This window comes from Pseudomonas sp. MF08831 (assembly GCF_059862645.1).
The window spans coordinates 1-459302 of sequence record NZ_JCBCUX010000006.1 but is presented as its reverse complement, the minus strand read 5'-3'; the positions used below and the strand labels follow the sequence as shown (position 1 = coordinate 459302).

Sequence of the window (459302 nt, the reverse complement as noted above, 5' to 3'; positions counted from 1 at the left end):
ACGCTGGCCGAACGCAGGCTTGAATCCGTGGGTAACCCGGCAGGACGCCGGGTTAGCCGCGTTGGGCCATGGATGGCCCGTCGCGGCGGCCCACGGATTCAAGCCGGAGTGAGGGCATGCCGAGCCTGGGCGAGGCACCGAGTGGTGGGGCAAAGACCTTTTGGTTACTTTTGGCTGGGCCGGCATTCCGGGCGTTTGCCAAAAGTGACCCGCTGTAAGAGCGGAACCACCAGCCGCCCTTACCGCAGCAACGGATATGCCCCCAATCCACCTCCCCCCATTCGCCCAGACAGCCCTGCGGTAGGTGCCCACCCGGCATTTCACAGCTACAATGCCCGCCTCAACCGTGACAAGCCTGACTAAAAAAACTATGTCCTTGCCCAAGCATCACCTGGAATTGCTCAGCCCGGCCCGCGATGTCGCCATCGCGCGCGAGGCTATCTTGCATGGCGCCGACGCCATCTACATTGGTGGACCAAGCTTCGGCGCACGCCACAACGCGTGTAACGAGGTGAGCGACATCGCTCAACTGGTCGAATTCGCCCGCCGTTACCACGCCCGCGTATTCACCACCATCAACACCATCCTGCACGACAACGAACTGGAACCCGCGCGCAAGCTGATCCATCAGCTGTACGACGCCGGCGTCGATGCCTTGATCGTGCAAGACCTGGGCGTGATGGAGCTGGATATTCCGCCCATCGAGCTGCACGCCAGCACCCAGACCGACATCCGCACCCTGGGCCGCGCCAAGTTTCTCGACCAGGCCGGTTTCTCGCAGTTGGTGTTGGCCCGCGAGCTGAACCTGCAGGAAATCCGCGCAATCGCCGATGAAACCGATGCCGCCATCGAGTTCTTCATCCACGGCGCCCTGTGCGTGGCGTTCTCCGGGCAATGCAATATCTCCCACGCGCAAAATGGCCGCAGCGCCAACCGTGGCGATTGCTCCCAGGCCTGCCGCCTGCCGTACACCTTGAAAGATGACCAGGGCCGCGTGGTGGCCTTTGAAAAACACCTGCTGTCGATGAAAGACAACAACCAGAGCGCCAACATCCGCGCGCTGGTCGAAGCCGGTGTGCGTTCGTTCAAGATCGAAGGCCGCTACAAGGACATGGGGTATGTGAAAAACATCACCGCCTATTACCGCCAACGCCTCGACGACGTCCTCGAAGACCGCCCTGACCTGGCGCGCGCTTCCAGCGGCCGTACTGCGCATTTCTTCCTGCCCGACCCGGAAAAAACCTTCCACCGGGGCAGCACCGACTACTTCGTCACCGACCGCAAGATCGACATCGGTGCCTTCGACACGCCCACCTTCACCGGCCTGCCGGTGGGTGTGGTGGAAAAAGCCGGCAAGCGCGACTTGCAGGTAGTCACCCATGAGCCGCTCTCCAACGGCGACGGCCTTAATGTGCTGATCAAGCGCGAAGTCGTGGGTTTTCGCGCCAACATCGCCGAACCCAAAGGCGAGTTCGAAGAAGACGGCGAGAAACGCTACCGCTACCGCGTCGAACCAAATGAAATGCCGGCCGGCCTGCACCAGTTGCGCCCCAACCATCCGCTGAACCGCAACCTCGACCACAACTGGCAACAAGCCCTGCTCAAAACCTCGGCCGAGCGCCGTATTGGCCTGCAGTGGGTCGCGCGCCTGCGTGAAGACCAGTTGGACGTGACCGCGACCAGCGAAGAAGGCATCAGCGCCAGCGTCACCCTGCCCGGCCCGTTCGGCGTGGCCAACAAGCCAGAACAGGCGCTCGACACCCTGCGCGACCTGCTTGGCCAACTCGGCACCACCGAGTACCACGCCACGCACATCGAGCTGGATGCGCCGCAGGCATTCTTCATCCCCAGCTCGCAGCTCAAGGCCTTGCGCCGTGAGGTGATCGAGGCGCTGACCGCCGCCCGCGTTGCCGCTCACCCACGGGGGGCACGCAAGGCTGAGACGTCGCCGCCGCCGGTGTACCCGGAAGCGCACCTGTCGTTCCTGGCCAACGTCTACAACCAGAAAGCCCGGGACTTCTACCACCGTCACGGCGTGAAGCTGATCGACGCCGCCTTTGAAGCCCACGAAGAAACTGGCGAAGTGCCGGTGATGATCACCAAGCACTGCCTGCGGTTCTCGTTCAACCTGTGCCCTAAACAGGCCAAGGGCGTGACGGGGGTGAAGACCAAAGTGGCGCCAATGCAACTGATCCACGGTGATGAAGTGCTGACCCTGAAGTTCGACTGCAAACCGTGCGAGATGCACGTGGTGGGCAAGATCAAGGGCCACATCCTTGGCTTGCCGCAGCCGGGCAGCGGCGTGGGCCATTTCAACCCGGAAAACATCATCTTTCAGGGCACGCACTAACCCTTGGGGAGCGGGGCCACCACCAGCCCCGCTGCAACCCCGCTGCCGCCAGCAGAATCGCAACGACCCCCAGCCATTGCAGCCAACCCAGGCGATGCCCAAAGGCGAACCAATCGACGAAGATCGCCGCAATCGGGTAGATGAACGACAGCGCGCCGGTAATGGCGGTCGGCAGTTTCTGGATCGCCCCGTACAGCAACACATACATCAAACCGGTGTGCACCATGCCCAGCGTGACCAGCGCAGCCCAGGCCTGGGTCGCGGCAGGCAAGCTGTGCCAGGGCACCAACGGCGCCAGCAAAAGTGCGCCGGTAATCACCTGGATCAACGCCATCAAGTGGGGTGGAACGTCCTTCAAGCGCTTGATGATCAACGCGGCAATCGCGTACAAAAACGCTGCGCCCAACGCCAGGGCAATGCCGGTCAGATAATCCCCGCCAGCGCTTTGCTGTTCGCCGTGGGCGGTGACAATCGCCAACATGCCGAGGAACGCCACGCTCAACCACGCGAGCTTCTGCACGGTGATCTTCTCACCCAGAAAAAGCGCCGCCAGCATCACCAACATGAACGGCTGCACGTTGTACACCGCCGTGCTGATGGCAATCGATGCACGTGAATAGGATTCGAACAACAGCAACCAGTTGCCAACGATGGCCACGCCGCTGAGCATCGCCAGGCCGAGCTTGGCCCGGGTCAGCAGGTCTCGGCGCAAGTAACCCAACCACGCACACACCAGCAACAGCGTCAGCGCGCCAATCACGCAGCGCCAGAACACCACTTCGATCACCGACACGCCAGACACCAGCACAAACCAGCCGATGGTGCCCGAAATCAGCATGGCGGCGACCATTTCCCACGACCCGCGACGAATAGATGTGTCCACGATGGCGCTCCTCAAGTGAGGCTCAATTATGGCAATCTGCCGGTCAGCGCCTCCAGCGACTAAAGTAGGCAAAAACCCTCAATTACCTTTTTTAATTAGGCAGGCCGCATGATTGACTCTATCGACCAGCAACTGATCGCCGCCTTGATGGACGACTCGCGCCTGTCGCTCAAGGCGTTGGCGGGTATTACCGGGCTGTCTTCGCCCAGCGTGGGCGAACGTCTGCGCCGTTTGGAGGAGCGCGGCGTGCTGACCCATTACACCGTCGACATCGACCCCAAACACTTCGGCTATTTGCTGCAAGCCATCGTGCGTATCCGCCCATTGCCCGGCAAATTGCAGGAGGTGGAGCGCCAGATCCAGGCGATTCCCGAGTTCACCGAGTGCGACAAGGTCACGGGTGAAGACTGCTTTATCGCGCGCCTGCACGTGCGCACCATGGACCACCTCGACACCCTGCTGGACCGGATCAACGCCTATGCCGAAACCAACACCGCCATTGTCAAGAAAACCCCGGTCAAACGGCGTTTACCGCCCCTGGCCGATTCGTGATTGCACGTCACTAACGCAGTGACGTAATCGCTATTCTGTCATCGCCGGCCGAACTTTATGCTGGGCTCCACACATTGGAACCCACAGGGGTGAAGCGCATGTACGTAATCACTGGCATCACAGGCAAAGTCGGCGGCGCCCTGGCGCATAACCTCCTCAAGGCAGGTCTGCCGGTTCGCGCCGTCATTCGCGACGCCGGCAAAGCGGCATATTGGGCCGACCAGGGCTGCGAAATCGCGTTCGCCGCGATGGAAGATGCACAGGCGTTGACCGAAGCGTTCAAGGGCGCGACCGCCGTGTTCATCCTGCCCCCACCGGGCTTCGATCCGCAGCCTGGGTTTCCTGAAGCGCGTGTGGTGATAGCGGCTGTCAGCCAAGCGCTCAAAGCCGCCGCGCCACAAAGAGTCTTGTGCCTGTCGACCATCGGCGCGCAGGCCAAAGAGCTCAACCTGCTGACCCAGCGCACGCTGATGGAGCAGGCGTTGAGCGCCCTGGACATCCCCGTAACCTTCCTGCGCCCGGGCTGGTTCATGGAAAACGCCGCCTACGACGTCAGCAGTGCGCGTGACACCGGCGTGATCCACAGCTTCCTGCAACCGCTGGACAAGCGCATACCAATGGTTGCCACGGCCGACATCGGCACACTCGCCGCGCAGTTGTTGCAGCAAGACTGGGCCGGCCACCGCGTAGTCGAACTGGAAAGCCAATGGGTCAGCCCGAACGACATCGCCCAGACCCTGGCGCAAGTGCTCGGCCGTGACGTGCGTGCCGACGTGGTTGAGCGCGATACCTGGGAGCCGTTGCTGCGTGGCCAAGGTGCACACAACCCACTGCCGCGCATGCGCATGGTCGATGGTTTCAACGAAGGCTGGATCTGTTTCGAGCACGATCAGGTGCTCAAGGGCACAACCTCCCTGCTCACGGTATTGCGCGAGCTGGCAGGTAAAACCGCGGAGTCGAATGCCTGATGAACCTGCCTGAATTGGGTTTCGGTACCTTCCGTATGCCCGGCGATGACTGCCGGGCGGTGGTCGAAAGTGCCCTGGCGCTGGGTTACCGGCATATCGACACCGCCGCCCTGTACGACAACGAAGCCGCCGTTGGCCAGGCCATCAGACACTCGGGCATCCCCCGCGACGAGGTGTTCCTGACCACCAAGGTCTGGCATGACCAGTTGGCGCCGGCCGCGCTGCAAAAAGCCTTTGAGCTGAGCCTCGGCAAGCTGGCGGTGGACTACGTCGATCTGTTCATGGTGCATTGGCCGGCTGCCGACATGGACCTGCCCGGCGTGATGAACGCTTTGTTGGCTCTGCGCGACAGTGGCCGCGTGAAACACATCGGTGTGTGCAACTTCAACATGCCGATGCTGCGCGAGGCGATCGATGTGCTGGGCACGCCGATTGCCGCGGTACAGGCGGAATACCATCCGTTCCTCGACCAGAGCCGCCTGCTCAAGTACCTGCGCGGCAAACGCATCCCGATGGTCGCGTATGCGCCGTTGGCACAGGGTCGCGCGGCCACCGACCCGGTACTCACACAGATCGGCGCCAAGCACGGCGCCAGCGCGGCGCAAGTCGCCCTGGCCTGGTTACGCCAACAAGGCGTGGCGGCGATTCCCAAAGCCCAGCGCCCGCAAAGCCAGCAAGCCAACCTCGATTCGCTGCACGTCACACTCGATGAGCAGGATATGCAAGCCATCGCGCGGTTGCCCAAAGACCAACGCTTTGTGCAGCCGCCGTTTGCACCGCAGTGGGATGCGCTGTAAGCCGATTGAGTGGCTGGTGGGCTAGTTGTAGTCAGTGGGCCTCCTGTGGCGAGCGGGCGGGTTGTGGCGAGCGGGCTTGCCCCGCGTTGGGGCGCGAAGCGGCCCTGAAACCTGACGACTCAATTCATCGGGAGAAACGCGGTGACTGTCCTGGGGCTGCTTCGCAGCCCAACGCGGGGCAAGCCCGCTCGCCACAGTAAGCCCGCTCGCCACAGCCCGCTTGCCACTAAAGGCCCGTGGAAATATGGGGACACGGAAGTCAACGCGGGTGTTCCGGCTGCGCTGCTAGCGTCACAGCTTCTTATCCATGCAAGGAGCAACGGATTGTCTCGTCAGCCCAACTCTCACCGATTACGCCGCGGTCGTTACTCAGAATCAGGGCGTGCTTATTTGGTTACCGTCGTCGTGCATCAGCGCCAACCCTTGTTCAACAGTTTTGAGCTGGGACGATTATTGGTAGCAGAATTCAAACGAACCCACGACGCGGGTCAAGTCAACTCACTGGCGTGGGTGATCATGCCGGATCACTTTCATTGGTTGTTCGAGCTGCATAACTCGACCCTGCCCGATGTGATGCGCCAGACCAAGTCGCGCAGTACGCTGAGTATCAATCGGGCCCGAGGCAGCCGGGAAAGATTCTGGCAGCGCGGCTATTACGACCGTGCTGTGCGGGCCGAGGAAGACGCTAGGAAAATAGCTCGCTACGTGATTGCCAACCCTCTACGAGCCGGGCTGGTCGAGCACATTGGCGATTATCCGTTGTGGGACGCGGCCTGGTTGTAACGCTGCAGACTCACGTGGCAAGCGAGCCTCCTGGGGTAGATGGGATTTCTGTGGTGGACGGGCATCCTGAGGTGGACGGGCTTGCTGTGGCGAGCGGGCTTGCCCCGCGTTGGGGCGCGAAGCGGCCCTGAAACCTGACGACTCAATTCATCGGAAGAAACGCGGTGACTGTCCTGGGGCTGCTTCGCAGCCCAACGCGGGGCAAGCCCGCTCGCCACAGCCAGGCTGCTCGCCACAGCAAGCTCGCTCACCACGCGACGCCAGATCAGTCGTGCAGCGCCTTCGCCGCAACCAGTAACCCTTGGAACTTGCGATAGCGCGCTTCCAACACCGGCTGTTGCGTCGCATCAGGCCAATACCGCGCCTTGACCGGCATGCCCGCTTGCAACAGCGACGCGCCCTGCCCGATCGCTACAAACCCCAGCTTCGCCGCCCCAATACACGCGCTCAATTCGCTGCCCTGCAAGGTAAAGATCTCGCGCTGCAGGATGTTCGCCAACAACTGCGCCCAGTACTCGCTGCGTGCGCCGCCGCCCACCAGGGCGCAGGCGCCGACGCTGGCGCCGGCCGATTGCACGGCGTGCAAGGCATCGAGCAAGCCAAACCCCACGCCTTCCATCACGGCGTAACCGAGCATCGCCGGGGTGCAATCGTGACCCAGGTTCATGAAACCGCCGCGCAGCAATGGGTCGTTGTGCGGCGTGCGTTCACCGGCCAGATAGGGCAAAAACAGGGGTGTGTCCAACGGTACCGGCTGCCCCATCGGCAACTGCGCCTGCACCTGGTCCAGTAGCGTTTGTTCGTCCGGCATACCGGTCAAGCGTGTCACCCAGCGCAGGCAACTGGCCCCGGCCAGCATGGCGCCCATGGTGTACCAGCGATCAGGCAGCGCGTGGCAGAAGCTGTGCACGGCGCTGGCCGGGTCGCCGGCGGCGTGATCGGTGATGGCGACGATGGCCGCGCTGGTGCCCAGGGTGATGAAACCGTCGCCGGCATTGATTGCGCCGATGCCGACGGCCGCCACCGGGTTATCGCCGCCGCCACCGGCAATCACCACGCCGGGCGACAAACCCAGTCCGCTCGCCGTCACGTAACCCGCCGGTGCACCGCCTTCCACCAGCCTGGGCATTTGCGCAGGCGCAAGCCCCGTGGCACGCAGCATCGGCGCGAACCATTCGCGCTGCGCCACGTCCAGCCACAGTGTGCCGGCCGCATCGGACATCTCGCTGATGCGCTCGCCACTCAGGCGTAAACGCAGGTAGTCCTTGGGCGAGAGCACGCAGTCAATGGCCTTGAACACCTCGGGTTCATGCTGCTGCAACCACAGCAGTTTCGGCGCGGTCAGCCCGGCCATGGGCAGGCTGCCGGTGACTTCGGCGAAGCCGGGCCCGAGTTGCTCAGCTTGGGCGACAGCACGCGAGTCGTCCCACAGGATCGCCGGGTACAACACCCGGTCGTCATCCCCGAGCAACACAGCGCCGTGCATCTGCCCGGACAACCCGATGCACACCACACGACTGAACGCCGCATGCGCACGCAACTGCTCAAGCGCCTGCAAACAGGCCTGCCACCAGTCTTGCGGGGCCTGTTCGGACCAGCCGCTGTGGCGTCGCGAGACACTCAAGCGCACACCGGCGTGGGCGAGCACGGCGCCGTCGACGTCCATCAGGATCGCCTTGAGTTCAGAGGTGCCCAAATCAATACCGAGGGAAACAGGACTGCTCATACGTGGGTCATTCCAATCCAATACAGCCACATGAATTACGGTATTGCAGGCTCGGCGCCAGGCGCACACTTTGCACCGGCGCGGCCGGCGAGGCCATGCGTTGCAGCAGCATCTGCACCGCGCGCGCGCCCAGCTCCTGGACCGGCTGGGCAATCAAGGTCAGGCGCGGCACGAAAAAATCCGCCCAGTCAAAATCATCAAAACCCACCAGCGCGATCTGCCCCGGCACCTCGACCCGCGCGTCTCGCAGCGCGTGCATGGCGCCCAGCGTCATCAGGTTATTGCCCGCCATGATCGCCGTAGGCGGCGCACTCAGGGCCAGCAACTGCGCGGTCGCGACGCGCGCCGGCTGGCTGTTCGAGCCACCGTTGACCAGTAACTGCGGGTCAAACGCCACGCCTGCCGCCTGCAATGCGGCCCGGTAACCTGCCACGCGCTCATCGGTAGTGCCCAGCCCCGCGCGCCCGGCAATAAAGCCGATCCGGCGGTGCCCGTGTTCAATCAAGTGCGCGACCAGGGCCTGGGTGGACTGGGTATTCTCCACCCCGATCTGGTCAAACTGCGTACTCATCATGCGGTCCACCAGCACCGTGGGCATTTCATTCGCCTGCAAATACTCCAGGGCTCTGGAGTCGGTGGACGGAGCGAGCAAAATCCCATCGACCCGCCGATGATGCAACGCCGTGACCACTCGCAGCTCCTGCTCCGGGTCGTCGTGGGGGTCGACAAACAGCATCATGTAGCCGTGCTTGGCGCACTCGGTTTCAATCGCGTGCACGGTTTCGCTGAAGTAATGGTTGGACAGCGCCGAGATCGCCACACCAATCGTGCTGGTGCTGGAACGGGCCAGCGAGCGCGCCAGGGTATTGGGGATGTAGCCCAAGTCCTGAATCGCGCGCTGCACCGCTTGCACCGTGGCCTCGCTGACCTTGCGGGTGCCGTTCAACACGTGGGACACGGTCGACGTCGACACCCCCGCCCTGCTTGCCACGTCATCCATGGTGACCACGACGCTTTCCCCTTTGCTCAATGACTCAATGTTTACTCGACCAACCGCTGTACGTAGCCACGTTGTCGCGGGTGATCAGTTTTGGCGTGAGCAGGGTAACCGCTTCGGCCGGGGCCTTGTCATTGAGAATGTCGTTGCCCACGTTCACGGCGGTCTGGGCCATGGCCCAAGGGTCCTGGCTGGCCGAGGCCTGGATTTGCGTGTCGGTCTTCAGCGCGTTTTCGATGTCTGGCGCGCCGTCCACCGAGGTGATGAGGATGCCGCTGCGTTTAAGCTGCTTGGCCGCCAGGTCGCTGCCGATGGCTTGCGGGTCGTTGATTGCGAACAGGCCGTCGATTTTCGGGAAACGCGTGAGGTACCCCTGCATCACGTTCAGGCCACCTTCGCGCGAGCCTTTGCCGTCCTGGTCATCGGACAGCACCTTGATGTTTGGCGCACGGGCGAAGGCGGCCTTGCAGCCTTTGACGCGGTCAGTCACGGCGGTGACTTGCGGGCCATTCTGTATGATCACGTTGCCCTTGCCGCCAAGCTTGTCCACCAGAAACTGGCACGCCAGTTTGCCGGCTTCGACGTTGTCGGTTTGCACGGTGGCGTTCACGCCCTTGGCGTCCACATCCACAGCCACCACGACAATGCCGGCATCCCGGGCTTTTTTGATGGCCGAGGCCATGGCCGATGGGTCGACGGCGTTGAGCAGGATCAGGTCGACCTTGGACGAAATGAAGTTGTCGATCTGCGAGAACTGCTTGCTCAGGTCATAGTCGGCCGACACCGACGTCACTTTGACATTGGGGTTCAGCTCTTTGGCCCGCGCCGTGGCGCCATCGGCCAGGGTCACAAAATACGGGTTGCCGAGCGAGCCCATGCTGATGCCGAGGGCCTTGAGTTCGCGGGCTTCCACGGTGTGGGAGATCAGGGCAGCCAAGGCCATAACAGGAAAGAGGCGTTTGAAGTTCATGCGGGACTCTCTTGTGATTGTTGTTGGAGTGAAATCAGGTCCGTGCACCGGACTGGCGATAGCGATCCAGCGCCACCGCGCCGATGATCACAATGCCCTTGATGATGTACTGCCAGATATCCGATACACCCAGCAGCACCAGGCCGTTGGTGAGCACCGCGATAATCAGCGCTCCGATCAGCGTGCCGCCGATGGTGCCGACGCCGCCGGTAAAACTGGTGCCGCCAAGAATCACCGCAGCAATCGCGTCCAGCTCATAGGATTGCCCCAGTTGCAGGCCATTGGCGGCGAACAGGCGTGAGGCGCTCATCACCGCGCCCAGCCCGGCCAGTGCGCCGGACATGGCGTAGACGAACAGCAGCACTTTCCATACCTTGATCCCCGACAGCCGCGCTGCCTCGGGGTTGCCGCCCACCGAGTAGATCTGCACGCCCATGACGGTGCGGCGCAGAATGAACCACGACAGCGCCACCACCGCGACGGCAATGATCACCAGCCACGGCACGCCCAGCACCGAGTCATTGCCGATAAATGCAAACGGCAGGTCGGGGTTGAACACGGTTTTGTCATCCGCCAACAACCGCGCCAGGCCGCGCATGGCGGTCAGTGCGCCCAGGGTGACGATAAACGGCGGCAGGCGCATGAAGGCGATCAGCCCGCCATTGACCAACCCCAGCAACAGACCGAAACCGATGCCGGCAGCGATCCCGAACATGCCGAATTGTGGCGACATCGAGGCCTGCAACGCGACCACGGCGGACGCCGCGAGAATCGCGCCGACGGACAAGTCGATGCCCGCCGTCAGAATCACAAAGGTCATGCCTGCCGCCAGCACCACATTCACCGAAGCCTGCTGGGTGATGATCGACAGGTTCTGCACGGTGAGGAAGTTTTCACTGGCCAGGGCAAACCCCACCAACAGCAATATCAGCACCGGCAGCATGCCGACCGTGCGCATCAGCTCGCGAACGCGCTCGGCCTTGCCGATAGGTGCGAGGGTCAATGTGTTGTTGTTTGAATCAGCCATGGGCAGCCACCTGATCGCCACCGGTGGCGAGGTCAATAATACGTTCCTGGGAAATGACGTGGCCGGATGCCCCGCCGACTTCGGCCACCAACTGGCCTTCGCGCATGATCAACACGCGGTCGCACGTGCCGATGATTTCCGGCAACTCACTGGAGATCACCACAATGCCAACGCCGGCCAGCGCCAGTTGATTGATGATGCGGTAGATCTCGGACTTGGAGCCGATGTCCACGCCCCGTGTTGGTTCATCGAGGATCAGCACATGCGGCTTGACCTCCAGCAGCCGCGCCAACAGCACTTTCTGCTGGTTGCCGCCGCTCAAGGCGCCGACATTGACCTTGCCCGACGCCACCCGGATCGACAGCGATTTGATCGCATCATTGGCGCGCTGCCAGCCGTGGCCGCGGTCCAGCACGCCGCCTGTGTGCGCGTCCGGCACACAGGCGCAGACGTTGATGTTGTCGGCCACGCTCATGTCGAGGAACAGGCCCTGGGCCTTGCGGTCTTCGGTGAGGTACACCACGCCGGCGCGGATCGCATCAGCCGGGTTGCGCAGTTGGGTCACGGTCTTGCCCACTACTTCAAGTGTGCCGCTGGTGCGCGGGTCGGCAGCAAAGATCAGCCGCGCCAGCTCCGTGCGCCCTGCCCCGACCAGCCCGGCAATGCCCAATACCTCACCGGCATGCAGGTCGAAACTGCAGGTGCGCACGCGCTTGCCGTCGGCCATGTCACGCACGCGCATCACCACGTTGCCGGGGTTATAGGCGGCGTGTTCCTTCTTGTAGAACCCGGAAAGATCGCGGCCGACCATCATTTTTACCAGCACCTCGGCCGACAACGCTTCGCGCGTCAGCTCGCCGATGTACTGGCCGTCGCGCAGCACCGAAACCCGGTCCGACAACTCGTAGATCTCGGCCATGCGGTGGCTGATGTAGATAATCGCCAGGCCCTGGCTGCGCAGCTGTTTGATCAAGGCAAACAGGCGGTCGGTCTCACGCGATGACAGCGGCGTGGTCGGCTCGTCCATCACCAGGATCCTGGCGTGGGCATGCAGGGCGCGGGCGATTTCCACCAGTTGGCGCTCGGCAATCGACAGGCTGCTCACCGGTGTGGTGGGTTTGAACTCGGCGCCCAGGCGTTGCAGCACCTCGACGCAGCCGGCTTGCATGCCCTTGCGGTCGATGGTCCAGCCGCGCCGCAGTTCGCGGCCCAGGTAGATGTTCTCGGCCACGCTCAGGTTGGGGCACAGGCTCAGTTCCTGGTAGATCACGGCGATGCCGAGGGTCTTGGCGGTGGCGGGGTCGAAGGTGGCGACGGGCTGGCCGTCGATGCGGATTTCACCGCCGGGATCGGCCTGGTAGGCGCCGGAGAGGATTTTCATCAGGGTGGATTTGCCGGCCCCGTTCTCCCCCATCAACGCGTGGATTTCACCGGGGTAGACTTTCAGGCCGACATTCTTGAGCACGCGCAAACCGTTGAAGGTTTTGCTGATGCCCTGCATCTCAAGCAAGGGTTCAAGGCTCATGGATGAGCTCCTGGCATTATTATTTTTGTAGTCGAGTGCTGCCGACTCTAGTCCAGTTACATTTCCTTACGCAAGCGCTTGCGTGCGCCGTTTATCGATTGATTAAACGTTTCACCAAGTGCACAAGCGCGAATTGCGCATGCTGGCGCGGTGCATGAAATGAAATTTATACGCCAGCGGAATAAAACTCCGCGCCCGTCCGTTCTGCCAGCAGTCATTGGAAGAAATCAGGATGCGTCATGACCTCCAACGCAAGCGTTGTCGTTTACATCTGGTATCCCCACGGGGCTGATGTTGGCCATGCCGCGATGTACATCGGCGACCCGGTGATCGGCAAGATGATCGAAGTGCGATACGACCGTTACCGCAACGACGGCGAACGTGATCGCGACCGCGCCTTTATCGAGCAATTCAACACCAGCTACGTCAGCTGGTGGCCCGAAGGCAGAGCCGCCTTGACCGGCAAGCAGCGCCAGGAGCTGTTCGGGCTTCGGTAGGTTTCCTGGTGCCGGTGCCTGACCCGCTCGTTCGTGGGAGCTGGCTTGCCTGCGATGGCATCAACCGTGTGGGCCTGATGGACCGAGGCGCCTGCATCGCAGGCAAGCCAGCTCCCACAGACAAGCAAAAGCACTGCGGTGTTGGCAGTTGAACTCGGTCGACTTGTGGGAGCGGGCTTGCTCGCGAAGGCGGTGGGTCAGTCAACTCATGTGTAGCTGAACCACCGCCTTCGCGAGCAAGCCCGCTCCCACATTTGGATCGCAGTGCATCAGATAGAGGTGCGTTGCTGTGCTGTTGATCCGCTTTTGCTTCAACCACTCAGGTCGGCTTTCAGGCCGCCGTGCTCTGCTGTTGATCTTGATCTGATCGACACGTTGAAGATCGACATCGCGTTTATTCGCGAAGTCACCACCAACCCGCAAGACGCGGCCATCACCCGCACGATCATTGAACTGGCCCATAGCCTGAGCCTGCAAGTGGTCGCCGAAGGTGTCGAAACCCAGGATCAGCTGGCATTTTTGAAGGCCGCCGGCTGTGATCAGATTCAAGGGTACTTGTTCAGCCGGCCATTGCCCGCCATCACGCTGGAACGCCTGCTACTGGAGCGACTGCCGAGGCTCTGAAATCTCTTCGCGCAAACACTCGATCAGCCCGCGGTGTGTCGCACTCAATCGCCCCGCGCCACTGACCAGCGCCAGCTCCGAAGGCGCCACCGGCGGCAGTTGCGTGCAAATTCGATGGCTGGCCAGCACGGCGCTGTTGGGCAGGATGCTGACGCCCAGCCCGGACGTCACCGCCGCCTGGATGCCAGTCAGGCTATGGCTGCCGAACGCCACGCGCCAACTGCGTCGAGCCTTGTCCAGAGTGCGGATGGCGCGTTGGCGGTAGATACAGCCTTGTGGGAATAATGCCAGCGGCAAGGTCTCGGCCTGCAGGTCCTGGCCCGCGCCGCACACCCACACCAGCGGCTCCGGCCAACTGGCATGGCACTCGCCGCTGCCGGGCTCGCGCTTGATCAGCGCGATGTCGATCTCGCCGCTTTCCAACTGGCGACGCAGGTCGGTGCTCATGCCGCTGACCGTTTCCAGCCGCGCTTCAGGGTAAGTGCGCACAAACCCCGAGAGCATCGAGGCCATGCGCGTGGCGTCAAAATCTTCGGGTACACCCAGGCGCACCGGCACCACGCTGGCCTCGGTACTCAGCGCCTCGCGGGCTTCGCGCGACAAATTCAGCAGCCGGCGCGCGTAGTGGGTCAGCAACTCGCCGTGCTCGGTGGGGCTGACCTGCTGGCCGGAGCGGTCACGCACCAACAGCACCTGGCCGGCGCTTTCTTCAAGCTTGCGAATCTGCTGACTGACCGTGGATTGAGTGCGGTGCACGCGCTCCGCGGCGCGGGTAAAACTGCCTTCGTCCACCACGCAGACCAGGGTGTGCAGCAGTTCGAGATCAAACATGGCGGCGACCTTCATATCGGATATTCAACTGTGTAGCAGAGGTTAATTTAATTTCCAACTGACCGCCACGTTTCCTATGCTGCCAGGGTCACTCACTTTCCGCACAGGTGCCCCATGCCCCTTGAGAACACCCCTCGCCCGCTCTGGTTGACCTTTGACTGCTACGGCACGCTGATCCAGTGGGATGAAGGCCTGCGCGCCGCGATCGATAAAATCCTCGACGAAAAAGGTGATCATCAGGTCGACCGGGATACCTTGCTCAGCGCCTACGACCATCACGAACACACCCTGGAACAGACGCCACCGCATCGCAGCTTTCGCACGCTGGCAGGCTTGAGCATGCAGTTGGCGCTGAACGCGCTGGGATTGCCGGCCAATGAGCACGACGGCACCCTCCTCACCGACAGCATCAGCGCGATGCCGCCGTTTCCTGAAGTCGTAGGGACACTCCAGCAGCTTAAAGCGATGGGGTTCAAGTTGTGCATTGTCTCCAATACCGACGATGACGTGATTGCCGGCAATGTTGCGCAGTTGGGCGGCGCGATTGATCGAGTGATCACTGCGCAGCAGGCAGGCGCCTACAAGCCCGATCGACGTCTGTTCGACTACGCCCATGAGCAGTTGGGCGTGAACCTCGACCAGGTCGTGCATATCTGCGCCAGCCCGCACCTGGACCACGCGGCCGCGCGGAATATCGGCTTTCGGTGTGTATGGATCGACCGTGGCACCGGCCGCCAGTTGCTGGCGGACTACACGCCTGATGCGATTTTGCCGACGCTTGACCGCGTGCCTGAGCTGTTCAAGGCCGTGGGGTGGTGAGGCCTATCAAAATCACCTGACGCGCCGCGATCCAACGGTGGGAGCGGGCTTGCCCGCGACTGCGCAGTGTCATTCACTGAATCGGTCGGCTGATACGCCCTCTTCGCAAGCAAGCCCGCTGCCACATTGGGGCGTGTACAGGCAGCACTTTATGGGTCCAGCACCCCGCCGCTGTAGCTGTCGGATAGACGCGCGCCCGTAAATTTGGCGACGACCGAACCTTGCGCCACCAGGCGCTCGCGGTGGCGGGTCACCATGCGCCCGGCTTGCGCGGCGTGCAGGGTCACCTCCGACGTCGGCTCACCGGGCCTTGCGATGATCCGAGCGAAACGCTGGCCTTCCTCGACCTTATCGCCGAGTGCTTTTTCGAACACCAGTACACCGGCACAGGGCGCCAGAAGGGTCTCCATGCAGCCCATGTCCACCACTTCTCCCTGCCATTCGTTGATGGCCGCCACTTCATCGATCACGCCATTGATGCATAGCCACGCCCATAAGCCATCGGCGTCTTGCCGCGCCAGCGCATCGCTGACATCAGCCTGGCCGCGCAATTCGACAGTCGCCGCCAACTGTGGCGCCGCGTGGTTGATGAGGGTTTCTTCAAAGGAGCCATCCCCGCCGTCATCCCAGACGATCACCACGTCCACCTGCAACGCCGCCGCCAGCGCCAGGCCTTGCTCCGGCCAGAAACGCCGATGGATGTAGAGGTAAGGCAGCGCCTCATCATCGGTGTGCAGGTCCAGCACCAGGTCGGCGTCGGCGGCTAACTGCACCAGGCTCTTTTGCCACTGCGCCAGGTTGGTCGCCGGGCGCTCCATGGCCAGTGAGTGATCGAAAGCGCGGTTGAAGTTCTGCCCGGTGGCGTCGTGAAAGCGCCCCAGCAGCCGGCCCTGACGAAATTGGCCGATGCCGAACGGGTTCGCCTGGGGCACAACAGTAACAGTGCCGCGCAGCCGCCCTTGAGCCTGGCAGGCCTGCAAACGCGGGAGCAACTGGTGCAGCACCAGCATCCCGGCGATTTCATCGGCGTGCACGCCCGCCTGCAAGTGCACCCTGGGCCCGCTGCCGTCGCCTTCGAAACGCCAGGCGCCGATGTGCAGCGGGTTGCCTGCATCGCCCTGAACCTGCCACGAAAGGTCGCTTGCCATGCCTTGCCCTCCTCTCATCATTTAATCGCTAGAGATTGAACACGTGTTCAACTAACCTGAGCGCTCTGGTCATCAATACAAGGCACTCCCGTGACTGTCGACCCTCCCAAACTGCGCCGTGCCGACCCCGACGAACGCCGGGACTTGCTGATCGCCGCCACACTCACCAGCCTCGCACGCGACGGTCACGCAGGCATTTCCGTGCGCCGGATCGCGGCCCAGGCCGGGGTTTCCGTAGGCCTGCTCAACCATCATTTCGGCAGCATCGATGCGCTGATCGCCGAGACCTACCACAAGCTGGCCAGTGAGCTGACCAGTGCCCTCTGGGCGCAAGTCGAGCAGGCCGAAGGCGCCGCCGCACGGCTGGATGCGTTTCTCAGCGCGTCCTTTTCGCCACGGGTGATGGACCCCGACCTGCTCGGCGTGTGGGTGGTGTTCTGGAGCCTGATCCGCCACTCGCCCCATGTGAACCAGTCCCACGAAAACAGCTACCGCGCCTACCTGGCGCTGATCCAGCAACTGCTCGACGACCTGGCCCGCAGCGAAAACCTGGTGATCCACGACAGCCACCTGGCTGCCATCGGCCTATCGGCGATGCTTGACGGGCTCTGGCTCGAGGGGTGCCTCAACCCCGGCACGTTCAGCCCCGCCAACGGCTTGCACATCTGCCGCTGCTGGGTACAGGGGTTGCGTCACGGCGCATTCGGCGCCGACCATGTCCTGTGATTCAGGGTGGCGCGCGCTGAGCATCGCCAAGGTGCCGCTGAGCGCAATCAGCACCGCACCGATGATCAGCGACACATCCATCGACGTGCCCCAGATCAGGCTCGACAACACAAACGCCCAGATCAACCCGGTGTACTCGAACGGCGCGAGCAAGGTCGCGGTGGCGCGGCGGAAACTCGCAAACAGCAGGAATTGGCCAACCCCGCCGACCAGCCCTGCCGCCAGCATGCCCAGCCACGCGGGTGTCGGCGCCGGGGTGTGGGTCCACGGCAAGGTCACGCCCATGCACACCACAAACACCGCATTGGTGATCAGCATCTGCTCGAGCACCGAGGTAGTCGGGTCGACCTGGCGCAGCTGGATATAAGTGAACGCCCAGCACAAGGCGGCCGCCAGGGTCAGCGCGATGGGCAGCGGGTCAACCATGTGGCTGGGACGACAGGCAATCACCACGCCGACGAAGCCGATGAGCAGCGAAACCCATTGGCCACGGCTGGCGCGCTCCTTGAGGATCAGCGCTGCGAGCAGCGTGACCATGATCGGAGCGGAGAAATACAGGGTGGTCATTTCCGCCAGGGTCAGGTCTTTGGCGGCGGTGTAATACAGCACCCACGCCAGCAATGACAGCAGGCCGCGAATGATCAGCAGCTGGCGACTGGCCGAAGTCCACGCCCGGCGCAACAGGCCCATGCGCCCGGCGATCACACACGCCCCCACCACCACCAGGCTACGCCAGAACAGAATGCTGAATACCGAATAATCGGCCACCAGCCATTTGATCACGGCGTCCTGCAACGCCAGGAACGCGTAGGCCAATGAGCACAAGGCGATGCCTTGCAGCGCGCGGTTCTGCTTCATCCTGCCGACCTGCGCAGCGGCGTGCCGCGCCGTTCGGCGATGGCGTAGACGCCTTCGATGAGGAAGGTCAGGCACAGGTAGACACCGGCCACCAGCAGCAGCGGTTGATGAATCTGCAAGGTCTGCGCGCGTACCACGTTGGCCGCACCCAGCAGGTCGACCACGGCAATCGTCGAAGCAAGCGCGGTGGACTTGAGCAACATCACCGTCTCCCCGGCCAGGGTCGGCAGCAGCAGCCGCATCGCGCGTGGCAACCGCACCCGCAGCAACGCCTGGCGCGTGGTCATGCCAAAGGCAGACGCGGCCTCCATCTCGCCCTTGGGCACGGCCAACAGGCCGCCGCGGATCACTTCGCCCACATAAGCGCCCACCGACAGCACCAGGGCGAACACGATGTACCAATAGCCGTCGCGCAGAAACGGCCACAGGAAACTGCTGCGCACCATCGGGAACTGGGCAAACAGGCTGCCCAGCCCGTAGTAAAAAATGTAGATCTGGATCAACAGCGGTGTGCCCCGCAGCACGCTGGTGTACGCCAGCGCACCCCGGGCCAGCCACTTGCGCTTGGACAAGCGCGCCAACGCCACCAGCACCGCCAGGGCAAAGCCGAGCACTGCCGAGATCGCCAGCAGCGACAAAGTCGTCTGCAACCCCTTGGCGATCAGCCCCGCGTAATAGCTTATCCACTCAGGCATGGCGACTCACTCGACAACCGGCATCCAGCGACGAATACGTCGCTCCAGGCGCCCGGACAGGTAGTTGGAAGCCAGCGTCACCAGGTAATACAAGGCGGCGGCCGTGAGGTAGAACAGCAAATACTGACGGGTGGAACCGGCCGCCTGCTTGGCCGTGTACAGCAGCTCGTTGGTGCCGACCACGCTGATCAAGGCGCTGTCCTTGATCAGGTTGATCCACAGGTTGGACATGCCGGCCAAGGCGTACGGCGCCATGATCGGCAAGGTCACCCGGCGGAACAGGCCAAACCCGCTCAGGCCAAACGCCCGCGCCGCCTCGATCTGGCCGTGGGGAATGGCCAGGATGGCCGCGCGGAATATCTCCGAGGCATAGGCGCCCTGCACCAGCCCCAGCACCAGGATCGCCACCAGCGGGCCGCTGATGTTTACCTGTTCGAAACCCAGCCACAGCATCAGCGCGTTCAGGCCCATGGAACCTGCGTAGTACAGCAGCAGAATCAGCAGCAGTTCCGGCACCGCACGAAACACGGTGGTGTAACCGCGCATCAGCTGTGCAACCGGGCGTGGCGCGCTGAGCTTGGCGCAGGCCACCACCAGGCCGATCAGCAATCCCACCGCGAAGGCGCCGGCGGAGATTTGCAGGGTCATCCATAACCCGTTGAGCAGCGCGTTGCCCCACCCTTGTTCGCCAAAGCTGAGAAGGTCGAGCATCTTATTCGGTCTTCTGCGCGATGGGCGGGTACGGGCTGTCGCAGGTCTTGCTCACAAACGCCGGGGTCTCGCCGCGTTTGCACGGGCTGACCGACAGGCCGAAGTAATGCTGGGACAGGTCGTCATAGTCCTTGCTCACCAGCAGCTCGCCGATCGCCTTGTCGAGACGGGCCTTGAGCGCGGTGTCTTCCTTGCGCAAGCCGGCACCCACGCCACGGTCGATGATCGGGTCGTAGGGCACGCTGGCGATATGCGCCAGGCCGCTGGCTTCGGGGGTCTTGACCATCATCGCGATGGCCGTGTCGTCGGCCATCATGTAGTCGATGCGTCCGGCGATCAGGTCGGCGTTGGCCGATTCCTGAGTGTCGTAGTACTTAAGGTCGGCGATGTTCTCGTAATACTTTTTCAGGTAATTGGCGCTGACGGTGGAGATCTGCACGCCGATCAGCTTGCCCTTGAGGCCTTCAGGCGTGATATCCACCGTCGCGCCCTTGGGCCCTGCCACGCCCAGCAGCGAATCGTAGTAGGCACGGCTGAAGGCGATCTGTTTTTCACGCTCATCGGTAACCGACATCGAGGAGAAAATCACGTCGATTTTCTTCGCCAGCAGCGACGGGATGATGCCATCCCAGGCCACTTCCTTGATCTGGCACTCGGTTTTCATGCCTTCACAGAGCTTGTGGATCAGGTCCACTTCAAAGCCGGACCACTCACCGTTGCCGCCTTTGACGGTAAACGGTGGATAGGGTTCTGCCGCCACCGCGAACACGATGGGTTTCTCTGCGGCCTGGATAAACCCGGCGGCCACCATCAACACTGCACTGCTCAACCACGTTGCCATGCGTCTGGTTTTCATGATTTGCCCCGTCTTTTTTGGCGTTAGCGAGTTTGATGCGCGTTGACGAACTGTCGGCAACGTTCACTGCGTGGGTCGACAAACACCGAGTCCGGCGAGCCGGTTTCCTCGATCATGCCTTGGTGCAGAAAAGCCACTTTGGAGGACACATCCCGGGCGAAGGCCATTTCATGGGTGACCAGGATCATGGTGCGGCCTTCTTCGGCCAGCGAGCGGATAACGCGCAGCACTTCGCCCACCAGTTCCGGGTCGAGGGCCGAGGTGGGTTCGTCAAACAGCATGACTTTGGGGCGCATGGCCAACGCGCGGGCAATCGCCACGCGTTGTTGCTGGCCACCCGAAAGAAACGCCGGGTATTCGTTGCGCTTGGCGGCAAGGCCGACGCGGTCGAGCAAGGCTTCGGCGCGCTCGATGGCCTCGGCGCGGCTTTCGCGCAGCACTTGGATGGGCGCCTCAATGAGGTTTTCCAGCACTGTGCGATGGGGCCACAGGTTGAAGTTCTGGAACACCATGCCCAAGGTCGAGCGGATGCGCACCAGTTGCTTGGCATCGGCAACCAGTGGCGCGCCGGGAAGACCGTAATTCAATTTGATGCTTTCGCCATCGACATGAATGCTGCCCTGGTCGGGCACCTCGAGCATGTTGATGCAGCGCAGCAAGGTGCTCTTGCCCGAGCCGCTGGCGCCGATCAGCGAGATCACCTCGCCTTCGTGGGCCGTGAGGGAAATACCTTTGAGCACCTCGATATTGCCGAAGCGCTTATGCAGGTCGACGACTTCGATCATCGTTCTGGCTTGCGCCGGCTGCGCCACTTCGGGGGTCGGCGCGGCGGCGATACGCGGTTCAGCGACCCGCCTGGCGACAAACCCGGCAATGCGTCGGCAGGCCTCGGCCAGGCGTTCTTCACCCAGGGTGAAGGACAAGCGCACAAACCCTTGCGCGGGCTCACCAAAGGCGGCGGCATCGAGCACCGACACGCCCGCCTCGCGGAACAGCCGCCAGGCAAAATCCAATGACCCCAAGCCCGTGCCGCGCACGTCCACCAGCACAAACATGCCGGCTTGCGGTGCCTGCACCTTGATGCCCGGGCAGGCACTGAGGCCTGCCACCACCAGGTCGCGGCGGCGGCGGTAGATTTCGCGCATGCCCACCGTCACCTCGTCATGGGCCAACACCGCCGCCGTGGCGGCTTCCATCACAAAGCCCGGCAAGCCATAGAGCATGCTCAGCACCAGGGTTTCGGCGTGCGCGATCATCTGCGGTGCGGCGATGATCCAACCGATCCGCCAGCCGGTCATGGCGTGGGATTTGGACAAACTGCCGATCACGATGCAGCGCTCGGCCATGCCCGGCAACGCGGCAAGGCTGTGGTATTCGCCGTCGAACACCAGGCTTTCGTAGACCTCATCGACCACCACCCACAGGTCGTGGGCGATGGCCAGATCGGCAATGGCTTGCAGCTCTTGCGGGTTCAGCACCACACCCGTGGGGTTGTTCGGGTTGGAGAAAAACAGCGCCCGGGTCCGAGGCGTGATCGCAGCGCCGAGCCGTTGCGCATCCAGGCGAAACCCGGACTCCGGCGAACACGGCACGCGTGTAAGCGTGGCGCCGCTGGCCTTGAGCGTGGCTTCGTAAGTGACGTACATCGGGTCGAGCACCAGCACTTCATCACCGGCCTGCAGCAGGCACAGCGAACTGATGAACAACGCGTTCTGCGCGCCGGGCACGATGATGACGTTTTCCGCGCTCAACGGGCGGGACAAGGTCTTGCTGTAGCGCGCGGCAATCGCGTTGCGCAACGCTGTACGGCCGGGGATTTCGGTGTAGTGAGTGTCGCCCTCGCGCAAGGCGCTGACGGCGGCGTCGGTGATGAATGACGGGGTGGCGAAGTCAGGGTCGCCGACGCTGAGAATGATGACGTCTTCGCCCTGGCTTGCGGCGTTGAACGCGGCGTGATGGATGTCCCAGGCGGCGACGCCCTGCCCTGCAATTCGTTCAACGAAGGGGGAAAACCGCATGCCAGAGCCTCTCGTTCAAGAAGAAAGCGCGAACCCGTGCAGGTGCAAACGGGTGGATGCGGTCAACATAGTGCAAACTGAACAGTCGTTCAATGGGTAGGTTCAGGCGGGTGTCGTTTATCGGTTAAAGAGGTCGCGAATGAAGTGACCGGGTGTAGGTCGCCCAGTATTAGGCCGGTTCAAATGCAGCTCAGCGCGTGTTCAAACCCATGCGGGTACTGGCGTTGCCCAGCCGCACACCGCTGCCGTATGGGATCGCCGCGGGGGCGACAGCGACGAGCAGGAACAGCGAGGGCAACACCGTCAAGCGCAGGCAGGCAGGTCCGAAAGGGGTCAATGTGCATTCATCAAGTCACAGCGATAGTCCTGCAGCTCACCGGCCGACCCCAGGTTCAGTTCGGTCAACGCCAGGTGCGTGGTCAGCAATACCAGGCTGCCATCGGCGCGCGGTGTCATCAGCAGACTGTACTGGCTCATCGCGTCGCCCTGCGCCTCGACGTACTCACGCAGCAGGGCCAGCGGGTCCAGCGTATCGGCGTCCGCCGCCGTCAGCGTGCGGGCGCTGTAGGTGTGCCCCTTCAGGCGCGTCGGCAGCACCTGCCACTGCGCGGTGAGGTCGTTACTGTGCCGGTTCAGCGCGGCAAACACCTCCGGGCGCAGGCAGGCGATGTGCACGTGCAACTGGTTTTGCGAGCGGCCGTAACGTGAGTTGATCGCCACCGAGAGAAACGCGTCCGGAACCGGCTGTTGCAAGCCGTCGGACAACACACTGCGATGCCGCCAGGCCTGGGCAAAGTAATGCGGCAGCAACTGTCGACCCAGCGCGGGGTCTTCAATGCCGGTGACCTTATCGACCGGAATCAACACATCATGCAGCGGGCCATTGCGGTCTTTGAACAGCGTATAGCCACGGTCCAGGTCCACCGCCAGGCACGGGCTGGGGTTTTGCTGCTGTTGCTGATGGGGCACGCATTGCTGGCTGACGATATGCCATAAAGCATTAGGGTTGCCCCGCCACTGCCAGGCGCCGACCAGCGCAAGCACACACAGCAAACCACCAGCGATCTTGAATACGGTACCGCGCTTCATGCAAAAAACCTCAACGTACGGGGATGTCAGTTATTTTTCTCGCTGACCTCCCTGTCGCTAGGGCTAACGTTTAGCTGGGGCCATAAATTCCGGACCAATCGGATCTTTTATCGTGCTGGCGAGAATACGGTCGATATGTGTCAAGTCGTCGGCGCTCAGGTGCCAGCCGAATGCCTCGTCGAAGCCCTTCAACTGCTCCGGCCGACGGGCACCCCACAGCGCGATCGTCGGCCCCTGGTCCAAGACCCAACGCAGTGCCAGGGCCAGTACGGATTTGCCATGGCATTCGCGGGCATACACGTCCAGTGCCGCCACCGCCGCCAGGTACTGCTCGAAACGCGGCGCCCTGAACTTGGGGTCGAGATTGCGCACGTCGTCGCCCGCAAAGCGGGTGGCCGAATGCATATTGCCGGCCAGCAACCCTCGGCACAGCGGGCCATAAGCCAACACCACCAGCGAGTGTCGCTTGGCGTACGGCAGGATGTCGCTGTCAATGGCGCGCTCGAACACGTTGTACGGCGGTTGCACCGTGGCCAGGGCCGTGTGACGACTGAACTCGTCCAACTGCGCACTCGAGTAGTTGCTCACGCCCACCGCCAGGATCTTGCCTTCACGGCGCAGGCGCTCCAGCGCCTCGGCGGTTTCCTGCTGGGCCACCAGCGGGTCGGGCCAGTGCACCTGATACAGGTCGATGTAGTCGGTCTCCAGGCGTCGCAATGAATCCTCGACCTCTTTGCGAATGCGCTCGGCCGTGGCATTGCGGCGTGGGGTGCCGTCTTCCCATTGCAGCCCGGCTTTGGTGGCGATGACTGCCGAGTGACGTACGCCGCGCAAGGCTTTGCCGATCAGCTCCTCGGACAGCCCAAAGCCATACACCGGGGCGGTGTCGATCAGGTTGATGCCGCAGTTCAAGGCATGCCGCAGGGTCCTGGTCGACTGTTCGTCATCCGCGCCGCCCCACAAGTGTCCGCCCATGGACCAGGTGCCAAGGGCAATCCGCGAGACCGGCTTGTCTATGCCAGAAATCCGGATGGTCTCGATGCGCATAAAAAAATACCCCTGCCCACAACATTGCTTAGAAAAGCAATTACTCTAGATCATCCGAGGTTGAATAGGGCTCAACGCCGCATGCAACCGAACTCCCATAAAAGAGGCTTGAAATGGCTGCTTTCAATCGTTCCGAACTGGCCGACCTGAATGTGTTCATGGCGATCATCCGCCGTCGCAGTTTCCGCCATGCCGCCCACGAACTGGGGGTGACCACGTCGGCGTTGAGCCACACCATGCGCAACCTGGAAACCCGCCTTGGGGTCAAGTTGCTGTACCGCACCAGCCGCGCCGTGGAGCCCACCGACGCCGGCACCCTGCTCGCCGAAAAGCTCAGCCTGGGTTTTGCCACCATCCAGGACGGCCTCGACACCCTCGAGCTGTACCGTGAAGCGCCGATTGGCCGCCTGCGTCTCAATGTGCCCAGGGATGCCGCGGTGCTGCTGTTGGCGCCGATCCTCGGCGACTTCGCCACCGCCTACCCGCAACTGCGCCTGGACCTGATCGTGCAGGACGCGATGATCGACATCATTGCCGAAGGCTACGACGCCGGTATCCGGTATGGCGCGACCGTGCCACAAGACATGGTCGCAGTGCCGCTGACCGGCCCGTTGCGCTGGATCGTGGTCGCCTCCCCTGCCTACCTCGCACGTCACGGGACGCCACAGGTTCCCAAAGACCTGCTGCAACACGCGTGCATCCGCATGTACCTGGGAGACAAGACCACTTACAAATGGGAACTGGGCAACGGCCCGCGTCAACAGCGCATCGACGTGCCTGGCCATTTCAGCGCAGCCGACACTGAAACCATCGTCAATGCCGCGCTGCAAGGTGTGGGCATTGCCTACTGCCTGTCCAACCGTGTGCAACAGGAGCTGGCCGACGGCCGTCTGGTGGAAGTGATGCCCGACTGGGCCTGCCTGGGCGAACCGTTGTGCATGTACTACGCCAGCCGCCGGCAATCGCAGCCAGGGTTGCGCCAGTTGATGGACATGATTCGGCTGAACACCATCGGCTCGCAGTTAATGCAAAGGCCTTGAGCCTGTAAGGGATGTCAGCCGTTGATGTAGTCGAACGGACACCCCTGGCATCTGAGCATGAAGGCTGACATCAGGGGTAAAGATTATCGCCGCCAGGCGACGGAATCGCTGCACGCACTACTGCCACAAGGGGAGGCCACGCCACTGTGCCGTGGCGTATTCCCTGCCCAGGTGACAGACTTTATGACCCGTATTTCCAACCCTCACGCTGCGCACGTGCAGCCAACGCAGGTTCCTGACAGCAGCGTTGCGCCGCCCAGGCTCACCTCTGAGCCCAGCGCGCCCATTCAGCCAGACATCGAAGGCACCCGGGCCCACGGTGATCGCGAGCTGGCGGCTCAATACGGCGCTGCACTGCGCGGCGCAACCGGCGTGACCGCCCGCGACGCTGACCAGAAAATCTGGCCCATCCCCGCGCATTCAACCTTTGGCCAGTGGTGGGCGCAGCTGGCAAACGCCTTGCGATCACCGGACGTGGCCCAGTGGATCCATGACAAGGGCATAGACAGCCACTCGATCAGCCTCAACCCGGCGTCGGGGCGGATTCACTTCACGCTCAAGCGCTACCTGGATCCCGCCCAGACGCTGCACACGCTCGGGCTGGACGACAGAGACTGGGGCGCCATCAGCGGCCCGGTGCTCCAGGCGGCACGTGTCATCGCCGCCGGCCAGGCAGATGCGACCTTCACCCTGCCGGGCGCTACAAACGAGCACATCGCGCCCTTGGCGCTGGTGGGCAACTTTTATAAAGAGCCGCCCCACCTTTCGGGCTCAGCGCTAACACAGCGCGCCGACGTACTCAGCCGCGAGCGCCGCTTCGCCAGGCTCGACCCCGTGGTTTTTTCCGACGTGGTGGAATCGCGCAGCGAAGGTGCCCTGCAAAGCCAGAAATCCGTCGTCGACGATACGCACGCGCAGCACCAGGCCGCAGCGTCGTTACGGTACTTGTCAGCGCAGTTGAAAGACGGCACGCGATCAAATGCCGACATCGCCGATGAGTTACAGGAAAACACCATTCAACTGGGCACCCACAGCACTTACCGCAGCGATCACACGCAGGCGTGGGCCGAGGTCAGCCTCAAGCGGTTCCTGGAAGATAACGGCTGGGATGTGCCGACCAGCCGCGAAGCCATGGACAACCTTGCCCAAGCAATCACCACGCCACCGCCCAATACCCCCACCCACGGGAACCTTGGCGGTGCGCTGAGCTGGCCGCAACCCCTGGATCAGCGCAACCAGCGACTGTTGAGCAGCGGCCTGTACGCAGGCGCCTTTGGCGACATTGATGTGCGCCCGTTTAACAATGTCCTGGAGTACTTGCTCGACAACAGGCCCCTCACGCCCTCAGCGCTGAGCCAGCCGCGACGCTTAGTCGACGAGTTGCTCAACACGCCCAGAGGCACGGCACTGGGCGAGGCCATCCAGGCCAGCTTCGAGGCACGGTCAATCAAGGGCAGTGCCACCGATTGGCTACTGGCGGCATTGAACGTGGAGCGTGTCAGGGTGGACGATCCGTTTGGCGCTGTGCGGCCAGACACGCCACTGAGCATTGAAGGTTACACGCTGTTCTGCGCCGAAAACGCCGGCAAGTCCGCGTCTACGATCATCAGCGAGATGGAAGAACACCTGGTGGCCACCGGGCGAGCGTCCTCCCCGGCCACCGCTTGCGTGCTGACTCACCTTTTGCTTGCCAGCCGGGCGCCGGCGCTTCTGGTCAAGGACATCCCCGATCAGGTGGCCGTGGGCACCCACAGCTGGGTCAGCTTTGCCACGGCGGTCGCGCGCATCGAGGCAAAATCGCCAGGGGCAACGGCGACGATGAGCTATGCGCGCGTCATGCTGGAGGGCAGCATTGCACCCGTGACCGATGACGAGCGCCGCATTGAATACGCCGCCCAGCATGAAGCGATCAAGGACTGGGCCGTTGGCAATGGCCTGCACTACCCGACCACCGATGCAGCCATGGCCCTGGTGCGTCAGCGATTCAGTGCCCAGGTCAATGAGTTGAGAGAGGCTGCCCAAACGCAGATCGGCGAGATGCCGACCACAAAAGCGCTGGCGCTGGCACAACTGAAACTCGCTTTGCCGGCGATGGACCCGAACCTGTTCGAAGAAAAATGCATCACCTCGCAGCCCGCCAGCAGGCACTTCCCGGGGCCTTATTCGCTGCTGGATCTGTTTATCGACGGCAGAGCCCTGCTCGGCGCGCCCGACTCGTCCGATGATTGGGGCCGGGCCGGCCGCGCGGCTGCCAGCGCGGTGACGTTGGGCAACGTCGCTTTGCCCACGGATGGCGCGCCGGGGGCTTGGGTAGCGTCCTCGCATGCGATCAACATCAACGCCGCTCTGGCGACGCTTAAAGACCTGCCGCGTCCGCAGGATGCGTTTGATGAAGCGTTTGGGGCTTACGCCAGCCGGGTAAAAAAGACCACCACTGCGCAACTCAAGCACTTGATCGCCAAGCTGCCGCTGGAAGACCGGCAAAACCTGGAATTCGGCAAAATAAGCGTGCGCAAGGAAATTGAATACAGCCGAGACGATCGCCGCGTTGCAGAAGGCGTTCTACTGGTCGAGACCCAGCGCAATGGCAAGGCCATGACCTATGCAGTCGACCGCCTCAAGGGCACGGTGACCCGGCGGCCGGGCCAGACCTACAAAGCGTACCCACCCGCCGGCGGTTGGTATCCGTCACCCGGCAAACGCTACGATGCCGTAAAGCCTGCGGGTGAATACTCATCGGCCCTGCTGGATGAGCGCAAAGGTGCGCACACCGTGCCTGATAGCTTCGCCAGTGACCGAACCCGGTACATGGCCGATGCGCTGATCGAAGACATCAACCTGCCCGCTGTGCACCGCAGCGCCAGAGGCGTGACGACGTTCGACACTGAAGTACCGACCTATAAGGTGGTTGAGGACGTAGCGCTGAATCTGATCCCGTTCAGGTCAGCCATCAAGCATTTCATCGACGGCAACGTGAAGGACGGTGTCGTGGATCTGGCCTTCGATATCTTTGGTTTCGCGGTGGGCCTGGGGGCTGCGGCCAAGGGCACGAAAGGCGCATTTGCCGGCGCGTCGGCCATCTCCAGGCTCGGCCAGACGTTCAAGATTGTCGGGCGTGCGGCGGTCGGCTCGCTCAACCCCCTGAGCGGGGTGGATGACCTGGCGCGCGGAGTCGCCAACGGCGTCCGCAGCTTAGCCGGCGCCAGCTATAAGGGCCTCAAGCACCTGCGCGGGTCTTACCGCAGTGTCAACCTGCTTGAGTTGGCGAAAAAGCCCGATATCGCGCAAGGCACCTTCAGGGCCTCCCACCGCGCGCAAAGCACCCCAGCGCTGGCCACATTCGATGAGGCGACCCAACAGTGGTATGCCGTTAATCCGCGCACCCAACAGGCGTACGGCAAACCGCTGGAAAACTTTGTCGTCGACAGCCCCAACTCAAACGACGCCAGCAGCCTGCACGCCCTCGGCGGCGATGACCTGGTAAAGATCGCCGATCGGCAACAGGGTCTGGCGGCAAACGGCACGTTCAAGGTCGGTCAACACACTGTTGAAGGTCATGCCGTGCTGTTCCAGGGTCACTGGCACCAATACGACGCGGTAAAAAAATACCCCTTTGGCCCCCGGCTCAAAGACTTCACGCCCAAGCGCCTGGCGGCCAGTGGCGAGACCCGGACACTGGACGCCAACCTGCGCGGTTATGAAGCCAGACACATCGCCCCGCACGCGCTGTCGACCAAGGGCTTGCAGGGCAACGTGTACGTAGGCCGCAGTAAAAAAGAATATGTAAAGGTCGACGGAACACTTTATGAGTCACGCTTGAAGGATGGCCAGCGATTCATCCGGCACCCCAATGGCACGGGGCCAGACATCGCCATCAGGGACCTCGGTGTGTCCGGCTGGGAACCCACCTCCAGGTCCGCCCGGCTGCTGGGTGGCGCTCATGACACACCCACGCCCTGGAAGTTTGGCGACAGCACTTACGTGGTCCCGATGGATGACATCGACGTCGTCGAACATGCAGCCACGCCGTTCAGGCTCAATCACAAAGGCGCCGAACACAGCGTCATCTTCGACAGTTCGGCCGGCGCGTGGAAACTGACCCCGCTCGCCACCGGTATCGATGACACGCCCGCGAAGTATTTCTGGCGAAGTGCCAAGGGCAAGTGGCAACGGGGAACGCTTGATGAGTTCAGCAAAGCTAAAAAGGCCGACGCGCATCAGTACACCTTTATTGATGTCTCACCGCCGTCGGTGCTGAAGCTGCCAAACGAGGTGAAACCGCTGCCCAAGGCGCTGCACTACTTTTGGGCCGGCCAGGAAATACCGTCGCACCTGGCCGACAACATCGCCAGGAACGCCACTCAGGCGCCCGGTTATACCTCCATTCTTCACGTCGATGCAGACAGCCCGGCGGTGTTTCAACGCATAAAAAACACGCTGGAGAGCAAGGTGCCCGGCGTGAAGATCGTGAACCTGCATGAGGACGAAGTCTTCAAGCAGCTCAGGCGCGGCGAAATGTACGACTACTTTCGGCAGGGGCAAGGCAAAAACCTGGCGGCCGCCTCGGACGTTGCGCGTTATCCCATCATGAACAAGCACGGCGGTGTGTACCTGGACACCGATGACGTCATTCAAAAAAACATCGGCACCGACGCATTGCTCGCCGGCGCTGACGATGTTCTGCTCGGCGCGCCGGTCGTGCATAGCCTGACCGACTACACGCCGTTCTATAACACCAGTAACTTCGCGACACGCCCTGGCAACCCGGTCATCGAGGCGATGATCACGCAGATGAACCAACGTTTTAAAGCCAACAAGGCGTACTTCGCGGCCAACCGCCCCACTGCCACGAAATCCGCCAATGGCCGGGTGCACTACACACCCGAATTCAGCGCTTATGAACGCAAGATATTCGAGACCGCAGGCCCGAATCTGTTCAATGACATCCTCAAGTCGAAACGGCCCGACCTGTACGACCTGGGTTTGGATGGATTAGCCAAAGAGTCCAAGCTGGTCGACGGCAGCCTCGTCTCGTCCGGCCCTATCGTCGACATTGAAAACGACGTGCTTGGCGTCTACGCCAGCAAAGGGCTTGCGCCACCGGATCATCTGCGTGAGCAGATACAAAAAATCAAACACCACTACTACCCGCTTCGCTACCGGTTCAACATCAGGATCGGCGCCGATCATTCGTGGATCAACACCTGATCCAACAACTTTGAACCAGTACCGGGTCGTGGTCCTCCAACGGCTACAAACCACGGCCACGGTGCACGTTCGATGACTTTTATTCTTTGGTTGGCCGTACTCGGCGCGGTATTGCTGACCCTCGCCCTCACCTCCTCCTACCTGCGCTGGATGCCGGTGACAACCTCGGCAGTCTGCCTGTTGCTGGGCATCGCCATTGGCCCCCTGGGCATGGACCTGCTGCAGATGGACATCAAGGCTTCCGCACGCTGGATGGAGCACTTGACGGAAGTGGCGGTGCTGTTTTCGCTGTTCGTCAGCGGCTTGAAGCTGCGCCTGCCATTGCGGCATCGCACCTGGCGCATTGCGTTTGGCATGGCAGGCCCGGTGATGTTGCTGACTATCCTGGGCAGTGGCCTCGCGCTGCATTACCTGTTCGGGCTTTCCTGGGGCGTTTCGCTGCTGGTCGGTGCCATTCTTGCGCCGACCGACCCGGTGCTGGCCGGCCTGGTTCAGGTCAACAATGCGCAGGACTACGACGCGCTGCGTTTTGGCCTGTCGGGCGAGGCCGGCTTGAACGATGGCACGGCGTTTCCGTTTGTGATCTTTGCGCTGTTATTCATGCAGCATGGCGGCTTTGACGGTGACTGGCTGGGCGGCTGGGCCCTGAAAAACCTGCTGTGGGCCGTACCGGCCGGGTTGCTGATCGGCTACTGGATGGGCCGGGGCATCGGCCGCGTGACCTTGTGGATGCGCATCACCAATGAAGACAGCACCTTGTCGCCCAACGATTACCTGACGCTGGCGTTGATCGCCCTGGCCTACGTGGCGGCCGAGGCGGTGGGCGGCTACGGCTTTTTGTCGGTGTTCGCCGCCGGGCTCGGCTTGCGCCAGGCAGAGTTCAGGTCCACGGGCAATTCGCAGACGCCCTCCGAGCACTTGGCATTGCCGGTGGTGGGCCATCTGGAGGTGGAACCTGCACGCGCGCTCCAAGGTGATGTCAGTGAACTGCAAGACACACAGATCGCCGCCGGTGTGATGATGGGCGACATGCTGTCATTCGGCAGCCTGGTGGAACGCTCGATGGAGGTTTTCCTGGTGACGCTGCTGGGGATCATTCTGGTCAGTCATTGGGACTGGCGCGCACTGCCGGTGGCGGCGCTGTTGTTTTGCGTGATTCGGCCGGCGAGTGTGCTGGCCGTGCCCTGGGGCAGCCTGATCGACTATCGGCAGCGCGGCTTGATGGGCTGGTTCGGCATTCGCGGGATCGGCAGCATCTACTACCTGTTCTACGCGCTCAACCATGGGTTGATCGGCACCAGCAGTGCGGTGGCGGTGAACCTTACGGTGTCGGTGATCGCCTTGAGCATCGTCGTTCATGGCCTGAGTACCCAGCCGATGCTGGTCTGGTATGAACGACGTGCCAAGGTGAAAGCTCAAAAGATTGCAGCTCAGTCTTGATTTTCGGTATGACCTACATCGGCCGCGTCATCCAGATCGTTCAGCGGCACTTCTGCATCATCCATCAATGAACCCGGGTCTTCGTTGCCTGGGTCGTTGAGTTCTTCGTCGTCTTGTTCTGACATGACCGTCTCCTCTAACCGCCTTGGGTATCGATATCGGCATCCGTCTCAGGCTTGGCTTCGGGCTCAGGCTTGAAGTCGGGGCTGTAGTCGTTTTCCTTGGCTTTTGGATCGCTGGCAGGCTTGGGGTCTTTAGGCGCGTCGGCGCCAGTGCCGGGCGCCGGCTCTCCACCATCGATGGCCGGGTCGTTGCGGTTGCTGACTTGCGGATCGTTGCTTGTGTTCATGGGGTCACCTCTTCGCAGTTTCGGAAAACACATCCTGCGTAAAGGTAAGGTCCCGCGCAGGACGATGAAGTTCCGACGATTTAAGCAGCAGTGCTCAAGACACAGGGTTATCGATCTGGATGTAGAACGCGTAGACGCCCAGCAACAGCCAGAACACCATGAACAGCCACGGCGCGCGCATGGAAAACAGCAGCGACTTGCGATAGCCCTTGTGCGACGACTCGGTTTCGCAAAACAGCGGCGAATCGTCATAGGCCATGCCCATGACCGGCTCGCTGCGCAGCAATTCGCTTTGTTTGTAGTGCCAGTGGTCGATGATTTCGTACGCGGCACGGATCCCCGGCCAGGCATTCAGGGAACTGAGCACTCCCAGGGAGGCCAGGAACACCGGCACGATCAGGGTGAAAAACTTGCCCCATTCCGGGTTCAGGTTGCCCATGCCGGAGACAAAGGCGATGACCAGAAACGACTGCGCCGTCAGGTAGGCGTCGGTGCGGTTGGCCAGGATGGAGGTTTCGTACTGGATTTCGCGGCGATAGAAGTCAAGTCGGTCCTTGGGCGAACCAAAAATCTTGGCGTTGTGTTCACTGTGATCGTCCAGCGCTGCTTCGGGGGTGTTCGGGGAGATGATTCTGGGCACGACGGTGCTCCACAAGATTGCGAGTCTCGTTAGAAAAATCAGGGAGCGGTGAAGTTCAAGTTTGTTCATGCACCATTGTGGAACAGGCCCTGCACCCTTGTAGTGAGCGGGCTTGCCCCGTGTTGGCGTGCGCAGCGCGCCTGCTTTCCCTGGGGGCCGCTGCGCAGGCCAACGCGGGGCGAGGTGGCTCGCCACAGCACGCCCGCTGCCACCATCAGCCCGCTCGCCGCAGGATTAAATCAACACAATCCCCGGTTCCGGCACACGCATTGCTTTATCCATTCATCTGCCCGGATTCAGGAGCATTCGTTACCCCCCGACCCAGAGCCGACCCCATAAGAAAGTAAGGACCAGGCCCGTTGGCACGATCAGCCACGGGCTCATAAAAAAATGCGTTTTTTAAAGCGGCAGTGCCACCCAAGCACCCCTGGGCACTGACAAGGTACTGGAATGGCTCGATCTTTCTTTGATGAAATGAATGACGCACATGGCGTGTGCCGTGCGCACTATCAGGATTTCTCCCGCTGGCTGGCCAACACGCCGCCGGAACTGCTGGCGCAAAGGCGCCGCGAAGCCGATTTGCTGTTCCACCGCGCCGGGATCACCTTCACCCTCTACGGCGACGAGCAGGACACCGAGCGCCTGATCCCCTTCGACATCATTCCCCGCAGCATCCCCGCCACTGAATGGAGCGTGATCGAACGCGGCTGTATCCAGCGCGTCAATGCGCTGAACATGTTCCTGGCCGACATCTATCACGACCAACGCATCATCAAGGCCGGGATCATTCCTGCCGAACAGGTGCTGGGCAACGAGGGTTATCAGAAGGCGATGGTCGGGCTGGACCTGCACCGCGACATTTATTCGCACATTTCCGGGGTTGACCTGGTGCGCGACGGCGACGGCACCTACTACGTGCTCGAAGACAACCTGCGCACCCCCAGCGGCGTGAGCTACATGCTCGAAGACCGCAAGATGATGATGCGCCTGTTCCCGGAAGTGTTCGCCAAGCAGCGCATAGCGCCGGTGGACCACTACCCCAACCTGCTGCTCAAGACCCTGAAAAGTTCCAGCCGCCTCGACAATCCCAACGTGGTGGTGCTGACCCCGGGCCGCTTCAACAGCGCCTTCTTCGAACACGCCTTCCTCGCCCGAGAAATGGGCGTGGAACTGGTCGAAGGCGCCGACCTGTTCGTGCACGACCTCAAGGTGTTCATGCGCACCACCGACGGGCCCAAGCCGGTGGATGTGATTTACCGGCGAATCGACGACGCCTTCCTCGACCCCAAGGCCTTCAATCCCGATTCGATGCTCGGCGTGCCGGGGCTGGTTGCCGCCTATTGCGCCGGCAATGTGGTGCTGGCCAATGCGATTGGCACCGGCGTGGCCGATGACAAGTCGATTTACCCGTACGTGCCGCAGATGATCCGTTTCTACCTGGATGAAGAGCCGATTCTGCAAAACGTGCCGACCTTCCAGTGCCGCAAGCCGGATGAACTGTCCCACGTGCTCGCCCACTTGCCGGAATTGGTGGTCAAGGAAACCCAGGGCTCGGGCGGCTACGGCATGCTGGTCGGCCCGGCCTCCACCGCCGCCGAAATCGAGGACTTCCGCCAACGCATCAAGGCACGTCCCCACGCCTACATCGCCCAACCGACCCTGAGCCTGTCCACCTGCCCCACCTTCGTCGAAAACGGCATTGCGCCGCGGCATATCGACCTGCGCCCGTTCGTGCTCTCGGGCAAGGAAACCCGCCTGGTGCCCGGCGGCCTGACCCGCGTGGCATTGAAGGAAGGCTCGTTGATCGTCAACTCGTCGCAAGGCGGCGGAACCAAGGACACCTGGGTGGTGGAGGGCTGAGTATGTTGAGTAGAACCGCCGCAGATCTGTACTGGATGTCGCGTTACCTGGAACGCGCCGAAAACCTGGCGCGCATGCTTGAAGTCAGTTACTCGCTGTCGCTGATGCCCCAGGCCGGGCACAGCGATGGGCTGGACGAACTGGCGATGGCGTTGCTCAGCAGCGGCACCCTGGAGAATTACCTGGAGCGTCACAAAGAGCTGGACGCGACGCTCATGCTGCACTTCTTCGCCCTCGACGAAGAAAACCCCGCCAGCATCTACAACTGCCTGCGTGCCGCGCGGGGCAATGCCCACGCGGTACGCGGACGCATTACCGCCGACATGTGGGAAAACCTTAACGCCACCTGGCTGGAAATGCGCAGCATCGCCGCCGGTGGCCTGGCGCGGCACGGCATCAGCCACTTCTGTGACTGGGTCAAGCAGCGTTCGCACCTGTTCCGCGGCGCGACGTCCGGCACCATCATGCGCAATGACGCGTACCGGTTTATACGCCTGGGCACCTTCGTCGAGCGCGCGGACAACACCTTGCGCTTGCTGGACGCGCGCTATGAAATGTTTGGCGAGGAGTCGGAAGAAGTCAGCGACTTGTCGGCACGCGGCTATTACCAGTGGAGCGCCCTGCTGCGGGCGTTGTCGTCGTTTGAAGCCTACACCGAGCTGTACCCGAATGCCTTGAATGCGCGCTCGGTATCGGAGTTGCTGCTGCTGCGCAGTGACGTGCCGCGTTCGTTGCATGCGTGTATCGAGGAGCTGAGCCATATCCTCGCGGGCTTGCCCGGCAGCTATGGGCGCACGGCGCAGCGCCTGGCGGCGGAATTCGAGGCGCGCCTGCGCTATACCGGGATCGATGAGATTCTGCAGGACGGCTTGCACAGCCGCCTGACGGACTTTATCGACACGGTGCGTGAGCTGGCACGGGCGATTCATAGCTCGTACCTGGAAGTGGTGTGAGTTGCAGTCACTTAACTGTCAGTTCGGGTGATTGACCCTGCTCAGGTGCCGCTCTTATGTTGGGCAGGTGAAAGGCCTTCCCATCCCAAGAACAGGTACAGCGCATGTCCGAACTGACACTGACCCCCGCCGCCGCTCAGACGTTGCAACGCTGGCACGCGATGCTGGCCGGGCGCGATCTGCAATCGCTGCCCGAACTGCTGGCGCCTGATGCCGTCTTCCGCTCACCCATGGCCCACACGCCCTACCCTGGCGCGCCCGTGGTGTCGATGATTCTGAACACCGTGATCACGGTGTTTGAAGACTTCAAATACCACCGTGAACTGGCCACGGCCGACGGGCTCAGTGTGGTGCTGGAGTTCAGCGCGCGGGTGGGCGACAAGCAGCTCAAGGGGATTGACCTGATTCGTTTCAATGAGTCGGGGCAAATCGTCGAGTTTGAAGTGATGGTGCGGCCGCTGAGCGGGTTGCAGGCGTTGGGTGAGGAAATGGGGCGGCGGTTAGCGCCTTATCTGGCAAAAACCAAAGGTTAAAAAATGTGGGAGCGGGCTGACCCGCGATAGCGCACGTTCAGTTGCATCGATGGTGACTGAACCACCGCCATCGCGGGCCGGCCCGCTCCCACATTGGTTTTGCGTCGGTTATTGGTTTTTTACCAGCACGGGTTCTGCGCGGTATTGGTCCGGGAACAGTTTTTTCAGCTGCGCCACTTTCGGCAGGTCATTGATCACAATGTAGGGGTAGGACGGGTTCTCGGTGAGGAAGTCCTGGTGATAGGACTCGGCCGGGTAAAACGCCTTGCCCATCTCCACTTTGGTCACGATCGGCTTGTCGAAGGCCTTGGCAGCGTCGAGCTGCGCGATATAGGCCTGAGCGACTTTTTGCTGCTCGGCATTTTGCGCGAAAATCTCCGAGCGGTACTGGGTGCCACTGTCCGGGCCCTGGCGGTTGAGTTCGGTGGGGTTGTGGGCCACCGAGAAGTAGATCTGCAGCAGCTTGCCGTAGCTGACCTTGCTCGGATCGTAGGTCACCGACACCGACTCGGCGTGGCCGGTGTCGCCCTCGCTGACCGACTCGTACTGCGCCGTGTTGGCCGCGCCGCCGTCGTAGCCGGACACGGCGTTTTTCACGCCCTGTACATGCTGGAACACCCCTTGCACGCCCCAGAAACAGCCACCTGCAAACACCGCGGTTTGCAGGTTGCCGGACTCGGCCGGCAGGTCCAGCGCGGGTGGTGCGATCATCACCGCGTCATCGGAGGCGCCGAAAGAAAAGGCCGAACTTTGGCCGACGAAGGTGGCGAAGGCCAATGCGGGTAAAATTTTGAGAAGCCTCATAAAACTCACTCCAGAGCGCGGTCGAGTGTGGAAGCTGGCTTGCCTGCTCCCACATTGATTGGGTTTTCACTTCAAGATTGATGGGTCAGCCGAAGGTGAAGGCATAAGCCGCCACGTGCGGGTCGAGAAATTCGATGCTGAAGGTGCGGTCCTTGACCCCGGCAGGCTGGCGCACGAGCTGATACAGGCGTTGCTCGGTCACCGTGCCGCTGCCATCGGGCGCCACATCCGTGCCGTGGGCATTGCCCGGCGCTTGGCCGTCAATCGTCACCTTGAAGCGCACCGGCTTGCCATCGGCACCCGGGCCCAGCACCAGGTGCAGGTCACGGGCATGGAAGCGGTAGACGATGCGCCCGCCAGCCTGGTCGAGGGTGGCTTGCTGGCCGCCGACATTCCATGGGCCTTCCAGGGTCCAGTTGTTCAGCGCCAGGGTGCCGGCTGCCGGGTAATTCACCACGGTGTCGGTGCCCAGGGTGCCGGTGGTGACGAAGTTTTCCGCACGCTGGAAGCCCAGGTAGGTTTCCGGCGATTGCACCTCGTTCATGTCCGGCGCTTGCTGCACGCCCTTGGCGTCGGCTTCGATCAAGCCACCGGCGACGTTGGTCGCGCCAGCCTCACGCAGCAGTTGTTGAATGACGCGTTCGGACTCGGCGTAATCGCCCTCACCAAAGTGGTGATAGCGAATCTGGCCCTTGGCATCGGCAAAGTAGTGCGCCGGCCAGTACTGGTTGTTGAAGGCGCGCCAGATTTTATAGTTGTTGTCGATCGCCACCGGGTAGGTGATGCCCAGATCCTTCATGGCCTTGGTGACGTTGCTCACGTCGCGTTCAAAGGCGAATTCCGGGGCGTGTACGCCAATCACCACCAGGCCCTGGTCGTGGTATTTCTCGGCCCAGGCTTTGACATAGGGCAAGCTGCGCAGGCAGTTGATGCAGGAGTAGGTCCAGAAATCCACCAGCACCACTTTGCCTTTGAGCGCTTCGGCGCTCAGTGGCGGACTGTTGAGCCACTGCACCGCGCCGTCCAGCGCCGGCAAAGCCCCTTCGATGGGCAGCGAATCGCTGTGGTTGGCCGCCGCCATCATGGCTCCGCCCGCCATCATCGCGCCGCTCTTCTGTTCGGGCTTGGCGCTGAGTGTGTCCACCAGGTTTTGTTCCAGACCGCCGGTAGAAGCTGTCGACAAGCGCGATAGCACCCCGGTGTCCAGGCCCAGCGCGATGGCGGCCACGCCGACCAACATCAGTGCACCCAGACCGCGGCGCAGCCATTCGCCGGCGCCGAGCGACTTTTTCATCAAGCCAAAGACTTTACCGCCGACCAGCAGCGCCAGCGCCAGTGACGTCGCAGCACCGGCGGCGTAGGCCAGCAACAGCAAGGTCGTGCCGATGCTGGCGCCCTGCAGTGCCGCGCCGGTCAGTACCAACCCGAGGATGGGCCCGGCGCAGGGAGCCCAGAGCAAACCGGTGGCCACGCCGATCAGGAAGGAGGCGCCCGGACGCGGTTTGGCGTCGGCTCCAGCGGCTTCGGACAGGCGACTGCCGGCGGCCACCAAGGGCCGCGTCAGGCGCTCCGACAATTGCGGCAGCAACAGCGTGAGTCCGAACAGGGCAACGCACAGCAACGCGAGCCAGCGCCCGTATTGATTGACTTGCACCACCCAACCGCCGCCCACTGCCGCCAGCGAGGCCACCAGGGCGAACGTCACCGCCATCCCCGCCAACAGCGGCAAGCCACTGCGCATAAACGGCTGCCCGGTGCGAGCGAAGACAAAAGGCAGAACAGGCAGGATGCACGGGCTGACAATTGTCAGCACGCCGCCCAGATACGCGAGAACCAGAAGCCACATGGGATCGTCCCTTATAAGTATTGATAAACATCGGCTTAAGCCGCCGTGAACGTCATGGCCGCGCCGTTCATGCAATAGCGTAGGCCGGTGGGTGCAGGGCCATCGTCGAAGACGTGCCCTTGGTGGCCACCACAGCGGCGGCAGTGAATTTCCTTGCGCACCACGCCAAAGGAGGTGTCGACGTGGCTGGCGACCGCGTTGTCCAGTGGCTGCCAGAAGCTTGGCCAACCGGTGTGGCTGTCGAACTTGGTGGCCGAGGAGAACAAAGGCAGCGCACAGCCGGCGCAGGCGAAAGTGCCTGTGCGGTGCTCATCGTTGAGCGGGCTGGTGTAAGGCCGTTCGGTGCCCTCCTCGCGCAGAATGTCGAATTGCTCGGCGCTGAGCAGGCTGCGCCACTGGGCCTCGGTGTGGTTGACCTCGAAGGTTTCCGCGGCTTCGGCGTCGGTGACCAGGTTGAGCTGTTTGAGCAGGCCGCCGGCCAGGACGGCGACACCCAGGCCGCCGGTGGCTAGCAGTATTTGTCGGCGTGAATACATGGGAATTTCCTCATGGATGACTGGCGCTGATCGTCTGGCTGGAGGGTTTGGTGTGGCGAGCGGGCTTGCCCCGCGTTGGAGTGCGTAGCGCCCGCTTTTTTTGGGGCCGCTGCGCAGCCCGACGCGGGGCAAGCCCGCTCGCCACGGGGATCTGGCTCGCCACAAAAACCTGTCGTGTCATAACCAGCGCCCTTGCATTGAGGTCATCCTGGGCCCTGGGCGGTCGCGAAATCCTCACGCAGAGTTAAACAATTCGTGATAACTACACTGTTGCAAAACCCGCACAATGCGCGAACTACAAGCGAAGGTTTTCAGCATGGATCAGCCCAAACGTGTCCTGGTGGTCGAGGACGATGCCCATATTGCCGACTTGATCTGCCTGCACCTGCGCGACGAGCAGTTTGAGGTGGTGCACAGCGCCGACGGCAATGAAGGCCTGCACCTGCTCGAACAGGGCGGCTGGGATGCGCTGATCCTCGACTTGATGCTGCCCGGCGTCGACGGTCTGGAAATCTGCCGGCGCGCCCGCGCCATGACGCGCTACACCCCGATCATCATCACCAGCGCGCGCTCCAGCGAGTTGCACCGCATCCTTGGGCTGGAGCTGGGCGCCGACGATTACCTGGCCAAGCCGTTTTCGATGCCCGAACTGGTCGCACGGGTCAAGGCGCTGCTGCGCCGCGTGGATGCGATGGCGCGCAACCTGAAGATGGACGCCGGCAGCCTCGACCTTGGCCAGTTGTTCATCAACCCGCTGACCCGCGACGCGACCCTGCAAGGCCAGCGCCTGGACCTCACGCCGCGCGAGTTTGACCTGCTGTATTTCTTCGCCCGCCAGCCGGGCAAGGTGTTTTCGCGCATGGACCTGCTCAACGCGGTGTGGGGCTACAGCCACGAAGGCTATGAACACACCGTGAACACGCATATCAACCGGCTGCGCGCCAAAGTCGAAGCCGACCCGGCCAACCCGGTGCTCATCCTCACGGTGTGGGGCCGGGGCTACAAGTTTGCCGAGAGTGCATCATGAAACTGACCCTGACCCAGCGCCTGTCGGTGGTGTTCGCCGTGCTGCTGGTGATCTGCAGCGGCACCTCGGCATGGCTGCAGGTGCGCTCCAACCGCATGCATGAACTGGAAGTGGTGCAAGGCCTGTCCCGCGACCTGGCTGCGCATATTGCTCGCGACACTCAACTGATGGACGCCGACGGCCTCAAGCCCGAGGCAGTGCGCAACCTGTTCAGCCAGTTGATGCTGGTCAACCCGAGTGTCGAGGTGTACTTGCTCGATATTGACGGACGTGTGGTCGGGAATGCCGCGCCCAGCGGGCATTTGCTGCGCGACAAGGTCGACCTCGTACCGGTGCGCCGATTCCTCAGCGGCGCGATGCTGCCGATCCTCGGCGATGACCCGCGCAGCGTCGATGGGCACAAGGTATTCAGCGCGGCGCCGCTCAAGGCCAACGGCCAGCAAACCGGCTTCCTGTACGTAGTGCTGCTGGGCGAAGCCCATGATGTGTACGACGCCAAAGACGCGACGGGCATGGCGCTGAAGATTGCCTTGTGGTCCATCGGGCTGGTCGCCCTGCTCTGCCTGTTGGCCGGTTTGATCGCCTTTGCCTGGATCACCCGACCGTTGCGTCAGCTCACCGACAAGGTGGGCCGGTTCGACATCGACGGCGCCCCCAAACCCACGCAAATCAATCCCCCCGAACTCGACAGCGGCGATGAAATCGCGGTGCTCGACCATGCCTTCGTACAAATGGAAAACCGCCTGGGCGAACAATGGCGCGCCATCACCCATCAGGACCAGGAACGTCGGGAAATGGTCGCGAATATTTCCCATGACCTGCGCACGCCGTTGGCGTCGCTGCACGGCTACCTGGAAACCCTGTCCCTCAAGGACGCCAGCCTCAGCCCCGACGAGCGCCGCCGCTACCTGGGCATCGCCCTCGACCAAAGCCGCAAGGTGGGCGGGTTGGCCCAGTCACTGCTGGAGCTGGTGCGCCTGGAACATGGTTTTGTGCAGCCCGTGATCGAAGGCTTTTCCCTGCCCGACCTGGTGCAAGACATCTTCCAGAAATTCGAACTCACCGCCGAAGCCCGCGCCATTACACTCACCGCCACGCTGCCGCCACAGGTGCCGACCGTGCTGGCCGACCTGGGCCTGATCGAACGTGTATTGACCAACCTGCTCGACAACGCCTTGCGGCATACACCGGTAAACGGCGAAGTCGAAGTGATCCTGGCACCCGAGGCTACTTGTGTGACGGTCACCGTCAGCGACAGCGGCCCGGGCATCGACGCGCCGCTGCGCGAAGGCTTGTTCCTGCGCGCTTTCACCATCGGCGGCGCGCGCCGCGATGGCGGCCTGGGCCTGCGCATCGTGCACCGTATCCTGCAATTGCACGGGCGCGACATCCAATTGGTGGAGCGCCCAGGCCATGGTGCGACCTTCAGGTTCTCGCTAGAAACGCGAGCATCAGCGCGTTGACCCGCTCGGCCTGTTCGTTCTGGATCCAGTGACCGCAGTTGGCCAACACCTGCTGTTGCAGGTTGGGCACTGCGTCGGGCATTCGCTTGAGGGTGTGAGCTTCAAACACGCCGACCGGATCACGGTCGCCAATCAAGAATAATGTGGGTTGCAGCACGGGCTGGCCGGCGAGGAACTCGGTGCGGTGCCAATTGCGCTCAAAGTTGCGATACCAGTTCAGCGGGCCACGAAAACCGCACTTGCTGAAGGTGTGCACGTAAACGCCCATGTCCGCTTGAGTGCACCACGTTGGCAATGCGCCGGGGGCCGAGACGCCGTCGAACAAAGTGGCGTTGGCTGGCTTTTTCTGCAGGAACACATCCTGATCCTGCATGAACAGCCGCAACGTGCGTTCGATGTCGGCATCCAGCTCCCGCTCGGCTACGCCCGGTGCCTGGAAATACAGGATGTAGTTGAAGCGATCGGCGTACAGCTCGCGCATGATCTCGATCACCGGGCGCCGCGCACGTCCGGCAAACGGCACCGACATCGTGATCAAGCGGCTGACCCGCGCAGGCTCCAGTAACGCCAGATGCCAGGCCACCACGGCGCCCCAGTCGTGGCCGACCATCACCACCTGGTGATGGCCGAAATGGTCCATGGCCTGCTGAATATCGGCGCACAAGGTCAGTAACTCGTAATCGGCGACCTCGGCAGGCGAACTCGATTCGCCATAGCCGCGCATTTCGGGCGCGAACACCCGATAACCAGCGCCGGCCAGCGCGGGAATCTGCTCTCGCCAAGAGTGCCAGCACTCGGGAAACCCGTGCAGCAGCCAAATCGGCTGGCCTTGCTCGGGCCCGGCGATGTGGACGCTCAACTCAATACCGTTGACCTGAACCTTGTCATGCTGGATATCGCTCATCACGGGCTTCCTTGTGATCGATGGTGTGAAGGTTATGCAGGGAGCGCTCGCGGTATTCGCGTGGGGTGCACTTCATCTGACGCTTGAATGCGCTGCTGAAGGCGCTGTCCGACTGGTACCCCAACGCCTGGCCGATGCTGGACACGCTGCTGCCGGAGGTGTTCAAGGCCTTTATCGCCAAGTGCATGCGCCAACGGGTCAGGTACTCCTGAGGGGCCATCCCGACCTGCTGCTTGAAGCGCAAGGCAAACGTCGAACGGGACTGATTGGCAATACCGGCCATGTCACTCAAGGTCCAACGCCGCGCCGGTTCGGCGTGCACTTGCGCAAGTACCGGTGCCAACCGTGGGTCGGTCAAGGCTGCCAACCAGCCTCGAGTGCTGGCACCCAGGGAAGATTGATAGAGCCGCAGGATTTGCACCAGCATCATTTGCGCCAAATGCTCGGTCATCAATGCCGCGCCGAGTCTTGGGCCGGCATATTCCAGGGCCAGCCGCTCCAGGCACCAGCGCAACACACCGGCCTGTTCGGACCTGGCGCTGATACGCACCACTGGCGGCAACCCATCGAGCAACAAACGCGCCTCATCGCCGTAGGTGAACAGCCCGCCAATCAGAAACAAATCCTGCGCGTCGCCCACGCGGGCGATGCCGCCCACCGCCTCGCGGTAAACGTCACGCGCGTCAACGCCCTCCGGTGCAAGGTTGCTGGACAATCTCCACGGGCGGTTGTGTGTCAGTAAAAAACAATCGCCCTCGCTCAAGGCGATGGGCACCGGCTCGCCCTTCACTTCCAGCCAACAATTGCCCTCCACCACGGCATTGAACTTGATGCCCTGCGGCGCCGGAAAATTCACCGCCCACGTGCCGCCGGCCTTCAAGCCCGCGAACAACGTGCGGTGGCTTTTCAAGAGGGCCAATACCTCGGAGAGCGTATCCATACTAAAAAGCTCCGGACGATCGCGATAGAAACCCGGACTTTAGGGTATTCCGCGTCCGACCTTCAACGAAGAACATAGCCCTACCTCAAACGGAGAACCGCCATGACGCGCAAACAAGCCCCCCTCAACAGTGGTTTTGATGCCAGTACCACCGCGCTGCAAGCACTGGCCGCTAAAGACTTGCGCGCAATGACAGCCATCGTCACCGGCGGATACTCCGGAATTGGCCTGGAGGCCACTCGCGCCCTTGCAAGTGCCGGAGCACAGGTGATCGTCCCGGCGCGTGACGTGCAAAAGGCGCAGCGCAATCTGCACGGCATACAGGGCGTTGAACACGCCCGCCTGGACCTGATCGACGCGGCGTCAATTGAGCGCTTTGCCCAGGGTTTTATTGCGTCCGGGCGGCCATTGGACCTGCTGATCAATAGCGCCGGGATCATGGCCACGCCGTTGCACAGAAGCGCCGCCGGCCTGGAAGCACAGTTTGCCACCAACCACCTCGGCCACTTTCAACTGACCGCCCGGCTGTGGCCGTCCCTGTGCAAGGCTAACGGTGCGCGCGTAGTGTCGGTGTCGTCTCTGGGTCATCGCCTGAGCCCCCTTCATTTCGAAGACCCGCAGTTTGAACGGCGCGCTTATGACAAATGGCTGGCCTACGGGCAATCAAAAACCGCCAACGCACTGTTTGCGGTGGCGCTGGACACACGTGGCGAGGCCCACCACGTGCGTGCCTTTTCAGTGCACCCCGGCGAAATTCTTACTGACCTGGTTCGCTATCTGGACAAAAAGGACTTGGCGTTCGTCGGCGCGCTGGATGAACACGGCACTGTGCGTGCGGCCAGCCATTACAAAAGCCCCGCACAAGGCGCCGCGACGCTGGTGTGGTGTGGCGTCAGCCCGCAACTTGACGGCATGGGCGGCCTGTACTGCGAGGACTGTGAAGTCGCCACGCCCACTGAAGATCACACCCAGCGCAGCGGCGTTCACGCCTGGGCCATCGATCCGGAGCAAGCCGAAAAACTCTGGGCGCTGAGCGAACAACTGAGCGGCATCACGCTTGAGTGACGGGCGCCCACCAGCGCGGCAACAATTGGCGAACGCGCGCTTCGCCAAAGCGGTCGTCAATCAACATCACCACGCCCTCATCCTGCTGGCTGCGAATCACGCGCCCCGCCGCCTGCACCACTTTCTGAATGCCGGGGTACAGGTAGGTGTAGTCGTAACCGGACCCGAAGATCGACGCCATGCGCGCTTTCATCTGTTCGTTGATCGGGTTCAGTTGCGGCAAACCCAGGGTGGCGATGAAGGCGCCAATCAAGCGTGCGCCAGGCAAATCAATGCCTTCACCAAACGCACCGCCCAGCACGGCAAAGCCGATGCCCTGGCTGTGCTGGGTAAACTGGTTGAGAAAACCCTGGCGTTCGGCCTCGGCCATGCCGCGTGACTGCAACCACAGCGCCACCTGCGGGTGGCGCTCGGCCATTAACTGTGCCACCTGCTGCAGGTAATCGAAGCTTGAGAAAAACGCCAGGTAATTGCCGGGCCGTTGCGCGAATTGCCCGGCGATGAGCTCGACGATCGGTTCCAGCGAGGCTTGGCGGTGCACAAACCGTGTGGAGATCGCGTCGACGATACGCACCTGCAATTGCTCGGCCTTGAACGGCGATTCCACGTCGATCCACGCGGTATCCGCCGGCAGGCCGAGCAAGTCGGCGTAATAGTGGCGTGGGCTCAGGGTCGCGGAAAACAGCACGCTGCTGCGCGCGGCGGTCAGCCTGGGCCGAATGAATTCGGCCGGCACCACATTGCGCAGGCACAGGGTTGAAGCACTGCGCTTGCCACCGAACTGGCGCTTGCTGATATCAAAGATGAAGTGTTCGTTGAACAGTTCGGCGACTTTGGCAAATTGCAGCGCTTCGAAATAAAACGCCTGCAGGTCGCCGCTGAGGGCTTCGGGGTGATCGTTGAAGTAGTCGCCCAGGGCGCTGGCGCAGAGGCTCAGCGCCTGCAGCAGTTTTTCGGGTTTGTTGGCGTAGGCCTGGTACGGCGCGAGCTGGTCCTTGTGCAGGGCGTTCCATTCGCGGTTCAGGCGTTGCAAGGGTTTCTTCAGCGGCTCGGGTGCGCTGTCGCGCAGGGTCTTGAGGCTGTATTGGTCGAGGCTGGCGCTGTACATCGAACGCGCGCGCTCTACCAGGTTGTGGGCTTCGTCCACCAGCACGGCGGCGCGCCATTGGTTCAACTGGGCCAGGCCGAACAGCATGGCGCCAAAGTCGAAATAGTAGTTGTAGTCGGCCACCACCAGGTCGGTCCAACGCGCCATTTCCTGGCTCAGGTAATACGGGCAAACGTCATGGGCCAGCGCCACGTCGCGCAGGTTGCGCTGGTCCAGCAGGCGCACCTTGGACGCGGCCGTGCGCGCGGCCGGCAGACGATCGTAAAAGCCTTTGGCCAACGGGCAGGAATCGCCATGGCAGGCTTTGTCCAGGTGTTCGCAGGCCTTGTCCCGCGCCACCAGTTCGAGCACGCGCAGGGGCAAATCGGGGCTGCTGTCGTTGAGGACTTGGGCGGCGTCCAGGGCCAGCTTGCGGCCCGGCGTCTTGGCGGTAAGAAAAAACACCTTGTCCAGCTGCTGCGGCGCCAGGGCCTTGAGCAGCGGAAAGATCGTGCCGACGGTTTTGCCGATGCCAGTGGGCGCCTGCGCCATCAGGCAACGGCCGGTACTGACGGCTTTGTAGACCGACTCTGCCAGGGCGCGCTGGCCGGGGCGAAAGTCGGCGTGGGGGAATGCCAGGCGCTGGGCGGCGCTGTTGCGCGCGTCGCGGTGCTGCATTTCCAGTTGGGCCCAGCCCAGGAACAACGCGCACTGTTGGTTGAAGAACCGTTCAAGGTCGGCCGCTTCAAAGCGCTGGTTGAGCAGGGTTTCGCCCTCGCCGACGATGTCGAAGTACACCAGTGCCAGGTCGATTTCACCAAGGCCAAGCTTCTGGCACATCAACCAGCCGTATACCTTGACCTGCGCCCAATGCAGTTGACGGTGGTTGGTGGGCTGGGCGTCGAGGTCGCCGCGATAGGTTTTCACTTCTTCCAGGCGATTGCTGTCCGGGTCGTAGCCGTCCGCCCTGCCCCGTACTGTGAGCTGTTGGTATTGGCCTTCCAGCGCGACTTCGTTCTGGTAGTGCGCGCTGCGCCGCGACGCCACGGTGCGGTGGCCGACGATACCTTCCTGGGCGCTGGGCGACGGCGTGAAGCGCAGGTCGAGGTCGCCGACCTTGGCCGTGAATTCACACAGCGCACGCACCGCAACGCTGTAGCTCAAGCTGACTGCGCCCAGCGCACATAACAGACGGTGACCGGCATCTGGTACTCGCCACAGAACTCCAGCCAGCGCAGCTGGTTGTCCTGCAGGCGGTCGCCGGGGCCCTTGACCTCGATCATGCGGTAAGTCTTTTGGGCGGGCCAGAACTGGATCAGGTCCGGCATGCCGGCGCGGTTGGCGCGGATGTCCAGCAGCAAGCGTTCAAACCAGTAGCGCAGGTGTTCGGCGGGCAAGCAGTCCAATGCTTGCTGCAGCAGGTCTTCACTGAGCAGGTTCCAGAACACAAAAGGCGACTGGATGCCCCATTTGTCGACGTAACGCTGGCGGATGGTGGCCTTGTAACGCTCATCGCCAAGCTGCTCGAAACATGCCGCGAACAACGGCGCGCGGCGCTGATGGAAATCCTCACTGTGCAAGTCCACCGGCCCGCGCTGGAACGGGTGGAAAAACGAGCCGGGCAACGGTGCAAAAATCGCCTCCCAGCACAACAGACCGAACAGGGAGTTGATCAGGCCATTCTCGACGTAATGCACCGGCGCATCGGGTTCACTGAGGTGCGCCTGCACGCAGTACTCCACTGACATCAGCGGCTGCGGCACCTCCAGCGCCAGATCCAGGCGCGTGACGGGCCGCGGCTTGGCCTTGGGCAACGCCGGCTCCCCCAGCTTGCGCCGCAGGCGTGGCAGCACGCGCAGCAGGTGTTGCTGTTCGGCGGCGCTTTCCGGAGCCTGTTGCGCGGCGCACGCCAGGGCCATGGCTTGCGGGTAATCCTCCTGGCGCTCCAGCACGCGAATCAGGCGTGAGCGGGCGCCGGGATAGGCGCATTGGCGGTAAATCCGTTGCGCCAGGTCCAGTTCGGCGCTGCGTTCGCAGTACTGGCCGATCTGGAACAACAGCTTGGCGCGACGCTTTTCCAGCCACGGGTTATCGGTGCACAGCGTAGCGATTTGCGCGAGTACGCCGTCCAGTGCCTCCCCCGCTTCAAAGGCCTGCTGGCATTGATGCAGAAACAGAAAACCGACTACGTCGTCACGGGTGCGCAGGCCGCGGGACTCGGCGCAGAACTCGACTTTTTCGTAGGTGTAGATGCCAAGGTCGGCCAGCACGAACTCTGACCAGTCCTGGTGCAGATTGCCAAAGAACATCAGGCGCAAGCGGTCGCACAGGTCCATCACAGTGAGGCTGTACAGTGCATCGCTCAGGTCCGGGCACCACTGGGCAAAGCTGCGCTGCTGCGTAAAATGCTGCGTCAATGGCGCCAGCCAGTCGGCTTTCTTGGCTTTGGGTTGATCAATCCAGGGTTTGAAGGCAGCAAGAACTTCGCCTTTTTGCAGCACGGCGAACAACTCTTCAACGCACAGCGCGCCTTGATCATCGACCCAACCCTGCTCAATCAGCGCCAGGGCGGCCGAGCGTGTGCAACCAATCTCGAGGTAATTGAGCCTGCTTGCGCGAAAATGCACGCCCTTGCGCATGACCATGCGCACCAACAGCGCCTGTGACGCTTGCGGCAACCTGTCAAATTGCTGAATGAAATGCTGTTCGTCCGCATCAAGTAAATCTGCATAGCGCTGCACCAGCCAGTGCAGGACTTGGCGGAAGTTGTGCAGGTAATACAAGGGATTTTCGAGGGGGTTGGCCATGTCGCGCGCTGATCAAATACTGGTTATGCATACAGAGTGCCGTCGCGCACCCGTTGTTGCAATCGGTAATAGATAAATGGCGCACGCAACTTTTCTAATAAAAAGGATCAGATAGCTCAGTTGATGGCGTAACATTTACGGCCCGCACCCATAGGCTGCGGGACTTTTCAGGGTTAAAGGTAAGGGTTATGAACATGAAGAATTTGGGTCTGCCGCTGGTTGCACTCACTTTTCTGCTTTTGGCCGGTTGCTCAACGCAAACCGTGGTGACATTGCAAAATGGTACGCAGTACCTGACCAAGGACACCCCTAAAACCAAGACGGCCGACGGCTTCTACGAGTTCACCGACATCGCTGGCAAGCATGTGCGCGTCAAGGCCGATGACGTAGCGACGGTACGCAAGGAAAACTGATAAAAAAAGCCCCGCAGATGCGGGGCTTTTTGTTGCAGGTTCAGTACCGGTAGTACGGGTGGTAATACGGGTGATAGTAGGGATGGTAATAGTACGAGTGGTAGTACGGCCGGTAGCAGCATGGGCCCGGATAGGCCGGGTACACCGCACACCCGCCCAACCCCAGCAGTACCAAGGCGCACAGCAGCAATCGAAGTCGGGACATGCTCAGCTCCTCACATGACGCGCGAAACATCTCGCAGGTGCTGATTAAACGCGTCAGGCGCACGTAATCCGTCGCAAGGCCGCGCCGCTGATCAATGAAGATTTATTTACCGAAGGATTTTCCCCGCCTGGGCGTTTAACCGATAAGCCGCTTTTATTTTCGAACGCGGCACAACGGAGGAACGACGGCCATGGCACTCATGTCCCGCACGGTACGCGCTCTTTTACTGATTCCCCTGACCCTGGCGGCCCTGGCCTGCGCGCCAGCATTCGCCGACACCCTCATCATTCGCCAGCCACCGCGGGTGATCGTGGTGCAACCACCGCCACCGGTTTATTACGGGCATTGGGGCTATGCGCCACGCCCTTACTACTACCCACATCACTATTACGGTTATGGCTATGGCTACCCCCACCGGCCCAATTGGGGCGGTGGCTGGCGGGGGCAGCACTGGCACTGATCGGTTGCGTGAGTAATCAGCCGATCACCACGCCCTCCGTCCACAGCCCGCCATGCCCCACGCCGACCAGCGTCACCGAGTCGGCCCCAAACGTAAGCACCGTATCGGCGCCGACCACCTTCGCGTGGTCACGCAGGTCGGTGCTGCCTTGCACGTCCTTGAACACCAGTTTGTCGGTGGGCTGGTAGCCAATCACGCGATCATTGCCAAAGTGGCCGCTGAACAAAAAGGTGTTGTGCCCGCTGTTGTCGCGGATCGTGTCGTTGCCTTTGCCACCCTCGATAAAGTCCGCACCGTTGCCGCCCTGGATCAGGTCGTTGCCGTCGCTGCCGATGATGAACGTGTTGCCCTTGTGGGGCTCGGCATTGCGGTTGAGGTCCTGCACCCAGGTGTTGGCCCGCGCCGGATCGGACAGGTTGGCAACAATCACCGTGGAGTCACGGGTCATCTGGTCGTAGAAGCCGGACTCGAGGATGCGCGTCATGCCATCGCCGTACGCCGTCGGCAAATGCGAGACCCAGGTGGGCAGGTTGACGATGGAAAACGGCAGCACATTCCACAGCGTCGAGGCGTAGTGGTCGTTGAAGCTGACGATGTTATCGGTGGTGGACTCGTGGGGTTTGTCGTGCACGCCCAGCGACGACAGGTTAAACGACGAGCCGTCCAGCGCGCGGAACACCGGGTCGTTTTCGTAACCGATATTGAGCACCTTGTCGCCGGCACTCTGGGTCGGCGAGGCATAGGCAACGTAGTTGGCGTCCTTGTAGAACCCCGCCCATTTGTTGTTGCTCAAGTCCGCCATGCTGTTGACCGCCAGCCCGCCCAGGCTGTGGCCGCTGACCACCACGTCCTTGCCGGTCAGGCCATGGGCACCGGCGTAGTCGGCAACATTCTTGAGCAAGCCGCCGAAGGCTTCGCCGGCGTAGTTTTTCGCGTAATCCTTGGGCCCCAGGGCCGCGAGCAGATCGCTGATCAAGTCGCCGATCGAGTCGCTGATCAAGGTTTCCCGTGGCCCCGAAGTGCCACGAAAACCGATGCCGATTTCGAGCAGCTTGCCGGCGTCATCGTATTTGCCGAGTACCTCGACCTGGGCCGTGGTGTAGCCGGCTTTTTCCCCAAAGAAGGTGCCACGTGCATCGACCTTGCCGGCGTAGCCCAGGGCACTGGCGCTGATCGGTGTCCAACCGGCTTTCTGCACCGCCTCAAGGGCGGCTTTTTCCGAATCCGGGTTCCACGGGATACCAGGGATCACGCCCTGGGAATCCGTGCTGCCGAGCAGCGCACCGACCAGCGTGGCCGGTAGCCCCAAGCCCAACCCGTTGTGCTGGTAGCCCACGGCAAAGCCGTTATCCAGGTTGTGATAGGAATACAACGTGATCGCCATGGCATCGGCGAACAACGTTTTGGAACCCTCGGTGCCAAGGTTTTTATAGTCAAAGATACCCATGGTAGTGCCTCTCTGTTGTTGGATTTGTAGAGAAAGCGAAAACACGTTTCAGCGACGGGCCAGGGGGCCGGTGGGAGCTGGCATGCACCCACCGGACACCTGGCCCGCATGCAAAGGTTATGAAACCTTTAGAACGCCCAGTCGAGGCTCAGCCCCACACCGTGCACTTTGTCCTTGCTGGCCAGCAGGCCGTTGTAGTCAAAGTTCACCCGCGCCTCTTTGCTCAAGGCCAGGCTCACCCGCGCGCCCACCAGCGCGGCATCGCGCACCATCGGCGCGCTTTCAACCGCGAACGACTGGCTGCCCGACGCGAACGCCAGGTGCTGCTCGGAATCAGTGCTGCTCAGGTTGTGCTGCCAGCCCAGGGTGCCGGACACCTCCAGTTGCTGGTGATCGTTCACATTGAAGGTCTTCAATGCACGCATGCCCAGGGTGCTCAACACCACATCGCGGCTGTCGTCGTGGCCTTTGAGCGCGGCGGCGTCGCCTTTTTCGGTAAAGCCGTCGGTGTCCAGGTGCACGTAAGCCAGGTTGGCGAACGGCTCCAGGGCCAGCGGTTGCAGATTGACGCGGTAAGCTGCTTCGCCAAACACCTGCGTGCTGCTCGCGTCCACTTTGACTTTCTGCTTGCCGGCCACATCACCGTACTGCAGGTCGCGCTTCACATCGGCGCGATGCCAGCTGTAGGTCGCTCCCCCGCTCAAACGCAAGGCACCGATCTCATGCCCGGCGTAGGCGCCAAAGTGGTAGCTGTCGACCGAGGCACGTGAGTGGGTGTCGTTGCCCATGTTCAACGAGGTGTCGCTGTAGCCGGCGACCAGACCGATCCGGGTCGCCTCGTCCAACGCACCGTCAACGCCCACAAGCATGCCGCCCAGCGACGTGGTGTAGCCCGCCGTGTCGCTGCGGCTGTCGGTTTTGCCCCAGGCGCCCAGGGCCTTGACCCACACGTTGCCACGGCTGTCGAGGGTTTCGCTGGTAGCGCCCATCTCGCCATTGCGCAAGCGCTCGCCCACGGCTTCACGCACGTAGCGGCTGTCGTTGACCAGCGCGCTCTGCAACGCCGGGTAGATTTCGCCGGACAGTTGCTGGAACGCGCCCTGCGCCGAGGCCGCCGTCGGCGCCAGCAACAGGCTTTCGTACACCGCGTTGCCCGCGCCCAACTGGTCTGCCGCCGCGGCGACCGCACGTTGATTGGGCGTGACGGCCACGCTGGCGAAGCTGTTGGTACGCGCCACATCCAACTGCACACCGTTGGCGGCATAGTTCAACGTGCCACCGATAAACAGGTAGTTGGGCAGTACCGCACCGAAGCTACCGGTAACCCCACCCGCGGCTTGCAGGATGTTGTACTGGCGACCGATCAGGCTCTGGGCCTGCGCGTTTGTCAGCAGTGTCGGGCTGTTTTCAAGGGCCAGGGTCACGGTGCCGCCATTGAGTGTGGCCGTGCCACCGGCGACGATGCGATCGCTGCTGGTCGGCGACAACTCGACCGCATAGGTCGAGCCCGCGTCGAAGGTGACATTGCCAGCCACATTCAGCGTGCCGATGGAATTACCCGGCGCCACGGTGCCGCCGCTTTTCGCGGACAGCGAGCCAATACGCCCCGAGCCGCCGACCACGCCGCTCTGGCTGACGGTGACGTCGGAGGTAACCGAGCCATTGATCGCCAGCAAGCCCTGATTGACCAGGGTCGGGCCGCTGTAGGTGTTGTTGCCGGTCAGCACCAGTGCACCGATGCCCTGCTTGGTCAGGCCGCCGTGGCCGGAGATGTTGTTGCTCCACACGTCCAGCCCGCAGTGCACGTCGGTGCACAGACGCTGGGTCGGTTTGCCGGCATCCACCACGGCGCCGATCCCTGGCAAATTCGCCACGAACTGCCCGTTGCCATACGCACCGTCGATGCGAAACTCGGCCGGGATATCAGCGCCGGTAATGAACATCCCCGGGCCGTTGACCGCCTTGCCCAGGTTGATCATGCCCCAGCCGTACAGCGCGTCGATGCCTGGCGCGCCGAGGTCGGTGGCGGTGGTTTTGAGCACGGTGGAGACCTGATCGCCGCTCATGTACGGGAAGCGTTCCATCAACACCGCCGCAGCGCCGGCCACGTGGGGTGCGGCCATGGAAGTGCCATTTTTATTGGCCCAGTCGGTGGTGAGGTTTGACAGATCGGTGCCGTTGATGATCGAGCTGAAGATCTTGGTGCCCGGCGCCGACACGCAAAAGCTTGCCGCATACCCGCAGCGCGACGAGAACGTACTGATCACATAAGGATCAGCGCTGGCGGTGTCCGGGTTTTGCTGCAAGGCCGCCACCGACAGCCAGTTTGGCGCAATGTCCGGCACGAAGTAGGCCAGGCCCGACATCGCATCCGGGTTGTTGCGGTTGTAGTCGTTACCGGCGGCAAAGATGGTCAGCACACCACTGCGGGCCACGTCGATTGCGCCTTGATAAGCCCCGCCGGCAAGCGTGCCGAGGATCGGCCGGATAACGTTGAACTGCGCCTGCGCTTCATTGACCGTGAAGTTGGGGAATGCCGGATCGCGGCCGCCCTTGGCGTACTGGTCACCGATGCCGATGCCCCAGCTGTTGTTGATGATGCGCGCGCCATTGGCGACCAGCCCATCCCAACCGGCTTTGTACACCGCGCCGTCGTTGCCGAGGATGATCCCGTCTTCCGGGCCCGGGTCGCCGTTTTCGGCGCTGAGGATTTGCGCATTGAACGCCACGCCATGCATCGGCCCACCATCGCGATTACCCGCGGCAATGCCGCCGACGTGGGTGCCGTGGTTACCCAGCTTGCCGTTGGAGTCTTTGGATGGCGTGCCGTCATAACGGAACGCATCGCCCGCCTTCACCGGAATGTAGGGGTCGGTGTATTGGCGAATGCCTTCGGTGACAATGGTCACCACCTTGCCGGGGCTGTCGAATTCCGGGTGCTGCGCGTACACCGGCTGGTCGAAGATCCCCAGCTTGACGCCCTTGCCGGTGTAGCCCGCGGCGTAGGCGGCATCTGCGTGCACCGCGCCCAGGCCCCAGTCGGCCTTGAATTCATTGCTGCGCCAACTGGCCGCGTCGCCCAGCTTGCCCGCTTCCACATAGGGTGCGGCCTGGGCGGTTCCCAGGCTTGCCAGGCAGCACAGCAACGCGCCGTATGGCACGCAGCTCAAGGCCTTGAGCGGGTAACCCGGGCCGGTGTGAGTGGCGGTGATTAACCCTGACTTGCGTTTGTTCACGGTGACCTTCCTTAGTTTTCTTATTGCCGGTATGTGAATCACTTTTCTTCAGCGCCGCCCGTCTAATGTGGGCGCTGGCGTGCCAGCGCCCACAGTTCTTGACCTGCGTTGCTCTCTAGAACTGCCAGTTGAGGCTCAGCCCCACGCCCTGGGTTTTCTCGCGGCCACCCAGCTGGCCGTTGTAATCCAGGTTGACCCGCGTGGTCGGGCTCAACGCCAGGCTGGCCTGCACGCCAACCAGCGCCGCGTCACGTAGCAACGGCGAACTGCGCACGGCAAATGACGGCCCGCCGGCAACAAACGCCAAGTGTTCTTCGGATTCCACCGCCGTGAGGCTGTGCTGCCAGCCCAGCGAGCCGGACAGTTCCAGTCGCTGATGGTCATTCAAAGGCAAGGTTTTCAACGCGCGAAGGCCCAGGGTGCTGAGCACCGCATCACGCCGGTCACTGCCACGCTCCAGGGCCGCGGCGTCGCCTTTTTCGTGGAATGAGTCACTGTCCAGGTGCACGTACGCCAGGTTGGCGAACGGCTCCAGCGCCAGCGGTTGCAGGTGAATGCGGTACGCCGCCTCGGTAAACAGCTGCGCCGTGCGTGCATCCAGCTTGGTCTTTTGCTTGCCGCTGACGTCGCCGTATTGCAGGTCGCGTTTCACATCACCGCGATGCCAGCTGTAGGCGCCGCCGACGCTCACGCGCCAGTCACCCAGTTCCCGCCCGGCATACGCACCGAAGTGGTAACTGTCGATGGACGCCGATGAGTGCGTGCCACTGCCCAGGTTCAAGGAGCTGTCGCTGTAGCCAGCCACCACACCCACGCGGGTCTGCTCGTCCAACACACCGTCCACACCGGCCAGCAAGCCACCGATCGAGGTGGTCGAGCCCGCGGTTTCGCTGCGGCTGTCAGCCTTGCCCCAGGCGCCGAGGGCTTTGAGCCACAGGTTACTTTCGCCGCTCACCGGTACATGGCGCAGCCGCTCACCCACAGCCTCACGCAGCTGCAGGCTGTCGTTGATCAGCATCGCGCCAATCGCTGGGTAGACCTCGCCGGACAGTTGCTGCAAGCCTTGCCGAGCGGTTGCCACGGAATCGGACTGCAACAGGCTTTCATACACCGGGTTGCCCGCGCCCAGTTGCTCGGCAGCCGCGGCGACAGCTCGCTGGTTACGGTTGGCGGCAACGCTGGCAAAGGTCGCACCGTTGCGTCCCACGTCCAGTTGCACGCCGTTGGCCGCATAGTCGAGGGTGCCGCCGAGGAACAGGTAGTTGGGCAGCACTTGGCCAAACTGCCCCTGTATGCCGCCCGCGGCCTGCAGGATGGTGTATTGGCGGCCGATCAGGCTTTGCACCTGGCTCTGGCTCAGCAATGTCGGGCTGTTTTCCAGCGCCAGGGTGACGGTGCCGCCGCCCAGTACGGCTTTGCCACCGGCGACAATGCGGTCGCTGCTGGTCGGGGTCAGTTCCACCGCATAGGTGGAGCCCGCCTCCAGGTTCACATCGCCCGCCACCTGCAAGGTGCCGACCGAATTGCCCGGAGCCACGGTGCCGCCGCTGTTCACCGCCAAGGCGCCGATGCGCCCGGAGCCGCCGAGGGTGCCGCTGTCGTTCACCGTCACTGCCGAGGTCAGCGAGCCGTTTACCGCCAGCAGGCCGCCATTGACGCTGGTCGCGCCGCGGTAGGTGCTGTCGCCGCTGAGCAGCAAACTGCCGGCGCCGGATTTGATCAGGCTGCCTTCATACACGCGGTTCGCGGCGGCTTGATCACGGGCGGTGCCGATCGCGTAGTCGGTCTGGTCCTGCTGGCTGGCAGTCGCGCCCACGCCGTTTTGCCAGCCCTTGTCGATCAGGGTTTGCTGCCAGGCCGTGTGCTCGGCGCGGTCTTCGGCCTGGCGCTGGAGCAACGCCTGGTCGGTGATGCCGTTGCTCCACACATCGCCCTGCCCGGCCGCCAGGTTGACGTTCATCGAGCCGAGCAATTGCCCCGGCCCGTGCATCGCCCGGCCCAGGTCCGGCACGCCCCAGCCCACGGTGGTATTGGGTGCCTGAGTGATCGAGCCGTCGAGTTGCGTGGCAGTGGTCAACAGCACCTGCAACGCCTGCTCATTGTTCAGGTACGGGTAGCGTTCCATCACCAGCGCCAAGGCGCCGGTGGCGTGCGGCGCCGACATCGACGTGCCGGACTTGACCCCATAACCGCCGCCGGGCACGGTGCTGTTGATCAGCGCGCCCGGGGTGGAAATACACCAGTATTTGGCGATGCCGCACTTGTTGTATTTCTGGTTATTCGCCTTGTCCAGGCCCGACACGGCCAGCCAGTGGCCTTCCAGTTCCGGCTGGAAATAGGGCAGCGCCGAACGCACGCTGGCATTCGCGTAACCACTGTTGCCGGCGCTGAACACATTGATCACGCCGGCCTTGGCCACATCCGCTGCCGCATCCAGCCAGGTGCCCTGGTTGTAATGCTGGGCGTAGGCGGCGTGCAGGCCGTCGAGGGTCTGGTAGCTGACGTCCGGCGGCTGGCTGCCCCAGCTGTTATTGATGGCGCGCACGCCGGAATCCACCAAGGCGGTGTACACCGCCTTGAAGTATTTGGGGTCCGGGGTCGGGCCAAACAGGAAGCTGTCGTTGGCGTTGGTATTGCCCACATAGACTTGCGCGTTGTACGCCACGCCATGCATGCCCACGCCATCGCGCGCCGCGCCCATGGTGCCGGTGACGTGGGTGCCGTGGGAGTCGTTGTTGGGGTTGAGCGCGCCAGTGGTGCTGAACGCGCTGCCATTGACGTAAGTGCCGGTGGCCGTGACCGGGTGGAAGCGGTCTTTGGAGGCTTCCGGGTGATCGGTGTCGAACCCGGAGTCCAGCGCGCCGATTTTTACCCCGCTGCCGCTGATCCCGGCGGCGTAGGCCTCATTTGCCTTCATGCGGTCCAGGCCCCAGTCACTCTGGAACTCGGCCGAACGCCAGCTGGCGGGGTTACCCAGTAAACCGGTCTCGGTGTATTGCGCCTGTGCCGCAACGGACAACAGCAGCAAGGAACCTGCGGTAAAGGGTTTGAAGCGTGATGAATCGGTGATCATCTAAACCATCCTTATTGTTTTTATAACTGCTCATTTCACCGGGCCGAACGCCTCGTCGACTTTCGCCAGGTCGGTGTCGCGCAAGTTGCCCGCGTAGTAGTGCAATTTGGTCCAGGCCATCAAATAGTCATAACGCGCCTGGGCCAGGTCGCGACGGGTGCTGTACAGCTGCTGCTCGGCGTTCAACGCATCCAGGTTGACCCGCTCGCCGCCAAGGATGCTCTGCTTGGTCGATACCACCAGCGCCTCGGCCGAGGTCAGGGCTTTTTGATACGCGCGCAATTTGCTCACCCCGGACAGGCACGCGCTGAACTGGCGGCGCAACTCGATCAGGGTTTCGCGCGTCTTGCCTTCCAGCTCGTACTCGGCCTGCTCCATGCCGCGGCTGGCTTGGCGGGTGGAGGCCGAAACACCGCCACCGGCATACAGCGGCACGCTGACTTCAATGCCGATGGTGTTGGTGTCGTAGCGCTGGTTGTAGGTGTTGCCGCTGTCGGACTCCTGTTTGCGCGAGCTGGCATACGCGGTGATCTTCGGCAGGTGCCCGGCGCGGTTGCGCTCCACTTCATAGCGCGCCACTTCCACGGCCTGGCGTTGGGATGCGAGGGTCGGGTTATTGGTGATCGCCAGTTCATGCCAGGTGTCGTAGTTGGCCGGCGTCAGGGTGAAGGCGGCGAAGCTTTGGTTCAGTGGCGCCAAATCCTGGATGTTGACGCTCTGCACACCGATCAACGCGCCCAACTCCCTCAGCGACGCGTCCTGCTCATCCAGCGCCTGGATCTCTTCGGCAGTCGCCAGTTCATAACGCGATTCGGCTTCGAGGATGTCGGTGCGCGTGCCTTCGCCCTGCTGGAACAGGTGCTGGTTTTGCTGGAACTGCTGCTCGAAGGCCTTCTTTTTGGCGCGGGCGATGTCGATCTGGTCCTGGGCAAACAAGGCCTGGGTGTAATAGCTCAGCACCCGCACCAGCAGCGCCTGGCTCTTGTCGCGAAAGCTTTCATCGGCGAACAACGACTGGGCCACGCCCTTGCGGTAGTTGGCATAGGCTTCGTAGTCGAACAGCGGCTGTTGCAGGCTGAAGGTCGAGCCATAACTGTTGTAGTTGCGGTCGTCGCGGTAGTTGCCGCCGCGCCCGTCCGGCAGGTGCGCCTCAGAGTTGTTGCGGCCCTTGTTGTAGTTGTACGACAGCTTGGGCAGCAGCCCGGCGCGGCCGATGGTGCGGTTTTCCAGGCCGGCGTCGCGCTCCTTGATCGCGCCGAGAAACACCGGATCGTTGCGCAAGGCTTGCTCATACACATCAAACGGGCCCATGGCAGCCTGGGCAGAGCCACACATCAACAGCAGCGAAATGAACACAGGTTTCATGCTCATTCCTCGGTCAACGCGGAGCCGGCGCGGTCCAGCAGCGGCTTGAACAGGTAATTGAGCAACGAGCGCTCGCCGGTGCGCACGAACATCTCGGCAGGCATGCCCGGCTTGATCACCAGGCCATGGAGTTTTTCCAATGCGGCCTCGCTCACCGTGGTGCGCAGCACGTAGTACGGCTGGCCGGTTTTTTCATCAAGCATCTGGTCGGCAGAAATCAGGCTGACTTCGCCCGGCACGCGCGGGGTGCGGCTCTGGTTGAAGGCCGTGAACAGGATATCCACCGGCAAGTGCGTGCCAACCTTATCCACCAGGTTCACCGGCAAACGCCCTTCGACTTCCAGGCGTGTGCCCTGTGGCACGATTTCCAACAGGGTTTCACCGGCACGCACCACGGCGCCCTCGGTGTGCACGCTGAGGTTGACCGCAATGCCATCGGCCGGGGCGTTGATCTCACTGTGCTGCAGGTCGAAGCCGGCCGAGGTGAGCTGCTGCTCCAGGGTCAGGCTGCGCAGCTGCGCGTCGGCCAGTTGGCTGCGCACCTCCTTTTGATATTCCTCGCTGTGCTGCTGCAACTTGAGCCGTGATTCAAGAATGCCCTGCTCTACGCGACCGCTTTCGCCGGCGTTCTGCGCCAGGTCCTGTTGCACCTGGGACAGTTGGCGCTGGTAATCGAGCAAGCGATTGCGCGGGATATAGCCGTTGTCGGCCAAGGGTTGCAGGTTGGCCAGTTGGTCACGCAGGGATTGGGCCTGGGCGGACAAGTCGCTGCGGGCACGGCGCATGCCATTGAGTTGCGAGGTGGCACCGTCGATATTCGCGCGAATCCCGGCTTGCTCACGGGAAAACGCCTCGCGGCGGCTGCTGAACAGTTGGCGCTGGCCTTCCAGCACCAGGGCCAGGGCCGGATCGGGGTTGGCGCTCAGCTCGGCCGGAAAGGTGATGCTGGAGCGGTTATCGCGCTCGCTCTGCCAGCGCGCCACGCTGGCCCAGGCCATGCGGTACTGGGCTTGCAGGGATTGCACGTCGGCCTGGTTCTGGGTCTGGTCAAGGCGAAACAGCGGCTGGCCTTGTTTGACCACCTCGCCCTCCTTCACCAGAATCCGGCTGACCACGCCGGGGCTGAAGGTTTGCACGGCTTTGCGCTTGCCCGACACCACCACCGTGCCTTGCACCGGGATGCCTTGGTCCAGAGGCGCCAGGCTGGCCCAGAGAAAGAAGCCGCCGGCGCCGACGATGGTCAGCAGCCAACCCATTTTTACGAAAAAACCGGCATCACGTTGCTCAAATGTAAGGCTGCTCATGCGCCTGGATTCCTTCCGGCTTGGTACTGACGGCTGAGGCTCACGCCGGCCTTTTCTCGTGGTGCTTCCTGCTGCTGGCCCGACAAGGCGCGCAGCACTTCCTGGCTGGGGCCAAAGGCCTGCAAACGGCCTTCGTTCAGCACCAGCAATTTATCGGCCTGGGCCAGCGCCGAGGACCGGTGCGTCACCAGCACCACGCTGCTGCCCTGGGCTTTCATCTGCACGATGGCACTGGCCAGCGCCGCCTCGCCGACGGTGTCGAGGTTGGAGTTGGGTTCATCCAGCACGATCAAGCGCGGCCCGCCGTAGAGCGCGCGGGCCAGGGCCACGCGTTGTTTCTGGCCACCGGACAGGCCACCGCCGTTGTCGCCCAGCACCGTGTCGTAACCCTGCGGCAGGCGCAGGATCAGTTCATGTACACCGGCTTGTTGCGCGGCCTGCACCACGCGTTCCGGGTCGGCGTCGCGAAACCGCGCAATGTTGTCGGCGATGCTGCCGCTGAACAGTTCGATGTCCTGGGGCAAATAACCGATATGAGGGCCAAGGTCGTCACGGTCCCAGCGATGGATATCGGCGCCGTCCAGGCGCACCGTGCCGGCCAGGGTTGGCCACACACCCACCAGCACGCGGGCCAGGGTGGATTTGCCCGAACCCGACGCGCCGAGCACGCCAAGCACTTCGCCCGCACCGAGGTTGAAGCTGACCTGATGCAAGGTCGGCACGCGCCGCCCGGGCGGGCCCGCGCTGACTTGCTCGAAACTGACCTGGCCGTTGGGCGCCGGCAGCGCCATGTGTTCGACTTCCGGCGGGAATTCGCGCAGCAATTGGTCAAGCCGCTGGTAAGCCAACTTGGCCGAACTCCACTGCTTCCACACCGCAATCAGTTGGTCGATGGGGCTGAGCACGCGGCCCATGAGGATGGAACCGGCGATCATCATCCCGGCCGTCATCTCGCCTTTGATCACCAGAAAGGCGCCCAAGCCCAGCACCAGTGATTGCAGGCACAGGCGAAAGGACTTGCTCAGCGAGGTGATCACCGAGCCGGTGTCGCTGGCCTTGTTCTGATAGCCGAGAAATTGCGAATGCACCGCGAACCAGCGCTTGCGCAACGCGCCGAGCATGCCCATGGCCTGGATCGTCTCGGCGTTGTGCAAATGGCTGGTGGCCAACTGGGTCGATTGCTGGGAAAACGCGCCCGCCTCGCCCAGCGGTTTTTTGGTCAGGTATTCATTCAGGCACGCCAGCGCGATCAGCAGTACCGCGCCCGCCGTTGCCAGCACGCCAAGCCACACGTTGAAGAGGAAAATCACGAACAGGTAGATGGGAAACCACGGTGCATCAAAGAACGCGAACAGCGCAGGCCCCGTGATGAATTGACGGATCACGGTCAGGTCGCCAAGGGATTGCCCGGCGTGCCCCTCACCGCGTTGCAGGTTGCGTTCAAAGGCGGCTTTGTAGACGCGCAAGTTGAAGCGTCGCTCTAACTGACTGCCGATACGGATCACGATAAAACTGCGAATGACTTCCAGCGTGCCGATAAACGCAAAGAAGCCGACGACCATCAACGTCAACATCACCAGGGTGGTTTCATTCTGGGAGGACAACACACGGTCGTACACTTGCAGCATGTAAATCGACGGCACCAGCATCAACAGGTTAATCAATGCGGTAAAACAGCCGATGCTGATCAAAATACTCTTGTATTCACCCAACGCCCTGAATAAGGGCGCAACCGCATGGGACTTCGCCATATCTTCTGATCTTCCCTGAAGCGAATTACGCGCACTAGTTGCCCAGGCCCCACAGTAGGGCGGCCAACTATTAAAATCGGGTTATATGCTTATAACTTTTAATTAAGGTGTTCGTTGCAGGACAACTTCGGGGATTGAAGGCGTCTGCCCTTTATATTCGCCGTCTTTTTCACGGTTCAAATGAATAATGCCGGTGCCCTGGGCGTTCATCAGCCAGATGCCATCCGGGGTCGGCAACCAGGTCAGCGGTTTATCGCCCAGCCATTGCGCGGCGCACGCCACGTCACCGGCCAGCGCGTTCGGCTGGTCCAACAGGTCCAACGCGCACACTTGATCCTGCTGGTGCAACTGCCAGTGGCCGGCCAACTGGGCGGTGGTGGGTAAAACGAGACTGCTAGCCATTGCGTGGGCTCCTGCCGACACGAACAACACCTGTGAAGCACAGGCGATCAAATGAGAAAAACGCGGCATGTTCTGCTCCATCATAGAGCGCGGCGCCGGAGCGCCGCGCGCTTTACATCACGCTACGATGTCGCTGACCGCAGCCTGGCCAACGGTGGTGACGAGGAAATCCGCCACGCCGTGCCCGGAGAAGTCCACGGCCAAGGTGCCCAGGTTGGTACCCGAGGCATAGCTGAGTACAGCATCGCCGGCATGCCCGGTAAATGCGTTGACGAAGCTCAAGCCTGCACCTTTGGTGATACCGGACAGGTCGATCTTGTCCGAACCCGAGGTGAAGTCGAAGATCTTGTCAGCAGCACCCGGCTTGGAATCGGAACTGGCACCGTACACGAAGGTATCGTTGCCGGCGCCGCCCCACAGTTGGTCCGCACCGCCACCGCCGTAGATGATGTCGTTGCCGGCACCGCCTTTGATGAGGTTGGCTGCGTTGTTACCAATGATCAGGTCGTTGCCCGAACCGCCGAAGGCGTTCTCGACAGTGACGCCCTTGGCGATGGACACGTTGCCCACCAGGCCGCCAACGTCGGAGAACGAGGCCTCATTGAGGTTGATCTTCTGGTTCTGGGTAAAACCGGAGAAGTCCAGGGTGTCGTTGCCACCACCGTCCCATACCGAGAACACCAGCTTGTCGGCATTGGACGTAGCGCTGTAGAAATCACGCCCGGTGTTGGAGTTGAAACCGTAGGTGGTGTCGCCGGCGCGGGTGCTGTAGTTGGCACCGTAGAGCTTCTGGATTGCGGCGATGTCGTCGATCAGCGGGCCCGATGCGTAAGCTTCGACGCCGCCTTTGGTGAAGTTCTGGTTGGTGTTGCTTTCGCTCCAGTAACTCATGACGCTGTAGCCACGCGTGTCCTGTCCATAGTCCGCGTCTTTGTACGAAGGGTTGCCGGTCCCGGCGTTGTAGTCGCCAGGGTGAGCCAGGCCCAGGGTATGGCCGATTTCGTGGGTCAGGGTCTGCCGGCCGTAGTTGTTCACGTCCGGGGTCTTGTTCGGCGTGTAGCTGCTGTTGGTCAGGTACCACGATGTGCCGTCGTAGCCTGCGCCTGTGCCGGGCAGGTAAGCGAAGGCAGCCGCGCCATCCTGGCCACCGCTGTAGTTGCCGAAGGTCATGTGCGTGTCACCGCCCGAGGCGCTTTCGGTAAAGCTCACGTTGGCGACATCCGACCAGGATTGCATGGCCAGTACGGCCTGTGCTTTCTGCTGGGCGTTGAACTGGCTGAACCCGGAGATACCATGTTTGTTCAGGGTGGCCGAGGAAGCCGAGGTGAGGAAGGTGTAGGTCAGATCGATCTTGCCGTTGTGATTCACATCCTTGTACGAGGCGCCATCGCGCAGCAGGTGGTCCGCTGCCTGGTCCACGGAAAAGGACGGTTTGCCATTCACCGTGAGGTTGCCGCCACGGTCATACAGATGGCTGAAGCTATCGATTTGCGAGTAAGCAGTGCTGGCTTGCGCGGCAGAAACAATAGCTTTGTCTTTTACTTTTGACATAAACGTACTTCCTTGTTTGCAAGTGCATCAGTCTTTGGTCGATAGGAACCCCGCGGGCGAGATCGTCCTATCACTCGCCTCTTTTGAAGGCGTATCGAAACTGACACAACTTGAAATCTTTCGTCTACAAATATTTCCGCAGCGAAAATGTGACGTGGATTCAACTTAAGGAAGTCGCGGGCAATGTTTATTGGGGGCCATTGCATTTGCCCAACGGGCGCAGACCCTGTGTTATTTAAATATTAAATAGAAGTAAAGCCGCTCAAGTTGAGCGGCGCACTTGGATAATGGATCCAATATATTGTCACGGTGTCATTGGCGACATTAAAGAGCCACTACTTACACTATTAATTATTAGTTGCCCCCTATTACCGGGACACACTCCAGCCGGACCTCGCCAATGCCTCAAGCAACGTTTCACCCGCCAACCCTGGCACCGTGACCCCCTGCTCCGTGGTCATGTCCTCACCGGCCAGCAGGGCATTGATGATCGCCTCCTCCACAGCTTCTGCCGCGGCCGTGAACAGCGGTGAGATGTGATCGTTGTTGACCATCTGCAACGCGGTGCTCAGTGGCGAGCCTTTGCGCCCGTAATCGGCTGGCGGCAGATCGCGGTTGCCGGTGGCGAAGGCCAGGAACAGGTCGCCGCTGGAGTCCTCGGTGCCGCCGCCGGTGCGCGCGATGCCGATCGAGGCGCGTTGCGCCAGACGCCGACACTGATGTGGCAACAACGGTGCGTCGGTGGCGATGATCACCACGATGGAGCCCATGCCTGGCGTGCCACGCGTGGCGAAGGGGGATGCAATGCCCATCAAGTGACGACCAACCGGGTAACCCTCCACCCGCAGCTCCTGGCGCTTGCCATGGTTCGCCTGCACCAGCGCGCCGACGGTCCAGCCGCCCTGCTCTGCCGGCAATCGCCGCGAGGCGGTGCCGATGCCGCCCTTGAACTCATGGCAGATCATCCCGGTGCCACCGCCCACCGCTCCTTCCTGCACCGCGCCGCCTTGGGCGCTATCCAGCGCCTGGCGCACATGCTCAGGCTTGACGTGCTGGCCCCAGATGTCATTGAGCAGCCCGTCGTAGGTTTCCATCACCACCGGCATGCACCAATACACCGCCGGGTCCGCCAGGCGCTCACGCTCCAGGGCGATCAAGGTGTCACGCACCAGGCCGATGCTGTGAGTGTTGGTGATGGCCACTGGCGTGGTCAGCAACCCCGCTTCGCTGATCCATTCAAGGCCGGTGGCATCGCCATTGCCGTTGAGTACGTGGTAGCCGGCAAAACACGGTTGCTGGCGCGCCTCGCCTTCGCGCGGCTGGATCACGGTGACGCCGGTCCGCACTTGTTTGCCGTCGATACACGCCTTGAGCGTACTGTGACCGACCCGAACGCCCGGCACATCGGTGATGGCGTTCAATTCGCCGGGCGTGCCCAGCCCCAACGTGATGCCGATTTGACGTGCACGCATAGCCACTCCTTACCTGTAATTGCGCGAAATGAGGCTGACGGTAGCGCCTGCCGGCCTGTCAGCCAATGCCCCTATTGGCGTACTCCCCTTGACGGTATTCGCCAAAAGCCGAACCCTTGGCCGATCTTTTGAGGGCGGGAGCCTGTGACATGAGCCTGTTCAAAGAGGTCGGTCTGCACGCAGGCCTTGGCCGCACCGTCGCTCACATCGGCACCGAGCGGTTCTGGAAGCAACTGGTGCTGTTGCTGCAGCAGTGCCTGCCCTTCGATAACGCCCTGGCGATTGTTTATCCACTGGCGGGGCCGCCCCAGGCCCTGGAGGAATACGACGCCCTGCCGAGCAGCAAACCGGCGTCGATGCTGGCCTACCTCAACGGCCTGTATGTGCTCGACCCGTTTTACCAGGCCTGTCGCGAGGGTTATGCCAGTGGCGTGTACCGGCTGGAGGAAGTCGCGCCGGACCATTTTCGCCAGAGCGATTACTTCCTCAACTACTTCCACGACAACGTGCTGGAAGACGAGGTGCAGTTCATCCTGCAGGTGCCGGGCACAGGGACATTGTCGCTGTCGCTGGGCATGCAACGGCGCTTCAGTCTCGAGGAGACCGGGCTGATGACCCTGCTGGCGGCCTGGGTGTTGCCCCTGATGCAGCAACATTGGCAGCAAAGCGCCCAACGCGCGCCGACGATGCACAGCCAGGTCAGGGATGCGCTGAACCAATTCGGCACTGGCGTGCTCTCGGAGCGTGAGCTGGAAGTGGCCCGCCTGGTGCTGCGCGGCTTCTCGTCCAAGGCCATGGCCGAGCGCCTGAAGATCTCGCCGGACACCGTGAAGGTGCACCGGCGACACCTGTACGCAAAGCTGGATATCTCGTCACAGCCGGAGCTGTTTTCGTTGTTTATCCAGTCTTTGGGCCATGATCTGGAAAACCCCTGACGGCATGCACGGTTGTGCCGAGCCGGCGCGTTCCAGCTGACAGGCTTATTGTGGCGAGCGGGCTTGCCCCGCGTTGGGGCGCGAAGCGGCCCCAGTTGGGATGAGTGCGGTGTATCAGACAGTCTTCATCGGCAGGTTTTGGGGCCGCTTCGCAGCCCAACGCGGGGCAAGCCCGCTCGCCACAGGACGCCCGCTTCTCACAGCAGGTCTTTGCCACAACAGGGCCTTGCCACAACAGGACCTTGTCACAGCAAGCCTGCTCGCCACAGCGGCTAAGCCTATCGCCCGGTACGAATGGTGTTCCACACCCGCGTACGAACCCGGTCGATGTTCAGCGGCATCGCTTCGAGTGCAAACAGCTTGCCCATCATTTCCGGGCTCGGGTACACCTTGGTGTCGGCTTTGATCGCCGGGTCTACCAGGCTGTCGGCTGCGGCGTTGCCGTTGGCGTAGTGCACGTAGTTGGTGATGCTGGCCATCACTTCCGGGCGCAGCAGGTAGTTCATGAACGCATAGCCGGCCTTTTCGTCAGGCGCGTCGGCCGGCATGGCGACCATGTCGAACCAGATGGCGGCGCCTTCCTTGGGAATGTTGTAGCCGATGTTTACGCCGTTCTTGGCTTCCTTGGCACGGCTCTCGGCCTGCAGGATGTCGCCGGAGAAGCCGACGGCCACGCAGATGTCGCCATTGGCCAGGTCAGCGGTGTACTTCGACGAGTGGAAATACGCCACGTACGGCCGCACTTTCATCAGCAGGTCTTCAGCCTTCTTGTAGTCCTCGGGCTTTTTGCTGTGGTGCGGCAGGCCCAGGTAGTTAAGCGCCGCCGGCAGCAGTTCCGGGCCGTTGTCGAGGATCGCCACGCCGCATTTTTGCAGCTTGGCCATATTCTCCGGCTTGAAGATCAGGTCCCAGGAATCCACCGGGGCGTTGTCGCCCAGCACGGCCCTGACCTTGTCGATGTTGTAGCCGATGCCCGTGCTGCCCCACAGGTACGGGAAGCCGTGCTGGTTGCCCGGGTCGTTGTTTTCCAGGGCCTTAAGCAATACCGGGTTGAGGTTTTTCCAGTTCGGCAACTGGCTCTTGTCGAGCTTTTTCAGGGCGCCGCCCTGGATTTGCCGGGCCATGAAGTGGTTGGACGGAAACACCACGTCATACCCGGATTTGCCGGTCATCAACTTGCCGTCGAGGGTTTCGTTGCTGTCGTACACGTCGTAAGTGAAACCGATGCCGGTTTCTTGCTGGAAGTTCTTGGTGGTGTCCGGCGCAATGTAGTCCGACCAGTTATAGATCTTCACCGTCTCGGCGGCCTGGCTGATAGCGGCCACCAACATCAAGGGCAACAGGGCAATGGCTTTCATGGTTCGATTTCCTGGCGGTTTTAGGGCTGTTTTTATGGCAGGCGATCAAGGATCAAAGCGTTACAGAATCAATACATAGGTCTTGCGCACGGTTTCCTGGATATCCCAGATTCCGGTGCTGTTGGCCGGCAACATCAGTGCATCACCGGCTTGTATGTGGACGATTTCACCGTTATCGGGCGTGAAGGTGCAGCGGCCCTGGATAAAGTGGCAAAACTCCTGGGATTTGATCTGCCGACGCCAGCGCCCCGGCGTGCACGCCCAGATGCCGGTTTCGACGCCGTCGCCGCGCTCAACACTTAAGGTCGAGGCCACGGCGACGGGTTCGCCCAAGGGCACGGCCACCGGTGACGAGTCCGGCAAGTGGGCATTCAGCGTGTCTTTGAATTGAGTGATGCTCATGGGTTTTCCCGTGTGAGTGAAACGTCTTAGTGCATGAAACCTTCCATGAACCCGGCCACGCCGGTCGCCAACTTGCGGCGCCAGGGCGCGGTATTGGGGTTGGCCAATACCTGGTCCTCATGGACGAAACTGCGAATGATCGCGTTGTAGCCCAGCCAGCGGCACGGCTCGGGCTCCCAGGCCTTGAGCGCGTCGAGGCCACGTTCGCGAATCACCCAGGGCTGGGTGGTCAGCGGCGTGTCGAGGCCCAGGATCAAGTCGGCCAGGGTGCGGCCACCCAGGTTGCTGGCGCCTACGCCCTCCCCGCCGTAACCACCGGACAGCGCGATGCCGGTCTTGTGGTCACACAGCATGTGCGGTCGAAAGTTACGCGACATGCCGAGGTTGCCGCCCCACGAATGGGTAATCCGAACCTTCTTCAACTGTGGGAAAAGTTCGCCGAACAGGTAGCGACGCAGTTCCACTTCGCTGTCGGTCAGGTCGAAGTTGTGGCGCAATTTACCGGCGAACTGGTAACCGCCACGCGCGCCGAACACCAGGCGGTTGTCGGCCGAACGCTGGCCGTAAGTGACCTGGCGGCTGCTTTCGCCGAATGCCTGGCCGTGGCTCAAGCCGATTTCATCCCAGGCGCTGGCGGGCAGTGGCTCGGTGGCGACAATCAGGCTTTGTACCGGCAGTTGATAACGGCCCAGCGGCGGCAGCGTGGTGGCATACCCCTCGACAGCCGGCACCACCCAGGCGGCCCGCACACCCGCCTTGGCGGTGCGCAGGCTGCCGGACTGCCAATGGGTGACCGGGCTGTTTTCGTAGAGGGTGACGCCCATGCTCTCCACGACGCGCGCCAGGCCACGCACCAGTTTGGCCGGGTTGATCGTCGCCACATGTGGCGCGAAGATGCCGCCATAGGGTTTGGCGATACGGACCTGTTCGGCCAGTTGTTGCGGGCTCAGCCAGCGGTAATCGTCTGCCGTCAGGCCTTGGGCGTAGAGTTTTTCGAGGTAGCGGCGCAGGCTGCCTTCCTGCTCGGGGTAGCGCGCCGCGCAGTACAGCGCGCCGCCCTTGCGGTAGTCGCAGTCGATGCCCTCACGGGCCAGCACTCGCGCCACTTCATCGGGAATCCCGTGCAGCAGGTCAAAGGAGGCGCGGCGTTGCTGCGGGTCAAGCCCGGCGAGCAAGCGATCTTCTCCGAGCAAATTGCCCATCAGCCAGCCGCCGTTGCGGCCAGAGGCGCCAAAACCTGCGGTTTGCGCTTCGATAATTGCAATTTTCAGCTCAGGTGCCTGGCGTTTCAGGTAATAGGCCGTCCACAGGCCCGTGTACCCGGCACCGATGATGGCCACATTGACGTCCAGGTCATGCTCCAGCGCCGGCCGCGCCAGCAGCGGGTCGTCCAACTGGTCCATCCATAAACTGATATTGCGCCATGCCGGCATGCCAAGCTCCCCTACCTCGTTTCGATAGGCTGGATCCTAGAGCGCGGTGTTATGGGCTGTCTTGCGCGCGTGCACGCAGAGAAATTTGTTTGACGTAGGCCTTGGGCGACTGGCCGGTGTGCTGGCGAAAGGCACTGTAGAAGGCTGACAGCGAATTGAAACCGGCGGCGAATGCCAGGTCATCGACTTTGATCGGTGGCACGGCGTTATCCAGCGCCGCCAGCAAGTGTTGAAGCCGTGCCTGGTTGACGTAGCGATAGAAGCTCTGCCCCAGCACCTGGTTCAACAGGTAGGAAATCTGATTGCGACTGTAGCCGCATTCCTTGGCAACCCGTTGCAGGTCCAGTTCCGGGTCCAGATAGGGTTGCTTGAGTTCGAAATAGTGTTGCAGGTCATTGGCCATGTGCCCCAATTGCTGGGGCGACAAGCCCAGGCGGCTGACCGTGGGGCGCATGGCCTGGGTCGGCTGTTCGTGCACCAGTGACGCGTATTCGTTGACCCGCCAGATCAGCCCGTCGCGCACGGTGATGGCCTCGCTGGTGCGAAACGACACCAGGCCCTGGCCGCCCCGCAAGGTGATGCGGTACTGGATGAACGCGGTGTCGCCGTCGGCACGAATGCGGTCGGTGTGCTCAATGGCTTCATCGGCGCCACGCGGCATGCTGGCTTGCAGGTATTCACGCAGTTCGGCGTAGGCGATGACGCGGTTCTGGAAGAAGTCGTGGTACTGGATGTCCGGATGGTAATAGGACATCACGCCATCCAGATCACGATGGCGCCAGCACAGATGGTGACGCAGCACCAGATCGCCCGTGTCTTGGGTGTGTTGGCAATCATCGTCCGGGGCGGTCTGCGGCATGGGCGGCTCTGTTGCGGGTAAACCCTGGAGAGTGCCGAATTTCAGGGCAGCCTTCAATGGTCAATTGGCGCTTCTGAATACTGGCCTTTTGCCTAGTTTGTAGTAGGACATGACCCACATCAAGTTATTGAAAAAGAACTGCCCAACGGGCCTAAAAAAGTCACCTTGCGCTTGCGAACGGATGTTATTTTGAACGTCTTCGATGCCCTGGCCAGTGACGGTCATGGCCCCTGCCGCGAGCTAAAGGAAGCGCTCAATGAAGAAGGTGGGCAACATGAATAAAGTGACCTTTCCCAACGCTTGCCAGCTGATGCGCTGGCATTTTCACCCGATGGGCTTTGAGGGGAGCATGGACGCCCCCGGCAGCATGGTCGCCCGCCTGTTTGATCGCAGCAGCGGCGAAACGTTGATCGCGATTGCCGGCATTCCCTGTGCCACCGTGATGAATGCCGCCGATGTAGAGCGCATCATCGAAGCGGTCGAAGATGAGCTGGAGTGTTTTGTGCCGCCGCTGTCCTTGCGGGCCTGATCTCAGGTTATCAAGCGACGTGTAGCTAATGTGGGAACGGCTGGCGCCTTCCCACATCACGTTGCACTCACTGGCCGCGCTGATCGTCGAAAAACGCTTTGTTGCCATCTACCCGTTCCGAAGCCCTGGGCACATTCACGCCCTGGCCTTCCGGCTTTTCCACGAACCAATAGCAATGGCTTACCGCGCGGGTGATCCCGACATAGGCCAGGCGCAGCACTTCGTCTTTTTGGGCAGAGTCATACGGTTCGCTGTCACCAGCCTTGCCCAGGCCAGCCATGCGGTAGACCTGATTCTTGTAAGGCGAACTGGTCACATGCTGGCAATCACCGAGTAGAAATACCGCATCGGCCTGTAGTCCTTTGGCGCTATGGTAAGTCAGCTGTCTCAGCCTGCGGGCCGGCAGCGGCAAGCTAGAATCAGCATTAACTACAGGCTGAATATACTCTTGAATCAATAACTTATCGCTACTTTTTCGATAAAGCATTAACACCGATTCGCCTCTTTGGTAGTGCGCCAGCAACTGCCGACCCAATGCAGCGTCGTCGCGCTCAAGCACCGTCACGGGTACCAATGCCTTGGGCTCCCCACTGGCCTTGGCTTTCTTGCCCGGGATTGCAGGGGCGGCGCGCACAATGTGCTCGGCGGCGTCGATGATGTGCTGGTGGCTGCGGTAGTTCTCACTCAGCATCACGCGGGTGGTGCTCGGCGACGGGAATTCGGTGTTGAATGCCATGAAGTATTGGGGCGAACTGCCGCGCCAGCCATAAATCGACTGCCAGTCATCGCCGACACACAGCAAGGATGAGCGCTGTGCGCCTCGGCCCACGTGCATCGCCGGGCCGCGACTACGGATTTCCCGCAGGCTGGCGCGAATCCACGACACGATCTGCGGTGACACGTCCTGAAACTCGTCGATCATCAAGTGCGACATCGGCCGCAGCAACGGATCGCTGAGCAGCTTGAGATTTTCCGGGGTATTTTCGCCGAACAGCGAAAACATCCGGTTGTAGGTCATGATCGGCGGCGATTGGTCGAGCAAGTGATCTTCCAGGGCTTTCCAGAAGATGCTCAAGGCTTCAAAAAACAAGCGGTCGGGATCGTCCTTGGCAAAGCTCATCTGGCCCACGGCAGTCGGCACGTCCAGGCCGAGGTTCTCGATGAACCCGGCAGCCATGACAAAGCTGTCCAGCAGTGGCGCCGAGGCGAGTTCGCCCTTGACCTTGTAATCGAAGCCCGGCCCTGCGGTAGCATCGCCGGCCAAGCTGCTTAATAGCCGCTTGGAAGATTCGTAACTATCGAGCCAAATCATAGGCTTACGACAGAAAGCTTGAAACAGGGTGCGCTTTACTGCCCACTCGGCACGTACCGAAAGCTTCGAATTCGGCCGGCTGATCTGGGCGTTTTCGCGTGAATCGAAGCCCAGCACCACCCAGGCGTCCAACTGGGGAATATAGCCGTGACAGTGAAACTGCGCGCCATTGATCTCAAACGTCTGACGGCTCGGCTCAATGCCCTTGATCGGCCATGCGCCCGCACGAAACCACAGGTCTTCGATGACATCGCACAGTTCTTCATCACGCTTGGCGGCCAACTCGGTGACGGCGATGCGCTTTTGCACATCCGGATGGTCGCGCTCCAGCTCCTTGAGCTGCAGGCCATGACGGGCCAAGGGTGCAATCAGTTCACGGAAACGCTCGTGCCGGCCGTGCAGCCGGTGGTAGCAGGCATTCATCTGTTGGCGCTGGGCATCGCCGATGCGCAGGTCGAATGGGTTGCTGTCCGCGTCCTCGACACCACTGCTGAGGTTTTCGAACGCCTGCAGCCCTTCAAAGCCAGGCAAGCTGCGTACCATCGGCAAGATGCGCGAGTGAAAGGTACGCACCACGGCCTGGGCTTCTTTGCTGCCAAGGGGTTGGCCCCACAGGCTGAGAATTTCCATGAGCTTGTTGATGAAGTCCTTGCGCGACTCGCGGGTGAACGTCACCACGGTCATCGAGCTCAGTTCAAAGCCCAGGTAATGGGTAAGCAACAGGATCCGCAGCACCAGCGAGGTGGACTTACCGGCGCCCGCACCGGCGATCACCGACGTCGAAGGCGTGTCGCTGAAGATCATTTTCCATTGCGCGCTGCTCGGCTGTGCATGGGCTGGCAGTAAGCGCGCCACATCCGCCTTCATGCGCTTCTTCACGTCGGCGCTGAGCGGCAGCCGCCAGTCGTCGAACAGGCTGTCATCCACGCCTGGCGCCTTGTGCTCTTCGGGCCGGAAGTCACGGATCAGCAATACCTGGCGGCCCTCTTCTATTCCGTCAGCCTTGCCTTCGCGATAGCCATATTCCACACCGGCTTCGTGCCCGCTGCGAAATCCGTCAGCCTGGCCGTGCAGCCAGGAAAACCGATGCTGCGCACGTAGACGCGTCAGGCCGTGGCCAAACAAGCGGGCGGCCAGCCGTTTCAGCAGCGGCATTTCTGCCAGAGGACGAAGCTCAGGGGGCAAATCAGGCGTTTGTTGCGGCACGCGGACTCCAGCGATGAGGTTGGTTTTGGCGAAGGCGCCATGGTCGCCGGAATCGGCGCTCAGTTCCAGCCAATTGCTTTGACGTCATGCAGTTAGGCGATGAAGTGAAAGTTGAAACGCCTGTAACCAATCGAATTATTGGATGAGAATCCAGCAATTTTTACGCTTTTTATCGATCATGCACTGCTGGATCATGGTCCCCATCAACAGGAGACTCTCATGCTCGAACTTCGACCTTTCAACACGCTGGGCGGCGCCCATCATGGCTGGCTTGACGCCCATCACCACTTTTCATTCGCCCAATACCACGACCCCAAGCGCATGCACTGGGGCAACCTGCGGGTATGGAACGACGACATTATCGCGCCGGGCACGGGTTTCCCGCAGCACCCGCACCGCGACATGGAAATCATCACCTACGTGCGCGAAGGCGCCATCAGCCACGCCGACAACCTGGGCAACAAGGGCCGCACCGAGGCCGGCGATGTGCAGGTGATGAGTGCCGGCACCGGGATTGCCCACAGCGAATACAACCTGGAGGCCACCCCGACCAAGATTTTCCAGATCTGGATTATTCCAAACGAAGCCGGCTTGCCGCCTTCATGGGGCGCTAAACCCTTTCCCCAGGGAGATCGCGAGGGCTTTGTGACCCTGGCCAGCGGCAAGGCCGGTGACAGCGAAAGCCTGCGCATCCGCGCTGATGCACGTCTGGTAGCGGCCAACCTGAAAGCGGGCGAAAGTGCCGAGTATCGACTGGACAGCGGGCGCCGCGCGTACCTGGTGCCGGCGACGGGCGTGATTGAAGTCAATGGCTTGCGTGCGCAAGCGCGAGACGGCGTGGCGGTTGAGGATGAGCAACTGCTGCGGGTGACGGCGCTCGAGGACAGCGAGATCGTGCTGGTCGATCTGGCTTGAAGGGACTTTCGTTAACCTGAGCATGTGGGAGGGAGCAACTCCCTCCCACAGCCGAGATGGCGTGATTACTGGCTGATTGCGCCGTCGACCAGCACCTGCGCTTCTTCTACCAGTTGCTTGAGGTGATCCTCGCCCACAAAGCTCTCGGCGTAGATCTTGTAGATGTCCTCGGTGCCCGATGGGCGCGCGGCAAACCAGCCGTTTTCGGTCATCACCTTCAAACCGCCAATCGCCTGGTTATTGCCCGGCGCATGGCTGAGGATCTGCTGGATGCTTTCCCCGGCCAATTGCGTGGACGTGACCTGTTCCGGCGACAGTTTGCCCAGCAAGGCTTTCTGCGCCGGGGTGGCCTTGGCGTCGACGCGGATCGCGAAGGGCTCGCCCAGCGCATCGGTCAGGCCACGGTAGATCTGGCTTGGGTCCTGGCCTTTGCGCGAGGTCATTTCCGCCGCCAGCAGGGCCGGAATCAAGCCATCCTTGTCGGTGCTCCACACAGTGCCATCCTTGCGCAGGAACGAGGCGCCGGCGCTCTCTTCGCCGCCAAAACCCAGAGAGCCTTCAAACAGGCCATCGGCAAACCATTTGAAGCCTACGGGCACTTCGTACAGACGACGGCCGATACGTGCGGCCACGCGGTCGATCAAGCCACTGCTGACCACGGTCTTGCCCACGGCTGCATCGGCGCGCCAGTCCGGGCGGTTCTGAAACAGGTAATCGATGGACACGGCCAGATAATTGTTCGGTGCCAACAGGCCGCCGGACGGCGTGACGATGCCGTGTCGATCGTGGTCCGGGTCGCAGGCGAAGGCCACGTCGAACCGCTCCTTGAGGCCGATCAAGCCTTGCATCGCATAGCTGGAGGACGGGTCCATACGGATCTGGCCGTCCCAGTCGACGCTCATGAAGCGGAAGGTGGAATCGACTTCAGTGTTCACCACGTCCAGGTTCAAGCGGTAGTGCTCGGCAATCGCCGACCAGTAGCGCACCCCTGCTCCGCCCAGAGGATCGACGCCCAGGCGCAAATCGGCGCTGCGGATGGCGTCCATGTCGATCACGTTGACCAGGTCGGCCACGTAGCTGTTGAGGTAATCATGGCGGTGCGTGGTATCGGCCTTGAGCGCCTGGGCGTGGGTGATGCGCTTGACCCCGGCGAGTTTGTTGGCCAGCAGTTCATTGGCCTTGGCTTCGATCCACTTGGTGACGTGGGTATCGGCTGGGCCGCCATTGGGCGGGTTGTACTTGTAGCCGCCGCTTTGCGGCGGGTTGTGCGACGGCGTGATAACGATGCCGTCGGCCAGGCCCGTGGTGCGGCCGCGGTTGTAGCAGATGATGGCGTGGGAAATGGCCGGGGTCGGCGTGTATTCATCGCCCTCGGCCAGCATCACGTGCACGCCGTTGGCCGCCAGGACTTCCAGCGCGCTGGCACCGGCCGGCGTCGACAGCGCATGAGTATCCAGGCCGACGAACAAAGGACCATTGATGCCTTGGGCTTCGCGATACAAACAGATGGCCTGGCTGATGGCGAGTACGTGCCACTCGTTGAAGCTCAGCTCAAACGAGCTGCCGCGGTGGCCGGAGGTACCAAAAGCCACGCGCTGGGTGGAGATCGCTGCATCAGGCTGGCCTGTGTAGTAGGCCGTGACCAGTCGCGGGATATCCACCAGCAACTGAGCTGGCGCCGGCTTGCCCGCAAAAGGACTGATAGTCATGCATGAACCTCGAAAAGAAGGATTTGGAAAAAACGACAGTTTACTGAGAGTTGGACTACTACGCGACGGTATCGATCCTACAAAACTCAGAGAAATTTCACGCATCTAGCCCGTTTGTGCCTGGCGCAGGGCATCAGCCAGCGCCGCCAGCGCAACGTCCAGGTTGGGCTGCCCATGAAAGGTATGGCTCAAACGCATGTGCTGATGGTGCAGGCCGCCGACACTGAACAACTCGCCGGGTGCCACCACCACTTGCCGGGCCAGCAAACACTGGAACACCTGGCGCATATCCACTGCCTGGGTCGAACCCAACCAGAACGTAGCGCCGCCGGCAGGCATGCGATAAGTCACTTGATCGCCCAAATGCTGGTCGAGCAGCAGGCTCATTGCGCCGGCTTGCTCACGCAGCAACTGACGCAGGGTACGCAGGTGCTGATCAATTTGCCCGCTCTGATACAGGCGGGCAATCGCGCGTTGGCGAATTGACGACAACCGGAACGAGCGCAGCAGAAACTGGCGCTGCAATTGGCTGCTCATGTGCCGGGACAGCGCGTAGCCATACGGCGCTTCTGGGCCGAGAATTTTCTCGAAGGAGGAAAACACCATCAGCCGCTCCGGGTTCACCAGATCGCGCAAGGCCGTGTGGGGCGGTTTGAAACTCAACTCCCCGCACGTGTCGTTCTCCAACAGCCAGCACCCATGCTGGTCGAGCAATTGCGCCACCTTGAGGCGATCGCGCAGGGCCATCGCCACGCCGGAAGGCTGGCTGACCGTCGATGAGAGCAGCACCAGGCTCACGCGCTCGTCGCGCAGCAGGCCTTCGAGCGACACCAGGTCGAGGCTGCCGTCCTGCGCCCAGGGCAATTCGAGCAGGCGGATGCCGGCATCCTGCAGCAGGCGCAGGATCAGCCAGTCGCAGGGCGACTCGATAATCACCGTAGAACCGGGCAGGCCGAGCACCTCGATGAGGATATCAAGCACCCCGCGCAGGTCGGCACCGATATACACGTCGTCGGCGTGCCAGCAGCGCGTCGGCGACGAGGTGTAACGCGCCGCCAGCGCTGCGCGCAGCTCCCACACCCCACATGGCTGGGACCAGGGCTGCAAGTGGTGCGGGTACTGGCGCACCAACTCCCGCTCCAGGCGCAACAGCGTGCTGTCCAGCGATGCCAACAAGGCAGGTTCATCGCCACTGAGCACTACCATGCCCGGGCGTCGCGCGGCCACATAGAGGCGCTCGAGCAAATCCCCGCTTGGCCACGTCGAGGTGCCGCCGGCAAGCGGCCAGGCGTAGTAGCCTGACTTGGCCACTGAATACACCCGCCCCTCTTTCTCCAGCAGCGAATAGGCGTACTGGATGGTGGAAATGGACACGTTCAGGCGCTGGGATAACTGGCGCAGAGACGGCAGCTTTACCCGGCTATCGCTGCTCACCTCGTCAATCAGGTTGATCATGTAGCGATACACCGCCTGATAGGCGAAATCCACCTGCCGCACACCTCGCAGCGTCATCGCCCGGACAGCTGCAAGGCCATGTCGGCACTGGCTATCGACCGTTCCTGACGGCAACCACGAGCGGTACTGCCGCGGCCGCCGGGCATTGGCCGCTTGCGGTACAGATGCTGAAGCAACGGCAGCGGCAGCCCGCTGGCGTCGGTTACCCATTGCTGCAGCATCTCGGCAGCGGGCTTGCCCTGCAGCACTTTGTGCAGTTCCGGCAGGGCCACCAGCATGCCCGAGTGGCACTGGCGCAAATAACCTTCCAGCCGCTCACCGTGGTGGATAAAGGGCGAAAACAGCAGGCAGATCAACTGGCCCTCATCCAGGCCGAAAAACTGCTGGGCGTGCTGGGCCGATATGGCGCGCCCTTCGCGGCTGACGGCTTGGGTGATCAACGCTTCGCACACTTGCCGACGACGCAGGTAATTCGCTGCCTGCAGCATGAACCCTTCGACGCCCGCTTCGTAATCCAGCGCCCTCAGGCTCTCGGCTTGCAGGCCTCGCAGGTGCGCCATCAACATCGGATTGGCAAAGGTCGGATGACTCAGATGAAAGCCCAGTGGGTCCGGGTTATAGGCCATGAACTCGGTGAGCAACGGTGCACAAGCGCGGTCAATGCCGTCCAGCAGGTCGGCGATACCGATGTACGCGAGGTGGCGGTGCCCACCCGGGCTGGTGTCGCTCTTCGCCACATAGTGCTCGCCGTACAAGTCACGATAAATGTCATCACTCCACTGATCCATGCGCGCGAACAGCCCATTGAGCGTGGCAGGCCTGCCCGCAGGAACCTCGACGCCTGCGGCCTGGGCGGTCTTTTTCAGCCACGCCAGCAACTGGCCCTGCTTGCGCGCGCAATCGCCGCTGACCAATGCATGCACGCCACCGTCCCAGGCGGTGACGCGCTGGTAGAAGTCGCCCAAGGCCAGATAGGTCTCGTTGCACAGTGTTGCGCGAACGTCACCGGAGGACAGATGCCCCATCATCAACATGTTGCGCTGGCTGACCTCGCGCCCAGTGGCGGAGGCCGGGCGCTGGTGGTTGAACGGCAGCACCTGGTGGTTTTCCACCATCAGCAGCTCAACCCGAGGGTCGTCGTGAAAAAACAACTGGCTGTAGCCGCGGTGAAGCGTGTCGAGCGTGCCTTGGGTCATGCCGCTGTGACGCAAGGTGGCCACGCGCAGTTGGAACGTCCTGGGGGCGCGGCCGGCGATGCTTAATTGCGCGGCACGCAACAACGCCAGGGTGTAGCTGCTGACTTCACCGCCGCCATGGGCCACCAGCACCTTGTAATCGCCCACCTGCTCCATACCGCCAGCGGCAACCACAATCCGCTGTATCAACAATTGAAGTGCTGTACGTTCTGCACGATTGAAGTGCCCAATGAGCCGTTGCAGTACTTGCTGATAAACATAATTCATAGCTTGTTCGTGAATAGCGCTCATAGCTCTACTACCTGAGTTGAAATATCAGTTTCAAGCAACTACCGAGACGTATTGTCCGGTCTATTGCATCTGTAAGAAGGGGTGCCCGCGCTACCGTGTTCGCGATAAATAAACACTAGCACTGTGCAATTAATCGACATGGAATATGCACCGGAGCGCAGTTGGAGCATCCGTTGCGCCAACAGGCCGTGCGTGAGGCGTCCAGGCCGTCAATGCGACAATCCTAGGAATGCTCTGACGGCCCCCTACACTCATTTATCCTTAAACTAGAAGATGAATCTGACACATAAAAAGCTTCTAACTTTGACCTCCGCTGATTTATCGATTGAGGCTCGCCTGGAAAGTACCCGCATCCTCGGGTCCAGGCAGTTGCTGCATTATCATGGGGAGTTGCAGGCAGCCCGTGCTGGGGTATCAGAGTATCAATCATTACTCGGTCCTTGAGTTGAACGTGAAGACTCAATTATCAGGACTGGAATAATGATTAACAGATACAGAAGCCGGTCGAAAACCAGTTCAGATACTTATCCGTTGCCGCGTCAATAGCGCGCACACAAAGACGCCGCGCTGAAAATCAGGGCGGCGGCAGGGGCAAAGGTATCGTTTACAGGACCGAAAGACGCGCGCGCGTTTCATCCAACGCGCGGGTTAAGCCCTGCTAAATGGCGCATTTGTCTCATGCGCCCAGGGCCCGGATGACTCATTTGCGAATATTCCTACACCTCAAACAGCTTCAACCTGCAACGCAACGCGTTCGCGACACGGGCATTCGTCCATATAGCGGTGTGCTTCCACGAACTGATTGAATGGAAACACCGTCGTTTTCAGCGGCACCAGTACGCGGTCGGCCGTCAGTTGGTTGATATCACGCAGCGCACGCTGCAACGCCACCTGATCCTGAATGATGCCCAGCTCCGGCTTGCCGGTGAAGTTGCCGATGCAATGCACAAAGAACTGAATGTTCTTCTGGAACGCTGCGCACGCCGGAAACGGTGTCTGGTTGCCGCCTTGCAGGCCATAAAGCACCAGGCTGCCACGTGGTGCCAGCACGTCACCGAGCAACGACATCTGCGGGCCGCCCAAGCCATCGAACACCACGTCAACGCCGCGGTTGTCGGTGAACTTGTTGACCTGCATGAGCAAGTCCTGTTCTTCGGTGACAATCACCTTTTCTGCCCCGAGGGACAGCAGGTACTCACGCTCTGCGCTGTCTTTGGTCGCGGCAATCACCCGCACACCCAGGGCTTTGCCCAGTTGTACGAACGAGGGGCCGGCGCAGTGGCTGGCGTCGGTCACCAGGGCAAACTGGCCGGGTTTGACCCGCGCCAGGTCCACATAGGCAAAGTAGGCAATCAGCAGCGGCGTGTAGTGCACGCTGGCTTCAATCGGGCTCAAGACGTCCGGGTAACGGGTCAGGGCCGAACGGGGCAGGACGATCTGTTCGCCATACACCGGGTAATCGTTGGGGCTCTCAGCCGGAAAACTGGCCACTTTATCGCCCACCGCCAAGTCATCCACGCCGTCGCCGAGGGCTACAACCACCCCGGCCATCTCGTGGCCGAGGCCGGATGGCAGACGTGCATGGGAAGACGCCAGGTTCTGGCGCCACAAAATGTCGTACCAACTGATGCCAATCGCGTCGACACGCACCTGCACTTCGCCCGGTGCGGGCAGCGCGGCTACATGCTCTTCGCACTTGAGCACCTCGGCCGGACCAAACTTGTGAAAACGGATCGTGCGGGACATCGCAAACCTCGTCAAAGTAACCTCTAATGCCATGAACTCTATCTGGGCTTTCCAGGTAAGACCACCGGTCGCCGTTAATAGTCGACATGCCTGTCATTGATTCCGCAACTGAGGAATGGACCCCAGATCTTGTAGGAAAACTCAATTAGCCGGTGCAGAGTACCAGCCTTTCCCCGTAAGATTCATGCCGGTCATTGTTTACATGTGGCCGCTCTCGTCAAGCTCGCTGACTCTTCCAGGACACAAGATGAACCGTAACGACCTGCGTCGTGTCGACCTTAACCTCTTGATCGTATTCGAAACCTTGATGCATGAGCGCAGTGTGACCCGTGCTGCCGAGAAGCTGTTCCTTGGCCAGCCGGCCATCAGTGCGGCGTTGTCGCGCCTGCGTGGACTGTTCGATGACCCGCTGTTTGTGCGCACCGGACGCAGCATGGAGCCGTCCGCCCGCGCTGTAGAGATTTTCGCCCTGCTCTCCCCGGCCCTGGACTCGATTTCCACCGCCGTGAGCCGCGCCGCCGAGTTCGACCCGGCCACCAGTACGGCCGTGTTCCGCATCGGTTTGTCGGACGACGTCGAATTCGCCCTGCTCCCACAGTTGCTCAAACGCCTGCGCGCCGAAGCGCCGGGCATCGTGCTGGTGGTGCGCCGGGTCAATTACATCCTGATGCCGGGTCTGCTGGCCTCCGGCGAAATTTCCATCGGCGTAAGCTACACCGCCGACCTGCCGGCCAACGCCAAGCGCAAGGTCCTGCGCCGCAGCCTGCCGAAACTGCTGCGCGCCGACAGCGTGCCCGGCTCGCTGAGCCTGGATGATTTCTGCGCCCGCCCCCACGCCCTGGTGTCGTTCGCCGGCGACCTGAGCGGGTTTATCGATGAAGAGCTGGAAAAACTCGACCGCAAACGCCACGTGGTCCTAGCCGTGCCGCAGTTCAACGGGCTGGGCACATTGCTGGCCGGCACCGATATCCTGGCCACCGTGCCGGACTACGCCGCCGAGGCGCTGACCTCAGCGGGCGGTTTGCGCGCAGAAGACCCGCCGTTGCCCGTACGCTCGTTCGAATTGCACATGGCCTGGCGTGGCTCGCAGGACAACGATCCGGGAGAGCGCTGGTTGCGCTCGCGGATTCAGATGTTCTTCGGGGACCCCGATAGCCTGTAACGGAATTCCACTAAATTCCATAAAACCTTTTAATAACAACAATTTATTGGTTATTTAAGTCCATAGCCGCCTGTCTAAATCCAATGGATTCCACGACTCATGGGGGCATAATTGGGGGCAAATTTCGGTTCCTTAAAAAGGATGCCCCCACCGATGCCCCCAGATAATGCGGTTGTTTTCAAACGAAAACTCAGCGATGCCTTGATCCGGTCACTGACCGAACCTGGCAAACACGCCGATGGCGAAGTTCCTGGCCTCTACTTGGAGGTGAGGGCGTCGAGTAAGGTCGGCAAATCTCCTTCCAAGGTTTGGCGATTGAAGTATCGGCTGCATGGGAAGGAAAACCGCTTCTCCATCGGCGCTTACCCCGACATTAGCCTCAAGGAGGCGCGCGACATTGCCCGCGGCGCACGCCGCGACGTGGCTAACCACACCGCTCCGCTCAAGGCCAAGACCGCCAAGATCGAGGCACAGTTGCTCAATGAAGAGCGCACCTTCGCTTACGTGGCCGAGCAATGGTTGGCATTCAAGTCTGCCGAACTGGTGACCAAATCCATCTCGGGCTTTACCGGAGCGCTGAACAACCACATCTTGCCTGCCATTGGCAAAAAACCGATCAGCGAGATCAAGTTGGAGCACATCACTACGATCATCACTGAGTTGCGCCGCCAGCGGACCATGGCCATGGCCCGGCGCGTGCGCACCATCATACGTGCCGTTCTGGGATTTGCCGAAGGTCGCGGCTGGGTGGAGCGCAACGTGGCGCTCAGCAACATTGAGGAGTTGAAGATTCGCCACATCGTGACCAGCAACCCGGCGATCGAAAGGCCGTCCGACCTAGGCAGGTTTCTTCTACGGCTTGATGACTGCAACGACGGCAGCGTAGCCGCAGCAATGCGGCTGCTGGTCATGTTGCCGGTTCGCCCAGGCGAACTGGTGCAGATGCGCTGGGAAGATGTCGACTTGGTGGGCGCCGATTGGCGTTATGTGGTGAGCAAGACCAAGCACCTGGACAAGAGCAAACACATCGTGCCGCTGCCTGAGCAAGCGTTGGTCCTGTTACGAGAGCTACATAAAACCCGCGTGGTGGATGAAGACGGCAAAGGCTGGGTGTTCGTCTCGCCGGTCTATCCAGGCCGCCCCATTAATCCTACCTCCATGCTCAAGTCCTTCCAGCGTATCTGGCCTGAGTACGACATCACTGCCCACGGCTTTCGCGCTACCTACCGGACCATTGCCCACGAGCACTTGGGTATAGACCCCATCGTGCTCGAACTGTCGTTATCCCACCGTATGCCAGGCGCGTTGGGAGCTGTGTATGCGCGCGCGCAACTGCTGGTACAGCGCCGGGAGGCGGCTCAACAATGGGCTGACTACCTAGACCAACTGCGGCACAACGCAGCTCAAGTGAGGAAAGACTGACGACACAGCGAAAACAATCAGAAGATTTGAGCTGGAAACGATATTGATAGCCCATTTGCTCGCCCATCGCTTGCCTGAATTCCGGGCCAAATATCCAGAAATCACACTTTAGATGTCTGCACAGCCTCAACAGGTATCGTTGAGCCGACGCGAAGCTAGGTGGCATTACGCCTGACCCGTCCCGAAGAACCCAATGATGTTGTGCGCAAAATTGGCCATATTCCGTATGCCTTGCATGCCAGTCCCAACTAAACATTCTTTGATAGTCCAGACAGGTGGGCATTCATCGTTTACGACGCACAATTTGTGGATCTGCCGCAACAACAGTGGCTTCTGAACATTGCTGGCGAGCGTCGAATTGGATGTGAGCTAAGCGATGTTAGTAGTCAATTGGTGGTTGCATGCTCTGGAGCTGGGATTGCTGGATCACCAAGATTTCTCGGCGATGCACAACCAGGACTGAAACGCATCGAATATGACGGCGCACCCTTTTCAAGAAACGTCTGGCTAGTGGTTCACCACGATTTGAAACGCTCGGTTCCTATCAGAGCTGTGATGGACTTTCTTACCCACACGTCAAAATCCGTACGCCTGTAATTGCTGACAGCCTCAAACACTGAATATCCCTGGAGCCCGATCTCGAAGATGGCGCTATACCCAGTAAAACTGAACAGACTAAGATTGACCGCCTCGCCTGAGCAGAAACGGATCGTAAAACCCCTGACGCTGCGTGGCGCATCAGGGGTAAATTTAACAAGCCTTTATGTTTTTAGGCGCATCAGTTTTCGGTCAAAGGAGCTGCTGGCAACGGCGGCTGACTGCGCTGCCACACCGAACCGTAGCGGGTGTATTGCGGAGGCACAGGGATAGCTGTGCGCAACTCATCGGCGGCAGTGCGAGCCCAGAAGGGATCTCGCAACATATCTCGGCCAACCAGCACTATGTCTGCCCTACCGTTCTGGACGATCTCTTCCGCCTGACGACCACTTTCGATCAGGCCCACCGCCCCCGTCATGATGCCCAGTTCACGACGCAGCAATTCAGCCGCAGGAACCTGGTAGGCAGGAAAAGCGTTCACTTTGACCATTGCAATGCCACCCGATGAACAGTCGATGAGGTCAACTCCCTGCTCTTTCATCCACTTGCCGTAGATCAGGAAATCTTCAGGAGTATTGCCGCCTTCGGTGTAATCGGTCGAAGAAATACGGACAAACAACGGGCCTTTCCATTCGGACCGAACAGCGTCAATTACTTCTCGGACGATACGATAACGATTCTCGTGACTGCCGCCATATTCGTCGGTGCGATGGTTAGCCAGCGGAGAGAGAAACTCGTTCAGGAGGTAGCCATGTGCGGTATGTACTTCTACAACATCGAAATCAGCTTCGCGGGCGCGACGTGCGCCTTGGCGGAATGCCTCAACGACGCCTTTGATGCCGTATAGGTCGAGCGCCTGAGGTACTTGCGAATCCTTGGTAAACGGAATAGCCGATGGGGCAATAGACGGCCCCGGAACGCCCAACTGACGACCTGCGTGGCCCAGCTGACAGCCTGCCTTGGCGTCAAAGCGTTGAATGGTTTTCACCAGCCTTGCCAGCCCCCCAACTTGTGCATCGTCCCAGATACCGATATCGCCGGGGCCAATAACGCCGTTGCAAAGGATGGCTGTGGTTTCCAAAAAAACGAGCCCTGCGCCGCCCAATGCTCGAGCACCGTAATGCACGGTATGAAAATCAGTGACGCATCCGTCTTCGCTTGCCGAGTGCATGCACATTGGAGACATTGCAATTCGGTTGCGAAGTGTTAACCCACCAATGGTTACGGGTTCAAAAAGTTTTGCGGCCAAAATTCAGATACTCCAATAGTTTGCTCAAGAATGCGCGGGGCACGTGCTTCTGCTCTCTACGCGTTTTGAACAAGGCTATCGAAGATAATAAAAACGTAAATACTGCAAAAATTTGCATATAGTACGCTTAAGCGTACTGCAAGAGTCCGAGCAACTGGCCTTAAGCTTCTAGCTAATCATGGGGGCGATGTCGGACTTTCCGCCAGGTGGCTGCTCGTCCGCCCTCATCTGAGCGGCAGTGGTCATGCCCCGACGCTTCAACCACGCATCTCCCCAGTCACATAGTCCCAGGATAAAAGGCTCAAGGCTTCGGCCCTCATCACTAAGTGCGTATTCGACCTTGGGCGGTACTACTGGGTAGACAGTTCGCACTAGGAGACCGTCTTCTTCCATATCCCGAAGCTGCTTGATCAGCAACCTAGGCGGCACTCCAGTGAGACGTCGCTGCAATTGGTTGAAACGGTGTGTGCCATCCAGTAGCAGGTGATAAAGGATTACGCCCTTCCACTTTCCACCCATGATGTGCAGTGCGGCCTCTATAGAGCACCCAGGGGCACCATCATAATTACGAAGCTTGGTCACAACGGTCTCCAAAGGGCAGTACGCTTTATGGCACTACCTACAAATTTATGGCGTTTTTCTAACAAGACCCAGTGACTGTACCACGTCCGAAGTGGCCAACACGTCTTGGGCCGATTACTCTCGGCTGCACCACCTACAAGGGATAGGTTGATGATTCAGCACACCCTACCTGACGCTGCTAGTCTTCCAGTTCACTCCGAGGAAATGTCGACATGTCAGCCCCTCCCCAATTACCGGACATACTTGAAACCCTCCACGAAAACGAACTCGCGCTTGCCGACGCCATTGAGTCGATAGCAATGTGGATAGATCAGAGGGGATCCATCGGCGTTTCCAGCACCGCCCTCGGTGGTATCACCACGCTCGAATTGAATGCCGAGTCCGTCAGAAAGGGCATTGAACCACCGAGAGAAACCGCCAAATGAAACCTAGTTACTCATTCTCTGTATCGCTTGAGAATCGATACCTCATGAAAGGATTCTCGTGATGCTGATCAAAATCGAAGAGACAGAGACGCCCGAAGACTGGCTCGTGTGGATGAATGCATGGCGCGTTAAGTTTCACAGTTATGCCGAAGCCGAAGCCTTCGTCAAAAGGCTGGAGGGTCGCATAAATGCAGCCCACCCTTTACCTATCAGCATAAGTAGACCTATGGCTGAAGTGTCTTGAAGAGAATTCGTTGCCAGATCAAAAAACGTCATCGCTTTGTAACCCTCCAGCCGTAATACTGCGTCTATTCAACGCCTGCTGTTTTTTCTGCTGCCACATTAGGCGGCTTTTTTTTGCCTGAGGACGTTGGCAGCAATTTCTCCAGGTCAGCTAACTGAGCCTCAGCTTTCTCGAGCGCCGTCGCGGCGCATCGCCGCCAGACCTCTTCCAGCTGGTGTAGATCTGATTCGACCAATGCTTTTTGACACCACTGATAATGGTCGTGCCAGGCACCCAGGGCCGATTGAAGGGCCTTGAGAGAGCTTGCCGCCTTACCCGAAAGCGGTGACAGCTTGGGAAAAGCCTCTGTCAGGTAGCGAGTTCGCTTGACCAGGATTCTCAACTCGTGCCGATCAGATTCAGCGTCATCTACCGCCGCATGCAATCGGTCGATCTGCTTAGTCAGTGATTTTTCAATTTGAGACTGGACGTGCTGCAAACCGCCGTTGATCTCAGCCAAGCGAAAGATTGAAGGCCACTCATCCAACTGAGTGAACAGATTCTTGAGGGCCGGGCTTTTTAGAATCTTTGAATAGTCATAATCCAAGTGCGCTTTGCGGAACTGCGCAAGGTCAGGAAAGCCCCTTTCCTCTAGCTCCTCAATCAACACCTCAAGATCGCGCGCCGGCGTGGTTAGCCTTCCGACTTCCGCCGCAACATTATTCAGCGCCATGACTTCGCTAATCGAACGCATCGGTCGGAGTAGGCTCCGGATGCGCCTCACAGATATTCTGAGGTCATGCAAAGCCTCGCTGTCAGTCCTCGCTTCCAACCGTGCACGGGAGTGATACAGGGCGATCTGAAGGGTCAGTATCTCAGCAACGAACTCGTCAACGAAGGACATGCAGTCATCTCTTTGAAGCGTTATGGATACGAGCTTAGCAGAAGCGCAAGTCGTCAAATATTGATCCTGCTCGCGATTTGATAAGGCCATCAATGACCTAGCCTGAATGCTATGATGGTCGTGTGCCTATGAGCGCCCAGGTGGGCAACGAGCTCTACGCGAGCAACGGCCTGGACCGTGGCCATTTGGTGCGCAGGCAAGACCCTATAGGGGCGAAGAAGCGACCATCGCCAACCTCGACACCTTTCACTTCACTAACTGCTCGCCGCAGATGAGCGCGTTCAACCAGAAGACCTAGTTGGAACTTGAGGAGTACATTCTCGACAATACACGGCGCTGGAAGGCCCGAGCCACTGTGTTTACAAGCCCGGTGCTGGCTGAAGATGACCGTGTTTACCGTGGTGTCAAAATCCCCAAAGCATTCTGGAAAGTGGTGGCCTATTTGGGGGATGACGGCAAACCTTCCGCTAGCGCTTATATGATCGACCAGAGCCGTCACCTCGATCAGTTGGACTCGGTGTTTGGCCAACTCAGAACCTACCGCCGCAGCGTGTTGCAAATCGAGCAAATGGCCTGTATTCGTCTTGCCAACTTGGCCGACTATGACGGGTTCAGCAACGAAGAACGCGCGACGGGCACGCACATTGAAGCGCTTATCCAAGGAACAGAGGATATCCGGCTTTGAGCAACATAGCCGCAGGTGGACAAAGCTTATCTGTGCTGTGATGCAGGCTACTTGCCTTAGAACGGTGCTTGGGCCAAGTTTGAACCGGACGCCAATAAGTAACGCGGGTGTGGTCAGCTAACCGTCAATACCGTCTGTGAGTCGGCGACTTTGCAAAGGTCGTAGGGCGTTATGTTGATTCCTCGCACCAGTCGCTTCAATACCTGAGTACCCACTACGTCGAGGTCAATGATATTGAGGCATGCAGAGTCCTGCTTCAGAGAACTCATGATATGACGATCTGAACCCATAGCCCAGGCCAGCAACACACGGCCAACCGCGTCGTGGCTGACGAGTAGAAGCGATCTCCATGCTGGCTCGCCAATGAGCCGAAAAAATTGCTCAAGCACCCGATTTTCAAAGCTGTCCCAATGCTCTCCCCCCAAAAATGTGCCATCACCTTCGCCTATGGTTTCGTAGGCCTGGCATACTCGGTCATCAGGGTGCTGTGGGGTGATTTTACTGAAGCAACCTGCTTTTATATCGCTAAACGCTTTAGCTTGCTCAAGCATGCTTTCCTGCTCGTCCAGCAAGATATTTGCGGTTTGTCGAGCACAAGAATAATCGGAGCACACAGCCCGATCGAAAGCCACATGTTGCATCATCACCGAGAGCTCTCGGACCTGACGAACTCCTTTATCAGACAGGTCGACACTCCGAGGATCCAGCGCCATACCGTCATCGCTTAGCCGCTTCACATGCCCGCTAATGACTAGATAACAACGTCTCCTGCGAAGATTCGCCGGGTAGACCGGAGTATGTTCGGCTGCATGTGCGTCGATTTTCATAGCGCCACCCTGTGATTGCTTATGCTTAGAGACAAGAACGCCGATCGCGTTGAACCCTCATCAGGTCATGATCCACGTTTGACCGCTATCGGACATTGCAGCAGCAATAAAGTCACCAATACATGACCGCACCGAAGAGAAGCTCAGTGCGGTCACGGTCTGGCTCGTTACTGAAGGCTATCTTTGACTTCCATTACCAACGCAGTCATGCCCCCGGTTGCGAAATTGGCAGCGTCCATTGATGCCTTCATCCCCTCAGACGAGTACTGAGAGTCTTCTAACGACTTGAGATCTTCATAACCTAGCAAGGCGATACGATAGTAAGGACCTCCGCCACCAATGATGGTTATAGGGCCCTCACTAACAGAGAAGCTTTTCAGATGCGGCATTTTCTGGACCAGTGGAATATGAACATCTTTGTAATACTGATCGAACGCTTCTGAATCCGTTGGAACGCCATAAAGCACTATAATTTGGTACATGGATTATCCTCGCTCTATTAATGGTAGATCTTTATATGACAACGGCTCCCTTAAGATCATTGACAGTCAGTATTCGGGCATAAAAGCTTACCCGTGCACTGTTCAAGACCGTCAACTGCCCAGTTTCGCCTTATAACATCACCGCTTTACTCCACATCGACCTCATTGCCTTACAGCGCTGCGAACCCTATACACAAACGCGCACGCAGCCAGAAATTTCAGCTCTTTAGCTTGACTCGAAAATCGATGTGGCAACCAGGTCCCCCAATAACAGGCGCGAGACTTTCTTACCTGATGGGGTCTACTCAATTCTTATGAAAATGAGGAAGAACGTGCTCTCCCAGAAGATTGAGAGTCTGCATGTGCTGTTCGTGGGTCATCGCATCAACAGTCAAAATGACCTCATCCACTCCGCGTCTCTCGAGCGCCTTCAGAGATTCAATAATATCATCAGGCGTGCCCACCATAATGGATGGACTAAGTTCTATAAGCTTCTCAAGATTGCGCTTATATTCCTCAATCTTCTGGATACCACCAAAGTATTCGTATGAAGATTCTTTCGCCAGAGGCAAGTAGATATCCAGAATGAACTGGACATAGCCGTAAGCCCTCATCCGTACTTCCGCCATCGCGGTCGCCCGATCTTTTGCGCAATGAACGATTGGTACATAATAGCCATAAGAATTGTTTACTTGGCCATTCACGGGTTTAGCACTTCCGATTGAATCGCGGTAAGCACCGATGCATTCGTCCACGTAGTCCCACCCGAAAAAATTGTCAAAGGTAAGAATTCCAACACCGTACTCAGCTGCCAATTTGTGAGACTCGGGGCCAGAACTTACGGAGAACAGATGGGGAGAAGGTTTTTGCAACGCCCTCGGGTTAACCTTAACCTCTTCGAAAGGCCAATACTGACCATCAGAGTTTGACACAACGCCTTTTGTCAAAGCCTGGCCAATAATGGTTATGGCCTCTTTCCACCGATCCCTAGTCTCGGACGGCTTGACACCAAATGCTTGCATTACGAGCTTGTTGTTACCGCGCGCCGTACAAAGCTCAGCCCGCCCTTTCGACAATATGTCAAGCGTGGCCAGGCGCTCTGCTACTGTAATTGGATTGTGGAAGGGGATCGTTACAGCCATGTACCGAATAATGATGTCTTTGGTAAGCGCTGCAACAGCGCCATAGAGCGCGTCGGGGGCTGAGATGGTCGGACCATCAATGAAGTGGGCTTCAGAGGTGCCCCAGCAATAAAAACCTAGCTCGTCCGCACGTACCGCCTCGCGGATCATGTCATCAAATCTGATGCGCCGCTGTACACGGTCGATGCCAGTAATGTTGATAAGTATGTGGGCCTGCTGAACCCCGGCCAAGCCGCTCTTGTCAAGGGTATCAAGGGCTACAGCATGCCCGTGTATCCATCACGTCGAACATGTGGCGTGCCTGACTTTGTAGCAGAGAACACTAAGAAGAACCTCGGGTTTGCAAAGATGAGTGCCGATGGCACGGCCCTGGCCGATGCCTACACGCCCGGCGTCCCCTTTCTCGAGCCTAAAACAGGGGCCGAGGCGATGTGGAATGCAAAAATGCGTTACCGCGGCGTAGGGATGGAACTAAGCCGTCTGACCACGTCCATTTCACCGCGTAAGGGTGGCTCGGATTGGATAAAGCTTACATCCGATCTATACACCTATATGCCGTGGGCGATAAAGAACGGAACAAAGTTTGCGGACGCAGGCAATGTAGAGGCGATGACGTACTTCAGTTACGTCTCCCCTGTGGCATTGGCGGGCCAGGCTGCAACCTACACGAGCAGCGCTGATAAACCGGCGGAGGTTTTCTACTATTTCCCAGGACAACGGCGCACCCGTCGCATGCCTACGTACTCTTACGACGCTCCGCAGATTGGCTACGAAAATCAGTACAACGTTGATGAGTCGTACACGTTTTCAGGTTTACTGGACCGTTTCGACTGGAAACTCGTAGGCAAGAAAGAGATGGTGGTTCCCTACAACGCCTTGGGGATGTACGACTTCAATGCCAAGCATGAAGACGTATTGCAGCCTGAGTTTGTCGCCGCCGCACAGCGTCGCTATGAATTACACCGTGTATGGGTCGTCGAGGCGACGGTAAAACAAGGCATGCGCCATTCTGCTCCGAAGCGGACCTTTTACATAGATGAAGACAGTTGGGCGCTCCTTGGTGCTGTTGATTACGACGCTCAGGGCAATATTTCGAAAGTACGCGAAGGATACGTAATCCCCGTGTATGAAACCGGAACATGCGATTCTCTTGCATTTGCTCAATATAACTTATCTGAAGGCCGCTACTTGGTAGATGGGTCACCGATCGGAAGTGGCAAAGACATTAAGTGGATTGTTGATGGTGCCGGAAACCCTCACATGAAAGCGGGATTTTATACGACTGAAAACCTTCGTGCTATGAGCGAACGATAAAATCACGAGAAATAAATATCATGAAGAATTTTTCGATCCACTACGATGAAGTGTATGTGTTTTCTGTTAAAGCTGCAGCTACAGCCTTGCTGGTGGTTGGCAGCAGCAATGCAAGCGCTTTCAACTTCTCTAACGATGCCGACACGATTCGCGGCAGCCTAGATTCTACAATATCCGCAGGCTCAGGCATTCGCACTGACTCGGCCAGTAAAAGTCTTGTAGCGCCTACTTACAACTCGGCCACCGGGGCAAAGACCGGAAATGGCCATATGGGGCAACTTAGTGGCTTAAGCGATCAAGGTGACATCAACTATGACAAAGGTGATGCATTTACCACATACTTGAAAGGCAGCCACGAACTGCTACTCAAGATGCCTGCCGAAGGATTGTCTTTCATGGCCCGAGGAACGTGGTTGCGTGATGTATCGGCGACAGATACTACAGGCGACACCAGCGGGCAAGATGCCTTCGCCGCGGCCCCACCGGATATCAGGGACGGCCTGGCGTCACACGCGCGAGAAAAACTGGCTTTTCAGTCTCGGTTGCTTGATCTATGGATAAGTAAGACGTTTGACATCGGTGATCAACAAGCCAGAGTTCGAGTCGGCAACCAAGTCATAAGCTGGGGTGAAAGTATTTTCGAAGTCGGCGGTATCAATGCCACAAACGGTATCGATGTTAACCGGGCTTCGCAACCTGGCGCGCAAATCAAAGAGTTCGTATTGCCTGCGCCAATTCTCAGTGTCGCTTCCGGGCTAGGTAATGGATTTAACGCCGAAGTCTATATCCAAGGGCATTGGAACGAGAGCTACTTGCCTCCTGTGGGTAGTTATTGGTCAACCTCCACGGTAGGACCAGGAAGCGGTGCATACGGTGTCCGAACTGAGTCTGCACGCGATAGTGGGCAATATGGATTGTCCTTACGGTACCAACCCGATGGCGCAGCTCTCAGCTTAGGAGTTTATGCCATCACTTACCACGATAAACTTCCGCAAATATCACTCGATGCGAGTGGCACCACGGTTTACATGTATCCGGAAGACCGTCACATGTTCGGTGTTAGTGCAAACTTTCCATTGGGCGATTGGGCGATCGGAACCGAGTTATCCTATCGCCCCAAAGATGCGGTTTCTCTAAATGCTTCTAGCGGTTGTGTTTCGCAGGAGGGCAAATGCTGGGTGGACGAGAAAAAATTCCAATGGCACTTAACATCGCTGTTTACGCTTCAACCCTCAAATTCTGGCGGGCTTCTGAAGTTACTTGGCGCCGATACCGCCACACTGACAACAGAGACCGTGGTAATCGCTTATCCTGGGCTGCACGACAGTTATCAAGGATCGCCAATTGCCGCCGGTGGTTGGCTCTGGGGCAATCAGTCAAACGACCTGGCAGTAACCGGCGCTCTAAATAGCCCAGGTGATTCCAAAGGTACAAAGTACTCGGGTGGGTTGGATGTCGATTTTAACTGGATCTACGATGGCTCGCTAATTGGTGGATGGCAAGTTAACCCAGGGGTTTATGTTCGCAGGGGGATGTTTGGCTATACGCCTAACATTAGCGAACAATTCATGGAAGGAGTCACTTCGGTGAATATGTATGTCAACTTCATACAGAATCCGGCGGACTGGCAGGTCGGTATGAATTATACAAAGTTCCTCGGGCCATCTGATCCGCTCACCAATCCACTCCGCGACCGTGACTTCGTTGGCATCAACGTATCCCGTAATTTCTGAGGCGCTATATGAAGGCATTACCCGAGGCCGAATCCGCGCAGCCGGACTTGCTAGTTCGGATATTGAAAAAGCTCGAGAACATACTTTTCGGTCACAAGCAGCTGGTGCTGGGAGTGCTGATTTTATTCACGACGTTAATGGCGTTTTTTGCCGTTCAGCTACGAATGGATGCTGGATTCGAGAAGCAACTTCCAATGGGTCATGAGTATGTTGCAACGTTCAACCAGTACCGCGGAGAGCTCTTGGGGGCGAACCGACTGACCGTGGTCGTCAGGGCTAGGAATGGTGCCATTTGGACGCAAAATGGATTGAAGCGCGTTTATGACGTTACCCAAACACTCAAGTTTTTACCACACGTGGCGGCCAGTAGCGTTCAATCCCTGTGGACACCAAACTCTTTCGTCACGGAGATCACGGAGGACGGGTTCAGAGCTGACCCGATTATTCCGGGCACTGTGACCCCGGATAGCCTGGACGCCGAATCCATCGCCTCCATTACCGCATCTGCAGTCCAAGGCGGCTTTATTGGCAACCTAGTGGCTCGTGATCAAACCAGCGCGATGGTGACTGCCGACCTGAACGAGGTCGATGCTAAGGGTGAGCATATTGATTATGTCGATTTCGACCGAGAATTGGAGGCACAGCTTCGATCTAAGTTCGAAGACGATCAGTTCGAGATTCAGATCATCGGCTTCGCCAAACAGATTGGTGACATCGCAGAAGGCGCCTCCTCCGTCCTCGAGTTTTGTATCATTGCTTTGTTACTCACTGCTCTGGCTGTCTACTGGTACTGTCGTTCAGTCCGCTTAACGTTGCTACCGCTGGCCTGCTCTCTCGTATCGCTCGTTTGGCAGTTTGGCACTCTGCGCTTGCTTGGCTTCGGGCTTGATCCGCTCGGTGTCCTCGTCCCCTTCCTGGTGTTCGCGATTGGCGTTTCACATGGTATCCAACAGATCAACTTCATCGTTCGTGAACTGGCAAGTGGCAAGTCAATGGACGCGGCTGCCAGATCGAGTTTCAGTGGACTCTTAGTGCCTGGGACACTCGCTTTGGTCACGGCATTTGTCTCGTTTATAACCTTGATTTTGATGCCTATCCCGATGGTCCGAGAGCTCGCCATCACGGCCTCGCTTGGCGTTGCATACAAGATAATCACCAATTTGATTATGCTGCCCTTGTCAGCATCCCTGTTGAAGGTGAGCCATAGCTACGCGCAAGGTGCGGAATTGAAGGCGACTCAGCGCGCGCGCTGGTTGCGGGTTTTGGCACGCATTGCAAAACCTCGAAATGCTGCTGCAGTCTTGTTCATTGCTTTAACAGTGTTTGCAACGGCGGTTTGGCAGAGTCGAGATCGCGTAATAGGAACGCTGCAAGCAGGCGCCCCTGAACTTCGACCGGAGGCACGATTCAACAAGGATGCGGTGTCAATCGCTTCAAGTTATGACGTCGGATTGGACTGGTTAACGGTTGTGTTTGAGGCGCCTCCCATGTCATGTGAAGACGTCCAGATTGGCGTCTACCAAGACCGATTTGTGTGGGCTATGCAGTCTGTAGAAGGCGTCATGTCGGTCCTGTCCTTTTCTTCGCTCTTACGCCAGTACAATGAAGGCTATAACGAAGGAAACCCTAAGATGTCTGTAGTGCCGATCGACTCGGCTAACTACTCCTCAATGGGGGTAGAAATTGCTCGAGTTCCCGGCATCATGCGTAAGGATTGCAGCATGACTGCGGTGCACATCTATCTCACGGACCACAAAGCAACGACCATCAGCCGCGTAATCGAGGCGGCGAAAAAATTTCGCGATAAAGACAAGCTGGCAGGTGTCACCATTCGATTGGCATCGGGCAACGCGGGCATCTTGGCGGCTGTCAACGAAGAGATCGAGCACAGCGAGCTGCCTATGATGCTTTACGTGTATGCGACGATCATTTTGCTGGTGTTTTTCGCCTATCGTGATTTTCGCGCAGTTCTCGCGTGCTGCCTTCCGCTCACAATCGGAACCTTCATTGGTTATTGGTTTATGAAGGAACTGCAGATAGGTCTGACCGTAGCAACGCTCCCTGTGATGGTGCTCGCCGTCGGTATCGGTGTCGACTACGCGTTCTACATATATAACCGGCTGCAGCTTCACATGGCCAATGGTGTAGGTGTCGTCCAAGCTTTGGAACAGTCAATCTTAGAGGTAGGAACTGCCACCATTTTTACCGCCATTACGCTGGCAGTAGGCGTCGCGACCTGGTCATTTTCGGAACTCAAGTTCCAAGCGGACATGGGTAAATTGCTCGCGTTTATGTTCATCGTGAACATGGTGATGGCGATCACTGTTTTGCCTGCTTTCGCGGTTTGGCTTGAACGACTTTTCCCGCGTCGCCGCCCCGTCCGCGTCCCCGGGCTGTTGGCACACTGACCTCTGGAGCAGATAGTATGAAAACGTTATTTAAGCGACAGGCGCGTGTTTTGGCGATTGGCACGGTCGTGATCATGGTTTCAGCATCTTCATTTGCGGATATTGTTGGCCCTCTCGAGCCTACGCCAGCAACGATATCCCCCATAGCGACTCAAGCAGCGATGCTGGCCGCCACCTGGGCTGGCCAGAGAGCTGTGAGTGTTGGCGACAATGGCACGATTTTGTTATCCGACAATCACGGAGCGTCCTTTCAGCAAGCCCAATCGGTGCCGGTCAGTTCAACGCTGACTGGCGTGAGCTTCACTGACGACAAGCATGGTTGGGTTGTGGGGCATTGGGGCGCGATTCTGGCAACGGTCGACGGTGGTGAGCAATGGCAGATCCAACGGCTCGCGCTGACGGAAGATCGGCCGCTGTTCGCAGTCCACTTCTTTGATATTAAACTGGGGCTCGCTGTGGGCCTGTGGTCACTCGTTTTGACCACTCAGGATGGTGGAAAGACCTGGACCGAACAAAAGCCCAACCCTATGGACAAGTCACTGTCTGACCTGAACTTGCTGAGCTTGTTTCCTGATATTAAAGGTGGCGTATACGCAACCAGCGAAAGGGGCCGGTTGCTTCACTCAACCGACGCTGGGCGCAGTTGGGACTACTTGGATACGGGCTACGAGGGTTCTCTGTGGTGCGGGAGGCAGTTAGTCGACGGTACGCTTTTAGTCGGCGGGCAGCGTGGGACAATGCTTCGCAGTGAGGACGATGGAAAGACTTGGGTGCGAGTACCGATTGGCAGGAAAAGCTCGATTACCTCTATCGACGTAAGCGGTCGAGAAGTAATTGCCGTTGGGCTGGATGGACTGCAGATGAAGAGCCTTGACGGTGGCCACACGTTTACAGACATTGCAGCCCCGAATAGAGAATCACTAACTGCGGCTCTTGCTACAGAAGATGGCAAATGGCTGCTCTTTTCCCGCCACGGAATCGTCCATCAGGTTGAATAGTGTTAAGCACGTAGAATGTTTGGAGTACTATACAGCAATGATGCGTGTGCTTACTTAAGGACAAGCACACCCTAGCCTACTTGACCTTACTTTCACTAATGGCCTGGTGATTCACCACGACCTCATCAATAATGGCTCTGAACACCTTTTGGATCACTTCTATGGAGACACCGTGACGTAAAGCCAGGAGGGAATACCTCCTCATTTGCTCAGCTTCGCGAGAAGGATCTACCGCCTCCAGGCACCGGGTGGCCTTTATAACGCCAATCTTGCCCGTAGCGATGAATCTTAGCGCAAGTGTCCTGATGAGTTCCTCATCCAATGTATCAATTTCCGCCCTCAAAATACTCAACTGGTCGTTACTCATACGGGTTGCCTCGTAGACTAGAGCCGCCACACAAGTGTCAGCCTTCGTTTATAACCCCGTCCTTGAAGTTCGCATTTGGGTGACGTTGCACTGCCTGTCCCTAAGAGGTAAGCAACGCATGTTGCCAAGTCAGCATCTATATTCTTCACTTCCCGGATGTGCCACAACGTACTGGCGCTGAAGGCCCAAACCCTGGATCCCTAACTCCATCACATCACCGGCTTTCAAGTAAACCGGAGGTTTTTGTCCCAAGCCGACTCCCGGTGGCGTGCCGGTGCTAATCACATCTCCTGGCATCAGGGTCATATAACGACTGATATGACTGACAAGCTCTGCAACACCAAATACCATCGTACGCGTGTTCCCGCTCTGGTAGCGATGACCATTCACCTCCAACCACATGGATAGGTTCTGCGGGTCCGGTACTTCATCTTTGGTCACCAACCACGGTCCGATAGGGCCAAAGGTGTCGCAGCTCTTCCCTTTTACCCACTGACCACCGTGTTCGAATTGAAAATCACGCTCGGATACATCGTTGATCACAACGTAGCCTGCTACATGACGTAGCGCATATTCAGGAGCTACGTCGCGTGCAACATCGCCAATCACAACACCCAGCTCTACTTCCCAATCACACTTACTCGCCCCCTTCGGTATGATCACAGCGTCGTAGGCCCCGCAGATGGCGGTAGTGGCCTTCATAAATAATATTGGCATCTCTGGCACTGCAACTCCCGAATCGGCAGCATGATCGGCGTAATTAAGCCCTACACAAATAAACTTGCCGACCTGCCCAACAGGAGGCCCGTAACGTACGTTCCCCTCAACCAGAGGAAGAAAAGACGTGTCTATTTCACGTAGCCTTCGGAGGCCGATCTCGGAGAGGTGCGCACCAGCAATATCGTCAATGAAGGCTCCGATGTCGCGCAAAGTCCCTGAAGAGTCCAATATTCCTGGCCTCTCGCTACCCGGTTTACCATAACGGAGCAACTTCATTGTAGGTCCTCTCGAAGCACCAAATTGGATCGACAGCAATGTCAACGATCCATCGGGATCGCGTGCATAGCCCTTGTTAAATAACGTTAAAATTGCATGGTCCTCAGGTATGGCATTAAAAATGCGTTTCCGTGACGCACTGTGGTCTATGCGGCTAGCCGTGTCTGGTTATCGCATGCCCGCTGAAATCGCACGGCATCCTCGATCCAAAATAGTAAATCTGCACCCTCGTCTCCCGCCATCCTGCCCTCTCCCCTGCACTTCTCAGCGGCGAGACCAATGCTGCGCGACAAGCCAATGACCCGACCATCTCACACCAAATGTTACAATATAACGATGCATCCATAAATGGCAAAAAACCGGCAAAGCACGAAGGCCAATCCTCCAGAGCCTTCACATTCAAGACACAGCCTCCGTAGTTATAATGTAACAATTGCTAGGTTAATTTGCGCGTTCCGGTGAAGGAGACCAGCCGCCTCGTCAGACGTCGCCTAAACAAGCGGACAGAACGAAGAGGTCCACTCCAGGCGGATACATAGAGATCGAGGCCAGTCGAATGTGCCTAATTCTTACGACACACGTAGTGATTATTTCGGCAGCAAATTTGAACGGGTGATTCGGAAAGTGAACCAAAGAGAACTAAGGATGGCCGCGGTCTTGCTACCGAGATAAACCGGAGGTTTTGAGATGGGCGAATTGATGAGAACACAGAACTCGCGCATCGCCGCAATCGGTGAGTGCATGATAGAGCTGCGCCAAAACAGTGACGATACTCTGCATCATGGATTTGGTGGCGATACGTTAAACACTGCGATTTACATGGTTAGATTATTAGGAGACCGTGCAAAAATTGACTATTTTACGGCATTAGGTAATGACAGCTTCAGTGATTCGATGTGCCGTGCGTGGGCTAAAGAAGGTATCGGATTGACAGGGGTGCAGCGCCTTCCTGGCCGTTTACCCGGACTTTATTGCATTCAGAACGATGCCGCAGGGGAACGCCGATTCTTATACTGGCGCACTGAAGCTGCTGTTCGCGATTGTTTCGCCACTCTGCAGTCGAAAGAGATTCTCGAAACCTTGACACAGTACGACCTGCTTTATATCAGTGGCATTACTTTGGCAATTTTAGGCGAACACGGTCGAGGTCGCTTGTTACCTGCGTTGCGTCGAGCACATGAAGGAGGCACGCGGATCGCTTTTGACAATAATTATCGACCTCGCCTATGGTGCAGTGTCACAGAAGCACGAATAGCGTACCGAAATATATTGCCGATTACTGATGTGGCGTTAGTGAGCGAAGAGGATGACCAGGCATTGTTTGGCTACTCTACCACTGAACAGCTACTTTCAGCTTACGCCGAGTTTGATATCGAGGAAATCATAGTTAAGAGAGGTTCAAACAGTTGCCTATTAGATTGCGAAGGGGAACGAGCTGAGATTGATAGTCAGCGGGTCGATCAAGTGATTGACACAACCGCAGCCGGAGACTCGTTCGGAGCAGCTTATCTGGCGTCGCGCATCCTTGGTAGAAGTCCTGGATTATCTGCGGTCAATGGTCACCGACTTGCTAGCCTGGTGATACAGCATCCCGGAGCCTTGATTTCGACAGAGCTGATGGCTAATTTCGCAATATGAAATACATCTTAAGCTTTCCAATTTTCATTGTTCGACTTCAAGCGTTTTTTCTACATAGAGCCCTATGAAACCGGGTGCGTCCCTTTATAGTTGACGATCACCCGGCGAGGGCAGAAGTTAATGGTTATAAGCGCTTTCGTTATGCTCAGCCAAATCCAGCCCCATTTCCTCAACATGCTCATCTGCCCGCAAACCAATCAGCGCCTTGATCACTTTTAGGATGATCCAGCTGACTGCGAAACAGTACACCGTGGTGAACAGCACCCCTTTTATCTGTGCCACTACCTGACCACCCAACGTCACACCTTCCACCAGACCACCCAGCGACGGCAGGCAGAACACGCCGGTTAGCACCGCGCCAATCATGCCGCCGATGCCATGCAGGCCGAACACGTCGAGGCTGTCGTCGTAACCGAAGCGTTTCTTCAGCACGGTCACGCTGAGGTAACAGAACACGCCGCACAGCAAGCCAATAGCCAAGGCGCCGCCGACTCCAACGTACGCACACGCCGGAGTGATGCCGACCAGACCTGCCAGCGCACCACTGGCCAGACCCAACGCGCTGGGTTTGCCGACCTTGAACCACTCGGTGAACATCCAGCCTAGAATCCCGGCACACGCGCCCAGTTGGGTGTTGAGCATGACGATCCCGGACAGACCATTCAGCCCGCCGCCCGAACCTATGTTGAAACCGAACCAACCGACCCAGAGCATCGCCGCACCGACCATGGTCAGGCTCAGGTTATGAGCGGGCATCGGCGCGTTTGCGTAGCCCTTGCGCTTGCCCAGCATCAGGCACGCTGCCAGCGCCGCAACGCCTGCGTTGATGTGCACCGCGGTGCCGCCAGCGAAATCCAGCACGCCCCAGTTGTGCATCAGCGCACCCGCTCCGCCCCAGACCATATGCGCTACCGGCGCGTAAACCAGGGTGAACCACACGGCCATGAACAGCAGCGCCGCCGAGAACTTCATGCGCTCGGCGAACGCACCAGCGATCAGCGCTGGGGTGATGATGGCGAAGGTCATCTGGAAGGTCACGAACACGCCTTCGGGGATATCCCCCACCAGGCTTTCAGGCGTCATCCCGGCCAGAAACGCGCGACTCAAGCCGCCGACGAAGCTGTTGAAGCTGACCTGACCTTCGACCATGTTAGTGGTGTCGACCACCATGCTGTAGCCGTAGATCACCCACAACACGCCGACTAGTCCGGCCACGCCGAAGCACTGGGTGAACAGCGAAAGCATGTTCTTGGCCCGTACCAGACCGCCGTAAAACAGTGCTAGCCCCGGCAGGCACATGAACAGTACCAGCACCGCCGCGGTGATCATCCACGCGGTGCTGCCAGTGTTGAGCGTCGGGGCGTCGGCCGCCTGAGCCAGAGGAACGAAAGCGCCGAGCGCCCCGGATGTAAAGGCAGAGAGAAGAAGGGATTTGCCGGAAAGATGGTTAACCATTTTCGAAGCTCCTGCAATGAATGGAAAAGTGCCTGGCAGAAAGCGATGTGATGAAGCGTCGGGCCTGGTTGGCCTCTTTTAATTTGATGAGCGTGATCCATGTAGGAGCGCGCTTGCCCGCGATGGCTGTATGTCTGCAAAAAATGCGTTGTCTGACACGACACTATCGTGTTCAAGCGCGCTCCTACAGGGCCGTAGCGCCTTTTAGTACCCCTGCCCCGGAATCCACGAAGTCCCTGCCAGTGGCACCCGAGCCATGGCCGCCGACTCAACGGTCAGTGCCACCAGATCCTCGGGATCGAGGTTGTGCAGGTGCGATTTGCCACAGGCGCGGGCCATGGTTTGCGCTTCCAGCACCAGTACACGCAAATAGTTGGCCAATCGGCGACCGCCCTCGACCGGATCAAGACGCTTGGACAGCTCCGGATCCTGGGTGGTGATACCGGCCGGGTCTCGACCGTTCTGCCAGTCGTCATAGAAACCCGCCGCAGAACCGATCTTCTTCAGCTCTTCGTCCAAACGCGGATGGTTGTCGCCCAGGGCGATCAACGCAGCCGTACCAATGGCCACGGCATCAGCGCCCAATGCTATTGCTTTGGCCACGTCGGCACCGTTGCGAATGCCACCCGAGACAATCAACTGCACCTTGCGGTGCATACCCATCTCCTGCAGCGCCTGAACTGCTTGCGGAATGGCCGGCAGAATCGGAATGCCAACGTGCTCGATGAACACTTCCTGAGTCGCCGCCGTACCGCCCTGCATGCCGTCGAGCACGATGACATCAGCCCCGGCTTTCACGGCCAGCTTGACGTCGTAGTAGGGGCGGCTCGCGCCGATCTTCACGTAGATCGGTTTTTCCCAATCGGTGATTTCGCGGATCTCGGCAATCTTGATCGCCAGATCGTCCGGGCCGGTCCAGTCCGGGTGACGACAGGCCGAGCGCTGATCGACGCCAATCGGCAGAGTGCGCATGCCAGCCACACGTTCAGTCACTTTCATGCCCAGCAGCATGCCGCCGCCACCGGGTTTGGCACCCTGTCCCAGCACGATCTCGATGGCATCGGCTTTGCGCAGATCGTCCGGATTCATGCCGTAGCGGGACGGCAGGTACTGATAGACCAGATGCTGCGACTGACCGCGCTCTTCCGGGGTCATGCCGCCGTCGCCGGTGGTGGTGCTGGTGCCCGCGATGGTTGCGCCACGGCCCAGGGCTTCCTTGGCGTTGGCAGACAGCGCGCCGAAGCTCATGCCCGCGATGGTCACCGGAATCTTCAAGTGAATCGGCTTCTTGGCGAAGCGGTTGCCGAGGATCACATCGGTGCCGCATTTCTCGCGATAGCCTTCCAGCGGATAGCGCGAAACGCTGGCGCCGAGCAGCAGCAGATCGTCGAAATGCGGCAGCTTACGCTTGGTGCCGCCGCCGCGAATGTCATAGATGCCGGTTTCCGCGGCACGCTGGATTTCCTGGATTGTCAGGCGATCGAAAGTGGCCGACTCGCGCAGGACGGGTGGGGCTTTTGGAGTATTGGACTCGCTCATGTTCTTGCTCCTGAATCAGTACGCGGAGGCGTTATCGACTTTGAAGTTGTACAGCTGACGGGCCGAGCCATAGCGCTTGAAATCCGAAGCCTTCTCGTTGAATCCGGCGCGATTGAGCAGCTCTTGCAGCTCTTCGATGTGCTCGGCGCGCATCTCTTTCGCGATGCAGTCCGAGCCCAGCGACTCGACGTTGCCTTTGACGTAGATGCGGGTCTCGTACAGCGAGTCGCCCAGCGCATCGCCCGCATCGCCGCAGACCACCAGGCGACCGGCCTGCCCCATGAAGCAGCTCATGTGGCCGATGCTTCCGCCGACCACGATGTCGATGCCCTTCATGGAAATCCCGCAACGGGCGCCGGCATCGCCTTCAATCACCAGCAGACCGCCGTGGGCCGTGGCGCCTGCCGCTTGCGAAGCGCTGCCTTTGACGCGTACATAGCCCGACATCATGTTTTCGGCACAACCCACGCCGACGTTGCCATGCACGGTGACTGAGGCTTTCTGATTCATTCCGGCGCAGTAGTAGCCGGCGTGCCCCTGAATATCGATGGACACCGCTTCGTTAACGCCGACCGCCAGGTTGTGCGCACCGTTGGAATGGGTCACGACCCACTCACGGTCCTGCACGTTGTTGACTTGATCATGTAGCGCCTGATTCAGCTCACGCACGGTGGAGGTAGAAAGATCGATAGTTTTCATATGTGCGTTCCTTAGGCCGACTCGCGTTCCCAGATGTACATGGTGGCGGGAACGGGTTCCCAGACTTTGGCCTTCTCGATGCCCGGCAGGCTCGACAGCGCCTGATATTCCGAGGCCATGGCAACGTAATCGTCGGTCTCGGCGAGGATCGCCGGCTTGCAGGCAATCGGGTCGCGGATCACCGCAAAACCGTTGCGCGTGCCGATCGCGAAGGTGAAGAAGCCATCCAGCGCTTCCAGCGAACTGTCCAGTGCGGTCTTCAGCGAATCGCCCTGTTGCAGACGCCAGGCCAGGTAACCGGCGGCGACTTCGGTGTCGTTCTCGGTGTCGAAATTGATCCCTTCGCGGCGCAATTCCTGACGCAGACGGAAGTGATTGGAGAGCGAGCCGTTGTGCACCAGACACAGGTCCGCACCGGTGGAAAACGGATGGCTGCCTTCCATGGTCACGGCGCTTTCCGTGGCCATGCGGGTGTGACCGATGATGTGGCTGCCTTTCATGCTGCCCAGACCGAAGCGCTCGGAAATTTCTTTCGGCAGGCCCATGCCCTTAAGGATTTCTATGCTCTTGCCAGCGCTCATGATGCGCACGGTCGGCGCCAGTTCACCCAGCGCGGCACGTACTGAGGCTTCTTCAGCCTTGATCTTCAGGACGATGGCGCTGGCGTTCTGGAACCAGTCCAGCGAAGCACTGAGCTTGCCTTCAAGCGCTGCGATGAGCGCCTTGAAATCGTAGTGTTCAGTGGTCGCCTGCAAGGTCAGCTTGACCCAGCCATCGCCCACTTCATCGCCATAAATGGCAAAACCTGCGCTGTCCGGACCGCGATCGGTCATGGCTTCGAGCATCGGCTCGAAGAGCTTGCCGAGCTGGGATTCCAGCGCCGGATTCTTGAGATAAAGACCTACGATTCCACACATATTCATAACTCCTGGGCAGATGACGCCCAACCCATTGGCAAGCGTCAGAAACGGGTTTGTTAAAACGAGGGGATTAGAAAAACTCTGTGTAGCGCTTCACTTCCCAATCACTCACATGCCGGCTGTATTCCACCCACTCCATGCGCTTGAGCTTGATGAATTCACCGACGATTTCGTTGCCCATCACTTCGGCAAACAGCGGGTCGGCTTCCAGTGCATCGCAGGCTTCTTTGAGCGACTGCGGCAGGGTCTTGATGCCGCGTGCGGCGATTTCTTCGAGGCTCAGTTTGTAGAGGTTCTCGTTGCAGACCTGATCGATTTCCAGCTGACGATCGATGCCGTCCAGGCCGGCGGCGATGATCGCGGCGCTGACCAGATACGGATTGCAACCGGCATCCGGCAGGCGGAATTCGAGGCGGCCGTAAGGCACGCGGACCATGGCCGAACGGTTGTTGGAGCCAAAGGCGATAAAGGCTGGTGCCCAAGTCGCGCCGGACAACGAGTTGCCGACCACCAGGCGTTTGTAGGAGTTGACCGTCGGCGCGGCGAACGCACACAACGCCGGGCCATGGGCTAGCAAACCGGCAGCGAAGTGGTAGGCCATCTTCGACAGGCCCATGCCACTCGGGTCGCTGGCGTCGTGGAAGAGGTTCTTGTTGGTGGCGCTGGCGATGGACAGGTGGAAGTGCATGCCATTACCGGCGCGCTTCGGGTCGGGCTTAGGCATGAACGAGCAGATCATGCCCATGTCATTGGCGATTTCACCGGCGGCCATGCGGAAGAAGGTGAAGCGGTCCGCCGACTCCATGGCATCGCTGTAGGTGTAATTGATCTCGAATTGGCCGTTGGCGTCTTCGTGGTCGATTTGGTAGATGTCGAAACCCACTGGCTGCAGCGCTTCGGTCAGGCGTTCGAGGAATTCACGGGAGCGCGACAGGCCTTTGTAGTCGTAGCAAGGTTTGTCCAGCGAATCGCTAGCGTCGACCAGTTGCAGGGCACCCGCGGCGTCGCGCTTGAACAGGCTGAATTCAGGTTCAAGGCCGGTGTTGAGGATCCAGCCACGGTCGCTCAGACGCTCCACCTGCTTTTGCAGCACGTAACGACTGTCGTACGGCCATGGCTTGCCTTCGACGTGACCGATGCACACTACCCGGCCATATCCCTTCTGCCATGGCACTGGGGTCAGTGACGACAGATCGCCCTTGGCCATAAAGTCCGGCCCGTGGGGCTCCATGCCCATGCCACAAATGGCGAAACCAGCAAAACCTGCGCCGTCTTCAGCGACCATTTGCAGGCCCGAGATCGGCACCGATTTGGTCTTGGACGAACCATGGATATCGACAAACTGGGCCAGCACGTACTTGATGCCGTGCTCCTCGATCAGCCGCTGTGTTTCGGGTGGCAACATGTTCATTCACTCCTGGTGAAAAACTACGCATGAGAGTTTTGTTGACTGATGGCTTTTATTCCAATCAGGAAACTATCTTTCTCATCAGGAATGCAAACCTCTTGCCAACTTGCCAATGCATACAAAGAAAGGCTGATGAAGGGGAATTTGCCCTCTATATATGGGAAACTCGTTTTCACTAGGGGAATATGCTGTCGCAGACAGAGCATCCAGAAATCAAATCGCACATTCCTGGTGCGAATTTAAAATTATTGAACGGAAACCGTGCGCAGCCGATGAATACGCCAGTAGAACAACAACCGAAGTTGAAGCTTGAGCAATATCTGGGTATTCAAATCAAGCGCCAGCGGCAAGCGCAGGAGTTGAAACTGTCCGATGTTGCGCGCATCGCAGGAATCAGCCAGGGCATGTTGAGCAAGATCGAGAACGCCCAGGTCTCCACCAGCCTGGAGAACCTGAGCCGCCTGTGCGACGTGCTCGGCATGCCCATGTCCAAGCTGTTCAGTCAGTACGACCAGCAAGGCAGCAGCGCCCTTTTGGTCAAGCATGACGAAGGGCTGGAAGTGGTGCGACGCGGCACCGAGAAAGGCCACACCTATCACCTGCTCAACCACACCCGCGGGCCGAAGAAGAGTTTCGAGGCCTACATGGTGACCATGGACGACGCCAGCGAAGAATTCCCGACCTTCTCCCACCCCGGCACCGAGTTTCTGCACTTGCTGGAAGGCGAACTGGTGTATCGCCACGGCAATCAGCTGTACCACATGGAAGCGGGCGACAGCCTGACCTTCGACGGCGACATCCCCCATGGGCCGGAAGAGCTGGTGCAAGTGCCAATACGCTTATTGTCGATCATGAATTACGGCGCACAGGGAGAGTAAGTAAGGGCCTCGACATAGGGATATTGAATAGTTTTGTACCGGCTGGTGATGGACCATCCTCTCAGCGTGACGCAAAATGCCCCCCTAGCCTTGAACCGGATTGCACCATGTACCTAACAAAACTCGAAATTTCCGGCATTCGCTCTCACAAAAACTTCGTGTTCCAAGTACCCGAAGAAAAACCTTGGGGTTGGCACGTTATCCTCGGTGATAACGGCGCTGGTAAGTCAAGCTTTGTTAAATCGTTGGCGCTCGCGCTGGCAGGCCCCACTGAGGCCCGAGCATTGCGTCAGGACTGGAGCACTTGGTTGAGTGTAGGCAGCGAGCAAGCCATTGTGACTGCTCATCTAACATGGAACCCTGAAGTTGACTCGATCACAGGTCAGGGCCGTGCCCCGGTTAAGAAGCTGGTCTGCCAGATCATGATCGAATCCAACGATGAGGCCCTGAGTACCGGAGCAATTCTAGTGGAGGGGAAGCACAAGTCGAAAGGGCTCGAACGCACCCTATGGGGCCGAAGCAGTGGGTGGTTTTCCGCATCCTTCGGACCATTTCGCCGCTTCACCGGCGGCAATCGTGATTACGAGCGCATGTTCTACACCAACCCTCGCCTGGCACCGCACCTTACCGCCTTTGGTGAGGACATCGCGTTGACTGAATGCTTGGAATGGCTTAAATCGCTGCACATCAAACAACTCGAAAGCAGAGATGACTCGCAGTTCCTGGACAGTTTGATTGCCTTCATCAACAACGGTGAACTTTTACCCCACGGGTCACGAATCAGCAGAATCAGTTCTGAGGAAATAATCTTTGTCGATGGGAACGGCAACGAGGTCAGTGTTGATTTCCTCAGCGATGGCTATCGCTCAATTCTCAGCCTCACCTTTGAGCTGATTCGCCAATTGACCATCAGTTACGGCCAGGCGGCTGTAGCACAGGAAATTCAGACCGGCGCCATAAGCCTACCAGGTATCGTAGTCATAGATGAGGTCGACGCGCACCTGCACCCATCCTGGCAAAAACGTATAGCACCCTGGTTCTTGAGCGTGTTTCCTAGGCTGCAATTCATCGTTACCACTCACAGCCCTATCATCTGTCAAGCCGCCGAACACGGCTCCGTATGGCGCCTACCGACACCAGGCACTGATGAATCGGGTGGGAAAATCCAAGGCGATACACTCAATCGTTTGATCTTCGGCAACATTCTTGAGGCTTACGACACTTCCTTTTTTGGAGTCGATGTGAGCCGCTCCGAAACCTCGCGCTCCCAGTTGCTGGAGTTGGCGCAGCTTAATCGCAAGCAAGCATTTGGTGAATTGAGCGAAAACGAGTCCATGAGAATAGCCGCGTTGCGTGCAACGATGCCCACTGCGGCATCGGTGGCCGAACGGTCGGGACTGGAGGTGGAATGATTCAGCTCCCTTACACGGATGTTCCGCAGGAAATGCTCTCTGGCTTGGCCGACTACCAGAGGGTTGTCGACAGTCAAGCCTCGTATGCGGAGCGAGTTGCCAAGGCCAAATCCGAGTTTTCCACACGTAACAAAAAAACCAACATGGTTTTCAAAGAAGTGCGAGCTGCACTGTCGAGGATGTGCACGAACACCCGCCGCTGCTGCTATTGCGAAGATTCGATGGCGGACGAAGTCGAGCATATCGCGCCTAAAGACCTTTACCCTGAACGGGTGTTTGACTGGCAGAACTATCTATATGCCTGCGGGCCGTGCAACAGCCCAAAAGGCAGCCAGTACGCAGTCGTAACAGCCACCGGCGAGCTACAGCCAGTCAATCGACCTAAGGGTGCTCCAGTCACCCCTCCTATGGGCGGAACACACGCGCTGATCAACCCGCGATTGGAAAACCCTCAAGACTTCTTATGGCTGGATATTGTCGACACGTTCAATTTTGTCGCGTTGGCTGATCCAGGAACCATTTCGGAGAGAAGGGCCATCTATACATGCAAGATTTTGGCGCTGAACAATCGTGATGTTCTCATTGAGGCCCGACGTGTAGCGTTCGGCTCATACCGAGCACGGCTTTTTGAGTACATCCATAAACGCAACGGTGGCGCCGAAGACGCTGAATTGCTCAGACTGATTGCCGGTTTGAGGTCAATGGCAAATCCAGCAGTATGGGCCGAGATGAAAAGGTCGCATGCGGCACGTCCTGAGATCAACCAGTTGTTCATTCAAGCGCCAGAAGCTTTGACCTGGTGATTTTGATCTAGCTTGGCAATCTGCCTCTGGTCGTGTGACCCACGACCTTAAAAATTTTCCCACCAGTTAAAAAAGTTTCCAGAAACCTCTGGACGCGTTGTCTCCTTTCGCCTATAAAACAGCCTTCATGAATATTTAATTCCTGATAGGAATTTTTATTCATCTGCAAAATACCCGTTCACCCCTGAATTTTTCGCGCTGATCGTTATCCGTTTGCTGAACTACCGCCATCTTCCAGAGGACATGCCATGCAACACGAAAAGAACCATTTCATTCTCAAGATCAGCTGTCCGGCGACCTCCGGCATCGTTGCGGCGGTCACCTCTTACCTGGCGGGCAACAGCTGCTACATCGGTGAAATGGCGCAGTTCGACGACGAATTCAGCGGCAAATTCTTCATGCGCGCGGTGTTCCGTTTCAACGACGGTCACGCCGGCGAGATCGCCCAGCTCAAGGCCGGTTTCGAAGACGTGGCCAAGGCGTTCGATATGCAGTGGGAACTGCACGACACCCGCGAGCCCATGCGTGTGCTGCTGATGGTGAGCAAGTTTGATCACTGCCTCACCGACCTGCTCTACCGCTACCACAAGGGCGAGATGGAAATGACCATCACCGCCATCGTTTCCAACCACCTCGACCTGCGCCCCATGGCCGAGCGCGAAGGCATTCGTTTCATCTACCTGCCGGTGACCAAAGACACCAAGGCCCAGCAGGAGGCGGCGCTGATGAGAGTGGTCGACGAGACCGGCACCGATCTGGTGGTCCTCGCCCGCTACATGCAAATCCTCTCCGATGACCTGTGCAAGCAACTGTCGGGCCGAGCCATCAACATTCACCACTCGTTTCTCCCTGGCTTCAAAGGCGCCAAGCCTTATCACCAGGCTTACGAGCGTGGCGTCAAGCTGATCGGCGCCACCGCCCATTACGTCACCAGCGACCTGGACGAAGGCCCGATCATCGAGCAGGAAGTGCAGCGCGTGGATCACGTCTACCTGCCGGATGATCTCGTCGCCACAGGTCGTGACACCGAAACTGTTGCCCTGTCGAAGGCGGTGAAATACCACCTGGAGCATCGGGTTTTCCTCAACAAGGACAGAACGGTAATCTTCCGGTGAGCACTTCCAAAATAATCGATGGCAAAGCCGCAGCCGACCGCGTACTCGCTCACGTCAAAGCCGACGTGCAGAAACTGAAACTCGAAGGCATTGAGCCTGCGCTGGCAGTGATTCTGGTGGGTCAGGACCCGGCCAGTCAGGTCTACGTGCGCAACAAGATCCTGCGCGCTGAAGAGGCCGGGATTCGCTCGCTGGAGTACCGCCTGAGCGCCGACACCTCTCAGGCGCAGCTGCTCAAGCTGATCGCCGAACTGAACGCAGATGACGGCGTCACCGGCATCCTCCTGCAGTTGCCGCTGCCTGCACACGTCGAAGAAACCCGTGCCCTGCAGGCCATCGCGCCGGGCAAGGACGTCGACGGTTTTCACAGCGAAAACGTCGGCGGCCTGAGCCAGGGGCGCGATGTACTGACGCCCTGCACGCCCAGCGGCTGCATGCAGTTGCTCGAAGACGCCTGCGGTGACCTGAGCGGCAAGCACGCAGTGGTCATCGGTCGCTCGAACATCGTCGGCAAACCCATGGCCGCCCTGCTGCTCAAGGCCCACTGCTCGGTGACCGTGGTGCATTCACGCAGTGTCGACGCCAAGGCTCTGTGCCGTCAGGCCGACATCGTCGTCGCCGCCGTCGGCCGCCCACGGATGATCGACGCCAGCTGGCTCAAGCCAGGTGCAGTGGTCATCGACGTCGGCATCAACCGTATTGAAGAAGATGGCCGCAGCCGCCTGGTGGGTGACGTCGATTTCGACAGCGCCCTGCCCCAGGTTTCGGCGATCACCCCGGTGCCGGGTGGCGTCGGCCCGATGACCATCGCCTTCCTGATGAAAAACACCGTGACCGCTGCCGTTCAGCAGGCCCACGCGCAGCGGTCCCAATTGCACAGCAGCACCTCGGAGGCCGTATGCCTTTCAATCTCCTGAAATACGGGCTCAGCTCGGAATACCCGGTCGAGGTCGATCTGCCTGCGCCGAAAGAACTCAAATCCTCTTACGACGTGGTGATCATCGGCGGCGGCGGCCATGGCCTGGCCACCGCGTACTACCTGTCGAAATACCACGGCATCACCAACGTCGCGGTGCTGGAAAAAGGCTATCTGGGTGGCGGCAACACGGCGCGAAACACCGCCGTGATCCGCTCCAATTACCTGACCAGCGAAGGCGTGCGTTTCTACGCCGAATCGGTGCGCATGTTCGAAGGCCTCTCCAACGAGTTTGACTTCAACATCATGTATTCGCACCGGGGCCAGCTGACCCTGGCCCACACCGACGCCACTGTGCGTTCGTTCCGTCAGCGCGCAGAGGTCAACAAACACTTCGGCGGTCGCACCGAGATGATCGACCGCCAGCAGATTCGCGAACTGGTGCCGTCGCTCAACCTTGATCCGGGGTACATCCCCGTACTTGCCGGCCTGTGGCACATCGACGGCGCCACGGCGCGGCACGATGCCGTGGCCTGGGGTTACGCCAAGCAGGCGGCCAAGCGTGGCGTGGAGATTCATCAGCTCACTGAAGTTCAGGAACTGGTCATCGAAAACGGCACCATCACGGCGGTCAAAACCAATCGCGGCACCATCAAGTGCGGCTGCGCGGTTCAGGCGGTCGCAGGCATGAGCTCGCAGCTGATGAAGAAGGCCGGGATTCGCTCGCCGATCCAGACCTTCCCGCTGCAAGCCATGGTCACCCAGCCATTCAAGCCCTTCCTCGACCCGCTGGTGAGTTCGTCCGCCCTGCACTGCTACGTGCAGCAGACCAGCCGGGGCGAAGTGGTGTTTGGGGGCGGGTCTGATCCCTACCCGCTGTTCAACACCCGCTCGACACTCGATCTGAAAGAAAGCCTGCTGGCCCACGCCATCGAAATGTTCCCGTTCCTGGCCAACGCCAAGCTGATGCGCCAGTGGGCCGGGATCACCGACATGACCCCGGATTACAGCCCGATCATGGGCCTGTCGCCGGTGAAGAATTACTACCTGGACGCTGGCTGGGGCACGTGGGGTTTCAAGGCCACGCCGATTTGCGGCAAGACCATGGCTGAGCTGGTCGCCAGCGGCGGCAAGGTGCCGGAACTGATTAGACCGTTCGGTCTGGAGCGGTTTTCGACCTTCCAGCAAGTCAACGAAATGGGCGCGACAGCGGCCAGTCACTGACCGCCATTGAGTAAGGAGAGAGAGATGAAAGTCATGACTTGCCCGCTCAACGGGCCGCGCAATATCAGCGAATTCACCTACGGCGGAGAGTTCAAGCAGATGCCCGATCCTCAGACCTGCAGCGACGCCGAGTGGGCCGATTACGTGTTCAACTGCGAAGACGTTCTGGGTGTGGTTCGCGAATGGTGGATGCACAATCCGTCCAGCTATTGGTTCCTGGCCGAGCGCCACACCGGCAGCGACGAAATCCTGCGCACCCTCGATCCCAAAGAGCTGTTCAGCCAGCGCGTCGAGTTCATCGCCGCTGCCAAGGAGACCGCCCGATGAGCCGCCTTCCCGCCCCCATGGGTCTGTTGATCGACCGCAATCAGCCGCTGGATTTCACTTTCGATGGCAAGCCGTATCAGGGCTTTGCCGGCGACAGCATCGCCAGCGCCCTGCTTGCCAACGGCCGCTTTCTGCTGTCTCGCTCGTTCAAATACCACCGCCCACGCGGCCCCCTGACCATGGCCGGGCAAGACGCCAACACGTTGGTGCAGCTGCCCAGCGAGCCCAACGTGCTGGCCGACAGTCACTTGCTGGAAAGCGGCGTTCAGGTCACCGGGCAGAACTTCAACGGCTCGCTGGACAACGACAAGGACGCTTACCTCGGCAAGTTCTCCAAGTTCATGCCGGTGGGCTTTTATTACCGCTCGTTATACAAGCCCAAGGGCGCGTGGAAACTCTGGGAGCCGATCATTCGCAAGAAGGCCGGCCTGGGTGTGCTCGATCTGAAATTCCAGCCCGAGTATTACGACAAAGCCTATCTGTTCGCTGATCTGGCCGTGATCGGCGCAGGCCCTGCCGGTCTTCAGGCCGCACTGACTGCCGCCAACGCTGGCGCCAAAGTGCTGCTGATCGAGCAACAGCCGGTCCTCGGCGGCTCGCTGACTTACGCCCGCTTCGATCTCGAAGGCACTCGCTCCGAGACCGTGCGCACTGAATTGGTCAGCGCCGTCGAAGGCCACGCCAACATTCGCGTGCTGAAAAAAGCCACCTGCAACGCCTGGTTCACTGACAACTACCTGCCGGTGATTCAGGGCATGCGCATGTACAAAGTGCGCGCCGCGCAATGCCTGATCGCCAGTGGCTCGTTCGACCAGCCGGTGATTTTCCGTAACAACGATTTGCCCGGCGTGATGCTGACCAGTGCCGCGCAACGCCTGATGAAGCTCTACGCAGTCAAGCCGGGCAAGCGCGCTGTGGTGCTGACGGGCAACGATGACGGTTATCTGGCCGCGCTGGACCTGCACGATCAGGGCGTTGAAATGGCTGCGCTGGTGGACATGCGCAGCAACCCCGCCGACCGCGCCCTGCTGCTGGCGCTGGAAAAGCGCGGCATCACCTGCCATCTCGGCAGCACGGTATTTGAGGCGCGGCACGAAAAAGGCATGCGTCACGTCAGCGGCGCCGACATCCGCACGATCACCGGGCAAGGTCAGGTCGCCGGCAGCGGGTTGGTTCTCGATTGCGATCTGCTGTGCATGTCCGGCGGCTATATGCCGGTCTATCAGTTGCTGTGTCAGGCGGGCGGCAAGTTGGCCTACGACGACCAACTGGCGGAATTCACCCTCAGCGGCCTGCCGAAAAACCTCAGCGTTGCGGGGTCGGCCCATGGTTATCACGCGCTGGACAATGTGCTGGCCGACGCTATTCATGCCGCTGCCGATATCGTCATGGCGCTTGATCTGGAACTGGCCGCCAAGCCTCTGGCGATGCGCCCTGAAGCGCAGGTCAACTTCCCGTGGCCGATCTTTCCGCACCCCAAAGGCAAGGATTTCGTCGACTTCGATGAAGACCTGCAAGTGCGCGACATCATCAACGCCACCAAAATCGGCTATCGCGACGTGCAGCTGGTCAAGCGCTACTCCACTGTAGGAATGGGCCCATCCCAAGGGCGTCATTCGGCATTGCCGACAGCGCGACTGGTTGCTGCCTCGACCCAGCGCAGCATCAGCGAAATTGGCGTCACCACAGCTCGTCCGCCCTTTGAGGCCGAGAAACTGGCCCACGTCGCAGGGCGTGCGTTTGACCCGTACCGGCAGACGCCAATGCACAAACGGCATGTGGAGGCTGGCGCGAAAATGATGCCCGCCGGCATCTGGCAGCGTCCGGCTTATTACGGCAAGACCACCGAGCGTGAGGCCTGCATGCAGGCCGAAGCGCTGCACGTGCGCAACAAGGTCGGCATCATCGACGTATCGACCCTGGGCGGTCTGGACGTGCGCGGCCCGGACGCCGCCGAATTGCTCAACCGCATGTACACCTTCGCCTTCCTCAAGCAGCCGATCGGTCGCTCCCGTTATGCGCTGATGACCAACGAGCACGGCGTGGTCATTGACGATGGCGTGTGCGCACGCTTCGGCGAGCACCATTTTTACGTCACCGCCACCACCAGCGGCGTTGATCGCATTTATCAGCAAATGCTCAAGTGGAACGCACAGTGGCGCCTGAATGTGGACATCGCTAACGTCACGGCGGCGATTTCGGCGGTCAACGTGGCAGGACCGGATTCACGCAAAGTGCTGGAAAAGGTCTGCCAGGATCTGGATCTGTCGGCTGAAGGTTTTCCTTATCTGGGTGTGCGTCAGGGCACCGTGGCGGGGATCAAGGCGCGCTTGCTGCGGGTCGGTTTCGTCGGCGAACTGGGCTATGAAATCCACGTTCCCGCTCGTCACGCATTGAAGCTGTGGGACGCATTGATGGAAGCCGGCAAGGCCTTCGATATCCGCCCGTTCGGCGTCGAAACCCAGCGTCTGCTGCGTCTGGAGAAAGGCCACGTGATCATCAGTCAGGACACCGACGGCATGACCCATCCGGGCGAGATCGACATGGGTTGGGCGGTGAGCCGTACCAAGCCGTTCTTCGTCGGCCGCCGCTCGGTGGATATCCTCGAAGCCCAGCCGCAGAAACGCAAACTGGTGGGTTTCACGCTGCCCAAGGCCAGCCCGCAACCGCTGGAAGGCCATCTGGTGCTCAGCGGTCCGGACATCAGCGGCAACGTGACGTCCTGCGAGTACTCGCAATCCCTGGACAAGATCATCGGTCTGGCCTACGCCGCGTTCGATCAAAGCCAGCCAGGGCAGCAGATTCCGATTCGTGTCGAGGACGGCGTGATCGTCCAGGCCACCGTGGTAAAACTGCCTTTCTTCGATCCTGAAAACCAGCGCCAGGAGCTCTGACATGTCGAGCCTCAACACAGAAAGCTACATCGAACCCGCTCCGCTTCAGCTCGGCGCTCTACAGCAATGTGTGCTCGTCGATCTGACCGAGATGCCGAGGGTTGGTTTTCGCGGTCAGCAGAGCGCCGATTACTTGCAGGCCCGTGGCTTCAGCCTGCCGGATGCGCCGAACCGGGCGGTCACTCAGGCCGATGGCAGCCATGTGGCACGTCTGTCACAGACTGAATACCTGATCCTCGGCAGTCTTCAGGACCGTGGCGAACGCGTCGCCGATGAGGAAGCGCGCTGGGAGCTGGATCACAGCGCCAACTATCTGCTGCCCCGGGAGGACAGCCACGCCTGGCTGCACTTGAGCGGCGTGTGCATCGCTGAGGTCATGGCCAAGCTCTGCGGCGTCGACCTGCGCCCTGCCGCCTTCCCGCCGGGCGCAGTTGCGCAGACCTCTGCGGCGCGCATCAACGTGATCGTAATCAATCTGGGATCGAAAGGACAACCGACATTCCAGATCCTCTTCGACCGTGCGTCTATTAAATATTTCAAGGACGCGGTGCTGGATGCCATGGCCGAATTCGATGGGCAGGAGCTGGAGATAGAAACACTTCAGTGAGCTCTAACCTTGCAGCAAATCATTTTACCGGCAGTGGCGATTTCAATGATGTCACCGCCTGCAAACCATGGGACCACAGACAGTACAAAGGTCGTTATCAAGGAGTATCCATGAACATAGCTGAAGTGCCTGACAAGGAAGCCGACTACAGCGTCCCCGCCCTCGCCCGCGGTCTCAGCGTACTGGGTATGTTCAACGCCCACACACGCAGCCTGAGCCTCCAAGAAATCGCCGAGCGACTGGGCGTTAGCAACTCGGCGGTTTACCGCATTCTGTTCACGTTAACCAACATGGGTTATCTGAACAAGCACAACACCCAGTACGAACTCGGCGCGCGGGTCATCAGCGACGGCTTCAGTTACCTGGCAAGTCGAGACATCGTCGAAGTGGCGATGCGGCACCTCAACGAACTGCGTGATCGCACCTCGTTGTCCTGCCACCTGAGCATTCGCGAGCAGACCGATAGCCTGTACCTGTATCGCGCGTTTGCCGCGCAAAGGCTTTCCGTGAATATTCCAGTAGGTACCCGCATCGCCTGTCACTGCACGGCTATGGGCCGCATGCTCCTCACCTCATTGAGTGAAATAGAGCTAGGGCAGTTATATCAGCTTGTCCGGCTGGACGATTATCCAGCACCCGCACCGCGTACGTTGCTTGAGCTACAAAATTTGATTAGCGAAGACCGAGACAGGGGCTGGGTATTGCACCGATCCGATTACTCAACCGCAATTGCCGCGCCGATCAGAGATCATAACGGACACGTCGTGGCCGCGATCAATCTCTCCGGCCCAGATGCGGTGATGGACTCTGAGGACGTTAAAGAGCAATTTCGAGCTTTACTACTGGCAAGTAGTATAAGCATCAGTAATGAACTGGGTTATTCCCATCCATTTGGTTAGATGAAAATAGCGACTGTTTGGCGTCCCGTTAATACCTGCACTCCACTCTCATCCCACACATCTAAGCTCTGCAAAGAGTAACCATTACCGGCTTTTCGGCTAAATGTACGTATCAAAAACCAGCCACCTACAGTCGAAGGATTTGGTAAATCGAATGTCCAAGAAACAGTGCTAAATAACGCGGGCGCATCAAAACAAGCACTGACACCCGGTGGCACGCAATCAGCGAGTGCAATCAGCGCAACAGTGGAGTCGATGCCTTCGGCGTCAACATGTCTAGCCCAGACGATTAACTCTGGTATCGCTGCACCTGAAAACGGTAACGCACCGCCTGCCGGACGAAATTCAAAGTTTTGAGCGCAAGGAGGAGCATTATGGTCTAACACTAAAGTTGGGAAGATATGCGGACCACCTACATCAGGCATTCGCGTAAAATCGTGGATAATCTTACTCACCCGGGGGCGAGCAAACTGCATGACCATATGTAGAATATGCCTATCTTCAGACACAGTGTCTGCCACCATTGAGATCAGCGACTTCCCCTCATACAAGTGCGTCGCGCTGAACGTCTGAGATGCAGAGCAAGGACCCAAAAATGACACATGGGCAGACATCAGGGGGGGCAGTTCCTCTGGAGCCTCTAGCATCGCTGTATGCAACGAAAGCGCGGCGGACAAGCCACCATAAACGGTTCGTCCTTGAAGCCAGTCTGATGGTGGGGAAAACGGTTCAGTTGCTTTAAACTGCTGGAAAATATGGGTTAACGAACTCATTGCGTTCCCCGATCAGATGTATTGGGAATTAGAAGGATTGAACTTCAAACTTTACAAAGACTATCGAACCGAAATCATCAAGCCTATTAGCACTCTGAGAGATTGCTGTGGCTGTGTGACCGGTTGATTACGCGAACGAGCAGGAGTACAGCTGGGCGACAGGCGGTACTTATAGCGGTATGTTAGGTCTATTGTCGGAGTTTAAGCCACGGCGGCGGAAGCTGGCCATTATGGCGATCGGACTCCAGAAAAGCACAAAAACTGTCAAGCACTAGAATAAACGTTAGCTCATATTTTTGTGGTCGGCGCTGACCCCATTCAGGCCAGCGCCAGACTATCTATACAATTACCTTATACGAACTTCCTCGCCCTCACTTAATCACGATAGGGTTGACCGGAGCCCCGCTACCGCCTACAACCTTTAGTGGTGCTGCTGTATAAAGAAAAGTCCATTGACCATCACGTACGCAGTCTTCAGCGAGTGCATCCAGCGCGATGATCTCGCTGAATGTCACTCCTAAATTTCGCATAAGTGCATTATGCAGAGGTAACTGGACGCCGCTCACCGGATCAACAGTAACTTCGTTGGCGATTGTGTCGGTTACAAGGTTAGGAATTTCCATTTCATGAAACCAATGCACCAGCTCTGGGCTGAAGGTGAGACCAGGCTCTAGAAAATTGTCATAGAACTCTTCCGCTGAAACTTTATAAAACTTACCAATCCACCCAGTCCTGATAAGCAAAATATCATGCTTCTGGATCTCGACCCCCTGAGCCTTCGCGGCAGCGACGAGATCAACATGGTTGAATGTTTCACCTCGGTCCAAATATTCCTTGCCGCGGAATCTGGCCATATCGATCAAAATGCCACGGCCAACAATACCCCGCTCCGCTAATGGGAGGACGCTAGCCTTGCTAAGTCCTCCTACAGTCGTCATAGCATCAAATCCGTTATAAATCTGATCGCCATACCACGTGTGCCCGAGGGCATCGTACTGACTGGAACCTTGCAGATACATAACCATCATGTCATCGGCGTATTGAAGCCCTCCGGCAAGCGCGTCCGCCTTCCCGGCAACGTACATCCCTCGATCCATAACGTTCATTCGTTTTGCTCCGGTACGGCCCGGCCACACAGGGTCTCCATGGGGAGACCCCATGGGAACCTGCAGGGTAAACGTCTTACCCTGTCTGATGGCCGCAGCGCCCCGTAATACTTCATATGGATTTAGGAAGTTGAGCGCGCCCACCTCATCATCGTCCCCCCAACGACCCCAGTTTTTTGGCAGTTTTTCAAACAGTGCCGCGACACCTGGCACGTTACTTACGTCAGTACTTTCACACATAACGGACACCTTTTATTTTTATAGCCTACGAGGCGTTGATGGATCTTGTGTTCAGCCAACAAATGGCTGGTTTTCTACGCTCCATCGAATATGACGACAAACGTGCAGCCGATGAGAGCCTCTGAGCGGGTGGGGTTCTACCGCACTCAACCCATAGAAAATTTCCCAAAAAGTCTGTTAATAAGAACTTTTTTCTGAGCGCGCAAAAGTGGGTCGGTGAATGACACTCCTATCACGTCACTTGACCTTTGGATCGGGAGGGATGAACGCGCGCAGGAAAAACCTGAGATCAATATGAAGCGGCATCTGAGAGGCATCTGAGGTGCAAGGCCAATGCTTTTCAGGGGCTTTTTTTGCGTGGCTATGGATGAGAACCATGTGCAACCTCATATTTTTATTCTTTCTGGTCATACATCATTGATACATGTCTTACCAGATAGAAAAGCTAGCTACACCCAGCAAGCTTGTCAACTACAAAAAGTCGCAGCAAGCTCTTTGAACGCAACCTACCAGGCATATTGCACGAAGAAAAGGCGGCCTTGTCATGCAGCATTGGACTTGTAAGACCACCCTAAAATCCGCCACTATTCGGCATTACTGTTGCGCATGCTCAAAAACAGGATGGACAGATGAAAAGTGCGACCTCTCAAACGCCACAGCCGCTTCCGCTGGAAATCGTTCATTGGCTCACGGGGGAAATAAATTCAGGTCGATTGGCCACAGGTGATCAGCTGCCGAGCGAACGAAAACTGTGCGAACAGTTCTCCGTTAGCCGAGCTGTGGTGCGTGAAGCGCTGTCGCAACTCAAATTTGAAGACCTGATCACAACGCAACAGGGCAAAGGTGCCTTTGTCGCCAAGCGCGGAGAGCGGCACGCTTTTAGGCTGAGCGAGGTCTCGTTGGGCGAAGAAAACTCGCTCCTGCACATCTTGGAGTTTTTGATCACCATCGAAGTAGCTGCCACTCGTCTGGCGGCAACGCGTCACACCGCTGAGGACCTCAAAAGGATTCGCCAAGCTCTGATTGGCATGGAATATGCTATTGTCAACGATCGGCTAGGTGATGAGGAGGACTATGCGTTTCACCAGGCAATCTTTGCAGCGGCACATAACCCCCACTTCAAAGCGCTGAATGAGTATCTGGATCATAGTGTCCGTCGTCTTATACGCGAAGCACGAAGCAATACTGCCAAAAACTACCATGAGCTGGTCCAGGACGTACAAAACGAACACCAAGCAATTTTTTTGGCGATCCAAGCTAGAGACTCGGTGAAGGCGGGCGAAGCGGCAGAGCGGCATCTGCGTAATGCAGGCAAACGAATGAACATGTACATCGAAGACTGACACTCACGCCTTCTGTTCGATCCATCCTCTATCGGGTGACTTAACACCTGTGCGGAGAACGACGACCAGTGCTTATAATTGATCACAGATATAGAGGCTGGAGTGGAACGAACGCCTACTGGGCGGCGTCAACAGTTGATCAATACTACCACCATCATACAGCCGCTCCCCCGCTGCGCCGTTCGCTCCCATGCCGCCAATAGAGGGCAATGCGTTTATTGCAAGGGTCTGCCAAACGGAGACAAAAACTGCGTTGCTTCGACGGAAAATCTAGCAGCAAGTGTCAGCGCGTGTGAACTTCGACTGTAATTGCCGAAAAACTCTTTTATGCCACCCGAGTCTGCCCACAGTAGCATCGCCTTCTGTTGCCCAGTCACCCCATCAACCGCCTCCAACTCAACAGCCAAAGCGCCGTTGAGTAATGGACCAATCGCGAGGGAGGTAAGCGTGTTCAGCACTGGAGAGGCTTCCGTGATACGCGTAATGCGTACTTTGACACGAAGGATGGGATCAGCCACCCCCTCCCCGCCTGACAGGTAGAATTGTTTCTGCATTTCATTATGGAACTTGTCCTGTAACACGCCGAGAACTTCTGCACCTACCTCAGGGGAAATTTCTTCTGACCCGGCTGGAGAGATCAGAACCGGGTCAATTATCGCAAACCTATATCGACCAAAGTCGCCAGGTTGGGGAGGGATCGACATGACATTTTCTCCGCTCGGCACTAGCCCCTGATAAGACTGTGCCTGATCAGACCTCACTGGGGTATGCGATGCACACCCGCTTATGCTGCCAACCACAAGCGCTAACGCGAAGCCAAACCGCACCTGACACTTTGCCTTCGAAGGAGGGCATGACACCCCGCAAAACACTCTATTAAAAGGCTTCTTTCCAGATTCCAGCATAATTCTCACGTCCCTCTCAGGCATGGGAATGCCCAGGCCAGGGCCAAATATCATTAATTGGACGTCAGTGACCGTCATTCATCATGAAGCTAAGCATATTTATGCTTGAGCACTTTCTGAACGACTGAATATGCATAAGTCATCTAACAAAATAGCAAAATTAAGCGACCGGTAAGATAGCTCTAGATTAGCTCAAGGTGCGTCCCTGCCATCAACAAGTAAGCTCAACACCCACTGGCCCTTGGCCTATTGCTAAAGAGCGTGGCTATAAAAGAGTGAAAATGATTCGATCCCATCATTCGGCTCTTTAATGCCTGCGTTTGAGTAATGAATCACTCGAGCACCCACGCGTTGCGTGTCGCCAATCTTCAAACCTACACCTAAACGATCTTCAAAATTGAAAGCAGATCCAAACTCTCTGTCGCCTGCACTACTGCCGGAAAAAACCGAAACCCCCACTCCCAATTCTATAAAAGGCTTAATATTGGAAGAGCCGAACTCATAAACAAAAACGGGAGCAAAAGAGAGCGAGTGTCGTGCCCCGGCTTTTTTACCTGATTCCCAGTAGGTATAACCGTAATCCCAATACCCTGTCAGTTTACCTGTCGAACTTTGCAGCCAAGACTGATCCCAATTTACTCCCACGCCTGCGCGAGCAGTTAAGCCACCCTGACTGGTCGATCCAATAGCCGAAGACAACTCAATCGCTTGAGCACCAAAAGATAGAGGTAAGAGTGCAAGCGCACCCAAGATGATTTTTTTCATATGAATACCTGCTCGTAGCCAGCATTATGAGTGAGTGCTATATCAGCCCCACCTATTAGAAAATAGGGATGACTCTATAAATCGGTCTTAGGAGAGCAATGCCGCGCCATGACACTCTCCATTATTAGAACTAACAGCCTGTTCAGGTCATTCAGCTGGCGTGCTGCGCCCCTAGTTCGATTAACAACACTCCGCCGACGATGAAGATAATCCCTAACCCCATTAATTTGGTCAGTGGATCCTTGAAAAGTAGCTTTGCAACAATTGCCGTCAGTGCGACGCCGCTTGCAGACCAGACACCGTAGGCCACCCCAATACTCACCCCCTCAGCGAGGGTTAAGCTAAGCAGCGAAAAGGCAACCAAGTAGGATGCCGCAACGGGCAAAATCCAGATTTTGCGGCGAAAACCATCCGAAGCACGCATGGATAGTGTTCCGCTGACTTCAAACAAAATCGCGCCGATCAAATAGAACCAACTCATAGTGTTTGCTCCACTTTCCCATGCGCCGCACCTGCGCCCATTTCGACCAACCACACGCCGGCAATGATGCAAGCAATCCCCAGGCCCATGATCCAACTCAGGGAATCATCGAAAATAACGTGTGCCATGACCGCTGTAAGCGCAACGCCACAAGCAGCCCAAATACCGTAGGCCACGCCAATAGCCATGCCCTTACGAAGAACCATCGAGAGCGATACGAAGGCGCCCACGTACCCGCAGACGACCACAACGAACCATTGAGGGTTATCCATAGCGGCTCGAAGTGAGAGCGTCGCCACCACTTCGAGCCCTATGGCTGCAAAAAGCCAAATCCACTTTTTCATCAGGTTACCTCTTAACTCCCTAAGTATTAGTTTGCCCCAGCCAGAGCTGCTAGAGAGGCATTGGTTTGACAACCAGCATTCGAGTCCGCCATCCAATGTGTCGCCGAACCCACGATACGACTGCCGAGTTCTTTAACTATTCGTTGGTGAGCCAGCACTAAGGCCTCTATTCCAGTACCGGCGTCCTGACGCATCACTGAGCTGCAGGTCAGGCTTCGATGAGCACCATCAGTCCCGGTGCGTCTTAGGCTCCAAGCAGCCTCAATCAATGAGTACCGACCTGGAACCGACTCAAAACGACGTACGTCAACCTGGAGAGAAACATGGGGCAAGCCAGGCTCGCGTGCAAGCCCTGCTCCGTCGACGCGGCCCATTTGTAGCCTTAACTCATGCCTCAACGCCGCTCTCACTTCATCTGCCAAGGGCGCGGCCCAGCGCTCAGTTTCAAGTATCTGCATACTGCTTTCGCCTTGACGAACAACGATCTGAGGCTGATCAACCTGAACGGGAACATTGACCGTCGTAAGTGAATATTGAAATGGCACGGCGGCGTTGGCGTTGACGGAATCTGTAGCAGGAACCAAGGTGTAATAGCGCGTGGGCGCAGAACTGCAAGCAGCCAGTGCCAGAAACGCCACGGACCAACAGAAACGTATGTTCACTTGGCAGACTCCGCCGGTTGAGCTGATGAGGCAGACGTGCTCGGACGAAAGCCATCGGGTTGACCTTCCTTTACTCGGCCGCGAATCAGCGCTTCGGGGTGTCGGCTCAAGAGATCACTGAGTACCCGCACTGATCGAGCGGAGCGCTGAACCTCATCCATAACTTGGCCAAATTGCTGGCGCTGTGGAGAGTCTTCAGCAAAACTTTCATTGACTACCGACAGTGTCTTTTGAGTCTGCCCCAAAGCATCCCGCATTTGCGGCAGGACTTGCCCGTTAACTTGCTGCAAGGTCTTACGCATCTCGACCAAGTTGGCATTGAGGTTATCCGCAATGCGTTCGACTGGAATTTTGCTCAATTTTTCCACGATACGCTGCACCTGATCCTGCAACTTGTCTAAACTCCCGGGGATCGTAGGCATTTCCATAGGTCTGGCCGCAAGGTTAAAAGGTACCGATTGAGCATGAGGGACGAAATCAAAAGAGACATAAAGCTGGCCCGTCAGCAAATTTGCCGTTTTGACCTGAGCGCGCAGCCCCTCTTTGACAAAGATCGATATCAACTGGGCTGATTTCTTACCGTCTTCATCATGACCAGCATCATAGGCCGTCAGTATTTGCTCATAGGCCTGGCCCAAGCGCTGGGGATAAATGACCGCACCGACCACGACTGCAAAGTTATTAGTCGAACGGTTGAAGTCCAAATCGGTTGACACCACCTTGCCGATATTTACCCCTAGAAACTCCACAGGCGCATTTATCGCCAAGCCGCGCATTGACTGATCAAAATGCATACGAATGAAGAACGGCTCACCATCAGGCGGTGCCAAAGCTGTTGCCTGATCTTTAAAGAGTGGAAACGCGCCGCGTTCGTCTGCTGCCTTCGCATCATTCCCATAGGGCGGTTCCATAAACGCAATGCCGCCCGACACAATCGAGGCGACTGACTGAGTATCAACCTTCAGCCCATCCGCTCCAAAGGTGACGTCCACACCGCTGGCGTTCCAGAAACGAGTGCCTGTGGTGATAAAGTCATCATTGGGAGCATTCACGAAAATCTCGATTTCTACGCCCTTACCGTCGGCAGACAACTGATATGAAACGACCTGCCCAACTTCGATGCGACGGTAATAGACAGGCGAACCAACGTCCAGTGAGCCAAGGTCATCTGCACTCAATGTGTAGCGCTTGCCTTTCTGCCCATAGGTAATTGGCGGTGGACTTTCCAAACCCTTAAAAACGATTCTGGTTTCAGGGGACTCACCAGGGTCAGCTCCGATGAAGGCGCCCGAAAAAAGCGTATCCACGCCTGAAATACCTTGCGCACCGATTCGAGGGCGAACCACCCAAAAGCGTGAATCCTGAGCTGTAAAGGCCTTGGCGGCGTGCTCTAACTGGACAGTCGCCACCGCGTGGTCGCGATCATCGCTCAAGGTAATGTCGGATACTTGCCCGATGACAACGTTTTTGTATTTGACCTGTGTTTTTCCAGCGACCAAGCCTTCAGCACTGAGAAAGGTGACTTTTATTTCAGGCCCCTTTGACAGGATGCTGTGAGCCGCCATTGATAAGCCAATTAATGCCGCCACTATGGGTAGTAACCAAACCAACGAGACCCCCTTACTTCGATCCTTTACACCCGGCGCTTCAGGCTTTCGTTGAGTTTTGACATTAAACTGATCAGACATCTTCAACCTCAGCATCCCACATAAGACGGGGATCGAAACTCATAGAGGCCAGCATGGTGAAGACCACGACAAGGCCGAAAAAAACAATCCCGATTCGTGGCTCGATATTGCTCAGCAATTCAAACTGCACCAGTGCGGCAAGCACAGCGACGACCAGCACGTCAAGCATCGACCAGTAGCCAATGCGCTCTACGACGCGATAGAGACGAGCGCGCTCCAAGGTGCGCCATTGGCTACGTCGCTGGGTGCTCATCAGTAACAGGAACATAATCAGAAACTTCATACAGGGCACTACAACACTGGCTATAAAAATGAGCGCCGCGATGTCCCATGCCCCGCCCTTCCAAAGTTCGAGCACACCACTCATGATCGTACTCTCGCGGCCATTACCGACAATATCGGTGCGCATCACCGGCAATAAATTGGCGGGGAGATAAAATAGCAAGCCCGTCAGAAGAAGCGACCAGGTTCTAACAAGGCTATTGGGTTTGCGTCTATGCAATGTCGCGCCACAGCGCGAACAAATTACTGCATCACTGGAACTTGCCTTCTTACAGGTGTGACAGAGAACCAGTTGCAACTCTGAAGCAATTGGCGGACGTTGAATCGTCATACGTCCTTTGCCTCATCCCATAGCCGCTGCATACTTTTGCTGGTGACAATGATGCTGACAACGCAGAGTAATACTAATGCAACCAGCCCCATACCTGGGCGCACATCTAACAGCCCACTTAGTTTAATGATGGCGACCAAAATACCGAGTAGACATACTTCCAGCATGCTCCAGGGCTTCAACTTCACTAAAAGCCGCATACACCCCATAAACCCCGGTGCACGCCTACCCTGGTAGGCAAATCCAAGCAACCAGCACAAGAGACCAATTTGCAGCCCTGGGGCTAGTATGATGCATACACCTGCTACGAAGGCAATTGGCGTAATATCTCCTCGTGCAAGTGCCCATACGGATGACCACAATGTTGCTTGATTCCCCGCACCCTGAAAACTTATATCGATTACGGGAAAAACATTAGCAAATACGAACAAAAGCGCGCTGGCTATCGAGATTGCAAACAACTGTTCAATCGTCAGCGCTGAACCTTGCTGGAGCACACCATCGCAACGCGTGCAAATGGATGTCTGACCTGGCTTCAGCGGCAAGGATTCGAAGACTGAATCGCAGTGCTCACAGATAATCCAGTCATCACACTGATGCATAAGAGTGTTCCTAAACGTTGTTCCGGCAGTCAATTCGACTAATACGCAAACGCAGAAAGCGGACTTAGACATGCTCACTGACTTGAATAATAAGTGCACACCAACATAAACCACGCCGGCACACCAATAAGCACTCGGAACAAGGCTACACCCTGTTTTTCAATAAACGGTTTGGAAAATATCAAGATTTGATCAAGATGTTACACAGACGTTAATCGGATCCTGATTTCGCCGCTTCGAGTACGTTTGGCGGGCCAAGGACCGAGAATCCTGCTACCCGCCTTCAACGCTGTCGGGACGCATCCGAGACGTCGCGCTTACACCCGTCAAAGCCTCAACTCACTGAGCAGGAGGGTTAAGCAGTCTCAAGCTTGCAATTGGCACACTACTGTTGCTTGATTAATCGCTGATCCGAGCAGTGAGTCAACCACATGCTCAACCTCCTGAATCAGCCATAGGGAATTGACATACGAATGGCTAGCCCACCCCCTTCACGGTTGTATGCGCTGATAGAACCGCCGTGAGCGTCGCAAATAGCGGAAGCAATTGACAAGCCCAACCCAGTCCCTCCCAAAGGACGGGCGCGAGAACTTTCCGCTCGCCAAAAACGGTCGAATATACGCGTCAACTGGTCATCCTCCACCCCAGGTCCACGATCGGCAACAATCAGGTGAAGCGCACTTTCACATTGACTGGCCTTTATTTCTACGGACTTACCCGGTGCGGCGTAGCAGATCAAATTATCGATCAAAATGGAAAGGACCTGGCCAAGCCGATCTCTGTCAGCCAGCAACATTAACTCAGGCCCAACCTCGATCTGGATGACAACATTAGCCACAGCAAGCTGAGGTGCGGCCCACTCAAGTCGCTCCGACACCAATGCGTTCACCGAAAACAGACTTTTCTCCATCGCTAACTGGCCCGCCCGGGCCAAAGATAATAGATGCAGGTCACCCACCAGCCGATTCAACTGATCAAGTTGGCCCTTGACCAGCATCAACTGTTGCGGATCACTGGGGAAGACCTCATCCAACATCCCTTGCACACGCCCAGCCGCCGCATTAAGGGGTGTTCTTAACTCATGGGCAAGTACAGCACTGGATACCCGAATCTCACGCTCATATTGCTCGAGCTTGGCAGTCATTCTATTGAAGTCTTTCGCCAGCTTTATGATTTCAGCGGGGGCGCCAGGGACGCTCAGCGCACGCACCGAAAAATCGCCCTGCGCCACCTTTCGAGCGGCACGGGCCACATCCGAAAACTGCCGAGATAGCGGGCGAGAGGCCAGTAATCCGCCCAAAATAACAACGGGAATTGAAATCATGACAAATGAGGCTAGCCACAGCCAATCACGGCTCGCGATACCGGGGAGGAAGTCACGTACATCGTAATAACGCTGGAATAGCTCCCATAAGCGAGCCTCATTATGATGCGGATCTGCGCGAAGCTCTTCGAGTTCCGGTCTCACCGACGCAGGAATTTGCTGGGTCGTGTTGTAATCCCAAATTGCAAATCGCAGCCACATACCAAAGGCAATACTGAGGATGACACCAAGCGCGAGTGCACTCATCCGCAAGCAGACCCAATACCAGAGTGTAGAGCGATGTTTACGCGAAAATGGTAATTTCACTGCGTCCCCCGGAACCGGTAGCCGACGGCGCGTACGGTAACCAAAACATTGGCGATACCATTGGCCTCCAGCTTACGACGAAGATTATGGATATGCGCGTCGATGACTCGATCTAAAGCTCCGCTCTCTGGTAAGCACGCCTCCAACAGTTCACCACGGGTAAATGCTTTGAAGGGAGCTCTCAGCAACGTCGCCAATATATTAAATTCCGTAGGCGTAAGGTCCAACACAACACTGCCCTGTTCCAGACCTTCAACATGCGCGGTAAATGTTTGAAGATCCACCAACAGCGCACCATCGCGTAGCTGATCTTTTGATATAAGACGACTGGAATCTGTTCGGCGTAGTACAGCGACCACTCTGGCGACAACTTCTTTCGGATTGTAAGGCTTGACTATGTAGTCATCCGCCCCATAGCGAAGTGCGCCTAACTTATCAGGCTCATCACCGATTGCGGTCACCATAATGACCGGCGTGTCACCCAAACGGCGAATAGCGGAAAGAACTTCTGTGCCGCTCAACTTGGGCAACATGACATCCAGCAACACCAGATCCGGTTTCCAGCGTGCGTGCATTTCAACACCCCGAAGACCGTCTTCAGCAATAGCTACTTCAAAACCGTCTCGGCGAAGGTAGGCCTCAAGCGTACTTGCACTCAAGGCGTCGTCCTCAACCACCAGTATTCTTTTACCTACCATGCGAGCCTCTTAATAAAACCTTGATAATTTCCGCAACGATTCTTGAAAGTCTGCTGCCACCATCTCACTCCAAGATAACAGCGAATGGTTGAGTTGATGGCTACTTTCTTACCAACAGAGAATCAGACCGGTTTCTTCCGACGCAGTGGGACACTGGTATTCGGGGTGCTGCTCCCTGTAGTCATCAGTCTATCTGCTTGTTCACTGGCACCAACGTACCAGCGACCTGAAGCACCGATTCCAGCACGGTTTGACAGCTCGACGGTTCCCACCTCCAAGGTTCCGGAAGGAAGATCGGAACCGCTCTCTAGCCAGGAACGCCTTTTTCTTACGGCGTTTTCGACAAGCGATGATCTTGTCCCGCTCGTCGAACGTGCTTTGGCTAACAATCGTGACTTTAAAGTCGCGACGCTCCAGGTCGAACAAGCACGCGCGCTAAATCGAATTGATCGTGCACAGCAGTTACCCAGCGTGAATGCCTCAGTCCAACGCTTCCGGCAGAAATTCAATGATCCCAGCCTCGACGCTCGCTACGGGCAGAAATTGAGCGCTGCGACCATCGGCACATCGGATTTCGAGCTGGATTTCTTCGGCCGGGTTCGCAGTCTTTCCGACGCATCCAGGCATCGGTATATGGCCAGTGCTCAAGGACAACACGCGTTTCGCGGTGCTCTGATTTCAGAAGTTCTACGTGCCTATGTTATTGATCGCGCAGCTGCGGCTCAAGCGCAACAACTGCAAAACGCATATCTCGATACGCTGACCCTGCTCAATCTCGCCGAACGCCAACGAGACGTTGGGACGTTATCTGAAGATGAAGTGAACCTGCAACGCAGCGACACCGAACACTCACACGCAAGAATGCAGCAGGCTCAAACCGACGCGGCCGCCGCACGACATGCGCTGCAGTTGCTGACTGGCTACGCTGGCGCCTCCCCCGCGGGAAAGGTCGAGGAATTGGCCAACCCAAATGAGTCGCTCGACTGGCTGAATTCGTTGCCCTCTGAGGTGCTGCTGGAACGTCCCGACATCCTTCAGGCGGAGGAGCAACTACGGGCCTCAAATGCTGACATCGGTGCGGCCAGAGCCGCGTTCTTTCCATCAGTTACGTTGAGTACCTCATTGGGTACTGCCAGCGATGGTTTGGGAAACCTATTCGATGCAGGTGGCCGCGTTTGGACCTTCATTCCTCAAATCACGCTGCCCATTTTCAATCATGGCCGTAACAGCGCCAATCTCGATCTGGCACAGCTACGTAAACAGGCGGCTGTGGCCGACTACGAAAGAACCGTGCAATCAGCGTTCCGAGAAGTATCCGATGTGCTCACAGCCCGCAACGCGCTGATTGAACGAGTGCGCAGCGAGCGTGGACTGGGGATCACAGAGGATGAACGTGTTCGGCGAGCGACTGCGCGCTTCGACGCAGGATGGGAGGACCAACCGCGGCTGTTGTCGGCACGCCTGCGGCTCCACCAAACCCGCATCGACGGTATTTTCGCGCAACGGGACTTAGCCCTCAATCGTATCGCCCTTTTCCACGCCTTCTATGGCGTAAGCATGAACGCTCCAGCAACGTTAGGAAAAAAATCATGAAAAAACTTTCTGCATACGCATTACGACGCTCTGTTGCCCAAGTGTTCTACGGTTCGGTGATGTCCTTGCCCCTGGCTCTTCAGGCGCAGGCTGAAACAGCTTCAATCACCGACAGCATCTTTGGTGGCGATACTCAAGCCAGCGTCGGTGTCGGTGTTGCTGGTGGGCCCCGCTACATGGGCTCAAAGGATTACCGGAGTGTACCGGTTCCGGTTCTCTCGCTAAGCCGCGGCATTTTTTTTGTTGATACCTATCGAGGGCTAGGCTTGCAATGGCAGTCGCCTTCAGGCTTCTACATCAGTCAGTCCTTTTTCTACGACGCTGGCAGGGATGATCGCAATAACGACTTTAGACCTGGGGCTAACCGACTCTCAGGCATGGGCGAGGTCGACAGCACAGCAACTAGTATTCTGTATCTAAGTCAGCAATTGACGCCGTGGCTCTCGGTCAATGGCGAAGCCGAATTTGCGCTGGATGGCGGAGAAAGGGGCACGCGCTATCGCGCCGGACTCGAAGCGACGGTGTTGAACCAGTCAAGAGACATCATTGTGCTTGGGCTTGACGTCCGAGCTGCCGATCATCGCTACAACCAGGCCTATTTCGGCGTAACTGGTCAGCAATCTCAGCAATCGAGGTTTACCGCATTTACTCCTGGAGGCGGCCTGAATCAGTACGCTCTGAACGCGAACTGGACTCATAAATTTGACGAAAACTGGTCAACGTATGTGCTGGTAACCGCATCGGAATTGGGCGGAAAAGTTGAGGACAGCCCTCTGATCGAACGCAAAGGCGCGCTGAGCGCCGTTACCTCCATCAGTTATACGTTCTGACCCTGCTAGACGGCGGTCGCTCAACTATCAAACATCGGGAATACATGTCGTGATCCATGCCCCTCGCGCGCCTCTTGTACCGTTAATAATGATGTTAAGTCTAATTGCAGGGTGCGGCCGTTCAACGCCGCCCCCACAAACCCCGCCCCGTTCTGTGAAGGTTGAAACCGTGCGTGATAGCGAGGGCAATCGCCTTCCTATCACGGGCCGGGTCCGGATTGAACAACGCGCTGATCTGAGCTTTGAAGGTTCAGGCCGTATAGCTTCCATCGCCGTGGATGTCGGCGATACGGTTCGGCGAGGCCAAACACTCGCACGGCTGGATCCAGAGCCTGCACAACTCAAACTACAACAGGCCCGTGCGGATGTGAGCGCCGCCAAAGCGCAAAAAGCCGAACGAGATCTGAATTTTCGCCAGCAGCAAGCATTGTTTGATGATCGCGTGATCTCACCCGCGACCCTCGCCGCTGCTCGTGCAGCCTACCTGAGTGCCAACGAGCAGTTGGACAGCGCAAAGGCAACAGAAGCGCTGGCCAGTCGAGCCGTGCGCACCAGCGCCATTGTGTCGCCATTTAATGGACGCATCGTCGCTCGTTCAGTTCAACCCTTCGTAGATGTGACAGCAGGACAAAGCGTGCTTCAGATTGAGGGCGCCGAGAAGGCTGAAGTCGTCGGCATGCTTCCTGCCGCGTTGGTTACTAAACTTAAGCCAGGGGATGTCGCATCGGCCTATACAAACGCAAACCCTGCGCAAGACGTCTCCATCCGATTGGAAAGCCTGTCCAGTCGCCTGGAAAATGGCGCGCTGGTACAAGCCATCTTCCGTCCAGTCGAACCAAGCAGCGAACTTCGCAGTGGCGAGACGGTGCTAATTACGTTACCAATAGCGCAAGCGCATGCGCCTTCTGTGCCGGTTACGGCACTTATCCCACAAACACAGAGCAAACAAGCAAGTGTCTTTGTGTACGATGCAGCCACCGCCAAAGTCAGCCGTCGCGAGATCACCCCCGAAACGGTGGAAAACGGTCGAGTACTCGTACGTGACGGCCTTGCCGTCGGCGAAACCGTCGTGGTTGCAGGCGCCGCATTCCTGGTTGATGGGCAGGCGGTACGTCTGTATCAACCCGCCACACACATCGGCCGGGACAAAGCCTTATGAACCTGACTCGAAGCGCACTCGGCGCGAGCCGGCTGACCTTATTTACCGCACTCCTGATTTTGATAGGCGGGGTATTAACGTTTCTGCGGTTTCCCTCCCAAGAGGAGCCAACGATCACCATTCGTGACGCGCTCGTTGCAATTTACTTTCCGGGTATGCCGGCAGAACGCATAGAAAATTTGCTAGCCAGACCGACCGAAGAAAAGTTACGCGAACTGGCGGGCATAAAAAAGATCATCACAACCGTGCGCCCCGGAAGCGCGATGATTCAGATCACGGCATACGACCAGGTCAAAGACCTTAGTGCGCTATGGCAGCGTGTACGCGCTAAGGCGAGCGAGGCAGCGGCAGGATACCCGCAGGGCAGCCTGGGACCGTTTGTCGATGATGATTTCGGCCGCGTGGCCGTGGCATCCGTCGCAGTTACCGCGCCCGGCTTCAGCATGAGCGAAATACGCGAGCAACTTAAAAATACTCGTGAGCAGCTCTACGCGTTGCCAGGCGTTGAACGTGTCTCTATATACGGCTTGCAAGAAGAACGCATCTACCTCGAATTTGACCGCCAGCGCTTGGCTGGCCTCGGGCTGAGTCCCAACGCCGTACTGGAACAACTGCGTACTCAAAACGTTGTGACACCTGGAGGACTGCCCTCTGTTTCCGGATCGGCTTTCACCGTGATGACAACCGGTGAGATGCGAACTCTGGACGACCTGCGTCGCTTTCTAATCTCCGCACCGAGGGGCAATGACACAACAGTTGTGGCGTTGGGTGAATTGGCAGACGTTCGTTTGATGCCAGCCGATCCGCCGGAAACGGCGGCAATTTATGAGGGGCAACCGGCCGTCGTACTTGCCGTTTCGATGGCATCCGGGCAGAACATCGCAGCTTTCGGCCTCCAATTACGGCAACGATTGAACGAAATCGCCAAACAACTACCGGCCGGTTTTTCCCAACACGTCGTGACCTTCCAGGCCGACGTGGTTGAGCGTGAAATGGGCAAGATGAATAGCGTGATGGCCGAGACGGTCATTATCGTGATGGCTGTAGTGATGTTGTTTCTGGGCTGGCGCACCGGGCTTGTGGTGGGGGCAATCGTGCCGCTAACTATTCTCGGGTCATTAATTGTCATGAGCGCGCTGAAGGTCGAACTGCAAACGGTGTCCATCGCAGCGATCATCATCGCCCTGGGACTTCTGGTGGATAATGGCATTGTGATTGCCGAAGACATCGAACGACGTCTTCAGGCCGGAGAGGAACGTCGCTCTGCTTGCATAGAGGCAGGGCGGACGCTAGCGATTCCACTGTTGACTTCATCGTTGGTTATTGTGTTGGCGTTTTCACCTTTTTTCCTAGGTCAGACCAGCACAAATGAGTACTTGAGATCACTTCCGATAGTGCTCGCTGTAACGCTGCTGGGGTCGTGGGTATTGAGCCTGACGGTGACACCCTTGTTATGCCTTTACTTTGCCAAGGCGCACGCCCCAGCAGACAATAATCAGGCAGCCTACGATTCAAAACTGTATCGGGGCTATCGGCGCGTTATCCAAGCGCTCATGCTCCATAAACTGATGTTCATTGCCGTGATGCTGGTTATGCTGACTGGAGCCGTTGCGGTACTCGCGTCCCTCCCCTACAGTTTTTTGCCTGAATCAGATCGGCTGCAATTTCAGATGCCATTGACGCTAGAACCCGGTACCGATTCTCGTCAGACACTGCAGACCGTCAAGGACATCAGCAACTGGCTAGCGAATGACCAGGAAAATCCAGAAATTGTCGACAGCATCGGCTACGTCTCAGACGGTGGCCCACGCATCGTACTGGGATTAAATCCACCGCTGCCTGCGACGAACGCAGGCTACTTCACCATCAGTGTGCGCCAAGGCAGTGACATGGATGCGGTGATCGCTCGTGTGCGCAACCATATGCTTGCGGCGTACCCGCAAGTGCGTGCTGAGCCAAAGCGATTTTCCTTGGGCACCACCGAATCTGGAAAGGCGGTCTATCGCGTCAGCGGACCGGACGAGACCGTATTACGTGCAGCGGCCAATCATATAGCTAAGGCTTTGCATGGTCTGCCAGGCACGGTCAACGTGCAGGACGATTGGGATGCTCGAATCTCAGGTTACGAAGTGGTGGTTGACCAGGTACGCGCCCGACGCGCGGGCGTGACCAGCGCCGATGTCGCTCAAGCGCTGCAGACTCGATACTCAGGCGCACAGGTGTCTCAGATCCATGACGATGACACGACCGTGCCAATCATGCTGCGTGGGTCGATGACTGAGCGTGACCAAGCTGAAGACGTGGGTAGTACATTGATCTATCCGCAAGCGAACGGCTCGCCGGTTCCGCTGGCGGCTATAGCGCAGGTGACGCTCAGTTCAGAGCCCTCTGCGATTCAGCGTCGCAATTTAAACCGGACCATTACCATCTCAGGCCGCAATCCTGAGCTGACGGCGGCGACCCTAGTCGCGCAGATTGCACCTAAGGTGGCAGAGTTTAAACTTCCACCTGGATATCATATTGAAATTGGCGGGGAGATGGAGGAATCCGCAGAGGCCAATGAGTCGTTAGTGCAATATATGCCAGTTGCCGTATTGTCGATGTTGTTACTGTTCGTCTGGCAATTCAACTCGTTCCGAAAACTGCTGATCATCGTTGCCAGCATCCCTTTTGTACTGATTGGCGCCGCGCTGGCCTTGGTAGTGACCGGCTATCCATTTGGATTTATGGCCACATTTGGATTGCTGTCCTTGGCAGGGATCATTGTGAATAACGCGGTCCTGCTGCTTGAGCGAATCGAGGTGGGTGTCGCCGAAGGCCAATCCCGTCACGATGCTGTCCTGACGGCAGCAGTAGAACGGCTAAGGCCTATCTTGATGACCAAACTGACCTGCATTGTCGGACTGATCCCGTTGATGATGTTTGCCGGCCCTTTGTGGACAGGCATGGCGATCACGCTAATTGGTGGTTTGGCACTCGGCACCTTAGTTACATTAGGGTTGATCCCAGTGTTGTATGACCTGCTTTTCGCGGGCGCCATCGGGGAGCGGATCACCAACAACGAGAAAGAACAGCACGTTTAGACATGGAAGCGTCCGACTGAGGACGCCTTCCCGGCGTTGGGCGATACCGGGCGTCGGTCGCAACCATTTTTCGATGTGACCGATGTCTCGCCGACGGGCCCAGCCTTGAGCGAGAGTACGGATGATTACCATTGGAAGTAATGCTCCGACGAAACGCCGGCGCTATTGCAACCGATCGGACGCTCTTCACGCCACTTCAGCGCAGATTGAACTGCATGAGCGGCGCTAGACGAGCTTTCCCCTCTGTCGTAGCGTTGCGTTCCATTGGGCAAAGACTGTGAAGGGAGAAATCACATGAGCACCACAAGAAAATTCGTGATGGTTTTGTCTGCCGTGGGCATTTAGGGCGGATGCGCCGTAACAACTCTGACACTCTCGCTCGCAAACCCATGAGCACGCTTGAGCAGGATCGGCAATTGGTCACCATGGGGATTTTTCGGCCATCTGTTTTGGAAACTGATGCCGAATTGGAGAAGATTTCGCCTAACAGTCCTAGAGCCCTACAACCGCTGAGACAAAAGCTTGCGGCCACTCAGCAACAGCAGAACAGACTTCAAGCAGAGGAAGCCTTACACCCGCCAGCTACAGCCACTTCGCAACCGGAAGACCAACAACAGCGCATGTGTTCTTTGAATAATAGGGCCGCCGTATATTTAGTGCCTTGCTAAAGCATTCTGCGCACAGTTCCTGCGAACGCGGGTTAGAGTGACTCACGCTGGTACGCCCTGCTAAGGCCCGAAGCTTGACCAAGTAAGCGTAGAGCTTAAACAGCTACAGTGTGTCCTACCACTCCCCACATCGCTCCAGGGCTGGATCAGGCCGATGCCGATCAATTCGCGGAGTCGAGATACTGAGTGTGGATTACCCGCTGCATTCGGATCCGATGCACGTTGACTTGTCTATCTCCAACCTGATGGCGGGCCTCTGCGACAAAAAGGCCTATCCAGCGAGACCTAGGATGTTCACCTTGCCCAGAACGATGAGCTCAAAACCGGGCGCTAATCACAGATTAATCAATATCCATTGCCTTTAGGCGATCTATTACGTTGATCAACTGCTCCACCTCGACCATAAGCTTCACGGCATCATGGGGATGGCCTGAGCGTTTAAGATTGAACGCTAGCTCAGCAAGCCGCTCGGCATACAATTCAAGCTTGCTGAGGATAAGCGAGCGCTCGAACGTGGACGTTTGGGCCATCACAGCACCTTTTTTATTATCATGGCCTCTCAAATTAGGCCGAGCCCATTAATAAACGGTCGAGTTATTGTGAATTTTTCGTTAAGACGTCAATTTTTATAAAAAAATACTGTTCTCGCCAAAAAAAAACTCCAACCAATTGATTCATAATGAAATATCAAAAATAGACCGAATCAGCCGTACTACTAACTGTTGCGGCGGCATGGCGAATGGCTGCGCTGGAGCAACAGCTCTCAGGCTCAGAGAGCTGTGGATAGCCTCTACGCTATTCGAATATAGATTTCGCCTAATGAGACCGGGGTACATGCTTAAGGTCCCAGTCCGCGTCAAGCAACTAAGTGCAGACATAACGGCCAGCGATCAGTAGTCCAAGTCTTATCTGCCAAAGGGTCGCATTTGAATATCACTACAGATTGATCGACCACTCATCATCTAAGTCTCTGAATATCCGGCCATTGATAAGAAATTGATAGACTCTTCATACAATCTTGATAAATAGATGACAAGCTAGAGGCACAAGTAGTAAAAAATCCGTTTTAGCGGCCACTTGCCTAATAAATAGGAGTAATCCTATTTAAAGTCTGGTGGCCCTCCGCCATAGACATTTTCTCCTTTGGGGCTATGGCGTTTTTCTCCTGCAGCTGTCGCCTTAGGCCTGGGCTGCCAAGACCTGTCGGCAACTTTAGTGCTGGATCGTAGATTTCATGACCTAGCTAGCACCTATCAGAAGAAGGATCTTCACCTAACCCGCATTGAACGCCAGTACCGTCTACGTGCCACTCACTAGCCATGCTAGGCAGTACATCAAGCGAGCGGGTTCGTTTAAGTCAGTTGTTAGCAGGAAGCTCGTATCTTCTAAAACGAATGTGAGACCTAACGATGCATCCCCGTCTACCATCCAAAAAAAGGCCTTGGGCACGGAGATAAAGCGATGTCAGAAACGCATAGTGGTGATAGTGATACGCAGCTGCAGAACACGGCTGCGCTCTAAGCTACATAGATGGCGAGGACCGCATTATCGTCAGTTTTCCGTTCCAGGCATGTAGCAACGGGAAGGAGGTCGATTCATGTATGAGTCCCTACAAGGCATCGCCGCCATCGCGGCCGCCAACCAGTTTTTTGATGACTTGTGCCAGTTGGTGGACGATAGAGAAGAGCTGCCCCTTTTACGACCTCAGGTCGAAGCATATCGCTGGAAGGCCCTCAATCATGCGGGAGCGGGGAACACATATCATCAAATGCGAGGGTTCCTGTGTGGTCTGATGGTCTCCGAAATATTGGACGTTGAACAAGGCCGGCACCTGCATCAGCGCCTCGAAAATAGTTATGACGGTGGATGGAGTTGATTAGGGCTCCAGCCGGCAGGAGAGACAGCTGAGAGGTAAAAATAGTTGCGATATCGTGTCCATCCTTAGTTTTGTTTTGCGATGTCCTAACCGTCCTGTGAGGGGAACGGCTCGGCATTCTTAGAATAGCCACCCCTCACATACCGCCTGAAAAAACGCATCAGGACGACAGAAATTGTGACTTATCAGGGAATATAGGACAGCAACCGCATGGAAGCCTAGATCAAATGTTGGATCTTTAGACGTTACCTAGCGGGTCTGCCCTTTGATAACAGGGCTACCTCTATGTACGATCTCAATAGCTTCCGCTCAATTGAAAAGCTGTTCTATAGTCCCATCGAAGCAGCAATACGCTGGTGCGATCTTATTGCTCATGAGGCTCAGATTCTGGAGTTAACATGGGACACCCCAGGGCGAATTATCCACGGCTTTCCACAATGGCCATGCTTGCACATCAACACAGAAAAAATTCTGGATGCCATTCGAAACCACGAACTACCTTACGGAGCTCTGGGAACTACGGTTGCACCAGGTACTCCCGTCGATATTAAATTACTGACTGTCAGGCATTCGGATTTAAAGCGGTGGATGTTTCACTACCATCCAGATCAGCGCCCCACCTTCCTTTTCAGCCCAATTGCCGCCGATCAGGTTGCGATCCATTACAGCACCTACTTGATATTACAAGCAGATCGGGACGCCTTACAGGTGCAGTTAAAGGCAACCGAGAAACACCTCCAAACGCTGATCGATGAGCTCAAAGCAGCTGGGCTGGAGCGCGAGAATCTGCGCGTGCTTGCCGAAAACAAAGAGCAGGTCAGTAACCAAAGCAAAGCGAGCTACCTGAATGTCATTGGAGCGCTGGTAAATACCATACTGGGATCGTCCTCAACAGGAAGAAAGCACTCTATATTCGATAGCCAGGCTTCCATCGTCGACTCCATAACCGCGTATTACGACGGAGTACCAGGGCTGAGCAAGCGATCGTTGGATGAGAAATTTGCGGCCGCAAAACGTAGTCTCGCCCAAGCCAAAAGATGAGGGTTGCACCGCAATCACCGACGTTGCATTGCAATGACCGGCAGTGTTTTTTGGTATTGAATCCAGGTCACTTCCCACCCAACGCCATCTGGCTCTAGGAGTGACCACCATGTCCCATCAATCCTCCCCCACCGTTGCTGCGACGCCAAAACAAATCGAACGTCATATCATGCGGCGCGACGAGGTAGAGCGTAAAACCGGTTTCAAGCGTGCCCACATCTACAACTTGATGAAGGAAGGTAAATTTCCTCAGGCTAGACGCATTGGCATGCGTGCGGTCGGCTGGGACTCGCTGGAGATTGAGCAGTGGGTCGTTGAACGCTTAGATAAACTGGCCTGATGCCATGCGTGTGATTTCGGTGGTATCCACCAAAGGTGGGGTGGGCAAAACCACAATAGCCGCCAACCTTGGCGGTCTATTGGCAGATGCGGGTCTGCGCGTTCTGCTACTCGATCTGGATAGCCAACCCACCCTCTCCAGCTATTACGCCTTGAGTCAGAAGGCTGATGTGGGTGCGTACGAGTTCATCGCATTCAACTTAACAACCCCTGCGCAGTTCATTTCCAAGACAGTGATTACAGGACTTGACCTGATCCTATCCAACGATGACCAAGGCCGACTTGGCTCACTGTTAATACACGCCCCGGATGGACGGCTGCGGCTGCGCAATCTGTTAAGTATATTGCGCCCCCATTATGACCTGCTGTTGATCGACACGCAGGGTGCACGCAGCGTCCTGCTGGAGGTGGCCCTATTAGCCTCCGATCTCGCCCTTTCCCCTATCACTCCGGAAATGCTCGCGGCCCGCGAACTGCGCCGCGGTACCTTGAAGCTGCTCAGTGAGCTCGAACCGTTTAGTCACCTGGGCATTTCGCCGCCACCCTTGCGGCTATTGCTTAACCAAGTGAACGCCAATCGGGTAGACAGCCGGATGATCATCAATGGCCTGCGTGAAAGCTTCGCTAAGGTGACCAACATCTCAGTTCTAGACACCGTAGTTCCAGACCGAGTGGCTTATCTCAATGCCGCCTCCCTTGGTCTACCAGCCCACCGTATCGAGACTCGCCAGTCACGTGAACGACGCTCGTCCTCATCATTGGAAACCATGCAAGCGCTGGCTATTGAGTTGTTTCCGGAATGGCGCGAAGCGATTTCTAGGTTGAGTAGATACGCAGAGGTTCGATAAGGCGAATTCCGAAGACGGTATTTTGTTTGTTCAACCTTGAGGCCAACAGCGTTTGGCGAGGAGTCTTTGGATGTTGGATCAGTTTCCCATCATCGTTCAGCCATCCATTCGGCAAGATCATCCACCTAGTGAAGAGTACTGCACTGTGGTCTTTCGCCTGCAGCGTGGGCGCTCGGCCATGGGTAGGTTTCTCGCGAAACTGTCTCGGTATTTCGAAGGTTCGGGAACAGCCGAGATCGTTAAGTTTGAGGTCGGTGACCATTTGCGTAACCGGCGTTAACTGAGGCTGTTCAAATGAAGAAGCTCAGTCAGGAGGAGATCACCGACAAACTGCACCAGGACCATTTTCCTCGGGGTCCAGAACTGGAGCGACTATCCGATCCAGTCATCGACACCCCTATGCTGGTCACGCTGGAGCAGTTGCGGCCCTACGAGCACAACCCACGCTTCATCCGCAATCCGCTGTATGACGATATCAAAGCCTCGATCCGTGAACGTGGGCTGGATCAACCACCGCCGATTACCCGCCGCCCGGGAGAAACTTATTTCATCATCCGTAACGGCGGTAATACTCGCTTGGCGATTCTCGGCGAACTGTGGCAGGAAACCCGTGACGAACGCTTCTTTCGCATTCACTGCCTATTCCGGCCTTGGAGCAATGAAATCAGCGCCCTGCTCGGCCATCTGGCCGAAAGCGATCTGCATGGCCAGCTCACATTCATTGAGCGTGCGCTGGCCGTGGCCAAACTCAAAACCATGCTCGAACCAGATGGAGCTGTGCTCTCGCAACGTGAGCTGGCACGACGTCTCGCCGCTGGGGGTTATCCAATTTCGCAGTCGCACATCAGCCGGATGCTGGACACCCTTGAACACCTACTGCCCGCCATCCCGCAAACCCTGTACGCCGGATTGGGTAAGTCCCAGATCGAACGCCTGATCGCTCTGCGTAGCCAGGCCGAACGAACCTGGAACCGTTATCCAACCGCCACCGTTGAGTTCGCCGAGTTTTGGTTCGGTACCCTCGTCGACTTCGATGCCGACCCCGAATCCTTCGATCTTGAGCAAATCCAGGATGAACTGCTCGAACGCATGGGCCGCTTACTCGGACAGTCCTACCGCATGTTAGCCCTGGAACTGAGCGATACTCAAAGGGTCATCTCGACGCCTAGCGTTGTCGTCACCACGCCCTCAGAGAACAGCCATCTGCCGAGCGTTGATGAAGCCGCGGTAGGAACTCCCTCCTCCGAGTCCCGCCCCAAATCAACTGAGACCAGGACTCAGACCGAAACAGCGCGAGAGGAACTGCTTACACCGCCTGAAACCAATGTCGTTTCAGCGGTCAGCCCTACGTCCCGAGTTCATCAGATTCGCAAACAGATCGAGCGCGAAACTGCCACCGAAGCAGCACCGACGGACGACGGCTGCACGATCGACGACATCTGGATCATCGCACCAACACTGGATAACCCCGAACAACTACGTTTAGCTATCGCCGGACTGGCTCGGGAAATGGCGACCTACGCCGGACATCCCGAGAGCATCATCGATCAGAAGCATGGCATGGGCTTCGCCCTCAACATCGAGCGAGTTGATCTTGCAGCACCTCGCGCGACCGGCGTTCATTTAATGCTACTGGCCCTGCTGCGTGCTCAAGACGAAGTGAACTGGGAGGATCGCAAGCAACTGCCTTCAGCGCTGTTCGGGCAGCTGTTGTTGGGGGTCTATCAACTCCCGCTCACAGATCGTCCCGCCATGGATGTGGGACTGGAGCGGCTGCCCGACAGGCTGTTAATCAAACTGTATCGCCTGATCCGTTTGGCCCGTCGTCTCATCGACCTAACGCTTGCCCCTGAAGACGACTCACCGGAGAAATTGCCATGAGCCTGTCCTTCAATGTGCTCAACCAGGCCATGCTGACCCAGGTACTGCATGAGCTGCGTCTAGGTAATCTGCAACGCTGCAAGGCACTCGGGCTGAGTGAGGACGACATCTACTTATTGCAATCCTTACCGCCCACCACGCTGTCGCGCCTGGCCCATGCCACCGTGTCTTGGGTCGAGGTTAAGATCGACTCACCAGTGTTACACCGGTTGATCGAGCAGGCTGATCGCGACGAGCAGAACGAGCGCTTGATCAACCGAGCGCTCAAACTCGGCGCCAGCAGCACCATCATGTATCGGTGCTTCGGCTTGGCGCATTCGGAAACCGCCCTGCGTCGACGTCTGCTCAAGATAGAAACCCGTAAGGGCCGTCCTCAGAATTTGAGCGAAGCGCAGGAACATGCGCTCTGGCAGCGATGGTGCCAGCTACGCGCTCAGGACGGCTCCGAGGATCAGCTCGACGCCATGATGATGCTGGCGGAGGAGCAACGGATCAGCTTGACCATCGTCTGGCAGCAGATCGACCAGTACAGCAATGGAACATGAACACTACTCCTTCCAACCGCTGGCAGCGTGTCCTGCAGCAATGCACCCAGCAACTGAGTGAATGCTGGCCAGCACGCCCTACCACTGAGCAACCCTCCAACCAGGTTCTGCAGGCTAGCTTTCTGTTCAGTGGTCAATCACACGAGGTCGTACCGCGTCGGCTGCTGCTGGACAGTCGGCTGACACCGTTGGAACGTAATGCCTGGCAGGTGTTTCGGCTCATTCTGCAAGGCCGTGGCGTGGTCACGCCACGCTATGAGGATTTGCAGCCGTACTTGTCAAGCGTGCCCTACGGTGCGGCAGCCTCCCGTGAAACCATTGCTCGGGTGTTGACGATGCTCAGGTTGACGCGCTGGCTCAGTTTGGTGAGTCGCGGACGCGATCAGCTCAGCGGACGTCTTCAAGGTTCGTTGTACGTTCTGCACGATGAGCCGTTAACCCCCGCCGAAGCCATAGAACTGGATCAGGATTACCTGGAGCTAGTCGGACATGCCCTCGGTCATGCAACGAAGGCTGTGCGTATTGTCGCCCAGCACATTGTGGAGGAAATCCGCCAAGACACGAACATCGATCGGGATCGGTTACCGACGCGACTCGACAGCTGGGGCGAACTTTGGGCGCAGCAAGGATTGGATCCGGCAACCGATGCCACTCTGCACGATTCCGAACGGGGGGAAGATGCCCTCGTTCGAAATCGTGCAGGCCCTCGTTCGGAATCCGAAACAGGCGTGAACGCCAGTATTTCTGGCACCGTTCGGAATCCGAATGGCGCCTGTACTGTATTAAAAGAAAGTATAAGTACTGTACGGTGCGCGACCCCAGCGGTGGATAACCTTCACTGGCCCGAGCCGATGCACCTGAGTCCGAGCGAGCGTCAGGCCGTCACCGTGGCGCTGAATAAGCTCAAACCCTCGGATCGTCAAGCAGTACTCAACGAAGCCGGTGCACGCTGTGCGGCCGGTGGTATCCGCAAGCCAGCGGCCTATCTGATGGGACTGATACAGCGAGCACTGAAAGGCGAATTTCGTCCTTGGGTAGGTCAGGCAGAGTCGTCCCCCGTTGCAGTACCGGCCACACCGGCCCCCTCGCGCCCCTCTCGACAACCGGGCGAACCTGCATCAGCCCTCGCTCAAGCGTGCCTGAATGAGCTACGCCAACTGCGCGGCAAACGCTCTGAAGGTCAGTAGATTTGATGCCAGTGGCATCAAATCCATGAAGTTCCACTCTACGAACACATCGGACCAAACCATCAAACTTTTAAAGAAAAGCCGGGACATCTCCTCCCGTGAATGTAGACGTCAGTGGATTTGATGCCAGTGGCATCAAATCCACTGACGTCTACATAGTTAACCCTCTTAAACCAAACCGAACAGACCGCATTCAGCTTTTTGGCTGTCCTTGCCCCTCATCTGTCGCAACGTTCCTGTCCAAGCGAATGCGAGGACAACACCGTGGCCGATCACTATCAACTCAATCTGGGTTCATTGCGCAGCAGCATCACCCTGACCCTGCACACCCACCACGCCGCCCGTATCTGGCAAGGTAGGGTCGCACGTGAAGGCGTCCACTCGATCATGGGCATGGCCGGCTACATCAGTGTCACCAACCTGATCAAACAAACCGCGGCCCAGGACGATCCCTACGCCGACTGGGCCATCGTGCAACTCGAAGAAAAACTGATGCAGGCCAAGGCTGGGATGCTGGAACTGACCCAACAGCTGGACCGAATCAGACAGGACCTGCCGACACAGATCGACATGGGCGACAACCTCAACATCCACCCCGTCACCTTGCCATTGTACATCGGCAGCCAGCTGGGTTTTCTGGCGGTCTACCTGCTGACCGAATACGACACTCTGGTGCGCCGGACCCTATTGGCCCATCACACCGCCCTGATCGGCCGCATCGACATGGAAGCCTGGATCGACGACGGCGCCCATTTGCTGCGCAGCCTGTTTGGTCAGGCACAGCGCTACCGGCACGCCGGCGTCACGCGTGATGACATGGCGGCGAACAACGCCCGTGCCATTGCGGCCATCGAGAAGATGGGTTTACCCCCGATGGACATCCTGGAGGGTCATCGCCGCTCCCAGTTCGCGCCGCCAATCACTCGCCGTGGTGCGGTGGCAGTGGATGACGCCGACGCGTTGGCAGAGGACGTGGGAGCGTCGTCTGCGACAGTGAATGAGCCGGAGGACGAAGCATGAATCCGATGATCCCGGCTCATCCAATGCCCTTCGAAACATTGACACCGGATGCCTATCGACAACTCGAACACGCTGCCTACCTAAAAGGCCTTTTAAAACCTTTTAAGGGTAAGGGGGAGTTGGAGCATCTGGCGCAGGTGGCGAGGGAAATCGAGGCGCAGTTGTGCCGCCTGATGGAGGCGGTGTTGCAGCAGGCTGGACAGCCCCCTTACTCACTGTTGGATATTCGATTGGTGCTGCAGAACACCAGCGCTGGCAGCACCTTTTTGCGTTGGCGCACCCGTGATTTTGCCCGTATGGGAGTCTCGGTCTGGGAACGCCAGGTCTGCAACAAAGCCTTGCCGCAGGTCGTACGCGAGGGATTACACCGTTTCGAATGCAATCGCATCGCGCTGAACCTACAGATGAGTGTGGTGCATTCGCTCTACCGCCAGGCCACGACCTGCGCGATCAAAATGGACAGTGCCGAACGGCTGCTGCGCCAGTTCACAACCGCAGTGGAGGTATCAGGATGAGTACTTTTTTTGTCGGCGAAGGCAACATTGGCAGTACGCCAGAGTTCCAGGAGTTTTCATCAGGCAATGACGAGCCACGGCGTTTACTACGGCTGAATGTGTACTTCGACAACCCCGTGCCACGCGAGGGCAGCTATGAAGATCGGGGCGGCTATTGGGCGCCAGTTGAGCTCTGGCACCGCGAGGCAGAACACTGGAGCACGCTGTACCAGAAAGGCATGCGTGTGCTGGTCGAAGGCCGTACCGTACGCGATGAGTGGGAGGACAGCGAAGACAATGCGCGGGTGACCTTCAAGATCGAGGCCCGTCGAGTCGGCATCCTACCCCATCGGGTACACAGTGTGGTCATGCGGGAACGATCCAGTGAACCGGCCGCATCTGCGGCAGATGTTAAGCAAACTACAGACCATGCCAGGTCGTCTGCGTCAAAGTCCAAAAAGCGCAGAGAGCCGTCGTCTCCAGGTTGACGGGCATTAGGCATAAAAAATGCGCCTACGCGAAGTTTCTTGCCATTATTACTCGCTGCTCGTGAAGATCCGCCCTGCTGCCCCACGCCACACCTAGGCCCGATCTATCCATGGCTGCCTTCATCGACAAATATGAGGAACCTGTCATTCGGGTTTCTCATAGCTCGCCACTGCTGTTTCCAACAACGCTGCTCCGAACTCAACCCGGAGCAGTTCTATGCGTCTCTTTCTCTGCGAGAAACCCTCCCAAGGTCGTGACATCGCCAAGGTTCTCGGAGCCAGCCGACGTGGCGATGGTTGCTTGATCGGGCCCGAGACAACCGTCACCTGGTGTATCGGTCACCTGCTGGAACCGGCCCCACCTGAAGCCTATGGCGATCAGTACAAATCCTGGTCGTTGGATCATCTACCGATCGTTCCCGAACATTGGCAGGTCGAGGTCAAACCCAAGACTGCAGCACAGTTCAAAGTCATCAAGCGCCTGCTCAGCGAAGCTAGCACCGTCGTCATCGCGACCGATGCCGATCGCGAAGGCGAGATGATTGCCCGCGAGTTACTGGAACGCTGCAACTACCGAGGCCATGTTGAGCGCCTCTGGTTGTCCGCACTCAACGAGGCGTCAATTCACAAGGCACTGTCCTCACTGAAGTCTAGTCAGGAGACCTTCCCGCTCTATCACTCAGCCCTCGCACGCAGCCGCGCTGACTGGCTGATAGGCATGAACCTGAGTCGGTTGTTCACCCTCCTCGGACGGCGGGCAGGTTACGACGGTGTATTGTCAGTTGGGCGCGTCCAGACACCCACGTTACGTCTGGTGGTCGATCGGGATCGGGCAATTGCCAGCTTCGTCTCGGTGCCCTACTGGGACGTGGACGTGCACCTGTCCTCAATGGGGCAACCATTCATCGCGTCGTGGTTACCACCCAGTTCAGGGGCTGACGCGGCCGGCCGTTGCCTGCGGCGGGCGCTAGCCAGTAGCACCGTCCAAGCGATCTCTAGCAATGAAAGCGCCACAGTACTTTTGCTGCAGACTGAGCATTTCCGCGAAGCGCCCCCCCTGCCCTTCGACCTGAGCACACTGCAAGAAGTCTGTTCACGCAAGCTGGGACTCGGCGCTCAGGAAACCCTTAACATCGCCCAAGCCCTATATGAAACGCACAAAGCCACCAGCTATCCGCGCAGCGATTGCCGCTATTTGCCAGAGAGCATGTTCAACGAGGTAGCCGCGGTATTCGATGCCCTGCTCAGAATGGATCCTGCGTTAAGCCCAGCGCTCGCAAGCGTCGATCAATCATTGCGCTCACGAGCATGGAACGATGCCAAGATCACCGCGCACCACGCCATCATACCCACCACCGAGCCAGCGAACCTTGGGCGGATGTCCGAACAAGAACGCCAAGTCTACCAACTGATTCGTAGCCACTACCTCGCGCAATTCCTGCCGCATCACGAGTTTGATCGAACCGAGGTCGAACTGGAGTGCGGCGCCGAACGTTTGACTGCTGTTGGCAAACAGATCCTCGTCCAAGGCTGGAAAAGCTTGCTATCCGACAGAGCCGAAGGCGATGAACCCGGTCAAAAATCCCAGGTATTGCCCGTCCTACAGCAGGGTACGCGGTGCGCAGTGGACAACGTCGAACTCAAATCCATGCGCACCGCTGCTCCCAAACAGCTCACCGAGGGCGATCTTATTAAGGCAATGAAAAATGTGGCCAAGCTGGTCAACGATCCGCGCCTGAAACAGAAACTTCGGGACACCACCGGTATCGGCACCGAAGCCACGCGAGCTGGCATTATCAAAGGGTTGATTGATCGCGGTTATTTGTTGAAGAAAAAACGAGCGTTGATGGCCTCCGCAGCGGCCCATACCCTGATCGAGGCAGTGCCCGCTGCAGTCGCGGATCCGGGTATGACAGCGATCTGGGAGCAGGCTCTGGATGAAATCGAAGCGGGACGTCTGACCTTGGATGCATTCGTTGCCAAGCAGGCGCACTGGATTACACAGCTGATCGCAAACTGCGGAGCGCTCACTTTGTCGGTACCGGTCGAAGCCGGGCCGGCTTGCCCCAATTGCAATGCCTCAATGCTCAGGCGTAAGGGAAAATCAGGGCCGTTCTGGTCATGCTCCCAGTACCCGGACTGCAAAGGCACTGTGCCGATCAGCAAAGGTACGCGTCTTCAATGAGTCGCCATTGGTGTTCACATGAACCTCGGGGGGGTGTTGTCAGTGCATCATCAACGGCGCCTGACCCTTCTCCAAGTCGTCTAGCGGTCGTCCTATTTCACGGGCCAAGGCGATGCCTGTCGCGATCCATATCTGCCCCAGCTCGTTGAACGCTTTCAGGTGAGCAGGATCTTCGTTAAGCCAATGAACAAGGCTGTCGCGGTGTTCAGGGTTATCAGGGCAGTCATGGATCTTGATAAACAGCTCCAGTGTTCGAGCCCAGATCAGGTCCATGTCTTGCTCTCGCTGCTCATCCATGCTCAACCTTGCCTCCATTTGGTCCTATCAGACCGCTCAGTCTCACTGGTCACTACGCGCTCTAATTCCTGGGGGAACACATGTCACGTCGCGACAACCAGATATTTCAGTCAATATAACAACCCTATAAGTCGATACTCAACCTACAAGGATGTTCATGTCAATGGGTCTTTGCTCAACCATTCGGGTTGAATTGGAGAACTCATCACTTGGCACATAAACATCCAACCCAAGCCCAAATCGGGCGCATGATCGCGAAGCACCGAACCCAGCGTAATCTGACCCAGGAAGAGGTGGCTGAACGCCTGGGGATTGGCAGTGAAGCCATCTCGCGCCTGGAGCGGGGTGTGGTGGAGCTCTCCGTGGTCAAGCTGATGCAGTTAGCAGATATTTTTGAATGCAGGATGGATGAGCTGCTCACGGAGTCGAGCAGTCGTCCCAACGACCAAGGCCAGATGATTGCGGGTATGCTGAACGGTCTGAAAGAGAGTGACCGTGCCTTTATCCTGGCCACCGTCGAGCAATTGGCTGCTCATCTCGCCAAGAAATAGGCTCCTTCACTCGTAGTCGATCTCGAGGCGTTGAGGGTTGCCCTCAGCCTTGACGTCATCCTTCCCACTCTGCTGTAGTGCCTTCGGATCATCGCCTACGGCGACCCAAGACCGATGCGCTCCGGGTAGCTCGGTCGGACTTCTAGAGTTCGGGGCCTTCTCTTCAGTGGGATTTCATTCCTGTTTGTGCTCGACCTGATCAATGTGGCGGATGACCGCTGTTGCTTGTACCAGGCAATAGCGGTCATCCGCTTCGGCGATTGTATTCAGCCCCGGAGCCCGCCGGGGAAACACTGGGCACCCTTTGTGCGCGGATGCGTGCCAGCATGTTCCGATCCAGGCCACGACACGGGTCGGTTGGCGAATCATGGCGCAGTTAAATCAAGTTTTGCGAGGAGCTTATCGACTGCGTATGACCGTCAAAGGTGGCTTTTCTCTTCTTCGCCTGGCACCCCGCCAGGCGCACTCTTCACTTTCTTCAGTCCAGTGACTACCACTATATTCCGGCCATAAAAAATCGGGTGGCAGCGTCTTGACGCTCCCCTATGACAGGCTTATACAAAGGGCGTGGTTCGCTGTCGTTGACAGCCCAGCCCAGGTAGCCAGAACCTTCAAGGCTACGCCACGTTCGTGGTGGTTTACCCAAGTGCGATCAGCGTTCGGAAGCTCGCGCGGTTACCGCTTCAGCGGTGATGAATGCCCACTACCCTATGCTTGCGGATCACCAACGCAGATGCTCCTCTGCTGCACCGCTATTTCCCCAGACGCATCGTTCTGATCGTCATCGGCTTGCCGGTGCCGAGTCGCTCATCGCTCGCCTTCACCTTACCCACTCTGACGGGGGCTCACTTCCCCGTCAGGGACTGTGCGTCGCCGTTTTCCCTTGAAACAGGAGAACTACCATGGCCCACGCCAACCAATCCCAAGAAGTGACCACCTACTTCAACCTGCACACCGTCGGTATCGGTTACCTCAACCGTGTTCGTGAAGTCCAAGTCCGCCGCGGCCAGCCGTTCATGGCCTGCGATATCGCCGCCCTGCACGGTGCCTCCGATGCGGTCGAGTACACCCGTTTCGACTGCAAAGTCGCGGGGGGCGAAGCTGAACGCTTGATTCGACTCTATATGGACGCCGTCAACGCCGAGAAAAAGGTCTTGCTGTCGTTCCGTATCGGCGACCTGTGGATCGATCCATTTCTCTACGAGAAAGGCGAGAAACAAGGCCAACCGGGCGCCAGCCTGAAAGGTCGTTTGCTGTTCATCGACTGGATCAAGGTCAACGGCACGTTCGAATACAAAGCGCCCGCCAGGCAGCAAGTAACAGCACCTGCTGAGCCAGTGCCAAACAGTGAGCCATCCTCAGCGTCGGCAGATGCCGAAGCTGAGGAGTCCGCAAACCCAACAGAGGCTCGGGTCGAACCTGAATCTCCACCCACTCCCCGCACGGCCCGCCGTGATGCCACCCGTACCGTTCAGTCCGCCTGAACAGTCCACGATGTTCCTCATCAAGGCGCTCCGTCGAGCGCCTTTTCTTCAATCCGCACAGGAGAACCAACATGGAATCCTTCTGGCTTTGCGACGACTGCCTGTTCGCTACGGCTTACGAGGACTACAGCACGTTGTCGCTCTACTACACGACGAATGAAATCGAGAAACGCATCGCTGACATCCCTCGTGGACTGGTTCGCTTAATGCCCATCAGTGCCGACTTCGATCCCGAAACTGGCTGGGGAATAAAAGCCTTTTCCCCATTGCCCTGCGACGGTTGTGGTTCACACCTACACGGTCAACGCCACCGATTCACGCGGCTGTAAACAGCGCGCCACCTGCTAACGCCCGCGACTCCACACCCACCTCGGGGACACCACTCCCCTCGGGCGTGTACCCCTGATTTTTCCCTTCGGAGGTACCCCCATGAACACCCCACTCACCCTGATTGAGACCTCGGATTTCGAGGCTGATTGTATCGTCCAAGAAAACCAGGTGATCGACGAAGCACTGCATATTCTGGATCGTCGGCTGTTCAACCGCGGCCCTAACCTGACGTCGCCTGACGCCGTGGCCTCATACCTAAAACTGCATCTTGTGCAACAAGAGCATGAAGTCTTCGGTGTGATATTTCTCGATGCCAAGCACCGGGTGTTGGCGTTCGAAGTCCTCTTTCACGGCAGCATTGATGGCGCCAGCGTTTACCCCCGCCAGGTCGTCAAGCGTTCCCTAGCGCATAACGCCGCGGCCGCCATTTTTGTTCATAACCACCCCTCAGGTTGTACAGAACCCAGCCAGGCGGATCACGTCTTGACTGCACGGTTGAAAGAGACCTTGGCCTTGATCGAAGTGCGCGTACTGGATCACTTCATCGTGGGTGAAGGTCGTCCTCTCTCTCTTGCCGAACATGGCTGGCTTTAACCCTCACAGGCGTCTTCGGGCGCCTTGTTCATTTTCATTCTGGAGAACCTTCATGAACCCCACACACCAAGCTGCAGCCCTGCTGACGGCCTCCAACCCATTTGCTCGCGGTTACGACAACCTTCATATCGAACGGCTGCTACTGATCACCTACGAAGACGACTGCCCTCCCTGCTTTCGACCCGTGCACGACACACAGGCCCATCTGCCCGACGACGAGCTGCAACTGTTCCCCTGCCTGTTCAATGACGATTTCGCCATTATCAGCAAAGGCCATTCCATTTCGGATGATTTGGACGAACGCTGTCAGTCCAGTGGGCTAGTGCGCCAAGTGATCTACGCTGTAATGGGCGAAATGCTCAACGAGCGGCATCACCTCGGTGATCTGTACTCCCTGGAAGAGGCCCAAGCCATGGTCCATCGCTTGAGCTTCGAAACGGGACACTACAGTCGAGCCTGGGAAATCAGTACCGCGCACCTTCCCGAAGCAGCGATGCTTTATCTGGAGGAGTGGGTCAGTAACTTCGCTCTGCGGCAAACCGGCCTCTTGTTCGAGCTTTTTACGCTGCCAGATTGCTGCGGTATCGGTTGCAAACTGATCGGCACGCCATGGACGGACGAGAACTTGCTGAACATTGAGGGCAATCGTTATTCGAGCTTGAGACAAGAACAACTCGACGCAGGCACACCGGAAGCCTTGGTCAACGTACTGTATTTGGCGGCATTGGCGGATGTGCGATTGTTGATCTTCGACCCCGACGCTGCCGTCTTGGATGGGCTCGCCATTTTCGATGAATAGCAACGTGTTCAGCGTTAACACGACCCACCTTGAATCAACTTTCTCACTGAATCGCTCCTTCACCTCATGTCAGGTTCTGCACTGAATCTGACATGAGGTTTTTTCCATGGAGCGTTTTTTCACGCCTGTCTGCCTGCTGGGTTTGTTGAGCGCCTGCACCGCGCAAATCCCCAACCCTTTGCCGACCGATCCAGAGATTGACAGTGGCTCCAATCGGGCCCAGCACTCGAAGGGCATAGCCGAAGAAAGCCATCCGGCAGAGCTTCGTTATGGCCGCTACACGCTGGTCAGCACCGAGCCCACCACGGAACAACGCGATCTTCTTGCCCAAATCATTGACGTGAGCATCCCGTCCAGCCTGAACCCTTCGGTGCAGGATGCATTGCAGTACGTATTGCAGCGCTCGGGCTATGCGCTCTGCCCCGTTACCGCGTCGGTGAGGGTGCTGTTTACTCGGCCCCTCCCCGCTGCCCATTACCGGCTTGGTCCAATCCCTTTACGCCGCGCGCTGCAAGTGCTCGCTGGCCCCGCCTGGCAACTCACGACCGACGAAGTCAGCCGTTCAGTCTGCTTCGAACAGCAGAAAACGGAGACCGGCGTCGCGCTGATCACACCCGTCTCGCCCTATCTGTTGGAGGCACGCCCATGAGAGCCTCGACGTTTCAAACCCTCATCATTGGGCTGCTTTGCTTGGCGATCGCCGGCCTGAGCGGTGGTTTGTATAACCAGTATCAACGCGTGGCCGAACTGCAGAGCACGAACACGCAATACCGACAAACCCTGGACTCCCTACAACATGATTCAAGCGCCCTCAAGGACGCCCAGGAGAAGCTGCATTACGCACTGAAAGACCTGAAGCAGATGGTCGATACCGGTGAGCAACAGGCCAATACCCTCGATCCGATGCTGGATCAGTGGGCACAAGAACTACAGGAGCTGCGCGATGGTCTGGCAGCCCGCGCCACCGAGGCAGACCTAACAGCGCTGCGCGCACGCCTTGAACAGGTCGAGCAGCAGCTCCTGGACCTCAGGACAAAGCCATTCCCTCCACCGCCGACGCCTTCTGCGACCAAACCGAAAAAGACCGCTCGCCCCAAGCCCGTCCCGCTCTCGCCACCGTTCTCGGTGTTGGGGGTCGAATCCCGTGGTGGTCAGCGTTTTTTGGCAGTCGCACCTCATGACAGTCGCTCGCTCACGGATGTCCGGCTGCTGCATAGCGGCGAGCAGCTCGGAGCCTGGCACCTGAAAGTGCTGGAGTCGAACTCAGCCATCTTCGCGGTGGCCACTCAGCCAGACCAGACCGTGCACCTCCCTTGAGAAGCGAACATGAACAGAGCGCTACTGCCCACCGTCGTCTGTCTCGCTTCGCTATTGGCCATGGGCGCTGCGATGGGCAACCCCGTCACGACACAGTCACGGACCCAGGACACGCAGTCTGCTCCGCTGGGGCGCTCTGACTCTGAACAGGCGGCGAGCTGGGGTCTGACGGAGCAGGAGTGGACGCGCTTCGAACAGATCCAAGCCGGCCCACGCGGTTTCTGGAGCCCGCACCTCGATCCGTTAACCGCACTCGGGGTCGAGGCCCAGACCGACCAAGAGCGCCAGCGCTATGCCCAATTGCAGGTAGCGCTGGAAGCCAAACGCGCTGAGCGCGAGTTGGCCTACCAAAACGCTTACACCGCGGCCTGGGCCAAGCTGTTTCCCGGGCTGCTGCCGATCCAGGGCATGGCATCCCCGTCCCCTGCCAGCTCAGCGGTCATGCCGCGTCAAGCCTTGTTTGTGGAGGACCACTGCCCAGCGTGCACCGCCGAAGCGCAGCGTCTGCAAAACAGTGACACGGCGTTCGATATCTACCTGGTGGGCAGCCAAGGCGAGGATGAACGCGTCCGTAGCTGGGCTCGGCAAGCAGCCGTTGATCCGACCAAGGTTCAACGCCGGCAGATCACCCTGAACCATGACCGTGGTCGCTGGTTCAGCCTGGGAGCCCCGGGGCCATTGCCTGCCACATTTCAAGAGGTGAATGGACAATGGCAACGCATCGACTGAGTGGTATTGCGCTCATGCTGACAATGCTCGCCGTCCAGGCTGACGAACTTCCGCCTCCGGCCTACCAATTGGCGGCGCATGACGCCGACATTCCTTCTACGGTGCTATTCGCTATCGCCCTGCAGGAGAGTGGTATCCACGTCCGTGGTCGACTGCTGCCCTGGCCCTGGACACTGAACATCGCTGGAACACCTTACCGCTTCGCCACTCGCCAGGCCGCCTGTCACGCTTTGCTTCAGGCCCTCGCCCGACATGACGCCAAGCGGGTCGATGCCGGACTCGGCCAAATCAACCTGGGTTACCACGGACAACGTTATTCCACCCCCTGCGAAGCCCTTGATCCCTACCGAAATCTCGCCGTGACCGCCGCGCTGCTGCAGGAGCATCACGCCGTCACCGGTGACTGGGTGTCAGCTGCCGGACGCTATCACCGCCCGGCAGGAGGAACGTCGGCGGCGCGTTACCGCGCCGGATTTACCCGGCAACTCGAACGACTGCAGGTTTCCTTTAAACAGGGCACACCACCATGAAGCGAATTCACAGTGCGTATTACTTCGCCGTGCTCTTGGCTGCGCTCGCCCATCCAGGACTGTCGTTTGCAGAAGCTCAGCCTGGCGGTTTCACCCGTCCCCAGTTTGACGCTTCCAGGCCGCCAATAAACAACAAGACCCTGCCTGCTCGGGCCATACATGCAGACCTACCTGCATTTGCCGATGAAACCTGGATACTGCCCGTGCGCAGCTCTCACTTGAGCCCAGGCCAAATCACAACTCGCGCCCTGGACATGCCGGGCTTGCGGCCATTTTTCCTTGTCGGGCAGGATCCCCAATCGTTGGCTTGGCTGCATCAGCGTGCGACTGAACTGCAAGAAATGGGGGCGGCCGGCCTCGCCGTCGAAGTGACCGATACTGAAGCCCTGGCCCGAATTCGAGCGGCCGCGCCGGGCATCACCATCCTGCCGGTCAACGGCAACGACATCGCCACCCGCCTGCAGATTGAGCACTATCCCGTCTTGATCACTTCCACCTCACTGGAACAGTGAGTCCAGGTCATGGCCGAGCATGCGATGGAGTCCAAGCTCCGGCCAGCGGTGGAGCTGTACACCGTAGCAATCTGTATCGCTGCCGCGGTGTTGTGCGTGTACTCGCCCTGGGCTGTGGCCCTGTCATCCGAGATCGGGCTGGTGGCGGCGCTGGCCTATGCCCTGTTCGGCCTTATCCGGCTGCGACAAGCTTGGGAGGTGCTGCGTTATCGGCGCAATATCCGGCGGCTGCCCCGCTACGAGCTGACCAGTCGGCAGATTCCGGTAAGCCGCAAGCGTCTGTTCATGGGTCGCGGCTTTCGCTGGACCCGCCTGCATACCCAGCGCTTGGTCGAGGCCCAGGATCCGGCGGTCGCCCACTATGTCGACCAACCGACCAGCTACCGCCTGGCCCGTGGACTCGAACGGCGCCTGGAGCATGCACCGTTTCCACTCTCGATACTGGCCCGTGTCACGGCCTGGGACAGTGCCTTCAATCCGTTGCGGCCTTTGCCCCCGGTAGGTGGCTCGCCACTGTTGCATGGGGTCGAGCCCGATGAAACGGAAGTCAGTCTGCCGCTGGGCGAACGGGTCGGACACACCCTGGTGCTCGGCACTACCCGTGTCGGCAAGACCCGGCTCGCCGAGGTGTATATCACCCAGGACATTCACCGCGTCGAACATGAGGTGGTCATCGTCTTCGATCCTAAGGGCGATGCCGACCTGCTCAAACGGATGTACGTCGAAGCCAAACGCGCTGGTCGGGAAAAGGAGTTTTATGTGTTCCATCTAGGCTGGCCGGAGATCTCCGCCCGCTACAACGCCGTGGGGCGTTTCGGACGTATTTCGGAAGTGGCGTCGCGCATCGCCGGGCAGCTCAGTGGTGAAGGCAACTCCGCAGCCTTTCGCGAGTTCGCCTGGCGTTTCGTCAACATCATTGCCCGCGCTCTGATCGAGCTGGGCCGACGTCCGGACTACCTGCAGATCCAGCGACATGTGGTCAACATCGACGCACTGTTTATCGAATACGCCCAGCAGTTTTTCGCCAAGACCGACCCAAAGGCGTGGGAAGTGATCGTCCAGCTTGAAGGCAAGCTCTCCGAGAAGAACATCCCCCGGCATATGATCGGGCGCGAAAAGCGTGTGGTGGCCATCGAGCAGTACTTGGCGCTGAAGCGGGTATTTGATCCGGTAATGGACGGACTGCGTTCGGCGGTACGATATGACCGTACTTACTTCGACAAAATCGTTGCCTCGCTCCTGCCGCTGCTGGAGAAACTCACCACCGGCAAGACCGCCCAGTTACTGGCTCCAAACTACACCGATTTAGATGACCCGCGGCCAATCTTCGACTGGATGCAGATCATCCGAAAACGCGGCATCGTCTACGTCGGTCTGGATGCACTGACCGACGCCGAGGTGGCCGCCGCGGTGGGCAACTCCATGTTCGCCGACTTGGTCTCGGTCGCCGGACACATCTACAAACACGGCATCGACCATGGCCTGCCCCAATCGGGTAACAACAGTGACAAGTTGCCGATCAACCTCCACGCCGATGAATTCAACGAGTTGATGGGTGATGAATTCATCCCGCTGATTAACAAGGGCGGCGGTGCCGGTATCCAGGTAACCGCCTACACCCAGACCCTCAGCGATATCGAAGCGCGAATCGGTAACCGCGCGAAGGCCGGTCAGGTGATCGGCAATTTCAACACCCTACAGATGCTCCGCGTGCGCGAAACCGCCACTGCGGAACTGCTCACCCAGCAGTTGCCCAAGGTTAACGTGCTGACCAAGACCCTGGTGTCGGGTGCCACCGACACCTCCGATCCTGAAGCCAATACAGACTTCACCTCCTCCTCGCAGGACCGTGTCAGCAGCACCAGTGTGCCGCTGATCGAGCCGGCTCACATCGTCAGTTTGCCCAAGGGGCAAATGTTCTCCTTCCAGGCCGGTGGGCAGCTCTGGAAAGTCCGCATGCCATTGCCAAAACCCTCCAACGACGATGCCATGCCCAAGGACCTGCAGGAGCTCACCCAGCGAATGCGGGCGACCTACAACGCGCAAGCGGGGCAGTGGTGGAGCGCAAGCAGTGGCGGCCCAACTACCAACTTCGATTTAGATCAGGTGGGGTAGCCCTACCCCTCCTGGTTTCGATTCAGCAAAACACATACAGAAGGCGCGTTAACGCCATCAGCCATGTGGCACCAATGGAGTGAATGATGGTGACTTCCGTACAGAACACGCCGCCACAACCGATCCAGCATCCGGGAATGATCGTCTCGGCCATCAGCCTGGTCCAGCGCATCATCGGCTTGCTGGTTGCCTCACTGCTGTTCTCGATTCTGATTGAATTCGCCGGTTTGCTGCTATTCTGGAGTGATCAGGGCTGGCGACACAGCCAAGCCATGTTGAGTAGCGAATTGGGTTGGGTCAGCGAGCACTTCAAATCTTCACTCATCATTCAACAACCCGGACAGACGATTGTCCAGTGGCTGGATTTTCTCAATCAATGGTTGTTGGTCAAGACCGGCTTTGCAGATTTTGCCCAGCAGGCGCGGGTGTCGAGCCAGGGCAAAAACTTCTGGAGTTGGATCAATCAGCTGTACGTAAGCATTGAGGATTTCGTGCTGGCGGCGGTGTATGTGACCTTTACCTTCGTGGTGCGCCTGGCCATTCTGGTCCTGTCCACACCACTATTTTTGTTGGCCACGTTTACTGGTTTTGTCGATGGTTTGATGCGCCGCGACCTACGCAAATTTGGCGCTGGCCGAGAGAGTAGTTTTGTTTATCACCGTGCTAAACGTGCGGTAATACCACTACTGGTCGTGCCTTGGATTATCTACCTATCCCTGCCCTTTACGATTAATCCAATGGTGATATTTCTACCTTGCTCCGTGATGCTTGGGGTGACTACGGCAATCACAGCCGCGACGTTCAAAAAATATCTCTAAGCGCTAAGTTAAGCTTTTTTCTAAAATCATTACGGGGGTGGTCATCCTTCGCGAGTGGTGTTTCGGCTGCTTACGCGCTGAGGTACGCCTTCGCTAAGAAATGGATTTGCGCGCAGCAATCCCCCAATCTACTTTGGTAGTGCACAGGCCCAATGTCCGCTATATAGGCCAAATGACGGTAGGCGCACGGCGAACACGCCTTGCGTAGTTAAACGGATGCCCACTTGTGCGGCAGCAACTCCATGATCTCAATCGCCCGTCGCGTCGGCAGACAAGTCAAACTTGCTTCAGATAAGCATATGGATCATGCCCATTCATGCGCGCATGACTGGATCAAACTCATGATCGCAGCAGCCCGTTTTCCGCTGCTTAGCGATCCGGCAAGGAACCAATTCGAGCGCCCAAAATAGGCGTTGGTGGCGCAGATACCCCGCCATCAGGTCGGGGGTAGACTAGTCCACGTACATCGCATTCCCAATACAGCCCATAACCCATCCCCAGAACCTCAACCTCCGCGAGTTGATTGGGCTCGGCGTGTCCCAGCCCCGGCTCCATGTGGAGCGGAGCTGGAAAGCGAAATTGCCGCCATTGGTCAGGCCCGATCACGCGGTCAAGCTGGCGATAGTAGCAGGCCGTCGTCATGCACGGCTCGCCCTCCTCCTCGCGCTCGCCGAAATTTTGCACTGAAATGCTTTTAGCAAGGCACTAAATATATGGCGGACCCATTATTCACAGAGCACATGCGTTGCTCTTGCTCTTCCGGTTGAGAGGGGGCTATAGCTGGCGGGCTTAAGGCTTCCTCTGCTCGAAGTCTGTTCTGCTGTTGCTGAGTGACCGCAAGCTTCTGTTTCAGCAGTTGGAGGGCTCTAGGACTGTTAGGCGGAACCTTTTCCAATTCGGCGTCAATTTCCAAAACAGACGGCGGAAGAATCCCCATAGCGACCAATTGCTGATCCTGCTCAAGCGTACTCATGGGTTTGCGAGCGAGCGTGTCAGAATTGTTTACGGCGCATCCGCCCAAAATGCCCACCGCAGACAAAACCATTGCGAATTTCCTTGTGGTGCTCATGTGATTTCTCCATTCCCAGCCTTCGCCCAACGAAAAGCAACCCTACGACAGAGGAGTGAGCTCGTCTAGTTACTCATGCAGTTCAAAAAACTTGCTCCGTGCATGTGCCATCCTGGATCCGAGGTAACGCCTAACCCTTCGACCGTGCCAACTGTTAGCTGGCATGGGGTGGCGCGCTGGATCGTACTATCTTGATTCAGCGCGCATCTCGGGGCCACCCATGCCTTAATTAGAACCACTTATTACAGCTTCCGGGAGAGTTTTTAATGGTCTTATAGTCAGTGACTATATTTTGCGCGTTAAATGCAATTTCTAGAGTACATTTTTTATCATAGTATTTTGTGCTGGATGTAGGTGTCAGCATCACGCCACCGCTAGGGCCTGCGCTGACGGTATTCGCAGTGTCCGTTAAGGAATATTGACTTTCATAAAACCATCTCGCAACAGACCCGCCGTCAGCATTCTTAACCAGTTGGGCGGGCTTTCCATATTGAGCATATGCTACCTGTATATTAGCCCCCTCAAACTTATTCTGATTTATAACGTCCGGAATGGTGGGCACAGTATTTGCCAGCACTTCACAGCCGGATGCTAACACTGACAAAAGAATTAATATCAAATACTTCAATTTGCATTCAGGCATACTGAACCTTTTCTGCCGTAAAAATTGATGAGCGTGAATGCTGCTTGAGTACGCAGTCTTATCCTCCAAACGGTGCGCTCTTTATCGGCTGACCTTTTGGTGCGCAGGCTGGCGGGTTGGACATGCCGAATGTCAAGATGTTACCTCCGTTGATAATGCAGTTAAACTGCTTGTTATCATTGGTTTTTAGCAGTACGTAGGTATTGGTACCTTGCGTTCGCCGGTTGATAACTGTCAGGTCGGCTGGAGCATAGCCCAACGCACCAGCGCTTTGAGATTTTACGTCATCGTCACTCAACATATTCGTCTTACTGGCAAGAGCATTGCAGCCACTCAAAAGCGCAAGTGTGGTTAACATTACATACAACTTAAGCAGCGACATATCACACATCCTTTTGTTGACTGAAAAACTGAGTAGATGATCGAATTGAGACATCCGTAACCTACCTCACCTGGATTGAGTAGAGTAATAGCTGTACAAATTTCATCAATCCGGCGGATCGAAGGGATATCAACTATAAAACGTAATAAAAAAAAACGAGAAAAAATTCTTTGCCCCTGCGTCCCAATTCCTTGCCTGTCCGTCTCAACCCGAAGTCATTTGATCAAGCACGGTCCGAAGCGAAAAACCAGTGTGCACAGAGGTCTGGCCTGCTGAGCCGAAGTGTTCAGATGCAATGAGGCAGTCCCGCGCCTCTTTTGGCGAATAGCCGAAAGCCTTCTTGAACGAGCGACTGAAGTGTGACTCGCTTTTGAACCCAAATTGAAAGGCCAGCCCGGAGGTTCGATGCTGAACGTTGCTATCTCCTTGGAGAATAGCCCTTATCTTGTCTAACCGGCGTCGTTGTATGTAAGCCGCAACACCGGACTCTTGCTCGAATAAACGATAGAGTCCAGCCCTTGAAATCCCCATGTGCCGGCATATGAACGCTGGCGCCAGATCGGGGTTCAGCAGATGCTGTTCGATCAGGTTCCGGGCGCGGTTGAACAGTGAGCGATCAATTTCGGTTTCAGCGCTTTTGAGGTTTGGAATGGAGGGTGTTATCGCGGCCGCGACCATGGCCAGAGTCGCTTGTTGTATATAGAGTGTCTCATCACTTTTAAAACTGGCTGACCGCGCTCGTAGTGCACGCATGTGATCGGCAAGCAGGTCGCTCAAACCGCCCCTCAATACCAGCCCATGAATGTCCTTATTGCCTAATTGCGCTGCCAGCAAGTCCCGAGGAACCGTCAGGATAATCGTATCGCCTGCCGTGATAACGCAATCCAGTTGCTGAGCAAGGTCCAACACATAAATCTGCGAGTGACATGCCACCAACGGTGCCTGACCGGCCAAGCCGTTGATCGAATGAGACAGGCCTAGGCAGATATAGTAATGGTCGAGGCCGTCGCGGCGGATCATCTGAGCTGACCGTTTGACATCATAATGCACTGGTTTTTGTGTGCCCTCCCATACGCCGCACCCCATCAACAGCGCGCCCAGGTAACAGGTGGTCAGCCGATAGTTGAACGCTATTGATTCAGACTCGCCAATCCTCACGTCAAAGAGTGCATTCACCTCTTCACGCCAGACTTCAAAACGCTGTCTAGGTGGGTAGGGTTGAGTGCTGAAGCTATAAGAGGCGTTCTCCACATGTACTCCTGCTAAAACAGATAGAGCGACCTAAACTGCTGAAGTTCAATGGCCATCATCTGTGCGATGATACGGAGATGATGGCGACTTCCCTGAAATTCTTCCTGTTGTATTTTCTTGGCGCAATCAATGTCAAATGAAAGATTTATTGTTCATGTGCTTCGGCCGTTAAAGCCTTTGATCAGGGCAATACAAAATCGCAATGAGAGACTCCTACGAACCGTCTTGATCCTCTGACCACCTAAAGGGTGCGATGACTTCGAGAACATAGGTGAATTGAAAAGAGGCGAACTGGAGAAATATCTGCAGCAGTACCTACTGCGTCGATATCTGGGAATGGTGAAACGAAGGGGTTTCCAATCGGAGGCGGCCGGAAACTCCAGGCCCCGATGTCACGAATCTTGCGTGGCTGGCTATTTGGACACGCCAACCTGCGCCGAGCCCCCTGAAAAGCGATACATCTCACTTCGCGTTTGTGACTGAATAATTCGACCTCTAACGTAATTCTGGCTCAATCTCCAAATGGGCCAACGTCATGTCGACTACCGTCTTTCGCTATTTTTTACTCTTTTCACTGATTATCGTCCATGGGAGCAGCTATGCCGCAACTGCTCATGAGCAGGAACAGCTCAGTCTAATTCTGCAGCAACTCGACATTATCGAACGTCTTGCAACTCAAGCGACGGCAACCAGCGCGTCTGAACCTGGCAATCGCTATCGCTTCGACTATCCCTCTCTGATGCAGGACATCCAACGTATTCGCCAAGGCGTGCAAGGCTATCTCTCTCCTTCTCGCGCTCAACCCCGCGATCCCACTGAATTGGTCGGCGATTATCGCCTCGACACCCCGTCCGTAGAGCCGTCGCCATGAGCATGACTGACGCGCAGACAGCTGCCTTCCAAAACGCCTCCGGCTTTTCGGCGCAGAGCAGTTCGTCGCTCTGGCTATGCCTGGTTTTGGTCCTTGGTTTGCTGTGGTGTGCCTGGGTGATGTGGACGGCTTACCGGGGATGGGCCACCGGCAGTGTGCGCTTCGGAGCCTTCGGCGGCAGCGCAGCGCGCGTGCTGCTCACCTTGCTGGTCCTGATGTTCTTCACCCTGTCCTAACACCGGAGATCACCGTCATGCTCAAGTTCCTTATCCCCCTGAAAAACAACCTGCATGATCGTGCCAGTCAGCGCGTGATCGGTCTGCTGCTGGTGCTCGGCCCAAGCCTAGCCTTTGCGGAACTACCCACTATGGAAGCCCCTTCACGCGGTGAAGGTTCCGGGTTGATCGAGACGATCAAAAACTACGCCTACGACGGCGGCATCCTCCTCGGCCTGCTGATCGCCCTGCTCGCTTTCTTGGGTGTGGCCTGGCATTCCCTGACTGTATATGCCGACGTGCAGAACCAGCGCAAGACTTGGAAAGACCTCGGCGCCGTCGTCGGCATCGGAGCCTTGCTGGTGGTAATCATCATCTGGTTCCTGACCAAGGCTGCCGCGATTCTGTGAGGTTGGCATGAACGACGCTATCGAACGCCTTGCCGACGGCACCTTGGTTTTTCTACCGGAGCGGCTCAACCGTGATCCCGCCGTCTTGCGCGGTTTAACCAATGATGAGATGTGGTTAGCGCTCGGCACCGGCGCCGTCATTGGCCTGCTGCTGGGCGTTCCTCTGGCGATCGCCACCGCCTCCATTGCCATGGCGCCGACCAGCATGATCGCAAGCATGGCGTTAGTGTTGTTTGCTGGCGGCACGCTACTGCGTCGCGCCAAACGGGCCCGGCCAGAGACCTGGTTGTACCGCAAGCTCGAATGGATAGCGGCCAGCCGCTGGCGTCTGGGGCGCAGCAGTCTGATCCTGCACTCCGGCGCCTGGACGGTTCGCCGTTCGCGTCGACTGCGCCCTGCCCTGTCCCGGTGGCTGCCATGAGCCGATTCCGAAACAAGGTCGATGCCCAACAGGCCCATATCTTCAGCCTGCGTCTGGCGGTAGTAATTCTCGCCCTGCTCTGTGCCGGACTCTGGTATGGCTGGCGCACGGCACCTACCGACCTGACCGTACATGTCCCCCCGGATCTGCGTTCGGGTAGCACGCGCAAATGGTGGGATATCCCCTCAGAGAATGTCTATGCTTTTGCCCTCTACATCTTTGGTCAGCTCAATCGTTGGCCCTCAGATGGCGAGCAGGATTATCGCCGCGCCATCTATGGCTTGCAGTCCTACCTGACACCTGCTTGCAAGGCCTTCCTTGACGGAGACTACGAATACCGCAAGGCCGCCGGCGAACTTCGCCAGCGGGTGCGTGGCGTCTACGAAATTCTGGGCCGAGGTTATAGCGAAGATCCGGAACTCAGGGTCAAGCAACTCGATCGCGACAGCTGGCTGGTCACCCTAGACCTCAACGCGGATGAGTATTACGCCGCCGAACCGGTGAAACGGGTGGCGGTACGTTATCCATTACGCGTGGTGCGTTTTGATCTGGACCCCGAACGCAATAAGTGGGGGCTGGCACTGGACTGTTATCAGGGCACGCCGCAAAAAATCGCTCTGCCTGGAGGTGAGCTATGACGCGGATTTCTATCCTGGGGCTCACCATCGCACTAATGCTATGGGGAGTTGCAGCGCAGGCCGTCGAACTGATGCACTGGGAACGCCTCCCCCTCGCGGTTCCGCTGGTGATCAATCAGGAACGAGTGGTCTTTGTCGATGAGGATATTCGAGTCGGCGTGCCCTCAACCCTGGCGGGTAAGCTGCGCGTGCAATCAACCGGCGGCACGCTGTACCTGCGCGCGTCGGAAGCCATTGCACCGACCCGACTGCAACTGCAATCGGTCGCGACGGGCGAGATCACCCTGCTGGATATCGCGGCCACGCCTGGCGATCAACCGCTGGAGCCCGTGCGTATTCTCAAGAATGCCAAGGTGCAAGCTACCGAGGCTGAATCTAGCACTTTCCTTGCTCCAGAACGCACGCCGATCCCGGTCGCTTTGACGCGCTATGCCGCGCAAAGCCTGTACGCGCCGCTGCGCACCGTGGAGTCTCTACCCAATGTACGCCGCGTCCCGCTCAAGCTACGCACCGAACTGCCGACTCTGCTGCCGAGCGAAAACGTGTCCAGCACACCCATCGCCGCCTGGCGGCTCGATGACTATTGGGTGACGGCGGTGAAATTGCGCAATCGTAGTTCAGAGATGGTGCAACTCGATCCACGTCGGCTTCAGGCCAAGCTGTTCGCCGCGACCTTCCAGCATGCTTTCCTCGGGCCGGTCGGCAGTGCAGAAGACACAACGATCGTCTACCTCGTCACTCGCGGTGCCGGCCTCGAACACGCCGTGCTGCTCCCGTCCGTTGCGCGAGGTGCTGACGATGAAGGCTAACGCCTTGCTCAAATGGTTGGTACCGGCTGCGCTACTGGCCGTGGTGTTTATCATCCTGAAAACCTGGATCGCCGGTAATACTCCCTCTCCAGAGCACCCAGTTGATCAGGGCAACATCCGGTTATCCGCCGAGCAAGCCAAGTCGCTCGGCATTGCTGGCGATACCCCACGCGACACGGTCGCCACCTTGGTCGGCCAGGTGAAGGCCATGCGCAGCGACATGCTCGGCCTGAAAAAACACAACGATTCGCTGCAGACGGAGAACAACCGCCTGCGCGAGCGAGAAAACAGCGTCGATTCGCGTATCCAGACGGCTCTTGGCAGCGTGACCCAGCAGGTCGACGAGGGCCGTCGCCAAGCCAACGAGGCCCGACTCAAAGCGGAACAAGACAGTCGCCAGGCTCGCGGTCTGCTGACGCATTTGCAGGAGCAGTTGTCGGGGTTGACCGGTAAAGGCAAGGACATGCCGATCGGATTGGGGCTTGAGCCGGGCGACGGGGCGCAGTTCGACGGGCAGCATTTTGCCAATGATGCGTTGCAGTGGATTGAGCCCTCGGATGCTCCACCCACCGACGCCCGAGGCAAAACCAAGACCTCCCCCGCACTGAGTCTGCCTACCGCCTTCAACTCACTGGAAGGCTTGAAAGACAACGCTATTGATCGCAGCCAGAAACAGCTGCGTGCAGTTACCCAGGGTGAGCGTGATCCGACGCGATCCGCTGATCGTACCGAAGGCGCGAAGCCGGTCTACACCATTCCCGAAAACGCGACATTGATGGGCTCGGTCGCCATGACCGCGCTGATCGGCCGAGTCCCGGTGGACGGCACGGTGAATGATCCCTATCCCTTCAAGGTGCTGGTCGGCCCCGAGAACCTGACTGCCAACGGCATCGACCTGCCGGACGTCGCGGGGGCCGTGATGAGCGGTACGGCGTCCGGTGACTGGACTCTGTCTTGTGTACGCGGACAGGTCGAGTCAATCACCTTTGTGTTTACCGATGGCACCATCCGCACGGTACCTCAGCCGAAGGCGGTCGCCAGCCGCAATGCCTCCACCGCCCAGAGCTCGAACACCGACAAGATCCGCGGCGGACTCGGCTACCTGTCCGATCCGTATGGCATTCCTTGCATTGCCGGCGAGCGCCGCTCGAACGCCCAACAGTACCTCGGCAGCCAGAGCCTGATCACCGCGGCTGGCGCCGGTGTCGCTGCCTTGCTCGGGGATGAGCAGCACAACAGCAGCGTGATCAGTTCGGGCGGCAGTACGCTCGGGGTCACCAGCAGCAATGGCAATAGCACGCTGAATTCAATTCTCAGCGGTGGGGTCGGCGACATCCGCGAGTGGGTCAACAAACTGTATGGCGAAGCCTTTGCTGCCGTGTACGTGCCACCTGCCGCACAGGTCGCACTGCACCTCGACCATGAGATCACCATCGACTACGAGCCCAAGGGCCGGAGCGTTCGCCATGAAAAAGACCATGCTTCTCTGCCTGACCTGGATTAGCTTGCTCTGCTGGGTCCTGACGGGGTGTTCCACCGACAAGGACACGCTTTTGCCCCATGGCGAGCAAACCATGCTGGACATCTGGAACGGTGCCGGTTCGCAAGGCACTCAGCAGCAACTGCTGGATGCTCGGCAGCAGTTACGCCGTCCGCTGGCCCAGGCAGATTTCTCCGCCTCTCTCCAAGAACCGTACACGCGCACCGCGACGAACGAGATCCACAATTTGTTCCCGCGCCTGCCCAATCCCGATCTGGTGCTGTACGTGTATCCGCATCTGAGTGGTACCGAGCAGGCACCGATCCCGGGTTACTCGACCGTCTTTCCGTTCTACCAACGGGTGCAGTACGCATTGCCTGGTGAACGTCAGGAAGACTTGTAGTGCGTACCGGCGATGCGGGCAACCGCACTGCCGCGTGGAAAGCCTGGCGCCACCCATTGCGCCCTCGCGCCACCTTGGCCGATGACGCCACACTCTATGCGCACAACCCTAGCTTCACCGATCACCTGCCGTGGGTCGAGTATCTCGACACCGAACAGTGTTTTCTGCTGGATGACAATCGCTCGGTGGGTGCGGTATTCGAGTTGCTGCCCATCGGCACTGAAGGGCGCGAACCCGATTGGTTGATGGCGGCCCGAGATGCCCTTGAGGATGCCCTGCAGGATAGTTTTGACGAGCTGGATCAAGCGCCTTGGGTGGCGCAGTTTTTCTGCCAGGACGACAACGATTTCACCCCCTACCTGAACCGGCTCACTGGCTATGTTCAGTATAGCGCCCGAGGCACGGTCTTCACGGAGGCGTATTTGGAACTCAGCCGCCGTCATCTGAAGGCCATCGCCAAGCCCGGCGGTCTGTTTGAAGATAAGGTGGTGACGCGCCTGCCCTGGCGTGGCAATAACCGCCGGGTGCGCCTGGTGGTCTATCGCTGGCTTGAGTCTGACGCTGAGGAGACAGGACTCACCCCGGTGCAATCCCTGCATCAGGCTTGCGAACGTATCGCGTCTTCGTTGCAGACGTGTGGGGTGCAATCGACGCGAGTAGATGGCCGCGGTCTGTATGCCTGGCTGGTGCCCTGGTTCAATCCGGCACCCAATCTAACCGATGAAGCGCCCGAGGAGTTCTACCACCGCGTGGCCTATCCGGAGTTGGGCGATGGTGAGTCGCTGGAACTGCCCTTCGATCATGACTTTGCCGAACGGCTATTCTTCAACGAACCGCGTTCGGATGTGCAACGAGGACTCTGGTACTTCGATGAGCAACCCCATCGGGTCATGGTGGTGGACAAACTGCGACGGGCACCGTCGATTGGTCAACTCACCGGAGAAACCCGTAAGGGTGATGCAACCAATGCCCTATTCGACCAGTTACCCGAAGGCACGGTGATGAGTCTGACCTTGGTGGTCAAGCCGCAGGATGTGCTCGAAGACCAGTTAAACCGATTGGCGCGCAAAGCCATCGGTGAAAACCTGGCCTCGACCCAGACCCGTCAGGATGTCGAAGAGGCTCGTGCGATCATCGGTCGCCAGCACAAGCTGTACCGCGGCACCCTGGCGTTCTATGTGCACGGTCACGATGAACAGCAACTGCACCAGCGCTCGGTCAGCCTGGCCAACGCGCTGTTGGGCGCGGGGCTGCAACCGGTACGTGAAGGCGATGAGGTCGCCGCCTGCAACAGCTACCTGCGTTGGTTGCCGATGGCTTACAACCCGGCCCGCGACACACGCAACTGGTACACCCGCCTGATGTTCGCCCAGCACCTGGCGAACCTGGTTCCGGTTTGGGGCCGCAGCACCGGCACCGGTCACCCGGGTATCACCCTGTTCAACCGCGGCGGCTCGCTATTGAGCTTCGACCCATTATCATGCCTGGACCGGGCCATGAACGGGCATCTGCTTTTGTTCGGTCCGACCGGCGCCGGCAAGTCAGCCACCCTGGTCACCCTGCTGATGCAAGTCATGGCGGTGTACCGTCCTCGCCTGTTTATCGTCGAAGCCGGCAACTCATTTGGCTTACAAGGCGACTACTTCGCGACGCAGGGTTTGTCGGTCAACAAGGTCCAATTGAAACCTGGCGCCTTGGTCAGCCTCGCGCCTTTCGCTGATGCTTACCGTCTAGTCGAGCAGCCAGATAAGGTGGCGAGTCTGTCGATTGATGAGTGGGACGATGAGGCGGTAACCAATCGTGAAGACCAACGTGATGTGCTCGGCGAATTGGAGATCACCGCCCGGCTGATGATCACTGGCGGCGAGGCCAAGGAAGAAGCTCGTCTGAGCCGGGCTGATCGCAGCCTGATCCGCGAGTGCATTTTCGAAGCGGCGCAGGCGTGTGTCGCGGCGGGTCGCCAAGTACTGACCCGCGATGTACGTGACGCCTTGCTGCGCACCGCCGCCGACTTGCACTTACCAGAGAAGCGTCGTGAACGTGCCCAGGAAATGGGCGAATCCATCGACCTGTTTTGCCAGGGATTCGAGGGCGAACTGTTCGATCGCGAGGGTACGCCTTGGCCCGAAAGCGATGTTACCGTTGTCGATCTGGCCACGTACGCTCGCGAAGGCTACGAAGCCCAGATGTCCATCAGCTACATCAGCCTGATGAACACCGTGAACAACCTTGCCGAGCGCGACCAGTACTTGGGCCGACCAATCATCATGGTCACCGACGAAGGCCACATCATCACCAAGAACCCGCTACTGGCGCCATTTGTGGTCAAGGGGACGAAGATGTGGCGCAAGCTTGGGGCCTGGTTCTGGCTGGCGACGCAAAACCTTGCCGACTTCCCTACTGCCGCGCAGACCATGCTCAACATGATCGAATGGTGGATTTGTTTGAACATGCCCCCTGCGGAGATAGAGGAAATCGCCCGCTTCAAGAAGCTCACGCCGGAACAGAAAGCTTTGTTGCTCTCCGCCAGTAAGGAGCCTGGGAAATACACTGAGGGGGTCGTGCTGTCGAAAAAACTCGAAACGCTGTTTCGAACCGTACCACCCAGCCTCTATCTCGCCTTGGCCATGACGGAGCCCGAGGAAAAAGCTGAGCGCTGGAGGTTGATGCAGGAGAACGGTTGCTCGGAGTTGGAGGCCGCTTACCGGGTAGCTGAACGGATCGATAAAGCGCGGTTCAGTCGCCGATAACCGAAAGATGATTGCACACAACCTCGTCAATAATTGTGCGAAATATCTTGAGGATCAGTACTGGGTTAAGGCCGTGCTGTGTAGCGAGAGCCAAGTAGCGCTGTTCCTGTTGTGACTCGCGCACAGAATCCTGGGCCTGCCATTGTTGCCGTGCCTTGAGCCGCCCTACCTGCTCGGTAACCTGAAACCGTCGAGAAAGTAGGATGATTAGCTGTTCGTCCAGCTCATCGATGGTTTCCCGCAAGCGTGCCAGTTCAACGTTATTCATTGCCTACACCACACGCCCCAACAATCTGTTGGCCAATACCGATGAGTGGCTGATCTTGCCATGCAACTCCACCGGGCGTTCCTGCAAGATCGCACACCATTGGTTCAGTACCTCGATGAAATGCTCGGTCTGAGACAGCAACGCGGCAGTGTTGTCTTCAAAGATACTGGTCCACACCGTCACATCCGAGGAGGCCAGACGAATCTGCTCGAAAAAGCTGCGCCCGATGAATGAACCGGTTTGCGGGTTGATGGCCAATTGATCGCCAAAGGTCTCCATCAGCGAGAAGGCAATCAAATGGGGCAGGTGCGACGTCAAGGCGGCGATGTGATCGTGCTGGCGCGCGTCGACCCGACACGTGACGGCACCGAGGGCCCGCCAGAATCCCTCGACACGTTCGATGGCACTCGTCGGCGTGGTGGCAAGGGGTATCAACAGGCAACTCTTGCCAGCAAACAGATCCTCACGCCCGGCCCCCGGCCCGCTTTGCTCGCCGCCAGCCATGGGGTGGCCCGGCACAAATGAAACATGCGCCGGCAAGCGATCGCCCACCTCATTGATCACCATTTGCTTGGCCGAGCCGACATCGGTCAACACCGCGCCGCGTTTCATGCCCTCGGCCAACGCTATGACCACCGTTGCCACCGCCCCCGTTGGCACACAGACCACGACCAGGTCACACTCATGTAACTCCGCCAGGCTGCCCGCACACCGCGGCGCGAGGCCAAGCGCTTCAACCTCATGGCAGACCTGGCGACTGCCATCGAAGAGGTGCAGGTGAATATGGGGATAGTTTGATTTCACCGCCCGCAGGATTGAGCTGCCCAGCAATCCCAAGCCAACGATACCCAAATGCCGTATGTGCTCCATGCTTCCCACCCTCCAGGCCTGAGTCGTTTCACCGATGCGCGCTATGAAATTAATACGCAAGTGATCAATAAGCAAGAACGCGAAAATCCTGAAGATGCAATCAATCGACGAGCTGCCACATGAATTCCGTCAGCTAAAAAAGCTTAATCTCCCGAAAACACGGGTCCGCATGCAAGCCTCCGGCGCACCCGCCGGATCGGCATCGCCGGCAATACTCTGCTAGAATTGGGTGTGAATACATCCTGACTGTTCGTGTGTATTCACTTTAAAGCAGGCTACAGCCGTGAGGCATTGCAGCTAACCCGCAGTCCCGTCGTTAACCGGCAGGCAGATCGCTTCAGCCACTACCACCGGAGAAGCGGCAGTTAAATACAACAATAGGTGTACCGATGTATTCAAGCTTACGTTCCTTAGCAGACGATACGTTTTGTCTGCGCCTGCAGCGAGCGGCCAGGGTGTGGCGCAAGGTTTCCGACGAAGAGTTGAGCAATCTTAACCTGTCCGAGGCCACGACCACGCCCTTATGGCTCATCAATAAACTAGGCGAAGGCCTGCGCCAGCGTACCCTTGCTGAACATATGGGACTTGAAGGACAGTCCCTCGTGCGCCTGCTTGATCAACTGGAAAGCGCCGGCCTGGTGGTACGCAGGGACGATCCTTCCGACCGTAGAGCCAAGGCCCTCTACCTCACAGACGCCGGGCGCAAGCTGGCGGAACAAGCCGAACTGGTTGTCAGGAAGATTCGTGCCAGGCTGCTGGACGGGGTCCCCGCCGAACACTTGGCCATTGTCGACGGGGTATTCGACAAGATCATCACGGCCGCCATCGACTGACACCTTTCGCGCCGGATCAGCCCCCGACCCGGCGCGCGCTCCGTTTCAAGCACTCATCCCCCGCTAAAAAACATTCGCTTACAATACTTGCGATTAGATCGCATGAGATCTAGTCTCCTTCATGCAGCATCCGTCTGTCGTGTTTCAACCATCGACCGCATCTCTGCAGCTCAGCCAAGGGACGGCGTTCGGCACACTCTTTAGCCAGTGGAGCTCAGTCATGTCAGATTCGCCAGAAGTCAGGGACGCTACGCGTGAACGGATAGCTCCCGCCCCGGCCTTACACCGGCAACAAATCATCGACCTGCTCGACCCGCAAAGCTTCCACGAACTGGACGCCCACGCCGAGCATGATTGCGTGCATTTCGGGGCTGCCGCCCGCAAGACCCGGGGCGACGGTATTGCCACCGGCCATGGCACCATCGAGGGTCGCCCAGTTATCGTCTACGGTCACGACGGCAGCTTCATGGGCGGCAGCTCAAGCCGCATTCATGCCCTTAAAATCTGCAAAGTGCTGGACATCGCCCTGCGCACCGGCGTGCCGATCATTGCACTGAACCACTCATCAGGGCTGCGGATTCATGAGGGGGTGGACGCCGACTCGCAGTTCAGCCACGTGTTCTACAAGACCGTCAGGGCTTCAGGGGTCGTGCCGCAGATTTCCATCGTTCTCGGCGACTGCATCGGCGGCGCGGCCTACACACCGGCGCTCACGGATTTCATCATCATGGTGGACAATCAATCGGCCCTGTTCCTGACCGGGCCCGCCGTGATCCGCCGCGCCACCGGCGAAGACGTGACCAAGGAAGAAATCGGTGGCGGCTTCATGCACGCCAGCGAAACCGGGCTTGCCCACTTCCTCGTGGACAGCGTCGAAGAGGCATTGAGCCTGACCCGCGACTTGCTGTCCTACCTGCCGCAAAACAACACCGCCCGACCAAAACTGACGGAAGGTCCCGCCACCTGGCGCTACCTGACCCCTGCCGTCGCCGAGCAGGTCCCCAGCGAGAAAAACCTGCCTTTCGATGTGCGCCAACTGATCGAGGCGGTTGCCGACGAGCAATCGTTCCTTGAAGTGCAGCCGCTCTATGCACGCAATATCGTGATTGGGTTTGCCAGGCTGGGCGGCCAAAGCATCGGCATCATTGCCAACCAGCCGTCGTGGCTGGCGGGTTGCCTGGACATCAATGCGTCCACCAAGGCGGCGCGCTTTGTGCGGCTGTGCGATTCATTCGGCATTCCGCTGCTGACGCTGATCGACGTTCCAGGCTATCTGCCGGGGCGGCAACAGGAACGTTCGAACGTGATTGGTGCAGGCGCCAAATTGATGCATGCCTACTGCGAAGCCAGTGTGCCGAAAATCGCCGTGGTGTTGCGCAAAGCCTATGGCGGCGCCTACCCCACCCTGGCCAACCGCTCGGCCACCGACCTGATCTATGCCCTGCCCGGCGCCGAGATTTCGGTGATGGGCCCAGAAGGCGCCGTCGATGTGATTTTCCGCAAGGATATTGCTGCCGCCGCCGACCCTCAGGTACGCCGGGAAACCCTTATAGATGACTACCGTCAGGCCCACGCCAGCGCCGAGTATTCGGCCAGCCGCACCTACATCGAAGGGCTGGTGGAACCCGAACACTTGCGCAATACGCTGATCGCCAATTTCGCACTTTTGCAGGACAAGATCCCGGGGCTGCCGGCGAGAAGACATTCGAACATTCAACTGTGAGGGAGCATGGTCATGGCTATTCCAAGGGACCCAAGTAACGATTACCACAAAGAGCAAATAGCCCGGCGCCTGGCCTGGGTCGCGGAACAGACGGACACCCCGTTTCCTTACATTGGCGGTGCGCCGATCAGTGGCGAACAAGTCAAAGGTACCTGTGAGAATTTCATTGGTTTTGTCGGCACCCCCTTGGGTGTCGCGGGCCCGCTGCTAATCAATGGAACGCGGGCCCAAGGTGCATTCATCGTGCCGCTGGCCACCAGCGAAGGGGCGCTGGTCGCCTCCTTTTCCCGGGGCATGAACCTGATCACTGACAGCGGCGGCTGCACCATTACCAACCTGGACAACGCTCAGCCTTCACCTGGGCAGCCGGCCTACCGGTTCCTCGGCGATGCGCTGACGAAGATTTCCGCGATCGTTTTGCACAACGCCAGCGACGCCCCGCAGTTCGACGCCTGGCTCAGGGCGCACATGGTCGACATTGTTGCGACGGCCAACGCCACCAGCAACCATGCGCGTCTGCTGGAGTTGACGCCGCTGCTCCAGGGCGACCTGGTAGGGCTGGCGTTCACCTACGAAACCGGCGACGCCATGGGCCTGAACATGGCCACCAAAGCCAACGAAGCCGTGTGCCGCTACCTCAAGAGCCAATGCCCGCAGTGGGTGGACTACTACTTCAATACCCTGGGAGGCGACAAACGTTTCGTCGCGGACCAGGCCAAAGGGCGTTACGTGTCGGCCAGCGTAAGAATCCCCAAGGCCTTGGTGGAACAGCGTCTGCGCACCACGCCCCTGCGCATGCAGCGCTTCCTGCATGCCTGCAACAGCTTGCTGGCCCAGCGCGGAGCCACCGCGCCAAACATTCACGTGGCCAATGCGCTGACAGCATTGTTCATCGCGTGCGGCCAGGACCCTGCCTTCGTCACGGTATCGTTCAAGAACGCCTGCACCACCTTCGATGTGCTGGACAACGGAGACCTGCTCGCCAGCGTGACCCTGCCCAACCTGATTGTTGGCACCGTCGGCGGCGGCACACGCCTGCCCGCCCAGCAAGAATGCCTGCGCATGCTTGGCTGCGCCGACGATGCGCGCAAATTGGCGGAAATCGCGGCGGCCGTGGCGCTGGCCGGGGAAGTCTCGGTGGCAGGAGCCGTCAGCGCCGGTGAATTTACCCGCGCCCATACCACCCTGGGTCGCGGCCAAAGCGCCGAGGCAACCCCCATACAACTGGCAGGGGCATGACGATGGTGAGTCGAATACTGATTTGTTGTCGCGGGGAAATCGCACACCGTTTTATCCGCACGAGCCAACTGCTGGGCATCGAGACCGTGGTGATTTACAGCGCCGACGATGACGAAGCGCCCTTTGTCCTTGCCGCCGACGCCACTATCCGTGTCGAAGCCTGGGACCCGGCCACGCTGATCGAAACCGTGATCGGTGCGGCGGTGGACTGCGGCGCCGACGCCGTCGCGCCTGGCTACGGGCCCTTGGCGGAAAATGCCTTCTTCGCCGAAGTATGCGGGTACGCAGGCCTGGTGTTTATCGGCCCCAACGTGGCCGCCTTGCGCCATACCGGCGACAAGATTGCCGCCCGCACGGCAGCCCAGCGCGCCGAGGTGCCCGTAGTGCCAGGCCTGACCATCGACGCCGACGTCGAGACTGGCGCCCGCGCGGCCGATGCCCTCGGCTACCCGGTGTTGCTCAAGGCCGCCCTCGGCGGTGGCGGGCGCGGCATCCGCGTGGTGACGCAGCCGGCTGAGTTTGCCGGGGCCTTTGCCGAAGTGCGCCATGAAGCGATGCGCGCCTTTGGCAGCGATCAACTCTACCTGGAGAAATTTCTCGGGGAAGCCGTGCGCCACATCGAAGTCCAGGTGATCGCCGACAAGCATGGCCATTATCTGCACCTGGGCACGCGAGAGTGCAGCGTGCAGCGCCGTCGACAGAAAATCGTCGAAGAGGCGCCGGCCCACAACCTCAGCGACGACGTTCGGCAACGCCTGCATGACGCCGCGCTGGCCGTGGCCCGAGAGGTTGGCTACGACAGTGTCGGCACTGTGGAATTTCTGGTGGACGCCAGTGAGCAGTTCTACTTCATCGAAATGAATGCGCGAATCCAGGTCGAGCATCCGGTGACGGAGCAAATCACCGGCATCGATATTGTCGAGCAACTGATTCGTTCGGCTCAGGGCCAGCCGCTGAGCATCACCCAGGCGCAGGTGCAGTTTCACGGGCACGCTCTGGAGTTCCGTCTGTGCGCTGAAAGTGCCCATGGCGACTTCCTGCCTACGGGCGGCCACGTCAGCGACTACCGCGTCCCAGAGGGGCCGGGGATTCGTGTGGATTCCGGGATCCAGATCGGCTCACTGATGTCGCCGATGTTCGACAGCCTGTGCCTGAAACTGATCGTCTGCGCCAACCACCGAGCCTTCGCCGTGCAACGCGCCCGCGCCGCCCTGGACGAGTGTCTGGTGGCGGGCTTCAGCACCAACCTGCCGGTGCACGCGTGGCTGCTGTCTTACCCGCCCTTCATCGATGGCAGGTATGACCTGTCGATCTGCAACCACTTCCCCTCAGCCCATGCGCTGCCCGCCGAGGATGCACGACTCATGCACGCCGTGGCGGCACTGGCGCGGCATTTACAGCCGCCCTCTGCGCCTGCGCCACGACCGGCCAGCCACCAAGCGTCAGCCTGGACGCAGCGCAACAGCCACTGGCTGTTGTCCTGATAGCCCTCAAGGAGCAAGCCTGCATGAGCAGATCAGCGAACACAGCGTCGCTCACGACATTGGCCGGCAGCGTCGAAGGCGATGCCGGCACGGCACAGGTTCATATCGAAGACCTCGGCAACCAGCGCTATCAGGCGGTGTTTGCAGATGGCCACACCCTCGTGCTGGATATCCTGCGCCAAGACGAACTGCCTCACGGCACCACCCGCTTGGCGCTGAAGGTCGATGGCCAACGCAAGACCGTGCACGTCACCCCCAATGGCGCCCAAGAATCGACCCTGGACCATGCCGGCAGCCGACGCAGCATCAGTTGGCACAGCGCCAGGCGCCGCGACGGCGACGGGGCCACTGCGCGCCAGGACTTCAGTGCAACCCTGCTCGCGCCCATGCCTGCACGCGTGCTGGAGATTCTGATCAGCGAAGACAGCCTCGTCGAAGAGAACCAGCCGTTGCTGCGCATCGAAGCCATGAAAATGGTCATGACCTTGTCGGCGCCCGGGCGCAGGCGGATCCAGACCCTACACATCCAGCAGGACGACGGCATCCTCGCCGGCCAGTTACTGATCACCTTTGCCAAAGTGGATTGAACGTGTTGCACCTCTGACGTCGCCGCAACAGGGCGGCAATCGGTCACGTTTCTCATATTCAATGGAGTTGAAATGACACTGGAAGCCCGCATCACCCAATACTGTGACGACCTGACCTTTAGCGCCATCGACCCCGCAGCCCTGGAAATCGCCAGCCGCTCCTTGCTCGATGCCCTCGGCGTATCCCTGGCCGGCGCCCGTGACGAGGGGGTCAAGGTGCTGGCCGGCATCGTCGAGCAATGGGGCGGCCAACCCCAAAGCCGTGTACTCGGCCGCCAGCAGGCATTGCCCGCACCGGCGGCGGCGATGCTCAACGGTGCCGCCGCGCGGGTGCTCGACTTCGATGATGTAGCCGACCCTTTGGGCACCCACCCCAGCGTGGCCATCCTTCCGCCCTTGTTGGCGATCGCCGACCTTGTAGATAAGCCCATCGACCGGCAGGCCTTCATCACCGCCTTTGTCATCGGCCAGGATCTGTCCATTCGCCTGTCGCGGGCACGGAAGGAAACGCTGTTGGAGAGTGGCCGCTACGACCTGTGCAAGGTGATCGCCGCCACGGCCGCTGCCGGCAAACTCTATGGGCTGCGCGGCACACAACTGCAGCATGCACTTGGCATCGCCTACACCAGCGCCTTGGGCGAAACCCAATGTATGATCGACGGCGCTTCGACGGTGTTCTATCAGCAGGGTCTGGTGGCAGCCAATGCGGTGCGCGCCGTGGTACTTGCCGCCAATGGCTTTACCGGGGCGAGCCAATTTCTGACCGGCCGCTGGGGCTACTACAACGCCTTCGAACCCGGCTCCCAAGTGGAGACCATCGACGCCGACCTGGGCAGCCTCTTCAGCAACACCGACGGTATTGCCTTCAAGCCCTACCCCACCTGCCGCCCGAATACTTCAGCGGTCGCCTTGGCCCTGGAACTGGTGCAGGGGCGCCGTCTGAGCGCTGCCGAGGTGGTGCGCATCGACGTCCAGACCAACCAGCAGATCCACGACCTGGTGAGTGCCCCGGTCGAACGCAAGCAGGCCCCCACCACGGTGGTCGAGGCGCGCTTCAGCCTGGCATACAACATCGCCACGGCACTCACCAACGGCGATCTGTTCATTGATGACTTCAACGAGCAGGCGATCCTGCGACCCTCGATCATCGCGTTGAGTCGCAAGATTTTCCCCCGCCAGGACCCGGCCTGCGAAATTGCCGAACTGGGCACCCACGGCAAGATCAAGATCCGCATCGAGCTGACCGACGGAACGCTCCTGCAAGGCGAGGTCAGCTACGCCAAGGGCAACCCACGAAACCCCATGAGTCAGGAAGAACTGCAGGCGAAATTCAACAAGTGCCTGGCCTATTCGGACGCGGCCCATGCCAAAGCGCAATCGGCAACCATCGTCGACTGGATCTTCGACCGCGACGCCATAAACCCCGCCTATCAGGTACTGGCCAAGGCCCTGCACGCGCCGCTTTAAATCGCCCCAAACGACAACAGGCACATCAAGGATGTGCCTGTTGTCGTTTGGGCCTTGAAGCGCTGGTCTTCAGGAGACTTTTTCTACCTCCACGACCGCGATGCGCTTGACCGCACTGCGCTCCACCTGCCTGCCATCGATCTGCGCCAGCAACTCGACCTGCCGTTGCTCCGCAATGCCGATCGAGCGGGCCTTGACGTGCCCGTACCCGCGAATGGCTTCAGGCAAACGTGCCCAGCTCACCAGCATCGGCAACGTGTCGGCAGTCAACTTCGGCAGCAATGCGATCAACGTACTCTGGTACTCCTCCAGCAGGCGTTGTTCTTCACGACGCTCCTTGAGCAGGCCGAACGGGTCCAGAACCGTATGTCGCAAAAAGCGCAGCCCGGCCAGCGCGCGGAAGACCGGAATGATCCAGCCGGACACCTTGATTTTGCGTGGTTCGCCCGTACGCTTGACCAAGCCATCCAAAAACGGCGGGGCGAGATGAAAGGTCACCTTGGGCCGCCCGACGAAGGATTCGCCCAGGCTGCTCAGAAACGCCGGCGAACTGTGCAGCCGTGCCACTTCGTACTCATCCTTGAAAGCCATCAGCTTGAACAGGTTGTGGGCCACCGCATGGGCCAGCGTAACGTCCCCGAGCCCCTCGGTGGCTTTGACCACCTGCTCGACCAAGGCGCGGTAGCGTGCGGCGTAACGTTGGTCCTGGTAGTCCACCAGCAACGCACTGCGCTGTTGCACAACCTGCTCCAGGGTGAGCGCCTGCGGCGGCTGGGCAGCCGAGGCTGGCTTGAGCTGGCTTTCGACGAAGGCGGGATCCGCCGCCAGCAGACGCCCCCAGGCAAACGCCAGCCGATTGGACTGGACGTCGCCGCCGTAGATTTCCAGCGACCGGTCAAGGGCGCTGAGGGTCAGGGGCACCACGCCCTGCTGCCAGGCGACCCCCAGCAGCAGGATATTCGCCTGCATCGGCCCAACCACTGCCGCCGCCACTTTGCGCGCATCCACGGACTGGTAACGCTCGGCGCCCACAATGTCGATCAGGCGCTGTTCGATAGCCGCAGTTTCCAGACGCAAGGCCGGGTCCAGCAACATGGCACCCGCCTGGACTTCACTGGTGCTGGCAACCACCCGGGATCGGCCGCGCAGCAGCACGTTCAAGGCTTCATCTTCGGACGCGACAGCCAGATCGGAAGCGATCAACACGTCGGCGCAGGCTCGGTCGATCCGATGCTGATGCAACTGCTGGGGGTCATGGGCGAAGCGGATATGGCTGAATACCGAACCGCCTTTCTGAGCGAATCCGGTAAAGTCCAGGACCGACACTTCAAGCCCTTGCAGGTGCGCGGCCATGGCAATCGTTCCGGCCATGGTCACCACGCCCGTGCCGCCAACCCCCGTGATCAGCAGTTCAAAAGTCCGCTCAAAACCTGCAGGTTCGGGCGTTGCCAAGGCCCCGGCCAGGGCCAGGACCTCTTCGGCCGGCAACAGTTTGCGGCGCGCCTTGGCCGGGGTGCCGGTAACCGTGACAAAGCTGGGGCAAAAACCCTTTACGCAGGATTGATCGAGGTTGCAGCTGTCCGTATCAATGCTGCGTTTGCGGCCGAATTCGGTCTCCACCGGCACCACGGACAAACAGTTGGACTTGGTCTGGCAATCGCCACAGCCCTCACACACCTGCTGGTTGATTACCACACGCGACTGCACCTTGGCCGGCGGTAAGCGCTTGCGTCGGCGACGGGCCTCGGTGGCACACACCTGATCGAACACCAATACGCTCACGCCAGGCAATTCCCGCAGGCGCCGCTGGACGCTATCCAAGGTATCGCGATGGTAGACCTTCACCCCGTCCGGCAAGCTGTCGCGGGCCTTGTAGCGACTCGGGTCATCCGCCACCACGACGACTTCGCGCACCCCTTCGCTCAGCACCAGTTCGACCACCTGGCGCACGCTCAGTTTACCGTCCACCGGCTGGCCGCCTGTCATCGCCACCGCATCGTTGTACAGCACCTTGTAGGTGATATTCGCGTTGGCAGCGATGGCTTGCCGAATCGCCAGGTAGCCGGAATGGAAAAAAGTACCGTCGCCCATGTTCTGGAAAATATGCGGAGTCGCCACAAAGGCCATCTGCCCCAGCCAGTCCACGCCCTCGCCGCCCATCTGCACGCTGCCACTGGTGGCGCGGTCGGGCATGCGGGCGGCCAGGGCGTGGCAGCCGATGCCTAACCTGGCCTCACTGCCTTCCGGCAGTTGGGTCGAGGTGTTGTGGGGGCAGCCCGAACACAGGTAAGGCGTGCGCTTGAGCCAATGGAACTCACGGGACACCGGGCCCTCGATCCAGTAACGCGGTACGTCGATGGCCAGGCCGAACGGCGCCAGGCGCGTCGACAGGACCCGCATGATCCTCGACGGGCGCAATTCTTCGGCGACCGACAACAGCGGCTGCCCGCGCTCATCGAGTTTGCCGATGATCAAGGGCCGGTTCTCCGGCTTGGCGTTGAACAGGCCACGCTTGAGTTGGTCCTCCACGACGCCTTGTTTTTCTTCGATAATCAGCACCCGCTCACAGCGCCGGGCCCAGGCCTCCAGCACCGGCGACAAGGGGTAGACAACGCGGATGCTGAGCAGAGCGACGCCAGCCTTTTCCAGCGCGCCCAGCGACACTCCGCCTCGCTCCAGGGCTTCGCGCACGTCGCCATAGGCCTTGCCGACCGCCGCGATCAACAACCGAGGAAAGGCCGGCGCCACTTCCACTCGGTCCAGAGGGTTAGCCCGAATAAACCGCCGCGCCGCCTCGATCTTGTGAGAAAACCGCCGCTCGATCTGCATGCCTGGCAGGTCCGGCCAGCGCCAGTGCAACCCATCGGGGCCCGGGTCGACGGCCGGCGCCACGAAGCGTGGCGCTGCCACCGCATCGACTGATCTGGAGGCTTCAACGGTTTCGGTCACAGCCTTGAACCCGACCCACAACCCGCAACACCGCGACAGCGCCCAGCCCCACAAGCCGCAGTATTCATAGTCGGCAAGCCCAACCGGATGGATCACCGGCAACCCCCAGGCCATCAACGCCTGATCCGACTGGTGGGACATCGACGACGAGACGCAGCCATGGTCGTCACCGGTGACCACCAGCACCCCGCCATGGGGCGACGAGCCATACGCGTTGCCATGCTTCAAGGCATCCCCGGAGCGGTCAACACCCGGTCCTTTGCCATACCACAGGCCGAAGATGCCGTCGTGCAACCGGGCCGCATCGCTTTCCACCCGCTGTGTGCCGATCAGCGTGGTCGCCGCTAGGTCTTCGTTGATCGCCGGCTGAAAGCGGATATTGGCTTTTTCCAGCAGCGGCCTGACCCGCCACAGCTCCTGGTCCAGCCCGCCCAGGGGCGACCCTCGATAACCGCTGACAAATCCTGCCGAGTTGATACCCGCCGCCCTATCCGCAGCAGCCTGGGCCAGCAGCAGGCGCACCAGCGCCTGCTGGCCGCTGAGGAAGACTTTCCCGGCAGGCTCCTCAATGCCGCGCAAGTAACGAGAGTCGAGCCGATATTCCAGATCCAGAGTCATGTCCGAGCCTCTTGAGTGTGCACGTGATTTGGATGGGAGGCAGTGACAGAAAGGGTTTTCAGTCCTTGGCGGGCGATCAGAATCGCCTCTCGCAGTACGGTTTCATCGCCAATATGGTTCATCAGCAGCAGCACCAGTTGGGCATGAAGCAAGTGCCCGGCCGACGCATCCAAATCCTGGCAGGCGTCCGTCAGCAGTTGGAAATAACTGTCCGGGCTGCTCAAGCGGCATTCCGTGGCCAAGCCAGTGCTCGAAGGGATGGCTGACGGGCTCATGACACTTGCTCCTGTGCATAGGCCAGCACTTCGGTGGCTGAAGCGATGGCAATGGCACGCTCGATGGCCAGCGGATCGAGAAAGCTCAGGGTCGTCAGCACATGCTGGTCCGGACGGATCACCACCACTTCCCCCGGCTGTAACCCGTAGCGCGAAACCGCCAGGCCGGCGTGGTCCCACAGCAGGTCAAGCGTCGCTGCGGGCTCCCGCGAGCTCAGCACGATGACGTCGACCGGGTAGGCCGAGGCAATCGTCTTGGGCACGGCGCCTGAACCGGGCTCATACACCAGCACGGTAAACCCCCGGCGCCCCAGGTGGTTGAGCAGCCAGTCGGGCTGGCCGCGCACGCTGATCGGCGCATCGGGAGCCGCTGTACCGGGTGAAATCCGCCCCCCGTCAGGGTCGGCGAAATGCTCGAACTGACCCACCCCTTCCAGCCGTGCGGGTTTTGACAGGCGCCCGGAGTTAATCAGCGCCCGCCCCCAGGACGTGTTGCGAGCCAGCGCCAATGACGCTTCGCGCAGCACGTGTACGGCAGGACTGGGAGGGGTGATGAAATCCGCGCTGCGGGTGGAATTGAGGATGTTTTCGTCGGCGGCGAACACCCGCTCCTCGTCATATGATTGAATCAGCGAGGTTGACGCACCGTGCAGGAGAATACCCGCCAGGCGCCAGCCCAGGTTGTCCGCATCCTGAATCCCGCCATTGCCTCCGCGCCCGCCAAATGGGCTGACCTGATGCGCGCTGTCACCTGCAAAGACGACCCGCCCCTGCACAAAGGTCTCCAGCCGCCGGCAGCGGAAGGTGTAGACGCTGATCCAGTCGATACGCAACGGCGTCTGCTCACCGAACATCGCGTGCAGCCGTCGGGCGACTCGCTCGGGCTCGCGCTCTACGGCAGGGTCGGCGTCGGGGCCCAGCTGGAAATCGACTCTCCACAGATCATCCGGTTGCTTGTGCAGCAGCACCGAATGGTTGGGATGAAAGGGTGGGTCAAACCAGAAACGCCGTTCTGCAGGAAAGTCCGGCTTCATTTCCACATCGACGATCAGGAAGTGGTCATCGAACACTTTGCCGATAAAGGGCAAGTCCAAGGCATTGCGCACCGCCGACCGAGCACCGTCGCACGCGACAAGCCAGTCACATTGCAGCTGGTAGGCGCCGTCAGGGCATTCAACGCTGACGGTCGCCCCCTCGGGCCGGTGCTCGACCCCCACCACCCGGCTCAGGCACTGCAGGTCCACCAGGCCCGTGGCCAGACACGCCTCCACCAGCCATTGCTCGATGTAGGTCTGCTGGATATTGAGGAAGGCGGGGCAGCGAAAGCCAGGCTCCAATTGGAAGTCGAAACTGAACACTTCATGATCTTTGTGAAAGACCCGGCCGAGTTTCCAGTCGACTCCCTTTTCCCGCAACTCATCCGGCAACCCGAGGCGGCCGAGAATTTCCAGGCTGCGCTGGGCAAACACAATGGCTCTGGAACCTTCCGTCAATGTCTGCCGGGCCTCCAGCACCACGCTCGCCACGCCTCGACGGGCGAGATCAAGGGCCAGGGTCAACCCCACCAGACCGGCACCGACAATCACGAGGGGCACCGTGCGGGCCGTGCTGAGCTGAACATCCAAAGGGGTGGAATAGGTCAAGCTGGACGGCTGATGCATGAGTCGTCGCCTCCGATGGCAAAGTGTCGCGTTCACGAACGCAAGCAGGTCCTGGCAAGGAACTTAGCTCCCTTACGCGTAGTACGCAAGTACGCCATAAGTGAAGATTTATAGTGTTAAAAACTATGTTTATAGCGTTTTTGACTACCCATCAGACGCTGTTCCTCTACGCCGCCTTGCCCTCCCGGCAATCAATCCCTTGATAATAAAAACAATTAAACCCAGAAAAACCAGAGCTTCCAGCTCTCTTACACCGCCACGCCGATCCCGTTCGAGAAAAACCCGAAAAACTATATTGCAAGCGATCTATTCGTGAGCTACTTTATTTTTCGAGATGAGCCCATGTTGAACAGAAGCCCAGGCGTACCGGGACGTCGAGTCCATGGAAGGGCAATGACTTATTTCAGGAGAAGCCATGATCGACATCATCCAGGAAGGCGCCGCACTCACGTCCGATTCCGCCGCTGAGAGTCAACCGCTGACGGTGCTTTGCACACTGTTGTCGCGCGCCGACAACACGCCGTTGAGTCAGCGGCGCAAAGGCCCGCTGCAAATGCTCGACCTCTATGGCGAAGTGCTAGGCGACCCGGCCAACACCGCGAACGCCTTTGAAGTGCAACCCAATCTCAACTTCGAAAAATGGACCGAGTACTGGCGCAAGACTCACGGCCCGCGTTTCACCCATGCCCTGCCGACCCAGGCGGACGGACACCATCCCTTGCTGCGCTACGACCAGATCCACCGCCTCAGCGCCGGCCCTTCCAACCTGCGGCCGCTGCCGTATCTGCCACCCCTCGATGAAGACGGCCGGCTGTTCGACACGGTGATTGGCCATGTGCCGCCCTATCAGCGCTCGGAATGGGACGGCATCGCCTACCTCGGCTTCGCCAATACCGACGCCTTGCAAGTCACCTTCGGCCACGAGGAAATCACCCGGGCGATCCTCCCCGAGGACCAGGTGATCTTCCGCGAACTGTGCCCGATTCTGTGCCGCCAGCACATCGTGATACCCAGCGCCACCTCCAGGGAATCAATCCTGTTGATCAGCCTGGTGCGCCGTGACCCGGCGTTGAGCCGCGACCAATTCCAGCAGCGCTGGCTGGAGGAATATGCCCCTCGCCTGCTGGCGCAACCGGCGGCCCACCGCCTGGTCAGGAGATATGTGCAATTGCATAACATCGGCCCGATCGTCGCGGGCCAACCGCTTTACCACGAAGTGGGCAAGGACATCGACGGTGTAGCCATCACCGCATTCGGCTCTATCACAGACCTGGAGGAATTCCTGGTTGACCCAGCGATAGCCGCGCTCACCCAGAGCCAGTTGCAACTGATCGACCCGCAACACCATGAGTATTGGACCGCCCTCGCCTTCCAGGTAGTCAACCAACTGACCGGTGAAACCCGCACCACCAGCCACGCGCCAGTTCAACAGGACGTCACCGAACCCGCCGAAGCAGCGACCTGATCAACACGATCAATCCCCTTATGGAACAAGCGGAGATGCATCTATGCCCAATGAATGGTCACCCTCATCCTGGCGTGAAAAAAATGCCCTGCAATTGCCCGAGTACGCCGACCCCGAGCGCCTCGCCGCCGTCGAAGCGCAGCTGCGCAACAGCGTGCCGCTGGTGCTGGCCTCCGAGGTTCGCTCACTGAAGGCGCGCCTCGCCCAAGTCGCGCGGGGTAAAGCGTTTTTGTTACAGGGCGGTGATTGCGCCGAATCCTTTGCCGAGTTTCACCCTGGCGGGATCCGGGATCTGTTCCGAGTCTTTCTGCAAATGTCAACAGTGCTGGCCTTCAGCACAGGCGTACCGGTGGTCAAGGTGGGGCGTATCGCCGGGCAATTTGCCAAGCCACGCAGTACGCCTCACGAAACCATCGACGGCGTCACACTGCCGAGTTATCGCGGCGACATCATCAATTCCATTGAGTTTAACGAGCAGGCACGCCGACCCGATCCCGAGCGGATTCTTCTGGCCTACCACCAATCCAGCGCGACGATGAACCTCTTACGCGCCCTGGGCCGCAGTGGCTTTTCCGACATGCGTCATGTGCAGCAGTGGAACACGCGCTTTATTGCCAGCGCACCGGAGGGGCGACGATATCAGTTGATCGGCCGGCGGATCGAGGAAGCCCTCAAGTTCATGAATGCCTGCGGCGTCTCACCGGAATCGGTGCAGGCACTGCGTGAGACCGAGCTGTTCACCAGCCACGATGCCCTGCTGCTCAACTACGAAGAGGCCTTCACCCGACTCGACTATGCCAGTGACGAGTGGTACGACTGCTCAGCGCACATGCTGTGGATCGGCGAGCGCACGCGCGGCGTTGACGATGCCCACGTAGAGTTCCTCAAGGGCGTGAAGAACCCTATCGGCCTCAAGTGCGGGCCCACCCTGCAGGAAAACGACCTGCTGCAGTTGATCGACGCGCTCAACCCGGAGAACGAGGCCGGGCGCCTCACCGTGATCGTACGGATGGGCGCCGACGTGCTTGCAGAACGCCTGCCGCAACTGGTGCGCGCGGTGAAAACTGAAGGCCGCGATGTGGTGTGGTCCGTCGACCCGATGCATGCCAACACCATCAAATCCAGCACCGGGTACAAGACGCGTCGTTTCGCATCGGTCATTACTGAAGTCGAGCGTTTCTTCGATGTCCACCAGGCAGAAGGCACCCATGCCGGCGGTGTGCATTTGGAAATGACCGGCGCCGACGTCACCGAATGCACCGGGGGTGGCCAGCGCATCTGCGACGCGGACTTGAGTAATCGCTACCATACCCATTGCGACCCGCGCCTGAACGCGTCCCAGGCACTGGAACTGGCCTTTCTAATTGCCGAAAAACTGAAGATCGAAAACCCCGAACCGGCGAACCTTGAGTTTGCCCTTTAAGCCCTTACCGCACACCATAAAAAGCCCATCCGATCAGGCTCGGATGGGCTTTTTATCGGATATCAAACGTCCGTCATCATCGCTTCGCGATCAAAACGCTTGATATCCAGCAAGCGGTTTTCGAACACTTTGTTGGGCCATTGAGGATCCGCCAGCAGCATCCGCCCCAACGCCACCAGGTCCACCGCCCCCGACTGCAACTGTTCCAGCACCGGGGCCAGGTCTGCCTGCCCGGCATCCGGACTTTCGCTGCCGCGCAGCTGGGCAATGGAGTAAGCCTTGTCCAGCCCCACGCTGCCGACCATCATGACCGGCTTGCCACTCAAGCGCCGGGTCCAGGCGGCCAGGCTGTCGGCGCTACCCTCGAAGGCCGGCTCCCAGAAACGTCGCGTGCTGACGTCGAAAATATCGACACCGGCCTCCACCAGAATGTCGAGAAAGACTTTCAGCTCGTCGGCATTGTCGACAATCCGCGCCTCGTAATCACTGATTTTCCATTGGGAAAACCGGAACATGATCGGGAAGTCCGGCGCAGTAGCCTCACGCACAGCACGCACGACCCGCGCCGCAAGCCGGGTGCGGTTGGCCAGCGAGCCCCCGTAGTCGTCCTCGCGCTGGTTGCTCCTGCTCCAGATAAAGCTGTCGATCAGGTACTGATGGGCACCGTGGATTTCCACCCCGTCAAACCCGGCGGCCTGTGCATCCCTGGCCGCCTGGGCATAGGCCGCAATGACCTGCTCGATATCGTCAAGGGTCATCGCCTTGACCACGACGTCGTCGCCCTCTTTGATTTCCGTGGGGCCGTAACCCGGCACCTGAGGGTCCGGGCCCATGCCCGGGCGTCGGATCGGGCCGACGTGCCACAACTGAGGTACGATGCGCGCGCCCGCCTGATGCACCGCCCCTACAACCCGCTTCCAGCCCTCCAGTGCCTGAGGGCCGAAGATATCGGGTACATTGGTATAGCCATTGGCAGCTGGGTGGCCGATAAAAGTGCCCTCGGTGACGATCAACCCCACCCCGCCTTCGGCCCGACGCTGGTAATACGCGGCAGATTGCTCGCCAGGTACACCTCCCGGCGAACGCTGACGGGTCATGGGTGACATGACAATACGGTTTTTCAAGCTATGCCGCCCAAAGGGGATTGGCCTGAACAGCACTTGGTGCTGGGGTTCACGCGCTTGACTCATGATGTGCTCCTGGACTGATTCGCGAAGACGAAACGGCACACGCAGTGACCGCTCACGCGGTACTGGCCAGGAATCCGCCATCGATGCGCAAGTTTGATCCATTGATATAGGCCGCCCTCGGACTGGACACAAAAGTCACCAGGTCGGCCACTTCATGGGGCCGCCCCAAACGTCCGACCAGGGTCGGTGAAATCTCCGCGGCGATCTTGCTTTCAATGGCCGGCCAGTCGCCTTTCCAGGCATTTTTCTGCGCCACCGAATGCCAGTGGTTCTCTGCAGCGGGTGTCAGCACATCCCCTGGGCTGATGCAGTTAGAGGTGATGCCCGTACCACCAAACTCCTTGGCGAAGGTTACCGCCAGGCTCACACAGGCCGCCTTGGTCGCCGCGTAGGCGCCAAAATTGGCGAAAGGCCGCGTGGCGGCGATACTGCCCAAGGTGATGATCCTCCCCCAACCGCAGTCGATCATGCCGGGCGCCAGCAACCGCACCAGGCGGATCACCGAGCCGACATTCTGGTCGTACAGATTCAGCCAGTCGGCAGTCTCGCTTTCCAGTACCGGCGTGGGTGGAAACGCGCCCGCATTGGCCACCAGAATATCAATGCCGCCGAAGGCTGCCAGCGCATAATTAACCACCTCGCGCGCCTGATCGTCACTGACCAGGTCGCCACAAGCCACTGCGGCCCGCCCTCCCGCCGCGTGAATGGCGGCCACCACCGCCTCACTTTCAGGCCGTCGCCGGCCATGAACAACCACTTCGACACCTTCGGCGGCCAACGCCAGGGCAATCGCCTTGCCGATGCCGCTGTTGCTGCCGGTGACCAATGCTCGTTTACCCGTCAGTTGTAAATCCATTTATCCACCTCAACGATTGGTATACCCAAGTGTTCAGTTTTTTTCCGGCGCTCCGCCGACATTGTCAACTTTCACCGTCAGCGCACACAGCACCGCACACACTGCCGTCAGCACCGCAATCAACACCAGCACCGCGCTGAACGAATGCTGATAAACCGTGGCCAGCAGTTGCCCCAGGGCGTCCTTGTCGGCGCTGGCGGCCTGCCCCAGCACCGAATTCAGTTGGCCGCTGGCAACGCGGCCCGCCCAGTCACCGACCCGCGCAGGATCCAACAATGGATTTTCACCCGACAACCGCTGCAAGCCCGAAGCTGTATACCCCACCAGCAACGCACCGATGATCGCAATGGCAACCGCTTCGCCGGCGACCCGCATGGTGGTGAAAATACCGGCCGCCATCCCGGCGCGCTCCTTGGGCACCACGCTCATGGACAGGCCGTCCATCAGCCCCCAGGGCAAGCCGCTGCCAATGCCGATGACCAGCATCGGCAGGACGATGGTCCAGATACTTGCGCCCGGTTCCAGGGCAAACGCCAGCCAGCATTCACCCAGCGCGGCCAGCAGCAGGCCGGCGCCGCACAGGTAACCAGGGGCAATATGGCGCGACAGTGAGCCGGCCAGGAACGGCACGATCAGCATGGGTGCGGTCAGCGGCAGGATGGCCAGACCCACTTCGGTCTCGTCGTAGCCTTGAACGCCGATAAACCAGATCGGCAGGTAGACCAGCAACGCGACAAAACAGAACCCGGTGGAGATGGGTAACAGCTGCACCCCGACAAACCGCGGAAACCGGAACAGACTCAGGTCGAGCATGGGCTCGCGGGACTTGAGTTCTACGATGACAAACAGCAGCAGCAACACGCCGCTGCCCACCAGCAACGCAACGACATTGGGATAGCCCCAACCCTTTTCCGGTCCAGACACGATCCCCAGGATCAGCGCACCCAAGGCCAGCGTAAACAAGGCGATGCCCCACCAGTCGATACGCTTGGCATTGGGATCACTGGACTCATTGACCTTCTGGAAACTGAACACGAATACCAGCAGTGACGCCAGGGCAATTCCGAAAAACAGCGCGCGCCACCCCAAGTGAGCAATCAGCACCCCCACCAGCATGGGCCCGAATGCCAGACCGACACCGAATGAGGTTCCGAGGAAACTAAAGGCCCTCAGCCGCAGATGATCATCGAACTCCTGGGCGATAAGCGCAGAGGCGGAAGTCAGCGTCAGCGCCCCGGCGATGCCTTCAATGCCACGGAATACGTTGAGGAACGTGATATTCGGCGCAAAGCCGATCAACAACGACGTGAGAAAAAACAATAACAGCCCCGAAATAAAGCATCGCTTACGACCGAATCTATCTGCCAACGCCCCTCCCGCCATCACGCAACTGCCAAAGGCGACATTGTACGCGTTGACCACACCGCCCAATTCCAGCAGCGAACCGCCTAGGTCCCGGGCAATCATCGGCGTGGCAATCGCAGGGCCGGTGAAAACGATGGGAATAATGATTCCCGCTGCGCAAAGCGGTATCAACACTGAGTAGCGGTTCTTCGAGACCGGTTGAACGCGTTCTTCCAGGAGTTCTTGAGAAATGCCCATTTAGTCATGCCCTCGACTCGAAAAAATCCTTAAACCTCTGCCAGGCTATAGCGGCCAACCACTCTTACAGCTGAGGAAATTTAAGTTTTATGCTCTCACGCTGATAGATCGCATGCAACTCAATTTTAGTCTCTGAATGACTACTTACGACTAGTCCAGATAAGAAAAACATGCCACCCGTGGAGAATGAGGAAATCGCCCGCTTCAAGAAGCTCACGCCGGCACAGAAAGCTTTGTTGCTCTCCGCCAGTAAGGAGCCTGGGAAATACACTGAGGGGGTCGTGCTGTCGAAAAAACTCGAAACGCTGTTTCGAGCCGTGCCACCCAGCCTTTACCTCGCTCTTGCCATGACGGAGCCCGAGAAAAAAGCCGAACGCTGGAGGTTGATGCAGGAGAACGGTTGCTCGGAGTTGGAAGCGGCTCTCCAGGTAGCTGAGCGTATTGACCAGGCCCGTGGAATCGGGACATAAGGACAGATTTGGAGCCCATATGGCGTTACGTCTGCGCAGGGCTGGAGTGCCGTTTTTTGGTGGATGTGCCCGAACTATCTGCGTAGATTACTCATCGACACTCAGCCAAGCGGAAGGAGTCACACATGAATAAAAACGATCTAATCGAGGCCATAGCGGGCTCAGCCGACCTCCCGAAGTCCACCGCGGGACGCGCACTGGATGCCCTCACAACCATCATATCCACTGCGTTGAAAGGCGGTGAAAACGTCACCTTGGTTGGTTTTGGCACCTTTGCGGTCAAAGCGCGTGCAGCGCGCGACGGACGTAACCCTCAAACGGGCGCCACCATCAAGATTGCAGCCTCGAAGACGCCTAGCTTCAAAGCCGGTAAATCGCTGAAAGACGCGGTTAACTAGACGCTGGTGGCGATTACCTAATACCAACTCTGCGAGAGCGCTGGTATTGGGCTTCGGCAGCCGAAACGCTGGCTGAACTCTGGGAGCCTTCGAACTATGTGTTTGAACGCGTCTTGAGCGGCGTTTCTTTCAGCTTTGATTTGAGCTGGGTGGCACACTGCTTAGCCGCTGCTGAATCCTCAACAAAAAACCAGCTTCAAAAGCATCCTGGCAATCACCGACAGGAAAGGTTTTGCGCGTTTGCGCCAATTCCCACCACAGTGGAATCTCGCCGGACGTATCAAGCCAAGCCTGGGCGCATTGCACGCCACGTTCGATCATTGGGGCAAATTCGTTGCCCCAAGGTGTCAAAAGACTCGAGCAACCATCCGCCGCAGGAATTGAAACGTAGTTTTCGTCCATACACACCCAAGATTTCTGATTTATTGTTAGACGCGCAGGCCAGCCCCGAAATCTTAACGACACCAAATGAACGCTCGATAACAGGCAAGGGCATCAAATAGCCTAGATCAACGCCAATGTAGACTATATCCCGTGGATTGAGAGTCCCTCAAGGCGCAATTTGCGCGCATGACTCAAGACTACGAACAGCTTCGTCTGCAGCTGGCGGAAAACATCCGCTTGATGCGACGCGTGAAAAACCTTACCCAAGAGCAGCTCGCGCTCATGGCCGAGGTGGATCGCACGTACGTCAGTCAAATCGAGCGATGCACAGGCAATCCGTCGCTGTTGGTCCTGTGCAAGCTCGCCAATATTCTCGAAATCACCACAGATCAGCTACTTGTAGAACCCGATATCCTGCGCAGCGCCCTTCACGTCAAATAATAGTCTCACGTCTCACAAATCCGATAGATCTGCCTTCATAATTTCCACTGACAGTCTTCCGCCCGAAACCGAACCTGACCTGGCCATTCACCTTATTGAGCCTGGATCATGCCTGTTGCCTGCTCGTCCATCCCGCCCACAAAGCTACGGCCTTTGGCGCTGAGCGTCCTGCTGGCGTGCGGCCCAAGCATGGCGCTGGACACCGGCAGCATTACGTCCTCTGCACTTTCGCCAAGCTGTCTCGAATACAGGGTCGTCGGTATTTGTTTCTGGCTCCTGTGCACACCCTTCGGCTGCACAGTCAAAACCTCGACCAAGGTGCGTCATTTCATTCCTGAGCTGGTGGTTTCGAGCTACGCCACTACCGGCAATAATCCATGGACCGAGATGGCCACCCTCTCCGTTCCCATCAATGGTGCGGAAGGTGGCGGCAACCTGATCACGCCAAACACCCACCGCGACAACCTGCCCCGCTTCAAGAACGTCGATGGCATCGGCCACCCCGGTGGCTGGATCGCCACGCAACTGGCTTCGCAATCCGGCTACGCCTGCGCCAGCGGTGCAACTGCACTCATGCCTTACTACCTGAGTACCCTGGATTCACTGGCCTGGCGCCATGGCATCCCAGAAAGTTTGTACCCCGAGTCGCTCGTACCGGGGATCCATGAAATTGGTCGTCAGGCTTCGGGAAACATGTGGGGCAACGTTTATCCCCGCCAGGGCTTTCTGGTACAGCCCGACGATTTCAAGGCGGCCGCAGTCATGGCGCAACGGGCCGGCGACGTGGTTACCCGCAACTGGCAGCCGCATGTGTATGTAGCGCTCACGCCCGCCAAACGCGACGGCTACTGGCCACCTGGCCCGATCGTTGAAAACGACGCTTCGACCCACACATGGCAATTGCTCTACCCTCAGGTTCAGCCCACGTGCGCCATCTTCCCAAGCGATCCGGTACAGAGTTCGGACGGGGGCTACGCCTGGTCGTTGTGGCGGCCCTATAGCTGTTGCAAACGTGAGGGACAGACATTCCTGTTCAGCATCGACTTCGAAGGCGGTGCTTCATGAGCCGGCTTCACGCGCGACCCTGGTTGGGCACAATGAGTCTGGTGCTCTATGGACTACTCGCCATGGCCACGCATGCCCACGCCGCCGAAGGCGATTACCGCCTGGGTACTCAGGGCGAAGTACTCGACGACCGAGTGATGTACACCATTGGTGGCGGCTCGGCAGCGGGCTCACCAAGTTCGCTCTATCGCCCCAACGGGCTCGGCGTCGGCGCGTCCTGGCGAGCAAACATGATGTGCGGAAACATGAGCCTGACCAATACTCTGCAAAACCAGTTGAACGGCTTCACCGAAGGCTTCCAGCAGATCATGGGCAGCGTTGTGCAGAACGCGACCCAAGCGGTGATGTCGCTGCCAGCGTTGATCATCCAGCGCGCTAACCCCGGTCTCTATGAGTTGCTGAGTAACGGGGTGATGCAAGGTCGTATCGACTTCGACCGCTCCAAGCTGACCTGCCAGGCCATGGCCGAAAAGATGGCGGACAAAATCGGTCAAGCCGGCTGGGGCGCATTGGCCAAGAACCAGGAGATGCAGGGCAACCTCGAACAAACCGGCGGTGATGCGGTGGCCGCGGTGAAAAACACCGAAACCCATAACGGCAACAAGGGGGTGTCCTGGGTCGGCGGCTCAAAGGCTGGAGGTAATGGGCAAACACCTATTCGGGTGACTTCCGACGTAGTACGCGCGGGCTATAACCTGCTCCATAACCGTACGGTGGATGATAGTGCCTCGATCAGCAGCAGTGATTGCCTGGGTGGCGCTATTTGCCAGACCTGGGCTTCGCCCCAGGAGGAATCCGAATGGGCCGTTCGCGTATTGGGCGAGAGCGAAATCGCGACCTGCGACAGCTGCGAAACCCTGCGTGCTACCGCTGGCAGTGGATTGACGCCCCTGATCCAAGAAACCTACAACGAGCACCTGAAGGCCCTGCAAGGGATGCTGTCTGGCTCCCTGCAGCCTACCCCTGACAACCTGGCCAAAGCCTCCAGCTCAATGCTGCCGGTGACCCGTGGTGTGATTGAAGCCTTGCGTGACGATCCTGATCAGGAACTGCTGGCGCGACGCCTGGCCAGCGAGACAGCCTTGTCCAGTGTGCTCGATAAAGCGCTTCTGCTGCTGCGCACACTGCTGGCAGGCAGCCACGAACCAAACATTGCTTCTGCCGAGCCGGCCCAAACGGCCTTGGCAAAAAACATCGACACGCTGGAGCGTGAAATACGCCTGCTGCAAGCCGAACTACAGGTTCGGCAGATGCTGGCCACCAACACCGCCAGCCTGGTGCTCGATCGGCATGCCGGAGGCGCCGATGCTTCGCGTACCGTCGAGCAAGGCGACCCTGAGCCGGGCCGACTCAATGATGCTGACGCCAGGCGTAAGTGAGCCATGAAACGCTCACCGCTATTCACTCTGCGTTCAGGTCTGGGGATTGCCGTGCTGATGATCCTGACCGCCGCACTGGTGGCCTGGATCGGCCGTACTGCGCTGGGCAGTTTCGAGGCACGGCAGCAGGCAATCGAATCCGTACGACCTTATCTGCGGTGGTGGCGCGCCCTGCTCTACGACGCCCTCTTTGCGCTCTGGTGGGATCTGCTTCGGCGCTACCGACATCGACCCCAGGATCGACTGCGCGTGAAACGCATCGGGACATTAGGGCTCTTGCTCTTTACCTGCGTCGAGCTCACTCGATTGTGAGGTCACCACCATGCTCATGAGCACCAACAGCTACCTGGAGTTTTACCTCTCCCTGCTGGCCTGGATCATCAACAACGGTATCTGGAACGTCATGTCCGATACTGGACTATTCGCTGCGCCCTTCGGCGCGATCATCTTGCAAGAGTGGTTGTCGGCCCGTCAGCAAGGCGCGGATGAAGGCAACAAAGGATTGCTCTCGGTACCTCGAATCGAGAACCGGCTTTGGCTGGCCTACATTGTCGTATTGTTCGGCTGCGCGCCGGTCTTTCCGCTAAACCTCGCTTCAATGGCGTTTGATGATGCAGCGAGCCAACGCTGCGGTGTCAGCGTGGCCAAGCCAGCAGAAACTGCCTGGGGCACCACGTTCAACACCATCGGCGAACGCTCTGCAAACGTGCCAATCTGGTGGTTTCTGGTGCACGCCCTGAGCAAAGGAGTGACCGCAGCGGCCACCGCGGCCATCCCCTGCGCACCGGATATCCGACAGATGCGCATGGAGATCGACAGTTCTCGCATCGATAACCAGGTATTGCTACAGGAAGTCGCCGACTTCACTCGCGACTGCTACGGCTATTCCCGCTCTCGACTTTTCACCAACCGTCCTCAGTTGGACAAGGCACAAAGTCACGATGCGTCCTGGATCGGCTCACGCTATTTTCTCGACACGCCGGGCTACTACGACACCGATCGCTCACGGACACCGCGAGTCAGTTGGCCCTATGATGAAACCCGAGATACTTCCTTGCCACGGTTGGAGAATGGCGCGGGCTACCCCACTTGCAGACAGTGGTGGAGTGAAAACGGTGTCGGGTTGCGCGAGCGCTTGATCGAGCAGGTCGATCCTTCGCTGCTGACTCAACTGAAAGGTTGGTTGACGGGCCGTTCAAGCAACGAGATCGAAGATGCCACCCTGCGTGAGCTGGTCAGCCCGCGCCAGCAATCGCTGTCCATGTCGCCCGGACAGGTGTACCAAGACTACGGCTCCAGCGCTCGTGGCGGTTCGATCAATCAGGGGCTCAATAACCTGGCCACCAATACCGGGTTGGCCCTCGGCTCCTTCAGCAACTTCCCGGCAATGAATGCACTACGCGCAGCCTTGCCGATGGTGCAGGCGTTCCTGATCATGGGCATCATCATCAGCTTGCCGCTGATCCTGCTGGTCAGTACCTATCAGTTGAAGACCGTCATGACCGTGACGTTCGCGCTGTTCACCTTACACATGCTGACCTTCTGGTGGGAACTGGCGCGTTGGGTCGACTCCAGCATGCTCGATACCCTGTACAACCAGGTTTCGGCTTCCAATCAGGTGCTGTTGTCGCTGCCCACATCCGGGTTTATGGATGGGACTGTCACCGCGCAGGTGATCGAGTACGTGATGGGGGCGATGTTCATCGTGCTGCCGATGGTTTTTCTAGCCACCATGAGTTGGGCCGGATATAGCGTAGGTTCAGGCGTAGAAGGAATGTTCAGCAGGGGAACCCACGCAGCACAGACAGCGAGCTCTAACGGAACCTCTCAGTTGATGAGCGGTGCAAGAATTGTTTCGGGTAAATCGAGCTCAAAATAACCAAGAGGCTACTTCAGAGAACCCCATTTATCGTACCGCTCAGGCCAAGACGTTCTATGCATTGGATCATCGAGATCGTCAATACCTGGAGTGTCTGAATCTTGAATTGGGATAGCTGCTAATACGACGATTGTGCACATCAGCACAAATAACCAGAAGCTGACAAAAAGAAATACTCCGAGCAGAGCCAACTTGGCAGTCAGAAAACTCGCGCGAACAAGAAATTTACCTGCGGGCATACCTACCGTCTCCGCACGCTCAACCACGCGGGATTCAAACGTTTTCAACCTACGGTAACCACGCTTCACCGACATACCACAGACGTGCGCCCAGCGGTGGGCACGTGAACGCTGAACAGGTTGCTGAATCGGCATGGTCTCGCCCTCTTCTGAGCGTTTTCATGGTTGAGACAAGAGCAATAGCGTACTACTGAAATCGGCCGGCGTCTGACCGTTTATCAGTTTGCCCCAGCCGAAAAATCTTCACTGGAAGACAGAAGACAAGCTCCGTGAAACAGCGTCTCTACAGTCATTGACCCATACAAATCGTCCAGTTAAATACAAGGTACGGATCGCTGTTATCGACAGCACTTTCCCAGGTAGTCAGAACCTTCAAGGCTACGTCACTTCGATGATGGTTCTTCCCCAAGTGCGATTAGCGTTCGGTAGCTCGCACGGTCACCGTTTCTACGGTGATGAACGCCTACTGCTCTTCTGAGCGTCTTCCGAGCCCCGCTCGTCAGGAAAACCCTCTTGATTTTCTTCAACCCACTGCGGGGAAATCTTTTCCCGCACGGGACAGGTTTCTTCGCGTTTTCAACGGAGACATACCATGCCCGACTCACTTACACCGGAAACACTGAACACCCTTCGGTTGCCCATCGTGTTCACACCTGGCGCATGGCAACGCGCAGTACAGCTCGAGCGTTCAGATCACGCGGGGAAGCTGCAGATCGATCGGTTGAGCCACGTATTGCGCGCAGCCTTCGAAGCCCACCTGGCCTATCCACAAAAGCCCTATGTGCTGTTCGAGGTAGTCCACATTGAACCAACCGATCACTTCGACCACGACCCGTTGCTGCAATTGAGTCTCAGCCTACTCCAAGAACCGGGTCAGTCTGGTGCCTTACTGATAGCGCTTGCAGGAGAACACCAGCGCTAAGCGCAATGGGCGGCGCCCACCTCCACACTCGGACGCCATGCAAGACCTGCATCAATCCAGCCCATCACCCAACCGGGGAACCCTCCCCGACGGGCACGGAGTTCCTCCGTTTTCTCTCGAGGAAATTGCCATGCGCGATATCTACCAAGACGTAACTGACAAGATCGTTACCGCGTTAGACCAAGGCGTTGCTCCCTGGATCAAACCCTGGTCCTCAAGTGGCTCAGCTTACATCGGTCATCAACCCTACCCCATCAACGCCATCACGCGACGTCCGTATTCGGGCATCAATTTACCGCTGCTCTGGGCCGAGGCCAGTTTGCAGGGGTTTACTCAGGATCGTTGGCTAACCTTCAACCAAGCCAAAAAAGCCGGTGGGCACATCCGTAAGGGTGAGCACAGCACTCTGGCTGTGCTCTACAAGCCTATGGAGCGCGAGGAACAGACTGAGTCAGGCCAACCCGTACTCGATGAAAACGGTCAGCCCAAGGTCGCTCACTTTGGCATTCTCAGGACGCATTTTTTGTTCAACATCGAGCAAACGGAAGGGCTCGAAACGTTCAACGAAACCTTGCTCGAAGCGTGCCCGACCGCCCCCTTCCTAGCCAACAGTGCTGCAGAAAATCTGCTTTTAAGTACTGGCGCACACATCGTTCATCGGCCTGCCGACGAAGCCTTTTACCACCCGATCAGGGATCTCATCCAACTGCCGACAAAAGCGCAATTTCACGATGAAGGTGGGTACTACGCCACCGCACTGCACGAGCTGACGCACTGGACCGGACATCTTTCTCGGCTGCAGCGCGAGGGTGTGACCTCATCCTGTCCGTTCGGCTCGCCAGGCTACGCGTTTGAGGAGTTGATCGCCGAGATGGGCGCTGCTTTTTTATGCGCTTACGCTGGCATTCAGGGAGAGCTGCGGCATGAGGGTTACATCGACTCCTGGCTCAGCCTGCTCAAAGCAGACAAGCGTGCGATCTTTCGCGCCAGTGGCCAAGCCCGAAGCGCCTCGGAATATGTACTCAACCTGGATCAGCAACTGAAGCAAGCGGTCTTGGATGACTCACTGTGCATGAACGACGTCGCTTAATTGTTACCCCACCACTGCAAACGCTTCACAGGGCCCAACGCGAGTTGAGCCCTTTTTTCTGTTTCCAGAAAACAGACAGCATCATACGGCGGGCCCATCACGCAAAGAATAAGAGAGGGGCGCACACCCGCAGCCTGTCATTCCGCATCCAGATTCTGCGCCAGAAAATCCACCAGCTCGAGCGGACTCCGGCTGTCGATCACCTTGTAGATCAGATCGCGTTTACTGCGCGGCAACTTCTTGACCACGCTCTTCGCTGAAGCCCTGACGGCTTCGTCGGTCCCATGGATACGTGCCGCGAGCAGCAGCACGAGCGTGGCGTCAGTAAGGTTCATGGCAAGACCCAAAAAATAGGCACCGCAGTGTACCGACTCTTTTCTTTTTCGTACCAGCCCCCCAACAAAACGAAGCCTAGCAGTATCGGTATTCCGATTGCCGCACAAAGGGACACGAGCCAAAAAGGACGGGTAAGGGTTGGAAGGGAATGGGGACTCAAGGGTAAGAGCGCTATCCGAAAAGGCGAAAAGGCCACTGACCCACCCACCTTCTGGAGGTCACAATGCTCAGTCTGTTTCGCCGCAAAAGGCAGAAGCCCCCTCCGCTACTGATCGTGAGCGTCGCCGAAGGCTTCCTGCCCATCGAGTCGGCCCACAGCTTGTTAGCAGCAGAGCACCGCCGTCAGTTGCTCGATCGCATCTGGCAATACACTGCCCTCTCCCACGTCCAATTCACCCAACTCTATTTAAATCCAATTCATCGCTACGCCGAACAAGTCCAGCAACTCCCGGCCAGCGAGACGCACCACCATGCTTATCTCGGCGGCATGCTCGACCATGGCCTGGAGCTGGTCGCTTGCAGTTTGAAACTGCGTCAGTCGTATCTGCTTCCCACCGGTGCTGCGCCCGAAGACCAAGCCGCCCAGACTGACGCCTGGTCCGCGGGCATCGCCTATGGCGCCCTGCTGCATGATATAGGCAAGATTGCCGTGGACCTGCTGGTCGAACGCCAGGATGGCCGTGTTTGGCATCCTTGGCAGGGCTCCCTGGATCAGCCCTACCGTTTTCGTTACATCAAGGGTCGTGACTACCACCTGCACGGCGCCGCCGCAGGCTTGCTCTACACCCACATTCTCGACCGCCCAATCCTCGATTGGCTCAGTGGATTTCCGCCACTGTGGGCCAGTCTGCTGTATGTCCTGGCGGGCCAGTACGAACGTGCCGGCGTTCTCGGTGAGTTGGTGATGCAGGCCGACCGTGTTTCCACCGCGCAGAACATCGGTGGCAACCCGAAGAAGGCACTCCTGGCCCCGACGCATTCGCTGCAACATCACTTGATCACCGGACTACGTCATCTGGTTCAGCACGAGCTGAAACTCAACCAGCCGGGTGCCGCGGGATGGCTGACCCAGGACGCCCTCTGGCTGGTCAGCAAGACGGTCACGGACAAGCTACGAGCCTATCTGCTGTCGCAATCGATTGAAGGCATTCCTTCGTCCAACCTAGCGGTGTTCGACGAGCTGCAGTCGCATGGGCTGGTCGAGTCCACCCCGGAAGGTAAAGCCATCTGGACCGCGCTTGTGGCACAGGGAAATTGGCAGCAGAGTTTCACCTTTCTGCGCCTTCAACCAGCACTGATTTGGGGAAACGAAGACCGGCCCGAGGCTTTCAGCGGAACGGTTAGCATTGCAGCCCATGACCACTCAACTGACACCCAGATACCAACACCAGCGCCCGAGACAGTCAGTGCACGATCAGGTCAAAGCCAACCGCAGCCGGATCCCACGGCGCTAGAGGATGCCGATTACCTCGGCACGCTGCTGGACATGTTCGAGTTGGAAGAGCCTGAGGCCAGTGACGCACCGTCAGAAAGCGCTCTCGAAACTTCAACCCTCCCTTCGGATAACCCAGGCCAAGCTTTCTTGGATTGGGTCAAGGAGGGTATTCAGAGTCACAAGCTGATCATCAATGACAGCAAGGCCAAGGTTCACACGGTGGGCGGTACCGCGTTCCTGGTCACCCCCGGAATTTTCCAGCGCTATGTCCAGGAATTTCCAGGTATCGCCCACGGTGCGAACGACGGCGTCGACGAGTGGCGCTGGGTACAGAAACAGTTTGAGAAACTGAAGGTCCATCGAAAGCGTGACAACGGTCTGAATATCTGGGCTTGCCAAGTACGAGGACCCAGGAAGAAAACCATCCTGAAGGGGTATCTGATTGAGGATCCAACGCGCTTTTTTGAATTGATACCGCCTGATAATTCTTTTCTCAATATCGAAACAAATTAAATTTCCAGAGTGCCCATTTATCGGAGGTTAAAAGCCAATCGGCCATTTGGCAGCGGATATGTTCGAAGCGCTGAACACCCGCTGCACGGACATTGTCCATTCTTATCCAATTACAAACCCAGCATGTGAGTAGATCCTTCATCGCCGATTGGACTCGAAGAAACGGTATTTCGAGGTTACCAACGAGTTGCTCGAAGAGTTCATCGCCAAGCTTCATGAGGTAAGTGTCAAGCTTTACGAAGTCCTCGCCATCATGAAGCTAGAACTGGGCGACTGAGCGCCTATCATCTGCCCTCACTAACGTACCCGAACGTCAAGCGGGATCAAAGTTTTGGCGACCACGGCGGCGTGCCCGCTCCATTACTGTTGGGATATTCTGCCTGGAGACCTTCGCGCAAGATGTGATTGCTCCCGTGACCAGCCCACATGCCAAGCGAGCTTCATCCCGAAGCAACGCCCATCCCTGCCAAGGAGTGCACTATGCCAGCCAATTACCCTCCGGAGTGGTTTCAGATGGGGGACTTCCGGCGGCGTCGACTATTAGCCTGATGCGACTCACTAAATCATAGCCTGCCCCTTCCTGTGGCCGCGAGCTTGGTTATTGCGGACTATGTCGATCCCCCTACCCTGGCCAGGCGACTCCCTGACTGAAATCCGCAAAGCATGCAGCCGGGCCGAAGTATTCTCGGCGTCCGCCGACCATACACGACCCGACCTCCTAGCTCGTCACTCAGACCAGGATAAAAACTCAGATATGCAGAGTTCGTTCGTATGCTGCCAGCACGGCTTCATGCATGGCTTCAGACATCGTCGGGTGCGGCAGGATACTTTCGATCAGTTCGGCTTCGGTAGTCTCCAGGCCCCGAGCGATGGCATAGCCCTGAATCATCTCGGTGACCTCCTCGCCAACCATGTGGGCGCCCAGCAATTCGCCGCTGTCAGCGTCGAACACAACCTTGACGAAGCCCTCCGTGGCCCCCATCGCAATCGCCTTGCCATTGGCCGCGAATGGAAACTTGCCGACCTTGAGCGTCTTGCCAGCAGTGCGAGCCTGGGCCTCGGTGTAACCGACGCTGGCGATTTGCGGGTAGCTGTAAGTACAGGCTGGCACGCTGCGGGGATCCAAGGGATGGGGGTTCTGGCCGGCGATCTTCTCGACACAGATCACTGCTTCGTGGCTGGCCTTATGCGCAAGCCATGGAGCTCCCGCCAGATCGCCGATCGCGTAAACACCCGGCTCGCCCGTGCGGCAGAACTCATCCACCAGCACATGGGTGTGCTGTACTTTGATCTTGGTCCCTTCCAACCCCAGGTCGTCGACATTGCCAACAATACCTGCAGCCACTAGCACCACGTCTGCCTGCAGGGTCTCATTGCTCTTGCCTTCAAGGTGCAGATGCACCGTGCCCTGCTCCACTTTGCTGCTTTTGAGAGCACAGCCGGTGTGTAGGTGGATACCGTCCCGAATCAGGGCCTTTGCCACATGGGCACTGACCTCTTGGTCCTCCACCGGGAGAATCCGATCGGCCATTTCCACCACGCTCACCTGCGCGCCAAGAGCGTGATAGAAACTGGCGAATTCGATACCGATCGCGCCAGCGCCAACGATCACCAGCCGTTTGGGTACGCTTTCCGGCACCAGTGCCTGACGATAGGTCCAGAAGTGCTTGCCGTCCGGCTCCATGCCTGGCAGCCCGCGCGCCCGCGCTCCGGTTGCCAGAATGATGTGCGGTGCGCTCAAGCTGAGATCACCCTGCTCCCCGGACACTTTCACTTGCTGGGGCCCATCTAGCCGTGCATGTCCATTGAATACCTGGACGCGGTGCTTTTTCATCAGCCCACTGACGCCCCGGTTCAACTGGGTCGCGACATCGCGGGACCGCTTCACGATAGCCTTCAAGTCAGGTTTGGCGGAACCGACCTCGATACCAAAGCTGGCCGCACTGCCGATCAGACGCAGCACGTCGGCACTGCGCAACAGGGCCTTGGTAGGAATGCAGCCCCAGTTCAGACAGACCCCACCCAACTGCGCTTTTTCCACTACCGCCGTGCGCAGACCCAACTGGCTGGCACGGATGGCCGCCACGTAACCACCAGGCCCCCCACCGACGACGATTACATCGAATTTCACTTCACTCATGGAACATCCCTCAAATCAGCATACCCAGCGGGTTTTCCATCAGGCCCTTGAACGCTGCCAGCCATTGGGCCGCCAGCGCTCCGTCCACTGCTCGATGATCTACTGAAAGGGTGCAACACAACACCGAACCAACGCGCAGTTCACCATTTTCAACCACTGGCTTTTTCTGGGTCGCGCCCACCGCCAGAATGGCTGCGTGGGGTGGATTGATGATGGCGCTAAACTGCTCGACGCCGAACATCCCCAGGTTACTGATGGTGAAACTGCCGCCCTGGTATTCCTCGGGGCGCAGACGTCCATCGCGGGCCCGTCCGGCCAACTCCACCACATCCGCGCTAATTTGCGAAAGCGCCTTACTGTCGGCATTACGCACTACCGGTGTGATCAGGCCGTTATCGGTGGACACCGCTACGCAGACATCCGCGTGGTGGTAGCGCCGCAACGCCGTTTCGGTCCAGGTCACATTCATCTCCGGAACCTGTCGGAGGGCGACTGCAACCGCCTTGACGATGAAGTCGTTGATTGAAATCTTTCTCGGCGCTTTCTGGTTGACCTGCTCGCGCAGGGTAAGCAACGCCTCCATCCGGCATTCCACCTCGAGATAGAAATGCGGCACTGTGGACTTGCTCTCGACCAAGCGGCGAGCGATAGTCTTACGCATGCTGCTGTGCGGGACTTCCTCAAAGTCGACGGCCGATATCGAAGGTTCAACGGCTGCGGACGCAAGGCTAGCGACGGCGACCGCTACGGCCTCGACGTCGCGCTTGACGATTCGCCCATTCGGACCGCTGCCCTTGAGAGTCGTCAGTTCAAGCCCCATGGCCGCTGCCAGACGGCGCGCCAGAGGACTTGCGAAGATTCGCCCGTTGTTGCGCGCGTCAACTACCGGCGTCTTATCAGCCCGGGACTGAAGTTCAGGTGCGTCCTCTATTACCGACTCATTGGCCGCCGACAGCGCACCGGCCTTTGCAAGCAGTTCGTCGATATCTACATCGGTTTCGCCTCTGGCAAACAGCACCCCAATCGGCGCGCCCACTTCCACTTCGCGTCCCGGTTCGACCAGGATCTTGCCAAGCACCGCTTCTTCTTCAGCAGTCAACTCGACCAGCGCCTTTTCGGTTTCGATCTCGGCGATGCAGTCTCCGGTGTTGAACGCGTCGCCTTCCTTGAGGGTCCAGTTCTGGATCGCGGCGTGGGTCGTATTGGCCGACACCTCGGGCATATGTAAGAGCTTGGCCATCAGGCACTCCGGTCGTTAAACAAGTCTGGACGGTAGGCGGCGATATCAGCGTACTCGACCAATTCCAGCACGTTGCCTTCCGGGTCCCGGCAGAACAGCGCCTTCACATCAGGACGCAGCTGGATCGGCACGTCGCCGGCGAAGAAGCTCGCGCCGGCATTTTTCAGCTCGTTTACTAGGCTTGAAATGTCTTCCACGATGAATGTCAGGTAGCTCGCATTTTGGCGGTCCAGGATCAACCCCTGCTCGTGGTGGGTCGGGGTGCGCTCTGGCGCCAGCAGCTTGATGCGTTCGCCGTAGGGCGTCTGCAGACGCATTACGCTGTAGCCGCCTTCACTCAAGCCCACCTGTTGCGCGGCGGAGGCCGGCATTTGCACCTGGGCGACAAAGGTAAAACCCAGCACGTCCTGATAGAAACGACTGAGGGCAGGAAGATCGACGCAGCAAATTCCTACCTCCATTGGTACCAGCATCTTTACGCTCATTGGTGTGCCCCTTTTTCGCGGATGACCAGTTGCAGGCCTTCGATGACTTCCTCGGTACGCGCGCAAGCGGCACGTTCCAGGACTTTAGAAATACTCGGCGAGCCTTCGCCTCCGGTCACGCGCTGGATCGGCTGGTCAAGCCAGTCAAAGCAACGGCGCTGCAGTTCGTCCGCAAGCCAACCACCATAGGACGTACCCCGAGCCCCCTGCTCGACAATCAGCACGTTGTTGGTCTTGCGGATACTCGCCTCAACCGTGGTCCAGTCAAAGCTGGCGCGGTCGAGAAAACGCAGGTCAATGACTTCGGCATCTATGCCAGTCTGTTCTACCGCTTCCATAGAGTGTCCTACCATGCTCAAGTACGTGAGGATGGTCAGTTCACGACCTTCACGGCGCACGGCTGCTGTGCCGAACGGGATCTGATAGTCCAGGTCATCCACCGGCACTTCACCGCTCTGGCTGTACAGGTCGACGTGCTCGATCACTAACACCGGGTCTTTGCAGGCCAGCGCGGCATTCATCAAGCCGATGTAGTCGAACGGCGTGGAAGCCGCAACAATGCGCCATCCAGGATTGGTCACGTAGATACCGGCCGGGTCCATGGAGTGCTGCGAACCATAACCTGTGCCCATGGCGATCTTGGTGCGCAGCACCAAGGGGACGTCGCTTTGCCCGCCGAACATATGCCGAGCCTTGCCGATCTGGTTGAACACCTGGTCGGCGGCGACCCACATGAAGTCGGGGTACATGAACTCCACTACTGGTTTAAATCGTCCATCCAAGGCCATGCCACCACCCAATCCGCAGAAGGCGTTCTCGCTGATGGGGGTGCCGAGGATGCGCTCTGGAAAAAGCTCTTTCAGACCGCGGGTAGCGCCGTTGGTGCCACCTTTGAGACGGTGAACGTCTTCCCCCATGACGACGATACTGTCATCAGCTTCCATGCGCCGGTTCATAACGTCGGCGATAGCATCGATAAACTTGCGCTGCTCCAGGCTGCCACGATAGCTCGCCTGCTCACAGGTGTGGGCATCGGCCAACTCGCTTAAGTCGCCACGAATACCCACATCACGAAAATCAGGCGAAGGCCACAACTGAGGTCTAATCCTCCGCTTGCCTGGTTTGCCTGCGGGGTCAGCTTCCAGCAGTGCGGCAGCCGATTGGGCCATTGCCAACTTGACGGCTTCACGCAGGTCGGCCAAGCCGGCATCGTCGATCAACTTGCGCTCTTTCATTTCCCGGGCCAACCGCTCCAGGGGATCACGGGCGCGCCAGCCCTGCTCTTCTTCCTTGCTGCGGTAGCCGAATGCGCTGCCGGGGAATGGACCGTTCTGATGGAAAAACCGGTACACATCGGCCTCGATGATGGTCGGACCGTTACCGGCGCGCATATGCGTCAGCGCTTGCTGCATGGCCAAATAAACTGCCAGCGGATCCATGCCGTCGACTTTCCAGCTCGGGATATTGAAGCCCTGCCCACGTGCCGACAGTCGCGGCTCGGCGGTGGCTTCCTCAACCGTGGTGGAGACCGCGTATAGGTTGTTCTCGATGAAAAAGCAGAGCGGCAATTTCCAGGCCGCCGCCAGGTTCATGGTCTCCAGCACCGAACCGATGTTCACTGCGCCGTCACCGAAGTAGGTGATGGCTACGGTATCGGTGCCGGCATGCCGATGTGCCCAGGCGGCACCCGCCGCAAGTGGCACGCCACCACCGACGATGGCGTTGGTCCCCAGCGCACCGGCCTCAGCCCACTGCAGGTGCATGGAGCCGCCACGGCCTTTGCAGAATCCCTGGGACAAGCCCAGAATTTCCGCCAGGGTACGTTGCAGCAGATCCTGGATGGGGGCTGTTACAGGTACTTTCGGATCAATTCCATCAGGCATCAGGTATACCAGTGCCTTGGCCAGGAATTGGTGATGACCACGGTGCGAACCATTGACTTCATCCGCAGCGCCCAGGGCGACAATCGAACCCACCGCGCCTCCTTCCTGACCGATACTCGAATGCGCAGGACCATGCACCAAGCCTTCACCGGCTAATTCAAGGACGGTCTCCTCGAAGGCACGGATCAAGTGCAACTGGCTGAGCATGGTACCCAGCAACGCAGGGGAGGCCTGCTTCCAGTCGGCGTCAGTGGAACTGAGCTCGACCCACGGCGAGGCCGACGATAAGGCAACACTTTTCGGCATTTCACTTCTCCACAATGGTTCAAATCGACAGGCTACGGCGGACCGGCAAAACGAAGGGCAAGTTAGAAACCATTGGCGGTCCAACCGCCGTCCGACACGTAAATCTGCCCGGTGATGAAGGTTGCGCTGCTGGATGCGAGGAAAAGCGCCAGTTCTGCCATCTCGCCAGGTTCGCCGAGGCGTTGCAGCGGTGTACGCTTGCGCAGAGCCTCGACGTCCAGGCGTCCGGCCCGCTGCAGTTCATCCACCAGCGGCGTGCGGGTATAACCAGGGCCGATGGCGTTCATGCGGATACCGTGCCGGGCCCATTCCACCGCCAGACACTTAGTCATGGAGACCACGGCGGCCTTGGTCGCACAGTACGCTGTGCGGTCAGCGGAGTGAGAAACCCCCCACATCGACGAGGTGTTGATGATTACGCCAGCCTGCTGGTCGATCATGTACCGAGCCGCCGCCTGGGCGCAGAAAAACACACTGTTGAAGTTGATCTCGATAGCCCGTCGCCATTCGGCGGGTGTGATATCCAGGGATGGCTTGTTGATCGACACCCCCGCGTTGTTGAGCAAGACATCAATGCGCCCGAAACACGCCTTAGCGTGAGCGAAGGCGGCCTCTACAGCCGCTTCATCGGTGACTGACGCCTGAAAACATTCGACACGGGTCGTCGGGAAACGATGCTGCAACGTGATCTTGGCGTCTGTCATGGACTGGTCATTGATGTCAATCAGCAGCAGGTGCGCGCCATTACGGGCAAAACCTTCGGCCAGGGCCAGGCCAATACCGCTGCCGCCACCGGTAACCACGACCACCTTGTCTCGGATTCCGGAGTAAGCGCTGTGCTGGAAAACGGCTGAATGGTGCTCGGACTGTTCGGGCGTAGCGGGAGTGTGATCTGTATGGGACATGATGTTCTCACTTGTTATTATTTATGGTCATACATCTTTAGTTACTTGTCAGACCAGTTATCAAAAATAACTCTCAGCCTGGGGTATGTCAAAGTGTTTTGCTGAAAAAATATCGCCCCACCAGCCAGATCGGCTCCAGGCGCATCGATGTGTAGCTGCAGGACAGAATGGCCTGCGGCCCTTGACACCGAAAAGCGAAGCCTCCTACTATCCTGTCAGACAACAATAAAATATGTCAGACAGGTTAGTATTATGAGTCCTATTAGAGCGCTGTTGCGCACACTGGCTTCAATGTTCCACCCCGCCTGCGCCAACCCTGGCCACGGTTCGCCTCCCTCCCAACTCCCGATCGATTTTTTTCGGATCTGCACCCTGTGCCCAGGTATGCGTCTCGCCCATCCATGCGCGCTCACACTCCCATCTTTGAGGTTTCCATGCACATCAGTGGCCAGACACAACTGATCGGCATCGTTGCCGATCCGATCGCCCACGTAAAAACCCCGCAGGTGATCAACCATAGCGCCGCCAATCAGAGCCTGGACTTGGTCTGCGTGCCTCTGCACGTACGCGGCGCGAACCTGCGCAAGGTACTGCTCGGGATATCCGGCATTGCCAACCTGCATGGCCTGGTGGTGACCATTCCATACAAGGAAAGTATCGTTGAATTCTGCGACGAACTGACCGACACCGCACAGCAAGTCGGCTCGGTCAACGCGGTAAGGATCGACCCCGAGAACGGTCGGCTGATCGGTGGCAACTTCGACGGCGAAGGTATGCTCGCCGGGTTGCACCAGCAGGGGCACCGGCTGGAAGGCAAGCGCGTACTGCTGGTGGGAGCCGGCGGTGCTGGCAAGTCGATTGCCTGGTCGATTGCCAAGCAAAGCCCCGCTCGACTAGCGATCTACAATCGCTCCCCGGCTCGTGCTGAGGCCCTATTGGAACGCCTGAAAACGCAGTTCTCCGACATTGATTTGAGCGTGAGCGACGGCAATGCGCAGAGCTTCGACGTGATCATCAACGCCACGTCGCTTGGGCTCAAGGACGACGATGCCCTGCCTCTGGATCCGGGTACGCTGCGGGCCGGTGCTCTGGTCTGTGAAGCAGTCATGCGTTCAGGCGACACCGCGCTGCTGACAGCGGCACGGGAGCGCGGCTGCCGCGTTCACCATGGGCAACACATGATCTACGGCCAGATCGTGCAGATTTGCCGCTTCCTTGGCGTCGACCTGCAGCACGAAAATGTGGCGCGCATTCTCGGACCATGACCCCCGGTATCCCTTTGGAGAAACGACCATGTACGATTTCAACAATCGCGTCCTTCTGCTCACAGGTGCCAACGGTGGAATTGGCCGTGAAGTAGCGAAACTGTTTTATCAATGCGGCGCATTTCTGGTACTTACAGACCTGGATGGCGACGGCTTGGCGGATTTTTCCCTGGAACTCGACCCCAGCGGAGAGCGCGTCGTTACCCTGCGGATGAATGCGGCCAACCCTGAAGATTCGGCCAAGGCGGTGCAATTGGCCATAGATCGCTTCGGTGGCATTGACTTCCTGGTGCCTTCGGCCGGTTTGTACCAGTCGCAACCGATTCGGCAGATGACCGATGAACAATGGCGTCAGACCCTGGGCATCAACCTCGACGGCGTGTTTTATCTGTGTCGTCGGGCGATTCCTGCATTGCGCGCCAACAGCGCGATCGTCAACCTGACTTCGATAGCTGCCCACCGCGGTGCGTTTTCCAACGCCCATTATGGTACCTCCAAGGGCGGCCTGCTAAGCCTGACTCGCGCCCTAGCCCGTGAACTGGGTCCGAAAACCCGCGTCAACGCCGTATCCCCCGGCATCATCGAAACCCCGATGACTCAAGCTTTGATCGCCACCCGTGGCAGCGACTCAGTGGAACAAACCCCTCTCAAACGTCTTGGCCAACCCAGCGAGATTGCCTCGGTGATAGCTTTCCTGTGCAGCAGCGGCTCGAGCTTCATTACCGGTGAAGTGCTGCATGTGAACGGCGGGTTATACATCGCCGGATGAGCGCCGTCCCCTCCCTGTCCTTTCAATGAGGACGGGGAGGTACTGCTCAACAATGCGCCGCCCCCCCGTATTTTCGATGACCGTCACACCCTACTTCAGCAGCACATATACTGTCCTTGCATACGGACCGCTCCTAGGAATTATGCAAGCCCGCGTCCTTCACCACGAAACGCACTGGGACTCAACCCGGCCCAGCGCTTGAATGCTCGCCGAAAACTGCGAACATCGCTGTAGCCCACCTCTTCCGTGATTCGTTCGAGAGTCAGGCTTGGGTTACTCAACAAACTCATAGTTCGTGCTCGGCGCACCTGCTCGCGCAAGCTTTCAAAGGTCAGCCCATGCTCGATCAGCCGTCGACGCAAGGTGCGCCCACTCATATTTAAGTCACTGGCCACCTTTGCCAGCTGGCTACGCTGCAAATCCCGGAAAATTGCGCGCTCTACCGCTTGAATCAAGTCCATTTTCTCATGCAATTGAGTGCTTTCCTGCTCCAGTAAATCTAAGGCTTGGCGCAGCGCCAGCGCGTGATGATTGGGAAGGCGCACGTCCATCCAGTGACGAGCCAGGACCATACGATTATGCAGACCACCGAACCGCACATCTGCGCCAAATATATGGAGATATTCATCTATGTAAAGCGGCGCGGTATGCCTGAATTCTACCCGCAAAGGCGCGAAATCTTGCCCCAGCAGAGCTCTGCCATACACCATGAGGCTGGCCAGGAACTCCTCGCTCACAAACACCTGCACCTCTGCGTCGGGCAGCAAGCATTCGACGTCGACGAAGACTTCCTGTCCGCATTCATAGGTATGTGAAGAGGCGATCGCACCAGAGGTATGCTGATGGCGTTCGCCAATTGCAAAGGCATCGCGCAAGGTCTTGCACAGCGAAACGACATGGCCGAGCAGGCCCAACGTACCGAGTACATTCTGATACCCGACCCATAGCCCCAACCCCTGATCGGGCAGTACCTTGAGTGCGCGCTGAATCATCGCGACCGCCTGGCGATAGGAGACTCTCTGGGCCGGATCGTCCAGATCAGCCAGGCTAAAACCCAAACCGCGACAAAGATGTTCCGCGCTTACCCCTTTTTGCGCGACCACTTGCCCGAGGGCTTGCAGCAGAAAGGTTGACACAAGGGCCATGTCATGATGTGGATCAGCCGGTTTCCTTTGCATGGCGCTTCGATTCCCGACCGAATTTTTCAGTTCTTGTTTTGGACAACATGATAACAATCATAGGCCCTTGCAAGAGGTGCTGCATTCTTGGCAAAAATTGTCCGCTAAAGTCCCCCATATGGCCGCCATTACCCTACCCTTCCGCGCGATGAGGGCTTATTACAGTCAGCTCTTTAGAGGCCAAATGGACATGAGCAAGAACTTGACTCTGGTTACAGCTCAGGAGCCCCCTCCCCTGTAAACCGAATCTGAAGTGGTGGAAAATTTTCCCCAAAGCTCTATAGCAGATCTTCAGATGTAAACGGGCCAAGTGTCGACGATCTTCCCGCCCCGTACTGCCAGCAACTCCCCAAACTGCAACAGCACAAACTCGCTCTGGGTCGGGCGCAGAAACACCTGGTCTTCCACGTTCAGCCCCACCTTAGGCGAACCATTGACCATCTCCTGATTGGAACTGCGCCCGTATAGGTTATTACTCTGCAACCCTTTGGGCGATTCAAACTCAGCCATCCAGTTCCCCCCATAAATAAAGAACGTGGCGCGCTGATTGGCATCCCACCACGAGAACAACCGCGACTTGCCGTCCAGCGCCGGAATATCCACTGGCCCGGTGCTCTTCAACACAGGCGTGGCGATATAGGTCGCCGGCGCATGCTCACTCAACGACGGTAAGTCATAGTGCGTCGGCTTGAGCAACGCGGTGCCCACCGACACCTCGCTGCTGAGTTTTTCCTGCTCGTGAATGCGATAACTCGGGCTGCCCGCCGTGTTCAACGTCAGCCCGTCACGCCACAGCGGCGCAAAGTGCTGACGGGTGTAATCCACATAGCCGCTGTAGCGTTGCATGACTTTCTCGAACAAATCCTGAGGCGAACCCAGAATCCCCGGCACGCCCATCCCCACAAACGGGTCGTAGCCCATGAACCCGCTGAATTCCAACTGCTGCGGGTGCGCGCTGATCAGCGTCAGCATCTGCCCCAGCACCGCGTTGTCGCTGATGCCGCCGCGATGCAGGCCCACATCCAGTTCAATATTGACCCGCAGTTTCGTGCCCAACCCCTGGGCAAGCGTCAGGTATTGCTGCAGGCGCTCAGGCGTGTCCAGCAGCCATTGCAACTGCCGGGACGGATCGAACGGGCCTTTGTGAGTTTGGTAAAACAGCTCGGCCGATTGCACCGGCAACGGCTTGCCCATGAGCATGTCGGCCTCGGGAAACGCCAGCGCATCGTGATTGAGAAACGGCTGGTGAAACGACATCAACCGCTGCGTCCCGGCGCGCTTGGTGATGTAGGCCAGTAGCCCCGGCGACGGCAGGGACTTTTCTACCAGCCGTAAGTGTTTACTGCCTCGTTTGACCGACTGCATGACCACATCGATGTTGTGGTCCAGGCGATCTAAGTCGATCAGCATCACCGGGCGCATCGGCCCGTGGGCCTTGAGTTCGGCGTTTAAAGTGCGGAAGTAATCGTTGTAGGGGCTGCCCCGGTCACTTGGGCGCAGCAACCAGGCACCGGCGGCCAGCAAAGCGCCAGTGCCTAGTACAAAATGTCGGCGGTTCATCAGGCCACTCCCAAAATAGACGACAGGTGCGCGTTGAGGAATTTACCGCTGGGATCAAGTTCGCGGCGCACTCGGGTGAACTCCTCCCAGCGCGGATACAACGGTTCCAAGGTGCGGGCATTGAGGGTGTGCAACTTGCCCCAGTGCGGGCGGCCGGCATATTTCCAGAAGATCGGTTCCACGGCGGCGAAGAAGTTGTGGTGGTCCATGGTGTAGTGCTGGTGCACGGAGATTGAACAGCTGTCGCGCCCCTCGAACATGCTCAGCGGAATGTCGTCGGCCTTGACGTAGCGGTACTCGATGGGAAACCAGGTGCGCAGGTCCTTATCGCTGATCAGCTTGAGGATTTCCCGCAGGCAGGCCGGACCGTGTTCGGCGGGCACCGAATATTCCATCTCGTTGAAGCGCACGTCGCGCACGTTGCTGTACACCTGGAACGACTCGGCCACCCGGTCATCGAAGTTGGCAAAAAAACGCAGGCTGTTGAGCAACGTGCCCCGGACGTCGGAGAAATCGCTGACGTATTTGTCAAGTTTTTCGATGATCGACACGAACTCGTTACCGCCCGCCTCGGCCGGGTCCATGGGCGGGGTTTCGGGGTCGGTGGTTTCGTTCAGGGCGATGGACAAGGCGTAGTCGGAATGGGTCACCACGAGCATTTCCCAGTGCTGGTTTTCCCGGGCGTTTTTCGCCACGTCTTCCAGCAGATCTTCGGTCTTGGCGATCCACTGGTGCTGTCGCAGACGGTAGGGTGCGCGGTTTTGCAGGCGGACCTGGGTGGCCACGCCAAGGGCTCCGAGGGACACCCGGGCGGCGCTGAACACGTCGGGGTGGCGGTTGGCGTCGCAGTCCAGTACCTGGCCCTGGGCGGTCACCAGCTGCAGGCCGGTGACACAACCAGAATACGAGGTAAAACCCACGCCCGTGCCGTGGGTCGAGGTGGAAATCGCCCCGGCCAGGGTCTGGTAGTCGATATCCGCCATGTTGGGCAGCGCCTGGCCGACGTCCTTCAATGCCTGGCCCATGCGCGACATCGGCGTGCCGGCGGCGAAGGTGGCCTGCAAGGTGTGCGGATCGTGATCCAACAGACCGTTGAAATAACTCAGGGAAAGCAGCGTGCCGTCTGTGGGCACCAGGGCACTGAACGAATGGCCCGAGCCCACCGGCCGCACCTTGCCCGGTGCCTGGCCGATGACCTGCACCAGTTCATCGAGGTTTTTCGGCGCCTGCCGGGCCAGGGGCAAACAGGTTTGCGCCCCCGACCAGTTGCGCCAGGGAATCAACCGCGGTGCCCGGGCCAGCTGGGCCAGCACCGGGTTACTGGTCAATGCCGTGAACGCGCCAGCTACCGCGCCGCGCTGCAATAATTCTCGCCGTGAAAGCCCCATCGCCTACCCCGTTATTCTTATTGGATGTGTTGACCCGACATAAAGCTGATCAGCCCCAGGAATTGGTCTTCGGAGCACTGCACGCACAGGCCCATCGGCGGCATGCCGTTGTAGCCATTGATGGTGTGGTCCAGCAGAGTGTCCGGGCCCTGGGCGATGCGCGGGCTCCAGGCCGGGCCGTCACCGGTCAGCGGTGCCCTGGAGGCCGGATTGGCGTGGCATAGCTTGCAACTGGTGTCGTAGACCTGGGCCAGGGCTGAGTCGCCGGGCATGGCGTTGGCCGCCGTGGCGCGTTCGGATGAATGTTTCGGTTTGTCGCCACAGGCTGTCAGCAGGCAGGTCACGGCCATCAGCAGACTTATGCGACGGGGGTTGATTGCCCGCATAGCCACCCTCTCTATCTTATTGTGTGAAAGCGTGATCAACACTAATACAACCACGGCACGGCGTTGAGGTCATTCGGGGACAGAAAGGGGACCAGAGCGGACAGCCCTGCGTAATCTGCACGGCCGATACTCTCAACGTCGAATACGCCGTGACTCATGGATAAAGGGCTGACCCTCTCACTAGCATCGGGGGTTCAGTTCAAGCGTCTTGTAAAAATCAGCCCGAAAATTGTGCCGAACCGTACAAAGGCAGCGCTTTGCATGCTGGCTGTTGTGGCCTGTAACGCCGCTCTTTGTGTACCAGCGAAACCTGGCCCACAGGCTTGTCAAAATGGAACACGTGGGCCATGAGCGAGTACTTGATTTTCCTCTATTTCATCCAGATGACGCACAATCCGCACACCAAGTCGACACCTACTGAACGATATCAATGCACCATTTCACAAGCTGGAGGGTCCTTTGCGCTTGGCAGCTCAAGCATTTTGCCGAGGTATAAATACGGCCGGACACTCGTTAAAACTCTCTTCGTCGAGAGCGCTAACACGCGCAAGTAGCCAACCGCTCACCGCCTATCTAGCGGCGAGCTCACCACGGGAGTACCGTACCTAAGGTTATACGTAACAGTTCTTATCCCGCTGGTTATACCCTCATCTATGCTCACAACATCGACCGGGAACTGACGACGTGCTGCAAGACGCAGTGGTCGACTTAGGACGTTCGCTCATTCGAGAAGTTGAGGAAGAAACGGGCCTGACAGCTGAAGACTTCACGCTGGTAGACGAATGGATCCGAGTTGAAAGTGACATGCATTTCGCCTTTTTCAAGGATGCGCAGTTGAAGTGGTCGCGCCTGGAAGTCTCCGATCCAATCGAAAAATTTCTGGCGGAGCAGATAGATCCAGAACCGTCCGACGTCGTGTTGGAAAAAAAGCATCAGGTCTGGCTGGACTCACCCTACCGATGTTCCCGCGAGAGTATTTTGAAAAGAGTCTGCCTAATCGTTGAACGCTTGGCGTCGTTATTCTAGGTCGGTCACAAATGGAAAAACCGAATATCGAATATGGCAACCAGCTACGCTGGTTTGCCCTCACCAGGATAAACATTCTCTCAGCACTTTCGCAGATCGTGCAGATTGGTACAGTCACCCCGCTGCTATCGCTTTCGCTTGAGCAGCAAGGGGTGGAGCCAGCAAAAATCGGGGTGGTTGTCAGTGCCTCGTGGTTGGCTATTTTGCTGCTCTACAAATGGGTTCCACGCTTACTGGCCCGTATGGGGCTCGTCAGAACTAACATCCTCAGTGCAGCGCTGACTATTGCTGCGCTGATCGGTATGCCCCTGACAACCCATCTGGCATTGATTTTTTCACTGAACTTCTTGCTCGGCATCGGCTTGATCCTGCGCTGGATCGCGTGCGATACGTGGATCGTTGCAGTCGCCTCGAAAGACGAGCGCGGCCGGGCGATCGGCGTCCATGAGGCCTTGATGGGCCTGGGTATTGCTATTGGCCCGCTCCTGCTGATTGTATTTGGCGTGGGAAGCGCCGCGCCCTACTACGCCTGTGCCTTTATCGTGTTGATGTCCGGCGCGCTGGCCTTAACCCTCAAGACCTACGATACGCAACCGAAAACACCGGCAGAAAATCACCATGGAAAATTGTTTAGCGTCATTCCAACAGCTCTTTGCGGCGCATTTATTGCTGGCTTTTCTGAAACCTCAGCCGTGTCGTTCCTTGCAGGCTACAGCCTCTCGGCTGGCTACCTGTTGACCGCCGCGACACTCCTAATATCAGTATTCGGAATTGGTGGCACCGTCCTTCAACTGCCAATTGGCTGGATGGCTGACCGCAGCTCTTACAAGATCGGCCAGTTAGTCTGCAGCTTGATACTGTTGCTGGGTTCGTTGGCCATTCCGCTCAGCCAGCCGCATCCTTGGTTGGCGACGATGATCGTGTTCCTCTGGGGAGGCGCTATTGGCGGCATGAACACCTTGGCTGTAATCGAGGTAGGAGACCGAGCTGGCGAACATCAAGTGTCCACCGCCATGACGGCGATTGCGATGTTCTACACCTTGGGCAGCGTATTGGGTCCCATTGTTACCGGGGCCACAATGTCTTATGTCAGCGAGCAAGGATTGATGATCTCAGTGGGAGCAGTTGGTGCGCTGTTCATTGCAATTGTGCTGTTGCGTAGCATTTCGCCAGCAAAGTGATTCGCACCAACTGGTTGGCTGAAACTGTGCCCTGCTGTTATCCAGCACTCAGTAAGTCACGTTCTCGCCTGCTATAGCGGGAAAGAGTCTCAGACCGCAGTTAATGACTAGCATTAATGGCCAGACAATCATCGCAAATTTTTTTATCGCCCTAGGCTTGCGGCTTACAGCACATCGGCTCCCGGCCAACCAAACTGCTGGGCAATTCACATCCTATGGGTCATCAATCCAGAGCCGCGCCTACCCTTGTACCCGTGTCAAAGAATTTTCGACCGGCCGTTATCGCAAGCCATACTATGCAGCTATGGAAACATGATGCTGAAACCGTCGCTGCCTTCGCTGTCGAACCATTGCCGCATCTCATCGGCGACGGTCTGCTCAACGCCGACCAAGGGCAACCCTGCGCATCCCCCGAGACGGAGGACCAGTTGCCGGACGGTCAGCTACTCGGGGGCGGCCAGCACAGCGATCCGTTCCTGAGAGCTCTGGCTGGCATTAGTAGGCGGAATCATTGGGAGAAAACATCTAGATCGAATGTGCTGGCATCCGCCCCCCAGAGCGACGGACAGCGAGGCAATAGCGCTCTGCTCCTGCGCCAGGATGTCGGTAACCTGTAGGCAAACGTCGCTAGAGCCCCTACAACGGGGGCCGGTGCCAAGAGTATTCACAGACATGGTGATGCTCTCGTTGATCAAAGCCTGGAGCCCGAATACATTTCGGAGGCCCGCGCCAGTCCTTGCGCATCGATATACGCCCGGATGTTGGTCAGTTTTCCATTTCGCACAGTAATGGCGAAGAGCCAATCGTCCTCCCATGTCCTAGTTCGCAACCTCAATCCTCCCACTAGCGAGACCAATGACCAGCACCCGGTCTCCCTACGCCGCAACCTCGCCGGTTTCCATGAGAAAAGTTTCCATCGTGTCGAATTGCGTCCGAAACAGATCCACCAATCCTGAGTGCCAGCGGCGCGTGCCGGCCAGCGGTCAGTCCTCGCCCGGAATGATTCAATCGATATCTTCGGCAGCCCACGTTAGCAGACCTTGCATATCGGCGCGGCCGGTGGCTGCAAACGCATCCTTCACGATCTGAACATACTCTTGCGCGTTCATCGAAATCTCGCCATCTCTTTTCAGATCGCGACGCAATGGACCTGACGGGTGTCGGCGACTCAGCCGATCTCGACGTTCAAGGCGATATCCCAAGTACCGGCACCATTTTTTGCAAGGCCGATCATCATCAGGCCGAGCGCCTCGAGCGTCTGCGCCATGTGCAGGCCGCCGACATCCAGCGGGCGCAGCCCAAGACTCTCGATGAAAGTCGAGACGCGTGCCTTGACTTCTGGATCGTCGGCGGCGATGAACGTGTCGAGGCGCCCTCCTTTGGCAAGGACATGGCCGAAAAGCGTGTTGAACGCCTTTACGACATGCGCGCTGGCGGGGGCGATCTTGGCGATCTCCTGCGCACCAGAACTGCCGGCGGGAGAGACAAGGCCCGAGAGGTCCGGGGAGGCCGTATTGGTGATGTCGATGATCACCTTGCCGTCGAGCGCGTCCCCGTAGTCGGCCACCACCGACGCCGCACCAGTGTAAGGCACGGCGAGAATGACGATTTCGCCGGCTGGAGGGGCCTCGTACTTCCCTGTGGTCGCTCCTGCTGCGAGCTGGTCGGCCAATGCTTGCGCCTTGGCCGGGTCGCGGCTGACCACCTCAACGGTGTATCCCGCTTTGGCGGTACGACCGGCGATCGCCGCGGCCATGCCTCCTGAACCGATGATGCTGATAGTGCTCATGTGTAATCTCCAAATGAGTTGGGGTATTGCCCGCTGTCTCTGAATGGGCTTCCCCCGATTAGTATCCCGTGCGTGCCGGGCAGCATCCGCCGCCCTTCTGCCATGCTCGGGGCGAACGGATCGCGACGTCGCTGTTCGCCGGACGATTTGCGACTCGGCGAATAGCCTGATGATCACTCAGGCGGCAGGGAAGTAGTGGCCATTGTCCATATCGGCAAACAGGCCGGGCTGCACTGGTGCCCAGCCGAGAGTCTGGCGCGTGATATCGTTCGACGCCGGGGTATCCAGCGTTACCAAGTTCGCGAGGAAGCCGAAGAAACCTGGCCCCATCATTACGTCAACGGGAATGGGCACGGCGGGAAGGTTCAGACGGCTGCCAATGGCCTCCGCGATCTCGCGGTACGGGATAGACCCTTCGGCAACCGCGTGCCAGCATCTGCCAGCGGGACCCTTCTCCAGCGCCAGGCGGAACAGGGTAGCGAGGTCGCGGGCATGCACTGCCGCCCACCGGTTGGAGCCGTCGCCGGGAAAGCCAACGACGCCCTTTTCCTTTGCTTGCCCGATCAGGACCTGAAGGAAACCGGCCTTGTCGGTTGAGCTGTGCATGATTTCAGAAATGCGCACGACCGAAGACCGCACGCCCCGCTCTGCGAGACCGATGACGGTAAGCTCCACGATGTTACGAACCCGCAGGGAGCCCTTATATTGATCGCCAGCCGGAGAAAGAGCCGGATCCTCCTCGGTCGCCGGTCGGCTCTGCAGCGGCCCAGGAACCGGCCACCCCACGTTAGTTGGCGAACCGATGCTTCCCGACACGACCAGCGGTTTTCCCGTTCCAGCCAGTGCATCACCGTAGGCGAGCATGATCTGGACTTCCGCTGCGGCAACAGCGTCGAGCCCGCCGACCGGAAGCAAGTCTTGTCTGTGCGCTACATGGATCACGCCGTCGGCGGCTGCAGCCGCCTCCTTGAGCCCGTCGAGATCATCGAGATCACCGCGACGCACCTTTGCGCCAAGCGCAGTGAGCGCCTGCGCCGCACTGTCCGACCGGGCCAACGCAGTGACCTCGTGGCCGGCGGCGATGAGGTCGGAGATGATGTATGGACCGGAATGACCGGTCCCGCCAGTGACGAATACGTGCATGTTGGTGTTCCTTGTAAGTGATGTGATGCGAAAAGTTATGCGAGTGCACTCAGCCGAGAAAGCTGACGCCGATTGAGAACCTGGTGTGCTTGACGGAGTGGGTCATGAGACCCAGCGACAGCAGGCAGACGTGCTCCAGCGTCCGCGCCATGGGCAGTAGCCCAACGTCAAACGGCCGCAGCCCGAGACCTTCGACGAACGCCGAGACACGTCCCTTCGCCTGCGCGTCGTCTCCAGCGATGAACACGCCCAGCGAGTGGCCTTCGACAGGACCGGCAGCCAGGACGTGGGAGAAATGGGTGTTGAACGCCTTGATGACTTCGGCGCCGGCTGGCGCAGCTTTGGCGATTTCCTGCGCGCCGAAACTGTCCTCAGGGGTCACAAAGCTTTTGAAGTCAGGGGCGACGGGGTTGGTAATGTCGACAAGAAGCTTGCCTGCCAATTCTTCGCCGTACTGCGTCACCACCTCGAGAACCGCTGAATAGGGAACCGCCAGGATCACAATATCCCCGGCCGGGGCGGTGCCGAACGTTCCTGTCGTCGCGCCAGCTCCGATCTGCTCGGCCAGCGCCCGCGCCTTGGTGGCGTCACGACTCATCACCTCGACGGTGTGTCCGGCTTTGGCGGCAAGGCCGCCGATCGCTGCGGCCATGCCACCTGAGCCGATGATGCTGATAGTGCTCATGTGCAGTTTCCTTACAGATATGGGTTGACCATTCAAGGACTGCCGGCGTGATCCGGTGACTGCGTTCAACCTGCGAACCATGCTGATCGCCTCACTTGCAAAAAGCAAGTGAATTGCAGAAATTTACTTTCGTTATGCAAGCAATGTTAAGAATCACCTATGAAATCAATATCTAAAGAAGACATTCGGTTCCATCGGCGCAGTGAACTATGGCGTGGAGATCTTCGGCGACCGGTGGTCGCTCTTGATCATGAGGGTGGTGGCTCGACTACATCGAAGCCCCTGGCAGGTCGACAAAGAGGTGAAGGCGCTGGTCCGCAATCGCGGATGTATCTTTCCCGAGATCAGAAACCTCGCGACCAGAATGGCCTTGTCCAAGCCACCTGGTCGACTGCTACTACCGACCCCTTCCCATGAAGACGGCGTCGTGACCTGTCAGGGCTTCACGAACCGATAGACGAAGCGATCTGTCTCGCCCTTGATGGCGGGATCGAACGCCTTGATCGAGTGTGGATCGTCCTTGTTCGCGAGCAAAGTGCTTTGCGCGTCCAGTACAAAACCGGCCGCTTCCACCTCCTTGTGAACGGATGCGGGCTCAATCCGATGCAGTGACTGGGCATTGCTCGCGCCCGTCCCGATGGCGGCGGCGTGGTCGATGATGACGTAGGCCCCACCAGGCTTCAGCCGCTCAAAGACGGCTCGATTGAAGTCGGCGGCCGTGGCGCCCCTCGCCTTCATCAGATCAGTGTGGAGATCGTGGTAGAACAGGTGCAGCCACAGGACATCCGCCGGTTGCGTGACCTCCGGCATCGCGGTCAGGTCGGCGGAGACGGCTTCGACATTCTCCCGGCCCGCCTCCTTCGCGAGCGCCTGCATGCTGCCGAGCGGATCGTTCTTGAAGTGGGCGACTTCGGCTGGCACAAAGCTGTAGACCCGCCCTTTTGGCCCCACGGTGTCGGAGAACAGACGGGTCCATTCGCCGTCGCCTGGGTAAACGTCGATGACGGTGGAGCCTGCATCCACGCGTGCGAACCGGAGCAACTCGGATAACTTGGTTGTGTCGTACACGGGGATCTCCTTTACGGCTGAGTATTCGCGTTCAATGTCCTAACCATGCTGGTCGCTTCACTTGCAAAGCGCAAGCGAATAACAGGAGTTTACTTGCACCATGCAAGTGATGTTAAGATCCCCCCATGAAAACCACATCTAAAGAAGACATTCGGTCCCATTGCGCAGTGAACTATGGCGTGGAGATCTTCGGCGACCGATGGTCGCTCTTGATCATTCGCGACATCGTTTTTGCGGGTAAGAAGACCTATGGCCAGTTCCTGAAGTCGGAAGAAGGTATCGCGTCCAATGTCCTTGCGTCCCGCCTCGCCTTCCTTGAAGGACAAGGAGTTCTCTCGAAGGCCCCCAACCCCGACGACAGGCGCAAGGATTTCTATACGCTGACAGAGAAAGGCCTGGACCTCATCCCCATCGTGCTCAACATCGTTCTTTGGAGCGCGAAGCACGATTCGAAGTCGTACGCACGGGACCTTGAGGAGTTCGTGACCCGTTTAACTCAAGACCCCACGCAGGTGAGCGAAGAGTTGAAGGCTCTGGTCCGCAGGGGCGGATGCATGTTTCCTGAGAGCAAGGGATGAGCTAGAGGCAACCGCGCCCTCTCACATTGCATGGATTATGGGCACACACCCGGCTACAAGTTGCAGCCGATGTCCGAAACGGTTCTGGAAGGCACCATTGAAGTTTCACCAACCCCGGTGGCTGTTGAGGGTCGATTTCAGTCGGTTGCCACTGGCCAATCTGTTGCATCGACCGGTCGAATCCACAGTCGTTAGCCACCCTGCTCCGCCTCAGAAATCGCCAATCGCGATCGCCCGCGCACTACGCGCAACTGGGGGCAAAACTGGGGGCATATTTGGAATTTTTCTGCCTGAAAGTATTGCTCTAGAGCCCAGTCAAAATGTTTTTTGGCGACCCTGAGAGTCTCTAAGCATCGTCACGAAGCCAGTTCATCCTGATCACTTCTGCTTTTTGATAGACCATGGAAGTCCATGCACTTCCAGGGAATTGCTACGTTCGAAGGTATATTTTAGGGCATGCTTGGGATGGTTTGAAGCGGATGCCCCCAGCCTCACGTACTACAGTCCCCTCTCGAAAACTGCCCCATTACTCTGCGCAAACACCGCTGAGTGAAGTTAGGCCGATGAGATGCTCCTCTGCGCCCAAGGGTGGGAGCAACCCAGTGTTCCAGCGCAATAGTGGACAGATCAACCACCTGTACCGTGAAGTAGGAATACTCCAATAAGTCCTGTCTAGCGTCCCATAGGAAAACGGCATGTATAACACCTGGTTATCCATGTAGGAAAAATCCGAAGGATAAGTCATCTATTTGGTCTTTACAGCGCGGTACCGGCGAATAAGAATGAACCCCCCACTCACGCCCCACCCTGATTCATTCAACCTGAAAAATAATTTTCCGGAGAATACAGAATGGCCAGCGAAAATAACGCCACGAGAATTTCTACCGCTTATTCCTCGACATCGGTGAATCGCGCCCTCAACTTCAATCGCGATTACTTTCGCCTCAGGGATTACTATGAAACATGGTCTACTGATTATGACAATGATGTGTCCGAAGAGAACTATTGCGGTCCACTCGTAATCAGCGACCTGCTGACATCGCTTCTTGGCAACGCAGACACAAACAACAGAAAACCTCGTAGTGCTTTACGCATCATGGATGCCTGCTGCGGGACCGGGTTGGTGGGGAAACAACTGACCCAACGAGGTTTTAGCACTATAGACGGTTGCGATCTGTCACCGGCGATGACACAGTTGGCGCGTCAGACCCAAGCATATGGGGCGCTCTACGGCGGAGTGGATCTGACCGAACACAACACGTTAATTGCGGACAGCGGGTATGACGCAACCTTGTGCTGCGGTGCGTTCATCGAGGGTCACCTGCCCATAGAAGCCATTCACGAACTTATTCGCATGACTGCCCCCGGCGGACTTTTACTGTTTAGCACGCGATGCACGTTCTATGAGGCAGAAAACTTCGCGGACCTGTTGGGCAGTTTAGTCGCGACAAAAAAACTATCCCCCCTACCGTCACTTATGAATGCTCCTTATTTAGACGAGGTACATGCTCACTACCTAGCATTTAGAATTACCCGATAAGGGGGGCTCGAGCATGGAGGCCTTGAATCGCATTTCACTTGAAGTGCTTGAATCTATTGATACGCCGCGCGAAGTACGACGCCTACGTGAAACCTGTATTAAGGACGGTTTCTTTTATTTAACCGAACACGGTATAAGTCCGCTGCTTATCGATCAGGCGTTTAGTGCGGCGCGACAATTCTTCGCGCTGCCGCTGGAGATCAAGAATCATTTTTCCCAAGACCACCAACAGGTCAGCCCCAGAACTTGCCGGGGTTATGTACATACCTTTGGCGAAACATTGCACGCCCCTACCGGTCCCGATTGTAAACAGCACTTCGACATGGGACGAGAGGCCGCCCTGTGCGAAAAACCTTTCACAGGTCCGAACTTGCTACCCGACGAGCAAATAGCTCCCGGTTTCGCCAAGGCGATGCTGGCCCTGCAAGACCAAGTCATGCACCTAGTGGTGCCTCGATTATTACAAGGGCTGGCGCTTGCCCTGGGGTTGGACAAGCTGTTCTTCGAGCCCTTCTTTTCTGATCCGGTGCTGATACAGCGTGCCCTGTACTACCCACCACTGCGCAGTGGCGCGGGCAAACACACGGACAACGGCATATTCACCTTGCTGTTCCAGGAGGCCGGTGATGCCTGCGCGCTACGCGCTTTTTCCCAAGGACGCTGGATCGATGTTCCGCCTTGCGGGCACGAAGTGGTGATCAACCTGGGGGACATGCTGATGAAGTGGAGTAACGGCCTCTTTACCAGTACACCCCACCAAGTCATTCACCGTGCGAACAGTGGCAGGGTATCGCTGCCGTTTTTTGTGTACCCGAACGTGGACGCCAGGTTCAACCCTCTGGGCAGCGACCAGGTCGTGTCGTGCCAGCAAGTCATGCTTGAAAATTTCAACTCAATCTGGGTAACCGGCCAGGGTGCCGGCAGGGCACGCGAACTCGCTTGACCCCACCATCAGGAGGAATCGATATGCAAGCTGCCAAGCCGAAAGTCGGCTTCATCGGTACCGGCAATATGGGCCGTCCATTGATAGAGCGTCTGCTGAATGCGGGTTATCACGTCCAGGTCCATGATATCGACCCCGCGCATGCTGGACCGGTGATCGAGTTGGGCGCTTTCTGGAAAGACACCCCTGCCCTGTGCGCCCACACATGCCAGATTGTGGTGACATGCCTGCCGCTACCGCACCACGTGCTGGAAAACATGACGGGGGAGCACGGCGCTCTGGCGGGAATGGCCGAAGGTACGGTCTGGATCGACACCTCCACCACCGACTATCACAACACCCAACATATCGCTGAATTGGCCAGGCAAAAAAATATCTTCAGCCTGGAAGCGCCCGTCAGCAACCTGTCACATATGGGCGTGGATTTTGCCAACGTATGCTTCTACATCGGCGGAGATGAACGCGGCTACCCATTGAGCCGGGTCATGCTTGACACCATGGGACGCAAGTCTTTCTACGTGGGAGAGATCGGTGCCGGCCAATCGGTCAAATTGCTCACCAACCTGCTGTTCTACACCGCCACCGTGGTATGGGCCGAACTGCTGGTCATGGCCAGAGCCAACGATATTCCGCTGCACTGGCTGTGGGATTACGTGAAAGTCTCGCGGGGAAACTGCTTTGTCAGCAACCAACTGACCCCATTCATATTCGACGCCAGCTACGATCATTCCTGCACGTTGGAAATCACCGTCAAGGACACCAGCCTCACCGAGGCATTGGCCGATGAGCTGGGGGTGGCCATGCCGCTGGGACGCATCGTCGCGCAGCGCTACCACCAGGCTGGGACGCTGTTCGACAGCCAGGACAATCACGTAAAGGTGGCCGCCATGAGCGAGCGGGAAAACGGACTATCCCTCACCCTGCCCGATTTTCATGCGCCTTCGCCCTATGGCGCCAACCGCGACTATCGCCACAGCGGCGTTGTGATTGAGGACCCCCTGGGCCGCATCACTCCGGCCCTGGCACAGACGTTTCATTCGGGCCTTGTATTCACCGACGACAACAAGATCAAGCTGGCCTCGCACCTGGTGGAATTCCTGGCCTGCATCAACAAGGTCATCCTCGACGAGGCCTGGCAAATCGGTCGCGCAATGGGTCTTTCGGACACGCTGATCGAGCAGGTGGTGAACTGGAGTTGCGGCCCCAGTTGGGTTGCCGAACACCTGGATAGCTATGAACCTTGCCTGGACAGTATCGCAGCGGTTGGCGAACTCCAGCAGGCACTGCAACTGCCCGTCATTGAGCAAATTTTTCACCAGTCGATTCTGGGCTTTCCCTCCCCTGCCCGCGCAGTCGGGCGTGCGGTGCGGCAGGGAGCGTTCGCACCATGAAAATCACCTCCATCAAGGTCTACCAGCTGGATATACCGCTCAAGAACAAATACAGCCTCAGCGGGGGGCGACTGCACTATGACTCACTCGACTCCACCATCGTCCTGGTCACCACGGACAGTGGCCTGGTGGGCGTCGGCGAGAGTTGCCCTTGGGGCGCCACTTACTTGCCTGCCTACGCCAAAGGCGTGCGGGCCGGCATAGAGGAATTGGCGCCGCACCTGTTGGGTGAAAATCCACTGCACCTGGATCAGATCAATGCACGCATGGACCTGATGCTTCCGGGTCACCCCTACGTGAAAGCTGCAATCGACCTGGCGTGCTGGGACATCCTCGGCAAACACTGCCAACTGCCGGTATACGCATTGCTTGGCGGCCGGTTCCAGGCGTCGATAGCCTTGCAAAGCAGCATTCCCACCGACGATACAGTGCAGATGGCGGCCCATCTGGCCTTGGCTCGCAGCGAGGGTTATCGCACCCACTCCTGCAAGGTCGGCATCGGGGTGGAGGAGGATGTGGCTCAGATCCAGCGCCTGCTCGAACAGCGCCTGCCCGGAGAGGTCATCACCTTCGATGTCAATCGTGCCTGGACGGTTTCGGAGGCCGTCGCCGTAATGAACAGCGTGGAAGACCCAACAGTGTGCTTCGAACAGCCCTGCGAATCCTTGGAGCAGTGCCGAGCGGTGCGGGAACTGACACGCAACCCGATCATTCTGGATGAGTCCATTGTGACCCTTGGCGACCTGGTACAAGGCCAGCGCCAGAACATCGCCCAACTGATAGGGTTGAAGATTGGCCGCGTGGGAGGACTGACCAAAGCCCGACAGCTTCGGGACTTCTGCATCTACCACGGCATACGGATGAATATTGAAGACGTCGGCGGCACCCAGGTCAGTGACAGCGCCGTTATGCATTTGGCAGCTTCGACCCCTGGCCGCCTACATCGTGCCAGCTGGAATTGCTGCCGACACCATGAGATGCACGTGGCCGAGGTGGATTTTGAAATCAGCCAAGGCCGTGCCTACCTGCGTGACGGCCCAGGCCTGGGGCTGACGCTTGACTCCCGGCAGTTCGAGCACCCCGTCGCCCAGTACGGATAAATTTCACTGTCCTTCCAACTGATCCATGGAGGTTCCATGACCAGCGTCCCTTCCGCGTTGCACCTGGCCCGCGGGTTCGACATCGACCCTTTTGCTTCTTTTACCTTGCCTAACGAGCATTACATCGACAACCAGTTATTCGACCGGGAAATGGAAGCGGTGTTTGCACGTACCTGGCAATACGTCTGCCACACCTCCGCACTGCCCAACGCGGGTGACTACCGAGTGCGTGACCTCGGTCGGCGAAGTGCGCTGGTGGTCCGTGACAAGGACGGTACACTGCAGGCCTTTCATAATGTCTGCCAGCATCGTGCGCATCGACTGGTCGAGGGCAGCGGCCATGTGCCCGGGTTATTGACCTGCCCGTATCATGCCTGGGCCTACAACACCCGAGGACAGTTGATCAGCGCGCGTAAATCCGAGCACATCAAGGACTTCAGCACGGATCAGATTCAACTCAACCCGGTACGCCTGGAGGTGTTCTGCGGTTTCATCTTCATCAACTTCGACTGGAATGCGCAGCCCATGCAGGTCCTGCTGCCTGGGCTCGACGCATCGATCCGAACCTTCTCGCCAGCCCCGGAAAAGCTGTTTCACGCCTATTCCAAGGAATACGGCGTGCAGTCCAACTGGAAGGTCTCTGTGGAAAATTACTCGGAGTGTTACCACTGCCCGATGTGCCATCCCACGCTCTCGACGGCAACCCTCGACCTGAAGAGTTATCACCTGGCGATCCACGAGCATTATCACGCACATATCAGCAGCGATAGTGGCGTCAACCAGGGCTATACGATGAAGCAAGACTCGGCCCGATCGCGCGAATTCGGCGCCTGGTACCTGTGGCCGAACTTTTGCCTGGAGGTCTATCCAGGAGGGTACATGAATGTGTTGCATCACCTGCCGGTCAGCGTGGACAAGACACTGCAGGTGGTTGAATGGTTTTGCACGGCAGCAACTCCCTCCCGGGAAGAACAGGAGGTCATCGACTTCGTCGCCGTGATCCGTGAAGAAGATATCCCCTTGTGCGCCAGTGTGCAGCGCGGCCTGAACAGCGACGGCTACCAACAAGGTCGCTTTATAGTTGACCCGGCACTAGGGGCCAACAGCGAACATGCCGTGCACGACATTCAGAAAAAGACCCTGGCCGCACTGGGACTGCTGTACACGGACGACGAGGCGTCAGTCTGCGAACGATGAATTCAACCATTCCAGCACGTGGCGAACTGACGGGCTGAGGGTTTCATCACGCCACTTGTACACGCTCAGGGCTTCAGGGAGGTGTATCGATTCGGAAAAAGGCCGTACCAGGTCACCACTGGCGAGCATCTTTTCACTGGTCCGACGCCACCCAAGGGCAAAACCCAGGCCTTCGACACACGCCTGCATCATGACCGGATAACTGTCATAGAACTTACCCTTGAGTTCTCCGGGCCTGATGTGAAACTCCCCCAGCCAGTCGCTCCAAGTGCTCCAGTACTGAGGCGTGGCAACGTGATGCAGTAAAGGCAGATCCACCAAGGTTTGCAAGGTCAGTGGGTGATCGCCCAACGAGGCCAGGTAGCCGGGACTGCACACAGGAAACACGTCATCACTCAAGGTCAACAGCCGTGTGTGATCACCGGATGGGCGCCCCGAGGTTTGGATGGCTATATCGAATTTTTCCGCTGTTTCGGTAATCGGTTGGATGGATGCATTGAGGCGAACTTCCAGGTCAGGGTACTTCCTGTGCAAATGCGTGATATTGGGCATCAACCAGTAAAAGGCTTCGCACAATTGAACCTCCAGGACAATTTCACTGTTGTCTCGTCCTGACTTCAGGTCTTCGGCGCGTGAAGCAATGCCCAGGAACGCCGTGCGCACCGCGTCGCGAAACTCGGCGCCCGCCTCGGTCAGAAATACGGCGCGATTTCTACGCGTAAATAACGCGACGCCAAGGAATTCTTCCAGGGATCGTATCTGTTTACTGATTGCAGCCTGGGTGAGATGCAACTCATCCGAGGCTTTGGAAAAACTTTCCAGACGCGCCGCGGCTTCAAAGGGAACCAGGCTGGAAAGTGGGGGCAGTGAGCGTTTGAAGTTATCCATAATTTTCATTCCTCCTGCGTAACCATAAGTCACTTTAAATGCAATACGAGCTCAACCAGAATCCTCCAGGTCGATCACATCAGGATCCATCATGTCTGCAACCACAACCGTTACCGCCGCTGAAAACCGACAAAGCATCCTCATCGTCGTAGGTTCGGTGTTCCTGTTGTCAGTGTCAGACGCTCTTATCAAGGCCACCAGCGCCGAGACATCGATGTGGCAGCTCTACGTGATTCGCTCGATCCTGGCCATCGGCATGCTCGTCGCCTTGTTGATGTACCGCCGCGGCACAACGCAGCAACGGCCGCTTTCCCCCTTGTGGATAGGGACAAGAAGCCTGCTGCTCGCCCTGATGTGGATCGCCTTTTACAGTGCCCTGCCCTTCATCAGCCTGACCATAGCGGCATTGGCAATCTATACGACACCTTTGTTTATCGCTTTGTTCTCTGCTGTCACCTTGGACGAGCATGTCACACCGCGAAAATGGGTGGCCATTCTAGTGGGGTTCGCCGGGGTGCTGGTCACGCTCGCGCCCAGTCAGGCTGATTTCAACCTATGGACGCTGCTGCCCGTGCTTGCTGCGATTTTCTATGCCCTCGCCGCGGTCGTGACCAAGGGCAAGTGCGCCAATGAGGTGCCGATGCACCTGGCCCTGGCGCTGAACATCGTCCTGTTGTTGATGGGGGTGGTCGGCAGCATTGTCGTCGCACAGACCGGCCCTCACGTGCCGGCCAACGAGGGCCTGCGATTTCTGGTGGGCGGCTGGTCGCCAATGGCGATCAGCGACTGGGGCGTGATGGTCGTGCTGGCGATTCTAATGGTATTGGTCAGTACCGGCATCGCCCGGGCCTATCAAATCGGCGAGACCTCGATCATCGGCGCATTCGATTACACCTACCTGATCTTCGCGATTGCCTGGGGGGCGTTGCTGTTCAATGAAGTGCTCAATGGCCGGACCGCGGCCGGTCTGGCCCTTATCCTGATTTCAGGCTTCATCCTGCTGAAAAAGCCCACCGCCACGCGCTGAACGCTTCACATGCACAGGCCTTAACAAGGAGCTGTTTATGCTGACGTCATCTGATTCCCTGCCCAATGTGATTCTGTGGGCGGTTTCCCGCAGCCGCTCTACCGCTTTCGAGCGGGCCGTGATGCAGCATCCGGACGTCAGGGTGTTGCACGAAAGGCTCTCCGAGCCTTTTCTGGCCAGGCATTTTCCCGAAAAACATGCGCTGATTGAGCGCACCCGCCGGATCAATAACGGGCCGCCCGGCATTCCCGGTTACGCCGAGGCGATGGCGTTGCTCGGCGAACGTCCAGCACGACCGCACCGCTTGCAATTCTCCAAGGAAATTGCTTACTTCGTCGACTTCGACTCGATTGATAGCACGTGGCTGGTGCAATTCAGGCATGTGTTCCTGGTCCGCCAGCCGCGGGATGTGATGCGCTCGCTGTATCGCGTCAGCCAGAGCGGTGGCACCACCTATTTCGATGCGGATGAATCCGGCTTCGATGAGCTGGCTCGTATCCATGAGCGGGTGCTCGAACAGTGTGATGCCAGTCAGGTGCTCTACCTGGACAGTGATGAGGACCTGATGGGGGATACGCGAGGCACTCTGGCGCGCTTTTGTGATTTCGCCGGTATCGACTTTTCGCCTCGCCTGTTGAGTTGGGCACCGGAAAAGGTCGAACAATGGCAATTTTTCCAAGGCTGGCATGACGATGCCGAGCGCTCCTGCGGTTTCGCCCACGTCGCGCATCCCGAAATCACGTTTCCGGATGCCGTCGAATGTACGGCTCGGGACAAGCAACCCCTCTACAACTTTTTCCATCTGGCAGCCGCCTGGCAACGCGTGCCCCCCACGAAGGATCACCTTGCCTGCCTTCATGAACCGGCGGAGGCACATCTGCGCGTGCTGTTACTGGCATCGACGAGGCAGCAGCACCTGCGTGCGTTGCAATGGGCAGCGCAATTGCCTGGCGACTACGCCGTTTGGCTATGGAGCAGCCCCGCAGCCTGCCATTTCGACGCAATCATCCGCGAAATCGAGCAGTTGCAGGACCTGCCCCTAGTGACGCTGACGACCTCTGGTGACCCGGTGTCGCTTGAGTTCGTGCGCCGTCTGAGTCATCGCCAGCTGTGCCTGATCTGCCCCGACAGCCCGCAGGCACGCCACACCGAGGTCAAGCTGATCATTGTTGATCGAGATAACCCGGCGATGGATGAAGTCGGCCCACGGATTGCCCAGTACCAGCGGGCGGCAGCTCAATACAGTCGCGAGCTGCAGATCAGGACCCAGCGTCCTGACGCCCCAGCCCACACAACAACGCCGTCCTGGCACATGCAGCTGCGTCAGTTGCTGCGCGATGCCCCGGACAGCACGGTCGCAGCAAGCCCTCAACGAAGCCTGAGCGCCCGCGATCTGAATGCCCAGGCGTGCACGCTGGCTGAGCGGCTTTTGCACAGTTGCCCGCACGGCGGGTGGGTGGCTATCCGCCTGGACAAAGACCTGCGCACGCTGGTGACCATGACCGCCTGCAGCCTGCTGCGCTGGCCTTACCTGGACATCCCGCAATGGTACGGCACCGACGCGACCGCGAACGTCCTGGCGAAACTCGATCCAGTGGTCGTGGTGGGCGATACGCTTACTCTCCAATCCCTGGCAGGTCGTTATCGCACGCTGCTGCTGGACCACCTGCCGGAGCGCTGCGACGCTGTACCAGAGCTTCGGCCGCAGCCATTCGGTGATGTGGCCTATGGCTTGCTGACCTCGGGTACGACGGGTATGGCAAAGGTCGTCACAATTGGCGAACACGGTCGCCTCGATTCACTCGCCTTCTGGCGTCAGCATATCCGCCGCGGTGATCGCATCGGCCTCAATGCCTGGATGACCGGCTATGTCTACTACCCCATCTTCAGCGGCGCGGTGGCCTGCTTGATTCCGGACGCCATGGTGCTGGATCCCCACGCCCTCACAAGTTTTATCCAGGACAGTCGTCTCTCTCAATTGATGATCACCCCTAGTCTGGTGGCAGGCCTGCTGCAAAACGAACAGGCATTCCAGCAGGCGTTTGCGAACGTGCATACCCTGTGGCTGAGCGGCGAGCCGCTACCTGACGCAATTCGCGAACAGCTCAGGCATTGCCTGCCCGACTGCCAGGTGCTCGATCTGTATGGCTCAAACGAAGCCGGGGACGTTGCCCTGGTCGGCCCGGAAGGCCGCCTGCACTTCACCCCCGGCACCGAAGCCTTCGTGCTGGACTCGACACTACAGTGCGTTCGCCTGGGCAGCCCTGGCGAACTCTACGTGTACACCCAGGGACTCACGCCGGGTTATCTGAAGGACGATACGGCCGACCAGTCGGCCTTCGTATCCAACCCGCTGGCGCCGACACGGTCGGACCTGGCCCCGCAGCTGCTGCGCACCGGTGATAGGGTGCGACTCAGCGAAAGCGGAAATATCCACCTGCTGGGCCGCAGCAGCACGCATCTAAAATTGCGCGGGTTCAAGGTATTCAGCACCGATGTGGAACGCATCCTGGTTGCTCATCCCGAAGTACACATGGCCTTAGTCACCACGCGCGGCCGCGGGCTGGACCTGCAACTGGTAGCCTTTGTCGCTCCAGCGGATGCCGAGCACCCACCCCATGCCAACACGCTGCGGCAATGGGCGAGTCAGCACTTGCCGGCCTTCAGCGTTCCGGTGGCCTATTTCCTGACCCCATCGATCCCGGCCGGCGCCAGTCAGAAGCGCCTGAGTGCGAACATACTGCTGCAACTGCCTCTGGTTCCTCTGCCGGATGACGAACCGCCACTCACGCCCCTGCAATCTCGGGTCGCAGCCTTATGGGGCGATTGCCTGAACCTTCAGGGTGTGACTCTGGGCCCCGACAGTGACTTCCTCGACATGGGCGGCAGCCTGTTGCTGTTGGAATTGATAAACCTGATCAACCGGACTTTCCGTTTCGAGCTATCCGTTGCCGATGTCACCCGCGACGCTACCCTGGCGGGCATTACGCAGCTGATCGCGCTTGAACTTCAAGGCGAGCCCGTCCTGGAGGTCCCCTTCTCTGTCGAAACCGAAACCGAGCGTTACCTGTCCAGGCTGCAAGCGCCTGTTTCGCATGTGCCTCCACGCGAGGCACGGCGGACAATACTGGTTACAGGGGCCACGGGGTACCTGGGACGGATGATCGTGCGTCAGCTGCAACAGGCCGCGGGGGTGGAACGCATTCTGTGCCTGGTGCGGGCCGAAGACACGGCCCACGCACAGCAACGGGTTGCGGATCTTGGACCAGTGGAGGCTGTGGTTGCGAACCTGAGCCAGCCCGGGCTAGGCCTGTCGCCCGAGGATTACCGTCGCTTGTCTTCGGAGGTCGACTGCATCATTCATTGCGGTGCCGAGGTCAACTGGCTCAAGCGTTATGAACGCCTGGCCGAGACTAACGTAGGCGGAGTCCTGGAAGTGCTGCGTCTGGCTGCCATGGGCGGTGCTGGCGTTGTCATCGCCTCGACCTTGCCTGAAAAGGTCCCGACCACCGGCTACAACCGTGCCAAGCTGGTTGCCGAAAGCGTGGCGACAAGGTTCCGTGAGCAGACCGGCATAGATCTGGACATCCTGAGATGCGGGGACATCAGCGCCCCCATCCGGGCCAATGCCTGCGACCGCATCAACCCCGACGACTATGTCGGACTGATGATTCGTAGCTGTCTTGCCCTCAAGGCCTGGCCGGCGGAAAGCGACTGGTCGCTGAATCTCACGCCGGTGGATCATGTCGCACGGATCTTCGTGCACTGTGCCCTCGGCGAATCGACGACCCACTCGACGTCAATCCACCACCTTTACAACCCAGAGAGCACCCGCTGGGAACAGATCTGCAGTTGGGTCCAGACACTCTTGGGGACGGACCGGTTCACCGCACTCCCCCTCGCACAATGGCGCGTCAGACTCGAAGCCCAGGCACCCGGCAACGCAGTGCTGCAACGCACGTTGCTGATCCTTCCAATGATCATCGAAGACTTCAAACACTTCAGTCATCCGGCCCCGTTGCAAATCGCGCAGCTGAAATGCCCGGTGATCGATGCCGAATGGACGCAGCAGTACCTCACGGCACTCAACCTGCACACAGGAGAGACCCCATGACACAGACTACCACCGGATGGGCGGCCCATAGCCCAGGCTCGCCATTGGAGCCCTTTACGTACCCCCGCCCGGATCCGGGCCCCAATGAAGTCGAGATCCGGGTCACCCATTGCGGCGCCTGCACGAGCGACCTGCATTTGATCGAAGGAAACTGGGGAGAAGCCTCTCAATACCCGCAGGTGTGTGGTCATGAGGTGGTCGGAAAAGTAGTCCGCAGCGGGGCCTCGGTAACGGGGCTCGTCCCGGGGCAACGGGTTGGTGTCGGCTGGTACAAGGGGGCATGCCTCGCATGCGAGTGGTGCCTAAAGGGTGAAGAGCAGCATTGCCCAAAGGTGGTGCCTACCTGCAGCGATGGGCACCGAGGAGGTTTCGCGGACTTTTTGACCTGCGACGCACGGTTCGTATTCCCCATCCCCGATGCCATGCCCTCGGCCATGGCGGCACCATTGTTTTGCGCGGGACAGACGGTGTTCACCGCACTGCTGCGTGGCACTCGTCCGGACATGCAGGTCGGCGTGCTGGGCATCGGGGGGCTGGGTCACCTGGCCATTCAGTTCGCCGCCAAGTTCGGGTGCACCGTGACCGCGCTGTCTAGCTCCGAAGACAAGAAATCCCAAGCCATGGAATTGGGCGCTAGCCACTTCTACACCCTGGATCCGGACACGCTGAAAGCCCAGGCAAACACCTTGGACTTCCTGTTGGTGACGGCTTCCAACGATCAGGACTGGGAGAGCGCCATCGCCTTGCTGCGCCCGCGCGGCACCCTGTGCTTTGCAGGCATGCCCAACCCCGTCACCCTAGATATCGCGGCGATGACCTACAAAACTCTGACGGTCTCCACCGCCAACGTTGGCGGGCGCCACGACATGCTGCAGATGCTGGCGTTTGCCAGCGTGCACCGTGTCTGGCCCCTGGTCGAAACATTCCCGGCGACAGGAATCAACCAGGCCCTGGATGCACTGCGCAACAACCAAGTGCGTTATCGCGCCGTCGTCGAGTTCTGACCCACACAAGCTCCACGGAGATACCTCATGCCTTCTTCGCTGGCACTACCGCCAACCGTCCCGGTGCATTCGGACCTGGTCTCCCACCCCTTCGAGATCGGGCGTCAGGAGCATTCCGATTTGAAGGGCCACCGTTCGCTCCTGTTGTGGTTCACCGGCATGTCCGGCGCAGGCAAGTCGTGCATCGCAAACCGGGTCCAGGCCAACCTGCACGAGCGTCAACTGCATACGTGCCTGTTAGACGGTGACCGGCTTCGTCAGGGCCTGACCGCCGACCTGGGCTTTGCCGATGAAGATCGCAAGGAAAACATCAGGCGCACCGCTGAGGTGGGCAGACTGATGGTGGATGGGGGCGTGATCACCTTGGTGTGCCTGATCTCACCGTTCGAACAAGAGCGTCGCATGGCCAGAGCGCTCTTCGCCCCCGACGATTTCATCGAAATATTCATTGATGCGCCGCTGGCAGTCCTGGAGCGACGCGACCCCAAAGGGTTGTATGCCAAGGCGCGTAAGGGCCTGATCAAGAATTTCACCGGTATCGACTCCCCCTATGAACGGCCTCTATCCCCCGACATCTTGATCGATAGCGCAACGACCTCTGTCGAGCAGGCCGCGCACACCATCGAAGCATTCCTGCACAACCGTCGGTTCTGGAATTGACCGTTACGTTCATCACGGGGCAACCATTATGAAGACGCTGGTTATCGTTGGTGCTGGCTTCAGCGGTGTGGCCACTGCGGCACAGATTCTGCGCAGCGCAGGTACCAAACTGCGCATAATATTGGTCAATCGCACGCGGGCCATGGCGCGAGGGCTGGCCTACGGCACCAACAGCCCTCTCCACCTATTGAACGCCAACGTTGGAAAAATGAGTGCGCTGGATGATGATTCCGAAGACTTTTTGAGGTTCTGCAAAAGCCGGCATCTCAACGTCGAGTCTACCTCGTACGTCAGTCGCAGCCTGTATGGCAACTACTTGAACGATGTCCTCGACCGCGCTGAACGATTAAATCCTGGCGTGCAGTTGTCACGGATTGTCGCGGAGGTCATACAGGTGCAACCCTGCGGCGACGGCGCCCGGCTCAAGCTGTCGGATGGGTGTACCCTCGAGGCGGATCATGTGGTCCTCGCCTTTGGCAACTTCCCTCCCGCCGACTGCTGCAACTTGAACAAGACCCTACGTCCGCAGACCTACGCGCATGATCCCTGGAATCCTCCCCTATGTCTGGCGTCCGATCCAGACACCGCGGTGCTGTTGATCGGCTCCGGCTTGACAGCGGTCGACATGGCGCTGCAGCTGGTTCAAAAAGGCCATAGCGGCCCAATCCATTTACTCTCTCGGCGCGGGCTCTTGCCCCTGGGCCACTCACCGGAGGCCATTGCCCCCCTTAGCGCCCCTGTGCACCTGGGACGAGGCTCACCTCGACAGCTGATGGCGACACTGCGCAAGCGGGTCAAGGAACACCAGCGCAGAGGAGGCGATTGGCGAGCCGTGGTCGACAGCTTGCGTCCGTGGGTACAAAAACTCTGGTGCGCGATGGATACCCCGCAGCAGCGACAATTTCTACGACATGTCCAACCTTGGTGGGACGTCCACCGTCATCGTTTGGCACCCGCCACTTTCGAACATTTTCAACGTCTTCTGGAAAGTGGACAACTGGCCGTTCATGCCGGCAGGTTGAGCAATGTGGCGCTGCTGGGCAAAAGCTTGATTGTGGACTTTAAACGGCGCAGCGGTCAGGCAACTGAATCGCTCAAGGTCAGCAGCATCATCAATTGCACCGGCCCCAACCTTGACATCCGGCGAGTCGATACCCCCTTGGTCAACAACTTGCTGGAGCAAGGGCTTCTTAGCGCCGCCCCGTGTGGCTTCGGGATACTTGTGGACGAGCAATTGCGCGTGTTGGATCAGCTGCATCAACCGATACCTTGGCTTAGCTATGTGGGGCCCATGCTCAAGGCGCAGTATTGGGAAGCCACCGCCGTCCCTGAGCTTCGGCGCTTTTCGTTCAAATTAGCCACGCGCATGGCCACCCTGCTGACAGATTTACCGGTTAGCAGTGGGCAAGATTCCCGGTTGCGCGTGACGCCTCAAGGTGGACCCGGCGTTGCCACTGACCTAAAAAGCACTCCGCATGCTGGAGGGTGAACGTAGCCCTGTCGGCAACTGCCGTAGAGGCAGTCCGGCTACCGGCCATCCCCGCGCGAAAGTACATTGAAGACCACCCCGTACGGCCTCGATATCGTCAGCGCGTCATTCGTGAACGCTCATATACGCCACACGAATTGGGGCAAAACCGGGGGCATATCTGAAATTTTGCTGCTTGAAAGCAGTGCTCTAGAGCCAAGTCAAAATGTTTTTTGGCGACCCCGATAGCTTGTAACTGAATTCCACAACGGTCCAAAAAACTTTTATTAACAGTTGGTTACCACGAGCTTTAGTCCACTGCCATCCGTCTAAATCCAATGGATTCCAGGGTGCTTGGGGGGAAAATTTTGGTTTTAAAAAATTATGCCCCCACCGATCGCAACCGCTAGTGCTGCTGTTTTCGGACGAAAACTCAGCGATGCTTTCATCCGCACCTTGGCCGAACCCGGTAAGCACGCCGACGGCGAAGTCCCTGGCCTCTACTTGGAGGTAAGGGCGTCGAGCAAGGCCGGCAAATCCCCTTCAAAGGTTTGGCGATTGAAGTACCGGCTGCATGGCAAGGAAAATCGATTTTCCATCGGCGCTTACCCCCACATTGGTCTCAAGGAGGCGCGCGACATTGCCCGCGGTGCACGCCGCGACGTGGCTAACCACACCGCTCCGCTCAAGGCCAAGACCGCCAAGATCGAGGCGCAGTTGCTCAATGAAGAGCGCACCTTCGCGTACGTAGCCGAGCAATGGTTGGCATTTAAGTCTGCCGAATTGGTGACCAAATCCATCTCGGGCTTTATCGGAGCGCTGAACATCAAACCTGAATCTCCAGCAGCCCCTCGAAAAAAGAGTGACGACAAACCACGAACACTGTATATACATACAGTCACTACTTGTCATGGCCGCTGAAGTCGCATTCGATCCGAATCAAATGAAGCGACGTTACGCTGTAGTGAAGTGGCTGTATGACGGCAGTCATATGCCTAGGGTTATTTCGACCCGCACTCAAGCACGAATTTTACTTAAGGATGAGTATTATGAACGATGATTTGAAGCACTCAGGATCTACCACAACTTCGCAACCCACCACCTCACTGGAGCAGGTCAAAACAGGACGGGTCCTGGATTTCTCTTGGTTACCCAACCTCAACACCACGAGCACCGTCGTCTCGGCAGATTTTGTCGATTACAAGGTCGATACGTCGCTGGCCAATCCGACAGGTGACAGCCACTCAATTGCACGGTTTACCTATGCACAGGGCAAAGGTGGAGGTCAGATCAGTGCGCTGTTTCTGGAAGAGATGCGTGCAGGTGTACGCGACAACACCCAGATCGGGCTGATGATCGGACGCAAATGGGTACTGGATCCTGGCTCTGAAGTCTCCGGTAGCGTCGGTACCTTCGTGGTGGAGCAATTCGATGACATGCGCACCAGTGTCAACTATGTCGCCGCTTTCGCCCGTGTCTTCGCCGACCCCAGGATGGTCACTTACCACGCCGGCGGTCATGTGCACACCAATGTGTCGATCACGGCCAGCAGGCCCTTGACCATGGCGGATTCAGGTAAGTCGATTCTCGTCATCAGCAACACTGACGTCACACTTACGCTGGGTGACGATGTGGTTGAGGGTTTCAAGGTCACTCTGATCCAGGCAGCCGCCGGCAGGATCAACATCGCAACATCGAGCAGCCATACGATCTACAGCAACGCTGGAGGCCGTACGCGCACGCTTAACCCGCTGGATGAGCTGGAAGTCAGCACCTTCCCGGCCGGTCCGGTGTTCCTGTCCTTCCGGGTCAGACCTACCGCCTGACGATGTACAGCGCGCTGGCCAGGGAGGCTCTCAAGGCCAGCGCCATTTATGCCTACCACCGGACACCGCTCATGAAATGCTCATGATTTTGCCGCACACGTTTCAGCGCTTGAGCATGCAACTGTGAAATCCTTCCTTTTGAAAGGCCCATCAGCTCACTGATCTCCGTGAAGCTCAAGTGTTGATAGTAATGAGCAACGATTACCCGCTGTTCGTTGGGCGGCAGCTGTTTCACGCATTCATTCAGGTGGTCATGGTTTTGCTCCGCCTCATACACATTCAAAGGGTTACTGGCCTCAGGCTCATGATCAATGATGCCTGACTCCAAGAACAGTCCAAACGCCAATCCTATCGCTACGTTGGCAACGCGCTCCAGATCGCTCGCGTCTTCGTCCTCACTACCAGACAGGCTCACAAGACGGTCCTGGTACATTTTTCGGCTATCACGTACGTAACACGCCAGGCCTTTGAGTACGCTGCCTTTCACATAGGGTTCGGCATAGGCCTGAAAGCGGGTCTTCAATATCGGGTTAAATCGGTCGATGGCTTGCAGCAAGCCGATAGACGCCAGATTAACGTAGTCGTGCCATTCGGCGAGCGGGTGGGGATATCGCACGTAAAGCAAGCGCGTAATCATGCGCAACCACTGCCCGTAAAAGAAAAACAGATGGCTGCGGGCATCGCTGGATTTTTCGCTCAGCCAAGCCTGCCAGAGCGAAAGTTCATCGGTTTTGTCAGCATCTTTTTCCGGTTCCATGGAGTGGGTCGACTCTGGCTAACCCAAACCACGCATCAACGTCTGGGCGATCAATCCCCAACCATCGATGAGCAGGAACAACATGATTTTCAGCGGCAGTGAAATGGTGATAGGCGGCACCATGATCATGCCAAGGGACATCAGGATGGACGCCACCACCAAGTCAATGATCAGAAAAGGCAGAAAAATCATGAAGCCAATCTGAAAGGCCACCTTCAGCTCGCTGAGCATGAAGGCCGGCACCAGTTTGACTGGAGACAGGCCATCCGGGCTTGTGGGCAGCGGCGCCTTGGCCAGCTCGTAGACCAGCCGCAGATCCGATTCTTGGGTCTGGCGCACCATAAAATCACGAATCGGCACCCAGCCCTGCTGCGCGGCGCCCTCCAACCCCAGCTTGCTGGCCAGAAACGGACGCACACCCACGTCGTAGGTTTTTTCCAGGGTCGGCGCCATGGCAAACAAAGTCAGAAACATCGACAGCACGATCAACACAATGTTGGGTGGTGTTTGCTGCAGGCCAAGCGCCTGGCGCGTCAGTGACAGCACCACGATATTTCGCGTGAAGGTCGTGAGGGCAATCACCATAAAGGGCACAAACGAGAGTGCCGTCAGCAGTACCACAATACTGGTCGGCGACTGGATCTGATTGATGTGCAGGCTGCCCCACTCAGAAAAGTCATCGACAGCCAGCGCCTTCAGAGGCAATAACCCCAGAAGCACGAGCGCCAGGCCGCGGCCCTTCACGATTGAACATCCGCAGCGGGTGCAGAGGCCGATTGGCCAAGCACGGTCACTGTTGCCCCGTTGGAGGACTCCGTGACCAATACCTGGGCGCCCTCGGCGCTCAGCAGGTAGACCTTGGTTTTGCTCGACAGCCGCAACGCGCGGGTGCAGTTCAATGGCGCGCAGGCAACACTGGCATTGCCTGGGGCCTGGCGCTTGGAGTACCAACGCATGACCACGTACACGATGGCCAATAACAACGCCGTGACCAACAGCACCTTGATCATGAGCACAAACGACAGCGGGTCGTCCTGGCGCAGCGGCAGCCCTAAAGGCTGGCTAGTGATTGGCGTGGTCACAGTATGTGCGTCAACTGAATGCCAAAATTATCGTCGACCGCCACCAGATTGCCGCGCGCCACGGCCTTGCCATCCAGGCACAACGACGCGGGTTCATGTACTTGCTGCAACAGCTTGACGATATCGCCACTTTTGAGCGCAAACAGTTCGTCGACACTCATCGACGCATTGCCCAGTTCAACCACCAGTTCCACCACCACGTGCTTGATCAGGTTCATATCCCGCTTGATCAGCGTTGGCATGCCTTCATTGGCGACGCTTTTTGCCTCTTCCAACTCGATTGAATCGACTGTCACTGTCATGCGTAAACTCCTTGGGCTATTGGCCGGAAATCAGTTGTACGGCGAGATGGTCCTGCTGCCGGGCCAGATACCCCGACGCCACTACCCTCTGGCCCACCCGCAATTGCAGGGCTTGGGAAAGCAGGGCCTGGGCGCGCAAGGTGTCTCCCGGCTGCAGGTCGTTCATCTCACCAATAGACAGGCAGGCCAGCGGTAACTGCAGCGAAAGCCTGACCTTGGCATTGCCCAACGCTTGCTCACGGGCAAACAGCGGCGGTTTCACCTCGTGCGGCCCCAGCGCGCTGTTCAACAACGCAGCGTCCAGCACCACATAAGCCCAAAACGACTCGACACGCACACGCACTACTATGTCGCTGCTGAGCGGTTTGCCCAGCGCATGTGCAGCGGTCGCGACCAACCCTGTGGAGGGCACGTGGCCGATGGACGCCAATACGCCGTTGACCAGCGCTTGCCGGGCTTCGTGCAGCAAATAATTCGCGGTCTCGCCCGCGGGCAACTCCTGGGCGAACGCACCAAACACCAACGACACCCAGTTGCCTGCCACATACACCCCTGCGCCTGCGGCATCGGCCTTGAACCACTCCAAGCCTTGTGCACGCGCCGGGTCATCTGCCTCGACAAGCGCCAGGCATTCGACCACCCAGGGTTTTGCCACTGGGTTCAAGCACCATTGCTCGCGCCATGCCTGCACCGCCGCTGGCAGTTTTTGCGCCGCCTCGTGCCAGCGACGCTTACCCACAACCCCCAACGCTCTCATCGATTAACCACCCCGAGTGCCGTTGTAGAGTTGCTCCAGCATCTCGTTGGAGACCGTCATGACCCGGGAACTGGCCTGATAACCGCGCTGGATAATGAGGATGTCACCGAACTCCTGCGCCAGGTCGACGTTGGACAACTCAAGGTAACCGCCCTGGATGCGTCCGAACTGCGCCTGCCCTGCCCGGCCAAACTCGGCACGCAGGGTGGACGGCGTTTTGTACTGCGAGTTGGCGCCTGCAATCAGCGCGGTCTCGTCGGCAAAATCGGCCAGGGCCAACTGGTCGCCGCTGCGCTTCTCACCGTTGGCATAGGTAAATTGCACCACGCCTTTTTCATCGAAGGCGTAACTGCTCAACCCCGCAATCGCACTGCCGTCGACCACCCGCGCGCCCAGGGTATGGCTCGGACCGCTGGCCACCTGTGAGGCCAGGTTGAAACTGCCGGGCGTACCAAAATCCAGCTGAATACTCTGGGCCGCGCCGTTGGCCGTGAGGGTGAAGTTGAGTGTATTGGAGCCTGCCACAGGGCTGCCGTCGGGGCCGAAGGCAATGGTGCCGCTTTGCAGCAACGCACCACTGGCCTCGGATACGCTGACTTTCCAACTATTGGGCGGTGTGGCTTGCGGCTCGAACTTGACGCTCAGGGTGTGGCTGGCACCCGTCGCATCAAACACCTGGATCGAATTGATCTGGTGTGTGGAGTCCGTAGGGCCGCTGCGCGCCAAGGCGCCGACCATTTCGATGCGCGTCGTCGCCTGGGGCGGCAAGGTGCGCTGGCCCTTGATGTTGATATCGCGCAGGTTGCCCGCCGAGTCGATGCCGGCCACTTTCAGCTGGGTCACGGTGTCTACCAGATAGCCGTCCTGGTCCACCTGGAACTGCCCGGCGCGGGTGTAGGACAGTTCACCGTGCGCGTCGCGCAGCACGAAGTAACCTGCACCGTTGACGGCCACGTTGGTGTTGTTGCCGGTCTGGCGGTTTTCGCCGGGTTTGATCCGCACCTCGGTACCGGCGATACCGGCGCCGAAACTCTGCCCGTTCTGGCCGTTGACGCTGCGGTAAAACGTGTCGCTACCGCGGTACCCAGGGGTGTTCATGTTGGAGACGTTATTGGAAACGTTGTCCAACCCCTTGGAAAAGGAAAACAGGCCACTCATTCCGTTATAGAAAGCTTGCAGCATCACGCCCCCTGCCTGACCAGTTTGATTTGCGATAGACGCACGTCCGTCAACACGGAGCCGTCGGCTTTTTTGATCGAGAGCACCGGTCCCGTCGAGGAAAACGCAATCGCCGATACCGCGCCGATGACGCTGCCGCCGGTGGTCATGTTGATTTCCACCTGACGCCCCAGCAGCCCAAGCGACTGTGACGTGGCGCTCATGGACACCAGGTTGTTGGTGTTTTCATTGGTGACGCGGGTTTGCTCAAGGTTGGCGAACTGCGCCATCTGCGCCAGAAATTCCCGGTTGTTGATCGGCTCCAGAGGGTCCTGGAAGGTCAACTCGGTGAGGAACAGCTTGATGAAGTCCTCCTGCCCCAGGCGGCTCTGCGCCAACTCCGAGGTGGTGGTACTCAGTTCATTGCCAATCGCTTCAATGGCCATGGGCGTCGCCTGTTGAATGCCGCGAGAGAGATGGGGCCTGCCACACGGGCCGGCCATTGATCCAGATGCTTTGCGGGCACAGCGCCTGGCGCGTCAGGTCTTGCACCAGGGCCTGCTGTTCCTCCTGGCCCAGGTGGTAGTCGCGGATGATCACCTCGATGCCTTTACCGCGTGGCAGCACATGCAGATGCCGCTCGGGCCACTTGCGCATCAGGTAGGCCGACACCTGCGCACTACCAGGAAGCTCAGGGTTGCCCTCAGCCAACTCATCACTGGCAACCCGCAAGGCGGTACGTTCAGGGGCATTGTTGCCATCAACTGAGGGCAGCGGCGTTTGGATCTGCATGCGACCTGCGGTTTGATACAGCGCGGGGGCGTTGCCCGCCACAGGTGTCCAGCGTTCAGCGAGTGTCGTCGCCGCAAAAGCTGACGGCACATACGACAAATGGTTTCCGGCGTGAAGCCCCAGACCATAGAGCGACAGCACGCCGCGCTCAGGCGCCTCCACACTCGTCTGCAGCAGGCGCTGGGTGCCAAGCAGGTCCGCCGTGCGAGCCGAAGACTCATCGGTGGTGAGCAACGCTTGCTCCGCCCTGGCCGCCTGCGGCTCAACTCCCGCCCTTTGCGCGAACGTCTGCCCCTTGGGAGGATTGTCACGCGGCACTGGCGCCTGCGCATCCGGCGGCGCAACCCACAGCGACACTCCCACGTTAAGCCCCATGCCCCGCTCCCTGCGCCTGCTGCGCATCAAAGATGTCGATGAATTCCTGAGCCCTCAGGGACTGCTGCACGTCGCGCAGCACCGCGTTGAAGGCCTTTTCAGTCACCTGCACTTCCAGCGTGCGGCGCCCTAACAGCGCTCGGCATGCGCGCTCCTCTTGCTGCACTGCGTCCAAGGCCTGCACCCGCGCCTGCAAAGAGGTAAAACTGTGTGACTGGGCCAGCAGGCGCTGCTCGTATTGCGCCGGATCCAACACCGCACCTGGGCGGCCTTGTTGTGCAAACGCCGATTGCAGTTGCCCATAGCGCTGCTGTTCTGCTTCCAACAGACGTTCGGCCGCACCCACTTCGCGTAAACAGGCGGCGTGACTTAATGCAACTTTTTCGCGCTGCAACGCCCGCAAGCGCGTCGCGGCGGCCAGTTGCCGCAGCTTGCGCTGTTCATCCTGCATGCTGTTCACCCTGCATAGGCGGTTCCGGTGGTCAGTTGCTGCGCCAAACGCCCCACGGTGTTCCAGGCGTCTGCCATGGGTACGGACTCGCTCGAGCGCTGTTGGAGCAGCTCATCGAACTGCGGCTTCATCCTGATCATGGTGTCCAGCACGGGGCTGGAGCCCTTTTCATAGGCGCCCAACTCAATCAGGTCCGCACTGTTCTGGTACGCCCCCAGCCCCGCACGCAGCGACTCGACCTGGGCTTTTTGCGTGTCGGTGCGCAAGGCATTGGCGAGGCGGCTGACGCTGTGCAGCACATCGATTGCCGGCCAATGCTCGCGAGCGGCGATGCTGCGACTCAAGACAATATGCCCGTCGAGAATTGCGCGCATATTGTCGGCCACTGGCTCATTCATATCGTCACCTTCCACCAGCACGGTATAGACGCCGGTAATCGAACCTTGGCCATTTAGCCCACCGGCGCGCTCCATCAACGGCGGCAGCAGCGCGAATACCGAGGGCGTGTAGCCGCGACTGCCCATCGGTTCGCCGGTGGCCAAACCAATTTCACGCTGCGCCAGGGCAAAACGGGTGATCGAATCCATGATCAACAATACGTGCTGGCCCTGGGCGCGGAACCACTCGGCGATGGTGGTCGCCGTGTAGGCCGCCTGACGTCGCAGCACGGCAGGTTGTTCAGCGGCGGCGGCAATCACCACCGCCCTTTTCAACCCCTCGGAGCCAAGGCTCTCGCGAATGAAATCACCCACTTCACGGCCACGCTCACCAATCAGGGCGATGACAATCACCTCAGCGTCGGCGTACTGGCTCATCATCCCCAGCAAGGTGCTTTTACCCACGCCACTCCCCGCAAAAATGCCCACGCGTTGCCCACGCCCCAGTGGCATAAACACATCGACTGCCTTGACGCCGGTGGCCAACACCTGGCTAATCGGCGAGCGGTGCAACGGGTTGATCGGCGTGACAAAACGCGGCATCAGCACCAGGCCCACCGGCGCGGGTTTATCGTCCAAAGGCCGGCACGTGGCGTCCAGTACGCGCCCCAGCAGGCCCTGCCCGACCGGCACCCGATAAGCCTCGCCACGCGCGACCACTTCACTCGCCAGGCACAGCCCGTCCACCGGCCCATAGGGCATGAGCAACACACATTCACGGCGTAAGCCAACCACTTCAGCTACCAGCGCAGCGCCCCCGGCAACCGGCACAATGTCCACCAGCTCGCCCAGTTTCACTTCCAACCCGGTCGCTTGCAGCACCAGGCCCTGGATTGAAATCAAGCGCCCCACACGCCGACACAGCGTGGCCCGCGCCAGCTGCGCCAGTTGTTGCTGCTCATACGCCTGCCACATGGTCGTCACCTCCGGTGTCGGCGGCCAATAGCGCTTTAAGGGCTGCCAGCTGGGTGTCCAGACTCGCGTCCAGTTGGCCTATGCCGTGGTCGATCAGGCAACTGCCCGGCGTGGCTACCGGGTCGGGTTGAAACAGCGCCAGCGGATCAGCCGGCATGCGCGCCGTTAGCGTGGCGTAGTCGGCAGCCGCCACGCGAATGCGCAGCGGCGTCTGCAATTGGTACGCTTCAATCGCTTGCCCGGCCATGTCCGCCACCAGCGAGCGGCTGGGCGCATGCTGGCCCAACAAACGCACGACGACCGCCAATGCCAGCCGGCCAATCACCGGGGTCATCGAGGCCGTCATTTGCACGCGTTGCTGCTCCAGTTGGCTGGCCAGTTCCACCAGTTGCGCTCGTTGTGACGCCAAGGCCTCGCGCAACGCCGCTTCTTGTTTGAGCCAGGCCTGCTGCTGCTGTGCCAGTTCCGCCGCGGCCTGCTTGGCGAATGCCTCGCGCGCTTGAGCCAAGCCTTGCGCATGGGCTTGCTGATGCAGCTCGGCCAGTTCCTGCGCAAAGGTAACGCGCAGAACGTCCAGTGCTGGTGCCGGTGGCGTGGGAGCCACGCTGCTACCCACCGGCAGACGCCGCCCACCGTTGCCCTGCTCCGGCTGGCGCAGCACAGTGGTTTGCCCGGGCGCCTTAGTGCTCATCCGTGCCTCCCGAGCGCTCCAGATAACCACGCAAGCTGGTGACCAGAGCCGGCGGCAAGGTGTACTTGGCAAACGCCGCGTCCCAGCGCCTGATGGATGCACTATTGGCCAAGGTGCTCAACGCATCGCGCCGCTGCGCAGGCGTTTCCAATTGCAAAGCCAGGCCAGCCCAAAACGGGTGGTCGGCCTGGAGCAAGCGCGCATGCACACCCTGGCTGTGGGCACTGGCCTGGGCTTGGGGCTGGGCGGCCAGTTCGTTGATCAAGCCAGCCAACACCGAGGGCTCGCTGGCCAGCCCCAACTCGTGGATTTCCCCCAACAGTGCGTCGATTTTTCGGCGTTCGTCAGCCGCCAGATTGGCCAGGATCCATTGACGATCATCAGCGTGCAGGCAGGCCAGGCGCACCGCCGCCTTGCGCAGTGGGGAAATGTCCATGGTTCAGCGCCCCTCCACCAGCCAGCGACGCAAGTCGCCGAGCAATTGTTCACGCTCCATCGAAGACAGCCGTGGCAGGCTATTGGTTGTGCGAGCCTCGCGCTTGCGAGTGCCCATCCACAGCAGCAACAACAGGATCGACAGCGCCGCGGCCAGGGCAGCAATACCCCAGCGCATCCAGGGGATTGAAGGCTCTGGCGCGACCTGCTGATCGGCAGAGACCACTGCCGGGATGGCGGTTGCAGCGGCAGTGACTTTCGTCGCCGACGTCACCGCCATGGGTGGTATATAGGCAATTACCAACCGATCACCGCGCGCCATATCCAGCCCCAGGGCCGCCTCCAGTAAGTTCTGGATTTCCTTGAGCTGGGCATTGGCCGCTGGCGTATTGAGCACGATGCCGACGGTAATTCGCTCGATCTTGCCGGCGGCATGTTCGGTTTCGGCGCGCTCTTTACCCACCTCGTAGTCCACCTCACGGTTGTTTTGCGAGCGTTTGGAATTGCTCTCACCCGTCGAGTTGTCGGTGGACGCCGTGGTCTTTTCACGGCGGATGGAGCGCTTGTCCGCCAGCGGCTGTTCGCTGATGGACTTGACCCGGTCAAAATTCATCTGCACCCGCACCGACACGTCAGCGCCATTGCTGCCTAATGGGCGTAACAGCAGTTGTTCGGCTTTTTGCTTGAGCGCCTGCTCGACCTGCGCCGTCAGTTGCTGATGCTCGGGCGCCGCCGCTGCGCCGTCTGAACTGCTCAACACCAGGCCGTCTTCATTGAGCACGGCAACGCGCTCCACGGCCATGCCCTCCACCGCCGAGGCCACCACTTGTTGAATGCCGCGCACGCGCTGGGGGTTCAAGGCGCCTTGCGCCCGTGGGCGCACAATCACCGAGGCCTTGGGCGGCTCTTCGGCTTGCTGGTACAGGCTGGTTTTCTTGAAAGTCAGATGCACACGGGCGTATTCGACCTCCAACATGCTCATGATCGAGCGCGCCAGCTCGCCTTCCATCGCCCGTTGGTAGTTGATCTTCTGGCTGAACTCCGACATGCCATAGTCGGCCTTGTCGAACAGCTCGAACCCGCTGCTGCTGCGGCTCGGTATGCCCGCCTGCGCAAGGTACATGCGCGCGGTGGCGGCTTCTTCGGCGGCCACCTCGATCACGCCGGCCTTGGCGTTGATGTGATAGGGCACCTGGCGCTGGCTCAGAATCGCCAGGATCTCGGCCTGGGAGGCTTCGCTGGCGTCCTTGTAGAGCGCCACATAGCTGGGCCGCAACACCCACCAGGCAGACACGGCCAACAGCGCGATGATCACCACCACGCCAGCGAGAAATACGCTGGAACGACCACTGAAAAGCTTCGACACGGGTTTGTCTTCCATGGGTTAAATCTGCAACCGCGCCAATTCCTGGTAGGCATCCACCAGACGATTACGCACCTCGACCGCCAATTGCAGTGACAACTTTGCCTGCTCCATGGCCATCACCAAGTCATGGGGCGCCACGTTTTCACCCACGGCATAGGAAGACAGCAAGGCGGTGGCCTGGTCGGTCTGCTCGTTGAGTTGCACGGCGCCGGATTTCAATTGGCCAAGAAAGTCAGTGCCCGTCACGTTATTTGTCTCAAAGGCCAGCGCATTTGCCGACGACAACGGTGAGTTCAGCCCGATAGGTGTAATCGCTGTGGTCATGTCACTTCCCGATTTCGAAGGCTTTGAGCGTCATGGCGCGCAAGCTGTTGTAGGAACGGATATTCGCCTCGTAGGCGCGGGTTGCCGAAACCAGGGTGGCCATTTCTCGGGCGGCTTCGATATTGGGGTAATGGACCATGCCGTTCTGATCGGCCATCGGGTGCCCAGGATCGTGTACCACACGGGTTTCGTTGCCCTGATAAGCCTGCACCCGTGGCGCATGCAACCCCACCTGACTGGCGAAACTGCCAGGCGGGGCGACGCGCAGCAGCGGTGAGTCCTGGCCTGGGCTGAGTGCCACATTGGCAATCGCCAGGTTGTAGCTGGCAACCTCGACCCGTGTGCGCTCGTAGGCCATGCTGCCGCGAATCACCTCACTGATAGTGTCCAAAGGCATGCTCAACGGCCTCCCTTGATCGCCAATTGCATCAAGCCGAACTGGCGCGAAACGCCATCGGCCAACGCCTGGTAGCGACCGCTGGCAGCGGACAACTCGGCTACCCCTGCGTCAGGTGACAGCGGCGTAATCGGTGTGTAGTGCTGCAGATAAGGCGCCAGCTCACTGTCTTGCATGGCGCGCAGCGACTGCGCGAACAATTGCGCGTCACCCTGGGCACCGCGCAAGGCTGCCAGCGGCTCATGGCTGTTGACGCGCATGGCCTGGCCACCGGGCACGCTGGCCATGGCAATATTGTGCGCTGCGACCTTGGCCCGCAGATGCTCCAGGCTCATGGCAAAACGTACGGTCTCAACCGCCAGACTCATATCCGCAGACATCAACGCTCCTTATTGAACAATCAGCTCGGCATGCAAGGCGCCGGCTTGTTTGATGGCTTGCAACACGGTGATCACTTCACGGGTACTCAAGCGCACCTGATTGAGTGCCTGTACCAGATCGCCCACGGTCGCGCCCTCTGCCAGCTTGACCGGGCCATGCTGCTCCTCGTTCACATTCAGTTCGGTATCCGGCACCACCACCGTGCCCACGCTCGGGCCGGTGCGCCCAATCCAGGACGGCTGGGACACCTGGTACTTGGTGCTGATCACCACACTGAGCGAGCCTTGGGAAATGCTCACCTCACCCAACCGCACATGCGCGCCCGCCACCACCGTGCCGGTGCGCTCGTTAACTACCACGCGGGCGGCATAATCCGGCGCTACGGAGACGTTTTCGATGCGCGAGATCAGCCGTGGCAAGCCTGCCGCGTTGATCAAGGGCACTTCAACTTTTGCTGCATGCACCACCCGCACACCGGGCAAGCCCAGCTCACGGGTCAAGGCATCGGCAATGCGCTGCGCCGTGGTGTAGTCCGGCTCATTTAGCACCAACACCAAGTTGCGTGCGGCGGCATCATTTTCGGTAAAGGCCGAGCGCTCGACACTGGCGCCGCGCGGAATGCGGCCCACGGTTGGATGGTTTTTCTGCACTGAGTTCTGGTTGGCTTCGAACACATACCCACCCACCGACATCGGGCCTTGGGCCAAGGCGTAGAGTTTTTCATCGGGGCCATACAGCGGTGTCATCAGCAAGGTGCCGCCCAACAGGCTGCGTGCATCGCCCAGGGACGAAACCTCGACGTCCACCTTGTCACCCGTCTCGCTGAACGAGCGCAAGTTGCCGGTGACCATCACCGCCGCCGTGTTGCGGGCATTGAGGTCGGTGTCCGCCACGTTCACGTTGAAGTTTTTCAGGGTATTGACCAGCGACTGGCGCGTGGCCCGGTTGCGGTCGGTGTCCCCGGTGCCAGCCAGGCCCACCACCAGCCCGTAGCCGATCATGGCGTAGTCACGCACGCCCTGGATGCGTGTCAGCTCCTTGATGCGTACATCGGCCCATGCCCCTGGCAGCCAGAGGCTGAGCAACAGGCCGACTAATCCCACCGTCAACCGCTTCATAGGATGCGCAGCCATTTGAGGGTTCGGAACACGATATTTTGCTTTTGCGCATCGGTGATAACCCCATCGCCCACGATGTCGATTTGCGCATCGGCCAGGCGGTAGGACAGCACGGTGTTGTTGTAGGCAATATCATCGGGGCGCACCAAACCGCTGATACGCACCTGCTGCTTCTCATCATTGACGGTCACCAGTTGCTCACCGCTGACGCGCAGCAAGCCTTCAGGCAACTGGTCAATGATGCGCACCGACACATTGGTGCGGATCTGCCCGCTGCGGTTGGTCTGGCCTTTGCCGCTGGTATCACCTTGCAGGCCGAGGCGGCCTTGATGGCTGTCGCGGTCCCAGCCCAGGCGCGCGGAAATATCAGTGCTGCTGTCGGCACCGGTGCCGGCAGCGCTTTGCGCGGTGGTGGACTCCACCACCAGGATCGTCAAGGTATCGCCCACGTGGTAGCCACGCCGATCACCGGTGAGCGAGCGGTAGCCATCGGGGTTGATCAGGCTTTGCGCACTGGCGCACAGGGGCAGCAATGCAACCAGCCACAGCGCCTTAACGTTGTACATGCACTTCCCCTTTACCGGCCACCACCGCCAACAGGCTCGACTGCGCGCCGTTGACCAATACCGGCACCTGTTCGCCCATTACGCCGGGGCGCATCGCCTTGCCTTCGGTACGTAGCATCAAGCCTGGGCCAAAGACCACCACCGTCACGGTGGCATCACGCAGCACCAGCGGTTCGGCTTTCAAGTGCCGGGTAAGGACCGGCATGCCCGCGTTGACCCTTTGCCCTAACCACGCACCCTCCAGGTGACTGGCCAAATCGTCCGGCGAGACTTGCGCGGCGGCCAGGTCCAGGCGCTCACGGCGTGGCTGGGTATCGCCCAGCGCCTGGTCTGTGCGCCCATTGCGGCCATACACCCACACCTCGCCCCAGGCTTGAACCTTGAACCATACCGTGACCTGGCTGGCGTGTGCCTGCCCACACAACGTGCCTTTAAGCTCAACCGCCACGCGGCTGCGCAATTGGGTCGACAACAGTCGCACCTGGGGTGAGGCCATGGCCGGCAGTTCACCGATGGGCGTTAGCTGGATATCCAATTGATCGTTGGCCAAGGCCGGGCGCACGCGCTCGGCAATGGTGCGGGCCAACTGGCTGGGCGTTGGCGCTGCGGCACACTCAAGCGCACTCGCCTGGGCGCAACAAACGCCGCTGACAAGCAGGCCGACACAAGCGCTCTTGATATTCATCAGCGGCGCAGGTTATTGATGGTTTCAAGGATCTGATCGCCAGCTTGCAGCAAGCGCGCGTTCATTTGGTAGGCGCGCTGGGCCAGTACCAGGTTGCTCATCTCATCGATCAGGTTGACGTTGGACATCTCGACATACCCCTGCAACAGCACGCCCTGGCCATCCCGGCCGGGTTCGGCATAGATCGCTTCACCGCTGTCCTGGGACGGCCGGTACAGGCCATCACTGAGTTTTTTCAGGCCCTCGGCGCTGGCAAACTTGGCTAGTTGCACCTGGCCGACCGTGATGACTTCGCCGGTCTCGACGATCTTGGCCTGCACTGAGCCATCCTGTTTGATCACCAGATTGCGCGCATCCGGCGGCACGCGAAGATCGGCGGTCAGCACTTGGCCCGTGCTCATCGCCAACTGGCCGTCGGTATTTAAATGAAAGCGCCCGGCGCGGCTATAGGCCAACTCGCCGGTGGGCAACTCAACCTCAAAAAAGCCATCGCCCTGGATGGCCAGGTCCAGCTCATTGCCGGTCTCACGCACCGTGCCTGGGCTGAACACCTGAGTCGGCTCGGACGCCTGGATGCCCGCACCGGAAAGCAGCCTTTCGGTCATGCCGCCGCCATCATCGCGCGTGCCGACTTCACGCACTTGGTCGTGAAAATTGACCTGGCTGCGCTTGTAGCCGATGGTCTGCATATTGGCCACGTTATTGGAAATGCTGTCGATCCAGGCCTGGTTCGCGGATAAGCCGGAACTGGCAATACTCAATGCATCAATCACACCCGCACTCCCTGGTCAGTCCTTGCCCAATTGATTGATCCCGCTGTTCAGCAACCCGTCGTAGGCCGACAAGGCGCGCTGCAGGGTTTCGACGTGTCGCGACACTTCCATCATCTTCACCATATCGGTGCCCATGGCCGCGTTGGAACGCTCCAGCGAGCCTTGGTGCACCACATACTGAGTGGCCGGTTGCCAGGCGCCGTCTGCCGAATAGAGCCCGGCGCCACGCGAAACCAGATCACCCGCGCGCGCAATATGCACCAGGTTGAGCTGCCCTACCGGCGCGTCATCCACGCTCACTTCACCCTGGCTGCTCACCTTGATCACGCCGCCGCCCACCTGGATCGGGCCGCCCTGGCCGAGCACCGGGAAGCCCGCATTGCTCACCAGCAAGCCCTGGTTATCCACGCGAAAACGGCCGTCACGCGTGAGCGCCGCGCCTTGCGGCGTATGCACGGCGAACCAGGCGTCGCCCGACAACGCCAGGTCCGTGACCCGCCCGGTGTACTGCAACGCACCACCGTCGGTGTTGATCGAGGTTTGGGTGTGCAGGCCATCTAGCCCGACGGCCACACCCGAGGCCGGTTGTTCCAAGGCCTGCACGCTGAACGCGCGCCCGGCCTTGTAGCCGGTGGTATTGGCATTGGCGACGTTTTGCGACACCTCTTTCAAGGTATCGATATCGCGCTGGATCACTCCAGCCAGTTGCATGATCATGTCGCTCATGCCGTCTCCAGGCTGGGGAACCCAGGCAAATCAATCATTCCGGCCGAGGTCACACGCGCATGCTGGCCGACTTCATTTACCGACAGCACCGCCATATGCGGCACCGCCCGTGACATGAAGGCGCGCAACACGCGTCGTAATGGCGCGGCACACAGCAACACCGGCTGCTGGTTGTCGCTCAGTTGGCGCTCGGCTTCGCGGGCTACCGTGGTCACAAAGCGCTCCAGTTCCTGGGCCGGCAGCAATGCGCTCTGCTGGCCCTCACGCGGGCGGGAGGCGGCAAGCATATAGCCTTCCAGTTGCGGGGCGATCGTGAGCACATTGAGCTCGCCATTCTTATCCACCAACCGCTCGTACAACGCAGCGCCCAGTCGCTCACGGACGCGCTCGGCCAAGTCTTCGGCGTTTTTTTGCGTGCGCCCGGCGTCCACCAGCACCTCAAGGATGGTTTCCAGGTTGCGCACCGGCACTTGCTCGCGCAGGAGCAACTGCAGCACGCGCTGAATATCGGAGTAACTGAGCACTTGGGGAATCAACTCATCCACCAGGCTGCCCAGCCCGGCACGCTTGCTCTCGACCAACCGTTCGGTCTCCGCGCGGGTCAGGAAGTCCGGCGCGTAACGACGGGCCAGTTCCGAGAGGTGGGTGAGCAACACAGTGTCCGGCTCAACCAGGGTGTAGCCGCCCATGCGCGCCGGGTTGCGCAAGGCTTGATCGATCCAGAGCGCCTTGAGGCCATAGGTCGGCTCTTTGGTCTCACGCCCTTCAAGCGTCACCGCCCCACCGCCGGGGTTGATGGCCAGTAACTTGTCAAACTCCAGCTCGCCGTTGGCCACCACCGCGCCTTGGACGCACACCTGATAAGTGCCGGCTGAAAGTTTTTTGTCTGCGTGTACACTGAGTTGCGGCAAGGCAAAACCGTAATCGCGGGCGAACTGTTTGCGCAGGTTGTCGATCCGCAGGCTCAAGGTGCTGGTGGCGGCCAACACCTGCGCGGCCAAGTCATTGCTCAGGCGCAGTTCAAAGGCGTCATTGTTCATCAATGCGTAGATATCATCCGAGGCCGTCTCGGCTTTGGCCGGCGTGTCACCAGACACTGATTCGCCCTTGGCTTTGCGCTGCAACTGGCGAAACGAATAGGCGGCCGCGGCGGCAAAGGCCAGAAACAGCATCAACAACGGCACCAGGGGCAAGCCCGGCAGCATGGCCAGCAGCAACGTTACGAGCGCCACCACCACCAGCGTCTTGGGGTAAGCCGAGACTTGCCGGCCCAGCTCCGGCCCCAGGCGCGCATCAGTGGCCGCGCGGGTAATGATGATGCCGGCGGCCACCGCAATGATCAGCGACGGGATCTGCGTGACGATACCGTCGCCCACGGTCAGCAAGGTGTAGTGATGCAGTGCATCGCCCCAGCTCTGGCCCTTTTGCAAAATGCCCACCGACAGGCCGCCGATGATGTTGATCGCAATGATCACAATCCCGGCAATCGCATCGCCTTTGACGAATTTGGAGGCGCCGTCCATGGCGCCGTAAAAATTTGATTCGCGCTCCAATTGGCTGCGCCGGCGCTTGGCCTCGTCCTGATCGATAATGCCCATGTTCAGGTCGGCATCAATGCTCATCTGCTTGCCCGGCAGCGAGTCCAGGGTAAAGCGCGCGGCCACCTCCGCGACCCGTTGCGCACCGCTGGTGACCACCACGTATTGCACCACCACCAGAATCAGGAACACCACAAAACCGATTACATAATTGCCGCCCACCACATGCGTGCCGATCGCGGCGATCACCTGGCCGGCATCGCCGTCCGCCAGAATCAGGCGTGTCGCGGAGATGTTCAGCGCCAGGCGAAACAACGTGGTCATCAGCAGCAGCGAAGGGAACGTCGAGAAGCTCAAGGGCTTGTCGATATCAAAGGTCACCAGCAACACCAACAGTGCGACGGCAAAGTTGGTCAGCAGCAACAGGTCGAGCAACCAGGTTGGAATAGGCGTGAACAGCACCAGCAAAACGCCGATGACGGCGACGGCCAACAACAGGTCGCTGCTTTCCGCCAAGGCGCGCGTGAAGAACGGCTTCATGGGTTCAGCACCTTGTTGCCGGGCAGCGCAATCACCCAACGATAGACCCGCGCCACATCGGTTTGCGTGCTGTCCGGAATCGCCGAGTCAACCCGCGCCAGTGCGTGCAGGGTACGCGCCAGTGGCGGCCGGCGCAGAATCGGCACCCGGTGCTTGCGCGCCATCTGGCAGATGCGCCAGGCATGCAAGCCGCGCCCGATGGCCAACACCTTGGGCGCCAGCATGCTTGCCGGACGGTACTGCAGGGCCACGGCGTAGTGCGTCGGGTTGGTGATGATCACATCGGCGTCCTGGACCTGCCCCAGGGCAGAGGCCTTTTTCAGCAGCGCCTGCTGAATGCCTTTGCGCTTGGCACGCACCTCGGGGTCGCCTTCGCGACGCTTGTGCTCATCCTTGGTTTCACGCTTGCTCATGCGCATTTGCCGGCCAAACTCGCGCCGCGAATACCACACATCAAACAGCGCGGCGGCGGCCATGATCGACAGCACGGTAAAGCCCAGCTGCATCAGCAATTGCTTGCCGGCCAGGGGCAGCTCCATCGGTGAAACGCTGGCCATACTCAACAGGCGCGGCAGCAGGCTCTGGAACAGGTAATACAGCACCAGCGCAAACAGCCCGCCCTTGACCAGCACCTTGAGCAGTTCTACAAACATACGCCGCGAAAAAATGCGCTTGAGCCCCTGGATAGGGTTAAGCCGCTTGAAGTCGGGTTTGATCGCAAACGCCGAAAACACTGGCCCGCTGAACAACAGGTTGGTCAACACCGCCACCAGCAACAGCGCGCCGATCAGTGGCAAAAAGGCGTACAGCACTTGCCGCACGCTGTAGCCACCCTGCTCGCCCAGGTAACCAAAGCTTGTGCCCATCTGCCCGGCGTTGCCCAGCCACCAATGGGTGTGGGCCGCAATCACGCCGGCAAGCGGCGCGGCGATGGCCGAGAACACCATCAGAAAGGTGATGATCATGGCAAACGACAACAGGTCGGGGCTGCGCGGCACCTGGCCTTTCTTGCGCGCCTCTTCGAGTTTGTAGGGCGTGGCCTCTTCACTCTTGTCCTGTTGATCGCTCATGGCGCACCTGCGGGTGACAGCGCAAAGCGCAAGGCGTTTTCGATCAACAACGGCACGCGCTGAACAATGATCGGCAAGGTCAGGATCAGGATAAAAATGCCGACGCCAAGTTTGATCGGCAGCGACAGGAAATACACATTCGCCTGCGGCATAGAACGTGAGAGCAGCGCAAACGCCATGTCGATCAACCACAACCCAAGGATCACGGGCACCACAATCATGAACGCCAGTAAAAATTGCTGGGTGAGCACGCCCATCACCGGGCCGGAAAAATTCAACAGCGAGACACTGCCCGGTGGCACCGCGACCAGGATCAGGCTGAACACCCGCAGCAAGTCGTGATGCAGGTTCAAGGTCACAAACAGAATGCCCAGGGTCCACACCAACACTTCGGCGACCAGGCCGGTCATGTTCGAAGTACCCGGGTCGAAGACGCCGGCGGCGTTCAAGCCGATCTGCGTGTCGATAAGCTTGCCGGCCATGTCCAGCCCGGCATGGGCCGCGTGAAAAGCAAAGGCCATCAACGCGCCCAGCATCAACTCACCCAGCACTGACGACAGGCTCAGAAGCGGCATGCCCACCCCATTCAAGGAAATGGCCAGGACGGCTGACAACACCAATGCGAGCAGCACCCGAACCGTCATGGGCAAGCGTGAGAAAAAGATAATCGGGGCGACAACCACCAACGGCGCCAGCCTCATGGAGATGAGGAACAGGCTGGCCAGGTACGGCGTCAACACAGCTAGAAACCAGCGGCTTGAGTAAGGGCACTGAGCGCGAACTGCTTGAGCATCGTCAGCATCCAACTGCCCAGCACCAACAGCATCACCACGGTGATGATCAGTTTAGGAATAAAGGTGAGGGTCATTTCCTGGATCTGCGTGGCCACCTGAAGAATGCTGACCAACAGGCCAACGATCAGGATCGCCAAGAGCAAGGGCGCGGCAACCATGGCTGCAGTGAGCAGCGCTTCCTTGAGCGCGTACAGCATGAAGTCCTGTGTCATCCATGTCCCCAGGCAGGCGTTTGGCTTGGCCGGAGCGAGTGTGTCACTCGTAGATCCGTGGCGATTGGCCATTATTTATCGGTAGATAATAGCCAGATCAGAAATGGGACGACAAGGGGGGCGAAGAATAAAAATCAACAATATTTAAAAAGAACAGGTGAGTCTTTGATGGACGAGGACGCCAGCTTGACTCCGACGGGCGTTACAGATGCACTCGTGTTCGCTTCAAGCTTTGCTCAGGCCACGTGCAAAACCGCACCTGAGCTAATGCTGAGTCGTCGCTGATCATTACTCTGTATCAGAGTATGGCACGCGTTTTCAAAAAGCTCAGGTAGTGCGAGCTTTCATTCGCGAAAATCTCTGGTCCCGCCCCCATGTAAGCGCGCATCAGCTCGTCCGCTGCGCGATCCTCTTGTCCTTCATCGAGATAAACCTGCCCAAGCCGCAGGTGCAAAAATGGGTTACCGACGCCTCCGGGACAAGTCATTGCATACTCCAATGCATCACGCGCAGAACCTTTGTAACCAGATAAAAAACATGCATCGGCTATCGCGGCCAAAATCCAGGTAGAGGCCTCCCAGTCATTTTTGGGTTCGGGAATTAACTGCCAGGCGTTATTGTACTGAGCTACTGCCTCCTCATATTTTTCTTCTTCAGCCAATGCATCACCAACACGTGAATAGTCTTTTATTTTTTCGTGTAAATCTGCATCAAGCTCCAGACTCGTACTCATAACGATTACCTTCTAAGCAGTGTGAATTCTGGGGTGTTAGGTGGTAGGTACATTTGGCGTAATAAAGCACCTTCAGAACGGTTCTGAGAGCTCGGCTGCAGCACATAATTTTTCGAATCGAGCATAAACTTTCGAACCTCTGGCGCTTTGGCTCCATAACTTCTACCTGTGCTGTTCCACCAGGAGACGGCATCAACAACATGCGCCATATCTACTTTGGAGTCTATCCGAACCAGCTGGCCCCCCTCCAGTACCAGTTGTAAATTGTTAGGGTTTCCGCGTAAGAGAGGCCCTTCACCTACGATCAAGCCGTCCGCCCGCATGCGTTCCACTACCTCTCGACCTGTTCGGGAATATTTATCCGGAGTCGCCCCCATATATAAAAACCTGGCACTCGCGGCCTTTGCTCCTGAAACGGAAAGCTCTGTGGCACCCATGACCGGCGATGAAATGGGGACGTCCAAATCACCTAAGACGACTCTGTCGATTTGCAGCGCACGTGGCAGTAAAGCGTCGACCTTGTCAACCATTGTAATCGCTGCGGGCGTTAACATGCGCCCACCCATAGCGCCCATAGGTCCAAACTGTGCACCGAGCACCATCAGATCGGTACTGGCTTGTTCGAAACTTCGATTACTGATCGCCGCCCAAGCAATCGGTGTGACGTTTGCCCCAGCCCACAATGCGTTTAAGCCCTTAGCCCCAATATTGTAAACGCTAGCGCCTGCAGCATTTGCCAAATCCAAGGGGAGGAAACCAGAGTCCTTCAATTGATCATTAGTACTTAAAAGGTCTGTATCGCTATTAACCGAAGCTGAAAACCATGGGCGAATGCCTGATTTTTCACCAAAAACAGATTCATATAAACCGCTTTCAAGAACCCCCCCGTTTGCACGAGCTCTCCTAGACAAATATTTCAGATCGTCACTGGTTAACGTATCAGGATACTGCCCACTATCAAGTATCCTCTGGAATTGGTTGTCCGCTAGAGAGGCTGTAAGTTGTTCAATTGAGTCCGTGCTGCGTTGAATTTGGTGCAACATATAGTCACCTAGCGTATTCCCAAACGCGTCGGCTGCCACTTGCCCGAAATCAGGTTGAGCACCTCCAAACCACTTATCTTTCAAAACCGCTGAAGCATAAGCACTGACTTGCCCACGCACCGTTGAACTCACTACTCCCGGGCCGTTACCACCGACGTACCCGGCAACGGCAGCTCCGACCGCAGACGCCGCAACATTGCGCCAACTGAACGAGTTATCCAGCCCCACCACCCGGCTGGCGATCTGGCTGTTGGCATAGTTGAAAGTTCCCAGTGCCGCGTAGCCGGTGCCGTAGGTACCTCCAGACTTCATGGCTTCTGCCGCAGTGCTTGCCCATGAGCCCAGAGTGCCAGCCTGCGCCAAGGTGCCAAAACCAGAACTAATTCCTGCTGTCAGCCCGCCGAGCGCTACTTGCTTCCACGAAAAATCATCCACGACTCCCATGGCCCTGCCAGCCAACTGTGATGCCGCGCTTCCAACGACACCACCCAGTACCGCAGCCCCTAAACCAGCCCATCCGGCTGCGCCCGACAGTACTGCTGCTCCCGTCAACGCGAGACTGCCGACAGCGGTTGAGCTTGCAACAGCAGCGGCCACTGGGGCGGCCGCTCCGGCAGTCAGAACCGTGGCAACCACTGCCACTACCACCATGACGACAGTGGCAAGACCGCTGCTTTTCTTTTTCTTCGGTTTGGGTGGCGGGGGGGGAGGCAGCGGAGTAGGTGTTGTATCGCCTATAATTTCATCGGCGCTATAAGGTTTAAAGGTAGTGGCGTCATTGTGAGTACTTCCAACTATATTAGGGATGCGCAACGTGGTACCCGGAACAAGATTACTGCCAGGATCAATCGCATTGGCATCTGCAATGAGGTACCACATAGCCGAATCGCCCCACACCAACTGGGCAATACTTTTGAGCGTGTCACCTTGACTAATAATGTAACTACTCGACGTCCTGGCAGGATAGTCAGGTGAGATTGGTTTCAGGGTATCTGTAATTTCAGGAACACTGGCACTCCCCACATTCGCGACAGCCCCACCTTGAGAGTAAATATAGTTCTGATACGCCCCATTCCCATCTTTCCAAGCAATAATCTGACCTTCCGCATTTGTGGCGAATCCTCGCACCTCGCCTGCTTGCGTAAAAATAAAAAGAAGATCTCCTCTACCAGAATATATCAGAGACGTTTTTCCGGGTTGACTAGCTTGCGTCGATACAACTGTTGTACCACCCTCTTTATAGCTATCGAACAACGCATATCGCTTACTGTATGAGTTTTGAAAGCCCACCGTAAAACCATCACTATTATAAACAACAGTTCTATACGCAACTTGATTCCCAACTGAGTCAAACATCCCGCTCTCGCCAAAATAACTGGCTTGAGACAGGCGTTGATTACCCCCACTTACAACATATGAGGTCTGACTTATAAGCTGGCCATCACCCCGATAACTGTATGCGTTCCCCCCCGTTGCCACCCCGCCCGAATAATTAGTCTGCGAATCTTGCTGCCCTAGAAAATTGTAGGTATTCGCAAACTTCAGCACGGCAATACCTGCCGCCTGAACAGGTGCTGTACTACCACCACCTAACGCACGAACCAACTCCCGAGTTCCGAGGCCCAGCACCTGCCCCAGGTCATTATAACCATACTCAACGCGCTGATATATATCCGTTTGCCCAGAGGTTCTATCCCATACTTCTGAAGTATATCTGCGGCCATTGACGTCATAGGTGATAGCTTGCCCCTTTGCCTTAGCGCCTTGCTTCCCTGCTATTATGGCACCCTCTGCCAGCATGCCATTGTCAATGGTCACCCTACCTTCCAAGTCATACTTGTACCACTTATCAATAATACTTCTTGCATTACCAGCGGCCGTCGTATCCATGTATGCGCGACGCCGATTCCCCAATTCGTCGTAACTATAAGAAAGTACATCAATGCGTGCAGAGTTATCCCCGCCCGGATTGGTCGCACTCTTCAAGCGCGAGGCCTCATCAAACGAAAAGCGATTATCTGAAGTCCCTACAGCTTTAAATGCCCCCCAAAGCGGGACGTCTATCCAATTACTATTTACTTCCCTAACCTTTGCTGAGGACAAATCATAATGGTAAGACGTTACACGCCCGTCCGCCCCAAACTCACTACTCCAATAAAACTTATACTCCGCCCCTTTAACCAAACCATTTGCATAATAACTGTATGTGAGTTTATCGGGAGCTATTTCATAGTCCGGCACATCTTCCCAGTACCCTACCCCAGTACTGGTTTCGGATGCCACCTGACCAAAACTTGTATAGGTATACGTAAACACTCGCCCCTTAAGATCTTTATGCCCTACGAGTCGACCATAAACCCCCTCATCAAAAGTCCAACTAAGATAGTTACCTAACCCATCAGCATCCTTAACTTTTCGACCAAATTCATTATATTCAGTTATTTTCTCTACCCTAGACTCGCTCCGCGTCCTTACAATATTCCCTCGTTCGTCGAAAAGGGTGTAACGCACATTACCAGCCACACCTGAAACAGTACTGGACCCGTTTGTGTTTGCAGTACTGACCAATGTCTCTTCAACCGCACTGCTCCCACTGATCTCACCGACCAACCGCCCCGCCTGGTCATACTGGTTAGTCAACAACGTCACGGCGGCGCCATTGCGCACAATCCCATGGCTGACCTGACGATTCATCGCGTCATAACCGTCCACCAGCACCACGCCCAGTGCATCCTGGGTGGCCACACGGTTGCCGTGAACATCCATCAAATAGGTGCGCGCATAACCCAGCGCATCGATATCACGCAGCAGTTCGCCCACTTGGTTGTACTGATGCTGGCGTGTACGCAAGACGGTGCTGGTAGGCACACCGGCATACGGCCCCACCAGGTCGACTTCCTGGATCAGTAGCCCATTCAGGTCATAACGTTTTTCATGGATCAGGCTGGCACGGTAGCTGGTGCCGTTTTCGCGCAGGATGTCGGTGACCGGCAAGGTTTCCGTCAGTTGCTTGTTGTTGTGATCGTAGGTGTAGGTGGTGACGTAGCCGCGCGCGTCGGTGCGGGTCAGCAGGTTGCCCCAGCGGTCGTAGCTCTGGCGAATGATCGGCGTGGCCAGTGTGAGGTTGATGTTGTTGAGGGTGTCGGCGTTGATGTTGGCTTCAAACGCCGGCAGGTGTTGTTCCAGTGCACGCCCGAGTACGTCGTAGCGGGTGTAGGTGATGCGATCGTCTGCGGCGGTGTTGACGTCGCCGAGTTGGTTGCTGCGGCTGGCCTTGGCATTGAGGTCGTAGTCGACCTGGGTGATGCCTTGGGCATTTTGTTGCTGGGTCGCGCGCCCCGCCTGGTCATAGACATAGCTGGCTTGCAGGTAGCCGTTGAGCAACTGGCTGGTAACCTCGCCGAAGCGGTTGTACACGGCTGAGTTGGTGGTGGTTTTTTGCGAGTTGTCGGCGGCGGTGTACCAGTCGGTGGTGGACAGTTGTTGGCCCAGCACATCGTAGGTATAGCCACGACGAATGGTCTGGATGCGCGTGAGCGCCGCGCCGCCCACCGTCCAGCCACTGAGTGTGATTTTGATCTGGCGGCTTTCCTCCACGCGCCGGCCGGCCGCGTCGACCCTGTAGGATTGCTCCGAGCCGCTGGCATCGATGTTTTGCACCTCGTAACCCGCCGCGTCAAAGCGTGTGCGGGTGACACGGGTGGCACCGGCTTGCTGGTTGCCCGTCGAATCCACACCGGCACTTTCGGTTTCGCTCACGACCTGGCCGAACGCATTGAGGGCGTAGGTGGTGGTGGGTGACGCATAGACGATCCCGGCCGCAAAAGGGTCCACTGCGCCGTTTTTCGCCGTGGCGCGGGCGGGTTCGACCAGCCGCACGGTTTGCCCCAGGGCGTTGTATTCCGTGGAAGTGACGTTGCCTGCCGCGTCCACCACTGCACGTACGTTGCCCACGCCGTCGTAGTGCATCTGGCTGACCATCAGGTTGCCCACCACCGCCACGGCCGACGCCGCGCCGGACTGGCCATTGATGATCTGCTGCCAGTACCGCACGCCTTCCTGGGTCACTTGGTTCAAGCGGCCCATGGCGTCGTATTCAAAACGTGTGCTGCGGTCGTTGGCGCTGGCCGGCGGCGGGCTTGGCGGATTGCTGTCTTCCCAGCCGCTCAGGCCTTTGGCGTACTCGACCTGCCGGCTGACCTTGCCCAGGATGTTGTATTCCAGGCGGGTGTAGTTGCCTTGACCATCGATGCTGCCGATGCGTTGGCCGGCCTGGTCGTAGTAGTACACATTGCTGGCGCCGATCTGTACGGTCACGCCGTTGGCGTTGCGCGCGATCAGGGTTTCGCGCACCAATTGGCCCAGGACGTTGTAGCTGTACAGCGTCGTGGGCGATGCGGTGATCAGGCTCGACGTGGCACTGTTGCCGGTGAAGGTGTAAATGCCTACCGCATCCTGCTGCACCGCTGTTTTGCGCCCCAAGGCGTCGTAGGTGGTGGTCAGCGAGCGGTCTTGTGCAGGGCTGGCTATCAGGGTGGCGCTGGTGAGGTCGCTGGCCGTGTAAAACCCGGTTGCCGGCACCGCGGCTGCCAGGGCATTAGCATAGCGTTTAGTGGTCAGGCGATTGCCTTGGGCATCGTAGGTGTAGGCCATCACGCCCTTGAGTGGATCAACGTCATGGGTCAGCCGCCCGAGGCTGTCGTAGACCTTGTAGCTGTCCACAAAGTCAGTGCCCGGCGCGCCGGTGTTGTTGACCCGTACGCGATTGCGCACGGCATTGCCCAAGGCATCGTAGGTCACGTCCGTGGTGACCTGCAGTGTATTGCCGGTGCCGTCCCAGGCTTGCTGATAGGCTCCGGTGACTTTGTTGTACCAGCCCGGCGCGGTGACCTGCACCTGGTGGCCGACCGCGTCGTAGGCATACCCGGTGGTCCTGGCCTGGCTCAGGTCATCCGCCGCCGGGTCGGCCGCCAATGCACCGCGCAAGCGCCCTACGGTGCGACTGGTGACATTACTCAACGCGTCATAGGTGATACGCGTGACTTGCAGTACCGAGCGGGTGCTGACCACTCCGTTGATATCGATGCTCGACACCGCAACGGCCGGGGTTATTTCCTCGACCAGACGGTTCACGCTGTCGTAGCGATAGTTCCACACCGCGCCATTCTTGTTGGTCAAGGTGGCCCGATTGCCCACCGCATCGTAGGTGTAGGACTCGGTCTTGCCGGCCACATCGGTCACGCTGCTCAGTTGCCCGGCGGCGTCGTAGACCGAACGTGTCGCGTAGGCCAGCGCCCCGAGGCTGGTCAGCGCCGCTGTCACGCCGTCGAAGGTGCGGGGCGTGCCAGTGGGCATGGCCTTGTCGTAAATGCGGCTTTCGGTGATACGCCCCTGTTGGTCATACAGGGTTTCGGTGACCTGGTTGAGCGCGTCAATGGTAGCCCGCACCCGGCCCATCTGGTCATAGAGATAGCTGGTGACCTGGTCCTTGGCACTGGCGCCGACTGGAATACTGGCCGGCGCGTTGCCCAGGGCGGCCAAGGTGGCAGGGCTCAGCGCGGTGGCGAAGCGGGTGGTGCTGGCCAGCCGGCCATCGGGGTCATAAGTGTTGCGGGTGACGCCGCCAAGGGCATCCACGGTGTCTGTCAAATGCCCGGCACTGTCATACACATACCAGGTGCTGTTGCCACCGGCATCCAGCTTGCGCGTGACTTGGTCATTGGCGTTGTAGAGGTATTGCGTGGTGAGGTTGTAGCCGTTGGGATCGATGCGCTCGGCCGTGCGGCGGCCGAGGTTATCGAACACATACAGGATGACTTGCTGGTACGAATTGGCAGTGGTGCCGCGTGCCACCTGGACCTGCCGACCAAAGCCGTCATAGGTATAGGTGGTGGTCAGTTTGAGGCCGTTGGGGTCTTGCACCACCGTCAGCAACTGCCCCTTGCGGTCGTAGGCATAGTCGGTGATACGTTGACCGGCCTCGGTCGTGCGCACTTTGCGCCCCTGGCCATCAAACACATACTGCGTCGCCACCCCAGCGGCATCGGTGCGGCTGATCATGCGGTTCGCCGCGTCGTAGCCGTAGGACGTCACCCGGCCCGCCGCATCCGTCACGCTCAACAAATGCCCGACACCATCGTAAGCACTGCTGGTGGTACGACCGAGGCCGTCGGTACTGGTGAGCTGTTGGCCGTTTTTGTCGTAGCTGAAGGCCTGGGTGATGCCTTGGCTGTCGGTGACGGTCAGGGTTTGGCCATGACGATTGCGCACGGTGGTCATGGCCAGGCCGTCCGGCGTGGTCACCACCAGTGTGCGGGTGCTGTCGTTGTAGCTGTAAGTGGTGATCAGCCCGCGCGCGTCCTGCTCGCGCAGCACTCGCCCAAAGGCGTCATATTCACGGCCCTGGGTCTGGCCGAGAGGGTCGCGTTCAACGATCACACGGCCATTGTCGAGGTAGTCGGTGCTGCTGATCTGCCCTCGCGCATCCATGCGGTGGATGACGTGCCCAAAGGCGTCGTAGACGCTGCCGGTGCCGCGCGATAAGCCGTCGACATCTTCTGCACGCCAGATCATTTCACCGCGCTTGTTGTAGGAGCGGTTTTCAACGATCGTCGCGCCGCTGGCGCTGATGCGCAGGCTGCCGGTCTGTTCGCCAAACAGGTTGTAGCCGAAGCCAACGGCATTGCCCAGCGCATCGATGCTGCCTGCCAGCAAACCGGAGGTGGTGTAGGCGTAAAAGCTGCGATTATCGTTGTTGGCATCGCGAATGGCCTGCACCAGTGCATTCACTTGCAGCGTCAACAAGCCTCCCGACAGTGACGCAGTGGTGGCCGCACTGAGCCGGTTGGTGAGGGTCGAGCGTTCGCTGGCATCGCCGAAGGCGGTGTAGCGGGTTTCACTGACTTCGCCCAAAGCGTTGATCACGTGGGTCAGGCGCCCCGCCGCGTCGTAATAGGACAGCGTGCGGTTGCCCAATGCATCACTGGCGCTGGCCACCCGGCCGGCAGCGTCATAGCGATAGGTGAGGCCGTATTGCGCGTAAACCGCAGCCACTTGGGCATCGGTCATGCCGACTGTGATACGGCCAGACGCCTCGCCCAGCAGCTTGCCAAGGGTTTGCCCGAAGGCGTCATAACGCGTGAGCGTGCTGCGCGCTTCAGGTGTACCCTGCGCCTGGGTTTCGCGCACCAGGCGCCCGGCGGCGTCATACTCGTAGGCCGTTACCGTGCCGTCGGTGGCCGTGCGCTGGGCCACGCGCCCCTGGCCGTCAAACGCGGTGGTAGTGGTTTGCCGCGCGCTGCCGGACACGGCGGCCTTGAGCGTGGAGAACCCGGTGTTGCCGGTGACCGTCGCGGTATAGACGGCCGCATAGCGGACGGTTTGCTGGGTATTGGCGGCTTCGTCGAAGACTGTTTCGGTGACGAACTGCTGTTCATCGAGGCTGCCGATCTGCCGGCCAGCCGCATCATAGAAATACCAGCTCGACAGGCCGCCACCGTCACCCGGCCTTAGTTGGTCGAGCGTGCCGGTGTCGCGGCTGGCGGCAGCGGTGGCGGTGGCGTAACGAACGGTCTGAACCAGCCGGCCAGCGGCGTCATAGCGGTTCTCCCGCAGGTAGCCTTCGGCATCCAACTGCCCGGTCTGGCGCCCGCCGGCATCATAGAAAAACCGCGTGATGCGATCCGCGCTCTGCTGCTTCACCAACTGGCCAAGGCCGTCGTAGCTCAGAGTTGTCACCAAGCCCGACGGCGCGGTGGTGGTGCTCAAACGCCCGGCGGAGTCGTAGGTGAATGTGGTGATTCGATCATCACCATGGGCCGCAGGCCGCACTTGCGCTACCAGGGTCACAAAGACATACGTACCGTCGTACCCGCCGGTGGTGTCGATCAAAGTAGCGTAGCGTTTTTCCTGAATCCGCTGCCCGGCTTCGTTGTAGACAAACTCTGTGACGGCCCCCAGGCCATTGATCTGTGCGCTGACCCGCCCCGCTTCGTCGTACAGCACGTAAGAGCGTACGCCCGTGGCGTCCTGGACCATGGTTTGCCGGCCGGCTGCGTCATACACATACAGCGTCGAGCGCGGCGTCGCATTGGCGGCGGTCTCGCTTTGGGTGATCAGCCGGCCCAGGGTGTCGTAGGACTGGCTGACGGTCAGCCCTGCGCTGTTGGTGGTGGTGACCGTGCGATTGAGGCCGTTATACACCGTGGTACGCGTACCGGTTGCATCGGTCTGGCTGAGCACACGGCCCATGCCGTCATACACCAGCGATGTCAACTGCGCCTTGGCGTTTCGATCCGCCCCACGCACCGCCAGCGTCTGCAGTAATTGGCCGTGTTCGCTGTAAATGAACTCGGTCACGTTCGCGGCACCGTCGAGCAGGCCAGCGCCATTGGCGGCGACAGCGGCATACACCACGCGGCGGCTGAGGTTGCCGCGATAGTCGTAACTGAGCTCGGTCAACGTCGAACGGGTTTTATCGCGTGCCGCCGCCCAGGTGTTCAACGCAGACTCGGACAGCCCATCGGTGGGCACCAGCCCCGAAAGCACGAACGACGCATCCGCGTAGCTGATTTCCTGGGTACGCAGACCATTGGCGTTATAGCGATACTCCACCACCTGGCCCGCGCCATCCACGGTAAAGCGCAGGCGGTTGCTGCTGTCATAGGCGTAACGCGTGACCTGGGCGCTGCTCGCTGGCGGTTCGGTCCAACCGCTGCCATTCCAGGTGGCCGGCACGCGATAGCGCACCTCGTTGAGCAGTTGGTTGTCGGCGCTGTAGCTGCGCGTGAGGGTGTTACCTGCGCTGTCGCGCTCCAGGATCCGGTTGCCATTGGCGTCGTAGCCATAGCTCACCGAGTTGCCACGCCCATCGACGACCTGGGTGACATTGCCGTCGGCGTCGTAGCTGTAGCGCGTGGACAGACGCTGGCCATTGATGGCCGGCGTGCGTACCTCGATCAGTTGGTCCTCAGAGTCGTAGTAATAGCTCCACTGCTGCCCCAGCCCGTTGAGCACATCGGTGCGACGATTGACCGTGTCATAGCTCAAACGTGTAATGCCGGAAGCGTCACTGACGATGCTGACGCGGTAATCAGAACCCACTTGTTCATAGCCGAAGTTAACAGTGGTTCCATCGCTCTGTGTGATACCAGCAATGTAGAAACTCGACTCAAAGTACGTATACGACGTGGTATAGACATTGCCTTCGGCGATGCTGTTGTCTTGCGGGCTAAGGTCGGTGCTGACACTGGTCAGACGGCCCAGGCCGTCATAGGTGTAATACACCTGGCGCGTCAATGCCTCACCGGTCGAACGCCGCGTGTCCAGGCGCTCCAGCTTGCCGGCGGCGTTATAGTTGAGCACCAGCTCCTGACCGGAGCTGTCCTCGACGTTGTTCAAACGTCCCTGGGGGTCATAGCTGTAACTGATCCGGGTGCCATTTGCATCGGTGGTGGATACCAGTTGGCCGTTCCAGTTGTAACGTTCAGTGGTGCGCCGTGAACCATCGGTCCATACCACCTGCCCTGCTGGGTCGTCCCACGTGAGGGTGTCATGCGCACCATCACCCTCGGCCGACTGATAACGCGTCCCGTCCCAGCGATAGAGCGTTTTGTGGCCATCGCCGGTGACGCGGACCATTTGACTACCGGCCGTGTTCAACGCGCCGACCAACTTCACGCTGCGCTCGGCATCCCACCGCCAGCCATCGCCATCTCCGTCGCTGAAATCGCCTCGGGTGTTGTAGGTCCGGGTATGCAGCAGATCCTGGCCAAGGCCGGATAATTGCTCATCGGTAAATCGCAGGACCAGATTACCGTTGCTGATATTGACCAGTGCCTGTCCACTCGACTGACCGAGGCTGCCCTGACCCTGCGAACCGCCGCCCAGCGAGTTGAGCGAGGTATTGAACAGACCCAATCCATTGCCGGCAACGATCGCTACCATTTCCCTGACTCCCCGACCCAACTGAACCGACGTGGCGGTTCCAAGACAATTTGGCTGTCCGCGAACGCGGTAAATCAGCCCCTCTGTCGGTACTTATGCGTCGATTTCGAGAAATGTTTAGGGCTAATGGAATTATTTTTGTTTCAATCAAAAATCGCCTTTTAACCCATGACATTGAGTAAACGCTGAGGCAATAATCCCGGGCAATGCCACGTATGCTCCAGGGAAAAATTGATTGATGAGCACAGACAGCGCACTCGCCGAGCAACAACGCTTGGTACGTCTATTGACGTTTCTGGGACATGACCCAGGCAACCTGACCTTGCTCATCGATGCCATGGGCCTGACCATCGCGTTGGGCGACCAGGTTTCGGGGCGAAAGTTGATCGAGCATGTGAACAACTACCGTATCGAAGACCCGAGAGTCTTCGCCCATGGCGCCCACCTATTACTCCAGGCAGGCGACTATTCGGCAGCAGGCGCCTTTGGAGATAAGGCCATAACGGCGGGAATAAGCGATCCCGCAGTGATGTACAACACCGCGCTCGCTCACTTCTATAGCGCTGATTTCGAAGCTGCGAGCACCCTACTGACGCATCTGACCCAGCACGACGATTGCCCCGCCGCAACGCTGCTGACGCACGCTCGTGCCTTGCACCAACTGGAGCAGACTGAAGAAGCAGAAGCCCTGGTTATTCGTGCTCAACAGCTCGAACCCGACAACCTCGACATTCGCGGCCTGCTGGCACTTTTACGCTATGAAAACGACAACCTTCCTCAGGCGTTGAGCACGGCGCATGACACCCTGGCCATTGACCCGGACCAGAGGGATGCACTGATTGCATGCGCTTCGGTTCAGTTTGAACAGCACAACGTAGCTGCCGCCCGCGAAGCGTGGCATCACACCCTCAAGGTCTATCCGGACTGCGGTCGAGCGTGGTCGGGACTGGGCCTGTTAGAGTTCAGCGAACTCGAATTCGAATTGGCAGAAAATCATCTGAAGACGGCCGTCCAATGGATGCCCAACCATATCGGGACCTGGCATCTGTTGGCCTGGATTTACATCTTGCGCAAAGACAGCGCTCAAGCACGTGCTGCGCTGTATAAATCCTACGCGTTGGACCGCAGTTTTGGAGATACCCATGGTGGGTTGGCGGTTATCGATATCATGGAGGGGCATTCAGACCTGGCTCGCAAGGGTATCCGTCGAGCGCTCATGCTCAAGCCAGACAGCTTGGCCGCTCATTACGCACAAGCACTACTACTGCAACAGGCCGGTCGAGCCGAGGAAGCTCAGCGCCTGATCAGCGGGCTTTTGGAGAACAATCGTCCGGGCACCAACATCACCGGGCGCATGCTGGTCAATCAATGGCTACAGCTTCACCAGCAAGGTACCGCGCCTCCCATCCCTGGCCAACATTGAAGTCATAGCCCCAGGAGACCCACACTATGCTGGATGCAACTGAATACCTGCACTTGGCAATTCACGCCAGCCAGGACGGTAATCACCACGCCGCCCTGAACTATCTCAATACCGCATTGGAACAACAGCCGGACAATGCGGCCGTTCGCTACTTCCTGGCAGCCGAACACGCCGAACTTGGATTAATGGATCGTGCCCATGCAGGTATGACCCAAGCATTAGAGCTGGATCCGCGCATGGATATCGCTCGCTTCCAACTGGGCCTCTTGAACCTGCAACTGCAAAAAGTCGAAGAGGCTCGCGCTGCGTTCGACCAACTGCAGAGCCATGCACAAGACCCTGGCCTCAAATGGTTTGCCACCGCCTACCTGGACTTGCTCAATGAACAGCCTGAGGGCGCCATTGATAAGCTGTCACGTGGCCTGGCCGAATGCGTGAATCCTGCCTTGAAGGCCGACATGACTCGCGTGCTGGCCAGTCTGACGAATACAGCCGTTCCCGCAAAAGACGATACCATCACCAAGCCCAGCGTATTTCTTGGCGCCTACCGTGACAATCTCGAGACTCCGTAACAATGAGCAAGATCGATCCCACTCGCCTCTCCCACGTCCTGGCTGCTTTGGCCAAACCCAAAGAGCGAGTGACATCGAGCGCAAGCAACCCAGCGTCTCCCAGCAAAAACCAAAAGTCCGGCAAAAACATGGAGACGCTGCGCACCCGCCTGCACAGCCGCCTGAATAGTTTGAATCAACACGCAGAAGGCTTTCGTGACGCTGCGCCTGTCGTCACAGTTCAGGAGATTCTTTGCTGGGAGTTTGGGGATGGGATTCTTGAGCATGGCGAATTCAAGCACATTGCGCAGAAGGTAACAGAGACAATGATGGGTGACCCAAAAGTGGAAAAAGCGATTCATGCCATTGTTGATCAGGCCCTATCTGAAAAATAAGACCGTTTTTTGAAGTGACCGACTACTCGCAAGACACCGTCCACAGTTCATTCAGTCTGGTCGTATAGCTTTGACTCATCATCTCCCGTCGCATGCCCCAGTCCAGGTTCAGTGGGACAGCCCAGCGTCCCCAGCCCTTACAGCACCAGGCTTCCCAGCAGCAATGGGCGCCGTCCAACCCGACCTGCGCGGTGTACAGCCAGGAAGAACTGCACGCCCTGGCCGAGATGTTGTTGGCTCACCCTCACGTGCTGATTCTGACCGATGACATCTACGAGCATCTGATTTTTGATGATCAAGCGTTCCATACCCTGCCCCAGGTTGAACCACGACTGGCACCGCGCACCCTGACCACGAACTGGGTGTCCAAGGCCTATGCCATGACCGGCTGGCGAATCGGTTTCGCCACAGGGCCGCGCTGGTTGCTGGACGCCATGGAAAAACTGCAAGGTCAGCAAACCTCTGGCGCCATCGCTGCGTCGCAACAGGCCGCGCTCGCGGCACTTGAAGGTCCCAAGGGTTTCATCCGTGAAAGCCGGGTAGCATTCCAGAGTCGTCGCGATTTGATGGTGGCGCTGCTGAACGACACCCCAGGCCTTGAATGAGTCAGTCCAGCCGGGGCGTTCTACGCGTTTGCGTCCTGTGCCGGATTGATCGGGCGTACCTCAGCGGGTGGCCGGGTACTGCACACCGACGAAGATGTCGCGCATGCACTGCTCGAAGAAGCGGATTTGGCCGTAGTGCAGTTGCACTTGCCTGATGACTGATCAGCGATTCAGGACACAGACATGACTGGCCAGGAATAACGTAGGACAGACGCTCCCTCTAGCCCCCAACGCTGCCAGCCGAAGCACGAGGTTTTAGGCCCGACTGGACTATCGAGATCCACGACCACCACGATGCTCAACTTTGCCCCGCACTTTTAACGCCGATTGCGTATCTAGACGCCTGGCATTGGGCCTCAACTTCCGATGGGCACGTGGATTGACCCCTCTGGCGACCAGCGCCGTTGCAACATCGCGCAGAGCATGAGTATTTGGCGATGCCAATTTCAGGACAGGCGCTGAAAGACATCCCGGACAACTCCGATTAAGGATATCGACTCATCGAACCACCAAGGATTTGCCGGATTCGAATTGGTCATCGAGTATACAGGGGAGCATTGAATACCAGCCACGACCATCCAGATCCGCGTCAGAAATCGCCATTCACGATCGCTCGCGCACCCGGTGTAAATGGGGGCAAAATTGGGGGCAAAATTAGTTTTTTTTGGGCTGTAAACACCGTCCTAGAGCCAAGTCAAAATGTTTTTTGGCGACCCTGAGAGTCTTTAGGGGCTTCGCGCATGCTTGATTAGTTGATCATTTCTGCCTTTTTCTAGCCTCGAATAGCCATTTGCTTCCAGTTAATTGCTAAATTTGGGGCATATTTGAGGGCATGCTTTGGATGGTTTGAAAAGGATGCCCCCAACCGAAAATGCTCAGCGCTTTCGGTAATCTGCCGACCACGCTGTTCATCTTGGGTGCCAAAACTGTCTTCGCGGTGATTTTTCGCTTTCCAGAGTGCTCCCGAGAGTAAGACCGCCGCTTAAGCTCACCACCTTCGAAAACCAAGCTGCTCCAACAGACGTGGCGCGGAGGATTATCGGCACTGACCAACGGCCAGAGGTTACCGCGCCATGAAACGCAAGCCGAAACGCGGCCTCCTACGGCTATTCGACAAACCAAGTACTGGGAGCGGGATGTCATCGAGCGTCTATTTGGCTGGCTGAAAGAGCACCGCCGGCTGGCCACGCGTTACTGCAAGCTCACAATAAGTTATCTCACCATGGTCACGTTGGCCTGCTGCCGGATCTCTCTTCGTACAGTGCTTAGAAAAAAGCTACAACAGTATCGATGCCGCTCGTTCGCTTGGACTGGTTGAGTCAACCTTGCGCTGGGTGGTCACCCAGCTCAAGGGCGTCACGTTCCGGTACAAGCGCCGCCCTACCCCGTCAGCGTGGAAGCGACAGTTGATTAGACAAAGAAGACCCCGCCCTTCAAGACCTCATCGAACGCTTCCTGCGTGCTGTTCCGCTGAAGTATCCGAACTTGCCAGAGATAGAATGACCGAACCACTTGGCCTTCAGAGACAGGCACTTCGCGGTAGGCCGTTCCGCGCGACACTAAGGCTGCACCACAGGCCCCACTCAGCTGCGTCGGCCGCACCGGCCCCCAGCCCGAGTTCCAATGGGAATAATCCGCCACCACTTGTTCACCCTCTAGGACCTCAAGCATACCGCCTTCTTGGCGCACCTCGATTTGATCAGTATGCACGACAGTAGGCACAAATAATCTAGATGGATAGAGGTGCAGCTGCAGGTATCCCATGCGATCAAAGTCAACCCGTCCCGCCAAAGGCAAAGACGCCGACGGGTCGTCCAAAAGCTCATCGATAGGCATTCTACGCAGCCATATCTTTCCGTCGAGTGGCTTCGTAGGAGCGCTCGACAGCGTAGGCATGTCGTGCCAGTAGGTGTCGAGATGTACTGCCAAGTCCTGATCCGCCACCTCACTGTCACCGACCTGCAACCAACGCACCAGCGATACCTCAACACAACGCCCCATCGTCATCTCTACGGGAGAGCTGAGCGCAACTAACTCATCACCGGGCCGCTCGGCTGCAACGCGGTCGACGACACCTCGCAGGATTTCCTCAATCACCTTTGAGCCCCCGCTGAAGTCCCCCCGAATCAGCCCCCATGCCGGACGTGACGGACTCAGCGCAGCCAGCGCTGGATGAACGGGCAGTGCTTTAAGCGCGTAATGGCGAACGACGCCGGCCGGCAGCCCCCACAACTGTTCTGCTACCACCAAGGTACGCAGATAGGCAGAAATCCCACGAAGGGCGGCACGACTCGAGTACGGCCCCACGAATCCTTCGCCCAGCGACCGCGCAAAGTGCCAGAAGTCCCCCTGTATGGGCGACTCAGGATAAGCCGTCTGGTTCTGAGTCCATTCGAACGCCATCTGGCGGATTAGCGGGAGCGAGGTCCGATTCTCTAGCCGGCTCAGATTCGTTCGTAAGTTCCTGGCCAGTTGCAGCCCCTGCATGCCATCGAAGTCAGCAGGGATCTCGAAGTCTGGCGGCGCCACTTTAAGGTCGACATCGAGCGCCTGCGCCTCAAAACCGAGGGCCTGTAAGAACAGGTTGGACAGCAGGGACGGTTTGGGTGTGCGCTTCAACAAGTCCAGATTGGCAACGTATCCCTCCACCGCCGCAGCAATCCAGAAAATGCAAAGCGCCTCGACGACTTCCGCCTCAAGCTTGCACGAGTTCAGCAATCTCAGGAGCGCAGCCTCGGTTTCTGACGCTGTGGCAGGGGCGCCCAGTCGTTTTGCCAACTCCTGCATTGTCCACCATCGGCCTGCAGGTATTGGCCATCCGAGACGAGCAATGAGAATTCGAAGATCGTCCATCACTCCTCCTGAAGGTCTGCTGTCGCCAGTTCGACTCCCCAGCACGGTATAGTCAGGGGTAGCGTTCGAGTATCTTCGAGCACGCAATCGACCATCACCTGCGCAAATGCGACCGCTTCATCAATGCGCTTTTGCTTCGCATAGAAATAGACCATGGCTTCGCCCGGAGCCAATCTGGGCCGCTCCGGCTCACCGAACATGGAATAGGTCGTTTCACTTACGAATTCGTCGCACCGCTTCGGGTAATGCTTCGCCACAAGGTCCAACCGTGCCAGCGTCTTCTCTTCGCCCTCCATGAAGTTCATCCACCCGCCACTGTTGATCTGTGCCTCCACGAGATACTTCCAAGCCGCCCTCAGACCACTCATTTTGCGTCTGGTGTGGAAGGCGTGACCGGACATATGAAGTAAACCACGGCCCAGCCCCCGGGCCGACAACAACGGAACATCGAGCGCCTCTAGAAGCCGCTTCCCTTGACCGTTACCCTCCCAATACCGATACCAGTCCTGTAGCACCGCTTCGTCGTCGTAGCCACGACCCGAGAGACGATCCAGCAAAGCCTCCAGTTGTTCGGGTTCGAAGGCTGAGACGTCACCATCAAAAGGTTTTCGATCGGTGTTAGAACGAGGATGTTCCTCGCGATCCAGCACACCGATATCCCATCCTCCGTGAGCGATGAGTTCCTGCAGTCGCTCAGCGGCACCCGGAATACCCTCCTTGGAAAGGCGCTGCAGCACGTTGCCAACATTCGGATGCAGCCCTGTGCGCATCAGCGCGTCAAGCTGCCAGCCAGACTTCACTCCCTGCTCAATGTAGGCACTCAGACTATTCTCAGCCGCAGTCCACTGCCCCGCGCTCAGATGCTCCTCATACTTGGTCACTAATGCGGCAGGAGCCAGCTTGGCCAGCAACACGTCTGCCTCGGCCAACACATGTCGGGTACCACTGCCGTCCGTGTAGTCGAGCACCGAGTGGACTTGAGAAGCCACCTGCGCCAGCAGTTGGCGTGCAGCCTCTGGCGCGTGGTCGACCAGGAAGCCTATCGCATCAAGAGTCTTGCTCAACGTCGGGTCTTTGCGATGCGAAAAGCCAGTTGCCAGCTCCCAGGTCTGTCGACATAGTTTACGCGCGGGGTCCTCCAAACCATGCGCAACGGCGATTCCACACAGTTGCAGCGGCGTCTGCAAATGCACGCTGGTCTCCTGACGAACTTCCGCATCAAAAAGCTCGTGTTGGGATCTCACAAAGGTTGCGGCGGCCTCATGAGACATCTGCGTCAAACGTCCAGAGGCATACTGCTCACGGAAGGACACGGCATCGAACCATTTGAAGGTCCGTGAGGCGGACAACGTAGCTTCGGTCAGATCAGCTTCGACGTCATGGCCTAACAGGATGCTGCCGAGTCGGACATCACAGGCCACGCGATGCAGCGCTGCCCGAAAATCATCAGCCGACGATTGCCAGTCGTAGCTTTGTCGAAAATGTCGGTACTCGAGCGGCTCCAGTAACTCATAGAGGTCGTGGAAATCCACAAACTCTCCTCGCCACCAGCGATTCGCAACCTGTGTCGCGACGCCCGAGAGGGCATTCAGGAAGTCTGTAATGTTTTCTCGGTCCGCATAGATTGGTGCGCGTACAATGCTGAATTCAGTTTGCGCCTCTGCGGCCATGCAAAAACTCAAATGCACGGTACTGAAAAACCAGTGGTGTACCAACCTCGCCACCCCCACCCTCCGTTTACGGTAGTCCAGCTCCAGCCAATCAATCGGGATATCCGCGCTCAAGGGCGTCACAGACCGTGTGCAGCCAGCCCTGATAGCAGCAACAAAGGGTGTCGTCGAGAGCTCATTGAAGTCGGGACGCTCGACAATGCTGACATTGACTTGAGCCGCAGCTCGGAGGCAGGCATCGCTGACCACATGCTTGCGCCAGCCGTCACCCATCGACGCTGCGAGTGACATCAATTCGTCCAGTTGCCCCTCTGCGGCCATCAACCGTACGCACGGCAACCACCATTCCGGATGAGCCCGTGTTGCAAGCTGCGTGAGCCACTCCGGGGTGGTCCCTACTGCACCCAACTGCGCAAACGCAGCAGCCAGGAATCTGAAAGCATCCAAACCGCTCCCCGTCGCATACTGGCTCGAGAACCGACTCGCACCTCGGAAGCGTCGCAGCGTTTCTTCACCACACATCTCAGCCACGGTATGGTCGCCGCGCGATTGCAGCGCAAGTCCCAACGCCGCTACAAGTTCTATTTCCGCCTCGTGCCTGGAAGCAACGTTTTCTTGGATCACTCCATCGTCCGGCGCCAGCGTCCACGTATAGGAAGCCAGTCGAGCCATGTCCTCGTCCGGCATCTGGTATTTGCTGCCCTCAATCATGCGGTCCTTCAAGTGCTGAAGGCGATAGGCCTGCGCGAACTCAGCCCGGTCAAGCGCTGCAGTTACGGCGTCGGTGATCAATGTGTCGAATAGCGACTGCGGATAACCCTCTTCCAGGCGCTGTAGCACCCAGTCACGGGTCAAACCGGCGATAAGATTGCCTGGATCACCGAGCTGCGCCTGGATCGTCCAGAGCCAGTTCACCCTCAACGCGTCGGGCGCCAAAGTCTCTAGCCAATGCGCAACCTGCGGCCTCAGTTCAGCGATACGATCGGAGTATCCATCGGTCGAGCGCACGTATACGGCCAGACTCTCGTGAAAGACCTTCAGCCCAGCGGCCGACGAATGAAGCAGATGTGCCACCTTCTCGATTTCCGGCGCAGCCAGCCCCATCGCGGTAGCGATCTCAGCGAATGCGGTTCGCGGCCAGAAGAACGGAAAGGTGCATACCAATCGCAGGGCATCCTTCGAGCTAGGAGAAAGACGCTCCCACAGTGATCCGTAATAGAACTTCGCTTCTTGGCTCAGATCACCAGTGAGTTGTTCGACGTCCCATCGCGTAACCTTGCCACCAGCAAGCACCAGTGCAGAGGTTGCGTAAATGACATGCAGCGGATGCCCATTGGTCCTGGCGCGGAGCGCGGCAGCAGCACTTTGCAACTCCTGCTCGATAGCTGCCTCATGTATTGCGGAAGCTCTAGACGTTTCAGCCTTACTCTCCTCACCATGAGGTTCCGGTTCCTCAAGCTCTACGGGCTCAAGACGCGTGCTCAACCGACCGGTCTGCACTGCCTGTTGCAGGTATGAAAGGACGGCGTCGCCGGACATGGGCGGGAGCATCTTCCAATTTGCCCTGGGCGCCGCTACCAAAAGGTCGGCAGGCAATTGAGTGTCGTCCACTGGCTGTGTACCGACCAGCAGCACCAAGTTCTCAGGGCAAGGCACCAACTGAGAAAACAAGTCCTCAAGCGGTTGTTTGTCTGCAGCATGGATGCGCCATACGTGGTCAAGACCGTCCAAGATCAGCACGAACGGTTTGTCGAGCGACTTGTAGTGGGATGCAGCGGCTTCCAATAATGCTCGTAGGCTGCCTGAGGTAGAAGGAACGTTCGGATGAAATCGTTTGATCTGCGACCGGATGGACTCCTCGACAACGTAGCTGTGTACGCGATCCCGACCACGCTCCGTCGTGGACAAAAAGTAGTGGTGGCGTACAGTAGGAATATCTTTTTCGGCAAACGTGTCGCACAGAGCGCTGAGGTAGGTGCTCTTGCCACGGCCTGGCGGCCCAGTCAAGACAATCGCCTTACCGGCCGAGCGCATGGCTTCCTCGACGAATTCGCGATGGAAGACTGCATCGGGCACCTCATACCCTTTGGGGACTGCAAAATCCTCGGGCAGCGGTGCAGGCGGCGTCGCTTGAAGGATCGCGCGAAGCTCTGGCAACGTAATCCAGCCGGACGGCGGCGGAGAGTCCTTCTGAGTAGCCCAGTTCAACGCAAGGGTTTTGAGTATGGCGATGCCCTCCGGCGTGCCATGCGCGCGTAACCTTGCGTCAATCTCGTGCTCAAGGGTTTCGTAACCCTTATCGCTGTGCGTGATCTGCAACTGGTCGAGAAACTTCTTGCAGTCGTTCTCGTCGCCAAGCTCGGCGATAAGCGCCGCGCGCCTCGGACCAGCAACTTTGGAAAAATCAATCTTGCCGTTCGATAGGCAGACTTCGATCTCGGCATCTGGTCGGCGATTGGTCAGCAGAGAGATCTCGCCGATCCGCGCGGGATCCAGCGACCTGTATGCGTCGTACCATTTTTTCAACATCGACCGGGACCGCTCTGTCTTACCAGACTTTTCAAGCAACCAATCCCAGGACAGCGGATGTGCATCAGGGTTTGGCGTGAACTTTACCTGCTTGAGATCCTGCAGACCGTCTGAACGCTCCACCACGATGTCATCCAGCCCCATCGGTGCATCCGCCTCGACGTCACATTCGAACTTGACCTTTGCGTAGCGACTTGGCGCATCTAGCCAGTCGCACAACACCCTCAACCCCTGCCTATTCTGATAGATGTAGCCGGCAGCGGTGATCGCCGTGTTCTTAATATTCTCAGTCATCGTTTACGGTCCTTTGCACCGCGATTAAATGTCGGCCCACATCCGTGCGGTACAAAACCGGCGCCAATCGGATCATCAACTGACGTTTCAGATAGGCAAGCGCATCGCTGTCGAGGTTCAGGCTTTTCAAATGTTCGAGCAACTCGCTTTGCCCAGGTTGGCCGAAGGCCAAGCGATAGAGAGACAGCACCTTCTGCATATTCGGATAACGCCGTGCCTCCTCGCTGAAGGCTAGGCTTGGGATCAGGCGACGAATCTTCGCGTCGCCCTGCGGATAGTGCCAGTACGGCACCAGGTCGGTGCCCCAGGCCGGGCTCTCGGCAGACTTGAACAGGTGCTCCCAACTGGTCGAAGGCTTCTCCGGCCCAGCCACTGCCTGTACCACACGCCGCCTGACCACCAGCGACTGGTAGCGATTGACCCGCCCTTCGCGTTGTTCCAAGTCGATGGGGTTGCTGGGCAGGTTCCAATGCACCACCTCACTGCAGTACCAGTGAAAGTCCAGTCCCTCCTGGCCGATGGAGGTTGATGCCAGGACGAAGGGGCGAAACGGCGAATTGAAGCTTTCCCGGATGCTAACGATGCGAACTTGGCCAGCATCGTCCGTGGACTTCTGCGCGCCCAGCGGCACCGCGTAATGGCAGCGCAGGTGGGTGTCGTCCTGGTCGCGGTCGAGCCTCCATACCTTCACGCTCGAAGGCGAAGTGCGCAGCACGCTTTCCAGGGTCGACACGACGCCCTCGAGCGAGCGGTTGGGGGCCAGCAGATAGAGGTATTCCTCCAGCATCGCCTGGATACCGCCCTCGGCGCAGTAGCGGACAATGCCGCGCCAGGGGTGCTCGGCGTCCAGCCGCTTGGCGATCGCGCTGCCGGCCACCCCGTTGAACAGGCTGACGAACCCCAGTGCCACCCGGCTGACAGGCCCATGCAGGCAGTCCTGCTCCGGATAGTGCTGCTTGAGGGCGCGGTGCGCACAGACCGCCGGCGACCCCAGCGCCAGCTTGGCAAGGTGTTCCGCCAAGTCGGCCGGCATGGCGCCCAGCTCGTCCAGTTTGCCGATGCGATCGGCAATTTCACCCGCGCGTTGCTGCACGCCCCCGGGCACCAGATTCGACAGGACTTTGAACCAATCGCTCGTCCAGCTCCCATGAACCTCGTCCAGCAACATCGGCGCGAACAGATACCAATAATGGCTGTTGTGCCCTCCCCTATACCTGCGCTTGAATGGCGCCAGCTGCTGCTTGAAGTGCCCGGTCAGTTCGGCGATTCGCTGCCGCAGGGTGGCTGGTGAACGCTGGACTGGGATGTCAATCAGACAGCGCGCGGGGTAGATCAATGACCAGTTGGCCAGGTCGCCACTGTCGAGTTTGATCACGGCGCGACGCTGCTGCGCATGGGTGTCTTGCGCGTCCTGACTCAAGCCCGCGCGGCGCCTACTGAAGTACTCGGTCTTGTCACCGATGTGCTGCTGCACGCGCCGCTCCGCCTCGTAGCTGACCAGGCCGCTGACCATCCGCGGCACCATAGCCCAGGAGGAGAACAACAGGGTTTTGCTGAACTGTTCATGGCCGGCGAAAAACCCATCGAGCGGATAGTGCGGCCAGCTGGGCGGCAGCCACAGCAACATTTCCGGGCCGGCTTTGCGCCCCTGTGCAAACAGGTGGTTGGTCAGCCAGCGAACCTGAGGGTTGGGTGCTTCGCGGGCAACGTCGAGAATGAACTTGTGCACCCTCTCACGGGGCAGCCAAAGCTGCTTGCTGGCGTTAATGCGCTTGAGCGTCTGAGGCGAGCGCTGGTAATGGCGTTGCAACAGGTACTGAATGTTGTAACCGGTGCTGAACGACAACGGCCAGGCCGCCGACTTGAAAAAGCTCATGAGCTGGCTAGCCAGCTGCCGCGCGTTGTCGTTTTCCAGCAGCACGGCGAGTTGGTCGAGTTCGACGTAGGCGCGGATATCGTCAGCCCGCAGTTCTGGCCCTGGCCGCAAGGGTTTGGCATCGATCAGGCCATCGACATCCTGCGCTATCTGGCCGCGCTCCGTGCGGCAGATCAGCGGGCGCAACAAGCCTTCAACTGCCCGCCTGGGCGCGTCATCCAGGGTCCTGGCATTGACGCTATCGCTTCCCAGACGCAGCAGCTCGGCCTGCAATGCCTTGCGCGCCGGCTCGTAGTCCTGCAGTGGCGACAGGCTCAGAAACGCCAGAATCTGCTTGAGTTTGCCCAAGTGGCTGTCATCGTTCTCGTCGTCCGCCACCGTGCTCATGGCCTTGAACGGCGTGGCCGAGAGCAGTAGCACCTTGCAGTCGCGCTCGCGGCTAAAGATCTCTCGGGCGATCAGCGAGTGCTCATTGTCCTCGGCCTGGTTCAGCAGGCTTTCAAAGCGCTGGAACTCGTCAAGGATGAATAGGTCGGCACGCAACTGCGTGGCGCAGCATTGTGCGAACAGCACCCGCAGCGCGCGCATCATCTCGCGCCTGCTGGCACGGTGGCGTTCGGCACGCAGGTCGGCGACGCTGCGCAGTTGCTCCAGCAGTGTCGGCCCCTGGTCTGGCTGTGCACGGTCGATCTGCGCAAGGAAGCGGGTCACGATCGGCTCGAACAAACCTTGTCGCTCGATCTGGCGCAGCTCCTCCTCCCATCCCCCGGCATCCTTCACCCGGTCCTGAAACAGCACCGTTAAACTTCGCCGCGAGCCTTTCAACTGCGGGTGGCACAGCAGCGCCGCCAGGATGATGCCCCGTTCACGACGATTGCCAGTGCCCATCGTCAGCGCAAACGACGTGGCGGGGGTGAGCGTGCAGATTTCCAGCACCGCGCCCTCCTGCTCGGGCTGACGAAGGGCGACGTGCGCCAAGCGTTCATAGGAAGGCTGGCGAACCCAGTTGCTGCCGCTGGGGAACACGGCCAGCTTGGTCAGGTTCTCGGCGGCCAGGCTCAGGTTGGAACAGATATAGGTGACGCGCATGGGCTCGCGCTTGCGCCAGTCGCGCAACATCGACACGATCAGACCCTTGGCGACGATTGTCTTGCCAAGCCCCACCTCATCGGCGACCAGCACTCGCCCGCCATGCTGCGGATCATTGAATTGCGCACTGATGCGCTCGACGGTTGCGCGCTGAAAATCCTTGAGCTTGCACCAGGTGCGCTGCAGGGCCAGCTCGATGCTTTCGCGGTCCGATACACACCCGGTCATGCTTTGCTCCTCGAAAACGCTTGGTACTGTGCCCACAAACTGTGGAGTTCTGGGGGAATCAGATTCTCGGTTTCGGCCAGTTTCGTCAGGATATCGTCGATGCGTTGCAGCTTTTGCGGTTGGCGAGCCGCACATCGCAGTAGCGCTTCATGCAGGGGGCCGTTGAGCATCTGGCCGATGAGCGTGTCGGCATCGCCGTCGTTGCCTCCCCCATCCCTCGCGCGGGTGTCGACCCGGTGGACATGGGTGGGGCTCAGCAGCATGTGAAGGTAGGCCAACAGCTTGTGCGGGCTGTCGATCAGGGTGGTGGTGATGTGCTGCTCCCGGGTGTCATCGCCTTCGATCTCCAGGCGCAGCTTGATCACCAGTTCACTCGCCACCTCGGCCCCCGCGCCTACCCGCAATATCAGGAAGGCGCTGAGCTGGGCGAGACCCACCCCCTCCCACACCAGGCGCGGGGCCAATACCTGAGGCTGCCCACTGACCAGCGGCTGCGCCTCGATCACCCATTTGTGATCGGGCACCAGTACTTCTGGCTGGCACTCGATGACGCAGGTGTAGGTGCCACTGGCATCGGCCACTGCGCGCATGCACCAGTCGGCCTGGATCAACCGGTACAACAGCCTGCGCAGACATTCTTCGGTTGGCTGCTCGGGCTGCAACGACAATGCACCAAAGCGGTGGGGCAGGAAGATTCCATTGGGCTCCTGCTCGCTGCCCACTAGCTCGGCACGCAGTTGCTGCGCCGACTGCCGGGCATTGCCGCTCGATAGGCGCAACATGAACTCGGTATTGCGCGGCTGCGCACCGCTGCCACCCAGTGCCGCCTTGGTGGCATTGGCCGACCCCACATGCCAGTGGCTGATCGGCCCCTCCTGCAGCAGCACCATCTTCGCGTGCAGATCCTGCGGGCGGGCGTGGCTGAGCTCATCCTCGCCGTCGATCAACCGGGGGTTGAGCGCGAAGCACTCCCAGCCTTGTAGCCTTTCCTGGCCCAGGTGCTCGAGCTCTTGCGCGCGGCTGAACAGCCAACGGCGGGCGCGGCCCTGCTTGAGCTGGTCAAGGGCATCGGGGTGAAGAAACGGAGACATGACCATCACGGTGTCAGCGTTCGGGCACGACAGCAGCGGCGACTGCCCGGGTTTCTCGGGCAAGGTGCTCAAGGCACTGAAGCCATCTGGCCTGTCCCAGATGACCCGCGGCAGTTCCTTGGCCAGCAACGCCAGCTCGCTGCGAAAGTCCTCGGTGCCAGGCATCAATGACTTGAGCAGCGCCACCAACCCTTGGTTGTCGTCACTGCGGGTACCGGCCAGCTCGCCTTCCAGGGCGATCGCAAGGTCCCAGCTGCGGTCGAAGGTCAGGTTGCGCGACATCACCAGCAATCGGTAGCGCACCTTTTTGGCCTGATCGGTGAAGCGCAGCAGCCACAGCTTGGGGTGGAACGCACTGAAGACTTGCGTCGGCACCTGAGGCACCAACAAGGGTTCGAGCAGCGAGAAAAGCAAGTTGAACTGGCGCGGCGCCTTGATGCAGCCTTGCTGGAAGAACACTTTGACCTTGCCCTTGAGCTGGCTGATCGCCTCGAGCAGCGCCAGCTTGTCGGCCTTCAGGTCGCCTTCAGGCGTGCAATTGAAGGACAGCGCCAATGGAAGGCACAGCAAAGTTTCAAGATCCAGCGAGTAGGTCGTCGCCACCGCGTGGCTCAAGGTAAAACCTTCAGGCGCGGTGAGCTTGTCGCCGTAGTCGATACGGTTGGAATGCGGATTCAGCATGCCAAGCCCTCCTGTACATCCCGCAGCACGTTGCGCACCTGTGCCCAGCGGTAGTCCAGCCGCGACATGCCATGCCATTCGAAGTCTTCGGGCAGGCGCCTGTTGAGGATGCTGCGCTGGTTCTTGTGGGCCCTGGCCTGCTCTTCGATCAACCTGTCCAGCTTGTCCCCCTGAGCATTACCAGCGAGCCCCCGAGCCCAGTTTTCGAGAAATGCCCTGGTATGGCCGGGTAGCGAAACCTGGGTATGCGCCAGCCATCGACCGACCTCCTGCGGCTGGGCATGGGCCTGCGAACGCCAGGCGTCCCAGTATTCGCTGTAGATATCCACCAGAGCCCGGTGCTCGACGCCGTGACGCACCAGCAACATGTTCAAACGCAGATGAGCACCGTAAATCAGCTCACTGAACGCCTGCGCCATGGCGACGGTGTCGCGGGTCTGAGGAGACAACCGCCCTTGATCGCTAACCCAGGCTGACAGCGCCGGGAACCCGGACTTGCCCTTGACCAGTGCCTGCTCACGCAAACCGGATCGTTCAAGTTGAGTGACGAGGTTGTTTCCAGGCCCGGCCTTGAGTTTTTCGCTCAAGAAGCGCGCCTCAGAATCGTTCAGTTCGATGCTGACATCCTCAAGCCAGGCCGGATCATGGCGATCCAGATGGACGAGCATCGACGGGCTGTGCGCGTCGCTGTCATCCCCCGCCTCTTCCTGCAGGAAGCTCCAGGGCTCGTCTCCCGAGCTAATGGCCTGCGCGAACTGGCGCAGCGACCCTTGGGTATCGATCAGATTCCAGGTGCGCAAGCCAACCCAATAAATGGACGACGGCTGTCGGGAAACCCGTTCACCTTTTTGCAGAGAGAACCCAGAGATGCCGGTCTGGCCAGAATCACGGTGCTTCTGCCTGAGCAACTCCGAAAGATGCGCTTCCTGTTCTTCCAAGTAGTGGGCAAGTGGCTGCTTGCGCTGGCGCTTGCAACTGAGCTCCAAGTAATCGCGGATGATCCGCGGCACGGTGATGAAATACTTGGCCCGGGTCTGGAGGGTGGAAAACCCCGGAAACATCAGGTCGGCGAATGCATCGCGCAAGCCTCCGATGCCCAATTCGTCCAGCGTGCCAGGCTGCGCCAGCTGGCTGAGCGCATGCTTGACCCGCTCACGATCTTCGTTGGAAAAGTCCACCCATCCGAGTTGGCTACGGTTTGACACCCTGTCTCGCTCCTTGTCCTCTTCTCGCAGGTGCTACAGAATATAGCCTTTAGCTATCATCTGCTAAGCTCGTTCGCTTTGACGGACAAAAAAGTCTGCAAATGGTCAAGACCGTCCAATAACCTGCATCGTTTGACGACGAGACATAAACTTTAGACAAAATATAGAAGTCGGAATGGCAAAACCATGACAGACGGAACCCCCAAAAAAATAGACTACCACTACTCACTGATAGCAAATATTATCAACCGAGATAGTCGCGCAAAAATAAAAGACATAAAAGATTATAGAGTACTCATTAACAAAACATTGCAACCCCTAAACGAAAAATACACGAATCGCTACAAAGCCGAAGAAAATGATGACGCTGAAACGATAGCTCTTCTAAACAACATCACGCGAAGAATCCACTACAGCAGACATAACGAAATTCTGATAAAGACTTTAGTCCTGAGCATTTTCAGCGTCTTCGAATCGATATTCGTTGCCGCAAGCACATTCATTATTGCGATAAACGAACAAACTGAAGACTTTAAAAAAGAAATTAACACAAATAGATATCGCTTCAAAAAAAACATAACACGCCACAAGCTATATCTAAAAAAATTCGGCATCGAGCTGAATCAGAAGCATTGGCAGGCACTCGAGATGCTCAGCAACCTAAGAAACATGATTGCACATGCTGACTGCCAAATAACAGACGAATACAAAAGTACAGCTAAAAATCTTGCAAACTCATCCCCATATATACATAGCAACAAATACTGGCTAGATATTGACCCTGACTATATAGATGAAATAATCCCAATAGTGGAGTCGACGCTATTCCTCCTCCAAGATCAGATTATCAAACTACCACCATTACGTGCCAACATTAAATGAGTGCCTCCTATATTGGCGGGCACTCGGCTACCATCTAATCGCACACAGCCGGGCTTACACCTTTCTCCAGGTAACCCTGCAACCCGCACACATGATTACAAACGGCGCGGGACAACCTCTCTGTTTGCTGCCCTGGATGTGGCTACCGGTGAGGTGATCGGCCGACTCAAACGCCAAATCACAGCATTGAGTTCCTCGCCTTTCCGAGAGAGATCGATGTGTCAGTTCCTGCCGATATGCCGATTCGTCTGATCATGGACAATTATGCGACTCACAAGACTGACAAGGTCAGGGCGTGACTTGCGGCGCGACCTCGCTACAACATCCACTTCACGCCCACCTCAGCATCCTGGCTGATTGTGGTTGAGCCATTTTTCTCAACGCTGAGCGAGAAGTGGATCAAGCGGCAGGCACATATCAGCGCTAAGGATCTGGAGGCGTCGATCGAGCACTACCTGGAAACCTACAACCTGAACCCGAAGCCATTTCGGTAGCACAAGAAGGCCGAGGACATCCTTGCCTCAGTCGCTCGCGCGGCGCGAGCGCTGGGCAAATGATTTTCAGCGGTATTTCTGAAAGACCACATTAGAAGTCCTCAGTCATCCTTCTGAGTCAGGTCGGTGATTGGCATCTCAGGCCCGTCACGTAGCCCAACCACACCGAGATAGAGGCAAATAGGGACAGTCTTACGGTAAGCCGGGCCTTGCACGTCAAAAGCAAGCCAAGCCGCAGATAACGCCCACATCCAAGGGCCTAGAGCATTAAGCCACGGATTGCGTTTTACCATCTCTTGGACGAGAGCCTTAGCCGCTTCACGACCGATAATCTGAGCAATGATGCTGATAATGATGACTTCAATAATTCCCAAAGCGACCTTAGGGCCGAGAATCTGGAAAATAATTGGAAGGATAGCGACCTTACCATTACTTTTCAGATGCTCCATCACCTTTTCGCGGTCAATATCTTCGACACCCATCTCCTTAAATGCTTTGGCAAGTTCTTCAGGCGACTTACTCAGAAGCTCTTTTTCAACGACCGCTGTGACGAGTTTCTCCAGTCGTGACTCAACTGAGCCGCCCAGTTTAATCTTGACTTTAGATTTGGCGCACACATCAGCAATCAGCTCGTTCGCTGAAACACCGCCATCGCTATTGAAAAGCGATCGTGCAAAATAGGCCAGATCCGATGAGCCAAAATAGCGAATTTGTTTATCCAGCAGCTCGATCAATTCTTCTTTCGCGGCAGTACTATCCTGAACTTGGAGGAGCAATTCTTTGCGTCGCGAATCATTAGTCAGAGACACATAGTTATCCAGAACACGAGAGACGTAATTAAAGTCTTCTGATTTGCACTTTCGCAGTATCGCTTTCATCGACCATTCATCCAATAAGCCAAAGGGCCAGCCAGTCTAAATTATCGGCTGTCAGCAGCTAATCTTTAGTCCGAAGCAATTGCGAACTCAAGGTCACGTTACGAGACTTCCGCTCGGGGTACCGCCGGTGCTAGGCTCTGTATGAAAACCATTGAAATTCCACCAACGCCCCAGCCCGCCTGAGTTTCCGTAGAGTTCTGGCTTTTCCAGCGCGGAACTCTGCCATGCCCAAACAGCGATACGAAATCTCCGACTGGGAGCTGGTCGCGGACCTCTTCAATACGCCGCGCCGCACAGGACGCCCACGAGCCGATGACCGGTTGATGCTTAACGGCGTGCTCTGGGTGCTTTGCTCCGGCGCGACCTGGCGAGACATGCCTGAGCGTTGTGGCCCATGGTCCACTGTTTACCAGCGATTTCAGGATTGGCGAAATCAGGGCACGTTCAACAAGATGCTCAAGAGAATGCACGTCAAACTCAATGAGCAAGGGCTGATCGATCTGGATAATTGGTGCATTTACTCGATGGCAGTCAAAGCGACCCGGGCCTCTTCTGGAGCAGGCCAAAAAGGGGGGCGGAAGAATCAGCGGACCACGCGCTTGGTCGAAGTCGGGCAGGGCTAACGACGAAAATTCATATGGCCTGTGACGCCCGAGGTGTGCCTCTGCACTTCACTCTGTCCGGTGGGCAAGCCAGCGACATCTCACATGCTCAACCGCTCCTCGATGGCGTCCAGATTTCTACCGGCTGGGGCAGACCTCGCAAGCGGTGCCGCAAATTGGTAGCTGACAAGGGTTACGATGCTGAGTCGCTCAGGAAGTACTGCGATCGCTATCGCATGCAGCCGGTCATCCGTTACCGAGTCATGAAGCGCAAGCCGAAGCCCGGCCTACCGCGGCTATTCGACAAACCCAAATACCGTGAGCGCAACGTCATCGAGCGTCTATTTGGCTGGCTGAAAGAGCATCGCCGGCTGGCCACGCGTTACTGCACGCTCGCAACAAGTTATACAGCCATGGTCACATTGGCCTGCTGCCGGCGGTATTTACGACATCTCATTTCGTACAGTGCCTAGGCGACCAATCATCCAGGCATCCCCCGTGCAAGCCGAGTCTGACGTACATTGAAAGCCATCGACGACCACCCTGCTCCGCCTCAGAAATCGCCAATCTCGATCGCCCGCATATCCCGCGCTAGTGGGGGCAAAACTGGGGGCACATTTGAATTTTCTGCGCCTGAAAACACCGTGCTAGAGCCAAGTCAAAATGTTTTTTGGCGATCCCGACAGCCTCTGACCACCACCTGCAACCCCCTCACTCAACCAACGCCACCTTGCGCGCCACAGCCCATGGCGCCATCAGGCGTTGCGGGGTCTGGCACGTCTTGCGTTTGAACACGAAGTTGCGGCACTTCTCGGCGAACTGTTGGCGGTTGTGCACCATGTCTTGCTGCATGTGTGCCAGTTCGTGTTCGCGACAGCGTTCAACCTGATCCAGGTCCATCGTTGCCTTGCGTGCGCGCGCCAGCACGTAGTGCTCATCGTCGAGCGCGCGGGTGGCCTGTTGCATAAGCCATAGGCCAAATGCCTGTGGGCACCGTGGGCCGATGGCCTGAACCATGCCGTAGTGCTGGGCCTGGTGGGCACTGATCGGCAGGCATTCTTGCGTGAGCCGGTGCGCCACTTCTCTGCCGACGGCACGTGGCAGGCTGTAGGTCCAGTATTCGGAGCCATACAACCCCATGGTTTTGTAATGCGGGTTGAGCACCACGCCCTCACGGGCAAAAACGATGTCGGCCGCCAGCGCCAGCATGACGCCGCCGGCTCCGGCACTGCCGGTCAGGCCGCTGATCACCAGTTGCCGGGCCGTGAGCAACTCCTTGCACACATCGTCGATGGCCTGGATGTTGGCCCAGGCTTCCAGCCCAGGCACCGCGGCGGCTTGGATCACATTGAGGTGCACGCCGTTGGAAAAGCTGCCACGCCCGCCCTTGATCAACAACACGTGGGTGTCCCGCGCCTTGGCCCAACGCAGTGCAGCCACCAGACGCTGGCATTGCTCGGTACTCATGGCGCCGTTGTAGAACTCAAACGTCAGTTCGCCGACAGGCCCTGACTCTCGGTAGCGGATCGGTTGATAGGCCTGTTCATTCCACGTGTGGCTGGCGAGGGTGCTGTCCAGCACGGGAATACCTGCGAGTTTCTCGGCCAGCACGTGGCGGGCCGGCAACTTGAAGGTCTCCTCACCGGGCTGGGCTTTGCGCTTGAGCGAGCCGATCCACAGGCTGTGATCGCCGGCCGCCGCCAGCACCGCGTCGTCCTGTACCGCAAGAATGTCTCCCGGAATGCCGTGGCGTGAGTCCAGGTGCGCGTCGTACACGTAATACTGCTCGCCCCTGATGCTCGCCAGCACACCGGGCTGGCCATCGGCGGCGTCAATGCTGCGTTTGATGAAGCGTGCGCAATCGAACCAACTGAAGCTGCGGTCGGCCTGGGTCATGTTTGGCTGCAATCGCCCGATGACATCGGGCTGCGTGTCATCAAGCGGCGTCGGGACGAAGCCCCGGGCGAATTTTGCCACCACGTCGCGGATGCAATCGATGGCTGCGTCACTCACCCGCCCGTTGTACAGCTCGGATTTGCGCACATCAGCCGGCATATCGAATTCACGGGTCGACCAGATCGGCCCGGCGTCCATTTCCTCCACCGCCTGCAGGGCGGTCACGCCCCAGCGGTCGACCTGCCGGGTGATGGCCCAGTCCAGCGCGCTGGCGCCCCGGTCGCCGACGATTCCCGGATGGATGATCGCGACCGGGCGTTCCGGGTTGCTCCACAGCTGCTGTGGCACACGGTCCTTCAGAAACGGGCAAATCACCACATCGGCGCCTGACGCCTCGACCTGCTCGCACACCGTGGCGGCATCGGTGAACAGCACCACGCTGGGCGCGTGACCTGCCTGGCGCAAGTCCAGCCAGGCGCGTTGGGTCAACCCGTTGAACGCCGACGATAACAACAGGATCTTCAATGACCGCATAGCTGACTCTTCCTTGAGATACGCGACCCGAGGCACTCATTGAGCCCTCCCTGGCCTTTGATGGAAGCATAAGGTTAGAGGCGCTGCCAGGCGGGGCACCTGATCAGGATCAATCTTGTGTCAGCCAATCGCGCATTCGTGGCCAGCCGCAAAGCCACTGATTATTCGAGTGAACTCAAACCGGCAATCAGCGCCTCCAGCACCACGCGAACCTTGGGCTGGTCTTGCCGGCTTTTGACCCAGGCCAGGTTGACCTCAAACCCCGGCGTCGCCAGTTGCGGCAGTACCTCGACCAACGCGCCGTCCTGCAACTGTTGCTTGACCAGCCAGGATGGCAACTCGACGATACCGCAGCCCGCCAACGCGGCCATCACCAGCCCTTCGCCATTGCCTACCACCAGTTGCGGCGTGAGTGGCCTGTGCAGTGTCGTGCCCTCCTCGCCGGTGTAGCGCCAAGGGCTGATGCGTCCATCCACCCAGCCATAGGCAATGCACTGGTGCTGCTCCAGGTCGCGGTCGGACAACGGCGTGCCATGGCGAGCCAGGTATGCCGGCGATGCACAAAACACATGCCACTCGCGTGTCAGCAGCCGGTGCTCCACCGTGTGCGGCCAGGCGTGGCCGTCACCAATGCGCAGTGCAATGTCCACGCCCTCCTTGAACGGGTCGATATGGCCGTCAGAAAAGGAAATATGCGGCACCACCAACGGGTGCGCCTGCAGCCACGGCAGAAGAATCGGGAGTACCTGCACGCGCCCGTATGGGCCTGGCAAGTCGATGCGCACGCGCCCGCGAGGCTCGGTGTTTTCGGCTTGCAGCGACAGCTCGGCGTCTTCCAGATCGGCGAGCACCCCCGTACAGGTACGCAGAAACGCGGCACCGGCATCGGTCAACGCCAACGTGCGCGTCGTGCGTTGGAACAGTCGCGCGCCCAGGCGCTTTTCCAGCCTGGCGATGCCTTTACTCACGGCAGACGCCGTCAGGTTCATTTTCTCGGCGGCCGCCGTGAAGCTGCCGTACTGCGCGACGCAGACGAACACATCGATACCCTTCAAGCGCTCGGAGGAAAACATACGCGGCCCTTATTCATGAATTCAGTTCGTGGCTTTTGATAAAAAGCATCCTAAATCAGAATTCAGATCAACAGTAAGCTGCGTCGATCCGGACGAGCGACTTGCGACGCTTGCACCTTATAAATGGACGATGAGGCTCGAATGCTCGCCACGCTGAAAAAATATCCCGCCACCCTCAATCTGCTGCTCTGCGCTTCATTGGTGCTAACCCTCGCCCGGGCCATCACGCTGCCCTACCTGGTGATTTATGTGTCCGGCCACTTTGGCTTGAGCATTGCCGAGGTCGGCCTGGTGATCGGCAGCACGCTGATCATCGGCTCACTGCTGAGCCTGTATGGCGGTTTCCTGGTCGATAGCCTCTCCAGTTACCGGCTCATCCTTACGGCCTGCGCCGTCTTTACGGCAGGTTTTCTCGGCGCCTTCTTCGCGTCTGGTCTCGGGCTGTTTTATGCGTGCCTGGTGGCAATCAACCTGGCCTATGCCGTAATTGATATCGCGGTGAAAGCCGGGTTTGGCAGCCTGCTTCCCCTTGACCAGCGCAGTGAAGTGTTTTCGATCAAGTACACGCTGACCAATATTGGCTACGCCGTCGGGCCGTTCCTCGGTGCCGGCGTGGCCGCGCTGGACACCAGCCTGCCGTTCCTGCTGTCGGCGGGACTGGGAGCCGGCTATTTTTTTGTCTACTTCGTGTGGGGCGACACAGGCCTGGCAACAGCCGAGGCAAACCGGCAAACCACGCCATTTTTGGCCGTCGGCAAAGTGCTGCTGCGCGATTACCGCCTGGTGTGCTTTACCTTGGGCGGGGTGCTGAGCGCGGTGGTGTTCGGCCAGTTCACCGCTTACCTCTCGCAGTACCTGATAGTCACCAGCAACCCCCAGACGGCCTACCGCATTATCAGCAGCGTTGTCGCGACCAACGCCCTGATGGTTATCTGCCTGCAATACAGCCTCGGCAAACGGATCACCCACAAACACCTGAACCTGTGGCTCGCCGCTGGGCTTAGCCTGTTCATCGTCGGGCTGGGCGGTTTTGCGCTGTCGACCACGCTGACGGTGTGGGTGATCGCCATGGCCATCTTCACCGTGGGTGAAATCATCGTATTCCCGGCTGAATACATGTTTATCGACACCATCGCGCCGGACCCTCTGCGGGGCATGTATTACGCCGCGCAGAACCTCAGCAACATCGGCGCAGCGTTAGGCCCGGTGCTGTGTGGCGTGATGCTGGCGACGCAACCGGCCCACCACATGTTTTACATGCTGGCGCTCTTCATCATCGCCGGCGCAGTGCTCTACGGTTTAGGCGTGCGCCTGTCAGCTGAGGCAAAGCCTGAAGCGGTGACGTGAGCGCACATTGAGCGCCTGGGCAGACTATTTGATCGGCTGGGTCAAAAGCGGTCCTGGCTGTCTGCCTAGAATGAGTGCTCCTTTCCCAGGCAGACTTGAACATGAAACTGACCAGCAATGCCTTCGCTGACAACACCGCCATCCCCGGCGAATACGCCTTCGCCATTCCCGAGCCGATCCACCACTATGCGCTGTCCAGCAACCGCAACCCGCACCTGGCGTGGACGGATGCGCCGGCGGGTACCCAATCCTTCGTCCTGGTGTGCCACGACCCGGATGTGCCCAGCGTCGGCGATGACGTCAACCAGGCCGGCAAACGCGTGGCGGCGGACTTGCCCCGCGTGGACTTTTATCACTGGTTGCTGCTCGACATTCCTGCCGACACCCGCCAAATCAGCGCCGGCAGCCACAGTGACGGCGTCACGGCCAAGGGCAAAACCGGCCCGCAAGCCGCGGACGGCCTGCGCCATGGCTTGAATGACTACAGCGTGTGGTTCGCCGCCGACCCACAAATGGCCGGCGATTACTTTGGCTATGACGGCCCTTGCCCACCGTGGAATGATGAACGCCTGCACCACTACATTTTTACCCTGTACGCACTGGACGTTGCGCGTCTGGAGGTACAAGGTGCACTGAACGGCGCCGCTGTGCTGGCTGCGCTGCAAGGCCATGTCCTTGCCCAAGCCAGCCTGACCGGCACTTATACCCTGGCCCCCAAAGAGCTGCTGCGCGTTGACTGAACCGCTCACTGCATTGCCCGCCCAATGGCTGTTGCCATCGGGCGAACGGCTGCCATCCCAAGGCGTTTGCAGCGTCGCCCGCCCTCAGCTGACGCGCAGCCACCATGCGCGCGACTTTCGCTTTTTCGAAGCGACGCTGCTGCTGATTACTGCCGGCACGCTGCTGATGGAGAATGCCCACGGTCATTGGGCACTGGACGACAGCGCGAGCCTCATGGCCGTGGCCAAGAACACCCAGCTCAATGTCAGCAAGGCGCCGCCCGCCTACGGCTCGCCTTATACCGCGCTATTGCTGACCTTCAGCCCGGCACTGATCACCGAATTCCATCAACGCTATGGGCACGTACTCGGCGCCACCCGGACCGTCGGCAGTTGCACGCTGGCCGCGCGGGATGAACACCTGAACGACTCGCTGCAATTTTGCCTGCGCGGGATCGACTCGCCCCAGGTCGGCGGCGTGCAGCAAAGCCATCGCGCGTTGGGCTTGCTGCTCGCCCTGTACGAGCGCGGTATTGTCTACCCGCGCCCCGCGGCTGCCGGGCTGGCCGAACGGTTGACGCAACTGCTGACCAAAGCCCCCGAGCACGCGTGGACCGCCGCGCTCGCCGGCCGTAAATTGGCGGTAAGTGAAGCCACCTTGCGCCGCCGACTGGCGGATGAGGGCGTCAACTTCAGCACCTTGCTGACCGACATCCGCATGCACCACGCGATGATGCTGTTACAGACCACACACCTGGGCGTGTCGCAGATTGCCGACGCGTGCGGGTATCGGTCGCTGTCGAGGTTTTCGATGCGGTTCAAGCATCGGTTCGGGTTTTCGGTGCAGGCCATTCGGTAGCGACCAACACTCAACCCACAGCTTCAACCCGCAACGCTTTCGCGCCTTCCCTGGCGCGACACGTTCAACGCCACCAGCAGCGCCAGCGCCTTCGGCCGCTTGATAAACCGCCACAGCGAAGCATGCGCCACGTCCGGCTGTGTGTCCCTGGCGGGGGCCACGTGCAACCAGCCGACGCACACCAGGCTCAGTAACGGCATCGTCGGCCTGCGCGGCGCCCTGTTGAAGGGCAACCAGGCTCGCCTGTTTGCAGGGTGCGCGATCGTGACGCACTCCGACCCTGCCTGCGAATACGACGAAACCTGCATCAAACTGGCCGGCATGCGTGCGGCGCTGCAGCGCTGACTGCGCGCCCGGTGCTTGAATCAAGACCTGTGCAGGCCTACCCTGCACACGGAAAACTCACCCTCCGAGTCAGGAAGACCTTACATGTGGGACGGCAGCGTTACTTTTGGCGATTCATGGGCCGGTTACATCGGTCGCGCGGATCAGAACTCTGCCCATTCCCATGTCGCCATCCAGCTGTGCATCGGCGTGCACCAACCGGTCACCCTGGAACTGCCCGGCCAGTTGATCCGCGCGGCCGGGGTGATCATCGGCCCCAACGTCGAACACCGCGCCGTGGCCGACAGTCATCCGGTGGCGTTTGTGTACGTCAATCCGGACACACCACTGGGCCGTGCACTCAACGCATTGCTGCAAGACAACGGCATCGCCCTGGCCAGTGACGAACTGCTGGAGTGCTTTCGCCGTACCACGTCCCTGCCCCAGTTTGTCGACGCGCTCGCGCGTTTGCTGGCGATTACGCCGCCCATCGACCAACGCCTCTATAAAGCCTTGAACATCCTGCGCCTGGACCGCGACGGTCCCGGTTCCGTCAGCCGCGCCGCCAATGCGGTCGGCCTGTCCAGCCCGCGCCTGCGGTGTGTGGCGACGCATCAGATGGGCGTTTCCCTGTCCCAGTGGATCATCTGGAACAAACTTGAGCGCGCCTCCAAATCCCTGGCCGGCGGCGCCAGCTTGTCGGACGCGGCCGCCGATGGCGGGTTCTCCGACCAGGCGCACCTGGCGCGCATGATGCGCCGCATGATCGGCATGACCCCGCGCACGGCGGCCAAGGTTTTGCGCCAGACAAGCGTTTCGTTCAAGACGCGGTGATATCAAAAGGCCAATATCGATCGCATCTTATTCGCGAAAACGTTAAGCGCTGACTGCCTTCCCCCAAAGCACGTCAGCGCCACCGAAAGTGAATACAAGAGTGTTCGCCAGGGGCCCGTGTGCCTGGGATTCGGCGGAACGCACCGTTAATTCTTTCGATGAGTCCGCAGGAAGCGTCCTACATGTCAGAACAGCAAAAATTAACCGTCCTTCTCACAGGAGGCTCGGGCGTACTCGGCGAGTCACTGATCGACTGCCTGGCAGAGGACTTCAACCTGATCTGCCTGGCGCGCAAAAGCCGCATCCGCCACCCGCAGGTGCAAGTGCTCAGCGGTGATATCTGCCGCCCCCGGCTGGGGCTGGCCGCCGAGGATTATGAAGCACTGCTGCAGCGCGTCGACTGGGTCATTCACGCCGCAGCGATTACCCGCATGGATGGCGACATCGACCAGATCTTTTCGGTCAATTACCTGGGTACCGAGAACGTCGTGCGCTTTGTGCAGCAAGCCAAGGTGCCGCTCTACCACATCAGCACCGCTTTCACCCACCCGTGCGACTACTACGAAGGCGTGCAGGCCGAGACGCCGTACGAAGTCGCCAAGCGCCAGGCCGAGACGCTGGTGCGTTCTTCCGGCATCGACGTGTCGATTTTTCGCCCGTCAATCATCATCGGCAATTCCGACACCGGGCACATGCCCAACTTCCAGGGTTTTCACATGACCATGGGGCTGATGATGTCCGGCGTGCTGCCCATCGTGCCCTGCCCGCCTGCCGGCTACATCGACCTGATTGCCCGCGACGTGGCGGCGCAGGCGATTGCCAACGCCTTGCACCGGCGCTTGATCGGCGCGGACTACTTCCTCACCAGCAGCCCGCAGGCGCTGGACCTCACCGGCCTGCTGGACCTGATGTGCGAGTCCATGCAAGCCCAGGCGCAACCATTCACACGGCCTCGCTGCATGGCGCCGGACATCTATGAGCGCCTGATCCGCCCGGTGTTTCTGCCTGCACTGACCGGCGCCGTCCAGGCCGCACTGGGCCGCGCCAACCAACTGTGCCGCTATGCCTGCCTGCGCACACCGCTGCCCACTTCGTTGCCCGAGTTGCTCGGCGAGCCGGCCTTCAGTGCGCGCGACGTCAGCCGCGAATTGCTGCTGTCACTCAATCACCTGGCCCCCAAGCTCGGTGCCTTGACGCGGATGCTTAAACAGCCGGTCCCACCTGTTGCAGAGGCATCCGTTGCATGAACTCGCACCTGACAGAACTGGAACCCGCCGCCGACGCCGAACAGATTGACCAGTATTTTCGCCAGCATGTGAATTCGGGCTATGCACGCCTCGCGTCCTTGATGAACCTGCCGATCGAACACGCCAGCCGGGGCGTCTACATCTATGACAGCCAAGGGCGCCAGTACCTGGATGCCGGCGGCTATGGGGTGTTTTTCCTCGGCCACGGCCATCCGGTTGTCGTGGAGGCCGTAACCCGCCAACTGCAGCAAAACGCGCTGGCCAGCAAGCTGTTGCTCAACCCGCAACAAGCGTTGGCCGCGCAGGCGCTGGCAGCGCGCTGCCCGGGTAACCTGGACTATGTGTTCTTTTGCAACTCGGGCGCCGAAGCCACCGAAGCCGGCCTGAAACTCGCCCGGCTTAACGGCTGCCGTCGCACGCTGTCGACGCTCGGCGGTTTCCACGGCAAGACCCTCGGCGCACTGGCCGTCACCGGCCGCGAAAGCTACCGCGAACCGTTCAGTGGCCTGCTCAGTGAAAGCGTATTCCTGCCGTTCGGCGACAGCGCCGCACTCGAACAGCAACTGCTCGCCTCGCCGGAAAAAGCCTGCGTGATTCTCGAGCCGATCCAGGCCGAAGCCGGCGTGATCCTGCCGCCACCGGGTTACCTGACGCGGATACGCGAGCTGTGTGACCAGTACAGCGCCGTGCTGATCATCGACGAAATCCAGTCCGGCCTGGGCCGCACCGGCCATTGGTGGGCGTGCGATCAGGAACAGGTGGTGCCCGACATCATGCTGGTCGGCAAAAGCCTGTCCGGCGGCTGCGTGCCGGTCAGCGCCATGGTCGCCAGCGCGGCCATTTATGCGCCGTTCAACCGCAACCCCACGGTGCACACCTCGACCTTTGGCGCCAACCCGCTGGCCATGGCGGCCGTGCAGGCCACGCTGCAGGTGATGGTGCAAGAGGACCTGGTGGCGCGGGCACGGCTGATGGGCCAGGACCTGCACGCACGTTTCAGCGCGCTGTTGCAGCGCATGGGCCTGGCCGAGCGCGTCACGTTGCGCAGTGCCGGCTTGCTGCTGGGCTTTGAGTTCAGCGACGCCTCGATCGCCGCGAACATGGTCATGGCCCTGATCGAGCAGCACATCATCGTGTGCCACTCGCTCAATGACCACCGCGTCGTGCGGCTTACACCGTCGCCGCTGCTCACCGCCCAGGACTGCAACTGGTTGATCGAGGGATTCGCCCAGGCGCTCACCACCTCTGTCTCACCCCTTTGATCTTTGGAGTTACCCCATGCAGGAAGTCAATGTCCAGGCACATATCCCCCATGCCTGCGCTGATGAAGTCTTCGCCGTGATCAGCGACTTCAGCCACTACGTCGAGCTGTGCGACTCGGTGCGCAATATCACCATCAACAAGGTCAGCGACGACGTGTCGTTCACCTCCTGGGAGGTCAACTTTCACAGCGGCATTCTCAAGTGGCAGGAGCGCGACACGTTCAACGCTCAGACCCGCCAGATCCACTTCGAGCAAATGGCCGGCGATGTCGATCACTTCTCGGGCACCTGGCAAGTCCTGCCCGATGGCAAGGACGCGATTATCACCTTCACCTCGCGCTTTGACCTGGGCCTGCCGATGCTCGCCGACATGCTCGACCCCGTCGCGCAGAAGGCCATTCGCGAAAACATCCACTCGATCATCACCGGCCTGTTCCCGGCGAGCTACCTGAAGGCCTGAGCCATGTCACTGTCATTGTTAAACCGCTCGCGCGCCTTGCTTGACCGCTACGCCCCGGAGTTTGACGCGCGCCTGGCCGCCCTCGCCTTCGCCGAACGCGAAGCCCCCGAGAGCAGCGTCATCGCCCTGTTCAAGCAACACGGTCCGGTCGGGCTGCTGGTCAACCGCGCCGCCGGTGGGCTGGGTGCAGGCATCCTCGATGCCGTGCATGTGCAGATCGCCCTGGGCGCGCGGTCGCCCTCGCTGGCGGTGGCGAGCACCATGCACCAGTTTTCGGTGGCGAGTCTGTTGGCACTCACCCAAAACGGGGGCGGCGCCGAAGGTCTGTTGCTGGCGGCCGTTGCACAGAATCGGTTGTTGCTGTCCTCGGGGTTTGCCGAGGGCAACTCGGGCGCGGGCATCCTCGACTCGAACATGCAGGCCGTGCACACCCCCGAGGGCGTGTTGCTCAGTGGCAGCAAAAAACCTTGCTGCCTCGGCCGGTCGATGGACTTGCTCACCGCCAGCTATACCCGCCAGACCCCACAGGGCGAAGAGCTGATGGTGGCGTTGATTCCCGCCAACGCGCCAGGCATCAGCCGCGCGCCGTTCTGGCAGAACAACGCGCTGGCCGCTGCCGAAAGCATCGAGGTACGCCTCAATGAAGTGCTGGTGCCCGAACGCATGCTGTTTTCCGCCGGCTACAAGCACCTGTTGGGCGACGTGCAAACCGTCGGTTTTATCTGGTTCGAACTGTTGATCTGCGCGTCCTACGTGGGTGCCTGCGCCGGCCTGATCGAGACGGTGACCGACGCAGGCCGCTGGACCGCGCATCACCGCGTGGACCTGGCGGCCAACCTGCAATTGGCAATCAGCGCGCTGGAAGGCGCGGCGCTGGATATCGAGCGCAATCCCCAGGACCTGCCGAACGTGCTGGCCCGTCTGCTGCTGGTGCGTTATGGCATCGAGCAGCTGCTGACCGAGCTGTCGGACCAGGCCCACGCGATGCTCGGCGGCATGGCATTTATCACCAGCAACCAGAGTTCGAACGGGTTGATGGCCTGCCGCGGCCTGCAATTTCACCCGCCGGCGAAGATCTCGATGGCGAGCAACCTCGACACCTATTTGTCCCACTCAACCTTCAGCATCGCCGGAGCGCACCCATGAACCTGCTCGGAAAAATCATCGTCATCAGCGGCTGCGCGCGTGGCCTGGGCCATGCCGCCGCCCGCAAACTCAAACAACAAGGCGCCACGGTGATTGGCCTGGACATTCTGGCGCCGCAGGAACCGGAACTGCTGGACGGGTTTTATCAGGTCGACCTGTGCGACCGCAGCGCGCTGGCGTCGGTGATCGGCGCTATCTCAACCGATTTCGGCGACATCGACATCCTGGTCAATAACGCCGGCACGCTGACCCTGGAACGCGGTGAAACCGGCGTCACCGACGAAGTCATCCGCGCAGTGGATGTAAACCTGTTTGCACCATGGCAGTTGGTGGCCGGGTTCTTGCCGGGGCTGCTGCGCAAACGCGGCAAAGTGGTCAACGTATCCTCACTCTTCGCCCTGGTGAATGCGCCTTATGTGGCCGCGTACGCTGCCAGCAAACGCGCGCTGAGCGCCTATTCGGACGTGCTGCGCATGCAGTATCGCGGGCAGCTGGATGTGGTCACGGTGTACCCGGGGTTCATCGATACGGCGATCCACTTGCCGGCCCAGCGGGTGGGGCTGTCGGTCAAGCGCCTGGTGACCTTCAAGCGGGGTGACAAGACGCTGCTGTCTCTGGAAGAAAAACTCGATGCAGCCTCTGACGGCCTGGTGCGCGCCTGCCGCACACACGGTTTGCGCAATCGCGGGCTGACCTTCATGGGCACGCTGGCCATGTACACCGCGCGCATCGCGCCAAGTGTGGTCGACGCCTTTATCGCCTTGCGCCTGCGCACGCTCACACGCGGCGGGCACCTGGCGCTCAAACCTGAACTGATCGAGTAACGCCTCGCCAATGGCCAGACAACTGCACCCCAAGCCCCAGGTCCGTCTCGACCGCGCCTTGTTCAAGGCGCGCACGGGCGAGTCGCTGCTGATCATCGCTTACGCCGTGTGCCTGTACCTGCTGCCCCTTGCCCTGTTTGTGTGGGTGGCAAACACGGCGCCCACCGTGTGGGTGCTGCTGTGTTCGCCCTTGCTGGTCGTGGCCGGATACGGATTGTTTCTGCAAGCGATCCTTGGGCATGAAGGCTTCCACTTCAACCTGAGCGGTAACCCGATGCACAGCTGCTACCTGGGCATTCTTACCAGTTCGCTGCTGCCGGGGTTCTGCGTGACCGGTTACTTCGTCGACCATTGGCAACATCATCGCTACAGCAACAGCGCCAAGGACCCGGACTACCGGCACTTCTCGCGCTATCGCACGCTGGCAAGCCGCATCGCGCTGTCGCGTTTGCTCGCGACCTCAAACTACCTGCAAGCCACCGTGCGCCTGGCGTTCGGCCCACTCAGCAGCCCTTCGCCGCTGCCCTTGAGCGCGGCGCAGGTGCAACGGCTGGCGCGCTGCAACATCGCCTGCCAGGTGGGCTGGTTGTGCGTGTACGCCGTGGCGCTGTGGCAGATCGATGGGTTGCTGCTGGGGTTTTGCGCGAGCCTTGCGGTGGCGTTCCTGGTGTCGGCCTTCAATGCTTATCAGGAACATGCGTTCAGCGAAGGCGCTGAAGCTCCGCCAGCGCGCTCGCGCACCTCGCGGCTGTGCACCTGGCTGCACGCCGGCGCGAACTTTCACCTGGAGCATCACTTTTATCCCGCGGTGCCGTGCTGGCGCCTGCCAAAAGTGCACCGCCAACTGCTGGACGCGGGCTGGTACACAGACCGGCAGTACTTACTGGAAAAGCACTTCGTCGCGTCCTTCAAGTACGCCACCCGCCGCCATCCCTACCGTGGAGACACGGTAAACGACTGAACACTCACCCAAACATTCCGAATGGATTTCCCGCCTGAAGACTCAGGCTGCAGGAGCATGTATGCCTTTTGATATCGACAGCCACATCGAAACCGAACGCAAGCAGTTATTCAGCCACCCGCTGTTCGCCACTATCCGCACGGTTGAAGACGTGCGCACGCTGATGGAATTTCACGTGTTCGCCGTGTGGGATTTCATGACCTTGCTCAAGCGCATCCAGCGCGATCTGACCTGCGTCGAGTTGCCGTGGGTGCCGCCGGTGCACATCACCGCCGCGCGCTTGATCAATGAAATCGTGGTGGGCGAAGAAACCGACGAACACCCGGACGGCGGCTTTATCAGCCACCTAGACCTGTACCTCACGGCAATGGATGAAATCGGCGCCGACAGTTCGGTGTTCCGGCGCTTCCTCGCTGCCATCCAGGCCAAGGTGCCGCTGGCCAAGGCCCTCAACGACCGCGACATTCCGCTGGCCGCCAAAGTGTTCATGTGCCAGACCCTCGATGTGGCGCAGCACGGCTCGACCGAAGCGGTGCTGGCGTACTTCTTCTTTGGCCGTGAAGACATCATCCCCGACATGTTCGGCCGCCTGCTGTCGCAATGGTCGGTGCGTGAAACCGATGTGCCGATGCTCACGTATTACCTCAAGCGCCACATCGAAATGGACGGCGACGACCACGGCCCGGCGGCCAAGCGCATCATCGCCGAAATCGTCACCACGCCCGCGCAACACCAACACATGATCGAAAGCGCCAAGACCGCGATCAACTCGCGCATCGACCTGTGGGATGGCGTGCATCACTTCCTCCAGGAAAAAGCGCAACGCGCCACTGACCGCCCTGTGCGTCAGGTTGAACACAGCGTCTGAGCCTCGCATGAACACAGGGAGTAGGACATGACCAAAGGCAAGCTTATAAAAATGACACTGTGCGTCGCCGTGGTGGGTGGGTTGCTGCTGCTCGGCTGGCAGCGCTGGCAGTATTCCAGCGCCTACGTGAGCACCGACAACGCCGAACTCGACGGCGTGATCATCCCGGTGCGGGCCAAGCTCTCGGGTGTGGTGATGAGCGTGCCGGTGATGGATAACGTCACCGTGGAAAGCGGCGACCTGCTGTTTCAGATACGCGACAGCGAATATCAATACCAGGTGCAGCAGCGCGAAGCACAGTGGCAAGCCTTGCTCGCCGCCGCCGGACGCAGCGGCAGCCCGGGTGCGCTGGACAGTCAGATTCTCGGCGCAGTCGCCATGCGCCAGGCCGCACAAGCGGCGCTGGCGCAGTCCAGCGCCAACCTGGAGCAGGCGCGCAACGACTACCAACGTGCCCGGCGCCTGGGCGCCCAGGGTGTGCTGAGCACTCAGGACCTGGAGCTGGCCAAGGCGCGTTTCGACGCGTTGAGCCATGCCCAGGAAGCGGCCCGCAGCAATGCCCAGGCCGCCGCGCAAAGCACGCTGGCCAACAAGGCCGAACTCAAGGTGCAGGACTATCGGATCGCGGCGGCGCAAGCCGAACTCGAGCAAGCCCGCATCAAATTGCATGACGCCCGCCAGACTGCGCCGGTGCGCAGTATTGTCTCGAAAAAAGAGGTTGAACCCGGCCAGTTCGTGGTCGCCGGCCAGAAGCTCTTGAGCCTGATTGCCACCGACCCGCTGTGGATCACCGCCAACTTCAAGGAAACCCAAGTTGGCCGCGTGCGCGTCGGCCAACACGCCAAGGTCACGGTGGATGCGTTTCCCGGCCACGCCTTCGACGGCGTGGTCGAAAGCCTGGCACCGGCGACCGGGGCGAAGTTCTCGCTGCTGCCCCAGGAAAACGCCACGGGCAACTTCACCAAGGTGGTGCAGCGCGTCCAGGTGCGGATTGCGCTCAAAGATGTGCCGGATGACTACAAGGCCGTGTTGAGCCCCGGCATGAGCGCCTTTGTCGAAGTCGCCACGCCACACAACGCCAGCCAAACGCTATGAGGTCGCCGTACCTGATTGCGTTCACCGTGACGCTGGTGTCGATGATGGAGTTGCTGGACGTCACCATCGTCAACGTGGCGATTCCCAGCCTGATGGGCACCTACGGGGCGTCGGTCGATGAAATCTCGTGGGTCTCCACCGGCTACGTGGTGGCCAACGTGGTGATTCTGCCGGTCAGCGGCTGGCTGTCTGCCTGGTTCGGGCGGCGCCGGTATTACCTGGTCTCCACGGCCGTGTTTGTGCTGGCGTCGGTAGGCTGCGCGTTCTCCGCTGAGCTGTGGCAACTGGTGGCATTTCGGGTGCTGCAGGGGTTGGCGGGCGGCGGCTTGCTGGGGATTTCCCAGGCGATCATCTACGACGTGTTCCCCAAGGAAAAGGTCAGCAGCGGCATGGCGCTGTACGGCGTCGGCGTAATGATGGGGCCGACCCTTGGGCCGACGGTCGGCGGCTATCTGATCGACACGTTGTCATGGCACTGGATCTTCCTGATCAACGTGCCCATCGGCGCCGTGGCCCTGTTGCTGTGCTGGCTGTGCATCGGCGATTCGGCCAACGAGCAAAAACCCAGCAGTGTTGACTACAGCGGTTTCTGCCTGTTGGCGCTGGGGGTCGGCAGTTTGCAGATCCTGCTCGAGCGCGGCGAGCATTGGGACTGGCTGGAGTCCAACTGGACCGTGGCCTGCCTGTTGCTCAGCAGCTTCAGCCTGGTGGGGTTTTTCTGGTGGGAACGGCGCGCGGCCAACCCAATCGTCAACGTCGCGCTGTTTCAGAACCGCGAGTTCCTGATGGGCTGCATCTGCGCATTTTGCGTGGGCTTCGGGCTGTACAGCACCTTGTTCATGGTGCCGCTGTTTTTGCAGACGTTGCTGGCGCAAAGCGCGTACCAGAGCGGGCTGGTGATTTTCCCCGGGGCGGTGGCCAGCGCCATCAGTACCTTGGTGATCGGCAAGCTGTCCCAGGAAAACAAGATCGACGAACGCGTGTTCGTGACCTTGGGCATCGTCATGTACTGCTACGCGATGTTCCTGCACACCCAGTTCACCCTCGACAGCAACCCGGACACGCTGTACTGGCCGCTGGTGATCCGCGGGCTGGGCCTGGGCATGATCTTCGTGCCGCTGACCAACCTGGCGATGCGCCGCCTGCCGTTGACGTTGATCTCCGGCGCCTCGGGCGTATTGAACCTGATGCGCCAACTGGGCGGCAGCGTCGGCATCGCCATCGCTGCAACGCTGCTCACACGGTTTTCGTGGGAGCGCTATCGCCTGCTCTCCGAGCACGTGACCGAGTCCAGCCTGATCGCCAATGGTTGGGGCGGCGTGGAATCCAACCCGCTGTTCCTCTCGCTCAGCCTTGCCAGCCATCAACAAGCCCTGGCCTTGATGCCTTACCTGCAAGCGCGTGAACAAGCGCAAATGCTGGCCTTCAGCATGCTGTTCGGCACCTTGGGCGCCGTTATGGCCATCGGCATTCCCATGGTGCTGATGATGCGCAGAAGCACCCTCAGCCGATAATTTTTTTGTGGAGCACCTACCCTTGCGTATTCCAGGGCTGCATCTAAAACACCTCACCCTGCTCACCTGCCTGGGCGGGCTTGCCCTCGCCTGCTGCCCGACCTACGCGTCGGCAGAGGACTTGTACCAGCTATATCAAAAAGCGCTGAGCCACGACATGAAGTTCGCCGCCGCCCAGGCCCAGCAACTGGCCACGGCGGAAAAAGAACCGCAAAGCCGCGCCAACCTGCTGCCGGACTTGTCCGTCACGGGCGGCGCCGCCTGGGTCGATGCCGAGGATTCCAACGATTACCACCGTAACCGCAACAACACCAATGCTTACGCGGTGGTGCTCACTCAGCCGCTGTTGCGCTGGCAGAACGTGATCGCCCACGACCAAAGCAAATTGCTGATCAGCGCCAGCGAGGTGCAGACCGAACAGGCGCGCCAGGACCTGATGCTGCGCGTGGCCCGCGCCTATTTTGAGGTATTGCTCAACCAGGAGCTGTTGAACACCCGCACACAACAACTGCAAACCTTGCAGGAGAGCCAGGACCGCACACGGCGTTTACTGGCCGACGGCGCCGCTACCGCCAATGCGCTCGAACAGGTGCAGGCCAAGTACGACCAGGCCTTCGCCGAGCAGATTGCCGCACGCGGCGCGCTGGACATCGCCACTGAAACGCTGACCCAATTGACCGCCGCTCAGGCGCGGCCGTGGTCGGGCAAGGAGCCGCAATTCAGCGCCCCGGTGCCTGCGGCCATCGGCGAATGGGCAAGCACCGCGCAACAAGGCAACCTGGCCGTGCAGCGTGCGCAGATCACCCAGCGCCTGGCCGAAATGGACATCGACAAGGAACAGGCCGGCCACTTGCCGACCCTCGACCTGATCGCCGCCCACGGCCGCTTTGCCTCGGTGGGTGGCGATGTGTACGACGTCACGCTGCCGGAAAACCGCTATAACCAGACCGTGGTCGGGGTCAAGTTGAGCGTGCCGCTTTACGGCGGTGGCCGCACCAGCAGCCGCGTGCGCGAAGCCCATGCGCTGCAAAGCAAGGCCCTGGATGAGGTTGAAGACGCGCGCCGCAACGCCGGGTTGATGGCGCGCCAGGCGTACCTGCAAGTCACCAGCGGCATGAGCCAATACCAGGCGCTCAAGCAGGCGCTCAAGTCCAGCCAGGTTAACCTGGCGTCGGTCACCCACGGCTTTGAAGCCGGCTCACGCATCAACACCGACGTGCTGGATGCGCAGCAGAAAGTCACCGACACCCAGCAGCGTTTGGCCCAGCAGCGCTACAGCATCTTGCTGGCCCAATTGAACCTGCTGGCCTCCACCGGCAACCTGAGCGAGGTGCGTTTGCGCGAAGTCAGCCGCCTGCTGGACTGAAAAACCGCGCGGGCGTTCCTTGCAGCCCGCGCAACAGTCTTTTGTCATCACTCCTATTGATAGCTCCCTAACGAAACCCGCATCCTAGAGGGCTAATCTCGCGCTTATATCATTCCGAATGATAGTTACCTTTGCTTCATTCGATTCGTGACATAGCACCTCGCCGCGCATGATCCGCCCATCTCAATACATTGGCGGATGCACTTCATGGAACAGTCACTCAAACATTTGCGCTTCCCCTTGGCGATTTTGGCCGTGGTGGTGATGAGCGCATGCGGCAAGACCCCGGAACAAGCGGCCGCCATGCCTCCTGCGAAAGTCAGTGTGGCCAAGGTGCTCGAACAACCGGTCAACGAGTGGGACGAATTCACCGGTCGCCTGGAAGCTCCGGAAACCGTGCAGATTCGTCCGCGCGTGTCCGGCCAGATCGATCAAGTGGCCTTCACTGAAGGCGCCCTGGTGAAAAAGGGCGACTTGCTGTTCCAGATCGACCCGCGTCCGTTCCAGGCTGAAGTGCGCCGCCTCGAAGCCCAGCTTGCCCAAACCAAAGCCGCCGCCACCCGTAGCGATAACGAAGCGCAACGTGGCGACCGCCTGCGTCAGAGCAATGCGATCTCCGCCGAACTGGCCGACTCGCGCACCACCGCCGCCCAGGAAGCCCGCGCCGCAGTGGCCGGGATTCAGGCGCAGCTGGACCTGGCCAAGTTGAACCTGAGCTTTACCCGCGTGACCGCACCGATCAGCGGCCGTGTCAGCCGTGCCGAAATCACCGCCGGCAACCTGGTGACCGCCGACGTCACCGCGCTGACCAGTGTGGTCTCCACCGACAAGGTCTACGCCTACTTCGACGCCGATGAGCGCGTGTACCTCAAGTACACCCAGCTGGCGCGCGAAGGCCGTCGCGGTGCAACCACTCCGGTGTACCTGGGCCTGTCCAACGAAACCGGCAACCCGCACCTGGGCCAGATGAACTTCGTCGACAACCAGGTCAACCCGGCCACCGGCACCATCCGTGGTCGCGCCGTGTTCGATAACAGCAAGGGCGAATACACCCCAGGCCTGTATGCACGCTTGAAGCTGGTCGGCAGCGGCACTTACTCCGCCGTGCTGATCAACGATGAAGCCGTCGGCACTGACCTTGGCAAGAAGTTCGTGCTGGTGATGGACGGCGACAAGCCTGCGTATCGCTCGGTGGAACTGGGGCCGAAGATCGAAGGCCTGCGCATCGTGCGCAGCGGTTTGAACAAGGACGACACCATCGTCGTGAAGGGCTTGCAGCGTATTCGCCCGGGGTCGCCGGTTGCACCGGAAACGATCCCGATGGCCAGCAAGGAAACCCTCGCCGCCTTGGCACAACAACGACAAGCGCTTGAAGCCAGCAACCTGGAACAAGTGGCGCCGGATAAAGCCGCGCCCAAAGTTGCCAGCGTCGCGACTCCACGCGGTTAAGGGATACAACTCAAGATGAATTTTTCCAAGTTCTTCATTTCGCGGCCGATCTTCGCAGCGGTGCTGTCGCTGTTGATCCTGATTGCCGGCGCGATCTCGCTGTTCCAGCTGCCGATCAGCGAATACCCGGAAGTGGTACCGCCGACCGTCGTGGTACGCGCCAACTTTCCGGGCGCCAACCCTAAAGTCATCGGTGAAACCGTGGCCGCTCCGCTGGAGCAAGCCATCACCGGCGTCGAGAACATGCTGTACATGTCCTCGCAGTCGACCGCCGACGGCAAACTGACCCTGACCATCACCTTTGCCCTGGGCACCGACCTGGACAACGCGCAGGTACAGGTGCAGAACCGTGTGACACGGACTCAGCCAAAACTGCCTGAGGAAGTGACGCGCATCGGTATCACCGTAGACAAGGCGTCTCCCGACCTGACCATGGTGGTGCACATCACCTCCCCGGATCAGCGCTACAACATGCTCTACCTGTCCAACTACGCGATCCTCAACATCAAGGATGAGTTGGCGCGGCTGGGCGGTGTGGGCGACGTGCAGTTGTTCGGCATGGGCGACTACTCCCTGCGTGTGTGGCTGGACCCGAACAAGACCGCCTCGCGCAACCTGACCGCCACGGATGTGGTCACGGCCATTCGCGAGCAGAACCGCCAGGTGGCGGCCGGTGCATTGGGCGCGCAACCTGCGCCCAATGACACCAGCTTCCAACTGTCGGTCAACACTCAGGGCCGCCTGGTCACTGAGGAAGAGTTCGAAAATATCGTGATTCGTGCCGGCGCCAACGGCGAAATCACGCGGTTGAAAGACATCGCGCGGGTTGAGCTGGGTTCCAGCCAGTACGCCCTGCGTTCGTTGATCGACAACCAGCCGGCTGTGGCGATCCCGATCTTCCAGCGCCCGGGCTCCAACGCCATCGACATCTCCAATGAAGTGCGCGCCAAGATGGCGGAGCTGAAACAGAGCTTCCCGGAAGGCATGGATTACCGCATCGCCTATGACCCGACGGTCTTCGTGCGCGGTTCCATCGAAGCCGTGGTTCATACCCTGTTTGAAGCACTGATCCTGGTAGTGCTGGTGGTGATCCTGTTCCTGCAGACCTGGCGCGCGTCGATCATTCCGTTGGTGGCAGTGCCGGTTTCGTTGATCGGTACCTTTGCGGTGATGCACCTGTTTGGCTTCTCGCTCAATGCGCTGTCGCTGTTCGGACTGGTGTTGGCGATTGGTATCGTGGTGGACGACGCCATCGTGGTGGTGGAGAACGTCGAACGTAACATCGAGTTGGGACTGGAACCGTTCCCGGCCACTGAAAAAGCCATGAGCGAAGTGACCGGCCCGATCATCGCCACTGCGTTGGTGCTGTGTGCGGTGTTCATTCCGGCAGCGTTTATCAGCGGCTTGACCGGGCAGTTCTACAAGCAGTTCGCCTTGACCATTGCGATTTCGACGGTGATCTCGGCGTTCAACTCGCTGACCTTGTCCCCGGCCCTGGCTGCCGTCTTGCTCAAGGGTCATAACGCCCCCAAGGACCGTTTTTCCAAGGCACTCGACAAGGTGTTCGGCGGCTGGTTGTTCCGTCCGTTCAACCGATTCTTCGAGAAGGCCAGCCATGGTTACGTCGGCACCGTACGCCGGGTGATTCGCGGCAGCGGCATCGCGCTGTTCCTGTACGCCGGGCTGATGGTGCTGACCTGGTTGGGTTTCGCCCATACCCCCACCGGTTTCGTACCGGCCCAGGACAAGCAGTACCTGGTGGCCTTCGCGCAATTGCCGGACGCCGCGAGCCTGGACCGCACCGAAGATGTGATCAAGCGCATGTCGGACATCGCCATGAAGCAGCCGGGCGTGGAAAGCGCGATCGCCTTCCCCGGCCTGTCGATCAACGGTTTTACCAACAGCCCGAACAACGGCATCGTGTTCGTGACCTTGAAGCCGTTCGATGAACGTAAAGACCCGAGCCTGTCGGCCGGCGCGATTGCCGGTGCACTGAACGGCAAGTACAGCAGCATCGAAGAAGCCTACATGGCGATCTTCCCGCCGCCGCCGGTACAGGGCCTGGGCACGATTGGCGGGTTCCGTCTGCAGATCGAGGACCGTGGCAACCTGGGTTACGACGAGCTGTACAAAGATGTGCAGAACGTCATCACCAAAAGCCGTGGCGTGCCTGAGTTGTTCGGCCTGTTCACCAGCTACACGGTCAACGTGCCGCAGGTTGATGCAGCCATCGACCGCGAAAAAGCCAAGACCCACGGCGTGGCCGTCAGCGACATCTTCGACACCCTGCAGATCTACCTGGGTTCGTTGTATGCCAACGACTTCAACCGCTTCGGGCGTACCTATCAGGTCAACGTGCAGGCCGAGCAACAGTTCCGTCAGGATGAAGACCAGATCGGCCAGCTGAAAGTGCGTAACAACAAGGGCGAGATGATCCCGCTGGCGACCTTTATCAAGGTCAGCGACACCTCGGGCCCGGACCGCGTGATGCACTACAACGGCTTTATCACCGCTGAAATCAACGGCAACGCCGCACCGGGCTACAGCTCCGGCCAGGCCCAGGCCGCGATTGAGAAACTGCTGAAAGAGGAACTGCCCAACGGCATGACCTACGAGTGGACTGACCTGACTTATCAGCAAATCCTCTCGGGCAACACCGCGCTGTTCGTGTTCCCGCTCTGCGTACTGCTGGCGTTCCTGGTACTGGCCGCCCAATACGAAAGCTGGAGCCTGCCACTGGCGGTGATCCTGATCGTACCGATGACGCTGCTGTCGGCCATTACCGGGGTAATCATCTCGGGCGGCGACAACAACATCTTCACCCAGATCGGCTTGATCGTACTGGTGGGCCTGGCGTGTAAGAACGCGATTCTGATCGTCGAATTCGCCAAGGATAAACAGGCCGAGGGGCTCGACCCACTGGCCGCGGTACTGGAAGCCTGCCGCTTGCGTCTGCGCCCGATTCTGATGACCTCGTTCGCGTTCATCATGGGCGTGGTGCCCCTGGTGTTGTCCAGCGGTGCCGGTGCCGAGATGCGTCATGCCATGGGTGTGGCGGTGTTCTCCGGGATGATCGGCGTGACCTTCTTCGGTCTGTTGCTGACGCCAGTGTTCTACGTACTGATCCGTCGCTATGTGGAGCGCCAGGAAGCGCGCAAAGCGGCCAAGGCCTTGAAGCTGGAGACACAGCAATGAGCGTGAAAGTATTCCTGCCGAGCTTGCTGGTATTGGCGCTGAGCGCCTGTGCCGTGGGCCCGGACTACAAAACCGAGAAATTGGAGGCGGCCAACATCACGGCCGCCGCCGACACCAAAAGTTATGACCACGCCAAGTACGAAGGCATCTGGTGGCAGCAGTTCGACGACCCGACCCTCGACCAACTGGTGACCCAGTCGTTGAACGGTAACCGCGACTTGCGCGTAGCCTTTGCCCGTCTGCGGGCGGCGCGTGCAATTCGCGATGACGCGGCCAACGACATCATGCCAGTGGTCACCAGCCGTGCCAGCAGCGACGTGGGCAAAGGCCAGATCCCGGGCCAGACCACCAAGCGCGTCAACAGCGAGCGCTACGACCTGGGCCTGGACATGGCCTGGGAAGTGGATTTGTTCGGCCGCATCCGCCGCAACCTGGAAGCCAGCGATGCTGACCAACAGGTTGCCGAAGCCGACCTGTACCAACTGCAAGTCACCATGATTGCCGAGCTGGTGGACGCCTACGGTCAACTGCGCGGTGCGCAATTGCGTGAACGCATCGCCCTGGACAACCTGAAGAACCAGCAGGAATCGCGCACCATTACCGTCAGCCTGCGCGATGCCGGCGTCGGTGATCAGCTCGATGTGGAACGCGCCGACGCACGCCTGGCCGCGGTTGAAGCCAGCGTGCCGCAACTGCAGGCCGAGCAAGTGCGCGAGCGTAACCGCATCGCCACCCTCCTCGGCCAGCGCCCCGACAAGCTGACTGTGGACCTGAGCCCCAAAGACCTGCCGGCGATTGCCAAGGCGTTGCCCATTGGCGACCCGGGGCAGCTGCTGCAGCGTCGTCCGGACATCCTCAGTGCCGAACGCAAACTGGCGGCCGCCACCGCGCGTATCGGCGTGGCCAAGGCCGACCTGTTCCCACGGGTCAGCCTCAGCGGCTTCCTCGGCTTTACGGCCGGACGCGGTTCGCAGATCGGGTCTGCCGCAGCGAATGCCTGGTCCCTCGGCCCAAGCATCACTTGGGCGGCGTTTGACCTGGGCAGCGTGCGAGCGCGGTTGCGCGGCGCGAACGCCGAGGCCGATGGCGCCCTGGCAACCTATGAGCAACAAGTGCTGCTGGCGTTGGAAGAATCGGAAAATGCTTTCAGTGATTACGGCAAACGCCAGCAGCGCCTGGTCTCGCTGATCCGTCAGAGTGAATCAAGTCGCGCGGCGGCCGACCTTGCGGCGATCCGCTACCGCGAAGGCACGGTGGATTTCCTGGTGCTGCTTGACGCGCAACGTGAGCGTCTGGCCGCTGAAGACTCCCAGGCCCAGGCCGAAGTGGACTTGTATCGCGGGATTGTCGCGATCTACAAGGCCCTCGGTGGTGGCTGGCAGCCGGACACGGTGGTCGCCAGCAGTAAATGATGTAAAGCGCTCCTTTGGTTGGTCGCATCCAGCCAATTTTTAGCCCCACGCCCCCTTCGGTCGTGGGGCTTTTTTTGACTACTCCGCTGCTAAAAGCGCTATCGCATAGGCTACACAGGACATGCCAACGACAACACCACCAATAAATTCATCGGTTTAACGATGTTACCAAGGATCTATTGGGTACTGTCTATGACTCTCATCCTTTCACGCCAGCAGGTGTTGAGGTAGAAAAAGCAGGTGAGGTACCTAAGTACTTGAACAGAAAGCCGGATCAAACAGTTGAAATATTTTTGCTCCCCTCTTGGTAACAATCCAAAATTCTGTTGAAATCACAGGCTCGTTGAAATATTTAACAATGGATGGTTTATGGCGCTTTTTAAAAATGAAGCAGCAATGCAGAGCTGGATGGAGAAACAGCTAAAGTGCGTTGATGGCTTTTCAGAGCTACTCATTTCAAGTGATGTTCCACCGCCCACAACAACGGAAGAGGAGTCTATAACGAAGAGCTATGAGTTCTGCTTAAAAGCGCTCAACCAAAATATAGTCATTTCCGCCAACGAAAATATCCCTTGATCCCTCAGACATACTAAAGCCAGATTTCATTCTTTACTCCACCGAGAGTGAAGCCGTAGTAATTATTGAACTGAAAAACTTGGCTGGCCCCTCGCGACAAGCAGGCACCGAGCTAGGCGCCTATACTGCTGAAATCAAACAATACCTCCCTCTTATTGCTGGCTCTGACGTACTCAGCATTGTCGTATCCACGCATTGGCCAGCTTTACTCAAACATTATATATTTAATGAAATAGTGTGGGGGAACAAGTGTGTTTTATGCCTAAGACCGATCGAACAAAACAAAGAAATCATGTTGGAGTTAGTCCCGCCTAATGAAATGATAGAGGGAAGTCTCGCTGTCTCTTTAAGCGAGGAGCATTTAGGAGGATTCCATGTATCACTATATGATATGAACCTCTACTCCGGTGGCGCGAGAAACCGTATTGACATCTACATTGAGCAAATGAAAACAGCAGCTAAGTATGTCGCTGCCAAAGGGCGAGAACAGGGCAATAACGGCTTTGCTTTTTTATGGAAAAATGAACGCAAAGATACGCTAGCACCATACTTTATCACGATCGTCAATATCGCCCCCTTTAAAATGCTCGAACGTTTTGCTCATACTATTGACATTCCAAACAACTCAATTTTAGATAGAATTATAAAAAACGTCATCATCGAATACTCTCCCGATGGGCACGGCGCATCAATCGGCGCTCAATCTGAGGATGCAATCCAGTTTCTTAGTACATTTTGTTCCGCGCAAGCAGAAGGTTTTCTAAGCTGGCCGGACCTCAAAGCCTTCATGATGGAGTCTTCAAATTTAATTTCTTTCGAGGCTTGGGGTATATTTGAGAAAACGTTATTTAGCGAACTTGAAAAAGAGTATGCAGGGGGCAATATAACACTTAGGTCCAACGACCCCAACCTGGGATTAAAAGCGTTAAGCAAAGTCATTGATAGTAATTATAATTACACTGATTTACGATATTTCTATACCGACTCACTCGAGGACGAGGACGAGGATTGCTTTCTTCGTTGCAATGACAGCACAGATGAAAAATTTTAATCATTTGCCCCCCTCTGCGTGATAATGCATCCGGGCGATGCCTTCGCAAACAAGCTAACTTCCGCAGAAGAACACACCTGTAGTGTCTCATTTTCCTCGCACCTTCAACTCGCCTCATTCAGGATCAAACTACGGTAATGCCCGGGATTGGATCCCGACCACTTGCGAAATGCCTTGTAGAACGAACTGGCATCGGCAAACCCCAGCCGCGCAGCAATCTCGGCAAAGCTGATATTCGCTTCGGCCAGCCAGACGATCGCCAGTTCCTTGCGCACGCTGTCCTTGAGCCCTTGATAAGTCTGGCCCTCATCTGCCAGACGGCGGCGCAGGGTCGAGGCGGAAATACACAGACTGGCCGCTAGGCCGTCGGTTTCCGGCCACAGGTCGGGCGACATCTGGCGTAGATCGTGCTTGATCCGCGTGGCGAGGCTATCCGGGTCGCGGTACTTGACCAATATGTTGGCCGGCGCATGGGCAAGAAAGCGCTTGAGTTCTTCCGGGCTGCGCTTGATCGGCAGGTCCAGGCAGTCTGCAGAAAAGATCATGCGTGTGCGCGGCCGATCAAAACGCAGGTTGTCAGAGAACATCACCCGGTAATCGTCGTAAAAGTCCGGCTGCGCACAGCGCAGCTCAATCGCAAGGATCGGGATGCGCCGGCCGGCCAGCCAACAGGCGACGCCGTGCACAATCATCCAATAGGTGAAGTAGGTAAACGCGCGTTTGGGCGCAGGTTCAGCCAACACGATTTCCGCCAGGCTCTGTTGGTGCACCAACTGCGCGGGCATTTGCTCAAGCATCAGGGACAGAAACCCCAGGCCGGTTTGCAGGGCCGCGCCCAGATTGGGTTGCGCCATGGCGGCGCGGCACAGGAACGCCAGGCTGCCGGACTTGAGCTTGCGCGGGTCCATCCCAAAAAATTCATCATCCGTGCGCCGCGCCAGCAACCGCCACAAGCGCGCGTAAGCGGTGGCCGGCACGCGGGCACCGGGCTGCTCGAGCCAGGCCGGATCAATCCCGACCTTGCTCAACGCTTCAACCGTGGCCGCCCCCGGCGCGCAGCTCTGCAACAGGGCTTCGCGCACGAGGTGGATGGAAATGCTGTCTTTTTCCGACATGGGAAATGGGCTTATCGGCTGTACATGAAGATGGGGTGCATCATAAGGGCGGTTGCGATTCGCCACCACCGTTCAGCCGCAGTTCAGCAAAGCGCAACATTGCCTGTTTAGTAATGAGTATCATTATGTTACAAATTAGCATCCTATCCAGTCATGATGCGGTGCCGAATGCTCGTTCCCTTTCTAATCATGCTGCGCGAAGGCATTGAAGCAGCATTGATCGTTGGCATCATCGCCAGTTACCTGCAACAAACCGGCCGCGGTCAGTGGATGCCCGCAGTATGGATCGGCGTGTTCCTCGCCGCTGCCCTGGCCCTGCTGGTGGGCGGTGGCCTGGAGCTGGTCAGCGCCGAATTCCCGCAAAAACAACAGGAATTGTTCGAAGGTGTGGTCGGCCTGGTGGCCGTCGGCATTCTCAGCTCGATGGTGTTCTGGATGCGCAAAGTAGCGCGCTCCATCAAGCATTCCCTGCACGAATCCCTGGACCACGCGCTGGCCGGCTCCAAGCATCAGGTGATCGCGCTGATTGCCATGGTGTTTTTCGCCGTGGCCCGTGAAGGCCTGGAGACGGTGTTCTTCCTGCTCGCGGTGTTCCAGCAGAGCGAAGGCCCGGGCGCGCCGATTGGCGCCCTGCTCGGCCTGATCCTGGCGATCGTCGTCGGTTTCCTGATCTACACCGGCAGCATGCGCTTGAACCTGGGTGCGTTCTTTCGCTGGACCGGCTTGTTCATCCTGGTGGTGGCCGCCGGCATCCTCGCCAACTCGGTACAAGCCCTGCACGAAGCCGGGGTGTGGAACCACCTGCAAACCGTCTTGTTCGATTTCAGCGCGACACTGCCGATGGATGGCCCGTTGGGCTCGGTGCTGGCCGGGATGTTCGGCTATCAGGATGCACCGACCATCAGCACCCTGGGCGCGTATCTGATTTACCTGGTGGTGGCGCTGGTGATGTTCTTCCTGCCGTCCGCCCCACCCAAGCCTGTCGCTAACACCTCTTCCGTTTCCAGCCAGTAAGGACCGTCTCTTGTCCAACCCAACCCCTCAACCGGCTCTGCCTTCCCGCGCCTTGCGCTGGGCGGTGGCCGGCTCGGTGGTCGTGATGATCGGCGCCGGTGCGCTGTTCTATTACGCCTCGCAATTGGCCGCCGCCAAACGTCAGACCAACCACAATGAAATCGCAGTGACCATCCATGGCCACGCCTGCGAACCCAACGCGTTGACCGTGCCCGCCGGGCACGCGAGCTTTCGCATCATCAACCGCTCCGACCGCGCAGTGGAGTGGGAAATCCTCGACGGCGTGCTGGTGATCGAGGAGCGCGAAAATATCGCCCCCGGCCTGAGCCAGGTGATCAACGCCAACCTGCTGCCCGGCGACTATGCAATCACCTGCGGGCTGTTGAGCAACCCGCGCGGCACGTTGCACGTGACGCCGACGGCTGAGTCCGACGCCCAGGCCAAGGCCAAGCCGTCGATGGTGGCGTTTATCGGCCCGCTGTCGGAGTTCCGCGTGTACCTGAGCGGCCAGGGCAGTGCGCTGGTCAAGGCCGTTACGGCGCTGGCGCAGGCCATTGAAGCCGGCGACCTGGCTCAGGCGCAGGCGCTCTACGTGCCAGCCCGTGAGGCCTACCAGCGCCTGGCGCCGGCTTCGCAACGCCTGGCCGAGCTGGATAACGCCATCAACGCACGCGCCGACTACTTTGAAAAACGCGAGCAAGACCCGGCGTTCAGCGGCTTCCATCGCCTCGAATACAGCCTGTTCCAGCAGCACAGCCTGGAGGGCCTGGCCCCGATCGCGCAACGCCTGGTCGCCGACGTCACCACGCTCAAGCAACAACTGCTGGCCCAATCGCTGCCGCCGGAACAACTGGTGAGCATTGTGGTGCGCAACCTCAACAGCCTGGCGGATGTACGCGCCGCCAGCGGTGAAGAGGAACGCTACAGCCACATCGACCTGAATGGCTTTGCCGCCAACCTGGAAGCCGCCCACAAGGTGGTCGAGCTGATGCGCCCGTTGCTGACCAAATCCGCAGCTGACCTGCTGCCGAAAATCGACAGCGCCCTCGCCGCCTTCGATACCGCGCTCAATGCGTTGAAAGTCGACGGCCAGTACAGCCGCTACGACAGCGTTACGGCCGATCAGCGCAAGCAGATCGCCGACAAGGCCAAGGCTCTGGCCGTTGCACTCGATGGAATCGACCCCGCCCTTGGCCTTTCCGGCCTGCAGTGAAGACGACCTACTACATGAGTGATTCAGAACAGTTTTCCCCGCAACGTCGCCGTGTCCTGTTGGGCATGGCGGCCACCGGCGCCGCGATTGCCGGCAGCAGCTTGAGCTGCCCGGCCATGGCGGCTGCGGCGGCCGAGCAAGTCACCACTGCACCGCGCAGTGACAAGACGCAGGACCACCAGGATTTTTTCGGCAAGCACCAGAGCGGCATCGTCACCCCACGCCCGGCCTGCGGCATGCTGGTGGCATTCGACGTACTGGCCACTGATCGCGAAGACCTGGAGCGTCTGTTTCGCACATTGAACGAGCGCATCAGCTTCCTGATGACCGGCGGCACCGTGCCGCAGGTCGACCCGAAACTGCCGCCTACCGATTCCGGCATTCTGGGCCCGGTGGTCACGCCGGATAACCTGACCATCACCGTGTCCGTCGGCGAGTCGCTGTTCGATGAGCGCTTCGGCCTCACCGCCGTCAAACCCAAGCGCCTGAGCCGCATGGTCGGCTTCCCCAACGACGCATTGGAGCCGGCGCAGTGCCACGGCGACCTGAGCCTGCAGTTCAGCTCAAACACCCCGGACACCAATATCCACGCCCTGCGCGACATCGTCAAAAACTTGCCGGACCTGTTGCTGGTGCGCTGGAAACAGGAAGGCAGCGTGCCGCCGCAGGCGCCAGCCAAACCCGGCGAGCCTGCGCAGAGCGCGCGTAATTTTCTCGGCTTTCGTGACGGTTCGGCCAACCCGAACTCCAACGACGACAAGGCCATGGACCAGATTGTCTGGGTGCAGCCCGGCAGCGACGAACCCGCCTGGGCCGCCAACGGCAGCTACCAGGCCGTGCGCATCATCCGCAATTTCGTCGAGCGCTGGGACCGTACCCCGCTGCAAGAGCAGGAAAGCATTATCGGGCGCATCAAACCCACCGGCGCGCCCATGGATGGCGACAAAGAAACCCAGGTTCCCGACTACAGCAAGGACCCGGAAGGCAAGCTGACCAAGCTCGATGCTCACATCCGCCTGGCCAACCCGCGCACCCCGCAGACTCAGGCCAACCTGATCCTGCGTCGGCCGTTCAACTACTCCAACGGCGTCAACAAAAACGGTCAGCTGGACATGGGGCTGTTGTTCATCTGCTACCAGGCTGACCTGGAGAAAGGCTTTATCAGCGTGCAAACCCGGCTCAACGGCGAGCCTCTGGAGGAGTACCTCAAGCCAGTCGGCGGCGGGTATTTCTTCACCTTGCCAGGGGTCACCGGGCCTGCGGATTTCATCGGGCGCACGCTGCTCGCTGCAACGCACCCTCAAACCACTGCCAACACCTAAAACAAACCAGAGCGGAAAAACGTCCCATGAAGAAGTCGACTATCGCGTTGTCGTTGTTAATGACCCTCTCGCCGCTGGCAGCATTCGCCGCTACCGCGCCTCTGGACCTGGTAGGCCCGGTGTCGGACTACAAGATCTACGTCACAGAAGAAATCGGTGAGCTGGTCACCCAGACCAAAGCGTTCACCGACGCCATCAACAAGGGCGACCTGGCCACCGCCCAGAAGCTCTACGCCCCGACCCGTGTTCACTATGAGTCCATCGAGCCGATCGCCGAGCTGTTCAGCGACCTCGACGCCTCGATTGACTCGCGCGTTGACGACCACGAAAAAGGCGTGACCGCCGAAGACTTCACCGGCTTCCACCGCATCGAGTACGTTCTGTTCTCCGAGAAGACCACCAAAGGCCTCGAAGCGCTGACCGCCAAACTCAACACTGACGTCAACGACCTGAAAACCCGGGTTGACGGCCTGACCTTCCCACCTGAGAAAGTGGTCGGCGGTGCTGCTGCCCTGCTGGAAGAAGTGGCTGCCACCAAGATTTCCGGTGAGGAAGACCGTTACAGCCACACTGACCTGTATGACTTCCAGGGCAACATCGACGGCGCGAAGAAAATCGTCGACCTGTTCCGTGGTCAGCTCGAGAAGCAAGACAAGGTCTTCCTGACCAAAGTCGACAAGAACTTTGCTGCCGTGGACAAAATCCTGGCCAAGTACAAAACCAAGGACGGCGGCTTTGAGACCTACGACAAAGTGAAGGAAAACGACCGCAAGGCCCTGGTAGGCCCGGTCAACACCTTGGCTGAAGACCTGTCGACCCTGCGCGGCAAACTCGGCCTGAACTGATAAAAAACCCCAGGCCCTGCACTTGAGCCCGTGCAGGGTCTGGGGCCTATTCAGCGTAGCGTCGGATTTGCCCTCTTAGACGGCCAATGGGGTTGTCGATTTGAAGTCTGGCAACGGCGTGGCATCCGCCCTCCCCGTTTTTGGATTGATCGCATACCAGAAGCCATTGACCCTGGACGCGACCACGGCGACGCCCTGGCTGGTTCCAGCCACGCCCGTCGGCGCAGGCGCGGGTGCAGGATCCCACCCTCCCGCCAACCAGTAAGCCCTCAACTTCTCCTCAACCGTGAGCAAGTGGGGCGCGGCCTTGCCCAGCATCGAAGCACTGGGGGCCAGATGCGATAGTTTGAACAGGCCCTTGATAGCGGCATTTACCAATTGCGCATACCCGTCCGCCGGATTCATCACCGCACTGGAGAACAACGCCGATTCCTTGACGAAATTGAAGGCCCTGTCGCCAAAGCTCGCCACCGGCTTTGTCCAGGCAATTTTGGGCCTGGCCGGCGCCACAGTGCTGCCCAGCCGGCGAACCAGACCGCCTACCGGGTTGGGCGTGAGCGTCTTGGCCGTGCGCAGCAATGAGCGGGCCTGGCCTCCCGCGCCGATAACCAGCCCGCCCACGTCCAACGACAAGGCAAACAGGCCCTTGCCGATATTCCCGTCCGCAAACTCCTGATAAGCCCCCACGAACGGCACAAGCCCCTTCAAGATGGCCTTGTCACGACCCAGGACTTCCCGCTTCTTTTCCAGCGGCAGTGTGCCCTCGGCCCGTTGCAGCAGCGCGTCGTCGCTTTCATATAAATTACGCTCGGCAATCAGCGTCACGATGCGTTGCGTCTTCGCCGATGCAAAGGTGTCCGTGATGACACTTCCCACTGCACCACCGGCCGCGGGCGTGTCGCCGACAATCGGATTGCCGATGCTTTCAACGATGACTCTGGATGAGACATTCGGCCGGGACACGGTGCCTTTCAAGTAGGCGTCAAAGTCCACATTCAGCTCGAAACCTGCGGTGAAGGCGGTCGTGTAGATGCCGCTCAACCCCAAGGGATTGGGCTTGCCGGCAAGCACATCGCCCAGCCGCAGGTTATTGGGGAGGTCGGTGCGCTTGGTGATCTTGCCATTGGCAAACACTTCGAAGTAACACACCGCCTTGCCCAGTTCGACCCTCATCAATGTCCCTTGCCGCCCCCGGACCGCCTCTTTATCCGCATCGGTCTGCTTGACCGGAGGCAGCCCCGTCTCCCCTCGCAAGGAGAACAACCTGACCACGCTTTCGGGGTTGTTCAGAAGCTGACGATCGGGCAGCGGGAGCTTGGCAAACATGAGTTTGAGCTGGGTTGCGTAAGCTTTTTTGAGCGTCGCGGTGTGCGCATCGACTGCGGTTTTCAGCAGGGCCTTCAAATCGGGCAGCCTGCGAATTCGTTCATCAAGTTCGGCGCGTTTGTCGGCGGGCGCCTCGATGTCCAGGTTGAGTTGATAGGGGCTGGATCGGGGCCGGACCAACCTTTGCGGCATGTCGCTTCTGAGTACCCACTTGCCAGGTATCAAGTCGCCGGTCATGTACGTTTCTACAAGCGAGCGTGTACGCGGTTCGGAAATGGGCAGGTTGCGTCGGGCGCTGACATCGGCAATCAATACCTTCATGCCCTCCAGCTGGCTGGGCGTGCTTGGCGCAAACACCTTGAGCAACTCCCGGAGTGCAATCGCCTTGCGCGCCGGTACTTCTGCCACGGCGTTCATTGCATCGTTGACCTCCTGGCGCTGTTTGAAGAACGCCTGGCTGGCTTTGTTGATCGCCGACCGCGGGTGTTCTCCTCCAGCGGCTGCGGGAATCACACCATTGAGCACCGCCCAATCCAGCAAAATCTTCATGGCGCCCAATTGCATCAAGGTGGCCTGTGCTTCGCTGGTAGGGGCCAGCGCAGCCAGATCGCTGATGTGTGCCTCGTTCATCATGCGGCTGGTCCCTGGCGCCTTGAGCTCCGCCATCTCGCACCCCAGGCGCAGTTCCATCCAGGCAGGCGTGCCGATCCGTATTTCCTTGGGCACCTCCTGGACGAGAAACTCGGGCGCCATCTGAGCCAGACGGATCTGGGCCGCCAACACCGCAAGTTTTGGCTCAAGCCCCCGCTCAAGCTGCAGGTGTTTCTCCAGGTCCCGACGTACCGCAGTCAACGTGCGGCCCATATTGCCCGGTTGGTAAAGGCTATAGCCGCCAATGTAGCCCGGCGCTGCAGGGCCATCCGGCTCTGCGTGCAAGGTAAGTGCGGCCACGGCCAACTGTTGGCGCACCGTTTGGGGCGTTGGCGATTGCCGCCACTTCAGAACATAAGCCAGGTCGTCACCAAAGTTCAGCGCATCGGGGCTGCCGAGAAATTTTTCCAGGTGTTCAGCCGGATGCTGTTGCAGCGCCTCAAGAGTGGTCTGACCAAGGTAATTGAAACGGCTCACGGCCGAGCCACTCAGACGCTCGCCAGCCTGGGCCTTGAGGATGGCTTTGTCGCTCGGGGTCAATTGGCCGGGGGACCACGGGGCCTGCAAAAGCCCGGAGTAATCGCCGAGCGCCGGCGCGGGCGGCAAGGCGCTGCGCAGCCACCGCACCATGTTGCGCGTCTCGCCAGCGGTCCGGGGTGAGCCCAATCCCTTGTGGTCCAGCATCTGGCGGATGTCGTAATAAGGCACCGAGTACAGGGCGTTTCCACGCGACTGGCTCATGTTGACCAAGTGGCGCAGTTCAAGGTCGATGCCGCGCTCGCCAGTGAGGCGGCTGCTCAGGTCTATCCACTTCCCCTGCGGGAGCCGGTGTTCGAATTTGCCTTCGGAAACCCGGAACGGCTGCCCTGGCCAAAACAGGCCCTGGCGTTGCAGAGGCGTGCGCACGGCAGGCAACTCGGTGAACCTCTGCAGGCTCGCCCGCGCCGCATGATCGCCCATCACCATCGGTGAGCTCGCCGACGGTAGCACCGGCTCTTCTGACCAGTCCCACGGCGTATCGTCAGGCGCGTTCTTGACCTGGTTTTCCAGATAGTCGGCCAGGTAGGCACGTTCATCCAGGTCACCGATCGCTTGTCGCACGCCCTCCACGCGCGTGTTGATGAGCCGATACTGGTCGGCGGGCATCACCAGCCCGGTGGTCTGCAGCTGCGTCATCAACCGCTCCCGGTCCCCAGTCCAGACCGGCTCGGGCAAACCGTAAGCCTGCAGGACAACGGAAGTGGGCACCCACGACTCACCCTCCGCCAGGTAATAAATACCCTTGTCGGCCGGGTCCAGCACCTCCCTGATCAAGCGCAGCTTCGCGCTGACTTGCCACCATCCGGAATCGTCCGCGGTGCTGAATGTAACCGCGGTGCGCACGCCGTCGCGGTTGATGAAACCGCTGATACTGTCCTTGTGCAGCCTGAGCCCCTGGGTTTCCAACCCCTTGCTTTTGAACCAGGACTGCAGCTCCGGCTGGGCCAGGACGTGCCGGTAAACGTCCAACGCCGCCGCCATGGACGTCCCCTGCGGGACCTCGACAATGGAATAACCCGTGTGCATCGAGCTGAGCAGGTCGTTACCAAACGCGGCGTCAACAGACACACGGTCCGGGTTTTCAGGGCGTGAGGAAGGCAGAGTCCAGTGGGGAGGCGATGGTGGCAGGTTGTTGCTCAGGCCGGTGATGGCCGAGTAAATGTGCGCATGCGTACTGGGTGAGCCCAGCCCGGAAAACGCCAGGAACTGACGCGCATCATAAACAGGCTGCGAGTACAGGGTGTTGCCGATCGGCCCGGTCATCTCGACGAGTTGCTTGAAGCCGCCCTCAAGGGCACGGATAGCGGCTTTTTCGGCCGGGCTGCCGCCTGCGCCGACCTTGCTGATCTCATCCTGCAGCATACGGCCCAACGAAAACCATTGAGTATCACGCTGGCGTATTTCCAGGTCGCCCTCGAAAACCCGGTAGATGTTGTCGCCGCCGCCGAAGCCGATCTTCTCGATAAATGTCTTGAACGATGGCGACGCCAGCCATGCGATAAAGCGTTCGCGAGGCAGCCGGCTGTTTTGCGCCAATGTCGACTCAGGCTGAACCATTGCAGGCTGGTCGCCCAGATTGAGTGTGCCCTCCTCCTTCGCGTCCCTGATCAGGTTCTGCAGTTGAGACGCCAGGTTCACCCGTGCGTCAATGTCAGCGTTTTTTTGCTGAAGTTCACCGAACTGCTGGCGCCAGAACAGGCGTTTTTCGTCGGTTATCGCGGGCCAGCCCGCGCTCTTGAGCAGCTCGCCCAACGGCTGTCTTTCTTTGTCGGAATGGGGGGGGGTCTACGCCGTAGAAATGAAAAACCGCGTCCAAATCACGGAACGGCGCTTTTTTCCTGCCGGGCAGCAATACCCCGAAAGGATCAGGCGACAACTTGTCGGCCGCCTCGGTCACTTTCGCCCCGACCTCGCCCCAGCCTGATTCGTCTACAGCGGTAAACCTGCGCCTGACCTTTACACCGTTGACCGACACGGTGCCTTCCACGCCGTCACTGAAAACACGCACTGTGGCCACGTCCACGCCATTGGCCTTGAACCAGGCCTGCACCTGTGGCGCCCATGCAGCATTGCTGAGCGCGTCAATAAATGGCCGGATCGAGGCGTTACGCGCAAAGGGCTGGTCTTTGATGTCGCCAGTCATCAACCAGTGAATGAGGGTTTGTTGCAGTTTTCCATCCGCCCTGCGTGCGTCGACGTCCTGCGGAAAGCTTCTGCCTGCACGCTCAGCTTCGGCCGAGTGGCCAGTACTTGCCGATGAGTTTTCGCGCTTGTAGCGCAGTGCCGCCTGTTCAAACCTGGCTTGTGTCAGTTGCCCGTCCAACCGGCGTGACGCGCCTGCCAGTGACGCTTGTTCAGCGTTGCGGGAACTGTCCTGAGAGGTGGGTGCGGCCGGGGAAGCACGCGGTTCAGTTTCACCGTGTAGGCCTGATGGGACAGATGAAGGCGTGGGCGTACGAATCAAGGAAATGGTCGACATTTCAAGCTCTCTTCACGTTTGACCGCAAGAGTTCTAGTCCTTAAGAACCGTCGACAAAAAGACTACGAGAGAACCCGAAGGCCAGGTGTAGGAGAGTTCTCAATCTGTCGCTGAACCTAGCCTGGCGGGCGAGCAGCCGGGCTTGAATCAGGCCCGGCTGCTGCTCTATGCCATGAGGGCTTACAAGATGCGGTACAGCAGCCGCTCGATGCGCACCCGGCTGACCCGTCGCAGGAACTTGCCGACAGCCGGCGGATAGTCCACCAGGGTCTGCAGCTGCTGATACCCTTCGATGCGCGTGGTGTGCTGGAAAATCTGCGCCAGTTCGGTACGCCGCGGCTCCAGCCATTGGCCGCGCGGGTCATCGATGAGCAACGCGTTTTCCAGGTCGAGTCGGAACGCTCGTGGGTTCAGATTGTTGCCGGTGAGCAAGGTGTAGCGCTGGTCAACCCACATGCCCTTGAGGTGATAGGTGTTGTCGCCGTCGCGCCACAGGTGCAGGTTCAACTGGCCGCTGTCGATCATCGGCTGATGGCGCTTGGCGAAACGGCGCAGGCTGATTTCATACAAATAAGGCAACGCCGCGATCACCTTGAACGGCTCGCTGGGCGGGATGTAAAAGTCGTTGGCGGTTTTGTCGCCAACAATGATGTCGATCTTGACCCCACGCGCCAGGGCGCGATTGATTTCACGGGTCACCGGCAGTGGCAGGTTGAAATACGGCGTGCAGACAGTCAGCTGATGCTGGGCACTGGCGATCAACTCAAGGATCACGCGGTTCAGAGGGTTGTTCTTGCCGACGCCGAGCAGTGGGCTTACCAACAGGTGGCCGTTGGGCAACAGCCCCGCAGTGGTGTCATACGCCGCATGCTTGAGGCGGCTGCGCAAATCGCCGATATCGTTGCGCAGGCTGCGGGTGGTAGGCGGGTTCGGCAGGTCCAGGCGATGCACGGCCTTGGAGGCAATCAAGCCGTGCTCCAGCAAATGCTGCATCGAGTCGGCCAGCGCCTGGCTGTGGATCAGGTGGTAGCGGTCAAAACGGTACTTGTCGAACTTGTGCAGGTACACGTTATTCAAGCTGGCGCCGCTGTACAGCACGCTGTCGTCGATCACAAAACCCTTGAGGTGCAACACGCCGAACAGTTCGCGGGTCTGCACCGGCACGCCGTACACCGGCACTTCGCTGGCGTGGCGTTGGGTCATGGCCTGGTACCAAGCACTGTTGCCGGGTTGCTTGCCTGCGCCAATCAGGCCGCGCTGGGCGCGCAGCGAGTCAACCACCACGACGATGTCCAGCGCTGGCCGTGCAGCCTTGGCGGCGTGCAAGGCATCGTAGATCTCCTGACCGGCTTCATCCTGCTGCAAGTAGAGCGCAACGATGTAGATGCGCCGCGTGGCCTGGGGGATTTTCTCCAGCAGGCAACGGCGAAACGCATCGGCGCCGGACAGCACGTCGATCGACTCGGGAGACAGTGGGAAACCACGCAGTTTTGGCAACAGGGAGCGTTTGAAGAACGACGGCATAAGGCTCGCAATGGGTCGAATCCGAAGGGGCCCCGAGCTTACACCATGGGGCAGCTCAGGTCTCGTCGCCCGCGATGGAAAAAAGTTAATTGACCATGGAGAACGATCGTTCTACTGTGCGCAGCATGAATGAATTAATCAGCAACGATACCCGCGATATTATCCTCGATGTCACCGAAAAGTTGATCTATCGCCATGGCATCGCCGCCACCGGCATGGACTTGCTGGTGAAAACCGCGGGCGTCTCGCGCAAAAGTATTTACCGGTACTTCGCCAATAAAGATGAATTGGTGATTGCCGCCCTGCACCGCCGCGATGAGCGCTGGATGCAATGGCTGCGCAGCGAAGTCGAACGCAGTGAAGGCAGTGGAGAACGCCTGCTGGCGCTGTTCGACGCCCTCAAGACATGGTTTGGCTCGGCAGACTTTCGCGGGTGCGCCTTCATCAACACCAGCGGTGAAACCGGCGACCCGCACGACCCGGTACGCCTGCTGGCCAAGGCGCATAAACAAAAACTGTTCGATTACGCACTGCAACTGTGCAAAGCACATGGCACCCCCGACCCTGAACAGCAGGCCGCGCAACTGCTGATCTTGATCGACGGCGCCATTACCGTTGCCCTGGTGATGGGTGATTCAACAGCTGCTGATAATGCGCGCTGCATGGCGCGAACGTTATTGCAACTTTGAACGCATCAACTGAGCAACTTTCGATACACCTAATTGTTTTCAGGAGCTGCCCATGTCATCCAAGGCACCGTCATCCGACGCAGACGCTCGCCCGCCGCTGCCACCGTTCACCCGCGAGTCGGCCATCGAAAAGGTTCGCCTGGCCGAAGACGGTTGGAATTCCCGCGACCCGCACCGCGTATCGCTGGCCTACACACTGGACACGCAATGGCGCAATCGCGCTGAATTTGCGCACAACCGCGAAGAGGCCAAGGGTTTTCTGACCCGCAAGTGGGCTAAAGAGCTGGACTATCGGCTGATCAAGGAATTGTGGGCCTTCACCGGTAACCGTATCGCCGTGCGCTATGCCTACGAATGGCACGACGATTCCGGTAACTGGTTCCGCTCCTACGGCAATGAAAACTGGGAATTCGACGAAAACGGTCTGATGGCCAACCGCTTTGCCTGCATCAATGACATGCCGATCAAGGCGAGCGACCGCAAGTTTCACTGGCCGCTGGGTCGGCGCCCGGATGATCACCCGGGGCTGTCCGACCTCGGGCTTTAAGCCGGTTGCGACGCGAAATGTGGGAGCGGGCAAGCCCGCTCCAGCATTTAATCCTGATTCAGACCGACCCGATACAGCACACCATTATCCTCATCAGTCAGCACATACAGAAACCCATCCGGCCCCTGCCGCACATCGCGGATGCGCGCTTTCAAACCTGCGAGCAAACGCTCTTCATGGATCACCTTGTCGCCGTCGAACTGCAAGCGGATCAACTCCTGGCTGGCCAGTGCGCCAATGAACAGGTTGTGCTGCCACGCCTTGAAGCGGTCGGCGTCATAAAATGCCATGCCACTGATCGCCGGTGATTTCTCCCAGACGTGATGAGGCGCCACGGTGCCTTCCACTGTCTTGCCCTTGGCCTCGGGAATCGGTGTCAGCGAATAATTGATGCCGTGGGTCGCCAACGGCCAACCGTAATTGTTGCCGCGCTCGATGATGTTGATTTCATCACCACCGCGTGGGCCGTGTTCGTTTTCCCAGATGGTGCCACTCCAGGGGTTCAACGCCAGGCCTTGCGGGTTGCGCTGGCCGTAGGACCATATCTCGGGGCGTACACCCTGTTGGCCAACGAACGGGTTGTCCTCTGGCACGCGGCCGTCCGGGAAGATCCGCACCACTTTGCCTTGCAACTTGTCCAGGTCCTGGGCGGTCGGGCGATCATTGTTTTCACCCAGGGTCACGAACAGGTAGCCATCGCGGTCGAAGGCCAACCGCGAGCCAAAGTGATTGCCGGTGGACAGCTTGGGCTCCTGGCGCAGGATCACTTTGAAGTCCTTCAGGCCGCTCAGGTCATCCGCCAAGCGCCCGCGTCCGACGGCAGTGCCGGCCTTGCCACCCTCGCCGCCGCCTTCGGCGTACGACAGGTAGACCATGCGGTCCTGCTTGAAGTCCGGCGACAGCACCACATCCAGCAAACCGCCCTGCCCTTTGGCCCACACTTGGGGCACACCGGTCAACGGTGCAGAAAGCTTGCCGTCGGGGCTGACAAAACGCAGATGACCTGGGCGTTCGGTCACCAGAAAGCCTTGCTTGTCCGGCAGAAACGCCACTGCCCAGGGATGGTCGAGGCCTTTGACGATTGGAGTCGCGGTGATGCTGCCTTGTTCGCTCGGGAATTGCTGGGCATCGGCGGCGTAAACCGCCGCCAGTGGCAGCAGCGTGGTTGCGCAAATAGCGGCTAGAAGGGTTTTGCGTAGCAACATAAGACGGAGTCCTTACCGGCGATTGCCGTTGGCATCATAGGTGGGAGCTTTGGTTTCGGTTGTGGGACGGCTCGGGGCGGCCTCACGTTTGGGATAGCGATTGCCAATGCCGCCGTTTTCCACGGTGGGTGCGGGGCTGGTCGGCGCGGTCTGAATTCCCCGTGTTGCCGGCGCATTGGGCTGGGTGCCCTGCATGCTGTTGGGGTTGGCCCGATGAATAGGGCTGTTGTTGGAGTCGTAGCTGCCAGGCAGGTTTTGCGCCTGGGCCAATGGCGTGAGCGCCAGGCCCAACGCCAGTACTGCAAGGTGACGCACACAGCTGTTCATGACAAAGCCTCTCTTGGGCGAGTGGTACGTGCTTTCGATAACACGCTACGCCTTGGGTTCGGCTTTCGACACTAAATTGTTTCTCATGAGGTGTAACACAATCTGTCCGCGCATCTGCTCGCCGAAACTTTTCCCGGCGCCTGTGAGTCACCAGAACACAGTCTCTTCTCAAGGAATTGCAGGCATGCCAAGGGCAATCTGGAAAGGCGCGATCAGCTTCGGCTTGGTCCACATCCCGGTATCACTGGTCTCAGCCACGTCTTCCCAAGGCGTTGATTTTGACTGGCTGGACAAACGCAGCATGGACCCGGTCGGCTACAAGCGCATCAACAAGACCACCGGCAAGGAAGTCACCAAAGAGAACATCGTCAAGGGCGTAGCGTTCGAGAAAGGCCGCTACGTGGTGCTCAGCGAGGACGAAATTCGCTCGGCGCACCCCAAGTCGACCCAGACCATCGAAATCATCGCCTTTGTCGCCAGCGACCAGATCCCGCTGCAAAACATCGACACGCCCTACTTCCTGGCCCCGGATAAACGCGGCGGCAAGGTCTACGCACTGCTGCGCGAAACCCTGAAAAAAACCGGCAAGGTGGCCCTGGCCAATGTGGTGCTGCACACCAAGCAGCACCTGGCGGCATTAATGCCGCTGGAGTCGGCGCTGGTGCTGGTGATGCTGCGCTGGCCTGCCGAAGTGCGCAGCCTGGACGAACTGGAACTGGGCAGCGACGTCACCCAGCCGAGCCTGGCCAAAGGTGAGCTGGACATGGCCAAACGCCTGGTGGAGGACATGAGCGCCGACTGGCAGCCCGACGAATACCGCGACAGTTTCCAGGACAAAATCATGGCGCTGGTGGCCAAGAAGGCCAAGGCCGGCAAGATCGAAGATGTGGAAAGCCAGGAAGGCAGCGAAGAGCGCAAATCGGCGGATGTCATTGACCTCACCGAATTGCTCAAGCGCAGCCTGGCCGGCAAGCCCGCCGCCAAGCGCGCGACGAAAAAGCCTGCCGCGAAGAAATCCGCCAAAAAGGCCTCTTGAGCCCGTCATTTGCTGGAGAACGACATGGCAAAGCCCCTGAGCGAATACAACCGCAAACGTGATTTCGGGATTACCGCCGAGCCCGCCGGCAGTGCGCCCGCGGGCAAACGCAAAGCCTCGGCGCTGTCGTTCGTGATTCAAAAACACGACGCGCGAAACCTGCATTATGACTTTCGCCTGGAGCTCGACGGCGTGCTCAAAAGCTGGGCGGTGCCCAAGGGCCCCAGCCTGGACCCCACCCAGAAACGCCTGGCGGTCCACGTCGAAGATCACCCGCTCAGCTATGGCAATTTCGAGGGCAGCATCCCGGCGGGGCAATATGGCGCGGGCGATGTGATCGTGTGGGATCGCGGTGTCTGGCAGCCCCATGAAGACCCGCACAAGGCCTACGCGGCCGGCAAACTCAAGTTCACCTTGGTCGGTGAAAAACTCTCCGGCGACTGGGCCTTGGTGCGCACCCGCCTCAAAGGCAGCGGCGACAAGGAACAGTGGCTGCTGATCAAGGAAAAGGACCAGCAGGCGCGCCCTTCCGATGACTACGACATCGTCGAGGCCGAGCCCAAAAGCGTGCTCAGCGACGCCTCGGTCGGCAAACCCAAAGCGCCGGCCAAACGCCAAAAGGCCGCGGCCGCCAAAAAAGCACCCGTCGCCAAACGCGCCGATGCCCTGCCCGAGCAATTGGCCCCGCAGCTGGCGACCCTGGTCGATCGCGCGCCCGAAGGTGACTGGCAATACGAAATCAAGTTCGACGGCTACCGCATGCTGGCGCGCATTCGCGACGGTGACGTGCGTCTGTTCACCCGTAATGGCAATGACTGGACCGACCGTCTGCCGCGTCAGGTCAAAGCCCTGCAAACCCTTAAACTCAAGGACAGCTGGCTCGACGGTGAAGTGGTCAGCCTCAATGGCGAGGGGTTGCCGGACTTCCAGGCGCTGCAGAATGCCTTCGACATCGGCCGCAGCCTGGACATCGTGTATTACCTGTTCGACGCGCCATTTCTCGACGGCCAGGATCAGCGCAGCGCACCGGTGCAAGAGCGCCGCGCTGCGCTCAAATCCGCGCTGTCCGCGAGCCGCAGCAAACTGCTGCGGTTCTCCGAAGCCTTCGCCGCCAACCAGCGCGACATTTTCGAGAGCGCCTGCGACCTGGCGCTGGAGGGCGTGATCGGCAAGCGCGTCGGCAGCCCATACGTGTCGAGCCGCAATGCCGACTGGATCAAACTCAAATGTCGCTTGCGCCAGGAGTTCGTGATCATTGGCTACACGCGGCCTCAGGGCTCGCGCAGCGGCTTTGGCGCGCTGTTGCTGGCTGTCAATGACGATTCCGGGCTGGTCTATGCCGGGCGCGTCGGTACCGGGTTTGATCAGGCATCGTTGAAAGCCATCTATGCGCAGCTCACGCCCCTGGAACGCAAGACCTCGCCGCTGCACAAACCGCTGACCAGCGCCCAGGCGCGCGGCGTGCATTGGGTGGAACCTCAGTTGGTTGGCGAGGTGAATTTCGCCGAGTGGACCCGCGAAGGCGTGGTGCGCCAGGCATCATTTGTTGCGTTGCGCACCGACAAGCCGGTGGCGCAGATCATTCACGAGTTGCCGCGCAAGGCCACATCCGTCACCAAGGCGGCCCCGAAGGCAAAAAAGGTCAGCAGCGGCGTGAACATCACGCACCCTGACCGGGTGATCGACAAGCAGAGTGGTACGCAAAAACAGCAATTGGCCGACTTCTATCAAGGCATCAGCGCATGGATCCTGCCGTTTCTGCTGCACCGACCGGTGTCGCTGCTGCGCGCGCCCGAAGGGATAGAGGGCGAGCAGTTCTTCCAGAAGCATTCCGAGCGCCTGGCCATTCCGAACATCAAGCAGTTGGACCCGGCACTGGACCCCGGTCATGCGCGCCTGCTGGAGATCGACACCACCGACGCCCTGATCGGCGCCGTGCAGATGGGCACCGTCGAGTTGCACACCTGGGGCGCGACTGTAGACAAAATCGAAACCCCTGACCTGTTTGTGCTCGACCTTGACCCGGACCCGGCGCTGCCGTGGAAAGCCATGCTGGAGGCGGCGCAACTCACGCTGTCGGTTCTGGATGAGATTGGGCTGCAAGCGTTTGTCAAAACCAGCGGCGGTAAAGGCTTGCACCTGGTGGTGCCGCTGGCGCGCCGGGATGGCTGGGACAGCGTCAAGGCCTTTGCCAAGGCCATCGCGCAGTTCATGTCCGCGCAGTTGCCAGAACGGTTTACCGCGACGTCAGGGCCGAAAAACCGCATCGGCAAGATCTTTATCGACTACCTGCGCAATGCGCGCGGCGCAAGTACGGTGGCCGCCTATTCGGTGCGCGCACGGCCCGGCCTGCCGGTATCGGTACCGGTGAGTCGAGAGGAGTTGAACGGTTTGCGCGGCGCCCAGCAGTGGACGGTGGCAAACCTGCATGAACGGTTGGATAAACTCAAAGCCGACCCGTGGGCCGGCTACGCCAATCGGCAGAAGATCACCAAGAAGATGTGGGACAAACTGGGCGCGAAACCACCCGCGTGATGCGCGCCTGGGTGGGTGTCAGATAAGGATAAAGATCAGCGCCAGGCCCGCGAAGATCGCCCACTTTTCCAAGTAGTAGCGCGCGCGATTGCGCTTTTTCAGCTCTTTGCCGCGCAGGCGGATCTTGTACAGGCGGGTGAACGCGCGGTTCAGGCCGCCGGTCTTGTCGCCCTCATCATTGGGTGAACCGGCGGCCGCCATCACGTTACGGCTGAACCAGCGGTTGAACGCCGCTGCCCAGCGGTATTTCATTGGCCGCTCAATGTCGCAGAACAAGATGATGCGGTTCTGCTGGGTGGTGTTTTCCGCGTAATGAATGTAGGTCTCATCAAACATCACCGGCTCGCCGTCGCGCCAGTAATAGCTCTCGCCGTCCACATTGATGTAGCAGCCAGGATCGTTGGGCGTGTCCAGGCCCAAGTGATAGCGGTAGGAGCCGGCGTACGGGTCGCGGTGGCGCACCAGCTTGGAGCCTGGTGGCAGCTCGGCGAACATTGCCGCCTTGATCGAGCCAATGCTCTGCACCAGCTCGGTGGTGCGCGGGCACAGCTTCATCGCCGACGGGTGGCTGTCGCCGTACCACTTGAGGTAGAAACGCTTCCAGCCCGACTTGAAGAACGAGTTGAAACCCACATCGTTGTACTGCTCGGAACGCTTGATCTCGCCCATGCGCATCAGGTTCTGGCCTTCCTGGCGGATTTCTTGCCAATGCTCTTGCAACGGGCTCAGGTCGGGAAAATCGCCGGGCGACAAAAAGGGACGGCTTGGCTGCTTGGAAAACAGGTAAAGGAAGCAGTTGATCGGCGCAAGGAACGTCGAGTGGTCGCTAAGCTGGCGGCCCAGCTTGTGTCGCACCCGGCCACGCAGGTGAACATACGCAATGGAGGCAACGTAGAGAGCAACAATGATGAGTTTCAAGGGATTCGTCACACGTCAGAAGAGAACAGGCTGCTCCTGCGTGCCCACAACGGCCGAGGATATATAAGCAGCACCTGAAATCACGATTACACATAGGCGACTGGACGGGTTGCTTACAATCCGGACCAAGGCCATTGGCCGTTATTTAGCCACAGTTTGTAACCAAAGGTTAACTAAGAATTGTGAAAAGCTGTCCACAGACCGGCTCGGAGCCATCGTGGGCCAGCATTGACGCTGGCCCATTGACAGTCGCGCTTACGGCAGCGGCCGATCGTCCGTAGGCTCACGGCGTGGGCGGCGGTCGGCCTCTTGGGTCGCGTACAGTTCAGCCTTGCGATGCGTCAGCACGAAGTGACGGATCAATGCAGCCAATACGCCCAGGAACAAGCCGACGACCAGGCTCACCGCGACAATCAGCAGCTTTTTCGGCTTGATCGAGGTCAGCGGCTCCTGAGCGCGACGGTCGATGGACACCAGCTTCAGGTTGCTCATGTCGATATTGAGGCCTTTCAAGCGCGCGATTTCGGCCCGCAGCGGCTCAACGTCTTGCAGGAAGATGTCCTCATTCCCACGCTTTTGCAGGACTTCAACCTCACGGTTGGTTTCAAGCAATTGCAGTTCTTTGCCAATTTCGGCGATGCGGCTATTGGTGAAGTCATCGCTGGTGCGCTGTTGCAATGCGGTTCGCTCGGCTTCCAGCGCCTCGGTGCCGAGGAAATACAAAGGAATCTTCTGGTTGCTGATCTCGGTGCGTACCACCTGGTTGGAACCGGCCCGTGTGGTGTCGGCCATGGACGACGGCGTTGTAGGCTTTTTGATGCCCATGGATTTGGCAATCGAGATCGCTTCGGCCAATTCTGCCAAGCGGTCGGTGCGCTCCATTTTCATCTGCAGGCGCAGCCCGCTAAGTTCATCCTGCAAGCGGGCGCGCTTGACCCGGTCAGCTTCAAGCAGCGTGGCGATCTTCGATTCCTTCTCGGTATCGTAGTTGGCGCGGGCCGCGTCAATCTTGCCTATGAGCTCGGTCAAACGGTTATTGACGATGACCTTGAGGTCGGCGCCAACCTGCTCACGCTCCGCCGCGACGGCATAGTCGACAAACCCGTTGAGGATCGCCACGCCGTCTACGTCCGCTGGGTATTGCATCTCCAGACGCACATAACTGCTCAACGAATCGGACTTCTTCGGGTCTGGCAGAATCAGGTTGATCGAGTTGCGGTTGAAGTCTTCAAAGCTCTGCTCAAGGCTTCGCCCTGGCTTCTGAAAGGCCTTGAACAGTTCTTCGTGGCTTTTGAAAAAACCCAGGCGAGCCCCATAGGAATCCAGCTGGGCGCCGACTTTGTCCAGCGCATCGGCGGGCGGCAACTTATAAACCTCGGAGCGATTCAACGCATCCAGTTCATTGATGGCCGCCGGGCGCAGCACACTGCTGACCTCATATGTCTTGGGAGCAAGCAGTGCGTAACCCGTCCCCAGTATCCCCGCCAGAATCGTACAACCCACTATCAGTTTTTTTTGCCGCCAGATGGCTTGGAACAATTCAAACAGATCAATTTCATCTGGCGTTGCAGGTGAATTGAGCGGAGAAGTTCGATTCAAAATGAGAACACCTTAGAATGACATTAAAAAGCCACCACCCCATTCGAACTCGAGCACAGGTTCAAAGACGGAGAGACCAGGGACAACGCCCTGGCACAGTGACCAACGGCACTCAGACCACACGCTAATGCGAAAAATCCGACGCAATTAGAGATTGTTTCTATTTCATGTCGATGACGACGCAGGGCCATCGTGAATGTATGCCCGAGAGTGTCATAAGCGTAGTCAATAGTTCAGGGAATCTCTGCCCGCTAACGCATAAAGCCCTTTTCGGTAAATTTTGGTCAGCGCGGTTACAATTTGCCCTGTTCAACTTTCGGCACTTAGGTCCTCACCCTCAATCCAGCCCCTGCAACAAGGAATGTGCATGCACTCTTTCTCAGATCCGGACTATCAATTTCTTCAAGGCGCTTGGGAGCAGACCGCCCTCGAAGACAGTGGCGTGCTCAACCCTGCCGACGCGCATAGCGCGCCAGGGGCAATCACGACCATTGCCGGGGACACGTTCGAGGTGAAAACGACCCAGGGCGAAGTACTGCTCGCAGGCCGGTTTACGCTGGACAGCAGCACGGCGCCCAAAAGCATCACCTGGGTGGACGCCATCGGCGAAGATGCCGGCAAGCCACTGCCCGCCAGCTATCGCCTGGAAGGTAATGATTTTGTGTTTATCGCCGCCGATGCGGGCATGCCAAGGCCAACGGTATTCAGCACGGGACCAGGACAAACCATGCGCACTTTTGTGCGCAAAGGTTGATCCGCCCCCATCCGAACTTGCGACATGGTTTTCACACGGCCTTCACTTTCCGGCCTATAGGGTGAAGCCTACCTACTCCAGTGAATCACTTGGCCCGCCTCTCCTCGCGGGCCTTTTTTTGCGCGTGGGAAAACCGCTCAGGCGCAACGCTTGGTGGCGGTCAAGGTGAAACACAGCGGCAATTGGGCCGGCTGATGCGCGTACTGCTCGTAAAGTTCTTCGCGGTTGCAATGCGGGTATTCCTGCAGGTGCTCGATCTGCAGTTGCGCGGCAATTGCGCCACTCACCATGCTTCCCAGGGTATGCACGTACCAATAGGACGTCGGACCGGCAACCTCGCCCTGCCCTTCGTAGACAATCGACTGCTGCAGCACGAACGGATCGCGCTGAAAATATGAACTCGCCGGCAGCAAAGGGTTGGCAGCTCTCGGGTCAAATACCTCCAGGAAGGGATGAGTTTCGTAGACCACCAGCGTGCCGCCGGGTTTAAGGGCACTCGCCACATGGCGCATGAACAGCGCCACATCGGGCATCCAGTTGAGTACGCCAATGGTCACCAGGGCGACGTCGAAGCGCCCCAGCAGAGGTTCCGGCAGATGATGGATATCGGCTTCAATGAACTCGGGGTTATGCGGCGACACCTCGGCCAATTCCCGCGCTTGTTGAAGAAACGCCCGGGATTGATCGACGCCCACCACACGGCGGGCACCCAGGCCGAGCAGCGACAGGCTTTCACGCCCGTTGTTGCAGCCCAGCTGCACCACGTCTTTGCCGGCAACGCCGACGTCTTGCAGCAACGCAGTGATCGTTGGATCCAGGCACGAAAAATCCGCCTGTGCGACCGATTCCAGCAGCGTCTTCCAAGTGGCGGTGTCTTTGTGCAGCCTGGCGGAGGCGTCCCAGGCGTCCTTGTTATGAGCAATCGCCTGTTGGGCTGAGGGCATCTCCATGTGCTTCTCCAGATCGTTACTACAACGGGCTTCGGAAATTAAGCCAATTGCCTGTCAGATGAAACCCTCTGAGGCGGCGAAACTTCTATTAGAGCCCGTAGGTCACTAGCCCAATGAGTCTCCAGCCCCTGAACACTCTTAGCGAAGACAGCGCCGTGGCCAATCACTCCGACCTGCGTAATACCCTGTCCCTGGATAGCCTGAATTTCTTTCTGGCCGATGTCCGTGACGGGCTCGGGCCTTACCTGGCGATTTACTTGCTGGCGGTGCACAAATGGGAGCCTGCCAGCATCGGCGTGGTCATGACCCTGGCGGGCATTGCGGCTTTGATCACCCAGGGTCCGGCGGGTGCACTGATCGACCGGACCCGCAGCAAGCGTGCGGTGATCGCAGTGGCCGCCCTCCTCGTCACGGGCAGCTGCCTGCTGCTGCCGTTCGTCAGCGCGTTCAGCTGGGTGGCATTGACTCAGGCGGCCAGTGCCGTAGCCGCCTCCGTGTTCGCGCCGGCGATTTCGGCGATTTCCTTGGGCATTACCGGGCCGCGTGCCTTTACCCGCCGCACCGGGCGCAATGAAACCTTCAACCACGCCGGCAATGCCGTGGCGGCCCTGCTGGCGGGCGGTCTGGCGTATCGGTTCGGCCCGGTGGTGGTGTTTTACTTGATGGCCTTTATGGCCGTGGCCAGTGTCGTGGCGGTCAGCTGTGTCTCGGCGTCGGCGATTGACCACGAAGTCGCCCGGGGCTTTGATCCCGCGCACCGCAGCGATCATGAACAACCTTCCGGCGTGAAGGTGCTGCTAAGCAATCGCCCGCTGCTGCTGTTTGCCATCTGCTGCGCGTTGTTTCACCTGGCGAATGCCGCGATGCTGCCGCTGGTCAGCCAGAAGCTGTCGCAGATCAACCTGCAAATGGCCACGCCGCTGACTTCGGCCTGCATCGTCGCCGCGCAGTTGGTCATGGTGCCGATGGCCTGGCTGGTGGGCATAAAAGCTGACGTGTGGGGGCGTAAACCGTTGTTGCTGGCCGGTTTTCTGATTTTGCCGCTGCGTGGCGTGCTGTATACCCTGTCCAGCGACCCGTACTGGCTGGTGGGCGTGCAGATGCTCGACGGCATCGGCGCAGGGATTTTCGGCGCGCTGTTCCCGGTAATCGTCAAGGACCTGACCCAGGGCACGGGTCGTTTCAACGTCAGCCTTGGCGCGCTGTCCACCGTGTTTGGCCTGGGCGCGGCGCTGAGCAGCAGCCTGGCCGGTTTCGTGGTGCAACAGGCCGGTTACAACGCGGCCTTCCTGACGCTGGCGGGGGTTGCGGCGGCAGCGCTGGCATTGTTATGGCTGGCGATGCCAGAGACATTGGCGAAACCATCGCTCGCGCGCATTACAACTGTCGCCTGACATATGCGACAATGCGCGCCAAATTCCAACACACATCCAAAATTTTCTGCTCAGCGACCGGGTTTCGCGCCTTGATGTCGCTGTTGACGCATGCCTGAAGGCTCCTGCCGCCACGCTCGCAACCCATTGATAGGTAAAGTAATTGATCTCCACAGCTAACATCACCATGCAGTTCGGCGCCAAGCCGCTCTTCGAGAATGTCTCGGTCAAATTCGGCGCCGGCAACCGTTATGGTTTGATCGGTGCCAACGGTTGCGGCAAGTCGACCTTCATGAAAATCCTTGGCGGGGACCTTGATCCGTCCGGCGGCCAGGTCATGCTCGAGCCGAACGTACGCCTGGGTAAACTGCGTCAGGACCAGTTCGCTTACGAAGAATTCACCGTGCTCGACACCGTGATCATGGGCCACGAAGAGCTGTGGAAGGTCAAGGCTGAGCGCGACCGCATCTACTCGCTGCCGGAAATGAGCGAAGACGACGGCATGGCCGTGGCCGAGCTGGAAACCGAATTCGCCGAAATGGACGGCTACACCGCCGAATCCCGCGCCGGCGAGCTGCTGCTGGGCCTGGGTATTCCGCTGGAGCAACACTTCGGCCCGATGAGCGAAGTGTCCCCAGGCTGGAAACTGCGCGTATTGCTGGCCCAGGCGCTGTTCTCCGATCCTGAAGTGCTGTTGCTCGACGAACCGACCAACCACCTGGACATCAACACCATCCGCTGGCTGGAAAACATCCTGACCCAGCGCTCCAGCCTGATGATCATCATCTCTCACGACCGTCACTTCCTGAACAGCGTGTGCACCCACATGGCTGACCTGGACTACGGCGAGCTGCGCCTGTTCCCGGGCAACTACGACGAGTACATGACCGTGGCGACCCAGTCCCGCGAGCAACTCCTGTCGGACAACGCCAAGAAGAAAGCCCAGATCTCCGAGCTGCAATCGTTCGTCAGCCGCTTCTCGGCCAACGCCTCGAAAGCCAAGCAGGCCACCTCCCGCGCCAAGGCGATCGACAAGATCCAGCTGGCCGAGGTCAAGCCGTCGAGCCGTGTGAGCCCGTTCATCCGTTTCGATCAGAACAAGAAGCTGCACCGCCAGGCCGTGATGGTCGAAAAAATGGCCAAGGGTTTCGACGGCAAGCCGTTGTTCAAAGACTTCAGCTTCCAGGTTGAAGCAGGCGAGCGTGTTGCGATCATCGGCCCGAACGGTATCGGCAAGACCACCCTGCTGCGCACCCTGGTCAATGAATTGACCCCGGACGCCGGCAGCATCAAGTGGACCGACGCTGCCGAACTGGGCTACTACGCTCAGGACCACGCGCACGACTTCGAAGACGACGTCACCCTGTTCGACTGGATGGGTCAGTGGACGCAAGGCGAACAGATGATTCGCGGCACTTTGGGCCGCATGCTGTTCTCCAACGACGAGATCCTCAAGTCGGTCAAGGTGATTTCCGGTGGTGAGCAAGGCCGCATGTTGTTCGGCAAGCTGATCCTGCAAAAGCCGAACGTGCTGATCATGGACGAACCGACCAACCACTTGGACATGGAATCCATCGAAGCGCTGAACCTGGCGCTGGAAAACTACCCGGGCACGCTGATCTTCGTCAGCCACGACCGTGAGTTCGTATCGTCCCTGGCCACCCGCATCATCGAGTTGAGCGCCAACGGCGTGATCGACTTCAGCGGCACCTATGACGACTACCTGCGCAGCCAAGGCGTGGTGTTCTAAGTAACGCCACTGTAGTGAGCTGGCTTGCCCTGTGAGCTGGCTTGTTGTGGCGAGCAAGCTTGCCCTGCGTTGGGCTGCGAAGCGGCCCTAAAATTAGACACCGCGTTCTGCCTGGCAGAACGCGTGTTTTTTATTGGGGTTGCTGCGCAGCCCAACGCAGGGCAAGCCTGCTCGCCACAAGCAGCCCGCTCACCATAATAAACCCAGCCATCAAACAAACTAGTTAGCCTGCTTCCTTTTCCCCCACGCCCTTGCCATCATGCCGTCACCGCCCGCCCGCGAACGAGTGACCATGCCTGCCACCGCCCCCACTTCACTGTCGATCACCCTGCAGATCGTCTCCATCGTCTTCTACACCTTCATCGCCTTTATCTGCATCGGCCTGCCGATCGCGGTAATCCCGGGCTATGTGCATGAAAACCTGGGTTTCAGCGCGGTGGTGGCCGGGATCACCATCGGTTCGCAGTACCTGGCCACCCTGCTCAGCCGGCCCATGGCTGGGCGCATGTCCGATAACGTCGGCACCAAGCGGGCAATTGTGCTGGGCCTGGCCGGTATCCTGGTCAGCGGTGTGCTGACGTTTTTCGCGACGCTGGTCGAGAGCCTGCCTGCGCTGAGCCTGGGCATCCTGATCGTCGGCCGGCTGTTGCTTGGCGTGGCTCAAGGGCTGATAGGCGTGGGCACCATCAGTTGGTGCATGGGCGCGGTTGGCGCTGAACACACCGCGCGCTCGATTTCGTGGAATGGCATTGCCTCCTACGGCGCCATTGCGATTGGCGCGCCGCTGGGCGTGGTGATGGTGGCGGATTATGGCTACACCAGCCTCGGCATCACCTTGACGGTGCTAGCGGCGTTGGGCCTGGTGCTGATCCGCAATAAGCCTTCGGTGCCCGTGGTACGCGGCGAACGACTGCCCTTTTGGGCGGTGTTCGGGCGCATTGCGCCGTTTGGCACCAGCCTGTGCCTGGCGTCGATTGGCTATGGCACGCTGACCACCTTTATTACCCTGTATTACCTCAATCGCGGTTGGGCCGGGGCAGCGTATTGCCTGACGGTATTTGGCGTGTGTTTTATCCTATCGCGCCTGGTATTCATCTCTGCCATCAGCCGTTTTGGAGGGTTCAGTGCAGCGATTGCCTGCATGACCATTGAAACCCTCGGCCTGACGCTGTTGTGGCTGGCGCCCTCAACCGGGGTTGCGTTGATCGGTGCCGGGCTCACGGGTTTTGGCTTGTCGCTGGTGTACCCGGCGCTGGGCGTCGAAGCCATCAAGCAAGTGCCCAATAGCAGCCGTGGCGCCGGCCTGAGTGCGTATGCGGTGTTTTTTGATCTGGCCCTGGCGATTGCCGGGCCATTGATGGGCGCCGTGGCCCTGAACCTGGGCTACGGCTGGATCTTCTTTTGCGCCGCGCTGCTATCGGTCACGGCGCTGGGGCTGACCGTGCTGCTCAAACGCCGCGCTTACTGATCAGCGGTCTGCATACCGGCGCGGGTCGCTTGGCCCAGCGTGTGGGAGAAGAAGCGCCCCGCTTCTGAAATCAGGTCGCGGTGGATGCCTTCGCGGTCGACGCCATCGGCATCGGTGCAGATCGCCGGCATCGCCACCAATTGGTCGCTGTCACACGGCGCCATGAACACGAAATGCCCGGCGCCCGCCAACAGTTTGAAATCCGGTGGCTCCGGCAGTTTGCGCGCCAGGGCAGCGGCGTTCTTGTCCACCGCCACCAGTTTGTCGCCGTCGCCGCTGTAAAGCAGCACGGGCACATGCACATCCGCCAGGGTATGGCGGCCAAACATCAGGCTCAACGGCGCCATCAGCATCAAGGCATGAATGCGCGGGTCGGCCTGTGGCTGCAAGTCGTCGCGGTCCACCACCAGTTCGCCTTTGGTGGTGCATGCGTCGCGGTCTTCCGGGCGCTCCTGGCAATAACGGCGCAGGCGGTCGAAATCCGGCTTGGCGCCGGCCAGGATCAACGCGGTTTCGCCGCCGGCGGAGTAACCGATCACGCCCACCTGATCGACGTTGACGAACGGCGACAGCATCGGGTCGCCGAGGGTGGCGGTGATCGCTTCGGAGATCTGAATCGGCCGGCCGTACAGGTTACTCACGGTGCCCAGGCGGCTGTGATCCTTGTAGTTGTCGCCAGGGTGCAACACGGCCACCACGACAAACCCCTTGCGTGCCAAAGACGTGGCCAGGTCGTGCAGGGCCAGTGGCGTACCGGTGTTGCCGTGGGACAGCATCAGCATCGGGAAGCGGCCGATGGCGACTTTGGAGTCTTCGGTGGCGGCGACGTGATAGGCGCCCAACGCAGTGCTGTGCTCATCGTCGGTCGACGGATAAAACGCGATGGCTTTCATCGGCTGCAGGTCCAGCGGGTCGAGAAAGGTCATGCGATGGAAGCCCACACTCCAATGCGGGTGCGGCGCTGGGGCGGCGTGCACTGAAATCAGGCCACCGAGCAGGGAGAGAACCAAAACAGCACAAAGACGCATCATGGGGATGTCCACCTTTGCTGCGCGACCACGTTCAACACCCGCGGCAGATCTATATGAAAAGTCCATGGTTCAAGGCGCTCACACCGGGTGATAAACCCATGCGTGCATAACCTGGGCCAAAGTAGTGACAGCGGGTAAACGAAAAAACTCCGTATTCCGGTCGTTTGAGGCGATCAGAATACAGAGTTTAGGCGCCCGGCTTCAGATTGGAACCGAGCAGACGCGAAATTTACACAAGCCTTACGCGGCGGCGAACAATTGTTCGTTGATGACAGCGTTGGCGTCGCTCAGGGCTTTGCTGCGTACTTCTTCACCGTAGGCCAGGCCTTGGGCGCGCACGAACTCGATGTCGGTGATGCCAAGGAAGCCAAACACCAGTTTCAAATAGTCTTCGTGGCCGACGTTGCTTGCCTGACCGGCGTGCAGACCGCCCGCAGTCGAGACGATGATCAGCTTCTTGCCACCGCACAGGCCTTCAGGGCCGGCTTCGGTGTAACGGAACGTCTGGCCGGCGACGGCGATGCGGTCGATCCAGGCCTTGAGCTGGGACGGCACCGAGAAGTTGTACATCGGCGCGCCGATCACCACAGCGTCGGCGGCGATGAATTCAGCCAGGGACGACGCGCTCAGCTCAGCCTCGTGCTGTTGTACCGCGTCGCGCAGTTCAGCCGCGGTGCCCAGGGCGCCCAGGGTCAGGCCCGAAAAGTGGCTGATGCCTTCGCTTGCCAGGTCACGGTAAGTCACTTCCACACCCGGCTCAGCCGCTTGCCAGGCCTTGACCACACCAGCGCTGAGCTGACGCGAAGCCGAGTTGTCGCCGAGGATGCTGGAATCGATATGCAACAGTTTCATGCGGGATCTCCAAGTGAGGATCGCGGCTGGGCGATCGAATGAGGTTGATCCTACACATGAACCCAATAAACGATTAGACAGCTTAAATGCGATTGTTCGTCCTGCCAGCAGGACAACCGATTAAACGCCAACATTCAATCCAACAAGGTTATTGCCTGATGCGCTGACGCACTGGATTTCGCCCGCGCTTGGCTTCATTCTCGCCGGCAGATCCGACAGCCAGCGGCCACGCCATGCACTCACCCTCTCCCGTCCTGACCAAGAGCCTGACCCTGATCCTAGCCATCTGCTGCGGGTTTTCGGTCGCCACGATTTACTACAACCAGGCCATGCTGCCGCTGATTGCCGACACCTTTGCGGTGTCGACCGCGCACGTCGGGCAGATCGCGATGCTCACGCAGCTCGGTTATGCCTGTGGCCTGCTGCTGTTCGTGCCGCTGGGCGACCGGATCAGCCGACGCACCCTGATCCTGGCCGTGCTGTGCCTGAACTTCATCAGCCTGCTGGCCTCGGCCACGGCGCCGTCTTACACCTGGCTGCTGGTGGCGAGCGGGCTGCTGGGGCTGTCGGGGATCAGCGCGCAGGTGATCATTCCCGCCGCTTCCGACCTCAGTACCCTCGAACAGAAAGGCGCGGTGCTGGGCCTGATGGTCAGCGGCTTGTCGGCCGGTGGCTTGCTGGCCAGGACCGTCAGCGGCGTGGTCAGCGGTTGGCTGGGCTGGCGCGGCATGTTTGCCGTGGCCGCGGCGCTGGATGTACTGCTGTTTATGGCAATCCTGACGCGCATGCCGGTGTCGATCTCCACCAGCAAACTCGCGTATGGCGCCTTGCTAAAATCCCTCTGGGGTTTGGCCAGGCAATATCCGACCCTGCGCCAGTCGGCGCTCAAGGGCGCCCTGGTATTTGGTGCATTGAATGTGTTCTGGGGCTCGATGGCCGCCTTGCTGGCCTTGCCGCCGTATGTCTTTTCGAGTGCCCAGGCAGGCCTGGTGGAGCTCTCGGCCATTGTCGGCATCCTCTGCGCCTCGACCATCGGCCAACAAACCCGGCGCCATGGGCGCTTGCTCGAACGCGCCGGCATCACCACGGTGCTGGTGGCGTTTATCCTGATCTACAGCCTTGGGCTGAGCGGCTGGTGGTGGCCCATCCTGATCGCGGCCACCTTCCTCGACCTGGGTAACCGGACCAACCAACTGGCCAACCAGACCCGCGTATTGGCGCTGGAACCCTCAGCCACCAGCCGCCTGAACACCGTGTTCATGGTGGTCTACTTTATCGGCGGCGCCCTGGGCTCGGCGGCCGGCGCTTTTGCCTCGCAGCACTACGGCTGGCAGGGTCAGGCCCTCACCGGCGCGGCCTTTGCCGGGCTGGCCTTGCTGATGACCCTGTTCAGTGGGACGACACATAAATCGACGCCGACGTAGGCGCCGGCAACGCGTAGGTGCGCTTCATCCACTGGATCTCTGCCTGCGGCGTGCGCCCGAAAAAGCGTTTGAACTCGCGGCTGAACTGCGAAGCGCTCTCATAGCCGACCCTGGCACACGCCGTGGCGGCGGTGATGTCGTTGCGCAACATCAATAAGCGCGCCTGGTGCAGGCGCGTGGACTTGAGGTATTGCATCGGTGAGGTGCCCGTGACCGTGCGAAAGTGCGCATGAAAACTCGGCACGCTCATCACGGCTTCCGCCGCCAGGGCCTCCACGTCCAGGTGCTGGTGGTAGCAGCCGTGAATCTTGCGGATCGCCCGCGCGACCTTGCCGAACTGGCCCTGCTGGTTAAGCGCGGCGCGCATCGAGCCGCCCTGCGCACCCGTGAGGATGCGGTAGTAGATTTCGCGCACCAGCGACGGGCCGAGGAGTTGCGCGTCCATCGGCACACGCATCACTTCGAGAAAACGCAGCAACGACTCGCTGAGCGGCTCATCCATGGGCGATGAATACATGCCGCGGGGCTTGGCCTCAACCAGGTCAGGGAAGTCATCCAGCGCCACCATCCATTCGGCGGCGAGGGTAAAATCCAGCCGCAGGTACACCGCCAGCATGGGCTCCTCTTCGCTGGCCTCGGTTTCCATGGTGAACGGCACAGGTACCGAGACCACCAGGTAATGCTGTGCGTCATACAGGTAAATGTCTTCCCCCAGAAAGCCACGCTTGCACCCCTGGCAGACAATCACAATGCCGGGATCGTAGAGCACTGGTACTCGATGCAAGGGCCGGTTGGAACGCAAAAAGCGCACATCATCCAACGCGGTCAGGTTATAGCCTTCGACAGGCGCCAGGGTGCCCATCAGCTCGATGATTCGTTGAGTACGGCCCATGGTGCAAGGCTCCTGGCGAAAACCGCACGTTACTGCGCAATCGTCGCCGTGGCTATGCACTCATAGGAATAGGCAATCAGCAGATTGGTTTGGATATTCGCTCAAGCCGCCCGTTTCCGTAGCCTGAAACACCACGTTCAGCCCTCGGAGATTCCCTGATGCTTATCGTCTACAACCCCGCCACCGGTGAAGAAATCGGCCGCGTTGCCAAGAACACCTCGGCTGAGGTCAAAGCGGCGGTCGACCGCACCTGCGCGGCGTTCCCTGAATGGTCTTCCACGCTCGCCAAGGAGCGCAGCGAGATCCTGCGCCGCTGGCACGACGCCGTTAAGGCTGACAAGGAAGCCTTTGCCGAACTGCTGTGCCGCGAAAATGGCAAGTGCCTCACCGAAGCCCGGGGCGAGATCGATTACGGCCTGGGTTTTATCGAGTGGTACGCCGAAGAAGCCAAGCGCGTGTACGGCGACACCCTGCCCACCCACGACCGCAACGCCAACGTGCTGGTGACCAAGGAAGCCATTGGCCCTGTCGCGGCAATTACCCCGTGGAATTTCCCGTTCATGATGATCACGCGCAAAGTCGCCACAGCCTTGGCGGCGGGTTGCACCATGGTCATCAAACCTGCCGAAGACACGCCGCTCACCGCCATCAAGCTGCTGGAATACGCGCGCAAGGCCGGTATCGAACCCGGCGTGCTGGAAGTGGTGGTCGGCGATCCCAGGGAGATCGGCCTGATCTTCACCGGCGACCCGCGTATTCGCAAAATCACCTTTACCGGCTCCACCGCTGTCGGCAAATTGCTTGCGGCGCAATGCGCGGCCACCCTCAAGAAAATGACCCTGGAACTGGGCGGCAACGCTCCGTTTATCGTGTTCGAGGACGCCAACCTGGATGAGGCCGTCAAGGGCCTGGTCAGCGCCAAACTGCGCAACAGCGGGCAGGTGTGCATCTCGCCAAACCGGATTTTTGTGCAGCACAGCATCCTCGACGAGTTCGTCCAACGGGTGCAGGCGGCGGTTGCCAAAATCGACGTGGATCAAGGCCTGCGCGAAGACTTTGTGGTCGGGCCGCTGGTCAATCAACTGGGTTTCGACAAAGTCGTCCGCCTGGTGGAAGACGCCAAGGCCGCCGGCGCCAGCGTGCTGATGGGCGGCAAGCCCCACGCCAGGGGCGGGTTGTTCTACGAACCCACCGTGTTGACCGGTTTGCGCGACGACTCGCCGCTGGCCACTGAGGAAATCTTCGGGCCGGTGTTCGCCTTCTATTCATTCAAGGATGAAGAGGAAGTCATCGCGCGCGCCAACCAGACCGAGTTTGGCCTGGTGGCGTATGCCTACACCCGCGCGCTGGGGCGTTCGTTGCGGCTGTCGCGCCAACTGGAGGCTGGGATGGTCATCCTCAATTCCGGTTCGGTCGGCACCGCGTCGATTCCATTTGGCGGTATCAAGCAATCCGGTTATGGCCGTGAGGGCAGCTATTACGGGATCGAAGAGTACGTGCATGTGAAGTATGTGCTGATGGCGGGCGCGCAGTTCTAAGCGTTTAATCGCGTCCACAGCGAGCCGCCACACGGCGCTCGCTTTTTTTGTAGTGGATTTGCCCTCGCCAGACGCGGATAGTTCGTCCCACTGACAGGACAATAGGTTGACCATGCAAGACCTCAACGACCTCTACTATTTCGCCAAAGTCGTCGAGGCCGGCGGCTTTGCGGCGGCCGGCCGGCTGCTGGGGATTCCCAAGTCACGGCTGTCACGGCGTATTGCCGAGCTGGAAGAACGCCTCGGCGCGCGCCTGTTGCAGCGCACCACCCGCCAATTGACCCTCACTGCGGTAGGCGAGCGTTATTTGCGCCATTGCCAGGCCATGCTGCTGGAAGCGGAAATGGCCGACGAGGCCGTGGCCAGTATGTCCAGCGAACCGCGCGGGCGCCTGCGGGTCAGTTGCCCGGTGGGCATGGCCCAGCACATGTTGCCGGACATGGTTGCCGGTTTTCTCGCCGCCCACCCGCTGGTGCAGCTGGAAATGACGCTGGTGAACCGCCGTGTCGACCTGGTGGCTGAGGGCATCGACGTGGCCCTGCGCGTGCGCGAGTCGGGCGATGAAGACCCGCTGCTGGTGACCAAGCGCCTGCGCCAGGCCCAGACCCTGCTGGTGGCCAGCCCTGAATTCATCCAGGGTCGGCACATCGACAGCCTCGAAGACCTCAAACAACTGCCGGTGCTCGGCGCGCTGGAGGCCGACCGCCTGGTCCACCTGCGCCTGATCGACCCGCAAGGCAACGCTCAGGACCTCGCGCTGGAAGCCCGCCTAGGCATCGACGACTTCATCGTGCGCAAGGCTTGTGCCCTCAAAGGCCTGGGTTTCACCGTCTTGCCGATGATGTACTGCGAAGAGGAATTGGCCAGCGGCCAGTTGGTGCAGCTGCTGCCGCAATGGTCGTCGCCGGGCGGCTGGTTGCAGGCGGTGTACCCGCATCGCCGTGGCGTGCTGCCGGCCATTCGTGCCTGGATCGACTACCTGGAAGAAGCCTTCAAGGGCTGCGGAGACCGCTTGCTATGAAAATGACTGAAGCACACGTCGCCGCCTTCTGCCTGAGCCTGCCCGGCGCGCGGGAAGACTATAAATGGGGCGGCGTGCGGGTGTTTTCGATCGCCGGCAACAAGATGTTCGCCCTGCAGAACCTGCGGGGCGAATCGCTGGCGTTCAAGGTTGACAAGGACCTGTTCCTCGGCCATGTCGACCGCCCCGGCATCCACCCGGCGCCTTATCTGGCGCGGGCACAGTGGATCATCATGAACACGCCCTACCCGCTGGGCGCCGAGGAACTGCGTGGCCTGTTGCGGCGTTCTCACCAATTGGTGGTGAGCAAACTGCCCAAGCGCACGCAGATCGGGCTGTTGCTAGAGGATTGAAAGCAGCGTGCCGCCCAGGAATAACTGGTCGAGCCAGAACACCTCGTGCAGCAACACGATGACCCAGAACAGCACCTGGTACGACACCTTGCGCGTCTTGTGGCGGAACACCTGCTGGGCGATCAACGCCCCGGGCCACCCGCCGGCCAGTTCCACGGCGTGCAGGATGTTTTCGCGAACGCGCGGGCCTGCTGTCTCAGCCTTGCGCTTGTCACCCCAGTAAAGAAAAAACGCCACCACGCTGACCACGCCATAAGCGGCCAGCGGGATCACTGTCTCACCGCGATGCCACACCAGCGCCGCTCCCAGCAGCGGCGCGGCGCACAGCAGCACAAAGATCAGCGCCTTGAGGCGCGGATGCTGAATGTTCATGGCTTGACCGCCGACCAGTCGATCCAGCCGAACTGCCAGGTCGCCAGGATCAGCACACCGAACGCGATGCGATACCAGGCAAAGGCCGCATAGCTGTGGCTGGCGATGAACTTGAGCAAGGCCTTGACCGCGATCATCGCAAAGATGAACGAGGTGACAAACCCGATGGCAAACACCGGCAGGTCATCGGGCTGGAACAAGTGACGGTACTTGTAGCCCGAATACAGGGCCGCGCCGACCATGGTTGGCATCGCCAGAAAAAACGAAAACTCGGTGGCGGTCTTGCGCGACAGGCCGAACAACAGGCCGCCAATGATGGTGGCGCCGGAGCGTGAGGTGCCCGGAATCATGGCCAGGCACTGGGCCACGCCGACCTTGAGCGCGTCTTTCCAGGTGATCTGGTCCACGGTTTCAGCATGGACCGCATGCTGGCGGCGCTCGGCCCACAACATGATCACGCCGCCCACGACCAGGGCGGTGGCCACGGTGATCGGGTTGAACAGGTAGTGCTTGATCAGGTCGGCAAAAATCACCCCCAGCACGATGGCCGGCGCCACCGCGATGATCAGGTTAGCCGTAAACCGCCGGGCACTGGGCTGGGTCGGCAAGCCGATGACCACGTCGAGGATCTTGCGCCGAAACTCCCAGACCACCGCCAGGATCGCGCCCAATTGAATGATGATGTTGAACGCCTCAAAGCGTTCGCCGCCGAAGCCGATCAAGTCGGCGACGATGATCTGGTGCCCGGTGCTGGAAATGGGCAGGAACTCTGTCAGCCCCTCCACCACGCCAAGAATCAATGCCTGTATGGCGGTCCAAAAATCCATGTATCCCCCAAAGGTCATGCCTGTCGGCATGCCTTGACTGTCTTTTTAATAGTTCACTGACGACAAGCGCACTCAAGTTCCGGTGCTGATTTTCAACATCGGTCTGCAAAAATTTCGTGAAAAATCAGGGAGTACTCAGGTTTTTCAATTACAGGCCGAAAGCCTATCAGACAAGCCGGAAATTTCGATGCAGCGCCCACAATTATAAAAAGCATGGAGTGACAGGACGATGAACAGTTTGCGCAGTATGTCGATCAGCCGCCGCCTCTGGCTGATCCTGATAGTCGCCGTGTTGATGCTGCTGACGTTGGGGCTGTTGATGCTCAAGCAGATCCATGGCGACCTTTACCAGGCCAAACGTCAGCAGACCCAGCACGTGGTGCAGACCGCCAGCGGGGTGCTGGCCTATTACCAGAACCTTGAGAAAACCGGCGTGCTCAGCCGTGAAGCCGCGCAGCAGCAAGCCCTGAGCGCGGTGCGTGGCCTGCGCTACGACCACGACGATTACTTCTGGATCAACGACCTGACGCCCGTGATGATCATGCACGCGGCCAACCCCAAGCTGGATGGCCAGAACCTCTCGGCGATCCGCGACCCGGACGGTTTTGCGGTGTTCAACGAATTCGTGATCCTGGCCAAGGCCAAGGGCGCCGGCATCGTCAACTATCGCTGGCCCAAACCTGGCGCCGAAGCGCCCGTGGAGAAAACCTCGTACATCCAGCTGTTCGAACCCTGGGGCTGGATTATCGGCTCCGGCGTGTACGTGGATGATGTGCAGGCCGAGTTCACGGGCCAGGTGTGGAAGGCCTCGCTGATTGGCCTGGGCATCGCTCTGCTGATGGCCGTGTTGGTCACCCTGATTGTGCGCAGCATCGTGACGCCGTTGCAGGCGGCGGTGAACGCCATGGCCAATATCGCCAGTGGCGAAAGCGACCTGACGCGCAGCCTCGACACCCACGGGCGCGACGAAGTCACCCAGTTGTCTCGGCACTTCAACAGCTTTACCGCCAAGCTGCGCCAGGTGGTCGGCCAGTTGCAGGTGTGCGCCAATGCGTTGGGCCAGTCGTCCACGGAATTGGGCAACAACGCCAGCCAGGCGCATGACCGCAGCCAACAGCAGTCGCAGCAGATGGAACTGGTGGCGACGGCGATAAATGAAGTCACCTATGGCGTGCAGGACGTGGCGAAAAACGCCGAACATGCCGCCAGTGAGATGCGCGATGCCCAGGCCCAGGCGCAGCAGGGCCAGGTGAATATTGACGGTAGTTTGCAGCAGATCGACCAGCTCTCCGGCACCATCAGCCAGGCCGTGGAGGTGATTCGCACCTTGTCCAGCGAGAGCACGCAGATTGGTGGTGTGCTGGAAGTGATCCGCTCCATCGCTGACCAGACCAACCTGCTGGCGCTTAACGCGGCCATTGAGGCCGCACGCGCCGGGGAGCAGGGCCGTGGGTTTGCGGTGGTCGCCGATGAAGTGCGGCTGCTGGCTCAACGTACGCAAAAATCCACTGCTGAAATCCAAGTGATGATTGAGCGTCTGCAGGGGCACTCGGAAGCGGCGGTCAAGGTGATCAGTGACAGCCATAGCGCTTCGCAGCTGACGATTGAACAGGCTGGGCAGGCCGGTGCCAGTCTTAACGCCATTGGCCAGGCGTTGCGTAACCTCAACGGGCTGAATGCCTCGATTGCCAGCGCGACCTTGCAACAGGCGCATGTGGTGGAGGATATCAACCAGAACGTCACCCAGGCGGCCGGGTTGTCTCACAGCACTGCGCTGGCGGCGGAGCAATCCAGCGTGGCGAGTGCGCATTTGCGTGGGTTGAGTGAGGAGTTGGACGGGTTGCTGCGGCAGTTCAAGGTTTAGCTTTTTTTGGGGGGGTGGGTGTACATATCCGGTGTTTGGGTGATGGCCGCTTTGGGTTCCGCCCTTACGGCGGGTCGCTTTGGAAAAGCCCCAAAATAACCAAAGGGCTCTTGCCCCACCACTCGGCACCTCGCTTGGGCTCGGTGTGCCCGAACGCAGGCTTGAATCCGTGGGCCGCCGTGACGGGCCATCCATGGCCCAACACGGCTAACCCGGCGTCCTGCCGGGTTACCCACGGATTCAAGCCTGCGTTCGGCCAGCGTGGTTTAACGGGGCGCCTGAGATCAAAATCAAAAGCAAAGCACGGCGGCCTAGTAGCCGACCTGAGTGGTTAGATCAAAAGCGAAGGCGAGGCGGCCTGACAGCCGACCTGATCTTGAGAGCTGAACCCAATTCAATGTGGGAGCTGGCTTGCCTGCGATGGCATCAACTGGTTGTGCCTGATACACCGAGGTGCCTGCATCGCAGGCAAGCCAGCTCCCACAGAAAAGCAAAGCAGTACGGCGCTGGCCGCTGAACGCAGTCAACTTGTGGGAGCGGGCTTGCTCGCGAATGCGGTGGTTCAGCCAGCTCATAGGTCGCTGGCACACCGCCTTCGCGAGCAAGCCCGCTCCCACAGTTGATGCTCAGTACATCTGGTGATGGGGTGTTGCTCAGCTTCTGCCACGCACGCCGTGCTCTGCTTTTGACATCAATCTCAGGCACCTCGTCAAACCACGCCAGCCGCTATGACCGCAGCAATGTGTATGCCTCCACATCCGCGTTTAAACATTCCTCACCTCTGGTTACAATTAGCGCCCTCTCCCACTCTCCCAAGGAACCGCCATGTCCGGGCTTGAATTGTTCGCCGCCGCCCTGGGGGTGATCGCTGTCTGGCTGACGGTCAAACAAAACCCCTGGTGCTGGCCCATCGGCCTGGTCATGGTGTTGCTCTACACCTGGGTGTTCTTCGACGTAAAGCTCTATTCCGACATGCTCCTGCAAGTGGTCTACGCCGCCCTGCAACTTTACGGCTGGTGGCAATGGACCCGCGCCGGCGAGGTCAAGCAAGGCCGCCAGGTCACGAGCCTCGGCGTGCCCGCGATCATGAGCAGCCTGGCCGTCGGCGCCGTCTTCAGCCTGCTGCTCGGCGCGGCCATGGCCCACTGGACCGACGCCGCCCAGCCGTGGCTCGACGCCGCCCTCACCGGCTTCAGCCTGGTGGCGCAAATGTGGATGGCGCAAAAACGCGTGCAATGCTGGCCACTGTGGATCGCCGTGGACGTGATCTTCGTCGGCCTGTTCCTCTACAAAGGCCTGTACCTCACCGCCGCGCTTTATGCCCTGTTCACCGCGATTGCCGTGCAAGGCTGGCGTGAATGGCGCAGCGACCCGGCGTTGCACGCATGAAAGTGGTAGTACTGGCAGGCCCCGAATCCAGCGGCAAAAGCTGGCTGGCGGCTGAACTGCATGCACACTTTGGCGGGCTGATGGTTGGCGAATACGTGCGGTATTTCATCGACCATCACCAACGCGACACCACCCTGGCGGATATTCCGGCGATCGCCCGCGGCCAGCTGGCCTGGGAAGACGCTGCCCGCGCCGAACAGCCCAACCTGCTGGTGCTCGATACTCACCTGTTGACGAACAAACTGTGGAGCCAGACGCTGTTCGGCGACTACCCGGCCTGGCTGGACGACGAACTCCTGGCCCGGCATTACGACCTGCATCTGCTGCTGTCTCCCGAGGATGTGGAGTGGACCGCCGACGGCCAGCGCTGCCAACCGGAACTGGCTGATCGTCGGGCGTTTTTCCAGGGCAGCCTGGCGTGGATCGAACAGCACCAGCAGCCCGCCGTGGTGATTGGCGGCGATTGGCAAGCGCGGCGTGACAAGGCATTTGAAGCGGTGGCGCAACTGCTGGCGTAAGGCCCGATCCTGAGTACCGACCATCGGGTCGACGCAGTCCCTTTCCTTCGGCGCCAGTCAATCTTCTAAAGGAGATTGGCCTATGAACATGCGCATTGTTGCTCGCCTGATTAACTTGCCGGAAAACCGTGGCGTTCGCGTCACCGCGGCAAAGCATCCTGTCTTGCTGGTGCGTGTCGGCGACCGGGTGCGCGCCTTCCAGGCCGACTGCCCGCACGCCGGCGCTCCGCTGGAAGAAGGTGTGATCTGTAACGGGCGGATCATCTGCCCCTGGCACAAAGCGGCGTTTGCCGTGGACAGCGGCGCCGTCATCGAACCTCCGGCACTGGTCGGGCTCACGCAATACCCAGTGCAGGTGCACGATGGCGTGGTCAGTGTTGGCGACGAGCCCATCGTCGCCGAAGCCGCGCCAGCGCGGGATGAACACCGCTGTTTTGCGGTCATCGGCGCTGGCGCGGCAGGCACTGCCGCCGTGGCGACGTTGCATCAGCAGGGCTTCAGCGGACGATTGCTGTGGATCGACCGCGAACAAGCTCCGGCCTACGACCGCACCGCCCTGAGCAAATTCGTGATCGCGGGCCAGATGACGCCCGAAGACACGCCGCCACTGCTGGATAAGCAGCCCATTGGCATTCACGGCGAAGTTCAGCACCTGGACGCCCACGCCAAACGCATCGAACTCGCCGACGGTCGTCACTTCGACTATGACGCGGCACTGGTCGCCACCGGAGGCGAAGCGCAACCACTGGACATCCCCGGCGCCGTATTGAGCCACGTGTTTGTGCTGCGCAGCCGCGAGGATGCAGCGCGAATCGATGAAGCAGCGCAGTCGGCAGCGTGCGCGGTGATTGTCGGCGACAGTTTTATCGGCCTGGAAGCCGCGTCCGCCTTGCGCCAACGGGGCCTGGTGGTGCAGGTGGTCAGCCGCCATGACATTCCTCTCGCTGCGCAATTGGGCAAGCGCATCGGTGCGGCCATTCGCCAATTGCACGAAGACAATGGCGTGATCTTTCACTGCAACACCGAGCCCGAACGCTTCGACGGTCACGGCGCGGTGAGTACCGTGCTGCTTAAAAACGGCAAGCGCCTGGCGGCAGACCTGGTCGTAATGGGCGTTGGCGTCACACCCGCCACAGGCTTTATCCAGGGCGTCGACAAAGCCGAGGATCAGTCGCTGAACGCAGACAGCCATTTACAGGTGGCGCCTGGGTTATGGGCGGCCGGCGACAACGTGACTTTTGCCTGGCGTCAGCAGCCGACACGCATCGAGCACTGGCGCGTGGCCCAGCAACTGGCCGTGCTGGCCGCGCGCAATATGCTTGGAGACACGCAGGTGTACGCCGACGTGCCCTTCTTCTGGACCTACCACTTCGGCAAAACCTTTGAAGTGCTCGGCCATCCGCAGCACTGGAACCGCCTGCACGTGGAAGGTGATGTGAATCGTCACGACTTCATTGCCTTGCTGTGCCGTGATGATCAAGTCGAAGCCGTGATTGCCTGCGAACATCAGCAAGCCATGGCGCGCCTGTCACAACGCATGCAGCACCCCTTGGGCAAAGCCGAGGCCTTGGCCATTATTCGCGCTGATTAGCGCTTTTTGCGGGTGCTCAGTTGAATCCATGTCGGTGCATGGTCGCTGGCGTGCGGCTCATTGCGCACCCAGGCGTCTACGCCGGTGTCTTTGAGGTAAGGCTTGAGCGCGGGATTGAGCAGCAGGTGATCGATACGCAGCCCGGAATTGGTCTGCCAGTGCTGACGGAAGTAATCCCAGAAGGTGTAGACGCGCTCTTCGGGGTACAGATGGCGCAGCGAATCAGTCCAACCCTGCTCCAGCAGGCGCTGATAACACGCGCGGCTCTCGGGTTGCAGCAAAGCGTCCTTGAGCCAGGAGCGCGGGTTGTAGATGTCGAGGTCGGTGGGCACCACATTGAAATCCCCGGCCAGCAGCACCGGGTGTTCGCTGGCTTGCAGCGCCTGGGCGTAGTCGATCAGCCGTTCGAACCAGGCCAGTTTGTACTCGAATTTCGGCCCAGGCTGCGGGTTGCCATTGGGCAGATACAGGCAACCGATCAACACGCCATGCACCGCGGCTTCCAGGTAACGGCTTTGCGTGTCGCTGTCATCGCCCGGCAAGCCGCGCCGGCTCTCCAGCGGCTGGGCATCGCGCGCCAAAATGGCCACGCCGTTCCACGAGGCCTGGCCCAGGCAGATCGCACCGTAGCCGGCTGCTTCGAAGTCGGCATAGGGAAACAGGCTTTGCGGCGCCTTGAGCTCTTGCAGGCAGACAATATCGGGCTGCTCGCGCTCAAGCCATTGCAGCAGGTTGGGCAGACGGGCACGGATGCCGTTGATATTGAAGGTGGCGATTTTCAGCGCTTTCATCGGTCCGGTCCTTTCAGGGCTCTTGGGGTAGAACCTGAAAGCGGCGCGGATGTTCAATCCAAACCGCGCTCCAGGTTGGCATTCACGCGCAGCAATAACGCCAGCAGCGTCGCCTCTTCCTCAGCGCTGAAGCCCTGCAGCGCCTGCGCCGTGCCCTGCACCATCACGGCGTAGGCCGCAGGCATGCGTTCACGCACCGCATCGGTGAGGGTGATCAGGCGGCTGCGTTTGTCTGCGGGGTCGACCATGCGCTGGATCATTCCATCACGCTCCATGCGCCCCAGCAGCTGCGCCATGCTCGACTGCTCGACACGGGCGATGCGCACCAATTCAGCCTGGGGCAGACCCTCGCTGTGCTTGAGCGCCACCAGCACCGGAATTTGCGCCACGGCAAACCCCAACGCGCGTAGCTGGCCCTCGTAAAGGCGGATAAAACCGCGGTTGGCGAGACCGATCTGTTGCATGGGATTGGGTGACGGGGTTTGAACATTCATGGGGTCGTTGACTTTCCATAGGAGCCTATGCATCAAATGTATAGGATCCTATAAACATCGCCAAGGGCCATTTCAATGATCATTCCAACGCGTATTGCGATTGTCGGTGCCGGTCCTGGCGGATTGACCCTGGCGCAAATCCTCACACGTCATGGCGTTGCCGTCAGCGTGTTCGAGCGCGAGCGCGGGCCGCTGGAACGCCCGCAAGGCGGGACGCTCGACCTGCATGTCGACTCCGGCCAACTGGCGCTGCAACGTGCCGGCCTGGAAGACGCCTTCAACCGGATCGCGCGCTACGAAGACCAAGGCTCACGGTTGATGGATCAACACGCTCGCCTGCTGTTCGAAGCACCCAACCCTGATGCCGGAGACCGCCCGGAGGTCGACCGCACGGCCTTGCGCCAGATCCTGCTGGAGGCGCTGCCCGCAGGCTGTGTGAACTGGGGCGTCGGCATCAGCGCCATTCGCCCGGTCGAGCACGCACGCTGGACGCTGCACCAGGGCGAGATCAGCCACGGCCCATTCGATCTGGTCGTCGGTGCCGATGGCGCCTGGTCCAAAATCCGGCCGCTGCTGTCGCCTTACGTGCCGCAGTACAGCGGGCTGACGTTTATCGAGTTCGGCATCGATGATGTCGACCGCCAACACCCGCACATCGCCAGGCTGGTCGGTCGCGGCAAGCTGGAAGTCGAAGGCGGCGCCAAGGCGATCATCGTGCAACGCAATGCCAACGCGCACTTGCGCGGCTACGCGATCTTCCGCGTGCCCACCGACTGGGCCGCCGCGCCCCGCAGTGTGTCTGCGCTCAAAGCCCAGTTCGAAGGCTGGCACGCGGACATCCTGGCGTTATTTGAAGCGGCCAACGAAACCGTGCTGACGCGCCACATCTACGCCCTGCCCGTGGGCCATCGCTGGAACCACCGTCAGGGGTTGACATTGATCGGCGATGCAGCGCACCTGATGTCGCCATTTGGTGGCGAAGGCGTCAATGCAGCGATGCTCGATGCGGCCGAACTGGCGCAGCATCTGCTCCAGACGCCTGACTGCTCGGCAGCAGTGCAGGCTTATGAAAACCACATGTTCGAGCGTGTGATGCCGGCCGCCAGAGACAGCGCCGAAGGCGCCGCCACCCAGTTATCGCATGACAGCCTGGCGCTGTCCCTGGCTCACCTGCATCACCACCTCATGCCTCAGTAGCCCAGGGACAGGCCGGTATTGCGGCGCGGGTCGTTGGCCCCGTAGAAATGGTTGTTGCCCACCGGCTTGCCACCCAGGGACGGCGCGCCCACCAGGATTGCGGCCAGGTGGTTGGCATCCTGAGGCCCGGCAAACTTGTGGCCCCAGCTCTCGAGGATTTTCTGAGTGTCGGGGCTCACCGCGAAGGTCTCCAGGTTGGTGGTTTCAGGCATCCACTGCTGGTGGAAACGCGGCGCATCGACGGCTTCCTGGATGTTCATCTTGTAGTCGATGACATTCAGGATGGTCAGCAAGGTCGCGGTGATAATCCGACTGCCCCCTGGCGTACCGACCACCATCACGGCCTTGCCGTCCTTGGTCACGATGGTCGGGCTCATTGACGACAGCGGCGCCTTGCCGGGTGCGATGGCGTTGGCTTCACCCTGGACCAGCCCGTACATGTTCGGCACGCCGACCTTGACGGTGAAGTCATCCATTTCATCGTTGAGGATCACGCCGGTCTTGCTCGCCATCACACCAGCCCCGAACCAGTCGTTGAGGGTGTAGGTCACCGACACTGCGTTGCCCCACTTGTCGACGATGGAATAGTGCGTGGTGTTGTTGCCTTCATGCGGCGACACGCCCGGCTTGATCGCCTGGGAATCCCCGGCCTTCTGCGGTTCGATGGCCGCGCGCAGCTTGGCGGCGTAGTCCTTGTCCAGCAGGTGGGCGATCGGGTTCTTCACGAAGTCCGGGTCGCCGAGGTAGCTGTTACGGTCCACGTAGGCGTGGCGCATCGCTTCAATCTGATAGTGCAGGCCTTGGGCCGAGTGATAGCCCAGGTCCGCCATCGGGTAGCCTTCGAGGATGTTCATGATCTGGCAGATCACCACGCCGCCCGAGCTCGGCGGCGGTGCCGAGACCACGTGGTAGCCACGGTAATCGCACTCGATGGGCGCCAGCTCGCGGGTCTTGTATTTGTCGAGGTCGGCCTGGGTGATGATGCCCTTGCCGGCCTGGCTGGAATCCACCAGAGCCTTGGCGACCCAACCTTTATAGAAGCCGTCGGTGCCCTTGGCGGAGATTTCCTTGAGGGTCTTGGCCAGGTCTTTCTGCACCAGTTTCTGGCCGACCTGCATCGGTTGGCCGTTGTGCAGGAAGATCGCGCGCAGGTCTTTGTCTTTCTCGAACTCACCGGTGGCGGTGTGCAGCAGGTCGATATCGCCCTGCTCCAGTTCAAAGCCGTTTTCCGCCAGCTTGATCGCCGGGGCAATCACTTGGGCGCGCTTGAGCGTGCCGTACTTGCTCAGCGCGGTTTCCATGCCGGACACGGTGCCGGGCACGCCGACCGCCAGGTGGCCCTTGGCGCTGAGGCCTTCGACGACCTTGCCGTCTTTGTCCAGGTACATGTCGGCGGTGGCCGCCAGGGGGGCTTTTTCGCGGAAGTCGAGAAAGGTCTTGCGCCCATCCGCCAGTTGCACGGTCATGAAGCCGCCGCCACCGAGGTTACCCGCCGCCGGGTACACCACCGCCAGCGCATAGCCCACGGCCACGGCCGCATCGACTGCGTTGCCGCCGGCCTTGAGCACATCCACCCCCACATGAGTGGCCAAATGCTGGGCGGTGACTACCATGCCGTTTTCACCGGCCACCGGGGCCTGGGAAGCGGCGTGCACACCGCTGACCGTCAGTACCAGAGCGGTGGCGATTAAGGTGCGGCTGAAGGGTTGGTATTTCATCCGTGGCTACTCTAGTTATTGGGATGCACCAAAATAGCCCGACTCGGATCCAATCCCCAGCGCAGTGGCGTTTTTATTACAGAACTTGTCGGTCACAGAACGGCCGCGAAAAAGCCCATGCTATATTTCGCGCCCAGACTGGCTGCAAGGCGCGTTGAGATGGTGATCAAGAAGACCGGTATTCGGGCTCAGCAGGCCGACCAGACACGCGCGCGCATCTTGCAGGCGGCGGTCAAGGTGTTCACCCGCGACGGTTACTCCGGCGGGCGCGTCGACACCATTTCCAAGGAGGCCGACTCCAACGACCGCATGCTTTATTACTATTTCGGCAGCAAGGAACACCTGTTCATCTGCGTGCTGGAACACATCTACGAGCAGTTCAACCAGGCCGAAAGCAAGCTCAAGCTCAACCTGGAGGCGCCCGTGCAGGCGCTGCAGGACCTGGTTGCGTTTATCTGGAATTACTACGTCAAGCATCCGGAATTCGTGGCGATTCTGAGCATCGAGAACCTGCACCAAGGCAAACACGCTCAACAGTCCGGGGAGATGCGCCGATTGTCGGGCGAAGCGGTTGGCGTGCTGAAGCCGATCATTGAGGCCGGCCAGGCCCAGGGTGTATTTCGCCAGGAGGTCGACCTCAAGCACGTGTACTTGATGATCGCTTCGCTGTGCTACTTCTATAACTCCAACCGCCATACCCTCAGTTCGTTTCTGGGTGAAGACCTGGCGGATAAGGGGCAACAGCAGGATTGGCTGGGGTTTATCACTGATTTGGTGCTGAGGGGCGTCTCCCCTAGCTCATTATAGAAACCGGCTTTAATCCCTGTGAGAGCTGGCTTGCCTGCGATGGCGATGTGTCAGGTAGTATTTTCGGTGCAGACACACCGCTGTCGCAGGCAAGCCAGCTCCCACATTTGACCTTCACCGGTTGTGGAATATCAGTGGGTGCCCGGGTTGGCCCGCAGGTGTGCGACCTTCTGCTCCACCCCCTTCCACTGCGCCGCATTCGGCGCAAATTGCCCGCGCAGGTACTCGACCAAGTCGGCAACCTGAGTGTTCGACAAACTGTCTTTGAACCCCGGCATATACCCCAGGTCCTTGGTCGCCGGGTTGCTGATCCCTTGCAAAATCACCTTGATCAAATTGTCCGGCTGATCACTGTGCACATTGGTGTTGGTCGCCAATGACGGGCTCACCCCAAACAGTTTCGGCCCCAGACCCTCGGCGTGGCAGGCCTTGCACGACCCTTCAAATACACGCCGACCATTGGGATTGGGCACCGTCGCTGCCGCCACGGTTTGCGCCTCAGCCGTCGCCTCGCCCTTGAGCGATGCCAGGTACACCGCCATCGCGCGAATATCGGTCTTGGGCAACTTCGCCAACTCAGTCACCACCGGCCCCATCGGGCCCGCCGCCACGCCATGGGCATCGGAATAGCCGGTGCTCAAATAGGTGAATAACTGGTCCTCAGTCCATGGCGTTGGCGCCTTGGACAAACCTGTCAACGCCGGCGCTTCCCACCCATCAACCATGCCACCGGCCAGGAAGGATTTACCGCCCTTCTGCGCCCCCATCAGGTTGCGTGGCGAATGGCACGCGGCGCAGTGCCCCAAACCATTGACCAGATAATTACCGCGATTCCACTGCTCGCCGCGCTCCGGTTGCAGCGTGATTTCACCGCGCCTCAGGTTCAATGCATTCCACCCCGCCATCAACGGCCGGATATTGAACGGGAAGCGCATGGCATTCGGCGTCGGCGCCTGGCTCACTGGCGCTTGCGACATCAGGTAGGCATACAGCGCCTGCATGTCCGCCTCATTGATATTGCGAAACGCCGTATAGGGAAACGCCGGGTACAAATTGCGCCCGTCACGGCCAATGCCCTCACGCATCGCCCGCTCGAATGCCGGGTACGACCAGGCACCGATGCCGGTGTTCACATCCGGGGTGATATTGCTGCTGTACAGGGTGCCGAACGGCGTTTCCAGCGCCAACCCACCGGCATTGTTCGCGCCGCCCGGTGCCGTATGGCAGACCGCGCAATCGCCCACCGCCGCCAGCAAACGCCCGCGCTCCAGGGTGGCCTTGGACCAGGTGCCGGCGCTGGGCGGGGCAATCGGTGCGATCGCGCTGTGAAACGGCCAGGCCGTGGCCATCACCGCGCCCAGCGTCGCAAACAGCGCGCCGAACCACCATTTTTTGCGTTTCTGTGGCGACGTCGCAGGCTCGCCGAGGGTGCCGGCATTCAACGCTGCCAACACCCGCTCGGGCGTGATCGGCAACTCACGAAAACGAATGCCGGTGGCGTCATAGATCGCATTGGCAATCGCCGCCGCGCTGGGCACCGAGGCCGACTCACCGGCGCCCATCGGCGGCTGGTCCTGGCGCGGCATCATCAGCACGTCAATCTGCGGCACTTCAGGGAAGGTCAGGATCGGGTAACCGCCCCACTCCTTGCTGGCCACCGTCGATTCCTCAAAGGTCACCCGCTCCTTCAATACGCGGCTGGTGGACTGGATCACATTGCCGTGGATCTGATGCTGCACACCCGCCGGGTTGATCATCATCCCCGAGTCATGGCCGATCACCACCCGCGTCACCGAGACGTCGCCGGTGTGTTTGTCGATGGCCACATCCGCCACCCAGGCGGCCCACGCCGCGCCAAAACCGGGGAATTTACTGTGGATGTAGCGCGCGTAAGCAAAGCCACGGCCGCGCAACAAATGGTCTTCACTGGCGGTTTGCATGGGCGCGGTGCGCGGTGACCAGTTGGCGCGTTCGGCGGTGGATTTGACCAGGTCGATGGCGCGCTCGTCCTTGAGGTAGCGCAGGCGGTACTCCACCGGATCGACGCCGGCGGCAAATGCCAGCTCGTCGATATACGATTCGTGGGCAAAGGTATTGGGCAACGCCGACACACCGCGCATCCACGAGGCGCGCACGATGGGCGCCATGTCGTTGATAGTCACCCGCATGTTGTCGATGTCATACGGCGGGATCGAGGTGCGGTCGCCCATTTCGAACATCGCCGCCACGGGCTCAACGCGGCCGGTCAGCAATAGCGCCAGGGTCGGCGCGCCATTGGAGGGGTAGCTGGTTTCAAAATCGTACGCGGCAATGCTGCCGTCTGCGTTGAGGCCGCCGTCCACGTCCATCAACTGCGCCGTGCCCTTGGGCTCCCACAGGTGTTCCTGTTCGCGGGTCAGTTGCACGCGCACCGGCTTGCCCACCGCGCGCGACAACAGCAACGCATCGGCGCAGACGTCATCGGCGCAATTGCGCCCATAGCACCCGGCGGCTTCCATGCGAATCACGTCGATCAGGGCTTCATCACAGTCCAGCAACCAGGCCAGGTCGGCGCGCAGCAGATGCGGGTTCTGGCTGCCCGACCACACGCGACTGCCCGCGGCCTGATAGTCGGCCACGGCGCAGGACGGGCCGATTGAGCCGTGCATTTGATAGGGCCACAGGTAGCTGCGCGGCATCCGTTGGCTGGCGCCCGCCAGGGCTGCATCGACATCGCCCTGATCGAGCACCGTGCGGCGTACGCGCGGGTTGTCACGGATCGCCTGCTCGACATCGCTCATGTCCGGCAGGGCGTTATTCCAGGGCTTCCACTGCACCTGCAACTCATGGGCGGCCTTGATCGCCTGCTCTTCGCGCAACGCGACCACGCCCACAAAATCGCGGATCACCACCACGGCAACAATGCCGGGGATATGCGCGATGGACGCTTCATCCACACGCAGCAGGCTATTGCCGACAAAATCCCCGCAGTCCAGACCGGCATACGGCGGGCGCACGACGCGGCCGTGCAGCATGCCCGGCACGCGCATGTCGTGCACGTAGGTCAGCTCGCCCGTGGCCTTGCCGGGGATATCCACGCGCGCGGCGCCCTTGCCCACCAGGCGGTAATCCTCGATGGCTTTCAAGGGGGCGTCGCCGCTGATACGCAACTGGTCATGCTGGCCGCTGACCAACGCACCGTAAGGGGTGGCGCGCCCGTCTGCCGCCTGAATAACGCCCGCTTCGACCTTGAGGCTGGCGGTGCTCACGCCCCAGCGCCCCGCCGCCCGCGCCAGCAAAAAACGTCGTGCTTCGGCGGCCGCGTTGCGCAGCGGGATCGCCGAAATCTGCAAGGTCGCGCTGGCAATCGTCGCGCCCTGGTTCGGCGCGCGCTCGGTGTCGCCCAGCACCATGGTTACCTGGTCCATCGTCAGGTCCAGTTCTTCGGCGACGATCTGCGCCAGCGAGGTGCGAATGCCGGTGCCCAGGTCCACATGGCCGTTGAACGCATAGACCAGGCCGTCATCGTTGACCGCGATAAACAGCCCCAGCTCTTTGGGTTTCACAGTCGGCGTGCCGCCCTTGGCCACCGGGCCGGAGGGCGGCAGCACATCGTCGACGATCAACAAGACGCCCGTCTTGGCCAGCCACTGGTCACGGGAAAGTGGGATATCGGTCATGGTCGGCCATCCACGGTCAAGAGGTGAGCAGCACGCAATACCGCGCGCAGGATTTCGATATGGGTGCCGCAGCGGCAGAGGTTGCCCGAGAGTTCGTTGCGGATCTGGGCTTCGCTGGGGTTGGGATTACGGTCGAGCAAGGCTTTGGCCGTCATGATCATGCCGTTGAGGCAGTAGCCACATTGCGCGGCTTGCTCGTCGATAAACGCCTGCTGCACCGGGTGCGGCGCCTGGCGAGTGCCGAGGCCTTCGAGGGTGACGATTTCACGCCCTGCCGCGCCCGCCAGCGGGAACACACATGAGCGTGCCGCGACACCGTCGATGATCACCGTGCAGGCACCGCACTCGCCCAGGCCGCAGCCGTACTTGGGGCCGTTGAGTGCCAGGTCATTGCGCAGCACCAGCAACAGCGGCGTGTCCGCCATGGCGCTGACTTCGCGGGTGCGGCCATTGACCTCTAGTGCAACCGTGATGGAGGGACTGATCATTCGCTTCGCCTGTGTCAGTTGGTGAAGTGGCTACTACACGAAACAGTCAAAAAAAAGCATCGCGGACCTGGGGTCTCGCGACACACTTGATTCGTGAAGTGGCTACTACATCAATACCGAGCAAAAACGATGCCAAGGGGTTGGGCTTACTCTGAAGTACGCAGGTTTGTGATGGTTGGGGCGAGCGGGCTTGCCCCGCGTTGGGGCGCGAAGCGGCCCCTCGCTCAGGCAATGGGTTTATTCAGATAAGCCTCATGGCAGGGTTTGGGGCTGCTTCGCAGCCCAACGCGGGGCAAGCCCGCTCGCCACTACAAGCCTGGTCGCCACATCAAGCCGCTGGTAGTAACAAGCCGGCTGGCTAAGGGGCGCCCACTATTGCTGCGGGTCGTCGATCATCTTGCGCAGCAGGAACAACACCGCCACGCGCTCGGCCGGGTTGAGGTTGCTCAGGGTCAGTTCGCTGATCTGCGCGGCGCGCGGCGCGGTTTGCGCGACGAGGTCGGCGCCTGCGGCAGACAAATCCACCACCACCTTGCGCTTGTCTTGCGGGTCCGGCTCCAGCGTGATCAGTTCCTTGGCCTTGAGCCGCTCGACAATGCCGCGAATGGTCGCCTGGTCAACGGCCGTGGCCTTGACCAGTTCGGTGAGAGAACTTGCTCCGTGATCGCGCAGGGCACACAGGGTAACGAACTGCACGGCGGTGAGCTGGGAGTCGCCGACATTCTGCTGAAAGATCGCCAGGTGGCGCTGGTAGGCCTTGCGCAGCAGGTGGCCAACTTGTTCAGAGAAAACGTAGGAATCAGGCACGGCGGGCTCGGTGGGTGATTGGCGATGGGGAGGCATGATGGCTGGCTTACCGGATCGACTCAAGTTTCTCATCGAGGAAACACGGTTAGAACGGTGGGAGCGGGCTTGCTCGCGAAGGCGGCGTATCAGTTAAAGATGCATTAACTGGCACACCGCATTCGCGAGCAAGCCCGCTCCCACACAAGCCCGCTCCCACAGAGGGACTTCAACGGGCCAGAGAGGCTGCCGGGGCGACTACGTCACCGGCGATAACCACCGCCTCGTCATCCAGGTACACATCGCAATGACGCAGCGGGATGTCCATGTGGCACGGCGTCTTGCGCGTGCCGCCCACTTCGGTATTCGGCCCGGTGGAGAACAGGAAATTGCCATAGAACGCCCGCGCGTCCATGCACATGCCGTCGTTCTTGTCATGCAAACCCATGGCGGTCCACTGCGCTTTTGGCTGCAAGCCCCAGCCGATATGGGAGATGCCGTACACCTCCGGATCGTTGAAGTACTTCATGTAATCACGCAGGTACTCGGCCTCGAAACCACCGTGGATCCTGGTGATAAAGCCCTTCTCGATTTCCAGCGTGATCTTCTCGCGGGTGTAGGTCTTGAATGGCAGGAGGATGTCGCCGACGTCCAGCACCAGCACGCCCTCGGCGGTTTCCTCGTTGGGCCAGGAGAACAGGAAGCCGCTGGGCCAGTGGTCCCAGCGCCCAGGCTCATCGGCAAAACCGTATTCGGTCACCGACGGGTACTGCCCCAAGGCGGCGCGAAAATCACTGCCAGCGCGGGATTTGACCTGAATCGAACCCGCCTTTTTCAGCAATTGCTCGGCCGCCAGCACACGCACCTTGTCTTCTTCGGTGGGCAGCATGCGCGCCAGCACTTCCGGCGGCTCCACGGCCAGCAGGATGCGCGTGCCGGTCTTGAGGATCTGCTCCTGTTCCGGCGAATGCAGCAGCATCATCGTGTCAACCACCAGGTCGGCGGCTTCCAGTGCACGCTGGGCGGCAATGTTGCCGGTGAGCGCGGTGTCGCCGCAGTAGGCGGTCATGTCATTGCCCATCGCACGCGGGTGATTGAACGACGGCAGCTCCACCGCATACACCTTGGCCCCCAGGCGCTGCGCCGCGTCCATTGCCGCGCGCACGGTGCGTGCGTCGGAGTAATGGCTCTTGAGCACGGCAACGCTCTGGGTCGGGTCGACCTTCGACAGCCTCAGCACGTGTTCAAACATCTGGGTCAGTTCGCAATCGCTTACCGGCATTTTCCTGTCTCCTGTGGGGCTGCACCAAGTTCAAGCACTGCGCTTCACTCTAGTGCACTTTTATAGCGTATACGCCAATTAATAACGATAAGACCTGAATTACAGGCGGACTGCAAGCGGCGCGCCAATTCGTTACCAATCGACACATACCGAGCATTTACGGACTTCAACGCGTTACACAGGATAAATATGGCCAAAAAATAAATTTGCGAAAGTGGGCTTCCCATTTCAAAAAATGAGCGTATACACTTTAAAACCTTGCAGACAGACGCTGCCGACAATCACAAAGAAAGAGGATTACGCCCCATGGGAAGCACTCAAAAAATCGCCATCGTCGGTGCCGGCCTGGGCGGTGCCGCCGCCGCCACCCTGTTGCAGCAAGCCGGTTTTGACGTAGATATCTACGAACAAGCGCCGGAGTTTTCCCGGTTGGGCGCGGGGATCCACATGGGCCCCAACATCATGAAAATCTTCCGCCGCATGGGCATCGAACAGCAGCTGGACCTGATGGGCTCGCACCCCGAGCATTGGTTCAGCCGTTGCGGCGAAACCGGCGACTACCTCTCGCGCATCCCGCTCACCGGCTACGGCGCCTCGTATGTCACCGTGCACCGCGGCGACCTGCATGCGCTGCAGATGTCCACCCTCAAGCCCGGCACCCTGCACTTCAACAAGCGCCTGGAAACCCTCGAAGAAACCGACACCCAGGTGCGCCTGACTTTCGCCGATGGCGAGGTGACTTATGCCGACATCGTGATCGGCGCCGACGGCATCAACTCGAAGATTCGTGAAGAACTGCTCGGCGTGGAAAAACCGCTGTACAGCGGCTGGGTCGCGCACCGCGCATTGATCCGTGGCGACCAGTTGGCCAAGTACGACCTCACGTTCGAAGACTGCATCAAATGGTGGACCGAAGACCGCCACATGATGGTGTATTACACCACCGGCAAACGCGACGAGTACTACTACGTGACTGGCGTGCCGCATGCCGAATGGGACTTCCAGGGCGCGTTCGTCGACAGCAGCCGCGAAGAGATGTTCGAGGCGTTCAAGGGCTACCACCCCACCGTGCAGGCCCTGATCGAGTCCACCGAAAGCGTGACCAAATGGCCGCTGCGCAATCGCAACCCGCTGCCACTGTGGAGCCGAGGTCGCCTGGTGCTGCTCGGTGACGCCTGCCACCCAATGAAACCGCACATGGCCCAGGGCGCCGGCATGGCCATCGAAGACGCCGCCATGCTCACCCGCTGCCTGCAGGAAACCGGCATCGGCGATTACCGCACCGCGTTCCAGCTCTACGAAGCCAACCGCAAGGAACGCGCCTCCCGCGTGCAGGCAGTGTCCAACGCCAACACGTGGCTGCGCACCCAGGAAGACCCGGACTGGGTGTACGGCTATGACCTGTACGCGCAGCCACTGAAATCGGGGGTGGCCGCGTGAGCACCTTTCTCTATGGCGGCAATGTCCAGGCCAACGGCATTCGCCAGCACTACCTGCGCTACGGCGGCAGCGGCCCGGCGCTGATTTTGATTCCGGGCATCACCAGCCCCGCGATTACCTGGGGGTTTGTGGCCGAACGCCTCGGCGCGCACTTCGACACGTACGTGCTGGATGTACGCGGGCGCGGCTTGTCGTCCACCGGAGCCGAGCTGGATTACAGCGCCGAGACCTGCAGCGATGACATCGGCGCATTCGCCGATGCACTGAAGCTGGACCGTTACCACCTGGTCGGCCACTCCATGGGCGCGCGCTTTGCCGTGCGCAGTGCGGTCAAGCATCCGCAAGGCGTAAACCGTGTGGTGCTGATCGACCCGCCGGTGTCCGGCCCCGGTCGTCGTGAATACCCGAGCAAATTGCCGTGGTACGTCGATTCGATCCGCCAATCCCTGGTTGGGATGGATGCACAGGCCATGCGCGCCTTCTGCGCCACCTGGACACCCGAGCAACTGCAACTGCGCGCCGAATGGCTGCACACCTGCTTTGAGCCCGCCATCGTGCGCGCCTTCAATGACTTTCACACGGTGGATTTCCACCAGGACCTGCCCCACCTCAAGGCCCCTGCCCTGTTGATGGTGGCCGGGCGCGGCGGCGTGATCCTCGATGAAGACATCGCCGAAATCCAGGACCTGCAACCGGCCATCCAGGTCGTGCGCGTGCCCAACGCCGGGCACATGATTCCGTGGGATGACCTCGAGGGCTTCTTCGACGCCCTCGGCGACTTCCTCACCCACTAAGAACGGAGACCACCATGCAGAAGCTTTACCGCATCGGCCAGATCGTGCCGAGTTCCAACACCACCATGGAAACCGAGATCCCGGCGATGCTCAACGCGCGCCAGGCCATCCGCCCGGAGCGTTTTACTTTCCACTCCAGCCGCATGCGCATGAAGCAGGTGCGCAAGGAAGAACTGGCGGCAATGGACGGCGAGTCCGACCGCTGCGCCATTGAGCTGTCCGACGCCAAAGTGGATGTGCTGGGGTACGCCTGCCTGGTGGCGATCATGGCCATGGGCCTGGGTTATCACCGCAAATCCGAGCAGCGCCTGCGCCAGGCCACTGCCGATAACGACGCCAACGCCCCGGTGATCACCAGCGCGGGCGCACTGATCGAAGGCCTCAACGTCATGGGGGCCAAACGCATCGCCATCGTCGCGCCGTACATGAAGCCGCTGACCGAACTGGTGGTGAATTACATCCGCGAAGAGGGCTTTGAGGTGGTGGACTGGCGGGCGCTGGAAATCCCCGACAACCTCCAGGTTGCGCGCCACGACCCGGCGAACCTGCCGGCCATCATCGCGGGCATGAACCTGGAAGGCGTCGATGTGATCGTGCTCTCGGCCTGCGTGCAGATGCAGTCGTTGCCAGTGGTCGCCAAGGTCGAGGCGCAAACCGGCAAGCCGGTGCTCACTGCCGCCATCGCCACTACTTACGCGATGCTCAAGGCCCTGGATTTGGAGCCTATCGTGCCCGGTGCCGGCGCCCTGCTCTCCGGCGCGTACTGAACATGCTCGTGGCTAGCGGGCTTGCTGTGCCAAGCGGGCCTGTCGTGGCTGGAGGGCTTGTCGTGGCGAGCGGGCTTGCCCCGCGTTGGGGCGCGAAGCGGCCCCTCGTCCAGGCAATGGGTTTCGTCAGGCAAACCGCATGGCAGGTTTTGGGGCCGCTTCGCAGCCCAACGCGGGGCAAGCCCGCTCGCCACAGTAAACCCGCTAGCCACAGTTAACCCGCGCGCCACGACGCAGAGAATGAGGTGAAAAACCAATGAGCGAACAATCTGCCGACGCCAACTACCAAGGCGTCTGGGGCAATCGCATCGGCTTCGGCAAAAAGGCCGCGCTGCTGATGATCGACTTCATGCAGGGCTACACCACCGAAGGCGCGCCATTGTTCGCACCGGGCGTGGTCACGGCCGTGGCCGAAAGCGTCGAGTTGCTGGCCACTGCGCGCCGGCATGGGATTGCGGTGGTGCACACCCATATCCGCTACCATCGCGGCCATTTCGCCGATGGCGGCATCTGGGTCAAGAAAGCCCCGGTGATGAAAGACATGGTCGAGGGCAACCCACTGGCGGCGTTCTGCGCCGAGGTGCTGCCCCAGGACGATGAAGTGGTGATCACCAAGCAGTACGCCAGCGCGTTTTTCGGCAGCAGCCTGGCCCCGATGCTGCACGCTCAAGGCATCGACACCGTGGTACTGGCCGGCTGCTCCACCAGCGGCTGCATTCGCGCCACGGCGGTGGATGCGGTGCAACACGGGTTTCGCACCATCGTCGTGCGCGAATGCGTCGGCGACCGACACCCGGCGCCCCACGAAGCCAACCTGTTCGACATCGACAGCAAGTATGGCGACGTGGTGAGCAAGCAGGAGGCAATGAGCAAGTTCAGGGAGCAATAACGATTCACCAGGAACCACGACAAAGAGCGTGGTCCGGAAAAAAACTGAGCGTCTCCCACTTTGGAATGCAATCGAATGTGGGAGCGGGCTTGCTCGCGAAGGCGGTCTGTCAGGCAAAAATGCACTGACTGATCCACCGCTTTCGCGAGCAAGCCCGCTCCCACACTTGATCTCCTCTAACAGGGAAATCTCAGTCTTCTGACACTGCCTTTGGAAGTCGCTTTTACAGCACTCCGAAGTGCTGGAACAAAAGCGGCTGTATAAAAACCATAAGTCACCGCCAGGAGACACCCCAATGCCCATTGCGAATGCAGCGCCCGCGACCACCGTCGCCGACCCCGTCACCACGCTCTACCACAAGATCACCTGGAAGCTGATTCCGTTTCTGTGTTTCTGCTACCTGGCCGCTTACCTGGACCGCATCAACATCGGCTTCGCCAAACTGCAAATGCTCGACCAACTGCACTTCAGCGAAACCGCGTTCGGCCTTGGCGCCGGCTTGTTTTTTGTCGGCTACATCATCTTTGAAGTGCCCAGCAACCTGGTGCTGGAACGGGTCGGCGCGAAAATCTGGATCGCGCGCATCATGATCACCTGGGGCCTGCTCTCTGCCTGCACCATGCTGGTCACCTCCACCACGCAGTTCTACATCCTGCGCTTTCTGCTCGGCGCCGCCGAAGCCGGGTTTTTGCCGGGGGTGTTGTATTACTTGACCACCTGGTTCCCGACGCATCGGCGCGGACGCATCATCGCGCTGTTCATGATCGGGCTGCCGCTGTCCAGCGTGATCGGCGGCCCGTTGTCCGGCTGGGTCATGAGCCACTTCGACAACCTGGGCGGCCTGCGCGGCTGGCAGTGGCTGTTCCTGATCGAAGCGGTGCCCAGCGTTTTGCTCGGCGTGCTGACTTTCTGGGCGCTGCCCAATACTTTCCAGCAAGCCAAATGGTTGTCGGACGACGACAAGGCCCTGCTCGAAAGTGAGCTGCGCAAGGACGAAGCCGATGCCACCGGCAGCAAGCACAGCTTCCGCGACGGCTTCTTCAACCTCAAAGTGTGGATGCTCGGCGGTATCGACTTCTCGATCCTGCTCAGCGCCTACGCCATGGGGTTCTGGATGCCGACGTTCATCCGCAACGCCGGGATTACCGACACGTTCCATATCGGCATGCTGACTGCATTACCCAGCGTGGCGGCTTTGCTCGGCATGCTGTTGATCGGCGCCAGCTCCGACAAACATCGCGAACGCCGCTGGCACATTATTGTGCCGTTTCTGGTCGGTGCGGCCGCCATGGCCACCAGCACATTCTTTACCCATAACGTGGTGGCCACGGTGGTGCTGTTCGCCATCGCCTCGGCCGCGATCATCGGCGCCGTGCCGGTGTTTTTCAGCCTGCCGGCAACCTTTCTCAAAGGCACCGCAGCAGCCACCGGCTTTGCCCTCGCCTGCTCGTTGGCGAACATCGCCGGCCTGGTGAGCAACTCGCTGATGGGCGTGGCCATCGACGTCACCGGCAGCAGCGCGGGCGCCTTGTGGTTTTTCGCCGGCTGCCTGATCCTCAGCAGCTTCCTGGTCATCGCCCTGCCGGCGAAACTGGTGAACCGTTAACAACAACAATTTCTGCGGATGAATCACCATGCAAGGTTTGTTTAAAAGCTGTGCGCTGCTTGTTGCGGTCGGCCTGTGTGCCGGCACCGCGCACGCGGCGGAAAAAGTCATCTTCGACACCGACTTCAACGTGCTCAACGATGACGGCCAGGCCTTTATCATGCTCGCCCAGCTGCAGGCGCAAAAACGCATCGAGCTGCTGGGCATGACCCTCGTCAGCGGCAACGCCTGGGTCGACCAGGAACAGGTCGATGCCCTCAAGGCCGTGGAACGCATGGGCGTGGAAAAAGAGGTCGGCGTCTACTCCGGCGCCGCCTACCCGCTGCTGCATGACTACGCCACTTACGAGGCAGAGAAAGCGCTGTTTGGCGCGGGTTGGCCGGGCGCGTTCAAAAACCCGCGCCCTGCCTCGCCCTCGCAGTTGATCGCGCCACCGGATGGCCTGGCGACGCACACCCAACTGCGCAGCGAGACCGCCGCGCAGTTCATTGTGCAAAGCGTGCGCGCCAATCCCCATCAAGTGACGATCCTCGCCGTCGGCCCCTTGACCAATATCGCCCTCGCGATTCGCTCGGCGCCGGACATCGTGCCGCTGATCAAGCGCATCGTGTACATGGGCGGTGCGTTCCAGATCCCGGGCAACACCACACCGGCGGCGGAATTCAACTGGTGGTTCGACCCGGAGGCGGCGAAGATCGTCCTGCGCTCACCCATTGAGCACGTGATTTTCCCGAATGACGTGTGCGAGAAAGTCACCTTCGACAAGTCGGTGTACCAGCGCGTGGTTGCGCAAAAAGGCGCGATTGCCGACCTGTACAAGCATGAGTTCGGCCCGCTGTTCGACAAAGACCCCAGCTACCACAGCTTCACCTGGGACAGCTTGCCGGCGCTGTTCCTGGTCAGCCCGGACATCGTCACCCAATCCCGCGAATTGTGGGTGGATGTGGACGCAACGTTCGGCGCCGACTACGGCCGTGCGCTGGGCTACCAGAAAGGTGCACCGGTTGGCACGCAGAAAGCCAAGGTGGTATTTGGCGTCGATCAGCAAAAGTTCTGGGACGGCTACGTCGGCCTGGTGACGCTGCCGACGCCGGTCAAGCACTGATAGAAGGGATCGCTCCCACCTTGCGTGGGAGCGATCTTCACTATCCACGGCTGCGGCCTGGAAAAAGAATTGATCGACCTGGTGTACTTGCGCGTCTCGCAACTCAACGGCTGCGCCTATTGCCTGGATGCCCATTCCCGCGACCTGCTCAAGCAAGGCGTGAGCCTGGAAAAATCATGCTGCTGGCCGCCTGGCGCGAGACATTGCCACTGTTCACCGCGCGCGAAAGCGCGGCACTGGCCTGGGCCGAGGTGGTCACCGAAGTGGCGCACACCCAGGTGCCGGATGCCGATTACGCCGAGGCCGCAGCGATGTTCAGCGCCAAGGAAATCGCCGACCTGACCCTGGCCATCTCCCTGATGAACGCCTTGAACCGCGTCGCCATCAGCTTTCGCAAAGTACCGGCCGCGATCAAGGCCCACCTGGAGAACCTCAACCATGAATGAACTCGTTGGGTACCGGCGGCGCTTAAAGGCTGGATCGATCACGTGGTGCGCATTCAACGCAGCTTTACAGTCAACGCCAGCTTCGAAAAGGTCGGCTTGCTCAAGGATCGGCGCACCTTTGTGCTGGTCAGTTCGGGCAATGCACGCAAAGGGCATGAGCCGGACTTTCTGACGCCGTACCTGACCGCCATCCTGTCCACGGTGGGCATTCGCAGCGTGGATTTCGCTTACCTGGGCGCCATGGTGCGCGGTGAAGAAGCGGTCAACCGAGCCGTGGAGCAGGCACACCGGCAACTGTGCGAGGCAATCAGCTCTGGCCTATAAAAATAATGGCGCTAGAATCAGCGCCATTCTTGCGCCTGCCTCCCTGACACGAGCCTCCCATGAGCTTTGATTTCGACACGATCCACCCCCGCCTCGGCACCGGCAGCACCAAGTGGAACCGTTACCCGCAAGACGTCTTGCCGATGTGGATCGCCGACATGGATATCGCCGCGCCACCTGCCGTACTGCAAGCCCTGCACCAGCGTCTCGACCAGCACATCCTGGGCTACAGCGTGGCCGGGCCGGATGTGCGCGAAGCCATCGTTGCCGACCTGTGGGCCAAATATGCCTGGCGCGTACTGCCAGACGAACTGCTATTTTTGCCCGGCGTCGAACCGGGCTTCAACATGGCGCTGCACGCGTTCGTGCAGCCGGGCCAGCCGGTGGTGCTGCAAACCCCGAACTATCGCCCGATTCGCCTGGCGCCGGCGAATTGGAACCTGCCGCGTATCGAAGTGCCATTCGCGTTGCACAACGGCGAATACCTCACGCCACTGCCTGCCCTGCGCCAGGCGCTGAGCGGTGCCGGCGCGCTGCTGTTGAGCAACCCGCACAACCCCATCGGCAAAGTCTTCCCGCGTGAAGAACTGCTGGCCGTGGCCAACGCCTGCCTGGAAAGCGGCGCGCTGATCATCAGTGACGAAATCCACGCCGAGCTGTGCTTCGATGGCCGTCGCCATACGCCTACCGCCAGCCTCAGCCCCGAGATCGCCCAGCGCACCATCACCCTGATGTCGGCGAGCAAGGCCTACAACGTCGCCGGTTTGAAGACCTGTTTTGCCGTGGTGCAAAACGCCGAGATGCGCGAGCGCTTTAATAACGCGCGTTGCGGCATGGTCGACAGCGTCAGTCCGCTTGGCCTGGAAGCCACCCGCGCAGCCTACAGCCAGTGCGGTGAATGGCTGGAGGCGCTGGTGAACTACCTGCAAGCCAACCGCGACTACCTGCTCAACGCCGTGCAAACCCGTTTGCCCGGCGTGGTGATGCATGCCCCGCAAGGCACCTTCCTCGCGTGGCTGGATTGCAGCGCCCTGGGCCTGGACGATCCGCAGCAGTTCTTCCTGGAACAGGCCAAGGTCGGCCTGAGCGCCGGCATTGAGTTCGGCGATGACAGCCAGCAGTTTGTGCGCCTGAACTTCGGCTGCCCGCGCGCAATGCTCGAAGAGGGCTTGCAGCGTATGGAGCGCAGCCTGAAAAACCGCTGAGCGACTGGCCCCATTGCCGGGGCCAGCCCCACTCGAACCTCGGGCTTGCCCGCCTCAACGTTCAGGCGGTTGACTTGCACAACCCGGCCGGATGAGCCCGTTGGCGCGGGTCGCTGGCGTTAATTCACAACGTTTCGCAACGAATGCCGACCCCCTGCTGTTACTGTTTTTGCCATCCGTCCCACCGGCAACAGCAGGAGTTTCATGGTATGGCGACCCAGCCCCTTGATCGCTCGTCCGATTCCAAAACCCTTCCCCGCACGCCGTCCAAGTCGAGCACCGCGTTTCATGTGCTGCTCAAAAACAGCGCCAACAAAAAAGTCGAATCCCAGGACAAGACTCCATCGGGGCTCGATGCCAGCCAGCAACAGGGCTATACACTGGCGGCCAAGGACGCCACGCCACCGCCGGCCCTCGCCGACTACAAAGCCATCGGTCCACCGGATGAAGTCGGGCCTGGGTTGATTCGTTATGAAACCCAGGACGGCAAGAAAGTCATCGTCAGCGAACAGGACAGCCCGGAGCTGTTCAAGCAAGTGAGTGCCGATTTCAAATCGCTCACGGGCGTGGTGGCCAGCCAGAACGCGGGTTACCAGAGCCTTGGCGCGGATGCAAAAGCGCCGGAAAAGCTCGCCGACTACAAATCCCTCGGACCGCCCGACGAGACCGGTCCGGGCGTGATCCGCTATGAAACCCAGGACGGCACCAAGGTCGTGGTCAGCCAGCGTGACAACCCCGAAGCCTTCCAGAAAGCCAAGGATGACTATGCGAGCTTCACCGGCCTCGCCAGCAGCGAAGACGCCGGCTACAAACGCGCCAGCGACAACGAAGTGTGGCCGCCCTACGCCGGCACCACGGTCGGCCCCGAGGATGAAGTCGGCCCGGGCCTGATCCGCTTTGAGAGCAACGGCCAGAAGATGGTCGTGGCCCGTGACGACAACCCCAAGCTGTTCGACTACCTGGCGGGCCTGCACGAGGTCTACACCGACCCTGGCAAGAAGGCCGTGGTGGAAGGCGAGCTGAATAACGGGGCGGCCCTGGCCGACGCCAACACGCCGGTGCCGGGCCTCAATGACTACAAGACGTTCAGCTGGAACAACGACCAGAAAGACAGCATCCTCACCTACGAACTGCATGACGGCACCAAGGTGGTGGTGTCTTCCGACGTCAGCCCCGAGCTGTTCAAGAGCGTCGCCACCGCCCACGACACCTGGGACAAAATCCACACCAGCGAAGCCGAAGGCTATAAGTTGGCCGGGCCGAATGACTTCCTGAAAAACACCGACATCACGTTCGGTTCGCCCGACGAACTGGGCGATGGCCTGATCCGCTATGAAACCAGCGAAGGCAAGGTCATCGTCTCCAAGGAACTCAGCCCGCAGCTCTACGACGACGTTAAGGCCAAGTGGGACGCCTTCAGTGCCGGCGCGGTCGATGACACGCGCACCCAGCACAACCTGCCCAAGGCCGGTGACCTCGACGTGCTGAACATGGACACCGGCGTCCATGCCGATGACAAAGACGACAAGTCGCCAACCTTGAGCGTCAGCGAGCTGGCCACCACCCAGTTGATCGACACCTACCGCGCCGGCGTCAAGGATGGCTCGATTCCCAAGGACGACCCGCGCGCCAAGCTGGTGCGCGCGCTGGAAGCCCAGGCCGCCTACCAGAATGGCCACGGCATTACCGGCTACGAAGAAGCCAAGCGCCCGTTCAACACCACCTGGCGCGAGTTCGATGACAAGCAGACCGAGCTGACCTCGGCCGATATGCACGACATCATCGACGGCAAGGCAGTGCAGGAGCAGATCGGCGAGCTGTTCAAAGACCCGACCGTGCAGGCCGACTACAAGTCGAAAATGGACGACGCGATCAACAAGCTGCCGAACAAGGACGAGATCAAGCAAAAGCTCCTGGACCTGACGTCCAACCCGGATTACGTGCTGTACCTCAAAGACCTGCAAGACCAGGGCAAGACCTCGGAGGCGCAGAAGGACCTGAGCGATACCCTCACCTCGCTGTCGTTGTTCGACCCGGAAGCGGCCAGCAAGGCGGCGCAGAACATTCAGGCCGACGGCTTGACCACCGACCTCAACGCGATCCTTTCGGACCCGAGCAAGATCTCCGACGAGAACAAGGAACTGGCCACCAAGGACCTGTTCGGCCTGCTCAAAGGCGTCTTGAAAGGCAGCCTGCTCGACCTGCCACGGCGCACCCAGGAAACCCTGGAGAAATTCCTCAACGAAGGCCTGCAGGGCAAGGAAAAATCCGCTGGCGTGACCAAGGCCCTGGAGGAGTTGGGCGAGGTCTACAAGAACAATGGTTCGATCAGCGAGGCCGACCTGAAAACCGCGCTGAGCAAACCCTATATCCCGGTCGCCGACCGCGGCATGCTCGGCGAGGTGTTTCATACCCTCAACAGCAAGGGCATCCTGGGTTCTCTCGGTGCCGGCGTGACCCTGTTTTCGGCGATTTACCAATTGGTCGGCAAAGGCGGCAAGCTCGGCGAAACGCCCGCGCAGCGCATGTCCATCGCCAAGGACTTCTTGAGCTTTGCCGGCGGTTCCAGCCACTTCGTGCGCCTGGGCGACAAGATTGGCGAGACCCTGGGTAAAGGCGGCTTGGTGGACTTCCTTGGCCTGGACAAAACGCTGCCGGAAATCTGGGGCAAGACCGGCCTGCAGGAACCGAACTTCGAGTTCCGCGTCAACGACCTGCCCTCCGATGTAAAAGCCAAGATCACCAGTGCACTCGATGCCGTGCCCGACAGCCAGTACGACGGCATTTCGAAGATGTTTGGCGACGGCGACAAAGCCGTCACCGAGGCCACCGAAGGCCTGGCGACTCACCTGGATGACGGCCTCGCCGCTGCAGGCGCGGCCAAGCTCGGCGCGTCCAAGTCAGCGAAAATTGCCGGCTCGGTCATCAAGGTGCTCGGCCCGGCCACGGACATCGCCGGCGGGTTCGCCGATATTGTGTTGGGCGCGCTGGCGATCAAAAGTGGCGTGGACAGCAAAGACCCGCTGGCCCAGGCGGCTGGCGGCCTGCAGGTGGCCGGTGGTGCGTTCGGTGCGTCGGCCGGCGTACTTGGCGCGGCGGCGCTGTTTGGCGCAGGCACGGCGGCGGCATTGACCGGGCCATTGTTCCTGGTGGGTGTGGTGCTGGCGGTGGTGGGCGGGATCATCGGCTACTTTGTCGACCACAACAAAAAGCAGAAAGCCACCGAGAAAGAAAACGACTGGTACCGCGACCTGGCCGGCGACGGTCTATTGCAGGACAACTGGGCCGACAAGGTCGAGTACGCCCACTACGAAATCCACCATTACCACGGCCGCGACACGCCGACCGATGACAGCATCTTTCGCTTCCAGCAATCGGAATGGGAGCACTTCGACGAGACGCCGCAAAAAGGCGGGTCGTCGAGCAATCGGCTGGATGGGGACTTGCACAAGCACTATGAAGACCCGAACACCCCACCCAAAAGCCTGCCCAGCGATGCCCCACCGGACAAACCGCAACCGCATCAACCGGGCGGCGGCGGCCCACGCATCAACTGAGGTTCACTGGGCTGGCGTCTATCAATGTGGAATGGGCTTGCTTGAGAAGGCGGTGCATCAGCGACAGAAAAGCTGAATGCCCCACCGCATTCGCGAGCAAGCCCGCTCCCACATTTGGATCCGGGTGCATCAGGGTAGTGGGAGTACTGGTTCAAATGTGGCAGCTGGCTTGCCTGCGAAGGGATCGACTGGGTATGCCTGATGCACCAAGGTGCCCGCATCGCAGGCAAGCCAGCTCCCACACAAAAGCAGATCTGCTGTTGATCTGATGCTGATCTTGATTTGACAGGTCCCGCCAACCACGATGGCTGTCGCAAAGGATAGGCACCCGGTCTCCCGAGTGACCTACCCAAACAACCCAGCCCCACATTTAAATCTGAGTGCATCAGGTGAGAGCGTACCGGGTCCAAATGTGGGAGCTGGCTTGCCTGCGAAGGGATCGACTGGGTATGCCTGATGCACCATGGTGCCCGCATCGCAGGCAAGCCAGCTCCTACAGAGAAGCAGATCTGCTGTTGATCTGATGCTGATCTTGATTTGACAGGTCCAGCCAACCACGATGGCTGTCGCAAAGGATAGGCACCCGGTCTCCCGAGTGACCTACCCAAGCAACTCAGTCCCACATTTGGATCTGAGCGCATCAGGTAGCGAGCGTACCGGGTCCAAATGTGGGAGCTGGCTTGCCTGCGAGAAGGGATCGACTGGGTATGCCTGATGCACCCGGGTGCCCGCATCGCAGGCAAGCCAGCTCCTACAGAAAAGCAGATCTGCACTTAATCTGCTTTTGCTTCAACCACTGGCTTACAGCTTGGCAATGGAAACTTCGGTCGACTTCACAAAGGCAATTACTTCGCTGCCCACTTTCAATTCCAGGTCACGCACCGAGCGCGTGGTGATCACTGACGTCACGATGCCGGACGCGGTTTGCACGTCGATCTCGGACACCACTTCCCCCAGCAGAATCTCCTTGATCACGCCCTTGAACTGGTTGCGCACGTTGATCGCTTTAATGGTCATGTCGGCTTTCCTTTTGGCTGCTGGGTCAATCCGCACGAATGCGCAGGCCCTCAAAATGCGCCATCCAATCGGACATTAAAAGGAATATATAACTCTTTATTTATTCGATATGGATATATATGAACTGTTCGCCTGGCAACAGCTGATCAACAAATTGCCCGCTGCTATCACAGCAACGGCGGCTTAAACCCGAGCAAATCCGCCTTCGGCGTAGATGGCACAGAGACTGCATATTCCGATAAAGCATGATGGAACATGCAAATTCAATTTTCTGAATATAAGAAAAGCCTTCTCTCATCGCCTTGTCCGGAGCTGTTCCATGAAACCCTTTGCTCAACGTTTACTGGGCGCCTGCGCCCTCGCCTTGTGCCTGCAGCCCCAGGCCTTTGCCGCCGAGGCCGACCCGGCGCAAGTCAATCTGGATTACGCCTACTATTCGCCGGTCAGCCTGGTGCTCAAGCATTTCGGTTGGTTGGAGCAGGCGTTGCCGCAAACCAAAGTCGGCTGGGTACTGAGCCAGGGCAGCAACCGCTCACTGGAATACCTCAACAGTGGCGGCGTGGACTTCGCCTCCTCCGCCAGTTTGTCTGCCGTATTGAGCCGTGCGAATGGCAGCCCGATCAAATCGGTGTATGTCTACAGCCGCGCCGAATGGACGGCTTTGGTGGTACGCAAAGACTCGCCGTTCACCAGCGTGACGGACCTCAAGGGCAAGAAAATCGCCGCCACCAAAGGCACCGACCCGTACCTGTTCACCCTGCGCAGCCTGCAACAAGCCGGGCTGAAAAAAGATGACGTGGAGCTTGTGCACCTGCAACACCCGGACGGCCGCACCGCCCTGGAGAAAGGTGACGTGGACGCCTGGGCCGGCCTCGACCCACACATGGCCGCCAGTCAAATCCAGGCCGGTTCGCGCCTGCTGTACCGCAACAAAGACTTCAACAGCTACGGTGTGGTCAGCGTCACCGAGACGTACGCCAAGGAGCATCCGCAGACCATCACCAAGGTGCTCGGCGCCTATGAAAAGGCCCGCGACTGGGCGGTGAAGCATCCGGATGAGTTCGCCAAATTGCTCGCCGATGAGTCCGGGCTGCCGCTGGAAGTGGCCAAGCTGCAACTCTCGCGTACCGACCTCGGCAGCCCGTTGCTGACCCGCCAGGATGTGGTGTCGTCCAAGGCCGCGGCGCCGATCCTGGTGTCCGAGGAACTGGTCCGTCGCGGGGTCAATGTGGATCAGGTGATCGACCAACTGATCGACACCTCGTTCGGCCAAGCCTTGCCGAAGCCGTAAGGGGCGCGTGATGACCAGCAAAACCCAAACCGTGCCGCTCGCGGCGCCGCTCGTCATGCAGCGCAGTGCCTGGCCACGGCGGTTGAAAGGACTGGTGTTGCCGGTGCTGATCCTGCTGGTGCTGGAGGGGGTGGTGCGTATCGGCTGGCTGCCGTCGTACCAGATGCCGGCCCCCAGCGAGATCGCCGTAACCCTGACCGACCTGGCCGAAGGCGCGTTGTGGAAGCACATCGGCGTCAGCCTGTTGCGCGTACTGGCGGGTTTCGCCATCGGCGCGAGCCTGGCGTTGGTGTTTGCCGCCTGGGTAGGGCTCAGCCGCGAAGCCGAGGCGTACCTGGAACCCACGTTTGCCGGGCTGCGCTCGATCCCGAGCCTGGCCTGGGTGCCACTGTTGCTGCTGTGGCTGGGCATCGATGAAACCTCGAAGATTGTGCTGATTGCGATTGGCGCGTTCTTCCCGGTGTACCTCAATGGCGTCGCGGCGATCCGCGATATCGACCGCAAATGGGTGGAGGTCGGGCAAATGTACGGCTTCAGCCGGCGCCGTCTGGTGCGGCGGATTCTGTTGCCCGCCGCCCTGCCCGGTCTGTTTACCGGCTTGCGCAGTGGCCTGAGCCTGGCGTGGATGTTCCTGGTGGCGGCCGAGTTGATCGCGGCCACCAAGGGTTTGGGCTACTTGCTCAGTGACGGGCGCGAAACCTCGCGCCCGGACATCGTGCTGGCTGCAATCATCGTGCTGGCGCTACTCGGCAAAGTCAGCGATGGCCTGCTCGCAGCGCTCGAGAAACACTGCCTGGCCTGGCGTGACACCTTCAACGGCCAGGGTGCGGAGCAATGAGCATGCAGCCTTTATTGGACATTCGTGTAGAGCGTAAAAGCTTCGCCAGCACCCCCGTGCTGACCAACGTGCACCTGGCCTTGCAGCCACGCGAAGCGGTGAGCCTGCTGGGGCCCAGCGGTTGCGGTAAAAGCACGTTGCTGCGCATCGTCGCCGGCCTGGAAAAAGACTTTCAAGGCCAACTGCGCAGCCCCGAAGGCGAAGTGGCGTTTGTGTTCCAGGAACCGCGCCTGATGCCCTGGCTGACGGTAGAGCAGAACATCGGCTTCAGTGATGACAGTCACTATGACAAAGCCTGGGTCGCGCAATTGATCGACGAAGTCGGCCTCAAGGGTTTCGCTCAGGCACTGCCCAAAGCGTTGTCGGGCGGCATGGCGCAACGGGTGGCGATCGCACGCGGCCTGTATTCGCGCCCGCAGGTGTTGCTGCTGGACGAGCCGTTCAGCGCTGTGGACGCCTTCACCCGCATGAAACTCCAGGACTTGCTACTGCAATTGGCCAAGCACCATGCCATCGCGTTATTGCTGGTGACTCACGATGTGGACGAAGCGCTGTACCTGAGTGATCGGGTGCTGGTGATGGACAACCGGCCGAGCAGCATCCGCCAGGAACTCGCGGTGGACCTGCCGCACCCACGCGACCGTCGCGACCCGCTGCTGGCACGGCTCAAGGCACTGGCCTTGACCGAGTTACAGCGGGCGCATGTGATTTAAAGACAGATGATCGCCCATGGCATGCGGGCGCCCTATGGCAACCAGACTCCCTATGGCAAGCAGGCTTTCTGTGGCGAGCGGGCTTGCCCCGCGTTGTGCTGCGAAGCGGCCCTAAAATCCCACGACGCGGTCTATCAGTTTTACCCAAGTGTCCAATTGGAAGCGCTTCGCACGCCAACGCAGGCCAAGCCCACTCCCCCCAGTGAGGCGTCACACCAGTGTGCGGCTCAAGGTCACCCAGTACCGCGTCCGCGCGCGCACTTCAAACCCCAACGTCTGGGACAGCAGCGTGAGAATGCGGTCGGTGTCGTCCAGCCGGAAGCTGCCGGTCACGCGCAGGCTTTCCAGGCTCGGGTCCCAGCGCAACACGCCTGGGCGATAACGCGCCAGTTCGCGCAAAAAATCCCCCAGCGCCTGGTTCTGCGCGGTCAACACGCCGTCGCGCCAGCCCAGTTGCAGCGCATCGAACGCTACCCAGGCGCCAAGCCCTTTGGCCTGCAACGGCGCCTGCTGCCCGCTGCTCAATGTCGCCACGTGCCCCTGCACGTCGCGCACCTGCACCGCGCCCTTGAGCACCGAGACCAAACAACCGGACGCCAATTGCCGCACACACACTTCGGCCTGGCTGACGTGAACCTCGCCGTAGCGGGTGTTCACGGTCATCGACGCCGCGCCTGGCACATTCACGGCCAGCTCACCGTCGACCAACGTGATGCGCCGCTGCTGCAGATCAACATCCGCCGCCGTGGCAGTGTTGAGTTGCAGGCTGCTGCCATCGGCCAACGGCAGGCGCCTGCGCTCGCCGGTGGCGGTGTGCACATCGGCCCGCCATGCCTCGATGGGCAACTGCCGACTCACCAGCCAGGCGGTCGGCACCAGCGCCGCCACACCCAGCGCACGCTTGAGCATGGCCCGCCGCGACGGCTGGGGCCGGTCGAGGCTGGCCATTGCCAATGCCTGCGGCACGTCGCTGAAACGCTGGCGCAGGGCTTGGGCTTTCTGCCAGGTCTGTTCGTGCTGGGGGTGGCTGTCGCGCCACTGCTGCAACGCGGCGTGATCACCTTCGGTGGCCGCGCCGGATTCCAGCAAGGCCAGCCACTGCGCGGCGGCGCGCGCGACCTCGCGGTTCACAGGTCTGCCAGCAAACAATGTTCGTAGGCTTGCGCCATGTAGCGCTTCACCGTGCGCTCAGAAACGTCGAGCCGCTCGGCAATCTCGCGATAACCCAGGCCTTCAAGTTGGCTCCACAAAAATGCGCGGCGCACCAGCACGGGCAAACCGTCGAGCAACTCATCCAGCGTCTGCAGGGTTTCCAGCAGCAGCCAGCGTTGCTCCGGCGACGGCACACAGGTGTGAGGAAGACTTGCCAAGGCCGTCAAGTAAGCCTGCTCAAGGCTGCGCCGCTGATGAAAGTTGACCAACAAGCGCTTGCCGACTGTCACCAGGTACGCGCGCGGCTCCTGCATCTGCGCAATCGGCTGGGCACTGGCGAGCACGCGCAGGAACGTATCCTGGCTCAGGTCCGCTGCATCCCAGGCATTGCCCAGGCGCCGCCGCAGCCAGCTTTCGAGCCAACTGCGGTGGTCGCGGTACAAACTCGACAAGGTGGGTTCGGCGGCGTGGGTCGGGACAACTGCATCATTCATGGCAAGCGACCTGCGCGGCGCGAGTGAGTCTCAAATGAGATTCATTCTATTTAATATCGTGCCGGTGCACCATGCCCTTTTCAACATTGCGTTTATACAGAGGCTTCTGCGTCGAACACTTGCCCGCGCCCGATGACACTGGCAGGGGCTAACACGGCCCCCGGCGCCAGCACCGCATTGGCGCCAATTCGGCACTGATCGCCGAGCAACGCGCCGAATTTGTCGCAACCGGTGCGCTGTAACTGCCCGTCAATGCGCACCAGCACCTCCTTGTCCACGCGTTCATTGCGGTAGTTGGCGACGATGCTGCCCGCCTCCAGGTTGATCCCGTGGCCAAGCACCGAATCACCGACAAAATTGAAATGCGCCAGCTTGCTGCCCTTGAATACAAATGAGGTTTTCAGTTCGGCGCCTGGCCCGATGATGCACTGCGCCTCCAGCCAGCAACCACCGCGCAGCAGCGAACCGCTGGCGATAAAGCACTCGGCGCCGATGATCAATGGGCCCTTGAGCAAGGCGCCGGGTTCGACCGTGGCGGTGCGGTGCACGGCGATTTCATCGTGAATGGCGTAATCCTCAACCGCGAGTTGGGTGAGCAAGTGGCGGACGATGGCGGGCGCCTGGGTCACCAGCGCCCAGGGTGCCAGGTCGGCCCACGGCGCCAGCGGTGACTGGGCAAGGTTGGCGATGTAGTCGGTGAGTCGGATCAACGTCGAACCCTCGGGCGCTCAGAGAAGCTCGAAACGCTAGCATGAACACAGGAAACTTTACTATTTGTCTTGATATGGATATTTTATCCAAACACGCACATGAGGTCCGTCGCATGCAACTGCCTACCTATCAAGACGTCACCGCCGCCGCCCAGCGCCTGGAGGGCTTCGCGCACGCCACGCCGGTGCTCACCTCGCGCACTCTCAACGCCGAAACCGGCGCCGAAGTGTTCATCAAATGTGAACACCTGCAACGCACCGGCTCATTCAAGTTTCGCGGCGCGTTCAACGCCCTCTCGCAGTTTGATGCGCAGCAGCGCAAGGCCGGTGTGGTGGCGTTTTCTTCGGGCAACCACGCCCAAGGCATCGCGCTGGCGGCGCGTTTGCTGGGCATGCCGGCGACGATTGTGATGCCCACCGACGCGCCGGCCGCCAAGGTCGCCGCGACCCGTGAATATGGCGCCAGCGTGGTGCTGTATGACCGTTTTACCGAGGACCGCGAGCAGATCGGCCGTACCCTGGCCATCGAGCAAGGGATGACGCTGATCCCGCCTTACGATCACCCGCACATCCTCGCCGGCCAAGGCACTGCCGCCAAGGAACTGCTGGAATTCACCGGTCCTCTGGACGCGCTCTTCGTCGGCCTGGGCGGCGGCGGCATGCTCTCGGGCACAGCACTTTCGACCCGTGCGCTGGCACCGGATTGCCAACTGTTCGGCGTCGAACCGGAGGCCGGCAATGACGGCCAACGCTCCTTGCGTGCCGGCAGCATTGTGCACATCGACACGCCGGCGACCATTGCCGACGGTGCGCAAACCCAACACTTGGGCAACTACACCTTCCCGATCATCCGTGATCAGGTGAACGACATCTTCACTGTCTCCGACGCGCAGTTGGTGCAAGCCATGCGCTTCTTCATGCAGCGCATGAAGATGGTGGTGGAACCCACCGGCTGCCTTGGCCTGGCGGCATTGCGCCAACTGGGCGAGCGGTTCAAGGGCCAGCGCGTGGGGGTTATCGTCACCGGCGGCAACGTCGATATCCAACGCTACGCCGCCCTGCTCAGCGAGGCGTCATGAACATCATCCACACCGCGACTGCCGCGCCGCCTGCCGGGCATTATTCGCAGGCCGTGCGCCATGGCGACACGCTGTATATCTCCGGGCAATTGCCGGTCAGCGCGCAGGGTCGCCACAACCTTGAGGCGTCGTTTACCGAACAGGCGCAGGTGGCGCTGGACAATGTGTTGGCGATCTTGAAAGCCGCCGGTGGTTCGCCCCAGGACCTGGTCAAGGTCACGGTGTACGTGGCCGGGGTCAACCACTGGCCGGAATTCGACCGCCTCTACGCCGCCGCGCTGGGCGAGCACCGCCCTGCCCGCGCGGTGGTGCCGGTGCCCGAGTTGCATCACGGGTATCTGGTAGAGATTGAAGCGCTGGCGCGTTACTTGGCGTAGGTGTAGACCGCCGCGCGCGACACGCCCAGGTGCGAGGCGACCGTTTCCATGGCCCGACGAACGTCCATGCAGCCGGAGTCTTTGAGTTCTTGCAAAAGCAGCCGCCGATCCGCCGCCTTGAGTGCCCGCGGCGTGGTAGCCAGGCGTGCGGCGAACTGGTCGATACGCGCACGAATCACATCGGCGCCGGACGGGTCGAGGGACTCATTGGGCTTGTCGCCACTGACTGAACCAAACTGCTCCAGCATGCCCTGCAAGCCCCGGAACAACGAGAGATCGACGTTCATGCACAAGGCCGCCACGTACTTGCCGCTGGCGTCCTTGATGCCGATCGACGTGCTCTTGACCTGACGCCCATCGGCGAACTGGTTCTGGTAGTTGGCGATGACCTGCGGGTAGTCCGGGTCGGCAATCCGCGCCAGTCCCAGTTCGGTGGCCGGGTCACCGGGTTGGCGTCCGGAAAGGTTGTTATGGATCGCCAGGATCGCATGCTGCGGGTCGCGCAAGTCGTGCAGCACCACCTCGCAGAACGGGCTGAAGGTTTTGCTCAAGCCTTCGGCAATCTGTTCGAGTTGGCTGATCAGCGTGGTTTGTTCGGGAGAGGTCTTTTTCATGCAAGACAACATATCCAGTCCTGGACAGGGCGTCAATTTGGCCGCTGTCCCTCATTGTGGAGTTTCAACCATGGACACGCCTGCCGCATTGATTGACATGCTGAAGATGCAGCGCAATATCCAGCGCATGCAACTGCGCGCTGACAGCCTGGGCGTGCACTTGCGCCCGCATGTCAAAACCCATAAATGCGCCGACGTGGTGGCCGCACAGATCGCCGCGGGTGCGCGCGGCATCACCGTGTCGACGCTCAAGGAAGCCGAGTACTTTTTCGAGCGGGGCATCCACGACATTCTCTACGCAGTCGCCATGGCGCCCCACAAGCTGCCCCAGGCCTTGGCGTTGCGGCGCCAGGGTTGCGCGCTGACGCTGATCACCGACAGCCTCGCCGGTGCCCAGGCCATCGTCGATTTTGGCCGGCAGCACGGCGAGACCTTTGCGGTGATGATCGAGATCGATTGCGACGGCCATCGCTGCGGGGTCAAGCCGCAGTCGCCTGAATTGCTGGTGATCGCCCAACTGCTGGGCGCCAGCCTCGCCGGGGTGCTGACCCATGCCGGAGAAAGCTACGGCCTGGATACGCCTGAAGCCTTGCAAGCGATAGCGGAACAGGAACGCGCACGTTGCGTCGAGGCGGCCGAGCGCATTCGTGCGGCGGGCTTGTCATGCGAACAGGTCAGCGTCGGCTCCACGCCCACCGCGTTGTCGGCGCTGAGCCTGCACGGCGTCACCGAACTGCGCGCTGGCGTGTATGCGTTCTTCGACCTGGTGATGCACAACATCGGCGTGTGCCGTGCCGATGAACTGGCCTTGAGCGTGCTGACAACGGTGATTGGCCATCAAGCGGAAAAAGGCTGGGTCATCACCGATGCGGGCTGGATGGCCATGAGTCGGGATCGTGGCACTCAGTCGCAGAAACGTGATTTCGGGTATGGCCAGGTGTGTGATGAATACGGTGAGCCCATCGATGGGTTGCTGCTCAGCAGCGCCAATCAGGAACACGGTGTGGCGCGGTTTGAGCACAGCCATGTGGATGTGGTCACGCACTTCCCACTCGGCACGCGCCTGCGCATTTTGCCCAACCATGCGTGCGCGACGGGGGCGCAGTTTGGTAGCTACATCGCCGTTTCGCATGACGCTGATGTGCAGGTTTGGGAGCGCTTGCGCGGCTGGTAGCCCTCCGTTCAAGCACCGCTGGCTCAACGCGGAAGGTGGCTTGAGTCGGCGGCGCATTACGTTTCCTGAAAAGCCCGCTCCATCTTGATGATCTCAATGGAAACCGGACTGTTGCCACGGCTGAACCTGCCCTCGCCGACTTTGCGAAACCCGAAGGCGGCATAGAATCTTTCGGCGGTCAGGGTCGCTTCCAGGTAGGCCTTGGCATGGCTCGCGTGTTGGATGTGCTGCAAGGCTTCACTCAGTAAACGCGCACCAATGCCTTGTCCGGCCGCATCACCGCGCACAAACAATTTGCTGATTTCATGGCCGTCAATTTCGACGAAACCTTGCAGGGTATCGGTGTACGCCAGCCACAGCGTGCCCGCGGCGATGGCCGCGCGGTACGTCTCAGGCGAGCGACCGTCGAGCCACATTGCAATCTGCTCAGGGCCGTAGTCGGCATTGCACAGGTTTTCGACCGAGTTTTGATGCACCGCGAAGATGCTTTCGGCGTCTTGCTGGGTGGCCGCGCGCAGCAGAATCTTTTTCATTCCCTTGAGTTTCCCTATGTGGCCAGTGAACCCTGGCTTTATAGCTGAACAAGCGCCGGGCAGCGACCCATTACCGCACATCTTGTGCGTTGACCTACTTTGTTACACACCATATAGTGTGCCCACAAACAAACCAGACCACTACATAGTGTGCAGCATCGGTATTTACCGACCACACTACGCGCAGTATTTCAATGCCGAGTAGCCTGCAAACCGCATATTTTTGGACGGGTTCACACGCCGTCAGAACAGATAAGGAAGGAGTATTTCAATGCTGAGTTGGGATGAAGTCGACAACGAAGACACCGGTGCAGCGGTGATCAAGGGCGCCAACGCCGGGCATGCCAGCGAAGCCAACATGGACCGCCTTGACGGTGCCGGCGCTGCCGCCGCCATCGAAGCTCGCGCCGTTACCGCCAGCGACTCCGCCGCCATCGTGCGCGCCAAGGCCGCCCTGGACAAACTCGACGTCGCCGAAGGCCTCGCCGAGCTGGAAGGTTCCGCCGCCCGCGTCGCCGTTGACGAAAAGCGCATGATCAACTGCCGCGCCGACCTCAACCAACTCGTGCCCTTCAAGTACGACTGGGCCTGGCAGAAGTACCTAGACGGCTGCGCCAACCACTGGATGCCGCAAGAGGTCAACATGACCGCCGACATCGCGCTGTGGAAAAACCCCGAAGGCCTGACCGACGACGAGCGTCGCATCGTCATGCGCAACCTCGGCTTCTTCTCCACCGCCGACTCCCTGGTTGCCAACAACCTGGTGCTGGCCGTGTACCGCCTGATCACCAACCCGGAGTGCCGCCAGTACATCCTGCGCCAGGCCTTCGAAGAAGCGATCCACACCCACGCCTACCAGTACTGCATCGAATCGCTGGCCATGGATGAGGGCGAGATCTTCAACATGTACCACGAGATTCCATCGGTCGCCAAAAAGGCCGCCTGGGGCTTGAAGTACACCCGCTCGATCTCCGATCCGAAGTTCGAAACCGGCACCGTCGAAACCGACAAAGAACTGCTGCGCAACCTGGTCGCCTACTACTGCGTCCTGGAAGGCATCTTCTTCTATTGCGGCTTCACCCAGATCCTGTCCATGGGCCGTCGCAACAAAATGACCGGCGTCGCCGAGCAGTTCCAGTACATCCTGCGCGACGAGTCGATGCACCTGAACTTCGGTATCGATGTGATCAACCAGATCAAAATCGAAAACCCACACTTGTGGGATGCCGAGATGAAGGAAGAAGCGACCCAGATGATCCTGCAGGGGACTCAGCTGGAGATTGAATATGCTCGTGACACTATGCCGCGCGGCGTGTTGGGCATGAACGCGGCGATGATGGAGGACTACCTCAAGTTCATCGCTAACCGTCGTTTGTCGCAGATTGGCTTGAAGGAAGAGTACCCGGGCACCACCAACCCGTTCCCTTGGATGAGCGAGATCATGGACTTGAAGAAAGAGAAGAACTTCTTCGAAACCCGCGTGATCGAGTACCAGACCGGCGGCGCGTTGAGCTGGGACTGATCAACAACACAGATCTAAACGTGTGGGAGCGGGTTTGCTCACGAATACAGTGTGTCAGTCGATGCATCCGGTGACTGACTCACCGCATTCGCGAGCAAGCCCGCTCCCACATTGGGTCTGCGGTGCTCTATAGACTTTGCAAATTGCCCTTTATGCCCAATCACACCATCAAGACCCCCTGCGTCGGCCTGTGCTCTACCGTTTACGGTGACCTGGTCTGCCGGGGCTGCAAGCGTTATCACCATGAGGTGATTCAGTGGAATGGCTACAACGCCGAGGAGAAGCAGGCGGTGTGGCTGCGCCTGGAGCAGTTGCTGGTGCAGGTGATGGCCAGCAAGCTGGAAGTGTTCGACCCACAACGCCTGCGCCGGCAGTTGGAAGACCGCAAGATTCGCTTTATGCCGCACCAGTCGCCGTATTGCTGGGCGTACCAGTTGATTGCGCGGGGTGCGCGGGTGATTTCCAAGCTGGATGCGTATGGGTTGGCGTTGTTGCCGGAGTTTCGTGAGCGCAGCCTTGCGGATTTGCGTGATGCGATTGATCGGGAGTTTTTCCTGCTTTCCGAGGCGCACTACGAGCGCTACATCGCGCCGGGGTTTCTGAAGGACGCGTTTGGGCCAGCCCTGATTGCCACGTTCTAACACCACCGCAACCCTAAAGTGTGGGAGCGGGCTTGCTCGCGAATGCAGTCTGTCAGTTAATAAATCTGCTGACTGATTCACCGCCTTCGCGAGCAAGCCCGCTCCCACATGTGGATTTTCGCCAGTCAGCAAACCCAGGACGCTTCGCGTTCCGTCTGCAAGCCATAGCGCTCAATCGCCTGCTGACACACCTCTCGCGCCACACTCCCCTGCTCCGCCAACGCCGTCAGCGCTGCCAGCACCAGTTGATGGCGATCCACTTCAAAGAAATCACGCAACGCTGCCCGTGTATCACTGCGACCAAAACCGTCGGTGCCGAGCACGGTGTAGCTGCAGCTCAGGTAAGAAGCGATCATCTGCGGCACCGCCCGCACATAGTCGGACACCGCAATCACCGGCGCGCCGTTGGGCAAGCAGTCATTCACATGGCTGACGCGCTTGGCGTGCTGGGGATGCAAGCGATTCCACCGCTCCACTTCCCGCGCATCCCGCGCCAGCTCACTGTAACTGGTGACGCTGAACACCTCGCTCGCCACTTGCCAATCCTCGGCCAGTAACTGCGCGGCGGCCTGGGCCTCGCGCAGCAGCGTGCCCGACCCCAGCAAGCGCACTTGGGCATCTGGCGCACCTTGCAAGCGGTACATGCCTTTGATAATCGCTGACTCCACGCCCTGCGGCAGGCTTGGCTGCGGGTAGTTTTCGTTCATCAGCGTTACGTAATAGAACGCGTCCACGTCGTGTTCCAGCATCTGGCGCATGCCGTGGTCGAGGATTACCGCAAACTCGCCGGCAAACGCCGGGTCGTAGGCGCGGCAATTAGGCACGGTGGCGGCGCTGAGGTGGCTGCTGCCGTCCTGGTGCTGCAACCCTTCGCCGCCCAGGGTGGTGCGCCCGGCCGTGGCGCCAAGCAGGAAGCCGCGGGCGCGCTGGTCGGCGGCGGCCCAGATCAGGTCGCCGACGCGCTGAAAGCCGAACATCGAGTAATAGATGTAGAACGGCAACATGCGCAGGCCGTGCACCGAGTAGCTGGTGGCCGCTGCCACCCACGAGCTGATGGCACTGGCTTCGCTGATGCCTTCCTCGAGGATCTGCCCGTCGGTGGCCTCGCGGTAGCTGAGGATCGAGCCGATGTCTTCGGGCTCGTAGCGCTGGCCGACGCTGGAATAGATGCCGATCTGCTTGAACAGGTTGGCCATGCCAAAGGTGCGCGCCTCATCGGCCACAATCGGCACGATGCGCGGGCCGAGGACCTTGTCCTTGAGCAGGTGGGTGAGCATGCGCACGAAGGCCATGGTGGTGGACATTTCCTTGCCGTCAGCCGCCGTGGCGAAACCGGCGTAATCCTTCACTGGCGGCACCGCCACCGGCGCTGCGACCTGACTGCGGCTCGGTACGTAACCGCCGAGCGCCTGGCGGCGTTGATGCAGGTAGCGCAATTCAAGGCTGTCGTCGGCCGGTTTGAAGAAGCTCAGCGATTCGGTTTGCTCGTCCGTCAGCGGCAACTGGAAGCGATTGCGGAAGGCGATCAGCGCCTGCCGATCAAGCTTCTTCTGTTGGTGCGTGGTCATCCTGCCCTGCCCGGCTTCGCCCATGCCGAAGCCCTTTTTGGTCTGCGCCAGGATCACCGTCGGCTGGCCCTTGACCCGGCGCGCGGCGTAATAGGCGGCGTGGATCTTGACCATGTCGTGGCCGCCACGCTTAAGGCGGTCGATTTGCTCGTCACTCATGCCCTCGACCAACTTGGCCAGTGACTCGCTCTGCCCGAAAAAGTGCTCACGGTTGTAGGCGCCGTCTTTGGCGGCGAAGGTCTGGAATTGCCCGTCGACGGTCTGCGACAGCGTGCTCACCAGCGAGCCGTCACTGTCCTTGGCGAGCAAGGCGTCCCAGTCTGAACCCCAGACCAGCTTGATCACATTCCAGCCGGCACCGGCAAACAACGCCTCCAGTTCATCGATGATGCGCCCATTGCCGCGCACTGGGCCGTCGAGGCGTTGCAGGTTGCAGTTGACCACCCAGGTCAGGTTGTCCAGGCCTTCGCGAGCGGCCAGGGTCAGTGCCGACATGCTTTCCGGCTCGTCCATTTCGCCGTCGCCGAACACACCCCAGACGTGACGGTCGCTGGTGTCGAGCAGCCCACGATGCTGCAGGTAACGCATGAAACGCGCCTGGAAAATCGAGCTGATCAGGCCGATCCCCATGGAACCGGTGGGGAACTGCCAGAAGTCCGGCATCAACCACGGGTGCGGATAGCTGGACAGACCCCGTGCGCCCGCTTGTTGCCCGCCGATCTCCTGGCGGTAGTGCGCGAGGTCGTCTTCGCTCAAGCGGCCCTCCAGGAAGGCGCGCGCATAAATGCCCGGCGCGGAATGCGGCTGGTAGAACACCAGGTCGCCGCCAAAGTCTGGGTTGCGGGCGCGGAAAAAATGGTTGAAGCCAACTTCGAACAAATCGGCGGCACTGGCGTAGCTGGCGATATGGCCACCGAGCTCGCCGTACGCTTGATTGGCGCGCACCACCATGGCCAGCGCGTTCCAGCGCACCAGGGAAGCCAGACGCTCTTCGGTGGCGAGGTCACCGGGAAAGACCGGCTGCTGCTCAACGCTGATGCTGTTGATGTACGGTGTGCCGTGGCGCGGTTTCCAGTTGATGTGCGGGGCGCTGCCTTCGCGGGCCAGCAGGTCGAGGATCTGCCGCGCCCGTTCGGGACCGGCGTTGGCCACCAGCGAAGCCAGTGCGTCACGCCACTCGTCCTGCTCTACTTGATCCAACGCCGTGTGATTGACTGCACTGGCGAAACCATTCATGCGCACCTCCGGGCTTTTTTCCAGTTTATGCTGGCGCTGAAGGATTTTTTGCCTGTTATCAGGCGCAGGTTCGGGCATTTTGAGCATGAATCACTGCCAATCCGCTTTTTGCCAGCACGTTGTGCTCAAGCCACACGCAACGCCGCAACTGTGTTTAAAATGCCGCCCGCTCAATGACCGACGCTGACCGATGACCCCAGACGCACTTGCCACCCTGCACGCCCACCTGCTCACCGCCCTGGCCAGCCCGCCCGCCGAGACCCGGCGACTGTTCCACGGCCGTGGCCGCTGCTGGCCGGGGCTGGAACAACTGACGGTGGACTGGTTGCAAGGGGTGATTCTGGTTTCGTTGTTCAAAGCGCCGGAGGCCGAACAGCTGGACGCGTTGAAACAGATGCTCAAGGAACAGCTCAGCACCTATACCGTGGCCCTGCAACACCGCTACCTGCCGCAAAGCACCACAGAATGGCTGGTGGGTGACGCCGTTGAGGAGCTGACCATCACCGAAGGCGGCCTGCGCTACCTGATCGACCTGGGAAAGAAACAGAACAGCGGGCTGTTCCTCGACATGCGTTACGGCCGTAACTGGGTGCGTGAGCAGGCCAAAGGCCAGCGCGTACTCAACTTGTTCGCGTATACCTGCGGGTTCTCCGTCGCGGCCATCGAAGGCGGCGCCGACCATGTGGTCAACCTCGACATGGCCCGTGGCGCCCTCAGCCGTGGCCGCGACAACCATCGCCTGAACGGTCACGACCTGAGCAACGTTACGTTTCTGGGCCATGACCTGTTCAAGTCCTGGGCCAAGGTCACCCACAGCGGGCCTTATGATTTGGTCATCATCGATCCGCCGTCCTTTCAGAAAGGCAGCTTCCTGCTGACCAAGGACTACCAACGCGTGCTGCGCCGGCTGCCGGATTTGCTCACGCCCCAGGGCAGCGTACTGGCGTGCATGAACGACCCGGCGTTTGGCGAAGACTTCCTGATCGACGGCGTCACCCGCGAAGCACCGGGCCTGCGCTTTGTGGAGCGGCTGCAAAACCCGCCTGAATTTCCGGATATCGACCCCCAAAGTGGCTTGAAGGCGCTGGTGTTCCGTCAGGGTTGATGCTGAAACGTGCTGCGCTTGCTACGCTAAGTGATACACCGGGGCGGTGAACCTTATCCCCCCCTTCCCGGTCGATACCTGCATTCCCCGGCCAGACTCGACGGCGTTACGTTGTCGGCTGCCCTGTTTGACCTTTTGGAGAAACGCCCGTGATATCGACCCTGCATGTAGCCAGACTCAAAGCCTGGGGCGCCCACGGCTTTACCGCCACCGGTGTCGTGCTGGCCTTTCTGGCCACGCTTGCGCTGCTGGAAAACTCACCCAAGGCTTGCCTGCTCTGGCTGGGCCTGGCACTGGTAGTCGATGGCGTAGACGGCTCCCTGGCCCGACGAGTGAATGTCAGCACGGTATTGCCAAGCTTCGATGGCTCGGTGCTGGACCTGGTGATTGATTACCTGACGTATGTGTTTATTCCGGCGTTGTTCATCTACCGCTATATCGACCTGCCCGACTTCACTCACCTGTTTACGGTGTCGGTGATTCTGGTGTCGTCGCTGTTCTGCTTCTGCAATGTGAACATGAAGAGCAAGGACAACTACTTCGTCGGCTTCCCCGCCGCCTGGAACGTGGTTGCCCTGTGCGTGTACATCATCCAGCCGGACGCCTGGGTCACCTTGCTGACGGTGATTGGCCTGGCGCTGCTGACCGTGACGCCGATGAAGTTTTTGCACCCGTTCCGGGTCAAGCGCTTTATGCCGATCAACATTGCCGTGACCACGATCTGGTTGCTGTGCAGCTTTTTGATGGTGGTGGACTACCCGAATACCAACCCATGGACGTTCGGGTTGTGGTCGCTGATGTCGGCGTATTTCCTCGGCATTTGTGTGTGGCGCACAGCGCTGGAGTGGCTGGACAAGCGTCACGGTTGATCGCGGTTAAACCTGTGGGAGCGGGCTTGCTCGCGAAAGCGGTGGATCAGTCACAGATATATTGACTGACCATGCCGCCTTCGCGAGCAAGCCCGCTCCCACATTTGGCTCTCTGTTGATCTGACAGGTAAGATGCGGGCCTTTGGTGCAGCCCCTTCGCTGTGCCCTGCCAATAATAAGCCCTGCCCATGCCCTTCGAACTCAGCGTCGACCTCACCACCCTCGCCATCCTGGCCATCGTGGCCTTTATCGCCGGCTTCATCGATGCCATCGCCGGCGGCGGCGGGCTGCTCACCACGCCCGCCCTGCTGACCGCCGGCATGCCGCCCCACCTGGTGCTGGGCACCAATAAACTCAGTTCCACCTTCGGCTCGGCCACCGCCAGCTTCACCTTCTACCGGCGCAAACTCTTTCATCCCCGCCAGTGGGTGCATGCCATCGTCGGCACGTTGATCGGCGCGCTGGCCGGTGCGGTCGTCGCGCACTACCTGCCGGCCGAAACCCTGAACAAAATGCTCCCGGTGATCGTATTCGGCTGCGGTGTGTACCTGCTGTTTGGCGGTACGCCCAAGGCGCCGCTGGATGCCGACGCGCCGATCAAGAAGAAGTGGCAATCCACCCAGGGCTTTGGCCTGGGCTTCTACGACGGCGTGGCCGGCCCCGGCACCGGCGCGTTCTGGACGGTCAGCACGATGCTGCTGCACCCCATCGACCTGGTAAAGGCCAGCGGCGTCGCGCGCAGCATGAACTTCGTCAGCAACGCGGCGGCGCTGTCGGTGTTCATCTTCAACGGCTCGGTGGACTGGATCGTCGGCCTGGCGATGGGCTTTTCGGTAATGTGCGGCGCGTTCTTTGGCGCACGCAGCGCGATAAGCGGCGGCGCCAAATTCATTCGCCCGGTGTTTATCACCGTGGTTCTCGGCCTGACCGTGCGTCTAGCCTGGCAACACTGGTTCAGCGTGGCCTAAACGACGCGCCAGGTAGAGGTCGATCAGGTAACGCGCAATCGAACGTGACGCCGGCAGCGGCGGCAGGTCGTGGATGTTGAACCATTGCGCGTCCTCGATCTCGTCAGCTTGGGGCACGATGTCGCCACCGGCATATTCGGCATGGAAGCCGAGCATCATCGAATGCGGGAACGGCCAGCATTGGCTGCCCATGTACTGGATATTCTTGACCTCCACCTGCACTTCCTCGCGCACCTCGCGGATCAGGCAGTCCTCGGCCGACTCACCCGGCTCGGCGAACCCGGCCAGGGTGCTGTAGACGCCCGTGACAAAACGCGGCGAACGCGCCAGCAGAATCTCGTCGCCTCGGGTCACCAGCACAATCATGCTCGGCGAAATGCGCGGGTAGCTGCGCAGGTCGCAGGCTGTGCAATGCATCGCACGCTCACGCGGCACCTGGACCATGGCCTGGCCGCAGCTGCCGCAAAACCGGTGCTCGCGCGCCCAGGTGCCGATCTGCGCGGCGTAGCCGAGCACTTTGTACAACGTGTGATCGCCCTGCAGCATGAACGCGCGCAAACCTTGCCAGCTGCAGCCTGGCACGTCACTCGCCGAGTTCAGTTCCAGCAAGTACACCGGCTCACCGTCGAGGTGGCCGATGCCGTGTTCAGCGAACACCGACAGGTCCTGGCGCTTGAGCCATTCGCGCGGGAACAGCGGGCCGTTGGTGTCATGCAAAAAGCCTTCGCGGCTGCGGGCGACGGCCCAGCCACCGGGGGCGTCGTTGTCCAGCAGCGTTGTGGTAATCCAGCCTGGGGTCATGTCAGTCAATCCACGAATTCGGGTTTCTGCTTACTCATATGGGCCGCGATGGCCACGCGCAGGTCGTTGGATTGCAACATAGCCGAGTTCCAGGTGGCAACGTATTCCAAGCCATCATTGACCGTGTGGTCACGCATGTAGCTGATCATCGCCTTGGTGCCTGTCACGGCAATCGGCGACTTGGCGGCGATTTGCTGGGCAATGTCCATGACGCCGGCCAACAGGCTTGCATAGTCCGCATACACGCGATTGACCAGGCCGATGCTGCGCGCTTCCTCAGCACCGAACTGGCGGCCGGTGTAAGCCAGCTCACGCAGCATGCCGTCACCGACAATGCGCGGCAGGCGCTGCAAGGTGCCCACGTCGGCAGCCATGCCGATGTCGATTTCCTTGATCGAGAACTGCGCGTCTTCAGCGGCGTAGCGCATGTCGCAGGCACTGATCAAGTCGATGGCGCCGCCGATGCAGTAGCCGTGGATCGCCGCCAGCACCGGTTTGCGGCAATGGTCGACGGCGTTGAACGAGGCTTGCAGCTCGAGGATTTTGCGGCGCAACAAGCGCGCATTGCGGCCCACGTCCTTGCCGAATTCGTTGGCCACCGAGGCCAGCAGCATCAGGTCGATGCCGGAAGAAAAATGCTTGCCGGCGCCGCTGAGTACCACGGCGCGCACGGCGTCGGTGTCCTCGACCCACTGGAAGATGTCGATGATTTCGGTCCAGAACGCCGCGTTCATCGCGTTGATCTTTTCCGGGCGGTTGATCTGCACATGGGCAACGTTGCCGGTGAGTTCGACGACGAAAGCTTGGTATTCGGACATGGCAGTGATCCCTGACTGGCGAGTGATAAGGGCCGAACTATAACAAGGGAGCGCGGCGGCGCATCGGCCAAAAACGGGACTGGCAAACGTAATGAAATGTTGTGGGGCCGCGGTTCATGGCCTGCCGATACATTTCACCCGGGAACGCGACTTTATCGGCTATACAATCTGGGCCACTTCCTGGAGCCGTCTATGCCGACCACGTTTCGCTCATCGTTGATTCTGGCCCTGGTGGTCGTGCTGACTGGCATCGGCGCCGGGCTTGGCGGGATGCTCCTGGCGTTGCTGCTGCACGGCATCCAGCACCTGGCGTACGGGTACAGCCTCGACAGCCTGATCAGCCATGAAACCTTTCTGTGGGGCGTGACCGCCGCCGCGCCACAGCGTCGGTTACTGGTCTTGGTCATTTGCGGCCTCGTTGCGGGTGTGGGCTGGTGGACCATTTATCGCTACGGCCGCCCGCTGGTGAGCATCACGCAGGCGGTTGGCGAAAAGATGCCGATCATGCCGCCCAAGACCACCCTCGCCCACGCCATCCTGCAAATCATCACCGTGGCCCTCGGCTCGCCGCTGGGGCGTGAAGTGGCGCCGCGTGAAGTCGGCGCACTGGCGGCGACATGGTTAGCGCAACGTGCGCGACTGGAACCGTCGATGCATCGGCTGATCGTAGCCTGCGGCGCGGGTGCGGGCCTGGCGGCGGTGTACAACGTGCCGTTGGGCGGCGCGGTGTTTGTGCTGGAAGTGCTGGTCGGCGCATTCAGCTGGCCAGCGGCGGTGATTGCGCTGGCAACGTCGGCGATTGGGGCCGCGGTGGCATGGATCGGCCTTGGCGCAGAGTCGCAATACGTGGTGCCGCATTTTCTGCTGAGCCCGGCGTTGATCGCCTGGGCCGTGGTGTGTGGCCCGGTGTTTGGCGTGGCGGCCTACGCTTTCAGCCGCGTTACCGGTGCCGCCAGGGCGAACGCCGCGCGCGGCTGGCGTTTGCCGGTGCTGGCGTTGATCAACTTTACCCTCATCGGTGGGCTGGCCATGCTGCTGCCGCAGATCCTCGGCAACGGCAAGGGCCCGGCGCAACTGGGTTTCGACAATGAGCTGACAATCGGCCTGGCCGCCATCCTGCTGCTGGTCAAAGTGCTGATCACGACCAGCAGCCTGCGCGCCGGGGCCGAAGGCGGGCTGCTGACCCCGGCCCTGGCCAATGGCGCGTTGCTGGCGATCATCCTCGGCGGCGCCTGGAGCCTGGCGTGGCCCGGCGTGCCGCTGGGCGCGTTTGCGATCATCGGCGCAGCGGCGTTCCTGGCGGCGAGCATGAGCATGCCGCTGACGGCGATTGTGCTGGTGGCGGAATTTACCCGGATCGACCATGACTTTCTGGTGCCGATCATCCTGGCGGTGGTGGGCTCGATGTGCGTGAGCAAACTGCTTGTGCGCTGGGAAAACGCTGGAAAAAAGCCGGCCTAAGCGCCATCCTTCGCGCTTTAAGCCGCCCCGCAGCGGCGCTCGACGCTCAAAGGAATTGCCATGCACGCCCAACCCCTCGCCCCCGCCGATTTCGAATTCATCGACGAAACCCTGCTCAAGTACGGTGACGATCACTCGGTGCTGAACCTGGCCGAACTCGACGGCTACTTCACTGCGCTGGTCTCAAGCCCGGCACAAGTGGACGTCGCTGAGTGGTTTCCGGCGATCTGGGGTGGGCAGAACCCGGACTGGGAAAGTGTGGAAGAGGCCCAACGTTTTCTCGAACTGTGCGTGCGCCATATGAATACCCTGGCCGCGCAGTTGGCAACCGACGCGCAAGGCTTCAAGGCTCGCTTTGATGACACGGAGCATCAGGGCCACGTCGTCACCCTGGCGGAGGAATGGTGCTTTGGCTATATCCGTGGCGCCGCGATCGGCCACTGGCCCGAATTGCCCGCCGAACTGGCCGGGCAACTGGAGAAAATTTCCGGGTGCGCCGAGCAGGACAACTTCGAATTGCCGGCGGACCTGGATGTAAACGCCCATCAACAGCGGGTCAGCGCAATCGAACCGGCTGCGCGGGCGCTACATGATTACTGGTTGAGCAAACGCTGAGCCGGGCTTATTTGAAGTCCAGGTCAAACGCCTGATAGAACGCGTTGCCGGTGTTGGCCACGATCCACATCAACACCACCACGTGGCGGCCTTTTTTGCCCTTGGGCAAGGTCACCTGGTGCTCGACCCTGGCTTTCATTTCGTCGGCGTGCTGGTAATACGGCACCTGGGTGTAGAAGTCTTCAAAGAATGGTTTTGCCTCAAGCTGGGCGCGGCTGATGCGCTGCTTGGGGTCCCAGCCATCCTTGGTGATGAGCCAGCGATAACCTCGGGTGACGTGGGCAGCGGTGTATTGCCACTGCACCTTGAACACCTGGCCGGCCTCGACATTGAGCAATGGCCAAGTGAACGGGGTGTTGAGCTTTTTGCTCATTTCCTCATCGGTGAAGTTGACGCAATCGCGCTCATCGGTTTTGCCGCCGCTCAGGATGTGCCCGTCGGCCGGCGGCGTGACGCTTTGATCATCGGTTTGATAAGGCGCAGGGAAAGGCCCGGCGGTGAGTGCCGGGAAGTTCTTGCCGCCTTCCATTTCGTTGACCTGCCAGTTGCCCAGCAGCCCACGCTCTACGGCCACCGAGCCTCGGCTGGCGGGGGTCACGACACGGCCGTGCCTAAGTTGCGTCTGAGGTTTGTTCATTTCATTCACTCCTTGATTGAAAGCGCCCCGTCATGGGGCGTGCCTCGAACTTACCGTGGTGGGTTTTATTGTCCAATCGATGCTTCTCTCGGAACAGTCGTACAGCGACGCCGTTTCGCGGCGTAAAGGCCGTTGTCCTGCAACGCAAGGGTTGTTTGTCCTACCCGGCTGAGGGCAGTAAGGCTACACGCCCTGTCCGCGAGTTGATCACGCCGTAATACGCGCCGTACAACGATCCCTGCTCGACAAGCGTGGCGTGTTTGGCTGATTATTCGGGTCCGCCCGTCGGCCACTCCACACCACCTTGCCTTGATCAGGAGCCTTGTACCTTGAGTTCGCAGAAAACCGTGACCGTGACACCGCCCAATTTCCCCCTGAACGGCAAGGTCGCTCCTCCCGGCTCCAAATCCATTACCAACCGCGCCCTGTTGCTGGCGGCGCTGGCCAAGGGCACCAGCCGTTTGAGCGGCGCGCTGAAAAGCGATGACACCCGCCACATGTCGGTGGCCCTGCGCCAGATGGGCGTGACCATCGATGAGCCGGATGACACCACCTTCGTGGTCACAGGCTCCGGCAAACTGCAATTGCCCGCGCAGCCGTTGTTCCTCGGCAATGCCGGCACCGCCATGCGGTTTCTCACGGCGGCCGTGGCAACGGTCGAAGGCACCGTGGTGCTGGACGGCGACGACTACATGCAAAAACGCCCGATCGGCCCGCTGCTGGCCACCCTTGGCCAGAACGGCATCCGCGTCGACAGCCCCACGGGTTGCCCGCCGGTGACCGTGCACGGCGTGGGCAAGGTCCAGGCCAAACGCTTTGAAATCGACGGCGGTTTGTCCAGCCAGTATGTGTCGGCCTTGCTCATGCTTGCCGCCTGCGGCGAAGCGCCGATTGAAGTGGCGCTGACCGGCAAGGACATCGGCGCCCGCGGCTACGTGGACCTGACCCTGGACTGCATGCGTGCCTTTGGCGCACAGGTCGAAGTGGTCGACGACACCACCTGGCGCGTCGCCCCCACCGGCTACACCGCCCATGACTACCTGATCGAACCTGATGCCTCCGCTGCAACGTACCTGTGGGCCGCTGAAGTGTTGACCGGCGGGCGCATCGACATCGGCGTGGCGGCGCAGGACTTCACCCAGCCGGACGCCAAGGCCCAGGCCGTGATCGCCCAGTTCCCGAACATGCAGGCCAACGTGGTCGGCTCGCAGATGCAGGACGCGATCCCGACCCTGGCAGTCTTGGCCGCGTTCAATAACACCCCGGTGCGCTTCACTGAACTGGCCAACCTGCGCGTGAAGGAATGTGACCGGGTGCAGGCGCTGCACGATGGCCTCAACGAAATTCGCCCAGGCCTGGCCACCATCGAAGGCGACGACCTGCTGGTCGCCAGCGACCCTGCCCTGGCCGGCACCACGTGCAACGCGCTGATCGACACCCATGCCGACCACCGCATTGCCATGTGCTTTGCGCTGGCCGGGCTGAAGGTCGCGGGAATCCGCATTCAAGACCCGGACTGCGTGGCCAAGACCTACCCTGAGTACTGGAAGGCCTTGGGCAGTCTTGGGGTCGCACTGAGCTACTGAAGCAGCCGCGCCGGAATGGGGAGGGAATGCACATGACGATTCGCCCGCCCTGCCCACCCGGCGCCTGCGTCTGCGACCGCGAGCAACTGCTGCAAGCGCCCGACGCCGACGTGCGCATTCTTCACCTGACACGCCAGGAAGAAAAACGCCTGCTCGAGCGCCTCGAAGACCTCAAAAGCCTGCAAGACCTGGAGCACATGCAACAGCGGATGTACGAGCAATTGGGCATCCGCGTACACGTCGCACCGGGCCACACCGAGGTTAAGAGCATGCGCGGGATTCAGATCGTCATCGACGACCTGCCGGGCATGTGTCGCAAGACCCGGCAATCAATTCCCGCAGCGATTCGTCGCGGCATGGAAAAACGCCCGGAGATTGCCTACCGCTTGCTCGATGCCCACGACCTGTTTCGCGAAGGCTGAATCACCCGGCCACGGCTTCGTCCTCAAACAGGCCCTGCCCCACGACCTTCGCCGCCTGTAAATGCGCTTGCGCACCCCCGCTCTCGGATTCCAACAGCAGCGCGGACGTCACCACCTGAGCACCGCAATAATCAAAAATCCCGTAGTCAATTTGCGTGCGCATCGCCTGGGTGTACCCGTGGCGGTCGAACGCACTGTGATCCGCCGCGCCGAGGGCCAGCAGGTGCACCTGCAAGTGCCGCAGTTTCTTCACCACCGGCGTATCGGGACCGTAGTCGATGGCCCAGCCGTTGACGAACACGCGGTCGATCCAGCCTTTGAGCAGGGCTGGCAGCGACCACCAATAAATCGGGAAGGCGATAACCAGCGCGTCGGCGCGGTCGATGCGTGCTTGTTCAGCGAGGATGTCGGCCGGTGGCGTGGCACGGGCGGCGGCGAGGTCGGCAATCTCGAACGTGTGGCCAGCGGCAGTCAAGCCTGCCGCCAATTGCTCGATGTGGCCTGGCAACTGGTACGCGAGGAAGGCACCGAAGCGCTGACCCTGGGCCGTCTCGCGGAACTGGCGGGCGTCACCAAGCCGGTGGTCTATGACCATTTCGTCACCCGCGCAGGCTTGCTCGCCGCGTTGTACGAAGATTTCGACGGGCGTCAGAACCAGCTGTTTGCCCAAGCCCTCGACAGCAGTGGCGCGACACTCGATGACCGCGCGCAGGTGATCGCCACGTGCTATGTCGATTGTGTGTTGCTGCAGGGGCGGGAAATTCCGGGGGTCATTGCCGCGTTGAGCAGTTCGCCGGAACTGGAAACCCTCAAGCGCAAATACGAGGCGATCTTTCTCGACAAATGCCGCGACGCCCTGGCGCCGTTTGCACCCGGCGCCACCGTGTCGCAAGCCGGCTTGCGGGCGATGCTCGGCGCGGCGGAGGCGTTGTCACAGGCGGCAGCCAGCGGCGAGATCAGCCGTGATGAGGCGCAGCAGGAGCTGCTCGCGACGATCCTGGGCATGGTCAATCGCAGCCGCGGGTAAATAATTATTCACGCCGCAGGAATAAAGCGTCGCGACGGGTGTTTACCTGAGTACGGCTTGTGAATACAGCACAAGGCCAGTACCTAAATCCAAAAACACCCAGGAGCTCGTCATGCTGAAAAAACTCTCCCTCGCTGCTGCCGTCCTGTTTGCCTGTGCGGCTTCCACGGCCTTCGCCGCTCCAGCCAACGTGGCCGACAGCGCCAAGGGCAAAGTGCTGGTGGACAGCAAGGGGATGACCCTTTACACCTTCGCCAAAGACAGCGCCGGCAAATCGGCGTGCAACGGCCAATGCCTGGCCAACTGGCCCGCTTTTACTGCCCAGGCCACGGCGAAAGATGCCGACGGCTACAGCGTGATTACCCGCGATGACGGCAGCAAGCAATGGGCCTACAAAGGCCAGGCGCTGTACACCTGGGTCAAGGACAGCAAACCGGGCGACATCACCGGTGACGGCGTTGGCGGTAACTGGAACCTGGCCAAGCCATAAGGTGTGAGGCCAATGCAGCGTACCGGTGGCGAGGGAAACCGACCTCGCCACCGGTTGGCCTATTCACGCCAAGTGCTCATCCACATATAGCCGCACCTTGCGCGCCAGCTGATCCAGATGGCGGTCGCGTTGCTTCTCGGCATCCACCATGGCGCGCTTGCCGTGTTTTTGCAGCAGGTAGGTATGAATCTGCCGCACTTCCAGCGAGCGATAGATCGCCGCCACGTCCAGCACGCCCATCAGGCCGTCAGTGCCGTAATCGCGCGTGTTCATCAGCACCTGCGTGTCGCGCGCGCCGCGTACCTGAAAGCCCATGGCCGTGAACGCCGGGACCTTTTCCACGGCACACGCCAACTCGGCGTGGGGATAACGCGCCAGCACGTCCTGCATCATTGCGCGCGCCACGCCCTGGCGCCGCCTACCCGCCTGCACTGCCATGAACGCGATACCGCAGGCTTGAGGGTCGTCTTTGACCGGCAGATAGAGGCAAAAGCCGACCAGCGTGTCCTCCTCCATCGCCACCACCAGCTCAACGGCGATGCCCTTCGAGCCATCCAGCGCTTGCAGGTACAAGTGCACCTCAAAGCCGGTGGTGTACTGGTAAATGTTGTAGAGCAGGTTGCTGGGCGGCAGCGCGACGCTGCTGATATCGGTGAGGTTATCCACCACCATCTGCAGGATCTGGCTGGTGATCGGCTCGGGGCACGGCGTGGTGTAGCGGGTAAGGCTGAACATGCAAATTCCTGGGGTTTCGCGTCAAGGCAGCGGCGATTGTACCTGCTGCTGCGCGTTTATTGCCCGCACAGCTCGCGTAAACAACCGCGCAACCCGCGGTGGGCCAGGTCGGCATCCGGCCGCGGGTGCCAGCGCATGGCCACGGTAAACGACGCACGCGTCAGCGGCAGCGCAACGCGGTACAGCCCATCGCGCTGGTGGGCGGTGTAGCGTCCGGGCACGCGGGCGATCAGCCGGCACCTCGGCCCTGGGCTTAGTGTTTGCCTGGGCCAGCCCGATATAACCCACGCAACCGCGCAAAGCGTGGCGAATGGCCTGCACGTGACCTTTGCCGTGGCACTGGCGCCGATCATCCTCGCACGCCGCTTCGCCTGGCGCCGCCACAACGCCGTGAACGGCGCGCAGAACACCCGTTGAGGCAAAAAAACAAAAAAGGCGTTGCGCCAGACCGGGTTACATCGCGCATCATGGGCACTTTCAAGCTCAAGGGTAACGTCCATGCGCGTTCTGTCATTGATGATGGGTTTTACGACGCTGGCCGCCAGTCTGGCGTTCTGCGCCAGCGCGATGGCGAATGAAGAAAGTCAGTTGGTGCAACAGATCAACCAGTACCGCAGCCAGGTGCAGCGCTGCGGTGACCAGGGTTCACAGGAACTGCCACCGCTGGCCAGCGACACGCGGCTGGTGTTGCCGGCCACCAATGTCGGCGATTTGCAGCAAGCGCTCGCGCGGGCTGCGTACCCGATGGTCAACGTGCAAGCCATTAGCCTGTCGGGGCCCAAGGATGCCCAGGCGGCCATGAAGGCGGTGCGGGAAAGTTTCTGCCGCGTAGTGCTGGACCCGCAATTTGTCGACATCGGCGTGAGCAACAGCGGCGAGGACTGGCGCATTGTGCTTGCCCGCCCCCTGCTCTCCAGTGGTTTGGGTGATTGGCAGACCGAAGGCCGGCAGCTGCTCAACCTGATCAACGCCGCCCGTGAACAGCCGCGCCAGTGCGGCACCCAGGCATTTGCCGCGACCACGCCCGTGTCGTGGAACGACGACCTGGCCAGCGCCGCCAACAGCCACACCCGCAATATGGCCAACGGCAACTTCTTCGACCACCTGGACCACGACGGCCGCACCCCGGGCGATCGCGCTGAACTGGCAGGCTATATCGCGAAAAATATCGGCGAGAACATTGCCGCCGGCCTCGACACGCCGCGCAAGGTGGTGGATGGCTGGCTCGCCAGCCCAGGGCACTGCGCCAACCTGATGAACCCGCAATTTCGCGAGTTGGGCGCCGCTTATGCAATGGACCCCAAGAGTGATGCGGGCATCTACTGGACCGGTTTATTCGGCACGCAATAGCGGTTGGGCAAGCGCCCAACCCGGCCCAAGCACACCTATTCAAATGGATAAGACATCAAAGTGCCATCTCGTTGATAATTGCGCTGAACTGCTAACGATCAACCGTGTCTGTAGCTGGGTGCCATGAATGTTCAGGCGCGCTGAAGACTCTGGCAAACAAGGTGTTCTCCCAATGATGAATTGGCTGCAAGGCAGCAGCGACATGGCCGAACGCGTGCGTCAGCATGATTGGGCGAGTACGCCATTGGGTCCGCTGGAAGACTGGCCCGACGTACTCAAAACGACGGTCGCGCTGTGCTTTGCCTCAAGCTTCCCCCAGTCCATCAGTTGGGGGCCACACCTGATCACGCTCTACAACGATGCGTTTGTCCCCATTCTTGGCGATAAACCCTACTCGTTGGGCCGCCCGTTCAGTGAAACCTGGCGTGAAGTCTGGGATGAAGTAAGCCCCATCGCCCACGCGGCCTTTGAGGGGCACGCGACCTATATCGAGAATTTCCCGCTGGTGATTGAACGTGGCAACGGCCCGGAGCAATCGTATTTCACGTTTTGCTACAGCCCTGTGCGCGACCCGTTGGGCGCAGTCGTGGGCATGCTCAATACCGTCACCGAAACCACCGCAACGGTATTCCTCAGCCGACGCCTGGCCGTATTGGATGCGATTGGCAGCGCGGTGGCCAACGCCACCGACGCCGAAGCCATCATGACCCTCACCACGCGCCTGCTCGCCGAGCACATGGGCGTGTCCATCTGCGCCTACGCCGACATGGAAGCCGACGAAGACGGCTTTACCATCCGCGACAACTGGGCCGCACCTGGCTCGCCGAGTATTGTCGGGCGCTACAGCCTCGCGGATTTCGGCGAGCAGGCCGTAAAGTGCCTGCGTGCAGGCGAACCGTTTGTGGTGAATGACAACCGCGTGGAGTTCAGCCCCGAGGAAGCCGCCGCCTACCAGTCGCTGGGCGTGACGGCGACGGTGTGCTTTCCGTTGATCAAGGATGGGCGCCTGACTGCATTGATGGCCGTGCACCATAAATTCGCGCGCCTGTGGTCACCGTACGACATGGCGCTGGTGGGCGAAGTCACCGAGCGCTCCTGGGCACACATAGAACGTGTGCGCGCCGACGCCGCCGTACGCGAGGGCCTGGCCGCGATCACCGAACTGAATGCCACCCTGGAACAACGCGTGGAAGAACGCACCGCCGCGTTGACCCAGGCTGAAGCGGCGTTGCACCAGTCGCAAAAGCTTGAGGCGATCGGCCAGTTGACCGGCGGCGTGGCCCATGACTTCAACAACCTGCTGACGATCATTCGCTCCTCGGTGGATTTTCTGCGCCAGCCGGGGCTGTCCGAAGAGCGACGCACACGCTACATGAGCGCGGTTTCAGACACCGTCGAGCGCGCCAGCAAGCTCACCAGCCAGTTGCTCGCCTTCGCCCGCCGCCAACCATTGAACCCGGAAGTCTTCGATGTGTGCGAGCGGGTCAAGAACATCGGCGAGATGCTTGAAAGCGTGACCGGCGCGCGTATCACTGTGCAGATCGAACTGCCCCGTCTGCGCTGCTATGTGCGCGTCGACCCGAGCCAGTTTGAAACCGCGCTGATCAATATCGCGCTCAATGCCCGCGACGCCATGGACGGGCGCGGCACCCTGACACTGAGCGTCGCCACGGTGGCAGCGTTGCCGCTGATCCGTGGCGATGCGCAAGTACAGCAGCCGTTTGTGGCGATTGCCCTGGCCGACACCGGCAGTGGCATTGCCGACGACACCGTCGAGCGCATTTTCGAACCGTTCTTTACCACTAAGGCGGTGGGCAAAGGCACAGGCCTTGGCCTGTCGCAGGTGTTCGGGTTCGCCAAGCAATCGAGCGGTAACGTCGACGTGGCCAGTACCCTTGGCCAAGGCAGCGTGTTTACCCTGTACTTGCCCGAAGCAGAAGCCGAGACGGTGCAGGCCAGCCTGCCACACCAGGACCGCTCGCTGGTCCACGACACCGCGCAGCGACATATCCTGATCGTCGAAGACAACCTCGAAGTGGGCCGCTTTGCCAACCAGATCCTGCAGGACCTCGGTTACCAGACCACTTGGGTCACCGATGCCGAACAGGCACTCGCGCTAGCCGGCCCGGATGTGATGGCCTTCGACGCGATTTTTTCCGATGTGGTGATGCCGGGCATGACCGGCGTGGCGATGACCAAACTGCTGCGCCAGCGTCGGCCGGACCTGCCGGTGGTGCTGACCTCCGGCTACAGCGAAGAATTGGCCGACAGTGGGTATGAAGGGGTCGAGTTCCTGGCCAAGCCCTATTCCGCGGACCAAGTGGCACGCGTGCTGGCCAAGTCGATGCAGCGCGCCTGACGCCTACTCCGCGATCGCCACCTGGTTACGGCCCATGGCCTTGGCGCGATACAGCGCCTTGTCGGCCGTGTTCATCAGGCTGTGCAGGTCCTGATCAAGGCTGCGGGTCGTCGCCACACCGAGGCTGGCAGTCAAGCCTTGCACCGGTTCGGCGGCGAGGCCAGAGATGGCCTTGATCAGTTGCTCGGCGATAGCCCGTGCGGTTTCCAGCGAAGTATTGGGCAACAACACCGCAAACTCCTCGCCGCCGAGCCGCCCATACACATCGGCCTGGCGAAACGATGCGCTGATCACCCCGCCAATCTGGCGCAAGACCTGGTCGCCAGCCTGGTGACCGTAGGTGTCATTGATGGCTTTGAAGTGATCCATGTCCATCATCAGCGCGCACAGCGGCTGCTGGTTATGGCGACATTGCGCGTACAGCACTTGGGCATGCTCGAAGAATGCGCGGCGGTTCATCAATCCGGTCAGTTCGTCGGTCTGGGCGGCGCGCGTGGAAATCGTGTGCGCGCGCTCCATCTGCCGGGTCAGGCGAAAGGCTTTTTCCAGGGCATCCGCCAATTTGCGCGTGGCGCTCGCCACAAAGGTCGAAAACACCAGCACTGCCACGCCCACACCCACTTGCATCGAGGAAGGCTGGAACAACAGCCACAGCGTACAGGGGAACAGCACCAGGACCATGGAGCCCAGCGTCATGTAACGGTAGGCGGAATAACACGAGACGGCGCTGACCGACATGCCCACGGTGAACAACATCACCAGCACCTGGGAGACGCGGTCGTCGGTGGGCATCACCGCCAGCGCGCCAATGCCCCACACACCCGCCGACAGCATCAATGTCACCCAGTAGCGACGCTCCCAGCGGTCGGGTGTACGTTCGCTGTTCGGGCAGCGAAACCATTGCACGAACATCTGCACGCGCAGCAGCGAGGTCACTGCCAACACCGATAACCAGACCAGCATGACGGTGTGGTCAAAGCGGTCCCAGCACAACCAGCAAAGCATGACGGCGGCCAGGTAACTGCCAAAAATGGCGGCGAAGGATTGACGAAACAGTTGATGCAAGCGGTCGGTTCGCACCAACTCTTCTATCAAACCATCCTGGTCCTGCCCACGCCCTAGGCCGTTCATTCAATACGCCTGCTTCGACTGCCGCGACAAAGGCGCCATTGTGGCACCCTGCCAGCAGCGCGGACAACCGAATCCGGCACCTGGGTGACCTTAAAGCGATTCCGGCCGCAGAATCAGCACACCCAATGGCGGCAAATTCAACGACAGCGACACCGGCTGCCCATGACGTGGCTCATCCTGCGTGAAAACTTCCCCGCCGTTGCCGTAGTTGGAACCGGCGTACATGTCGGCATCGCTGTTGATCACCTCGCTCCAGCGCCCGGCAAACGGCACGCCGACGGCGTAGGCTTCACGCGGCACCGGGGTGAAGTTAGCGACGACCAGCACCGCTTTGCCGTCCTTGCTCCAGCGCAGCCAGGCATAGACGCTGTTGATCGCATCGTCGCCGATCAGCCACTGGAAGCCCTGGGGTGCATCATCCTGCTCATGCAGCGCCGGTTCTTCACGGTACAGGCGGTTCAAGTCGCCCACCAGTTTCTGCACGCCCTGGTGTTCAGGGTATTGCAGCAGGTACCAATCCAATTGCTGGTCGTGGTTCCACTCGCGCCACTGCCCAAACTCGCAGCCCATGAACAGCAGCTTCTTGCCGGGGTGCATCCACATGAAGCTCAGGTAAGCGCGCAGGTTGGCAAACTTCTGCCAGCGGTCACCGGGCATCTTGTCGATCAGCGAATGCTTGCCGTGCACCACTTCATCGTGGGAGATCGGCAGGATAAAGCGCTCGGACCAGGCATACACCAGGCCAAAACTCAGCTCGTTGTGATGGTGGGCGCGGTACACCGGGTCTTGCTGGATGTAATGCAGCGAATCGTGCATCCAGCCCATGTTCCACTTGTAGTTGAAGCCCAATCCGCCCTGCTGGGTGCTTTGGCTCACACCCGGCCACGCGGTGGATTCTTCGGCGATCACCAGTGCGCCCGGCGCTTCCAGCGCCACCACGTCGTTCAAATGACGCAGGAAGTCGATGGCTTCCAGGTTCTCGCGACCGCCATGGCGGTTAGGCACCCACTCGCCGGCTTTGCGCGAATAATCGCGATACAGCATCGAGGCCACGGCATCCACCCGCAGGCCGTCGATATGGAAGTGTTTGAGCCAGTGCAGCGCCGAGGCCAGCATGAACCCGTGCACTTCGGTGCGGCCCAGGTTGTAGATCAGCGTGTCCCAATCCTGATGGAAGCCTTCCAGCGGGTTGGCATATTCGTACAGCGCGGTGCCGTCGAACTGGGCCAAACCGTGGGTATCGGTCGGAAAATGCGCCGGTACCCAGTCAAGGATCACGCCAATATTGGCCTGATGGAGGGCGTTGACGAAGAAGCCGAAATCTTCCGGCGAGCCAAAGCGCGCACTCGGGGCAAACTGCGACAGCGCCTGATAACCCCAGGAACCGCCGAACGGGTGCTCCATGATCGGCATCAGCTCAACGTGGGTGAAGCCCAATTGCTGCACATACGGAACCAAGCGCTCGGCCAGCTCGCGCCAACCGTACTGGCGAGAGACTTCACCGGCCTCGTCGAGCTCGCATTGCCAGGAGCCGACATGCAGCTCATAAATCGACAGCGGCGCCGAGGGCTTCTGATTGTCGGCGCGCGACTGCATCCACTCATGGTCTTGCCAGTCCACCTGCAACGGCGCGGCGACTTTCGAGGCGGTGTCAGGCGGCAGCTGGGTCGCCAGCGCCATCGGGTCGGCCTTGAGCGGCAGAATGCCGTGGGCACCGAGAATCTCGTATTTATAGGCCGCGCCCGGTTGCAGGCGCGGGATGAAGATTTCCCAGACGCCCGAGGGGTGACGCAACCGCATCGGATGGCGGCGGCCATCCCAGATATTGAAATCACCCACCACCGACACGCGCCGGGCGTTTGGCGCCCACACGGCAAAGCGCACACCTTGCACGCCATCGACGCTGGTCACTTGCGCGCCGAGGCAACTGCTCAGGTCGCGGTGATTGCCTTCGGCAAACAGGTACAAGTCCATTTCACCGAGCAGCAACTGGCTGAAACTGTAAGGGTCTTCTGTGATCTGCTCGCCGCCAGCCCACTGGATTTTCAGCAGGTAGCTCTGGCGCGTCTTGAAGTGGCCGACAAACAAACCTGGCACCGGGCTGGCGTCCAGGTTGCCGAGTGTCTCACCGCTGTCTCGCGCCAGCACCTGAACACTCAGGGCTTCGGGCAGAAACGCGCGGATGAACTGGCCGCCTTGCTCGTCATCGTGTGGCCCGAGAATCGAGAACGGGTCATGGTGCTCGGCGCGTACCAGTGCTTCGACGTCCTTGGACGCCGGCATTGCAGTCAGTTTCGGTTGCAGCGGTTCTTTATTTGTAAAGCTCATGACGTCTCCCCACCGCGTGCAGTTTTCGATATAGGTGTTAGCCCGCTGAGCAGACCGTGCAAACCTTGCAACGGCACCGGCAACCAGGTCGGGCGATTTTCCGCTTCGTAGGCCACTTCATACGCGGCCTTTTCCAGGCTGAACAACGTCAGCGCAGCGCTTTGGCCTTTGGCATCCTGCCAGTCATGCGCCAGTGTAGACGTCGCATGATGATAAGCCTGGGTAAATGCCTGACGTGCTTCACTCAAGTACCGGTCGGTCACGCGTTTGCGGGCAATGTCCGCTTCGGGCGAGTGATCCACACCTTGCACATTCAAGGCCATGGCGGCGGCGTAATCGAACGAGCGCAGCACGCCACTGACATCTTTATAAGGGCTGTGCTTGCCGCGTCGCTCATGCAGCGCACGCGCCGGTTCGCCTTCAAAGTCGATCAAGTAAGCATCGCCCTTGACCACCAGTACCTGGCCCAGGTGCAAGTCACCATGAACCCGGATCCGCAACCCGCCGGCCGTGGCTTTCGCCAGGGCCTGAACGTGCGCGCCGATGGCTTTTTTCTGCGTCAGCAATTCACTGACCAGCGCCTGATCGGCAGGGTTCAATTGACTTTGATGAAGCTTGAGCAAGTGCAGCGCGCGGTCGATCTGCGCGCCAACGTCCTTGGCCCAGGCCTGGGTGTCCTTGACGCTCGTGACTTCGGGTTTGAAGTCTTTGTTGGTGGTTTTCGCCGCCAAGACCGCGTGCATCTCACCCAGGCGCTGGCCGAGCAAACCGGCAAAGTCTTGCAGTTCGCCAAGGGCGTTGTAGTGCTGTTCCTGTTCGGACATGGCTTCGGCCAGCTCGTCACGAATCGCCCGCTCCAGGCTGTTTTGCGTCCAGGCCCACGCATCGCCCTGGTTGCTGAGGTAACCCTGGGCAATCATCAACAGGTTGTCTTGCCCTTCACCGTCACGACGCACCATCGAGCCCAACAACGGCGAGATGTTGGGGTAACCGGCTTCGGTCAGGTAAGCGCTCATTTCCAGCTCCGGGTGCACGCCGGCGCTGACTTTGCGGATGAGCTTGAGCACCAGGCTCTCGCCCACGACCACCGAACTGTTGGACTGTTCGGCGGACAGGTAGCGCACCTGCGATTCGTCGCCCAGTTGCAGCTTGGCCAGATGCGGCGTGGCCTCAAAGCGCAAGTCACCTTCGCCGGTGTTCAGCACGGTGCCGGCTTGCAGGCCATGGATCACCGCGCGAATAAAATGCTCAAGGCTGAAGGCGTCGGTTACCAGGCCGACCTGACGCGCACGGCGTACACGGGCGAGTGCCAATTGCTGCGGCAACGCGCTGGTGAACTGGTCTTCGCCCAGAAAGCCGAATGGCAGTTGATAGCGGCTGACCTGGCCGGCGCTGCTCACCTCGATTTCGCTGAGCAGCACCGGGTGCTGCGGGTCGCCAAAGCGCACGCCGTAGGCAATGCGCACACTGTCGATGGCCGTGTCCTTGCCGGCAAACCAGCGCCGCTTGGGCAACCAGGTGGGCAACGAGGTTTGTTCCAGCGTGCTGCGGCACGGTTCTTCGAGCAGTTCTTCCATGCGTTTTTTCAATACCAGGGTGGTGAAGTCCGGGATGCTCTGCGCCGGTTCCACATGCCAGCTCGGCATCTGGTTTTCCGCCGCCAGCACAAACCAGTAGAAACCGTAAGGCGCCAGGGTCAGCAGGAAATTGAGCTGGCCAATGGGTGGGAAGGCATTCCCGCCGAGCATCTCCACCGGCACCATGCCGGCGAACGCCGACAGGTCCAGTTCGGCGGCCTGGGCACTGCGTGACACGTTAGCCACGCACAGGATGATTTCCGTGCGGCCGTCTTCGCCGGTGAATTCACGGGTGTAGGCCAGGATGCGGCGGTTGCTCGGCGAGAGCATTTTCAGGCTGCCACGGCCGAAGGCCTTGGACTGCTTACGCACCGCAAGCATGCGCCGGGTCCAGTTCAGCAACGAGTGCGGGTCCTGAGCCTGGGTTTCGACGTTGACCGACTGGTAGCCGTAAAGCGGGTCCATGATCGGCGGCAGCACCAGGCTTGCCGGGTCGGCGCGGGAAAAGCCGCCGTTACGGTCGATGGACCACTGCATCGGCGTACGCACGCCATCGCGGTCGCCCAGGTAGATGTTATCGCCCATGCCGATCTCATCGCCGTAATACAGGGTCGGCGTGCCCGGCATCGACAACAGCAGGCTATTGAGCAGTTCGACACGGCGGCGATCACGTTCCATCAGCGGCGCCAGGCGTCGACGAATACCCAGGTTGATTCGCGCGCGACGGTCGGCGGCGTAGTAATTCCACAGGTAGTCGCGTTCTTTGTCGGTGACCATTTCCAGGGTCAATTCATCGTGGTTGCGCAAGAAGATCGCCCACTGGCAGTTGGCGGGAATCTCCGGGGTCTGGCGCAAAATATCGGTGATGGGGAAGCGATCTTCCTGGGCCAGCGCCATGTACATGCGCGGCATCAGCGGGAAGTGGAACGCCATGTGGCATTCATCGCCGTCGTCACCCTTTTTGTCACCGAAGTACAACTGCGTGTCTTCCGGCCATTGGTTGGCCTCGGCGAGCAGCATGCGGTCGGGATAATGCGCGTCGATCTCGGCACGGATCTGCTTGAGGACGTCGTGAGTTTCCGGGAGGTTTTCGTTATTGGTACCGTCGCGTTCGATCAGGTACGGAATGGCGTCCAGGCGCAGGCCGTCGATGCCCATGTCCAGCCAATAACGCATCACCGACAGCACCGCCTTCATCACCTGCGGGTTGTCGAAGTTGAGGTCCGGCTGGTGGGAATAGAAACGGTGCCAGAAGTACTGACCGGCGACCGGGTCCCAGGTCCAGTTGGATTTTTCGGTGTCGAGAAAAATGATGCGGGTGCCGTCGTATTTCTGGTCGTCATCGGACCACACGTAGAAGTCGCGCGCGGCTGAACCCGGCTTGGCCTTGCGCGCACGCTGGAACCAGGGATGCTGGTCGGAGGTGTGGTTGATCACCAGTTCGGTGATGACCCGCAGGCCGCGTTGGTGGGCTTCGGCAATAAACCGCTTGGCGTCGGCCATGGTCCCGTAGTCGCTGTGCACGCCACGGTACTCGGCAATGTCATAGCCGTCGTCGCGGCGTGGCGAGGGGTAGAACGGCAAGAGCCAGATGGTGTTCACGCCCAGGTCGGCGATGTAATCGAGCTTGGCGATCAGCCCGGGAAAATCACCGATGCCGTCGTTGTTGGAGTCGAAATAGGATTTGACGTGAACCTGATAAATCACCGCGTCCTTGTACCAGAGCGGGTCTTTGATAAAGGTGGCAGCCTTGGGTTTCTTCGCCATTGGAAACTCCTGAAAATTCTGAAAAAACCAACTGGTAGAACACGCTCCCTGCAGGCGCCGTGTGTCGACGCCTGCAGGTGACTGGCTGGTTTCAGGAGGTGGTGATTCTCCAAATTCCAAACGGCATGTGCGGCTCCAGCCGCGTCCACTGAGTCTTGCCATACCAGGTCCAGCGGTGCCCGTTCATCAAGTCTTCGCCTTGGGTCTGGGCGTCGTCCGGCAAGCCCAGCTCCCAAAGTGGCAACTCGAAATGGGCTTCCTGGGCATTGAACGGGTCGAGGTTCACCGCGACGAGGATGAAATTGCTGCCGTCTTCACTGCGCTTGCCGAAGTACAGGATGTTGTCGTTCCAGGCGTTGTAGAGCTTCAACCCCAGGTGCGTTTGCAACGCGGGGTTCTGCCGGCGGATACGATTGAGCTGCGCGATCTCGGCAATGATGTTGCCGGGCGCCGTGAAATCGCGCGGGCGGATCTCGTACTTCTCTGAATCCAGGTACTCTTCCTTGCCCGGCACTGGCGCGGCTTCGCACAACTCGAACCCCGAATACATGCCCCACAGGCCCGATCCCATGGTGGCCAGTGCGGCGCGGATCAAGAAACCCGGCCGCCCGGATTCGTGCAGGAAGCCGGGGTTGATGTCCGGCGTGTTGACGAAGAAATTCGGTCGGTAGCACTCGCGCCAGGGCGATTCGTTCAATTGCGCAAAGTACTCGCTCAACTCGGCCTTGGTATTGCGCCAGGTAAAGTAGGTGTAACTCTGCGAATAACCGACCTTGCCCAGGCGCGCCATCATTGCAGGCGTGGTGAACGCTTCGGCGAGGAAGATCACGTCAGGGTGTTTGCCGCGCACGTCGCTGATCAGCCATTGCCAGAAGGGCAGCGGTTTGGTGTGAGGGTTGTCGACCCGAAAGGTCTTCACGCCCTCTTCCACCCAGCCCAGCACGACGTCGCGCAACTCAGTCCACAGGCTCGGAATCGCATCGGCGGCATAGAAGTCGACGTTGACGATGTCCTGGTATTTCTTCGGCGGGTTCTCGGCGTATTTGATCGTGCCGTCCGGGCGCCAGTTGAACCAGCCCGGGTGCTGCTTGAGCCACGGGTGGTCCTGGGAACACTGGATGGCGAAGTCCAGAGCGATTTCCAGGCCGTGGTCGGCGGCGGCCTTGACCAACCGACGGAAGTCATCGCGGCTGCCCAGTTGCGGGTGGATGGCTTCATGGCCGCCCTCCTCGCTGCCAATCGCGTACGGGCTGCCGGGATCATCGGGGCCGGCGGTCAGGGAGTTGTTCTTGCCTTTGCGATGGCTGCGCCCGATGGGATGGATCGGCGGGAAGTACAGCACGTCAAAGCCCATGTCATGGATCATCGACAGCCGAGAGTGCACGTCGTTGAACGTGCCGTGGCGGGCAGGATCGTCGGTGATCGAGCGCGGAAACAGCTCGTACCAGCTGGCAAACTGCGCCGCTGTGCGCTCGACATCCACCGGATAGACCGGGCTGACGCTCAAATAGGCACGGTGGTCGGCCTGGGTCATCAGGTGTGCACTGTCTTCGTGCAGAAACTGCGCGACCTGCTCGGTTTCCAGCAAACCGGACAGTTCGTGGTGCAACAGCATCAGGCGATCGCGCAGCTCGTTGTCACTGCGCTCGGCGGCCTGCAACACCAGGCTGCGACCTTCCTGCAGCTCGAGGCTGACTGGCACGCCGGCCTCGTGTTTTTTGCGCAGCTCATAACAGAAGCTGGCAAAGGTATCGATCCAGGCTTCGATGCAATATTGGTGGGGGCCTTGCTGCGTCACGGTGAACGCGCCTTCCCAGCCATTGTTGCCGACGTCGGTCATTACTACGCTGTGCCAGCTTTCGTCCTGCAACGGGCGCCAGCGGATCAGTACGGCAAGCTTGTCGTGGCCATCAGCAAAGACCTTGCTGGTGACATTGATGCGCTGGCCGACCACGGCCTTCACGGCAAACTCGCCGCCGTCGATCACGGGCGCGGTACTTTCGATAGCGATCCTGGGCAATAACAACGCCTGGGACAGCGGCAAAATGGAATCGTCTGGAGCCAGTGTTTCAGCAGTCATCGAGCATCTTCCCCTTACGCCCTGTGGACGCTCTTTGCTTGATCCGAATTCTGATATGGCAACGCTCTCCCTGAGCAGGGCCGTAATAGGTCCGAGCCTGGCGTCAGGTGAAAAGTTCAGGTGGATATGTCGCCATTGGGCGGGGAATCAATTCCCCCAGGCGGATGTCCACCGCAAGAGCAAAGCACAAAGGAGGCCACACCGATGAATATCCCGATTCCGGCTGAAACACCCGATCCGAACATCGACGACCCAACGTTACCGCCCGCTGAGCCGAAGCCGATCCCTGAACAGGAACCCCCTGAAAACGATCCACCGCCGGTGCAGGAACCGCCAACGAGCGAGCCGCCGGCCATTCTGTGACCAGGCCCTGATAGGTTCAGCGTCCGCTCGCAAGGCACGGCGGGTACTGCAGACGCAGTACTGGCCGTTGAACCTTGACTCGCGAGCAGGCGTTGACGCAGAAAATTCCCACTCACTTGAAAGGCAAAGCCCTAATTCCAACTGATGTGATCGTTCTCATACTGATTTTGCGCTGACTTCATTTCCAGGCCCCTGGCCCCAGCGCTCGTCCGATTGGTTTTTGAGGATTCATCATGTCGACCATCCAGCAGCCGTCTTGCGCCCGCGCCGAACTCATCCCAGGCCACCTTCATTCCCACCCCATGCCGCCATCACCCGTGAGCGTGTCTGCTCAAGCGCTGGACGCCCTGCTCCGGTCGGCGCCAAACACCACCCGCGAGCCTATGCGTGCAGATGGAGCCGCACCCGCCGACCAGGCGGCGCTGGAAAAACAGCTCAAGCAACTCTGCGACCAGCTGGACCGCAAAACCGTTGAGCGCCTGATGCGCGACCCTGAGTCCAGCGAGTCAAAAGACACCTTCAACACCATCGACAGGCTGTTGACCCCCGACAACCTCAAGTGCCTGTTGAGCGGCCCCAACGCAACGTCCTGCATCAAGATCCTCGCCAGGATCGAAACCCAACTCAACAAAGGTTCGCTCGACACGGTCTTGAGCCCCATTGAAACCGAGCAGGTCGGCGCCTATCGCAACTATGTGGAGGCGGCGCTGTTCGCGTTGAAAGCCAGCTTGATGAAAGCCTCACCGAGCAGTCGCTTTGATATGGTTCGCGCGTTCTCCCGCCAGGAACACGCGCCCCTGACGAGCATTCAGGACTATATGCATAGCCTGCAGGTCAAGAGCAAACACCTCTGCGACATTGCCACTCAGGTCCGGAAGGTGACCGAGCCGTTGCAATATGCGCATCTTGAAGATTGGCAGCGACGGGACCACTACGAGTCCGACTGTAAAAACCACCCCAAGACCTACAGTTTCACTAACACGCTTGAGTCCACGCTCGAGCACCCGTGTGAAATCAGGCACTTTGTCACCGACCGGGACAAGCTGGACGTCACCGGCATTCGCCGGCAACTGAATAAACCGCTGCACTGGGTCAACCAGTTATCCGGCGCCAGTGGTGAGATGCAGTTGAAATACTCGCGTGCGCACAACGCCAGCGTGCTGGTGATTGCCGGCAACCAGGGGGAGCCTGCGCTGGTCGCAAAGATATTTGGTCAGGTCAAAGAAAACGATCTACTCACCTGATCGGCGGTCATCTTCATTCTCGAACGCCCTGACGATCCGGGGCATCACGCTGAATACCGCCAAGGCCAGCAAGGTACTGAGCACCGCTGTCGATTCGCGGCCCATGCCGGCGGCAACCCCGATTGCCGCAGTCATCCACAGGCCGGCAGCGGTGGTCAGGCCTTTGACGTGCTGGCCCTGCTCATCTTCCTTGCCTTTGAGAATGGTGCCGGCGCCGAGAAATCCGATGCCGGCAATCACGCCTTGAAGCACCCGGCTCATCGCATCCGCCTGGCTGCCGGACGTCTGCGGCACCAATACAAACAGCGCGGCGCCCAACGCCACCAGCATGTGGGTGCGTACACCGGCCGCCTTGCCCTTCTGTTCCCGTTCGAACCCGAGAATACCGCCCAGGAGCGCGGCGATCAGCAAGCGCACGGTAATCTGGGTGAGTTGTTTCGCATCGCCGATGTCGGCAAATTCGGCTTGCAGGGTTTGCCACACTTCGCTCCACCAGGCATCCATGGAAAGCGGTCCTTTGTGATTATGGGTCTAGCATGGACAACGGCGACCGCCAGTCAGTTGCCTGGAACGCAGGGCAACCGGGTGAACCCTAATGATCACCCGCCAATGGAAAAGGAGATCACCATGCCTGTACGTATCGATAACCAGACGTGCTACTTCAAGGTCGATGAAAACGGCCAGGAGCGCAGCCTGCCTGCGCCCGAGGTGACGGTCAGTACCGACAGCCTCAAAGCCATGTCTTTTGTGACGCTGGATAACGACAGGATCTACATCACCGAGGCCGAAGCCGATGCCTTGACCGTCGCCGGCGCCGTGGATGGACGCAAACACTTGAAGGCGACCGACAGTGATTCGGTGATTTGATTGATCTGTATCAATGTGCGCTGATTGGCGCTGCACTCCTGGCGCCACGGAGTGCAGCGATCGGCCACAGTCTTGTAGGAAAAGCCCATCTGATCCGCTTTTTATCGCCCTAGCTGAGTCTGTTATGCACACAGAGCGGCGTCCATAGTTCATCCGCCTGATGGAGGCTGATGAGCGAACGACCATGAGCGAAAGAATCCCAACCGTGGAAACCTTTGAGCCCATACACCCAAAGAAGGTGAAGGCCAAATCCAGCGACAACCTGATCCATACCCGCAGCTTTACCGGCCTGTTTCGTACCTTGCGCATAGTCGGCGCCGCGGTGCTGTTCCTGGCCTTTTTCGGCACCGTATGGCTGAACTGGGGTGGACGCCAGGCCGTGCTGTGGGACCTGGCCGAGAGCAAATTCCACATCTTCGGCGCAACCTTCTGGCCCCAGGACTTCATCCTGTTGTCGGCGCTGCTGATCATCTGCGCCTTTGGCCTGTTTGCCATCACCGTGTTCGCAGGCCGGGTGTGGTGCGGCTACACCTGCCCGCAAAGCTCGTTTACCTGGCTGTTCATGTGGTGTGAAAAGGTCACCGAAGGCGAACGTAACCAGCGCATCAAGCTCCACGCAGCGCCGTGGAGCCTGAACAAGCTGGCGCGGCGCTCGGCCAAACATACCTTGTGGCTGGGCATCAGCGTGTTGACCGGGCTGACGTTTGTCGGCTACTTCACGCCCATCCGGCCTTTGGCCTTGGAGCTGCTGACGTGGCAAATGGGCGGCGTCAGCCTGTTCTGGGTGCTGTTTTTCACCGCGGCCACGTACATCAATGCCGGCTGGCTGCGTGAAGCGGTGTGCATGCACATGTGCCCCTATGCGCGCTTCCAGAGCGTGATGTTCGACAAGGACACCCTGACCATTTCATACGATGCGGCGCGTGGAGAACACCGCGGCCCGCGCAAACGAGACGTGACGCCCGCCAACGTCGGCCTGGGTGACTGCATCGACTGCCAGCTGTGCGTGCAGGTGTGCCCTACCGGCATTGATATCCGCGACGGCTTGCAGATGGAGTGCATCGGCTGCGCGGCCTGCATCGACGCCTGCGATTCAATCATGGACAAAATGGGCTATGCCCGCGGCCTGGTGAGCTATACCTCCGAGCATCAACTGCAGGGCGGCAAAACCCACCTGCTTCGGCCGCGACTGATCGGCTACAGTGCCGTGCTGTTGGTGATGATCGCCGCACTGGTGGTGGCCCTGGTAGGACGGCCGATGGTGTCGCTCGACGTCACCAAGGACCGCGGCATGTTTCGCGAAAACAGCCAGGGCTTGATCGAAAACATTTACAGCCTCAAGGTCATCAACAAAACCCAGCAGCGCCAGGACTATCGCCTGGCGTTGGTGGACGCCGAGGGTTTCGTGCTGCAAGGCAAGACCGAGCTCAGCCTGGCGCCGGGGGAAATCAGCGATGTGCCGGTGTCGGTGGCATTGTTGGCCGACACGCCGGCGAGCAGTTCACAGACCCTGCGGTTCAAGGTGACAGACGTGGATGAGCCGTGGATCTACAGTGCGGCCGACAGCCGCTTTGTGGCACCGATGAACCGCTGAGGTCTAACCGACACAGGCCCGCAGCCACTGTTTGCCCTGTGTTCATAATGAGAAAACTGTTTTTAAGGTCTTCATGAAACGCTACGAAAAATTCGCCGATGACATCGCAGAACTGATCCGCTCCGGCGTGCTCGGGCCCGGCCAGCGCGTGCCGTCGGTGCGCTATGCGAGCCAGACCTACGGCGTCAGCCCGTCCACGGTGTTCCAGGCGTATTACCTGCTCGAACGCCGTGGGCTGATCCGCGCGCGGCCGCGTTCCGGTTACTTCGTCAACACCCATGCACCGAGCCCGTTTTCCGAGCCGGTGGTGAGCGAACATGTGCACGAATCCACCGAAGTCGATGTGAGTGAACTGGTGTTTTCGGTACTGGACTCCATCAAAGACCCCAATACCGTCCCCTTCGGTTCGGCCTTTCCCAGCCCGATGCTGTTCCCTTTGCCACGCCTGGCACGTTCGCTGGCCAGTGCCAGCCGCGAAATGGACCCACGCCTGGTCGTGACCGACATGTCACCGGGCAACCCGCAGCTGCGCAGGCAAATTGCCCTGCGTTACATGGTCGGCGGCCTGATGCTGCCGATGGAAGAGTTGCTGATCACCAACGGCGCACTCGAAGCCCTGAACCTGTGCCTGCAGGCCGTGACCGAGCCGGGCGATCTGGTAGCCATCGAAGCGCCGGCGTTTTATGCCTGCCTGCAGGTGCTCGAACGTCTGAAGCTCAAGGCCGTGGAAATTCCGGTGCACCCACGCGACGGCATCGACCTCAACGCCTTGGCGCAAAGCCTTGAGCGCTACCCGATCAAGGCCTGCTGGACCATGACCAGCTTCCAGAACCCGATGGGCGCAACGCTGCCGGAGGCCAAAAAGCAGGCGTTGGTGGAACTGCTGCGCAGTCACCAGGTGCCGCTGATCGAAGACGACGTGTACGCCGAGTTGTATTACGGGCAGCAAGCGCCCAAACCGGCCAAGGCCTTCGACACCGAAGGCCTGGTGATGCACTGCGGCTCCTTTGCCAAAAGCCTGGCCCCGGGTTACCGCGTTGGCTGGGTGGCCGCCGGGCGCTATGCGCAGAAGGTCGAGCGCTTGAAGCTGATGACCTCGTTGTGCCCATCAATGCCGGCGCAGGCGGCGATTGCCGACTACCTGCAGCACGGTGGCTATGACCGCCATTTGCGCAAGTTGCGCTATGCCCTGGAAGAACAGCAAAGCGCGATGCTGGCGGCCATCGCCCGCTATTTCCCGGCCCAGACACGGGTCAGCCAGCCGGCTGGCGGGTATTTTTTGTGGCTCGAACTGCCGGAGCAAACCGACTCGCTGAAGTTATTCCAGATGGCCCTGGCCCAAGGCATCAGCATTGCGCCGGGGCCGATTTTCTCGGCGACCCAGCGCTTCAGAAATTGCATCCGCTTGAATTACGGCAGCCCGTGGACCGAGGCGTCGGAGAAAGCGATGGAAACGCTGGGGCGGATCGTGCGCTCGTTTTGAACAGGCTCGCCGCAGCCAGACCGCTGGGCAACGCCCCTCCGGTTAGCGAAGACGTTTCAGCCTTGTTACACTCGCCGCCCCTCAACGCTCATGGATGACGCCGATGCTTCGCCCACTGTTATCCGCCCTTTGCTTGCTGGCGCTTGCCAGCCAGGCGCAGGGCCAAACCACTGCCGCCACCCCTGATCAGCTGTTCAGCGATTTCTCCCGCTGTGACGCACGCTTTTTCGAAACCCTCAACACCGCGTCCCTGCCCGCCGGCACCCTGCGCATGGCCAAACAGGGCAACGTCAGCGCTCCAGTGGTCATGAACCCACTGCAGGAAGGTGGTCGCTATCAGGCCTTTGAGCAACCGCTGGTGGTCAACGGCGTGCGCCTTGTGGGGTATCACAATGAAGCCATGTCGCTGCCCAATGTCGGCAATTTGCTGTTCTGGGGATTCGTCGCCGAAGGTTCGGTGAGCGATGTTGCCGAGCGCCTCAAGCCTTTGATCGCCGACCACGCACGCCTGGTAGCAGAACGAGGCAGTGTCAGCCGCGCCGATATTCGCCGGGTAGGCGACCCGATCGGCCAATGGCGCACCGAAGGCTTGGCGGGACCGGGCGTGGCCACGCCCTTTGGCTTTGTAGAGCGTACGCTGAGCCTGGAAAAAGGTCCGACCGAGGGCCGTACGAAGATCTTCTGCTCCTTGCAAGGCACCGTCACGCCTGCCCTGCTGCAAGTCTATCGCCCCGACCTCAACGCCAATCTGCTGGACTGACCAAGCATGCCTAACGCCTCTATTCGTGGTTTCGCCCTGCTGGCCGTTGCCGCAGTTGTCACCGGTTGCGCGCACCAGCCAACCCCCGCCGAACTCAACCTGCAGCATTGCGTCAACACCAGCAAGGCCATGAGAGCCGAGCAAAATCAGCAGGTGATTCAAGAGTCAGAGCTGTGCCTGACGAAGAACACCCTGCCGCCCAAAATCAAGAGCACCGTGTACCTGTTGCAGTCAGTGGCCTACACAAACCTCAAGCAGTATCCGCAAGCCATCAGCGCACGCGAAAAATCCATCGCCACCAACCCGCACCCCGAACCGCGTGCGACCCTGGAACTGAGCTACCTGTACCGCCTCAATGGCAACCCGCAAAAAGCCCTCGAACTGGTGCAGTCCAATCTGGATGCCGGCCTGGGTGAGAATGGCAAAGGCGCCGGGTTCAACATGCCGACGTTCTATCATTTGGGCCTGGCGCTCTACGACCTCGGCCAGTACCGCGAAGCCGCCGAAGCCTACAGCGCCGGACTGATCAAACAGCCTGACTACGCGTGGGCCTACTACCAGCGAGCGCTGGCCTATGACCGGCTGGGCGACAAGGAAAACGCTCGACGCGACTTGAACCAGTTTGCCAAACGCGTCGACCCAAGCTCGGTGGAGGCGCAACACAAAGCCCAGTTGGCGGCGTATCAGATCAAGCTGCCCTGAACGTCACCGTGAGGCGCCCCTTGGGTGCCTCACTCAACAGCCGGCCAACCGCGGTGATCAGCGACCGCCGCCCAGGTCCAGGAAGGTGCCGGTGGTGTACGAGGCCTTGTCCGACAGTAACCAGATAATCGCCTCGGCCACTTCGTCCGGGCGCCCGCCACGGGCCATCGGAATGCCGGATTCAAGTTTGCTGACCCGGTCCGGATCGCCACTCAGGGCGTGGAAGTCGGTAAAGATATAGCCGGGCCGCACGGCGTTAACGCGGATCCCTTCACCGGCAACTTCTTTCGACAGCCCCAGTGTGAAGGTGTCCAGCGCTCCCTTGGAGGCGGCATAGTCGACGTATTCACCCGGCGAACCCAGGCGCGCCGCCACTGACGACACGTTGACGATACTGCCACCCTGCCCGCCATGCCTTGGCGACATGCGCAGCACCGCATGCTTGGCGCACAGAATCGGCCCGAGCACGTTGGTTTTCATGATCTTGAGGATGCGGAATTCGGACATCTCGTCGACCCGCGACTTATGCCCCACGGTGCCGGCGTTGTTCACCAGCGCGGTGACGCGGCCCAGCTCGGCATCCACGCGACCGAACAGCGCAACCACTTCATCTTCGATGCTGACGTCCGCACGCACTGCAATCGCCTGGGCGCCGAGGGCGCGAACCTGTTCGAGCACGCTATGGGCGGCGTTTTCGTCGGACTGATAGTTGATGCAGATGCGGTAACCCTCGCGAGCGGCCAGCAATGCCGTCTCGGCACCGATGCCGCGGCTGCCCCCAGTGATGATGACGACTTTGTCCATGCGTGCGGTCTCCTGACTCAACCTGATGTTTAGGGTTGGGGCCAAGAATACTCGTCACGCACGGCTTTTGTCAGGCGCTACCGCCTATTCGGCACGCTGGATGTCAGCCATGAAACCGTCAGCCGGCAAGGGATGCCCCAGCAGATAGCCTTGCAGCGAGTTGCACCCCAGGCGGGTGAGGAAACTCTGCTGCACATCGGTCTCCACGCCCTCGGCGACAATCCGCAGCCCCAGGGCCTGACCGAGGGCGACGATGGCCGAAACGATGGCGGCATCGTCGCTGTCGTGTTCCAGGTCGCGGACAAACCCGCGATCGATCTTCAGCTCATTGGCGGGCAGACGCTTGAGGTACATCAGGCTCGAATAGCCGGTGCCGAAGTCATCGATGGACAGGTCAACGCCCATGTCCGACAACTGCTGCAACACCGTCATGCTCGCGTCGGCGTCACTCATGGCAGTGGTTTCGGTAATTTCCAGGGTCAGGCTATTGGCCGGCAACTGGTGACGGTCCAGGGCTGCGGCAACGCTCTTGACCAGCCCGGCATGGCAAAACTGCAAGGCCGACAGGTTTACCGCAATGCGCCAGTCTTCATAGCCCTGCGCATACCACAGACGCATCTGACGACAGGCTTCGTTCAATACCCACTCGCCGATAGGAATAATCAAGCCGGTCTTTTCCGCCAGGTCGATAAACGTCGCAGGCAACAACAGCCCCTGCTGCGGATGCTCCCAGCGCAGCAAGGCTTCGGCGCCGACCGGGATGCCGCTCACCGCATCGAACTTGGGCTGGTAATACAGACAAAATTGCTCGTGCTCGAGGGCGTTGCGCAGGTCCTGCAATAACTGCAACTGCTTGCGCGCGTTGGTGTTCATCGACACATCGAAGAAACTGTAGCCGTTCTTGCCCATGCCCTTGGCGTGGTACATGGCGGCGTCGGCGTTCATCAACAACTCCTGCGGGTTACTGCCATTGCCCGGAAACAGCGCGATACCGATGCTGGCGGAGATTTGCAGTTCATGCTCGGCAACCTTGAAGGCACGGTTGATCAGCCCGACCTGACGTTCGGCGAGGCCGACGGCGTCGTCCGGCTGCGTCAATTGCACCAGCAACACAAACTCATCCCCGCCGATACGGGCCAACGTGTCATGGCCGCGCAGGTCTTCGCGCAAGCGCAGGCCCACCTCGCGCAACAACTGGTCACCCATGTGGTGACCAAACGCATCGTTGACCGGTTTGAACCCATCCAGGTCGATAAACATCAGGGCAAAGCAACCGCCCTGCTCCTTCACCGCCTGAATGGCTTGCTGAATACGGTCGGCGAGCAACGTGCGATTGGGCAGGCCGGTGAGCATGTCGTGCAGGGCCAGGTGCGTCAGTTCCTGGTTGGCCAGGGTGAGGGAGTCGGCAAGTACGGCGGTGCGCGCCTCCAGGCGAGCGTCAAGCAACGAAGTCAGCAACGCGATGATCAACACCGCCAGCGTGGTCACTAGCACCAGGTTGTCCAGGCCCGTGCCACTCAGGCCCGTCAGTGCGGCGCCGCAGAAGCTGTTGTCATCAAAGCGCGCGGCGGCCATGCCGGTGTAGTGCATGCCCACGATTGCAATGCCCATCACCACGGCTGCGCCACCGCGTGCCAGGCGTACGTAAGGCGTGCTGCGACGCAAGTTGAAGGCGATCCACAGCGCAGCGCCGGACGCGACGACCGCGATCAACAATGAGGCGCCGAACAGGGTTGGGTCGTAGTCGATGCCCGGCGTCATGCGCATCGCGGCCATGCCGGTGTAGTGCATGCTGCTGATGCCCGCGCCCATGATCAGCGCACCGAACGCCAGTTGCCACGCAGGCAGGCGTGGCTGGCTGACCAGCCATAAGGCAAAGCCGCTGGACAACACGGCGATCAGCAGGGACAGCGCGGTGATGCCCAGTTCAAACCCGAGGGCAAACGGAAGGCGCAAGGCCAACATGCCGATGAAGTGCATGGACCACACGCCTACGCCCATTGCCAATGCGCCGCCCGTCATCCACACATACACGGCGCGGCCCCGGGCGGTCGCAAGACGGCCGGCAAGGTCCAGCGCGGTGTAGGACGCCAGGATCGCGACGAACAGGGAAATCACGACCAGGGAGGGGGAATAGCTACCGATCAGCATGGAATTTCTCAGAACTGACGGGCCTGGAGCGCCCGTGCCAAGTGGCAAAGCGGGCGATTGTAGCGAGAATAATTAGGGGCGCGTTGATTAATTATCATGGGGCCACTAGTGGCGTTTTGACGTCAATCTACTGGCTTAACATTGCGGTGCTCGGGGGTTGAAGTTGCGTCTGTATCGACGTCTTCGGCTCCGGGAGGGGCTTGCCGCCTCCCACCTGCAGATGGCAGCAACGGACAGTTGCTCAATCACTCCTTGAACGCTACCTGCCCATCCCATCCACCGCCCAGCGCCGCAATCAACTGCACACTGGCCACCAACCGCGTCTGCAACAACGTCAGTACAGTCCGCTCATTGCTCAGGGCCGTAGCCTGCACCGTGACGACATCCAGATACGCAATCAACCCGGCCTTGTACTGATTCTGCGTCAACCGCAGCGATTCGCGCGCAGCTTCCAGCGCTTCATTGCTGACGACCGCCTCGTCCTCCAGCACCTTCAACTGCACCATGTAGTTTTCCACCTCGCGAAAACCATCCAGCACCGTCTGGCGATACTTGGCTACCGTCTCGTCATACGAGGCCACGCTGCGATCAACCTCCGCCGAACGCTGCCCACCGTCGAACAACGTCATCGCCAACTTCGGCCCCACCGACCAAAAGCGGTTCGGCAAGCTGATCCAGTCGGCGTAGGTGCTGCTGGAATAGCCGCCCGCCAGACTCAAGGTCAAATCCGGATAATAAGCCGCCTTGGCCACACCGATATTTGCGTTTGCAGCGATCACCGCGCGCTCAGCCGAGGCAATGTCCGGACGGCGCTCCAACAGTTGCGACGGCAGGCTCACGGGAATCTGCGGCAACGCTGGAATATCTTTGCTCACCGCCAGGTTGAAGTTGGCCGGTGCCTCGCCGATCAACACCGCGATGGCGTTTTCCAACTGGGCCCGCTGCCAGATCAAGTCGATCAGGCTGGCCTGGGTGGTCTTGAGCTGAGTTTGCGCCTGAGCGATCGCATCCTTGCCGGACACACCGGCGCGGTATTGGTTTTCGGTCATTTGCAGCGAACGCTGATACGTGTCCAGCGTGGCTTGCAACAACCGCGTCTGTTCATCCATGACACGCAGTTGCAAGTAGTCCTGCACCAGCTCCGATTGCTGGCTCAAGCGCATCGCCGCCAAATCCGCCGAGCTGGCCTCGGCCGTGGCTTCATTAGCTTCCAGACCGCGACGCAATTTGCCCCACACATCTGCTTCCCAACTCACGCCCAGTTGCGCGTTGAGGGTGTCGCGGATACCGCTGCTGGAACTGCTCAGGCTGGCGTTACTGCTGCCGGTGCCCTGGCTCGCGCGGGTTTTTCCGGCACTCAGGTCCACCGTTGGAAAGAACGCACCGCGCGCGCTGCGCACCTGGGCCTGGGCCTGACGGAAACGCGCTTCGGCCTGGGCCACGGTCTGGTTGGCGTTGTTCAGGCGCGTCACCAGGTCATTCAGCTGGCGGTCGCCGTACAGCTCCCACCAGGCGCCCCGCGCCAGCGAATCGCTGGGCGTGGCCTGGCTCCAGCCCTGGGCTTCTTTGAACTGCACCGGCTCGATGACATCCGGGCGTTTGTAGTCAGGCCCGATGGCGCAAGCGCTGAGCAATGCGCCGCACAGCAGGAGGCTGGCAACGCGCAAACCACGGGGCATGCTCATGGCCAATTGGGTCAAGGTTGAATCGCTCATAGCGCAGTGTCCAAGGCAGCATCGGTACGCACGCCGCGCCAGGCGTTGAAGCGATGGCGCGCGCGGTCAAGATAGAGGTAAACCACCGGGGTGGTGTAAAGGGTCAGGATCTGGCTGAACACCAGGCCGCCGATAATCGTCAGGCCCAGCGGCTGGCGCATTTCCGCGCCATCGCCGGAGCCGAGCAGCAATGGCAAGGCGCCGAGGATGGCGGCCAGCGTGGTCATCAGGATCGGGCGCAGGCGCAACAGGCAGGCACTGCGGATCGATTCCAACGGGCTCATGCCGTCATGGCGCTCCAACTGCAGGGCCAGGTCGATCATCAGGATCGCGTTCTTCTTCACCACCCCGATCAACAGGAACAACCCCAGCAATGAGATCAGGCTGAACTCGCCGCCCAGCAAGTAGATCGAGAGCAACGCGCCGACACCGGCCGACGGCAAGGTCGAGAGGATGGTGAGCGGGTGAATGTAGCTTTCATACAGAATGCCCAACACCAGATAAACCGCCACCAGCGCGCCGAGGATCATGAACGGCTGGCCCTTCTGGGTCGCCGCAAACGCGTCGGCGGTGCCGGCCATCTTGGCGATCACGTCTTCGGGCAGGCCGACCTTGGCAATCGCGCGCTCGATGGCGGCCGTGCCCTGCTCCACCGTTACCCCGGGCGACATATCAAACGCGATGTTTTCCGAGGCGAACTGGCCTTCATGGCTGACCCGGTCGTCGGCCAGGCTGTTCTCGTAATGGGCAATGGTCGATAACGGCACCCGCGCACCGGTGGAGGTGATCACCTGCATCTGGTTCAGGGTGATCGGGTCCTGGGCGTATTTCGGGTTGACCTCCATCACCACCTGGTACTGGTTGAGGCTGTCGTAGATGGTGGAAATCTGCCGTTGGCTGTAGGCATTGTTCAGCACCGCCGTGACCATGCTCATGTCGATGCCCAAGCGCTTGGCCTGGTCACGGTCGACCACCAGCGTTACCTGCGCTGCTCCACGGCCTTCACGGGCGTCGATGGCGGTCAGCTCCGGCAGCTCTCGCAACGCGGCGACCACTTTCGGGTACCACAGGCGCAACGCGGCCAGGTCACCACTTTGCAGGATGTAGGAATACTGCGCGCTGGTCTGGTCGCGACTGCCGCCAAATTGCAGGTCCTGGTCGGCCATCAGGAACAAGCGCCCGCCCGGCACCAGCGGTACTTCCTTGCGAATACGCTCGATCACCGCCTGGGCCGAGATCTTGCGCTCGGCGATAGGCTTGAGGCGCACCAGCATCACCGCGTTGTTGGTGCCGTTGTTGCCGCCGATAAAGCCGGCCACGCTGAGCACTGCCGGGTCCTTGAGGACCGCCTTGCGAAAGGTCTCCATCTTCGGCTGCATCACGTTGAACGACAGCCCGTCGTCGCCGCGCACAAAGCCGATCAACTGACCGGTGTCCTGCTGCGGCATAAAGGTTTTCGGCACCACCACGTACAGCGCGATGTTCACGCCCACGGTAAGCAACAGGCTCAGCAGGGTCAGGCGTCGGTGACGCAGTACCCAGTCCAGGCTGGTGGCATACACCGCCACCATGCGCTCGTTGATCCTGTGGCTCCAGCGCTGCAAACCGCTCATATGCCCTTTGATGTGCGGTTTGAGCCAACGCGCGCAGAGCATCGGGGTCAAGGTCAGCGAGACGATCAGCGAGACGATGATCGCCGCCGACAAGGTGATGGAGAACTCACGGAACAGGTTGGTGACGATACCGCCCATAAACAGGATGGACAGGAACACCGCCACCAGCGACACGTTCATCGACAACAAGGTGAAGCCGACTTCCTGCGCGCCCAGATACGCCGCCTTCATCGGCGGCACGCCGTCGTCGATGTGCCGGGAAATGTTCTCCAGCACCACGATGGCATCGTCCACCACCAGGCCCGTGGCCAGAATCAGCGCCATCAGCGAGAAGTTGTTCAGCGAGAAGCCGAACAGGTACATCACCGCAAAGGTGCCCACCAACGACACCGGCACCGCCAGGGTCGGGATCAACGAAGCACGGAAATTGCCCAGGAACAGGTACACCACCAGCACCACCAGGGCCACGGCAATCAGCAAGGTCATCTCGGCTTCATGCAGGGTCGCGGTGATCACCGGGGAACGGTCCATGGCCAGGTTGAGCTTGACGCTGGACGGCAACACCGCCTGCAACGCCGGCAGCTGGGCCTTGATCTGCCGAACCGTCTCGATGATGTTGGCGCCGGACTGGCGGTTGATCACCAGCAGCACCGCCGAATCATTGTTGAAAAAGCCGCTGTTGTAGCGGTCTTCAACGCCGTCGCTGATTTTTGCCACGTCGCCCAGGCGCAAGGCCGCGCCGTTCTGGTAGCGAATCAGCAGCGGCTCGTAATCCTTGGCCTTTTCCAGTTGGTCGTTGGCCTGGATCTGCCAGTTGCGCTCGCTGTCTTCCAGCGAGCCCTTGGGCCGGCGCTGGTTGGCATTGGCGATGGTGTTGCGCACGTCATCCAGGGCCACGCCGTACTGGTCGAGGGCCTTGGGTTCCAGCTCGATGCGCACCGCCGGCAGGGAGCTGCCGCCGATCTGCACTTCACCCACACCCGGCACCTGCGACAGGCTTTGCGAAAGAATGGTCGAGGCCAGGTCGTACAACTCGCCCTTTTGCAGCACGTCGGAGGTCAGCGACAGCACCATGATCGGCGCCTGGGACGGGTTGATCTTCTTGTAGGTCGGCATGCTGCGCATACCGCTGGGCAGCAGGTTGCGCGAGGCGTTGATGGCCGCCTGCACTTCGCGCGCCGCGCCGTTGATATCCCGGTCGGAGTCAAAGGCGAGGATTACCCGCGTCGAGCCCTGGCTCGACGAACTGCTCATGGTGGTGATGCCGGCAATCGCGCCGAACGAGCGCTCCAGCGGCGTGGCGACGGTGGACGCCATCACCTCGGGGCTGGCCCCGGGCAAACTGGCCGAGACCACGATCACCGGGAAGTCGATCTGCGGCAACGGCGACACCGGCAGCAAGTTGAAGCTGACGCCGCCGAGCAACATGATCGCCAGGCTCAGCAGCATGGTCGCTACCGGCCGGCGAATGAACGGTCCGGACAGGTTCATGACTCAACCGGCTCCAGGCTTTGCGGCTCTTTGCGCCAGCGGCGGCCAAGGCGGTCGAAGTACAGGTAGATCACCGGCGTGGTGAACAGGGTCAATACCTGGCTCACCAGCAAGCCGCCGACCATCACCAGGCCCAGGGGCTGGCGCAGCTCGGCGCCGGAGCCGGTGGCGAGCATCAACGGCACCGCACCGAACAGGGCGGCCAGGGTGGTCATCAGGATCGGCCTGAAACGCAGCAGCGCCGCCTGGTAGATCGCGGTCTGCGGGTCCAGGCCCTGGTTACGCTCGGCGTCGAGGGCGAAGTCGATCATCATGATCGCGTTCTTTTTCACGATACCGATCAGCAGGATGATGCCGATGATCGCGATCATGCCCAGGTCATTGCCGCTGAGCAGCAATGCCAGCAAGGCCCCCACCGCTGCCGACGGCAAGGTCGAGAGGATAGTGATCGGGTGGATGTAGCTCTCGTAGAGCACGCCCAGCACGATGTACATGGTGACCACCGCCGCCAGGATCAGCAGCAAGGTGCTCGACAGCGACGCTTCGAAGGCCTGGGCCGCGCCCTGGAACTGGGTCTGCACCCCCACTGGCATGCCAATGTCTTTCTGGGTCTGGTTGATCAGCTCCACACCTTTGCCCAGCGCGACGCCGGGGGCCAGGTTGAACGACATCATCACCGCCGGGAACTGGCCGATGTGCGCGATCGCCAACTGCGCCTGGCGCTGCTCCACGTGGGCCAGGCTCGACAGGCGCACCTGGCCGCCGTCGGCGGTCTTCACGTGGATCTGGTTCAGCGCCGCCGGGCCGAGGGTTTCACCGGATTGGGCCTGCAAGACCACGCGGTACTGGCTGGCCTGCGTATAAATGGTGGAAATCTGCCGCTGGCCGAAGGCGTCGTACAGTGCGTCGGTGATGGTCGATACGCTGACGCCCAGGCGCGAAGCGGCGTCGCGGTCGATCACCAGGAACACCTGCAGGCCTTTGTCCTGCAGGTCGCTGGCGACGTCGGTAAGCTCCGGCAACTGGCTGAGGGCGTGTACCAGCTTGTCGCTCCACAGCGCCAGCAGGTCGGCGTCGGGCGACGACATGCTGAATTGGTACTGGGTGCGGCTGACGCGGTCTTCGATCGTCAGGTCCTGCACCGGCTGCATGAACAGGCGAATGCCCACCAGCTTGTCGATTTCCGGCTGCAGCCGTGTGATCACCTGGGCCGCACTCAAGTCGCGCTGGCCGTGCGCCTTGAGGTTGATCAACAGGCGCCCGCTGTTGAGGGTGGCGTTATCGCCATCCACACCAATATAGGACGACAGGCTTTCCACCGCTGGATCAGCCAGGATCACCTTGGCCAGCTCTTGCTGGCGCTGGCTCATCGCGGCAAACGAAATCGACTGCGGCGCTTCCGAAATACCCTGGATGACCCCGGTGTCCTGCACCGGGAAGAAGCCCTTGGGCACCACCAGGTACAGCACCACCGTCAGGCCCAGGGTGGCGATGGCCACCAGCAAGGTCAGCGGCTGGTGCCTGAGCACCCACTGCAACTTGCGCCCGTAGGCTTCGATCAGCCAGTCGATCCAGGCGCCGCTGGCCTTGTAGAAACGGCCCTGTTCTTCTTCCTTGGGTTCGCGCTTGAGCAGCCGCGCGCACATCATCGGCGTCAGCGTCAGCGAGACCACCAGGGAAATCAGGATCGCCACCGCCAGGGTGATCGCGAACTCGCGGAACAGCCGCCCCACCACGTCAGCCATGAACAACAGCGGGATCAACACCGCGATCAGCGACAGGGTCAGGGAAATCAGGGTGAAGCCGATCTGCTTGGCGCCCTTGAGCGCAGCATTGAGCGGCGTCTCGCCCTCCTCGATATAGCGCGAGATGTTCTCCAGCATCACGATGGCATCGTCCACCACAAAACCGGTGGCGATGGTCAGGGCCATCAGCGTGAGGTTGTTGACGGAGAAGCCCGCCAGGTACATCACGCCAAAGGTGCCGATCAGCGACAGCGGCACGGCGATGGACGGAATGATCGTGGCGCTGACACGGCGTAAAAACAGAAACGTCACCATCACCACCAAGGCAATGGCGATCAGCAATTCATGTTGCACATCGGTGACCGAGGCGCGGATGGTCTGGGTACGGTCGGTGAGCACCGTCACGTCCAGGCCGGCCGGCAGGTTGTCGGTGATGCTCGGCAGCAACGCCTTGATACGGTCGACGACCTCAATCACGTTGGCGCCCGGCTGGCGCTGGATATTCAGCAGCACGGCCTGGTTTTCGTTGGCCCAGGCGGCAAGGCGCTCGTTTTCGGCGCCGTCGACGATCTGTGCCACATCCTTGAGGCGCAGGGGTGCGCCATTGTTGTAGGCCAGGATCAATTCGGCGTATTGCTGGGGCGAGACCAACTGGTCGTTGGCGTCCAGCATTGACACCCGCGTCGGGCCGTCGAAGTTGCCTTTAGGCTGGTTGACGTTGGACGCGGCGATCAGCGTGCGCACGTCCGACAGGTTCAAGCCATTGGCGGCCAGGGCCTCGGGGTTGACCTTGATGCGCACGGCCTGGCGTTGGCCGCCGGCGATGCTGACCATGCCGACGCCACTGATCTGGGCAATCTTTTGCGCCATGCGCGTATCCACCAAGTCGTTGAGCTTGGGCAGCAGCATGGTCTTGGAGGTAATCGCCAGGGTCAGCACCGGGGTGTCCGCGGGGTTGACCTTGTTGTACACCGGCGGTGCCGGCAAATCCTTGGGCAGCAGGTTGGTCGCGGCGTTGATGGCGGCCTGCACCTGTTGCTCGGCGACATCCATATTGATGTCGAGGTTGAAACGCAAGGTCAGCACCGACGCACCGCCCGAGCTGGTGGACGCCATTTGGGTCAGGCCGGGCATTTGCCCGAACTGGCGCTCAAGCGGCGCGGTGACGGCGCTGGTCATCACATCGGGGCTGGCGCCGGGGTACAGGGTCATCACCCGGATGGTCGGGTAATCCACCTGGGGCAAGGCCGACACCGGCAGCAAGCGATAGGAAATGATGCCGGCCAGGACAATGGCCAGCATGCTCAGCGTGGTGGCAACCGGGCGAAGGATAAACAGCCGCGACAGGTTCATGAACCGACCTTTTGCGCCTTGCCGGCGTTAGCGCCGGTCTCCCCTTTTGCCGCAGGCTTGCCTTGCAGGTGCTCGGTCGGGGTGGTCGGCACATCGCTGCTGTCGTTGACCACTTCGATTTCGCTGCCATCCTTCAAGCGGTCGGTGCCTTCCATCACCACACGGTCGCCGGCCGCCAGGCCTTCCTTGATCACGGTGTTGTCGCCATCGGTATCGCCGACCACCAGTGGCTGGACCTTGACCTTCTTGTCGCCGTCGAGCTTGTAGACGAAGGTGCCGTTGTTGCCAAACTGAATCGCGGCAGACGGCGCCAGCACCACGTTGTGCAGGGTGTCGGCGAGCAGGTGCACGTTGACGAACTGGTTGGGGAACAGCGCCTGGTCCTTGTTATCGAAACGGCCCTTGAATTTCAGGGTACCGGTGGTCACGTCGATCTGGTTGTCCAGGCTTTGCAGCACACCCACGGCCTGTTTTTTGGCGTCGCCACGGTCCCAGGCCTCCACCGGCAGCTTGTTGCCGGCGTGGTAACGGGCAAGGACGGTGTCCAGGGTGTTTTCCGGCAGGGTGAAGACCACACTGATCGGCTGCGTCTGGGTGATCACCGCCAGGAAGGTCGTGTCGTTGGCCGCCACCAGGTTGCCCACGTCGACCTGGCGCAAGCCCACACGGCCACCGATAGGCGCGCGGATCTTGGTGAATTCGAGGTTGAGCTTGGCGTCGTCCACTGCGCCCTGATTGGTCTTGACCGTGCCCTGATATTGCAGGACCAGCGCTTCGGCGGTGTCCAGGGTCTGCTTGGCGATACTGTCCTGGGCATACAGGTCGCGGTAACGCTGGACATCAACCTGGGCGTTTTTCAACTGCGCCTGGTTCTGCAACAGCGTGCCCTGGGCCTGCAGCAAGGCATTCTGGTAGCTGCGCGGGTCGATTTCCGCCAGCAGGTCGCCAGCCTTGACCATCTGCCCTTCTTCAAAGGCAATCTTCACCAGCTCACCGCCCACCCGGCTGCGTACGTTAATGGTATTGAGCGCGGTGACCGTGCCCAATGCCTTGTAGTACACCGGGAACTCACCCAGCACCGCCGGCGCCACGCGCACGGGAATCGGGCCGGTGGAACCCCCGAAGCCCGGGCGCATCATCCCCGACTTGCCGGCATGCCCGGCCGGTTTTTTCTCGCCGGCATCCTTGTGGCTGCCGGGCCAGAACTTCCAGCACAGGACGGCGATAACCAGCAGCACGGGCAGGCCGAACAGCCAGCGGCGGGAGTTGCGGGGGGAGGATTGCATGGAGTGATCAACCATTGGGCGCGAGAGCTTCTACTTTGGGAGGCTGAAAGATAAGCACTGAGGCGCATTAAGAAAAGCGCCTTTACCGGCTATTTACCTTGGATTACAACTTTTAACTTCTGGCCTTAGTTTATGGGCTATTTAGCTAAGCCGCTGACTCTAAATGAAAACGGCCTGGACTAGGCCAGGCCGCAATCATCTATCAAGCGTGTTACTGCGAAAAGACAGTAATGCGCTGAAACAGTTACTTCAAAACAGCCAGGGCGGCTTCGTAGTTCGGCTCTTGGCCGATTTCGCTGACCAACTCGCTGTGCAGCACGTTGTTGTTTTCGTCCAGTACCACAACGGCACGGGCGGTCAGGCCGCGCAGCGCGCCTTCGACAATCGACACACCGTAGTCAACGGCGAAGCCCGGGTCGCGGAAATCCGACAGGTTCTTCACGTTTTCCAGGCCTTCAGTGCCGCAGAAACGGGCCTGGGCAAACGGCAGATCGCTGGAAATGCACAGCACCACGGCATTGTTCAGGTCGTTGGCCTGAGCGTTGAACTTGCGTACCGAAGTGGCGCAGGTTGGGGTGTCAACACTTGGGAAGATGTTGAGTACTTTGCGCTTGCCGGCGAATGTGGCCAGGGATGCGTCCGACAGGTCGCCGGCAGTCAGGATGAAATCGGGGGCCTGGGTACCGGTTTGCGGCAGCTCGCCTTCAACCTTGATTGGGTTACCACGATGGGTGACTTGAGCCATGAAGAGAATCCTTATGCTGGGTTTATTGAAACGAATTCGAGACGCAGAAGTTAACCACAAACGGGCGAAGCTACCTATGGCCGGGCGTAAATTGTCATGCGGGCGCCCGCTTAACAACGGCTATGGTTTAATTGCGCGCTTTTCGCCCGCCCTTCAAGGAATCCGTTGTTGATGAATCAGCCCGCCACCAAAGTCCTGGTCATTGGTTATGTCTGGCCGGAACCACGCTCCTCGGCCGCCGGCGGGCACATGATGCAGATATTGCAGAGCTTCCTGGACCAGGGCTGGGACATCACGTTCAGCAGCCCGGCAACCGTGGGCGAGCACAAGGCCGACTTGCCGGCGCTGGGCATCACCGAATGCGCCATCGAACTCAATAACAGCAGTTTCGATGATTTTATTCGCGAGCTGGCCCCGGATATCGTGGTATTCGACCGTTTCATGATGGAAGAGCAATTCGGCTGGCGCGTGGAGAAATGCTGCCCCAACGCCCTGCGCGTGCTGGAAACGTCCGATTTGCAAAGCCTGCGTGACGCTCGCCACCAGCGTTTCAAGGACCACCTCAAGGCCCACCCCGAGAGCGATGACTTCAGTGCGCTGTTCAATCCAGCGTTAAAGGAAGAATTCCGGCGGATGGCCGACACCGACCTGGCCAAGCGCGAAATCGCGGCGATTTACCGCTGTGATATCAGCCTGGTGATCTCCGACGTGGAAATCCGCCTGCTCACCGAACAGTTCAAAGTGCCCGCCGCCCTGCTCCACGGGTGCCCGTTGATGCTGGAACCGCCGACCGAACCCTTCGCACCGTTCGAGGACCGCGCGCACTTCCTGAGCATTGGCAATTTCCGCCATGCGCCCAACTGGGATGCGGTGTTATGGATGAAGAGCAGCCTGTGGCCGCTGATCCGTCAGCAATTACCAGGCGCGCAGTTACATATCTACGGTTCCTACACCCCGCCCAAGGCCACGGCATTGCACAACCCGGCGCAGGGGTTTCATGTGATGAACTGGGCCGAAGACGCCCTGCAAGTCATGAGCGCCGCGCGTATCTGCCTGGCACCGCTGCGCTTCGGCGCCGGGATCAAGGGCAAGCTGATGGACGCAATGCTCTGCGGCACGCCGAATGTCACCACGCCCATCGGTGCCGAGGGCATGGGTGATGAGCAACCGTGGCCGGGTGCGATCGAACACAGCGCGCCGGCACTGGCTGCCGCCGCCGTGGCGCTGTACCAGGACCGCGAACGGTGGACCCAGGCCCAGGAGGATGGCCGCCGCCTGCTTGCCCGCCGCTACGACCAGGCCCTGCACGGCCCGGCGCTGGTGCAATGCCTGGAGCAGTGCCGCCTCCGGCTCGCGGCCCATCGCCGGGACAACTTCACCGGCAGCATGCTGCGCCACCATGCGCATAAAAGTACGCAGTACATGTCCCAGTGGATCGAGGCCAAAAACCGCAGCGTCTAACCATCGAGGCTGGCGAGGTCGCGCGCAAGGGGGCATTATCCCTGGCAGCAACCACAATAAAGCGACGGCAGCATGACCCGAGCAACGCGAATCACCGACCCTTCCTACGAGCTGATGGACGATCACAACGGTCTGTCCATCATCTATCGCCAGCACGGCTTCCCGTGCCCGCTGGTGCGCTGGCATTTCCACAAGGAATACGAGCTGCACTTGATTGTCGCCAGCTCCGGCAAGGTGTTTATCGGCGATTACATCGGCAATTTTTATCCGGAAAGCCTGTTCCTCACCGGCCCCAACCTGCCCCACAACTGGATCAGCCAGGTGGAGGAAGACGAGGTCGTGCCCAAGCGCGACATGCTGGTCAACTTTACCGATGAGCTGTTCGAGGGCGGCAGTCAGATCTTTACCGAGCTCAAGAGCCTCGCGCCGTTGCTTGAGCGCGCGCAATACGGCATCGAGTTCCGCTGCAAAAAAACCATCGCCCAGGCCATGACGTTGATGCAGCGCATCGAAGACGCCCAGGGCATGGCGCGCCTGGGGCACTTTTTTATCTTGCTGGAAGTGCTGAGTGCGTGTGAGCACTACCAATTATTGTCTGGCGTGACCACGCCGCAACTGGCGGATGAGCACAGCATCGACCGCACCAACCGCGCGGTGGACTACATTTTCGCCCACTACGCCCGCGAGTTATCGCTGGAGGAAGTCGCGGAATACCTGGGGATGAAGCCGACGTATTTTTCCCGCGTATTCAAACAGGCCACGGGGCGCACGTTTATCGAGTTCGTAAACCGGTTGCGCATCAGCAAGTCCTGCGAATTGCTGGCAGACGGCGATAAAGCCGTGACCGACGTGTGCTTCGAGTCGGGTTTCAACAACATCTCCAACTTCAATCGGCGCTTTCAGCAGCTCAAGGGCATGACGCCCTCCCACTACCGGCGCCTGGCGGTGCAGCGGCTGACGGAACAAAACCTGGCTTAACTGTTTCAGCAACCTGGCTGATGAGTGCAAAAAAGTATCAGTCCAAGTGCGCCCAAGGATTTGTCATAACCCCATTTGAAGGCTGTAATCAACGCACACTCTTCCTGACTGTTCGTAGGAAGACACAACAACAATAACTGTCCTTCTGTAGCCCCTGGGCGCAGAAATGGAGTGCGCGATGAAGTTCACAGCAAAAACGCTGCTTGCCTGTTCTTGCATGACTGTATGCATGACCCTCAGCGCCGTCAGTTTTGGCGCGCAAACCCTGACCATTGCCACCGTCAACAACAGCGACATGATCCGCATGCAAAAACTCTCGAAGACCTTCGAGACCGAGCATCCGGACATCAAGTTGAACTGGGTGGTGCTCGAAGAAAACGTGCTGCGCCAACGCCTGACCACCGACATCGCCACCCAGGGCGGACAGTTCGACGTGTTGACCATTGGCATGTACGAAGCCGCACTCTGGGGCGCCAAGGGCTGGCTGGAGCCGATGAAAGATCTGCCGGCATCCTACGACCTCGACGATGTTTTCCCTTCAGTGCGTGACGGTTTGTCCGTCAAGGGCTCGCTGTACGCCCTGCCGTTCTACGCCGAAAGCTCAATCACCTACTACCGCACCGACCTGTTCAAGGACGCCGGGCTGACCATGCCCGAGCACCCGACCTGGACCCAGATCGGCGAATTCGCGGCCAAACTCACCGACAAGACCAAAGAGCAGTACGGCCTGTGCCTGCGCGGCAAAGCCGGTTGGGGTGAGAACATGGCGCTGATCACGACCCTGGCCAACGGCTACGGCGCGCGCTGGTTCGATGAGAAGTGGCAACCCGAATTCAACGGTCCCGAGTGGAAGGACGCGCTGAACTTCTACGTCGACAACATGAAGAAATCCGGCCCGCCGGGTGCATCCAGCAACGGTTTCAACGAAAACCTGGCGCTGTTCAACAGCGGCAAGTGCGCGATTTGGGTCGATGCCAGCGTGGCCGGCTCGTTTGTCACCGACAAGACTCAGAGCAAGGTCTCCGATCACGTGGGCTTCACCTTTGCCCCGCACGAGACGACCGACAAGGGCACGTCGTGGCTGTACTCCTGGAGCCTGGCGATTCCCACCAGCTCCAAAGCCAAGGACGCGGCCAAGGTCTTCACCAGTTGGGCAACGTCCAAGGAATACAGCCAGCTCGTGGCCAAGACCGACGGCATTGCCAACGTACCGCCAGGCACGCGCAAGTCGACCTACAGCGACGAATACATGAAGGCCGCGCCGTTTGCCAAGGTAACGCTGGAATCGCTGAAAGTCGCCGACCCGACCAAACCGACCCTCAAGCCGGTGCCGTATATCGGCATCCAGTTGGTGACCATTCCTGAATTCCAGGCCATTGGTACCCAGGTCGGCAAGTTCTTCTCGGGCGCGCTGACCGGTCAGCAAACGGTGGATCAAGCCTTGACCGCCGCGCAGACCACCACCGAGCGTGAAATGAAGCGGGCGGGCTATCCCAAATAAGCCGGGTTCATCCCTGTCAATGTGGGAACGGCTTTATGTAGGCGCTGCTTTCATGTGGGAGCTGGCTTGCCTGCGATACAGACACCTCGGTCTTTGTGTTTAAACCGAGTTGATGCCATCGCAGGCAAGCCAGCTCCCACACAAGCCAGCGCCCACATTGACCGCGCTTCGACTCTAGTTTTGCATGTACCTGACTGGTTCTGATCCTATGAATACCACCACTGCCAAAGTGCAAACCGCCGCGCCTGAAAAGCCGCGCAAAAGCCGCCTGGCCAACCCCGGCTGGTTCCTTGTCAGCCCCTCGGTGGCCTTGCTGCTGCTGTGGATGATCGTGCCGCTGGGCATGACCCTGTACTTTTCGCTGATCCGCTACAACCTGCTCTACCCCGGCGAAAACCAATTCGTGGGCCTGGAAAACTTCACCTACTTCATCACCGATTCGGGCTTCCTGCCCGGCGCCACCAATACCTTGCTGCTGGTGGGCAGCGTGCTGTTGATCAGCGTGGTGTTCGGCGTGTTGATCAGCGCCCTGCTCGAGGCCAGTGAGTTTTTCGGCCGTGGCGTGGTGCGGGTGATGTTGATTTCACCGTTCTTCATCATGCCCACCGTCGGTGCGCTGATCTGGAAGAACCTGATTTTTCACCCGGTGTCGGGGATTCTCGCCGCCGTGTGGAAGCTGTTCGGTGCCGAGCCCGTGGACTGGCTGGCACACTACCCGTTGCTGTCGATCATCATCATCGTGTCGTGGCAATGGCTGCCCTTCGCCATCCTGCTGCTGATGACCGCCATGCAGTCCCTGGACCAGGAACAAAAGGAAGCCGCACGCCTGGACGGTGCCGGCGCCATCGCGATCTTCTGGCACCTGACCCTGCCCCACCTGGCGCGCCCGATTGCCGTGGTGGTGATGATCGAAACCATCTTCCTGCTCTCGGTGTTTGCCGAAATCTTCACCACCACCAACGGTGGTCCGGGTTACGCCTCGACCAACCTCGCCTACCTGATCTACAACCAGGCGCTGGTGCAGTTCGACGTGGGCATGGCCTCGGCCGGCGGCTTGATTGCCGTGGTCATCGCTAACATCGCGGCGATCATCCTGGTGCGGATGATCGGCAAAAACCTGACTGACAAGCCTTGAGGGCCGCGCCATGACGCTTCAACAATCCCGCCGCCTGCAAAGCCTGTTGCTCGGCACCCTGGCCTGGGCCATCGCGATCCTGATTTTCTTCCCGATCTTCTGGATGGTGCTGACCAGCTTCAAGACCGAAATCGACGCGTTCGCCACCCCGCCGCAGTTCATCTTCACGCCGACGCTGGAGAATTACCTGCACATCAACGAGCGCAGCAACTACTTCGCCTACGCCTGGAACTCAGTGGTGATTTCGTTCAGCGCCACGGCCTTGTGCCTGCTGATTTCGGTACCGGCCGCCTACTCCATGGCGTTCTACGAAACCCAGCGCACCAAGGGCACGCTGCTGTGGATGCTGTCCACCAAGATGCTGCCGCCGGTGGGCGTGCTGATGCCGATCTACCTGCTGGCCAAGAGCTTTGGCCTGCTGGACACGCGCATCGCGCTGATCATCATCTACACCCTGATCAACCTGCCGATTGTGGTGTGGATGGTTTACACCTACTTCAAAGACATCCCCAAGGACATCCTCGAAGCCGCGCGCCTGGATGGCGCCACGCTGTGGCAGGAAATGGTCCGCGTGCTGCTGCCGATTGCCAAGGGCGGCCTGGCTTCCACGGTATTGCTGTCGCTGATCCTGTGCTGGAACGAGGCGTTCTGGTCGTTGAACCTGACCTCCTCGAATGCCGCACCGCTGACCGCGCTGATCGCCTCCTACTCCAGCCCCGAAGGCTTGTTCTGGGCCAAATTGTCCGCCGTGTCGACCCTGGCCTGTGCGCCGATCCTGATTTTCGGCTGGATCAGCCAGAAACAGCTGGTGCGCGGGTTGTCCTTCGGCGCCGTCAAGTAACGGTTTCTTATAAAAATTCCAAGTGGAGGCCCATCCCATGGCCAACCTGAAAATCAAGAATCTGCAAAAAGGCTTTGAAGGCTTTTCCATCATCAAGGGCATCGACCTGGAAGTGAACGACAAGGAATTCGTGGTGTTCGTTGGCCCGTCGGGCTGCGGCAAATCCACCCTGCTGCGCCTGATTGCCGGCCTTGAAGAAGTCACCGAAGGCACCATCGAACTGGATGGCCGCGACATCACCGAAGTCACCCCGGCCAAGCGCGACCTGGCGATGGTGTTCCAGACCTACGCGCTGTACCCGCACATGAGCGTGCGCAAGAACATGTCGTTTGCCCTGGACCTGGCCGGCGTCGACAAGAAGCTGGTGGAAAGCAAGGTCAGCGAAGCGGCGCGCATTCTCGAGCTCGGCCCGCTGCTGGAGCGCAAGCCCAAACAGTTGTCCGGCGGCCAGCGTCAGCGTGTGGCCATCGGCCGCGCGATTGTGCGTAACCCGAAGATCTTCCTGTTCGATGAACCGCTGTCCAACCTCGACGCCGCCCTGCGCGTGCAGATGCGCCTGGAACTGGCGCGCCTGCATAAAGAGCTGCAGGCGACCATGATTTACGTGACCCACGACCAGGTCGAAGCCATGACCCTGGCCGACAAAGTGGTGGTGCTCAACAGCGGCCGCATTGAACAGGTCGGCTCGCCGCTGGAGCTGTACCACCAGCCGGCCAACCTGTTTGTGGCAGGCTTTCTGGGCACGCCGAAAATGGGCTTTCTCAAGGGCAAAGTCACCCGGGTCGAAGGCCAGGGCTGCGAGGTGCAACTGGACGCCGGCACCACCATCAGCCTGCCATTGAGCGGCGCCACCCTGAGCGTCGGCAGCGCGGTGACCTTGGGCATTCGTCCGGAGCATCTGGAAATCGCCTCGCCCGGCCAAACCACGCTGACCGTCACCGCCGATGTCGGCGAACGCCTGGGCAGCGACACCTTCTGCCACGTGATCACCGCCAACGGCGAGCCGCTGACCATGCGGATTCGTGGCGACATGGCCAGCCAGTATGGCGAGACCCTGCAGCTGCACCTGGACCCGGCGCACTGCCATCTGTTCGACACCGACGGCGTGGCCGTGGCCCGTCCACTGCGCGCTGCCGCCTGATTTCGCGAGATTTGTGATGAAACTGAATAAGCAGAACCTGACCCAACTGGCGCCGCAAGTGAAGATCCCGTCCTATGCGATTGCCAGCACCACGCAGGGCATCGCGCATATCGGCGTCGGCGGTTTCCACCGCGCGCACCAGGCGTATTACACCGATGCCCTGATGAACACGGGCGAGGGCCTTGACTGGAGCATCTGCGGGGTCGGCCTGCGCGCCGAAGACCGCAAGGCTCGCGATGACCTGGCTGGCCAGGATTACCTGTTCACCCTCTATGAACTGGGCGACACCGACGACACCGAAGTGCGCGTGATCGGCTCGATCAGCGACATGCTGCTGGCCGAAGACGGCGCCCAGGCGTTGATCGACAAGCTCGCCGACCCGCAGATTCGCATCGTTTCGTTGACCATCACCGAAGGCGGCTACTGCATCGACGACAGCAACGGCGAGTTCATGGCCCACCTGCCGCAGATCCAGCATGACCTGGCGCACCCCAAATCGCCGAAAACCGTGTTCGGCTTTATCTGCGCGGCGCTTACCCAACGCCGCGCGGCCGGTGTGCCGGCGTTTACCGTCATGTCCTGCGATAACCTGCCGCACAACGGCGCCGTCACGCGCAAAGCGCTGCTGGCTTTCGCTGCCCTGCACAACGCCGAGCTGCACGATTGGATCAAGGCCAACGTGAGCTTCCCGAACGCCATGGTCGACCGCATCACGCCGATGACCAGCACCGCCCACCGCTTGCAGCTGCATGACGAGCATGGCATCGACGATGCCTGGCCGGTGGTGTGCGAACCCTTTGTGCAGTGGGTGCTGGAAGACAAGTTCGTCAATGGACGCCCGGCCTGGGAAAAGGTCGGCGTACAGTTCACCGATGACGTCACACCCTACGAAGAGATGAAGATTGGCCTGCTCAATGGCAGCCACCTGGCCCTGACGTACCTGGGTTTTCTCAAGGGTTACCGGTTTGTGCACGAGACCATGAACGACCCGGTGTTTGTCGCTTACATGCGCGCCTACATGGACCTGGACGTCACGCCAAACCTGGCGCCGGTGCCGGGCATCGACCTCGCCGAATACAAGCAGACCCTGGTGGATCGCTTCTCCAATCAGGCGATTGCCGACCAGTTGGAGCGGGTGTGTTCGGACGGTTCGTCGAAGTTTCCCAAGTTCACCGTGCCCACGATCAATCGCTTGATTGCCGATGGGCGTGAGACTGACCGCGCGGCGCTGGTGGTCGCGGCCTGGGCGCTGTATTTGAAAGGTGTGGATGAGAATGGGGTGAGCTACACGATCCCGGATCCACGTGCGCAGTTTTGCCAGGATTTGGTGAGTGATGATGCGTTGATCAGCCAGCGATTGTTGGGTGTGGAGGAGATTTTTGGCAAGGCCATTCCCAATTCTCCCGAGTTTGTGGCAGCGTTTGAGCGGTGCTATGCAAGCCTGCGCGACAAGGGCGTTACCCAAACCCTGCAAAACCTTTTGAAGAAATCGGCTTAACAATGTGAGAGGGGGCTTGCCCCCGATGGCGGTGTATCAGTCAAATACCCTTCACTGACCCACTGCTTTCGGGGGCAAGCCCCCTCCCACATTTGATCGGGTTTTCAATCCAAAAAACCACACTGCTGAGCACTCCACCATGACCCAGCAAAACCTTTACCTTGGCATCGACTGCGGCACCCAAGGCACCAAAGCCATCGTCCTCGACGCCACCAGCGGCAAGGTACTGGGCCTGGGCGCCGCCGCGCACACGCTGATCAGCGGCGCCAATGGCCGGCGCGAACAACATACCCAGGAATGGCTGGACGCCTTTACCGAAGCCACGCACCGCGCCTTGCAACAGGCCGGCGTGGACGGCCAGGACATCCTCGGCATCGGCGTTTCCGGCCAGCAGCACGGGCTGGTGCTGCTGGATGACCAGGGCCAAGTGCTGCGCCCGGCCAAACTGTGGTGCGACACCGAAACCACACCCGAAAACGACCGCCTGTTGCAACACCTGGGTGGCGAAAGCGGCTCCCTGGAACGCCTCGGCGTGGCGATTGCACCGGGTTACACCGTGTCCAAACTGCTATGGACCCGCGAGCAGCACCCGGACGTGTTCGCACGCATCGCGCATATCTTGCTGCCCCACGATTACCTCAACTTCTGGCTCACCGGCCGCGCCGTCGCAGAATTCGGCGATGCGTCGGGCACCGGCTATTTCAACGTGCGCACGCGCGAATGGGACGTGGCGCTGCTTCAGCACATCGACCCCAGCGGCCGCCTGCAAGCTGCTTTGCCTGAACTGATCGAGGCGCATCAAAGCGTGGGCACGATCCTGCCAGCCATCGCCGAACGCCTGGGCATCAACCCCAACGCCCGCGTCTCCAGTGGCGGCGGCGACAACATGATGGGCGCCATCGGCACCGGCAACATCGCACCGGGCGTGATTACTATGAGCCTGGGTTCGTCGGGCACCGTGTATGCGTTTGCCGATCAGCCGACTGTGAGTCCCCAAGCGTCGGTGGCGACTTTCTGCTCCTCCAGCGGCGGCTGGTTGCCATTGATTTGCACGATGAACCTGACCAACGCCACCGGCGTGATTCGCGAACTGTTCGACCTCGACCTGGCCGCCTTCAACGCCCTGGTCGCCCAGGCACCGATTGGCGCCGACGGCGTCAGCATGCTGCCCTTTCTGAATGGCGAACGCGTGCCCGCCCTGCCCCACGCCACCGGCAGCGTGCACGGCTTGACCATGACCAACCTGACGCGCGCCAACCTCTGCCGTGCGGTGGTCGAGGGCACCACCTTTGGCCTGCGTTATGGCCTGGACCTGCTGCGCCAGACCGGCCTGCAAAGCCTGCGCATCCGCCTGATCGGCGGCGGTTCAAAAAGCCCGGTGTGGCGCCAGATGGTCGCCGATATCATGAACACCGAAGTCGTCTGCACCGAACAAAGCGAAGCCGCCGCCCTGGGCGCGGCGATCCAGGCGGCGTGGAGCCAGTCCGGCGAGTCCCTGGCCAGCTTGTGCGACAAATGCGTAAGCGTCGACCCGGCCAGCCGCACGCTGCCGGTGGCGACCAGTGTCAGTGCCTACCAACACGCTTACGAGCGCTATCAACAACTCGTGGCAACCCTTTAAGAGCGAACGACTATGTATCTGGTGTGTGGCGAAGCGCTGTTTGATTTTTTCAGCGAGGAGGATGCCAGCGGTCAGGCGTCCAAGGTCAATTACAAGGCAATTGCCGGCGGCTCGCCGTTCAACGTGGCCGTGGGCTTGCGCCGTCTGGGCATCGACTCCGCGTTGTTCGGCGGGTTGTCCAATGATTTTCTCGGCCAGCGCTTGCTGCACGTGCTCAAGGACGAGGGCGTCAGCGAGCAATTTCTGGTCGAATTTCCCGCGCCGACCACCCTGGCGATGGTGGCTGTGGGCGCCAATGGCTCACCGCAGTACAGCTTTCGCGGCGAAGGCTGCGCCGATCGCCAGTTGCGGGTGGTGCACTTGCCCACGCTGGGCCATGAAATTCGCGGGCTGCACATCGGTTCGTTTTCGCTGGTGGTACAACCCATCGGCGACACGCTGCTGCACCTGGTCAAGCGCGAAAGCGGCAAACGCCTGATCAGCCTGGACCCCAACGTGCGGCTGAACCCGCAGCCGGATATCCAATTGTGGCGTGATCGCGTGGGCGAGTTGGTCAAGCATGCCGACCTGATCAAAGTCAGCGACGAAGACCTGCACCTGCTCTACCCCGACCAGTCGCCGGAAAGCGTGCTGCAAGGCTGGTTGCAGCACCGCTGCCAACTGGTGTTTCTCACCCGAGGCGGCGACGGCGCAACGGTGTTCAGTCGCCAGCACGGCAGTTGGTCTGCACCGGCGGTCAAGGTGGTGATGGCCGATACCGTGGGTGCCGGTGACACCTTCCAGGCGGCATTGATTGCCTGGCTGACCGAGCAGCAGCTTGATTCGGTAGAGGGCCTGCAACAGCTTTCGCGCGAGCAGATCGACAGCATGCTCGGCTTCGCCATTCGCGCCGCCGCCCTGACGTGCGGCAAGACCGGGCCGGACCTGCCATACCGCGCTCAGTTGGGCTGATTACCCATCACAGCAGGCCACGTCTTTGGTGGCCTGCTGTCAGAACGCACGCCGCCCCTGCAAGAGCGGCAGCGCGAGCAAAGCCTGCTGGCCGAGACGGGTGGCGGGCACATCTAATGCGTTGGGCTGTTTGTCAGCCAACACCTCAAGGTTGATAGATGAAGGTTTTGTCAGCCAAGGCAAAATTAATCGATGGTTAATCCCGCGAGCCGAGAGTGAAGGTGTACCCACTTGCGGAGAACTACCATGAAACTGCGCACTTTGATGCTTGGCGGCGCATTGGCGCTGGCATCCGTCTCGGGCCTGGCCCAGGCCGACACACAAGCCACTGCGACCAAACCGGTGCCCTACCAGTACGGCATGCCCATGAACGTTAAAACGGTGATTGCAATGCATGAAACCGACACCAACGTTTGCAAAGTCATCAACGCCGATATCAAGTTCGTCGATACTGCGGGCAAAGTCGAAGACGTCGGCTACCGGAAAATGTCCGAAGCCTGCGATTTCCAGAATTGATCCTTCACACTGGCAGCAGAACCGTATTGGGCCTGGCATCTACCAGGCCCGCAGTTCCCCAGTGACTCAACCTCGCAACAACGGCTGATGATTAGCCGCGCCCTCCCACTCTTTGCAGAGCGGTTGAATGGGTGTGTTTGAGGTCTTCGCGCAAGCCGCTGATCAGGTTGCAAATGGCTCGACTGCTGTCGAGTTTGTCAGCGTTGATACCTTTTACTTCCAAATCCACCCGGTCGCGGTCACGGTCGTCATAGACTTTGATCGTCAACGAAGCATCTTCGGCTTTGGTGCATTCGCACCGTTTAGGCAGGAAACTTCCTTCAATAATACTGCGAAGTTCTAATTCCGAAAGCATGGCCAACCTCTCCTTTCATGAGACTGCCAACAGATTGTTATGTGTGCGGCAGGCGCGTGCCTGCCACGTCTTACCGACCCTGGAAGACGCTTACAATCACCAGCGTACTCGGCAAAAACCGTTCTCGTTGTAACTTTTCCTCATAAGCGGCACGCGGGTTTATATAACTCTGAAAACTCAGCGCAAATCCTCGGCGAACAGCGTTGATTAAACGGTTATGCACTAAGTTGAACCTTGCGCTGCGACTCTTTCTGCAACATGTCGCAAACTATCAAAGTTGATATTTGCCCCGGAATTCACCGCCACCAGGGTTTGCCCACGCACGGAGTTTTGCGCCACGTACTGGCGGATGCCCGCTACCGCCAGCGCGCCGGATGGCTCGGTGATGGAGCGCGTATCGTCATAGATCAACTTGATCGCACTGCACAGCTGGTCGTTGCTGACAGTGATGACTTCGTCCACCCAGTCGCGGCAGATTTCAAAGCCATACGCGCCGATCTGCGCCACAGCCGTGCCGTCGGCAAACCCGTCAACGCTGGGCAACACCACACGCTCGCCCGCGCGCAGCGCCGCCAACAGGCAGCTGGAACCTTCAGGTTCGACACCGACGATGCGCACCTGAGGCCGCAGGTATTTGACATACGCCGCGATCCCGGCGATCAGACCGCCACCGCCCACCGGCACGAAGATCGCGTCCAGCGCGCCCTGTTGCTGGCGCAGAATTTCCATCGCCACGGTGCCCTGGCCGGCGATCACGTCCGGGTCATCGAATGGCGAAACAAAGGTGCAACCCGAGGTCTCGGCCAATTGCAGCGCATGCGCCAGGGCAAACGGAAAGCTCTCGCCGTGCAGCACCGCCTCGGCGCCTCGGGAGCGAACGCCGAGCACCTTCAACTCAGGCGTGGTGCAGGGCATCACAATGCTTGCCTTGATCCCCAGTTCGCGCGCCGCCAGCGCTACACCTTGGGCGTGGTTGCCCGCCGACGCCGTCACCACGCCCCGCGCCTTCTGCGCCTGCGTCAGCTGCACCAACTTGTTGTACGCCCCGCGGATTTTGAAAGAAAAAGTCGGCTGCAGGTCTTCGCGCTTGAGCAACACCTGATTGCCCAGCAAGGCCGAGAGTGCCGGTGCCGCTTGCAAGGGCGTGCGCACTGCCAGGTCATAGACCGGGGCGGCGAGAATCTTTTTCACATAGTGTTCAAGCAATGCCGTATCAGCGGTGTGGGGGGCGGGGCACATGCTCATGGGGTGTCTCCTGGCTTTTTTACAGGGCCCCGAGACGGAAAAACAAAACCCGCCTCAAGGGCGGGTTGGGGTGCAGCCGTGTGCTATCCCGCCAAATGAGGAATGGCGGTAATAATGCTTGGCTGGCTGCGGAAGGCTTGAAATGTCATGTCACGAAATTAACCGCCACTCACCGGCCACGTCAATGCCCAACCACCGATTATCCAGCAGGGGTTTACGGAAAGCATACGAAACGTATACGCTTTGTATATCAATACAACACAGTGAACGTCATGGGCATCGTCAAGATCACCGACCAATTGCACGAACAACTCCGCCTGGCCAGCGCTGCCATGGACCGCTCCATCAACGCCCAGGCCGAGTTCTGGATCAAGATCGGCCTGCTCGCCGAACTCAACCCGCACCTGCCCTACAACGAGCTGATCAACAAGCTGTTGCTGGACAAGCCCGACCTGATCCGGGGGCGCAGCTGATGATCAAGACGGCCGCCCAACTGGCAGTAATGCGTGAATCCGGACGCCTGCTGGCCAAGGTTTTCGACATGCTTGACGGCTTTGTCGCCGCCGGCCGCTCCACCCTGGAGCTGGACAGCGCCGTCGAGGCGTTCATTCGTAACGACCTCAACGCCCGCCCGGCAAGCCTTGGGCAATATGACTATCCCTTCTGCATCAACACCTCGATCAACGAGGTGGTGTGCCATGGCATGCCCAGCGCCAAGGATATTCTCAAGGACGGCGACATCATCAACATCGACATCACCTTGGAAAAAGGCGGTTTTATCGCTGACGCCAGCAAGATGTACATGATCGGCACCGTGGCGCCCAAGGCGCGGCGCCTGGTGGAACAGACCTTTGAGGCCATGTGGGCCGGCATTCGCCAAGTCAGGCCGGGTGCGCGCCTGGGTGATATCGGCCATGCGATCCAGAGCCATGCGCAGGCTAACGGCTACAGCGTGGTGCGCGAATACTGCGGCCATGGTATCGGCCGCCAGATGCATGAAGAACCGCAAATCCTCCACTTCGGCCGCCCCGGCACCGGCCTGGAACTGCGTGAAGGCATGGTGTTTACCATCGAGCCGATGCTTAACCAGGGCAGCGCCAAGGTGCGCGACTTGAAAGATGGCTGGACGGTGGTGACCAAGGACAACAGCCTGTCGGCGCAGTGGGAGCACACCGTGGCGGTGACGGCCGACGGGTTTGAGGTGCTTACCTTGCAGGTGCCTGATTGAGAAGTGTAGATGTAGGTGTGGCGACTGGTGCTGGGGCCTCTCCATTTTTGGGGTAACAGCAGTTAAGTGGTTAGATCACAAGCAAAGCCAAGGCGGCCTGATTTGGAAGCTGAACCCAATCAAATGTGGGAGCTGGCTTGCCTGCGATGGCATCAACCCTGTTTACCTGATGGCCCGAGGTGCCTGCATCGCCGCTAAGCCAGCTCCCACAGAAAAGCCAAGCACTGCGGGTGGTGGAGGCTGAATTCGGTCAACTTGTGGGAGCGGGCTTGCTCGCGAAGGCGGTGGAACAGTCAGCTCATTTGTAACTGACCCACCGCCTTCGCGAGCAAGCCCGCTCCCACATTTTTAGATCTGATTACACCAGGGTGATTCGGCGTGCAACGCGGGCCCGGAGCGTGGGTAAGGCGCACTACCAAACGGGCCTAAGCGCAGCAACGGCTGTGTACTCACACCACACTTGCCCCGCCCGCGATTCGCTTCAGCCCCAGCACCATCAAGCCCGCCCCCAACGCCATCGCGGCCATCAGCAGCGGGTACGACACCCACCACGGTGTACCCGCCGTCATCATGCTGAATTCCGACATGCCACCCACACTGGCAATCAGGTTAAGCGGCAGGAACACCACGTTAATCAGGGTCAACTTGCGCAGCAGGTTGTTCATGCTGTTGTTCATCAGGTTACCGCGCGCATCGATCAGCCCGGAAAACACATTGGAGTAGATCTCTGCCTGCTTGTAGCACTGGTGGTTCTCGATGATCAGGTCATCGATCAACCCCAGGATCTCAGCACTGAAATGCTCTTTTTCAGCGTGATTACGCAACCGCGACAACACCGCGCCGTTGCTGTGCAGCGCATTGATGTAGTAGATCAGGCTTTCGCTGAGGCTGAACATCTGCATCAGGTGATGGTTGCTCATCGACGCGTTGAACTGTTGCTGCAATTCGCGCGCAACCAGCTTGATCACCTTGAGGTGGCCCAGGTAGTGGTGGATGTTGTTGAGCAACAAATCCAGCAGCACATCCAACGGCGTGTGCAGCGGCCGGCGCGCGCCGAGCCCGGACAGCGGGGTTTCATCGGTGGCGATCACCAGCAGGCGATCCTGCGAAAACAACAAGCCGCACGACGACACCTCAAACACCAGGTTGCCGCCGCCGGAGTAGTTTTCCGGGCGTTTCCAGATCAGGAACAGGTTGTCGGGATGAAATTCGATGCGTGACACTTCATCCGGGTCAAGGGCCGAGGCCAGGGCATGTTCATCCAGCTTGTGGTGGTCGCGCAGCCATTCGCGTTCGGCCAGGTCCGGGTTGTTGAACAACATGATCGGCGCATCATCACTTCCCGCGCCGCACAACTTCCCACCGGTCAATTCAAAGCGCTGGATCATCGCGCGTCACCACACCTGGCCCTGGCGCTTCAACTCCAGGCGCCGCACGAACTCCTCCAGCACCAGGGCGTATAGGTCGTCTTGCAGGTAGGCGTCTTCGATACCGGCATCCATGTTGGGGTTGTCGTTGACCTCGATCACCACCACCTTGTCGCCGGACTGCTTGAGGTCAACACCGTAAAGGCCGTCGCCGATCAGGTTGGCAGTCTTCACCGCCAGCTCTACCACCGCCTTGGGTGCTTCGTGGACCGCCAGTGTGCGGCATTCGCCGTTGATGTCCTGGCCGATAGCCTTGTGGTTGTAAATCTGCCAATGGCCCTTGGACATGAAGTACTGGCAGGCAAAGATCGGCTTGCGGTTGAGTACACCGATGCGCCAGTCGTACTCGGTGTAGAAAAATTCCTGGGCCAGCAACAGCACCGAATGCTCGAACAACTCAGCGGTGGCCTTGAGCAAAGCCTCCTGGCTTTCCACCTTGATCACACCGCGCGAAAAACAGCCGTCGGGGATCTTCAACACCAGCGGGAAGCCCAGGCGCTCGCCCACCCGCTCGAAATCTTCCGGTCGCTCCTTGTACAGAATCTCGGTGGCCGGCATGCCCAGTTGGTGGCTGTTGAGCAGGTCGGTGAGGTAGACCTTGTTGGTGCAGCGCAGAATCGACGCCGGGTCGTCCATCACCACCAGGCCTTCGCTCTCGGCCTTCTTGGCGAAGCGGTAGGTGTGATTATCGACGCTGGTGGTCTCGCGGATCAGCAAGGCGTCGTACTCGGCGAGGCGCGAGTAATCCTTGCGCTCGATCAGTTCCACATCGATGCCCAGGCCCTTGCCGACCCGCACGAAGTTTTCCAGGGCGCGGGCATTGGAGGGCGGCAATTGCTCCTGCGGATCGTGCAGGATTGCCAGGTCGTAACGGGCCAGCCTGCGTGAACGCGGTTGGCGCCAGATCTTGCGGCTGAAGTTGTCGAGGGCGTGGGCAAACTGGTCTTCCTGGTCATCACGCAACTTGTGCAACACGCCGGATTTGACCCCTTCGATGTGCCAGCCGTTGTTCTTGCGAAACTCAACTAACAGAATCGGGCACGGGAAGGTTTCAAACAACTGACGGGCCAACTCCTGCAACGGCTCTATATTGGTCCGGCCAAAATAAAGTGTCAGGGTAAAGCCTTCGGTGTTGCTGTAGAGGTGATGACTCAAGGCTTTATCGAGGGTTTTATCCAGGTCATCCAGCGACAGGCCATACAGCGACTTTTTCGTCAGTTCACTGATGGTGCGCACCGACGGAATCACCTTGTGCCCGCGCGCCTCGGCCAACAGCGAGCAGTAATAACCATGCCCCAGGTACTTGTAGCTGCGGCACAGGTTGATCACCTGCACGCGCTTGCCCGTCTCGCTCTCGCGGGTTTGCTCCAGGTATTCCTGAGCGGTGACGATGTCTTCGCTGGGGAAATAAGAAGCCCAATCTTCCTTGCGTTCGACAATGATCACGACTTGACTGGAACCCTTGAGAGGTGCGGAAAAATAACCGTTGGAAGTTATTGTCGCCGCGACGGTTTGCTCGGATACTTCACGCCAATGACTTTGTACCGCCGACATAATATTTGATCCGCTTTAGAGAACTCGACCTTTTCTATTAAGCACGATCTTTTAGAGAAGTCCCGTTTCGTTACGCAACTTTTACGGCGGTCATATGGCTCTTTCCTTTCGCGTTGCAACCCCCGCTGACGTGCCCGAATTGGTGGCACTGGAACAGCACTGTTTCACCACCGACCGGCTTTCGCCGCGCAGTTTCCAGTGGATGATCAGCCGCGCTCATGGCCAGTTGCTCGTCGCCGAAAATGACAGCGTTTTGCTCGGTTACGCCTTGGTGCTGTTCCATCGCGGCACCTCACTGGCTCGCCTGTACTCCATCGCCATTGCCGAACATGCGCGCGGCATGGGCCTGGGCAAGCAGTTGCTGGCGCGCATCGAAGCCTGCGCCGTGGCGCATGATTGCGCCTACCTGCGCCTGGAAGTGCGCACCGACAACCCCGGCGCCCTCGCCTTGTACGAGCGCAATGGCTACCGGCGCTTCGCGCTGATCAATGACTATTACGAAGACCATGCACCGGCCCTGCGCCTGGAAAAACGCATCGTCCAGCACCAGGACGCGCGCCCGCAAAACGTGCCGTATTACCAGCAAACCACCGACTTCACCTGTGGCGCCGCGTGCCTGCTGATGGCCATGGGCGCACTGGTGCCGACGCGCGTGGCCGGCCGGCGCGAAGAACTGCAAATCTGGCGTGAAGCGACCACCGTGTTCATGACCGCCGGCCACGGCGGCTGCAGCCCGCAAGGCTTGGCTCTGGCAGCGTGGCGCCGGGGCTTTCGCGTGCGCATGCAGGTGAATGTGCGCGGCCCGCTGTTTCTGGACGGCGTGCGCGACCAACATAAAAAGGACGTCATGCGCCTGGTGCACGAAGCATTTGAAGAAGAACTGGCCGGCAGCGACGTCGAGCAGGTGCTCGGCGGCGCGTTGGATTTGCCGCAGGTATTGCGCGATGGCGGGCAGCCGCTGGTGTTGATCAGCAGCTACCGCCTCACCCGCTCCAAGTCGCCGCACTGGGTGATGGTCACCGATTGCGACGACGACTTTGTCTACCTGCACGACCCGGATGTGGACCACAGCCAGCACCGCCAGCCCCTGGACTGCCAGCACTTGCCGGTCAGTCATGGGGAGTTCGAACGCATGTGCCGCTTTGGCAATAACAAGTTGCGCGCGGCGGTGGTGCTCTTCAAGCCACTTGCTTGATCCCGGCCTTGGCTTCCAGCTCACGCACCAGCGGCAACACGCGTTTGCCGAAGTATTCGACTTCCTCCTGGAAGTGCAGGAAGCCGGCCAGCACCAGGTCCACGCCCACGGCCTTGAGCGCGACGATGCGCTCGGCAATCTGCTGCGGCGTGCCGATCAGGTCTGTCTTGAAGCCGTCGTTGTACTGCACCAGGTCTTCGAAACTGGATTTGGCCCAGTTGCCCTCGCCTTCCGGTGAGGCTTTGCCGGCCTGCCTGGCCGCGTCACCAAAGGCATTCACGGCCTCCGGGTCGGCTTTGTCGATGATTTCGGCGAGCACCGCGCGGGCTTCTTCTTCGGTGTCGCGGGCGATCACAAAGGCGTTTACGCCGACTTTGACCGAATGGTTATTCGCCGCCGCCTTGGCGCGGATGTCATCGACCTGAGCCTTGATGCCTTGCGGGGTGTTGCCGTTGGTGAAATACCAGTCCGACACGCGCGCCGCCATGTCCCGCGCGGCGCGCGAGCTGCCGCCCTGGAACACTTCCGGTTGGCCAAGGGGCTTGGGCTTGAGGGTGTAATTGTTGAAGCGGTAGAAGTCGCCCTTGAAGGTGAAGTCGTCCTGGGTCCAGATGCCTTTTAACGCGCGGATGAACTCTTCGGAACGGCGATAACGCTCATCGTGTTCCAGCCAGTGTTCGCCGATGGCCTGGAACTCGCCCTTGAACCAGCCACTGACGATGTTCACCGCGATACGGCCATTGGTGAGCTGGTCGATCGTCGCCAGTTGCTTGGCCGCCAATGCCGGTTGCCACGGGCCGGGCAAGATGGCGGCGATCACCTTGAGCGTGGTGGTCGCCGCCAGCAGCGCATGGCTGAAGGCTACGGATTCATGCTGGTTTTCGGCGCCGTAGCCGGCGGTGAAGCGAATTTGCGTGAGGCCGTATTCAAAACCGGCCGCTTCGGCCAACTGCGCCAGTTTGCGGTTGTAGTCGATGCCCCAATGGGTGCGTTGCTCGATCTTGCTGACCACCAGCCCACCGCTGACGTTGGGCACCCAATAGGCAAATTTCACGGCTTGCTGACTCATCTGGCAGTACCTCGCACGAAGGGATGTTCCAGGGCTAGAGCAGCAAGCGTGCCAGGCCGGTGCAAACGCCCTGGCCATGGGCGTCGCGGTAAAAATGCCAATCTCGCAGGGCTGAGCTGTCAATGTCATGGATCACACCGGTTTGTCGATCCGCTGTTGCCGGAGCAACAGTGAATGGCCCGCCTTCCCCGCAAACACGGGCTGCCGCCATCGGCACGAACTGTGCAATCCCCCAAGGACTGATACTGCCAAGGAGCTGCCCCCATGACCGAGCAACACGTCATCAACCCGCTGTCCACGGGTGCCGATTACCCCACGTTGGCCGCGCGTTTTCGGCCGATATTCGAGCGCATTGCCGCGGGTGCGGTAGCGCGCGAACAGACCCGCGCCCTGCCCTATGAACCGATCCAATGGCTCAAGCAGGCCGGCTTTGGCGCAGTGCGGGTGCCGGCGGAATACGGCGGCGGTGGCGCGTCGCTGCCGCAGTTGTTCGAGTTGCTGATCGAGCTGGCCGCTGCCGACTCGAATGTGCCCCAGGCGTTGCGCGGGCATTTCGCCTTCGCCGAGGACCGTCTGAATGCGCCACCCAGCGCTGGCCGCGACCTGTGGTTCAAGCGCTTTGTCGACGGCGACATCGTCGGCTGCGCCTGGACCGAAATCGGCAACGTGGCCATTGGCGAGGTGGTCACTCAAGTGAGCCCCGACGGCGATAAATGGAAACTCAACGGTGAAAAGTTCTACAGCACCGGCAGCCTTTTCTCCGACTGGATCGACGTGTACGCCCAGCGCAGCGATACCGGCGCCGATGTGATCGCCGCCACCCGCACGCGCCAGCCTGGCGTGGTGCAAAGCGATGACTGGGATGGCTTTGGCCAGCGCACCACCGGCAGCGGCACCAGCCGTTTTACCGATGCCGTGGTGGACGCGGAAAACGTCATCGACTTTGCCACTCGGTTCAAGTACCAGACCGCGTTTTATCAGTTGGTGTTGCTGGCGAGCCTGGCCGGGATTGGTCGTGCGGCACTGAGCGACGTGGCTCATCAGGTGCGCAGTCGCAAGCGTATCTACAGCCACGGCAATGCCGCGCATGTCAGCCAGGATGCGCAGGTTCAACAAGTGGTGGGTGAGGTGGCGGCGCTGGTGTATGCCGCCGAGGCCAGTGCGTTGAAGGCGGCGGTGCCGGCGCAACAGGCGTACCTGGCGCGGTTTGCGGGGGATGAGGTGGCCGAGCGGGAGGCGAATGTGGCAGCCGAGATTGAATCGGCAACGGCGCAGGTGGTGGTGTCGGCGCTGGTACAGCGGGCCACTACGGAGTTGTTCAATGCGCTGGGGGCGTCGGATGTGCGCCAGGGTAAAGCGCTCGATCGCCACTGGCGGAATGCCCGGACGGTGTCGTCGCATAATCCGGTGATCTACAAGGCGCGGATTGTCGGGGACTGGGTGATTAACGGGACTGAGCCCCCGTTTGTGTGGCAGATCGGGAATGGGCCGGCCAGGGGGTAGGCTTTTTTGATCGCTCAGGGTTGGGGTGTGTATCCGTTTTTTGGGTGATGGCGGGTATGGGTTCCGCCCTTACGGCGGGTCACTTTGGAAAAGCCCCAAAGTAACCAAAGGGCTCTTGCCCCACCACTCGGCACCTCGCTTAGGCTCGGTGTGCCCGAACGAAGGCTTGAATCCGTGGGCCGCC

Annotated in this window: 394 protein-coding genes and 13 pseudogenes; 218 read left to right on the top strand and 189 right to left on the bottom strand. The window is 59.7% G+C overall.

What is annotated here, in order from left to right:
- The first annotated feature begins 370 nt into the window (after positions 1-370).
- The gene (locus AC19YS_RS16005; protein WP_500602225.1) at positions 371-2350 is read left to right on the top strand and encodes a peptidase U32 family protein; all 1980 of its coding nucleotides are present in this window, start codon (positions 371-373) and stop codon (positions 2348-2350) included.
- Here the strand turns inward: AC19YS_RS16005 and AC19YS_RS16000 are convergent.
- Positions 2328-3233 carry a DMT family transporter gene (locus AC19YS_RS16000; protein WP_500602224.1) on the bottom strand — a complete coding sequence of 302 codons (906 nt, stop codon included), beginning with the start codon at positions 3231-3233 and terminating at the stop codon, positions 2328-2330. The two genes, AC19YS_RS16005 and AC19YS_RS16000, sit on opposite strands and share 23 nt — an antisense overlap.
- A 108-nt stretch (positions 3234-3341) precedes the next feature.
- Here AC19YS_RS16000 and AC19YS_RS15995 point away from each other — a divergent pair, with 108 nt between their 5' ends.
- The 4 genes from AC19YS_RS15995 (at position 3342) to AC19YS_RS15980 (ending at position 6333) form a co-directional block, all read left to right on the top strand.
- On the top strand, positions 3342-3785 hold the full coding sequence (locus tag AC19YS_RS15995; protein WP_119740513.1) for an Lrp/AsnC family transcriptional regulator: 444 nt from the start codon (positions 3342-3344) through the stop codon (positions 3783-3785).
- A 98-nt stretch (positions 3786-3883) separates the two neighbouring features.
- On the top strand, positions 3884-4753 hold the full coding sequence (locus AC19YS_RS15990; RefSeq protein WP_119740515.1) for an NmrA family NAD(P)-binding protein: 870 nt from the start codon (positions 3884-3886) through the stop codon (positions 4751-4753).
- Positions 4753-5550: an aldo/keto reductase gene (locus AC19YS_RS15985; protein WP_500602223.1), complete on the top strand. Its 798-nt coding sequence runs from the start codon at positions 4753-4755 to the stop codon at positions 5548-5550. The genes AC19YS_RS15990 and AC19YS_RS15985 overlap by 1 nt, the downstream gene beginning before the upstream one ends.
- Before the next feature lie 324 nt (positions 5551-5874).
- Entirely contained in the window at positions 5875-6333 is a 459-nt protein-coding gene (locus AC19YS_RS15980) for an REP-associated tyrosine transposase (RefSeq protein ID WP_500602222.1), read from the top strand.
- A 265-nt stretch (positions 6334-6598) separates the two neighbouring features.
- On the opposite strand, the gene xylB (AC19YS_RS15975) is transcribed toward AC19YS_RS15980, so the two are convergent.
- From xylB (AC19YS_RS15975) to AC19YS_RS15955, 5 genes are read right to left on the bottom strand one after another with little or no spacing between them, the layout of a single operon-like run.
- A complete protein-coding gene (gene xylB / locus AC19YS_RS15975) occupies positions 6599-8059 on the bottom strand; it encodes a xylulokinase (protein WP_500602221.1) in 1461 nt (486 codons plus the stop codon).
- Between the two features lie 7 nt (positions 8060-8066).
- Positions 8067-9068 carry a LacI family DNA-binding transcriptional regulator gene (locus AC19YS_RS15970; RefSeq protein ID WP_106580388.1) on the bottom strand — a complete coding sequence of 334 codons (1002 nt, stop codon included), beginning with the start codon at positions 9066-9068 and terminating at the stop codon, positions 8067-8069.
- A gap of 25 nt (positions 9069-9093) precedes the next feature.
- Positions 9094-10026: an ABC transporter substrate-binding protein gene (locus AC19YS_RS15965; protein ID WP_500602220.1), complete on the bottom strand. Its 933-nt coding sequence runs from the start codon at positions 10024-10026 to the stop codon at positions 9094-9096.
- Between the two features lie 34 nt (positions 10027-10060).
- Complete coding sequence (locus tag AC19YS_RS15960) at positions 10061-11053, bottom strand: ABC transporter permease subunit (protein WP_106580384.1); 993 nt, start codon at positions 11051-11053, stop codon at positions 10061-10063.
- Positions 11046-12578 carry a sugar ABC transporter ATP-binding protein gene (locus tag AC19YS_RS15955; protein ID WP_119740526.1) on the bottom strand — a complete coding sequence of 511 codons (1533 nt, stop codon included), beginning with the start codon at positions 12576-12578 and terminating at the stop codon, positions 11046-11048. Before AC19YS_RS15955 ends, AC19YS_RS15960 begins: the two co-directional genes overlap by 8 nt.
- A gap of 239 nt (positions 12579-12817) precedes the next feature.
- Between AC19YS_RS15955 and AC19YS_RS15950 the strand changes: the two genes are divergently transcribed.
- On the top strand, positions 12818-13075 hold the full coding sequence (locus AC19YS_RS15950) for a hypothetical protein (RefSeq protein ID WP_500602219.1): 258 nt from the start codon (positions 12818-12820) through the stop codon (positions 13073-13075).
- A gap of 366 nt (positions 13076-13441) precedes the next feature.
- Positions 13442-13699: pseudogene (locus tag AC19YS_RS15945) on the top strand (EAL domain-containing protein); the annotation flags it as partial.
- Here the strand turns inward: AC19YS_RS15945 and AC19YS_RS15940 are convergent.
- Positions 13673-14530, bottom strand: a complete 858-nt coding sequence (locus tag AC19YS_RS15940; protein ID WP_448198354.1) for a LysR family transcriptional regulator — start codon at positions 14528-14530, stop codon at positions 13673-13675. The pseudogene AC19YS_RS15945 and the gene AC19YS_RS15940 overlap by 27 nt on opposite strands.
- Before the next feature lie 114 nt (positions 14531-14644).
- On the opposite strand from AC19YS_RS15940, the gene AC19YS_RS15935 reads away from it, so the two are divergent.
- Complete coding sequence (locus AC19YS_RS15935) at positions 14645-15349, top strand: haloacid dehalogenase type II (RefSeq protein WP_500602218.1); 705 nt, start codon at positions 14645-14647, stop codon at positions 15347-15349.
- Between the two features lie 149 nt (positions 15350-15498).
- Here AC19YS_RS15935 and AC19YS_RS15930 read toward each other — a convergent pair whose 3' ends face one another.
- Positions 15499-16497, bottom strand: a complete 999-nt coding sequence (locus AC19YS_RS15930) for a M14 family metallopeptidase (protein WP_500602217.1) — start codon at positions 16495-16497, stop codon at positions 15499-15501.
- A 90-nt stretch (positions 16498-16587) separates the two neighbouring features.
- On the opposite strand from AC19YS_RS15930, the pseudogene AC19YS_RS15925 reads away from it, so the two are divergent.
- Positions 16588-17127: pseudogene (locus AC19YS_RS15925) on the top strand (TetR/AcrR family transcriptional regulator); the annotation flags it as partial.
- Here the strand turns inward: AC19YS_RS15925 and AC19YS_RS15920 are convergent.
- The 8 genes from AC19YS_RS15920 to AC19YS_RS15885 form a co-directional block, all read right to left on the bottom strand.
- A complete protein-coding gene (locus tag AC19YS_RS15920) occupies positions 17083-18081 on the bottom strand; it encodes a DMT family transporter (RefSeq protein WP_500602216.1) in 999 nt (332 codons plus the stop codon). The pseudogene AC19YS_RS15925 and the gene AC19YS_RS15920 overlap by 45 nt on opposite strands.
- Positions 18078-18776, bottom strand: coding sequence for an ABC transporter permease (locus AC19YS_RS15915; protein WP_500602215.1), 699 nt, complete (start codon positions 18774-18776; stop codon positions 18078-18080). Before AC19YS_RS15915 ends, AC19YS_RS15920 begins: the two co-directional genes overlap by 4 nt.
- 6 nt (positions 18777-18782) lie before the next feature.
- Positions 18783-19487 (bottom strand): ABC transporter permease, encoded by a 705-nt coding sequence (locus AC19YS_RS15910; protein WP_500602214.1) that lies wholly within the window; start codon positions 19485-19487, stop codon positions 18783-18785.
- Between the two features lies 1 nt (position 19488).
- Positions 19489-20343, bottom strand: a complete 855-nt coding sequence (locus AC19YS_RS15905) for a transporter substrate-binding domain-containing protein (protein ID WP_500602213.1) — start codon at positions 20341-20343, stop codon at positions 19489-19491.
- A gap of 23 nt (positions 20344-20366) precedes the next feature.
- Positions 20367-22361 (bottom strand): aminotransferase class I/II-fold pyridoxal phosphate-dependent enzyme, encoded by a 1995-nt coding sequence (locus tag AC19YS_RS15900; protein ID WP_500602212.1) that lies wholly within the window; start codon positions 22359-22361, stop codon positions 20367-20369.
- A gap of 190 nt (positions 22362-22551) precedes the next feature.
- Entirely contained in the window at positions 22552-22698 is a 147-nt protein-coding gene (locus tag AC19YS_RS15895; RefSeq protein ID WP_157986840.1) for a hypothetical protein, read from the bottom strand.
- Entirely contained in the window at positions 22695-23450 is a 756-nt protein-coding gene (locus AC19YS_RS15890; RefSeq protein ID WP_500602211.1) for a CDP-diacylglycerol diphosphatase, read from the bottom strand. Before AC19YS_RS15890 ends, AC19YS_RS15895 begins: the two co-directional genes overlap by 4 nt.
- 63 nt (positions 23451-23513) lie before the next feature.
- A complete protein-coding gene (locus AC19YS_RS15885; RefSeq protein ID WP_106578131.1) occupies positions 23514-24497 on the bottom strand; it encodes an aldo/keto reductase in 984 nt (327 codons plus the stop codon).
- A 113-nt stretch (positions 24498-24610) separates the two neighbouring features.
- Here AC19YS_RS15885 and AC19YS_RS15880 point away from each other — a divergent pair, with 113 nt between their 5' ends.
- The 3 genes from AC19YS_RS15880 to AC19YS_RS15870 all read left to right on the top strand — a co-directional run bounded on the left by AC19YS_RS15880 (position 24611) and on the right by AC19YS_RS15870 (position 32185).
- Complete coding sequence (locus AC19YS_RS15880) at positions 24611-25537, top strand: LysR family transcriptional regulator (protein WP_119740546.1); 927 nt, start codon at positions 24611-24613, stop codon at positions 25535-25537.
- Between the two features lie 183 nt (positions 25538-25720).
- Complete coding sequence (locus AC19YS_RS15875; protein WP_500602210.1) at positions 25721-30745, top strand: glycosyltransferase family 32 protein; 5025 nt, start codon at positions 25721-25723, stop codon at positions 30743-30745.
- A gap of 72 nt (positions 30746-30817) precedes the next feature.
- The gene (locus AC19YS_RS15870; RefSeq protein ID WP_119740550.1) at positions 30818-32185 is read left to right on the top strand and encodes a cation:proton antiporter; all 1368 of its coding nucleotides are present in this window, start codon (positions 30818-30820) and stop codon (positions 32183-32185) included.
- Here the strand turns inward: AC19YS_RS15870 and AC19YS_RS15865 are convergent.
- From AC19YS_RS15865 to AC19YS_RS15855, 3 genes are all read right to left on the bottom strand, one after another.
- The gene (locus AC19YS_RS15865) at positions 32176-32310 is read right to left on the bottom strand and encodes a hypothetical protein (RefSeq protein WP_256586972.1); all 135 of its coding nucleotides are present in this window, start codon (positions 32308-32310) and stop codon (positions 32176-32178) included. The two genes, AC19YS_RS15870 and AC19YS_RS15865, sit on opposite strands and share 10 nt — an antisense overlap.
- A gap of 11 nt (positions 32311-32321) precedes the next feature.
- Positions 32322-32534: a hypothetical protein gene (locus tag AC19YS_RS15860; protein ID WP_119740552.1), complete on the bottom strand. Its 213-nt coding sequence runs from the start codon at positions 32532-32534 to the stop codon at positions 32322-32324.
- Between the two features lie 94 nt (positions 32535-32628).
- Positions 32629-33174, bottom strand: a complete 546-nt coding sequence (locus AC19YS_RS15855; protein WP_106578126.1) for a hypothetical protein — start codon at positions 33172-33174, stop codon at positions 32629-32631.
- Positions 33175-33624: 450 nt separating this feature from the next.
- Here AC19YS_RS15855 and AC19YS_RS15850 point away from each other — a divergent pair, with 450 nt between their 5' ends.
- The 3 genes from AC19YS_RS15850 (at position 33625) to AC19YS_RS15840 (ending at position 36520) form a co-directional block, all read left to right on the top strand.
- A complete protein-coding gene (locus tag AC19YS_RS15850) occupies positions 33625-35034 on the top strand; it encodes a circularly permuted type 2 ATP-grasp protein (RefSeq protein ID WP_106578125.1) in 1410 nt (469 codons plus the stop codon).
- A gap of 2 nt (positions 35035-35036) precedes the next feature.
- Positions 35037-35987, top strand: coding sequence for an alpha-E domain-containing protein (locus AC19YS_RS15845; protein ID WP_500602209.1), 951 nt, complete (start codon positions 35037-35039; stop codon positions 35985-35987).
- A 104-nt stretch (positions 35988-36091) separates the two neighbouring features.
- Positions 36092-36520, top strand: coding sequence for a nuclear transport factor 2 family protein (locus AC19YS_RS15840; RefSeq protein ID WP_179677514.1), 429 nt, complete (start codon positions 36092-36094; stop codon positions 36518-36520).
- Between the two features lie 108 nt (positions 36521-36628).
- Here the strand turns inward: AC19YS_RS15840 and msrA are convergent, their stop codons facing one another.
- The 3 genes from msrA to msrB form a co-directional block, all read right to left on the bottom strand.
- A complete protein-coding gene (msrA, locus tag AC19YS_RS15835; protein WP_472526165.1) occupies positions 36629-37324 on the bottom strand; it encodes a peptide-methionine (S)-S-oxide reductase MsrA in 696 nt (231 codons plus the stop codon).
- 85 nt (positions 37325-37409) lie between these two features.
- Positions 37410-39170: a cytochrome c biogenesis protein DipZ gene (locus AC19YS_RS15830; RefSeq protein WP_500602208.1), complete on the bottom strand. Its 1761-nt coding sequence runs from the start codon at positions 39168-39170 to the stop codon at positions 37410-37412.
- 35 nt (positions 39171-39205) lie between these two features.
- The gene (msrB, locus tag AC19YS_RS15825; RefSeq protein WP_119740560.1) at positions 39206-39706 is read right to left on the bottom strand and encodes a peptide-methionine (R)-S-oxide reductase MsrB; all 501 of its coding nucleotides are present in this window, start codon (positions 39704-39706) and stop codon (positions 39206-39208) included.
- A 316-nt stretch (positions 39707-40022) separates the two neighbouring features.
- Here msrB and AC19YS_RS15820 point away from each other — a divergent pair, with 316 nt between their 5' ends.
- Positions 40023-40733, top strand: coding sequence for a response regulator transcription factor (locus tag AC19YS_RS15820; RefSeq protein WP_119740562.1), 711 nt, complete (start codon positions 40023-40025; stop codon positions 40731-40733).
- Positions 40730-42196 carry a sensor histidine kinase gene (locus tag AC19YS_RS15815; protein WP_500602207.1) on the top strand — a complete coding sequence of 489 codons (1467 nt, stop codon included), beginning with the start codon at positions 40730-40732 and terminating at the stop codon, positions 42194-42196. The genes AC19YS_RS15820 and AC19YS_RS15815 overlap by 4 nt, the downstream gene beginning before the upstream one ends.
- Here AC19YS_RS15815 and AC19YS_RS15810 read toward each other — a convergent pair.
- Positions 42159-43100 carry an alpha/beta fold hydrolase gene (locus tag AC19YS_RS15810; RefSeq protein WP_500602206.1) on the bottom strand — a complete coding sequence of 314 codons (942 nt, stop codon included), beginning with the start codon at positions 43098-43100 and terminating at the stop codon, positions 42159-42161. The two genes, AC19YS_RS15815 and AC19YS_RS15810, sit on opposite strands and share 38 nt — an antisense overlap.
- Positions 43081-44040, bottom strand: a complete 960-nt coding sequence (locus AC19YS_RS15805) for an AraC family transcriptional regulator (RefSeq protein WP_500602205.1) — start codon at positions 44038-44040, stop codon at positions 43081-43083. The genes AC19YS_RS15810 and AC19YS_RS15805 overlap by 20 nt, the downstream gene beginning before the upstream one ends.
- Before the next feature lie 102 nt (positions 44041-44142).
- Here AC19YS_RS15805 and AC19YS_RS15800 point away from each other — a divergent pair, with 102 nt between their 5' ends.
- The gene (locus AC19YS_RS15800; protein WP_179677519.1) at positions 44143-45105 is read left to right on the top strand and encodes an oxidoreductase; all 963 of its coding nucleotides are present in this window, start codon (positions 44143-44145) and stop codon (positions 45103-45105) included.
- On the opposite strand, the gene AC19YS_RS15795 is transcribed toward AC19YS_RS15800, so the two are convergent.
- Positions 45092-47356, bottom strand: a complete 2265-nt coding sequence (locus tag AC19YS_RS15795; RefSeq protein WP_500602204.1) for an ATP-dependent DNA helicase — start codon at positions 47354-47356, stop codon at positions 45092-45094. The two genes, AC19YS_RS15800 and AC19YS_RS15795, sit on opposite strands and share 14 nt — an antisense overlap.
- Positions 47353-48999, bottom strand: a complete 1647-nt coding sequence (locus tag AC19YS_RS15790) for a VRR-NUC domain-containing protein (protein ID WP_500602203.1) — start codon at positions 48997-48999, stop codon at positions 47353-47355. Before AC19YS_RS15790 ends, AC19YS_RS15795 begins: the two co-directional genes overlap by 4 nt.
- Positions 49000-49187: 188 nt before the next feature.
- Here AC19YS_RS15790 and AC19YS_RS15785 point away from each other — a divergent pair, with 188 nt between their 5' ends.
- A complete protein-coding gene (locus AC19YS_RS15785) occupies positions 49188-49412 on the top strand; it encodes a YgdI/YgdR family lipoprotein (protein WP_106578113.1) in 225 nt (74 codons plus the stop codon).
- A 40-nt stretch (positions 49413-49452) separates the two neighbouring features.
- Here the strand turns inward: AC19YS_RS15785 and AC19YS_RS15780 are convergent, their stop codons facing one another.
- Positions 49453-49617: a hypothetical protein gene (locus AC19YS_RS15780; RefSeq protein WP_164487936.1), complete on the bottom strand. Its 165-nt coding sequence runs from the start codon at positions 49615-49617 to the stop codon at positions 49453-49455.
- A 190-nt stretch (positions 49618-49807) separates the two neighbouring features.
- Here AC19YS_RS15780 and AC19YS_RS15775 point away from each other — a divergent pair, with 190 nt between their 5' ends.
- Positions 49808-50077 (top strand): hypothetical protein, encoded by a 270-nt coding sequence (locus tag AC19YS_RS15775; RefSeq protein ID WP_119740575.1) that lies wholly within the window; start codon positions 49808-49810, stop codon positions 50075-50077.
- Positions 50078-50093: 16 nt separating this feature from the next.
- Here the strand turns inward: AC19YS_RS15775 and AC19YS_RS15770 are convergent, their stop codons facing one another.
- From AC19YS_RS15770 to AC19YS_RS15730, 9 genes are all read right to left on the bottom strand, one after another.
- Positions 50094-51524, bottom strand: coding sequence for a polyurethane esterase (locus tag AC19YS_RS15770; RefSeq protein ID WP_448201319.1), 1431 nt, complete (start codon positions 51522-51524; stop codon positions 50094-50096).
- 128 nt (positions 51525-51652) lie between these two features.
- Positions 51653-54760: an autotransporter outer membrane beta-barrel domain-containing protein gene (locus tag AC19YS_RS15765; protein ID WP_500602202.1), complete on the bottom strand. Its 3108-nt coding sequence runs from the start codon at positions 54758-54760 to the stop codon at positions 51653-51655.
- 115 nt (positions 54761-54875) lie between these two features.
- Entirely contained in the window at positions 54876-57833 is a 2958-nt protein-coding gene (gene eprS / locus AC19YS_RS15760; RefSeq protein ID WP_500602201.1) for an autotransporter serine peptidase EprS, read from the bottom strand.
- Positions 57834-57863: 30 nt separating this feature from the next.
- Entirely contained in the window at positions 57864-59198 is a 1335-nt protein-coding gene (locus AC19YS_RS15755; protein WP_448194838.1) for a TolC family outer membrane protein, read from the bottom strand.
- 2 nt (positions 59199-59200) lie between these two features.
- Positions 59201-60502 (bottom strand): HlyD family type I secretion periplasmic adaptor subunit, encoded by a 1302-nt coding sequence (locus AC19YS_RS15750; RefSeq protein ID WP_106578107.1) that lies wholly within the window; start codon positions 60500-60502, stop codon positions 59201-59203.
- Positions 60499-62253 carry a type I secretion system permease/ATPase gene (locus AC19YS_RS15745; RefSeq protein ID WP_106578106.1) on the bottom strand — a complete coding sequence of 585 codons (1755 nt, stop codon included), beginning with the start codon at positions 62251-62253 and terminating at the stop codon, positions 60499-60501. Before AC19YS_RS15745 ends, AC19YS_RS15750 begins: the two co-directional genes overlap by 4 nt.
- Positions 62254-62355: 102 nt before the next feature.
- Positions 62356-62724, bottom strand: coding sequence for a protease inhibitor Inh/omp19 family protein (locus AC19YS_RS15740; RefSeq protein WP_106578105.1), 369 nt, complete (start codon positions 62722-62724; stop codon positions 62356-62358).
- A 48-nt stretch (positions 62725-62772) separates the two neighbouring features.
- Positions 62773-64206, bottom strand: a complete 1434-nt coding sequence (locus AC19YS_RS15735; protein WP_106578104.1) for a serralysin family metalloprotease — start codon at positions 64204-64206, stop codon at positions 62773-62775.
- A gap of 368 nt (positions 64207-64574) precedes the next feature.
- On the bottom strand, positions 64575-65678 hold the full coding sequence (locus AC19YS_RS15730; RefSeq protein ID WP_200624725.1) for a DmpA family aminopeptidase: 1104 nt from the start codon (positions 65676-65678) through the stop codon (positions 64575-64577).
- A gap of 149 nt (positions 65679-65827) precedes the next feature.
- On the opposite strand from AC19YS_RS15730, the gene AC19YS_RS15725 reads away from it, so the two are divergent.
- The gene (locus tag AC19YS_RS15725) at positions 65828-66613 is read left to right on the top strand and encodes a helix-turn-helix transcriptional regulator (RefSeq protein WP_119740591.1); all 786 of its coding nucleotides are present in this window, start codon (positions 65828-65830) and stop codon (positions 66611-66613) included.
- Positions 66614-66891: 278 nt separating this feature from the next.
- Here the strand turns inward: AC19YS_RS15725 and AC19YS_RS15720 are convergent, their stop codons facing one another.
- Genes AC19YS_RS15720 through AC19YS_RS15705 form a run of 4 tightly spaced genes read right to left on the bottom strand, consistent with a single transcriptional unit; the run spans position 66892 to position 70665 of the window.
- The gene (locus tag AC19YS_RS15720) at positions 66892-67971 is read right to left on the bottom strand and encodes a polyamine ABC transporter substrate-binding protein (protein ID WP_500602200.1); all 1080 of its coding nucleotides are present in this window, start codon (positions 67969-67971) and stop codon (positions 66892-66894) included.
- A gap of 60 nt (positions 67972-68031) precedes the next feature.
- Positions 68032-68373 (bottom strand): cupin domain-containing protein, encoded by a 342-nt coding sequence (locus AC19YS_RS15715; protein WP_106578100.1) that lies wholly within the window; start codon positions 68371-68373, stop codon positions 68032-68034.
- A gap of 26 nt (positions 68374-68399) precedes the next feature.
- On the bottom strand, positions 68400-69806 hold the full coding sequence (locus tag AC19YS_RS15710) for an NAD(P)/FAD-dependent oxidoreductase (RefSeq protein ID WP_500602199.1): 1407 nt from the start codon (positions 69804-69806) through the stop codon (positions 68400-68402).
- 49 nt (positions 69807-69855) lie between these two features.
- Positions 69856-70665, bottom strand: a complete 810-nt coding sequence (locus AC19YS_RS15705; protein WP_500602198.1) for a helix-turn-helix transcriptional regulator — start codon at positions 70663-70665, stop codon at positions 69856-69858.
- A 256-nt stretch (positions 70666-70921) separates the two neighbouring features.
- Here AC19YS_RS15705 and AC19YS_RS15700 point away from each other — a divergent pair, with 256 nt between their 5' ends.
- Complete coding sequence (locus AC19YS_RS15700) at positions 70922-71194, top strand: DUF1652 domain-containing protein (protein ID WP_106578097.1); 273 nt, start codon at positions 70922-70924, stop codon at positions 71192-71194.
- A 67-nt stretch (positions 71195-71261) separates the two neighbouring features.
- On the opposite strand, the gene AC19YS_RS15695 is transcribed toward AC19YS_RS15700, so the two are convergent.
- On the bottom strand, positions 71262-73712 hold the full coding sequence (locus tag AC19YS_RS15695; protein WP_500602197.1) for a UvrD-helicase domain-containing protein: 2451 nt from the start codon (positions 73710-73712) through the stop codon (positions 71262-71264).
- Between the two features lie 219 nt (positions 73713-73931).
- On the opposite strand from AC19YS_RS15695, the gene AC19YS_RS15690 reads away from it, so the two are divergent.
- Positions 73932-74627 (top strand): pirin family protein, encoded by a 696-nt coding sequence (locus tag AC19YS_RS15690; RefSeq protein WP_124417418.1) that lies wholly within the window; start codon positions 73932-73934, stop codon positions 74625-74627.
- Between the two features lie 65 nt (positions 74628-74692).
- On the opposite strand, the gene pgm is transcribed toward AC19YS_RS15690, so the two are convergent.
- The 4 genes from pgm to AC19YS_RS15670 all read right to left on the bottom strand — a co-directional run bounded on the left by pgm (position 74693) and on the right by AC19YS_RS15670 (position 81024).
- Positions 74693-76336, bottom strand: a complete 1644-nt coding sequence (gene pgm / locus AC19YS_RS15685; RefSeq protein WP_106578094.1) for a phosphoglucomutase (alpha-D-glucose-1,6-bisphosphate-dependent) — start codon at positions 76334-76336, stop codon at positions 74693-74695.
- A gap of 105 nt (positions 76337-76441) precedes the next feature.
- Positions 76442-77848 carry an aminotransferase-like domain-containing protein gene (locus tag AC19YS_RS15680; protein ID WP_106578093.1) on the bottom strand — a complete coding sequence of 469 codons (1407 nt, stop codon included), beginning with the start codon at positions 77846-77848 and terminating at the stop codon, positions 76442-76444.
- Positions 77845-79278: a hypothetical protein gene (locus AC19YS_RS15675; protein WP_500602196.1), complete on the bottom strand. Its 1434-nt coding sequence runs from the start codon at positions 79276-79278 to the stop codon at positions 77845-77847. The genes AC19YS_RS15680 and AC19YS_RS15675 overlap by 4 nt, the downstream gene beginning before the upstream one ends.
- Before the next feature lie 723 nt (positions 79279-80001).
- The gene (locus tag AC19YS_RS15670) at positions 80002-81024 is read right to left on the bottom strand and encodes a zinc-dependent alcohol dehydrogenase family protein (protein WP_106578091.1); all 1023 of its coding nucleotides are present in this window, start codon (positions 81022-81024) and stop codon (positions 80002-80004) included.
- A 247-nt stretch (positions 81025-81271) separates the two neighbouring features.
- Here AC19YS_RS15670 and AC19YS_RS15665 point away from each other — a divergent pair, with 247 nt between their 5' ends.
- From AC19YS_RS15665 to AC19YS_RS15655, 3 genes are all read left to right on the top strand, one after another.
- The gene (locus AC19YS_RS15665; RefSeq protein WP_028616088.1) at positions 81272-82186 is read left to right on the top strand and encodes a LysR family transcriptional regulator; all 915 of its coding nucleotides are present in this window, start codon (positions 81272-81274) and stop codon (positions 82184-82186) included.
- A gap of 153 nt (positions 82187-82339) precedes the next feature.
- Positions 82340-83608, top strand: a complete 1269-nt coding sequence (locus AC19YS_RS15660; protein ID WP_070413575.1) for a tyrosine-type recombinase/integrase — start codon at positions 82340-82342, stop codon at positions 83606-83608.
- A gap of 306 nt (positions 83609-83914) precedes the next feature.
- Positions 83915-84205 carry a LysR substrate-binding domain-containing protein gene (locus tag AC19YS_RS15655; RefSeq protein WP_153425704.1) on the top strand — a complete coding sequence of 97 codons (291 nt, stop codon included), beginning with the start codon at positions 83915-83917 and terminating at the stop codon, positions 84203-84205.
- A 181-nt stretch (positions 84206-84386) separates the two neighbouring features.
- On the opposite strand, the gene namA is transcribed toward AC19YS_RS15655, so the two are convergent.
- The gene (gene namA, locus AC19YS_RS15650; RefSeq protein WP_070413574.1) at positions 84387-85454 is read right to left on the bottom strand and encodes an NADPH dehydrogenase NamA; all 1068 of its coding nucleotides are present in this window, start codon (positions 85452-85454) and stop codon (positions 84387-84389) included.
- Between the two features lie 168 nt (positions 85455-85622).
- Entirely contained in the window at positions 85623-85973 is a 351-nt protein-coding gene (locus AC19YS_RS15645) for a winged helix-turn-helix transcriptional regulator (RefSeq protein ID WP_153332835.1), read from the bottom strand.
- 275 nt (positions 85974-86248) lie between these two features.
- Here AC19YS_RS15645 and AC19YS_RS15640 point away from each other — a divergent pair, with 275 nt between their 5' ends.
- Together AC19YS_RS15640 and AC19YS_RS15635 are read left to right on the top strand one after the other, a co-directional pair.
- Entirely contained in the window at positions 86249-86461 is a 213-nt protein-coding gene (locus tag AC19YS_RS15640; protein WP_070413572.1) for a hypothetical protein, read from the top strand.
- A gap of 61 nt (positions 86462-86522) precedes the next feature.
- Complete coding sequence (locus AC19YS_RS15635; protein ID WP_070413571.1) at positions 86523-86705, top strand: hypothetical protein; 183 nt, start codon at positions 86523-86525, stop codon at positions 86703-86705.
- A gap of 64 nt (positions 86706-86769) precedes the next feature.
- On the opposite strand, the gene AC19YS_RS15630 is transcribed toward AC19YS_RS15635, so the two are convergent.
- Positions 86770-87588 (bottom strand): CHAD domain-containing protein, encoded by an 819-nt coding sequence (locus tag AC19YS_RS15630; RefSeq protein ID WP_070413570.1) that lies wholly within the window; start codon positions 87586-87588, stop codon positions 86770-86772.
- A gap of 110 nt (positions 87589-87698) precedes the next feature.
- Between AC19YS_RS15630 and AC19YS_RS15625 the strand changes: the two are divergent.
- Positions 87699-88273: pseudogene (locus AC19YS_RS15625) on the top strand (DNA/RNA non-specific endonuclease); the annotation flags it as partial.
- Between the two features lie 113 nt (positions 88274-88386).
- Here AC19YS_RS15625 and AC19YS_RS15620 read toward each other — a convergent pair.
- From AC19YS_RS15620 to AC19YS_RS15610, 3 genes are all read right to left on the bottom strand, one after another.
- A complete protein-coding gene (locus AC19YS_RS15620; RefSeq protein WP_070413569.1) occupies positions 88387-89100 on the bottom strand; it encodes a histidine phosphatase family protein in 714 nt (237 codons plus the stop codon).
- A gap of 167 nt (positions 89101-89267) precedes the next feature.
- A complete protein-coding gene (locus AC19YS_RS15615) occupies positions 89268-89582 on the bottom strand; it encodes an EthD family reductase (protein WP_054895773.1) in 315 nt (104 codons plus the stop codon).
- Positions 89583-89887: 305 nt separating this feature from the next.
- Positions 89888-90955 carry an LLM class flavin-dependent oxidoreductase gene (locus AC19YS_RS15610; protein ID WP_078468115.1) on the bottom strand — a complete coding sequence of 356 codons (1068 nt, stop codon included), beginning with the start codon at positions 90953-90955 and terminating at the stop codon, positions 89888-89890.
- On the opposite strand from AC19YS_RS15610, the gene AC19YS_RS15605 reads away from it, so the two are divergent.
- The 4 genes from AC19YS_RS15605 to AC19YS_RS15590 are packed head-to-tail and all read left to right on the top strand — an operon-like array spanning position 90932 to position 97177.
- A complete protein-coding gene (locus AC19YS_RS15605) occupies positions 90932-92038 on the top strand; it encodes a DUF1329 domain-containing protein (protein WP_231740685.1) in 1107 nt (368 codons plus the stop codon). The genes AC19YS_RS15610 and AC19YS_RS15605 overlap by 24 nt on opposite strands.
- Positions 92039-92058: 20 nt before the next feature.
- On the top strand, positions 92059-93771 hold the full coding sequence (locus AC19YS_RS15600) for a DUF1302 domain-containing protein (RefSeq protein ID WP_070413567.1): 1713 nt from the start codon (positions 92059-92061) through the stop codon (positions 93769-93771).
- Positions 93772-93779: 8 nt separating this feature from the next.
- Entirely contained in the window at positions 93780-96179 is a 2400-nt protein-coding gene (locus AC19YS_RS15595) for an efflux RND transporter permease subunit (RefSeq protein ID WP_070413566.1), read from the top strand.
- Between the two features lie 17 nt (positions 96180-96196).
- Positions 96197-97177, top strand: coding sequence for a WD40/YVTN/BNR-like repeat-containing protein (locus tag AC19YS_RS15590; RefSeq protein ID WP_500602195.1), 981 nt, complete (start codon positions 96197-96199; stop codon positions 97175-97177).
- Positions 97178-97253: 76 nt separating this feature from the next.
- Here AC19YS_RS15590 and AC19YS_RS15585 read toward each other — a convergent pair whose 3' ends face one another.
- Together AC19YS_RS15585 and AC19YS_RS15580 are read right to left on the bottom strand one after the other, a co-directional pair.
- On the bottom strand, positions 97254-97544 hold the full coding sequence (locus AC19YS_RS15585) for a chorismate mutase (protein WP_054895786.1): 291 nt from the start codon (positions 97542-97544) through the stop codon (positions 97254-97256).
- A gap of 129 nt (positions 97545-97673) precedes the next feature.
- Positions 97674-98540, bottom strand: a complete 867-nt coding sequence (locus AC19YS_RS15580) for a fumarylacetoacetate hydrolase family protein (protein WP_070413564.1) — start codon at positions 98538-98540, stop codon at positions 97674-97676.
- 687 nt (positions 98541-99227) lie between these two features.
- Here AC19YS_RS15580 and AC19YS_RS15575 point away from each other — a divergent pair.
- The gene (locus tag AC19YS_RS15575) at positions 99228-100178 is read left to right on the top strand and encodes a sugar kinase (protein ID WP_099421682.1); all 951 of its coding nucleotides are present in this window, start codon (positions 99228-99230) and stop codon (positions 100176-100178) included.
- A gap of 117 nt (positions 100179-100295) precedes the next feature.
- Here the strand turns inward: AC19YS_RS15575 and AC19YS_RS15570 are convergent, their stop codons facing one another.
- The 5 genes from AC19YS_RS15570 to glnT form a co-directional block, all read right to left on the bottom strand.
- Entirely contained in the window at positions 100296-101633 is a 1338-nt protein-coding gene (locus AC19YS_RS15570) for an ammonium transporter (RefSeq protein WP_054895788.1), read from the bottom strand.
- 204 nt (positions 101634-101837) lie between these two features.
- A complete protein-coding gene (locus AC19YS_RS15565; protein WP_054895789.1) occupies positions 101838-103172 on the bottom strand; it encodes an FMN-binding glutamate synthase family protein in 1335 nt (444 codons plus the stop codon).
- Positions 103173-103187: 15 nt separating this feature from the next.
- Positions 103188-103871, bottom strand: a complete 684-nt coding sequence (locus tag AC19YS_RS15560) for a GltB/FmdC/FwdC-like GXGXG domain-containing protein (protein WP_054895790.1) — start codon at positions 103869-103871, stop codon at positions 103188-103190.
- 11 nt (positions 103872-103882) lie between these two features.
- Positions 103883-104788, bottom strand: a complete 906-nt coding sequence (locus tag AC19YS_RS15555; protein WP_054895791.1) for a class II glutamine amidotransferase — start codon at positions 104786-104788, stop codon at positions 103883-103885.
- A gap of 73 nt (positions 104789-104861) precedes the next feature.
- Positions 104862-106196 carry a type III glutamate--ammonia ligase gene (gene glnT, locus AC19YS_RS15550; RefSeq protein ID WP_078468117.1) on the bottom strand — a complete coding sequence of 445 codons (1335 nt, stop codon included), beginning with the start codon at positions 106194-106196 and terminating at the stop codon, positions 104862-104864.
- A 275-nt stretch (positions 106197-106471) separates the two neighbouring features.
- Between glnT and AC19YS_RS15545 the strand changes: the two genes are divergently transcribed.
- From AC19YS_RS15545 to AC19YS_RS15500, 10 genes are all read left to right on the top strand, one after another.
- Positions 106472-107077, top strand: coding sequence for a helix-turn-helix domain-containing protein (locus AC19YS_RS15545; RefSeq protein ID WP_054895793.1), 606 nt, complete (start codon positions 106472-106474; stop codon positions 107075-107077).
- A gap of 107 nt (positions 107078-107184) precedes the next feature.
- Positions 107185-108489, top strand: a complete 1305-nt coding sequence (locus AC19YS_RS15540; protein WP_070413562.1) for an AAA family ATPase — start codon at positions 107185-107187, stop codon at positions 108487-108489.
- The gene (locus AC19YS_RS15535; protein ID WP_070413561.1) at positions 108486-109292 is read left to right on the top strand and encodes an HNH endonuclease family protein; all 807 of its coding nucleotides are present in this window, start codon (positions 108486-108488) and stop codon (positions 109290-109292) included. The genes AC19YS_RS15540 and AC19YS_RS15535 overlap by 4 nt, the downstream gene beginning before the upstream one ends.
- 248 nt (positions 109293-109540) lie before the next feature.
- A complete protein-coding gene (gene purU / locus AC19YS_RS15530) occupies positions 109541-110407 on the top strand; it encodes a formyltetrahydrofolate deformylase (RefSeq protein ID WP_070413560.1) in 867 nt (288 codons plus the stop codon).
- On the top strand, positions 110404-111324 hold the full coding sequence (gene folD / locus AC19YS_RS15525) for a bifunctional methylenetetrahydrofolate dehydrogenase/methenyltetrahydrofolate cyclohydrolase FolD (RefSeq protein WP_070413559.1): 921 nt from the start codon (positions 110404-110406) through the stop codon (positions 111322-111324). The genes purU and folD overlap by 4 nt, the downstream gene beginning before the upstream one ends.
- Positions 111306-112547: an FAD-dependent oxidoreductase gene (locus AC19YS_RS15520; protein ID WP_070413558.1), complete on the top strand. Its 1242-nt coding sequence runs from the start codon at positions 111306-111308 to the stop codon at positions 112545-112547. Before folD ends, AC19YS_RS15520 begins: the two co-directional genes overlap by 19 nt.
- 24 nt (positions 112548-112571) lie before the next feature.
- On the top strand, positions 112572-112874 hold the full coding sequence (locus AC19YS_RS15515; RefSeq protein WP_070413557.1) for a sarcosine oxidase subunit delta: 303 nt from the start codon (positions 112572-112574) through the stop codon (positions 112872-112874).
- Positions 112871-115768: a 2Fe-2S iron-sulfur cluster-binding protein gene (locus AC19YS_RS15510; RefSeq protein WP_070413556.1), complete on the top strand. Its 2898-nt coding sequence runs from the start codon at positions 112871-112873 to the stop codon at positions 115766-115768. Before AC19YS_RS15515 ends, AC19YS_RS15510 begins: the two co-directional genes overlap by 4 nt.
- Position 115769: 1 nt before the next feature.
- Complete coding sequence (locus AC19YS_RS15505; protein WP_070413555.1) at positions 115770-116375, top strand: sarcosine oxidase subunit gamma; 606 nt, start codon at positions 115770-115772, stop codon at positions 116373-116375.
- A 110-nt stretch (positions 116376-116485) separates the two neighbouring features.
- Positions 116486-117274, top strand: a complete 789-nt coding sequence (locus AC19YS_RS15500) for an IclR family transcriptional regulator (protein WP_078468118.1) — start codon at positions 116486-116488, stop codon at positions 117272-117274.
- On the opposite strand, the gene AC19YS_RS15495 is transcribed toward AC19YS_RS15500, so the two are convergent.
- Positions 117271-118047 (bottom strand): acyl-CoA thioesterase, encoded by a 777-nt coding sequence (locus AC19YS_RS15495; protein ID WP_078468119.1) that lies wholly within the window; start codon positions 118045-118047, stop codon positions 117271-117273. The two genes, AC19YS_RS15500 and AC19YS_RS15495, sit on opposite strands and share 4 nt — an antisense overlap.
- A 371-nt stretch (positions 118048-118418) precedes the next feature.
- Positions 118419-119393: a cyclase family protein gene (locus AC19YS_RS15490; RefSeq protein ID WP_054895803.1), complete on the bottom strand. Its 975-nt coding sequence runs from the start codon at positions 119391-119393 to the stop codon at positions 118419-118421.
- A 629-nt stretch (positions 119394-120022) separates the two neighbouring features.
- Here AC19YS_RS15490 and AC19YS_RS15485 point away from each other — a divergent pair.
- A complete protein-coding gene (locus AC19YS_RS15485; protein ID WP_054895804.1) occupies positions 120023-120736 on the top strand; it encodes a FadR/GntR family transcriptional regulator in 714 nt (237 codons plus the stop codon).
- Between the two features lie 215 nt (positions 120737-120951).
- Here the strand turns inward: AC19YS_RS15485 and AC19YS_RS15480 are convergent, their stop codons facing one another.
- From AC19YS_RS15480 to AC19YS_RS15435, 10 genes are all read right to left on the bottom strand, one after another.
- Positions 120952-121641 carry a DUF3313 family protein gene (locus tag AC19YS_RS15480; RefSeq protein ID WP_256670882.1) on the bottom strand — a complete coding sequence of 230 codons (690 nt, stop codon included), beginning with the start codon at positions 121639-121641 and terminating at the stop codon, positions 120952-120954.
- Between the two features lie 252 nt (positions 121642-121893).
- Positions 121894-122406 (bottom strand): acyloxyacyl hydrolase, encoded by a 513-nt coding sequence (locus tag AC19YS_RS15475; protein WP_078466820.1) that lies wholly within the window; start codon positions 122404-122406, stop codon positions 121894-121896.
- 151 nt (positions 122407-122557) lie between these two features.
- Positions 122558-122887, bottom strand: coding sequence for a DMT family transporter (locus AC19YS_RS15470; RefSeq protein WP_054895806.1), 330 nt, complete (start codon positions 122885-122887; stop codon positions 122558-122560).
- Positions 122884-123231 (bottom strand): DMT family transporter, encoded by a 348-nt coding sequence (locus tag AC19YS_RS15465; RefSeq protein ID WP_070413552.1) that lies wholly within the window; start codon positions 123229-123231, stop codon positions 122884-122886. The genes AC19YS_RS15470 and AC19YS_RS15465 overlap by 4 nt, the downstream gene beginning before the upstream one ends.
- A 26-nt stretch (positions 123232-123257) precedes the next feature.
- Positions 123258-123893: a PqiC family protein gene (locus AC19YS_RS15460; RefSeq protein ID WP_070413551.1), complete on the bottom strand. Its 636-nt coding sequence runs from the start codon at positions 123891-123893 to the stop codon at positions 123258-123260.
- Positions 123890-125581 (bottom strand): PqiB family protein, encoded by a 1692-nt coding sequence (locus tag AC19YS_RS15455; RefSeq protein ID WP_070413650.1) that lies wholly within the window; start codon positions 125579-125581, stop codon positions 123890-123892. Before AC19YS_RS15455 ends, AC19YS_RS15460 begins: the two co-directional genes overlap by 4 nt.
- The gene (locus AC19YS_RS15450; protein WP_054895808.1) at positions 125574-126194 is read right to left on the bottom strand and encodes a paraquat-inducible protein A; all 621 of its coding nucleotides are present in this window, start codon (positions 126192-126194) and stop codon (positions 125574-125576) included. The genes AC19YS_RS15455 and AC19YS_RS15450 overlap by 8 nt, the downstream gene beginning before the upstream one ends.
- A complete protein-coding gene (locus tag AC19YS_RS15445; protein WP_070413550.1) occupies positions 126191-126796 on the bottom strand; it encodes a paraquat-inducible protein A in 606 nt (201 codons plus the stop codon). The genes AC19YS_RS15450 and AC19YS_RS15445 overlap by 4 nt, the downstream gene beginning before the upstream one ends.
- 448 nt (positions 126797-127244) lie before the next feature.
- A complete protein-coding gene (locus AC19YS_RS15440) occupies positions 127245-128366 on the bottom strand; it encodes a sensor histidine kinase (RefSeq protein ID WP_078466821.1) in 1122 nt (373 codons plus the stop codon).
- Positions 128367-128422: 56 nt separating this feature from the next.
- Positions 128423-129124 carry a response regulator gene (locus AC19YS_RS15435; protein ID WP_054895811.1) on the bottom strand — a complete coding sequence of 234 codons (702 nt, stop codon included), beginning with the start codon at positions 129122-129124 and terminating at the stop codon, positions 128423-128425.
- Positions 129125-129208: 84 nt separating this feature from the next.
- Here AC19YS_RS15435 and AC19YS_RS15430 point away from each other — a divergent pair, with 84 nt between their 5' ends.
- From AC19YS_RS15430 to AC19YS_RS15415, 4 genes are all read left to right on the top strand, one after another.
- Complete coding sequence (locus tag AC19YS_RS15430) at positions 129209-130717, top strand: efflux transporter outer membrane subunit (RefSeq protein ID WP_197432295.1); 1509 nt, start codon at positions 129209-129211, stop codon at positions 130715-130717.
- Positions 130714-131547, top strand: coding sequence for a MipA/OmpV family protein (locus AC19YS_RS15425; protein WP_070413656.1), 834 nt, complete (start codon positions 130714-130716; stop codon positions 131545-131547). The genes AC19YS_RS15430 and AC19YS_RS15425 overlap by 4 nt, the downstream gene beginning before the upstream one ends.
- Positions 131548-131635: 88 nt before the next feature.
- Complete coding sequence (locus AC19YS_RS15420; RefSeq protein ID WP_070413657.1) at positions 131636-132706, top strand: efflux RND transporter periplasmic adaptor subunit; 1071 nt, start codon at positions 131636-131638, stop codon at positions 132704-132706.
- On the top strand, positions 132703-135789 hold the full coding sequence (locus AC19YS_RS15415; protein WP_070413658.1) for an efflux RND transporter permease subunit: 3087 nt from the start codon (positions 132703-132705) through the stop codon (positions 135787-135789). The genes AC19YS_RS15420 and AC19YS_RS15415 overlap by 4 nt, the downstream gene beginning before the upstream one ends.
- Positions 135790-136798: 1009 nt before the next feature.
- Here AC19YS_RS15415 and AC19YS_RS15410 read toward each other — a convergent pair.
- Complete coding sequence (locus tag AC19YS_RS15410) at positions 136799-136987, bottom strand: hypothetical protein (RefSeq protein ID WP_070411906.1); 189 nt, start codon at positions 136985-136987, stop codon at positions 136799-136801.
- 1067 nt (positions 136988-138054) lie between these two features.
- Between AC19YS_RS15410 and AC19YS_RS15405 the strand changes: the two genes are divergently transcribed.
- From AC19YS_RS15405 to AC19YS_RS15350, 12 genes are all read left to right on the top strand, one after another.
- A complete protein-coding gene (locus tag AC19YS_RS15405) occupies positions 138055-138333 on the top strand; it encodes a hypothetical protein (RefSeq protein ID WP_070411907.1) in 279 nt (92 codons plus the stop codon).
- Positions 138334-138618: 285 nt separating this feature from the next.
- Positions 138619-139374: a coiled-coil domain-containing protein gene (locus AC19YS_RS15400; protein ID WP_070411908.1), complete on the top strand. Its 756-nt coding sequence runs from the start codon at positions 138619-138621 to the stop codon at positions 139372-139374.
- 109 nt (positions 139375-139483) lie between these two features.
- Positions 139484-139714, top strand: coding sequence for an AlpA family transcriptional regulator (locus tag AC19YS_RS15395; RefSeq protein ID WP_070411909.1), 231 nt, complete (start codon positions 139484-139486; stop codon positions 139712-139714).
- Between the two features lie 4 nt (positions 139715-139718).
- Complete coding sequence (locus AC19YS_RS15390) at positions 139719-140561, top strand: ParA family protein (RefSeq protein ID WP_070411910.1); 843 nt, start codon at positions 139719-139721, stop codon at positions 140559-140561.
- A 70-nt stretch (positions 140562-140631) separates the two neighbouring features.
- Positions 140632-140841 carry a hypothetical protein gene (locus tag AC19YS_RS15385; RefSeq protein ID WP_070411911.1) on the top strand — a complete coding sequence of 70 codons (210 nt, stop codon included), beginning with the start codon at positions 140632-140634 and terminating at the stop codon, positions 140839-140841.
- Positions 140842-140855: 14 nt separating this feature from the next.
- Entirely contained in the window at positions 140856-142442 is a 1587-nt protein-coding gene (locus tag AC19YS_RS15380; protein WP_070411912.1) for a ParB family protein, read from the top strand.
- Positions 142439-142987, top strand: coding sequence for a DUF2857 domain-containing protein (locus AC19YS_RS15375; RefSeq protein ID WP_070411913.1), 549 nt, complete (start codon positions 142439-142441; stop codon positions 142985-142987). Before AC19YS_RS15380 ends, AC19YS_RS15375 begins: the two co-directional genes overlap by 4 nt.
- A complete protein-coding gene (locus tag AC19YS_RS15370) occupies positions 142984-144174 on the top strand; it encodes an STY4528 family pathogenicity island replication protein (RefSeq protein WP_070411914.1) in 1191 nt (396 codons plus the stop codon). The genes AC19YS_RS15375 and AC19YS_RS15370 overlap by 4 nt, the downstream gene beginning before the upstream one ends.
- A gap of 264 nt (positions 144175-144438) precedes the next feature.
- Entirely contained in the window at positions 144439-145194 is a 756-nt protein-coding gene (locus AC19YS_RS15365; RefSeq protein ID WP_070411915.1) for a PFL_4669 family integrating conjugative element protein, read from the top strand.
- The gene (locus AC19YS_RS15360; protein ID WP_070411916.1) at positions 145191-145709 is read left to right on the top strand and encodes a DUF3158 family protein; all 519 of its coding nucleotides are present in this window, start codon (positions 145191-145193) and stop codon (positions 145707-145709) included. Before AC19YS_RS15365 ends, AC19YS_RS15360 begins: the two co-directional genes overlap by 4 nt.
- Entirely contained in the window at positions 145706-146176 is a 471-nt protein-coding gene (locus AC19YS_RS15355) for a single-stranded DNA-binding protein (RefSeq protein WP_070411917.1), read from the top strand. The genes AC19YS_RS15360 and AC19YS_RS15355 overlap by 4 nt, the downstream gene beginning before the upstream one ends.
- Positions 146177-146393: 217 nt before the next feature.
- A complete protein-coding gene (locus AC19YS_RS15350) occupies positions 146394-148361 on the top strand; it encodes a DNA topoisomerase III (RefSeq protein WP_070411918.1) in 1968 nt (655 codons plus the stop codon).
- 39 nt (positions 148362-148400) lie between these two features.
- Here the strand turns inward: AC19YS_RS15350 and AC19YS_RS15345 are convergent, their stop codons facing one another.
- Positions 148401-148658, bottom strand: coding sequence for a hypothetical protein (locus AC19YS_RS15345; protein ID WP_070411919.1), 258 nt, complete (start codon positions 148656-148658; stop codon positions 148401-148403).
- Between the two features lie 209 nt (positions 148659-148867).
- On the opposite strand from AC19YS_RS15345, the gene AC19YS_RS15340 reads away from it, so the two are divergent.
- The 12 genes from AC19YS_RS15340 to AC19YS_RS15285 all read left to right on the top strand — a co-directional run bounded on the left by AC19YS_RS15340 (position 148868) and on the right by AC19YS_RS15285 (position 158437).
- On the top strand, positions 148868-149209 hold the full coding sequence (locus AC19YS_RS15340; protein WP_070411920.1) for a helix-turn-helix domain-containing protein: 342 nt from the start codon (positions 148868-148870) through the stop codon (positions 149207-149209).
- Between the two features lie 902 nt (positions 149210-150111).
- Entirely contained in the window at positions 150112-150693 is a 582-nt protein-coding gene (locus tag AC19YS_RS15335) for an STY4534 family ICE replication protein (protein ID WP_070411921.1), read from the top strand.
- A gap of 71 nt (positions 150694-150764) precedes the next feature.
- On the top strand, positions 150765-151022 hold the full coding sequence (locus tag AC19YS_RS15330; protein WP_058426001.1) for a hypothetical protein: 258 nt from the start codon (positions 150765-150767) through the stop codon (positions 151020-151022).
- A gap of 100 nt (positions 151023-151122) precedes the next feature.
- Entirely contained in the window at positions 151123-151617 is a 495-nt protein-coding gene (gene radC / locus AC19YS_RS15325) for a RadC family protein (protein WP_058426002.1), read from the top strand.
- A 52-nt stretch (positions 151618-151669) separates the two neighbouring features.
- A complete protein-coding gene (locus tag AC19YS_RS15320; RefSeq protein WP_078466823.1) occupies positions 151670-152416 on the top strand; it encodes a DUF5983 family protein in 747 nt (248 codons plus the stop codon).
- A 106-nt stretch (positions 152417-152522) separates the two neighbouring features.
- Positions 152523-153065 (top strand): PFGI-1 class ICE element type IV pilus protein PilL2, encoded by a 543-nt coding sequence (gene pilL2 / locus AC19YS_RS15315; protein WP_058426004.1) that lies wholly within the window; start codon positions 152523-152525, stop codon positions 153063-153065.
- Positions 153062-153733 (top strand): chemotaxis protein, encoded by a 672-nt coding sequence (locus AC19YS_RS15310; protein WP_078466824.1) that lies wholly within the window; start codon positions 153062-153064, stop codon positions 153731-153733. Before pilL2 ends, AC19YS_RS15310 begins: the two co-directional genes overlap by 4 nt.
- Positions 153734-153742: 9 nt before the next feature.
- Complete coding sequence (locus AC19YS_RS15305; protein ID WP_070411925.1) at positions 153743-154462, top strand: TIGR03759 family integrating conjugative element protein; 720 nt, start codon at positions 153743-153745, stop codon at positions 154460-154462.
- A complete protein-coding gene (locus AC19YS_RS15300) occupies positions 154444-154992 on the top strand; it encodes a lysozyme family protein (protein ID WP_070411926.1) in 549 nt (182 codons plus the stop codon). Before AC19YS_RS15305 ends, AC19YS_RS15300 begins: the two co-directional genes overlap by 19 nt.
- Entirely contained in the window at positions 154989-155504 is a 516-nt protein-coding gene (locus AC19YS_RS15295; RefSeq protein ID WP_078466825.1) for an integrating conjugative element protein, read from the top strand. The genes AC19YS_RS15300 and AC19YS_RS15295 overlap by 4 nt, the downstream gene beginning before the upstream one ends.
- Before the next feature lie 9 nt (positions 155505-155513).
- A complete protein-coding gene (traD, locus tag AC19YS_RS15290; RefSeq protein ID WP_070411928.1) occupies positions 155514-157619 on the top strand; it encodes a type IV conjugative transfer system coupling protein TraD in 2106 nt (701 codons plus the stop codon).
- An 86-nt stretch (positions 157620-157705) separates the two neighbouring features.
- On the top strand, positions 157706-158437 hold the full coding sequence (locus AC19YS_RS15285) for a TIGR03747 family integrating conjugative element membrane protein (RefSeq protein ID WP_070411929.1): 732 nt from the start codon (positions 157706-157708) through the stop codon (positions 158435-158437).
- Positions 158438-158645: 208 nt separating this feature from the next.
- On the opposite strand, the pseudogene AC19YS_RS15280 reads toward AC19YS_RS15285, so the two are convergent.
- The 5 genes and pseudogenes from AC19YS_RS15280 to AC19YS_RS15260 form a co-directional block, all read right to left on the bottom strand.
- Positions 158646-158840, bottom strand: a pseudogene (locus AC19YS_RS15280) (transposase domain-containing protein); the annotation flags it as partial.
- Between the two features lie 291 nt (positions 158841-159131).
- Positions 159132-159506, bottom strand: a complete 375-nt coding sequence (locus AC19YS_RS15275; RefSeq protein WP_070411930.1) for a hypothetical protein — start codon at positions 159504-159506, stop codon at positions 159132-159134.
- A 229-nt stretch (positions 159507-159735) separates the two neighbouring features.
- Positions 159736-160218 carry a hypothetical protein gene (locus AC19YS_RS15270; RefSeq protein ID WP_120265759.1) on the bottom strand — a complete coding sequence of 161 codons (483 nt, stop codon included), beginning with the start codon at positions 160216-160218 and terminating at the stop codon, positions 159736-159738.
- Positions 160208-160531, bottom strand: a complete 324-nt coding sequence (locus tag AC19YS_RS15265; RefSeq protein ID WP_070413470.1) for a hypothetical protein — start codon at positions 160529-160531, stop codon at positions 160208-160210. The genes AC19YS_RS15270 and AC19YS_RS15265 overlap by 11 nt, the downstream gene beginning before the upstream one ends.
- A 204-nt stretch (positions 160532-160735) precedes the next feature.
- The gene (locus AC19YS_RS15260; RefSeq protein ID WP_083294012.1) at positions 160736-161782 is read right to left on the bottom strand and encodes a helix-turn-helix domain-containing protein; all 1047 of its coding nucleotides are present in this window, start codon (positions 161780-161782) and stop codon (positions 160736-160738) included.
- Positions 161783-162317: 535 nt separating this feature from the next.
- On the opposite strand from AC19YS_RS15260, the gene AC19YS_RS15255 reads away from it, so the two are divergent.
- From AC19YS_RS15255 to AC19YS_RS15215, 9 genes are read left to right on the top strand one after another with little or no spacing between them, the layout of a single operon-like run.
- Positions 162318-162653 (top strand): integrative conjugative element protein, RAQPRD family, encoded by a 336-nt coding sequence (locus tag AC19YS_RS15255; RefSeq protein WP_070413469.1) that lies wholly within the window; start codon positions 162318-162320, stop codon positions 162651-162653.
- Positions 162650-162889: a TIGR03758 family integrating conjugative element protein gene (locus tag AC19YS_RS15250; RefSeq protein WP_070413468.1), complete on the top strand. Its 240-nt coding sequence runs from the start codon at positions 162650-162652 to the stop codon at positions 162887-162889. The genes AC19YS_RS15255 and AC19YS_RS15250 overlap by 4 nt, the downstream gene beginning before the upstream one ends.
- Positions 162890-162906: 17 nt before the next feature.
- Entirely contained in the window at positions 162907-163278 is a 372-nt protein-coding gene (locus AC19YS_RS15245) for a TIGR03745 family integrating conjugative element membrane protein (protein ID WP_070413467.1), read from the top strand.
- Between the two features lie 7 nt (positions 163279-163285).
- Positions 163286-163699: a TIGR03750 family conjugal transfer protein gene (locus AC19YS_RS15240; protein ID WP_070413466.1), complete on the top strand. Its 414-nt coding sequence runs from the start codon at positions 163286-163288 to the stop codon at positions 163697-163699.
- A complete protein-coding gene (locus tag AC19YS_RS15235; protein ID WP_070413465.1) occupies positions 163696-164337 on the top strand; it encodes a PFL_4703 family integrating conjugative element protein in 642 nt (213 codons plus the stop codon). Before AC19YS_RS15240 ends, AC19YS_RS15235 begins: the two co-directional genes overlap by 4 nt.
- Complete coding sequence (locus tag AC19YS_RS15230; protein WP_070413464.1) at positions 164334-165146, top strand: TIGR03749 family integrating conjugative element protein; 813 nt, start codon at positions 164334-164336, stop codon at positions 165144-165146. Before AC19YS_RS15235 ends, AC19YS_RS15230 begins: the two co-directional genes overlap by 4 nt.
- Positions 165136-166650, top strand: coding sequence for a TIGR03752 family integrating conjugative element protein (locus AC19YS_RS15225; protein WP_070413463.1), 1515 nt, complete (start codon positions 165136-165138; stop codon positions 166648-166650). Before AC19YS_RS15230 ends, AC19YS_RS15225 begins: the two co-directional genes overlap by 11 nt.
- Positions 166613-167029: a TIGR03751 family conjugal transfer lipoprotein gene (locus AC19YS_RS15220; protein WP_058426018.1), complete on the top strand. Its 417-nt coding sequence runs from the start codon at positions 166613-166615 to the stop codon at positions 167027-167029. The genes AC19YS_RS15225 and AC19YS_RS15220 overlap by 38 nt, the downstream gene beginning before the upstream one ends.
- A complete protein-coding gene (locus AC19YS_RS15215) occupies positions 167029-169779 on the top strand; it encodes a conjugative transfer ATPase (RefSeq protein ID WP_078466827.1) in 2751 nt (916 codons plus the stop codon). Before AC19YS_RS15220 ends, AC19YS_RS15215 begins: the two co-directional genes overlap by 1 nt.
- Here the strand turns inward: AC19YS_RS15215 and AC19YS_RS15210 are convergent.
- Together AC19YS_RS15210 and AC19YS_RS15205 are read right to left on the bottom strand one after the other, a co-directional pair.
- On the bottom strand, positions 169766-170047 hold the full coding sequence (locus AC19YS_RS15210) for a chorismate mutase (protein WP_070413164.1): 282 nt from the start codon (positions 170045-170047) through the stop codon (positions 169766-169768). The genes AC19YS_RS15215 and AC19YS_RS15210 overlap by 14 nt on opposite strands.
- A gap of 3 nt (positions 170048-170050) precedes the next feature.
- On the bottom strand, positions 170051-170917 hold the full coding sequence (locus AC19YS_RS15205) for a prephenate dehydrogenase (RefSeq protein ID WP_070413165.1): 867 nt from the start codon (positions 170915-170917) through the stop codon (positions 170051-170053).
- 389 nt (positions 170918-171306) lie between these two features.
- On the opposite strand from AC19YS_RS15205, the gene AC19YS_RS15200 reads away from it, so the two are divergent.
- The 6 genes from AC19YS_RS15200 (at position 171307) to AC19YS_RS15175 (ending at position 178250) form a co-directional block, all read left to right on the top strand.
- On the top strand, positions 171307-171750 hold the full coding sequence (locus AC19YS_RS15200) for a MarR family winged helix-turn-helix transcriptional regulator (RefSeq protein WP_078466828.1): 444 nt from the start codon (positions 171307-171309) through the stop codon (positions 171748-171750).
- Positions 171751-171970: 220 nt separating this feature from the next.
- The gene (locus tag AC19YS_RS15195) at positions 171971-173473 is read left to right on the top strand and encodes an acyl-CoA carboxylase subunit beta (RefSeq protein ID WP_070413166.1); all 1503 of its coding nucleotides are present in this window, start codon (positions 171971-171973) and stop codon (positions 173471-173473) included.
- 12 nt (positions 173474-173485) lie between these two features.
- Complete coding sequence (locus tag AC19YS_RS15190; protein ID WP_070413167.1) at positions 173486-174712, top strand: hydroxymethylglutaryl-coenzyme A reductase family protein; 1227 nt, start codon at positions 173486-173488, stop codon at positions 174710-174712.
- A gap of 2 nt (positions 174713-174714) precedes the next feature.
- On the top strand, positions 174715-176196 hold the full coding sequence (locus tag AC19YS_RS15185) for an acetyl-CoA carboxylase biotin carboxylase subunit (RefSeq protein ID WP_078466830.1): 1482 nt from the start codon (positions 174715-174717) through the stop codon (positions 176194-176196).
- Between the two features lie 23 nt (positions 176197-176219).
- A complete protein-coding gene (locus AC19YS_RS15180) occupies positions 176220-176783 on the top strand; it encodes an acyl-CoA carboxylase biotin carboxyl carrier protein subunit (RefSeq protein WP_078466831.1) in 564 nt (187 codons plus the stop codon).
- A gap of 72 nt (positions 176784-176855) precedes the next feature.
- Positions 176856-178250 carry an MmgE/PrpD family protein gene (locus AC19YS_RS15175; protein WP_070413169.1) on the top strand — a complete coding sequence of 465 codons (1395 nt, stop codon included), beginning with the start codon at positions 176856-176858 and terminating at the stop codon, positions 178248-178250.
- Positions 178251-178319: 69 nt separating this feature from the next.
- On the opposite strand, the gene AC19YS_RS15170 is transcribed toward AC19YS_RS15175, so the two are convergent.
- The 3 genes from AC19YS_RS15170 to AC19YS_RS15160 are packed head-to-tail and all read right to left on the bottom strand — an operon-like array spanning position 178320 to position 183753.
- Complete coding sequence (locus AC19YS_RS15170) at positions 178320-181817, bottom strand: indolepyruvate ferredoxin oxidoreductase family protein (protein WP_070413170.1); 3498 nt, start codon at positions 181815-181817, stop codon at positions 178320-178322.
- Complete coding sequence (locus AC19YS_RS15165; RefSeq protein WP_070413171.1) at positions 181814-182092, bottom strand: DUF2783 domain-containing protein; 279 nt, start codon at positions 182090-182092, stop codon at positions 181814-181816. Before AC19YS_RS15165 ends, AC19YS_RS15170 begins: the two co-directional genes overlap by 4 nt.
- Positions 182089-183753, bottom strand: a complete 1665-nt coding sequence (locus AC19YS_RS15160; RefSeq protein ID WP_070413172.1) for an FAD-dependent monooxygenase — start codon at positions 183751-183753, stop codon at positions 182089-182091. Before AC19YS_RS15160 ends, AC19YS_RS15165 begins: the two co-directional genes overlap by 4 nt.
- A gap of 415 nt (positions 183754-184168) precedes the next feature.
- Between AC19YS_RS15160 and AC19YS_RS15155 the strand changes: the two genes are divergently transcribed.
- The gene (locus AC19YS_RS15155; RefSeq protein ID WP_070413173.1) at positions 184169-185218 is read left to right on the top strand and encodes an EthD domain-containing protein; all 1050 of its coding nucleotides are present in this window, start codon (positions 184169-184171) and stop codon (positions 185216-185218) included.
- A 43-nt stretch (positions 185219-185261) separates the two neighbouring features.
- Positions 185262-186641: a class II 3-deoxy-7-phosphoheptulonate synthase gene (locus tag AC19YS_RS15150; RefSeq protein ID WP_500602172.1), complete on the top strand. Its 1380-nt coding sequence runs from the start codon at positions 185262-185264 to the stop codon at positions 186639-186641.
- A 62-nt stretch (positions 186642-186703) separates the two neighbouring features.
- On the opposite strand, the gene AC19YS_RS15145 is transcribed toward AC19YS_RS15150, so the two are convergent.
- Genes AC19YS_RS15145 through AC19YS_RS15135 form a run of 3 tightly spaced genes read right to left on the bottom strand, consistent with a single transcriptional unit; the run spans position 186704 to position 190289 of the window.
- Positions 186704-187831 carry an NADH:flavin oxidoreductase gene (locus AC19YS_RS15145; protein WP_070413175.1) on the bottom strand — a complete coding sequence of 376 codons (1128 nt, stop codon included), beginning with the start codon at positions 187829-187831 and terminating at the stop codon, positions 186704-186706.
- A gap of 52 nt (positions 187832-187883) precedes the next feature.
- Positions 187884-188687, bottom strand: a complete 804-nt coding sequence (locus AC19YS_RS15140; RefSeq protein ID WP_070413176.1) for an SDR family NAD(P)-dependent oxidoreductase — start codon at positions 188685-188687, stop codon at positions 187884-187886.
- 33 nt (positions 188688-188720) lie between these two features.
- Positions 188721-190289 carry an MFS transporter gene (locus AC19YS_RS15135; protein ID WP_070413177.1) on the bottom strand — a complete coding sequence of 523 codons (1569 nt, stop codon included), beginning with the start codon at positions 190287-190289 and terminating at the stop codon, positions 188721-188723.
- A 167-nt stretch (positions 190290-190456) separates the two neighbouring features.
- Between AC19YS_RS15135 and AC19YS_RS15130 the strand changes: the two are divergent.
- Together AC19YS_RS15130 and AC19YS_RS15125 are read left to right on the top strand one after the other, a co-directional pair.
- Positions 190457-190759, top strand: a pseudogene (locus tag AC19YS_RS15130) (conjugative transfer ATPase); the annotation flags it as partial.
- An 86-nt stretch (positions 190760-190845) separates the two neighbouring features.
- Positions 190846-191157, top strand: a complete 312-nt coding sequence (locus tag AC19YS_RS15125) for an HU family DNA-binding protein (protein ID WP_331712685.1) — start codon at positions 190846-190848, stop codon at positions 191155-191157.
- 129 nt (positions 191158-191286) lie between these two features.
- On the opposite strand, the gene AC19YS_RS15120 is transcribed toward AC19YS_RS15125, so the two are convergent.
- On the bottom strand, positions 191287-191559 hold the full coding sequence (locus tag AC19YS_RS15120) for a LasR-specific antiactivator QslA (RefSeq protein ID WP_070413180.1): 273 nt from the start codon (positions 191557-191559) through the stop codon (positions 191287-191289).
- Positions 191560-191727: 168 nt separating this feature from the next.
- Between AC19YS_RS15120 and AC19YS_RS15115 the strand changes: the two genes are divergently transcribed.
- The 5 genes from AC19YS_RS15115 to AC19YS_RS15095 all read left to right on the top strand — a co-directional run bounded on the left by AC19YS_RS15115 (position 191728) and on the right by AC19YS_RS15095 (position 196305).
- Positions 191728-191982: a helix-turn-helix domain-containing protein gene (locus tag AC19YS_RS15115; protein WP_078466833.1), complete on the top strand. Its 255-nt coding sequence runs from the start codon at positions 191728-191730 to the stop codon at positions 191980-191982.
- A gap of 108 nt (positions 191983-192090) precedes the next feature.
- Positions 192091-193047: a TIGR03756 family integrating conjugative element protein gene (locus AC19YS_RS15110; RefSeq protein ID WP_070413157.1), complete on the top strand. Its 957-nt coding sequence runs from the start codon at positions 192091-192093 to the stop codon at positions 193045-193047.
- Entirely contained in the window at positions 193044-194426 is a 1383-nt protein-coding gene (locus tag AC19YS_RS15105) for an integrating conjugative element protein (RefSeq protein ID WP_078466834.1), read from the top strand. The genes AC19YS_RS15110 and AC19YS_RS15105 overlap by 4 nt, the downstream gene beginning before the upstream one ends.
- 3 nt (positions 194427-194429) lie before the next feature.
- Positions 194430-194738, top strand: coding sequence for a hypothetical protein (locus tag AC19YS_RS15100; protein ID WP_153425878.1), 309 nt, complete (start codon positions 194430-194432; stop codon positions 194736-194738).
- A 10-nt stretch (positions 194739-194748) separates the two neighbouring features.
- Complete coding sequence (locus AC19YS_RS15095; protein WP_070413458.1) at positions 194749-196305, top strand: conjugal transfer protein TraG N-terminal domain-containing protein; 1557 nt, start codon at positions 194749-194751, stop codon at positions 196303-196305.
- A gap of 8 nt (positions 196306-196313) precedes the next feature.
- On the opposite strand, the gene AC19YS_RS15090 is transcribed toward AC19YS_RS15095, so the two are convergent.
- A complete protein-coding gene (locus AC19YS_RS15090; RefSeq protein ID WP_078466835.1) occupies positions 196314-196679 on the bottom strand; it encodes a DUF3742 family protein in 366 nt (121 codons plus the stop codon).
- A gap of 457 nt (positions 196680-197136) precedes the next feature.
- Here AC19YS_RS15090 and AC19YS_RS15085 point away from each other — a divergent pair, with 457 nt between their 5' ends.
- Positions 197137-197466 carry a hypothetical protein gene (locus AC19YS_RS15085; protein ID WP_070413457.1) on the top strand — a complete coding sequence of 110 codons (330 nt, stop codon included), beginning with the start codon at positions 197137-197139 and terminating at the stop codon, positions 197464-197466.
- Positions 197467-197596: 130 nt separating this feature from the next.
- The gene (locus AC19YS_RS15080) at positions 197597-198556 is read left to right on the top strand and encodes an ArdC family protein (RefSeq protein WP_070413456.1); all 960 of its coding nucleotides are present in this window, start codon (positions 197597-197599) and stop codon (positions 198554-198556) included.
- 137 nt (positions 198557-198693) lie between these two features.
- Here the strand turns inward: AC19YS_RS15080 and AC19YS_RS15075 are convergent, their stop codons facing one another.
- Complete coding sequence (locus AC19YS_RS15075; protein WP_007901093.1) at positions 198694-198891, bottom strand: DUF7740 domain-containing protein; 198 nt, start codon at positions 198889-198891, stop codon at positions 198694-198696.
- A 224-nt stretch (positions 198892-199115) separates the two neighbouring features.
- Between AC19YS_RS15075 and mobH the strand changes: the two genes are divergently transcribed.
- Positions 199116-200840, top strand: a complete 1725-nt coding sequence (gene mobH, locus AC19YS_RS15070; protein WP_070413455.1) for a MobH family relaxase — start codon at positions 199116-199118, stop codon at positions 200838-200840.
- A 748-nt stretch (positions 200841-201588) separates the two neighbouring features.
- Here the strand turns inward: mobH and lpdA are convergent.
- The 5 genes from lpdA to AC19YS_RS15045 form a co-directional block, all read right to left on the bottom strand.
- A complete protein-coding gene (gene lpdA / locus AC19YS_RS15065; RefSeq protein WP_078466836.1) occupies positions 201589-202980 on the bottom strand; it encodes a dihydrolipoyl dehydrogenase in 1392 nt (463 codons plus the stop codon).
- Positions 202981-202990: 10 nt separating this feature from the next.
- Positions 202991-204220: a pyruvate dehydrogenase complex dihydrolipoamide acetyltransferase gene (locus AC19YS_RS15060; protein ID WP_070413453.1), complete on the bottom strand. Its 1230-nt coding sequence runs from the start codon at positions 204218-204220 to the stop codon at positions 202991-202993.
- Positions 204220-204693: a VOC family protein gene (locus AC19YS_RS15055; RefSeq protein ID WP_285680344.1), complete on the bottom strand. Its 474-nt coding sequence runs from the start codon at positions 204691-204693 to the stop codon at positions 204220-204222. The genes AC19YS_RS15060 and AC19YS_RS15055 overlap by 1 nt, the downstream gene beginning before the upstream one ends.
- An 8-nt stretch (positions 204694-204701) precedes the next feature.
- Positions 204702-206894, bottom strand: a complete 2193-nt coding sequence (locus tag AC19YS_RS15050; protein WP_070413452.1) for an alpha-ketoacid dehydrogenase subunit alpha/beta — start codon at positions 206892-206894, stop codon at positions 204702-204704.
- A gap of 62 nt (positions 206895-206956) precedes the next feature.
- Entirely contained in the window at positions 206957-207799 is an 843-nt protein-coding gene (locus tag AC19YS_RS15045) for an SDR family NAD(P)-dependent oxidoreductase (RefSeq protein ID WP_078466837.1), read from the bottom strand.
- 434 nt (positions 207800-208233) lie between these two features.
- Here AC19YS_RS15045 and AC19YS_RS15040 point away from each other — a divergent pair, with 434 nt between their 5' ends.
- Positions 208234-209064, top strand: a complete 831-nt coding sequence (locus AC19YS_RS15040; RefSeq protein WP_070413451.1) for a shikimate dehydrogenase family protein — start codon at positions 208234-208236, stop codon at positions 209062-209064.
- A gap of 28 nt (positions 209065-209092) precedes the next feature.
- Positions 209093-209833, top strand: coding sequence for an SDR family NAD(P)-dependent oxidoreductase (locus AC19YS_RS15035; protein WP_070413450.1), 741 nt, complete (start codon positions 209093-209095; stop codon positions 209831-209833).
- Between the two features lie 140 nt (positions 209834-209973).
- On the opposite strand, the gene AC19YS_RS15030 is transcribed toward AC19YS_RS15035, so the two are convergent.
- From AC19YS_RS15030 to AC19YS_RS15015, 4 genes are all read right to left on the bottom strand, one after another.
- Positions 209974-211011 carry an AraC family transcriptional regulator gene (locus tag AC19YS_RS15030; RefSeq protein WP_070413449.1) on the bottom strand — a complete coding sequence of 346 codons (1038 nt, stop codon included), beginning with the start codon at positions 211009-211011 and terminating at the stop codon, positions 209974-209976.
- 291 nt (positions 211012-211302) lie between these two features.
- Entirely contained in the window at positions 211303-212511 is a 1209-nt protein-coding gene (locus tag AC19YS_RS15025; protein WP_161952160.1) for a DSD1 family PLP-dependent enzyme, read from the bottom strand.
- Between the two features lie 59 nt (positions 212512-212570).
- Positions 212571-213899 (bottom strand): D-arabinono-1,4-lactone oxidase, encoded by a 1329-nt coding sequence (locus AC19YS_RS15020; RefSeq protein WP_161952161.1) that lies wholly within the window; start codon positions 213897-213899, stop codon positions 212571-212573.
- Between the two features lie 77 nt (positions 213900-213976).
- Complete coding sequence (locus AC19YS_RS15015; protein WP_070413445.1) at positions 213977-214345, bottom strand: c-type cytochrome; 369 nt, start codon at positions 214343-214345, stop codon at positions 213977-213979.
- A 684-nt stretch (positions 214346-215029) separates the two neighbouring features.
- On the opposite strand from AC19YS_RS15015, the gene AC19YS_RS15010 reads away from it, so the two are divergent.
- Entirely contained in the window at positions 215030-215371 is a 342-nt protein-coding gene (locus AC19YS_RS15010; protein WP_070413443.1) for a hypothetical protein, read from the top strand.
- A gap of 11 nt (positions 215372-215382) precedes the next feature.
- The gene (locus AC19YS_RS15005; protein ID WP_070413442.1) at positions 215383-216552 is read left to right on the top strand and encodes an MFS transporter; all 1170 of its coding nucleotides are present in this window, start codon (positions 215383-215385) and stop codon (positions 216550-216552) included.
- A 1168-nt stretch (positions 216553-217720) separates the two neighbouring features.
- On the opposite strand, the gene AC19YS_RS15000 is transcribed toward AC19YS_RS15005, so the two are convergent.
- The 4 genes from AC19YS_RS15000 to AC19YS_RS14985 form a co-directional block, all read right to left on the bottom strand.
- Positions 217721-218341, bottom strand: coding sequence for an NADPH-dependent F420 reductase (locus AC19YS_RS15000; protein WP_070413440.1), 621 nt, complete (start codon positions 218339-218341; stop codon positions 217721-217723).
- A gap of 177 nt (positions 218342-218518) precedes the next feature.
- Positions 218519-219484 (bottom strand): SDR family oxidoreductase, encoded by a 966-nt coding sequence (locus tag AC19YS_RS14995; protein WP_070413439.1) that lies wholly within the window; start codon positions 219482-219484, stop codon positions 218519-218521.
- A gap of 49 nt (positions 219485-219533) precedes the next feature.
- The gene (locus AC19YS_RS14990) at positions 219534-220169 is read right to left on the bottom strand and encodes an NADPH-dependent F420 reductase (protein ID WP_070413438.1); all 636 of its coding nucleotides are present in this window, start codon (positions 220167-220169) and stop codon (positions 219534-219536) included.
- 435 nt (positions 220170-220604) lie between these two features.
- On the bottom strand, positions 220605-221237 hold the full coding sequence (locus tag AC19YS_RS14985) for a class I SAM-dependent methyltransferase (protein WP_070413437.1): 633 nt from the start codon (positions 221235-221237) through the stop codon (positions 220605-220607).
- A 125-nt stretch (positions 221238-221362) separates the two neighbouring features.
- Between AC19YS_RS14985 and AC19YS_RS14980 the strand changes: the two genes are divergently transcribed.
- The 6 genes from AC19YS_RS14980 (at position 221363) to AC19YS_RS14955 (ending at position 227986) form a co-directional block, all read left to right on the top strand.
- The gene (locus AC19YS_RS14980; RefSeq protein WP_070413436.1) at positions 221363-221815 is read left to right on the top strand and encodes a winged helix-turn-helix transcriptional regulator; all 453 of its coding nucleotides are present in this window, start codon (positions 221363-221365) and stop codon (positions 221813-221815) included.
- Between the two features lie 850 nt (positions 221816-222665).
- On the top strand, positions 222666-223355 hold the full coding sequence (locus tag AC19YS_RS14975; RefSeq protein WP_119740604.1) for a class I SAM-dependent DNA methyltransferase: 690 nt from the start codon (positions 222666-222668) through the stop codon (positions 223353-223355).
- Positions 223356-223368: 13 nt separating this feature from the next.
- Complete coding sequence (locus AC19YS_RS14970; RefSeq protein ID WP_200624715.1) at positions 223369-224298, top strand: 2-oxoglutarate and iron-dependent oxygenase domain-containing protein; 930 nt, start codon at positions 223369-223371, stop codon at positions 224296-224298.
- Between the two features lie 23 nt (positions 224299-224321).
- A complete protein-coding gene (locus AC19YS_RS14965) occupies positions 224322-225689 on the top strand; it encodes an NAD(P)-dependent oxidoreductase (protein ID WP_119740608.1) in 1368 nt (455 codons plus the stop codon).
- Positions 225686-226789, top strand: a complete 1104-nt coding sequence (locus AC19YS_RS14960; protein WP_200624713.1) for a mandelate racemase/muconate lactonizing enzyme family protein — start codon at positions 225686-225688, stop codon at positions 226787-226789. Before AC19YS_RS14965 ends, AC19YS_RS14960 begins: the two co-directional genes overlap by 4 nt.
- 36 nt (positions 226790-226825) lie before the next feature.
- Complete coding sequence (locus tag AC19YS_RS14955) at positions 226826-227986, top strand: aromatic ring-hydroxylating oxygenase subunit alpha (RefSeq protein ID WP_200624712.1); 1161 nt, start codon at positions 226826-226828, stop codon at positions 227984-227986.
- Here the strand turns inward: AC19YS_RS14955 and AC19YS_RS14950 are convergent.
- A complete protein-coding gene (locus tag AC19YS_RS14950; protein WP_119740615.1) occupies positions 227969-228874 on the bottom strand; it encodes a LysR substrate-binding domain-containing protein in 906 nt (301 codons plus the stop codon). The genes AC19YS_RS14955 and AC19YS_RS14950 overlap by 18 nt on opposite strands.
- A gap of 91 nt (positions 228875-228965) precedes the next feature.
- Between AC19YS_RS14950 and AC19YS_RS14945 the strand changes: the two genes are divergently transcribed.
- The 8 genes and pseudogenes from AC19YS_RS14945 to AC19YS_RS14910 all read left to right on the top strand — a co-directional run bounded on the left by AC19YS_RS14945 (position 228966) and on the right by AC19YS_RS14910 (position 238973).
- Positions 228966-229901 (top strand): DMT family transporter, encoded by a 936-nt coding sequence (locus tag AC19YS_RS14945; RefSeq protein WP_500602163.1) that lies wholly within the window; start codon positions 228966-228968, stop codon positions 229899-229901.
- 37 nt (positions 229902-229938) lie between these two features.
- Positions 229939-234015, top strand: coding sequence for an SDR family oxidoreductase (locus tag AC19YS_RS14940; protein WP_500602161.1), 4077 nt, complete (start codon positions 229939-229941; stop codon positions 234013-234015).
- Positions 233940-234422, top strand: a pseudogene (locus tag AC19YS_RS14935) (alcohol dehydrogenase catalytic domain-containing protein); the annotation flags it as partial. The gene AC19YS_RS14940 and the pseudogene AC19YS_RS14935, both read left to right, overlap by 76 nt.
- A 27-nt stretch (positions 234423-234449) precedes the next feature.
- Complete coding sequence (locus AC19YS_RS14930) at positions 234450-235019, top strand: zinc-binding dehydrogenase (protein WP_500602227.1); 570 nt, start codon at positions 234450-234452, stop codon at positions 235017-235019.
- Positions 235020-235046: 27 nt separating this feature from the next.
- Positions 235047-235679, top strand: a complete 633-nt coding sequence (gene cysC, locus AC19YS_RS14925; RefSeq protein ID WP_256680509.1) for an adenylyl-sulfate kinase — start codon at positions 235047-235049, stop codon at positions 235677-235679.
- Positions 235680-235707: 28 nt separating this feature from the next.
- Positions 235708-237168, top strand: coding sequence for an FAD/NAD(P)-binding protein (locus AC19YS_RS14920; RefSeq protein ID WP_169366643.1), 1461 nt, complete (start codon positions 235708-235710; stop codon positions 237166-237168).
- 363 nt (positions 237169-237531) lie between these two features.
- A pseudogene (locus AC19YS_RS14915) lies at positions 237532-237972 on the top strand (Arm DNA-binding domain-containing protein); the annotation flags it as partial.
- A gap of 224 nt (positions 237973-238196) precedes the next feature.
- Positions 238197-238973, top strand: coding sequence for a hypothetical protein (locus AC19YS_RS14910; RefSeq protein ID WP_500602158.1), 777 nt, complete (start codon positions 238197-238199; stop codon positions 238971-238973).
- Positions 238974-239025: 52 nt separating this feature from the next.
- Here the strand turns inward: AC19YS_RS14910 and AC19YS_RS14905 are convergent, their stop codons facing one another.
- The 27 genes from AC19YS_RS14905 to AC19YS_RS14775 all read right to left on the bottom strand — a co-directional run bounded on the left by AC19YS_RS14905 (position 239026) and on the right by AC19YS_RS14775 (position 269336).
- Positions 239026-239730, bottom strand: coding sequence for a sigma-70 family RNA polymerase sigma factor (locus AC19YS_RS14905; protein WP_200624707.1), 705 nt, complete (start codon positions 239728-239730; stop codon positions 239026-239028).
- A gap of 18 nt (positions 239731-239748) precedes the next feature.
- Positions 239749-240474 carry a flagellar type III secretion system pore protein FliP gene (fliP, locus tag AC19YS_RS14900; protein ID WP_442793521.1) on the bottom strand — a complete coding sequence of 242 codons (726 nt, stop codon included), beginning with the start codon at positions 240472-240474 and terminating at the stop codon, positions 239749-239751.
- Positions 240471-240812: a hypothetical protein gene (locus AC19YS_RS14895; RefSeq protein ID WP_325167571.1), complete on the bottom strand. Its 342-nt coding sequence runs from the start codon at positions 240810-240812 to the stop codon at positions 240471-240473. Before AC19YS_RS14895 ends, fliP begins: the two co-directional genes overlap by 4 nt.
- Positions 240809-241114, bottom strand: coding sequence for a FliM/FliN family flagellar motor switch protein (locus AC19YS_RS14890; protein ID WP_200624706.1), 306 nt, complete (start codon positions 241112-241114; stop codon positions 240809-240811). Before AC19YS_RS14890 ends, AC19YS_RS14895 begins: the two co-directional genes overlap by 4 nt.
- Before the next feature lie 16 nt (positions 241115-241130).
- Positions 241131-241871 (bottom strand): FliM/FliN family flagellar motor switch protein, encoded by a 741-nt coding sequence (locus tag AC19YS_RS14885; RefSeq protein WP_200624705.1) that lies wholly within the window; start codon positions 241869-241871, stop codon positions 241131-241133.
- Positions 241872-241874: 3 nt separating this feature from the next.
- On the bottom strand, positions 241875-243053 hold the full coding sequence (flgF, locus tag AC19YS_RS14880; protein WP_500602156.1) for a flagellar basal-body rod protein FlgF: 1179 nt from the start codon (positions 243051-243053) through the stop codon (positions 241875-241877).
- Positions 243053-243475, bottom strand: coding sequence for a flagellar hook assembly protein FlgD (locus AC19YS_RS14875; RefSeq protein WP_447804738.1), 423 nt, complete (start codon positions 243473-243475; stop codon positions 243053-243055). The genes flgF and AC19YS_RS14875 overlap by 1 nt, the downstream gene beginning before the upstream one ends.
- Positions 243465-244196, bottom strand: a complete 732-nt coding sequence (locus tag AC19YS_RS14870) for a hypothetical protein (protein WP_200624702.1) — start codon at positions 244194-244196, stop codon at positions 243465-243467. The genes AC19YS_RS14875 and AC19YS_RS14870 overlap by 11 nt, the downstream gene beginning before the upstream one ends.
- Entirely contained in the window at positions 244186-244647 is a 462-nt protein-coding gene (locus AC19YS_RS14865; protein ID WP_200624701.1) for a hypothetical protein, read from the bottom strand. Before AC19YS_RS14865 ends, AC19YS_RS14870 begins: the two co-directional genes overlap by 11 nt.
- A gap of 5 nt (positions 244648-244652) precedes the next feature.
- The gene (locus tag AC19YS_RS14860; RefSeq protein WP_500602153.1) at positions 244653-245999 is read right to left on the bottom strand and encodes a FliI/YscN family ATPase; all 1347 of its coding nucleotides are present in this window, start codon (positions 245997-245999) and stop codon (positions 244653-244655) included.
- Complete coding sequence (locus AC19YS_RS14855; protein WP_500602152.1) at positions 245983-246690, bottom strand: FliH/SctL family protein; 708 nt, start codon at positions 246688-246690, stop codon at positions 245983-245985. Before AC19YS_RS14855 ends, AC19YS_RS14860 begins: the two co-directional genes overlap by 17 nt.
- Positions 246680-247126 (bottom strand): hypothetical protein, encoded by a 447-nt coding sequence (locus AC19YS_RS14850; RefSeq protein WP_448198386.1) that lies wholly within the window; start codon positions 247124-247126, stop codon positions 246680-246682. The genes AC19YS_RS14855 and AC19YS_RS14850 overlap by 11 nt, the downstream gene beginning before the upstream one ends.
- 3 nt (positions 247127-247129) lie before the next feature.
- A complete protein-coding gene (fliF, locus tag AC19YS_RS14845) occupies positions 247130-248491 on the bottom strand; it encodes a flagellar basal-body MS-ring/collar protein FliF (RefSeq protein ID WP_500602150.1) in 1362 nt (453 codons plus the stop codon).
- Between the two features lie 18 nt (positions 248492-248509).
- Positions 248510-248815, bottom strand: coding sequence for a flagellar hook-basal body complex protein FliE (gene fliE / locus AC19YS_RS14840; RefSeq protein WP_200624696.1), 306 nt, complete (start codon positions 248813-248815; stop codon positions 248510-248512).
- Between the two features lies 1 nt (position 248816).
- Positions 248817-249212, bottom strand: a complete 396-nt coding sequence (locus AC19YS_RS14835; RefSeq protein WP_448198388.1) for a flagellar basal body rod protein FlgC — start codon at positions 249210-249212, stop codon at positions 248817-248819.
- A gap of 2 nt (positions 249213-249214) precedes the next feature.
- Entirely contained in the window at positions 249215-249592 is a 378-nt protein-coding gene (locus tag AC19YS_RS14830) for a hypothetical protein (RefSeq protein WP_448198389.1), read from the bottom strand.
- A gap of 9 nt (positions 249593-249601) precedes the next feature.
- Entirely contained in the window at positions 249602-250711 is a 1110-nt protein-coding gene (locus AC19YS_RS14825) for a flagellar basal body P-ring protein FlgI (protein WP_448198390.1), read from the bottom strand.
- Positions 250708-251277, bottom strand: a complete 570-nt coding sequence (locus tag AC19YS_RS14820; protein ID WP_200624692.1) for a flagellar basal body L-ring protein FlgH — start codon at positions 251275-251277, stop codon at positions 250708-250710. Before AC19YS_RS14820 ends, AC19YS_RS14825 begins: the two co-directional genes overlap by 4 nt.
- Complete coding sequence (gene flgA, locus AC19YS_RS14815; RefSeq protein WP_200624691.1) at positions 251264-251962, bottom strand: flagellar basal body P-ring formation chaperone FlgA; 699 nt, start codon at positions 251960-251962, stop codon at positions 251264-251266. Before flgA ends, AC19YS_RS14820 begins: the two co-directional genes overlap by 14 nt.
- Positions 251962-252735, bottom strand: a complete 774-nt coding sequence (locus AC19YS_RS14810) for a flagellar hook-basal body protein (RefSeq protein WP_500602149.1) — start codon at positions 252733-252735, stop codon at positions 251962-251964. Before AC19YS_RS14810 ends, flgA begins: the two co-directional genes overlap by 1 nt.
- Positions 252736-252750: 15 nt before the next feature.
- Entirely contained in the window at positions 252751-253461 is a 711-nt protein-coding gene (locus tag AC19YS_RS14805) for a flagellar hook-basal body protein (RefSeq protein WP_200624689.1), read from the bottom strand.
- Complete coding sequence (locus AC19YS_RS14800) at positions 253458-255539, bottom strand: flagellar biosynthesis protein FlhA (protein ID WP_200624688.1); 2082 nt, start codon at positions 255537-255539, stop codon at positions 253458-253460. Before AC19YS_RS14800 ends, AC19YS_RS14805 begins: the two co-directional genes overlap by 4 nt.
- On the bottom strand, positions 255536-256609 hold the full coding sequence (locus AC19YS_RS14795) for an EscU/YscU/HrcU family type III secretion system export apparatus switch protein (protein WP_200624687.1): 1074 nt from the start codon (positions 256607-256609) through the stop codon (positions 255536-255538). The genes AC19YS_RS14800 and AC19YS_RS14795 overlap by 4 nt, the downstream gene beginning before the upstream one ends.
- Positions 256606-257349, bottom strand: coding sequence for a flagellar biosynthetic protein FliR (locus AC19YS_RS14790; protein ID WP_200624686.1), 744 nt, complete (start codon positions 257347-257349; stop codon positions 256606-256608). Before AC19YS_RS14790 ends, AC19YS_RS14795 begins: the two co-directional genes overlap by 4 nt.
- A gap of 2 nt (positions 257350-257351) precedes the next feature.
- Positions 257352-257615: a flagellar biosynthetic protein FliQ gene (locus AC19YS_RS14785; RefSeq protein WP_200624685.1), complete on the bottom strand. Its 264-nt coding sequence runs from the start codon at positions 257613-257615 to the stop codon at positions 257352-257354.
- A gap of 298 nt (positions 257616-257913) precedes the next feature.
- The gene (locus AC19YS_RS14780) at positions 257914-258348 is read right to left on the bottom strand and encodes a tetratricopeptide repeat protein (protein WP_200624684.1); all 435 of its coding nucleotides are present in this window, start codon (positions 258346-258348) and stop codon (positions 257914-257916) included.
- A gap of 5 nt (positions 258349-258353) precedes the next feature.
- A complete protein-coding gene (locus tag AC19YS_RS14775; RefSeq protein WP_500602147.1) occupies positions 258354-269336 on the bottom strand; it encodes a hypothetical protein in 10983 nt (3660 codons plus the stop codon).
- 238 nt (positions 269337-269574) lie between these two features.
- Between AC19YS_RS14775 and AC19YS_RS14770 the strand changes: the two genes are divergently transcribed.
- The 3 genes from AC19YS_RS14770 to AC19YS_RS14760 are packed head-to-tail and all read left to right on the top strand — an operon-like array spanning position 269575 to position 271705.
- Positions 269575-270759 (top strand): tetratricopeptide repeat protein, encoded by a 1185-nt coding sequence (locus AC19YS_RS14770; RefSeq protein WP_200624682.1) that lies wholly within the window; start codon positions 269575-269577, stop codon positions 270757-270759.
- Between the two features lie 26 nt (positions 270760-270785).
- Complete coding sequence (locus AC19YS_RS14765; RefSeq protein WP_200624681.1) at positions 270786-271331, top strand: tetratricopeptide repeat protein; 546 nt, start codon at positions 270786-270788, stop codon at positions 271329-271331.
- A 2-nt stretch (positions 271332-271333) separates the two neighbouring features.
- A complete protein-coding gene (locus tag AC19YS_RS14760) occupies positions 271334-271705 on the top strand; it encodes a hypothetical protein (RefSeq protein ID WP_200624680.1) in 372 nt (123 codons plus the stop codon).
- Positions 271706-271727: 22 nt separating this feature from the next.
- On the opposite strand, the pseudogene AC19YS_RS14755 reads toward AC19YS_RS14760, so the two are convergent.
- Positions 271728-271838 (bottom strand): annotated as a pseudogene (locus AC19YS_RS14755) (DUF4113 domain-containing protein); the annotation flags it as partial.
- 34 nt (positions 271839-271872) lie between these two features.
- Here AC19YS_RS14755 and AC19YS_RS14750 point away from each other — a divergent pair.
- Positions 271873-272448 (top strand): annotated as a pseudogene (locus AC19YS_RS14750) (aminotransferase class I/II-fold pyridoxal phosphate-dependent enzyme); the annotation flags it as partial.
- A 929-nt stretch (positions 272449-273377) separates the two neighbouring features.
- Positions 273378-273628 (top strand): annotated as a pseudogene (locus tag AC19YS_RS14745) (transposase); the annotation flags it as partial.
- A 92-nt stretch (positions 273629-273720) separates the two neighbouring features.
- Here AC19YS_RS14745 and AC19YS_RS14740 read toward each other — a convergent pair.
- From AC19YS_RS14740 to AC19YS_RS14720, 5 genes are read right to left on the bottom strand one after another with little or no spacing between them, the layout of a single operon-like run.
- Positions 273721-275163, bottom strand: a complete 1443-nt coding sequence (locus AC19YS_RS14740; protein ID WP_234452639.1) for a multidrug DMT transporter permease — start codon at positions 275161-275163, stop codon at positions 273721-273723.
- Positions 275163-279656: an ATP-binding protein gene (locus tag AC19YS_RS14735; RefSeq protein ID WP_200624679.1), complete on the bottom strand. Its 4494-nt coding sequence runs from the start codon at positions 279654-279656 to the stop codon at positions 275163-275165. Before AC19YS_RS14735 ends, AC19YS_RS14740 begins: the two co-directional genes overlap by 1 nt.
- A complete protein-coding gene (locus AC19YS_RS14730) occupies positions 279649-282849 on the bottom strand; it encodes a helicase-related protein (RefSeq protein WP_200624678.1) in 3201 nt (1066 codons plus the stop codon). Before AC19YS_RS14730 ends, AC19YS_RS14735 begins: the two co-directional genes overlap by 8 nt.
- Entirely contained in the window at positions 282846-284621 is a 1776-nt protein-coding gene (locus AC19YS_RS14725; protein ID WP_120448541.1) for a phospholipase D family protein, read from the bottom strand. The genes AC19YS_RS14730 and AC19YS_RS14725 overlap by 4 nt, the downstream gene beginning before the upstream one ends.
- On the bottom strand, positions 284615-285826 hold the full coding sequence (locus AC19YS_RS14720; protein ID WP_200624677.1) for a DUF6361 family protein: 1212 nt from the start codon (positions 285824-285826) through the stop codon (positions 284615-284617). The genes AC19YS_RS14725 and AC19YS_RS14720 overlap by 7 nt, the downstream gene beginning before the upstream one ends.
- Positions 285827-286012: 186 nt before the next feature.
- Between AC19YS_RS14720 and AC19YS_RS14715 the strand changes: the two genes are divergently transcribed.
- Both AC19YS_RS14715 and AC19YS_RS14710 read left to right on the top strand, forming a co-directional pair.
- Positions 286013-286708: a hypothetical protein gene (locus AC19YS_RS14715; RefSeq protein ID WP_491522665.1), complete on the top strand. Its 696-nt coding sequence runs from the start codon at positions 286013-286015 to the stop codon at positions 286706-286708.
- Between the two features lie 36 nt (positions 286709-286744).
- Positions 286745-287265, top strand: a pseudogene (locus AC19YS_RS14710) (IS630 family transposase); the annotation flags it as partial.
- Positions 287266-287303: 38 nt separating this feature from the next.
- Here the strand turns inward: AC19YS_RS14710 and AC19YS_RS14705 are convergent.
- Positions 287304-288080, bottom strand: coding sequence for a hypothetical protein (locus AC19YS_RS14705; RefSeq protein WP_200624675.1), 777 nt, complete (start codon positions 288078-288080; stop codon positions 287304-287306).
- Between the two features lie 224 nt (positions 288081-288304).
- On the opposite strand from AC19YS_RS14705, the gene AC19YS_RS14700 reads away from it, so the two are divergent.
- A protein-coding gene (locus AC19YS_RS14700) for an IS5 family transposase (RefSeq protein WP_200624674.1) occupies positions 288305-289155 on the top strand; the annotation gives its coding sequence in 2 pieces (ribosomal slippage) (positions 288305-288643 and positions 288646-289155; 849 coding nt in all).
- A 238-nt stretch (positions 289156-289393) separates the two neighbouring features.
- On the opposite strand, the gene AC19YS_RS14695 is transcribed toward AC19YS_RS14700, so the two are convergent.
- Positions 289394-291112, bottom strand: coding sequence for a hydrogenase maturation protein (locus AC19YS_RS14695; RefSeq protein ID WP_500602142.1), 1719 nt, complete (start codon positions 291110-291112; stop codon positions 289394-289396).
- A gap of 161 nt (positions 291113-291273) precedes the next feature.
- On the bottom strand, positions 291274-292185 hold the full coding sequence (locus tag AC19YS_RS14690; protein WP_200624672.1) for a LysR family transcriptional regulator: 912 nt from the start codon (positions 292183-292185) through the stop codon (positions 291274-291276).
- Between the two features lie 141 nt (positions 292186-292326).
- Here AC19YS_RS14690 and AC19YS_RS14685 point away from each other — a divergent pair, with 141 nt between their 5' ends.
- The 20 genes from AC19YS_RS14685 to AC19YS_RS14590 all read left to right on the top strand — a co-directional run bounded on the left by AC19YS_RS14685 (position 292327) and on the right by AC19YS_RS14590 (position 314694).
- Entirely contained in the window at positions 292327-293532 is a 1206-nt protein-coding gene (locus AC19YS_RS14685; RefSeq protein WP_200624671.1) for an MFS transporter, read from the top strand.
- A 101-nt stretch (positions 293533-293633) separates the two neighbouring features.
- The gene (locus AC19YS_RS14680) at positions 293634-294272 is read left to right on the top strand and encodes a YbhB/YbcL family Raf kinase inhibitor-like protein (RefSeq protein ID WP_169366639.1); all 639 of its coding nucleotides are present in this window, start codon (positions 293634-293636) and stop codon (positions 294270-294272) included.
- Entirely contained in the window at positions 294265-295110 is an 846-nt protein-coding gene (locus AC19YS_RS14675; protein ID WP_500602140.1) for a helix-turn-helix transcriptional regulator, read from the top strand. Before AC19YS_RS14680 ends, AC19YS_RS14675 begins: the two co-directional genes overlap by 8 nt.
- A gap of 141 nt (positions 295111-295251) precedes the next feature.
- On the top strand, positions 295252-295455 hold the full coding sequence (locus tag AC19YS_RS14670; protein WP_500602138.1) for a chorismate-binding protein: 204 nt from the start codon (positions 295252-295254) through the stop codon (positions 295453-295455).
- An 84-nt stretch (positions 295456-295539) separates the two neighbouring features.
- Complete coding sequence (locus tag AC19YS_RS14665; protein WP_214246943.1) at positions 295540-296268, top strand: helix-turn-helix domain-containing protein; 729 nt, start codon at positions 295540-295542, stop codon at positions 296266-296268.
- Between the two features lie 182 nt (positions 296269-296450).
- On the top strand, positions 296451-297515 hold the full coding sequence (locus tag AC19YS_RS14660; RefSeq protein ID WP_500602135.1) for an SDR family oxidoreductase: 1065 nt from the start codon (positions 296451-296453) through the stop codon (positions 297513-297515).
- A complete protein-coding gene (locus AC19YS_RS14655) occupies positions 297512-298777 on the top strand; it encodes an aspartate aminotransferase family protein (protein ID WP_500602134.1) in 1266 nt (421 codons plus the stop codon). Before AC19YS_RS14660 ends, AC19YS_RS14655 begins: the two co-directional genes overlap by 4 nt.
- A gap of 16 nt (positions 298778-298793) precedes the next feature.
- Positions 298794-299237 carry a type II toxin-antitoxin system RatA family toxin gene (locus tag AC19YS_RS14650; protein WP_124417400.1) on the top strand — a complete coding sequence of 148 codons (444 nt, stop codon included), beginning with the start codon at positions 298794-298796 and terminating at the stop codon, positions 299235-299237.
- Positions 299238-299240: 3 nt separating this feature from the next.
- Complete coding sequence (locus AC19YS_RS14645; RefSeq protein WP_119740644.1) at positions 299241-300383, top strand: acyl-CoA dehydrogenase family protein; 1143 nt, start codon at positions 299241-299243, stop codon at positions 300381-300383.
- Complete coding sequence (locus AC19YS_RS14640) at positions 300380-301207, top strand: SDR family NAD(P)-dependent oxidoreductase (RefSeq protein ID WP_106578080.1); 828 nt, start codon at positions 300380-300382, stop codon at positions 301205-301207. Before AC19YS_RS14645 ends, AC19YS_RS14640 begins: the two co-directional genes overlap by 4 nt.
- A gap of 10 nt (positions 301208-301217) precedes the next feature.
- Positions 301218-302168, top strand: coding sequence for a fatty acid desaturase family protein (locus AC19YS_RS14635; RefSeq protein WP_106578079.1), 951 nt, complete (start codon positions 301218-301220; stop codon positions 302166-302168).
- A 61-nt stretch (positions 302169-302229) separates the two neighbouring features.
- A complete protein-coding gene (locus AC19YS_RS14630) occupies positions 302230-303036 on the top strand; it encodes a DUF3050 domain-containing protein (RefSeq protein WP_169366633.1) in 807 nt (268 codons plus the stop codon).
- 27 nt (positions 303037-303063) lie between these two features.
- Positions 303064-304131, top strand: coding sequence for an HlyD family secretion protein (locus tag AC19YS_RS14625; RefSeq protein WP_106578077.1), 1068 nt, complete (start codon positions 303064-303066; stop codon positions 304129-304131).
- Positions 304128-305645 (top strand): DHA2 family efflux MFS transporter permease subunit, encoded by a 1518-nt coding sequence (locus AC19YS_RS14620; protein ID WP_119740653.1) that lies wholly within the window; start codon positions 304128-304130, stop codon positions 305643-305645. The genes AC19YS_RS14625 and AC19YS_RS14620 overlap by 4 nt, the downstream gene beginning before the upstream one ends.
- A gap of 22 nt (positions 305646-305667) precedes the next feature.
- Positions 305668-307011, top strand: coding sequence for a TolC family outer membrane protein (locus AC19YS_RS14615; RefSeq protein ID WP_179677543.1), 1344 nt, complete (start codon positions 305668-305670; stop codon positions 307009-307011).
- Positions 307012-307218: 207 nt separating this feature from the next.
- The gene (mexE, locus tag AC19YS_RS14610) at positions 307219-308460 is read left to right on the top strand and encodes a multidrug efflux RND transporter periplasmic adaptor subunit MexE (protein ID WP_106578163.1); all 1242 of its coding nucleotides are present in this window, start codon (positions 307219-307221) and stop codon (positions 308458-308460) included.
- A 15-nt stretch (positions 308461-308475) separates the two neighbouring features.
- Entirely contained in the window at positions 308476-311655 is a 3180-nt protein-coding gene (locus AC19YS_RS14605; RefSeq protein ID WP_500602130.1) for an efflux RND transporter permease subunit, read from the top strand.
- Entirely contained in the window at positions 311652-313067 is a 1416-nt protein-coding gene (locus AC19YS_RS14600) for an efflux transporter outer membrane subunit (RefSeq protein WP_200624663.1), read from the top strand. The genes AC19YS_RS14605 and AC19YS_RS14600 overlap by 4 nt, the downstream gene beginning before the upstream one ends.
- Positions 313068-313436: 369 nt before the next feature.
- Complete coding sequence (locus tag AC19YS_RS14595) at positions 313437-313643, top strand: hypothetical protein (RefSeq protein WP_500602128.1); 207 nt, start codon at positions 313437-313439, stop codon at positions 313641-313643.
- 79 nt (positions 313644-313722) lie between these two features.
- Entirely contained in the window at positions 313723-314694 is a 972-nt protein-coding gene (locus tag AC19YS_RS14590; protein WP_500602127.1) for a hypothetical protein, read from the top strand.
- A 104-nt stretch (positions 314695-314798) separates the two neighbouring features.
- On the opposite strand, the gene AC19YS_RS14585 is transcribed toward AC19YS_RS14590, so the two are convergent.
- A complete protein-coding gene (locus AC19YS_RS14585) occupies positions 314799-315809 on the bottom strand; it encodes an AraC family transcriptional regulator (RefSeq protein WP_500602125.1) in 1011 nt (336 codons plus the stop codon).
- Positions 315810-315977: 168 nt separating this feature from the next.
- Here AC19YS_RS14585 and efeU point away from each other — a divergent pair, with 168 nt between their 5' ends.
- The 4 genes from efeU to efeO (AC19YS_RS14565) are packed head-to-tail and all read left to right on the top strand — an operon-like array spanning position 315978 to position 320203.
- Positions 315978-316823, top strand: a complete 846-nt coding sequence (efeU, locus tag AC19YS_RS14580) for an iron uptake transporter permease EfeU (protein WP_106578070.1) — start codon at positions 315978-315980, stop codon at positions 316821-316823.
- A gap of 10 nt (positions 316824-316833) precedes the next feature.
- Positions 316834-318036 carry an iron uptake system protein EfeO gene (gene efeO / locus AC19YS_RS14575; RefSeq protein WP_200624660.1) on the top strand — a complete coding sequence of 401 codons (1203 nt, stop codon included), beginning with the start codon at positions 316834-316836 and terminating at the stop codon, positions 318034-318036.
- 14 nt (positions 318037-318050) lie between these two features.
- On the top strand, positions 318051-319358 hold the full coding sequence (efeB, locus tag AC19YS_RS14570; protein WP_200624659.1) for an iron uptake transporter deferrochelatase/peroxidase subunit: 1308 nt from the start codon (positions 318051-318053) through the stop codon (positions 319356-319358).
- Positions 319359-319384: 26 nt separating this feature from the next.
- Positions 319385-320203 (top strand): iron uptake system protein EfeO, encoded by an 819-nt coding sequence (gene efeO / locus AC19YS_RS14565; RefSeq protein ID WP_106578068.1) that lies wholly within the window; start codon positions 319385-319387, stop codon positions 320201-320203.
- Positions 320204-320278: 75 nt separating this feature from the next.
- Here efeO (AC19YS_RS14565) and AC19YS_RS14560 read toward each other — a convergent pair whose 3' ends face one another.
- The 3 genes from AC19YS_RS14560 to pssA all read right to left on the bottom strand — a co-directional run bounded on the left by AC19YS_RS14560 (position 320279) and on the right by pssA (position 326723).
- The gene (locus AC19YS_RS14560; RefSeq protein ID WP_500602122.1) at positions 320279-324472 is read right to left on the bottom strand and encodes a hypothetical protein; all 4194 of its coding nucleotides are present in this window, start codon (positions 324470-324472) and stop codon (positions 320279-320281) included.
- A complete protein-coding gene (locus AC19YS_RS14555; RefSeq protein ID WP_500602120.1) occupies positions 324393-325199 on the bottom strand; it encodes a hypothetical protein in 807 nt (268 codons plus the stop codon). Before AC19YS_RS14555 ends, AC19YS_RS14560 begins: the two co-directional genes overlap by 80 nt.
- 180 nt (positions 325200-325379) lie before the next feature.
- Entirely contained in the window at positions 325380-326723 is a 1344-nt protein-coding gene (gene pssA / locus AC19YS_RS14550; RefSeq protein WP_106578066.1) for a CDP-diacylglycerol--serine O-phosphatidyltransferase, read from the bottom strand.
- Positions 326724-326848: 125 nt separating this feature from the next.
- Here pssA and AC19YS_RS14545 point away from each other — a divergent pair, with 125 nt between their 5' ends.
- On the top strand, positions 326849-327412 hold the full coding sequence (locus tag AC19YS_RS14545; RefSeq protein ID WP_119740671.1) for a TetR/AcrR family transcriptional regulator: 564 nt from the start codon (positions 326849-326851) through the stop codon (positions 327410-327412).
- Between the two features lie 52 nt (positions 327413-327464).
- Positions 327465-327959 (top strand): nuclear transport factor 2 family protein, encoded by a 495-nt coding sequence (locus AC19YS_RS14540; protein ID WP_500602119.1) that lies wholly within the window; start codon positions 327465-327467, stop codon positions 327957-327959.
- A 47-nt stretch (positions 327960-328006) separates the two neighbouring features.
- On the opposite strand, the gene AC19YS_RS14535 is transcribed toward AC19YS_RS14540, so the two are convergent.
- A complete protein-coding gene (locus tag AC19YS_RS14535) occupies positions 328007-329164 on the bottom strand; it encodes a PQQ-dependent sugar dehydrogenase (protein ID WP_500602117.1) in 1158 nt (385 codons plus the stop codon).
- Positions 329165-329176: 12 nt separating this feature from the next.
- On the bottom strand, positions 329177-329491 hold the full coding sequence (locus tag AC19YS_RS14530; protein ID WP_200624656.1) for a hypothetical protein: 315 nt from the start codon (positions 329489-329491) through the stop codon (positions 329177-329179).
- A 184-nt stretch (positions 329492-329675) separates the two neighbouring features.
- On the opposite strand from AC19YS_RS14530, the gene ku reads away from it, so the two are divergent.
- Together ku and ligD are read left to right on the top strand one after the other, a co-directional pair.
- Complete coding sequence (ku, locus tag AC19YS_RS14525; protein ID WP_119740677.1) at positions 329676-330527, top strand: non-homologous end joining protein Ku; 852 nt, start codon at positions 329676-329678, stop codon at positions 330525-330527.
- A gap of 24 nt (positions 330528-330551) precedes the next feature.
- Positions 330552-333062 (top strand): DNA ligase D, encoded by a 2511-nt coding sequence (gene ligD, locus AC19YS_RS14520; RefSeq protein ID WP_500602116.1) that lies wholly within the window; start codon positions 330552-330554, stop codon positions 333060-333062.
- An 18-nt stretch (positions 333063-333080) separates the two neighbouring features.
- Here the strand turns inward: ligD and lpxO are convergent, their stop codons facing one another.
- Positions 333081-333980 (bottom strand): lipid A hydroxylase LpxO, encoded by a 900-nt coding sequence (lpxO, locus tag AC19YS_RS14515; protein ID WP_106578059.1) that lies wholly within the window; start codon positions 333978-333980, stop codon positions 333081-333083.
- A gap of 255 nt (positions 333981-334235) precedes the next feature.
- Positions 334236-335579: an LPS O-antigen chain length determinant protein WzzB gene (locus AC19YS_RS14510; RefSeq protein WP_200624654.1), complete on the bottom strand. Its 1344-nt coding sequence runs from the start codon at positions 335577-335579 to the stop codon at positions 334236-334238.
- Positions 335580-335946: 367 nt separating this feature from the next.
- Between AC19YS_RS14510 and AC19YS_RS14505 the strand changes: the two genes are divergently transcribed.
- A complete protein-coding gene (locus tag AC19YS_RS14505; RefSeq protein WP_106578057.1) occupies positions 335947-336333 on the top strand; it encodes a TIGR03067 domain-containing protein in 387 nt (128 codons plus the stop codon).
- Positions 336334-336470: 137 nt separating this feature from the next.
- On the opposite strand, the gene AC19YS_RS14500 is transcribed toward AC19YS_RS14505, so the two are convergent.
- Positions 336471-337283 (bottom strand): class I SAM-dependent methyltransferase, encoded by an 813-nt coding sequence (locus tag AC19YS_RS14500; RefSeq protein WP_200624653.1) that lies wholly within the window; start codon positions 337281-337283, stop codon positions 336471-336473.
- Between the two features lie 155 nt (positions 337284-337438).
- On the opposite strand from AC19YS_RS14500, the gene AC19YS_RS14495 reads away from it, so the two are divergent.
- The 3 genes from AC19YS_RS14495 to AC19YS_RS14485 all read left to right on the top strand — a co-directional run bounded on the left by AC19YS_RS14495 (position 337439) and on the right by AC19YS_RS14485 (position 341874).
- Positions 337439-338677, top strand: a complete 1239-nt coding sequence (locus AC19YS_RS14495) for an MFS transporter (protein ID WP_500602226.1) — start codon at positions 337439-337441, stop codon at positions 338675-338677.
- 142 nt (positions 338678-338819) lie between these two features.
- On the top strand, positions 338820-340406 hold the full coding sequence (locus tag AC19YS_RS14490) for an ABC-F family ATPase (protein ID WP_106577981.1): 1587 nt from the start codon (positions 338820-338822) through the stop codon (positions 340404-340406).
- A gap of 292 nt (positions 340407-340698) precedes the next feature.
- Positions 340699-341874 carry an MFS transporter gene (locus AC19YS_RS14485; RefSeq protein ID WP_500602114.1) on the top strand — a complete coding sequence of 392 codons (1176 nt, stop codon included), beginning with the start codon at positions 340699-340701 and terminating at the stop codon, positions 341872-341874.
- Here the strand turns inward: AC19YS_RS14485 and AC19YS_RS14480 are convergent.
- Both AC19YS_RS14480 and AC19YS_RS14475 read right to left on the bottom strand, forming a co-directional pair.
- A complete protein-coding gene (locus tag AC19YS_RS14480) occupies positions 341868-342905 on the bottom strand; it encodes an alpha/beta hydrolase family protein (RefSeq protein ID WP_106577979.1) in 1038 nt (345 codons plus the stop codon). The genes AC19YS_RS14485 and AC19YS_RS14480 overlap by 7 nt on opposite strands.
- 240 nt (positions 342906-343145) lie before the next feature.
- Complete coding sequence (locus tag AC19YS_RS14475) at positions 343146-343757, bottom strand: FMN-dependent NADH-azoreductase (protein ID WP_106577978.1); 612 nt, start codon at positions 343755-343757, stop codon at positions 343146-343148.
- A gap of 233 nt (positions 343758-343990) precedes the next feature.
- Between AC19YS_RS14475 and AC19YS_RS14470 the strand changes: the two genes are divergently transcribed.
- Positions 343991-345181, top strand: a complete 1191-nt coding sequence (locus AC19YS_RS14470) for an MFS transporter (protein ID WP_500602113.1) — start codon at positions 343991-343993, stop codon at positions 345179-345181.
- Here the strand turns inward: AC19YS_RS14470 and AC19YS_RS14465 are convergent.
- Positions 345147-346073, bottom strand: coding sequence for an AraC family transcriptional regulator (locus tag AC19YS_RS14465; RefSeq protein ID WP_179677620.1), 927 nt, complete (start codon positions 346071-346073; stop codon positions 345147-345149). The two genes, AC19YS_RS14470 and AC19YS_RS14465, sit on opposite strands and share 35 nt — an antisense overlap.
- A 158-nt stretch (positions 346074-346231) precedes the next feature.
- Between AC19YS_RS14465 and AC19YS_RS14460 the strand changes: the two genes are divergently transcribed.
- The 3 genes from AC19YS_RS14460 (at position 346232) to AC19YS_RS14450 (ending at position 348985) form a co-directional block, all read left to right on the top strand.
- Positions 346232-347611 carry an NAD-dependent succinate-semialdehyde dehydrogenase gene (locus tag AC19YS_RS14460; RefSeq protein WP_500602112.1) on the top strand — a complete coding sequence of 460 codons (1380 nt, stop codon included), beginning with the start codon at positions 346232-346234 and terminating at the stop codon, positions 347609-347611.
- A gap of 112 nt (positions 347612-347723) precedes the next feature.
- Positions 347724-348632, top strand: coding sequence for a LysR substrate-binding domain-containing protein (locus tag AC19YS_RS14455; protein WP_106577974.1), 909 nt, complete (start codon positions 347724-347726; stop codon positions 348630-348632).
- The gene (locus tag AC19YS_RS14450; protein WP_106577973.1) at positions 348629-348985 is read left to right on the top strand and encodes an MmcQ/YjbR family DNA-binding protein; all 357 of its coding nucleotides are present in this window, start codon (positions 348629-348631) and stop codon (positions 348983-348985) included. The genes AC19YS_RS14455 and AC19YS_RS14450 overlap by 4 nt, the downstream gene beginning before the upstream one ends.
- On the opposite strand, the gene AC19YS_RS14445 is transcribed toward AC19YS_RS14450, so the two are convergent.
- Positions 348974-349357: a DUF1294 domain-containing protein gene (locus AC19YS_RS14445; protein WP_179607769.1), complete on the bottom strand. Its 384-nt coding sequence runs from the start codon at positions 349355-349357 to the stop codon at positions 348974-348976. The two genes, AC19YS_RS14450 and AC19YS_RS14445, sit on opposite strands and share 12 nt — an antisense overlap.
- Entirely contained in the window at positions 349354-350184 is an 831-nt protein-coding gene (locus AC19YS_RS14440) for an undecaprenyl-diphosphate phosphatase (protein ID WP_106577971.1), read from the bottom strand. Before AC19YS_RS14440 ends, AC19YS_RS14445 begins: the two co-directional genes overlap by 4 nt.
- A 229-nt stretch (positions 350185-350413) precedes the next feature.
- Between AC19YS_RS14440 and AC19YS_RS14435 the strand changes: the two genes are divergently transcribed.
- The 4 genes from AC19YS_RS14435 (at position 350414) to AC19YS_RS14420 (ending at position 355546) form a co-directional block, all read left to right on the top strand.
- Positions 350414-352048, top strand: a complete 1635-nt coding sequence (locus AC19YS_RS14435) for a methyl-accepting chemotaxis protein (RefSeq protein WP_200624647.1) — start codon at positions 350414-350416, stop codon at positions 352046-352048.
- 825 nt (positions 352049-352873) lie between these two features.
- Positions 352874-353437 carry a nicotinamide riboside transporter PnuC gene (gene pnuC / locus AC19YS_RS14430; protein ID WP_179677623.1) on the top strand — a complete coding sequence of 188 codons (564 nt, stop codon included), beginning with the start codon at positions 352874-352876 and terminating at the stop codon, positions 353435-353437.
- A complete protein-coding gene (locus AC19YS_RS14425; RefSeq protein ID WP_124418867.1) occupies positions 353434-353955 on the top strand; it encodes an AAA family ATPase in 522 nt (173 codons plus the stop codon). The genes pnuC and AC19YS_RS14425 overlap by 4 nt, the downstream gene beginning before the upstream one ends.
- 82 nt (positions 353956-354037) lie before the next feature.
- Positions 354038-355546, top strand: coding sequence for an FAD-dependent oxidoreductase (locus tag AC19YS_RS14420; RefSeq protein ID WP_500602108.1), 1509 nt, complete (start codon positions 354038-354040; stop codon positions 355544-355546).
- Here AC19YS_RS14420 and xth read toward each other — a convergent pair.
- Both xth and AC19YS_RS14410 read right to left on the bottom strand, forming a co-directional pair.
- A complete protein-coding gene (gene xth, locus AC19YS_RS14415) occupies positions 355543-356337 on the bottom strand; it encodes an exodeoxyribonuclease III (RefSeq protein ID WP_500602106.1) in 795 nt (264 codons plus the stop codon). The two genes, AC19YS_RS14420 and xth, sit on opposite strands and share 4 nt — an antisense overlap.
- A gap of 53 nt (positions 356338-356390) precedes the next feature.
- On the bottom strand, positions 356391-356831 hold the full coding sequence (locus AC19YS_RS14410; RefSeq protein ID WP_214247002.1) for a MarR family winged helix-turn-helix transcriptional regulator: 441 nt from the start codon (positions 356829-356831) through the stop codon (positions 356391-356393).
- A gap of 75 nt (positions 356832-356906) precedes the next feature.
- On the opposite strand from AC19YS_RS14410, the gene AC19YS_RS14405 reads away from it, so the two are divergent.
- The gene (locus AC19YS_RS14405) at positions 356907-358028 is read left to right on the top strand and encodes an FAD-dependent oxidoreductase (RefSeq protein WP_500602104.1); all 1122 of its coding nucleotides are present in this window, start codon (positions 356907-356909) and stop codon (positions 358026-358028) included.
- On the opposite strand, the gene ggt is transcribed toward AC19YS_RS14405, so the two are convergent.
- Entirely contained in the window at positions 358022-359746 is a 1725-nt protein-coding gene (gene ggt, locus AC19YS_RS14400) for a gamma-glutamyltransferase (RefSeq protein WP_500602102.1), read from the bottom strand. The genes AC19YS_RS14405 and ggt overlap by 7 nt on opposite strands.
- A gap of 159 nt (positions 359747-359905) precedes the next feature.
- Here ggt and AC19YS_RS14395 point away from each other — a divergent pair, with 159 nt between their 5' ends.
- Positions 359906-360553, top strand: coding sequence for a TetR/AcrR family transcriptional regulator (locus AC19YS_RS14395; protein ID WP_500602101.1), 648 nt, complete (start codon positions 359906-359908; stop codon positions 360551-360553).
- A 131-nt stretch (positions 360554-360684) separates the two neighbouring features.
- Here the strand turns inward: AC19YS_RS14395 and AC19YS_RS14390 are convergent, their stop codons facing one another.
- The 4 genes from AC19YS_RS14390 to AC19YS_RS14375 all read right to left on the bottom strand — a co-directional run bounded on the left by AC19YS_RS14390 (position 360685) and on the right by AC19YS_RS14375 (position 366765).
- Positions 360685-364212, bottom strand: coding sequence for a molybdopterin cofactor-binding domain-containing protein (locus tag AC19YS_RS14390; RefSeq protein WP_500602099.1), 3528 nt, complete (start codon positions 364210-364212; stop codon positions 360685-360687).
- Positions 364209-364700 carry a (2Fe-2S)-binding protein gene (locus tag AC19YS_RS14385; protein ID WP_106577957.1) on the bottom strand — a complete coding sequence of 164 codons (492 nt, stop codon included), beginning with the start codon at positions 364698-364700 and terminating at the stop codon, positions 364209-364211. The genes AC19YS_RS14390 and AC19YS_RS14385 overlap by 4 nt, the downstream gene beginning before the upstream one ends.
- Before the next feature lie 372 nt (positions 364701-365072).
- Entirely contained in the window at positions 365073-365507 is a 435-nt protein-coding gene (locus AC19YS_RS14380) for a MarR family winged helix-turn-helix transcriptional regulator (RefSeq protein WP_106578155.1), read from the bottom strand.
- Between the two features lie 205 nt (positions 365508-365712).
- Positions 365713-366765, bottom strand: a complete 1053-nt coding sequence (locus AC19YS_RS14375; protein WP_500602097.1) for a 2,5-dihydroxypyridine 5,6-dioxygenase — start codon at positions 366763-366765, stop codon at positions 365713-365715.
- A 306-nt stretch (positions 366766-367071) separates the two neighbouring features.
- Between AC19YS_RS14375 and AC19YS_RS14370 the strand changes: the two genes are divergently transcribed.
- From AC19YS_RS14370 to AC19YS_RS14325, 10 genes and pseudogenes are all read left to right on the top strand, one after another.
- The gene (locus AC19YS_RS14370; RefSeq protein WP_500602095.1) at positions 367072-368205 is read left to right on the top strand and encodes an FAD-dependent monooxygenase; all 1134 of its coding nucleotides are present in this window, start codon (positions 367072-367074) and stop codon (positions 368203-368205) included.
- The gene (locus tag AC19YS_RS14365; RefSeq protein ID WP_500602094.1) at positions 368202-368999 is read left to right on the top strand and encodes an alpha/beta fold hydrolase; all 798 of its coding nucleotides are present in this window, start codon (positions 368202-368204) and stop codon (positions 368997-368999) included. Before AC19YS_RS14370 ends, AC19YS_RS14365 begins: the two co-directional genes overlap by 4 nt.
- Positions 369000-369013: 14 nt before the next feature.
- Positions 369014-369766 (top strand): maleate cis-trans isomerase family protein, encoded by a 753-nt coding sequence (locus AC19YS_RS14360; RefSeq protein ID WP_500602093.1) that lies wholly within the window; start codon positions 369014-369016, stop codon positions 369764-369766.
- Between the two features lie 256 nt (positions 369767-370022).
- Positions 370023-370655 (top strand): N-carbamoylsarcosine amidohydrolase, encoded by a 633-nt coding sequence (locus tag AC19YS_RS14355; RefSeq protein WP_200624636.1) that lies wholly within the window; start codon positions 370023-370025, stop codon positions 370653-370655.
- Between the two features lie 295 nt (positions 370656-370950).
- A complete protein-coding gene (locus AC19YS_RS14350; protein WP_169366605.1) occupies positions 370951-372261 on the top strand; it encodes an MFS transporter in 1311 nt (436 codons plus the stop codon).
- Positions 372262-372289: 28 nt separating this feature from the next.
- On the top strand, positions 372290-373366 hold the full coding sequence (locus AC19YS_RS14345; protein WP_500602091.1) for a nucleoside hydrolase: 1077 nt from the start codon (positions 372290-372292) through the stop codon (positions 373364-373366).
- A 24-nt stretch (positions 373367-373390) separates the two neighbouring features.
- Positions 373391-373812 (top strand): annotated as a pseudogene (locus AC19YS_RS14340) (carboxymuconolactone decarboxylase family protein).
- Between the two features lie 9 nt (positions 373813-373821).
- A pseudogene (locus AC19YS_RS14335) lies at positions 373822-374136 on the top strand (NAD(P)H-dependent oxidoreductase); the annotation flags it as partial.
- Positions 374137-374195: 59 nt separating this feature from the next.
- On the top strand, positions 374196-375341 hold the full coding sequence (locus tag AC19YS_RS14330) for a MalY/PatB family protein (protein WP_124417286.1): 1146 nt from the start codon (positions 374196-374198) through the stop codon (positions 375339-375341).
- Between the two features lie 209 nt (positions 375342-375550).
- Positions 375551-378898, top strand: coding sequence for a hypothetical protein (locus tag AC19YS_RS14325; RefSeq protein WP_500602090.1), 3348 nt, complete (start codon positions 375551-375553; stop codon positions 378896-378898).
- A gap of 801 nt (positions 378899-379699) precedes the next feature.
- Here AC19YS_RS14325 and AC19YS_RS14320 read toward each other — a convergent pair.
- A complete protein-coding gene (locus AC19YS_RS14320; RefSeq protein ID WP_003173733.1) occupies positions 379700-379915 on the bottom strand; it encodes a TOBE domain-containing protein in 216 nt (71 codons plus the stop codon).
- A gap of 319 nt (positions 379916-380234) precedes the next feature.
- Between AC19YS_RS14320 and AC19YS_RS14315 the strand changes: the two genes are divergently transcribed.
- The 3 genes from AC19YS_RS14315 to AC19YS_RS14305 are packed head-to-tail and all read left to right on the top strand — an operon-like array spanning position 380235 to position 382757.
- Positions 380235-381206 (top strand): aliphatic sulfonate ABC transporter substrate-binding protein, encoded by a 972-nt coding sequence (locus AC19YS_RS14315; RefSeq protein ID WP_500602088.1) that lies wholly within the window; start codon positions 380235-380237, stop codon positions 381204-381206.
- Positions 381207-381216: 10 nt separating this feature from the next.
- On the top strand, positions 381217-382044 hold the full coding sequence (locus AC19YS_RS14310) for an ABC transporter permease (RefSeq protein ID WP_179607711.1): 828 nt from the start codon (positions 381217-381219) through the stop codon (positions 382042-382044).
- Entirely contained in the window at positions 382041-382757 is a 717-nt protein-coding gene (locus AC19YS_RS14305) for an ABC transporter ATP-binding protein (protein ID WP_106577929.1), read from the top strand. The genes AC19YS_RS14310 and AC19YS_RS14305 overlap by 4 nt, the downstream gene beginning before the upstream one ends.
- 210 nt (positions 382758-382967) lie before the next feature.
- On the opposite strand, the gene AC19YS_RS14300 is transcribed toward AC19YS_RS14305, so the two are convergent.
- From AC19YS_RS14300 to AC19YS_RS14290, 3 genes are all read right to left on the bottom strand, one after another.
- Positions 382968-383888 (bottom strand): FecR domain-containing protein, encoded by a 921-nt coding sequence (locus AC19YS_RS14300; RefSeq protein ID WP_500602085.1) that lies wholly within the window; start codon positions 383886-383888, stop codon positions 382968-382970.
- The gene (locus tag AC19YS_RS14295; protein ID WP_500602083.1) at positions 383885-384403 is read right to left on the bottom strand and encodes a sigma-70 family RNA polymerase sigma factor; all 519 of its coding nucleotides are present in this window, start codon (positions 384401-384403) and stop codon (positions 383885-383887) included. The genes AC19YS_RS14300 and AC19YS_RS14295 overlap by 4 nt, the downstream gene beginning before the upstream one ends.
- Before the next feature lie 92 nt (positions 384404-384495).
- The gene (locus AC19YS_RS14290) at positions 384496-385113 is read right to left on the bottom strand and encodes an LpxA family transferase (protein WP_179607707.1); all 618 of its coding nucleotides are present in this window, start codon (positions 385111-385113) and stop codon (positions 384496-384498) included.
- Positions 385114-385226: 113 nt separating this feature from the next.
- On the opposite strand from AC19YS_RS14290, the gene AC19YS_RS14285 reads away from it, so the two are divergent.
- Positions 385227-386192 (top strand): threo-3-hydroxy-L-aspartate ammonia-lyase, encoded by a 966-nt coding sequence (locus tag AC19YS_RS14285; RefSeq protein ID WP_106577925.1) that lies wholly within the window; start codon positions 385227-385229, stop codon positions 386190-386192.
- A complete protein-coding gene (locus AC19YS_RS14280) occupies positions 386189-386569 on the top strand; it encodes a RidA family protein (protein WP_119735327.1) in 381 nt (126 codons plus the stop codon). Before AC19YS_RS14285 ends, AC19YS_RS14280 begins: the two co-directional genes overlap by 4 nt.
- Here the strand turns inward: AC19YS_RS14280 and AC19YS_RS14275 are convergent.
- Complete coding sequence (locus AC19YS_RS14275; protein ID WP_119735328.1) at positions 386557-387183, bottom strand: helix-turn-helix transcriptional regulator; 627 nt, start codon at positions 387181-387183, stop codon at positions 386557-386559. The genes AC19YS_RS14280 and AC19YS_RS14275 overlap by 13 nt on opposite strands.
- A gap of 70 nt (positions 387184-387253) precedes the next feature.
- On the opposite strand from AC19YS_RS14275, the gene AC19YS_RS14270 reads away from it, so the two are divergent.
- The gene (locus tag AC19YS_RS14270) at positions 387254-388357 is read left to right on the top strand and encodes a DSD1 family PLP-dependent enzyme (protein ID WP_500602081.1); all 1104 of its coding nucleotides are present in this window, start codon (positions 387254-387256) and stop codon (positions 388355-388357) included.
- Between the two features lie 56 nt (positions 388358-388413).
- Here the strand turns inward: AC19YS_RS14270 and AC19YS_RS14265 are convergent, their stop codons facing one another.
- A complete protein-coding gene (locus AC19YS_RS14265; RefSeq protein WP_500602079.1) occupies positions 388414-388890 on the bottom strand; it encodes a GNAT family N-acetyltransferase in 477 nt (158 codons plus the stop codon).
- 271 nt (positions 388891-389161) lie between these two features.
- Between AC19YS_RS14265 and AC19YS_RS14260 the strand changes: the two genes are divergently transcribed.
- Both AC19YS_RS14260 and AC19YS_RS14255 read left to right on the top strand, forming a co-directional pair.
- Positions 389162-390412 (top strand): ribonucleotide-diphosphate reductase subunit beta, encoded by a 1251-nt coding sequence (locus AC19YS_RS14260; RefSeq protein ID WP_426177271.1) that lies wholly within the window; start codon positions 389162-389164, stop codon positions 390410-390412.
- 152 nt (positions 390413-390564) lie between these two features.
- Complete coding sequence (locus AC19YS_RS14255) at positions 390565-391053, top strand: DUF1289 domain-containing protein (protein ID WP_500602078.1); 489 nt, start codon at positions 390565-390567, stop codon at positions 391051-391053.
- Between the two features lie 125 nt (positions 391054-391178).
- On the opposite strand, the gene mdeB is transcribed toward AC19YS_RS14255, so the two are convergent.
- Positions 391179-393857, bottom strand: coding sequence for an alpha-ketoglutarate dehydrogenase (gene mdeB / locus AC19YS_RS14250; RefSeq protein WP_500602076.1), 2679 nt, complete (start codon positions 393855-393857; stop codon positions 391179-391181).
- A 190-nt stretch (positions 393858-394047) separates the two neighbouring features.
- Between mdeB and AC19YS_RS14245 the strand changes: the two genes are divergently transcribed.
- The 3 genes from AC19YS_RS14245 (at position 394048) to AC19YS_RS14235 (ending at position 396799) form a co-directional block, all read left to right on the top strand.
- Positions 394048-394962 carry a class I SAM-dependent methyltransferase gene (locus AC19YS_RS14245; protein WP_106577917.1) on the top strand — a complete coding sequence of 305 codons (915 nt, stop codon included), beginning with the start codon at positions 394048-394050 and terminating at the stop codon, positions 394960-394962.
- Between the two features lie 149 nt (positions 394963-395111).
- A complete protein-coding gene (gene pcsA, locus AC19YS_RS14240; protein WP_106577916.1) occupies positions 395112-395831 on the top strand; it encodes a phosphatidylcholine synthase in 720 nt (239 codons plus the stop codon).
- A gap of 188 nt (positions 395832-396019) precedes the next feature.
- Complete coding sequence (locus AC19YS_RS14235; RefSeq protein WP_119741946.1) at positions 396020-396799, top strand: TSUP family transporter; 780 nt, start codon at positions 396020-396022, stop codon at positions 396797-396799.
- Here the strand turns inward: AC19YS_RS14235 and nudC are convergent.
- Both nudC and AC19YS_RS14225 read right to left on the bottom strand, forming a co-directional pair.
- Complete coding sequence (nudC, locus tag AC19YS_RS14230) at positions 396767-397600, bottom strand: NAD(+) diphosphatase (RefSeq protein WP_169366581.1); 834 nt, start codon at positions 397598-397600, stop codon at positions 396767-396769. The two genes, AC19YS_RS14235 and nudC, sit on opposite strands and share 33 nt — an antisense overlap.
- A gap of 5 nt (positions 397601-397605) precedes the next feature.
- Positions 397606-398418, bottom strand: a complete 813-nt coding sequence (locus AC19YS_RS14225) for a crotonase/enoyl-CoA hydratase family protein (protein WP_119741942.1) — start codon at positions 398416-398418, stop codon at positions 397606-397608.
- Positions 398419-398610: 192 nt separating this feature from the next.
- On the opposite strand from AC19YS_RS14225, the gene AC19YS_RS14220 reads away from it, so the two are divergent.
- The gene (locus AC19YS_RS14220) at positions 398611-399879 is read left to right on the top strand and encodes a chloride channel protein (protein ID WP_500602074.1); all 1269 of its coding nucleotides are present in this window, start codon (positions 398611-398613) and stop codon (positions 399877-399879) included.
- Between the two features lie 60 nt (positions 399880-399939).
- Positions 399940-400494, top strand: coding sequence for a UPF0149 family protein (locus tag AC19YS_RS14215; protein ID WP_106577911.1), 555 nt, complete (start codon positions 399940-399942; stop codon positions 400492-400494).
- A 7-nt stretch (positions 400495-400501) separates the two neighbouring features.
- Here AC19YS_RS14215 and AC19YS_RS14210 read toward each other — a convergent pair whose 3' ends face one another.
- Complete coding sequence (locus AC19YS_RS14210; RefSeq protein ID WP_119741934.1) at positions 400502-401131, bottom strand: lytic polysaccharide monooxygenase auxiliary activity family 9 protein; 630 nt, start codon at positions 401129-401131, stop codon at positions 400502-400504.
- 329 nt (positions 401132-401460) lie between these two features.
- On the opposite strand from AC19YS_RS14210, the gene AC19YS_RS14205 reads away from it, so the two are divergent.
- Together AC19YS_RS14205 and AC19YS_RS14200 are read left to right on the top strand one after the other, a co-directional pair.
- A complete protein-coding gene (locus AC19YS_RS14205; protein ID WP_106577909.1) occupies positions 401461-402717 on the top strand; it encodes a 3-phosphoshikimate 1-carboxyvinyltransferase in 1257 nt (418 codons plus the stop codon).
- A gap of 32 nt (positions 402718-402749) precedes the next feature.
- Entirely contained in the window at positions 402750-403139 is a 390-nt protein-coding gene (locus tag AC19YS_RS14200; RefSeq protein ID WP_106577908.1) for a hypothetical protein, read from the top strand.
- 1 nt (position 403140) lies between these two features.
- On the opposite strand, the gene AC19YS_RS14195 is transcribed toward AC19YS_RS14200, so the two are convergent.
- A complete protein-coding gene (locus AC19YS_RS14195; RefSeq protein WP_234452662.1) occupies positions 403141-403647 on the bottom strand; it encodes an NAD(P)H-dependent oxidoreductase in 507 nt (168 codons plus the stop codon).
- Here AC19YS_RS14195 and AC19YS_RS14190 point away from each other — a divergent pair.
- Positions 403597-404166 (top strand): TetR/AcrR family transcriptional regulator, encoded by a 570-nt coding sequence (locus AC19YS_RS14190; RefSeq protein ID WP_325167575.1) that lies wholly within the window; start codon positions 403597-403599, stop codon positions 404164-404166. The genes AC19YS_RS14195 and AC19YS_RS14190 overlap by 51 nt on opposite strands.
- Before the next feature lie 112 nt (positions 404167-404278).
- Positions 404279-404656, top strand: a complete 378-nt coding sequence (locus AC19YS_RS14185) for a COG4315 family predicted lipoprotein (protein ID WP_106577905.1) — start codon at positions 404279-404281, stop codon at positions 404654-404656.
- Positions 404657-404719: 63 nt separating this feature from the next.
- On the opposite strand, the gene AC19YS_RS14180 is transcribed toward AC19YS_RS14185, so the two are convergent.
- Positions 404720-405391, bottom strand: coding sequence for a GNAT family N-acetyltransferase (locus tag AC19YS_RS14180; RefSeq protein ID WP_200624849.1), 672 nt, complete (start codon positions 405389-405391; stop codon positions 404720-404722).
- A 56-nt stretch (positions 405392-405447) separates the two neighbouring features.
- Positions 405448-405612, bottom strand: a complete 165-nt coding sequence (locus tag AC19YS_RS14175) for a type 2 periplasmic-binding domain-containing protein (RefSeq protein WP_372239304.1) — start codon at positions 405610-405612, stop codon at positions 405448-405450.
- A gap of 277 nt (positions 405613-405889) precedes the next feature.
- On the opposite strand from AC19YS_RS14175, the gene AC19YS_RS14170 reads away from it, so the two are divergent.
- Both AC19YS_RS14170 and AC19YS_RS14165 read left to right on the top strand, forming a co-directional pair.
- On the top strand, positions 405890-406741 hold the full coding sequence (locus tag AC19YS_RS14170; protein ID WP_119741924.1) for a CAP domain-containing protein: 852 nt from the start codon (positions 405890-405892) through the stop codon (positions 406739-406741).
- Positions 406742-406913: 172 nt separating this feature from the next.
- On the top strand, positions 406914-409100 hold the full coding sequence (locus AC19YS_RS14165; protein ID WP_500602070.1) for a response regulator: 2187 nt from the start codon (positions 406914-406916) through the stop codon (positions 409098-409100).
- A 3-nt stretch (positions 409101-409103) separates the two neighbouring features.
- Here AC19YS_RS14165 and AC19YS_RS14160 read toward each other — a convergent pair whose 3' ends face one another.
- From AC19YS_RS14160 to AC19YS_RS14145, 4 genes are all read right to left on the bottom strand, one after another.
- On the bottom strand, positions 409104-410231 hold the full coding sequence (locus AC19YS_RS14160; RefSeq protein WP_500602068.1) for a GGDEF domain-containing protein: 1128 nt from the start codon (positions 410229-410231) through the stop codon (positions 409104-409106).
- A 90-nt stretch (positions 410232-410321) separates the two neighbouring features.
- The gene (gene glgB / locus AC19YS_RS14155; RefSeq protein ID WP_500602066.1) at positions 410322-412559 is read right to left on the bottom strand and encodes a 1,4-alpha-glucan branching protein GlgB; all 2238 of its coding nucleotides are present in this window, start codon (positions 412557-412559) and stop codon (positions 410322-410324) included.
- Positions 412556-415903, bottom strand: a complete 3348-nt coding sequence (treS, locus tag AC19YS_RS14150; RefSeq protein WP_500602064.1) for a maltose alpha-D-glucosyltransferase — start codon at positions 415901-415903, stop codon at positions 412556-412558. Before treS ends, glgB begins: the two co-directional genes overlap by 4 nt.
- Before the next feature lie 91 nt (positions 415904-415994).
- Complete coding sequence (locus AC19YS_RS14145) at positions 415995-417983, bottom strand: alpha-1,4-glucan--maltose-1-phosphate maltosyltransferase (protein ID WP_124417265.1); 1989 nt, start codon at positions 417981-417983, stop codon at positions 415995-415997.
- A 204-nt stretch (positions 417984-418187) separates the two neighbouring features.
- On the opposite strand from AC19YS_RS14145, the gene AC19YS_RS14140 reads away from it, so the two are divergent.
- Together AC19YS_RS14140 and AC19YS_RS14135 are read left to right on the top strand one after the other, a co-directional pair.
- Positions 418188-418346 (top strand): hypothetical protein, encoded by a 159-nt coding sequence (locus tag AC19YS_RS14140; protein ID WP_164487928.1) that lies wholly within the window; start codon positions 418188-418190, stop codon positions 418344-418346.
- Positions 418347-418579: 233 nt separating this feature from the next.
- The gene (locus tag AC19YS_RS14135) at positions 418580-419590 is read left to right on the top strand and encodes a M10 family metallopeptidase C-terminal domain-containing protein (RefSeq protein WP_500602061.1); all 1011 of its coding nucleotides are present in this window, start codon (positions 418580-418582) and stop codon (positions 419588-419590) included.
- Here the strand turns inward: AC19YS_RS14135 and AC19YS_RS14130 are convergent.
- A complete protein-coding gene (locus tag AC19YS_RS14130) occupies positions 419579-420094 on the bottom strand; it encodes an MgtC/SapB family protein (RefSeq protein WP_106577896.1) in 516 nt (171 codons plus the stop codon). The genes AC19YS_RS14135 and AC19YS_RS14130 overlap by 12 nt on opposite strands.
- Positions 420095-420217: 123 nt before the next feature.
- On the opposite strand from AC19YS_RS14130, the gene AC19YS_RS14125 reads away from it, so the two are divergent.
- The 5 genes from AC19YS_RS14125 to AC19YS_RS14105 all read left to right on the top strand — a co-directional run bounded on the left by AC19YS_RS14125 (position 420218) and on the right by AC19YS_RS14105 (position 424996).
- A complete protein-coding gene (locus AC19YS_RS14125; RefSeq protein WP_119742811.1) occupies positions 420218-420457 on the top strand; it encodes a DUF3203 family protein in 240 nt (79 codons plus the stop codon).
- 184 nt (positions 420458-420641) lie between these two features.
- Positions 420642-422051: a cytochrome c oxidase accessory protein CcoG gene (gene ccoG / locus AC19YS_RS14120; RefSeq protein WP_500602059.1), complete on the top strand. Its 1410-nt coding sequence runs from the start codon at positions 420642-420644 to the stop codon at positions 422049-422051.
- A gap of 73 nt (positions 422052-422124) precedes the next feature.
- On the top strand, positions 422125-423534 hold the full coding sequence (gene mapR / locus AC19YS_RS14115) for a GntR family transcriptional regulator MpaR (RefSeq protein WP_106577894.1): 1410 nt from the start codon (positions 422125-422127) through the stop codon (positions 423532-423534).
- A 103-nt stretch (positions 423535-423637) separates the two neighbouring features.
- Positions 423638-424294: a hypothetical protein gene (locus AC19YS_RS14110; protein ID WP_500602056.1), complete on the top strand. Its 657-nt coding sequence runs from the start codon at positions 423638-423640 to the stop codon at positions 424292-424294.
- Positions 424295-424300: 6 nt separating this feature from the next.
- The gene (locus AC19YS_RS14105; protein WP_500602055.1) at positions 424301-424996 is read left to right on the top strand and encodes a tetratricopeptide repeat protein; all 696 of its coding nucleotides are present in this window, start codon (positions 424301-424303) and stop codon (positions 424994-424996) included.
- Between the two features lie 57 nt (positions 424997-425053).
- On the opposite strand, the gene AC19YS_RS14100 is transcribed toward AC19YS_RS14105, so the two are convergent.
- The 7 genes from AC19YS_RS14100 to tpx form a co-directional block, all read right to left on the bottom strand.
- On the bottom strand, positions 425054-425800 hold the full coding sequence (locus tag AC19YS_RS14100; protein ID WP_124417260.1) for an SDR family oxidoreductase: 747 nt from the start codon (positions 425798-425800) through the stop codon (positions 425054-425056).
- A gap of 84 nt (positions 425801-425884) precedes the next feature.
- The gene (locus AC19YS_RS14095; protein ID WP_200624838.1) at positions 425885-427951 is read right to left on the bottom strand and encodes a putative bifunctional diguanylate cyclase/phosphodiesterase; all 2067 of its coding nucleotides are present in this window, start codon (positions 427949-427951) and stop codon (positions 425885-425887) included.
- A gap of 245 nt (positions 427952-428196) precedes the next feature.
- Positions 428197-429666, bottom strand: a complete 1470-nt coding sequence (locus AC19YS_RS14090) for an efflux transporter outer membrane subunit (protein ID WP_106577889.1) — start codon at positions 429664-429666, stop codon at positions 428197-428199.
- Positions 429663-432770, bottom strand: a complete 3108-nt coding sequence (locus AC19YS_RS14085; RefSeq protein WP_119741899.1) for an efflux RND transporter permease subunit — start codon at positions 432768-432770, stop codon at positions 429663-429665. Before AC19YS_RS14085 ends, AC19YS_RS14090 begins: the two co-directional genes overlap by 4 nt.
- Positions 432767-435868, bottom strand: coding sequence for an MdtB/MuxB family multidrug efflux RND transporter permease subunit (locus tag AC19YS_RS14080; RefSeq protein ID WP_106577887.1), 3102 nt, complete (start codon positions 435866-435868; stop codon positions 432767-432769). Before AC19YS_RS14080 ends, AC19YS_RS14085 begins: the two co-directional genes overlap by 4 nt.
- Positions 435865-437169, bottom strand: a complete 1305-nt coding sequence (locus AC19YS_RS14075) for an MdtA/MuxA family multidrug efflux RND transporter periplasmic adaptor subunit (RefSeq protein ID WP_200624836.1) — start codon at positions 437167-437169, stop codon at positions 435865-435867. The genes AC19YS_RS14080 and AC19YS_RS14075 overlap by 4 nt, the downstream gene beginning before the upstream one ends.
- A 229-nt stretch (positions 437170-437398) precedes the next feature.
- The gene (tpx, locus tag AC19YS_RS14070) at positions 437399-437899 is read right to left on the bottom strand and encodes a thiol peroxidase (protein WP_200624835.1); all 501 of its coding nucleotides are present in this window, start codon (positions 437897-437899) and stop codon (positions 437399-437401) included.
- 171 nt (positions 437900-438070) lie between these two features.
- Here tpx and AC19YS_RS14065 point away from each other — a divergent pair, with 171 nt between their 5' ends.
- The 10 genes from AC19YS_RS14065 to AC19YS_RS14020 all read left to right on the top strand — a co-directional run bounded on the left by AC19YS_RS14065 (position 438071) and on the right by AC19YS_RS14020 (position 449542).
- Positions 438071-439360 (top strand): glycosyltransferase, encoded by a 1290-nt coding sequence (locus AC19YS_RS14065; protein ID WP_200624834.1) that lies wholly within the window; start codon positions 438071-438073, stop codon positions 439358-439360.
- Positions 439361-439432: 72 nt separating this feature from the next.
- Entirely contained in the window at positions 439433-440338 is a 906-nt protein-coding gene (locus tag AC19YS_RS14060; protein ID WP_106577883.1) for an AraC family transcriptional regulator, read from the top strand.
- A 217-nt stretch (positions 440339-440555) separates the two neighbouring features.
- Complete coding sequence (locus AC19YS_RS14055) at positions 440556-441839, top strand: ABC transporter substrate-binding protein (RefSeq protein WP_371924143.1); 1284 nt, start codon at positions 440556-440558, stop codon at positions 441837-441839.
- A gap of 208 nt (positions 441840-442047) precedes the next feature.
- Positions 442048-442974, top strand: a complete 927-nt coding sequence (locus tag AC19YS_RS14050) for a carbohydrate ABC transporter permease (RefSeq protein ID WP_106577881.1) — start codon at positions 442048-442050, stop codon at positions 442972-442974.
- A 10-nt stretch (positions 442975-442984) separates the two neighbouring features.
- Positions 442985-443815, top strand: coding sequence for a carbohydrate ABC transporter permease (locus AC19YS_RS14045; protein WP_016968929.1), 831 nt, complete (start codon positions 442985-442987; stop codon positions 443813-443815).
- 37 nt (positions 443816-443852) lie between these two features.
- Positions 443853-444956, top strand: coding sequence for an ABC transporter ATP-binding protein (locus tag AC19YS_RS14040; RefSeq protein ID WP_179607644.1), 1104 nt, complete (start codon positions 443853-443855; stop codon positions 444954-444956).
- Positions 444957-444972: 16 nt separating this feature from the next.
- Entirely contained in the window at positions 444973-446454 is a 1482-nt protein-coding gene (locus AC19YS_RS14035) for a mannitol dehydrogenase family protein (protein WP_200624833.1), read from the top strand.
- A 139-nt stretch (positions 446455-446593) separates the two neighbouring features.
- Entirely contained in the window at positions 446594-448075 is a 1482-nt protein-coding gene (gene xylB / locus AC19YS_RS14030) for a xylulokinase (protein WP_200624832.1), read from the top strand.
- 12 nt (positions 448076-448087) lie between these two features.
- Entirely contained in the window at positions 448088-449026 is a 939-nt protein-coding gene (locus AC19YS_RS14025) for a carbohydrate kinase family protein (protein ID WP_124417254.1), read from the top strand.
- 246 nt (positions 449027-449272) lie between these two features.
- On the top strand, positions 449273-449542 hold the full coding sequence (locus AC19YS_RS14020) for a DUF2790 domain-containing protein (protein ID WP_124417253.1): 270 nt from the start codon (positions 449273-449275) through the stop codon (positions 449540-449542).
- 91 nt (positions 449543-449633) lie between these two features.
- Here AC19YS_RS14020 and AC19YS_RS14015 read toward each other — a convergent pair whose 3' ends face one another.
- Both AC19YS_RS14015 and ilvA read right to left on the bottom strand, forming a co-directional pair.
- Entirely contained in the window at positions 449634-449897 is a 264-nt protein-coding gene (locus AC19YS_RS14015; protein ID WP_106577875.1) for a DUF1652 domain-containing protein, read from the bottom strand.
- Between the two features lie 222 nt (positions 449898-450119).
- Positions 450120-451142, bottom strand: coding sequence for a threonine ammonia-lyase, biosynthetic (ilvA, locus tag AC19YS_RS14010; protein ID WP_200624831.1), 1023 nt, complete (start codon positions 451140-451142; stop codon positions 450120-450122).
- Positions 451143-451414: 272 nt separating this feature from the next.
- Here ilvA and AC19YS_RS14005 point away from each other — a divergent pair, with 272 nt between their 5' ends.
- The gene (locus AC19YS_RS14005; protein ID WP_003190946.1) at positions 451415-451615 is read left to right on the top strand and encodes a ParD-like family protein; all 201 of its coding nucleotides are present in this window, start codon (positions 451415-451417) and stop codon (positions 451613-451615) included.
- Positions 451615-452370, top strand: coding sequence for a type I methionyl aminopeptidase (gene map, locus AC19YS_RS14000; RefSeq protein ID WP_106577873.1), 756 nt, complete (start codon positions 451615-451617; stop codon positions 452368-452370). The genes AC19YS_RS14005 and map overlap by 1 nt, the downstream gene beginning before the upstream one ends.
- Before the next feature lie 449 nt (positions 452371-452819).
- Here the strand turns inward: map and AC19YS_RS13995 are convergent, their stop codons facing one another.
- Both AC19YS_RS13995 and AC19YS_RS13990 read right to left on the bottom strand, forming a co-directional pair.
- On the bottom strand, positions 452820-453758 hold the full coding sequence (locus AC19YS_RS13995; protein ID WP_169366562.1) for a magnesium transporter CorA family protein: 939 nt from the start codon (positions 453756-453758) through the stop codon (positions 452820-452822).
- A 6-nt stretch (positions 453759-453764) separates the two neighbouring features.
- Positions 453765-455351: a RimK family ATP-grasp domain-containing protein gene (locus tag AC19YS_RS13990; protein WP_124417250.1), complete on the bottom strand. Its 1587-nt coding sequence runs from the start codon at positions 455349-455351 to the stop codon at positions 453765-453767.
- Positions 455352-455445: 94 nt separating this feature from the next.
- On the opposite strand from AC19YS_RS13990, the gene AC19YS_RS13985 reads away from it, so the two are divergent.
- Positions 455446-456546, top strand: coding sequence for a GNAT family N-acetyltransferase/peptidase C39 family protein (locus AC19YS_RS13985; protein ID WP_200624830.1), 1101 nt, complete (start codon positions 455446-455448; stop codon positions 456544-456546).
- Here the strand turns inward: AC19YS_RS13985 and sfnG are convergent.
- Positions 456530-457615: a dimethylsulfone monooxygenase SfnG gene (sfnG, locus tag AC19YS_RS13980; protein ID WP_200624829.1), complete on the bottom strand. Its 1086-nt coding sequence runs from the start codon at positions 457613-457615 to the stop codon at positions 456530-456532. The two genes, AC19YS_RS13985 and sfnG, sit on opposite strands and share 17 nt — an antisense overlap.
- Positions 457616-457879: 264 nt before the next feature.
- Between sfnG and AC19YS_RS13975 the strand changes: the two genes are divergently transcribed.
- Positions 457880-459118: an acyl-CoA dehydrogenase family protein gene (locus AC19YS_RS13975; RefSeq protein ID WP_169366559.1), complete on the top strand. Its 1239-nt coding sequence runs from the start codon at positions 457880-457882 to the stop codon at positions 459116-459118.
- The last annotated feature ends 184 nt before the right edge of the window (positions 459119-459302 follow it).

Bases quoted from the DNA above. Each gene is read 5' to 3' on its own strand.
- AC19YS_RS15750 (WP_106578107.1), bottom strand. From the start codon at position 60,502: ATGAGCAGCCTTACATTTGAGCAACGTGATGCCGGTTTTTTCGTAAAA.
- AC19YS_RS14275 (WP_119735328.1), bottom strand. From the start codon at position 387,183: ATGAAAAAGACCTCTCCCGAACAAACCACGCTGATCAGCCAACTCGAA.
- flgA (WP_200624691.1), bottom strand. From the start codon at position 251,962: ATGAATATCAAGAGCGCTTGTGTCGGCCTGCTTGTCAGCGGCGTTTGT.
- AC19YS_RS15675 (WP_500602196.1), bottom strand. From the start codon at position 79,278: ATGAGCGCTATTCACGAACAAGCTATGAATTATGTTTATCAGCAAGTA.
- AC19YS_RS14480 (WP_106577979.1), bottom strand. From the start codon at position 342,905: ATGATGCGTCTTTGTGCTGTTTTGGTTCTCTCCCTGCTCGGTGGCCTG.
- AC19YS_RS14635 (WP_106578079.1), top strand. From the start codon at position 301,218: ATGGCCAGACAACTGCACCCCAAGCCCCAGGTCCGTCTCGACCGCGCC.
- AC19YS_RS15615 (WP_054895773.1), bottom strand. From the start codon at position 89,582: ATGTACCAAATTATAGTGCTTTATGGCGTTCCAACGGATTCAGAAGCG.
- AC19YS_RS15300 (WP_070411926.1), top strand. From the start codon at position 154,444: ATGGCAACGCATCGACTGAGTGGTATTGCGCTCATGCTGACAATGCTC.
- AC19YS_RS15480 (WP_256670882.1), bottom strand. From the start codon at position 121,641: ATGCTGGAATCTGGAAAGAAGCCTTTTAATAGAGTGTTTTGCGGGGTG.
- AC19YS_RS14080 (WP_106577887.1), bottom strand. From the start codon at position 435,868: ATGAACCTGTCGCGGCTGTTTATCCTTCGCCCGGTTGCCACCACGCTG.
- AC19YS_RS14050 (WP_106577881.1), top strand. From the start codon at position 442,048: ATGAATACCACCACTGCCAAAGTGCAAACCGCCGCGCCTGAAAAGCCG.
- AC19YS_RS14460 (WP_500602112.1), top strand. From the start codon at position 346,232: ATGCTTATCGTCTACAACCCCGCCACCGGTGAAGAAATCGGCCGCGTT.
- AC19YS_RS14735 (WP_200624679.1), bottom strand. From the start codon at position 279,656: ATGACTGAGAATATTAAGAACACGGCGATCACCGCTGCCGGCTACATC.
- AC19YS_RS14850 (WP_448198386.1), bottom strand. From the start codon at position 247,126: ATGGACATTTCCCCACTGCGCAAGGCGGCGGTGCGCCTGGCCTGCCTG.
- AC19YS_RS14045 (WP_016968929.1), top strand. From the start codon at position 442,985: ATGACGCTTCAACAATCCCGCCGCCTGCAAAGCCTGTTGCTCGGCACC.
- AC19YS_RS14435 (WP_200624647.1), top strand. From the start codon at position 350,414: ATGAACAGTTTGCGCAGTATGTCGATCAGCCGCCGCCTCTGGCTGATC.
- pilL2 (WP_058426004.1), top strand. From the start codon at position 152,523: ATGGAGCGTTTTTTCACGCCTGTCTGCCTGCTGGGTTTGTTGAGCGCC.
- AC19YS_RS14540 (WP_500602119.1), top strand. From the start codon at position 327,465: ATGTCATCCAAGGCACCGTCATCCGACGCAGACGCTCGCCCGCCGCTG.
- AC19YS_RS14775 (WP_500602147.1), bottom strand. From the start codon at position 269,336: ATGGTAGCGATCGTTGCCGGCAATGGATTGGGTCTGTTCAATACCTCG.
- AC19YS_RS15385 (WP_070411911.1), top strand. From the start codon at position 140,632: ATGTTGGATCAGTTTCCCATCATCGTTCAGCCATCCATTCGGCAAGAT.
- AC19YS_RS14530 (WP_200624656.1), bottom strand. From the start codon at position 329,491: ATGAACAGCTGTGTGCGTCACCTTGCAGTACTGGCGTTGGGCCTGGCG.
- AC19YS_RS15505 (WP_070413555.1), top strand. From the start codon at position 115,770: ATGTCGAGCCTCAACACAGAAAGCTACATCGAACCCGCTCCGCTTCAG.
- AC19YS_RS15515 (WP_070413557.1), top strand. From the start codon at position 112,572: ATGAAAGTCATGACTTGCCCGCTCAACGGGCCGCGCAATATCAGCGAA.
- AC19YS_RS15440 (WP_078466821.1), bottom strand. From the start codon at position 128,366: ATGAGTGCACTCGCGCTTGGTGTCATCCTCAGTATTGCCTTTGGTATG.
- AC19YS_RS15360 (WP_070411916.1), top strand. From the start codon at position 145,191: ATGAATCCGATGATCCCGGCTCATCCAATGCCCTTCGAAACATTGACA.
- AC19YS_RS15185 (WP_078466830.1), top strand. From the start codon at position 174,715: ATGGTGAGTCGAATACTGATTTGTTGTCGCGGGGAAATCGCACACCGT.
- AC19YS_RS14425 (WP_124418867.1), top strand. From the start codon at position 353,434: ATGAAAGTGGTAGTACTGGCAGGCCCCGAATCCAGCGGCAAAAGCTGG.
- AC19YS_RS14830 (WP_448198389.1), bottom strand. From the start codon at position 249,592: ATGTCTGCGGATATGAGTCTGGCGGTTGAGACCGTACGTTTTGCCATG.
- AC19YS_RS15805 (WP_500602205.1), bottom strand. From the start codon at position 44,040: ATGGATACGCTCTCCGAGGTATTGGCCCTCTTGAAAAGCCACCGCACG.
- AC19YS_RS14910 (WP_500602158.1), top strand. From the start codon at position 238,197: ATGAACGATGATTTGAAGCACTCAGGATCTACCACAACTTCGCAACCC.
- AC19YS_RS14355 (WP_200624636.1), top strand. From the start codon at position 370,023: ATGAGCGAACAATCTGCCGACGCCAACTACCAAGGCGTCTGGGGCAAT.
- AC19YS_RS15395 (WP_070411909.1), top strand. From the start codon at position 139,484: ATGTCCCATCAATCCTCCCCCACCGTTGCTGCGACGCCAAAACAAATC.
- AC19YS_RS15470 (WP_054895806.1), bottom strand. From the start codon at position 122,887: ATGAGTTGGTTCTATTTGATCGGCGCGATTTTGTTTGAAGTCAGCGGA.
- AC19YS_RS14885 (WP_200624705.1), bottom strand. From the start codon at position 241,871: ATGAGAGCGTTGGGGGTTGTGGGTAAGCGTCGCTGGCACGAGGCGGCG.
- pssA (WP_106578066.1), bottom strand. From the start codon at position 326,723: ATGCCGTCGTTCTTCAAACGCTCCCTGTTGCCAAAACTGCGTGGTTTC.
- AC19YS_RS13995 (WP_169366562.1), bottom strand. From the start codon at position 453,758: ATGATCCAGCGCTTTGAATTGACCGGTGGGAAGTTGTGCGGCGCGGGA.
- AC19YS_RS14455 (WP_106577974.1), top strand. From the start codon at position 347,724: ATGCAAGACCTCAACGACCTCTACTATTTCGCCAAAGTCGTCGAGGCC.
- AC19YS_RS14255 (WP_500602078.1), top strand. From the start codon at position 390,565: ATGCCCAATCACACCATCAAGACCCCCTGCGTCGGCCTGTGCTCTACC.
- AC19YS_RS14395 (WP_500602101.1), top strand. From the start codon at position 359,906: ATGGTGATCAAGAAGACCGGTATTCGGGCTCAGCAGGCCGACCAGACA.
- AC19YS_RS15770 (WP_448201319.1), bottom strand. From the start codon at position 51,524: ATGGGTATCTTTGACTATAAAAACCTTGGCACCGAGGGTTCCAAAACG.
- pgm (WP_106578094.1), bottom strand. From the start codon at position 76,336: ATGACTATCAGTCCTTTTGCGGGCAAGCCGGCGCCAGCTCAGTTGCTG.
- AC19YS_RS15405 (WP_070411907.1), top strand. From the start codon at position 138,055: ATGTATGAGTCCCTACAAGGCATCGCCGCCATCGCGGCCGCCAACCAG.
- AC19YS_RS15250 (WP_070413468.1), top strand. From the start codon at position 162,650: ATGAGCATGACTGACGCGCAGACAGCTGCCTTCCAAAACGCCTCCGGC.
- AC19YS_RS14600 (WP_200624663.1), top strand. From the start codon at position 311,652: ATGAGCGTGAAAGTATTCCTGCCGAGCTTGCTGGTATTGGCGCTGAGC.
- AC19YS_RS15045 (WP_078466837.1), bottom strand. From the start codon at position 207,799: ATGTCCCATACAGATCACACTCCCGCTACGCCCGAACAGTCCGAGCAC.
- map (WP_106577873.1), top strand. From the start codon at position 451,615: ATGATCAAGACGGCCGCCCAACTGGCAGTAATGCGTGAATCCGGACGC.
- nudC (WP_169366581.1), bottom strand. From the start codon at position 397,600: ATGACCCCAGGCTGGATTACCACAACGCTGCTGGACAACGACGCCCCC.
- flgF (WP_500602156.1), bottom strand. From the start codon at position 243,053: ATGCTGCAAGCTTTCTATAACGGAATGAGTGGCCTGTTTTCCTTTTCC.
- AC19YS_RS15660 (WP_070413575.1), top strand. From the start codon at position 82,340: ATGCCCCCAGATAATGCGGTTGTTTTCAAACGAAAACTCAGCGATGCC.
- AC19YS_RS14765 (WP_200624681.1), top strand. From the start codon at position 270,786: ATGCTGGATGCAACTGAATACCTGCACTTGGCAATTCACGCCAGCCAG.
- mobH (WP_070413455.1), top strand. From the start codon at position 199,116: ATGCTCAGTCTGTTTCGCCGCAAAAGGCAGAAGCCCCCTCCGCTACTG.
- AC19YS_RS15210 (WP_070413164.1), bottom strand. From the start codon at position 170,047: ATGAATAACGTTGAACTGGCACGCTTGCGGGAAACCATCGATGAGCTG.
- AC19YS_RS15435 (WP_054895811.1), bottom strand. From the start codon at position 129,124: ATGGTAGGTAAAAGAATACTGGTGGTTGAGGACGACGCCTTGAGTGCA.
- AC19YS_RS15990 (WP_119740515.1), top strand. From the start codon at position 3,884: ATGTACGTAATCACTGGCATCACAGGCAAAGTCGGCGGCGCCCTGGCG.
- AC19YS_RS15495 (WP_078468119.1), bottom strand. From the start codon at position 118,047: ATGAGTTCGTTAACCCATATTTTCCAGCAGTTTAAAGCAACTGAACCG.
- AC19YS_RS15585 (WP_054895786.1), bottom strand. From the start codon at position 97,544: ATGAGTAACGACCAGTTGAGTATTTTGAGGGCGGAAATTGATACATTG.
- AC19YS_RS14705 (WP_200624675.1), bottom strand. From the start codon at position 288,080: ATGAAAGCGATACTGCGAAAGTGCAAATCAGAAGACTTTAATTACGTC.
- AC19YS_RS15220 (WP_058426018.1), top strand. From the start codon at position 166,613: ATGAAAAAGACCATGCTTCTCTGCCTGACCTGGATTAGCTTGCTCTGC.
- AC19YS_RS15565 (WP_054895789.1), bottom strand. From the start codon at position 103,172: ATGAGCGAGTCCAATACTCCAAAAGCCCCACCCGTCCTGCGCGAGTCG.
- mapR (WP_106577894.1), top strand. From the start codon at position 422,125: ATGAAACGCTACGAAAAATTCGCCGATGACATCGCAGAACTGATCCGC.
- AC19YS_RS14390 (WP_500602099.1), bottom strand. From the start codon at position 364,212: ATGACCGATATCCCACTTTCCCGTGACCAGTGGCTGGCCAAGACGGGC.
- sfnG (WP_200624829.1), bottom strand. From the start codon at position 457,615: ATGAGTCAGCAAGCCGTGAAATTTGCCTATTGGGTGCCCAACGTCAGC.
- AC19YS_RS15320 (WP_078466823.1), top strand. From the start codon at position 151,670: ATGAACCCCACACACCAAGCTGCAGCCCTGCTGACGGCCTCCAACCCA.
- AC19YS_RS15630 (WP_070413570.1), bottom strand. From the start codon at position 87,588: ATGTCCTTCGTTGACGAGTTCGTTGCTGAGATACTGACCCTTCAGATC.
- AC19YS_RS15450 (WP_054895808.1), bottom strand. From the start codon at position 126,194: ATGACGATTCAACGTCCGCCAATTGCTTCAGAGTTGCAACTGGTTCTC.
- AC19YS_RS15330 (WP_058426001.1), top strand. From the start codon at position 150,765: ATGGAATCCTTCTGGCTTTGCGACGACTGCCTGTTCGCTACGGCTTAC.
- AC19YS_RS14465 (WP_179677620.1), bottom strand. From the start codon at position 346,073: ATGGGCCGTACTCAACGAATCATCGAGCTGATGGGCACCCTGGCGCCT.
- AC19YS_RS14130 (WP_106577896.1), bottom strand. From the start codon at position 420,094: ATGGATGCCTGGTGGAGCGAAGTGTGGCAAACCCTGCAAGCCGAATTT.
- AC19YS_RS15520 (WP_070413558.1), top strand. From the start codon at position 111,306: ATGCCTTTCAATCTCCTGAAATACGGGCTCAGCTCGGAATACCCGGTC.
- AC19YS_RS15780 (WP_164487936.1), bottom strand. From the start codon at position 49,617: ATGTCCCGACTTCGATTGCTGCTGTGCGCCTTGGTACTGCTGGGGTTG.
- AC19YS_RS15265 (WP_070413470.1), bottom strand. From the start codon at position 160,531: ATGTCGCTGCTTAAGTTGTATGTAATGTTAACCACACTTGCGCTTTTG.
- AC19YS_RS14305 (WP_106577929.1), top strand. From the start codon at position 382,041: ATGAGCATGCAGCCTTTATTGGACATTCGTGTAGAGCGTAAAAGCTTC.
- AC19YS_RS15100 (WP_153425878.1), top strand. From the start codon at position 194,430: ATGAAACGCTCACCGCTATTCACTCTGCGTTCAGGTCTGGGGATTGCC.
- AC19YS_RS15640 (WP_070413572.1), top strand. From the start codon at position 86,249: ATGTCAGCCCCTCCCCAATTACCGGACATACTTGAAACCCTCCACGAA.
- lpdA (WP_078466836.1), bottom strand. From the start codon at position 202,980: ATGAGTGAAGTGAAATTCGATGTAATCGTCGTCGGTGGGGGGCCTGGT.
- AC19YS_RS14645 (WP_119740644.1), top strand. From the start codon at position 299,241: ATGTCACTGTCATTGTTAAACCGCTCGCGCGCCTTGCTTGACCGCTAC.
- AC19YS_RS14800 (WP_200624688.1), bottom strand. From the start codon at position 255,539: ATGAAGCCGTTCTTCACGCGCGCCTTGGCGGAAAGCAGCGACCTGTTG.
- AC19YS_RS15800 (WP_179677519.1), top strand. From the start codon at position 44,143: ATGACGCGCAAACAAGCCCCCCTCAACAGTGGTTTTGATGCCAGTACC.
- traD (WP_070411928.1), top strand. From the start codon at position 155,514: ATGGCCGAGCATGCGATGGAGTCCAAGCTCCGGCCAGCGGTGGAGCTG.
- AC19YS_RS15960 (WP_106580384.1), bottom strand. From the start codon at position 11,053: ATGGCTGATTCAAACAACAACACATTGACCCTCGCACCTATCGGCAAG.
- AC19YS_RS15170 (WP_070413170.1), bottom strand. From the start codon at position 181,817: ATGACTCTGGATCTGGAATATCGGCTCGACTCTCGTTACTTGCGCGGC.
- AC19YS_RS14905 (WP_200624707.1), bottom strand. From the start codon at position 239,730: ATGGAACCGGAAAAAGATGCTGACAAAACCGATGAACTTTCGCTCTGG.
- AC19YS_RS14095 (WP_200624838.1), bottom strand. From the start codon at position 427,951: ATGCTGATCGGTAGCTATTCCCCCTCCCTGGTCGTGATTTCCCTGTTC.
- AC19YS_RS14940 (WP_500602161.1), top strand. From the start codon at position 229,939: ATGCTGACGTCATCTGATTCCCTGCCCAATGTGATTCTGTGGGCGGTT.
- AC19YS_RS15190 (WP_070413167.1), top strand. From the start codon at position 173,486: ATGGCTATTCCAAGGGACCCAAGTAACGATTACCACAAAGAGCAAATA.
- ku (WP_119740677.1), top strand. From the start codon at position 329,676: ATGCCAAGGGCAATCTGGAAAGGCGCGATCAGCTTCGGCTTGGTCCAC.
- AC19YS_RS14805 (WP_200624689.1), bottom strand. From the start codon at position 253,461: ATGAGCGACATGATCATGCAACTGGCTGGAGTGATCCAGCGCGATATC.
- AC19YS_RS14970 (WP_200624715.1), top strand. From the start codon at position 223,369: ATGGAGGCCTTGAATCGCATTTCACTTGAAGTGCTTGAATCTATTGAT.
- AC19YS_RS14075 (WP_200624836.1), bottom strand. From the start codon at position 437,169: ATGGTTGATCACTCCATGCAATCCTCCCCCCGCAACTCCCGCCGCTGG.
- AC19YS_RS14685 (WP_200624671.1), top strand. From the start codon at position 292,327: ATGCTCGCCACGCTGAAAAAATATCCCGCCACCCTCAATCTGCTGCTC.
- AC19YS_RS14140 (WP_164487928.1), top strand. From the start codon at position 418,188: ATGAATATCCCGATTCCGGCTGAAACACCCGATCCGAACATCGACGAC.
- AC19YS_RS15110 (WP_070413157.1), top strand. From the start codon at position 192,091: ATGCCTGTTGCCTGCTCGTCCATCCCGCCCACAAAGCTACGGCCTTTG.
- msrB (WP_119740560.1), bottom strand. From the start codon at position 39,706: ATGTATTCACGCCGACAAATACTGCTAGCCACCGGCGGCCTGGGTGTC.
- AC19YS_RS15880 (WP_119740546.1), top strand. From the start codon at position 24,611: ATGGCTGCTTTCAATCGTTCCGAACTGGCCGACCTGAATGTGTTCATG.
- AC19YS_RS14210 (WP_119741934.1), bottom strand. From the start codon at position 401,131: ATGAACAAACCTCAGACGCAACTTAGGCACGGCCGTGTCGTGACCCCC.
- AC19YS_RS15390 (WP_070411910.1), top strand. From the start codon at position 139,719: ATGCGTGTGATTTCGGTGGTATCCACCAAAGGTGGGGTGGGCAAAACC.
- AC19YS_RS14270 (WP_500602081.1), top strand. From the start codon at position 387,254: ATGGACACGCCTGCCGCATTGATTGACATGCTGAAGATGCAGCGCAAT.
- AC19YS_RS15730 (WP_200624725.1), bottom strand. From the start codon at position 65,678: ATGCGTGCACGTCAAATCGGCATCACGTTGGGGCTGGGCACGCCCGGC.
- AC19YS_RS15915 (WP_500602215.1), bottom strand. From the start codon at position 18,776: ATGCCTGAGTGGATAAGCTATTACGCGGGGCTGATCGCCAAGGGGTTG.
- AC19YS_RS14090 (WP_106577889.1), bottom strand. From the start codon at position 429,666: ATGAGCGATTCAACCTTGACCCAATTGGCCATGAGCATGCCCCGTGGT.
- AC19YS_RS15195 (WP_070413166.1), top strand. From the start codon at position 171,971: ATGTCAGATTCGCCAGAAGTCAGGGACGCTACGCGTGAACGGATAGCT.
- AC19YS_RS14695 (WP_500602142.1), bottom strand. From the start codon at position 291,112: ATGCGGTCATTGAAGATCCTGTTGTTATCGTCGGCGTTCAACGGGTTG.
- AC19YS_RS14310 (WP_179607711.1), top strand. From the start codon at position 381,217: ATGACCAGCAAAACCCAAACCGTGCCGCTCGCGGCGCCGCTCGTCATG.
- AC19YS_RS14760 (WP_200624680.1), top strand. From the start codon at position 271,334: ATGAGCAAGATCGATCCCACTCGCCTCTCCCACGTCCTGGCTGCTTTG.
- AC19YS_RS15500 (WP_078468118.1), top strand. From the start codon at position 116,486: ATGAACATAGCTGAAGTGCCTGACAAGGAAGCCGACTACAGCGTCCCC.
- AC19YS_RS14930 (WP_500602227.1), top strand. From the start codon at position 234,450: ATGGCGGCACCATTGTTTTGCGCGGGACAGACGGTGTTCACCGCACTG.
- AC19YS_RS15155 (WP_070413173.1), top strand. From the start codon at position 184,169: ATGATCGACATCATCCAGGAAGGCGCCGCACTCACGTCCGATTCCGCC.
- AC19YS_RS15740 (WP_106578105.1), bottom strand. From the start codon at position 62,724: ATGCCGCGTTTTTCTCATTTGATCGCCTGTGCTTCACAGGTGTTGTTC.
- AC19YS_RS15860 (WP_119740552.1), bottom strand. From the start codon at position 32,534: ATGAACACAAGCAACGATCCGCAAGTCAGCAACCGCAACGACCCGGCC.
- AC19YS_RS15815 (WP_500602207.1), top strand. From the start codon at position 40,730: ATGAAACTGACCCTGACCCAGCGCCTGTCGGTGGTGTTCGCCGTGCTG.
- glnT (WP_078468117.1), bottom strand. From the start codon at position 106,196: ATGTTGCCACCCGAAACACAGCGGCTGATCGAGGAGCACGGCATCAAG.
- AC19YS_RS15310 (WP_078466824.1), top strand. From the start codon at position 153,062: ATGAGAGCCTCGACGTTTCAAACCCTCATCATTGGGCTGCTTTGCTTG.
- AC19YS_RS14500 (WP_200624653.1), bottom strand. From the start codon at position 337,283: ATGGAGATGCCCTCAGCCCAACAGGCGATTGCTCATAACAAGGACGCC.
- AC19YS_RS14740 (WP_234452639.1), bottom strand. From the start codon at position 275,163: ATGGACGATCTTCGAATTCTCATTGCTCGTCTCGGATGGCCAATACCT.
- AC19YS_RS14955 (WP_200624712.1), top strand. From the start codon at position 226,826: ATGACCAGCGTCCCTTCCGCGTTGCACCTGGCCCGCGGGTTCGACATC.
- AC19YS_RS14860 (WP_500602153.1), bottom strand. From the start codon at position 245,999: ATGTGGCAGGCGTATGAGCAGCAACAACTGGCGCAGCTGGCGCGGGCC.
- ilvA (WP_200624831.1), bottom strand. From the start codon at position 451,142: ATGAGCATGTGCCCCGCCCCCCACACCGCTGATACGGCATTGCTTGAA.
- AC19YS_RS14330 (WP_124417286.1), top strand. From the start codon at position 374,196: ATGAGCTTTGATTTCGACACGATCCACCCCCGCCTCGGCACCGGCAGC.
- AC19YS_RS15735 (WP_106578104.1), bottom strand. From the start codon at position 64,206: ATGTCAAAAGTAAAAGACAAAGCTATTGTTTCTGCCGCGCAAGCCAGC.
- AC19YS_RS14185 (WP_106577905.1), top strand. From the start codon at position 404,279: ATGCTGAAAAAACTCTCCCTCGCTGCTGCCGTCCTGTTTGCCTGTGCG.
- AC19YS_RS15055 (WP_285680344.1), bottom strand. From the start codon at position 204,693: ATGCTGGTACCAATGGAGGTAGGAATTTGCTGCGTCGATCTTCCTGCC.
- AC19YS_RS15985 (WP_500602223.1), top strand. From the start codon at position 4,753: ATGAACCTGCCTGAATTGGGTTTCGGTACCTTCCGTATGCCCGGCGAT.
- AC19YS_RS15225 (WP_070413463.1), top strand. From the start codon at position 165,136: ATGAAGGCTAACGCCTTGCTCAAATGGTTGGTACCGGCTGCGCTACTG.
- tpx (WP_200624835.1), bottom strand. From the start codon at position 437,899: ATGGCTCAAGTCACCCATCGTGGTAACCCAATCAAGGTTGAAGGCGAG.
- ggt (WP_500602102.1), bottom strand. From the start codon at position 359,746: ATGAAATACCAACCCTTCAGCCGCACCTTAATCGCCACCGCTCTGGTA.
- AC19YS_RS14640 (WP_106578080.1), top strand. From the start codon at position 300,380: ATGAACCTGCTCGGAAAAATCATCGTCATCAGCGGCTGCGCGCGTGGC.
- AC19YS_RS15235 (WP_070413465.1), top strand. From the start codon at position 163,696: ATGAGCCGATTCCGAAACAAGGTCGATGCCCAACAGGCCCATATCTTC.
- xth (WP_500602106.1), bottom strand. From the start codon at position 356,337: ATGAAAGCGCTGAAAATCGCCACCTTCAATATCAACGGCATCCGTGCC.
- AC19YS_RS14545 (WP_119740671.1), top strand. From the start codon at position 326,849: ATGAATGAATTAATCAGCAACGATACCCGCGATATTATCCTCGATGTC.
- AC19YS_RS14295 (WP_500602083.1), bottom strand. From the start codon at position 384,403: ATGAATGATGCAGTTGTCCCGACCCACGCCGCCGAACCCACCTTGTCG.
- AC19YS_RS14820 (WP_200624692.1), bottom strand. From the start codon at position 251,277: ATGTACAACGTTAAGGCGCTGTGGCTGGTTGCATTGCTGCCCCTGTGC.
- AC19YS_RS14660 (WP_500602135.1), top strand. From the start codon at position 296,451: ATGTCAGAACAGCAAAAATTAACCGTCCTTCTCACAGGAGGCTCGGGC.
- AC19YS_RS15955 (WP_119740526.1), bottom strand. From the start codon at position 12,578: ATGAGCCTTGAACCCTTGCTTGAGATGCAGGGCATCAGCAAAACCTTC.
- xylB (WP_500602221.1), bottom strand. From the start codon at position 8,059: ATGAGCAGTCCTGTTTCCCTCGGTATTGATTTGGGCACCTCTGAACTC.
- AC19YS_RS15380 (WP_070411912.1), top strand. From the start codon at position 140,856: ATGAAGAAGCTCAGTCAGGAGGAGATCACCGACAAACTGCACCAGGAC.
- AC19YS_RS15890 (WP_500602211.1), bottom strand. From the start codon at position 23,450: ATGAAGCGCGGTACCGTATTCAAGATCGCTGGTGGTTTGCTGTGTGTG.
- AC19YS_RS15415 (WP_070413658.1), top strand. From the start codon at position 132,703: ATGAACCTGACTCGAAGCGCACTCGGCGCGAGCCGGCTGACCTTATTT.
- AC19YS_RS16005 (WP_500602225.1), top strand. From the start codon at position 371: ATGTCCTTGCCCAAGCATCACCTGGAATTGCTCAGCCCGGCCCGCGAT.
- AC19YS_RS14990 (WP_070413438.1), bottom strand. From the start codon at position 220,169: ATGAGCACTATCAGCATCATCGGCTCAGGTGGCATGGCCGCAGCGATC.
- AC19YS_RS15050 (WP_070413452.1), bottom strand. From the start codon at position 206,894: ATGCCGAAAAGTGTTGCCTTATCGTCGGCCTCGCCGTGGGTCGAGCTC.
- AC19YS_RS15755 (WP_448194838.1), bottom strand. From the start codon at position 59,198: ATGAAACCTGTGTTCATTTCGCTGCTGTTGATGTGTGGCTCTGCCCAG.
- AC19YS_RS15580 (WP_070413564.1), bottom strand. From the start codon at position 98,540: ATGAAGTTGCTCCGTTATGGTAAACCGGGTAGCGAGAGGCCAGGAATA.
- AC19YS_RS14605 (WP_500602130.1), top strand. From the start codon at position 308,476: ATGAATTTTTCCAAGTTCTTCATTTCGCGGCCGATCTTCGCAGCGGTG.
- AC19YS_RS14135 (WP_500602061.1), top strand. From the start codon at position 418,580: ATGTCGACCATCCAGCAGCCGTCTTGCGCCCGCGCCGAACTCATCCCA.
- pnuC (WP_179677623.1), top strand. From the start codon at position 352,874: ATGTCCGGGCTTGAATTGTTCGCCGCCGCCCTGGGGGTGATCGCTGTC.
- AC19YS_RS15745 (WP_106578106.1), bottom strand. From the start codon at position 62,253: ATGGCGAAGTCCCATGCGGTTGCGCCCTTATTCAGGGCGTTGGGTGAA.
- AC19YS_RS14655 (WP_500602134.1), top strand. From the start codon at position 297,512: ATGAACTCGCACCTGACAGAACTGGAACCCGCCGCCGACGCCGAACAG.
- AC19YS_RS15345 (WP_070411919.1), bottom strand. From the start codon at position 148,658: ATGGATGAGCAGCGAGAGCAAGACATGGACCTGATCTGGGCTCGAACA.
- AC19YS_RS15885 (WP_106578131.1), bottom strand. From the start codon at position 24,497: ATGCGCATCGAGACCATCCGGATTTCTGGCATAGACAAGCCGGTCTCG.
- AC19YS_RS14065 (WP_200624834.1), top strand. From the start codon at position 438,071: ATGAATCAGCCCGCCACCAAAGTCCTGGTCATTGGTTATGTCTGGCCG.
- AC19YS_RS14865 (WP_200624701.1), bottom strand. From the start codon at position 244,647: ATGCAGGATGAACAGCGCAAGCTGCGGCAACTGGCCGCCGCGACGCGC.
- AC19YS_RS14165 (WP_500602070.1), top strand. From the start codon at position 406,914: ATGATGAATTGGCTGCAAGGCAGCAGCGACATGGCCGAACGCGTGCGT.
- AC19YS_RS15920 (WP_500602216.1), bottom strand. From the start codon at position 18,081: ATGAAGCAGAACCGCGCGCTGCAAGGCATCGCCTTGTGCTCATTGGCC.
- AC19YS_RS15150 (WP_500602172.1), top strand. From the start codon at position 185,262: ATGCCCAATGAATGGTCACCCTCATCCTGGCGTGAAAAAAATGCCCTG.
- AC19YS_RS15180 (WP_078466831.1), top strand. From the start codon at position 176,220: ATGAGCAGATCAGCGAACACAGCGTCGCTCACGACATTGGCCGGCAGC.
- AC19YS_RS14920 (WP_169366643.1), top strand. From the start codon at position 235,708: ATGAAGACGCTGGTTATCGTTGGTGCTGGCTTCAGCGGTGTGGCCACT.
- AC19YS_RS14225 (WP_119741942.1), bottom strand. From the start codon at position 398,418: ATGTCCGAATACCAAGCTTTCGTCGTCGAACTCACCGGCAACGTTGCC.
- AC19YS_RS14260 (WP_426177271.1), top strand. From the start codon at position 389,162: ATGCTGAGTTGGGATGAAGTCGACAACGAAGACACCGGTGCAGCGGTG.
- AC19YS_RS15355 (WP_070411917.1), top strand. From the start codon at position 145,706: ATGAGTACTTTTTTTGTCGGCGAAGGCAACATTGGCAGTACGCCAGAG.
- AC19YS_RS15905 (WP_500602213.1), bottom strand. From the start codon at position 20,343: ATGAAAACCAGACGCATGGCAACGTGGTTGAGCAGTGCAGTGTTGATG.
- mdeB (WP_500602076.1), bottom strand. From the start codon at position 393,857: ATGAATGGTTTCGCCAGTGCAGTCAATCACACGGCGTTGGATCAAGTA.
- AC19YS_RS14680 (WP_169366639.1), top strand. From the start codon at position 293,634: ATGAAACTGACCAGCAATGCCTTCGCTGACAACACCGCCATCCCCGGC.
- AC19YS_RS14785 (WP_200624685.1), bottom strand. From the start codon at position 257,615: ATGACACAGGACTTCATGCTGTACGCGCTCAAGGAAGCGCTGCTCACT.
- AC19YS_RS15545 (WP_054895793.1), top strand. From the start codon at position 106,472: ATGAATACGCCAGTAGAACAACAACCGAAGTTGAAGCTTGAGCAATAT.
- AC19YS_RS14595 (WP_500602128.1), top strand. From the start codon at position 313,437: ATGGCGCTTTTTAAAAATGAAGCAGCAATGCAGAGCTGGATGGAGAAA.
- AC19YS_RS14280 (WP_119735327.1), top strand. From the start codon at position 386,189: ATGAACATCATCCACACCGCGACTGCCGCGCCGCCTGCCGGGCATTAT.
- AC19YS_RS14945 (WP_500602163.1), top strand. From the start codon at position 228,966: ATGTCTGCAACCACAACCGTTACCGCCGCTGAAAACCGACAAAGCATC.
- AC19YS_RS15285 (WP_070411929.1), top strand. From the start codon at position 157,706: ATGGTGACTTCCGTACAGAACACGCCGCCACAACCGATCCAGCATCCG.
- AC19YS_RS14835 (WP_448198388.1), bottom strand. From the start codon at position 249,212: ATGCCTTTGGACACTATCAGTGAGGTGATTCGCGGCAGCATGGCCTAC.
- AC19YS_RS14325 (WP_500602090.1), top strand. From the start codon at position 375,551: ATGGCGACCCAGCCCCTTGATCGCTCGTCCGATTCCAAAACCCTTCCC.
- AC19YS_RS15785 (WP_106578113.1), top strand. From the start codon at position 49,188: ATGAACATGAAGAATTTGGGTCTGCCGCTGGTTGCACTCACTTTTCTG.
- AC19YS_RS14980 (WP_070413436.1), top strand. From the start codon at position 221,363: ATGAAAACCACATCTAAAGAAGACATTCGGTCCCATTGCGCAGTGAAC.
- AC19YS_RS14345 (WP_500602091.1), top strand. From the start codon at position 372,290: ATGCAAGGTTTGTTTAAAAGCTGTGCGCTGCTTGTTGCGGTCGGCCTG.
- AC19YS_RS15790 (WP_500602203.1), bottom strand. From the start codon at position 48,999: ATGGCCAACCCCCTCGAAAATCCCTTGTATTACCTGCACAACTTCCGC.
- AC19YS_RS14650 (WP_124417400.1), top strand. From the start codon at position 298,794: ATGCAGGAAGTCAATGTCCAGGCACATATCCCCCATGCCTGCGCTGAT.
- purU (WP_070413560.1), top strand. From the start codon at position 109,541: ATGCAACACGAAAAGAACCATTTCATTCTCAAGATCAGCTGTCCGGCG.
- AC19YS_RS14055 (WP_371924143.1), top strand. From the start codon at position 440,556: ATGACTGTATGCATGACCCTCAGCGCCGTCAGTTTTGGCGCGCAAACC.
- AC19YS_RS14025 (WP_124417254.1), top strand. From the start codon at position 448,088: ATGTATCTGGTGTGTGGCGAAGCGCTGTTTGATTTTTTCAGCGAGGAG.
- AC19YS_RS14200 (WP_106577908.1), top strand. From the start codon at position 402,750: ATGACGATTCGCCCGCCCTGCCCACCCGGCGCCTGCGTCTGCGACCGC.
- AC19YS_RS15060 (WP_070413453.1), bottom strand. From the start codon at position 204,220: ATGGCCAAGCTCTTACATATGCCCGAGGTGTCGGCCAATACGACCCAC.
- AC19YS_RS14375 (WP_500602097.1), bottom strand. From the start codon at position 366,765: ATGCCGGTAAGCGATTGCGAACTGACCCAGATGTTTGAACACGTGCTG.
- AC19YS_RS14320 (WP_003173733.1), bottom strand. From the start codon at position 379,915: ATGACCATTAAAGCGATCAACGTGCGCAACCAGTTCAAGGGCGTGATC.
- AC19YS_RS15850 (WP_106578125.1), top strand. From the start codon at position 33,625: ATGGCTCGATCTTTCTTTGATGAAATGAATGACGCACATGGCGTGTGC.
- AC19YS_RS14405 (WP_500602104.1), top strand. From the start codon at position 356,907: ATGATCATTCCAACGCGTATTGCGATTGTCGGTGCCGGTCCTGGCGGA.
- AC19YS_RS15705 (WP_500602198.1), bottom strand. From the start codon at position 70,665: ATGCCGCAGACCGCCCCGGACGATGATTGCCAACACACCCAAGACACG.
- AC19YS_RS15900 (WP_500602212.1), bottom strand. From the start codon at position 22,361: ATGCGGTTTTCCCCCTTCGTTGAACGAATTGCAGGGCAGGGCGTCGCC.
- AC19YS_RS15165 (WP_070413171.1), bottom strand. From the start codon at position 182,092: ATGAGCCCGTCAGCCATCCCTTCGAGCACTGGCTTGGCCACGGAATGC.
- AC19YS_RS14160 (WP_500602068.1), bottom strand. From the start codon at position 410,231: ATGAACGGCCTAGGGCGTGGGCAGGACCAGGATGGTTTGATAGAAGAG.
- AC19YS_RS14220 (WP_500602074.1), top strand. From the start codon at position 398,611: ATGCCGACCACGTTTCGCTCATCGTTGATTCTGGCCCTGGTGGTCGTG.
- AC19YS_RS14665 (WP_214246943.1), top strand. From the start codon at position 295,540: ATGTGGGACGGCAGCGTTACTTTTGGCGATTCATGGGCCGGTTACATC.
- AC19YS_RS15715 (WP_106578100.1), bottom strand. From the start codon at position 68,373: ATGAGCATCACTCAATTCAAAGACACGCTGAATGCCCACTTGCCGGAC.
- AC19YS_RS15140 (WP_070413176.1), bottom strand. From the start codon at position 188,687: ATGGATTTACAACTGACGGGTAAACGAGCATTGGTCACCGGCAGCAAC.
- AC19YS_RS14360 (WP_500602093.1), top strand. From the start codon at position 369,014: ATGCAGAAGCTTTACCGCATCGGCCAGATCGTGCCGAGTTCCAACACC.
- AC19YS_RS15040 (WP_070413451.1), top strand. From the start codon at position 208,234: ATGCACATCAGTGGCCAGACACAACTGATCGGCATCGTTGCCGATCCG.
- AC19YS_RS14475 (WP_106577978.1), bottom strand. From the start codon at position 343,757: ATGAAACTGTTGCATATCGATTCCAGCATCCTCGGCGACAACTCGGCT.
- AC19YS_RS14730 (WP_200624678.1), bottom strand. From the start codon at position 282,849: ATGACCGGGTGTGTATCGGACCGCGAAAGCATCGAGCTGGCCCTGCAG.
- AC19YS_RS15485 (WP_054895804.1), top strand. From the start codon at position 120,023: ATGAAAAGTGCGACCTCTCAAACGCCACAGCCGCTTCCGCTGGAAATC.
- AC19YS_RS14975 (WP_119740604.1), top strand. From the start codon at position 222,666: ATGGCCAGCGAAAATAACGCCACGAGAATTTCTACCGCTTATTCCTCG.
- AC19YS_RS14960 (WP_200624713.1), top strand. From the start codon at position 225,686: ATGAAAATCACCTCCATCAAGGTCTACCAGCTGGATATACCGCTCAAG.
- AC19YS_RS15465 (WP_070413552.1), bottom strand. From the start codon at position 123,231: ATGAAAAAGTGGATTTGGCTTTTTGCAGCCATAGGGCTCGAAGTGGTG.
- AC19YS_RS14450 (WP_106577973.1), top strand. From the start codon at position 348,629: ATGAAAATGACTGAAGCACACGTCGCCGCCTTCTGCCTGAGCCTGCCC.
- AC19YS_RS13985 (WP_200624830.1), top strand. From the start codon at position 455,446: ATGGCTCTTTCCTTTCGCGTTGCAACCCCCGCTGACGTGCCCGAATTG.
- AC19YS_RS14890 (WP_200624706.1), bottom strand. From the start codon at position 241,114: ATGACAGTGACAGTCGATTCAATCGAGTTGGAAGAGGCAAAAAGCGTC.
- AC19YS_RS15410 (WP_070411906.1), bottom strand. From the start codon at position 136,987: ATGGCCCAAACGTCCACGTTCGAGCGCTCGCTTATCCTCAGCAAGCTT.
- AC19YS_RS14535 (WP_500602117.1), bottom strand. From the start codon at position 329,164: ATGTTGCTACGCAAAACCCTTCTAGCCGCTATTTGCGCAACCACGCTG.
- AC19YS_RS15620 (WP_070413569.1), bottom strand. From the start codon at position 89,100: ATGAAAATCGACGCACATGCAGCCGAACATACTCCGGTCTACCCGGCG.
- AC19YS_RS15820 (WP_119740562.1), top strand. From the start codon at position 40,023: ATGGATCAGCCCAAACGTGTCCTGGTGGTCGAGGACGATGCCCATATT.
- AC19YS_RS15845 (WP_500602209.1), top strand. From the start codon at position 35,037: ATGTTGAGTAGAACCGCCGCAGATCTGTACTGGATGTCGCGTTACCTG.
- AC19YS_RS15000 (WP_070413440.1), bottom strand. From the start codon at position 218,341: ATGAGCACTATCAGCATCATCGGTTCAGGAGGCATGGCCGCGGCGATC.
- AC19YS_RS15810 (WP_500602206.1), bottom strand. From the start codon at position 43,100: ATGAGCGATATCCAGCATGACAAGGTTCAGGTCAACGGTATTGAGTTG.
- AC19YS_RS15015 (WP_070413445.1), bottom strand. From the start codon at position 214,345: ATGCGGGCAATCAACCCCCGTCGCATAAGTCTGCTGATGGCCGTGACC.
- AC19YS_RS15095 (WP_070413458.1), top strand. From the start codon at position 194,749: ATGCTCATGAGCACCAACAGCTACCTGGAGTTTTACCTCTCCCTGCTG.
- AC19YS_RS15085 (WP_070413457.1), top strand. From the start codon at position 197,137: ATGCCCGACTCACTTACACCGGAAACACTGAACACCCTTCGGTTGCCC.
- AC19YS_RS15375 (WP_070411913.1), top strand. From the start codon at position 142,439: ATGAGCCTGTCCTTCAATGTGCTCAACCAGGCCATGCTGACCCAGGTA.
- AC19YS_RS15090 (WP_078466835.1), bottom strand. From the start codon at position 196,679: ATGCCGATTCAGCAACCTGTTCAGCGTTCACGTGCCCACCGCTGGGCG.
- AC19YS_RS14440 (WP_106577971.1), bottom strand. From the start codon at position 350,184: ATGGATTTTTGGACCGCCATACAGGCATTGATTCTTGGCGTGGTGGAG.
- AC19YS_RS15560 (WP_054895790.1), bottom strand. From the start codon at position 103,871: ATGAAAACTATCGATCTTTCTACCTCCACCGTGCGTGAGCTGAATCAG.
- AC19YS_RS15245 (WP_070413467.1), top strand. From the start codon at position 162,907: ATGCTCAAGTTCCTTATCCCCCTGAAAAACAACCTGCATGATCGTGCC.
- AC19YS_RS15305 (WP_070411925.1), top strand. From the start codon at position 153,743: ATGAACAGAGCGCTACTGCCCACCGTCGTCTGTCTCGCTTCGCTATTG.
- AC19YS_RS14060 (WP_106577883.1), top strand. From the start codon at position 439,433: ATGACCCGAGCAACGCGAATCACCGACCCTTCCTACGAGCTGATGGAC.
- AC19YS_RS14085 (WP_119741899.1), bottom strand. From the start codon at position 432,770: ATGAACCTGTCCGGACCGTTCATTCGCCGGCCGGTAGCGACCATGCTG.
- AC19YS_RS14725 (WP_120448541.1), bottom strand. From the start codon at position 284,621: ATGCTGAATCCGCATTCCAACCGTATCGACTACGGCGACAAGCTCACC.
- AC19YS_RS15595 (WP_070413566.1), top strand. From the start codon at position 93,780: ATGAAGGCATTACCCGAGGCCGAATCCGCGCAGCCGGACTTGCTAGTT.
- AC19YS_RS15120 (WP_070413180.1), bottom strand. From the start codon at position 191,559: ATGGACGAAAACTACGTTTCAATTCCTGCGGCGGATGGTTGCTCGAGT.
- AC19YS_RS15135 (WP_070413177.1), bottom strand. From the start codon at position 190,289: ATGGGCATTTCTCAAGAACTCCTGGAAGAACGCGTTCAACCGGTCTCG.
- AC19YS_RS15930 (WP_500602217.1), bottom strand. From the start codon at position 16,497: ATGGCAAGCGACCTTTCGTGGCAGGTTCAGGGCGATGCAGGCAACCCG.
- AC19YS_RS15200 (WP_078466828.1), top strand. From the start codon at position 171,307: ATGTATTCAAGCTTACGTTCCTTAGCAGACGATACGTTTTGTCTGCGC.
- AC19YS_RS15700 (WP_106578097.1), top strand. From the start codon at position 70,922: ATGAAGAAGGTGGGCAACATGAATAAAGTGACCTTTCCCAACGCTTGC.
- AC19YS_RS15275 (WP_070411930.1), bottom strand. From the start codon at position 159,506: ATGAGCACCACAAGGAAATTCGCAATGGTTTTGTCTGCGGTGGGCATT.
- AC19YS_RS15350 (WP_070411918.1), top strand. From the start codon at position 146,394: ATGCGTCTCTTTCTCTGCGAGAAACCCTCCCAAGGTCGTGACATCGCC.
- AC19YS_RS15720 (WP_500602200.1), bottom strand. From the start codon at position 67,971: ATGAAAGCCATTGCCCTGTTGCCCTTGATGTTGGTGGCCGCTATCAGC.
- AC19YS_RS14020 (WP_124417253.1), top strand. From the start codon at position 449,273: ATGAAACTGCGCACTTTGATGCTTGGCGGCGCATTGGCGCTGGCATCC.
- AC19YS_RS14870 (WP_200624702.1), bottom strand. From the start codon at position 244,196: ATGGGGCTTAACGTGGGAGTGTCGCTGTGGGTTGCGCCGCCGGATGCG.
- AC19YS_RS14100 (WP_124417260.1), bottom strand. From the start codon at position 425,800: ATGGACAAAGTCGTCATCATCACTGGGGGCAGCCGCGGCATCGGTGCC.
- AC19YS_RS15145 (WP_070413175.1), bottom strand. From the start codon at position 187,831: ATGAGTCAAGCGCGTGAACCCCAGCACCAAGTGCTGTTCAGGCCAATC.
- AC19YS_RS15570 (WP_054895788.1), bottom strand. From the start codon at position 101,633: ATGGTTAACCATCTTTCCGGCAAATCCCTTCTTCTCTCTGCCTTTACA.
- AC19YS_RS15555 (WP_054895791.1), bottom strand. From the start codon at position 104,788: ATGTGTGGAATCGTAGGTCTTTATCTCAAGAATCCGGCGCTGGAATCC.
- xylB (WP_200624832.1), top strand. From the start codon at position 446,594: ATGACCCAGCAAAACCTTTACCTTGGCATCGACTGCGGCACCCAAGGC.
- AC19YS_RS15575 (WP_099421682.1), top strand. From the start codon at position 99,228: ATGGGCGAATTGATGAGAACACAGAACTCGCGCATCGCCGCAATCGGT.
- glgB (WP_500602066.1), bottom strand. From the start codon at position 412,559: ATGAGCTTTACAAATAAAGAACCGCTGCAACCGAAACTGACTGCAATG.
- AC19YS_RS13975 (WP_169366559.1), top strand. From the start codon at position 457,880: ATGACCGAGCAACACGTCATCAACCCGCTGTCCACGGGTGCCGATTAC.
- AC19YS_RS14125 (WP_119742811.1), top strand. From the start codon at position 420,218: ATGCCTGTACGTATCGATAACCAGACGTGCTACTTCAAGGTCGATGAA.
- AC19YS_RS14965 (WP_119740608.1), top strand. From the start codon at position 224,322: ATGCAAGCTGCCAAGCCGAAAGTCGGCTTCATCGGTACCGGCAATATG.
- AC19YS_RS15400 (WP_070411908.1), top strand. From the start codon at position 138,619: ATGTACGATCTCAATAGCTTCCGCTCAATTGAAAAGCTGTTCTATAGT.
- AC19YS_RS14370 (WP_500602095.1), top strand. From the start codon at position 367,072: ATGGGAAGCACTCAAAAAATCGCCATCGTCGGTGCCGGCCTGGGCGGT.
- AC19YS_RS14445 (WP_179607769.1), bottom strand. From the start codon at position 349,357: ATGAACATTCAGCATCCGCGCCTCAAGGCGCTGATCTTTGTGCTGCTG.
- AC19YS_RS14780 (WP_200624684.1), bottom strand. From the start codon at position 258,348: ATGAGTACGAGTCTGGAGCTTGATGCAGATTTACACGAAAAAATAAAA.
- AC19YS_RS15030 (WP_070413449.1), bottom strand. From the start codon at position 211,011: ATGCAAAGGAAACCGGCTGATCCACATCATGACATGGCCCTTGTGTCA.
- AC19YS_RS14825 (WP_448198390.1), bottom strand. From the start codon at position 250,711: ATGAAGCGGTTGACGGTGGGATTAGTCGGCCTGTTGCTCAGCCTCTGG.
- AC19YS_RS14285 (WP_106577925.1), top strand. From the start codon at position 385,227: ATGCAACTGCCTACCTATCAAGACGTCACCGCCGCCGCCCAGCGCCTG.
- AC19YS_RS15540 (WP_070413562.1), top strand. From the start codon at position 107,185: ATGTACCTAACAAAACTCGAAATTTCCGGCATTCGCTCTCACAAAAAC.
- AC19YS_RS15535 (WP_070413561.1), top strand. From the start codon at position 108,486: ATGATTCAGCTCCCTTACACGGATGTTCCGCAGGAAATGCTCTCTGGC.
- AC19YS_RS13990 (WP_124417250.1), bottom strand. From the start codon at position 455,351: ATGTCGGCGGTACAAAGTCATTGGCGTGAAGTATCCGAGCAAACCGTC.
- AC19YS_RS14770 (WP_200624682.1), top strand. From the start codon at position 269,575: ATGAGCACAGACAGCGCACTCGCCGAGCAACAACGCTTGGTACGTCTA.
- AC19YS_RS15865 (WP_256586972.1), bottom strand. From the start codon at position 32,310: ATGTCAGAACAAGACGACGAAGAACTCAACGACCCAGGCAACGAAGAC.
- AC19YS_RS14485 (WP_500602114.1), top strand. From the start codon at position 340,699: ATGCCTGCCACCGCCCCCACTTCACTGTCGATCACCCTGCAGATCGTC.
- AC19YS_RS15255 (WP_070413469.1), top strand. From the start codon at position 162,318: ATGTCGACTACCGTCTTTCGCTATTTTTTACTCTTTTCACTGATTATC.
- AC19YS_RS14110 (WP_500602056.1), top strand. From the start codon at position 423,638: ATGCTTCGCCCACTGTTATCCGCCCTTTGCTTGCTGGCGCTTGCCAGC.
- AC19YS_RS15680 (WP_106578093.1), bottom strand. From the start codon at position 77,848: ATGACGCTGCGAGGTGTGCGGCAGGTGGATTTCGCCTATCAGGCGGTG.
- AC19YS_RS15935 (WP_500602218.1), top strand. From the start codon at position 14,645: ATGCCCCTTGAGAACACCCCTCGCCCGCTCTGGTTGACCTTTGACTGC.
- ccoG (WP_500602059.1), top strand. From the start codon at position 420,642: ATGAGCGAAAGAATCCCAACCGTGGAAACCTTTGAGCCCATACACCCA.
- AC19YS_RS14040 (WP_179607644.1), top strand. From the start codon at position 443,853: ATGGCCAACCTGAAAATCAAGAATCTGCAAAAAGGCTTTGAAGGCTTT.
- AC19YS_RS15370 (WP_070411914.1), top strand. From the start codon at position 142,984: ATGAACACTACTCCTTCCAACCGCTGGCAGCGTGTCCTGCAGCAATGC.
- AC19YS_RS14505 (WP_106578057.1), top strand. From the start codon at position 335,947: ATGCACTCTTTCTCAGATCCGGACTATCAATTTCTTCAAGGCGCTTGG.
- AC19YS_RS14625 (WP_106578077.1), top strand. From the start codon at position 303,064: ATGACCAAAGGCAAGCTTATAAAAATGACACTGTGCGTCGCCGTGGTG.
- AC19YS_RS14180 (WP_200624849.1), bottom strand. From the start codon at position 405,391: ATGTTCAGCCTTACCCGCTACACCACGCCGTGCCCCGAGCCGATCACC.
- AC19YS_RS14035 (WP_200624833.1), top strand. From the start codon at position 444,973: ATGAAACTGAATAAGCAGAACCTGACCCAACTGGCGCCGCAAGTGAAG.
- AC19YS_RS14855 (WP_500602152.1), bottom strand. From the start codon at position 246,690: ATGAGCACTAAGGCGCCCGGGCAAACCACTGTGCTGCGCCAGCCGGAG.
- AC19YS_RS15445 (WP_070413550.1), bottom strand. From the start codon at position 126,796: ATGCATCAGTGTGATGACTGGATTATCTGTGAGCACTGCGATTCAGTC.
- AC19YS_RS15590 (WP_500602195.1), top strand. From the start codon at position 96,197: ATGAAAACGTTATTTAAGCGACAGGCGCGTGTTTTGGCGATTGGCACG.
- AC19YS_RS14555 (WP_500602120.1), bottom strand. From the start codon at position 325,199: ATGTCGACCATTTCCTTGATTCGTACGCCCACGCCTTCATCTGTCCCA.
- AC19YS_RS15830 (WP_500602208.1), bottom strand. From the start codon at position 39,170: ATGTGGCTTCTGGTTCTCGCGTATCTGGGCGGCGTGCTGACAATTGTC.
- AC19YS_RS15005 (WP_070413442.1), top strand. From the start codon at position 215,383: ATGGAAAAACCGAATATCGAATATGGCAACCAGCTACGCTGGTTTGCC.
- AC19YS_RS15160 (WP_070413172.1), bottom strand. From the start codon at position 183,753: ATGCATCAGCCGTCCAGCTTGACCTATTCCACCCCTTTGGATGTTCAG.
- AC19YS_RS15335 (WP_070411921.1), top strand. From the start codon at position 150,112: ATGGCCCACGCCAACCAATCCCAAGAAGTGACCACCTACTTCAACCTG.
- AC19YS_RS15080 (WP_070413456.1), top strand. From the start codon at position 197,597: ATGCGCGATATCTACCAAGACGTAACTGACAAGATCGTTACCGCGTTA.
- AC19YS_RS15965 (WP_500602220.1), bottom strand. From the start codon at position 10,026: ATGAACTTCAAACGCCTCTTTCCTGTTATGGCCTTGGCTGCCCTGATC.
- AC19YS_RS14585 (WP_500602125.1), bottom strand. From the start codon at position 315,809: ATGTCGGAAAAAGACAGCATTTCCATCCACCTCGTGCGCGAAGCCCTG.
- efeO (WP_106578068.1), top strand. From the start codon at position 319,385: ATGAAGAAGTCGACTATCGCGTTGTCGTTGTTAATGACCCTCTCGCCG.
- AC19YS_RS14105 (WP_500602055.1), top strand. From the start codon at position 424,301: ATGCCTAACGCCTCTATTCGTGGTTTCGCCCTGCTGGCCGTTGCCGCA.
- AC19YS_RS15035 (WP_070413450.1), top strand. From the start codon at position 209,093: ATGTACGATTTCAACAATCGCGTCCTTCTGCTCACAGGTGCCAACGGT.
- efeU (WP_106578070.1), top strand. From the start codon at position 315,978: ATGCTCGTTCCCTTTCTAATCATGCTGCGCGAAGGCATTGAAGCAGCA.
- AC19YS_RS15670 (WP_106578091.1), bottom strand. From the start codon at position 81,024: ATGTCCCGCACGATCCGTTTTCACAAGTTTGGTCCGGCCGAGGTGCTC.
- AC19YS_RS14235 (WP_119741946.1), top strand. From the start codon at position 396,020: ATGCCCTTCGAACTCAGCGTCGACCTCACCACCCTCGCCATCCTGGCC.
- AC19YS_RS14795 (WP_200624687.1), bottom strand. From the start codon at position 256,609: ATGAGCGATCAACAGGACAAGAGTGAAGAGGCCACGCCCTACAAACTC.
- AC19YS_RS15420 (WP_070413657.1), top strand. From the start codon at position 131,636: ATGATGTTAAGTCTAATTGCAGGGTGCGGCCGTTCAACGCCGCCCCCA.
- eprS (WP_500602201.1), bottom strand. From the start codon at position 57,833: ATGATCACCGATTCATCACGCTTCAAACCCTTTACCGCAGGTTCCTTG.
- AC19YS_RS15690 (WP_124417418.1), top strand. From the start codon at position 73,932: ATGCTCGAACTTCGACCTTTCAACACGCTGGGCGGCGCCCATCATGGC.
- AC19YS_RS15075 (WP_007901093.1), bottom strand. From the start codon at position 198,891: ATGAACCTTACTGACGCCACGCTCGTGCTGCTGCTCGCGGCACGTATC.
- AC19YS_RS14245 (WP_106577917.1), top strand. From the start codon at position 394,048: ATGACCCCAGACGCACTTGCCACCCTGCACGCCCACCTGCTCACCGCC.
- AC19YS_RS14015 (WP_106577875.1), bottom strand. From the start codon at position 449,897: ATGCTTTCGGAATTAGAACTTCGCAGTATTATTGAAGGAAGTTTCCTG.
- AC19YS_RS15510 (WP_070413556.1), top strand. From the start codon at position 112,871: ATGAGCCGCCTTCCCGCCCCCATGGGTCTGTTGATCGACCGCAATCAG.
- AC19YS_RS15205 (WP_070413165.1), bottom strand. From the start codon at position 170,917: ATGGAGCACATACGGCATTTGGGTATCGTTGGCTTGGGATTGCTGGGC.
- AC19YS_RS15105 (WP_078466834.1), top strand. From the start codon at position 193,044: ATGAGCCGGCTTCACGCGCGACCCTGGTTGGGCACAATGAGTCTGGTG.
- AC19YS_RS14145 (WP_124417265.1), bottom strand. From the start codon at position 417,983: ATGACTGCTGAAACACTGGCTCCAGACGATTCCATTTTGCCGCTGTCC.
- cysC (WP_256680509.1), top strand. From the start codon at position 235,047: ATGCCTTCTTCGCTGGCACTACCGCCAACCGTCCCGGTGCATTCGGAC.
- AC19YS_RS15940 (WP_448198354.1), bottom strand. From the start codon at position 14,530: ATGTTTGATCTCGAACTGCTGCACACCCTGGTCTGCGTGGTGGACGAA.
- AC19YS_RS15840 (WP_179677514.1), top strand. From the start codon at position 36,092: ATGTCCGAACTGACACTGACCCCCGCCGCCGCTCAGACGTTGCAACGC.
- AC19YS_RS15240 (WP_070413466.1), top strand. From the start codon at position 163,286: ATGAACGACGCTATCGAACGCCTTGCCGACGGCACCTTGGTTTTTCTA.
- AC19YS_RS15635 (WP_070413571.1), top strand. From the start codon at position 86,523: ATGCTGATCAAAATCGAAGAGACAGAGACGCCCGAAGACTGGCTCGTG.
- AC19YS_RS15725 (WP_119740591.1), top strand. From the start codon at position 65,828: ATGAGCCTGTTCAAAGAGGTCGGTCTGCACGCAGGCCTTGGCCGCACC.
- msrA (WP_472526165.1), bottom strand. From the start codon at position 37,324: ATGAGGCTTCTCAAAATTTTACCCGCATTGGCCTTCGCCACCTTCGTC.
- AC19YS_RS14315 (WP_500602088.1), top strand. From the start codon at position 380,235: ATGAAACCCTTTGCTCAACGTTTACTGGGCGCCTGCGCCCTCGCCTTG.
- AC19YS_RS15710 (WP_500602199.1), bottom strand. From the start codon at position 69,806: ATGCCGGCATGGCGCAATATCAGTTTATGGATGGACCAGTTGGACGAC.
- AC19YS_RS15115 (WP_078466833.1), top strand. From the start codon at position 191,728: ATGACTCAAGACTACGAACAGCTTCGTCTGCAGCTGGCGGAAAACATC.
- AC19YS_RS15490 (WP_054895803.1), bottom strand. From the start codon at position 119,393: ATGTGTGAAAGTACTGACGTAAGTAACGTGCCAGGTGTCGCGGCACTG.
- AC19YS_RS15425 (WP_070413656.1), top strand. From the start codon at position 130,714: ATGAAAAAACTTTCTGCATACGCATTACGACGCTCTGTTGCCCAAGTG.
- AC19YS_RS15775 (WP_119740575.1), top strand. From the start codon at position 49,808: ATGGCACTCATGTCCCGCACGGTACGCGCTCTTTTACTGATTCCCCTG.
- AC19YS_RS14170 (WP_119741924.1), top strand. From the start codon at position 405,890: ATGCGCGTTCTGTCATTGATGATGGGTTTTACGACGCTGGCCGCCAGT.
- radC (WP_058426002.1), top strand. From the start codon at position 151,123: ATGAACACCCCACTCACCCTGATTGAGACCTCGGATTTCGAGGCTGAT.
- AC19YS_RS15950 (WP_500602219.1), top strand. From the start codon at position 12,818: ATGACCTCCAACGCAAGCGTTGTCGTTTACATCTGGTATCCCCACGGG.
- AC19YS_RS14875 (WP_447804738.1), bottom strand. From the start codon at position 243,475: ATGGCCATTGAAGCGATTGGCAATGAACTGAGTACCACCACCTCGGAG.
- AC19YS_RS14410 (WP_214247002.1), bottom strand. From the start codon at position 356,831: ATGAATGTTCAAACCCCGTCACCCAATCCCATGCAACAGATCGGTCTC.
- AC19YS_RS14715 (WP_491522665.1), top strand. From the start codon at position 286,013: ATGACAGACGGAACCCCCAAAAAAATAGACTACCACTACTCACTGATA.
- AC19YS_RS14950 (WP_119740615.1), bottom strand. From the start codon at position 228,874: ATGGATAACTTCAAACGCTCACTGCCCCCACTTTCCAGCCTGGTTCCC.
- AC19YS_RS15175 (WP_070413169.1), top strand. From the start codon at position 176,856: ATGACACTGGAAGCCCGCATCACCCAATACTGTGACGACCTGACCTTT.
- AC19YS_RS14630 (WP_169366633.1), top strand. From the start codon at position 302,230: ATGCCTTTTGATATCGACAGCCACATCGAAACCGAACGCAAGCAGTTA.
- AC19YS_RS14385 (WP_106577957.1), bottom strand. From the start codon at position 364,700: ATGATCAGTCCCTCCATCACGGTTGCACTAGAGGTCAATGGCCGCACC.
- AC19YS_RS14470 (WP_500602113.1), top strand. From the start codon at position 343,991: ATGCACTCACCCTCTCCCGTCCTGACCAAGAGCCTGACCCTGATCCTA.
- AC19YS_RS15455 (WP_070413650.1), bottom strand. From the start codon at position 125,581: ATGTCTGATCAGTTTAATGTCAAAACTCAACGAAAGCCTGAAGCGCCG.
- efeB (WP_200624659.1), top strand. From the start codon at position 318,051: ATGAGTGATTCAGAACAGTTTTCCCCGCAACGTCGCCGTGTCCTGTTG.
- AC19YS_RS15665 (WP_028616088.1), top strand. From the start codon at position 81,272: ATGAACCGTAACGACCTGCGTCGTGTCGACCTTAACCTCTTGATCGTA.
- AC19YS_RS15875 (WP_500602210.1), top strand. From the start codon at position 25,721: ATGACCCGTATTTCCAACCCTCACGCTGCGCACGTGCAGCCAACGCAG.
- AC19YS_RS14995 (WP_070413439.1), bottom strand. From the start codon at position 219,484: ATGCACGTATTCGTCACTGGCGGGACCGGTCATTCCGGTCCATACATC.
- AC19YS_RS15230 (WP_070413464.1), top strand. From the start codon at position 164,334: ATGACGCGGATTTCTATCCTGGGGCTCACCATCGCACTAATGCTATGG.
- fliE (WP_200624696.1), bottom strand. From the start codon at position 248,815: ATGACCACAGCGATTACACCTATCGGGCTGAACTCACCGTTGTCGTCG.
- AC19YS_RS15645 (WP_153332835.1), bottom strand. From the start codon at position 85,973: ATGGGTGGAAAGTGGAAGGGCGTAATCCTTTATCACCTGCTACTGGAT.
- AC19YS_RS15870 (WP_119740550.1), top strand. From the start codon at position 30,818: ATGACTTTTATTCTTTGGTTGGCCGTACTCGGCGCGGTATTGCTGACC.
- mexE (WP_106578163.1), top strand. From the start codon at position 307,219: ATGGAACAGTCACTCAAACATTTGCGCTTCCCCTTGGCGATTTTGGCC.
- AC19YS_RS14420 (WP_500602108.1), top strand. From the start codon at position 354,038: ATGAACATGCGCATTGTTGCTCGCCTGATTAACTTGCCGGAAAACCGT.
- treS (WP_500602064.1), bottom strand. From the start codon at position 415,903: ATGGCGAAGAAACCCAAGGCTGCCACCTTTATCAAAGACCCGCTCTGG.
- AC19YS_RS15600 (WP_070413567.1), top strand. From the start codon at position 92,059: ATGAAGAATTTTTCGATCCACTACGATGAAGTGTATGTGTTTTCTGTT.
- AC19YS_RS15475 (WP_078466820.1), bottom strand. From the start codon at position 122,406: ATGAAAAAAATCATCTTGGGTGCGCTTGCACTCTTACCTCTATCTTTT.
- AC19YS_RS15295 (WP_078466825.1), top strand. From the start codon at position 154,989: ATGAAGCGAATTCACAGTGCGTATTACTTCGCCGTGCTCTTGGCTGCG.
- AC19YS_RS14265 (WP_500602079.1), bottom strand. From the start codon at position 388,890: ATGAAAAAGATTCTGCTGCGCGCGGCCACCCAGCAAGACGCCGAAAGC.
- AC19YS_RS14350 (WP_169366605.1), top strand. From the start codon at position 370,951: ATGCCCATTGCGAATGCAGCGCCCGCGACCACCGTCGCCGACCCCGTC.
- AC19YS_RS15995 (WP_119740513.1), top strand. From the start codon at position 3,342: ATGATTGACTCTATCGACCAGCAACTGATCGCCGCCTTGATGGACGAC.
- AC19YS_RS14005 (WP_003190946.1), top strand. From the start codon at position 451,415: ATGGGCATCGTCAAGATCACCGACCAATTGCACGAACAACTCCGCCTG.
- AC19YS_RS14690 (WP_200624672.1), bottom strand. From the start codon at position 292,185: ATGTTTTCCTCCGAGCGCTTGAAGGGTATCGATGTGTTCGTCTGCGTC.
- AC19YS_RS14215 (WP_106577911.1), top strand. From the start codon at position 399,940: ATGCACGCCCAACCCCTCGCCCCCGCCGATTTCGAATTCATCGACGAA.
- AC19YS_RS15430 (WP_197432295.1), top strand. From the start codon at position 129,209: ATGGTTGAGTTGATGGCTACTTTCTTACCAACAGAGAATCAGACCGGT.
- ligD (WP_500602116.1), top strand. From the start codon at position 330,552: ATGGCAAAGCCCCTGAGCGAATACAACCGCAAACGTGATTTCGGGATT.
- AC19YS_RS15910 (WP_500602214.1), bottom strand. From the start codon at position 19,487: ATGCTCGACCTTCTCAGCTTTGGCGAACAAGGGTGGGGCAACGCGCTG.
- AC19YS_RS14620 (WP_119740653.1), top strand. From the start codon at position 304,128: ATGAGGTCGCCGTACCTGATTGCGTTCACCGTGACGCTGGTGTCGATG.